Here is a 403,207-nt window from a genome sequence, read left to right as displayed (position 1 = left end):
ACGTTGTGCCACTCCCAGTCGGGGAAGCAGCGCTCGAGCCACTCGGCGAGCCGCCTGAGGCTCTCATGGCCCCGGAAAACCAGGGGTTCGCCGCTTTCCGTGGTCCAGTTGCCGGCGCAGCCGTCCTCGACGAACAGGCTGTGCCGCTGCAACCGTTCGGCCCCCTTCATGCGCATGTAGTGCTCGACCGTGGCACGGTTGCGCCGACGCAATTCCAGGTTGTCGGTAAACCCTTTCAACCGTTGGTACTCTCGCATGGTGCGAATCTCCGCCAGTTCGAATCGACTGGCATCCATACCGGAAAGAAGACATCGGGATGACAGGCCGGAGAAATTGCCGTGAAGCTTTTTCCGGGCAAAAGTTGCCCGCTTCGGAGCGTCTCCAAAGTTTCAACTAATGCCGAATTGCCATGACCGAATGTTTCGCCTGAAACCCAGTTGTAACCAGATTTGACAGGGGACAAACTTATAAACGCTTTTTTGCAATAGCCATAACCCCTTAAAAATTACAGGTGTGGGGCATCGATTCCGTTCTATTCTTTGGCCGGTTTGCCAAGCGCCCGGAAAGTTGCACTAGCGTGCCGGACAACAGGAGGACGGGCGCAATGGCGAAGGGGGCAGCGGGGAAACGCTGCCGGTGGGAAGGCTGCGCTCAGGCGACCGGCGCAAACGCTATCCGGCCATTCGGTGAATGGCCGGACGCTTGCGCGGCGGCCTCGCTAGGCGACGAGGCGTCGATTCAGTTGAGCAGGCCGATGGCGTAAGCCTTCATGGTGGCCTCCGCCTTGTTGCTGGAGTTGAGCTTGCGCATCGCATTGACGATATGGAACTTCACCGTGCGCTGGTCGATCGACAGGATCAGGCCGATCTCGCCGTAGGTCTTGCCCACCGCGGTCCACTTGAGCATCTCGGTTTCCCTGGCGGTCAGGCGCACATTGCTTTCCGGGACGATGCGCGGCGCCAGCAGGTCGCCGAAGGTAGCCTGCAGCATGCTGGTGATCCAGAGCAGGAAGGATTCCTTCTCCAGGATTTCCGTGGCGGCGATGCTCTCGCTGGAACGCACCAGGGACAGCATGCTGATCAGCCCGTACTTGCCGCGGACCGGGATCGACCAGCCGTGACGGATGCCGTGATGCAGCGCTTCCTCCCAGAAGAAACGGTTCTCCTGGAAGTCTTCGCCATTCCAGATCAGCGGGGTGTATTCCAGAAGACCATGGCGCACGATCGGGTCGATGGATGTGTAGTCTTCGGAGATATATCTGCTTTTCCATTCCCCTGGGTAATTGGACAGGAAATGATATTTAGGCGCGGTCAGCGGGAAAGGCGCCCGCGCACCGAATGAAAAGAATTCGAATCCATAATTACCGCATATCTCGAGAACCAGGGAGAAGAACTCTTCCTCGGTTGTTATTCTTGACAAAATCTCGAGATATCCCTCTCTCTCATCATGCATGCCAGCTTCACCAGTCAACAATCGATCCCGGCAGGATTCGGTTCTTCAGCGTTTTTATTCTTTTTTGTTTCCGTCTTATCCACTCATGACAATTCCCTTTATCAAGCCGGACCTGGAAGTACATATCGCCACCGGCCCTGTGCGGGTGTTCCGGACGAGGTCTAGCCCATTCGCCGCCCGCCGGGCGACGACGAAACGAGGCTGAAGAGAACTTCTCGATGAGCACGGACACGAGGCGCCGCGCAGGAACTGCGCTGGGCTGGAGGGGACGGCGCCCCGGATCTTTGCGGAAACCGTAGAACGGCTCTCCGATGGGCCTCACGGCGGTCTTTCTCATTGTTCTTCTCGCACGCTCCATCGTCGTCGGGAGAGCCTCCCGACAACAAACCTTGGCCCATGGCGGGCCTCGTCGACGAGGCTCCCCGGGGACCAGAAATGGCAACTACATACTTCCCCCCCTATCTCTCCGCAGATACCTGCCCGGAAGGGCAGGTTGTCCCTGCCGGGCTGTGACAATTTAATTCGACCAGGCATTTCATTGTCCGTGCCGATTTTCACGAAGCGCATTCTGAGGCAATTAAAAAGAGCGCTCCATTCGACCATGGACAAGCTATCCACGCCTGACCGAGATCGCCTTCCGAATATAGCGAAGCGATAACCGCAGCCTGCCGAGAAGTGCTTCAGACAATAAACAGGACGCTGGCCTTTCGTATCGATGAAAGTTCCGCATGGCGTCCGCCCCTAAGGAAGAGGAGATAAATATGATTTATTACTTGATCGGAGTGGCGCTATTCATCTTCATGCTGGAACAGTTGGTTCCCGGCTGGAAATTGCCCAAGGTGAGCACCTGGGTGGCCCGGGTGATCTTCCTCAACATCGTCCAGGTGTCGATCGCCCTGCTCGCCGGCATCACCTGGAACAAATGGATGATGGGGCACAGCCTGCTGCACACCTCGGATGCCCTGCCACCACTGCTGGCCGGCTTCGCCGCCTACTTCGTCAACACCTTCGTCACCTACTGGTGGCATCGCGCGCGCCACGCCAACGACACGCTCTGGCGGCTGTTCCACCAGTTGCACCACGCGCCGCAACGCATCGAGGTATTCACCTCCTTCTACAAGCATCCGACCGAGATGGTCTTCAACTCGCTGCTGGGCAGCTTCGTCGCCTACGTGGTGATGGGCATCAGCATCGAGGCCGGCGCCTACTACATCATGTTCGCCGCGCTCGGCGAGATGTTCTACCACTCGAACCTGCGCACCCCGCACGTCCTCGGCTACCTGTTCCAGCGCCCGGAGATGCACCGCATCCACCACCAGCGCGACCGCCACGAGTGCAACTACAGCGACTTCCCGATCTGGGACATGTTGTTCGGCACCTACGAGAACCCCCGCCGCATCGACGAGCCGCAGGGCTTCGCCGGCGACAAGGAGCAGCAGTTCGTCGACATGCTGCTGTTCCGCGACGTGCACAGCCTCCCCGGAAAAACCCAGCCCGCTCCCGTCCTGGTCAAGCCCGACGTCAGGTGAACGCCATGATTCCAGACATCGATTCCCGTCTCAGCCGGAACATATTGAAATCCATCTCGTATGGCCTCCCCCTCGCCGAAGTGGTCCCCGACCATACCTATGCGCAACTGGAAACGCGCCTCGGCGAACTGAAACGCAGGTATCTGGAGCTGCGCATCTCCCACGGCGCGCGCGAGCTGCCGTTCAGCAACTACCTGTTCTACCTGATCCTCCAGTCGCGCCACCAGGAATTCGACTTCAAGCTGCGCCAGGGCAACTCGGTGGTCACCAACATCCACCGATTCAAGAGCAAGGGACGCATCCCGTCCCTGACCACCCTGCTCCTGGCCGATGCGGTCAACGCCAAGAGCGAGCTGGAGCTCAAGCATCCGGACATCCCGCAGCTCGACCGCCACGCTCGCGACATCGAGCGCTGGCTGGCCGCCGGCAACGTCATGCCGCCCAGCGAGCGGGCCCTGCGCGGCCTGGTTGAGGCGCTGGAGCGCGCCGCTGGCGAAGGCCGTCCGTTGCACCTGGTGAGCGCGGTATGCCCGGACTACTCGCACTCCAGCGATGCCGAGGGCAAGCCGCGCTACACCTTCGAGCGAGTCGGCGACCAGCCCGGCCTGGCCGGCGCCAAGCTGGTCAGCGCCGGCCAGGCGGTGGCGGAGCTGGCCAGGGCGCGCCAGGTGGAAATCCGCCACGCGATCCTCGGCGGCGAGTTCGAGTACCTATCGTTCAACCGCAACCCCGCCACCGGCGAGACCCGCGAGGGTTTCCTCGGCAAGGTCGAGCGCCAGCTCGAGCGGATCGCCGGGGCCCTGCCCTGCCCGGCCGCGACCTGCTCGTTCTTCGAGATGTGCGGCGGCGAGGACGGCTGGCACCGGGCCCACGGCGAGATCGTCCAGCGCCTGGAACAGGGCGACTACGGCCAGACCGGGCTGGACTACCCGGCCCTGGAATCGATCTTCCTGTCGCGCCTGCCGCTCTACGAGAAATGGTTCGCCAGCCAGTCGCGCGAGCAGATCTGGGCCAGCTTCGTCTCCCAGGCCGCCGAGTACGCATTGATGGGAAAACTCTTCGGCGAGCGCTTCGACAACTTCGTCGTGCTGGCCGTCGATCACTACCGGATGGAGCCGTTCTACTCGTTCTTCGCGACCGTCCCGACGCTCTACATCCGAACCGACTACCTGTAACGAGGGAGCGCCTGCGCCATGCAAGATGAACTGTTCAAGACCCGATACTCCAAGTACGGATACGGCATCGACGTGCGCCGTACCTACAAGGACCTGCCCTGCCAGCCGTTCTGGACCTGGGTCACCGGCAAGTCGCTGAACGACCGCCCGCCGCGACGGCCGAAAGACACCCTGCTCAAGCCCTGGCAGCTCTACCTGCACATCAGTTGGGGCTACGCGGTGTTCTTCCTCGCGGTGATCTACGGCCAGCAACTGCTCGCCTCGCAGCAGCCACTGTGGCTGAAGTGCCTGTTGGGCGCGCTGATCATGTGCCTGGTGGTCAACCGCCAGCGTGGCTTCCTCCATACCTTCCACTACACCACCCATGGCGCCAGCCTGGAGAACAAGGCGCTGGCCCGCTTCACCTGCAAGTGGATCCTGTCGATCCCGATCCTGCACACCCCGCGCGACGAGTACGTGAAGCTGCACGTGAACGAACACCACAGCGTGCGCACCTTCAATACCGAGCACGACGTCGACCTGGTCTTCATGAAACAGCACGGCTTCTACAAGGGCATGTCCGAGAGCGCCTTCTGGACCCGCCTGGTGCTCGCGCCCTTCCATCCGGCGCGGATCCTCGAGCACCTGAAGTTCCGTTTCGACGTCAGCTTCGTCTCCGCCCCGCGCCACGAGCGCGTCAGCCGGGCGCTCTACTGGGCTGCGCTGCTCGGCCTGGTGTACGCCAGCGGCTACCTGGAGGCGTTCGCGCTGTTCTACCTGTTCCCGATCTTCATCCTCACCCAGTACTCGTCGTGGATCCAGCACGTCTCCGAGCACCTCTGGTTCGCCCGCAACGAGCACGGCCTGCCGCGCTTCCTGCACTACGGCTCGCTGAGCTGGGGACGCTTCCTCGGCCGCCCCTACCCGGCCGACAAGCAGGGCCTGGCCTTCGCCCTGGCGTTCGTTCGCTGGAGCCTGGGCGTGCTGCTGATCGACATCCCGCTGCGGGTGTTCTCCTTCATGCAGGACCTGCCCAGCCACGACTTCCACCATCGCAAGCCGGGAGTGAACTTCTGGCGCATCGCGCCGGAGCGCGCGGCCAACGAGGCGCGCCCCTCGAAGTTCGGCCCGATGACCGAGACCTGGGGCATGTGGGAGAACTTCCTGATCCTGCGCGACCACCTCTGCCGCGGCCAGTCGGACCCGTTCGGAATCGTCGACTGGTACCGCGAGAACCATGCCCGGCTCGCTCCGGAGACCGATGCCGCCAACCAGCCCCACACCAACCAACCCGCATCCCAGGCTACCGCCTGATCACACAGGAAACCCCATGAATACTCAGATTGCCCAGATCACCCAGAGCCTGGCAGCCAACGGCTGCGCCTATATCACCCCCAGCGACGCGCTCTACGACGAGCAGGACTGGGAACTGATGAACCAGGTCCTGGCCAACTCGACCCTGCCGTGGGAGAAGATCCTGATCGGCGACGCCGACGAGGAGAACGACCTCTACGTGGCCCGTTTCATGACCGACCGCGACCGTCCCACGGTGGTCAACCATGCGCTGTCGGAGCTGATCATCCCGCGCGTCTGCAACGACAACGTGATGAGCCTGTTCCGCAAGCTGATGGGCGACGACGCCTTCTACGTCCGGCGCATGCAGGTGAACCGGATGAAGGCCGGCTCATTCATCGGCCGGCACCTGGATACCGACAGCAACCCGGACTACCAGTACTCCATCGTCCTGCAGCTCGGCACCTACTTCTCCGGCGGCCAGTTCGTGGTCTACGACCGCGACGGCAACCTGCGCAACGACATCAAGCCGGAGCCGCGCTCGGTGATCATCAGCGACTGCAGCTATCCCCACGAGGTCCAGCAGGTGACCGCCGGCGAGCGCGTCTCGCTGGTGTTCTTCGTCAGTCGCCATGCGGACCGGAACCGGCGGGTCTATTGACCCGTCGGCGTGGAGACTCGAAGCGATGTCGAAGAACGCACGTTACGCCTGGCGCCTGTCCCTCGGCGGCCTGCTGCTGGGGCTACTGGCCTGCGCGGTCTACCTGCTGGCCGTCCCGCTGGGCTTCAAGTACGGCGAGATCCAGGTCGGCCATGGCCTGGAACACGAGGGGCGGATCGCCTGGGACGCCGCCGGCGTCCCGCATATCCGCGCGCAGAGCCTGGAGGACGGCTATTTCCTGCTCGGCTACAGCCACGCCAGGGATCGCCTGTGGCAGATGGAGTTCGCCCGCCGCTATGCCGGCGGGACGCTCTCCGAAGTGTTCGGCGTCAAGACCCTGCCGATGGACAGGTTCGCCCGCACCCTGGGCTTCCGACGCACCGCCGAGGGCATCTACGCCAACCTGGACGCGCCCACGCGCGTCCTGCTGCAACGCTACAGCGACGGGATCAACGCCTATCTGGAGCTGGCCCCGGCGGCGCTGCCGCTGGAATTCAGCCTGGTGCGCCACGAACGGCCGGGGCCCTGGGGGCCGGTGGACAGCCTGTCCCTGCACCTGCTCTATTCCTGGACCCTGAGCGCCAACCTGGGCATGCAGTTGCAGCGCCTGGCGCTGGCCGAGCACCTGGACCTGGCGCGGATCAACGAGGTGTTCGCCCCCTATCCGGGCGAGCGGCCGCCGGCCACCCGCGACTACGCCAGCCTGTACCGCTCCCTGCACGGCACGCCGGACGCCGGCAAGCTGCTGGGGCAACTGCCCGGTTCCAACGTCGAGGGCATCGGTTCGAACAACTGGGTGGTCTCCGCCAGCCGCAGCGCCACCGGCAAGCCGCTGCTGGCCAACGATCCGCACCTGCGCCTGACCAACCCGGCGGCCTTCTACCTGGCCAGCCTGAAGATCCCCGGCCTGAGCCTCACCGGCGCCAACTTCGCCGGCGCCCCGCTGTTCGTCATCGGCCATAACCAGCGCATCGCCTGGGGCTACACCAATACCGGCTCGCACATCCAGGACGCCTACCTGGAGCGCGTCGATCCCCAGGACCCGCGGCGCTACCTGACCCCGGACGGCTACCGGCCCTTCGAGACGCGCCTGGAACGCATCGCCGTGCGCGACGGCGAGACGGTCTCGCTGGAGGTCCGCAGCACCCGCCACGGCCCGGTGATCAGCGACATCTACGAACCGGCGCGGCTGCCGCAGGCGCAGCGCGACCGGCTGGTGATCGCCCTCGCCTGGACCGGCCTCGACCGTCACGACAAGACCTTCCCGAGCCTGCTGGCGATCAACCGGGCCGAAGGCTGGGAACAGTTCCTCGACGCCGCCGCCGACTTCGGCGTACCGCCGCAGAACATGGTCTATGCCGACATCGAGGGCAACATCGGCTACGTCTCCGCCGGTCGCGTACCGCTCCGCGGCGCCGACGACGACCTCCATGGCCTGGCCCCCTCGCCCGGCTGGGAGAGCCGCTACGACTGGGTCGGCTACGTTCCGGAAAGCGCCAAGCCACGCAGCCTCAACCCCCGCGAAGGGTTCATCGCCACGGCGAACCAGCGCATCGTGCCGCCCGACAATGCCTTCGACTTCGGCCACGACTGGGTCCTGCCCTACCGCTACGAACGCATCCGCGAGTGGCTCGGCGGCCCCGGCCAGCGCACCCTGGAAGACAGCCTGGAGTTGCAGAACGACGAGTTCTCCAGCGTGATGGCGAGCCTGTTGCCGAAGATGCTGGAGCAGGTCAGCGACCCCGAACTGCGCGCCAGCGAGGCCTTCGCCCTGCTCCAGGGCTGGAACCACCAGGCCGCCGCCGACCTGGCCGCGCCACTGATCGCCGGCTACTGGGTACGCGCCTTCACCCGCGAGCTGCTGCAACCGAGGATCGGCACGCAGTTGCTGGCCAGCGGCTGGAACCAGCGCAACTACGACGGATTCCTCCGGCTGATCCTCGACGGCCAGGCCGACCTGCGCTTCTGGTGCGGCCAGGAACAAGGCTGCGACCTCAAGCTGAACCAGTCGCTGCGCCGCGCCCTCGACGAACTGCGAGCCGCCCACGGAAGCGCGCCGAGCGGCTGGAAGTGGGGCGAGGCGCACGCCGCCCTCGCCGAGCACGTGCCCTTCCACAAGACCCCGTTGCGCGCGCTGTTCGACCTGAAGAACAACAAGGGCGGCGACAACTTCAGCGTCAACGTCGGGCGCTTCGACTACAGCGACCCGGCCAACCCGTTCCACACACGGATCGCCGCGACCCTGCGGATGGTCATCGACCTGGCGGACTTCGACAACTCGCGCTACGCGCTGTCCACCCGCAATTCCGGCCTGCCGTTCGACGGCGCCACCGACCTCAACGAACTCTGGGCCCGCGGCGCGTACATCCGTATCGCCGACGACGCCCCCGACGCGACGGACCGCCAGTTGGTCCTGCGCCCTTCAGCCCCTTCCTCCGGCGAGCCACGACCATGACCAGCGATCCGCAGAAAAACGCCTTCGACCTCGACTACTCCAGCCGCGAACGGCAGTTCCCCGAGGGCTTCAAGCGCAAGATAGTCGCCGACCTGCAAGAAGGAATGCCGCAGTTCGACGTGCTGCAATACTTCGGCAACCAGCCGGATATCTTCGAGACCTACGACCACCTGGTATTGGCGACCGACCCGGAGGGCGAACGGATCATTGGCATCCTGGGCGCGAAGGACTTCGTCCGCGGCTCGACGCGCTTCCTCTACCTGTGGACGGCGATGGTGGTCGACCGCTACCACCGCACCAGCCTGTTCAAGCGGATCAACCAGTTCTTCCTGCGCCAGGTCAGCGAGCGCAACGGCGGGCTGCCGCCACTGATCGTGGCGAAGACCTACAACCCGGTGGTCTACAACATGTTCCGCGCCCTCAGCGCGCGGATCCCGGGAGCGACGCTGTACCCGGACCTGGAAGCGCCGCGCCAGAGCCCGGACATGGTCGACCTGGCCCTCGACGTGGTCGGCACGCTGTCCGCCAACCTGCGCCTGGATGCGGAAACCGGCCTGATACCCGGCGGGCAACGCAGCGTCGCCCCGGATTTCTTCCCGCGCATGGCGATGTCCAGCCACGCCAGGACCAACGACCACTTCGTCGCCCACGTCGGCAGCAGCGACCAGATCCTCTGCATGGTCCGCCTCGCGCCCGGTGCCGAACCCTACGTGCAGCAGAGGATCATCCGGTGAGCGGACTCGCGCAGCGCTCCGACGACCCGTGGCTGGCGGCGCTGCCGGCCGCGGTGCTCTACGGCGCCTGGGCGGCCTATGCCAACCAGGACGGCGGCCTGGCCGGGATGGGCGTCGCCGCCCTGCTCCAGGGCGCCGCGAGTCTCCTGGCGACGCGCTTCGGCCTGTACCTGTTGCAATGTCTCGGCCGCCGCCACGGCCTTGCGCAACGCCAGGCGCCCCTGCTGGTGGTGCTCCTGCTGACCGCGCCGATGGCCGCGCTGCACTGGCTCTCGGGCACGCCGCATCCATTGGCGAGCGTGGCGCCATCGTTCGTCATCGGCTGGCTCTACTTCGCCCTCTGGGCGCGCCGCCGCCCGGGTCGCCGGCAAGCCAGCGGCGCCTAGCCGGCGCCCCCGCTCGAGCCGTTCCCCGTCGGCGGGATCGGCCCGTATACTCGGAGCCTTCCTATCCGCCCAAGGACGCGCCATCGCCATGCTGGAGATTCTCGGAAAGGCCTCTTCGATCAACGTGCGCAAGGTGCTCTGGACCTGCGCCGAACTGGACCTGCCCTACCGCCGCGAAGACTGGGGCAGCGGCTTCCGCGACACCCACGCGGCGGAATTCCTCGCCCTCAACCCGAACGCCATGGTGCCGGTGCTGCGCGACGGCGAACTGGTGCTCTGGGAATCCAACAGCATCATCCGCTACCTGGCCAACCGCTATGCCGGCGAACGCCTCTATCCGCAGCAGGCGGCGCCGCGCGCGCGGGTCGACCAGTGGCTGGACTGGCAGGCCTCCGACCTCAACCGCTCGTGGAGCTATGCCTTCATGAGCCTGGTCCGGCAGTCGCCGGCGCACCGCGACGCGGCCCAGGTGGAGGCTTCGTTGCGCGGCTGGACGGGCTTCATGGAAATCCTCGAGGGACAACTGCTACGCACCGGCGCCTATGTCGCCGGCGAGACCTTCAGCCTGGCCGACATCGCCATCGGCCTGTCGGTCAACCGCTGGTACGAGACGCCGTTCGAGCATCCGTCGCTGCCAGCGGTGCGCGCCTATTACGAGCGCCTCGGCGCCCGTCCCGGCTTCCTCGCCCACGGCCGCAACGGCGTACCCTGAGCGAGGCGCGCGATCACTGGCCGAGCGCCTTGTTCAGGCGCTGCGCCAGGGCGGTGGTGTTGGCGCCGGCGGTATCCAGCAGCAGGTAGTCGTAGTCGGACTTGGCCACCGGGGCGATGCGGTATTGCAGGACGCCCTCGACCACCTGCTGGCCGGCCGGCACGCTGAGGGTGCCGACGCAGGACAGCACGCCGCTGTCGGGATCCTTCTCGAGGATCGCCACGTCGCGCAGCGCGCTGTCCTTGAACTCCGGCGAGCGCTCGGTGATCGCGCCCTGGAGGAAGATCCGCATCAGTTGGTCTTTCACGTCCGGCGAGGCACAGGCCTCGGCCTCCTTCTTCGCGCAGGCGCTCAACAGCAGCGCGGCGCCTAATACAGCGAGCACGGGTAGCTTCATCATCCCCTCGGGGGTTGGTTGGTGATGCGCAGTTGGACTGCGCCGCCGGCGAATGATTCCCAGGCCCCGCGCGGCGCCTACCGCAGCCAGCACTGGCCAGCCGGCGCGTCTGCCAGTAGTCTGTCCGCCGCGCTGGCGACGCCGGCCCCACGCCAACTGGAGCAAGACATGTACCGAGACACCGTGACCCTCACCGTCAGCGCCGAGCAACGCGGCCGCGAAAGCGAGGCCGTGGACAACCCGAACGTCGCCATCGGCCTGGAAAGCGTCGAGCCGGGCGTGCTCAAGCTGCACTTCGAAGGCCAACTGGACGCCCCGGAGAACGCTACCCACATCTGCTTCAGCCTGACCATCGGCCTCACCTACTACGGCCCGATCCTCGACGGCGCGGCCAGCGAGAACGGCGGCTGGATGACCTTCGAAAGCGACATGCTCGACCCGGCGCAACTGGCCTGATCGACTCTCCTTCGCAGCCATCCACCATGCGGAAGGCTGCGAAGTGGCACTTTGACACCCATCCCCCGGCGGTCTATAGACAGTTGCAGAACAGACACGGAAGTGGTGGTTCAGCATGTCAACGTCTTCGACAGTTCGCCCCACGACGAGCCTTTCCGGGATATCCCAGGCCCGCTTCCAGGGGACCCGGACACACGCCTCCCCAGCCTTTCGCGGGACGACTTCTCCGCCTGCGCTCTCCCATCCCCCATGACAGCACCCGGCCGGCGACACGGGCACCGACAGCGCCAGAGCGTACCGACCGGCCTGCGTAACGGGTAGCGACCGGTCGAGTTCTGGCGCGCCGGAAAAGAATCTCCACGCGGGAATCGTCATGAAAATACTCGCCCTTCTCGCAGCCTGCCTGCTGGCAGGCTGCGCCGCCAACGCCCCGCTGCGCGATGACAGCGAATCGACCTGCGCCGACATGCGGCCTTGCAGCGACAGCTACTACGAACGCCATCCGAACTACGAGATCGGCTTCGTCGAATACAGCGAGCGCGGCAACGACTTCGCGCCTGCCAGAACGCAACGCCTGATCGACCAGCTAAAGCGCTACTCCGCCCGGGAGGACATCGCCATGGTGGTGTTCATTCACGGTTGGAAGCACAACGCGGGACGGGACGACGGCAACGTCGCCAGCTTCAACAAGGCACTCGCCAATCTCGCCTCCTCCGGGGTGCTGGGCAAACGCAGGCTGGTCGGCCTCTATGTTGGCTGGCGGGGCAAGTCGATGCATGGCCTGTATAGCGAGAACCTGACCTACTGGGACAGGAAGGCCGTCGCCGAGGAAGTCGGCCGGGGTGGCGTCGCCGAGTTGCTCGCCCAGTTGGAACGGATCGATCGCAAGGACAGGAACTATCTGGTGATCGTCGGCCACAGCTTCGGCGGCGCAATCACCCTCGGCGCACTTCACGACCCGTTGCTCGAACGCCTGCTGGCTCTCCAGGACGGTCAGCGGATACGCGCCTTCGGCGACGCGGTAATCATGCTGAATCCGGCGATAGAGGCCAATCAGGGCCTGCTGCTCAAGGAGAACAGCCTCAAGGTCGGCGCCCTGGGAACCCAGCCGCCGCCGCTGCTGTACGTCATCAGTTCGCACGGCGACAGCGCCACCCACTTCGCCTTCCCGCTCGGCCAATGGGTCGGCGTCAACCTCACCTGGAGCCAGGTGGACCTGGACAGGACCTACAACGGAACCCGCTATCGCCTCCGGGAAGAAGACCTGGATACCACCGCCCTCGGCAACTACAGCCTGTATCGGACCGCCCTGCTGATCGACCGCGAGTGCCCGCTGCCGGATGGCAGCGACAACTGCGCGCCAAGACCGCCCGAACCACGGGTGATCGACGACACCGATATCGGCAAATGGCGCTTCAGGAGCTTCTGCAGCGCGGACGGCGCCAACGCCGATCCGGCGCTGCCGCGCATGCCCTGCTACAGCAACGAGCCGGTCAACTTCATCTACACCTCGCAGTCCTTCATCGCCGACCACAACGATATCTTCAACGACCAGGTGATCGCCTTCATGGCCACCGCCGTCAGCAAGGCCATCTACGAACGTACGGCTGGCGCCTCCTACTACCGGGAGTGCCACGACCCGGTGCGGAAGAACTTCTCGTTCGGCAAGTGCTTCGACTTCCACTACCTCAAAGCCACGGCCATGCACCGGCGGCTGCAACGGCAACTCTCGGAACCCGGCACCCGCAGCGAACAGGACGTCCTCTATGAAAACCCTCTCTAGCCTGCTCCTGATCGGCTTCGCCGTCCTTCTGCTCGCCCCGCGGATGGCGCCCGCCGCCAGCGCCGCCGAAGACAAGGCCACCTATTGCGGCTCCGGCTTCACCCAGTATCTGGTTCCGGACGACGTCGCGGGCTGCTCGCTCAGCGAGGCCTGCCGCCTGCACGATATCTGCTACGGCCGCTGCGACAAGGACGGCGACCTCTACGGCAGCGCCTACTGCGCGCAAAGCGAAAAGTCCGAAGCCCGCAACATGAGCAAGCAGCAGTGCGACGCCAGGCTGCAGGCCGACATCGCCGCACAGAACGGCAACAGCCGCCTGTGCCGCGCGGTGGGAGGCGTCTACCGGGTATTCGTGAAGCACCTGGGGCAAGGTCCGTTCAATGGCCGGGAGGCACTGGACATCTACCTGAAGGTCATGCAATCGGCGCCCAGCGCAGCCGACGCCGACGCCCGCCTCGAAGCCATCCATCAGCTACAGAAGCAGGGCCTGACCGACGCCAAGGAAATCCGTTACGACGCCGAGCGTATCGTCATCCCACTCAACAGGCCCGTGGAATCGCCGTTGACCAACGGCTCGGACACTCTCGTCCTGCCGCGCAACCTCGACCGGGAACGGCTGCGCCAGCTGGACCAGCGGCTCATCCGCCAATGAGCCTCAGAATAGTGCCATCTGCCGGTCGACCAAAGTGGCGAAATCATCGCCGACGAACGGCAGGATGGCGTCGGCCACCGGCTGCAACTGCTTGCCCACGTAGTGCTCGTAGTCGATGGCCGAACGCCGCGCCTCGAGCGGCTCGGGACCGGCGACGCTGATCACGTAGCTGATCCAGCCGCCGCTCTGGTACTGCCGCGGGCGCCCGCGCTCGAGGTTGTAGTCGTCGGCGATGCGCGCCGCGCGCACATGCGGCGGCACGTTGCGCTGGTAATCGTCGAGGCGCCGGCGCAGGCGCTTGCGGTAGACCAGCAGGTCGTCCAGCTCGCCGGCCAGGGTCCGTCGTACGTAATCGCGCACGTAGTCCTGGTAGGGCTGGCGATTGAAGATGCGCAGGTAGAGTTCCTGCTGGAAGCGCTGGGCCAGCGGCGACCAGTCGGTGCGCACGGTCTCCAGGCCCTTGAAGACCATCTCCTCGCCACCGTCGGCGCGGCGCACCAGGCCGGCGTAGCGTTTCTTGCTGCCCTCCTCGGCGCCGCGCACGGTGGGCATGAGAAAACGCCGGTAATGGGTCTCGAATTGCAGCTCGAGGGCGCTGTCGAGGCCGAATTCTTCTTTCAGGTGCTCGCGCCACCAGTCGTTGACCCGCGCCACCAGCGCCCGGCCGATGGCCGCGGCCTCCTCCTCGGCGCGGGGGCTGCCGAGCCAGACGAAGGTGGAGTCGGTATCGCCATAGATCACCGTATAGCCCTCGGCCTCGATCAGCTCGCGGGTACGGCGCATGATCCGATGCCCGCGCAGGGTGATGGACGAGGCCAGGCGCGGGTCGAAGAAGCGGCAGCCGCTGGAACCCAGCACCCCGTAGAAGGCGTTCATGATGATCTTCAACGCCTGCGAGAGCGGCTGGTTGCGTTCGCGCTTGGCCGCCTCGCGGCCCTCCCAGACCCGTGCGACGATGGCCGGCAGGCAATGCCGGGTACGCGAGAAGCGGGCGCCGCGAAAGCCTTCCACCGAGTGCTCGTCGTCCGGCTGGCGCAGGCCTTCCACCAGGCCGACCGGGTCGATCAGGAAGGTACGGATGATCGACGGATACAGGCTCTTGTAGTCGAGCACCAGCACCGATTCGTAGAGGCCCGGCCGCGAGTCCATGACGAAGCCGCCGGGACTGGCTTCCGGACGCTTCTCGCCGAGGTTCGGGGCGACGAAGCCGGCGCGGTGCATCAACGGCATGTACAGGTGGGTGAAGGCCGCCACCGAGCCGCCGCTGCGGTCCGCCGGCAGGCCGGTGACGGTGGCCCGTTCGAGGAGGAAGTCGAGCAGTTCGGTACGGGCGAAGATCCGCGTCACCAATTCGCAGTCCTTCAGGTTGTAGTGCGCGAGGGCCGGCTTGTCCTCGGCGAACATGCGATCGATCTCGTCCATCCGCTGGTACGGATTGTCGATCGCCTTGCCTTCGCCGAGCAGGGTCCGGGCGACGTTCTCCAGGCTGAACGAGGGGAAGCTCCAGGTCGCCGAGCGCAGCGCCTCGATGCCATCGATGATCAGGCGGCCGGCCGCCGCGGCGAAAAAGTGGTTGTTGCGGCTGCCGTGCTCGCGCCAGCCCATTTCGTCGCCGCCACGCCCCAGGCGCAGCGGCACCTTCAGGCGCTGGGCATGCTCATGCAGGACGCGCAGGTCGAACTGCACCAGGTTCCAGCCGATGATGGCGTCGGGGTCGTGCTCGGCCAGCCACTGGTTGAGACGTTCCAGCAGCCCGGCACGGCTGTCGCAATAGTCGAGGCGGAAATCCACGGCCGCGGCATCGCCGTTGGCCGGGCCGAGCATGTATACCTGGCGCTGGCCGCAGCCTTCCAGGGCGATGGAGTAGAGATCGCCGCGGGCGTTGGTCTCGATGTCCAGCGACACCAGGCGCAGGCGCGGGCGATAGTCCGGAGCCGGCTTCAGGCGCCGGGCGAGCAGGCTGCCGTCAGCCTCGACACTCGCCTCCAGGCTGACCGGCGCGGTGATGAAGCGCTCCATCAGGTAGCGCTCCGGCGGCCGGATATCGGCCTCGAACACCTCGACGCCGGCCTGGCGCAAGCGTTTCTCCAGATTCATCAGTTGGCGATGCTGCTGGCAGTACAGGCCGAGCACCGGCCGCTGCTGGAAGTCGCGCAGCGCCAGCGGCCGCAGCTCGGCGCCAGTCTCCCCGGCGAGCAGGGACTCGACGCGCCCGCGCTGCTCGGCGAGGACGAACGCCACCGACGGCTGCGGCGGCAGCCGCACCTGCCGCGGGCCCTGCTCGGTCGCCAGCCAGAACGCGACTTCCGTGCCGGCCGGCGTATCGCGCCAGTGCCGGGTCAGGACGAACCCTTGCAGTAACTCCACCATCGACCCCGAATCTCTCGCATCCGCCGATTCTACCCGGCCTGCCTTGGGAACGCCGGCATCTTCGGTCAGCCGGCAGCAGCCAGGCGCTTGTAGAAATAGGTGGTGGGACAGGGCGTGCCGTCCGGCATCAGGGCGTAGTCCGGGATTTCCCCGACCCGTGTCCAGCCGGTCTTCAGGTACAGCCGTTCGGCGGCGCTGCCGCTGACCGTATCCAGCACCAGCAGGGACTTGCCGCAGGCCCGGGCGAGCCGGTCCAGCTCGCCCATCAGCGCCTCGCCGATGCCGCGCCGACGCGCACGCCGGTGCACCAGCATCTTCGCCACGTCGGCGCGGTGCGGCTGGTTCGGCGGTTGGTCGAGGAGCAGTTGCACGGTACCGACGATCCGCCCCTCCGCTTCCGCCACCAGCAGCAGGCGTTCATCGCCCGCCACGCTCTCGCCGACGCCGCGCCAGAAAGCCAGCGCCCGCTCCCGCGGCAACGGCCACATGAAGCTGACCGAAGCCCCGCCTTCCACGCAGTCCAGCAGTACCTCGGCCAGTTCGTCCAGGCGCGCCAGGATCTCCTCGCCAGCCAGGCGGCGAATCGTCGGTTCGGTCATCGCGGGCAAGCTCCAATGCAAGGTCGAATTTCCAATATATTGGACAGTGACTATCATGGACGAGAAAAATCCGCCAGGGCCACTCATGGATATCGACGAACTGATTGCCCGACGCCTAGCCGCCCTGCGCAAGGAGCGCGAGCTGACCCTCGCCCAACTGGCCGAACGCTGCGCGGTGAGCAAGGCGATGATCTCGCGCATCGAGCGCAACCAAAGCAGCCCCACCGCCAGCGTCCTCGGCCGTCTCGCCGGCGGCCTGGGGGTCGCCCTCTCCGAGCTGCTCGGCGACGCGCAGGCGCCGGCCGAACCGCTCTGCCGGCGCGCGCAGCAGGAAGTGTGGGAAGACCCGGCCAGCGGCTACCGCCGCCGCCAGGTCGGCGCTCTCGATCCGCGCAGCGGCTGCGAGATGGTGGAAGTGGAGATCCCGGCGAACGCCCGCCTCGACTATCCCCGCTGGGGCGGCCGGCCCTACCGGCAGCGCCTGTGGCTGGTCGAGGGTGCGCTGCGGGTGGATTACGGCGAGCAGTCGTTCCACCTGCAACGCGGCGACCGCCTGGACTTCGGCGTCGACCGCGCGGTGACCTTCGCCACCGCCGGGCAAGCCTGCCGCTACCTGCTGGTGATCCTCCACGACTAGTCGTGCGGCTTTTTCCGCCGGCGCTCCGGCGACCAGTCGAGGGCGCCGACCCGGTGCAGGTAGAACAGTCCGACCAGCAGCAGGGAGACGAACAGCGTCGCCTCGACGAAACCCGCCCAGCCATTCTCCCGCAGCGACACCGCCCAGAGGTAGAGGAACGGCATCTCGATGCCGAAGATCACGAACAGCATGGCGACCAACGCGTACTTGACCGAGAAGCGCAAGCGCGACGAGCCGGTGGAATCCACCCCCGACTCGAACGGCAGGTTCTTCGCCCGGCCATGCGATCGGCCGCCCAGCACCCGGCCCAACCCCAGCATGAGCAGGCAAAGGGCGAGCGCGCCGAAGAGGTAGGCGAGCAAGGCCCAGGTCGCGGGAGCGAAGGATGCGTACATGATGGTCGCCCCTCAGCCCTGACGGGTCGCCAGCTTGAGAATGACGATGCCGGCCACGATCAGCCCCACCGCCAGCAGCCGCAACGGGCTCGGGCTTTCGCCGAAGAGCAGGATGCCCAGGGCGAAGGCGCCGACCGCACCGATGCCGACCCAGATGGTGTAGGCCGTGCCGAGGGGCAGGGTTTTCATGGAAACGGCCAGCAGGCCGAAGCTGAGGATCATGAACAGCAGGGTGACCAGGCTTGGCCACAGGCGGGTGAAGCCGGCCGACTCCTTCATGGCCGTGGCCCAGACGATTTCGAAGACACCGGCGAGCAAGAGATAGATCCACGCCATTTTCAGCCTCTCTGCAGGGTCGTCCCCGCGCAATGAAAGAGGGAAAACGGGTCGTCCCGCTTCCGACTGAAAGTGCGTGCCGCCCGGGCGGGCGTCAGTCACCGACGGCAGCGATCCTAGCGCGTTGCCGATGGCGGGTGAACGCCTGCGCCGACGGAGTTGTTTCGCCGCGTTTCCGCGCCGTGCCCGCCGGGACGCTCGGCAGGATTGATCTAGACTTTCGCAGGATCGTGCAAGGCGTCCGTTTCGTCCTTCGCGCACACTTCGCCCGATGCATCCCTGCCTGATAAGAGATAACGCCCTGCCCGGGCCTTTCCGTGGAGAATCAGCATGCCCACCTCGCTCGTCCTGAACGGCAAGAACGTCACCCTCGACGTCGATCCCAACATGCCCCTGCTCTGGGCCATCCGGGAAAGCGCCGGCCTGCACGGCACCAAGTTCGGCTGCGGCATGGCCCAGTGCGGTGCCTGCACCGTGCAGCTGGACGGCACCGCGGTACGTTCCTGCGTGCTGCCGGTCTCCGCGGTCGCCGGCAAGCGCGTCACCACCATCGAGGGTATCCAGAGCAAGCCCGGCAAGGCCGTGCAGGACGCCTGGGTCAAGCTCCAGGTACCGCAGTGCGGCTACTGCCAGTCCGGCCAGATCATGTCCGCCACCGCGCTGCTGGAGCAGAACGCCAGCCCCAGCGACGCCGACATCGATGCCGCGATGAACGGCAACATCTGCCGCTGCGCCGCCTATGTGCGGATCCGCGCCGCCATCCACGAAGCCGCCGACACCCTGAAGGCCTGACGCCATGAACAGCAAGATCGATCTGAGCAACGCCCTGCCCGGCTCGCGCCGCGGCTTCCTCAAAGGCGCCGCGGTGGTCGGCCTGACCATCGGCTTCCAGTGGAGCGGAGCCCGGCGTGCCCTCGCCGCGGCCCTGCCGGACGCCGGCTTCGCGCCCAACGCCTTCCTGCGGATCGCCCCGGACGACAGTGTCACGGTGATCGCCAAGCACGTGGAGATGGGCCAGGGCGCCTATACCGGTATCGCCACCATCGTCGCCGAGGAACTCGACGCGGACTGGAGCAAGGTCCGCGTGGAAAGCGCGCCCGCCGACGCCAAGCGCTACGCCAACCTGGCCTTCGGCACCATGCAGGGCACCGGCGGCAGTTCGGCGATGGCCAACTCCTGGATGCAATTGCGCGAGGCCGGGGCCAAGGCGCGCGCGATGCTGGTCGAGGCCGCCGCCCGCCAGTGGCGAGTGCCGGCCACCGAACTGCGCACCCGCGACGGCTTCGTCGAACATCCGGCCAGCCAGCGCAAGGCCAGCTACGGTTCGCTGGCCGCTGCGGCGGCGGAACTGCCGGTGCCGGAAAAAGTGCAATTGAAGGATCCCAAGGACTTCCGCCTGATCGGTCACCAGGCGCCGCGCGTCGACGTTCCCGGCAAGACCGACGGCAGTGCGCAATTCACCCTCGACGTCAGCCTGCCCGGCATGCTGGTCGCCCTGCTCCAGCGCCCGCCGCTGTTCGGCGCCACGGTGAAATCGTTCGACGCCACGGCGACCAGGGCGATTCCGGGGGTGGTCGAGGTGGTCCAGGTGCCGCACGGCGTGGCGGTGGTCGCCAAGGGCTTCTGGGCGGCGAAGCAAGGCCGCGACGCGCTCAAGGTCGAGTGGGACGAGAGCAAGGCCGAGAAGCGTGGTTCCGAGGCGCTGATGGCGGAGTACCGCAAGCTCGCCGAGCAACCCGGCAAGCCCGCGCGCAGGGACGGCGACGCCGCCAAGGCGGTGGCCGGGGCGACCCGCAGGATCGCCGCCAGCTACGAGTTCCCGTTCCTCGCCCATGCGCCGATGGAGCCGCTGGACGCGGTGGTCAGGCTGACCGCCGACAGCTGCGAGATCTGGGCCGGCGACCAGTTCCAGACCGTCGACCAGGGCAACGCGGCGCGCACCGCCGGGCTGAAGCCGGAGCAGGTGAAGATCAATACGCTCTACGCCGGCGGCAGCTTCGGCCGGCGCGCCAACGCCTGGTCGGACTATATCGTCGAGGCGGTATCGATCGCCAAGGCGCTGGGCGCCAATGGCGTGCCGGTGAAGCTGCAATGGACCCGCGAGGACGACATCCACGGCGGTTTCTACCGGCCGATGTACTACCACCGGCTCGAAGCCGGGCTCGACGCCGACGGCAAGCTGGTCGGCTGGCAACATCGCATCGTCGGCCAGTCGATCCTGGAAGGCACGCCGTTCGCCGCGGTGATGGTCAAGGACGGCGTCGACGCCACCTCGGTGGAAGGCGCCGCCAACCTGCCCTATGCGGTGCCCAATGTCTCGGTCGAGCTGAGCACCACCCAGGTCGGCGTGCCGGTCCTGTGGTGGCGGGTGGTCGGCAGCTCGCACACGGTCTACGCGGTGGAGGCGTTCATCGACGAGGCGGCGCAGGCCGCCGGCAAGGACCCCTACCTGTTCCGCCGCGACCTGCTGGCAGAGCAGCCGCGCCTGCGCGGCGTGCTCGAACTGGCTGCGGAAAAGGCCGGCTGGGACCCGTCCAGGCCGCTGCCCGCCGGGCGCGGGCGCGGGATCGCGGTGACCGAGGCATTCAAGACCTTCGTCGCCCAGGTGGTCGAGGTCTCGGTGGACAAGGACGGCAAGCTGAAGGTCGAGCGGGTGGTCTGTGCGGTGGACTGTGGCATCCCGATCAACCCGGACGTGATCGCCGCGCAGATGGAGGGCGGCATCGGCTTCGGCCTCGGCGCGATCCTGCACAGCGCGATCACCCTGAAGGACGGCAAGGTCGAGCAGAACAACTTCGACGGCTACCAGGTGCTGCGGATCGCCGAGATGCCCAAGGTCGAAGTGCACATCGTGCCCTCCGGCGAAGCGCCCACCGGGGTCGGCGAACCCGGTGTGGCGCCCATCGGCCCGGCGCTGGCCAATGCGATCTTCGCCGCCACCGGGCAACGCCTGTACAACCTGCCCTTCCCCACCTCCTTCGCCAAGGCCTGAGCGAGACGCCCGCCGGCAGCTCCACGGCTGCCGGCGCGGCGCGGGCGGCCCTCCGAGGATCGCCGCCGACCATACGGGTCCCCCCGGTGTCGCGCCGATTTGCCTCCGCCCGGCGTCGGGCGCAGACTTCAGCGTCCATTCGCCCGCGTAGCCAAGCATGACCGAGCCTCTCCCTTCTTCGTCCCTGGGCCCCGCCCTGCGTCGCTGGCGCCTGCTGCACCGGGTCAAGCAAACGCATGCCGCCGAATTGCTCGGCGTGGCGCAATCGACCATCTCGCGCTGGGAGTCCGGTACCCAGGCGCTGCTGGTGGAGGAACGGGCACGCCTGGAGCGTCTGCTCGGCGCCCGCCTGGAAGCCGCCGCCGACCAGGCACTGGCCCGCCTGGTCGAGGCCAACCCGCAACCCGTGCACCTGATCTGCGACCTCACCCATCGCCTGTTGGCCTGTTCGCCGGCACGCGCCGCGCAATTCGGCGTGCCTCTCGGCGAACTGCTCGACCGTTCGCTGTGGCCCTATTGCAGCGAGGAAATCCTCCGCCAGGAAGCCACCCTCGAGGAACTCGGCTGGCGCGAACTGCTGGCACCGCCGGCGCTGGAGTTCGCCAGCGGAGCGAACGCCTCGGCCATCGTGCCGATCCGGCGCAGCCGTTGCCGCTGGACCCGCATGACCCTCTCGGACGGACGCGCGGTGCGCCTGGTGGAAACCCTCTGAACGTCGCCGCGGATATTTTATCCATGGACCTTCAGCACCGCCGCGCCTAGGCTTGCAGGCTCGTTTCACCGGTAGCGGAGCCCGCGCCATGTCCCTCGAACTGCTGAGCAACCGCCTCGAATTCCTCCGCGAAGCCGAACGCCTGAAAGACGTCCTGCGCTCCGCGCACACCTCCTCCGGCCGCCCGGAAAGCACCGCCGAACATAGCTGGCGGCTGTGCCTGATGGCACTGGCCTTCGAGGACCAACTGGCCGGCCTGGACCTCGGCAAGGTCCTGCGCATGTGCGTGGTCCACGACCTCGGCGAAGCGATCCACGGCGACATCCCCGCCGTCGAGCAGGCCGCGCACCCGGACAAAGGCGAACAGGAACGCGCCGACCTGTTGCAGCTGACCCGTCACCTCGACGCGCCGCTGCGCGACCGCCTGCTCGCCCTGTGGGACGAATACGAGCGCGGCGAGTCCGCCGAAGCCCTGGCAGTGAAGGCCCTGGACAAGCTGGAAACCCTGCTCCAGCACACCCAGGGCGACAATCCGGCGGACTTCGACTATGCCTTCAACCTCGACTACGGCCGTCGCTATACCGACCGCGCACCGCTGTTCAAGACCCTGCGCGAGCTACTCGACGCCAGGACCCGACAGCGCCTCGCAGTTCGGCGCGACGCCTAGCGTGCGCCCGCCCGGGCAGCGTTACCAGCGCCACCGCCTACGTAGCTCGCCATGGCTACAGGGAAGCGGCTGGCACGTTTCCACCGACCGGGCCTGTCCTGCACGCCTCAGTAAAGGCGCGCCTTGATCAGCGGCCGCAGCAGGTAGTTGAGCACGCTGCGCTTGCCGCTGAGGATGTCCACCTCGGCGACCATCCCCGGAATGATCGGCAACACCTCCTCGCCGCGCTTCAACTGGCTGCCATCGGTCTTGATCAGCACCTGGTAGTAGGACTCCTTGCCATGCGGGGTGTCCTCCTCGATGGTGTCGGCACTGATCTGCTCCAGGGTGCCCTTGAGGTCGCCGTAGATGGTGTAGTCGTAGGCGGTGATCTTCACCTTGGCCGGCATGCCGGGAACCAGGAAGGCCACGTCGCGCGGCTTGATCTTCGCCTCCACCAGCAGACGCTCCTCTACCGGGATCACTTCCATGATCGGCTCGCCGGGCTGGATCACCCCGCCGCGGGTGTTGATCAGCACGGTGTTCACCCGCCCGCGCACTGGCGACAGGATCTCGGTGCGGCGCAACTGGTCCTGGCGCTGCTGGACGATCGGTTCCAGGGCGCTGAGATCGGCCTTGCGCTGGGCGCGCTCGGTATAGGCATCCTGGAAATAGGTGCTTTTCAGCTCGGTCAGCTTGCCGCTGAGGGTGGCGATGTCCTGGCTCAGCTTGAGCGCCTCCATCTGGCTCACCGCACGCTTGGCCACCAGCGGGCGAACCAGGTCGAGCTGGCTCTGCGCCAGGTGAATCTGCCGCTGGATCGCCTGGGTGCCCTCCACCAGTTTGTCGCGGCGCGACTTGAACAGCTCGCGTTCGGAACGCGCCAGCGGCCCCTCGGGATCGACGTCCGGCGGGAACTCGATGCTCTTCTTGCCTAGCACCTCGGCGTCGAGCCGGGCAATGGCCGCGCGCAGCACGCTGGCCTGGTTCGCCGACTCCTGGAAGTTGGTGAGGAAGCGCGTCTCGTCGAGGCGCACCAGCGGCTGGCCGACTTCCACCAGGTCGCCCTCCTTCACCAGCAGGCGGTCGAGGATGCCGCCCTCCAGGCTCTGGATCTTCTGGATGCGGCTGAACGGCACGACCCGACCGTCGCCGCGGGTCACCTCGTCCAGTTGCGCCCAGGCCGCCCAGCCGATGAACAGCAGCACGCAACCGAGCAGGGTCCAGAGCAGCGGCCGGTAGACCGGGTGGGTAGCCGCCAGCAACGGGTCGGCCAGTTGCCGGCGCAGGGCGGCGGCGTCGCGGTCAGAGTCCATGGTTGCCTCCTTCGGCGGCCTGCGGTGCCTGTACCTGGTTGCCCTGCACCACCTGCTCCAGCGGGCCGTCCATGATCACCCTGCCCTGGCGCAGGACCACCGCACGCTCGACCAGGGCGAGCATGCTTTTCTTGTGGGTGGTGATGACCAGGGTGCGCTTGCCCAACCATTGCTGCAGGTAGTCGATGACCTGTTTCTCGCTGCCCTGGTCGAAGGCCGCGGTCGGCTCGTCGAGCAGCAGGATCGGAGGGTCCTGTAGCAGCACCCGGGCCAGCCCGACGGCCTGGCGCTGGCCGCCGGACAGGCTGGCGTTGCCCTGGATCGGCATGTCCAGCCCCAGCGGGTGGCCGCGGACGAAGGCGCCCAGGCCGACCCCGTCGAGGGTCTCCAGCAGTTCCTCGTCGCCCAGCGCGGCGTTCTCCAGGTTGAGGTTGTCGCGCAGGCTGCCATGGAACAGCGCCACGTCCTGCGGCAGGTAGCCGATACCGCGCTGGCGGTCGGCCGGGTCGATCTGGGTCAGGCTGACGTCGTCCAGCAGCAGGCGTCCCGCCTGCGCGTCGAGCAGGCCGCTGAGCAGGCGCAGCAGGGTCGACTTGCCGGCGCCGTTGCCGCCGAGCAGCGCCACCCGCTCGCCGGCGCGGATGTTCAGGGCCTGCACGTCGACCACCGGCGGGCTGTCGCCGTGGGCCAGGCGCACGCCCTCCAGGCGGTAATGCCCCTGCAGGCGCTCCTTGTGCACGAAGCGCTTGCCCTGGGGTCGCTCCTGCTCGGCGCTCATCAGTTGGTCGAGGCCTTCCATCGCCACCTTGGTGTGCTGCCAGCGACCGAGGATGCCGGCCGCCTGCGACAGCGGTGCGATGGCCCGCGAGGCGAGGATCGAGCAGGCCACCAGGCCGCCGACGGTCATCGCGCCCTCGCTGATCCGATAGACGCCGAAGACCACCACGCCGACGTAGCAGAGCTGCTGGACGATGCTCGCCGAGTAGCTCAGGGTCGAGGCCAGGGTATGGGTCTTCATCGCCGTGCCGGCCAGTTCGCCGGTCAGGGTTTCCCATTGGTGCAGGCAGCGGCCTTCGGCGCGGGTCGCCTTGACCGTCTCCAGGTGTTCGAAGGCTTCCAGCAGCACGCCGTTCTTCATCGCCCCTTCGCGCAGGTTCTGCCGCGACAGGTGGCCGAGCAGGCGCTGGGTCAGCAGCCCCGGCAGGATCATCAGCACGCAGGCCACCAGCGGCACCCAGACCACATGGCCGCCGATCACGGCGATGATCAGCAGGAAGATCGCCACGAACGGCAGGTCGCTGATCAGCGCCGCGCTGGACGAGGTAAAGAACTCGCGCACCGACTCGAACTCCCGCACCTGGGTACTGAAGGCGCCCATCGACGCCGGCTTGGCGGCGACCCGGGTGCTCAGCACGCGGGAGAACAGCAGGGTCGAGAGTTGCAGGTCGAGGCGCTTGCCGAGCACGTTGAGCAGGTGGCCGCGCATGATCCGCAGGACACCGTCGAGGACGATCGCCAGGGCCACGCCGCTGGCGAGGATCCACAGGGTGTCGAAGGCCGCGTTGGGCACCACGCGGTCGTAGACCTGCATGGCGAACAGTGCCGAGGCGACCGCCAGGACGTTGGCCACCAACGCTGCGGCGGCGACCTCGGCGTAGGAACGCCAGAGCCGCTTGAGCGGGCCGAAGAACCAGTGTTCGGGCAAGGCGCTGGCGTAGTCGCCGACCCGCCCGTCCGGGCGGTAGCGGCACTTGGCGAAGATCGCCGTGCCGCTGTACAGCGCTTCCAGCTCGGCCAGCGGCATCCTCTGGCTTCCGCCGTCGCTCTGCGGTACCAGCACCTCGGCATGCTCGCCGTCGTTGCCCACCAGCACCAGGGCGCGGCCGTCGTCGAGCAGCAGCAGGGCCGGCAGCAGGTAGCGATCGATCCGGCGCAACGGCTGGCGGGTGACCTGGGCAGTGATGTCGGCGCGGCGCAACGCGCGGGCCACCAGGTGCAACGGCAGGCGACCGTGCTCCAGCGGCATGCCGTCCACCAGTTCAGCGTCGCCGAGCGGTCGGCCAAGCTGCCGGCAGAGCAGCAACAAGCCCTGGCGCAACGGGTCGACGATGGGGTCGTGGTTGAGGATCACGACGTTATCCGGGGTTTTCTCAGCTTCCATGATTCAGCCGGTTCTCCAATAGCGGACCCAACAGGCCGACTTGCGCGGCCGCCCGATACTCGATGCGCTTGCGTTCGATCCGCAGGTTGATCAGTTGCCGCTCTGCCTCGAACCGCTCGCGCTGCACGTTGAGCAGGTCGATCACGTCGCGCCGGCCAACCTCGAACTGTTCGCGATACAACTCGCCGACCTGCTCCGACTCGGTCACCTGCTGGGTCAGCGACTGTTCTCGCCAGCGCAGCGTGTCGCCGTTGTCGAAGAGGTTCTGCAGTTGCCGGCGGATGTCGCGCTGCATCGCGTCGGCGCTCCATTTCGCCGACTCCAGGCGCTGCTGCGCGGCGGTCGGCCGGCGGAAGTTGGAAAGCCCCTGGAAGGTGTCCATGCGGAAGCGCAGGGATACCACCGAGTCGCTTTCCGGATGCCCGCCGATCTCCCGGCGCAGCGCGCTGGCCTCCAGGTTCAGTTGCGGCAGCAGCGACGCCTTGGCCTCGCGGACCTCGGCCTCGGCGACATTGGCGTCCTCCAGGGCCTTGCGCTGCAAAGGCGATTCGCGGATCACCCGCGCCATATCGCTGGCCGCCAGGTAGCGTTGCAGCGACATCGGCTCGGGCTCCACCAGGTCGGCGGGCTCCTGGCCGACCAGGATCGCGTACTGGTTGCGCGCGTCCTGCAGGTTGCCCTTCTCCAGCGACAACTGCTCCTGGGCCCGCGACAGTTCCAGATTGGCGCGATCCAGCTCGCTGCGGTCGGCGTAGCCGTCGCCGCCGCGCGCCTGGGTCATCTCGCGGATGCCGTCGAGGCGCTGGATGTGTTCGCGCACCGCCTCCACCCGGCGCTCCGAGGCAAGCACGTCGAGGTAGGTCTCGACGATATCCAGCGCCGCATCGTCGCGCGCCACCAGCACCGCCTCGGACAGCTTGCGCTGGGTCGCGCTGGCGCTGTCGACCTTGCTCGTCACCCGACCCCAGTCGTACAGCATCTGCGACGCGGTGAGATCGTAGACGATCTCGCCGAAGTCGAACTCCTGCGGCCCCCCGGACATTGTCACGGAGGGGTAGTACCCCCCTTTGGCCATCTCCACCTCGGTGCCTGCACGGTCCGCTTCGGCCATCGCGGATCGTACTTCCGGGTGGATCGCCAGCCCTGCCCTGACCGCCTGGTCGAGGGGCATGGCCGACGCGAACATCGGCAGACCCAGGGAAAGGAGCCAGATGGCTCCCTTCCCATGCCGCCGTCCCTTGCGCGCGTACTGCCTGCGCCCGCGCATCAGACCACGACCTGTACCGTGTTGTCCTCGATCAGCAGGGTGGTACTGCCGAAGGTGTAGACGTCGTAGGTAATGCCGTTGATCAGTTGCGTGGTACCGGTATTCACCGCGCCCACCACGTTCAGGGTGTCGTTGTTCTCGCCGGTGATCTGCAACGTGTTGTTGGCATCGGTGATGGCATCCACCTCCGCCGCGGTCAGGGTCAGCACGCTACCCGAATCGCCCTTGCCGAGGTCGATGCGCTCGAGGTTGCTGAGCGTGCCGACGCCGACGGCGTTGTAGTCGAGGTCGATGCCGTTGGCCAGGACCAGGGTGTCGAACCCGGCGCCGCCATCGATGCTGACGAAATCGGTCGCGGTGATCTGGATGGTGTCGTTGCCGTTGCCGGCCACCACGTGATCGCCGGTGCCCACGTTGAAGATCAGGTCGCTGCCGTCGCCACCGTTGATGTGCTCCGAACTGCCGTTGGCGCCGGACAGCACGTCGTCGCCGGAAGTACCGTTGACATCGATCTGGCCGATATTGAGCGACAGTCCGTTGGGGGTCAGGGTGATCCCGTAGGCGGCGCTGTCGTTGCCATTGGAGTCGGTGGACACCAGGTTGAACGAGATCTGCGAGCCGAGGTTGAGGATGTCGGTGATGTTCAGCCCCAACTGGGTGAGGATGGTCGGGCTCAGCAGGTTCAGCGAGAAGTTTCCGGACGAATCCGCCTGGATCGGCAGCAATTCGACGTTCAACGCCGGGGTGATGACCCGGATCACCACGCTGGAGTCAGGCTCGGTGGTTCCGCTGAAACCGAAACGCGGGTTCAGCGGGTTGAGGCTGACGTCGAGGCCGAAGTTGCCGATGGTCACCGGTTGCTCGATGCTGGTGCCGACGCCGATGCTCGCCGTGTTGCTCGGGTTGCCGGCCGGGTCGCGTCCGACCACCGACACCTGGGCATTGAGCAACTGGTCCCAACTGAAGTCGATGTCCAGGTCGGTGAGCAGGTTCAGCGACGCCAGCCCGCTGTTGTCGGCGGTCACCGTGGCGGTGGCGGTCACCCCGCCGACGTCGACGGTCACCGTCAACTCGGTCCCTGGCTCCGCCGAGATGGTCAGGATGTTGCCGACCAGGGACAGCACCGGGGTCGCCGGCGGAATGGTGTCGATGGTGAACGGCACCGGGGTCGACGCGGTGCCGCCGTTGATGTCGGCGGTGACGGTCGAGGCGCCCTCCGGGAACGGGCCCATGCCGCCGGGAGGCGTCAGGGTCAGGGTCAGGTTGCCGGCGGCGATGTCGCCGGCGGTGAGGGTATGGCTGACCTCGGCCTCGTAGCCGTTCTGCCCGGCGAACTTGACCGTGACCACCTGGCCGACCTGCATGGTCGGACGGACCGTCACATCGACCTGGATGCCGTCGCCGATCTCCGCGGCGTTGATCCAGGTATCGGCGGCTTCCGGCACGCTGATGGTCGGCGGCGCCAGGTCCGGCGCGTTGATGGTGGCCGGCCCGCTGACGTTGCCGGCGGCGTCCACGGCAACCCCGGCGATCAGTTCGCCGGTGATCAGCGGCGGCGCGAACGGCAGGCTGAAGTTGCCGGCGCCGTCGACGGTGACCGTGATCGGGTTGGCGGTGTCGCCGTTGACCACGATACGCACCTGACTGTTCGGCTCGGCGGTGCCGGTCAGCAGCGCGCCGTCGGCGCTGATGCTCAGCAGCGGAGCGGACGGCGCCACCGAGTCCACCGTGGTGCTGGCCGGACCGCTGGCGTTGCCCGCGGCGTCTTCGGCGACGGCGTTGATCACCGTACCGTTGGCCAGCGGCGTGCCGGGGGTGAAGGTCCAGTTGCCACTGCCGTCGGCGGTGGTCTCGCCGATCGGGTTGCCGTTGCCGTCGGTGAGGATCACTTTGGCGCCGACCTCGGCGGTGCCGGTGATCACGCTGCCGTTGCTGGCATTGATCACCGGCGTGGCCGGCGCCACCGTATCCACCGTGGTGCTGGCCGGACCGCTGGTATTGCCGGCCGGGTCCTGGGCCACGGCGTTGACCACCGTGCCGTTGGCCAGCGGCGTGCCCGGTGTGAAGGTCCAGTTGCCGCTACCGTCGGCGAGGGTCTGGCCGATCGGGTTGCCATTGCCATCGGTGAGGATCACCCGGACGCCGGGTTCGGCGGTGCCGCTGAGTTCGACACCATTGCTCGGGTCGATCACCGGGGTGGCCGGGGCCACCGCGTCCACCGTGGTGCTGACCGGACCGCTGGTGTTGCCGGCGGCGTCCTGGGCCACCGCATTGATCACCGTGCCGTTGGTCAGCGGTGTGCCCGGAGTGAAGCTCCAGTTGCCGCTGCCATCGGCGGTGGCCTGCCCTATCGGGTTGCCGCCGCCGTCGGTGAGGATCACCGTGGCCCCGGCTTCGGCGGTACCGCTGATCACCGTACCGTTGCTCGGATCGAGCACCGGGGTGGCCGGGGCTACCGAGTCCACCGTGGTGCTGGCCGGGCCGCTGGCGTTGCCGGCGGCGTCCTGGGCCAGCGCATTGATCACCGAGCCGTTGGCCAGCGGCGTGCCGGGCGTGAAGCTCCAGTTGCCGCTGCCGTCGGCGGTGACCTGGCCGATCGGGTTGCCGTTGCCGTCGGTGAGGATCACCGTGGCCCCGGCTTCCGCCGTACCGCTGATGACGACTCCATTGCTCGGATCGATCACCGGCGCCGGCGGGGCGATGGCATCGACGGTGACGCTGGCCGGACCGCTGGTATTGCCGGCCGGGTCCTGGGCCACGGCGTTGATCACCGTGCCGTTGGCCAGCGGGGTGCTCGGGGTGAACGTCCAGTTGCCGCTGCCGTCGGCGGTGGCCTGGCCGATCGGGTTGCCGCCGCCATCGGTGAGGATCACCGCCGCACCGGCTTCCGCGGTACCGGCGATCACGCTGCCGTTGCTCGGGTCGATCACCGGCGCGGCCGGCGCCACCGAGTCCACCGTGGTGCTGGCCGGGCCGCTGGTGTTGCCGGCAGCGTCCTGGGCCACCGCATTGACCACCGTGCCATTGGCCAGCGGCGTGCCGGGCGTGAAGCTCCAGTTGCCGCTGCCATCGGCGGTGACCTGGCCGATCGGGTTGCCGTTGCCGTCGGTGAGGATCACCGTGGCACCAGCCTCGGCGGTACCGGCGATCACGCTACCGTTGCTCGGATCGATCACCGGGGCTGCTGGCGCCAGCGAGTCGACGGTGGCGCTGGTGGGACTGCTGTTGTTGCCGGCGGCGTCCTGGGCTAGCGCATTGATCACCGTGCCATTGGCCAACGGCGTAGCGGGCGTGAAGGCCCAGTTGCCGCTGCCGTCGGCGGTGACCTGGCCGATCGGGTTGCCGTTGCCGTCGGTGAGGATCACCGTGGCCCCGGCTTCCGCCGTACCGCTGATGACGACTCCGTTGCTCGGATCGATCACCGGCGCCGGCGGGGCGATGGCATCGACGGTGACGCTGGCCGGACCGCTGGTGTTGCCGGCCGGGTCCTGGGCCACGGCGTTGATCACGGTGCCGTTGGCCAGCGGGGTGCCCGGGGTGAACGTCCAGTTGCCGCTGCCGTCGGCGGTAGCCTGGCCAATCGGGTTGCCTCCGCCATCGGTGAGGATCACCGTCGCGCCAGCCTCCGCGGTACCGCTTATCTCGGTGCCGTTGCTCGGATCGATCACCGGCGCCGCCGGGGCCACGCCATCCACCGTGATCACCGCCGGCGCACTGTCGACATTGCTTGGGCTGCGCGCCACCACGTTGACCACCGTGCCATCCGGCAGCGGGATGCCTGGAGTGAAGGACCAGTTGCCGCTGCCGTCGGCGGTGACCTGGCCAATCGGGTTGCCGTTGCCATCGGTGATGATGATGGTGTTGCCGGCGTCCGCGGTGCCGCTGATCACCGAACCGTTGCTCGGATCCACCTGCGGGATCGACGGCAGCGAGGAATCCACCGTCGTGGTAGCGGGAGCGCTGGTATTGCCGGCGGCGTCGCTCGCGGTCACGTTGACCACGGTGCCGTTGGGTAGTTGCGAGCCGGGCGTGAAGCTCCAGTTGCCGCTGCCATCGGCGGTGGTCTGGCCGATCGGGTTGCCGTTGCCGTCGGTCAAGGTCACGGTGCTGCCCGGCTCGGCGGTACCGTTGAGCAGGTTGCCGTTGCTCGGATTGACCACAGGCGTGTTCGGCGCCACCGCGTCCACGGTAGTGCTGCCCTGCGGGCCGGTGTTGCCCGCAGGGTCCTGGGCCACGGCGTTGACCACCGTGCCGTTGGCCAGCGGCGTGGCGGGCGTGAAGGTCCAGTTGCCGCTGCCGTCGGCGGTGGTTTCGCCGATCGGGTTGCCGTTGCCGTCGGTGAGGATCACCTTGGCCCCGGCCTCCGCGGTGCCGCTGATGGTCGTGCCGTTGCTCGGATCGATCACCGGCGCCGGCGGCGCCACCGCGTCCACCGTGGTGGCGGCCTGCGGGCCGGTATTGCCGGTCGGGTCGGTGGCCGTGGCGACGATCACCGTGCCGTTGGCCAGCGGCGTGCCCGGCGTGAAGCTCCAGTTGCCGCTGCCGTCGGCGGTGACCTGCCCTATCGGGTTGCCGCCGGCATCGGTGAGGGTCACGGTGGCACCGGCCTCGGCGGTGCCGCTGATGACGACGCCGTTGCTCGGGTTGATCACCGGCGCCGGCGGCGCGCTGGAATCGACGGTCACCGTCGCCGGCGGGCTGCTGTTACCGGCGGCGTCCTCGGCCACCACGTTGACCACAGTACCGTTGGCGATCGGCGTGGACGGGGTGTAGGTCCAGTTGCCGCTGCCGTCGGCGGTGACCTCGGCGATCGGATTGCCGTTGCCGTCGGTGAGGATCACCGTGCTGCCCGGTTCCGCAGTGCCGCTGAGGCTGCTGCCATTGCTCAGGTTGACGGTCGGCGTGGCCGGCGCGATGGCGTCCACGGTAGTGCTGCCCTGGCCGCCGGTATTGCCGGCCGGGTCGGTAGCGGTGGCGTTGACCACGGTTCCATCCGCCAGCGGCGTGGACGGGGTGAAGCTCCAGTTGCCGCTGCCGTCGGCGGTGACCTGCCCGATCGGATTGCCGCTGCCATCGGTCAGGGTCACGGTGGCGCCCGGTTCGGCGGTGCCGCTGATCTCCGCGCCGTTGCTCGGATTGACCACCGGCGCGGCCGGCGCCACCGAGTCCACGGTGGTGCTGGCCGGAGCGCTGGTATTGCCGGTCGGGTCGCTGGCCGTGGCGTTGACCACGGTGCCGTTAGCCAGCGGCGTGCCCGGCGTGAAGCTCCAGTTGCCACTGCCGTCGGCGGTGACCTGGCCTATCGGGTTGCCGTTGCCGTCGGTCAGGCTCACGGTGGCGCCCGGCTCGGCGGTGCCGCTGAGCGTGGTGCCGTTGCTCGGGTTGAGCACCGGCGCCGCCGGGGCTTGCGAGTCCACGGTGACGCTGGCGCCCGGGCTGCTATTGCCGGCGGCGTCCTGGGCCACCACGTTGACCACGGTGCCGTTGGCGATCGGCGTGGACGGGGTGTAGGTCCAGTTGCCGCTGCCGTCGGCGGTGACCTCGGCGATCGGATTGCCGTTGCCGTCGGTGAGGATCACCGTGCTACCCGGTTCCGCAGTGCCGCTGAGGCTGCTGCCGTTGCTCAGGTTGACGGTCGGCGTGGTCGGCGCCACGCCATCGACGGTGGTGCTGCCCTGGCCGCTGGTGTTGCCCGCCGGATCGGTGGCCGTGGCGTTGACCACGGTTCCATCCGCCAGCGGCGTGGACGGGGTGAAGCTCCAGTTGCCGCTGCCGTCGGCGGTGACCTGCCCGATCGGGTTGCCGTTGCCATCGGTCAGGGTCACGCTGCTGCCCGGCTCGGCGGTGCCGCTGAGCGTGGTGCCGTTGCTGGGGTTGATCACTGGCGTGGCCGGGGCTACCGAGTCCACGGTGACACTGCTGCCCGCACTGGTGTTGCCGGAGGCGTCGGTGGCCGTGGCGTTGACCACGGTGCCGTTGGGCAACGGCGTGGTCGGAGTGAAGCTCCAGTTGCCGCTGCCATCGGCGGTGACCTGCCCGATGGGATTGCCGTTGCCATCGGTCAGGGTCACGGTGGCGCCCGGCTCGGCGGTGCCGCTGAGCGTGGTGCCGTTGCTCGGGTTGACCACTGGCGTGGCCGGTGCCACGGCGTCCACGGTGACGCTGGCCGGCGAACTGGCGTTGCCGGACGGGTCGGTAGCCGTGGCGTTGACCACCGTGCCGTTGGGCAACGGCGTGCTCGGGGTGAAGGTCCAGTTGCCGCTGCCGTCGGCGGTGACCTGGCCAATCGGGTTGCCGTTGCCGTCGGTCAGGGTCACGGTAGCGCCCGGCTCGGCGGTGCCGCTGAGGGTCGTACCGTTGCTCGGATCGACGGTGGGCGTGGCCGGCGCGACGGCATCCACGGTAACACTGGCCGGCGGACTGCTGTTGCCGGCGGCATCCCTGGCCACCACGTTGACCACGGTACCGTCCGGCAGCGGGGTGGACGGCGTGAAAGACCAGTTGCCGTTGGCATCGGCGGTGGTCTGGCCGATCGGATTGCCATTGCCGTCGGTCAGGGTCACGCTGCTGCCCGGTTCGGCAGTCCCGCTGAGTTCGCTGCCGTTGCTCGGCTCGACCACCGGCGCGTTCGGCGCCACGCCGTCGACGGTGATGGAGGTCGCCGGGCTGCTGTTGCCGGCGGCGTCCCTGGCCACCACATTGACCACGGTGCCATCCGGCAGTTGGCTACCGGGGGTGAAGCTCCAGTTGCCGTTGGCATCGGCGCTGGTCTGGCCGATCGGATTGCCGTTGCCGTCGGTGATCACGATGGTCACGCCCGCTTCCGCCGTACCGCTGAGGACGCTGCCGTTGCTGGCATTGACCTGGGGCGCGTCGGGGAAGTCGGGAGCTTCGGCGGTGACCGGGGTGCTGCTGTTGCCGGCCGGGTCGGTAACGATCACCGTCACCGTCTCGCCATTGGTCAGCGGCGGGTTCAGCGGGACCTCGAAGCTGCCGCCGGGGCCGACCACCACGGTGGTGTCCGGCTGGCCGTCGCCATCGGTGTCGACACCGACGGTGGCGCCCGGCTCTGCGTTGCCGGTGACGCTGCTGCCGTCCGGCGCCACCTGCACGTCGGTGGCCGGCGCCGGGGCTGTGGTGTCCGGCGCCTCGACGGTCACCGGGGTGCTGTTGTTGCCGGCCGGGTCGGTAACGATCACCGTCACCGTCTCGCCATTGGTCAGCGGCGGGTTCAGCGGAACCTCGAAGCTGCCGCCGGGGCCGACCACCACGGTGGTGTCCGGCTGGCCGTCGCCGTCGGTATCGACGCCCACCGTCGAGCCGGGTTCGGCCTTGCCGGTGACGCTGCTGCCGTCCGGCGCCACCTGCACGTCGGTAGCCGGCGCCGGGGCGGTAGTGTCCGGAGCGGTGACCTGGGCCGGCGGGCTGGCGTTGCCAGCCGGGTCAGTGACCACCACGGTGACCGTCTGGCCATTGGTCAGCGGCGGGTTCAGCGGAGCGGTGAAATTGCCGTTGGCATCGGCGATCACGGTGAGGTCCGGCTTGCCGTCGCCATTGGTATCGATGCCGACGCTCGCGCCGGCCTCGGCCTGGCCGCTGATGCTGCTGCCGTCAGGCGCTATCTTCAGGCCGCTGGCCGCCTTCGGCGGAGTGGTGTCCGGGGGCACCGAAGAACCGCCGCCGCCACCGCCACCGCTGCTGTTGGAAATCGCCACCCCGGCGCCGATGGCCGCCGCACCGACCAGCAGCGCAGTCCCTGCGCTCATGCCACCGAGCACACCGGCGCCGGTCAGCGACTCGAAACCGGCCAGGCTTTCCTGCGGGATGTAGCCGGCCATCAGCGGCCCGTCGGCGGCGACCGGCGGCAGGTCTACCGCCACCAGCTTGTCCTTGTCGGCCAGGAACAGCTGGCTGGAAGGCTGGCCTTCCGCATAGAAGTTGGCGATGCGTACGCTTTCCCCGGTCTTCAGCTGGACGATCAGGTCCGAACCGCTCTTCGAGTATCCCGCCACCGACTCCGGTGCGACATCGAGCGCGACATTACTGCTCTGGGAGAGTTTGAGTATCCCGTTTTCCGGAACCTCGACGGCAGCCGCAGAAGAAATACTCTGATCGATAGGGGTAACTTTCGCCTGGATCGACATTTCCGACATTCCTCTTGTCAAGCAGCGACCGAACGGCCGCACCATGTAATCCAGAAATAGCAGCTTTTAAATAAAAGGCGAGTCTGACTTTATATATAACGACTAAGAAAACCCCCATGAAAAATTCAATTTAGATAACCCCTGGAAAACATGCAGCCATTTAGCCATCACACGCCTATCTAATTGATAAACAATATATAATCAAAAAGTTATAATACTTTATAAACAACCCCCATCACCTGGCACGGCAAATCGACTAAATAACCCAGCGGGCAAATATCAGAACTCTACGATGCGTATTTCATAAAAAACCGGGAGAAATGAAATAGCACTTCCCGGCACCTCGTAGTTCGTCGGCGCGAGGCGACGGCAAGACGACCCCGACAGTTCCAACGGAAAGCATCGCCGGGCATCCCGCGAAGCGGCCTTCATCGTCCTGCAATCAAAGCGTCATCGTCACGATGCCAAGTTATCCAACCGATCCTCTCCCGCGAGCGACCATGCATCACGGTATCTCCCCGCCCCAGGACGCCGACCTGTTCGGCCTGATCTACGGTTTCCGTTTCCGCCCCGGCGAAGCGGGGCGGGAAATCGACTCGGCTACCGCCCTCGCCTGCCTGCGGCAGGCTCGCGAGGAGGCGCCGGACGAGTTCCTCTGGCTGCACCTGAACCTCGCCCATGCCGCCTGCGAGCGCTGGATGAAGAAGCATCTGGAACTGCCGGAGTATTTCTTCGAAAGCCTGCGCGAAGGCTCGCGCTCGACGCGCATCGAACACGTCGACTCGGCGCTGCTGGCAGTGGTCAACGACGTGGTCTTCAACTTCGGCCTGGTCTCCTCGGACGTGGCCACCCTGTGGGTCTGCGCCCGCGGCCGGCTGCTGGTCAGTGCACGAGCACAACCGCTGCGCTCGGTGGACAAGCTGCGCTCTTCGGTGAAGCACGGCGAACCTTTCCGTTCGCCCCTGCAGTTGCTGATCCACCTGTTGCGCGACCAGGGCGACGTGCTGACCCAGATCGTCCGCGAAACCAGCGTCGCAGTGGACCGCATCGAGGACCAGCTACTGGCCCTGCGCCTCTCCGCCAACCGCGCCGACCTCGGCGCCATGCGGCGCGTGCTGGTACGCCTGCAACGCCTGCTGGCGCTGGAGCCCGGTTCGCTGCTGCGCCTGCTCAACCGACCCCCGGAATGGCTACAGGATGCCGACCTGCGGGAGCTGCGCGAAGCCACCGAGGAGTTCTCCCTGGTGATCAGCGACCTGACCGCCCTGGGCGAACGGATCAAGCTGCTGCAGGAAGAGATCGCGGCCAAGCTCAACGAACAGAACAACCGCATCCTCTTCACCCTGACCATGGTCACGGTGCTGGCCCTGCCGATCAACATCGTCGCCGGCTTCTTCGGCATGAACGTCGGCGGGATTCCCTTCGCCGACGATCCTGAAGGCTTCTGGATCATGCTCGTGCTGGTCGCCAGCTTCACCTTCCTCGCCGGCCGCTGGGCCTTCCGCAAGCGCGGCGACTATTGAGCGTGGACAACGCCGGTGGACAGTGGTTAGGTTGACCGACCACCGTCAGCCGGACCTTCCATGAGCCTTTCCCCCGCCGATCTCAAGCAACTCCAGGCCGCCAAGAACCTGCTGGAGAACCCTGGACTCACCGCGCAACTCACCAGCCTGCTGGGCACGCCGATCGAATACGGCCTGAAGAAGCTGCCGCGGAAGGTCAACGAGAAGCTCGGTTCGGTGATCGAGGGAGCGCTGCTGAAAGTCGCCCGCTCGGCCACCGCCACTCTCCAGGAAAACGCCAGCGGTCAACCGGCGAACCGCCTGCATACCCTCGGCGCCGCCGTTTCCGGTGGCGTCGGCGGCTTCTTCGGGCCGCTGGCGATGCTGGTCGAGGTGCCGGTCACCACCGGCATCATCTTCCGTTCCATCGCCGACATCGCGCGCAGCGAGGGCGAGTCGATCAGGGACATGGACACCCTGATGGCCTGTATCGAAGTCTTCGCCCTCGGCGGCAAATCCGCCTCGGACGACGCGTCGGAGTCCGGCTACTACGCGGTGCGTACGGCGCTGGCCCAGCAGGTCAAGGCGGCCGCCGACTTCCTCGGCAAGGACGCCGGCAGCAAGAAGGCCGCGCCGATGCTCCTGGCCCTGGTGCGCAAGGTCGCCGAGCGCCTGGGCGTGCAGTATTCGGAAAAGCTTGCGGCGCAGATCGTGCCCATCGTCGGTGCCCTCGGCGGCGCGGCGATCAACACGGTGTTCATGAACCATTTCCAGGCCATGGCGCGCGGTCACTTCATCGTCCGCCGCCTGGAACGCCACTACGGCAAGGATGTGGTTCGCGACGCCTACGCCCTGCTGCCCCGGCGCGGCTGAGCATGCCGGCCCACGCGGTCAGCCTGGCGCCGGGCGCGGCGGCAGCGACGCGCCAGCTGTTCAGCGCCGTTTCGCTCGCGGCGGAGCCCGGCTGGAGCCGGGCCCCGCGCCGACTCAGAGCGCCAGGCCGGGGTTGTACAACGGACGGAAAGCGCAATGGGTGGTGCCGGCGCTCTGGTTGTAGAAATAGTAGCGGCGACAGTCGTTGTCGTAGTTGCTGGTGCCGACGTTGATCCGGTACGGACCGAAGCTGGCGCCCTGCAGGGAAACGAAGGCGCCGTTGTAGAGCAGCGAGAAATGCAGGTGCGGTCCGGTGGAGCTGCCACCCTCGCAGAGCGCGGTGTTGATGTTGCCGGCATAGACGCCGAGCTTGGTGTCGGCGCTGACCTGCTGGCCGTTGCTCACCTGGATCTGGTCCATATGGTAGTAGTTGGTGGCCCAGCCGCTGGGGTGGGTCACCCGTACCTGGCAGCGCGACAGCACCCGTACCGTACCGGCGTGGGCGGCGACCACGCTGTAGGTCGCACTGCCCCAGCGCGGCCAGTCGTAGGACGCATCGAAGGACGAGTACGGATAGCCCGAGCCGGTGTTCGAATGCGCTCCGTTGGGCTGCCAGGAATAGCCCTGGCGCCAGGGCAATTGCATCAGGTTGGATGGCGGCGCCAGCGCGGCCTTCGCCTGGAGTTGCCGGGCCACGCGGTTGCGCGGCTGCAGGAGTTCCGCGGCCGGGGTGCCGAACAGGCGCTGGAAGGTCTGCGCGTAGGCGCCGAGCGGATTGCCGCCTTGCACGGCGGAGGCCTTCGCCCCCTCTCGCAACAGACCGAGCAGCGCGGCCGATGCCGCGTTCAGGCCGTCCTCGCCGACGGCCTTGCGCGCAGCCGCCTGGCGCAACTGGTATTCCTCGAAACCGTAGTAGCGCCGCGACAACTGCTGCAACACGTCGCGGACCTGGGCATCGAAGCCGCGTTTCGCCGACAGCCGTCCCAGCGGCGCCGCCAAGGCGCGCTCGTCCGGCGCCCCCAACGGCCCGGATTGCATGACCATCAGGGTCAGCAACACTTTCGGGTTGATGCTGTAGTAGCCGCTCCAGTGCTCCAGGTATTCGCTCTTGTCGCGCAGCGCCGGCGCATTCACCGCCAGGTAGGCCTCGAGGTCGAACGCCTCGGCGTCGCGACCGTAGAGGAACAGGTCGTCATTCAGCGGTAGGGCCACGCTGGGCAGTTGCAACTGGCCGAGTAGCTCCGCCGAATAGCGGAAGGCCGGCAGGCCATCGTCATGGGCATTGGCCGTACCGCCCACGGCGAGCGCCAGCAAGACGAAGAGGAACGGCGAGCGCGGACTCGCCATCGCGCGGGATCTTTTGTGCTGCATGGGTAGCTCCTGGTCATCGAAGGGAAACCTTGAAAGCCAGCAGCCCGGCGACATCGCCTCCGACGGGATAGCCTGGTCCGCTCCGCCGGTATTTCGCCCAGGCCGGGTTGCACGCCGCAGGACCGTGCAACGCCGTCACCCGGGAAGACAACTATCAGCTTTTGCAGTAGATCCGGTGCCCCGCTCCGTCCGGCTGTAAAGCGTGCGGCAGCGCACTCCAACCGAGCCGAATCGATCACAGAACGCCAGGCGTCGGAAATACTTCGATACAGTCTGCGCGCTCAGCGTTCCTCGTCGGAGGAACCGTCGAGCGGATCACGACGCGCCAGCTCGGCCTCGTCGAGGCCGTGGCCGGCTCCGATCTCGTTGCCATGCACGACCCTCAGGCGCTTGTCCGCGGGCGATTCGCCGCCGCGCTCGGCCGGCGAGCGGGCGCCGCTTTCGTCGATCAGGGTTTCCGGCGCCAGATCGTCCATGCCGACGTTATCCTGGTAACCATCGTCCTCGTCCGGCTGCCCGCCAGCGTGGCCCGCCTCGCGTACCCGCCGCGAGGAAAATTCGGCCTCCACCTCGGCCTCGGGCCGCTCGTCGCCGATCCGCGCCTTACGCGCCTGGCGGCGCTCGTCGAAATCGAGCTCGCGCATCGAACCCATGCGGTCCTGGATATCATCGATTTCCTGGGGTGTTGTTTTCCGTCGTGTAGCCATGACGACCTCCGTTACGAATGGCGGGCACGCGCCGGGAATGGCACGCTGCCCTTGTTCGGTCGACCGGCGAGGCGCGGGAAGATTCAGGAAATCCAACCGACGGCGGCCGCCTCGCAATCGCGGCGGCGGGCAAAAAAAAGCCGGATCGGCCCGGGGCGGGCTGGACGATCCGGCGTAATCGAAGCGCGGGACGTCGCGCACCTTGCCGCCGGCACGGGCGGGAGGTGGCGCACAGCGTTTCGCAGGGAATGACCACGGCATCGGCCGGTGGTCCAGGGGGAGTCAGGTCGGCACGGCTTCCTCGAGATAGTCGATGGCCTGGCGCACGGTCTCGATCCGTTCCGCATCGTCATCGGCGATCTCGACGCCGAACTCCGCTTCCAGGGCCATGACCAGTTCGACTACCTCGAGCGACTCGGCACCGAAGTCGTTACGGAAGTCGCTGTCCAGCCGGATGTCGCATTCCTCCACGCCGAACCGGGCGGCTACCAGTTTCCTCACTCTGGTCTCGATGTCGTCCATGCATTGCGGTCCCACTGCCCGGCCCTGGAAAAAAGTGCGGCTACTAAAGCCTCCGTCCCCGCCAGCGACAACTGCCAGATCTGGCAGTGGCGCTGCGCTGGAGCGCGGCCGCCGCAGCGCGCCGGACAATCCGGTGGACGGAGCGCGACGCGAGGATTCGAAGTCCGTCACAGGGCGCTTCCCGGCGTATGCGCAATCACCCGCGCCTTCCCTCGCGGCAGGCTTTCGGGCAGTTCCGCCAGGGCCCGGCGTGCCTGCTCCGGGTCGAGGTAGTCGCCCCGCTCCACCGCGAACAGCTCCTGGCCATCGCGCAGTTCGCGGCGCAAACGCAACGACAGGCCCGGATGCCGCTCGATCAGCGCGCGCATGAAGGCTTCGCTGCTGCCCTCGACCAATCGCACGGCGTAGCGCTGGGGTGACGGCGGCTGCGGCGCGTGCGTGCCCTGGCGAACCTCCAGCACCTCGCCGCCGCGACCGTCGCCCAGGGACGCCGGGTCCGCCAGGCGCGGCTTCTCCATCAGCACCGGGGCTGGAGCCGGATAGCTGCGCGGCGAGCCAATAGGTGCCGGTGCGACCTGGGCGGCGGGACGCAGGTCGATGGCGCCGGCATCCTCGAACAGCGGGTGCGCCGGTTCGCCGGCGGCACCGCGCAGCAACTGGATGGAACGGTAACGGCCATGGCTGATGCGCTCCAGGCCGGCGGCATCGCGGACGATGCTCGGTCGCAGGAAGACCATCAGGTTGCGCTTCACCCGGGTCTCGCGGGACGAGCGGAACAGCCGGCCGACGCCGGGGATGTCGCCCAGCAGCGGTACCCGCGAATCGCTGCGCTGCAAGTCGTCCTGGATCAATCCACCGAGGACGATGACCTGGCCGTCGTCAGCCAGTACGGTGCTCTTGATCGAGCGCTTGTTGGTCACCAGGTCCACCGCCTTCGCCGCCAGGGTGGCGGTTGGCGCGATGGAGGATATTTCCTGCTCGATCTCCAGGCGCAGCATGCGGTCCTCGCCGATGTGCGGCGTGACCTTGAGGGTCACCCCGATATCCTTGCGCTCGACAGTGGTGAACGGATTGCTCGAACCGCTGGCGCTGGTGGTGTAGCTGCCGGTCTGGAACGGCACGTTCTGGCCGACCAGGATTTCCGCCTTCTGGTTGTCCAGGGTCAGCAGGCTCGGCGTCGACAGCAGGTTGCTGCGGCTATTGCGGCTCAGCGCGGTGACCAGTGCGCCGAAATCGCGACTGCCGAGGCCGACTATCGCACCGTCGGGCAGCTCTGCCGGCGGCTTGCCGGCCTGCAACGCGCCCAGCAGGGTGCCGATGGACAACCCGCTGTCGGCGAAGCCAGCGCCGCCGGCGACATGCCCGCTACGCAGCGCCCATTGCACCCCGAGGGCGTCGCCGATCTCGCCGGACAGCTCGACGATCGCCGCCTCCACCAGCAGTTGCGCGCGCGGCACGTCGAGCTGGCGGACGATGTCCTCGAGCAGGCCGACATCCTCCGGGTCGGCGAGGATCACCAGGGCATTCAGCGATTCGTCGGCGCGCACCAGCAGGCCGCGCTTGCCGCTTCCCCGGCCATCCTGGCCCCGCTCGCCGTGCAGCGATTCGCCGATCTCCCCGAGGGTGGCGGCAAGGGTCTTGGCGTCGCCATGGCGCAGGCGGATCACCCGGCTGTTCGCCGACCGCGACGAGGGGACGTCGAGCGACTGCGCCAGCCGCAGCAAGCGCGCTCGCGCCTGCGGCGGACCGAGCAGGACCAGGCGGTTGCTGCGGCTGTCGGCGAGGACCTGGACGGTGGCGGCGCTCTTCCCGGCGGCCGGGGTGACGCTGCGATCGAGCACCTCGGCGATTTCCGCGACCCAGGCATGGCGCATGTCGTAGATGCTGTAGTCATGTTCGCCGGCCCGGTCGAGGCTGCGCACGATCGCCTCGATGCGCTCGATGTTGGAGCGGCGGTCGCTGACGATCAGCGCGTTGGCCGACGGTACGGCGGCCAGATGGCCATGGGCCGGGACCAGCGGCCGGATCATCGGGATCAGTTCCGCCACCGAGGTCTGCTGCGCCTGGACCACCCGCGTCTCCAGGCTGCCCGGCCCATCGCGGACGGTCTTCTGCGCGGCGTCCTGGCGTGCCTCCATGTTCGGCACGATACGCGCCTGGTCGCCCTGCGGCAGCACTGCGTAGCCATGGGTGGCGAGCACCGAAAGGAACAGCTGGTAGACCTCCGCCAGGCTGAGCCGCGCCTGGGATACCACCGTGACCCGCCCCTTCACCCGCGGATCGACGACGAAGGTCTGGCCGCTGATGCTCGATACCTGCTCGATGAAGTCGCCGATCTCGGCATCCTTCATGTTGATCGTCCACTGCTCTTCCTCTTGCGCGGCGGCAGTCTCGGCAGGTGCCGGATGGACCGGCGGCGCCAGGCCGAGGACGGCCAGCGACAGGACCAGGAACAGCGGAGACAGGCGCTGGGCGGAACGGGTACTACAACGTGGCATGGGTGGTTTCTGCCCCTTCGGCTTTGGGGAAATACAGACGTTCTTCATAACCCTGGTCGCGCAGCACCACATGGTCGCGATGAACCGCCAGCAGCACGGTGCCGGGGCGCACTTCGGCGCCCGGCAGGAAGCGCTGCGAGCGCCCGGCCACCGCGATCAGCGCCGCCGAGCGGTCCTCGCGACGCGCCAGGAAGCAGGCCAGCAGGCGCAATTGCAGACGCTCGCCCGCCGTCGCGCCGCGCGGCGACGGAGCGCCACCGAACAAGCCGGCTAACGCCGCGCGCGGGGCCGCTGAAGGGTTGGCTGGCGGCGCCGGGGCCGCTGCGGCGGGCAATTCCGCCAGCTCGCGGCGCAGCGAGCGCGTCTGGCTGGCCAGGCTGGCGCTGAGCAACGCCAGCAGCAGCACGCAAAGCACAGCGGGCGCATGCCCGGCCAGGCTGCGCAGGGAAACGAAAGACGATGGAAGGTGACGCGACATGCAGCAGGCGGATTCCGGCAAACGGGCGCGCTGCATCGACGCGGCTCGCCCAGGGGCGGCGAGCATAAGGGATGGGGCTGCGGCCTACGGCCGCGAAAGGGCAAAACTGTTAAGGCTGCCCGCTTTGATCCTTCGTGGCGGGAACTGGCCCACAAAACGCCAGGCGCGGGAAAGGCCTCAGCGCTTGCCCATCGAACGACGGGTACCGCGCGGCGCCATGCCGGGACGCTGGCCCTTGTCGTGGATCTTCCGCTGCGGATAGAGCTGGGCCTGGTTCTTCTTCGCCAGGGCGGCCTTCAGCAACGCGCTGGCGTCGCTCGGCGCGGCCTGGGCCGGAGCGTCGTCGGAGGAAAGGGCCTGGGGAAGAGCGTCGGGAGCGGAAGCCATGGCGTATCCGGATCGGGGGAAATCGTGGGGACGCGATTATACATGGCTGTCCGGCTGTCCGGCAGCACCTGCCGGCGTATCGCCACGGGTCAACGCAGTTGCCACCAGCCCGGCAGCAACCGGCGCACCTTGGCCTGGGCGAAACGGTCGTCGATCAGGTGCACCACGCCGCGATCGCTGCGGCTGCGGATCACCCTCCCGGCGGCCTGGACCACCTTCTGCAGTCCCGGATACAGGTAGGTGTAGTCGTAGCCGTCACCGAACAGGCGCTGCATGCGCAGGCGGATCTGCTCGTTCACCGGATTCACCTGGGGCAACCCGAGGGTGGCGATGAAGGCGCCGATCAGGCGCTCGCCAGGCAGGTCGATGCCTTCGCCGAAGGCACCGCCGAGCACGGCGAAGCCGATGCCCTCGCCGCCCGCGACGAAGCGCTCGAGGAAGACCCGGCGCTCCGCCTCGTCCATCCGTGGCGTCTGGCTCCAGCACGGCACCCACGGGTATGCCTGGCGGAAGACGTCCAGCGCCTGCTGCAAGTAATCGAAGCTGCTGAAGAAGGCCAGGTAGTTGCCCGGCCGCTGGCGAAACTGCTCGCCGAGAATCGCTGCGATGGGCGCCAGGGATGCCTGGCGCTGCGCATAGCGCGTGGAAACCCGACGCTGTATGTGCACCTCCAGTTGCTCGGCGCTGAATGGCGAGTCCACTTCCAGCCAGGGCGTGCCCGCCGGCAGGCCGAGCAGGTCGGCGTAATAGTCGCGCGGCCCGAGGGTAGCGGAGAACAGCACGGTGGAGCGGCTGGCGGCGAAGCGCTCGCCGAGAAACGCCGCCGGCACCACGTTGCGCAGGCACAGCCGGGCCAGGCTGCGGCCGTTGCGGCCTGGGCGCTTCTCGATGTCGAACAGCGAATGCTCGCCGAACAGCTCGGCGAGACGGCCGAACTGCAGGATCGCGAAGTAGAACTCCTGCAACGCCGGCTCCAGCGCCTGCGGTTGCTCGGCGAGCAGGTCGTTGATCGCCGCCACCGCGTTCTGCAAGGCCAGGAGCAGCTTCTGCGGAGGCTCGTCGTAGGCCTGGTAGTCGTCCGCCTGGGTCTTGGCCAGTTCGTTCCAGGCACGCTGGATGCGCTCCAGCGGTTTCCTCAGGGCCTCCGGGGCGGTTTTGCGCACACCGAGGAAATCGCCCTGGTCGAGTTCGGCGGAATACATCCGCCGGCCGCGCTCCACCAGGTTGTGCGCCTCGTCCACCAGTACCGCCACCCGCCACTGGTTGACCTGGGCCAGGCCATGGAGCATGGCGCCGAGATCGAAGTAGTAGTTGTAGTCGCCCACCGCCAGGTCGCACCAGCGCGCCAGTTCCTGGCCCAGGTAGTAGGGACAGACCCGGTGCGCCAGCGCCACCTCGCGCAACCGCGCCTGGTCCAGCCAGCGCGCCTCCACGGCGGCGGCGCGGGCCGCCGGCAGGCGTTCGTAGAAGCCCTGGGCCAGGGGACAGGACTCGCCGTGGCAGGCCTTGTCCGGGTGCTCGCAGGCCTTGTCCCGCGCCACCAGTTCCAGCACCCGCACCGGCAGTCCGCCGGTCTCCCCTTCCAGGCTACGCAGGGCATGCAGCGCGAGGGCCCGGCCCGGGGTCTTGGCGGCCAGGAAGAACAGCCGGTCCAGGCGCTGCCCGGGCATCGCCTTGAGTTGCGGGAACAGCGTGCCGATGGTCTTGCCGATCCCGGTCGGCGCCTGGGCCATCAGGCAACAACCGGCGGAGGCGGCCTTGTACACCGCCTCCGCCAGTTGCCGCTGGCCGTGGCGGAATTCGGCGTGGGGAAAGCGTAACGCGGCCAGTTCGCGGTCGCGCCGCTGGCGGTGCGCCAGTTCCTGCTCGGCCCAGGCGAGAAACGCCTGGCACTGGCTCTCGAAGAACAGCCGCAGCTCGTCGGCCCGCACCCGCTCGACGAAGCGGGTCTCCTTCTGGCTGCCGACCTCCAGGTAGACCAGCGCCAGTTCGACTTCCTCCAGCTTCCGTTCGGCGCAGAGCAGCCAGCCGTAGACCCTGGCCTGGGCCCAGTGCAGGTGCCGGTGGTTGGCCGGTTGCAGGGCGAGGTCGCCGCGGTGGGTCTTGATTTCCTCCAGGCAGTTCGCCTGCGGATCGTACCCATCCGCCCGGCCGCGCACCTGCAAGTGACGGTAGCGTCCGTCCAGCGCCACTTCGCGCTGGTAGTGAGCGGGGCGCCGGGAGGTCACCAGGGTATGTCCGGCGATGCCTTCCAGGGCGCTGGGCGACGGGGTGAAGCGCAGGTCGAGGTCGCCGCGCTTGGCGCTGAACTCGCAAAGCGCGCGCACCGCCACCTGGTACAGCGCCTCGCCGCCCTGCTCAGTCATCGAAATGCCAGCGCACGTAGCAGACCGCCACCGGCATCTCCCGCTCGCGGCAGAATTGCAGCCAGCGCAACTGGTTGTCCTGCAGGCGGTCGCCCGGTCCCTTGACCTCGACCATCCGGTAGCGCCGCTGCGCCGGCCAGAACTGGATCAGGTCCGGCAGGCCGGCGCGGTTGCCCGGGATATCCTCCAGCAGGCGTTCGAACCAGGCGCGCAGGTGGGCCGCCGGTAGGCAATCGAGCGCCTGTTCGAGCAGTTCCTCGCCAAGCAGTTCCCAGTAGACGAAGGGCGACTGCAGGCCGAACTTGTCGCGGTAGCGACAGCGGATCGCGTCGCGGTAGCTGCCGTCCTCCAGCCGTCCCAGGCAGGCCTCGAACAGGGCGGCGCGGCGCTGGCGGAAGTCGGCGCTGTGCAGGTCCGCCGGCGCGCTGTGGAAGGGATGGAAGAACGCCCCGGGAATGGCGGCGAAGATCGCCTCCCAGCAGAGCAGTCCGAACAGCGAATTGATCAGGCCGTTCTCGACGTAGTGCACCGCGCAATCGGGCTCTTCCAGGTGCTCGCGGACCGCCCACTCGACGCTACAGGGTTCGCTCGGGTACGCCAGGCACAGGTCCAGGCGGTCGATTTCCGGAGCCGCCGCCCGCGCCTGTCGCGGCAGGCCGAGCTTGCCTTGCAGGCGCGGCAGCAATCGGGCCAGGCCCTGGCGTTCGGCGTCGCTTTCCGGCGCACAGCTGGCCTCCCGCGCCAATGCATGGGCTTCGGCGAAGCGCTCGCCGCGTTCCAGGCTGCGAATCGCCCGCAGGCGCGCGCCGGGGTGGCTGGATTGGCGATAGAGCCGCTGGGCCAGGTCGAAATCCCGCTGCTTTTCGCAGTGCTGGGCGAACTGGAACAGCAGCTTGACCCGCCGCCCTTCCAGCCAGGGATTGGCGTAGGGTTCGCCCGGCAGGCCGGCGAGCAGTTCCTCCAGCGGCTCGCCGAGGTCGAAGCGCTGTCGGCAGTCGAACAGGTGGAGATAGGCGTCGACGTCGGCGCGCAGGCGAAAGCCGCGGGAGTCGGCGGAAAACTCGACGCTTTCGTAACGATAGATACCCAGGTCGGCAAGGACAAACTCCGACCAGTCCTGCCACAGGTTGCCGAAATACATCAACCGCAACCGGTCGCAGAGCGCCATGCAGCGCAACTCGTAGACCGGTTCGGCGAAGTCGGCCTGCCACTCGGCGAGCCGCCGCGCCTCGGGGAACAACGGCTGGAGCCGTTCCAGCAGCGCATCCTTGCGCAGGTTCGCGCGCCCGAGATGGTCCCTGAACAGCTGCGACAATTCGTCCTTCCTCAGCAAGCCGAACAGTTGCGCCAGTTCCAGGGTCGGCTGCGCGTCCACCCAGCCCAATGCCAACAGCGGTTGCACGGCGGCGCGCGTGTCGCCGATCTCGGCATAGGCCAGCTTGCCTTCGCGGAACAGCGTGCCCTTGCGCATCACCATGCGCACCAGCAGGGCCTGGCTGGCCTCGGGCAGCTCGGCGAACGCGGCGATGAAGGCACGTTCCTGATCGTCGAGCAGATCGGCATAGCGTTCGCCGATCCAGGCGAGCACCGCGCGGAAGTTGTGCAGGTAGTAGAAGGGTTCGGGAAGCGCTGGGGAATTCACGGGAAGCGGAGCCTGGTACTGTTCATGCATACAGATACCAGCGCCCCCACGGCTTGGCAATGCGCATCCGATCAAGCGTCGCCGGCCTGACGACGACTATCCAGGCACAAGGCGTTCGTTATATAAAAATATTAACAACGAAACCTGCCCCGTATCGGTCCCGATGAAGAAGATCCGCCAACGCAACCTGCAACTGATCCTCGACGCCGCCTGCGAAGTCTTCGCCGACTGCGGCTTCAGCGCCGCCCGGCTCAGCGACGTCGCCGAGCGCGCCGGCGTGGCGAAGGCCAACGTGCTCTATTACTACCGCTCCAAGGCGCAACTCTACGAGGCGGTGCTGGACAGCATCGTCGAGCCCCTGCTGGAAGCCTCCCGGCCATTCGCCGGCGACCAGCCGCCCGCCGAGGCGCTACGCGCCTACGTCGACAACAAGATGCGCATCGGCGCCGAGCGGCCGCACGCGGCCAGGGTCTTCTCCTGCGAGATCATGCGCGGCGCGCCGCGCATGCCGGCGCCGCTGCTGGAACGCCTCGACGCCCAGGCGGAACGCAACGCCGAGCGCATCCGCCAGTGGATCGACGAAGGCCTGCTGGCGCCGCTGGATCCGTACCACCTGCTGCTCAACCTGTGGGCGATGACCGAGTCCTATGCCCTTGGCGGCTGGCAACTGGCGCGCCTCACCGGCCAGGCCGGGCTGGACGCGAGCGACTACCGGCAGGCGGCGGAAAACATCGTCCGCCTGGTCTGCGCCGGCTGCCTGGCACTCCCCGGCGAGGCCGCGCCGCGTCGGCGTTTCCGCGCGCTGGCCGGCTGAGCGACTTGCGCCGGATCAATTTCCGCGTAGCGCTATATTCCAAAAGCCATAGCGAACCCCTAAGCTTGCGCCAGCCCCGTCCGCCAACTTCGTTCGCCCCCACAGGAGCACTCCATGACCACCCGCCTGCCCCAGCTATTGCTCGCCCTCCTCGCCAGCGCCGTATCCCTGGCCGCCAGCGCCGACGAGGTGCAGGTCGCCGTCGCGGCCAACTTCACCGCGCCGATCCAGGCCATCGCCAAGGAATTCGAGAAAGACACCGGGCACAGGCTGGTTGCCGCCTACGGCGCCACCGGCCAGTTCTATACGCAGATCAAGAACGGCGCGCCGTTCCAGGTTTTCCTCTCCGCCGACGACAGCACTCCGGCGAAACTGGAGCAGGAAGGCGAGATCGTGCCCGGCTCGCGCTTCACCTATGCCATCGGCACCCTGGCACTCTGGTCGCCCAAGGCCGGCTACGTCGACGCCAAGGGTGAGGTGCTGAAGAGTGGCAGCTTCAGGCACCTGTCCATCGCCAACCCGAAGACCGCGCCCTACGGCCTCGCCGCCACCCAGGCGATGGACAAGCTCGGCCTCGCCGCCACGCTCGGGCCGAAGCTGGTGGAAGGCCAGAACATCAGCCAGGCCTACCAGTTCGTTTCCAGCGGCAACGCCGAACTGGGCTTCGTCGCCCTGTCGCAGATCTACAAGGATGGTAAAGTCGCAACCGGCTCGGCCTGGATCGTTCCCGCCGAGCTGCACGACCCGATCCGCCAGGACGCGGTCATCCTCAACAAGGGCAAGGACAACGCCGCCGCCAAGGCCCTGGTCGACTACCTGAAGGGCGCCAAGGCCGCCGCGCTGATCAAGTCCTACGGCTACGAACTCTAAGGCGGGACCTGCATGGCGTTGCCACTCGACAGTACGGACCTGGCGGCCATCTGGCTGACCACCGAGCTGGCTTCGCTCACCACCCTCCTCCTGCTGCTGATCGGCACGCCCATCGCCTGGTGGCTGGCGCGCACCCGCTCCTGGCTGAAGGGGCCGATCGGCGCGGTGGTGGCCCTGCCGCTGGTGCTGCCGCCGACGGTGATCGGCTTCTACCTGCTGGTCAGCATGGGTCCCAACGGTTTCATCGGCCAGCTCACCCAGAGCCTCGGTCTCGGCACCCTGCCCTTCACCTTCGCCGGTCTGGTGGTCGGCTCGGTGTTCTACTCGCTGCCCTTCGTCGTGCAACCGTTGCAGAACGCCTTCGAGGCGATCGGCGAGAAACCGCTGGAGGCTGCCGCGACCCTGCGCGCGAGCCCCGTCGACCGTTTCTTCAGCGTGGTCCTGCCGCTGGCCCGGCCGGGTTTCGTCACCGCCGCGATCCTCGGCTTCGCCCATACCGTCGGCGAGTTCGGCGTGGTGCTGATGATCGGCGGCAACATCCCGGAGAAAACCCGCGTGGTCTCGGTGCAGATATTCGATCACGTCGAAGCCATGGAATACGCCCAGGCCCACTGGCTGGCCGGCGGCATGGTGGCGTTCTCCTTCGTCGTCCTCCTCGCCCTCTATTCGGGCCGGCGCCGCCGGCCGGGCTGGGCCTGAGATGGACGGCCTGCGCCTGCGCTTCCGCCGCGCCTACCCCGGCTTCGAACTGGACATCGACCTGGCTCTTCCCGGTCGTGGCGTGACCGCTCTGTTCGGCCATTCAGGCTCCGGCAAGAGCACTTGCCTGCGCTGTATCGCCGGCCTGGAAAAGGCCGCCGAGGGCGAGGTGACGATCAACGGCGAGACCTGGCAGGACAGCCGCCGCAACCTCTTCGTCGCGCCCCACCGGCGTGCCCTCGGCTACGTGTTCCAGGATGCCAACCTGTTCCGCCACCTGACGGTGCGGCGCAACCTGGCCTTCGGTCTCAAGCGCATCGCCGCCGCCGAACGCCGCGTCGAGCTGGAACAGGCCTGCGCCCTGCTGGGCATCGAGCACCTGCTGGAACGCATGCCGGAACGCCTCTCCGGCGGCGAGCAGCAACGCGTCGGCATCGCCCGGGCCCTCCTCACCAGCCCGCGCCTGCTGCTGATGGACGAGCCTCTGGCATCCCTCGACCTGAAGCGCAAGGGCGAGATCCTGCCCTATCTCGAGCGCCTGCACGAGGAACTGGACATCCCGGTGCTCTATGTCAGCCACTCGCCAGACGAAGTGGCGCGCCTGGCCGATCACCTGGTGCTGCTGGAGAACGGCAAGGTCCGCGCCAGCGGGCCGATCGGCGAAACCCTGGCGCGAGTCGACCTGCCGCTGGCGCTGGACGACGACGCCGGGGTGGTGATCGAGGGCACGGTCAGCGACCACGACCCGGCCTACGGCCTGCTGACCCTGGTCCTGCCCGGCAGCGCGCTGCAAATGCGCGTCGCCCACGCCCCGCTGGCCCCCGGCAAGCGCCTGCGCTTCAAGGTACAGGCGCGCGACGTCAGCCTGAACCTGCGCGACGACGCCCAGAGCAGCATCCTCAACCGCCTGCCGGTACGGGTCCTGGAATTGGTCGATACCGACACCGCGGCCCACGTCCTGGTGCGCCTGGATGCCGGCGGCAATCCGCTGCTGGCGCGGATCACCCGTTACTCGCGGGACCAGTTGCAACTACGACCCGGCCAGCTGTTGTGGGCGCAGATCAAGTCGGTGGCGGTGCTCGCCTGACCCCGGCCTCGCCTGCGGCGCCTAGACCCTGGGCCAACGGTAGCGGATCAGCCGGCCCATCCGCCGCAGGAAGGCGAAGCCGTTGTAGATCGGCAGCATCAGCCGCGACGACTGCGGCAGCTTGGCGACGTCCTGCGGGTCATAGTCGGTGACCTCCTCGATGAAACGCAGGGCCGGATGCCACCGCTCGAGTTCGCGCGGGTCGTCGATGCTCCAATGCACCTGCGCCCCGGTCTCGCGCAGCGGCGGATACAGGCGCAGCAGCATGATGCCGAGGCGGCCGTAGCCGTCGAACAGCAGCTCGCCGCTACCCAGGTGGTCGACCAGGCGTTCCACCAGGCGTCGCACCTGGGACTCCCGCAGATAAGGCATCAGCCCCTCGGCCAGGACCAGGGCGGGCCGCTCGCGCGGCACCCCTTGCAGCCAGCCGTCGTCGTCCACCGAGTGGCGCAGCGCCCGATAGGCGCCGGCGCGCGGCGGGTAGAGCCGATCGCGCAGGTCCATGACTTCCGGATAGTCGAGGTCGAACCAGGGCAGCTCGGCCGGCGGGTCGACCCGGTAGATACGGCTGTCCAGGCCGCAACCGAGGTTGAGCACCTGCCCCTCGGGATGGTGGTCGAGGAACTCGCGGCAGGCCTGGTCGAAGTAATGCGAGCGCATGGCCAGGGCCCGTTCGTTGCCCTTGCCGAGGGCGACCCTGGAGAAGTCGAAGTCGATCTGCCGCACCGCCGCCTCGGCGAAACGGTCATGGAGGATGGAATCGTCCAGGCGGCTATCCAGCGCCTTGGCGTAGAGGGTGATCAGGAGCGTCTGCTTTTCTCCGGTGAGGGTAATGCGGTGGCCGGGCATGAAAACCTCCTGCGGGCACGCGTGCCTCTTCAGTCCTTGCCGAAAACATCGCTATGCTTCGGCAATGATTGCCCTGGAGTCACGAATGAAAGCCAACTCCGATGAACTGCAAAGCTTCGTCAGTGTAGTCGACAGCGGTTCCATCAGCGCCGCCGCGGAACAGATGGGACTGACCGCCTCGGCCGTCAGCCGGACCCTCTCGCGCCTCGAGCACAAGCTCGGCACCACCCTGCTCAACCGCACCACCCGGCGCATGGAGCTGACCGAGGAAGGCCGCTACTTCCTCGACCAGGCACGGCAGATCCTGCAGCAGATGGAGGCGCTCGAGGAACGCCTGGCCCTGCGCCGGCAGAGCCCCGCCGGGCGCCTGCGGATCAACGCCGCCTCGCCCTTCATGCTGCACGCGGTGGTGCCGCACATCGGCGAGTTCCGCCGGCTGTACCCGGACATCCAGCTCGAACTCAACACCAACGACCTGATCATCGACCTGTTGGAGCAACGCACCGACGTGGCGATCCGCATCGGTGCGCTCAGCGACTCCACCCTGCACGCGCGGCCGCTGGGCGCCAGCCGCCTGCACATCCTCGCCAGCCCGGAGTACCTGGCCCGCCACGGCACGCCGGCGAGCATCGAGGGGCTGCGAGGGCACACCCTGCTCGGCTTCACCCAGCCCGAGCATCTCAACCGCTGGCCGGTGGTGCACGCCGACGGCGATCGCCTGGAGATCCAGCCGGATATCTCTGCCTCCAGCGGCGAGACGCTCCGCCAACTGGCCCTGAGCCACCAGGGCATTGCCTGCCTGGCCAGCTTCATGACCGACCGCGATATCCAGGACGGGCGCCTGGTGCCGCTGTTCGCCGAACAGATGAGCGAATACCGGCAACCGATCCACGCCGTCTACTATCGCAACTCGCAACTGGCGCTGCGCATCCAGTGCTTCCTCGACTTCATCCAGCAGCGCCTGGGCGCCTGAGACCGACCGTGAACGAACCCCTCGATTTCTCGCCCTACCTCGAGCGCTGGGCGTTGCAACCCGACGGCGAGCCCTTCGCCACCCACAGCAGCCGCCTGCTGCCGGTGCGCCATCGCGGCGCAGCGGCGATGCTGAAGATATCCAGTGCCGAAGAAGAGCGTTTCGGCCACGTACTGCTCAACTGGTGGGACGGCCAGGGCGCGGCCAGGGTGCTGGCCTACGACCACCAGGCGCTGCTGATGGAGCGTGCCACCGGCGGGCGCTCGCTGCTGGAAATGGTCAGGCGCGGCGACGACGACGAGGCTACGCGTATCCTCTGCCAGGCCATCGAACGCATCCATGCCCCGCGCCCGGGTCCGTTGCCGGAGCTGACCCCGCTGGAGCGCTGGTTCGACTCGCTGTATGCCGCCGAGCGCCGCTACGGCGGGCTCTACGTCGACTGCGCGAATGCCGCCCGCTACCTGCTGGAGACCGCTCGCGAACAGCGCCCGCTGCATGGCGACATCCACCACGGCAATGTGCTCGACTTCGGCGAGCGCGGCTGGCAAGTCATCGACCCCAAGCGGCTCTACGGCGAGCGCGGCTACGACTACGCCAACCTGTTCACCAATCCCGACGCGAAGACCGCCCAGGCGCCCGGCCGTTTCGAGCGCCAGCTGGAGATCGTAATCGCCGCCAGCGGCCTGCAGCGCCGCCGCCTGCTGCAATGGATCCTGGCCTGGACCGGACTCTCGGCGGCCTGGTTCGACGAGGACGGCAGCCGCGAGGAGACCGAAGCCGAGCTGGCCATCGCCCGCCTGGCCCTGGCAAACCTCGCTCGAACGCCTGCGCAATGAACTGTGCGGCGGCTCCCGCGCTCCAACGCGAGGCACTGTTCCGCCGCCGCGATCCGGTGTCAAATACACACCCCGCCAAGATGGCGGTGCCCACCACCCAGTAAGGAAACCCAAGATGGCCGGAGCCAGCCTCCTCACCCTCCTCGACGATATTGCCGCGGTGCTCGACGACGTCTCGCTGATGACCAAGGTCGCCGCGAAGAAGACCGCCGGCGTTCTCGGCGACGACCTGGCGCTGAACGCCCAGCAGGTCACCGGGGTCAACGCCGACCGCGAACTGCCGGTGGTCTGGGCGGTGGCCAAGGGCTCGCTGCGGAACAAGGCGATCCTCGTTCCCGCCGCCCTGCTGATCAGCGCCTTCGCGCCCTGGGCGGTGATCCCGCTGCTGATGCTCGGCGGCGCCTACCTGTGCTTCGAGGGCTTCGAGAAGATCGCCCACAAGTACCTGCCCCATGACGACGAGCACGCCGACGAGGCAGCGCTGGCGGCCAATGTCGACGTGGCCGCCCTGGAAAAGCAGAAGATCGGCGGCGCGATCCGTACCGACTTCATCCTCTCCGCGGAAATCATCGCCATCACCCTGGGTACCGTCGCCGAGTCCAGCTTCACCACCCAGGTACTGGTGCTGGTCGGCATCGCCCTGGTGATGACCATCGGCGTCTACGGCCTGGTCGCCGGCATCGTCAAGCTGGACGACGCCGGCCTCTACCTGTCCAGGCGCGACAGCGGCTTTGCCCAAGGGCTCGGCGGCGCCATCCTGCGCACCGCGCCATACCTGATGAAAGGCCTGTCGGTGGTCGGCATGGCGGCGATGTTCATGGTCGGCGGCGGCATCCTCACCCACGGTATCCCGGTGGTCCACCACGCCATCGAACAGGCCGCGCAGAGCGTCGCCGGCATCGCCACGCTGGGCCCGCTGCTGGCGGCGATCACCCCGACCCTGCTGAACTTCCTGTTCGGCATCGTCGCCGGCGCGGTGGTCCTGGCGGGGGTGCTGCTGGTCAAGCGCCTGCTGCCGAAGAAGAAAAAGACTGGCTGAGCCTGCCATCGCCGGCAGCGCCATCGCGGAGGGCGGATAGCCGCCCTGGCGCACATCCCACGAAGCGGTTGTGCGCCCTGCCCCGGAAGTCCTCCTCCGTTTCAATTCAATAATTTTGCACTGTAATAGCAACATTATTCGTTGGAGACGAATAAAGCTCCCCTCCTAGAATGGCCACCAGTGCCATGAGCCGTCTGTTCCGAGCCTTCCAGACGAAGATCCGACCTCCGCACTCCATCGACCCGGCAACGGGATACCCAGAAAAATACCGATAACCCAACGAGGACCCGAGGGTCGCGCCTGCTCGCCAGCCGGCCGGACCCCGGGGCCCGGCGTGCCAGCGACCATGAACGATACGGATAGCAGAAAAGATCCGGACGGCTACAACTACGACGTCGTCCGCCAGTTCACCCTGATGACCCTGGTCTGGGGCATCCTCGGCATGGGCCTCGGGGTGTTCATCGCCGCCCAACTGGTCTGGCCGGCGCTCAACCTCGACCTGCCCTGGACCAGCTTCGGCCGCATCCGCCCGATCCACACCAGCCTGGTGATCTTCGCCTTCGGCGGCAGCGCGTTGTTCGCCACCTCCTTCTACGTGGTGCAGCGCACCAGCGGCGTGCGGCTGATCTCCGATGCCCTGGCGCGCTTCGTGTTCTGGGGCTGGCAGGCGGCGATCGTGGGGATGATCGTCAGCTACCCGCTGGGCTATACCACCTCCAAGGAATACGCCGAGATGGAATGGCCGCTGGCGCTGTGGATGGCGATCGTCTGGGTGGTCTATGCCTACCTGTTCTTCGGCACCATCGCCCGTCGCAAGGTGAAGCACATCTACGTCGGCAACTGGTTCTACGGCGCCTTCATCATCGTCACCGCGATGGTCCATATGGTGAACCACGCATTGCTGCCGGTGAGCCTGGGCAAGTCCTACTCGGCCTATTCCGGCGCCACCGACGCGATGATCCAGTGGTGGTACGGGCACAGCGTGGTCGGCTTCATCCTCTCGGTCGGCTTCCTCGGCATGATGTACTACTTCGTGCCCAAGCAGGCCGGGCGACCGATCTACTCCTATCGCCTGTCCATCGTGCATTTCTGGGCGATCATCTCGATCTACATCTGGGCCGGCCCGCACCACCTGCACTACACCGCGCTACCGGACTGGGCGCAGTCGCTCGGCATGGTGATGTCGCTGATCCTCCTGGCGCCGAGCTGGGGCGGCATGATCAACGGCATGATGACCCTCTCCGGGGCCTGGCATAAGTTGCGCGACGACCCGATCCTGCGCTTCCTGGTGGTGTCCCTGGCGTTCTACGGCATGTCCACCTTCGAAGGCCCGATGATGGCGATCAAGACGGTCAACTCGCTGTCCCACTACACCGACTGGACCATCGGCCATGTCCACGCCGGCGCCCTCGGCTGGGTGGCGATGATCTCCATCGGCACGCTCTACCACATGATCCCGAAACTCTGGGGCCGCGAGCGGATGCACAGCGTCGGCCTGATCAACGCGCACTTCTGGCTGGCCACCATCGGCACCGTGCTGTACATCGCCTCGATGTGGGTCAACGGCATCACCCAGGGCCTGATGTGGCGGGCGGTCAACGAGGACGGCACGCTCACCTACTCGTTCGTCGAGGCGCTGGTGGCCAGCCATCCGGGCTACGTGGTGCGCCTGCTCGGCGGCGCCACCTTCGCCAGCGGCATGCTGCTGATGGCCTACAACACCTGGCGGACCCTGCGCAGCGCGCAGGACCAGCGGCAGCCGGTCCTGGCGGCCGGCCAGGGGGCCTGAACATGCTGTTGTCCCTGCTGTGCCTCTCCACCCTGGCGCTCGGCCTCGCCCTCAGCCTCGCCGGCAGTACCCGCGAGGAACGCGAACAGGCCGCCCTGCTGCCGTTCGCCGACGATCCCGAGGCCGCCCGCCGGGTCGCCCGGGATACCGGCAAGATCTGCCGGCAGGTGGTCCGCCCCCTCGAGGAATCCCGCGAGGCCGCCGGCCCGCCGTTCCTCGCCTGAACCGACTCCATCATCCAGGGATGGATGCCTCCAGCACGAAAGTGCCTTACGGGGCCGGCAACGGCCCCTTTCTTTCGCTTCGAAGAGTTCCATGAACGACTCCCCCAGCACCGCCGTACGCACCTGGCTGAAAGGCTTCCGCCCCCTGACCCTGAACGCCCGACCACGCGACTGCCTGCGCGCCGGACTCGGCGCCTGCATCGGCGCGCTCGCCGCGGTATTCGCCTGCCAGGCGTTGTTCGGCAGCGAGCTGGCGCTGCGCCTGGCAGCGCCGCTCGGCGCATCCGCCGTACTACTGTTCGCCCTCGCCTCCAGCCCCCTGGCGCAACCCTGGTCGATGCTCGGCGGCAACCTGGTCGCCGCCCTGGCCGGCGGCCTCAGCGCCTATTGGTTCGGACACGATCTGGCCCCGGCCCTGGTCGGCATGGCCCTCGGCATGCTGCTGATGTTCGCCCTGCGCTGCCTGCATCCGCCGAGCTGCGCGCTGGCCCTGAGCGTGGCCCTCAACCCGTCCCTGAGCGAACTCGGCATCGACGTGGTCTGGCCGATCCTGCTCTCCACCCTGGTGCTGATCGGCTGCGCGCTGCTCTACAACAACCTGATGCGCTCTCCCTACCCGCGCCCCTACCAGTCGCCGCGGGCCAATCTCCATGGCACCCGCGACCTGGCGCCGAGCGCGCGTACGGACTTCTCCGCCCGGGACCTGGACCAGGCGCTGCAGGACTTCGGCGAATACGTCGACATCACCCGCGACGACCTCGAGCGACTGATCCACCATACCGAGCGCTACGCCTTGCGCCGGCGCATGGGCGAGCTGACCGCGGCACGGATCATGTCCCGCGACGTGCAGACCGCCAGCACCGAGACCTTCATCGACGACGCCTGGAAGCAGTTGCAGGAACACCGTCTGAAGGCCCTGCCGGTGCTCGACGAGCATCGGCGGCTGGCCGGCATCGTCACCCAGAGCGACCTGCTCAAGCACTTCCGCCCCGACGGCAGCCCGTTCAAGCGCCTGCGCTTCCTGCGCGGGACCAAGCTGAAGACGATCATGACCACCCCGGTGGTCTGCGTACAGGCCGACACCCACGCCGTCGAACTGGTCTCGCTGCTATCCGACGAAGGCCTGCACTGCCTGCCGGTGCTCAACGAGGCCGGCTACCTGGTCGGCATCGTCAGCCAGACCGACCTGATCGCCGCGCTCTACCGCAACTGGCTGCAGCACCTGGGCCAGGCCGATCAGATCACGTAGTCCCAGCGCTGCGACCAGTCGCTGTCCTCGCGGACCACTTCGCGCAGCAACTGGAACGCATGGCGCAGGGTCGGCGACAGGCGCTCGCGGGAGTACACCAGGTAGGTCGGGTAGGCGAACTCCGGCGCCTGCTCGACCCGTTGCAGGGTGCCGCCATCCAGGTAGCTGCTCACCACCCGGGTACGGAAATAACCGCTGCCGCCGTTCTGCATGATGTACTGCAGGGCCAGCGGACCGAGGTTGCAGGCTAGCGCGGCCTTGGCCCGGTCCGGCAGCGCGGCATCGTGCTGGCTGCGGAAATCCGGGCCCCAGTCGACATACAGATAAGGCTCCGCGGATAGCACGGAACGCACCATCACCAGCTTTTCCTCCAGCAACTGCTCGACCTGCAGCCCCGGCCAGTATTCCGGCTGGTAGACCAGCGCGGCGTCCAGCGCGCCCTGCTCCAGTTGCTTGAGCAGGTCGGCACCCTGGCCGATCTCGACCCGCACGGCGTGGCCGGGAATCGCCTCGCGCAGGCGCCGCATCCAGTTAAGCAGCAGCGGATTGCACAGGCTGACCTCGCCGCCGAGGTTGAGCAGGTTGCGGAAGCCGTCCGGCAGCGGCAGGTCGCGTCGCGCCGCATCCCAGGTCTGCACCAGTTGGCTGGCGTAGCCGAGGAAGTGCTCGCCGTCGGCGGTCAGGCGCGCGCCCGCGCGGTTGCGCACGAACAGCCGGCAGCCGAGTTGCCCTTCGAGGTTCTGGATGCGCGCGGTGACGGCGGTCTGGGTCAGGTGCAGGCGTTCCGCGGCAGCGACGAAGCTACCGCTGCGGGCGATCTCCAGGAAGGTACGGGCGAGGTCGATATCCATGCGAAGCGGTCCGCTGCCACAGGTGGGCCGCCATTCTAGGCTGTGCAGGCGCGGGCGGCGAGCGCAAGGCGGCCTGGCCGCCCTCCTGGAGTTCTGCGACAAAACACCGCGCCTAGCCGCTTCGGCACGCTAAAACCCTTCGAAAAAGCGACAACCTGTTGCACAAACGCGCCATGCCGTGACTTTTTCGCTTTCGAAAGCATCAGTTAGCGTGACCGAACACGGTGGAGCCGGGAAGCGCCACCCATGTTCCACACAGACATGAACGAGAGAGACCGACTCCCATGAACGCTACGCTCCGTTTCAACGAGGCTTTGCTGATCACCGGGCGCGCCTTCCAGCCATACCAGTGCGTTGCCTGGTCCGAGCTAGGCAGTGACGGCGGCCTGAGCCTGTCCGTAGTCGATCGCACTGGCACCCGCCTGCTGGGCCGTGCACGCATTCCGAGCTCCGCCTACTCCGATCCGGAGCAGCTTGCCGGCCTGCTGCAACAGGCACGCGAAGAACTCAGCCACAACGGCTACAACCTGCAGGACTGGAGTATGCCCAGCCAAGGCTGAGCCGTTCCATACGACGAAAGGCGCCCACGGGCGCCTTTTTTCGTTTCCTCTATTCGAGGCGGTCGTGCTGCCGGAACGCCACGCGCACCGCGTTGCGCCCTGCATCCTTGGCCTCGTAGAGCGCGCGGTCGGCCTCGCGATAGAGCGCGTCCAGGCCCATGCCGGAGGTCGAATAGGCCACCCCCAGGCTGATGGTCAGGCAGGGGCCGGCGCTGGAGCCCAGGTGCTCGATGCCCAGCGCCTCCACCGCCTGCCGCAGGCGCTCGGCGATGGCCAGGGTGTTGCCCTCCTCGCTGTCGTAGAGCAACACGGCGAACTCCTCCCCGCCCAGGCGCGCGGCGATATCCAGCGGCCGCCGCGCGCCCTGCCGGAGCACGACGCCAAGCTGGCGCAGGGCGGCATCGCCGGCCGGATGCCCGTAGTGGTCGTTGTAGGCCTTGAAGTCGTCGACATCCACCAGGATCAGCGCCACTCCCTTTTCTTCGCGGGCGCCCTGCTCCAGGGCCCGCTGGGCGAGCAGCTCGTAGTAGCGTCGGTTGACCAGGCCGGTGAGGCTGTCCTGTTCGGCCATCATGCCCAGCAGCCGCCGGCCGAGGAACTGCTCGCGCTGGGCGTAGTCCTGCAGGTACAGGGCGAACGAACAGATCAGCACCACCAGGCCGTTGTAGAGCGTATTCAGCAGGTTGGTACGCAGGTTCTCTTCGCCGCCGAAAAGCAGGAATACCGCCAGGTTCAGGGCCAGGCACAGCAACGCCAGGCGCACGCAGGCCCAGAACGCCAGGCCGAGCGGGAAGAACACCGCGAGGATACCCAGGGTCGCGCCCAGTTGGGTGAAGCGCGGCACCCCATGCCACTCGAACAGCACGTCGCAGGCCAGCACCGCCAGGTTGATCAGCAGCAGGCAGTAGGGCGCGATGGCATCGCCGACCTTGCGCAGGCTGGGCAGGAAGGCCGCCGGCCAGACCACCAGCAGCAGGCCGATCATTCCCAGGCGCACGCCCAGCAGTTGCTCGAACAGGCTGGGGTGCAGGCGGATGTCCACCATCATCCAGTCGGCCACGATGAACAGCGCCCAGATCAGGAACGCCACCCCGATGGCAGCGCGCCGCTGCATCAGCGAGTTCCAGCTGAGAAACTCGCGAAACTCGTTTTCCAGCTCCTTTTCGAACCGCAACCAACGAAAGCCGTTGCGCAACTGGCGCGCATACGGATTATCCGGCAGACCAGCCTGTACCAGGCTGTCGCGTGCAAGCATGCTGACTCCCCTACCTCGGACCGAACGCTGAAACAGGCCTGGACGACAATACCCTGGCGCCTCTGCAGCGATGAGTCAAAAAGCCATCACCCGTTACCAGACAATAGGGCATGCGGCGTGCCGAGGCGATACCAACCATCGGCGCAGCGGGACGCCCCGGCGAGCGAATGGCAAGATCCGTGGGCCGACTGGCATTGCGGCCAGGCCCGAAGGACGCCAGACTGCCGCCATCGCCATGAGGTTGTGCCATGCCCGAACCGCGCCTGATTGCCTGCCTGATCTATCCCGACGTGATGAGCCTGGACGTGACCGGACCGCTGCAGGTATTCGCCTCGGCCAACGTCGAACGCCAGCGCCAGGGCCTGCCGCCTTTCTACCGGATACAGGTGCTCGGCGAGCGTAGCGAAGCGGTGCCCAGTTCCGCGGGCATCCGCATCTGCGCCGACCTCGCCTGGCGCGACTGTCCGCCGGAAAGCCTGGACACCCTGTTGGTGCCCGGCGGCCTCGGTGTCGAGGCGCAGACCCGCAACGCCGACCTGCTCGCCTGGCTGAAAGCCGCCGAACCGTGCATACGGCGGCTCGGCTCGGTGTGTTCGGGAGCGCTGATCCTGGCCGCCGCCGGGGTTCTCGACGGGCGCCCGGCGACCACCCACTGGGCCGACGTGGCGACGCTGCGCCAGGGGTTTCCCGGCGTCCATGTGCAAGGCGACCGCCTGCACACCTACGACCCGCGGTGCCGCGACGGCGACGCCCACATCTTCACCTCGGCCGGCGTCACGGCGGGAATCGACCTGGCCCTGGCGCTGGTCGAGGCCGACCTCGGCCGCAGCCTGGCGCTCAGCGTCGCGCGACGCCTGGTGATGTTCCTCAAGCGTCCTGGCGGCCAGGCCCAGTTCAGCGCCTGGCTGACCCCGGAACCGAGCCGCACCCCGCGCCTGGCCGCGCTGCTGGAGTGGATTCCCGCCAACCTCGCCGGCGACCTGTCCCTGGAAGCCCTCGCCGACCAGGCCTGCATGAGCCCGCGTACGCTGTCCCGGGTATTTCTCCAGGAACTGGGCGTGGCGCCCGGTCGCTACGTCGAGCGGGTTCGCCTGGAGGCCGCGCGCGCCCTGCTGCAGGACGCCCAGGCGTCGATCGCCACGGTGTCCCGGCTGTGCGGCTTCGGCCATCCGGAAAACCTCCGGCGGACGTTCCACAAGCATCTTTCGGTCAGCCCCCAGGAATACGCCGAACGCTTCGGCATGCTGGCCTGACGCTCCCACCGAGGACCTTCCCATGCTGGAACTGCGCCCCAACTGCGAGTGCTGCGACCGCGACCTGCCCGGCGACAGCGGCGACGCGCTGATCTGCACCTTCGAGTGCACCTTCTGCCGCGACTGCGCGACGGTCCGCCTGGGCGGCCAGTGCCCGAACTGCGGCGGCGAACTGCTGGCCCGGCCAAGGCGTCCGCGGGATGCGCTAGCCCGTCACCCCGCCTCCAGCCGACGCGTCGTCAGGCCCGGCGGTTGTCCGGAGTGACGCCATGCTGCTACGCAACCCGACCCTGCTCCTGCTGTTCTGCGGCCAGGCCCTGTACTGGTCCTGCTCGCTGATCGGCATAACCCTGACCGCCCTGGTCGGCGTCCAGCTGGCGCCGTTGAACAGCCTGGCTACCCTGCCCCTGGCCCTGCTGGTGCTGGGCAACCTGCTGGCGGTGCAGCCGTTGTCGCACTTCATGCAGCGCCACGGCCGACGTCCCGGGCTGATGCTCGGCGCCGGCGGCGGCGTGCTCGGCGGCCTGGTCTGCGCCGCCGGTGTCTGGACTGGCGATTTCCTCTGGTTCTGTCTCGGCGCGCTGGGCATCGGGGTCTACCAGGCCTCGGCCATGTACTACCGGTTCGCCGCGCTGGAGGCGGTGGATGCCGGGCGGAAAGGCCGCGCCAGCGCCTACGTGCTCGCCGGCGGAGTACTCGCCGCGCTGCTGGCGCCGAGCCTGGCGCTGTGGTCGCGCAACGCGCTGGCCCAGCCCTTCGTCGGCGCCTATCTGCTGATCGCCGTGCTGGCCCTCGCCGGCCTGCTGCTGATGGCCCTGCTCCGCGAAGGCCAGGCGCCACGCCCGGCACGACTCGCCTGGCGCGACATAGGCGGCCTGTTGCGGCGGCCGGTGGTCCGCGCGGCCATCGCCTGCACCGCGACCGGACACGGGTTGATGATCCTGATCATGAACGCCACGCCGCTGGCCATGAGCTTCTGCGGCCTGCCGCTGGAACAGTCGAGTCGGGTCATCCAGTGGCACGTGCTGGGAATGTTCCTTCCGGCGTTCTTCGCCGGACCGCTGGTCGACCGCATCGGCAACCGTCGCGTCGCCCTGCTCGGCGCGTTCCTGCTCGCCGCAAGTGCCGGCATCGCCCTGGACGGGCAGTCGGTCACGCATTTCCTGCTCAGTTCGCTGGCCCTGGGCAGCGGCTGGAACCTGATGCTCATCGCCGGCACCACCCTGCTCAGCGAGGGCCACGCCGAAAGCGAGCGCGGCGCCGCGCAAGGATTGATGGAGCAAGGCAACAGCCTGGTGGCGGCGCTGATGTCGTTCGGCTCCGGCGCCCTGATCACCAGCCTTGGCTGGAACGCGGTGAACCTGCTGGTCTGGCCGGCGCTGCTGGTGGCGCTGGCACTGCTCTGGCCGGTACGACGAACGCGGACGCTGTCGCGCTGAAACGCCGGCAACGAAAAAGGCGACCTTGCGGTCGCCTCTTCTGCTTTACGGAAACGCCTCAGTAGTAGGCGTTCTCCTTGTTGCTGTGGTCGGTCACGTCACGCACGCCCTTCAGTTCGGGAATACGCTCGATCAGGGTCTTCTCGACGCCATCCTTGAGGGTCATGTCGACCATCCCGCAGCCCTGGCAACCGCCGCCGAAACGCAACACGGCGATGTTGTCCTCGACCACGTCGACCAGGCTCACCTGTCCGCCGTGGCTGGCCAGCCCGGGATTGATCTCGGTCTGCAGGTAGTAGTTGATGCGTTCGGTGATCGGGCTGTCCTCGTTGACCATCGGCACCTTGGCGTTCGGCGCCTTGATGGTCAGCTGGCCGCCCATGCGGTCGGTGGCGTAGTCCACCACCGCATCTTCGAGGAAGGGCTCGCTGACCGCATCGATCCAGGCAGTGAAGTCCTTCAGGGCGATGGCGGTGTCCTCGACCTTTTCCTCGCCCGGCTTGCAGTAGGCGATGCAGGTTTCCGCGTACTGGGTACCCGGCTGGGTGATGAAGATACGAATGCCGATACCCGGGGTGCTCTGCTTCTCCAGCAACTCGGCCAGATACGCTTGGGCAGCTTCGGTAATGGTGATGGCGCTCATGGCAACTCCTCGCAAATATGCCGACAGTTTACGCCAATCGGTACTTGCGGATAAAGCCCTAGTAAATTAGTAGGAATAATTCGCGATAACCGACCCGCCCCTTGTGGAGCGGGTCGCGAGACTCAGAGGTTCTCGTAGCGGTTCATGTCCAGTGCGCCCGCCTCGACCGGCTCGGTTTCGCGGATGTACGCCTCGAGATCGTGGAAGTAGCTCCAGAACTGCGGATTGCTGCGGCGCACGCCCCAGCGTACGACCACCTTGTCGAAGTCCTCGCCGCTCTTCGCCGCCTCCAGGGCGCCGACGAAGGACTCGGCATCCGTCGCCGGCAGATCGAACATGAAGTTCGGGTAGCTGGACAGCACGCCCGGGTAGATCGTCAGGGTGTCCAGGCCCGGCTGGTAGCGCAGCGACTCGCCGAGCATGAAGGCGACATTGCTGTGCGCGCGGTTGCGCAGCACGGTATAGACCTCGCGCTTGCCGCTGGACGTACGTATCCGCAGCATGGTCGCCTCGGGGAAGCGCTCGATGACCTTGAGGCCGGCCGCCGGCCGGCTCACCAGGCGACTGAAGGCCTGCTCGGCGTCCTGCAGTTCGCGGTCGATGCCCGGTCGATAGCAGTTGCCGTCCAGGCAGCGGTTGATCGGGTCGGGACGCGCATTGAGGTCGCCGTAGCGACGCAGCAGTTCTTCGGCGAAGGCCTTCTTCGGCTGTTTCTCCGGCAATCCCAGCGCGCTCGGCGTGTCGTCGTCGAAGGCCTGGTAGTCCATCCACATCTTCAGCTTGCCGCTGTTCTGGTACCAGTCGTCGAGCAACGGCTGGCGCGCGTCGACCGGCATCAGGCGGAGGAAGTTCTGCTCGGCGCCGTTGCGGATCAGGTCGAAGTACAGCCGCGTCTGCGCCTGGTGCGAGACGTTGCCGAAGACATCGAAGTTCACCACCAGCCCGTAGTAGGTTCGCTCGAACAGCGGGTAGTCCATCAGCCACAGGGTCTGCGGTACCTCGCCAAGCAGGCCCTTGCGCACCGAGGCGCTGTCGAACTGGCGGAAGATGCTCAGCAGGGCGTTGTCGTTGCCGTGCCAGAGCGTGTTCCAGGTCGGCGGCGGCGCGTCGGCGTAGACGTCCTGGCGCAGGTCTTCGTACTCGTTGCGCTTGTCCCGGTAGGCGCTCCACAGGCCGAGCAGGTTCTTCAGCTCGTCGATCTGCCCCGGCAAGGCCAGCAGCGGCTCGCTCTGCGCGCGGAAGTTGGCGTCGGTGACGAACAGGTCCTGCTCGGGGTCCTGGAATACCACCCAGAAGTTGTCGCGGATCACGTCGGTAGCGATCTGTCCACGGCACACCGGCCCGCGGATGAAGGTACGGGTGAAGTATTCGGCGTTGTCCAGCATGAACTGGTAGCGCGCCCGTGGCGGGATCGCGGCAAAGGTGGCGAACGGGTTGGCGCGGCTCTGCACGCCGTAGCCGGGAACCTTGTCGGTGTTCCACTGGGTGCCGAAGAACAGCTCCTGGACGCGTTCCAGCTTCTTCGCCGTCAGCGGATAGGTGATGTGCGTCTTGTGTACGATCACGCCCTGGATCGGCCAGAGGCGGTAATAGAAGCTGTTGCCCGGATCGTCGTTGGGACGCCGGGTCGGGATCGGGTCGATCGGCTGGCCGCTGGGCGTGCGCGAACGCACCAGCTGGAAGAAGTGGCCGGGCGCGCCCTGCTCCGGGAAATACAGGTGCGCCAGGAACAGGTGCTCGTAGAGCCAGCGCGAGACCAGGCTCTGCTTGGCCCCAGGCTGGTTGAGGAAACGCTCCCAGCTGGCCACCTGGCGCGCCTCGGCGGCGGTCGGCCGCAACGGCTGCTGGTCGACCGGGGCGCCCGCGGCCAGCCACTTCTGCAAGGTGGCGTATTCGTCGTCGCTCAGCCCGGCCACCGCGAAAGGCATGCCGGAACCTGGGTTCTTGCGGATGAACGCATCGATGCTGGCCGGCGTCGGGCACTGGTTGGCGCGGTTGATCGAAATGTCCAGGCCTTCGGGGATCTTCGCATTCGGCTGCAACGGCTGGCTGTGGCCAAGCTCGAGCATCCGCGCCATCAGTGCGGCCTGGCCGTCCTGCGATTCGAGCACCGACCAGAAGTCCTTGCGCCGCCAGGCGTCGGCACCGTGCGCATCGAGGTACAGGCGGGTGGTTTCCTGCGCCTTGGTCCGAGTGCCGTCGTAGACCGGCAGTTGGTTGGCGCCGCGCTGCGCGCCCTCGGCGCTGCTCAGGTTGAGCTGGCAGGGCGAATCGTAGCAGGCGTGGCAGGCGACGCACTTGGCGGTAAAGATCGGCTGGACGTCACGGCTATAGGAAATTTCAGCAGCGGAAACAGACTGGATAAAAGACGACAAAACGAAGGCCAACCCAACCAACGGTCTTGGCAACATGAACCACTCCTCACTCGGCGACGGGCGATTCTAGCAAACCCGCCTCTCTGCGCCGCACTTTCACAACGGCGGGCGAACGCGCCCCGGATATGAGCCGCCATTTCGCCAGCATTCCACCGGCTTCGGCCGCCACGTATGCTAGCCGGGCTCCCAGGCCCGCCCTGGCGATCAAGGACGATGACTTCGAGGAAACAGGGATATGTTTCGACTCGCCGCGCCCCATCCGCGCCGGTTCGCGTGCGCCCCACGTCCCCTCTTCGCCGCTTTCCGCCTGCTGTCGTCAGGCGGCGCTTCCGTTCGCGCCCGGCGCGGCCTGGTCCATCCTTTCGCCGCCCTGGCGGCCCAACGGAGAACCCGCCCCATGAAACTGCTCGCCGGCAGCTTCGCCGCTCTCTTCCTGAGCCTTTCGGCCCAGGCGGCGGACTGTACTTTCACCCAGCTGGAAATCGTGCCCCAGTTCGGCTCGCCGAACATGTTCGGCGGCGAGGACGAGCACGTCCGCGTGATGTTCAGCAACGAGGATCCCAACGACGACAACCCCGATGCCTTTCCCGAACCGCCGGTCTACCTGGCCGACCGCGACAGCGGCAACGATTGCCGCATAGAGGACGGCGGCATCTGGTCGCGCGGCGGCGTGTTCCTGAGCCAGGACGGCCGGCGCGTGCTGATGCATGAATTCAGCGGCTCCAGCGCCGAGCTGGTGTCCTACGACAGCGCCACCTGCAAGGTGGTGCACCGCGAGGACATCTCCGGCCAGCGCTGGGCGGTGGACAAGGACGGGCTGCGCCTGGGTCAGAAATGCTCGGGCGAATCCGTCGACAGCTGCGCGAAGATCGTGAAGCGTTCGCTCGCGCCGTTCTGCCAGACCGCAAAGAAATGATCCGGGCCGGAGCGCCCCTTATCGACACGCATAGGTGATACATGGACAGTCTCGATCAATGCATCGTCAACGCCTGCAAGAACAGCTGGGACAAGAGCTACCTGGCCGGCACCCCGAACAAGGACAACTGTTCCGGCTTCGTCCAGTCGGTGGCCGCCGAGCTGGGCGTACCGATGCCCCGCGGCAACGCCAACGCCATGGTCGACGGCCTGGAGCAGAGCTGGACCAAGCTCGCCTCCGGCGCCGAGGCCGCGCAGAAGGCGGCCCAGGGCTTCCTGGTGATCGCCGGCCTGAAGGGCCGCACCTACGGGCACGTCGCGGTGGTCATCAGCGGTCCGCTGTATCGGCAGAAGTACCCGATGTGCTGGTGCGGCAGCATCGCCGGCGCGGTCGGCCAGAGCCAGGGCCTGAAGTCGGTCGGCCAGGTGTGGAATCGCACCGACCGCGACCGCCTCAACTACTACGTCTACTCCCTGGCCAGTTGCAGCCTGCCCAGGGCCAGTTGATTCAGGCCGTGCTGCGAATGAGCCAGACTCATTCGCAGCACGATTCCCCACGAGCATCCCGACTCCACTCGCCCGTCCCTTCGCCGCCCGCCTGCGCACTCCGACCTCCGCATTCCGCCCGTATGCTGCGACAAAACGGCGCCAGGGATTTTTCCGGCCCGCGAATGAACATCCTTCAACTTGAATGAAATTCATGGTCCGACCACCCCCGGCCGGAAAGCCCCTGCCTTTGTTATGCTTTTCACCTTTCCGCCCACTGACGCCAGGTCCATCCATGTCCAGCCCGCTCACCGATCGCAGCGCCCGCCTGCAAGCCCTCCAGCACGCCCTCAGGGAACGTATCCTGATCCTCGATGGCGGCATGGGCACCATGATCCAGAGCTACAAGCTGGAAGAGGCCGACTACCGCGGCGAGCGCTTCGCCGACTGGCCGAGCGACGTGAAAGGCAACAACGACCTCTTGCTGCTGAGCCGCCCGGACGTGATCCAGGCCATCGAGAAGGCCTACCTCGACGCCGGCGCCGACATCCTCGAGACCAACACCTTCAACGCCACCCAGGTGTCCCAGGCCGACTACGGCATGCAGTCGCTGGCCTACGAACTCAACGTCGAAGGGGCGCGCCTGGCCCGCCAGGTGGCGGACGCGAAGACCGCCGAGACCCCGGACAAGCCGCGCTTCGTCGCCGGCGTGCTCGGCCCGACCAGCCGCACCTGCTCGATTTCCCCGGACGTGAACAACCCCGGCTACCGCAACGTCACCTTCGACGAACTGGTGGAGAACTACGTCGAGGCGACCCGCGGCCTGATCGAAGGCGGCGCCGACCTGATCCTGATCGAGACCATCTTCGACACCCTCAACGCCAAGGCGGCGATCTTCGCCGTCCAGGGCGTGTTCGAGGAACTCGGCGTGGAGCTGCCGATCATGATCTCCGGAACCATCACCGACGCCTCCGGCCGCACCCTGTCGGGCCAGACCACCGAGGCCTTCTGGAACTCGGTGCGGCATGCCCGGCCGATCTCGGTAGGCCTGAACTGCGCCCTCGGCGCCAAGGAATTGCGGCCGTACATCGAGGAACTGTCGACCAAGGCCGACACTCATGTCTCGGCCCACCCCAACGCCGGCCTGCCGAACGCCTTCGGCGAATACGACGAATCGCCGGCGGAAATGGCCGTGGTGGTCGAGGAATTCGCCGCCGCCGGCTTCCTCAATATCGTCGGCGGCTGCTGCGGCACCACCCCGGCGCACATCGAGGCGATCGCCAAGGCAGTGGCCAAGTACCCGCCGCGGGCCATCCCGGAGATTCCCCGGGCCTGTCGCCTGTCCGGCCTGGAGCCGTTCACCATCGACCGCAGCTCGCTGTTCGTCAACGTCGGCGAGCGCACCAACATCACCGGTTCGGCCAAGTTCGCCCGGCTGATCCGCGAGGAAAACTACGCGGAAGCTCTCGAGGTCGCCCAGCAGCAGGTGGAAGCCGGCGCCCAGGTGATCGACATCAACATGGACGAAGGCATGCTGGACTCGAAGGCGGCCATGGTCACCTTCCTCAACCTGATCGCCTCCGAGCCCGACATCTCGCGCGTGCCGATCATGATCGACTCCTCCAAGTGGGAAGTGATCGAGGCCGGCCTGAAGTGCATCCAGGGCAAGGGCATCGTCAACTCGATCTCGATGAAGGAAGGCGTCGAGGCCTTCAAGCACCATGCCCGCCTGTGCAAGCGCTACGGCGCCGCGGTGGTGGTGATGGCCTTCGACGAGGACGGCCAGGCCGACACCCAGGCGCGCAAGGAAGAAATCTGCAAGCGCTCCTACGACATCCTGGTCGACGAAGTCGGCTTCCCACCGGAAGACATCATCTTCGATGCGAACATCTTCGCCATCGCCACCGGCATCGAGGAACACAACAACTACGCGGTCGATTTCATCAACGCCTGCGCCTACATCCGCGACCACCTGCCCTACGCCCTGAGCTCGGGCGGGGTGTCCAACGTGTCCTTCTCGTTCCGCGGCAACAACCCGGTACGCGAGGCGATCCACTCGGTGTTCCTCTACTACGCGATCCGCAACGGCCTGACCATGGGCATCGTCAACGCCGGCCAGCTGGAAATCTACGACGAGATTCCGAAAGCGCTGCGCGACCGGGTCGAGGACGTGGTGCTCAACCGCACGCCCGAGGCCACCGAGGCCCTGCTGGCGATCGCCGACGACTACAAGGGCGGCGGCGCGGTCAAGGAGGCCGAGGACGAGGAATGGCGCAGCTACAGTGTCGAGAAGCGCCTCGAGCATGCGCTGGTCAAGGGCATCACCACCTGGATCGTCGAGGACACCGAGGAATGCCGCCAGCAGTGTGCGCGTCCCATCGAGGTCATCGAAGGTCCGCTGATGTCCGGGATGAACGTGGTCGGCGACCTGTTCGGCGCCGGCAAGATGTTCCTCCCGCAGGTGGTCAAGTCCGCGCGAGTGATGAAACAGGCGGTGGCCCACCTGATTCCCTTCATCGAGGCGGAGAAAGGCGACAAGCCGGAAGCCAAGGGCAAGATCCTGATGGCCACGGTGAAGGGCGACGTGCACGACATCGGCAAGAACATCGTCGGCGTGGTGCTCGGCTGCAACGGCTATGACGTGGTCGACCTCGGCGTGATGGTGCCGGCGGAGAAGATCCTGCAGACCGCCATCGCCGAGAAATGCGACATCATCGGCCTGTCTGGCCTGATCACGCCGTCGCTGGACGAGATGGTCCATGTCGCCAAGGAAATGCAGCGGCAGAATTTCCAGTTGCCGCTGATGATCGGCGGCGCCACTACCTCGAAGGCGCATACCGCGGTGAAGATCGATCCGCAGTACAGCAACGACGCGGTGGTCTACGTCACCGACGCCTCGCGCGCGGTAGGCGTGGCTACCAGCCTGCTGTCCAAGGAGCTGAAGGCCGACTACGTGGCCCGCACCCGCGCCGACTACGCGGTGGTCCGCGAACGCACGGCCAACCGCAGCGCCCGCACCGAGCGGCTGAGCTACGAACAGGCGATCGCCAACAAGCCGGCGTTCGACTGGGCCGGCTACCAGGCGCCGACGCCTTCCTTCACCGGCGTCAGGGTGCTCGACGAGATCGACCTCGCGGTGCTCGCCGAGTACATCGACTGGACGCCGTTCTTCATTTCCTGGGACCTGGCCGGCAAGTACCCGCGCATCCTCACCGACGAGGTGGTCGGCGAGGCCGCCACCTCGTTGTTCAACGACGCCCAGGCGATGCTGAAGAAGCTGATCGACGAGAAGCTGATCAAGGCCCGTGCGGTGTTCGGCTTCTGGCCGGCCAACCAGGTCGAGCACGACGACTTGGAGGTCTACGGCGCCGATGGCGAGACCCTCGCCACCCTGCACCACCTGCGGCAGCAGACGATCAAGCCGGACGGCAAGCCGAACCTGTCGCTGGCCGATTTCGTCGCGCCGAAGGAAAGCGGCGTGCGCGACTACATCGGCGGCTTCATCACCACCGCCGGGATCGGCGCCGAGGGAGTGGCCAAGGCGTACGAAGCCAAGGGCGACGACTACAACAGCATCATGGTCAAGGCGCTCGCCGACCGCCTCGCCGAAGCCTGCGCCGAGTGGCTGCACGAGCGGGTGCGCAAGGAGTACTGGGGCTACGCCCGCGACGAACACCTCGACAACGAGGCCTTGATCAAGGAGCAATACGTCGGCATCCGCCCGGCACCGGGCTACCCGGCCTGCCCCGACCATACCGAGAAAGGCACTCTGTTCGAACTGCTCGATCCGCAGGGCCTGTCCGGCGTCAGCCTGACCGAGCACTACGCGATGTTCCCGGCCGCGGCGGTCAGCGGTTGGTATTTCGCCCACCCGCAGGCGCAGTACTTCGCGGTCGGCAAGATCGACAAGGACCAGGTGGAACGCTACAGCCAGCGCAAGGGCCAGGAAGCCAGCGTCAGCGAGCGCTGGCTGGCGCCGAACCTTGGCTACGATGACTGACCAGGAAGGCGACGATGAAATTCCTCACTCCCGAGCAGATGGAAAAGCCGCGCAAGCGCCGCCTGCGCAAGAAACTGCGCCTGGGCGAGTTCCAGGAGTTCGGCTTCAGCTTCGAACTGACCTACGACCGCAACGCCCTCTCCCACGACGATGCGCTGGACCATCTGATCGACTTCGTCGAGGCCCAGGGCTGGGTGTTCGGCGGTGGCGGCTCGCCGGAACAGGCGGAGATCAGCGGCTACCTGTGCCTGGCGCGGGTCGGCAGCCTGGACGAGGCGGACCGGGAAAGCGCCCGCCTGTGGCTGGAAGCCCAACCCTGGTGCAAGACCTTCGAGGTCGGCCCGTTGAGCGACTGCTGGCACAACTTCTTCGAGTGAAACCGGCGCCGGCATGACCTGGCCTGGCGCCGGCAGGCGCGAAGCTGCGACCTACACCCGGATCAGGCGCGGTTCATGCCCCGTGTGGGCGAGGAAAGCCAGCAGGTCTGCGTAGCGGATGCACTCGGTGGCGGTATTCACCAACGGGTGGAAACCGAGCAACTGGTCCTGGCGGATGGCATCGTCGAGCAACACCTCGACCCTGTGCTGCGGATCGTTGACCAGCGCGAAAGGCGTCACGCAGCCCAGTTCAACGCCGAGGTATTCGCGCAGGCGCTCGACCGAGGCGAACGACAGGCGGCTTTCGCCGATCTGTTCGGCGATGCCCGGCAGGTCGGCCTCCTTGCGCTCGTCGAGCAGCACCAGGTAGTGGCGAGTACCCTTGCGGTTGCGCAGGAACAGGTTCTTGATGCCCTGGTCGGGCAATTCGATGCCCTGCGCGTAATATTCCTCGATGGAGGCGATCGCGGGATGCTCGACCCGCTGGCTGTCGATGGCCAGCTCGCGGAGCAACGCCAGAAGCGCCTGCTCGTCCATTTTCGCACTCATGGGACGCGCGCCCTCAGGTGAACTGCGAACCGGAACGGCGCACGAACTTGATCGACCACTTGAAGTTCGGCTTGCGCGTCACGCTGATCGGGCGCCGGGTCACGGTATCGATGGTGATGTTCCAGAACCCGGTGCTGGGCACCTTGATCTTCGCCGGGAAGCGGTCGAAGGCGCCGCCATGGTAGCTATGCCGCCCGCCATTCTTGAAACTGCGGAAATTGGCGTCGTTCATCAGGCGGATATTGCATTGCTGCGAGCACTCGATGACCACGATGTCGTCTTCGTTGAGGTGTTCGCGCTGGTGGACGAATTTCATGGAACGGTTCCGTTGCTGCGGTGGAGCGGAGCGCAACGATAGCACGTCGGCGCCGGCCATACCGCCTCATGACGGGCAATGGTAGGATGCGCGCCCCATGCGTAGCCAAGACCTCCACCAGCGCCTCGCCGATCTCGGCGCCAAGCCCCTGCATTGCGGGAGGATCGTCCGCGCCTGGCTGCAGGGCCGCGCCCTCGATGCCTGCACCGCCCGCCAGCGGGCCGAGGACTTCCTGCCGCTGGGCGTACGCCATGGTCTGCCCCAGGTAGCAGCGGAACTGGAAGGCATCGCCCGCCTGCACAGCGAGCATCCGGCGAGCGACGGCTCGTCGCGCCTGCTGGTGGAACTGGCCGACCGGCAGATGGTGGAAAGCGTGCTGCTGCCGCGCGGTGGGCTGTGCGTCTCGACCCAGGTCGGCTGCGCGGTCGGCTGCGTGTTCTGCATGACCGGCCGCAGCGGCCTGCTGCGCCAGGTCGGCAGCCTGGAGATGGTCGCCCAGGTGGTCCTGGCGCGCCGTCGGCGAGCGGTGAAGAAAGTGGTGTTCATGGGCATGGGCGAGCCGGCGCACAACCTCGACAACGTCCTCGAAGCCATCGACCTGCTCGGCACCGATGGCGGCATCGGCCACAAGAACCTGGTGTTCTCCACCGTCGGCGATCCCCGCGTGTTCGAGCGCCTGCCCCGGCAACGGGTGAAGCCCGCCCTCGCCCTGTCCCTGCACAGCACCCGCGCCGAACTGCGCCGGCAACTGTTGCCCAAGGCGCCGCCGCTGAGCCCGGAAGAACTGGTGGAAGCCGGCGAGGCCTACGCCCGCCGGGTCGACTATCCGATCCAGTACCAATGGACCCTGCTCGAAGGGATCAACGACAGCCTGGAGGAAATGGACGGCATCCTGCGCCTGCTCAAGGGCCGCTTCGCGGTGATGAACCTGATCCCCTACAACAGCATGGACGGCGACGCCTACCGGCGCCCGAGCGGGGAGCGGATCGTCGAGCTGGTGCGCTACCTGCACAGCCGCGGCGTGCTGACCAAGGTGCGCAACTCGGCCGGCCAGGACATCGACGGCGGCTGCGGGCAACTGCGCGCCAGGGCCACGCAGGGCACGGTGGAACGGCGCATCCCCGCCCGCCAGGCCTGAAGCCACCCTCCTCCCGCCAAGGGTCTAGACTCTCAGGGCAGGTATGGAAAAGGGAGGACCACCGATGGGTATCGAGACGGAAGAACCGAACCAGAAGCCGCCGACCTTCTGGCAGATGCTGCATAGCGTGATGGCTGCCGCCTTCGGCGTACAGAGCGGGCGAAACCGCGCCCGCGACTTCAGCCACGGCAAGCCCGTGCACTTCATCATGCTGGGCCTGCTCTTCACCCTGGTGTTCGTGCTGTTGCTGGCCGGGATAGTGAAACTGGTGCTGAGCCTCAGCGGCCTGTGACCTCTGCGCCGCCGAGGCGGGCTTTCACTGGTGGCTGACCCAGAACACCGCGGTAGCCACCACCAGCAGGATCAGGACGAAGGCCGCGCGGGCGTCGACCACGCTGTCGCGGTTTTCCTGGGTTTTGCTCGGCTCGCTCATGACTCCCCCTGTTTCTTGTGGGTATCGGGACGAAGACATCGAAAGGCACTCTCCAGTTAAGACCAGCGCCGCCCATCGCTCAAGAAAGGCGCCGTTGCGAAGCGGTTATGCTTGCCTGGCGACTTAGTCTTTTTGGTTCTTACCATATACTCAAACATCACTTTTACGCATAAATATGAACTGGTATCGTGCGCCCACTCCGCGTGGAGCGCGTAGCCGTGCGCGCTGGTTAACGCAGTAAGCCGCATAGCCTGACAGCAGGAATATTCATGTACGTATACGACGAGTACGACCAACGGATCGTCGAGGACCGCGTCAAGCAGTTCCGCGACCAGACCCGCCGTTACCTGGCGGGTGAATTGACCGGTGAGGAGTTCCGCCCGCTGCGCCTGCAGAACGGTCTCTACATCCAGCGCTATGCCCCGATGCTGCGCATCGCCGTTCCCTATGGCCTGCTCTCCTCGCGCCAACTGCGCAAGCTGGCGCAGATCGCCCGCGACTACGACAAGGGCTACGCCCACATCAGCACCCGGCAGAACGTGCAGTTCAACTGGCCGGAGCTGGAAGACGTGCCGGAAATCCTCGCCGAACTGGCCACCGTGCAGATGCACGCGATCCAGACCAGCGGCAACTGCATCCGCAACACCACCACCGACCAGTTCGCCGGCGTCGCCCGCGACGAACTGGTGGACCCGCGCCCCTGGTGCGAGATCATCCGCCAATGGTCGACCTTCCACCCCGAGTTCGCCCACCTGCCGCGCAAGTTCAAGATCGCGGTGAACGGCGCGGTGAGCGACCGTGCCGCCATCGAGGTGCACGACATCGGCCTGGAGGCGGTGAAGAACGAGGCCGGCCAGCTCGGCTTCCGCGTCTCGGTCGGCGGCGGCCTGGGCCGGACCCCGATCGTCGGCAGCTTCATCAATGAATTCCTGCCCTGGCAGCACCTGCTCGGCTACCTGGATGCCATCCTGCGCGTCTACAACCGCTATGGCCGGCGCGACAACAAGTACAAGGCGCGGATCAAGATCCTGGTCAAGGCGCTGACCCCGGAAGTCTTCGCCGAGCGCGTCGAGGCCGAATGGGCCAACCTCAAGGACGGACCGAGCACCCTCACCGAGGCGGAAGTCCAGCGCGTCGCCGCGCATTTCGTCGATCCGGCCTACAAGGCCCTCGACGACCTCGATGAATCCCTCGCCCGGCTCGACGCGGAGCACCCCGGCTTCGCCCGCTGGCGCGCACGCAACACCTTCGCCCACAAGAAGCCCGGCTACGTCGCCGTGACGCTCTCGCTGAAGCCCACCGGCACCGCGCCGGGAGACGTCACCGACAAGCAACTGGACGCCATCGCCGATCTCGCCGACCGCTACAGCTTCGGCGAGGTACGCAACAGCCATAACCAGAACATCATCCTCGCCGACGTCGAGCAGGGCGAACTCTTCGCCCTCTGGGGCGAACTCCGCGAACTGGGCTTCGCCACCCCCAACGTCGGCCTGCTGACCGACATCATCTGCTGCCCCGGCGGCGACTTCTGCTCCCTGGCCAACGCCAAGTCGATCCCGATCGCCGAAGCCATCCAGCGCCGCTTCGACAATCTCGACTACCTGTTCGACATCGGCGACATCGACCTGAATATCTCCGGTTGCATGAACGCCTGCGGCCATCACCATGTCGGCCACATCGGCATCCTCGGGGTCGACAAGAAAGGCGCGGAGTTCTACCAGGTCTCCCTCGGCGGCAGCTCGGCGCGCGACGCCAGCCTCGGGCAGATCCTCGGCCCGTCCTTCGCCCAGGAGCAGATGGCCGACGTGATCGACAAGATCATCCAGGTCTACGTGGAACGCCGGACCGAGGAAGAACCCTTCATCGACACCTTCCGCCGTATCGGTATCGACCCGTTCAAGGAGCGCGTATATGCAGCGAATCATTAAGGACCGCCAGGTGGTCGACGACCGCTGGCACTTGCTGCCCAAGGACGCGACCCTGGAAAGCGTGCCCAACAGCGACGACGTGATCATCCCGCTGGCCCTGTGGCTCGAGCACGGCCCGGCCCTGCGCGGCCGCGACGGCGGCCTGGGGGTCTGGCTGGACGCGGACGAGGAGCCGGAAAGCATCGCCGGTGACCTCGACAGGTTCCAGGTGATCGCGGTGAACTTCCCCGCCTTTACCGATGGCCGCGGCTTCAGCAGCGCGCGCCTGCTGCGCGAGCGCTACGGCTACAAGGGCGAGATCCGCGCGATCGGCGACGTGCTGCGCGACCAGCTGTTCTTCATGCGCCGCTGCGGCTTCGACGCCTACGCCATCCGTGCCGACCGCAGCCCGGAAGACGCCCTGGCCAGCCTGGACGACTTCAGCGAGGTCTACCAGACCTCGGTGGAGCAGCCGCTGCCGCTGTTCCGCCGCCGCGGCTGAACCCGGCCCTGACGAAAAAGCCCCGCAGCCGCGGGGCTTTTTCGTTCCCGAGGTCACGGACGCCTCAGGCCGCGCGCACGCTGTCCCAGGCCACCTGCGCCAGCAGTTCGCGACAGTCGGCCAACGCCACCCGGGTTCGCCCGGCCAGCCACTGGCGGGCAAGGTCGTGGGCCGGGCCGATCACCACCGAAGCAAAGCAGTCGTCCGGCATCTCGCGGAACAGGCCCTCGGCCCGATATCCCGCCAGCGCCGCATGGATCCGCGCGAAGTGGGCCTGGTTGTCGGCCCGCAGGCGCTCGCCCAACTCCCCCGCCTCTACCCGCCCGCGGCTGTGCAGGATGAAGCGTGCCCAGTCAGGATTCGCCACGACCCAGTCGATGTAGCTGGTGACCAGCAACCTGACCGTTTCCTCGGCGCTGCGCGCCCTGGCGAAGCCGGCTTCGAGCAACGCCGCGTACTGGCCGATCCCGGCCAGGTACAGTTCGCCATGGATGCGTTCCTTGTTGCCGAAATGGTGGTAGAGGCTACCGATGCTCGCTCCGGAACGGTCGCGGATCATCTCGATGGTGGTGGCGTCTACGCCATGCTCGCTGAAGCAGGCCAGGGCGGCCTGGAGAATCTCGTCTTTGCGGGAAGAACGGCCCATGTCGGTCCTTGTCGTTAATCGTCGAAACGCTGATTAGAATATTTTTCTAGAATAAATTTCTAACCTTCGTATACTGCCCCGGTGCGCACACATCTTCAATCCTGAAACGCCCGGAGTTTTCCATGAGTCAGATGATGCAGATGTACCAGCAGGTCGGCCCGGCCCAGTTCAGCGCCATGATCGGCCAGTTCGCACCCTATTTCGCCAGCATCGCCCCGCAGTTCGTCGAACTGCGTCCCGGCTATGCCGAAGTCACCTTCCCCAAGCGCCGCGAGGTGCTGAACCATATCGGCACGGTGCATGCCATCGCCCTGTGCAATGCCGCCGAACTGGCCGCCGGGACCATGACCGACGCCTCGATTCCCGCCGGCCATCGCTGGATTCCGCGCGGCATGACCGTCGAGTACCTGGCCAAGGCCACTGGCGACGTGCGCGCGGTGGCCGACGGCAGCCAGATCGACTGGCAAGCCACCGGCAACCTGGTGGTGCCGGTGGTCGCCTATGTCGACGACAAGCCGGTATTCCGCGCCGAGATCACCATGTACGTCAGCCAGGCCTGACCGCCAAGGCGCCCCGGCCGTGCTTTCGGCCGGCTGGAGGCGCCCTGGCGGCCAGCTCTATTCTCGAAGCCATGAGCAGACCACGGAGACCGGCATGAACCCTCCGCAACCACGCCTCATCGATAACGGCAACGGCCATCCGCTGGCCAGCCATTGGTACCGGCCTGCCGGGGAGCCGCGCGGCTATCTCCTGATCGTCCCGGCGATGGGAGTGGAACAGCGCTTCTACGCGCCCTTCGCCGCCTGGCTGGCAGAGCGCGGCTACCTGGCCATCACCTTCGACTACCTGGGCATGGGGCAATCGCGCAACGGCTCGCTGCGCGGTCTCGAGGTCGATGTGCTGGGCTGGGCCCGTCATGACTGCAGCGCCATGCTCGCCGCCGCGCTCGCCGAGAGCGGGAGCAAGCCCCTGTACTGGATCGGCCATAGCCTGGGCGGCCAGATCCTGCCCTTCGTCGAAGGGCGCGAGCGTATCGATAGGGTCTTCAGCATCGCCAGCGGCAGTGGCTACTGGAAGGAAAACAGCCCGCGGTTGCGCAACAAGGTCTGGTTGTTCTGGTACCTCGTCGCGCCCCTGCTGACGCCGCTGCTCGGCTATTTTCCCGGGCGCCGCCTGGGCATGGTCGGCGACCTGCCGCGCGGGGTGATCGAACAATGGCGACGCTGGTGCCTGCATCCGCAGTACGCCCTCGCGGATGGCGAGGCCATCCGCCGCGCCTTCTCCGCCGTACGCACGCCCATCGTGTCGCTGTCGTTCACCGACGATGAAATGATGTCCCGACGCAGCATCGAGTCGCTGCTGGGCTTCTACCGCGAAGCGCCGAAAACCGCCTGGCGCATCGCTCCCGAGGAAATCGGCGCCCGCCACATCGGCCATTTCGGCTTCTTCCGGCCGCAGTTCGCCGAATCGCTATGGGCGGGCTACCTGTTGCCGGAGCTGGGCTCCGGCAACGCCCTCAGCCGAGGTTGACCAGCACCCGGCCGACCAGCTTGCCGGCGAGGATCTGGTTGATCGCCCCCGGCAGCTCTTCGAGGGCGATCTCGCGCGCCACCTCTTCGAGGTTGTCGAGCTTCCATTGCAGCGACAGCTTGTCCCACATGGATGCCTTGACCACCAGCGGCAGCTCCACCGAGTCCACCCCGAGCAGGTTGACCCCGCGCAGGATGAACGGCAGCACCGAGGCCTTGAAGCCGGCGCCGGCGGTCAGGCCGCAGCAGGCGACGCTGCCGCCGTACTGCAACGACTTGACCACGTTGAAGAGGATGTCGCCGCCGACGGTGTCCACCGCGCCGGCCCACTGTTCCTTGAGCAACGGCTTGTCGACGCCATCGGCCACGGTGGCGCGATCGAGGATCTGCTTGGCCCCCAGGCGGTTGAGGAACTCGGCCTGCTCCAGCTTGCCGGTGGCGGCCGCCACGGTGTAGCCGAGCTTGGCCAGCAGTTCCACGGCGATACTGCCGACCCCGCCGCTGGCGCCGGTGACCAGCACCGAGCCATGGTCGGGGCGCAGGCCGCTGCGCTCCAGCTTTTCGACGCAGAGCGCCGCGGTCAGGCCGGCGGTGCCGAGGATCATCGCCTCGCGCAGGCTCAGGCCTTGCGGGCGCTTGATCACCCAGGCCGCGGGCACGCGGATGTACTGGCCGAAACCACCGGCGGTGTTCATGCCCAGGTCGTAGCCGGTGACGATCACCTCGTCGCCGGCCGCGAACTCGGCCACCGAGGACTCGGCGACCACACCGGCGGCATCGATGCCGGGGGTATGCGGGTACTTGCGGGTCACCCCGCGGTTGCCGCTGGCGGACAGCGCATCCTTGTAGTTCAGCGAGGAATACTGCACGCGGATCAGTACGTCGCCCGCCGGCAGGTCGCCGGTATCGCGCTCGACCACCTGCGTTTCGTAAACGCCGTGGGGCGCTTCCGTCACCCACAACGCCTTGAATACAGCCATTTCGACCTCCTCTCGTGAAAACCCTGAAGACAGCGTGTTCGTCCCTGTCGGCGCCGGCCTATTGCCAGAACTTCTGCTGGTTGAGCCGCCCCCACCAGGTCACCAGCACGCGGTCGATAACCACGCTGGCGGCCAGGCCGACGCGTTCCTGCAGGCTCTTGCGCTCGACGAATTGCACCTGGTAGACATCGCGCTCCCTGGCCTGCTCGGCCAGGTACTCGTCGCTGGTCTTGAGTTCGTCCACCAGCAGCTTGCCCAGTGCGGCCTGGCCCAGCCAGACCTCGCCGGTGGCGATCTCGTCCATGTTCAGTTGCGGCCGGTAGTGGGCCACGAAGTTCTTGAACAGTTCGTGGGTCACCTCCAGGTCCTCCTGGAACTTTTCCCGGCCCTTCTCGGTGTTCTCGCCGAATACCGTCAGCGTACGCTTGTATTCGCCGGCGGTAAGCACCTCGAAGTCAATATCGTGCTTCTTCAACAGCCGGTGGACGTTGGGCAACTGCGCCACCACGCCGATCGAGCCGAGGATGGCGAAGGGCGCGGAAAGGATCCGATCGCCGATGCAGGCCATCATGTAGCCGCCGCTGGCCGCCACCTTGTCGACGCACACGGTCAGCGGCACGCCGGCCTGGCGGATGCGCGCCAGTTGCGAGGCCGCCAGGCCGTAGCCATGGACCATGCCACCGCCGCTTTCCAGGCGCAGCACCACCTCGTCGTCCTTGCCCGCCATGCTCAGCACCGCAGTCACTTCGTGGCGCAGTTGCTCGGTAGCCGAGGCCTTGATGTCGCCGTCGAAATCGAGCACGTAGACCCGCGACTTCTGTTCAGGATGTTTCTTCGCCTGCTTCGCCGCCTTGCTCTCCTCCTTGCGCAAGGCCTTGAGGCTGGCCTTGTCGAGGACGCTGTGGCGGACCCGCTCGCGCAGGTCCTTGTAGAAATCGTTGAGCTTCTGCACGTCGAGGTGCCCGCCTGCGCCGCGCCGGCCGCGGCCGCGCAGGGCGACGATCACCACCAGCACCACGATGATCGCCGCCAGCACGGTCACGGTCCTGGCCAGAAAGCCCGCATATTCGGCAATGAACTCCACACAACCCCCTCTCTACTGTTGACGCACCCGTCTACGGGCGACACGATTGCGCAAGCATACCCAGGCCACCGACGGGCGGCCAGCGATGCCACTGCCTGGAAAGCCTTTGCAGGGCGCGCCCGGAGCAGCCGATAAAGGCAGCGAATGACATTCAAACAAGCGTATGTTTTTTCGTTGACAGCCCTGGGTGATCCTCATACCCTCGCGGAACTTTCACCCGCCGAGGTCCGCCCGTGGGCAGCATCTACCTGATTCGACATGGCCAGGCGTCGTTCGGTGCCGACGACTACGACGTGCTGTCGCCGACCGGCATCCGCCAGGCGGAAATCCTCGGCGACCACCTGCTGAACCTCGGCGTCCGTTTCGACCGCGTCCTCAGCGGCGGCTTGCGCCGCCAGCAGCACACCGCCCGCGCCGCCCTCGAACGCCTGGAGTCCTCCGGGCTGGCCACGCCGGAGCTGGAAGTCGATCCGGCGTTCAACGAATTCGAAGCCGACGCGGTGATCCGCACGCACCTGCCGGACCTGCTCGATGAGCAGCCGGAAGCCTTGCACATCCTTCGCCATGCGGCCGAGCATCGGGCCGAGTTCCAGCGCCTGTTCTCCACCATCATCGCGCGCTGGGTTTCCGGCAACCATGAGAAAGATGGGCTGGAAAGCTGGCAGGAATTCCTCGATAAGGTCCATGACGGTCTTCGTCGTCTGCTGGCGCAGGCCAGCGGCAAGGACAGGGTCGCCGTGTTCACCTCCGGCGGTACCATTACCGCCCTGCTCCAACTGATCGTCGGCGTTCCGCCGCTCAAGGCCTTCGAGCTGAACTGGCAGATCGTCAATACCTCGCTGACTCGCCTGAAATTCCGCGGCGAGGAAGTGTCCCTGGCTTCCTTCAACAGTCACGTGCACCTGGAACTGTTGAAGGCGCCGGAACTCATCACCTATCGATGAGCCGGCCTACCGCGACCGTTCCGGTCGCCGAAAAAACCCTAGAAGAAAGGAATAGAACCCATGACCACCGTTGCTGACATCGTCTCCACCATGAAAAGCAAGTTCAACGCCAGCGCGGCCGCCGGCCTGGATCTGGTGTTCCAGTTCAACATCGAAGACGGCGACAACCACTACCTGGTCGTCAAGGACGGTACCTGCGAAGTGGTACAGGGCGACGCCGAGAACCCCAACGTCACCCTGATCATGGACAGCGAAACCCTGAAGGGCATCACCAGCGGCGAGACCGACGGCATGCAGGCCTTCATGGCCGGCAAGCTGCGCGCCGAAGGCGACATGATGCTGGCGATGAAGCTGGGCGAACTGTTCCCGGTCTGACCGTTTCCGGCGCCATGCCAGAAGGAAAACCGGAGTCCCTCGCGGCTCCGGTTTTTTTTCGTCCGGCATTCCTCCAGGCCGACGATCAGGGACCGTGATGGAGCGGCAACACGCTTGCCCATAACGCCCGGCGGCGGCTTGTGAGGGCCGGGACAGGGCATTAGATTAGCCAATTATCGCCGGTCACCATCATTGCGCAGCCTGATGCGCGCACCGGCTCCCGCGGCTCCGCCGTGGCACCACGAGAAGGGAACCCCATGTCGCTGACCGACCAATCCACTCGCATCCGCGCCGGCGAAGAACTCGACGCCGCCGTCATCGACCCGTACCTGAAAGCCCATATCCCCGGCCTCGAAGGCACCCCGAAGATCAGCCAGTTCCCCGGTGGCGCGTCCAACCTGACCTACCTGATCGAGTATCCGCGCCAGGAGTTCGTCCTGCGTCGCCCGCCATTCGGCCACAAGGCCAAGTCGGCCCACGACATGGGCCGCGAATACCGCATCCTGAACCAGTTGAACGCAGGCTTCCCCTACTGCCCGAAAGCCTACCTCTACTGCACCGACGAGTCGGTGATCGGCGCCGAGTTCTACGTCATGGAACGGGTCAAGGGCATCATCCTGCGCGCCGAACTGCCGCCAGAGCTGAATCTCGACGAACAACAGACCCGCAGCCTGTGCAAGAGCTTCATCGACAAGTTCGTCGAACTGCACAACGTCGACTACGCCGCCTGCGGACTGGCCGACCTGGGCCGCCCGGACGGCTACGTGCAGCGCCAGATCGCCGGCTGGACCGACCGCTACGAGAAGGCCCTGACCCCCGACGCGCCGCTCTGGGAACCGGTCAAGGCCTGGCTCAAGGACAAGCAGCCGGCCGATCACCACAAGCCGGGCATCGTGCACAACGACTACCGCTTCGACAACGTGATCCTCGACCCGGAAAACCCGATGCAGATCATCGGCGTGCTGGACTGGGAACTGGCCACCCTCGGCGATCCGCTGATGGACCTCGGCAATACCCTCGCCTACTGGGTGGAAGCCGGCGACCCGGCTCCGGTGCAGCTGACCCGCCGCCAGCCCAGCCACCTGCCGGGCATGCTGACCCGCCGGGAGTTCGCCGACTACTACGCCGAGCGGGCCGGGATCCCACCGATCGACAACCTGGACTTCTACTACACCTATGGCCTGTTCCGTCTTGCCGGTATCGTCCAGCAGATCTACTACCGCTACTACCACGGGCAGACCCAGGACAAGCGTTTCGCCCAGTTCGTGCAGATGAACAAGCTGCTGGAGCAGATGAGCCTGCAGGCCATCGAGCGCTCCCGCCTGTAACCGACCACTACAAGGGGATAGCCCATGTCCAAGACCCACCTGTTCGACCTCGACGGCAAGATCGCCTTCGTTTCCGGCGCCAGCCGCGGCATCGGCGAGGCGATAGCCAAGCTGCTGGCCCAGCAAGGCGCCCACGTGATCGTCTCGAGCCGCAAGATCGATGGCTGCCAGGCGGTCGCCGACGCGATCACCGCGGAGGGCGGCAAGGCCACCGCGATCGCCTGCCACATCGGCGAGATGGAGCAGATCCAGAACGTCTTCGCACAGATCCGCGAGCAGTTCGGCCGCCTCGACATCCTGGTCAACAACGCCGCCACCAACCCGCAGTTCTGCAACGTACTGGAAACCGACCTCGGCGCCTTCCAGAAGACCGTCGACGTCAACATCCGCGGCTACTACTTCATGTCCATCGAGGGCGGCAAGCTGATGAAGGAACACGGCGGCGGCAGCATCATCAACGTGGCCTCGATCAACGGCGTATCGCCCGGCGAGTTCCAGGGCATCTACTCGGTGACCAAGGCCGCCGTGATCAGCATGACCAAGGTCTTCGCCAAGGAATGCGCGCAGTTCGGCATCCGCTGCAACGCCCTCCTGCCAGGGTTGACCGACACCAAGTTCGCTTCGGCGCTGGTGAAGAACGACGCGATCCGCAACCTCGCCCTGCAGCGCATCCCGCTCAAGCGCGTGGCCGAGCCGAGCGAAATGGCAGGCGCCGTACTCTACCTGGCTAGCGAAGCGTCCAGCTACACCACCGGCGTGGCGCTGAACGTCGACGGCGGCTTCCTTTCCTGACGGAACGGCGAACGCGCGAAGAGGGAGCCAGGGCTCCCTCTTTTCATTTCAGGATTGCCAATGCCTCGCACCAGCGCGGGACAGGCGCCCCACGGCTATTCACCTGCGTTCTCGGGTAGCCGGACGAGTACCCCCATAGGCGTTACCCGCCGCTTCCACTTCAGTTGCCGACCCGCCAGCCACCGTTCACCGACACCACCGTTCCGGTGACGAACCCCGCCTCGGGCGAGGCCAGCCAGGCCACCGCCGCGGCGATGTCCTCGACCCGGCCGGTCCTGCCCAGCGGGGTCTCGCCGACGATGGCGGCGACCCGTTGCGGATCGAGGCCGCCGGGAAAGAACCGGGTGTCGGCGATGTAACCCGGCGCCACGCTGTTCACCGTGATCCCGCGCGAACCGAGTTCCCGCGCCAGGGCCACGCCGAAGCCATGCAGGCCGGCCTTGGCTGCCGCATAGCCCAGCGCACCAGGACTGCCGCTACCGGTCTGCGCAGCGATCGATCCGATATGGATGATCCGCCCGCCCTCTTCCGTGAAATGCGGCAACACCGCCAGCGACATGAGGAACGCGCTTTTCAGGTTGCCGTCCAGCAGCGCATCCCATTCCCGCTCGGCCTCAGCCAGCGGAGTGGTGGCGGCGATCTTTCGGGTGAACCCGGCGTTGTTCACCAGCACGTCGAGCCCCTGGAAGGTGTCGCCAACCCAGGCGGCCACCGCCTCGACAGCTTCGCGGCGAGAAAGATCGGCGGCCATCCAGGGCACACCGCCCAACTCGGCGGCAGCGCGTTGCAGGCGCTGGGAATCACGGGCCACCAGGGCGATCCGATAACCCTGTTGCCGAAGGCGCCGGGCGATGGCCAGGCCGATGCCCGACGAGCCGCCGGTGACCAGGGCGGTACGGGGGATTGGAGAATGAGTGTGCATGACGGGCTTCCTCTGTAATGGATGGAACGCCTCGTCTGGCCAGAGCGAGCGTACGGATGGATTTTCGACGGATCCGCCGCGATATATCCAATACTGTCTTTCTTAACTCACCATATCCGGGAGATATCGCAATGGCCGACTTACGCCAGTTCCGCCAGTTCGTCGCGGTTGCCGAGGAGCTGAGCTTCCGCCGCGCCGCTGAGCGCCTGCACATGGCCCAGCCACCGCTGACCACTGCGATCCGGCGGCTGGAAGAAGAAGTCGGCGCCAGCCTGCTGGAGCGTGACAACCGTATCCACCGCCTGACGCCGGCAGGCCGCGCGTTCCTCGACGAAGCCCGGCGCACCCTGGCCCAGGCCGAACGCACCCTGGCGGCCGCGCGCAGCGCCGCCAGCGGACGCAGAACGTTGCGCCTGGCGTTCGTCGACAGCACCATCAATATTCTGCTACCGCGCATACTCCAGGCGTTCCGCCACCAGCATGGCGCGCTGGACTTCCAGCTCCAGGAAGACACCACCGCGGGGCAACTGGAGGCGTTGCGCGAAGACCGCATCGATGCCGGCCTGATCGTCCTGCCGGTCGACCGCCAGCCCGGCCTGTACACACATCTACTGGTGGACGGCGACATGCGCGTGGCATTGCCCGAAGGGCATCGGCTGGCACGCCATGCGCGCCTGCGCCTGGAACAACTGGCCGGAGAACCCTGGCTGCTGTTTCCACGGCACTATGGGCCGGGCATGCACGACCTGATCGTCGCCGCCTGCGCGGCAGCCGGCTTCGTCCCGGAGGTGGTGCAGGAGGCGCGGCAGATGCAGACCATCGCCGGGCTGGTGGCCGGCGGCATCGGCGTCGCGCTAGTGCCTTCGCTGCTACAACCGTTGCGCCCGCCGGGGGTCACCTTTCGTCCCCTGCAAGGGCGGCGGGCGCGAATTCCCTATCGGCTGGCGCTGGCCTACCGCACGCCGTCGGAACTCATCGAACGCTTTCGCGAAACCGCCCAGGCGATCGCCGCCGCCCCGGCTTTTCGCATGGCCTAGCGCCAGTCCCTGAGCGCCTCCTCGGCCGCCAGGTTCATCGGCTCGGCAAGCAGCCCGGCGACGCCGTAGTTCACCGCGAACACCGCCTTGTCCGCCATCGGCAGGAAAGTCACCCGCCCCGCCAGCGGCTCGAACAGGAACAGGTCGTGCTCGCCGGCCCGCAGCCAGCGCCAGAGATCGACCCCCAGCGGACTCTGCGACAAGCCCAGGCGGCGGCCCCGGGACTGCTGCTCGAGAGCCAGGAAGCGGCCGCTGAGCGCGTCGAGGCGATAGCCCGGCGCCAGACCGATCAACGCGGCCAGCCCCTTCCAGCGGAAAATCCGCGCGTCCAGTTGCCAGAGTTCGCCGTCCAGCACCACGCTGCGCTCGTTGGCGCCCTCCTGGATCAGCACCCGGTAGCGCTGCGGCCCTTCGGCCTGGAAGCTCAGGGTGGCCATCGGCTGCTCGGGCTTGAGCAGCGAATAGCTGCGCAGGTCCCAGGCGAGCACCAGCAGCAGCGCCGCCACGGCGACGAAGGCCAAGCCGCAGGTGCCGCGCAGCCAGCCGAGGAACCAGGTGCGTTCGAAGAGGATGCGCACCGCGACCAGGGCGGCCAGCAAGGCCAGTAACGCGAATGCCCAGGCCAGACCGTCGTACTGCATGCAAGCGATTCCTTCTGCGTGAAATTGCGGGCATTATGCGCACCCCTCCTCCCGACGGCCAGCGAGGCCGTTTCCCGATTGGAAGCAGGTCCGGTTTTTCATGCCCTTCGAACTCGCGATAGACCCCAGCACCCTGATCATCCTGGCCGTGGTGGCCTTTCTCGCCGGCTTCATCGACGCCATCGCCGGCGGCGGCGGCCTGTTGACCATCCCTGCGCTGCTCACCGCCGGGGTCCCGCCGCACCTGGCGCTGGGTACCAACAAGCTGAGCTCGACCTTCGGTGCGGCGACCGCCAGCTACACCTTCTACCGGCGCAAGCTGTTCCATCCCGGGAAATGGCGCAACGGTCTGCTCGCCACCGCGATCGGCGCCGCCATAGGCGCCTGGGCGGCTCACCTGCTGCCCGCCGAGTGGCTGAACCGGATGCTCCCGGTGGTGGTATTCACCTGCGGCCTCTACATGCTCTTCGGCGGCACGCCGAAGGCGCCGCTGGACGCCGATGCGCCGCTCGGACGCAAGCGCCAGTGGCCGCAGGGCCTCGCCCTGGGCTTCTACGACGGCGTGGCGGGACCGGGCACCGGAGCGTTCTGGACCGTCAGCTCGCTGCTCATGTACCCGCTGGACCTGGTCCGCGCCAGCGGTGTGGCGCGGAGCATGAACTTCGTCAGCAACATAGTGGCGCTGGCGGTGTTCATCGCCTCCGGCCAGGTGATCTGGTTGCTCGGCCTGTGCATGGGTGCGTCGCTGATGGTCGGCGCCTATTTCGGCGCGCGCACCGCCATCGGCGGCGGGGCGAAGTTCATTCGCCCGGTGTTCATCCTGGTGGTCCTGGCGCTGACCGCGCGGCTAGCCTGGCAGCACTGGTTCAGCGGCGCCTGAGCGGCGCGCCAGGTACAGGTCGATCAGGTGCCGGGCGATCGAGCGCTGCGCCGGTAGCGGCGGCAAGGCATCGAGGGAGAACCACTGGGCGTCCTCGATCTCGTCTTCCTGCGGGACGATCTCGCCGGACACGTACTCGGCGTGGAAACCGAGCATCAGCGAATGCGGGAACGGCCAGTTCTGGCTGCCGATGTATTCGAGATTGGCGACCTCCACCCCGACCTCTTCGCGCACCTCGCGGACCACGCACTGCTCCACCGACTCGCCGGCCTCGACGAAGCCGGCCAGGGTACTGTAGACCCCCGGCACGAAGCGCGGCGAACGCGCCAGCAACACCTCGTCGCCCCGGGTCACCAGGACGATCATGCTCGGCGACAGGCGCGGGTACTGGTGCAGCCCGCACTGCGGACACTGCATCACCCGCTCGTGGTCCTGCGCCTGCATGCGTGTGCCGCAATTGCCGCAGAACCGGTTGTGACGTGCCCAGATGCCGATCTGGCTGGCATAGCCGAGCATGCAGAACTGATCGAAATCGCCGTGCAGCATGAACTGCCGCAACGGCGCCCAGGCCATGCCCGGCAGCTCGATCGGCTCGTCCAGTTCCAGCACGTAGACCGGCTCGCCCTGCCAATGGCCGACCCCATGTTCGGCGAGCAGCGGGAGTTCCTGGCGCTTCAGCCATTCGCGGGGGAACAGCAGGCCGTTGTCGTCCTGGAGGAAGCGCTGCTGACAGTGCGCGAGCACCCAGCCGCCGACCTGGGCGGTAGCCGGCCGACCTGCCTGCCAGCGGAACTCGCCGGCCATCAGGCGGCCACCGGCAGTCCGAGCGCCTTGACGCTGGCGCTGGCCAGGTCGAGGACGTCCGGCTGGCCCTGCGGACGCAGCACGGCACCGCCCTCGAGATAGTATTCGAGACTGGTCAGGGCGTCGGCGAGGGTTTCCAGCATCTGCTCCGAAGGCATCTGCGCGGTCTCGATCATGCGCTGCTGGATGTAGTCGGCGCAGCCGCCGACCAGCAGCGCGGCGCGCTCCTGACCGAGGAACCAGAGACCGCCCCGGACCGCCTGCAGGCTGGCCGGGACGTTGGCCAGGTTGAGCTTGTCGCCATTGGATTCCAGGTACGCGGTGATCGCACGCTTGGCCAGGGCCAGGCCGGCCTTGGCCTCCTCGATCACCACGATGCGCGCCTCGGCCAACTGGTGCACGGCGAACGCATCGGCTTCCTGCCCGGGCTCCGCCGGAGTCGGCCGGATGATGCGGCGCTCGCCGCGCTCGAGGTTGCCGACCATGCTTTCCACGTAGAGCACCGCATCGGCCAGGCGCAGCAACGCCGGCGGCGAATCGGCGACGCCGCTGGCAGCCCAGGCGGCCACGGTGGGTAGCTGGGTCTGCAGGGCGGTGCCGGCCGAGTTCAGGCCGACCATGCCGAGGGTCTTGCTCAGCTTGCCCAGTTGCGCATGCAGGTTGGTCAGGCTATCCGGCTGGGCCACGCCGCGCTCGATCAGGTCGAGCATGTCCTTGACCCCGGCGAGTTCCTCGCGGATCGCCGTGGACAGCGAACGCATCACCGACTGGCCGGGGCCGGACAGGCGCTGCGATTCCTCTTCCAGCAGGTGGTCGGTGAACGGCAGCGGCGCCAGCCCATGCAGTTCGCGGACCTCGCGCGAACGCGGGCCCTGGCCGTCGGACAGCGCCACCAGGTAAAGCAGTTCCTTGAGCAGATGGCGCGGCGCCTCGTAGGCCGGGCCGATCAGCAATTGCTTGAGCTCGCGGTCGATGCGCGAGAACAGTTGCTTGCGCGACTTGCGCGGCAACAGTTGGCCATCGACGATCGACTCGATCGCCGCGGCGCCGATCCAGCACAGCCGCGAACGGGCCACCCCGCCGTGCAGGCTGTCGAGGCGCGCCAGCGCGCGGCCCATCAGCTTGAGGCTGGGATAGAGGTTCTGTTCGCGGATCAGGCCGAGCAGGCCGATCTGGTACATGTGGCGCATCCGCCGGCTTTCCTCGCCCAGTTCGGCTTCGGAAGGCAGGTGGTCGATGGCAGTGCTCGGCGGCCGCGGGATATCCAGGCGGGCGCTGAAGAAGAAGCTTTCCGGCAGCGCCGGCTGCCCTGCGGCACAGCGCACTTCGTTGATCGCCGGCAAGAGCAGCTCGGGGATCTCCTGGCGATTGGCCTCGACGTTCTCCAGGTAGCGGCGCAGCACGTACAGGGCGTTGCCCAGGGCTGCCAGCTGGCCGTCGCGCTCCTCGCTGACGCCGGTGGGAATGTCGGTCGCCAGCTGCAGGGCTTCCTGGGCCAGCAGCTCGGCGCCGGCCAGCTCGATCAGGTTGAGGGTGCCGCGGATCTGTTGCAGGCATTCGACGGCGTGCTGCAGCAGGCTGCCGTTCTGCCGCTCGGCAATGAACTGCTCAAGACCCTGTTCGGCCTGTTCCATGGTGGCGAACAACTCGTCGCGCACCAGACTGAGGGACGTGGCTCCTGTGACCATCGGTCTAGTGCGCCTCCCGCGCAAGAATATACAACGGCATCAATCAGCGAATTCCGGCTTCTGCTTGGCCATATGCGCGGCCATCGCCACCCGCAGGTCGGCGGACTGGAGCATGGCGGCGTTCCAGGTAGCGACGTACTCGAGGCCGTCGTCGACCCGGTGGTCGCGCATATAGCGGATCATTTCCTTGGTACCACGGATGGCGATCGGCGACTTCGCGGCGATCTGCCGCGCCAGTTCGAAGACCCCATCCATCAATGCGGCCTGGTCCGCGTAGGTACGATTGACCAGGCCGATGCTCCGTGCCTCTTCGCCGTCGACCATGCGCCCGGTGTAGGCCAGCTCGCGCATCATGCCATCGCCGATGATCCGCGGCAGGCGCTGCAGGGTGCCGACGTCGGCGGCCATGCCGATGTCGATCTCCTTGATCGAGAACTGCGCGTCGGCGGTCGAGTAGCGCATGTCGCAGGCCGAGACCAGGTCGATGGCGCCGCCCAGGCAGTAGCCCTGGATCGCCGCGAGCACCGGCTTGCGGCAGTTGTCGACCGCGTTGAACGAGGCCTGCAGCTCGAGAATCTTGCGACGCAGGGCGTCGGCGTTGCGGCCGACGTCCTTGCCCAGTTGGCTGCCGACCTGGGCCAGCAGCATCAGGTCGATCCCCGAGGAAAAATGCTTGCCCGCCCCGGACAGCACGACCACCCGCACTTCGTCGGTATCGTCGACCCAGCGGAAGATCTCGATGATCTCGCGCCAGAAGTCCTGGTTCATGGCATTGATCTTGTCCGGACGGTTGATCTGGACGTGGGCGATCTTGTCTGCCAGCTCCACACGGAATGCGTTGTACTCGGTCACGGCGATAGTCCTCGGCAGAGCAACTGCGCTGTCAGAACGCAGAGATTTTTGTTGTGCGGAAAATCCCGCAACTATAACAAGGGCGAGCCAAATGTCGATGCTGCACTATGTGATGCACGGCACGCCCATTGATACCGCAATCTCTTCGATGATTGCGCTAAACGCTTGATCCAACGAAAGTCCTGCTGGCATTTTCAGTCTTTTCCTTGCCGTGGAGTCCATCGTGAGCAGTCCCCTGAGCCAGGCTTTCGCACAGAACTTCCTCGGGCATTCGCCGCGCTGGTACAAGCTGACGGTGCTCGCCTTCCTCTTGCTCAACCCCCTGCTGCTATGGCTGGCCGGGCCGGTGACAAGCGCCTGGGTGCTGGTCGGCGAGTTCATCTTCACCCTGGCCATGGCGCTGAAATGCTATCCGCTACAGCCGGGTGGCCTGTTGGTGCTGGAGGCGCTGCTGCTTGGCCTGGCTACCCCCGAGGCGCTCTATGCGGAATTGCAGCACAACTTCCCGGTGCTCCTGCTGCTGATGTTCATGGTCGCCGGCATCTACTTCATGAAGGACCTGCTGCTCCTGCTGTTTTCCCGCCTGCTGCTCGGCGTGCGCTCGAAGACCCTGCTATCGCTCCTGTTCTGCCTGCTGGCCGCCCTCCTCTCGGCCTTCCTCGACGCCCTCACCGTGACCGCCGTGGTGATCAGCGTGGCGGTGGCATTCTTCGCCGTGTATCACCGGGTCGCTTCGGGGCAGCGCGCCAGCGAGGACTACGATCCCGCCACCGACCGCCAGGTCCCCGAGCTGCACCGGGCCCATCTCGAGGAATTCCGCGCCTTCCTCCGCAGCCTGCTCATGCACGCGGCGGTCGGCACCGCGCTGGGCGGCGTCTGCACCCTGGTGGGAGAGCCGCAGAACCTGCTGATCGGCCACGAGGCCGGCTGGCATTTCGTCGAGTTCTTCCGCCAGGTCGCGCCGGTATCCATGCCGGTACTGGCGGCCGGCCTGCTGACCTGCGTGCTGCTGGAGAAGAGCCGCCGCTTCGGCTATGGCGCCCAGTTGCCGGCGGCGGTGCGCCAGGTGCTCGCCGAGTACGCCGCCAGCGAAAGCCGCAAACGCGGAGCGCAGCAGAAGGCCGCGCTGCTGGTGCAGGCCCTGGCGGCGCTGGTACTGATCGTCGGGCTGGCCCTGCATGTCGCCGAGGTCGGCCTGATCGGCCTGTTGGTGATCGTGCTGATCACTGCCTTCACCGGCGTCACCGACGAACACCAGATCGGCCGCGCCTTCCAGGAGGCCCTGCCGTTCACTGCGCTGCTGGTGGTGTTCTTCGCGGTGGTCGCGGTGATCCACCAGCAGCACCTGTTCACCCCGATCATCCAGGCGGTGCTGGCGCTGCCGGCGGAACGCCAGCCGGGCATGCTGTTCATCGCCAACGGCCTGCTCTCGGCGATCAGCGACAACGTATTCGTCGCCACCATCTACATCACCGAGGTGAAACAGGCGCTGGATGCCGGCCACATGAGCCGCGAGCATTTCGATACCCTGGCGGTGGCGATCAATACCGGCACCAACCTGCCCAGCGTAGCGACGCCCAACGGCCAGGCGGCGTTCCTCTTCCTGCTGACCTCCTCCATCGCCCCGCTGGTGCGCCTGTCGTACGGCCGCATGGTCTGGATGGCGCTACCCTACACCCTGGTGATGGGCGGCCTGGGCTGGTGGGCGGTCAGTCATTGGCTTTGAGCGTCGGCACTCCGTTGACCTGGTTGCGCCATTGCCGCCAGGTGTACATCGGGATACCGGCCATCAGCACCAGGAAGCCCCAGAAGATCGCCTGCTGGCCGGTGCCATACAGCGCCCATAGCGAGTAGGCGAAGCCCAGCGAGCCGATCACCAGCAATTGCCGGCGTGAACGCGGCGAGAACTCGTCCGGTCGCACCGCCAGCAGTTGCAACAGCGCGGCGGTGCAGAACGCGTAGGGGACCACCCCGGTCATGGTGCCGAGCAGGATGATCACGTTGAACACATCGACCAGGTCGCCATGCCCGTCGACCATCACCAGCGCCGTCACCAGCAGCCCCGAGGCCAGCAGGCCGTGGGCCGGCGCGCCGTTCTTGTTGAGCTGGCCGAGCGACTCAGGGAACAGCCCGTCGCGCGCCGGAGCCACCGGGATCTGGCCCTGCAACAGGACCCAGCCATTGAGCGCGCCCAGGCAGGCGATCACCGCCCCGGCAGCCACCAGGTAGTAGCCCCAGTCGCCCATCAGGATCCGTGCCGCGTCGGCGAACGGCGAGGTGGAGCGGGCCAGCACCTCCGGCGGCATCAGGCCCTGCACCGCAGTGATAGAGAGGATGTAGAGGGCCGCCGCGGCCAGCGTGCCGAACAGGGTCGCGCGGGGAATGGTGCGGCGCGGGTCCTCGACGTCGTCGGCCGGCACGGTGGCCGACTCCAGGCCGATGAACGACCACAGGGTCAGCGCCGCGGTGGTGGCGATCGCCTGGGCATAGCCCATGTTCGGCAGCTCGCTGCGCGCCGGGATCGCCAGGTGCTCGGGATTGAAGTGGAACCAGCCGAGGATACCGACCAGCAACAACGGCAGCAGCTTGAGGATGGTCAGCAGGTTCTGCACCACGCTGAAGGTGCCGATGCCTCGCAGGTTGATCAGGGTGCACAGCCAGATCGCGGCGATGGCCACGCTGACCATCAGCAGCGGATCCGCCAGCGCCGGGATGAATACCCGCAGGTAGCCGACCAGGGTCACGGCGATCGCCGCGTTGCCGATCCAGGCGGCTTTCCAGTAGGTCCAGGCGCACAGGTAGCCGGCGAAGCTGCCGAAACCGTCGCGGGTATAGGCGTAGGGGCCGCCGGCGCCGGGGTTGACCCGCGCCAGGCGGGCGAAGGTCAGCGCCAGCAGCACCGCGCCGGTGCTCGACACCAGCCAGCCGAACAGGCTGAGCCCGCCGAACGCCGCCAGGCTGGAGGGAAGCAGGAAGACTCCCGAACCGACCATGTTGCCGATCACCAGCGCGCTGCAGGTCCAGAACCCCATGCCGCGCTTGCCGGCCTTCTCTCCCCCCGCCATCGACACCCCTTAGCCTGTCGGCTTCATTCCTTTATGCATTCAACGGTATAGCAGCGCCCGGACGGTCCGTCCTGATGCTGCAGGCCATGCACATCGGAGTCGAAACCAGGGAAGGCGCGCTCGAAGGTCCGCGCGAACTCGAGATAGTCGAGGATCGAGCGGGTCGCCTCGGTGAAGCGCTCACCCGGCATGATCAGCGGGATACCCGGCGGATAGGGTACCAGCATGACGGCCGCGATGCGCCCTTCCAACCGAGCGATCGGTACCGCCTCGACCTCGCCGCGCACCAGCTTGTCGTAGGCCTCGGACGGCCGCATCGCGACCTCCGGCAGCACCGTGTACATGCGCTTCATGGCCTTCGCCGTGGCGTTGTCGCGGTAGCTGGCGTGCATGGCGTCGCTGAGGTCGCGCAGGCCCACGCCGTTGTAGCGCTTGCCGCCGGCCTGGGCCACGGAGGGCAAGACGTCGAGCAGCGGCAGGTTGGCGTCGTAACAGCGCTTGAATTCGAGCAGTTCGGTGACCAGGGTGCTCCACTTGCCCTTGGTGATGCCCATCGAGAACAGCACCAGGAAGGAGTAGAGACCGGTTTTCTCCACCACCAGCCCGCGCTCCCAGAGGAAGCGGCTGACGATGGCAGCCGGAATCCCCTGCTCGCTGAGCTTGCCGCCGGCGCTCAAGCCCGGGGTGGTCAGGGTGACCTTGATCGGATCGAGCAGCACGTAGTCTTCGGCGATATCGCCGAAGCCGTGCCAGTCGGCGCTCGGCTCCAGCACCCAATCATGGGTGCCGACCTGATCGGTGCCCTCCACCTGCTCCGGCTGCCAGACGCCGAACCACCAGTCGTTCCGGTCCAGGTTCTGCCGTACGTTGGCCAGGGCCCGGCGGAAGCTGAGGGCCTCGTCGAAGGTCTCCTGGATCAGCGAACGCCCGGCGGGCCCTTCCATCATCGCCGAAGCCACGTCCAGCGAAGCGATGATGCCGTACTGCGGCGAGGTCGAGATGTGCATCATGAAGGCTTCGTTGAAGCGCGCCACGTCCAGCTTCCGGGTCCCGCCATCCTGCACGTGGATCATCGAGGCCTGGCTGAAGGCGGCGAGCATCTTGTGCGTGGAGTGGGTGGCGAACACCAGGGGTCCCTCCTCGCTGCGCGAGGTGCCCATGCCATAGCGTCCGTCGTAGAACTCGTGGAACGCGGCATAGGCGTACCAAGCCTCGTCGAAGTGCAACACCTCGACGCTGTCGCCGAGGGTCTGCTTGATCAGCTCGGCGTTGTAGCACAGGCCGTCGTAGGTGGAGTTAGTCACCACCGCCAGCTTCACCTTCGGCTCGCGGCCGCGCGCCAGCGGGCTGGCGGCGATCTTCGCGGCGATCGACTCCTTGCTGAATTCGCTCAGCGGGATCGGCCCGATGATCCCCAGTTCGTTGCGTTCCGGAGTCAGGTAGAGCGGTATCGCCCCGGTCATGATGATCGAGTGGAGGATCGACTTGTGGCAGTTGCGGTCCACCAGCACCAGGTCTTCGCGACCGACCATGGAGTGCCAGACGATCTTGTTCGCGGTGGAAGTGCCATTGATCACGAAGAAGGTATGGTCGGCGCCGAAATTGCGCGCGGCACGGTCCTCGGCCTCGGCCAGGGGGCCGGTATGGTCGAGCAGCGATCCCAGCTCGGGGACCGAGACCGACAGGTCGGAACGCAGCGTGTTCTCCCCGAAGAACTGGTGGAACGCCTGTCCCACCGGACTCTTGCGATAGGCGACACCGCCGCCGTGGCCCGGCGTATGCCAGGAATAGTTGGACTGCGCGGTGTGCTCGACCAGCGCACGGAAGAATGGCGGCAGCAGCCCGGCCAGGTAGTTGCGCGCCGCCCGGGCGACCTGGCGGGCGAGGAACGGCACGGTGTCTTCGAACAGGTAGAGGATGCCGCGCAACTGGTGCAGGTCGGCCATGGACTCGGCCGGCGCGTTCTCGATGGTCACCTGCTCGCCGAGGGCGAAGATCGGCAATTGCGGCGCCCGCACGCGGGCCACGCGGATCAGTTCGACCACATCCTGCAGCAGCCGCTGGTTTTCCCCGGCACCTTCGGCGGCGACCAGAATGCAGGCCAGGCCGTGGTGGGTGGAAGCGACGATGCGCCCCTCGGCGGAGCTGGCGGTGGAGAGAATGCTGAAGCCGTCCTGCTCCAGTTCGTGGGCGATGCCCCGCACGCGTTCGCCGGCAACGGTGTCGGCCTTGATGTCGCGATGGACGATGAGGACGGGAAATTTGAGGTCTTTATACATTGTTGATCCCGAGCAGCAGGCGGGCGAACCCCGCCGGTCGGCTCAGGGTAGAGACTTGCCGGCACGCGCGTAACCCCCGGCGGCTTGCCCTTGTAAGAAAAGGTCGCGGCAACACAAGTCGGCGCGCCGCGCTTGCCTCCTCTCCCGCCAGCGAGGAGCATGGACCTCTCTGCCCTGCTACGGAGCGACAACGATGCGCAGCGCTTATCGGATCGTCAGCGATCACTATGCGGCCTCTAGCCGCGGGGACCTCGCCGGAATGCTGGCGGACATGGACGAACGCACCGAATGGACGGAAATGGCCGGTTTCCCGCTGGCCGGCACCTATGTCGGCGCGGCCGCCATCGGCGCCGGTGTGTTCCAGGCCTTGCAGCGGGACTGGGAGGGCTTCAGGGTCGAGATCGAGCGCCTGATCGACGGCGGCGACAGCGTGGTCGCCGTCGGTCGATATGCAGCGACCCACCGTCGCAGCGGCAAGTCGTTCGAAGCGCGTGTGGCACACGTATGGACGGTAGAGAACGGCAGGATCCGCCGTTTCGAGCAGTTCTGCGACACCTTGCTGGTGGACCGGGCGACACGCTGAACGCGGCGCCCGTGGTGCATGGGCAGGCTATTCGCCGACCGGCGCCTCCAGTTGCGCCCAGAGTGACGGACCACCTGCCGACTTCTCGATCACCGCCAGCCGCGCCGCATGCGCAGCCAGCTCTTCGGCGTTGGCGCGCAGCACCGGGGTGGCTACCCGCGCCGGATCGAGCCGACGGATCGGGCTGACCATCGGCCGGCCGCTGCCGTCGCCTTCCGCGCCGCTGCCGGCCAGCGACAGGCTGGTCTGGCCGCCGGTCATCGCCAGGTAGACGTCGGCGAGGATCTCGGCGTCGAGCAACGCGCCGTGCAGGTCGCGACCGGAGTTGTCCACGCCGTAGCGCTTGCACAACGCATCGAGGTTGTTGCGCTGGCCCGGATGGCGCTCGCGGGCCATCAGCAGGGTATCCAGCACCGAGCAGTACTCGGTCACGTCCGAGCGGTCCTGCTGGCCCAGCAGGGCGAACTCGTTGTTGATGAAGCCGATATCGAACGCCGCGTTGTGGATGATCAGCTGGGCGCCGCGGATGAATTCGAAGAAATCGTTGGCGACCTCGCGGAAGCGCGGCTTGTCCTTCAGGTATTCGTTGGTGATGCCGTGGACGGCGATCGCCCCTTCGTCGACCTCGCGATCGGGTTGCAGGTAGACGTGGAAGTGGCGACCGGTCAGGCGGCGCCCCTCCAGCTCGACACAGCCGATCTCGATGATCCGGTGACCATCGGTCACCGGCATGCCGGTGGTTTCGGTATCCAGTACGACGCTACGCATCTATAGAGCCTTTCTCTGTTTCGCTGCAGCCGCGGCTGCTGAACGCTTGTTTCGGTGTGGCCGCTCAGCGCGGCAATTCGGCGACGCCACGGTTGGCCAACTGGTCGGCCCGCTCGTTGCCGGGATCGCCGGTATGCCCGCGGACCCACTGCCACTCCACCTGGTGCCGGGCGACCTGCTCATCCAGGGCCTGCCAGAGGTCGGCATTCTTGACCGGCTGCTTGCTGGCGGTCTTCCAGCCGCGCTTCTTCCAGTTCGGCAACCATTCGGTGATGCCGCGCATCACGTATTCCGAGTCGGTGATCAGACGGATCGGACAGGAACGCTTGAGTGCCGCCAGCGCCTGGATCGCCGCCATCAGCTCCATGCGGTTGTTGGTGGTGTCCGGCTCGCCGCCCCAAAGCTCTCGCTCGGCGCCCTTGTAGAGGAGCAACGCCCCCCAGCCGCCGCGCCCAGGGTTGCCCTTGCAGGCGCCGTCGGTATAGATCACTACCTGTTCTTTATCTGTCATGCCTAAATTTCGGAATCTCGCCGGCTGACTTTCGCCACCGGCATGGGCACCAGCTGACCGCGCGGTTCGCGCTTGCTCTGGCGCAACGGGCGCAACCCCACGACCAGCTTGCGTGCCACCAATAGATAGAAACCGGCGCCCGAAGACTGCCAGGCGTCGCCCCAGCGCTCCAGGCGAGCCAGGCGCGATTGCCAGGCTGCCGACGCAAGCGGCGGACGATAGCACCCGAAGCGCCGTTTCTCCAGCGCGAAGCCCAGCAGGTTGAGCCAGTCGCAGGCCCGCGACGGAGGAATGCAGCGGGCCTGGCGCAAGGCATCCCCGGCGAAATAATGACGGATGCCCCACAGGCTCCATGGGTTGATGCCGATCAGCAGCAGGTGGCCGCCCGGACGAACGGTACGCGCGGCTTCGCGCAGGAGACGGTGAGGCGACAGGCAGAAATCCAGGCCGTGTTGCAGCAGGACCACGTCCGCGGCATGTTCGCTGAGCGGCCAGGCGCCCTCTTCGCAGGCGATGTCCACGCCCGGCAGCGGCGGCCCCAGGCGCACGCCGCGCTGAATCTGCCCGGTGCTCGGCGGCAGTTCGGCATGCGGTCCGTAGTGCACCAGGTAGCCACCGAAGTAACGGGTCAGCTCGTCGCACAACAGGCGTCGCTCCTCGGCCAGCATCAGGCTGCCCAGCGGGCCCTGGAACCAGTCGCGCGCCCGGTTGATCGATGCCAGCCACTCGGCATCGGTCTGGGCGAAGGCTTGCGGTTCGTTCATGCGTACCTCCAGCGTCTTCCCCTTCGCGGCGACGGACGCCGGCACGACGGGAAAATAAGCAATACTATGCGCCAATGACTTCTGCTTAGCGACATCGACCCATGATACAGATCGACGCCCTGTCCGCCTTCAACGACAACTACATCTGGCTGTTGCAAGATGCGACAAGCCGTCGCTGCGCGGTGGTCGACCCCGGCGACGCCAAGCCGGTGGAAGCCTGGCTGGCCGCCCATCCCGACTGGCGGTTGAGCGATATCCTGGTGACCCACCACCATCACGACCACGTCGGCGGCGTCGCGGCCCTGAAGGAACTGACCGGCGCGCGGGTTCTCGGCCCGGCCAACGAGAAGATCCCGGCCCGCGACCTGGCGCTGGAAGACGGCGAACGGGTCGAGGTGCTCGGCCTGGTCTTCGAGATCTTCCACGTGCCCGGCCATACCCTCGGCCATATCGCCTACTACCACCCGGCGGAGACGCCGCTGCTGTTCTGCGGCGACACCCTGTTCGCCGCCGGCTGCGGCCGTCTCTTCGAAGGCACCCCGGCGCAGATGCACCATTCCCTGGCGCGACTGGCCGCGTTGCCGGCCAACACCCGGGTCTACTGCACCCACGAGTACACGCTGAGCAACCTGCGCTTCGCGCTGGCGGTGGAGCCCGACAACGCGGCGCTGCGGGAACGCTTCGAGGAAGCGACCCGGCTGCGCGAACGGGACCGCATCACCCTGCCGTCGGAAATCTCGCTGGAATTGTCGACCAATCCATTTCTTCGCGTTTCGGAAAATTCTGTTAAGAAAAAAGCCGACCAGCGGAGCGGCCAGCAAAACCGCACCCCGGAGGAGGTTTTCGCCGTCCTGAGGGCCTGGAAGGACCAGTTCTGAAGGTTGGCGAAATCTTGACCACTCTTGAGGTCATTTCTAGAATCGGCTGAATTTTTGCCCGGAACAGCACTCAGCCGATGCCGCCACAGACACGTAAAACCCCCGATCTAGACGCCCTGGCTCGCGCCGTTCGGGTGTCCATCCTGCTCATCGCCGGTGCGCTCGCCGGCTGCCAGGGCAGCGGCCAGATCAAGGGGGAGGCCCAGGCCAAAGCAGCACGTCCCGGCGCCCGAGCCGTCGACGTCCAGTTCAACCCCTCCTGGCTGCATACCCAGCCCGGCCAGAACGCCGCCTACAACGACATCTGGGACCGCATGCGCGACGGTTTCCAGCTCCAGGATGCGATCAGCACCAACCCGCGCATCGAACGTCAGCGCCTCTGGTTCCTCAGCAACCAGTCATTCCTCGAACAATCGAGCGCGCGCGGCAGCCTCTACATGCACTACGTGGTCGAGCGCCTGGAAGAACGCAACATGCCGCTCGAACTGGCGCTGCTGCCGGTCATCGAAAGCGCCTACAACCCCTTCGCCCTGTCGCGCAGCAACGCCGCCGGCCTCTGGCAGTTCATTCCCGCCACCGGCCAGCATTTCAACCTGCGTCAGACCAATTTCTACGACGGTCGCCGCGACATCACCGCCTCGACCAATGCCGCCCTGACCTATCTCGAGCGCCTGCACGACATGTTCAACGGCGACTGGATGCTCGCCCTGGCGGCCTACAACGCCGGCGAAGGCACTGTCAGCCGCGCCATCGAACGCAACGAGAAACTGGGCCTGCCGACCGACTACTGGAACCTACCGCTGCCGCAGGAAACCCAGGACTACGTACCCAAGCTGCTCGCCCTCTCACAGATCGTCATGGCGCCGGATTCCTACGGCATCAGCCTGAACCCGATCAACAACGAGCCCTACTTCCAGGCCGTCCGGGTCAAGCGCGGGATCGACCTGTCCAGCGTCGCCGCGCTGGCGAACCTGGACGAGGACGAGCTGTACCAGCTGAACCCGGCCTACAAGCGCCGCGTGACCATGGACGGCCCCCAGCAACTGTTGGTGCCGATGGAGAAAGCGGCGTTCCTGACCGCCTCGCTGGACACCCTCAAGCCGAAGGAAGTCACCGCCTGGCAGCAATACCGGGTGCGTAGCGGCGACAGCCTGCACAGCATCGCCAACCGCTATCGGATCACCGTAGCGGAGCTCAAGAGCGCCAACCGCCTGTCCAGCAACCACCTGCGCAAGGGCCAGCAACTGAGCATCCCCGGGCAGATCGCCGGCGGCGCCGTCAAGCCGGTCTACCAGCAACTCGCCCGACAGGCTTCCACCCCGGCCAGGACCCGCTCCTATAAGGTCAAGAACGGCGACAGCCTATGGCAGATCGCCCGCAACAACGGCGTCGACGTCAACGACCTGAAGCGCTGGAACGGCCTGGACAAGCACGCCCTGAAGGTCGGCCAGACCCTCAAGCTGCAAGGCGGCACCCAGGCCCTGGCGGCCCGCAAGGGAAACGCCGCCGGCAAGCGCGACAGCGCCACCTACTACAAGGTCAAGCAAGGCGACTCGATGTACCTGATCGCCAAGCGCTTCAATGTCGAAATGAAGCACCTGCAGCGCTGGAACCCGCGCAGCAAGCAGGCGCTCAAGCCCGGCCAGACCCTGACCCTGTACCTGGACACCGCGAGCCGCTGACAGCCCATTGCAGGCCGTCCCGAAACGCCACGCCCGCTCCTGCCGGCGTGGCGTTTTCGCAAGCGCGGCCAGAACCCCGGACCCTGGGCCGGACAGGCCCGCGCTCCCTCTTTTTTCCTGTGCGGGCAAGGTGTTACTGTTGCCTGACGATTCGTTGTCAAAAATAGCCAAGGACCCGGACACACGCCTGATGCGTCGCCTCTCCTTCCTGATCCTCGGCCTGGCCGTGAGCCTGCCCAGCTTCGCCGCGATTACCCAGAGCCATGGTTATGCCCAATTCGGCACGCTCAAGTATCCGGCCAATTTCCAGCACTTCGACTGGACCAATCCCGACGCCCCCAAAGGCGGCACCTTGCGCCTGATGGCCTCGGGCAGCTTCGACACGCTCAACCCCTACACCCTGAAAGGCACCAGCCCGATCGGCACCGGCGATTTCCTCCAGTACGGCGTCAACGAGCTGAACGAACCGTTGATGGTGGGCACCGGCCTGTACGACCCGTCCGGCGACGAACCAGCCTCCAGCTATGGCCTGATCGCGAAGAGCGTGGAATACGCGGAAAACCGCAGCTGGGTGGTATTCAACCTGCGGCCGGAAGCACGCTTCCACGACGGCAGGCCGATCACCGCCAGCGACGTGGCCTTTTCCTATCGCACCCTGGTCAAGCAGGGGCACCCGATGTACCGCACCTACCTGCAGGAGGTGAAGCGGGTCGATATCCTCACCCCCCACCGGGTGCGCTTCGTCCTGCGGCGCTCCGGCAACCCGCTGCTGATCCTGCGCCTGGGCGAGCTTCCGGTGCTGCCGCAGCATTACTGGAAGGATCGCGACTTCCGCGCCACCACCTTCACCGCGCCGCTGGGCAGCGGTCCCTATCGCATCGTCGAGGTCGATCCCGGGCGCCGCCTGGTGTTCGAACGCGTGAAGGGCTGGTGGGGCGAAAAACTGCCGGTGAACCGCGGCAAATACAATTTCGACCGGGTCGTGGTGGACTTCTACCGGGACAACGGCGTCGCCTTCGAAGCCTTCAAGGCCGGCGAGTTCGACTTCTACATCGAGCACCAGGCGAAGAACTGGCTGAACAACTATCGCTTCCCCGCGGTTCTGCGCGGCGATGTGATCCGCACGGAAATCCCGCACCAGATCCCCAGCCAGACCCAGGCGTTGTTCATGAACACCCGTCGCGCCGTGTTCAAGGAGCGCGCGCTACGCCAGGCGCTGGGCGAGATGTTCGACTTCGAATGGACCAATCGCGCCCTCTTCAGCAATTCCTACCTGCGCTCGCGCAGCTACTACCCGAACAGCGAATTCGCCGCCAGCGGCGTCCCGGAGGGCCAGGAATGGCTGTACCTGTCGCCGTACCGCAAGCAATTGCCGGCGCAGTTGTTCAAACAGCCGTTCAGCCTGCCGACCACCGAGGGGCGCGGCATTCCCCGTGAAACCCTCAGGCATGCACTCGGTCTACTGGCCGATGCCGGCTGGAAGCTGTCCGGCGACCGACTGCTGAATAAAAAGGGCGAACCGCTGCGCTTCGAAATCCTGCTGGTCAATCCGAGCCTGGAGCGTATTCTCCAGCCCTATCGCGAAAACCTCGCCAGCATCGGCATCGACGCGCGCCTGCGCACCGTCGACCGCGCCCAATACAAGCAGCGCCTGGACCAGTTCGACTACGACATGATCCTCATGACCCTGCCGCAGACCCTCAGTCCCGGCCTGGAACAGTGGCAGTACTTCCACTCCAGCCAGGTGAAGGTCAAGGGCAGCAAGAATTACGCGGGCATCGCCAACCCGGTGGTCGACGCCATGCTCAACCGCCTGCTCGGCGCCCACAGCCGCGACGAACAGGTCGCCGCCGCGCGCGCCCTGGACCGGACCTTGCTCTGGCAGTACTACAGCATTCCCAACTGGTACCTCAATTCGCACCGTCTGGCGTACCGCAACCGCTTCGCCTTCGTCGCCACCCCGCCCTACACCCTGGGCCTGCGCGCGTGGTGGCAGAAAAACCTGGAGACGTCCCGATGATCCGTCCCCGCTTCACCCCTCTGCTGGCAGCCCTGCTGCTCGGCTGCTGCGGCCCGCTCCTCGCCGCCCCGAAACATGCACTGACGCTCTACGATGAGCCTCCGAAGTATCCCGCCGATTTCAAGCATTTCGACTACGTGAATCCGGATGCGCCGAAAGGCGGCATCCTCCGCCAAGCCGACTTCGGCGGCTTCGACAGCCTCAACCCGTTCATCGGCAAGGGCGTCTCGGCCCCTTCGCTGGGCCTGATCTACGACACCCTGGCCTTCCAGTCGCAGGACGAGCCGTTCACCGAATACGGCCTGCTCGCGGAGAAGATCGAGAAGGCACCGGACAACAGCTACGTGCGCTTCTACCTGCGTCCCCAGGCCCGTTTCAGCGATGGCACGCCGGTCACCGCCGAAGACGTGGTGTTCACCTTCGAGACGCTGGTGAGCAAGGGCGACCCGATGTACCGCAACTACTATGCGGACGTCGACAAGGTGGTCGCCGAGGACAAGCTTCGCGTGCGCTTCGACTTCAAGCACGCCGGCAACCGCGAACTGCCGCTGATCCTCGGGCAGATCGCGATCCTGCCGAAACACTGGTGGGCCGACCGCGACTTTTCCAAGACCGGCATGGAAATCCCGGTAGGCAGCGGTCCCTACCGCATCGCCAAGGTCGATCCGGGACGCTCCATCAGCTACGAGCGAGTCAAGGACTGGTGGGCCAAGGACCTTCCGGTCTCCCGCGGACTCTATAACTTCGACACCATCACCATCGACTCCTATCGCGACATGTCGGTCGCCCTGGAAGCCTTCAAGGCCGGCCAGTACGACGTCAACCTCGAATATTCGGCGAAGGACTGGGCCACCGGCTACGAGTCGCCGGCATTGCGCGACGGGCGCTTCATCAAGGCCAGCATCCACAACCACAACCCGGTGGGGATGCAGGGCTTCGCCTTCAATATCCGCCGCCCGGTGTTCCAGGACCGCCGGGTACGCCAGGCGATCAGCCTGCTGTTCGACTTCGAATGGTCCAACAAGCAGCTGTTCTTCAGCTCCTACAAGCGCACCAACAGCTATTTCGAGAACTCGGAGATGGCCGCCCACCAGTTGCCCAGCGAAGCCGAGCTGAAGATCCTCGAACCGCTGCGCGGCAAGATTCCCGACGAGACCTTCGACCAGGTCTTCCAGAATCCGGTCAATGACGGCAGCGGGGTGATCCGCGAGCAGCGGCGCAAGGCCTACCAGTTGCTCACCGAGGCCGGCTACAGGATCGAGAACAACCGCATGGTAGGTCCCGACGGCCAGCCACTGAGCTTCGAGTTCATGCTGTTCCAGGCCAACATGGAACGGGTCATCCTGCCGTTCAAGCGCAACCTGGCCGAACTTGGCATCGACATGCAGATCCGTCGCGTCGACGTCTCGCAGTTCGTCAACCGCCTGCGCTCGCGGGATTTCGACATGACCTCGGCGACCTGGCCGCAATCCAACTCGCCAGGCAACGAACAGCGAGAGTTCTGGCATTCCAGCAGCGCCGACAAGGCCGGCAGCCGCAACTTCATCGGCCTCAAGGACCCGGCCATCGACAGCCTGGTGGAAAGCCTGATCCAGTCCGACTCGCGGCAAAGCCTGATCGACCATACCCGCGCCCTCGACCGCGTACTGTCGTGGGGCTACTACGTGGTTCCCAACTACTACGTCGATACCTGGCGGGTCGCCTACTGGAACCGTTTCGGCCGGCCGAAGGTGACGCCACTCTACGACTGGGGCCTGATGACCTGGTGGCAGACCAGCGACAAGGCGCTGCCGAGCAAGGCGCAAGCCGAAGCCACGCAAGACGCCGAGCCGGAACGGGAGTAACGCCGCATGCTCTCCTATATCCTGCGGCGCCTGCTGCTGATCGTCCCTACCCTGTTCGGCATCCTGCTGATCAACTTCATCATCATCCAGGCCGCTCCCGGCGGTCCGGTGGAGCAGATGATCGCCAAGCTGGAAGGCTTCGACGCCGCTTCCGGCGGCGCCACCGGGCGCATCTCCGGCGGCGGCGGCGAAGTCGCCGTGGCCGGCTCGCAATACCGCGGCGCGCAAGGCCTGGACCCGGAGCTGGTGAAAGAGATCGAGCGCATGTACGGCTTCGACAAGTCGGCCCCCGAGCGCTTCATGATCATGCTGAAGAACTACCTGCACCTGGACTTCGGGCAGAGCTTCTTCCGCGACGCCAAGGTCACCGACCTGATCATCGAGAAATTGCCGGTGTCGATCTCGCTCGGGCTCTGGAGCACGCTGATCATGTACCTGGTGTCGATCCCGCTGGGGATCGCCAAGGCGGTCCGCCATGGTAGCGTCTTCGACATCTGGACCAGCTCGGCGATCATCGTCGGCTACGCCATTCCCGCCTTCCTCTTCGCCATCCTGCTGGTGGTGCTGTTCGCCGGCGGCAGCTACTGGGACTGGTTCCCCCTGCGCGGCCTGACCTCGAACAACTTCGACCAGCTCAGCCTCGGCGGCAAGGTGCTCGACTATTTCTGGCACCTGGCCTTGCCGGTAACCGCCCTGGTGATCGGCAACTTCGCCACCATCACGCTGCTGACCAAGAACAGCTTCCTCGACGAGATCGGCAAGCAATACGTGGTCACCGCCCGCGCCAAGGGCCTGACCGAACGCCGCGTGCTCTACGGGCACGTATTCCGCAACGCCATGCTGCTGGTGATTGCCGGCCTGCCGGCTGCGCTGCTGGGGATCTTCTTCACCGGTTCGCTGTTGATCGAGGTGATCTTCTCCCTCGACGGCCTCGGCCTGCTCAGCTTCGAAGCGGCGATGAACCGCGACTACCCGGTGGTCTTCGGCACGCTGTTCATCTTCACCCTGTTCGGGCTGGTCATGAAGCTGATCAGCGATATCGTCTACACCCTGGTCGATCCGCGCATCGACTTCGAGAACCGGGAGTAATCCGATGCGCCTGTCTCCCATCAACCAGCGCCGCTGGGCCCGCTTCAAGAGCAACAAGCGTGGCTGGTGGTCGCTCTGGCTGTTCCTCATCCTGTTCGTCGGCAGCCTCGGCGCCGAACTGATCGCCAACGACAAACCGCTGGTCGTGCATTACGACGGCGGCTGGTATTTCCCGGTCTTCAAACGCTACCCGGAAACCACCTTCGGCGGCGAATTCCCCCTGGAAGCCAACTACAAGAGCCCCTACATCAGCCAACTGATCGCCGAGAAGGACGGCTGGGTGCTTTGGCCGCCGATCCCCTACAGCTACGACACCATCAACTACGAGCTGAAGGTTCCCGCCCCCGCCCCGCCGTCGGCGGAAAACTGGCTGGGCACCGACGACCAGGCCCGCGACGTGCTCGCCCGGGTGATCTACGGCTTCCGCGTGTCGATCCTCTTCGCCCTGACCCTGACCGTGCTCAGTTCTCTGATCGGCGTCACCGTCGGCGCCCTGCAAGGCTACTACGGCGGCTGGGTCGACCTGCTCGGCCAGCGTTTCCTGGAAGTCTGGTCGGGGCTGCCGGTGCTCTACCTGCTGATCATCCTGGCCAGCTTCGTCCAGCCGAACTTCTGGTGGCTGCTGGGCATCATGCTGCTGTTTTCCTGGATGAGCCTGGTGGACGTGGTCCGCGCCGAGTTCCTCCGCGGGCGCAACCTGGAATACGTCCGCGCCGCCCGGGCCCTCGGCATGCGCAACAGCGCCATCATGTTCCGTCACATCCTGCCGAACGCGATGATCTCGACCCTGACCTTCATGCCGTTCATCCTCACCGGCGCCATCGGCACCCTCACCTCCTTGGACTTCCTCGGCTTCGGCCTGCCGCCTGGCGCGCCGTCGCTGGGCGAGTTGGTCGCCCAGGGCAAGTCCAACCTCCAGGCACCCTGGCTGGGCATTTCCGCCTTCGTGGTGCTGGCGGTCATGCTGAGCCTGCTGGTGTTCATCGGCGAAGCCGCCCGCGACGCTTTCGACCCGAGGAAATGAGATGAGCGAGAACATTCTGGAAATCCGCGACCTCGCCGTCGAATTCCTCTCCGGCGAGCAACGCCAGCGGGTGGTCGAAGGCGTCAGCTTCGACATCCGCCAGGGCGAGACCCTGGCCCTGGTCGGCGAAAGCGGCTCGGGCAAGTCGGTGACCGCCCACTCGATCCTGCGCCTGCTGCCCTACTCCGTCGCCAGCCACCCAGCAGGCAGCATCCACTACCAGGGCGAGGATCTGCTCAAGCTCCCGGAACGGCGCCTGCGCGGGATCCGCGGCAACCGCATCGCCATGGTCTTCCAGGAACCCATGACCTCGCTCAATCCGCTGCATACCATCGAGAAGCAGCTCGCCGAGGTCCTCGCCCTGCACAAGGGCCTGGGTGGCGCCAAGGCCAGCGCGAGAATTCTCGAACTGCTCGAGCTGGTCGGCATCCCCGAGCCGGCCAAGCGCCTGAAAGCCTATCCACACGAACTCTCCGGCGGCCAGCGGCAGCGCGTGATGATCGCCATGGCCCTGGCCTGCGAGCCGCAACTGCTGATCGCCGACGAACCGACCACCGCGCTCGACGTCACCGTCCAGTTGAAGATCCTCGATCTGCTCAAGGACCTGCAGGCACGCCTGGGCATGTCCCTGCTGCTGATCACCCACGACCTCAACCTGGTCCGGCGCATCGCCCACCGCGTCTGCGTCATGCAACAAGGGCGGATCGTCGAGCAGGCTTCCTGCCAGGAACTCTTCGCAGCCCCGCGACACCCCTATACCCGCGAGCTGCTCAACGCCGAGCCCAGCGGTGCGCCGGCAAGCAACCCGCCGGGTGAAACCCTGTTGGCGGTGGACGACCTGCGGGTCTGGTTCCCGATCCGCAAAGGCGTGTTCCGCCGCACCGTGGACCACGTCAAGGCGGTCGACGGGGTCAATTTCGAACTACCCCGCGGGCAGACGCTGGGCATCGTTGGCGAAAGCGGCTCGGGCAAGTCGACCCTTGGCCTGGCGATCCTGCGGCTGCTGGAAAGCCAGGGCGGCATCCGCTTCGAAGGCACCCGGCTGGACGGTCTCGCGCAACATGACGTGCGCCCGCTGCGCCGCGAGATGCAGGTGGTGTTCCAGGACCCGTATGGCAGCCTCAGCCCACGCATGTGTGTCGGCGAGATCGTCGGCGAAGGCCTGCGCATCCATAGGATCGGCAGCGAGGCCGAACAGGAGCAGGCGATCATCGACGCGCTGGTGGAGGTCGGGCTCGATCCGCAGACCCGCTACCGTTACCCCCACGAATTCTCCGGCGGCCAGCGCCAGCGCATCGCCATCGCCCGGGCACTGGTGCTGAAACCGGCACTGATCCTGCTCGACGAACCGACCTCGGCGCTCGACCGCACCGTGCAGCGCCAGGTCGTGGAATTGCTGCGGCAACTGCAGGGCAAGTACAACCTCACCTACCTGTTCATCAGCCACGACCTGGCGGTGGTCAAGGCGCTCAGCCACCAGCTGATGGTGGTTCGACATGGCAAGGTGGTGGAACAGGGCAGCGCCGAAGCGGTTTTCGCCTCGCCGCAACATCCCTATACGCAGCAATTGCTGGAGGCTGCCTTCATGGCCCCGGCAAGCGCGGAAAACTGAGTAGCAGACAAGGAACGGACAATGGGATTTCTCACAGGAAAACGCGCCCTGATCGTCGGAGTCGCCAGCAAGCTCTCCATCGCTTCCGGCATCGCCGCCGCCATGCACCGGGAAGGCGCCGAACTGGCCTTCACCTACCAGAACGACAAGCTCAGGGGCCGGGTGGAGGAGTTCGCCAGTGGCTGGGGCTCGCGGCCGGAGCTGTGCTTCCCCTGTGACGTGGCCGACGACAGCCAGATCGAAGCGGTGTTCGCCGCCCTGGGCAAGCACTGGGACGGCCTGGACATCATCGTCCACTCCGTCGGATTCGCTCCAGGCGATCAGCTCGACGGCGACTTCACCGCGGTGACCACCCGCGAGGGCTTCCGCATCGCCCACGACATCAGCGCCTACAGCTTCATCGCCCTGGCCAAGGCCGGACGGGAAATGATGAAGGGCCGCAACGGCAGCCTGCTGACCCTCTCCTACCTGGGCGCCGAACGGACCATGCCGAACTACAACGTAATGGGCATGGCCAAGGCCAGCCTGGAGGCCGGGGTCCGCTACCTGGCCGGCAGCCTGGGCGCGGAAGGCACCCGGGTCAATGCGGTTTCCGCCGGGCCGATCCGAACGCTCGCCGCCTCCGGGATCAAGAGTTTCCGCAAGATGCTGGCCGCCAACGAGCGGCAGACGCCGCTGCGGCGCAACGTCACCATCGAGGAAGTCGGCAATGCCGGCGCCTTCCTCTGTTCAGACCTGGCCAGCGGTATCAGTGGCGAGATCCTCTACGTCGATGGCGGCTTCAACACTACCGCCATGGGCCCGCTGGACGACGACTGATCACCCCGCCCATGAAAAATGGCCGCTTCGAGCGGCCATTTTTCATGGGAGGAATAAAGAAAAGGCCGCGTAAGCGGCCTTTTCTCTGCATCTCGGTCTCAGTATTTCTCGACTTCCGCCTTGTCCTGCAACTGACGGCGGAAGGCGGCGAAGTCTGCCTGTCCGCTGCGCGAAGCCAGGAAGCGGCGGTACATGGCCTTCTCGTCGTCGGAGATAGCCTCCTCCGGCTCGCTGACGCCATTCAGGCGGATCACCACGTAATCGCCATTGGCCAGGGTCACGCCAGAGAGCGAAGGCTTGTCCTTGGCCTCCGGACGCTGCATGCGGAACACCGCCTGGAGCAGTTTCGGATCGACGCCTTCCTGGCCGCGGGAGGCCGCCTCGACCACTTTCCACGACTCACCCGCTGCGGAAGAGGTACGGCCTTCACGCAGCTCTGCGATCAGGGCCTCGCCACGCTTCTGCGCCTCCTCGGCGGCCTTTTCGGCGGCCAGGCGCTCGCGGATGTTCGCCGCGACCTGCTCCAGCGGTTGCTCCTTCGGCTTGTTGTGTTCCTTGACCCGCAGCACCACCACGGTGTCCGGATCCAGCTCGATGGCGCCACTGTTGGCGGCTTCTTCCAGCACCTCGGCGCTGAACGCGGTCTGCACGATCTGGCGGTTGGCAGCGATGCCGTCGCCCCCCGAACGTCCGAACGGCTGGCTGGTCTGGACCTTCAGGCCCATTTCCTGCGCGGGCTGGCTCAGGTCGGCGGCTTCGTAGGCGGAGCTTTCCAAGTCCTTGGTAGCCTCGACGAAGCGCTGCTCGACCATCTGTTTCTTCAGTTCGTCCTCGAGCTTCGGCTTGAGGCTTTCCAGGCTCGGTACTTCCGGCGCCTGCACGCCCAGCAGCTTGATCAGGTGGTAGCCGTACGGAGTCTTCACCGGGGCGGATACCTCACCTTGCTTCAGCGCATACAGCGCCTCCTCGAACGCGGGGTCGTACACGCCGCGGCCGGCGTAGCCCAGGTCGCCGCCGGTGGCGGCCGAGCCGATATCCTGGGAGAACTCCTTGGCCAGCGCGGCGAAATCCTCGCCCTTGGCCAGGCGAGCCTTGATCTCGTCGATCTTCGCCTTGGCCTGCTCGTCGCCGACCTTGTCGTTCACCTCGATCAGGATGTGGGCGGCATCGCGCTGCTCGGAGAGGTTGGCGATTTCCTTCTGGTACAACGCCTCGAGGTCTTCCTGCTTCACCTTGACCTGGTCGAAGAAGGAGGACTTCTTCAATTCCACGTATTCGACGACCACCTGCTCGGGAGTCATGAACTCGCTCTTGTGGCCTTCGTAGAAGGCCTTCACCTCGTCCTCGCTCACGCTGCTCTTGGACGCGTCGGCCTTGATCGCCAGGGTGGCGAAGTCGCGGGTCTGCTTCTCGAGGCGAGCGAAGGACTGCAATTCGTTGTCGGTGACGAAACCGGTGCCCGCCAGGCCGGCGCGAAGCTGGCCGATGAGCATTTCCTGGCCGAGCATCTGGCGGAACTGCATGCGGCTGTAGTTCATCTGGCGGATGACCTGGTCGAAGCGATCCGCGTTGAACTTGCCGTCGACCTGGAACTCGGGAGTTTGCAGGATCAACTGGTCCAGCGCCTGGTCGGAGAAGGCGAACTTGTCGTCCTTGGCGGCCTGGAGCAGCAGGGTACGCTCGATCAGCCCCTTCAGGGCCGCTTCCTTGAGCAGCTTGTCATCCAGCATGGATGGATCGAAATCCTTGCCCAGGCGTTGCAGCAGCTGGCGACGCTGCATGTCCACGGCCTGTTGGACTTCATTGAGACTGATATCGTCGCCGTTGACCTTGGCGGCCACGTTGGAGTGGTCGGTGGCCCGGATGATCGCGTCGAAGCCGGTCAGCGACAGGAGAACGATGATCACGCCAATGATGGTCTTGGCGATCCAGCCCTGGGAATTATCCCTGATGTTCTGCAGCATGCAGCCCCCAAAAACTGCCACGACCAGCCGTCTTGGGCGGCGCGGCGTGGGTAAGAGATGCGGATATAAGAAAGGCGCATCCGAGGATGCGCCTTCTCGTAACTGGCGGAGCGGACGGGACTCGAACCCGCGACCCCCGGCGTGACAGGCCGGTATTCTAACCGACTGAACTACCGCTCCGCAGCCAGGCCAGCCTTGGCCGACCTGGGTAGAACGAGTCCCAAAAGACGCTTAGTTGACAGCATCCTTCAGGGCTTTACCGGCTTTGAAACCCGGGATCTTGGCAGCGGCGATCTTGATCGGCTTGCCAGTTTGCGGGTTGCGACCGGTGCGAGCAGCGCGCTCTTTGACAGCGAAGGTGCCGAAACCAACCAGCACGACGGAGTCACCAGCCTTCAGGGCGCCAGTGACGGACTCGATCACTGCGTCCAGTGCGCGACCGGCAACAGCTTTCGGGATATCAGCAGATGCGGCAATTGCATCGATCAGTTCCGACTTGTTCACTCTAAGTCCCCTTATTTCTGTTGAGTATGTTTCTATGTGTTAGGTGTAAGGAAATTCTGCGCTGGTAGGCCAACTGACTCAGCAAGTGCCGCTTTATAACAAGGGCCCAAAAACAGTGTCAAGAATACCTACCGACTAATGCGTGCTAATTCGCTCCTTGGAATCAGGCTCGCGTTTTTCATCCTTTGCAACCATCTCCGGAGCCGCATCGGGCAAGGGCTCCGGGGCGTATTGCAGCGCAATTTGCAGGACTTCGTCAATCCATTTAACCGGTTTAATAACCAGATCACTCTTAATATTGTCCGGAATTTCCTTCAGGTCGCGAACATTTTCCTCGGGAATGATCACCGTCTTGATCCCGCCGCGGTGCGCCGCCAAAAGTTTTTCTTTCAGCCCGCCGATCGCCAGCACCTGCCCACGCAGGGTGATCTCCCCGGTCATTGCCACGTCGGCGCGCACCGGGATCTGCGTGATCGCCGAAACCAGCGCCGTGCACATGCCGATACCTGCGCTCGGGCCATCCTTCGGCGTAGCGCCTTCCGGAACGTGGATATGGATGTCGCGCTTCTCGTGGAAGTCCGCCGCGATTCCTAGGCTCTGGGCGCGGCTGCGCACCACGGTCAACGCCGCGGTGATCGATTCCGCCATCACGTCGCCCAGCGATCCGGTCTTGGTCAACTGGCCCTTGCCGGGTACCACGGCCGCCTCGATGGTAAGCAGCTCGCCGCCGACCTGGGTCCAGGCCAGCCCGGTCACCTGGCCGATCTGGTCCTGCTGTTCGGCGAGGCCATAACGGAACTTGCGCACGCCGAGGTAGTTCTCCAGCGTCTCGCTGGACACCACCGCCTGGATACGCTTGAGCTTGGCATGCTCCTTCACCGCCTTGCGGCAGACCTTGGCGATCTGCCGCTCGAGGCTGCGCACCCCGGCTTCGCGGGTGTAGTAGCGAATGATGTCGCGCAGGGCGCCTTCCTCGAAGGTCAGCTCGCCCTTCTTCAGGCCGTTGGCCTGGACCTGCTTCGGAATCAGGTACTTGGCGGCGATATTGACCTTCTCGTCCTCGGTGTAGCCCGGCAGGCGGATGACTTCCATCCGATCCAGCAGGGGCGCCGGGATGTTCATCGAGTTCGCGGTGCAGAGGAACATCACGTCGGACAGGTCGTAGTCGACTTCCAGGTAGTGATCGTTGAAGTTGTGGTTCTGCTCCGGGTCGAGCACCTCGAGCAGCGCCGAGGCGGGATCCCCGCGCATGTCGCTGCCCATCTTGTCGATTTCGTCGAGGAGGAACAGCGGGTTGCGCACGCCGACCTTGGTCATCTTCTGGATCAGGCGGCCCGGCATGGAGCCGATATAGGTACGACGGTGACCGCGGATCTCGGCCTCGTCACGCACGCCGCCGAGCGCCATGCGCACGAACTTGCGATTGGTGGCGCGGGCGATGGATTCGGCCAGGGAGGTCTTGCCCACGCCGGGCGGTCCCACCAGGCAAAGGACCGGGCCCTTGAGCTTCTTCACCCGCTTTTGCACGGCGAGATACTCGAGAATGCGCTCCTTGACCTCTTCCAGGCCATAATGGTCGGCATCGAGGATGTCTTCCGCCTTGGCGAGATCATGGCGCACCTTGCTCTCGGCCTTCCACGGCACGTTCAGCAGCCAGTCTATGTAGGAACGCACCACGGTGGCTTCCGCCGACATCGGCGACATCTGCTTGAGCTTGTTCAGCTCGGCAGTGGCCTTGGTGTGCGCCTCCTTGGTCAGGCCGGCAGCGTCGATGCGCTTCTTCAGCTCCTCGACTTCGTTGTGCCCTTCGTCGATATCGCCGAGTTCCTTCTGAATGGCCTTCATCTGCTCATTCAGGTAGTACTCGCGCTGGCTGCGCTCCATCTGCTTCTTGACCCGGCCGCGGATACGCTTTTCCACCTGCAGCAGGTCGATCTCGGCATCCAGCAGCGCCAGGACATGCTCGACCCGCGACGACAGGTCGGTGATCTCCAGGATGTCCTGCTTCTGCTCGATCTTCAGCGCCATGTGCGCGGCCATGGTATCGACCAGCCTGCTCGGCTCGTCGATGCTGTTCAGCGAGGAAAGCACCTCGGCGGGGACTTTCTTGCCCAACTGGACGTATTGCTCGAACTGGCTCAGCAGGCTGCGAGTGAAGACCTCGGCCTCGCGCTCGCCGACATTGGCGTCGTCGATGGCCTGGACCGCGGCACGAATGTGCCCTTCTTCCTCGATGAAGCGCTCGACCTGGCCGCGCTGCTCGCCTTCGACCAGCACCTTGACGGTGCCATCCGGCAGCTTGAGCAACTGCAGCACGGTAGCGACCGTACCCATGCGGTACAGGCCATCTTCGCCCGGATCATCGTCCGCGGGGTTTTTCTGCGCCAGCAGGAGGATTTGCTTGTCGCCGGTCATCGCTGCCTCCAGGGCCTCGATGGACTTTTCCCGACCGACGAACAACGGGATGACCATGTGCGGGTACACCACCACGTCACGTAGCGGCAGCAAGGGCAATTCGACGAGTGTTTTCATAATGTCGGCTCTACAGCGGCACTTGGCCACGAAACAGATAGGAAGACCTTTCAGCCTAAGATGGGGTTAGGCCCGGGAAAAAACAAGCGTGCCAGTCGGAAAAGAAAAGGGGCCCGAAGGCCCCTGCTCTTTCATGCCTCAGGCGCAGCCTTGGCTGGCTTTTCGCTGTTCTCGTAGATCATCAGGGGTTGCGACGAGCCATCGATGACACTCTCATCGATGACCACCTTGCTGACATCCTGCTGGGAGGGAATCTCGTACATGGTATCGAGAAGGATACCTTCGAGAATTGAACGCAAGCCACGTGCACCGGTCTTGCGTTCGAGCGCCTTGCGGGCAACCGCCTTGAGTGCGTCCGGACGGAATTCGAGATCGACGCCTTCCATTTCGAACAGCTTGGCGTACTGCTTGGTGAGAGCGTTCTTCGGCTCGGTCAGGATCTGCATGAGCGCAGCCTCGTCGAGCTCATCAAGAGTCGCGATCACCGGCAAACGCCCTACAAACTCGGGAATAAGACCGAACTTGACGAGATCTTCCGGTTCGACTTCCTTGAACGCCTCGCCGACCTTCTTGCCCATCTCCTGACTGCGCACTTCGGCATTGAAACCGATGCCGCCGCGCGCGGAACGGTTCTGGATGACCCGCTCCAGACCGGCGAAAGCGCCGCCGCAGATGAACAGGATGTTGCGCGTATCGACCTGCAGGAACTCCTGCTGCGGATGCTTGCGACCGCCCTGCGGCGGTACCGAGGCAACGGTACCCTCGATGAGCTTCAGCAGGGCCTGCTGCACACCCTCGCCGGAGACGTCGCGAGTGATGGAGGGGTTGTCCGATTTCCGGGAAATCTTGTCGATCTCGTCGATGTAGACGATGCCCATCTGGGCCTTCTCCACATCGTAATCGCACTTCTGCAAGAGTTTCTGGATGATGTTCTCGACATCCTCGCCCACGTAGCCCGCTTCCGTCAGCGTGGTCGCATCGGCGATGGTGAACGGCACGTTCAGTAGACGTGCGAGGGTCTCGGCCAGCAGGGTCTTGCCCGAGCCGGTTGGGCCGATCATCAGAATGTTGCTCTTGCCGAGCTCGATATCGTCCTTCTTGTCACGCTGGTTGAGGCGCTTGTAGTGGTTGTATACCGCTACCGCCAGAACCTTCTTGGCCCGCTCCTGCCCGATCACGTACTGATCGAGGATGGTGCGGATCTCTTTCGGCGCCGGAAGTTTGTGCCCACTACTTTCCGCCTGCGCTTCCTGCACCTCCTCGCGGATGATGTCATTGCACAGGTCGACACACTCGTCGCAGATAAAGACCGAGGGGCCGGCAATCAACTTGCGCACTTCGTGCTGGCTCTTGCCGCAGAAGGAGCAATACAGCAGCTTGCCGTTGTCCTCGCCGTTGCGGGTATCAGTCATTCGATCGATCCAATGGGTAGCTTCAAACACAAGATGAAGGCAATTGTGGGCATTTTCAAGCCCACGAGGCGGCCGAATGTCTCGACCGCCAGTATTGCGGAGCCTTAGACGGCCAGGTCGCGCTGGGTCATGACCTTGTCGATCAGGCCATACTTGACGGCTTCGTCACCGCTCATGAAGCGGTCACGATCGGTATCGCGGGCAATGACGTCCAGGGGCTGGCCGGTGTGGTGCGCCAGGATCTGGTTCAGACGCTCCTTGATGAAGAGGATTTCCTTGGCATGGATCTCGATATCCGAGGCCTGGCCCTGGAAACCGCCCAGCGGCTGGTGGATCATCATCCGCGAATGCGGCAGGCAGTAGCGCTTGCCGGCGGCACCGCCCGCAAGCAGCAGGGCACCCATGCTGCACGCCTGGCCGATACAGGTGGTCGAGACGTTGGGCTTGATGAACTGCATGGTGTCGTAGATGGACATCCCGGCAGTCACCGAACCACCCGGCGAGTTGATGTAGAGATGAATGTCCTTCTCGGGATTTTCAGCCTCCAGGAACAGCAACTGGGCAACCACCAGGTTGGCCATGTAGTCCTCGACCTGGCCGACCAGGAAGATGATCCGCTCCTTCAGCAGGCGCGAATAGATGTCGTAGGCGCGCTCGCCGCGGGCGGACTGCTCCACCACCATGGGCACCAGGCCACCGGCGGCCTGGATATCGGGAACGTGCGGAATAAAAGAGTTGCGAGACATGTCTTGCGATCACTCCCTAACAGATAGTGAAGCCTCAAAGACGCACAAGCCAGCACTAAGGCTGGCTTGTGGGATTCGAACGAGAGGAACGAATCAGGCCGCTTGCGGAGCTTCGGCCGGCTTGACCGCTTCTTCGTAGGATACCTGCTTATCGGTCACAGTGGCCTTTTGCAGGACAGTATCTACGACTTGTTCTTCCAGTACAACAGAACGGACTTCGTTCAGCTGGGGCTCGTTCTTGAAGTACCAGGCGACGACCTGCTCGGGCTCCTGGTAGGCCGAGGCCATTTCCTCGATCATTTCGCGAACGCGACCTTCGTCGGCCTTCAGCTCGTGCTGCTTGACCACTTCGGCGACGATCAGGCCCAGCACCACACGGCGCTTGGCCTGCTCTTCGAACAGCTCGGCCGGCAGTTGGTCAGGCTTGATGTTGCCGCCGAACTGCTGGACGGCCTGCACGCGCAGACGGTTCACTTCGTTGCCGATCAGGGCCTTGGGCACTTCGATCGGGTTGGCCTGCAGCAGACCTTCCATGACCTGGTTCTTGACCTTGGACTTGATCGCCTGGCGCAGCTCGCGCTCCATGTTCTTCTGCACTTCGGCGCGGAAGCCATCGAGACCGGTTTCCTTCACGCCGAACAGAGCGAAGAACTCTTCGTTCAGTTCCGGCAGCTTGGGCTCGGCTACGCTATTGACGGTAACGGTGAACTCGGCAGCCTTGTTGGCCAGGTCCAGGTTCTGGTAGTCCTCGGGGAAGGTCAGGTTGAGCACACGCTCTTCACCGGCCTTCGCCCCCACCAGCCCTTCTTCGAAGCCGGCGATCATGCGACCGGAGCCCAGTACCAGCAGGGTGCCCTTGGCGGAACCGCCGGCGAAGGCTTCGCCGTCGATCTTGCCGACGAAGTCGATGTTCAACTGGTCATCGTTCTGGGCGGCACGCTCGACCACTTCGAAACGGGTGTTCTGCTTGCGCAGGACATCGAGCATGTTGTCGACATCAGCATCGGAAACTTCGGCCTGCAGGCGCTCGACCTTGATGTCTTCCAGGCCGGAAACGGTAAATTCCGGGAAGACTTCGAAGGTTGCGATGTATTCCAGGTCCTTGCCTTTCTCGAAGGACTTGGGCTCTACCGACGGCGAACCGGCCGGATTCAGCTTCTGCTCGACCACGGCTTCGTAGAAGGTTTCCTGGATCAGATCGCCCATGGCTTCCTGGCGCGCGGAAGCTTCGTAGCGCTGACGAATGACACTCATCGGCACCTTGCCGGGGCGGAAACCTGGAATCTTGGCACGACGGGCGGTCTGCTGCAGACGCTTGTTGACTTCGGTCTCGATACGCTCGGCAGGCACACCAACGGTCATGCGGCGCTCAAGAGCGGAAGTGCTTTCAACAGAAACTTGCATGGATATTCCTCGTTGCACAGACGTAAGCCGGTCCTTCCGGCTCCCAGAATCAAGGGCATGCATTCTAGTAGAGGGAAAAGCAGAAGTCACCCCGCCAGGGTGCAGGCGGATCCCCGGGGTGTTTCCGGCCGCTTCCGCCGATCGCAGCCCGATCTCGAACGAGTCGCTGGAGCTTCGCCGGAAGCGGGCGCATATAATGCCAGCCGATTCCGCTCCGACCGATGAAACCCTATGGACTGCCCTACCCTCAGCAAGGTATTGCTCGTCGAAGACGACCAGAAGCTCGCCCGCCTGATCGCCAGTTTCCTTTCCCAGCATGGTTTCGAAGTGCGCCAGGTGCATCGCGGTGATGCCGCGTTCGCCGCCTTCCTCGACTTCAAACCGCAAGTGGTGGTTCTCGACCTCATGCTCCCCGGACAGAATGGTCTGCAGGTGTGCCGGGAGATCCGCCGGGTCGCGAACCTGCCGATCCTCATACTCACCGCCCAGGAGGACGATCTCGATCACATCCTCGGCCTGGAGTCCGGCGCCGACGACTACGTGATCAAGCCGATCGAGCCACCGGTGCTGCTCGCCCGCCTGCGCGCCCTGATGCGCCGGCACGCGCCCCTTCCCGCCTCCCCGGAAAGCCTGACATTCGGCAAGCTGAACATCGACCGACGGCGGCGCGAAGCGGAACTCGAAGGCCTCGGCATCGAACTGACCACGATGGAGTTCGAGCTGCTCTGGCTGCTGGCCAGCCAGGCAGGGGAAATACTCTCCCGCGACGAGATCCTCAACCAGATCCGCGGCATCGGCTTCGACGGCCTGAACCGCAGCGTCGACGTCTGCATCAGCAAGCTGCGCAATAAACTGAAGGACAATCCGCGCGAGCCGGTCCGGATCAAGACCGTCTGGGGCAAGGGCTACCTGTTCAACCCGCTGGGCTGGGAGCTCTGAATGCTGCGCCTGTTCCTGCGCCTCTACCTGCTACTGGCCCTGGGGTTCGCCGCCGCGATCTTCGTGGTCGACCATGTCATCGACGCGTTCTACGACAGCATCGTCGAGAACTATCACCGCGACGCCGTTCGCGGCCAGGCCTATTCGCTGGTGGAAAAGCTGGCCCCGCTGGACCAGGCCGGACGCCAGCGACAGCTCGAAGACTGGCGTCCCCACTACGGGCTCGAGCTGAGCCTGACGGATGCCAGGCAGGCGAAGCTGACGCAGGAAGAGCAGGCCCTCCTCGACAAGAACCTGCTGGTGGTACGCGAGGACTTCACGGAATTCATCAGCCGCATCGACGCGGGCCCGCAGCTGCTCGACATCAAGCTGCCGCCGGAACCCTCGCTGACCCCACTATTCACCGTGCTGGCCTACATCCTGCTCGGCGTGCTGGTCGGCATCGCCCTGCTGGTATGGGTCCGCCCGCACTGGCGCGACCTCGAGACCCTGCGCCTGGCCGCGCAACGCTTCGGCGACGGCGACCTGTCATCGCGCACGCGCATTTTCCGACGCTCCGACATCCGCACCCTGGCCCAGCACTTCAACCAGATGGCCGACCGCATCGAAAGCCTGATCAGCAACCAGCGTGAACTGACCAACGCGGTATCCCACGAATTGCGCACGCCGATCTCCCGCCTGTCCTTCGAACTCGAGCAATTGAACAAGCAGGTCGACGCCGAAGTACGCCACGACCTGATAGAGGACATGCGCGCCGATCTCGGCGAACTGGAGGAAATGGTCTCCGAACTGCTGACCTACGCCCGCCTGGAGCACGGCAACGTCGGGAGCCACCGGGAAATCGTCGACGCCGCGAGCTGGCTGGATAGCGTCGTCGCCGACGTCGCCCTGGAAGCCGAAGCCGCCGGAGTCACCTGCGAGATCAGCGCCTGCCAGGTCGAACAGATCCGCATCGAGCCTCGCTTCATGGCGCGCGCAGTGATCAACCTGCTGCGCAACGCCATTCGCCACGCACACTCGCGCGTCGAAATCGCCCTCCTCGATCAAGGCGACAGCTGTCAGATACGGGTCAACGACGACGGCCCCGGGATACCGGCGGACGCCCGGCAGAAGATCTTCGAACCCTTTTCGCGCCTGGACGACAGCCGCGATCGCAGCACCGGCGGCTTCGGCCTGGGCCTGGCGATCGTCCGCCGGGTCGCGCAATGGCACGGCGGCTATGCGGAAGCGCTGGAAACGCCGCAAGGAGGCGCCTCCTTCCGCCTGACCTGGGAGCGACCCCGTTGACAGCGGAGGCTTAACAATCTTTCACAGATTGCTGACAAAGCCGTAAGGACTGCCAGCCAGGCCAGCCCTAGCATGGGACACCTCGCCTTTCCGCCAGGTGTTCCATGTTTCGTGCAATGCATCTTTCCCTTCTCGGCTGCCTGCTCGGCACCAGCGGCTGCCACGGACTGCCGCCCGCCCCGCCAGCGCCGAGCGCCGCTGTGGGCAACTACGGCGAGGTCATCGACTATCTGCAACGCCACATCCGCCGGGAAATGGAAAGGCAGGACGTGCCCGGCCTGGCCCTGGCATTGGTCGACGACCAGCAACTGGTCTGGGCCCGCGGTTTCGGCTATGCCGACCGACAGCACAGGATCAACGCCAGCGAGCACACCGCATTCCACGCCGGCGACCTGTCCAAGCTACTGATCGCCAGCGCGACCCTGCAACTGGCCGAACGCGGCCAACTCTCTCTCGACGCCCCGCTCCAGGACACCTTGCGCGAGTTCTACGTACGCTCACGCTTCCATGCCGACCAGAGCGAGGCGGATCGCGCGATCACTTTCCGCCGGCTGCTCAGCCACCAGTCCGGCCTTCCTGGCGAACACCTGCCGCCCCTGTTCGGCGAACGCCCGAGCTCACTCGGCCAACTGCCGGCGAAAGTATCCGGCGTCTGGCTGAGCAATCCGCCGGGAACCCAGGTCGCCTATTCCAACCTTGGCTACGAGCTGGTCGGCGCGGCTATCGAGCGCAACACCGGAAAGCACTTCGAGCAGCACATGCGGGAGCACCTGCTGGACCCTTTGCAGATGACTCGCTCCAGCTTCGCCAGGAACGCCCTGCCCCAGGCGCAACGCGCCCACGGCTACAGCGGCGGCGGCGGCGGTCGCCCCGGCTCCGCCGCCGCCAGCGACCTCCCGGTCAACGACCTGTGGAGCAGCCCGGTCGACCTCAGCCGCTTCGTCCGCATGCTGTTCGCCAACGGGCGCCACAAGGAGCGCCAGCTTCTCCGGAAACACTCCGTCGAGGAGATGTTCCGCCAGCAGAACGCCGGCAATGCCCTGGACTTCGACTGCCAGGTGGGCCTGGCCTGGTTCCTCAGCCCGTGCGGCTCCGCGCCGCTGGAAGGAGGCATCCGTCACTATGAGTACGCCAGCGCCACCCGAGGATTCAGCGCCCATCTGATTCTGCTGCCGGAACAGCGCCTCGCCGCCATTGTCATGAGCAACGCCGATGACAGCGGGTCGCTTACTGCCTCCCTGGCCCGGCAAGCGGCGTCGCTCATGCTGCAGGTCAAACAGGGCGCTCGTCGCCCCGCCGTACAGCCCACCCCCGCGCGCGCCCCCGCACTGAAGGTGCCGAGCCCGGAGGACCGGCGACAGCTATACGGTCGCTACGCAACCCGCCAAGGCCAGATTCGCCTGTACGAGCGCAGGGGTCGCCTGTACGCGGATTTCGGCGAACAACGCGTGGAACTGTTGCGCGACACCTCGGGCTGGCTGCAGATGAGAAAAAGACTGCTGGGGTTCTGGCCTGTCGGCGTGGACAGCGCCGGACAGTTGCAACTGGACGTGGTCAGCTACGGCCAACGCCGAATCCTGGTGTCCCGCCGCCACGACCAGACCGCCTACCTCGGCGAGCGCATCGAGCCGACATCCCTGCCCCAGGCCTGGACCGAAGCCGTCGGCACCTACCGCGTCGCCAGCACGGGCCGGCACAGCTACCTGAACGGCCTGAGCATCAGGATCGAAGACGGCTTCCTGCTGGTGCGCGGGCAAGCCGGAGGAACCCGCTCCGGCGAGTTCATCCTGCAACCCATCGACAGCGCACACGCCGTCCTGGCCGGCAGCGGCCAGGGCCTGGGAGACACCTTCAGTCGCGACTTCGACGGTCTGAACGCGCTCGGCTACCGCTTCGCCCAGCAAGACACCAAGGCACGTCCCTGGCTGCAACGGAAGGAGTCCCCATGAGAAGCCCCTCCCTGTGCCTCGCCGGCACGCTCGCCAGCCTCTGCTCCGCCGCTGTCGCCGAAGAGTGGCATGACAGCATCGGCCCGAGCGCCCTGGTGGAATACCGTTTCTGAAACACACCGAGAGAGAATACGAACATGTTCACCGCCTTCGCCTTCCGCGGCCGCCAACCTTATACCGTTCGCCGGAACACAGCCCAGGGCGCGACCTTGCGCCCGAAACTGGCGAACCGGCCGGATGCGCCGACTTCCGCCGGGAAGTCCTGAACTGCGGAGCGTCTACGGCCTCATTGGCAACGGATCACGCCGCTGGCGATTTCGTCGTCGATGGAGCGCAGCGCATCGGCATCCTGGTGCATCTGCTCGATCACCTCGAGCAGGCGCTGCGCCAGCTTCGGATCGTTCGCCCGCTCGACGGCGCGCATGACCTCGACCGCAGCCGATTCATGATTGTTCGCCATCTGCTTGAGAGCCTTGCGCAAGCGCTGCTCGGTCCATTTCATCGACATGTCGCTTCACCCAGACTGCATATACGGACCCGCCAGGAACGACAGGCTCGCTTAAGAGCGCCGGACCCGGAACAAGTTCAACCTGCCGTCGCGCCCATGAGGGCGGATTGGGTACCGGAAAGGCAAGCGGAGAAGAGATCGTGAAGCGCAAACGAAAACGCCAGGCACAAGGCCTGGCGCTTCGAAATATGGGGTGGACGATGGGAATCGAACCCACGACACCAGGAGCCACAATCCTGTGCTCTACCAACTGAGCTACGCCCACCATATCGTGAATCGTGCCGGACGTTCCGGCTTCAACCGCAGCGGCCGGACAAGCCGAGCCTGAAGGTGGTGCGGACGGAGAGACTCGAACTCTCACGCCTTGCGGCGCTGGAACCTAAATCCAGTGTGTCTACCAATTCCACCACGTCCGCGGGACACTGCTTGGAAATGAAAACGCCAGGCCCCGGGCCTGGCGCTTCGGAATATGGGGTGGACGATGGGAATCGAACCCACGACACCAGGAGCCACAATCCTGTGCTCTACCAACTGAGCTACGCCCACCATATTACGACTTGCGGTAAAACATCGCCTGCTTCTTGCCGATTCGCCGAATGGCGCACCCGGCAGGACTCGAACCTGCGACCATCCGCTTAGAAGGCGGATGCTCTATCCAGCTGAGCTACGGGCGCTTTATTCATCTGCATTCAATGCTGAGCGCAAACTTTAAGCTCTGGCAATCACAAAGTCAGCAACCGACTTGCTTTACCTCTTACCCTGCGTCCGGCTGTGCTCGGCAAGCGGGGCGCATGTTATACAGGGGGCGAAAGGCCGTCAACGGGTTTTTTAAAAAAATTCAGCTATATAAAGGAGTTACGGCAAATCCGCGGGTCGCCTCCTTTGCCCCGGGCGGCGTCCATGCGAAAATGCGCGTCCTTTTTCCACCCGATTCGATGGTTACCCTTCCGACATGACCGCACAACTGATCGACGGCAAAGCGATCGCCGCCAACCTTCGCCAGCAGATAGCCCAACGCGTGACCGAGCGCCGCCAGCAAGGCCTGCGCGTTCCCGGCCTGGCGGTGATCCTGGTCGGCACCGATCCGGCCTCTCAGGTCTATGTGGCGCACAAGCGCAAGGACTGCGAGGAAGTCGGCTTTCTCTCCCAGGCCTACGATCTTCCCGCCGAAACCAGCCAGGACGACCTGCTGGCCCTGATCGACCGCCTGAACGACGACCCCGCCATCGACGGTATCCTGGTCCAGCTACCCCTGCCCGCCCACCTGGACGCCTCCCTGCTGCTGGAGCGCATCCACCCGGACAAGGACGTGGACGGTTTCCATCCCTACAACATCGGCCGCCTGGCCCAGCGCATGCCCCTGCTGCGCCCCTGCACCCCGAAAGGCATCATGACCCTGCTCGCCAGCACCGGCGCCGACCTGTACGGCATGGATGCGGTCGTGGTCGGCGCCTCGAACATCGTCGGCCGGCCCATGGCTCTGGAGTTGCTGCTGGGTGGCTGCACCGTCACCGTGACCCACCGCTTCACCCGCGACCTGGCCGACCATGTGTCGCGCGCCGACCTGGTGGTGGTCGCTGCCGGCAAGCCGGGACTGGTCAAGGGCGAGTGGATCAAGGAAGGCGCCATCGTCATCGACGTCGGCATCAACCGCCAGGCCGACGGCCGCCTGGTCGGCGACGTGGAATACGAAGTGGCAGCGCAACGCGCCAGCTGGATCACCCCGGTGCCGGGCGGCGTCGGGCCGATGACCCGCGCCTGCCTGCTGGAAAATACCCTGCACGCCGCCGAACACCTGCACGACTGAGGTCGCCGGTAATGAAAAGCCCCGCGTTCGCGGGGCTTTTCATTTATCGCTGCGGGTTCAGTCGGCCAGGCGCCAGGTAGTGCCGCCCTTGCCATCCTCCAGCACGACGCCCATGGCGGTGAGCCGATCGCGAATCCGGTCGGACTCCGCCCAGTTCTTCGCCGCCCGCGCCTCCAGGCGCGCCTGGATCAGCGCCTCGACCTCGGCCGCATCGACCTTGCCCTCGGCGCCCGCCTGCAGGAAGGCTTCCGGCTCCAGTTGCAGCACCCCCAGCAGGCCAGCCAACTGCTTCAGGCGCGCGGCCAGCGCGGCCGCCGCCGACAGGTCGCTTTCGCGCAGACGATTGACCTCCCGCGCCAGCTCGAACAGCACCGAGCAGGCACCCGCGGTATTGAAGTCGTCGTCCATCGCCGCGGCGAAGCGCTCGACATACTCCGCCGCTTCCGCCGGCGCCGCCTCGGGCAGCCCCTTGAGCGCGTTGTAGAAACGGTCCAGGGCCGCCTTGGCCTCGCGCAGGTTCTCCTCCGAGTAGTTGATCGGACTGCGGTAATGGCTGGCGATCAGCAGGTAACGCACCACTTCGGGGTGATATTTCTCCAGCACTTCGCGGATGGTGAAGAAATTGCCCAGCGACTTGGACATCTTCTCGCCGTTGATGGTAATCATCCCGCAGTGCAGCCAGGACTTGGCGTAGGGCTTGCCAGTCGCGGCCTCGCTCTGGGCGATCTCGTTCTCGTGGTGAGGGAACTCCAGGTCGTTGCCACCGCCATGGATGTCGAAGGAATCGCCCAGGCAGCAGGTGGACATCACCGAGCATTCGATGTGCCAGCCCGGGCGCCCCTCGCCCCAGGGCGACGACCAGCTCGGCTCGCCCGGCTTGGCGCCCTTCCAGAGCACGAAATCGAGCGGATCCTCCTTCGCTTCGCCCGGTTCGATCCGCGCACCGATGCGCAGGTCCTCGACCCGCCGCCGCGACAACTTGCCGTAGCCAGCGAACTTGCCGACCCGGTAGTACACGTCCCCGTTGCCCGGCGCGTAGGCATAGCCCTTGTCGATCAGGGTCTGGATCATCGCGTGCATGCCGGCGATGTGATCGGTGGCGCGTGGCTCCTGGTCCGGCTTGAGGATGTTCAGCCGGGCCTCGTCCTCGTGCATCGCCGCGATCATGCGCTCGGTCAGCACATCGAACGGCTCGCCGTTCTCGTTGGCGCGATTGATGATCTTGTCATCGATATCGGTGATGTTGCGCACGTACGTCAGGTCGTAGCCACGGTGGCGCAACCAGCGGGTGATCACGTCGAACGCCACCATGCTGCGGCCGTGGCCCAGATGGCAGTAGTCGTACACGGTCATGCCGCACACGTACATGCGTACCTGGTTGCCGACCAGCGGCGTGAAGACTTCTTTGGTCTTGCTCAGCGTGTTGTAGATCTGCAGCACGGTCTTTCCTCAGCCCTGTCCCCAGGAGTCACGCAGGGTGACGGTACGGTTGAACACCGGCTTGCCCGGCCTGGAGTCCTTCAGGTCGGCGACGAAATAGCCTTCGCGCTCGAACTGGAAGCGATCCTCCGGGTTCGCCTGGCCCAGCGACGGCTCGGCGCGACAGCCGGCCAGTACCTGCAGGGAGTCGGCGTTGATGTTGTCGAGGAAGCTGCCGCCCTCTTCCGCCTTCTCCGGATTGGCCGAGCGGAACAGCCGATCGTACAGGCGCACTTCGCACTCGACGCTGCCCTCGGCCGGCACCCAGTGGATCACGCCCTTGACCTTGCGGCCTTCCGGGTTCTTGCCCAGGGTGTCCGGATCGTAGCTGCAGCGCAGTTCGACGATATTGCCGTCGGCATCCTTGATCGCTTCGTCGGCACGGATCACGTAGCTGCCGCGCAGACGCACCTCGCCACCGGGGATCAGGCGCTTGTAGCCGGCCGGCGGGACTTCCTCGAAGTCACCGGCATCGATGAACAGCTCGCGACCGAACGGCAGTACGCGCACTCCCATGTCTTCCTTCGGATGACGCGGCAACTCGAGGTTCTCCACCTGCCCTTCGGGGTAGTTGGTGATCACCACCTTGAGCGGTTTCAGCACGCACATGGCACGCGGCGCGGTGGCGTCCAGGTGGTCGCGGATGCTGAACTCGAGCATGCCGATGTCGACCACGCCGCTGGCACGGTTCACCCCGATCATCTCGCAGAAGTTGCGGATCGACTCCGGGGTGTAGCCGCGGCGGCGATAGCCGGACAGGGTCGACATGCGCGGATCGTCCCAGCCGCTGACATGGCCTTCGTCGACCAATTGCTTGAGCTTGCGCTTGCTGGTCACGGTGTAGTTCAGGTTGAGCCGGGAGAATTCGTACTGGCGCGGTTGCGCAGGTACCGGCAGGTTGGCCAGGAACCACTCGTAGAGCGGACGATGGTCTTCGAATTCCAGGGTGCAGATCGAATGGGTGATGCCCTCGATGGCGTCCGACTGACCGTGGGTGAAGTCGTAGCTCGGGTAGATGCACCACTTGTCGCCGGTCTGGTGGTGATGCGCATGGCGGATGCGGTACAGGATCGGATCGCGCAGGTTCATGTTCGGCGAACCCATGTCGATCTTCGCCCGCAGCGAACGGGCGCCGTCGGGGAACTCACCGGCCTTCATGCGGGCGAACAGGTCGAGGTTCTCCTCCACCGAACGGTCACGGTAAGGGCTGTTGCGGCCCGGCTCGGTGAGGGTGCCGCGGTATTCGCGCATTTCCTCGGGACCGAGGTCGCAGACGAACGCCTTGCCGGCCTTGATCAGCTCGATGGCCCAGGCATGCAACTGGTCGAAATAGTTGGAGGCATAGCAGACCTCGCCGGACCACTGGAAGCCCAGCCACTTGATGTCGGCCTCGATGGCATCGATGTACTCCTGGTCTTCCTTGGCCGGGTTGGTGTCATCGAAGCGCAGATGGCAATCGCCAGCGAATTCCTGGGCCAGGCCGAAGTTCAGGCAGATCGACTTGGCGTGGCCGATGTGCAGGTAACCGTTGGGCTCCGGGGGGAAACGGGTGACGATCTTCGCGTGCTTGCCGGCATCCAGGTCGGCTTGAACGATCTGGCGCAGGAAGTTCGGGGCGGCGGTGGTCTCTGGCTTGCTCATGGGATCCTTGGTCATGCTCTCGCCCGACCAGGGTAGGCCGGGCAAATCAAAGCGCTTATCATAGCCGAAGCTGTCAACCCCCTGACAGGCCTTCGATTTTCACGACAAAGCGGATTACCCACATGATCAAGCTGCATACCAACCATGGCGTCATCACCCTGAAGCTCGATGAAGAGAAAGCCCCGGAAACCGCGGCGAACTTCAAGGAGTACGTGAAAAGCGGCCACTACGACAACACCGTCTTCCACCGCGTGATCAACAACTTCATGATCCAGGGCGGCGGTTTCGAGCCGGGCATGAAGCAGAAGCCCACTCGCGCACCGATCAAGAACGAAGCCAACAACGGCCTGACCAACAAGGTCGGCAGCATCGCCATGGCTCGTACCATGGACCCGCATTCGGCCAGCGCGCAGTTCTTCATCAACGTCGCCGACAACGATTTCCTCAACCATACCGCCCCCACCACCCAGGGCTGGGGCTATGCCGTCTTCGGCGAAGTGGTCGAGGGCATGGACGTGGTCAACAAGATCAAGGGCGTGGCCACCACCATGCGCAGCGGCCACCAGGACGTGCCGGCCGAGGACGTGATCATCGAGAAGGCCGAAATCGTCGAAGAATGAAGCGATGAGCGTCCTGTTCATCTCGGACCTGCATCTCGAAGCGGAACGCCCGGACATCACCCGGGCGTTTCTGTCTTTCCTCGATGAGCGCGCCCGCCGGGCCGAGGCCCTGTACATCCTCGGCGACTTCTTCGAAGCCTGGATCGGCGACGACGGCATGGACGCCTTCCAGCGCTCCATCGCCCAGTCCCTGCGCCAGGTGGCCGACGGCGGTACGCGCATCTACCTGATGCACGGCAATCGCGACTTCCTCATTGGCAAGGCGTTCTGCCGCGAGGCCGGATGCACGCTGCTGCCCGACCCGAGCGTGATCGACCTGTACGGCGAGCCGGTATTGCTGATGCACGGGGACAGCCTGTGCACCCGAGACGAGGCCTACATGCGCCTGCGCCGCTGGCTGCGCAACCCGCTCACGCTCTGGGTACTGCGCCACCTGCCGCTGGCCACCCGGCACAAGCTGGCACGCAAGCTGCGCAAGGAAAGCCGCGCGCAGACCCGCATGAAAGCCGTCGACATCATCGATGTCACGCCCGAAGAAGTGCCCCGGGTCATGCGCGGGCATGGCGTGCGTACCCTGATCCACGGCCACACTCATCGGCCGGCCGAACACCCGCTGGACATCGACGGCCAGCCCGCCCGGCGCATCGTGCTCGGCGACTGGGACCGCCAGGGCTGGGCCCTGGAGATCGACGCCAACGGCCATCGCCAGGCGCCCTTCCCGCTCTGACCCACCCCAGGCCCGCCATGCGGGCCTTTCAGCGAAGCATTATGCGATTCGCATTTTTTCCGCCGTCCATCTTGACGTCGCGGGCCACCTTTCAGCAGGATCGCGCTCCCCCACCCCGCATCAAGGAATGATCGTGATCATCTCGAAGGGAAACCTGATCAAGTTCGTCGCCGCCCCCCTCGGCATGCTCGCCCTCGGCTTCGGCCTGTTCAACGGCGTGTTCTTCTATAACGAAGCCGGCTTCATGACCCACGTAAGGACCATCTTCGGCGACGAGAAGATCGTCGATGACGTCGGCTACGCGACCAAGTGGTTCGGTCGCGCCACCACCTGGAAGAAGGCCATCAGCGTGCAGTCCGTGCTGGTCATGGACGATAACGACACCAATCCGGACAACGACGGCCTCGGCGCCACCATCGAGGCTTTCCCGATCGTGTTCCTCGGCAACGTCGACGCCAAGGTCGAATCTTCCGCGCGCTTTCGCCTGCCCGGCGGCGAGCCGTTCCTGAAGATGGCCCAGGAATACCGCAACCCGGACAATTTCATCCGCACCGCACTGGTGCCGGCGATCAAGGAAACCCTCCAGGCCACCGCTTCGCTGATGAGCGCCGACGACTACTACGCCGGAGCCCGCAGCGAATTCGCCGCCGAGTTCGAGAACCAGCTCAACGACGGCCTGTACCTGATCAAGCGCAAGGAAGTCCGCGGGCCGCGCGGCGCCATTCCGCACCAGACCGCGATCCTCCAGGCCGGCACCGAGCAGGGAGCGTTCGGCGACAACAACGCCAGCCAGTTCGTCACCGAGAAGGTCACCGATGCCAAGGGCATCCCGGTACGCAAGCAACAGCAGTTCCGCAAGTTCGGCGTCGAGGTGGTGGAAGCGCGGATCACCAACGTCGATCCCAACCCGCAGTACAAGCAGCGCATGGTCAAGGTCCAGCAGGCGCTCGCCGAGCTGGCGGTGGCGCGGCAGAACCGCCTGAAGGAAGAAGAGGAAAAGCTGCTGGTCACCGCCCGCGGCGAGAAGGAAGTCGAGGCCAAGCGCCAGGAAACCCTGCGCGACCAGATCGAACGCACCACCCAGGCGGAAACCGACAAGCAATTGGCGGTGATCAACGCCGAGCGCGAGAAGCAGCGCGCCGAGATCGAGAAGCAGACCGCCGAACTGCTGCGCGACAAGGCCACGGTGACCGCCCAGGCCACCAAGATCACCGCCGACGCCGAGGCTTACGCCCGCGAAGCGGTGATCAAGGCGGACGGCGCGTTGCAGCCGAAGCTCGACGCGCTGATCGCGATCAACAAGGTCTGGGCCGAAGCCGCCGCCCAGGCCCCCGTCCCCAGCGTAATGATGGGTGCCGGCGCCAACGGCGCGGCGAGCCGCCAGGACGAGATCGGCCAGCTGATGGGCGTTCTGGCGACCAAGGCCGCCCGCGACCTGGCCCTCGACCTCAAGGTCAAGGACTGATCCAGGCAGCAAAAAAAGCGCCCCGCGGGGCGCTTTCTTGTTTCCGGCTCAGGCCACCAGGTCCACCGGGAGGCCGCTATGGAAGCGGAATTCGTTGTCCGGACTGCTGATCAGCTCGGCCTCCTTGGCCCGCACCACCTCGATCGTGCGCTCCACGTCGGCCTCGTCGCCGTACTGGTAGGCCAGCTTCAGGTAGTCCTGGAAATGCCGCGACTCGGACTTCAGCAAACCGCCGTAGAATTTCGCCAGCTCCGCGTCCAGGTGCGGCACCAGGGCGGCGAAGCGCTCGCAGGAACGCGCCTCGATGAAGGCGCCGACCACCAGCGTATCGGTCAGCCGCTGCGGCTCCTGCTTGCGCACCAGGTCGCGCAGCGCCGAGGCGTAGCGGGAGGCGCTGACATTGACCACCGGGATACCGCGTTTCTTCAGGATCGCCAGCACCTGCTCGAAGTGGCGCAGCTCCTCGCGCGCCAGGCGGCTCATCTTGTTCACCAGGTCCAGGCGGCCGGAGTACTTGCCGATCAGTTGCATCGCCGTCGCCGCGGCCTTCATCTCGCAGGCCTTGTGGTCCAGCAGCATGACGTCCTGGCGCTCCAGGGCCGCCTCGACCCAGGCGGCGGGAGTGGAACAGGCAAGGAATTGGTCGATCTCGGGCAACATGGTGCAGGTCACTCATTCTGGAAAGGGCCTGCCATGACGCTGGTCGGGGCAGGAAAGGCGGAGCATTATACGGAAGCTGCGGCGGTCGGGCAGGCCGACCCGTTTGATATGCATCAAGAGCAGCGGCTGGATTGCGTCTAGAGTTGTTTCAGCGATAACCACAAGCACTCAGGGAGACGATCATGCAAGCCATTCGCAGCATCCTCGTGGTGATTGAACCGGACCAGCTGGAAGGTCTCGCCCTGAAACGGGCACAACTGATCGCCGGCGTGACCCAGTCGCACCTGCACCTGCTGGTCTGCGAGAAGCGCCGCGACCACAGCGCCGCTCTCAACGACCTGGCCCAGGAGCTGCGCGAGGAAGGCTACAGCGTCTCGACCAACCAGGCCTGGAAGGACTCCCTGCACCAGACCATCATCGCCGAGCAACAGGCCGAAGGCTGCGGGCTGATCATCAAGCAGCACTTTCCCGACAACCCGCTGAAAAAGGCCATCCTCACCCCGGACGACTGGAAGCTGCTGCGCTTCGCGCCCTGTCCGGTACTGATGACCAAGACCGCCCGGCCCTGGACGGGCGGAAAGATCCTCGCCGCGGTCGACGTCGGCAACAACGACGGCGAGCACCGCTCCCTGCACGCCGGGATCATCAGCCATGCCTACGACATCGCCGGCCTGGCCAAGGCCACGCTGCACGTGATCAGCGCCCACCCCTCGCCGATGCTCTCCTCCGCCGACCCGACCTTCCAGCTCAGCGAAACCATCGAGGCCCGCTATCGCGAGGCCTGCCGCACCTTCCAGGCCGAGTACGGTTTCAGCGACGAACAATTGCACATCGAGGAAGGTCCGGCCGACGTGCTGATCCCGCGCACCGCGCAGAAGCTCGACGCGGTGGTCACCGTGATCGGCACCGTGGCGCGCACCGGGTTGTCCGGCGCGCTGATCGGCAATACCGCGGAAGTGGTGCTGGATACCCTGGAAAGCGACGTGCTGGTGTTGAAGCCGGACGACATCATCGCCCACCTGGAGGAGCTGGCCAGCAAGGAGTGACCGCTGGTCGGACGAAAACGCCGCCCAAGGGCGGCTTTTTCGCTGGAGACACCGCCTATCTGTCGATCGCCTGCAGGAACGAGGGCGCGATGTAGCGCTGGTAATGCGCTTCCGACAGCAGGAAGAATTCCCGGTCGATGGCATCGCGCAGGTCCGGCAGGCTCCAGTCGCGGAATTCCGGCAGCAGTGCCACGCCGTAGGCTTCGATCTGGTTGATCAGCCGGGAACCGCGGGCGATCAACTGGTAGGCCCAGCAATAGGGAGACTGCTCGGGGACGAAACGGATCTGCCGCTGCTCCAGTTGCAGGCGCAGGCGCGCGGCGTCGAAGACTTCCAGCTTGGCGGCCATCACCTGGGCCAGCAACTGCTCAAGGCGACTCCAGACAGCCCGCTTTTCCTCGGCGTCGTAGAGGTTCCAGTTGACCACCTCATGGTGGAAACGCTTGCAGCCACGGCATACCAGGTCGCCGTATACCGTGGAGCAAAGCCCTACGCAGGGGGTTTTGATTCTTTGCGAAGACATGGCCGGGACAACGAAAACAAAGCGGCATCTTAGCCCTTTGTCTAATCAAGTTCACCCCGTGGTTCCTAGGGTTTCCGACTTAACTTTGCGTCGAGTTTCCAGTAACATTGGCCCGCCTTTTTAGGCGCCAATGTCCGTTAGAAGCTGTTTTCAAAGCGTCACGAGCACAGTTTCCGGCAGGTACGCTGGCGACGGCGCCTCCCTCAAGCGTCTCGCCAGCCCCACCCCAGCCCGCCGGCGTAAAACTTTGAAAACAGCTTCTGTCTGGAACCTGCCGATGCCCTCGTAGGTTGGTGGATTACCGTCCACCTGGGCCTGACGAGCGGATCTGCGTCGGTTCCTGGATACGTGTCCCCCGGGACCACTGATGAGGGAAATACTGTGCTTGAAGCCTACCGCAAACACGTAGAAGAGCGTGCCGCCCAGGGTGTCGTGCCCCAACCGCTGAACGCCGAACAGACCGCAGGCCTGGTCGAGCTGCTGAAGAACCCGCCGGCCGGCGAAGAAGAATTCCTCCTTGACCTGATCACCAACCGCGTACCGCCGGGCGTCGACGAAGCCGCCTACGTCAAGGCCGGTTTCCTTTCCGCCATCGTCAAGGGCGAAGCCACCTCCCCCCTTATCGACAAGCAACGTGCCGCCGAGCTGCTGGGCACCATGCAGGGCGGCTACAACATCGCCACCCTGGTCGAGCTGCTGGACGACGCCGAACTGGCCAACACCGCCGCCGAACAGCTGAAGCACACCCTGCTGATGTTCGACGCCTTCCACGACGTCGCCGAGCGCGCCAAGAAGGGCAATGCCGCGGCCAAGTCCGTGCTGCAATCCTGGGCCGATGGCGAGTGGTTCAAGGCCAAGCCGGAAGTCCCGGAAAAGCTGACTCTCACCGTATTCAAGGTCCCCGGCGAAACCAACACCGACGACCTCTCCCCGGCCCCCGACGCCTGGTCGCGCCCGGACATCCCGCTGCACGCCCTGGCCATGCTGAAGATGGCCCGCGACGGCATCGAGCCGGTCCAGCCGGGTTCGGTCGGTCCGCTGAAGCAGATCGAAGCGGTCAAGGCCAAGGGCTTCCCGGTCGCCTACGTCGGCGACGTGGTCGGCACCGGTTCCTCGCGCAAATCCGCCACCAACTCGGTGCTGTGGTTCTTCGGCGACGACATTCCGTTCGTGCCGAACAAGCGTGCCGGCGGCTTCTGCTTCGGCACCAAGATCGCACCGATCTTCTACAACACCATGGAAGATGCCGGCGCCCTGCCGATCGAGTTCGACTGCACCAACCTGGCCATGGGCGACGTCATCGACGTATACCCCTATGAAGGCAAGGTCGTTCGCCACGACAGCGGCGAAGTGGTCACCACCTTCGAGCTGAAGACCCCGGTCCTGCTCGACGAAGTCCGCGCCGGCGGCCGTATCCCGCTGATCGTCGGCCGTGGCCTGACCGAGAAGGCCCGCGCCGAGCTGGGCCTGGGCGCCTCCGACCTGTTCCGCAAGCCGGAAGCACCGGCCGATAGCGGCAAGGGCTTCACCCTGGCGCAGAAAATGGTCGGCCGCGCCTGCGGTCTGCCGGAAGGCCAGGGCGTGCGCCCGGGCACCTACTGCGAACCGAAGATGACCACCGTCGGTTCCCAGGACACCACCGGCCCGATGACCCGCGACGAACTGAAGGACCTCGCCTGCCTCGGCTTCTCCGCCGACCTGGTGATGCAGTCCTTCTGCCACACCGCGGCCTATCCGAAGCCGATCGACGTCAAGACCCACCACACCCTGCCCGACTTCATCATGACCCGTGGCGGCGTGTCGCTGCGTCCGGGCGACGGCATCATCCACAGCTGGCTGAACCGCATGCTGCTGCCCGATACCGTTGGTACCGGCGGCGACTCGCACACCCGCTTCCCGATCGGCATCTCGTTCCCGGCCGGCTCCGGCCTGGTGGCCTTCGCCGCCGCCACCGGCGTGATGCCGCTGGACATGCCGGAGTCGGTGCTGGTGCGCTTCAAGGGCAAGCTGCAACCGGGCATCACCCTGCGTGACCTGGTCCATGCGATCCCTTACTACGCGATCCAGCAGGGCCTGCTGACCGTCGAGAAGAAAGGCAAGAAGAACATCTTCTCCGGCCGCATCCTCGAGATCGAAGGCCTCAACGACCTGACCGTGGAGCAGGCCTTCGAGCTGTCCGACGCCTCGGCCGAGCGTTCCGCCGCCGGCTGCACCATCAAGCTGCCGGAACAGGCGATCGCCGAGTACCTGAAGTCCAACATCACCCTGCTGCGCTGGATGATCGGCGAAGGCTACGGCGACCCGCGCACCCTGGAGCGTCGCGCCCAGGCGATGGAAGCCTGGCTGGCCAAGCCGGAGCTGTTGGAAGCCGACAAGGACGCCGAGTACGCCGCGGTGATCGAGATCGACCTGGCCGACGTCAAGGAGCCGGTGCTCTGCGCGCCGAACGATCCGGACGACGCGCGTCTGCTGTCGAGCGTACAGGGCCGCAAGATCGATGAAGTGTTCATCGGCTCCTGCATGACCAACATCGGTCACTTCCGCGCCGCCGGCAAGCTGCTGGACAAGGTCAAGGGCGGTATCCCGACCCGTCTGTGGCTGGCTCCGCCGACCAAGATGGACGCCCACCAGCTGACCGAGGAAGGCTACTACGGCATCTACGGCAAGGCTGGCGCGCGCATGGAAATGCCGGGCTGCTCGCTGTGCATGGGCAACCAGGCTCGCGTCCAGACCGGTTCCACCGTGGTCTCCACTTCGACCCGTAACTTCCCGAACCGTCTGGGCGATGCCACCGATGTGTTCCTGGCATCGGCCGAGCTGGCGGCGGTCTCCTCGATCCTCGGCAAACTGCCGACCGTGGAGGAGTACATGGCCTACGCGAAGGACATCGACAGCATGGCTGCCGACGTCTACCGCTACCTGAGCTTCGACCAGATCGCCGAGTTCCGCGAAGCGGCTGCGAACGCCAAGATCCCGGTCGTCCAGGCCTGATCCAGCGACGCGTCGAACAAGCCCCGCCCCGTGCGGGGCTTTTTCTTGCCCGGCGAAAACCCCCGCGCCGCCTGGCATAGCGCTTGCTGTGGCAGCTATGGAAAAGCGCGCCGACGACGGCGCCTGCGCACTGGAAAACGGGACGGCCCGCGCCGCCCTCCCGCACTTGAGGTGGTGATGACAGACAGAGCGATACGCAGCCAGGCCTGGGCCGGCGGTTCCGACGCACCGGAAAAGAGCGCCCTGGACATCGGTTTCATGGCGCTGACCGATTCGGCCTCGCTGATCGTGGCCGCCACCCAGGGCTTCGCCCAGCCCTACGGCCTCACGCTCAATCTCAGGCGCCAACCGTCCTGGGCCGCCTTGCGCGACAAGCTGCTCAGCGGCGAGCTGGATGCCGCGCAGTGCCTGTACGGGCTGGTCTACGGCGTCCAGCTCGGCCTCGGCGGCAGCGCGGCAAGCGAGATGGCGGTGCTCATGGGACTGTGCCAGAACGGCCAGGCGATCAATCTTTCCGAACCGCTGAAGCAGGCTGGCGTGACCAGTGCGGAGGCACTGCTCCGGCATCGGCGCCAGAATGGTGCACGCCTGACCCTGGCGCAGACCTTTCCCACCGGTACCCACGCGCTCTGGCTGAACTACTGGCTGGCGAGCATCGGTCTGCATCCGCTGCACGACGTGCACAGCGTGGTGGTTCCACCGGCGCAGATGGTCGGCCATCTCCAGGCCGGGCGCATCGACGGGTTCTGCGCCGGCGGTCCCTGGGGCGCCCTGGCCGTGGACCAGGGCCAGGGCTTCACCATCGCCACCAGCCAGGCGATCTGGCCGGACCACCCGGAAAAGGTCCTCGGCACTACCCGCGCCTTCGTCGACGCCTACCCGAACACCGCCCGCGCGCTGGTCATGGCGGTCCTCGACGCCAGCCGCTTCATCGAACAGAACGCCGAGAACCGCCTGGGCACCGCGCAACTGATCAGCGGCCGCGACTATGTCGACGCTCCGCTCGGCGCGATCCAGCCGCGCTTCTTCGGCCGCTACCAGGACGGCCTCGGCAACGCCTGGCAGGACCCGCATCCGCTGCGTTTCTATGCCGACGGCGAAGTCAACCGGCCCTGGCTCTCGGATGGCATGTGGTTCATGACCCAATTCCGCCGCTGGGGCCTGCTGCGCGAAGACCCGGACTACCTGGGCATCGCCCGCAGGGTCCAGCAGACCGCGCTGTACCGCGATGCCGCGACGGCCCTTGGCCTGCGCCTGGACGGCGCCGACATGCGCCGCTCGACGCTGATCGACGGGCGCACCTGGGACGGCAGCGACCCCGCCGGCTACGCCCGCAGCTTCCCGATCCACGCCCTGGCCGAAACCGGCCAGGGCATCGACCTCTGACCCTGGTGCGCCCGCCATGCTGCGTATCCTGCTGATCGACGACACGCCGAAGAAAGTCGGACGCCTCAGGGCCGCCCTGCTCGAGAGCGGTTTCGAAGTGGTGGACGAGTCGGGGCTGACCATCGACCTGCCGGCTCGCGTCGAAGCGCTGCGTCCCGACGTGATCCTGATCGACACGGAGTCTCCCGGCCGCGACGTGATGGAGCAGGTCTGCCTGGTCAGCCGCGACCAGCCGCGCCCGATCGTGATGTTCACCGACGAGCACGATCCGGGAGTGATGCGCCGCGCCATCCAGTCCGGGGTCAGCGCCTACATCGTCGAAGGCATCCAGGCCAGCCGCCTGCAACCGATCCTCGACGTGGCCATGGCGCGCTTCGAGAGCGACCAGGCGCTGCGCGCTCAACTGCAGGCGCGCGAGGCGCAGCTGGCCGAGCGCAAGCGCATCGAGCTGGCCAAGGGCCTGCTGATGAAGATGAAGCATTGTGGCGAGGAGGAAGCCTACACGCTGATGCGACGCCAGGCCATGAGCCGCCAGCAGAAGCTGATCCAGGTCGCCGAGCAGATCATCGCCATGCACGACATGCTCGGCGGCTGAATCCGGCTGGGCAGCTGGCGATCATATCGCCAGCTGCCCTGCTGGCCCCCGGCGCAGAGCGGCGCGGCTATGCTCGTGCGCCCGGAACGGCCCTATCCGTTCTGGGAGCTACCCCCTCGCCACCCTCGACTAGCATGACCAGGGAGGCCCGCAGTGGACGCCCAGGGCTAGGAGCCGCAGGCGTCCGCCCGAACCGCACCGCCGACTCAGCGGTCAGGAGATGCTCAGCATGATCGATCTCAGCACCTGGAACCTTACCATTCCCACCGAACCCACCCCGCAGGTGATCACCACCCAGCAACTCAACAACGGCTACCAGAGCCGGTACTTCCAGCAAGGCAACGATGGCGGCCTGGTCTTCTGGGTGCCCATCGACGGCTCGCACACCGAGGACAGCACCTATCCCCGCACCGAACTGCGCGAAACCCAGGCCGACGGCAGCCTCGACAACTGGTACTACTGGCAGGCCGACAACGAATTGCGGGTGACCATGAGCGTCGAGAAGGTCCCCTCGAAGAACAAGGTGATCATCGGCCAGATCCACAGCAAGTCGCCACAGACCGACGACGGCGAACCTCTGGTGAAGCTGCAGTACTACTACAAGCCCGAGGAAGGCCTCGGCCGGGTCGAGGCGCTGGTACGCAACCACCCGGACGATTCCTATAGCCGCAACGTGTCGATCCTCGAGCAGGTACGCCTGAGCGAGCGTTTCAACTACAGCCTGCGCGTCACCTCCAGCGGCGAGTTGGCGGTGCGCGCACGCAGCCAGGACGGCGAAGAGGACGCTTACTACCAGACCCTCGGCAGCGCCTGGAACGACCAGTTGCTCTATTTCAAGGCCGGCGCCTACGTGAACGACAACGCCGGCGACAGCGGCGAAGGCAGCCGCGTGACCATCTACCACCTGAACACCGCCCATCGCTGAACCGCCGACGGCGCACGGACGCGCCGCCCCAGCCCTGTGCAAGCCCCCGACGCCTGCCACCGCGGCGTGCACGCCGACGCCATGGTTGTCCCTGCAACCGCTCTACGCCGCGCTTTCGACAACTTGGCAAAGAGCTTGCTACGTCCTGCCTGACGGTAGCCAACGGCGGTTACCCATCCCCGACAAAGACGTCGCGCGGCCTCTCCTTCCCGGCAGAGGCCCGTGGCGTCTTCGTCGTTTCGCCCCAGCGTCGGGGCGGGTGGGTGGTCCGCTGTCGGACGCTCACCTTGTAGCGATGCAACTTCCGCCGGGCGGCCGTTCCGCCCCGATTCCGCTGGATACGAGGTGTTCGATGAACAACAGCTTCTGGAAGGCCGGCCATGCGCCGACCCTGTTCGCGGCGTTTCTCTATTTCGACCTGAGCTTCATGGTCTGGTACGTGCTCGGCCCGCTGGGGGTGCAGATTGCCGGCGACCTGCAACTGAGCACCCAACAGCGCGCGATGATGGTCGCCACGCCGATCCTCGCCGGCGCCGTACTGCGCTTCCTGCTCGGCCTGCTGGCCGATCGCTGGTCGCCGAAGAGCGCCGGCATCCTCGCCCAGGTCATCGTCATCGCCGCCCTGGCGGCCGCCTGGCTGCTGGGCGTGAACAGCTATGCGCAGGCACTGCTGCTGGGGTTGTTCCTCGGCTTCGCCGGGGCATCCTTCGCCGTGGCCCTGCCGCTCGCATCGCAATGGTACCCGCCGCAACACCAGGGCAAGGCCATGGGCATCGCCGGCGCGGGCAACTCCGGCACCGTGCTCGCCGCCCTCTTCGCCCCCGGCCTGGCCGCCGCGTTCGGCTGGAACAACGTGTTCGGCTTCGCCCTGCTGCCGCTCGTCCTGACCCTCCTGGTGTTCGCCATGGTCGCGCGCAACGCCCCGCAGCGGCCGGCGCCCAAGGCCATGGGCGATTACCTGAAAGCCCTCGGCGACCGCGACAGCTGGTGGTTCATGTTCTTCTACAGCGTCACCTTCGGCGGCTTCCTCGGCCTGGCCAGCACCCTGCCCGGCTATTTCCACGACCAGTACGGCCTGAACCCAGTGACCGCCGGCTACTACACCGCCGCCTGCGTCTTCGCCGGCAGCCTGATGCGCCCGCTCGGTGGCGCCCTCGCCGATCGCATCGGCGGCATCCGCAGCCTGCTGATGGTGTACACCCTGGCCGCCATCTGCATCGCCGCGGTCGGTTTCCACTTGCCCAGCGCGATGGCCGCCCTCGGCCTGTTCGTGGTCGCCATGCTCAGTCTCGGTGCCGGCAATGGCGCGGTGTTCCAGTTGGTACCGCAGCGCTTCCACAAGGAAATCGGCGTGATGACCGGGCTGATCGGCATGGCCGGCGGCATCGGCGGCTTCTGCCTGACTGCCGGCCTCGGCGCGATCAAGCAAAGCACCGGCGACTACCAGCTCGGCCTGTGGCTGTTCGCCAGTCTCGGCGTGCTGGCCTGGTTCGGCCTCCACGGGGTGAAGCGGCGCTGGCGCACCACCTGGGGCTCGGCCGCGGTTACCGCCGCGCGGGTCTGAGCGTGGGGCTGCGACTGAGCATCGGCGAGGCCAGCGCCTGCGGGCCTCGCACGGAAAACCAGGACGCGCTGCGGGTGGTCACCCCGGCGCCGGCCCTGGCCGCCAGCAAGGGACACCTGCTGGCCATCGCCGACGGTGTCAGCCAGTGCGCCGATGGCGGCCTGGCGGCGCGCAGCAGCCTGCAAGCGCTGGCCCTGGATTACTATGCGACTCCGGAAACCTGGGCCATCGTGCAGTCCCTGGACCGCCTGCTGCTGGCGCAGAACCGCTGGCTACAGGCCAACGGCGGCGGCCAGCCGCTGCTCACCACCCTCACCGCCCTGGTGCTGCGCGGCACCCGCTACACCCTTGCCCACGTCGGCGATTGCCGGGCCTACCTGTGGCGCGACGGCGAGTTGCTCCGGCAGACCAGCGACCACGTCTGGGAACAGCCGCACATGCAACACGTGCTGACCCGCGCCCTGGGACTGGACCAGCATCTGGTGGTCGACTATCTGGAAGGCGATCTGGAGCCCGGCAGCCAGTGGCTACTGGTCAGCGACGGCGTCTGGGCGACGCTGGGCGACAGCGGCATCCGCAGCATCCTGCGCAACGCCGAAGAGCCGCAGCGCAGCGCCGAGGCTCTGGTTCGCGCCGCCCACCTGGCAGGCAGCCAGGACAACGCCAGCGCCCTGCTGGTGCGCGTGGAAGCCGTGCCCGCAGGCAGCCTCGGCGACGCCCTCGCGCAACTGGGCCACTGGCCACTGCCGCCACCGCTGAAGCCCGACCAGCTCTTCGAAGGCTGGCGGGTCCGGCAGTTGCTCGGCGAATCCCGCCAGTCCCTGCTCTACCGGGTCGAGGATGGCCAGGGCCAACCCTGGCTGCTGAAGACCCTTCCCGCCGCACGTGCCGACGATCCGCTGGCAACCCAGGCCCTGCTGCTCGAGGAATGGTTCCTGCGCCGCGTCCAGGGCCGGCATTTCCCCGAGCTGCACGGATTGGCGCAACGCCAGCATCTGTATTACCTGATGCGCGAGCACCCCGGAGAGACTCTCGCCGAGCGCTTGCGCAACCATGGCCCGCTGTCGCTGCCGGAGTGGCTGGGGCTGGCCAACCAGCTGCTGCGCGGGCTTGGCCAGTTGCATAGACGCAACCTGCTGCACCGCGACCTCAAGCCGGAAAATCTCCACCTCGGCCGCGACGGCGAGCTGCGCCTGCTGGATTTCGGCCTGGCCTGGTGTCCGGGATTGTCGCGCGAAGACCCCCATCTGCTACCGGGTACGCCCAGCTACCTGGCGCCGGAGTGCTTCTCCGGCACCTCGCCCTCGGTGCGCCAGGATCTCTACGCCACCGGCGTCTGCCTCTACCAGGCGCTGACCGGGCGCTATCCCTATGGCGAGATCGAAGCCTTCCAGCACCCGCGCTTCGGTCGCCCCGTCCCGCCCAGCCGCTATCGCCCCGACCTGCCGGCCTGGATCGACGACCTGCTGCTGCGCGCCGTCGCCTGCGACCCCGCACAGCGCTTCGAGACCGCCGAGGAATGGCTGCTCTCGCTGCAACAGGGAGAAGCGTTGCCGGCCGCGGCACCCCGCCCATTGCTGGAGCGCGAACCGCTGCAGACCTGGCGCGCCATCGCCCTGCTGTCCCTGGCCGCCAACCTGGCGCTACTCCTGGTCTGGCTGAAGGGCTGAGTGGCACCAGCCCGGTGCGATACGCCCCGGCACGGAGCAGAAAGACCGCGGTGAGGCCCCGCGTTATCCCTGCAAGGCCATGGAGATAGGCAATAGCGCAAGTTGGCACGGCGCCTGCTTGGGTTCTCCCGACAATCGACAACAAAGCGCCTGCCTCAACGACGAGGCGGCGTTTCCCGACCGAACGGGACCTGGACAAAGGCGTCCTGCTGGCAACAGCGGGACGCCTTTTTTGTTTGCGCCAACCTTATGCAGGAGCTACTCCGCATGAAGAAGATCAAGCTGGTGATGGTCGGCAACGGCATGGCCGGGGTCCGTACCCTGGAAGAACTGCTCAAGCTCAACTCGGACTTCTACGACATCACGGTGTTCGGCGCCGAGCCCCATCCCAACTACAACCGCATCCTGCTGTCCCCGGTACTGGCCGGCGAGCAGACCTTCGAGGAAATCGTCCTCAACGACCTCAACTGGTATGCGGAAAACGGCATCAAGCTCCTCCTCGACCGCAAGGTGGTGCAGATCGACCGGGTCCGCCGCAGGGTGGTCGCCGCGGACGGCAGCGAGGCCGAGTACGACCGCCTGCTGCTGGCCACCGGCTCGGTCCCCTTCATCCTGCCGATACCCGGCAATCGCCTGCAGGGCGTGATCGGCTACCGCGACATCGCCGACACCCAGGCCATGATCGACTGCGCCCGGACCCACAGCCACGCGGTGGTGATCGGCGGCGGCCTGCTCGGCCTGGAGGCGGCCAACGGCCTCAAGCAACGCGGCATGGACGTGACCGTCGTGCACCTCTCCGACTGGCTGCTGGAACGCCAACTGGACCGCACCGCCGGCAAACTCCTGCAAGGCGCGCTGGAAGCCCGCGGCATCCGCTTCCGCCTGAACACCCAGACCCAGGAACTGATGGACAACGGCAGCGGCCGGGTCTGTGCCGTGCAGTTCAACGACGGCGACGTGATTCCCGCCGACCTGGTGGTAATGGCCGCCGGCATCCGCCCCAATACCGAGCTGGCCGAAAGCGCGGGCATCCCCTGCAACCGCGGCATCCTGGTCAACGACACCCTGCAGACCTACGACCCACGCATCTATGCGGTCGGCGAATGCGCCAACCACCGTGGCATCGCCTACGGCCTGGTTGCGCCGCTGTTCGAGCAGGCCAAGGTCTGCGCCAACCACCTGGCTCATCTCGGCTACGCCCGCTACCAGGGCTCGGTGACCTCGACCAAGCTCAAGGTGACCGGTATCGACCTGTTCTCCGCCGGCGACTTCATCGGCGGCGAAGGCAGCGAGACCATCACCCTTTCCGACCCCATCGGCGGCGTCTACAAGAAGCTGGTGATCAAGGACGATGTACTGGTCGGCGCCTGTCTCTACGGCGACACCGCCGACGGCGGCTGGTACTTCCGGCAGATCCGCGAGAACCACAACGTCGCGCAGATCCGCGACCACCTGATGTTCGGCGAGAACGCCCTCGGCGATGTCGGCCACCAGGGCCAGAACAGCGCCGCGAGCATGCCCGACACGGCCGAAGTATGCGGCTGCAACGGCGTCTGCAAGGGCACCATCGTCAAGGCCATACAAGAACACGGCCTGTTCAGCGTCGACGAAGTCAAGAAACACACCAAGGCCGCCAGCTCCTGCGGCTCCTGCGCGGGATTGGTGGAACAGATCCTGATCAGCACCGTCGGCGGCGCCGCCGACGTCAAGCCGAAGAGCGAGAAGGCCATCTGCGGCTGCAGCGACCTCAACCACGGGCAGATCCGCAAGGCCATTCGCGAACACCGGCTGACCAGTCTCGACGCCGCCATGCGCTTCATGGACTGGAAGACCCCGAACGGCTGTGCCACCTGCCGCCCGGCCCTGAACTACTACCTGATCTCGACCTGGCCGGGAGAAGCCAAGGACGATCCGCAGTCGCGCCTGATCAACGAACGCGCCCACGCCAACATCCAGAAGGACGGCACCTACTCGGTGGTACCGCGGATGTGGGGCGGCGTGACCAACGCCGCCGAGTTGCGGCGCATCGCCGACGTCGCCGACAAGTACCAGGTGCCGATGGTCAAGGTCACCGGTGGCCAGCGCATCGACCTGCTGGGGGTGAAGAAGGACGACCTGCCGGCCATCTGGAAAGACCTCGACATGCCCTCCGGACATGCCTACGGCAAATCCATCCGCACCGTGAAGACCTGCGTCGGCAGCGAATTCTGCCGCTTCGGCACGCAGAACTCGACGCAGCTGGGCATCGATCTGGAACACGACCTGTTCAACATGTGGTCGCCGCACAAGGTCAAGCTGGCGGTCTCCGGCTGCCCGCGCAATTGCGCCGAGGCCGGGATCAAGGACGTCGGCATCATCGGTGTGGACTCCGGCTGGGAGATGTACATCGGCGGCAACGGCGGGATCAAGACCGAGGTCGCGGAGTTCTTCGTCAAGCTCAAGACCGCCGAAGAGGTGCGCGAATACAACGGCGCCTTCCTCCAGCTCTACCGCGAGGAAGCCTTCTACCTGGAGCGCACGGTGCATTACCTGCAGCGGGTCGGCATGGAGCACATCCGCAAGGCGGTGGTCGAGGACGCGGAAAACCGCAAGGCGCTCAACGACCGCCTGCAATTCGCCCTGTCCTTCGAGCAGGACCCATGGAAGCAGCGCATCGAACAGCCGCAATTGAAGAAGGAGTTCGAACGGATTCCGCTCAAGCAACTGGAAAACGTCTGAATCCCTTGTCCGGGCCGTCCCACGGCGGCCCTCCCCCTACCGGAGTGAACCGATGAACTGGCTGGATATCTGCGCCCTCGATGAAATCAACCCGCTGGGCTCGCGCGTGGTCGCCGGCCCGAAAGGCGACATCGCCATCTTCCGCGCCGCCGACGACCAGGTCTTCGCCCTCGATGACCGCTGCCCGCACAAGGGCGGCCCGCTGTCCCAGGGCCTGATCTACGGCAAGCGAGTGGCCTGTCCGTTGCACAACTGGCAGATCGAACTGGAGAGCGGCGAAGCCGTGGCCCCGGACCAGGGCTGCGCCCATCGCCACCCGGTGCGGGTGGAGAACGGGCGGGTGCTGCTCGGCCTGGACAGCGTGGCGCTGTGCGCCTGATCTCTCGCCGATAACAGGAGCCGAGCATGTCGACAGATTCCCCGCTGCGCACCACCGCTTCGACCTGCTGCTACTGCGGCGTGGGTTGTGGCGTCCTGATCGAACACGACGGCGAACGCATCCTCGGCGTGCAAGGCGATCCTCGGCACCCGGCCAACTTCGGCAGACTCTGCAGCAAAGGCGCCAGCCTGCACCTGACCGGCGACCTCCAGGCCCGCGCGCTGTACCCCCAACTGCGCCTCGGCAAGCAACTGGCGCGGGCTCGCAGCGACTGGGAGAGTGCCCTGGAACATGCCGCCGGGCGTTTCGCCGAGACCATTCGCGAACACGGGCCGGACAGCGTGGCCTTCTATATCTCCGGCCAGTTGCTGACCGAGGACTACTACGCCTTCAACAAGCTGGCGCGGGCCCTGGTCGGCACCAACAACATCGACAGCAATTCGCGCCTGTGCATGTCCTCGGCGGTGGTCGGCTACAAGCGCAGCCTGGGCGCCGACGCACCGCCGTGCAGCTACGAAGACCTCGACTGCGCCGATTGCGTGCTGATCGCCGGCAGCAACATGGCCTTCGCCCACCCGGTCCTGTTCCGTCGCCTGGAAGCCGCCAAGGCCGCTCGGCCGGAGATGCGCATCGTGGTGATCGACCCGCGGCGCACCGACACCTGCGAGCTGGCCGACCTGCACCTGGCGCTGCTGCCCGGCACCGACGTCGCACTGTTCCACGGCATCCTGCATATCCTGCTCTGGGAGGGCTGGATCGACCGTTCGTTCATCGCCGAGCATACCGAAGGTTTCGCCGACCTGAAGGAACTGGTGCGCGACTACACCCCGGCCGCCGTCGCCGACATCTGCGGCATCGACCGCGCCGACCTGCAGCGCTGCGCCGAATGGATCGGCCGTTCGCCGCGCTTCCTTTCGCTCTGGTGCATGGGGCTCAACCAGTCCAGCGCCGGCAGCGCCAAGAACAGCGCACTGATCAACCTGCACCTGGCCACCGGCAAGATCGGCCGCGCCGGATGCGGGCCGTTTTCCCTCACCGGCCAGCCGAACGCCATGGGCGGTCGCGAGACCGGCAGCCTGGCCAACCTGCTGCCCGGCCACCGCGAAGCCGCCGATCCCGGCCATCGCGCCGAGGTGGCGCACTACTGGGGCGTGGAACAGTTGCCCACGTCCCCCGGTCTCAGCGCCATCGAGCTGTTCGATGCGGTCCACGACGGCCGGATCAAGGCGCTCTGGATCGCCTGTACCAACCCCGCGCAATCGCTGCCGGACCAGCGCAAGATCCACGAGGCCCTTGCCCGCTGTCCCTTCGTGGTGGTCCAGGAAGCCTTCGCCGGCACGGAAACCTGCCAATACGCCGACCTTTTGCTTCCAGCCGCATCCTGGGGAGAAAAGGAAGGCTCCGTGACCAATTCGGAACGGCGGGTCAGTCATGTCCGTCGGGCCGTTCCGCCCCCCGGGGAAGCACGCCAGGACTGGAACATCGTCTGCGACTTCGCGCGCCGCCTGGAAGGGCACCTGCGACCCGCTAAACCCGGCCTGTTCGCCTTTGCCGACAGCCGCAGCCTGTTCGACGAATACAAGCTGCTTACCGCCGGCCGCGACCTCGATCTTTCCGGCCTCAGCTACGCACTGCTCGACCGCCTGGGGCCGCAGCAATGGCCATTTCCCAGTGGCGCGGAGCACGGCACCGCACGGCTCTATGCAGACGGCCGCTTCCCTACCGCCTCGGGACGCGCGCAACTGGTCGCCGAACCCTACCGCGCCGCCCAGGAAAAACGTGACGCGCGCTACCCGCTGACCCTCAATACCGGACGCTTGCGCGACCAGTGGCACGGCATGAGCCGGACCGGCACCTGCGCACGCCTGTTCGGCCATGAAGAGGAGGCCCTGGTGCACCTGCATCCCGAGGAACTGCGCCGCCGCCAACTGCGGGACGGGCAGCTCGTGCGCCTGAAGAGCCGGCGTGGCGCCCTGATCCTGCCAGTGAGTGCAGACGACTCGGTGCGCCCCGGCCAGGCCTTCCTGCCGATGCACTGGGGCGATCGCTTCCTCAAGGGCCTGGGCTGCAATGTCCTGACCCTGCCGGCGTTCGACCCCCTGTCGAAACAACCCGAACTCAAGCACGCCGGGGTTCAGGTCGAGTCCGTCGAACTGCCCTGGCGCCTGTTCGCGCTGGTGGAAACCGATATCCAGGCGCGTTTCGAGGCCCTCCGTGCGCTGTGCGAAGTCTTCGACCAGGCCAGCTTCAGTCTCGCCGGACGCGAGCGCCCCGCCCTGCTGGTCAGCGCCGCACACCATGAGGCACCTGGCGCAGACCTGCTGGAGCGGATAGATCGCCAACTCGAATTGCTCGACGGGCCGATCCTCGCCTACGACGACCCACGGCGCGCCATCGGCAAGCGCGTGCGCCTCGAAGACGGGCGCATCGTCGCCGTCCGGCTCGCCGGCGAAACCCTCGCCCGAGACTGGTTGAAAGAGCTCTGGCTTACCGGCCGGGCCGATAGCGAGCTACGCCGCTGGCTGCTCGCCCCACTCGGCGCGGCACCGGGACGACCCAGCCAGGGTGCGGGCGGCAAGACCCTGTGCAGTTGCCAGAACGTCAGCCAGCAAACGGTGCTCGGCGGCATCGCCCGCGGATTGGACCTGGACGGATTGAAGCGCGAGTTCGGCTGCGGCACCGGCTGCGGCTCCTGCGTACCGGAAATCAAGAGACTGCTGGCGGCCCCCCGGCCCATGGCGGCGAATGCCTGAGGAGAACGACGATGAGCGGTAAGGTCTGGCTGGTGGGTGCGGGTCCCGGCGATCCGGAACTGTTGACCCTGAAGGCAGTTCGCGCCCTGCAGGACGCGGATGTGGTGATGGTCGACGATCTGGTCAACCCGAGCATACTGGAGCACTGTCCGTCCGCCCGGCTGGTCCGGGTCGGCAAACGCGGCGGCTGCCGCTCCACACCGCAGGACTTCATCCAGCGCCTGATGCTGCGGCATGCCCGCCAGGGACGCAGCGTGGTGCGCCTGAAAGGCGGCGATCCATGCATCTTCGGCCGCGCCGGCGAAGAAGCCGAATGGCTGGCCCGGCACGGGATAGACAGCGAGATAGTGAACGGCATCACCGCCGGGCTGGCTGGCGCCACTGCCTGCGGCATACCGCTGACCTACCGCGGCATCAGCCGTGGCGTGACCCTGGTGACCGCGCATACCCAGGACGACAGCCCGCTGGCCTGGGAAGCCCTGGCACGCAGCGGTACCACGCTGGTGGTCTACATGGGCGTCGCCCGTCTCGCAGAGATCCAGGCCGGGCTGCTGGCTGGAGGCATGGCCGAGGATACGCCGCTGGCGATGATCGAGAACGCCACCCTGGGCAACCAGCGCGAATGCCGCAGCAACCTCGGCGAGCTACTGCGGGACGCCGGACGTTTCGCCTTGAAAAGCCCGGCGATCCTGGTGATCGGCGAAGTAACCCGCGACATCGTGTCGCAACCGATTTCCCTGAGCGCCTGACGAGCGGTCTTTTTCCAGGCAAAGAAAAACCCGGCCTGGGCCGGGTTTTTCCTTAGAGGCTCAGCCGATTACTTGGCTTCAGCTTCTACTTCGGCTTCAACGCGACGGTTGATAGCGCGGCCTTCAGCGGTGGCGTTGTCGGCAACCGGGCGGGACTCGCCGTAACCAACAGCGTTCACGCGACCACCTTCTACACCGTACTCGTTGACCAGTACGTCACGAACGGCGTTGGCACGACGCTCGGACAGCTTCTGGTTGTAAGCGTCGGTGCCGACGGAGTCGGTGTGACCTTCAACGGTGGTGGAAGTGGACGGGTACTGCTTCATGAAGTCAGCCAGGTTCTTGATGTCAGCGTAGCTGTTCTCTTTGACCTTGGACTTGTCGAAGTCGAACTTCACGTCCAGCTGTACGCGTACGACTTCGGCGACAGCCGGGCAGCCGTTGGCGTCAACGGTGACGTTGGCCGGGGTATCCGGGCACTTGTCGACGTTGTCGCAAACGCCGTCGTTGTCGGAGTCGGAGCAAACGTCGGCAACCGGTTCCGGAGCCGGAGCGGCTTTCGAACCACCGAAGTTGAAGCCGACGCCCAGGCCAGCCATCCACTCGCCCTGGTGACCGTTGTCACGCTTCTCCAGACCGTACTGGCCGTCGAGGCTGGCCTTGGCGAAGAAGTTCTCGGTGAAGTAGTACTTCAGACCAGCGCCGATGTTGGCCATGGTCATCTGCTGACGGCCTTGGCTGTCGCTGTTGATGTTGGTGATGTTCTGGTGAGCCAGACCAGCCGACACGTACGGACGCAGACCTACGCCCGGGGTACCGAAGTGGTAGATGGCGTCCAGGGAGGTCAGGTTGCCGTGGACCTTCTTGTTGCCGGTTTCGTAGGTGCCACGAACGTCATGGTACTCACCGTAGGACAGCGCCAGCTCGACGTCGTCGGTCAGGAAGTAACCGATCGAGCCGCCGTACAGGTCCGCGTTCTTCATGTTGCGAACGCTGTCGGTGAAGTAGCGCTTGCCGAAGGCTTCGATCTCTACCGAGTTCTGGCCCTGGGCAAAGGCGTTCATTGCCGAAGCGGCAACCAGCGAGCCGATGACAACGCCTAAGGTGTTCTTCAGTTTCATCCGTTAAATCCCCATCTTGATGGTCAGTTAGTTGTCCAACAATCAGCCGCACAACTTGGGTGGCAAGTTTATCAGAACTTCCCGCATAGAGAGACAATATTTACCCAACTATGTTTCGGTCGCATCTGAAAACTTTTCGCGCAGGCGGTCCAGTGCCCGCTTGTAGCGCATTTTCGTCGCACTCAGACCCATGTGCATGATATCCGCTATCTCCTGAAACTCCAGTTCCGCGACGAAGCGAAGAACCAGAATCTCCCGATCTATCGGATTGACATGGACGAGCCAACGATCCAATCCGCCCCGTTCCTCAACCTTCGGCGACTTCTCCTCGGAAGCCTCCTCCAGCGGGTCGAGGCTGAGCGCATCCATCAATCGGCGCTTGCGGCGCTCCTTGCGGTACTGCGTGATGCACTCGTTGTACGTGATGCTATATAGCCATGTTTTGAACTTCGACTTGCCCTCAAAGTTCTTCAACCCGTACAAAACTTTCAGCATCACCTCCTGGCACACGTCGTCCGCGTCGCGGTCGTTGCCCAGGTAGCGGGCACAGACGTTGAACAGCGTGCGCTGGTAACGCCGCATCAATTCTTCATAGGCGCGCGTCACGTGGAACAGCTCCGAGTGCGCACGCTCGACCAGCTCTTCATCGGAAAGCTGGCGTGGGTCATACCGCTGTGACAGGGGGTGAGGCTTATTCAAGTGAGATCAGGCCAGTCATATCGTAAGCCGGGCCGCCCTGCAGAGCAGCCACGTCCATTATCTCTCCCGGATCAGCGGCTGGTAACTCGCTGATCGAGCAGTAGACGGTTGGCCAGCGACACAAGCTCTCCCTCTTCCGTCAGCAGGATGGTCTTGACCGTACCTATCTCTTCAATAGTGCCTTCAACGTCACCCACTTTCACCTGTTGTCCGACCTGATACAGCTCGCGGACGTAGATTCCTGCAATGATCTGCCCGGCGACCTCGCGGCTGCCCAGGCCCAGGGCCAGCGCAGCGGCCAGGCCGACGGTGATCAGGACGATGGCGATGATGTAGTTGAGCAGGTCGGTCTTGACCTCGAGCTGCCCCACCGCCACCGAGATGCTGATGATGATGACCAGCCACTGGGCGATCCGCCCCAGGCCGTTCGCGTATTCGAGGCCGACGCCGTCCGCCGCGCCGCGCACGACGCTGTTCACCAGTTGCGCCAGGAGCACGCCGACGATCAGCACCAGGGCCGCGCCGAACACCTTGGGCAGGTACAGGGCGAGGACGTCCAGCGTGGCGGATACCCGCTGCAGGCCGAGCGACTCGGCGGCGGATACGAGGAAGACGAGCAGTACGAACCAGTAGACGATCTTGCCGACCAGCGTCGAGACCGGAACCTGGATGCCGACCCGGGCCAGCAGCTTGGTCAGGCCGGTGCCACCCATCAGCCGGTCCAGGCCCAGCTTGGCCAGCAGCTTGGAAAGCAGCGCATCGAGCAGCTTGGCGATGACGAAGCCGAGCAGAACGACCACCAGGGCGCCGAGCAGGTTGGGAATGAAGCCTGCCAGCTTGCCCCACAGGGTGTTCATCGCGGTCAGCAAGCTCTGGGTCCAGATATCGAATTGCATGTTCACTCAGCCTTGTCAGCAGAAGATGCGTTTTTCGCGGAAATACGGGAAACCGGCGCCAGATGCGGCGAACCGTTGTTGATGCCGATCATCAGCGCCTGCAGCCAGTGCCCCATGAGGCTGAACAGGTCACCGGCGCCAACCTGGCGATTGGCGGTCTTCAGCACCCGTCCCAGACGCGCGTCGTCGTCCGGCTGGGGAGCCGAAGCCTTGAGCAGGTCCCGCAGGGACTCTTCGAACGGATCGTGCATGCACACCTCATGTCTGTACGAGGGAGTGACGCCCTCTCCTCACCCCAGGTCACGTCAGAGCCAGCGCAGCCGACGAAATACCCACCACTGGAAGGTGGCGACCCCGCCGATCAGCAGGCAGGCCAGCCAGAACCCATGCGGTGCATCCGCCCCCGGAATGCCGCCGACATTGATTCCCAGCAGGCCGGTGACGAAGCTCATCGGCAGGAAAAAGCCGGTGATTATACCAAGGAGATACATGGTGCGGTTCATCCGTTCGGTGATTCGCCGCGACTCGGCTTCCTGCAGGACGCTGATGCGCTCCCGTATCAACTCGAGTTCTTCGAGATTCCGCGTCAGCCGGTTGTTCAGCTCGTTCCAGTAATCGGCGTCGTCCTCGACGAACCAGGACAGCTTGTAGCGCGCCAGTTGCGAGTAGATGTCCCGCTGCGGCGCCAGGTAGCGCCGCAACCCCGCCGACCGGCGGCGCAGGGTACGCAACTGGTGCTGGTCGGGACTGGCGCGCTCGTCCGCCTCAACCAGCTCCTCGACAGCATCGAGCTGGTCGGCTATCCCGCTGATCAGCGTGTCGACGCGATCGGTCAGGTAGTGCGCGAGGTAGTACACGACCTCGGATGCCGTCTTCGGCCCTTTCCCCGCCTCCAGGTCCTCGAGCAGATCGGCCACCGCCTTCAGCGGCCGCAGGCGCAGCGAGATCACCCGGCGCGCGTCGGCGAATACCCGCAGCGAAACCATGTCTTCCGGCTCCGCGCCCGGATTCAGGTTCACTCCACGGAGGAACACCAGCAGGCTTTCGGCCCCGAGATCGAGCAAACGGGGGCGGGTCGCCTCCTCCAGCAGCAGATCGCAGGCGAACTCGCTGAGTCCCGCGGAATCCCGCAGCCAGGCCTGCGCTTCCGGTACGCCGCGGTCCCAGTGCAGCCAAAGACTTTCCTCCGGCAGCAGGTCGAGCACCGCTATCTGGTTGCGTCCGACACGGCGTCCGCCGCCGCGCCCGTTGAGGACGTAGCCATAGATCAGGCCGCGCTCGTCACCCGACTCGTACGCTTGCATTGCGCTTCCCTTGGTAAAACGACCATTTCGACAGTAAAAACACAAGTCCGGTACCAGTCAATTCATGGACTTGCGGCACAACCTTAAAGCCAGTCCTGAGACCCGTATGCGCACCCCGGGTTCATTCCAGCAAAAAGCCCCGGGACGCTGCCTGCGTCACCGGGGCCGGAACGGCTGTTAAAAAGCCCTATTCGGGCATCTTCAAGGCCTGCGGAGAAACGATGATGCCGTTGTTGTCGGCATACACGAACTCGCCGGGGCGGAAGGTGACGCCGCCGAAGGTCACGGCGACGTTCAGATCGCCGATGCCGCGCTTGTCGGTCTTCAGCGGATGACTGGCCAGGGCCTGGACGCCGAGGTCGGTCTGGGCGATCACGTCGACGTCACGGATGCAGCCATACACGACGATCCCTTCCCAGCCGTTCTTCGCCGCTTTCTCGGCCAGCATGTCGCCCAGCAGGGCGCGGCGCAGCGAACCACCGCCATCGACGACCAGGACCTTGCCCTTGCCGTCCTTGTCGACCTGCTCCTTGACCAACGAGTTGTCTTCGAAGCACTTGATGGTGACGATCTCGCCGCCGAAGGAGTCGCGGCCGCCGAAGTTGCTGAACATGGGTTCGACGACCTGGACCAGCTCAGGATAGGCATCGCACAGATCGGGAGTGACGTAATGCATGGGAAGCTCCTGTGGGTGAAGGGATCGGCTCGGGCAGCTCCGGAGGAACATCGGCCGCCCGCCCCGGCGGCGCCGGCGTGACCGGAGCCGCCATTTGCGTCACATGTTAGCCGCTGATTCCGGCTTCCGATACGTCTAGCGCCTCGCTCCACGCGGATTCGTCGCCCGCCGGCGATCGCTGGCGCAGCCAGCGCTCCACCAAGGGCCAGACCTCTAGCTGGGCCGCCTTGCCGATCAGCATCTCGATATGCCCGTAGTCCTCGGCGTAGCCAGCCTCGCGTCCGAGCAACAGGTATTCGCGCTCGGACGAGGCGAACTGCTCGAACAACTTGCGACAGGCCCAGGACGGGTCCTGCCGGTCCCCAGCCCCGGCGACCGCCAATAGCGGTACGTCGACTGCGGCGAGCCCCTTCCACCAGTCGTTGCCCGGCTCGCCGAAGCGGCCGAACAGCCCATGCCAACGCAGGACCTCCAGCGCCAGGCCGACCGGCTCGTCTTCCGGCCCCTGCCGCCAACGGCTTCCGGACAGCGCATCGACGCGGCGCAGCAGCAGGCGCGCGAGGATGCCTGCCATGGGCAACCTGAACAGCCAGTGCGCGGTGCTGACCTGGCTACCGAACAACGCCACGGAAGCGATCCGCGCCTGGTCCAGGTAGCCCCCGCCCAGTCCCGCCGCCAGCACCACCCCACCGAGGGAGTGGCCAATCCAGTGCGCCGGCTGCCCGCACTGCTCGTGGATGAAGGAGGCCAGCGCCGGCAGGTCGTAGCGCGCGTAGTCGGCGACCCGGTTGTCCCGGTAACCATCGTTGCGAATCGACAGGCCATGGCCGCGCATTTCCGGCAGCCAGACATCGAACCCCGCCCGCGCCAGGTAAGGACCTAGTCCGAGCGCACGCGGCGAGTACCAGAAGCGGCGGTTGGAAAAACTCCCGTGCAGGAGGATCACAGGCGGTCCGCGCCGCTCGCCGGCGGCCTGCTGTCCAAGCCGGGTTACGACCAGCTCGACGCTGGCATCGGGGCTGTTGCCGGGCTTCAGGCGATAGATGTCTTCGGTAAGGTCGGCGCGCAACTCGGCGCTGACCAGGGCGACAGGAAAGAGGCGACTACTGCTTTGCATGCTTGTCTTGTACAGGAGGCACGAAAAAGGGCGGTGTTACCCGCCCTTTCCGGATACAGCGAGGACCGATCAGGCCTGGTCTTGCCCCTCGGCAAGGAAGAACCAGGTATCCAGCACCGAGTCGGGGTTCAGCGAGACGCTCTCGATGCCCTGCTCCATCAGCCAGCGGGCCAGGTCCGGGTGGTCCGACGGACCCTGGCCGCAGATGCCGATGTACTTGCCGGCCTTGTTGCAGGCAGCGATGGCGTTGGCCAGCAGCTTCTTCACCGCCGGATTGCGCTCGTCGAACAGGTGGGCAACGATGCCGGAATCGCGATCCAGGCCCAGGGTCAGCTGGGTCAGGTCGTTGGAACCGATGGAGAAGCCATCGAAGAACTCGAGGAACTCGTCGGCCAGCAGGGCGTTCGACGGCAGTTCGCACATCATGATGACCTTAAGGCCGTTCTCGCCGCGCTTCAGGCCGTTCCCGGCCAGCAGCTCGACCACCTGGCTCGCCTCGCCCAGGGTGCGCACGAAGGGCACCATGATCTCGACGTTGGTCAGGCCCATTTCGTTGCGGACCTTCTTCAGCGCACGGCACTCCAGCTCGAAGCAGTCGCGGAACGACTCGCTGATGTAGCGCGAGGCGCCACGGAAGCCGAGCATCGGGTTCTCTTCTTCCGGCTCGTAGAGCTTGCCGCCGATCAGGTTGGCGTACTCATTGGACTTGAAGTCGGACAGGCGCACGATGACCTTCTTCGGCCAGAACGCCGCGGCCAGGGTGCTGATGCCCTCCACCAGCTTCTCGACGTAGAAGCCGACCGGATCGGGATAGCCGGCGATGCGCTTCTCCACGCTTTCCTTGATGTCCGCCGGCAGGCCGGCGAAGTTCAGCAACGCCTTGGGATGCACGCCGATCATGCGGTTGATGATGAATTCGAGGCGGGCCAGGCCCACGCCTTCGTTCGGCAACTGGGCGAAATCGAAAGCGCGATCGGGATTGCCGACGTTCATCATGATCTTGAACGGAAGGTCGGGCATGGCGTCGACCGAGTTCTTGCGCACATCGAAACCGAGTTCGCCTTCGAAGATGAAGCCGGTATCGCCTTCGGCACAGGAAACGGTCACCCCCTGGCCATCCTGCAGGATCTGGGTGGCGTTGCCGCAACCGACCACCGCCGGGATGCCCAGTTCGCGAGCGATGATCGCCGCGTGGCAGGTGCGCCCGCCGCGGTTGGTGACGATGGCGCTGGCGCGCTTCATCACTGGCTCCCAGTCCGGGTCGGTCATGTCGGAGACCAGGACGTCACCCGGTTGGACCTTGTCCATTTCCGACACGTCGTTGATCACCTTGACCGGACCGGCACCGATGCGCTGGCCGATGGCACGCCCTTCCACCAGGACGGTCCCCTTCTCTTTCAGCAGGTAGCGCTCCATGACCGTGGCGCTGGCGCGGCTCTTCACGGTTTCCGGGCGTGCCTGGACGATGTACAGCTTGCCGTCGTCACCGTCCTTGGCCCATTCGATGTCCATCGGGCGGCCATAGTGCTTCTCGATGATCATGGCCTGCTTGGCCAGCTCGGTGACCTCGGCGTCGCTCAGGGCGAAGCGGGCGCGATCGGCACGATCGACGTCCACCACCTTGACCGAGCGACCGGCCTTGGCTTCGTCGCCGTAGATCATCTTGATCGCCTTGCTACCCAGGTTGCGGCGCAGGATGGCCGGACGCCCGGCTTCCAGGGTCGGCTTGTGGACGTAGAACTCGTCGGGGTTCACCGCGCCCTGAACCACGGTCTCGCCCAGGCCGTAGGCACCGGTGATGAAGACCACGTCGCGGAAGCCGGATTCGGTGTCCAGGGTGAACATCACCCCAGCGGTGCCGGTTTCCGAGCGGACCATGCGCTGCACGCCGGCGGACAAGGCGACCAGCTTGTGATCGAAGCCCTGGTGCACGCGGTAGGCGATGGCGCGGTCGTTGAACAGGGAGGCAAAGACCTCTTTTGCTGCGCGGATCACATTGTCCACGCCGCGGATATTGAGGAAGGTTTCCTGCTGGCCGGCGAACGAGGCGTCCGGAAGGTCTTCGGCGGTAGCAGAGGAACGCACTGCCACGGCGAGGTTGTCGTTGCCGTTGGCCAGGGCGGCGAAGGCCTGGCGGATCTCGCTGTCGAGACGGGCCGGGAACTCGGCTTCCATCACCCACTGGCGGATCTGCGCGCCGGTCTTGGCCAGGGCGTTGACGTCGTCGACGTCCAGGGCGTCCAGGGCCGCGTGGATACGGTCGTTGAGGCCACTCTGCTCGAGGAAGTCACGGTAGGCCTGGGCGGTGGTGGCAAATCCGCCGGGTACGGAAACGCCGGCACCGGCCAGGTTGCTGATCATCTCGCCGAGGGATGCGTTCTTGCCCCCCACATGCTCTACATCATGGACGCCGAGCTTATCGAGGGAAACTACGTACTCTACCAAGGTGATCTCTCCACTATTGAATTGGAAAAGCTCAAGCGGGGCCAGGAGCAGCTCCGCTGGATTCTGGCCTGGCCCTTAGAAATAAGTGACAATGCTGCGACAGAAAGGCCTCTGACAACGCGCGGCCTATCATAGCCAAGAATCGTTCCTACCTTAAGGCTTTCGGTGCAAATGAAACGAACCGCATTCTTCATCTCGGACGGCACCGGTATCACCGCCGAAACCCTGGGCCAAAGCCTTCTGGCACAGTTCGAGAACATCAGCTTCGTCAAACTGACGAGACCGTACATCGATACCGAAGAAAAAGCGCGCGCCATGGTACAGCAAATCAATAATGCTGCCGAGTCGGACGGGGCCCGTCCGATCATCTTCGATACCATCGTGAACCGCGACATCCGGGCGGTCCTGGCGCAATCCAACGGTTTCATGATCGATATCTTCGCCACCTTTCTTTCGCCTCTGGAACAGGAGCTTTCGGCCGACTCGTCCTATTCGGTCGGCAAGTCCCACTCCATCGGCCACAACTCCAACTACATGGATCGCATCGAGGCGGTGAACTTCGCCCTCGACAACGACGACGGCGCCCGCACCCACTACTACGACAAGGCCGACCTGATCCTGGTCGGCGTCTCGCGCTGCGGCAAGACGCCCACCTGCCTGTACATGGCCCTGCAGTATGGCATCCGCGCCGCCAACTACCCGTTGACGGAAGAGGACATGGAGCGCCTGCAACTGCCGAACGCCCTCAAGCAGTACAAGCACAAGCTGTTCGGCCTGACCATCGACCCCGACCGCCTCACCGCGATCCGCAACGAACGCAAGCCCAACAGTCGCTACGCCAGCTTCGCCCAGTGCGAATTCGAGGTACGCGAGGTCGAAAGCCTGTTCCGCCGCGAAAACATCGCCTACATCAACTCCACGCATTTCTCGGTGGAGGAGATTTCCGCAAAGATCCTCGTCGAAAAAGGCGTGGAACGGCGCTTCAAATAACCGCTCCGGGGCCAGCGGCTCGGCACCGCCAAGGTCCCTTGCCCGCTTCCGGTAACGCTTCGAGCCCCTGGATGGAATTTCGTTTCATCCCAGGGGCAAAACCCCGACCAAGTGGTATAAGCGGCTGTCGCTGCCGAAAAACCGCGTGATAGAATGCGGCCCGCATGCGCCTGGCGGGGCGCCCGGCATGCCCGGCCTGCCGAGCGCAGGTCGATGACGCAGGGTTTTCCGTCACGGACTGGACAGCGATCGCAAGATCGACCCGCCGAACGCGACACCAACCAGGACTTATGAAACTCAAGCCCTTAGCTCCCCTGCTCTGCCTATTCATCGCCGTACCAGGCCTGAGCGTAGCCGCCGAAAAGACGGTCTACGGCCTGAACGAATACGCGCGCATCAACGACCCGGACATCCAGCTGGCCGCCAAGCTCGACACCGGCGCCAAGACCGCCTCCCTCAGCGCCCGCGACATCAAGCGTTTCAAGCGCGACGGCGAAACCTGGGTGCGCTTCTACCTGGCCACCGACAACGCCGACGACACCCCGATCGAGAAGCCCCTGGCGCGGATCAGCAAGATCAAGCGCCGCCACGGCGACTTCAACCCCGACGAGGGCAAGGCCTATACCGCCCGTCCGGTGATCGAGCTGCAGGTCTGCATGGGCAAGGCGATTCGCACCATCGAAGTGAACCTGACCGACCGAAGTGCATTCCAATACCCGCTTTTGATCGGCTCGGAGGCCTTGAAGAAATTCGACGCACTGGTCGATCCGAGTTTGAAATACTCGGCCGGGAAACCCGGCTGCAAACCTGATGCAAAACCTGCTGAGTAAACGACATGCGCTCTCTCAACCTGCATCTGAAAGTCCTGATCGCCATCCTGCTGACCCTGGGTGTGGCGATCACCGCCTATCAGATTTTCGTCCAGGGTATTCCCGTTACCGAAGCCGAAACCGATGACCTCTGGAACATCGATGCCAAGGTCGACTTCGTCGCCACGCCGAAAACCCCGGTCAAGGTGCAGATGTTCGTTCCGCCGTTGAGCCAGGACTACGTCAGCCTCAACGAAAGCTTCGTCTCCAACAATTACGGCGTCAGCATCAATCGCGCCGACGGCAATCGCAAGGTGACCTGGTCCGCCCGCCGCGCCAACGGCAAGCAGACCCTGTACTACCGCCTGGTGCTGACCAAGCGCTACACCGGCGAGAAGACCAAGGAGAAAGGTCCGATCTTCCGCGACAGCCTGCCTCTGGAAGGCCCGGAGAAGATCGCCGCAGAAGCCCTGCTGGCCCCCATTCGCCAGCACTCGGCCGACGTCGAGACCTTCGTCAGCGAAGCCATCAAGCGCGCCAACAACGGCAACGACGACAACGTCAAGCTGCTGATGGCCGGCGACACCAGCCTGGAAAAGAAAGCGCATATCGTCGAAACCCTGCTGTCCATCGCCCACGTGCCGATGGAGCGGGTCCATACCATCCGCCTGGTCGCCGACCTGCAACAGAGCCCGGAACTGTGGCTGCGCAGCTTCAACGGCGAGAACTGGCTGTATTTCAACGTGGTCACCGGCGAACAGGGCCTGCCCTCCGATCGCCTGATCTGGTGGCTTGGCGATGAGCCGCTGATGACCATCGACGGCGGCAAGAAGGCCCAGGTCAGCTTCAGCCTGAACAGCAGCGAGATGAACGCCATCCGCCTGGCCAAGCTGTCCGACGAGAACACCGAGGCGGCCTTCCTCGAGTACTCCCTGTACGGCCTGCCGCTGTCCACCCAGCAGACCTTCCAGATCATGATCATGATCCCGATCGGCGTGCTGGTGATCCTGATCCTGCGCAACCTGATCGGCCTGCAGACCCTTGGCACCTTCACCCCGGTTCTGATCGCCCTGGCCTTCCGCGAGACCGGCCTGCAATGGGGTATCGCCCTGTTCACCGTGATCACCGCCCTGGGCCTGTCGCTGCGCTCCTATCTCGAGCACCTGAAGCTGCAGATGCTGCCGCGCCTCTCGGTGGTGCTGACCTTCGTGGTGGTGATGATCGCGGTGATCAGCCTGTTCAGCCACAAGCTCGGCTTCGAGAGCGGCCTGTCGATCGCCCTGTTCCCGATGGTGATCCTGACCATGACCATCGAACGCCTGTCGATCACCTGGGAAGAGCGCGGCGGCGGCCATGCGATGAAGGTGGCCATCGGCACCCTGTTCGCGGCATCGCTGGCGCACATCCTCATGCGCATCCCGGAACTGGTGTACTTCATCTTCACCTTCCCGGCCGTGCTGCTGATCCTGGTCGCCTTCATGCTCGCCATGGGCCGCTACCGCGGCTACCGCCTGACCGAGCTGTTCCGCTTCAAGGCCCTGCTCAAGGACTGAACCATGTCGATCTGGAAGACCTGGAAAGACCTGACCGCGAAAGGCGTGATGGGCATCAACCGACGCAATGCCGATTACGTCCTGAAGTACAACAAGCGGCACCTGTATCCGGTGGTGGACGACAAGATCATCACCAAGGAACGCGCGCTCGAGGCCGGCATCCACGTGCCGGAGATGTACGGCATCATCGAGACCGAGAAAGGCATCGACAAGCTCAACGAGATCATCGGCGAGCACAACGATTTCGTCATCAAGCCGGCGCAGGGCGCCGGCGGCGACGGCATCATGGTGATCGCCGACCGCTTCGAGGGCCGCTACAAGACCGTGTCGGGGAAGATCGTCAGCCACGAGGAGATCGAGCACCACATCTCGAGCATCCTCTCCGGCCTCTACTCCCTCGGCGGTCATCGCGACCGCGTACTGATCGAGTACCGGGTGACCCCCGACCAGATCTTCAAGAGCATCAGCTACGAAGGTGTGCCGGACATCCGCATCATCGTGCTGATGGGCTACCCGGTGATGGCCATGCTGCGCCTGCCGACCCGGCAGTCGGGCGGCAAGGCCAACCTGCACCAGGGCGCCATCGGCGTGGGCGTCGACCTGGCCACCGGCGTCACCCTGCGCGGCACCTGGCTGAACAACAAGATCGCCAAGCACCCGGACACCACCAACGCGGTGGACGGTGTGCAACTGCCGAACTGGGACGGCTTCATGAAGCTGGCGGCCGGTTGCTACGAGTTGTCGGGCCTCGGCTACATCGGCGTGGACATGGTTCTCGACCAGGAGAAAGGCCCGCTGATCCTAGAACTCAACGCCCGCCCGGGCCTGAACATCCAGATCGCCAACGACAGCGGCCTGGTGCACCGCTGCCACGCCGTCGAGGCGCGACTGGAAGAACTCAAGGCGAAAGGCATCGAAGAGTCCGCGGAAGAGCGCGTACGCTTCTCCCAGCAGCTGTTCGGCCACGTCCAGCAGCACCAGGGCTGACGTGCTTCCGGTATGAAGAAGCCCGGCTCCGGCCGGGCTTTTTCATGTCTCGGATTTCAACGCACCACGGCCAGCTCGAAGCCGCCCTGCCGGGCGTGCTCATGCACCTGCATACCCGCCTCGTTCACCGCCAGGCCCTGTAGCGGACGCTTGAACGGCTTGTTGTCGAGGGTTTGCAGCGAGCGGTCCTCGTCGGTGGTCAGCAGCAGCACGTAGCGCTCGCCGCGATTGGCTCGCACCGGCACCGTACCCTCGATGAAAGCGTAGCGATACCAGGTTTCCGGGTTCAGCTTGTACACCGCGTCGCTGACCAGCCGGGTCGGACGCTTCTGCTCGTCGAGGAACAGCAGCGACGGGTAGACCACCTGGCGGTTGGCGAAACTGCGGATGCGCAGGCCGTAGACACCCTGGGAGCGCGGCAGCCGGATCGCCGCGTAGAAGCTCCTGCCCATGGGAAAGTCGAAGCTCGGCGAGAAGCGGTTCAACTCCTCGTAGCGCGGTTCGTCGGCATCCAGTTCGGTGAAGTCGCTCTCGGCGATCTGCTCGCAGCAGCGCCGTTGCAGGTCCTGGTAGAGATCGTCGATGGTCATCTCGGTGCCCTTGAGCAAAGCCTTCAGCGCATCGCTCTGCTGGCCGGCGCCATCCAGCCCGGGCAACGCCGTCGGACGTTGCTTGAACTCGATCTGCCGGCCCTCGGTGAAGGCGATCTGCGACGAAGGCGCGGCCTCCCGCTTGAAGCGCGCCGCGCGCTCCTCGGGCGGGATCTGCGAGTTGTGCATGCGGCCCTTCTCGTCCACCCAGGTGTAGTAGGGACTGCCGTTCTCGCTGCGAACGAAACCCTTGCCCTCGAAGGCCTCGGCATCGATGTATTCGGCGGAGTGCTCGCCGTTGGGCAGGACGTAGTCGGCGCGCTGGCCGGCGACCTGGGCGCCGGCATAGAAGCTGTTCTGCACGTTGCCGTTGGCATCGATCCAGGTGTAGTAGCGACGCTTGCTCTCCCCTCCGCTGCTGTTCCCCGGCCACTGCGTGGCGTTGTCCGCCTTGTTCAGCACCCGCGCCTGGTCGCTCTGGCCGATGCGCTGCCGCGCCTGGCGCTGCTGGCGGTCGAACTGGCCGTCGACGAAGGTGTTGTGCACCCCGCCATTGTCGTCCACCCAGGTCAGGTAGCGCCCGCCGGAGGCCCAGCCCGGCGAAGATGCCGGCAGCGCCAGGGAGAAGACGCAAAGTACGATGGATGCGCGCATCATGCTCCAGCCCTCAGAAGGTCGTACGGTAGGTCATGGCGAAAATATAGGCCTTCACCGTGGTGTCCACGTCCAGTCCCGCGTAGGGGTTGTACACCAGGTTGTCGAGCCCGGTGCAGTTCAGGTTGCAGCTGGTATCGGCCTTGACGCTCTGCTTGGTGACGAAGTAGTTGAAACCGACATCGATCACCGTGTCCTTGTCCCACTGGTAGCCCAGCCCCAGGCCGTAGAGATTGGCATCGCCGATCGGCACCAGGATGTCCGCCTGGCCCTTGGGGATCGCCGAAGGCCGGTATTCGTAGCCGGCGCGCAGCTGCAAACGGTCGTTGACGTCGTACTGCACGCCCATGGCCCAGCTCCAGGTATCGCGGTAGCCGCGGTCGAGGGTGATGCTGTGGCTGGTGGCGTCCTTCGAGTCGAGGTACTTGGCGATGCGCAGCAGGTCGAGCTCGCGGTCGAACTCGATCTTGAACTCGTTCCAGTCGCTGTAGCCGTTCCATTTCAGGTCGAAGTTGAATTGCCACTTCTTGAACGGGCGCAGCTTCACGCCGGTGGAGAAGGCATCCGGATAGACCATGTTCATCGTGGCATTGCCATGCTCTTCATCGACGTTCCCGTAGGGGAACATCTGGCCGAGGATCGCACCACCGAGCGACTTGTGCACCCCGGTCCAGAAACCCTGCCAGCCCTGGCCGTAGTCGACCCGGTACTTGCCCTTGAGCCTCATCCGCGACTCGCTCTGGTAGGTCGCGCCCCAGGCGAACCAGTCGGTGGGCTCCCAGAGCACGCCGAGGTTGAAGCTGGGCGACAGCGACTGCTGCATGTCCAGGTCGATATTGGCCAGGTTCTGGAACGGGCCGATGTTGCCGCCGCAGACGTTGAAGAACACCTCGAGGATCTCCTGCATTCCCGGTAGGCAACCGATCTCCTTGGTCTGCTGCAACAGCCCGAGCAACTGGTTCGGCGCCCGGAAATCCTCGTTCAACGCTACTGCCTGGTGGGAAAAACCCACCGACAGGCCGACCGACAGCTCGTCGTTGACCTGGTAGGCCAGGGTCGGCGAGAAGTAGGTGAGCCGCTGCAACGACACCTCGCGTCCCTGGTAGCGCGCCGGATCGCTATCGGAATCGCGGCTGTAGCCCAGCGCTTGCGGGGTGTAGACGTTGGTGGCGAAGGTGAACTTGGAACCCGGCGGGTTGATCGAGATCCCGGCCAGCGGCGCCACCAGCAACGGCACGTCGGTCATGCCGCCGAGGCCGGGCAGGTACATGGTCGGGGTCAGGGTCCGGCTGTGGCTGTTGGCGACCGGGTCGTCGCGCAGGCCGAAGGTGCCTTCGCCGTAGTTCGGCGGCGCCTTGAAGCCGGCGCGGATGTCCATCACCCCGGTGAGCAGCTTCACGGTCGCCTGGCGGCCCTTTATCTTGGTCAGCGCCGCCGGGTTGTAGTGCACCGAATCGATGCCGGTCTCGTCGGCGGTCACGGCGTTGCCGAGGGCCATGGCTTTCGGGTTGCCGATGGTCAGGTCGTTGGCCATCTGCGCGCCGGCCGGCGGAAACCAGGCCAGGCACACCCCTGCCAGCGCCAGCCAGAGCGGCGCAATGCGCATCTTCATAACAGGCCTCGCTCGCGGGTTACTGGGCCTTCAGCCCTTTGATATCGAGGGGTACGGATAACCCCAGCAGTACATCCGGCGAGTCTTCCGTGAGGCCGAAACCGGCGTTGACGTTGACGATGTAGTCCGGTGACGTCCGCAAGCCGAGCGAGAAGTTCATGATGCTACTGGTCTGTTCGGACGACTCGAACGTACCGGCAGTGGTGTGGTAGCGGTTCTTCAGCGTGTAGGCCATCTGGTACGAGGTCGCCAGCGAGACGTCGTAGGACAGCGCGTAGGCCATGCCCATGTTGAAGTTGATCGTGTTGCCGGGCGAGACCTTCTCCAGCTGGGAGTTGTCGGCCAGGGTCTGGTGCACGTCGTCCACCGGCAGGTTCCAGGTGTAGCCGAGCGAGCCGTAGAGGACCACCGGGTCGATCACATAGGACATGTTCGCGCCGAAGCCCAGGCTGTAGTAGCCGTTGCCGGTGGAGATGTCCTTGTCCAGGTTGGTCTTGTAGGGACTGTCGCCGGTCGGCAGGCCGATGGTGGTATACAGCGTGGTGACCGGCCGCCCGCGCACCGCCGCCCAGGGCTGCCAGCGCAAGGTCGCGGAAACGTCGCCGAGGCTGTAGGCGTGGGTATCCATCTCGGTGTCGTACTTGGCTACCAGCGGCAGGCGGAAACTGAAGGTGAGGTTGTCCCAGATCCCGTAGTCGAAGGTGAAGGAGTTGGTGAAGGTGTGCTGGGACTGGCTCTGCCGGCCGGCGAGGCCGTAGATCTGCGTGCCGCCGCTGGTCTTGGTCAGCGGCACCAGGGTCAGCCGCTGGTCGCGCACCAGCGCGTAGTCGAAACCGTAGGTCAGGGTCCGCTCGCCCTTCTTCAGCAAGGTGTAGCTCTTCTCGGCGGCCTGGAAGACTTCCTCCAGCGCCTTGGCGCTGTCGGCATCGTCATTCTTCTTGGCCAGCGCGTCACGGGCCTGGTCGACCGAGGCTTCCTCGGCAACGGACAAACCGCTGATAGACAGCATCAGCGCCGCCGCGCATGTGTACCCCCTGATTCTCATGGCGCTATCCCCAGAGATTGTTCTTGTTTTTGGGTATCTGCTACTTGGTGCGCAGGTGTATGACGTCGCCACCAGTGCCCAGCTCACGGACCTGGTTTTCAGTGATCTTGTTGATCTGCGGAAACTCGCGGAACGCCAGCAGGCTGACGGTGCGGTCGTCCACCAGGCGCATGTCGCGATCGTTCAGCGCCAGCGCGTTGCGGGGCTCCTGCCCACTCGGGAAGATCACGAACAGGACGTTCTGGTCCCAGATTTCCTCGAAGCGCGTCCGGGTGAAGCTGATGTTGCCCAAGGCCGGATCGGCGACGAAGACGTGATCGTTGTAGACATCGCGCACCACCACGAAATGCTTGAAGCCGGCATAGTGGATGGGGACCAGCGCCGGATGCTCGAGAGCGTCCAGGTCGCTGAACTCGGCGCGAAAACCACCGCTCTTGTAGCCCAGCGCAGCGGCGTAGCGCTTCATGTCGAGCAGCGAGAAACCGCGGCGCTGCACGATCTTATCGGCCTCGCCATAGCGCAGCAGCCCTTCCATGACCTGGCGTTCCTCGAGGTTGCGCCCGAGGTAGTAGTCCAGCAGCGTGGTAAGCGCCGCCGAGCCGCAGCTGTAGTCATAGGCCTGGCGGATGACGTTGCGGAACTGCAACTGGCTCATCGGCTCCAGCTGCACCGATTCGCGGTAGGGTCCATTGGGGGTCAGAGGCTGGCTGAGGTTGACCGTGCCCTGCGGTTGCGGCTTGGTATCGACCGTCTGGGTGAACCCGAACAGCCCGATCAGACTTCCCAGCAAAATCTCGAACATCGCCCCGTCGTACCTCTTTCGGAGAAAGACCCCGCCGATGCCTCGGCGAGGTCTTCGCGTCTCGACTCGGTTCCTGGATCAGTGACCCCAGACCTTGATGGTGGAACCGGCCATGTTCAGCCCGGAGACGGTCAGCGAGCCGATGCTGGCGGCGCTGGTGTCGCCCACCTTGATGGCGCCAACGGTCACGTCGCCGGTGATGGCCGGCAGGCCGATGGCCAGTTGCTGGGTCGACTTGCCGCCGATATCGGTGGTGACGACGTCGATGGTCAGCGGCTTGGTATCGTCGATGGTCAGCGCCGGCAGGCTGATGTTCTCCAGCCGCAGGGAGCCGCCGTTGGTGTCGGTATCGGTGTAGGTCACGGCCCCGACGGAGCCCTGGAAAGTACCGGAAATGCTGATGCCTGCCTGGCCGGTCACGTCGGACAGCGCGCCATCGTCCATGGCTTTCAGGTCGGCATGCGCCAGCAAGGGAGCAGCCAGAACAGCAGTTGCAAGGAACAGGTGCTTTTTCATTGTTATTTCTCCAGTGTTCAGGTGTGGTTTGCCCCAGGGCACTGCCGTTTGCATCCTGTCCCCGGCAGATCGACCGGCATCTCGCCGGTCTCCAGGTCCGGTACTGCTTCCCTAGGTGTCCCGGACATGGATTCGGTAGAGCCTCATGCTCTCTCGTCCTGGATTCCAAGCTACTGGGCCACCCCTTCCGCCGCCAGCCCATCCAAGGGATGGAGCGATGGCGGCTGCCGCTCACGCCTCGCTCAGCAGTCCCAGGCTTTTACCCTTTAGTACGGCTTGCGTTCTGCTCTTCACACCCAGCTTGGCGAACAGGTTGTGCAGGTGCCACTTGATGGTGGCTTCCGACAGGTGCACCGCCTGCGCGATATCGCGGTTCGACAAGCCCGCCGCCACCAGCCGCAGGATTTCCCGTTCGCGATGGCTAACATCCTGATTTTCATCGAAACTTTCCGGGTCCACGGAGAGCTTCCGGCACTGCTCGCGGAGCAGGTCGGCCAGCCCCTGCCAGGCCGCGGCACGCTTGGGCTCCGCTTCCCTCCAGCTTTCCCACATCGGCAACAGCCACAACGCGTCGTCCTGGAACAGCCGGCGGTAGCCGAGATTCCAGGCTTCCTCGAGCGTGGCGAGGAACAGGCCGATGGCTTTTTCGCTGTTACCTTTCTGCCAATACGCCACAGAAAGTAACAAGGACAAACGCAGCCGCCGATCCCTCTGGTAAGCGGAAGAGTAGCCGGCCAGACAGCTTTCCAGCTTGCTCTGCGCGCGTTCCGCGTGACGCTCGGACAATGCCAGCCGAGCCTCCGCCAGGACCAGGGCGGTCTGTGCGTCGGCATGCCGCTCGCCGGAGAGCCCGGCAAGATGCCGCTCCAGTTGCAGGCAGACCCGTTCAGCCTCGTTCGGACGGCGCAGCCACAGCAGGAACTGCACCTTGCAGCTCATGGCGTGAGCATAGACACGCTCGTAGCCGGGCGAGAGCAGACCGCTCAGCCATTCGTCGAGTTGCGCCAGCCCCTGCTCGGCGGCGCCGGAGAAGAAGCGCGCCTTGGCCATGACCAACTGGCCGCGACTGAGCAGTTCCACCGGCGTCGCGACATCCCGCCAGACCGTCGCCAGCGGTAGTTCGGCGAGCACGCCGGCATGCCGGTCCTGCTCGTAGAGCAGGTCGGCATAGGCCAGCGACAAGGGTCCGCCGACCCGGCTGCGCCGGCCGAATACCTGCTCGACCCGGTTGCGCGCCGACTCGGCGATCGCCCTGCCCCGCTCCAGGTCGCCACTCTCCTTGCAGATCAGGGATTCGATCAGGCTGGTCACCACCTGCAGGTACTCGCTGTCGGCGACTTTCAGGTCCTCCCGCGCGGAACCGATGGCGCCGGCGGCCTCGGCGTAGTCGCCGAGCAGCGCATGCGCCGAAGCCTGCACGCAGAGCAGGCTGGCGCGGAACACCGGCTGGTTGCTCGGGACCATGGACAGCCAGTGACGGGCGACCTTCAGGCAGGCTTCGAGCTTGTCCTGGTAGAGCAACACCAGGGCCTTGAGCACCTGGGCGGCGGCGAGCAACTCGCCGAGCCCGAAGTGCATGACCTTGCCGCGCCCCTGCAAGAGACGGTGGCTGACCTCCTCGATCAACGCCTCGGCCTCGGCGAAGCGTTGCTCGAACGCCAGTTGCCAGGCGTAGAAGATCTGGAACACCGGATGCTCGCGGATCACCTCGGCGGGAATGCCGTTGAGCATGCCGAGGATGCCGTACACCCGGTTACCGGCGATCAGGCGCGCACCCTGGCGCTCCAGCAACTCGGCGGCGAACAGGTAGTCGCGGGCGCGAAGGGCGTACTTGATCGCCCGGTCGGCCAGGTCGCGCCCCTCGCACCAGCGCGCCGCCGCATGCAGCAACGGGGTCGGATCGGCATGCCGGGACAGCCGCCCCTGGAGGAACTCGGCGAACAGATGGTGGTAGCGGAACCATTCGCGCTGGTCGTCCAGGGCGATGACGAACAACTGCTCGTTCTGCAGGCGCATGAGCATGTCCAGGCCGTCGCGACGCCCGGTCAGCGCATTGCACAGTTCCGCATTGAACTCATCGAGCACCGAGGTCTGGTCGAGGAACAGCTGCAGGTCGGCGGGCAGGCTGGCCAGCACGTCTTCCGCCAGGTAGTCGGCGATGTTCCGTTCGGTCCCGGAGAGCCCGCGGAGGAAACCTTCCCGGTCGGTATTGCGACTGAGGGCCAGGGCCGCCAGGTGCAACGCCGTGATCCAGCCTTCGGTGCGCTTGAACAGCAGCTTCAGCTCGCGCTCGCCCAGCTCCAGCCCCTTGAGGTCGAGGAGAAACGCATCGCTCTCCTCGCGCGATAGCCGCAGGTCTTCCGCGCTCAGGCAGAAGGTCCAGGGCTTGAGGGTCGGCTCGTCGACCAGGAAGCGCGGGCGGAAGCGGGTCGAGGCCACCACCCGCACGTGATCGGGCAGGTTCTCGATCAGGTAGCGAACCCCATGCGGCAAGGCGGCGTGGCGGATGCGGTGGAAATCGTCGAGGAACAGGTACAAGGGGCCTTCCAGGCGACGCAGGTCGGCGAGGAAGGCATCCAGGATACCCTCCAGCGGCACCGCGACGTCGGTGCCGAGCAGATTGGCGGTATTGCCGCCGAATGCCGGGACCACTCGCTGGATGCTCGCCAGCAGGTACTGGATCAGACGCTGCGGTTCGCTGTCGGTCTCGTCGCAGGACAGCCATGCCACCGCCGCGCCCTGCTCCAGCAGGCGCAGGCGCAACTGGCAGAGGATGGTGCTCTTGCCGAAGCCGGCCGGCGCGCTGAGCACCATCGCGCGTCGCCCGCGGGCCTCGTACAGGCGGTCGATCAGCGCCTGGCGGGGCAGCAGCGGCAGCCCTCCGGCGCCTGGCGGGAACAGCTTGGTCTGCAACAGCGGAATGGTGCTGGCGGGAACACCGTCGCGATGGCCCATGGTCAGAGCAGGCTCAGCTCGCGGGCTCGCCGGATCGCCTGGGTGCGATTGCGCACCTTGAGCTTTTCGTAGATGTTGTGCAGATGCCATTTGACGGTCCCCAGGGCCAGCGACAGGCGCTGGCCGATTTCTTCGTTGGATAGGCCCTGTGCGGCCAGGCAGACCACTTCGCGCTCGCGCTCCGTCAGGCCTTCCTCGAGCGCATCCTGGGGCTTGCGCACGCCCTGCCCGGGCCAGATGCCGAGCAGGCCGCGAATGAAGGTCTGTAGCGCCGGCTGGCGCTCGGTGGATTCGAGTTGCTGGAGCAACTGGCGAATGCCGTCGCCTTCCTCGATGAAGAGGCTGCGCACCCCTTCCCGTTCGGCATTGATCAGGCATTCGCCGAGCAGGCTGTTGGCCCGTTCCTGGTAGCCCAGGCGCTGATAGCTGAGCGCCGCCAGGATATCCAGGCGCAGGCGCTGCAGGCCGTGCCAGCCGGGCTGCAAGGTGCCGCGCAACTGAGTGATCTCGTGCAGCGCCTCGCTGAAATGTCCTCGCCCCTGCAACAGGCGCACGCGGCTCACACCCAGCGACCAGTTGACCGGGTTGAAGGCCATGTTGCGGTAGTGTGCCGCCATCTTGTTCCAGTCCACGCTCTTCAACCGCTGCTCGGCGCGCTTCAGGCGGTCGGGGCCGCTGTCCTGGAGGATCAGGTTGATCTCTTCGGCCATGGCCTGGGCGAAGAAGCGCCACGACTGATTGCGCGAGGCCAGGGCCTGCATCGCCGCCAGGCTGGCCAGCGCCTCCTTCGGCCGTCCCAGCAGGCGCTGGGTGCGCGCCAGGCAGATCTGTCCCTGGGCATAGAAATCGATCGGATTGATCACATCCACATGCCCGAGCGCCCAGCCCAGGCGCTCTTCCAGCCCGTCCAGCTCGATCCTGTAGTAGGCGGTCAGGGCCTCGGTGATGGTCGGCAGCGCCAGCGCGCTCCTGGACTTCTCGAACAGCGGCCGGGCGCGCTGGCGGAGCCGCTCGATGAGCAGTTGCGCCTGTTTCACCTGGCCCTGCTCGAGTGCGAGGATCACCTCGACGTTGGCCAGTTGCATGTCCAGGTAGCGCCCTTCGAGGAAATGATTGCGCTGCTGCGCCAGCCCCAGCAGGCGCCGCGCCTGGTCGCCCTGGCCACGGACCACCTGGGCCAGCGCGGCAGTGATCAACACCGCCACTTCGAGGAAGGCAGCGTTCTGCCCGAGCTGGACTTCGACCCGGCGAGCCAGGGCGATGCACAGTTCCAGATCGTCCTTCTGCAACGCCACCACCGCCTTCACCGCCAGCGCGGAGAGGTACTGGTCGCCCATCGGCCCGTCGCCGCGGCTCTCCCCCCAGCGCGCCAGCAGTTCGTCGATGATCCGGTTGGCCTCGCCCAGGCTGAGGTCGCTGGCCCGCGACCAGACATCGGTAAGGACCAGGATCGGATAGCGCTCGGCGATTTCGTCCGGCACATGCTTGCGCCAACGGTAGATCAGGCTGAGCTGGCCGCGGTTGATCAGCTCCAGTCCGCATCCGTCGACCAGCGCGGCGATCATCTCCGGGTCTTCCGCCGCACAGGCATGCTCGATGGCGAACGTCGGCATGTGGTGGTTGGTGAACCACAGGCTGGCGTTGAAATGCAGTTGCTTGAAACGGTCCGGATCGGAGTCGCGCAGGCGGTTGCGGAGGAAATCGGCGAACAGCAGGTGGAAGCGATACCACTGGCGTTCGCGATCCAGCGGCAGGAGGAACAATTGCATGGACTCCAGGCGCTCCAGCAGCGCCTGGCCGTCCTGGCGCCCGGTCAGGGCGTTGGCCAGGTCGCCGCTCAATTGGCTGGCAACGCCAAGGGCCAGCAGCGCTTCCTGCAGGTCGCCAGGCAAGCGTTCGAAGACCGCCGCCAGCAGATAGGCGCTGACCGCCTGCTTGTCGCCGTCGAGCAGGGCCATTTCCTGCACCTGCGGTTGCTGGCGCAGCCACAGGCTGACGAGATGCACGCCCACCACCCAGCCTTCGGTCTGGCTATAGAGCGCCTTCAGGCAGGGCTCGTCCAGATAGAGACCGCTGCGCTCGAGGTATTCGCGGGTTTCCTCGAAGCCGAGGCGCAGCTCCTCGAGGCCGATTTCCAGCAACAGCCCCTTGGCCCGCCAGGTAGCCAGGCTCAGCGCCGGCTGCGAACGCGTGCCCAGGGCCAGGACCAGCCTGGGCGGCGCGTACTGCACCAGGCGGTTGAGGCCGGTGAAGATGTCCGGGTTGCTAACCAGGTGCAGGTCGTCGAGCACCAGCAGCAACGGCCGCGCATAGCGATCGAGATCGCCGAGCAGGCTTTCGATCACCGCCACCACCGGGACCCGCATGGTGTTCTGCAGGTAGGTCTGGGCGTCGTCGCCAAGCTGCGGCACGGCTTCGCCCAGCGCCTCGATCAGCTGCCGGCAGAAACGGGCGGGGTCGTCGTCTTCTTCGGCAAGCGAGAGCCAGGCCACCGCCTGGTCTGCTACAGTGCGCTCCCTGGCCAGGGCGGCGAGCGCGCAGGTCTTGCCGAAGCCGGCAGGTGCGGAAAACATCAGAACGCGTGAATGGGGATTGCGATCCAGCAGGTTGCGGATCGCGGGGCGAAGAGAATATTCGGCTGGCACCTGAGGCGGCACTATTCTGGAGCGCGAAAGGCTGCCGGCTGCTGGATCCTGTACTGCATCCACGGCCTGTATCCCTGTGTCATTATCATTGTGGTACGGAGCCAAATCTCCGTGGGATATTTCCATAATTAGCAGATCACCCTTCTTACGTAAACTGAAGAAATGGCTCTAGGATCGACGATTCCGGCGAACTAGAATTCCTGACTGTCCCACTACCCCCACTTTCCATGCCCAGTTGTCATGTTCACCCCCTGCCCTACCATAGCGACCCAAGCTGTCTCTTTGCCATCATCCATGAGGCGCCCGGTGCGGTGATGCTCGATTCGGGTCGCCCCATCGCTACCCGTGGACGCTATGACCTTATGAGCGCCTGGCCATTGGCAGAACTGGCGCCGCTGCCCGACGAATCGGCCAACCGCTTCTTCGCCCGCCTACGCGAAGCGGCCGGAAGCCTGGGCCCCGCGCAGCTGCCAGCGCCGTACGAACTGCCCTTCGCCGGCGGTCTGCTGGGCTATTTATCCTACGACCTGGGTCGGCGCATCGAGCGCATCGGCGAACACGCCCGCGATGACCTGGGCCTGCCGCTGGCCTCCGTCGGCCTGTATGCCTGGGCGCTGATCAGCGACCACCAGGCCGGCACCAGCCAACTGGTATTCCACCCGCGATTGGACGAGCGCGAACGCCAGCGCCTGATCGCCCTGTTCAGCGAGGAAGCGCAAGGCACGGCCGGCAACTTCAAGCTTCTGGGAAAATTCCGACGGAGCATCAGCGCATCCGACTATCGGCAGGCGATCCGCCGCATCCAGGACTACATCCAGGCAGGCGACTGCTACCAGGTGAACTATAGCCAGCGCTTCCAGGCCGCTTGCAGCGGCTCGCCGTGGCCGGCCTATCGCACCCTGCGCGAGGCCTGCCCGACGCCGTTCTCCGGCTACCTGCGACTGGCCGACGGCGCGATCCTCAGCCTGTCGCCGGAGCGCTTCCTCAAGCTCGGCAAGGGCAAGGTGGAAACCCGGCCGATCAAGGGCACCCGCCCGCGCGGCAAGACGCCCGAGGAGGACATGGCGCTGGCGGCGTCGCTGCTGGCCAGCCCCAAGGACCGCGCGGAAAACCTGATGATCGTCGACCTGCTGCGCAACGACATCGGACGCAGTTGCCAACCTGGCAGCGTACGAGTACCGGAGCTGTTTGCCCTGGAAAGCTATCCCAACGTGCATCACCTGGTGAGCAGCGTCACCGGCGAACTGGCGCCGGGCAAGGACGCCCTCGACCTGCTGGAAGGCAGCTTCCCCGGCGGCTCGATCACCGGCGCGCCGAAGATTCGCGCCATGCAGATCATCGACGAGCTGGAACCGAGCCGACGCGGCATCTACTGCGGCAGCCTGTTCTACCTCGACGTGCGCGGCGAGATGGACAGCTCGATCGCCATCCGCACCCTGCTGGTCAGGGACGGCCAGGTCAGTTGCTGGGGCGGCGGCGGCATCGTCGCCGACTCGCACTGGGAGGACGAGTACCAGGAAACCCTGGACAAGGTCCGGGTGCTGCTGGAAACCCTGGAAGGAATGGCCGGGACAGCGTCCCCGGAATAGAAAAGAGCCCGCGTTCCGCGGGCTCTTTCATCGGCGGCGCGGCTACAGGCTCAGCGAACGGCTGGAAGCCTTGAGGAACTCGCGCTTGAGGTCTTCGTAGGTATGCACCGCGGGGAACTGGGGAAACTCGCGGATCACGTTTTCCGGGGCATGGAACAGGATGCCGGCGTGGGCCTCGGAAAGCATGGTGGTGTCGTTGTAGGAATCGCCGGCGGCGATCACCCGATAGTAGAGGCTCTTGAAGGCGATCACCGACTGCCGCTTGGGATCCTTCTGGCGCAATTGATAGCCGACCACGCGGTCGCTGTCGTCGATCTCCAGCTTGTGGCACAACAGGGTCGGGAAGCCCAGCTGGCGCATCAGCGGCTGGGAGAACTCGTAGAAGGTGTCGGAGAGAATCACCACCTGGAAGCGCTCGCGCAGCCAGTCGACGAATTCCACCGCCCCCTCCAGCGGCTTCAGGGTGGCGATCACCTCCTGGATGTCGCCCAGCTTCAGGCCATGTTCGTCGAGGATGCGCAGGCGCTGCTTCATCAGCACGTCGTAGTCCGGAATGTCCCGGGTGGTCGCCTTCAAGGCGTCGATACCGGTTTTTTCCGCGAACGCGATCCAGATTTCCGGAACCAGCACGCCTTCCAGGTCAAGACAGGCAATTTCCACAGGACTCTCCTCGAAATTCTCTGAACGATGGGGTGACGACGGACGCGGCACTCTAGCCCCTCGCCGAGGGCAAGGCAACGCCGGCTTATTCCTGGAATCAAGGTCGACAGGGGTAAATGGTTATTTAGGGCCATATGCCGCCCTTTGCTACCATTCCCGCCACAGAGCGCAACAGCGCCGCCCAGCACCAGGACCCCAGCCCGATGAGCCAGCCTTTCGACCTTCCCGCCCTCGCCTCCAGCCTTGCCGACAAATCCCCCCAGGACATCCTGAAAGCCGCCTTCGAGCACTTCGGCGAGGAGCTGTGGATCTCCTTCAGCGGCGCCGAGGACGTCGTCCTGGTAGACATGGCCTGGAAGCTCAACCGCAACGTGAAGGTGTTCAGCCTCGACACCGGTCGCCTGCACCCGGAAACCTATCGTTTCATCGACCAGGTCCGCGAACACTACGGCATCGCCATCGACGTGCTTTCCCCCGACCCGCGCCTGCTCGAACCCCTGGTGAAGGAAAAGGGCCTGTTCAGCTTCTATCGAGACGGCCACGGCGAGTGCTGCGGCATCCGCAAGATCGAACCGCTCAAGCGCAAGCTCGCCGGCGTGCGCGCCTGGGCCACCGGCCAACGCCGCGACCAGAGCCCCGGCACGCGCAGCCAGGTGGCGGTGCTGGAAATCGACGGTGCCTTTTCCACGCCGGAAAAGCCGCTGTACAAATTCAACCCGCTGTCGTCCATGACCAGCGAGGAGGTCTGGGGCTATATCCGCATGCTCGAACTGCCCTACAACAGCCTGCACGAACGCGGCTATATCAGCATCGGCTGCGAACCCTGCACCCGTCCGGTGCTGCCCAACCAGCACGAGCGCGAGGGCCGCTGGTGGTGGGAGGAAGCCACCCACAAGGAGTGCGGGCTGCACGCCGGCAACCTGATCAGCAAGGCCTGAAACCGTCGATAGAGCGTATGCAATCGGGGTAAATTGCAGGTCGAACCCCGAGCGGAGACCCAGCATGCGCATCACCATGGTCAAGAAAGTCCTCGCCAACGGCGAGGACTGCCGCAAGTGCAAGGAAGTCCGGCAACGCCTGGAACAAGGCGGCTACCTGCCGCGCATCCATCGCACCCTGGTGGCCGACGAACGCGACCCGAACAGCGCAGGCTGGATGGTCGCCGCCCAATATGGCGTAGAGACCGCGCCGTTCTTCGTGGTTCGCCACGACGACGGGCGCGAACAGGTCTACACCGTGTTCATGAGCTTCCTCCATGAAGTCCTCGAACCGCGAGCCGAGCAGTCCGCGGACGCTGATCGCGAAGCGCTGGCCAGGCTGGCCGGTCGCGACAATCTCGACATGCTCTGAGGGCCAGCCATGAAAAAGCCCGGCACCAGGCCGGGCTTTTTCATGGGCCGAGGCGATCAGTAGACCGGCAGTTCGATGCCGTCGAACAACTCGTCCAGCTCGGCCTTGTTGTGGCATTGCACGGCCTTGGCCAGCAGCTCGCGGGTCAGGTGCGGAGCGAATTTCTCGATGAAGTCGCACATGAAGCCGCGCAGGAAGGTGCCGCGGCGGAAGCCGATCTTGGTCACGCTGGACTCGAACAGGTGGCTGGCGTCGAGGATCACCAGGTCGTTGTCGAGCTTCGGATCGACCGCCATGTGCGCCACGATGCCGACCCCCAGGCCCAACCGCACGTAGGTCTTGATCACGTCGGCATCGGCCGCGGTGAATACCACCTTGGGCACCAGGCCGCGCTGGCTGAAGGCTTCGTCGAGCTTGGAGCGGCCGGTGAAGCCGAACACGTAGGTGACGATCGGCTGCTCGGCCAGGGCTTCCAGGGTCAGTTTCGGCAGCTTGGTCAGCGGATGCCCGTGGGGCACGATGACGCAGCGATTCCAGCGGTAGCAGGGCATCATGATCAGGTCGCCGAACAACTCCAGCGCCTCGGTGGCGATGGCGAAGTCGACGGTGCCGTCGGCGGCCATTTCGGCGATCTGCATCGGCGTGCCCTGGTGCATGTGCAGGGAGACGTCCGGGTACTGCTTGATGAAGCCGCTGATCACGTTGGGCAGCGCATAGCGCGCCTGGGTGTGGGTAGTGGCGATGGACAGCGTGCCCTTCTTCTCGTTGGAGAATTCCTGGGCGATCTGCTTGATGCTCTCGACCTTGCGCAGGATCTCGCCGGCGGTATGGATGATCCGCTCCCCCGCCGGCGTCACCCGGGTCAGGTGCTTGCCGCTGCGAGCGAACACCTCGACGCCCAGTTCGTCCTCCAGCAGGCGGATCTGCTTGCTGATGCCCGGCTGCGAAGTATAGAGGCTCTGCGCCGTGGCGGAGACGTTGAGGTCGTGGTGCGCAACCTCCCAGATATAGCGCAATTGCTGAAGCTTCATGGAGATTCCTCGAAAAGGTTGTCGCGACCGGCGATCAAGAACCGAAGGTATATAACCATATTAATGGTTTGAGGAATAAAATTAGACGTTTTTTTTGATTTTGCACGCTTTTTCACCAGCCGACCGCTGGCCTACAGGTCGCGACTACGGTGCTGCAACATCGGCACCAGATACACCGGTACCTCCGCCAGTTGCACCAGACGCGCGGCAGTCCGGCCCAGCGGCGTGTCGAGCTGGGTGCCGTGGCTATGGCTGCCGGCGACGATCAGGTCCACGGCCAGCTTTTCCGCCTCATCGAGGATCATCTGCGGCGGGTCGCCCTGCACCACCCGCACGCTCTTGACCAGCGCCGCATCCTGGGGCAACTCGCCGAGTTCATCGCGAAACCCTTCCAGGACCCGCTTCTCGATGCTTTCCATGACGTTGTCCAGCCCTTGCGCCCGCAGGTCCTGGAGACGCTCAGTGTCAAGGTAGGTCTGCAGGACCGACTCGGCGAACAGCCCGAGGGGCTCCACCACATGGACGACATAGAGCTCGGCGTTGTAGGCGCGGGTCAGCGACAGGGCGTGTTGCAGGACATAGGGAGCATAGAGCCCCAGATCGGTGGCGTAGAGAATCGAACGAATCATGCGGCCTCCTCGACAGCCTGCGCGGCGGGCCTCATTAGCAGATTAGCAGCAAGCATCCATTCTCCTAGCGTTCCCTGCTGTTTCGGGCTTTTTCCGGCCCGTTGGGGTAAATCCCTTTTCTCCCTGCGAGCGCGGCGCCGGCTGGTCGCCGCGCTCGGCCCTTCAGCGCGGTTGTGCTTCGAGGAAGCGCAACGCCTGGTACAGCGCCTCGACCCTGGGCATCCGGTAGCCCGCAGCAGCAGCGCGGGCCAGGGGCGCGGCATAGATCGCCGCCAGCTCCAGTGGCCGCCCATGGGCGAAGTCGTGGTACATGCTCGGCCGATAGTCGGGCATCCGCTCGGTCGCCGCCAGCAGTTGGTCCGCATAGCCCTCAGGCAGGATGAAGCCGCAGGCGCCGGCAGCACCGATGACTTCCTCCATGATCGCGTCGATCAGCGACCGACTGTCCGCGTTGGCCATCAGCGGCGCGGTGCTGCTCTTCAGCAATACCGACAGCCCGTTGTAGGGGATGTTCCAGACCAGCTTCTGCCAGCGCGCCTGCTCCAGGTCGGGCATCGCCGTGGACTCCAGCCCGGACTCGCGGAACAGCGCGGCACCCTCCTCGACGATCTCGCGCCGGCGTCGCTCGTCGGCCGGTCCGGAATGATAGCCGAGATTCACTCCGCCGTAGGCCTGGTGCTCGATCACGCCCGGTTCGCCGCGATGCACACAGATGAAGCAGAGGCCGCCCAGCAGATGCAGGCTTTCCGGCAGCAGCGGCCGCAGCCGCTCCTCCACGCCCAGACCGTTCTGCAGCAGCAGAACCTTGGCTCCCGGCGCCGCCGCTGCGCGGATCAGGGGTGCCAGTTCGTGATTGCCGGTGGTCTTGGCGCCCACCAGCAACCAGTCGCAGGGCGGCATGTCCTGCGCCGAATGGTAGGCCTGGACCGGCGCCAGGCGCCGGAAGCCATGCACCGCACTATTCAGGCTGAGTCCGGCGCGATTGACCGCCTCGAACTCGCTGCGCAGGAGAAAATGCACGTCGTGACCGGCATGCGCCAGCATCAATCCATAGAAGCCGCCGATGGCTCCCGTACCGATGACGCCGATCCGTTGCTGCTTTGAATCCATCAGGGCAACTCCTCAGGTAAAGCGGTCGACCCCGCCAGCACCGCACCCCGCAAGGCTTCCTGGTGCAGCGGAACGTTCAGTGCGCCATGGAAGCGGCCGTCGCGGACCATGAACAGGGCCGGCAGGTGAAAGACGCCGTAGCGTTCCACCAGGCCGCCATTGCGGCCGGCGTCCACCCAGCACAGGCGCTCGATGGGCAGGTCCATCGCGGGGAGATGGCGCCGGGCCCAGCGGCACGACGCGCAGCCTTCGCTGGTGAATACCAACAGCGAAACCCCTTCCAGGGCAAGCAACTGTCGGTCGGCGTCCAGATCGGTGAGTTCCAGGGACGGCACGCTGCTGACCTCGATAGAAAGGAAGAAATGGGGCCCGACCATCATCCGTAGGCTTCGGCTCCTGCGATAGCGCTGGCGCCCTCCTCGGCCAGCGGATACGCGCAAGGCGCGCCCCTCCGCAGCACCTGCACAATATCGTCCGCGGCGGCCTCACCTGCAACTCCGCTGGCAGCCTTGGCCCGGAGCAACGAAGAAAACGTGCGCAGAGCGGGGAAAACACCGGCGAACCGCGTCCCGCCCATTGTCTAGGCCCGGCCCGACACGTTAAGGTTCGTCTCCCCGTTTGCGAACTTCATGCCTGCGCCCTTTCGCAGGGGGCCTCCCGGCGGCCGGCGCCCGTGACCTGATTGAGTACCACGATGGCTGATTTACAGATCGACGACCTTAACGTTGCCTCCAACGAGACCCTGATCACGCCGGAGCAGCTCAAGCGTGAAATTCCCCTGACCGACAAGGCCCTGCAGACCGTGGCCCATGGTCGCCAGGTGGTGCGCGACATCCTGGATGGCAAGGACCACCGTCTGTTCGTGGTGATCGGCCCCTGCTCCATCCACGACATCAAGGCCGCCCACGAATACGCCGACCGCCTCAAGGCGCTCGCGGCCGAAGTGGCGGATACGCTGTTCCTGGTGATGCGCGTGTACTTCGAGAAGCCGCGTACCACGGTGGGCTGGAAAGGCCTGATCAACGATCCGTACCTGGACGACTCGTTCAAGATCCAGGATGGCCTGCACATCGGTCGCCAACTGCTCCGCGACCTCGCCGAGAAAGGCTTGCCCACCGCCACCGAAGCGCTCGACCCGATTTCCCCGCAGTACCTGCAGGACCTGATCAGCTGGTCGGCGATCGGCGCCCGTACCACCGAATCGCAGACCCACCGCGAGATGGCCTCCGGCCTGTCTTCCGCGGTCGGCTTCAAGAACGGCACCGATGGCAGCCTGACCGTGGCGATCAATGCCCTGCAGTCAGTCTCCAGCCCGCATCGCTTCCTCGGCATCAACCAGCAGGGCGGCGTATCCATCGTCACCACCAAGGGCAACCGCTATGGTCACGTGGTGTTGCGCGGCGGCAACGGCAAGCCGAACTACGATTCGGTCAGCGTCGCGCTCTGCGAGCAGGACCTGAACAAGGCGAAAATCCCGCTGAACATCATGGTCGACTGCAGCCACGCCAACTCCAACAAGGACCCGGCCCTGCAACCGCTGGTGATGGACAACGTCAGCAACCAGATCGTCGAAGGCAACAACTCGATCGTCGGCCTGATGGTGGAAAGCCACCTGGGCTGGGGCAGCCAGCCGATTCCGAAGGATCTCGACCAACTTCAGTACGGCGTCTCCATCACCGATGCATGCATCGACTGGGCGACCACCGAGAAGAGCATCCGCAGCATGCACGCCAAGCTCAAGGACGTGCTGCCGAAACGCCAGCGCGGCTGAGCGAGGCGGAAACGAAAACGCCGGGCTGATGCCCGGCGTTTTTCATTGCGCACCTGCTCAGGCGGCCGGATCGGCCTGACGCTGGCGACGCTCGATGTAACGCTCCACGTAGGAGCAGGACGGGATCACGCTGTAGCCCATGCGGTCGGCGTACTGCAGGGCGTGTTCGGTCAGCGCGGCGGCGATACCGCGACCCCGCAGCGAATCCGGTACGAAGGTCCGGTAGATGTCCAGCGTCTGCTTGCCCAGGTCCATATACGCCAGATAGGCACGATGGCCATCCACCGTCGTCTCGAACTGATGGCCGCCCACGTCATGATGGATGGACAGGGACTCGCTCACTTTGGATCTCCTCAACGGGTTCGTAACCCGACCCGCGCCTGATTGATAGGGTTCCTCGCGAGGATGCCCCCGCGTACCGGCCTTCAGCAGGCCGCCGGATAACTTCGTCCGTTCTCGTCCCGGCGGCTGAGCGCGCCTGGCGGACATCCTCGAAACGGGTGACCTGCACCGCATGCAAGGCCGGACTAACGATAGGGCCCATATTGCTGTCTTCCCCGGCCAGACTCAACCGTTTCTTCTGCCAGGAACGCGCAGGCGTCACTGGAGCCCTGCTCGGGAGGCCCGCGCAAGCACAATCGCGCATGACCCGCGGGTCAGCCAAAGCGCTTTACGCCGACGACGCCCATCAGTAAGGTCTGCGCCACTCCACCAAAAGGAATCCTGCCATGAGCGAGTTGATCAGCTACCAGTTCGAAGACGGCATCGCCACCCTGACCCTCAACAACGGCAAGGTGAACGCCATCTCCCCGGCGGTGATCGACGCCTTCAACCAGGCTCTCGACCAGGCCCTGCAGGACAAGGCCGTGGTCATCGTCACCGGCCAGCCGGGCATCCTCTCCGGTGGCTACGACCTGAAGGTCATGACCTCCGGCCCGGAGAATGCCGTCAACCTGGTCGCCGCCGGCTCGACCCTGGCTCGCCGCCTGCTCTCCCATCCCTATCCGGTGATCGTCGCCTGCCCCGGGCACGCGGTAGCCAAGGGCGCCTTCCTGCTGCTCTCGGCCGACTACCGGATCGGCGTCGACGGGCCGTTCCAGATCGGCCTGAACGAAGTCGCCATCGGCATGACCATGCACCATGTCGGCATCGAACTGGCCCGCGATCGCCTGCGCAAGTCGGCGTTCACCCGCTCGGTCATCAATGCCGAGATGTTCAGTCCGGCCGCTGCGGTGGATGCCGGCTTCCTCGACACCCTGGTCAGCGCCGACCAGTTGCAGGAAAGCGCGCGTGCAGCGGCCCAGCAGTTGAAGAAACTCAACATGACCGCGCATCGCAATACCAAGCTCAAGGTGCGCAAGGCACTGCTGGAAACCCTCGACCAGGCGATCGAGCTGGACAAGAAGCACCTGGGCTAAGGCCCGCGCCAGCGAAAGCCCGGTTGGTACCGGGCTTTTTTGCGCCCAATAATTACTTATTACGCAAAGGTAACTCTCCCTAACTGCTATTTTTAAAAAATTATTACGGATTATCCTGGTGACATTCCCAAGGAAAACCGGAGGTCATCATGAAACGCAACGTCTTCGCCGCCATTCTCCTCGGCATGGCTACCACCCTCGCAGTGCAAGCCAGCTTCGCCGACGAATCCAGCCTGATGGAAAACCGCATGGTCCAACTGAACCAGCACGCCATCGAGCAGGCCCAGCAGCAACAGGCCACGGCGCCAACCGCGAGCGACACCGATGCGCAGGGTTGAACGCCGCCTGCCAGGAACGTTTTTCTTTTCCCCGCAACCCTGAAAAGCCCGGCTCACGCCGGGCTTCTCGTTCAGGCCAGCTTTTCCTCGGCCGCCACGCCCTTGCGATAGACCTCGTAGAGAATCACCGGGATCTCCAGGTCGCCCAGGTGGCGAACCACCAGCGGCTTGACCTCGGACCAGTCCAGCCCGCCCACTCCCGTCGCCACGCAGGGCAGAGCCAGGCTGCTCACCCCTTCGCTGCGCACATAGCGGGCCAGCTCGCGCAGGGCATGGCCGACATCCTCCAGGCTCGCCTTGCCCGGCTTGGCGCTGCGACCGCTGTGCAGCATGCCCTGGGTGATCAGGTTGACGATGCACTGGGTCTTGCCCTGCTCGTCGACCCCGGCCCAGACCCAGATGCCGCCCGGCTCGGGCGCCCTGGCATGGGCGGCATGCCGGTAGTCGCGAACCATCGACGGCCAGCGTTCGCGCAAGGCGAGGGCCAGGCCGCTGTCGAAATGGTCCTGGGGCGCGATGCCGTGGGCGATCACCTGGGCCCCGGAAAGCAGAATGTCACCTTCAACTTCACGAATCATGAGCGTTTCCTTCTTGGCTTCGGGACAGGCGCTTCGTGCGCCGCCCTGCATCTTTCACCGTACGCCTTGCCCGCCGGCGCCAGTTGATGCGTATCAAAGACGGCCGGTCCCATCCGCTACGGGCCGACTAGACTGCATGCGAGGGAACCTTGGAGGCGCCTCTCCATTGGATTCCAGCCTCGTGCCGTCTCATCCATGACAAGGAAACAACCGCCATGCCGAAATGGATTGCACTTTGCCTGATCCCGCTGTTGGCAAGCTGCGCCACCTGCCGCCAGGACAGCGACAGGGAAAAACTGCTGTACGAGAACGACATGCTGCAGGCGAAACTGATCATCGTCGCCAACGACCGCGATCGCCTGCCGCTGGCCCAGGCCCTGCTGGAGCGCGCGGCGCGCGACGACCGCAGCGGCGAGGCGGACTTCTACCAGGCCGTGCTGATCGCTCGCCGCGACGGCCAGGCCAGCGATTGCGAGCGCATCACCCGCCTCCTCGAACGTTCCGCCGAGCGACGCTACCCGCTGGCCAACGCAATGCTCTACAAGATCTACGCCGAGCCCTTCCTGTTGCCGCGCGCCGACATTCCCAAGGCCGAGACCTATCGCCAGGCCTACGCCGAGCTGCCGGTCGCGCGCAGCGGCTACCCCTCCTTCGAGCGAGCCCGGCAGGTGGTCGATCGCCTGCTCGCGCCGACTTCGTCCTGATCCATCGGGCCCGAACCCGGGCCCCGCAACCCGTACCGGTCGTTCGGCCAAAGCATCATTTCTGTCGATAGTTAATAGCGCGACAATTCGTTATCCAATCGAATTCTTCTCCGCGATCCTATGCCCATCCGAGGTATCGATCACGGAAGCCGCCATGAAACGTCGCAGCCCACGCCATTACGCCCGCAACACCGCCCTGGCCACCCTGGGTCTGTACGCCATCCTCATGCTGGTCGTGTTGAGCCTCGTCGCCGGTGCCGAAAGCGCCAGGAACGCCACACCGGACAACGACACCGCCACGACCTTCTCCAACCAGATCGGCCAGGCCCTGCCAGGCCTGCTCTCGGGGTTGAACAGTCGACGCGCCGGTTGAACGCCGGCTTCTTTCCCGGGAAACAGCATGAGAAGGCAAACACGGAAATTCTGGATCGTCGCCGCCCTGGCGATATTGACCAATGGCTACTCGCTACTCGGCCTCGCCCAAGGCTCGGCAGGCGCACTGGCGCGCACCATCGAATGCAACCAGGCGATGGTCCGCGCGCTGGCGGCCAACCTGGCGCTGAAGCTGCAGAGCGGCACCCCGCCGGCACGCCCGCAGCGCTGGATCCCGGAGCGCTTCATCCTCGACTGCCCGGCCTGAAACGAAAACGCCGCCAACCCCGGGAGGCTGGCGGCGCTCGCATGGCGCGGGGCCGGCTCAGGCGCCGGTCGGCTGGCGCGCGACGAAACGCATCATCCATTCGGCGACGACGGTGCCCTGGTGGTCCCCCGCCAGGCTATCGACCCCCTTGCGATAGAGTTCCTCGCCCAGGTGCTGCTGGCGCAGTTCGAGCAGTTCGCGGGAGTAGTCGTGGACGAACTCGGGATGCCCCTGGAAGCACAGCACCTGGTCGCCGATGGCGTAGGCGGCATAGGGACAGAAGTCGCTGGAAGCGATCACCCGCGCGTTTTCCGGCAGCCGGGTGACCTGGTCCTGGTGGCTGATCAACAGGGTCAGGTCCGGCAGCGCCGGGCTCATCCAGTCGGCCCGTTCGTTCAACTGGTACTGGTGGATGCCCATGCCCCAGCCCTGGCTGGCGCGCTCGGCCTTGCCACCGAGCAGCAGGGCCAGCAACTGGTGGCCGAAACACACGCCGAGGAGCTTGTCGCCGCGCTCGTAGCGGTCCAGGAGGAAGGTCTTCAGGGTCTGGATCCACGGGTCGGGACCGAAGGAGTCGGCCTTGCTGCCGGTCACCAGGTAGGCGTCGAAGCGCTCGTCGTCCGCCGGATAGCGCCCCTCCACCACGTTGTAGATGACGAATTCGGCGGCGATCGGTTGCTTGGCGAACAGTTGCTGGAACATCCGGCCGTAGCCTTCGTAGCGCTCGATCAGCTCGGGACGAAGGATATCGGTTTCCAGGATACAGATGCGGAGCGACATAAAGACTCTCTGAAGAAGTGGGGTTCTTGTCGTTTTCGTTTGATTTAATTAACACAGGAGCGCGGGCAAGGGAACCGTCGCCCTGGCCTCGAAAGGAATATCCGGACGATTCGCCAAAAAACAAGCAGCCGGCAGAAAGATTCCCGAGACGCCCAGCCGTAAAGAAATCTGCACAGGAGACGGAAGGACTCCCCATGCCCGGAACCGCCACGTAAACTGGCGGTTTTCCCGCGAGGCACACGCCATGTTGCTCAAGGCAGTACGTAACGGACTGGGTCAGGCGATTATCCTCGCCGACTTCGTCAGCCGCCCCCGCAAGCTGCAGCGCAGCGCCGAGGCTCAGGCCGAGGTCGAGCGGGCGCTGCGGAACCTGTCGCTCTACCAGTTCCGCGCCTGTCCGTTCTGCGTGAAGACACGCCGCGCCATGCACCGGCTGAACCTGCCGATGCAACTCAAGGACGCCATGAACGATCCGCAGGCCCGCCAGGCTTTGCTGGAAGGCGGCGGGAAGGTCAAGGTGCCGTGCCTGCGCATCGAGGAAAACGGCCAGGTGCGCTGGATGTACGAATCCAGCGAGATCATCGCCTATCTGGAAGGTCGTTTCGCCAACGCCTGAGCGGCCGATCAACGGCCCCCGGCCGCGTCCAGGGGCAGCCGGTGGATCAGGAAACGCGCCGGCACCTCGCCCTCGCGCCCCGGCAACAGGCGGTGGCGAATGCGGGATTCGCTGACATAGGCGCAACCCTGTCCGGTGACGGTCAGGTTGACCGGCGACTCCAGGCCGTCGCGTATCACTTCGATGCCGCGCCGCCCTGGAGCGAGCGGCTCGGCGATCCGCAGCACCTTGCCGGCGCCGCTGCGGATGGCGTTCTCCAGCACGATCAGCGAGCCGTCCGGAGCCAGCGCCATGCCGTCCGGATTCTCCAGCGTTCGGGGCAGCTCCATCTCGCGCAGCCGCGGACGCGAGGCGACCCCTTCGACGACATGGATCGCCCCGCTACCGAAGTTGCCGACCAGCAGGGTGTCGTCGTCCACCCGGACGATGCCCGCCGCGCCCAGGCCGCCGGGGCCGGCCAGGCGGCTGTCGCGCAGCAACACCTGGAACGCCGGTTCCCCGGGCCGCAACCGCATCAGGCTGCCATCCCGGGTTTCGCTCAGGTAGACCGTTCCGTCCGGCGCCACCGCGAGATCGTTGCCCATCCCGTCGCCGGGCAGGGTCAGATATCGGCGCACGGCACCGGTCGCGAGATCCAGGGCGAACACCCCATGCGGCCGGCGCCGGCCAGCGGGTAGGAAGTCCGGCGAATTGCCCCAGAGCAGGCCACGCGGCTCGTCCAGCCGCAGCGCGGTGGCAGCGAAGATCGCCAGGCTGCCGGCGAAGAAGGTTTCCCACTCGCCCCCGGGAGGCTTGCGCAGGATGCGCCCGCTGGTGACCAGGCCGACGTACAGCGTTCCATCGGCGGCATGGGCGATGCCGTTGGGATACCGGGCCCCCGCTGGCAGGACGATGCTCGTCGCGGCGCAGGACGGCTCGCGCTCGCCCGGCGCACGGGCGAAAACCGGCAAGACGGTCGCCGATACCATGGATACCAGCAGCAACACGGAAGCCTGTCGTCTCATCATGCTTTCTCCGTCGATGTGCGCCCTACCAGCGCGGGGTCCGGGCGCGCACCGTGAGCGGCGCCTCCAGCGTGGCGCACTCCTCTTCGGCGAGGTCCAGCGTCAGCGCCGCGAGGGCATCCTCGAGGTGATGCGGCCTGGACAGGCCGACGATCGGCGCGGCGACACCGTTCCGGCCAAGCAGCCAGGCCAGGGCGAGTTGCGCCGGTGGAAGCCCGCGGGCAGCGGCGAGTTTCTCCAACGCGCCAAGGGTCGACTCGACTTCCTCCCTGCCGCCGTACCAGCGCGGGGCCTGTTCGTCCGTCCGGGTCCGCAGCGTGCCGGCGCTTCGCGCTCCGGCCAGCAGCCCACGCGCCAGCGGCGACCAGGGCGTCAACGCGATCCCCTCTTCCCGGCACAGCGGCACGAGGTCCTCCTCGTCCTCGCGAACGATCAGGTTGTACTGGCTCTGCATCGAGATGAATTGCGCCAGGCCGTGGTGGCGCTGGAAGGCGAGCATCTTCATGAAGCGCCAGGCCGGCATCGACGAGGCGCCGAGGTAACGGACCTTGCCGACGCGCACCAGGCTGTCGAGGGTTTCGCAGGTTTCCTCGATCGGGGTGTCCGGATCGAAGCGATGGATCACGAAGAGATCCAGGTAGTCCGTACCCAACCGCCGCAGCGAGGCATCCACGCTGGCAAGCAGGTGCTTGCGCGACAAGCCGCAGGCGTTGGGCCTGTCGCTCATGGGAAAGAACGCCTTGGTGGCGATTACCAGGTCCTCGCGCTGCGCGAAGTCCCTGAGCGCACGCCCGAGGATCCGCTCGCTCTCGCCGGTGGAATAGATATCGGCACTGTCGAAGAAGTCGATCCCGGCTTCCAGCGCCTCGCGAATGAACGGACGCGCCCGTTCCTCGTCCAGCACCCACGGACGCCACGCCGGATCGCCATAGGTCATGCACCCCAGGCAGAGTCGGGAGACTTTCAGGCCGCTGTTGCCAAGACGGACATGCTGCATCGTACGACCTCGTCGGAAGGCTCTGAAAAGAGCGGTTTCCCCGGCCCACCCTGTTCATGAGCCAGGTTTCCCGACGATGCTATATTGCTGCCGAATAGCTAACTATCCTGGAAAAATCTCTTTCATTGATCGAGTTATTTTAATAATCCAATGAAGAAGCCCGATCTCGCCGGTCTCGCCGCCTTCGTCGCCATCGCTCGCGAACGCAGTTTCCGCCGCGCCGCCGCCACCCTCGGCGTAACCCCGCCGACGCTCAGCCACACCCTGCGCGAACTGGAAACCCAGCTCGGCATCCGCCTGCTCAACCGCACCACTCGCAACGTCTCGCCGACCGAAGCCGGCGAGCACCTGCTGGCACACCTGGACCCGGCGTTCGAAGACATCGCCGCCGCGCTGGACAGCCTTAACCGCTTTCGCGAAACGCCTCACGGCCTGGTACGAATCAACGCACCGCGAAACGCCATCGGTCTCGTCCTCGCGCCACGTTTCGGCGAACTGGCCCGCGACTATCCCGGCATCACCCTGGAAGTGGTGGCGGACGAGGGTTTCGCCAATATCGTCGAAGCCGGTTTCGACGCCGGCATCCGCCTCGGCGAAGACCTCCAGCACGGCATGCGCGCCGTGCGGGTCGGCCCGGACCTGCGCTTGGCCATCGTCGCGACCCCGGCCTACTTCCGACGGCAAGGCAGGCCGGGTAGCCCGGAGGAATTGCTCGGCCACCGTTGCATCGGCTGGCGCAAGGTGTCTTCCGGAGAGCTGTACAAATGGCAATTCAGCAAGGGCACGAAAGCGCTTTCGGTGGCCGTGAGCGGACCGCTGGTCCTCGACGACCCGCGCCTGATGCTACAGGCGGCGCTGGCCGATGTCGGGATTGCCTTCGCCATCGAGGAGGAAGTCGCCGAGCACCTCGCCGCCGGCCGCCTGGAACGGGTCCTGGCGGATTGGTGCGCCCCCTTTCCCGGTTTCCATCTCTATTATCCGAACCGCCGCAACCACCCGGCGGCGTTGAGCGCCGTGATCGACCTGCTGCGCTACCCCGGCGAGGAACACCCAGGTCCCGCGTAGGCACATCGGCGGAAGCGCCCGTGGCGGCCTGGAGGCAAGCATGGAGGCTGGCCTGTATCGACGCACGGCGTAGGGCGGATAACCGCATCGCGGTTATCCGCCGAATCTCGGTATATCGGCGGATAGCGCCTGTGGCGCTATTCGCCCTACCAATGGCGGCTGGAGGCAAGGGCCTGTACCGACGCGCGGCGTAGGGCGGATAACCGCATCGCGGTTATCCGCCGAACCTCGGCATATCGGCGGATAGCGCCCATGGCGCTATTCGCCCTACCCGTGGCGGCCTGGCTGGCAAGAACCAGGGGATACCGGGGTGGCGTCATCCGCCGCGGTACGCAACCACGAGAAAGCCGGCCCGAAGGCCGGCTCTCCATGCGACGCCAGGACTCAGAACAGCTCGCCCTTCGCCGCCTTCTCCAGCAACAGCGCCGGCGGCTCGAAGCGCTCGCCGTACTGTTCGACCAGGTATTGGGCGCGGGCGATGAAGTCCTTCAGGCCGTACTGGTTGATGAACTGCAAGGCGCCCCCGCTCCAGGCGGCGAAACCGATACCGAAGATCGAGCCGATGTTCGCGTCGGCGGTGGAGTGCAATACCCCCTCCTCCACGCAACGCACGGTCTCGATAGCCTGGATGAACAGCAGGCGGTCGCGTACGTCCTCGGCGGATATTTGCGCATCGGGCTTCTCGAAGCGGCTCTTGAGTTCCGCCCAGAGATGTTTCCTGCCGTTCGCCGGGTAGTCGTAGAAGCCGGCGCCGGCCGCCTTGCCCGGGCGCTTGTACTCATTGACCATCAGGTCGATCACGGCGAACGCAGGATGCGTCGGCAGAGCCTTGCCCTCGGCCTCGAGGTCGCGGGCGGTCTGGTTACGGATGTGGGTCATCAGGCTCAGGGAGACTTCGTCGGAAATCGCCAGCGGCCCCACCGGCATACCGGCCTGGCGCGCCTGGTTGTCGATCATCGCGGCGCTCACGCCTTCGCCGAGCATGGCGATGCCTTCGTTGGTGAAGGTGCCGAATACCCGCGAGGTGAAGAAGCCGCGGCTGTCGTTGACCACGATCGGCGTTTTCTTGATCTGCAGCACGTAGTCGAAACCGCGTGCCAGGGTTTCGTCACTGGTCTTTTCGCCGCGGATGATCTCCACCAGCGGCATCTTGTCCACCGGGCTGAAGAAGTGCAGGCCGATGAACTTCTCCGGCCGCGCCACCGCCTGGGCCAGACCGGTGATCGGCAGGGTCGAGGTATTGGACGCCACCACCGCATCGGCCAGGGCATGCTTCTCGGCCTCGGCGGTGACCTTGCCTTTCAGCGCGCGGTCCTCGAAGACCGCCTCGATGATCAGGTCGCAGCCTTCGAAGTCGGCTTCGCTGACGCTCGGCACGATCCGCGCGAGGAAGGCGTCGCGCTTCTCGGCGGACAGGTGCCCGCGCGCAACTTTCTTGTCCAGCAGCCTGGCCGAATAAGCCTTGCCCTTCTCCGCCGCTTCCAGCGAGACGTCCTTGAGCACCACCTCGATGCCGGCCGCCGCCGATACGTAGGCGATGCCCGCGCCCATCATCCCGGCGCCGAGCACGCCGACCTTTTTCGTCGCCCGCACCGGATACCCCTGCGGCCGCGACTTGCCGGCGTTGATCTCGTTGAGCTGGAACCAGAAGGTGCCGATCATGTTCTTCGCCACCTGGCCGGTGGTCAGCTCGGTGAAATAGCGCGCCTCGATCAGTTGCGCGGTGTCGAAATCGACCTGGGCGCCCTCCACTGCCGCGCACATGATCTTCTCGGGCGCCGGGAAGCAACCCTTGGTCTTGTCGCGCAGCACCGACGGTGCGATGGCCAGCATCTGCGCCACGTTGGGACTGGCAGGCGTACCGCCGGGAATCTTGTAGCCGGCGCTGTCCCAGGGCTGCTTCGCCGCCGGGTTGGCGAGGATCCAGGCGCGGGCCTTCTCCAGCATTTCCTCGGGGCTGTCGACCAGTTCGTGGATCAGCCCGGCCTTGAGCGCTTCCGCCGGACGCACCTTCTTGCCTTCGGCGAGGTACGGCAGGGCTTTCTCCAGGCCAAGCAGGCGCACCATGCGCACGATCCCGCCGCCGCCCGGCAACAGGCCGAGAGTCACCTCCGGCAGGCCGAGCTGCACGCCGGGATTGTCCAGGGCGATGCGGTGGTGGCAGGCCAGGCAGATCTCCCAGCCGCCGCCCAGCGCAGCGCCGTTGATCGCGGCGACCACCGGCTTGCCGAGGGTCTCCAGGCGCCGCAGTTGGCCCTTGAGTTCGAGGATGCCCTGGTAGAAGGCCGGGGCGTCGGCCTTGGTGACCTTGATCAGCTCGTTGAGATCGCCGCCGGCGAAGAAGGTCTTCTTCGCCGAGGTCAGCACCACGCCGGCGATCCCCTCTTTCTCCGCCTCCAGCCATGCGATGGTCTTCGCCATCGCCTCGCGGTAGACACCGTTCATGGTGTTGGCGCTCTGCCCGGGCATGTCCATGGTCAGGACGACGACGTTGTCCTGGCCTTTTTCGTAACGGATAGCGTCAGTCATTCCGGTTCTCCCTTCACACGCGCTCGATGATGGTGGCGATGCCCATGCCGCCGCCTACGCAGAGGGTGGCCAGGCCGTAGCGCAGGTTGCGCCGCTCCAGTTCGTCGAGCAGCGTGCCGAGGATGATGCAGCCGGTGGCGCCGAGCGGGTGGCCCATGGCGATGGCGCCGCCGTTGACGTTGACCTTGCTTTCCGCCACGCCCATGTCCTTCATGAACTTCATCACCACCGAAGCGAACGCCTCGTTGACTTCGAACAGGTCGATGTCTTCCACCTTCAGGCCGGCCTTGGCCAGGGCCTTGCGGGTCGCCGGCGCGGGGCCGGTAAGCATGATGGTGGGGTCGGTGGAGGTCACCGCGGTAGCGACGATCCGCGCCCGCGCCTTCAGGCCCAGTTCGCGGCCCTTGGCCTCGGAGCCGATGAGCATGGCGCTGGCGCCGTCGACGATCCCCGAGCTGTTGCCCGGCGTATGCACGTGCTCGATGCGCTCGACCTGGCTGTACTTGCGCAGCGCGGTGGCGTCGAAGCCCATCTGCCCCATCATCTCGAAACTCGGTTTGAGCGCGGCGAGCCCTTCCAGGGTGGAGTCGGCGCGAATGAACTCATCGTGGTCGAGCAGGACGATGCCATTCTGGTCGGCGACCGGCACCAGCGACTTGCCGAACAGCCCTTCGGCGCGGGCCTTGGCGGCCTTCTGCTGGGAGCGCAGGGCGAAGGCATCGACATCGGCGCGACTGAAGCCTTCCAGGGTGGCGATCAGGTCGGCGCCGATCCCTTGCGGGACGAAGCTGGTGTGCAGGTTGGTTTCCGGATCCAGTGCCCAGGCGCCGCCGTCGGAGCCCATCGGCACGCGTGACATGGACTCGACGCCACCGACCAGGACCAGGTCCTCGAAGCCGGAGCGTACCTTCATCGCCCCCAGGTTCACCGCCTCCAGGCCGGAGGCGCAGAAACGGTTGATCTGCACGCCGGCAACCTGTTCGTCCCAGTCGGCCACCAGCGCCGCGGTCTTGGCGATATCGGCGCCCTGGTCGCCCACCGGCGTCACGCAGCCGAGCACGATATCGTCGACCTGGGCGGTATCCAGGTCGTTGCGCCGCTGGACCGCGCGCAACAGCCCGGCCATCAGGTTCACCGGCTTGACGCTGTGCAGCGCGCCATCCTTCTTGCCCTTGCCGCGGGGAGTACGCACGGCGTCGTAAATGAATGCGTCGGTCATGGCGGTCTCTCTTATCCTGTTCTCGTCCGGCCGAGCGGGCCTCCGCCTACCTTAAACAGGCTCGCCGGCGGGACAATGACCGAACCGCTCAGGCTGATTGACCGCCCAGCTCAGCCTGCAACGCCGGGAAGATAGCACCGTGCCATCTTTCGACCGGAAACCCGGACACCGGACGAACGGTCGAGACGCACGCCAGAGCCGTCACCACGCTGTCATATAGAGGGAATATGTCTAGACCGCAGCAGCTTGTATCCAAGTGGTCTAAGCCCGCGCAGGCCGGGGCTTAGACTGATTCATGCAAGCGTTCGAAAGGGAGGTCGACGCCGGGGATGCCGGGCCGACCGAAGAGTACGCCACTGCGTGGCAAGCCGTTCCGCCGGGCCGTAGCGCGGAGCAGGCAGCCACCCGACAACAAGAAAGGCAGACAGGCCATGTTGAACGAGCAGCCAAAAAGATGGCGGCAAGCGAGCCTCATCGTCTTCGCCACCACAGTCATCCTGATCCTTCCCAACCTTAACAGTCTGATCCGCTAGGGCACCTGCTGCCTGCACGCTGCGCACCGCCTCGCGGTCAGCGCAGCGCAGGCAGCCACCAGGTCAGCAGCAGCGGAATGAAGGCGAACGACAGCAGGGTCGAACACAGCACCAGGCTGGCGACCTGATCCGGCGAACGATTGCCGCGCAAGGCGTAGAGATAGTTGAACACCGCCACCGGCATCGACGACTGCACCACCAGCACCCCCTGCGCCAGCGGCGGCAATTGCAACGCCAGCGCCACCGACCAGCCCACCAGCGCCCCCAGCAGAAGACGCAAGCCGCCATAGAAAAAGCCATTGCCCAGTTGCCGCGGGCGGATGCTGGCCAGGGACACGCCGAGGGTGATCAGCATCAGCGGAATGGTCAGCCCGGCCATCAGGTCGACGGTATTCGCCATCCAGCGTGGCAGTTGCAGGTCGAGCCCCATCAACAACAAGGCCAGCAGCACGCTGAGCAGGATCGGATTGCCCAGCAGCGAGCGCCAGGAGCGCTCGCCGCTCATCCAGAACACGCCGAGGCTGAAGTTGCCGATCGACATGATCAGGTAGAACGCCACCGCCAGGGTCATCCCCGCCTCGCCGAACGCATACAGGCACACCGGCAGGCCCATGTTGCCGACATTCGGGAAGCTGTAGGCCGGCACCAGCACCTGCCACTCCTGGCGCCCGAGGCGCGCCGCCGCCCAGCCCAGCGCAGCCATGCAGACGCAGATCAGCGCGCTGGCCAGGGCCATCCGGCCGAAACTGTGCAGGTCCACCCGGGTATGCGCCAGGGTGGCGAGGATCAGGCATGGCGAACCGATGTTGAACACGATGCGCGAAACGAACTCGGTCGGATAGGCGTGTCCGAGACGGACCCAGACGTAACCGACACCGGCGCCGAACAGCACGGGCGCCATCACGGCGAACAACTCGGCGAGCACGGGAACCCCTTGGTTAGCCAGCTATGCAATGGCCCGCATGCTACCGCGAGGCCCCCGTTCCGTGCCAATCTCTCGCTCCATGCCATAACCGGCGGATGCACGAGGAACCCGCATGCCTGTCACTCTCCCGCGCCTGGCGTTGCTAGGTGCCCTGCTCTTCCCTGTGGCTGCCGCCTGGGCCGCCGAGCTCCGCCTGGAACTGCCGGGGGGCACGCAGACCTGGAGCAGCGAAGAACTGCTCAGGCATCCGCAGGCCCGCGACCTGGACATCCCGGCCGACGTCGCCTACCGCCGGAACATGCGCTACCGCGCCGTGCCACTGGCGGCCTTGTTGAAAGGCGTGCATCCCGAAGACCATTTGCAGGCCGTGGCCAGCGATGGCTTCGCCGCCGAGTTGCCGGCCGCCCCGCTGCTCGCCGAACAGGGCTCGCAAGCCTGGCTGGCGATAGAGGATCCGCAGCGCCCCTGGCCGCCGTTGGGCGCCGGCAAGCCGTCCGCCGGGCCGTTCTATCTGGTCTGGAGCAAACCCGAGGAAAAACGCATCGGTCCGGAGCAATGGCCCTTCCAGGTCGTCCGCATCCGCTACCAGTCCCCTCTGGCCGAACGCTTCCCGGCTCTGCTGCCGGCCGCCGACGCCAGCGCGGAAGTGCGCGCCGGCTTCGCCGTGTTCCAGAAGAACTGCCTGGCCTGCCACCGTCTCAACGGTGCCGGCGACGCCCAGTTCGGCCCGGACCTGAACCTGCCGTACAACCCCACCGAGTACTTCCAGCCGCAATTCCTCGCCCGCTACATCCGCGACCCGCAGGCGCTGCGGCAATGGCCACAGGCGAAAATGCCGGCGTTCCCGGAACGGGTGATCGACGACCAGGAGTTGCGCCAGCTGATCGGCTACCTGCGCCACATGGCCGGCCGCAAAGCGGGCGCGGCCGGCTGAAGCGGCGTCAGATGTTGTACGCCGAGGGCGGCGACGGCAGGCGCTCCAGCAAGTCGTGCAGGCCGGCGCTCCACTGGCGGCGGATGGCGCTGAAATAGGCGTCGTCCTCGGTGACCCGGTAGCCCTCCGGCAGGATCAGGCTGTCGCGGTGGTAGACCAGCAGGTCCAGCGGCATGCCCACCGAGAGGTTGCTGCGGATGGTCGAGTCGAACGACACCAGCGCGCAGCGCAGGGCCTGCTCCAGCGGCGTGTCGAAAGTCAGGTTGCGGTCGAGGATCGGCTTGCCGTACTTGCTTTCGCCCAGTTGCAGGAAAGGCGTGTCCGGCGTGGCCTGGATGAAGTTGCCCTGGGGGTAGATGCTGTACAGCGCCGGCGGTCCGCCGGCGATCTGCCCGCCGACCAGGAAGGAACAGCTCAGGTCGGTATTGCCGGCCAGATTGCCGCCGTCGCGGGCCATCACCTCGCGGGTGGTCTCGGCGATCAGCGCCGTGGCGTCGTAGACCGAGGGCACGTTGAGCAGGCTGGCGCCGTCCCGGCGGATGCGCTGCTGCAGCAGGTTGATCACCGATTGCGAGGTCGCCAGGTTGCCGGCCGTCTGCACCACCAGCAGGCGCTCGCCGGGCGTGCCGAAGGTGAACAGCTTGCGGAAGGTGGCGATATGGTCGATCCCGGCGTTGGTCCGCGAATCGGAGGCGAACACCAAGCCGTCGGCCAGGTGCATCGCGACACAGTAGGTCATCTCGAATCTTCCTTATTCCGTCCGTCCCCGCCCCTCAAGCGTAAAGGCAATCGCCGATAACGCCAGGCGCGCAATGGATCGTCACTGTTGCTGCACCTGCAGCAGCGGCGCGCTGACCAGCACCCGCGCATGCATCTGCTCGCAACCGCCGCCACGGCGCAAGCCGCGCACCGGGCAGGCATCCAGGTAGTCGAGGCCGACGGCCAGCTTGAGATGGCGCTCCGGACGGCCGAGCCGGTTGGTCACGTCGAAGCTGTACCAGCCGTCGCCGAGCCAGGCCTCGGCCCAGGCATGGCTGGCCAGGTGCGTGTCGTCCTCGGTGTAGAGGTAGCCGGAGACATAGCGCCCCGGCACACCCTGGCTGCGAATGCAGGCGAGGAAGGCATGGGCATGGTCCTGGCAGACCCCGGCGCGTGCGCCGAAGGCCTCGATGGCGGTGCTGTCGACGCGGGTCGCCCCCGGCTGGTAGAGGATATGCTCGTGCAGCGCATGCATCAGGTCGAGCAGGCCGCCGCGATCCTTGCGGCCGCCCATGGCGCATTCGGCGAAGGCGCGCATCTCGGCATCGGCGCCGGTCAGGCGGGTGCTGCGCAGGAACGGCAACGGCGACTGGCGATCGTGCTCCACCTCGCGCTCCTCGTCGATCTCGACCAGGCCGTGGGCGGCGATCAGGACCGACTCATGCGGTTCGTCCAGGGTCAGGACGTGCAGGATGTTGCCGTACGGATCGCGCAGCGGCCGCGCCGGGCGCGGCAGGTCCAGGCGCCAATCGACCACGTGCTGGCGCTCGCTGTCCTGCGGGGTCAGGCGCAGGTACTGGATGCTGGCGCGCACCCGGTCTTCGTAGCGATAGGTGGTGTCGTGGGTGATCGAGAGTCTCATGCGGCCTCCAGGTAGGAGCTGTGAATGGCGTTGGCCAACTGGCGAACCAGCAGGATGTAGTCGGTGATCCAGGTATGCAGGCCCTGCTCCAGCACCTCGTCGATGCCGGTGTAGCGCACCCGCGCCTCCAGCTCGGCGGCCAGGCGCTGCGCCGGCCGGCCGTTGACACCGGGCAGGCCGGAAAGGATCTCGCTCAGTTCCTCGATGCAGGACAGCAGCGAACGCGGCACGTCCTCGCGCAACAGCAGCAATTCGGCGATGTTGCGCGCGTTGGGCGAGGCGCGGTACAGCTCGGTGTAGCCCTCGAAGGCGGATAGCGCCCGCAGCAGCGCGCTCCACTGGTAGTAGCCGCGCGCGGTGCCCTCGTCCGCCCCGGCGAGCGCCGCTTCGCCCTGGGTCTGGTAGCGCGCATCGAGCAGGCGCAAGGTATTGTCGGCGCGTTCGATGAAGGTTCCGAGACGGATGAAGCGGAACGCATCGTTGCGCATGCTGGTGGCGAAGGTCGCGCCGCGGAACAGGTGCGAGCGGTCCTTCACCCATTCGCAGAAACGACTGATGCCATAGCGCAGGATGCCCTCGGCGGCGATGCCGCGCATTTCCAGCCAGGTGGCGTTGATGTTCTCCCACATGTCCAGGGTGATCCGCCCGCGTACCGCATGGGCACTGGCGCGCGCTGCAGCCAGGCAGCTGTAGATGCTCGCCGGGTTGTCCGGGTCGAGGGCGAAGAAACTCAGCAGGCGCTCGGCGGCCAGTTCGCCGTGGCGCTCCAGGTAGGCGTCGAGGGTGCCGGTGATCAGCAGCGGCATGGCCAGTTCGTCCAGGCCGCCGCCGTTGCGGTCCTGCGGCAACAGCGACAGCGAGTAGCTGACGTCGAGCATGCGGGCGAGGTTCTCCGCGCGTTCCAGGTAGCGCGACATCCAGTACAGGTCGGAAGCGGTCCGGCTGAGCATGCTTATTCCTCCACCACCCAGGTGTCCTTGGTGCCGCCGCCCTGGGACGAGTTGACCACCAGCGAGCCTTCGCGCAACGCCACCCGGGTCAGCCCGCCAGGCACCAGGCGAACCCGATCCGGCGCCGACAGGACGAACGGCCGCAGGTCGATATGGCGTGGCGCGACGCCGCTCTCGACGAAGGTCGGACAGGTCGACAGGGACAGCGTCGGTTGCGCGATATAGGCCTCCGGGCGAGCCTTCAGGCGCTCGCGGAACAGCTCGATTTCCTCCCGGCTGGCCGCCGGTCCGACCAGCATGCCGTAGCCGCCGGAACCCTGGGTCTCCTTCACCACCAGCTCCGGCAGGTGCGCCAGGACGTGCGCCAGTTCCTTCGGCTTGCGACATTGCCAGGTCGGCACGTTGTGCAGTAGCGGGTCTTCGCCGAGGTAGAAGCGGATCATGTCCGGCACGTAGGGGTAGATCGACTTGTCGTCGGCCACCCCGGTACCGATCGCGTTGGCCAGCACCAGGTTGCCGGCCCGGTAGGCGGCCAGCAGGCCGGGCACGCCGAGCAGCGAATCCGGGTTGAACGCCAGCGGGTCGAGGAAGGCGTCGTCGATCCTTCGGTAGATCACGTCCACCGGTTGCGGTCCGGCCGTCGTGCGCATGTAGACCCGCTCGTCGCGGACGAACAGATCGGCGCCTTCGACCAGTTCCACGCCCATCTCGCGGGCGAGGAAGGCGTGTTCGAAGTAGGCGCTGTTGAAACGTCCCGGCGTCAATACCACCACGCTCGGCGATTCGACGTCACTGGCCCGCTTTAGGGTGTCGAGCAGCAGGTCCGGGTAGTGGTCGATCGGCGCCACGCGCTGGCGGACGAACAGCTCGGGGAACAGGCGCATCATCATCTTGCGGTTTTCCAGCATGTAGGAAACACCGCTGGGCGTGCGCAGGTTGTCCTCCAGCACGTAATAGTTGCCGCTGCCGTCGCGGACCAGGTCGACCCCGGCAATGTGCGCGTAGACGTTGCCCGGCAGGTCCAGTCCCTGCATCGCCAGTTGGTACTGGTCGTTGGCCAGGACCTGCTCGGCAGGAATCACCCCGGCCTTGAGGATGCGCTGTTCGTGGTAGAGGTCGGCGAGGAACAGGTTCAGCGCCTGGACGCGCTGGATGCAGCCGGCCTCGATGTGCGCCCACTCCGCCGCGGGAATGCTGCGCGGGATGGTGTCGAAGGGGATCAGGCGCTCGGTGCCCTGCTCGTCGCCGTACAGGGTGAAGGTGATGCCGGCGCGGTGGAACAGCAGGTCGGCTTCACGCCGGCGTTGCAGCAGTTGCTCTTCAGGGGTGTCGGCCAGCCAGCGAGCGAATTCCCGATAATGCGAGCGGCATTCGCCGCCAGCATCGTGCATCTCGTCGTAAAACATGCGTGCCATGCCGGACTCCTTGTCGTCACGAACGATGGGGAACTCGCAAAGCCCGTGCCAGCGCGCGGATCACGGCTCGTCGGCGATTCGCAGGGTCGGCGCGGCGGGTTCGCCCCAGTCTGGTGCATCCTGCCCACAGGGAGAGGAAGGGCGCCCCGTTCGACGGCATGCGCGCCCCGCGGCCACGGACCGGCATCGACCTGCCGATCGCGAAGCGACCTGTGGGACCGATAAGTCTAGAACAGACCCGGAAGGGAGACGGCTTCTCCCCTCCCTTCCATGCAGACAGCCGCCTCGCTCGAACGAGCGATAAAGCGGACCGGCGGTAGTGCCAGGGGGGCGCCCGCGGCCGGGAAGGTCAATCGATCAGCGACAGCCAATGACGGTAGAAACCCTCGGCCACCCGATTCAGCCCGGCAATCCTGGCAGGCAACCCGGCCAGCATGTCCTCGGCGGATTGCTGGCTGGGCTGGGAGGGATCGAGCAGGTGCGGCCAGCCGGCGATCCAGCGCCGCACCAGTTCCTCGGTCATTTCCGGATGGCCTTGCAGGCCGAGTACGTGACCACCCCAGGAAAACCCCTGGTTCTCGCACCAGGGGCTGGACAGCAGGCGCTCGGCGCCCTGCGGCAGGTCGAAGGCATCGCCGTGCCACTGGAAGATCGAGAAGCGCTCCGGCAGCCCGGCCAGCCATGGACTGTCGCGGCTTTCCCGCTGCATGGGCTGCCAGCCCATTTCGGTGTAGGGCTGTTGCCGCACCGTCGCGCCCAGGGCGCGGGCCAGCAACTGGCCGCCGAGGCAATGGCCGATCAGCGGGATGCGCCGCTCGATGAAGCGACGCAGCAGCGCCAGTTCGTCGCGCAACCAGGGCAGGTCGTCGTTGACGCTCATCGGCCCACCCATGATCGCCACCGCTCGCGGGCGTTCGGCGTCGAGACCGGCGAGTTCGCCGAGATCGGCGCGGATCACGCGGAAGTCCAGGCCGCGCTCCGCCAGCACGGCACCCAGATGGCCTGGCGGACAGAACTCGGCATGGGTCAGGATCAGAATATCGCTCATGGCTTACCTCCTTCCCCAGTCTGAAGGAAAGCCTTCGAGGAAGGAAAGCCCGACGCAGGAGCCCCGGCCCGGGATCGCGGCCGGGGTCCCGCCGCCGTCACGGACGCAGCGAAGTGACCTCCTGGGTCACGCCCCACCCGTCCAGCACGCCGCCCAGCGGCACCACGACTTCCTCCAGGTCGTGTTCGAAGGCACCGATGGCGGCATGGGTGGCGTACATCACCTTGCTGACCTGCAGGTTCCAGGAGCCATCGTCGCGAGCGACGACCTGGGCCCTGAGCGACTCGCCGCGAAACTGGCCCGCGGCCTGGCGGGCCTCCCGCTCACTGGGAAAGATGGCGAAGAAGTCGATGGGATGGATGCGCGCGAAGTCGAAGCCGCCTTCTTTCATGCGACGCAGGACATTCACGCTGACATCATCCGAGAAGGGCTTTTCCATGAGACGCACCTCCTGTCGAGACATTCAGAAAGTTCACCGATTCCCCATTCAGCTGAAGCCATCGTCGGCGATCATGAGAGTTTTTTGATCAAGCCAGAGAAGATCGGACGACCATGGCTTCTTTCAGGGTAGCGTCAACCTGCCAGCGCTGCCGAGCTTTCCGCCGCCTGCCCCGGCGGGCGGCGACCGGCGGCAGACAAAGCGCTGTACAAAAGGCCCGGCCGTTGAGCAAGATTCCGCCTGCGCCGGCGTCCGTTGGTCCTGCCCGATGGCATTGGCGAAAGCGACTCGTGCAATAATATCAGGTTGATATCAACCACTTCTCTCCCGCTATCCCGTTCGGACGCTTTCATGCTTATCAGCAGCTACAACCAGGTTCTTGTCGCCTTTTCCCTGATTGTGGCCATCCTGGCGTCCTACACCGCTCTCGACATGGCCGGCCGGGTGACCCTGGCGAAAGGCCGCGAGGCGCTCTCCTGGCTGATCGGCGGCGCTTTCGCCATGGGCTTCGGCATCTGGTCGATGCATTTCGTCGGAATGCTCGCCTTCAGCCTGCCGATCCCGCTCGGCTACGACCTGGGCCTGACCCTGCTGTCGCTGCTGCTGGCCGTCGGCAGTTCGGCCTTCGCCCTCTGGCTGGTGTGCCAGGCGGAACTCCCCTGGCAACGCCTGGCGCTGGGCGCCCTGCTGATGGGCAGCGGCATCGCCGCCATGCACTACACCGGGATGGCCGCCCTGCTGATGATGCCGGGGATCGTCTACGACCCGCTGTGGCTCGGCCTCTCCATCCTGATCGCGGTGATCGCCTCCGGCGCCGCGCTGTGGATCGCCTTCCGCCTGCGCCATGGCAGCCGGCGCATCGTCCTGGTCCGCGCCGGCGCCGCCCTGGTGATGGGCTGCGCCATCGTCGGCATGCACTACACCGGGATGGCCGCCGCGCAGTTCCCCCTGGGCAGCTTCTGCGGCGCCGCCGGCCGAGGCATCGACAACGGCTGGCTGGCGGTGCTGGTCATCGTGATCACCCTGGCGGTGATCGCCATCGCCCTGATCGTCTCGGTGCTGGACTCGCGCCTCGAGGCACGTACCTCGGTGCTCGCCACCTCCCTCGCACGAGCCAACCGCGAGCTGATCCAGTTGGCCCTGCACGACAACCTGACCAAGCTGCCCAACCGCATGCTCCTCGACGACCGCCTGGAGCAGGCGATCCAGCAGGCGATCCGCGACGATCGCCGGTTCGCCGTGCTGTTCATGGACCTGGACGGCTTCAAGGCGGTCAACGATGCCTACGGCCATCACCTCGGCGACCTGTTGCTGATCGAAGTCGCCGAGCGTATCCGCGCCAACGTCCGCGCCCAGGACACCATCGCCCGCCTCGGCGGCGACGAGTTCGTCCTGCTGATCGAGGCCCGAGAGCCCGCCGACGCCGCGACCCTGGCCGAGAAGCTGGTGAAGCGGATCAGCCAGCCGTACCAGATATCCCGCCACGAGGTGCGGATCTCGGCGAGCATCGGCATCGCGCTCTACCCCGGCGACGGGCAGACCCGCCACGAGCTGATGATCAATGCCGACGCGGCGATGTATCACGCCAAGGACCAGGGACGGAACGGCTACTGCTTCTTCGAGAGTTCGATGAACGCCAACGCCCAGGAACAGTTGCAACTACTGCATGACCTGCGCCAGGCCCTGGAGCGCCGGCAACTGGTCTTGCACTACCAGCCCAAGGTACTGGCGCCGAACGGACCGATGATCGGCGTGGAAGCGCTGCTGCGCTGGGAGCATCCGCAACACGGGCTGATCACCCCCGGCCAGTTCCTGCCGCTGGCGGAAAAGACCGGCCTGATCGTGCAGATCGGCGAGTGGGTGCTCGACGAAGCCTGTCGGCAGATGCGCCTCTGGCTGGACGGCGGACATGCGGACTGGAACATCGCGGTGAACCTTTCGGCCCTGCAGTTCGCCCATGCTGGCCTGGTCGACTCGGTACGCAACGCACTCCTGCGCCACAGCCTGGAGCCCAGCCACCTGATCCTCGAGGTGACCGAATCGACCGCCATGCGCGATGCCGATGCCAGCCTGGTGATCCTCGAGCAGTTGTCGGCGATGGGCGTCGGCATCTCCATCGACGACTTCGGCACCGGCTACTCCAGCCTGCTGTATCTCAAACGCCTGCCGGCGAGCGAACTGAAGATCGACCGTGGCTTCATCAACGAGCTGGCCCACGACAGCGACGACGCCGCGATCGTCTCGGCGATCGTCGCCCTCGGCCGCACGCTGAACCTGAAGATCGTCGCCGAGGGCGTGGAAACCGAGGCCCAGCAGGAGTTCCTGACCCGCCTCGGCTGCAATTCGCTGCAAGGCTTCCTGCTCGGCAGGCCGATGCCGGCCGAGCAGTTGCTCGCCAGCGTCGCCTGAGCGCCGCCAGCGGCGCGCCACGGGACCTGTCAGAACCGGCAGATTCGCCCATCGCCGTCTCGTTGACTTCCGCCCGCGCTGCGAACACCTTATGTCGCGCCCGCCGGGCGGCATGCCGCGACATGTCACGCCGCCACGACGAGCGTCTATCCAATAACGAGAAAACATGCATGAACAGGCTGTGTGTACTGGGGCTTCTCATCGGGCTGAGCGGGAGCCCGGCACTGGCGGCTGGCCAGGGCGAATCCGGCAATCCGCCGGCCACCGACAAGGAGCGTTTCATCGCCAGCCTGATGGCTCGCATGAGCAACGCGGAAAAGATCGGCCAGCTACGCCTGGTCAGCGTCGGCGCCGACCATCCCAAGGAAGCGCTGATGGCGGATATCCGCGCCGGCAAGGTCGGCGCCATATTCAATACCGTGACCCGCCCGGACATTCGCGCCATGCAGGACCAGGTCCGCCATAGCCGCCTGAAGATCCCGCTGTTCCATGCCTACGACGTGGCCCACGGGCACCGCACCATCTTTCCCATCAGCCTCGGCCTGGCCGCCAGCTGGGACCCCGAGGTGGTCGCCCGCAGCGCGCGGATCTCCGCCCTGGAAGCCAGCGCCGACGGGCTCGACATGAGCTTCTCGCCGATGGTCGACATCACCCGCGACGCGCGCTGGGGGCGGGTCTCGGAAGGCTTCGGCGAAGACACCTACCTGACCTCGCTGCTGTCCGGCGTGATGGTCCGTGCCTACCAGGGCTCCAACCTGGCCGCCCCGGACAGCATCATGGCGGCGGTCAAGCACTTCGCCCTGTACGGCGCGGCCGAAGGCGGCCGCGACTACAACACCGTGGACATGAGCCTGCCGCGCATGTTCCAGGACTACCTGCCGCCCTACAAGGCCGCGGTGGACGCCGGCGCCGGCGCGGTGATGGTCTCGCTGAACACCATCAACGGCGTGCCCGCCACCGCCAACCGCTGGCTGCTGACCGACCTGTTGCGCCAGCAGTGGGGCTTCAAGGGGCTGACCATCAGTGACCACGGCGCGGTGAAGGAACTGATCAAGCACGGCCTCGCCGGCAACGAGCGGGACGCCACGCGCCTGGCGATCCAGGCCGGTGTCGACATGAACATGAACGACGATCTCTACTCGACCTGGCTACCGAAGCTGCTGGCGGCCGGCGAGATCGACCAGGCCGACATCGATCGCGCCTGCCGCGACGTGCTGGCGGCGAAGTACGACCTCGGCCTGTTCGCCGATCCCTACCGGCGCCTGGGCAAGCCGGACGACCCGCCGTTCGACACCAACGCCGAGAGCCGCCTGCACCGCCAGGCCGCCCGCGAGGTGGCTCGCGAAGGACTGGTCCTGCTGAAGAACCGCGACGGTCTGCTGCCGCTGAAGAAACAGGGGCGGATCGCCGTGATCGGCCCCCTGGCCAAGAGCCAGCGCGACGTCATCGGCAGTTGGTCGGCAGCCGGCGTGCCACGCCAGGCGGTAACCGTCTACCAGGGCCTGGCCAATGCCGTCGGCGAGCGTGCCACCCTGCTCTACGCCAAGGGTGCCAACGTCAGTGGCGACCAGGCGATCCTCGACTACCTGAACAGCTACAACCCGGAAGTCGAGGTCGATCCGCGCTCCGCCGAGGCGATGCTCGAGGAGGCCTTGCGCACCGCGCGCGACGCCGACCTGGTGGTCGCCGTGGTCGGCGAATCGCAGGGCATGGCCCACGAGGCCTCCAGTCGCACCGACCTGCGCATCCCGGCCAGCCAGCGGCGGCTGCTGAAGGCACTGAAGGCCACCGGCAAGCCGCTGGTGCTGGTGCTGATGAACGGCCGACCGCTGTCGCTGGGCTGGGAGCAGGAAAACGCCGACGCGATCCTGGAAACCTGGTTCAGTGGCACCGAAGGCGGCAACGCCATCGCCGACGTGCTGTTCGGCGAGCACAACCCCAGCGGCAAGCTGACCATATCCTTCCCGCGCTCGGTGGGCCAGGTTCCGGTCTACTACAACCACCTGAACACCGGCCGGCCGATGGACCACGACAACCCCGGCAAATACACCTCGCGCTATTTCGACGAAGCCAACGGCCCGCTCTACCCGTTCGGCTACGGCCTCAGCTACACCGAGTTCAGTCTCTCGCCCCTGCGCCTGTCCAGCGAACGGCTGGCCCGCGGCGCTACCCTGGAAGCGCGGGTCACGCTCAGTAACAGCGGCAAGCGCGCCGGCGCCACGGTGGTCCAGCTTTATCTGCAGGACCCGGTCGCCAGCCTCAGCCGTCCGGTGAAGGAACTGCGCGGGTTCCGCAAGGTGATGCTGGAGCCCGGCGAATCGCGGGAGATCGTCTTCCGCCTCGGCGAGGCAGACCTAAAGTTCTACGACAGCCAGCTCAGGCACACGGCCGAGCCGGGCGAGTTCAAGGTCTTCGTCGGCCTGGATTCGGCGCAAACCGAAAGCCGCAGCTTCACCCTGCTCTGAAGGCGCCGACCGCACCGCCAGCGTCGCCGCCGCGGGCGAACGGCAGCGTCTCAGCCCTCGGCCCGGAGCCAACGCCCGGGCCGGGGGCGGCGCCTGGTTCCCTCAACCGGCGTCCCCTTCCTCCTCGCCGCTCCGCGCCACGCTCTCCGTCAATGCGGCCTGCAACGCCGCCAACTGGCTGTCGAGCGAAGCGTCGATGATCCCGATCTCGGTTTCCAGGATGCAACCGCCCTGGTCCAACCGGGCATCGCCGACCACTTCCAGGTAGCCCACCTCGGGGAAATCCTTGAGCACCCGGGCGACCTGCTCGCGCACCGCGGCCAGTTGTTCCGGCTGGACGTGCAGGATCACCTGCTTCTGGTTGCTCACCAATGCCAGTGCCTCGCGCGTGGCCGCCAGGGTCAGCTCGACAGCGTCGTAGTGGCGCAACACCTTGCGCACCGCCTGCAGCACCACCTCGCCAAGCTGGCGATCGACCTGCCGGTAGTAGCGATTGCAGCGCAGTAGCGTTTCCTGGATCAGCCCGGCCTGGCGCAGACGCGCCTCCTCCAGTCCGGCCTCCCAGCCCAGGCGCTTCTGCTCCTGGTAAACCTCGTGGGCCTCGCGCTCGATTTCGGCGGCACGCTCGCGGGCCGCTTCCACCAGGCGGTTGGCGCTGAGGTAGTCCTGGTAGTCGCGGGCGCGCAACAGGGCCTGCCCGGGGGCCAGCCGTACGCGACTGGCGTCTAGTTCAACAAATGGAAGCATTCATCGCTCGCTTGTCGGGCGACCTTCAGGCACAGGGTCCGCGCCAGGGATCGCCGTTGTTCGTCGAAGGTCCAGTCCGCCGGGGCCGGCATGGCCTCCAGGCGCAGGCGCAGGCGCCGCGAGAAACCGCAGTCGGCATCGCTACAGGCGGCCAGCCAGAAAGCCAGGCCGCAGCGCCGGAAATAGCCTTCTTCCGGGTTTTCCGGCAAGGCCCGCTGCCAGCCGGGCGGCCAGCGACCGATGAGCAGGTCGAGCTGCTCCAGGCAGAAACGCTGGCCCTGTTCGCCGATCTGCGCGCGGATGCGCCGTACCCGCGCACCGTCCAGCACCTGCCGCAAGGCCTGGCCGTGCAGCAGCGCGCCGAGCCAGCCCAGGGTCCGTTCCAGCGCCGCCTGCGGGTAAAGGGCCAGCCCGCCCAGTTGCGCGGGCATGCGGAACGCGCAGTCCAATTCCAGTTGCTCCAGCAGCCAGGCGTTGAGAACGCTCTGTCGCCGCCAGTCCGGCAGCGCCGGCAGCAACCGCAGCAATACCGCGGGTAGGTGCGACTCGTGGATGTAGCGGGCCGGGCAGAAGCGCAACTGGTAGGCCGTCAATGGCATCGCGCCGCTCAGCCCCGTTGCCGGTGCCAGAAGAACTGCGCCAGGTTGCTCGCCAGCAGCAACGCCAGCAGCAGGCCGAACAGGCCGAGCAGGCGTCCGCGCGAGTGCTCCGCCACCTGGATCGAGAAGACACTCTCGAAGCGTGGCGCCAGCGGGACCTGGCGGACCCCGGCCGACGGCACCAGCACCACGCTGATGCGGTCGTAGCTGAGTCCTTCGATGCCGTTGTTCACCAGTTGCTTGATCTGCGGCACGTAGGCATCCAGTTGCACGTCGGCGGCGTGCTTGATGAACACCGAGGCCGATGCCGGCGAGGACTTCCTGCCCAGTCCGTCGCGCTCCTCTGGCAGCACCACATGGACCCGCGCCACCAGCACGCCATCGATCTCGGAAAGGGTATGGGAAATCTCCTGGGCCTTGGCGTAGTTGAGCCGCGCGCGCTCTTCGATGGGCGAGGAAATCAGCCCGTCCTTGGGAAACACATCCTTCAGTGTGGAGAAGTTCTCCCGCGGATAGCCCTTGCGCTTGAGCACCTCCACCGCCTCGGCGATATCCGATTCCTCCACCAGCAGGCGCACGGTGCCATCCTTGTCCGCCTGCTTGTCCGCGGAAACACCCTCCGAACGCAACAGCGCCAGCATCTCGTTACCTTCCTTCTGGCTGATCCCGGTATAGAGTTCGACCTTGCACCCGCCCAACGCCAGGACCAGCGCCAGGAGCGCCATGCGCGACAGACCTTTCACCGTTCGCCTCATTGGGTCTTCATCAGGGTTTCGACGTTCTGGCTCATGCGCCCGACGGTCTTGGCGATCAGCTCTTCCTGCATGGTGATGCGCATCAGCGACCACTGCATCTGCATCAGGCTGTTGGGATCGTCGCCGGGCGTCGACAGCTCCACCTGCAACTCCTGCTTGGCCTGGCTGAAACGCTCCCTGATCTGCCCCAGTTCGCTGAGCAGGTCGCCGCCCAGGCTGCCGGCACCGCCCATCGCCCGTTCGAACTCGGCGACGTGGGCCGCGCCGGCCGGGCCGCCGGAGAGTTCTTCGAGACTGGTGATCTGCGCCTGGGCGCCCATCCGAGAGATATCCATCATGACTCCAGGTCGAGTTTGTGGCTGTTGCGCACGAGGTTGTCGAGCATGCCGTTGAGCGGGATCAGCACCTGCAATTCTCGACGCGCCAGTTGCGCCAGGTATTCGCCGCCCGGCGCATGCTCGACTGCACCGAGCAACTGGAGGAGAAAGGTTTGCTGCTGGCGTCCCAGCGGCAGTTCCGCACGGAGCATCGCCTTCAGCTCCAGGCGGTCCGCCTCCAACCCTTGCAGCGGCTGGGCAAAGCGCTGCAGCAGGCGCTCGCCGAGAGCGCCGTTCTCCAACCCGGCCAGGCGGCGTCCGGCCGCCGGCGGCTCGCCGCCGAGGGCCTGCTCGAAAGCCAGCACCTGATCGACAGCCGGCAGGTTCGCCGCCTTTGGACTGGCCGACGGATAGACGGCGAATCCCGGCGGCGTGTCGATGCGGCTCATGTCCGCACCTGGGCGCGCATGCCGGCGGCGAAGTCGGCCAGGGCAGGATCGCTGCTGCCGCCCAGCCCGGCCAGCCTGCGGTCCAGCGCGGCGCCCAGCCCCAGGTGCCACTCGCACAAGGCGAACCAGGGCTCCAGCGCCGGCCAGGGATTGCCATGGGCGAAGGCCAGGGCTTCCTGATAGCGCCCCTGGTTGGCCAGGCTGGAAATCCGGATCAGCCCCGCCGCTTCGTCCTGTCCGAGGCGCTCCAGCCACTCGGCGATGCACAGCGCCTCTTCGTGGCAGTGCTGCCCGCTGCCGGCCAGCGCCAGTTCCGCCAATTCGCGTATCAGTGAAGTGTCCATGTTCAGATCTTCTGCAGGATGCCTTGCATCAGGTCGCGCAGCGCACGGGTCACCGTCGAGTTGATGTTGTAGATGACCGACCACTTGTTGATCTTGTGTTGCAGCTCGGCCAGCAGCGCCGGGTTGTCGGCATTGTCGGTCCCCTGCAAGGCCTTGATCGCTTCGTTGACGTCCTTGTTCGCTGCGTTGGCCTGCTCCTTCAGGGCATTGGCCACGGTATCGAGGGTATTCCCCGGGTTGGGGTTGAATATCTGCGCCATGCTTAGTCCTCTGTGAGCTGCGAAAGAATGCCGAGACCGCCTTCGAGGGCCCGGGCCTGCTGTTGCAGGAACTGGAAGCGCTCCGGGCCGGCGCCTCTGGCCAGTTCCCGGCGACACTCCGCCAGCGCCGCCTGCAGACGCTGCCGGAGCGCTGCGGCATGCGTGCCGTCAGCGACCGACAGTCGCGTTTCCAAGGCTGTCATCATGGAGCACCTCCCCTTTGAGATTGATGATGAAACGCTGCTTGCCGCGGGCCACCAGGATCGACTCCGGCTCGATGGCGAGGATTCGCACACCGCGGGATGTCGAGGCGCCCACCGGGTATTTCTGGCCGTCGCCGAGCACTACATAGGGCACCCGCCCCAGCGACACCGAGCGAATCGTGAACTCCAGTTCGTCGCCGCTGGCGCGCTTGCCGCGACTGAGCAGCACCAGGCTCGGGCGGTTGCCGAATTCCTGCTGGAACTCGCGCTGCAGGCGGTAGAAGGCGCTGAGCTGGACCTCGTCGAGCGTGCCGCTCAACTCGATGCGCTCGCCGCGCTCGCGGAAACTCAGTTGCCGGTCGAGGCCGGCGTCCGCCAGCAGGCGCTCGAGGCGGCGCAGGTGCGAGCCGGCCACCCGGACCTGGTTTTCCACCCCGAGCAGGCCCGGCACCTCGGACTCCAGCAATGCGCCGATCCGCGCCCAGCGTTCGTCCTGTTCCGCCAGTTCGCCGTTGAGCCGGACCCAGCCAGGCTTGTCCGCGTTGCTGCTGAGGATCTGCCGATAGCCGAATTTCTGCAGGATGAAATCCACGCCCTGGCGAATGTCTTCCATGCTCCGTGCTTCCAGTCGGTAGTCCACGCCGCTGCCATCGAGGTAGCGCTGTAGCGCCAGGCGCCGGGCGTTGTCCTCCAGGTAGCCGCCGAGCAGGAGACTGTCGCCCTGGCGCTGCACATCCACCTCGCTCATGCCCTGCTCGCGCAGGTAGGCGCGCACCTTCGCCAGGGGCTCCTCGCCGGCCATGCCGTGCTGGCGGGCCGACCAGGGTTCGACGAGCATGCCCAGCAGACACAGCGCCAGCGCCAGGCTGACGCCGAGCAGCCAGGCCCCGCCGGCACGGGCGGACGACTTGCGGCGCACTGGCGCGGTCTGCACCTCGGCTTCGGGGAAACGCTCGGGAAAACTCCGCTGCGGGTCGCAGAATGCCCAGCGCAGCGGGCCGCAGGTCTGCCCGGCAAGCGCCTGCAGGATCGCTCCGGCGACTTGCGCCTGGCCGTCCTGGCGAGGCTCGCAGCCCTCCGCCCATTCCAGCAGGCGCACGCCCTGGGCATCGACCTCGAGCACCAGGTGGACTGCCGCGATGCCCTCGTCGAGCAACACCAGGTCGGCCTGCAACGGATCGCTGCCAAGCGCCACCCGGCCCTCTCCGAGCGAGACTTCGGCGCCCTGGTTCAGCCCACTGTAGAAGCGGATCTTCCAGGCCATGCTAATTCCCGCGCTCCGCGCCGACGCACCAGGCGCCGTCTTTGGGACAGGCGCCGTCGGTCACCCGCCAGCCCTCCTGCGCACCCATCCGGCAGGGCGTGAGGAACGAACCCTGGCCGGCCTGGCGCAAGCGCTCCTGTTCGGCCCTGGCCGGCGCCAGCGCCTGGCAGCGGGCGCTACCGAGCAGCTTGCGCAACGACAGGCTCTGGTTCGACAACTCGTCGATTTCAAGCAGGCCGCCGCGCAGGTCGCGACGGTTGTTCAGCGCCAGGTAATGGCCGACGCCATCGTCGATCAGCCGCGGCTCGATGAGGAACAGCCGCACCGAGCGGCGCACGGTGTCCGCGGTAGTGCGGAACAGTGCGCCGAGATAGGGAATGTCGCCGAGCCAGGGTACCTTGCGCTGGCTCTGGCTCAGTTCGTCGCGGTAGATGCCGCCGATCAGCAGGCTCTGGCCATGGCCCACGCGGGCGATGGTATCGATCACCGTGCGGTTGATCGTGGGGATCTTGTCCAGGCCGGCGCTATTGGGTTTCTGGCTGCCGTCCTCGATGTGCAGGCTGAGGCTGATCTCCGGCGTATCGCCGAGAGTCACCACTCGCGGCGTCATTTTCAGCATGGTGCCGTAGGTGATCGCCTTCAGCTCGGCCACCCGCTCACCCGTGACCCGCACATAGTAGGTTTCGCTCTGGTCGAGCACCGCCTGGGTATTCTCCTGGGTCAGCAGGGTCGGCCGGGATCCGATCTGCGCCTGCCCCTGGCTCTGCAACAGGGTGACCTTGGCCAGCAGGAAATCCAGCCCGCGACTGTCCACCAGGCTGCCGACCGCCCCGTTACCGGCGCCGCCGCCCTCCTCGCTATCCTGGCCGGTGGTGCGGATCTGGATCGACTTGTTGTTGCCCAGGCGAATCCCGGCGCTCCAGTCGACGCCCAGCTGGGCGAGGTTCTCGGCATTGATGTCGATGATCGACAAGCCGACCTCGATCCGCGCCGAGGGCCGGTCGAGGGCTTCGATCAGGCGGCGATACATGGGCAACCGGTCCTTGTGGTCGCGCACCACCACCGCATTCAGCGACGGTTCCGCCTGGACCACCGCATGGCTCGATTGCGGTCCCGGGCGCAGCTTGCCCGGCTCGTCGCCCACCGCAACCACGTTGGCATCGCTGAGCACCCGCGAGAGGATGCTGGCGATGCCCGGCGCCTCGATCTCGTCGTCGCGGTACTCGATCTTGCGGTCCTCGGCGACCGCATAGCGCAGCGGGAAGATCTCCACGCTGAGGTCGCCGGTCTTTTCGCTGCGCAGGGTGTATTGCTGCTCCAGCACCTGGGCGGTCTGCTCGACCAGTTCGAGATAGCGCCCCGGACCGGACACGTGCACCAGCCGCCCGGAAGGGTCGGCACGCCAGCCGAAGCGCGGTTCCCAGATGCCTGCGGCGGTCAGCGCGCGCTTCAGCTCGGCCTCGCCGACCTGCTCCAGCCTCACCAGCCGCGATTGCATCTCGGTGGTCTTGAATACGTACAGCACGGTGCCGTCGTAGTACCAGCCGAGGTTGTAGAGGGAGGCCATCAACTGCAGGAAGGCCTGCGGGCTTTCCAGGTCGAAGCGACCGCTGACCTGGTCGTTGACCTTGTCGCTGACGATCACCGAGGCATCGTAGTTGGCGCCGAAGTTGGCCAGCACGTCGCGCAGGCTTTCGCCCTGCGCCACATAGTCGTAAGGCAGGCTGGGCCAGTCCAGCGGCTGCGCGCGCAAGACCGCGCCAGGCAGCAGCGCCAGCAGTCCGCCGATCAGCAGGCGGCGCATCAGGGACGCCACACCGGAGCCTGCGGCGGCAACCCGCGGGGCAGCGGCTCCAGCTCCGGCGCCAGCGCCTCGAGCAGCCCCACCTGGGCGGCCAGGGCCCGTTCGAGTCGCTCGGGATCGAGGCCGTCGAGGCCCAGCCGCGCCTGCAACAGCAGGCGCCCGTCCGCGTCCAGGACGATGGCCTGGGGATAGCGCCGGCTCCAACTGGCGACCCGCGACAACAGCGCCCGCAGCAACCCCAGCTGGTCGCGCTGCGGGTCCAGGGGGGCGTGCTCCAGCGGGCTTTCCAGCAGCAGGTCGTCGCCCTGGCGCAGCAACAGGACGCTCTGTCCGTCGATGCGCAGGTGGTACGAACCCGTCCGATCGGCAACAAAGGGCCCTTGGCCCAGGCGAGTGGCCAATCCGCTCAACAGATGATCCATGATTCCTCGGTAGGGCCGGCTTTCGCCGGCCGCTCAGCTCTGCCAGTAGAAGTGATCCTGTGCCTGGCACAGGTTGCGTTCGTGCAGCCAGGCCTGGACGGCGTCCGCCGCGCCGACGTCGTCCTCCAGCCGGCAGAGAGGTTGCCAGAGGCATTCGAGGACCTCGGGGATCGGCTCGAAGCCGGCCAGCCCGCCGCTGGCGAGCAGCGTCGCCATGCCCCGCTGCCAGTTCGGCCAGGCGCTCTTCGCCAGTGCCGAAGCCGTCTCCAGCTTGCCGGCCAGTTCGGCCACCTGTTCCTGGGTGCGCGCCTGGCACTTGGCGACCCTGGCCAGTTCCTCGCGGGCCTGCTCCGGCTCCAGCTCGGCCACGCGGGACCAGAATTCGGACTTGATTCGCAGTTGCCGGGACTGGGTTTCCAGCTCCACCAGCGACAGGCGCCAGCCGGGGATCGCCTGGTCGAGCAGGCTTTCCCACCAGCCATAGACCGGCAGCAGGACCCAATCGATCATCGACTGCGGCACGGCGAGGTTGACCCGGTCGCCCAGTTCGGCGCACCAGCCGTCGTCGTCCTGCGCCGCGCAGAGGAGAATCTGCCGCACCTCTTCGCGCCCCAGTGCCAGGCCGCGCGCCAGGCGCTGCTGCAACCATTCGCAGCGGAACAGTTGCTCCAGCCGCAGGCGCGGCAGCATCCGCTGCAGCAACGCCAGTTGCCGCGCACTGATGATTCCGGACTCACGATACAAACTGCTCGATGCGTAACCCGGCACCCGACCCCGCGAGCGGGCGTCCGAGCCCACCACGGATACCCGCCTGCCGGCGAACACCGCTTCTCGGGAGTACTGCTTATCGTCTTCCTGCTCCATTCTCTGCCTTGGCTTCCTCACTACATTGCGCGCTCGTCAGAGCCTGCAATTTGGGCCGATTCTACTCATGCAGCCGCTACCGGGCTTTCAAAAAACGTCAGTTATTTTTAGCCCGGCATTCGTCCTTCCCCTGCCGCGAGCGGCTCGGTGTGCAGCCGAAACGGCGGCGATAGCTCTGGGTGAAATAGGACTGACTGGAAAAGCCCGCCTCCATGGCGATGTCGACGATGCTCATGTCGCTGTTGAGCAGCAACTGATGGGCATAGAGGATTCTCCGCTCGCTGATCCAGGCGCGCGGCGAAACCCCGTAGACACTGCCGAACAGCTCCTTGAAGGTGGTCAGCCCCATGCCGAACTCGCGGGAGAAGTCGGACAGCTTCCACTCGTTGAGGTAGTGCTTCTCCATGAATAGCTGCAGACGCTCGACATGCCGGTTGCTCAGTTGCCGCAGGACCGACATCAGCAGCGGTCCCTGCGGACTGAACGCGAAGAGCATCAGCAACTCCTCGATCTTCAGGCAAGCGAGCATCGGCGGATGCTCATGCACAAGCAATTCCTTCAACCCCTTGACGCAACCGGCCAGCAGGGGCGTGGCAGCGAACGCGATGATGCCCGGCACGGGCTCCTCGCAACGCTCGACTTCGCTCAACAGCGCGCCGAAGCGCTGGACGAAGCCTTGTAGAAACTGGGCAGATAATGGAATCCAGAGTATTCGGCTGTCCTTTCCCTTGGTACTTACCACATAGCTTCCACGGCGAACGAAAAGCAACTCGCCAGGCGCCAGGCAAAAAGTGGAATCGATGTCCTGGACGGTCAGTTCGCCCTCGAGCAGAACATATACGCCCTCTTCCTTGTTTACCCTGTATTCGAAAGTTGGAATGTTCCAATGACAAGACGTTATCTGCTTTCGGCCAAGAGATTTGGCTCCTTGCATATTATAAGAACCCCAACACTTCCCGTCGTACCTTGAATGCCCCGCCGAGCGGAGAGGCATGAATACGCTCCGTTTTATTGATTTTCAAAGCCATGAGCACGGAGTCGATTTTATAATAATCAGGATTATCCGACGTGCGCTGATTCGCAGAGCGAGTCGGCTTCCGCCAATTAATCCAGCCTTCTTTAGAAGCGGAACAAAAGTACCAGTTTTATTATTCGAGGCCTTCCCTGAAAACGAACGAGACTTGCACTTCTTTAATCTCCATACGCACTTTCCGAAACAGCAGGCAATGTATCAATCGTTGCCAGATCTTTCTTCCGGGCGAGCGGCCGTACAATTCGGAAAACAGTCGCGCCGAACCAGCCGGACCCGCTCATCGACGCCCGCCGCCACCTGTTGCCAGGCACTCGCCTGGACCGCCGCGACGCCCACCCAGGAAAGCTCGGTACGCAGGTACAATGCCTCGCCCTCCAACCTGTCGACCTCCAGATCGAAGGCATAGCGCAACGGCAACCCGGACACCCGGTAGCGCCGCTCGGCAATCGTTTGCATCCTTCCCTGAACGACGGCATACAGGCGCAGCCTGAGTTGCGCCTGGCGCGCCTGCAGGAAAACGCCGCCCACCGAACCACCCACCGTCACCTTCGGCGACATCGGCGCGGGCTGGCTGACGCAACCGCCGAGCAGCAACGCCAGCGGCAACAGCATCCAGCACCTCACCTGCGCCGGACCGTGCGCGCCTCCAGCGGCGTGCCGTCACCGTCGGCGAGACGCTGCAAGGCCTGCTCACTACGCGGATCGCCAGCCACGTTGCGCGCCAGCCAGCGCGCCAGCCCGGCCACGCTGGAACGGTCCTCGCCGCGAACGGCCGCGCGGGTCACCGAACGCCCCTCGAAATGCCCCACCGCCTCAGCTCCAGCGTCTTGGGACGGCTGCACCGGCGAAATCGATTCGATTTTCATGGGGCCGCTCAAACCCTCATGCCGACCGCAGCGACCGCCTCGCGATCACTGTCGCACGGCAGCAGGCGCTGCCAGAACTCGGCGTGATCGAGCAGGTTGGCCAAGGTCGCCTCGAAGCATTCGAGGGTCAGTTGCGCTGCGAGAATCTGCGCATACAACTGGACCTTGCCGGTCAGCTCGTCGAAGCCGAAATGCAGATCGAAACGGTGCCAATGGCGGTTGAAGCTGGCGAGCTGGCGAAAGATCCCCTCGCCCAGCACATCGATGCCCGCCACATCGGCCTCCAGCAACAGACGCTCGCGCTCGGCGAGCAGCAACAGGGTGACGCCCACCTGTTCGTCGAACAGGAGGCTCGCCATGCCCTCCTCGTCGAGGGACAGGGAAGGCAAACCGATACGGCCTGCGAACTCGGCAAGCAGTCGGTTGACCTTGCTCGTTAAATCCATGGGGGCGCCTCCTAAAGCTCAGCGCATGCTAGCACCGGGCTATGCATCGCTTTTGTCACTGAGAGACTTTTCTTTTAAGAAAAAAGCCACATCGCTGTGGCCTTTTCCTCCCGCGCGGAGACGGCTCAGACCACTCCGGCCGCCGCACGCCAGGCCTGGTTATGGCTCTGGGTGTACTGCTGGATGAGCTGCAGGACATCCTTCATGAAGCCGGCATCGAAGCTCATCTGGTCCTCGACCTTCTGCTTCTGGCTCTGCCCGATGGTGGCGTTGACCTCTCCTTCCCGGGCGCTCGCCTGCGATTCGCCCTGGCGCACCTGGACCGAGGCGTTGGCCATCTGGACGAAGGACTGGATCACCGTGTTGGCCACCTGCAGGGCGCCGTTGCGGCTCTCGAAGGCACGGCCCGCCGCACGCAACGCCACACTGTCCTGCACCTGGTCCGCCGCCCAGACCTTGCCGACGATCTTGCGATCCTCGTCGGAGGTCTTGCCAAGCGCCTGCATCTTCGCGTCGATCAGTTCGTTGCGCCCATCGATGTTCTTCTGCAGGGTCTTCTCCTGACTGATGGCCTTGCCGTTCTTCAACGCGCCGAGGCTGCCGACCACCGCCGAGGCCAATGCGCCGACGCCAGCGATCACCGCCATGGCGATCATCAGCGTGGCGCCGCTGCGCATCTCGTCCACCTGCGCCTTCTGCGCGTGGATGATCGACTGGTTCTCGTTGTCGCGCTGGAGCACGCCCAGCTCGCGCGCTTTCTGCGCGATGCGGAAGAGAATCAGCAGAAGCTCGACGCTGCTGTCCAGCTCGCTGCCGGCCGCTTCCATGCGCACCGGGTCGAGCGCCTGGCGCGGAGCGTTCAGTTCGACCCGGTCGGCCCGCGCGGCCGGCACCTGCGGCAGGTCCGCAGCCGCTTGCGGCGTGCCGACGGAACGCCCGGCGGCGCCGGGAGCGATCGGCTCGGAGGGGATCGCGGCCTGGGTAGCCGCCAGGGAATATTGCGTGTCGATCATGTGATGTCTCCTTAGATCGCTGCCGGTCGGCTGGACAGGTTGTGCAGGGTTTCACCCTTGGCCTGGAGCATGGCGAAGATCCGCTCCATGATTTCCTGGAATGCTTCCAGCATGCGGCTCAGCTCTTCCTTCAGGCGCTCGATCACGCCCTGCAGGGTGGTCAGGTCGGCACGCGATTCCTGCACGTCGGCCTGGCGGTTCGCGGCCTTCGCCTGGAATCCCGAATGAGTGGCCTGGGCCGCGCCGTTGGCGACGTCCAGGGTCAGGTCGGAAACCTGCACGCCGAGTTTCAGCGAGTGCGACAGCGATTGGCCGGCCAAACTGCTGAACTTGCCGCCCAGGTCGGCGACCTTGCTCGCCAGGCTGGCGGTCATCTCGGCCGCCTTGCCGCCGATCTTCGCGCCCAGTCTGGCCAGCCCGCCGACCGCTGAGCCGCCGAAGCTGACCACCGCCGCCAGCAGCGCGACGGCGATCTCGATACCCATCAGTGCCGGGCCGAGCTTTTCCATCACTTCCTTGCTGATCAATCCGTCCGCGGCTGCCTGCTGTACCGACTGGGAGACCACTCCCATGACACCGCCCGCGATCATCAGTGCACCCGCGGCCGCGCCGACGCCGGTTGCCACCATGATTGCGCCGACGATGATCGAAGCTATTGCACTGATCCAACCAAAGATTTTGGCTGCCAGACCGGACTTCTGGGCTTCTTTCGCGGCTTCTTCCGATTCCCTGATCTTCTGCTGGTTGTCCTCCATTTTCTGCAGGTTCTGCTTTCGCGCCTGCTCGATTTCGGTCAGCTTGAGTTTCTTCTGCTGGTTCTCGACTTCGCCGGTGATTTTCGCCAGCTCGATCTCGAACGCCTGCGGCGACATCAGGCCGGCGGACAACAGCGTCGAAGCGCCGGCCAGCACAACCTGCCGCGCCAGTCCGACATCCTCGCCCACTGCTTGCACCAGGCTGGCGATCTCCGCACGATTGGCGACCTCCAGGCGCTGCTGGCTGGCTGCGGACGGCGGCGTCAGCGCCACCCCCGTGCCGCTCGCGGAAGCCGCGGCCGGCGCCGCCAGGCGCTCCACCCGCAGACTCTCGACATCCCTCGCGACCGGCCTGCCGAGCGCCGGGATATCCCCGGCGTCGGCCACCCCGTAGGGCAGTCCGGCGCGTTCAAGCGTTATCGGATTCATATGTTCGATCCTTTCTCGCGGTTACGGCTTCCAACATGGCGCCGGCACGCGCGGCCAGGGCCTCGTGCGCCGGCTGTGCCGCGGCCAGGGCCCGGGCCGAGTAGAAGCCACTCTCGGCTCCGTCGAGATCACCCAGTTGCAGGTGGCACTCGGCGGCATGGAAGGGAAAGCGCGGCTCGTTGATGTCCATCAGCGCGCCGTAGCTGTAGCTCTGCAGGGCCTGCTCATAGAGACCGAGGGACTGGCGGCAGGCGCCCAGGCCGAGAAAGTAGCGGGCGTCGTAGTGGTCGAGCATGCACAGTGCCTGGAAGATCTTCTGCGCGTCGTCCCACTTGCCCGCCTGGTACTGGTTGAAGCCCAGCGCATAGAGCTGCTCCAGGGTGTCCTCGCTGAGTCCGCGAAGCATCGCCAGGGTGCCGCCGTCGCGCAGGAAGGCCTCCAGCGCCTGTTGCTGGTCGGTGTCGGAAGGGGTCGCTTGCTGGTTCATGGATACCTCTAGATCGCGCTGAGAATGTCGCGCAGGACGCTGTCGTATTTCTGGATGAAGCGGTTGAGCGCCTCGACCGCCGAGTTGTAGCGGGAGCTGGTGTCGTTGAGCAGGGTGGTCTTCTCGTTGACCTTGTCGTTCAGCGGACGCGAGCGGTCGCTCACCGTGGTGGCGAAATTGCCGACCGGGTTGTTGTCCTTCTCGAAGGGGTACTCATCGCTGAGGCCCTTGAGTTCCCCGCTCTGCTTCGGCGAGCCGCTGAGAAAATCCTTGATCGACAGCTTGCCGCTGAAGGTATCCAGATTGCTCAGCAGCGCATACTCGGGGCTGTCCTTCCACCTGGGATCGCCGACGGCATAGCCATATAGCGTGGGGTCGACCAGATCGATACCGCCAGCGTCGATCCTGATGCCCTGCTTGGCCGACAGCGCGGCGTTGATCTGCGACTGGATCACGCTGTAGACCTTCAACTCCGCGGTCAGCGCCTTGAGCTCGTCGAGCAGCGCCTTGCGCTTGCCGTCCTGGGTCTGCAGGACATCCTTGTAGACACCGATGACATCCTCGTCGAGACGCCCGTGCAGGCTGAAATAGGCCGACACCAGGAACTCGCGCAGATCCCACTGCGCACCGGGCTGCCGACGTGCCTGCAGGACTTCGCGGAGTACCTCGAGGCCCTGCCCCGGAGGCGCGGACGGATTGGCCGCGAGCAACCAGGCAAGCGCCTTGAGCACTTGCGCCTCGCTCAGCGGCTGGCCGGCGTGGGCCAGCACGATCCGCTCGCTGCGCAACAGGGCCAGCAGTTCCTCCTGCTCGGCACTGGCAGGCGCCGCCGACGCGGCCAGGAGCTCGTCCAGGAACAGCTCGCGAGCGGCATTAAGGTTTCTGACTTCCATCGTGATTCCTCAGATCAACAAGCCACGCATCGGCGTCGGACGCCGCGGCCGGGTACCCTGCTCGCCCTGCGTCGGCTGGGAACTGCGCATGCGCCGCAGTTCGGCCAGCAGCTCCTCTTCGGCGGCTCGCGCCAGCTCTCGCTCCGGCGCCTGGAACAGCAGCTCGCCGGCGTCCGCGGCAAGCCCCAGGCCTTGCCACATTTCCGCCAGCAGGCGGCCGCGTTCCTCGCTGTCGCGAATCGCCAGTTCGGCGGCCTGGACGGTCGCCCGCAGGGTGTCTTCGGTGTATTCGTTCATGTCGTCCATGGTAGGGATCGACGTTGCCGGAGCCTGTCAGGCACGGTCGGGTTTTTGTCGTTTTCGCAGGCTTCGCTGCGTCACCACCCGCCCGGCCTCCAGCTCGAACCAGCCGTCGGCGGGCTCGGCGGCGCCGGTCCAGCGGCGATAGAAGCGCGCCATGCGCTCGCCAGGCAGTGGGCTGCCGGCCAGCGCCAGGACCTTGCCGTAGAGACGCTGGCGCGGCCCCAGCGTATCGAGCGTGGCCTCCGCCAGCAGGTACAGCGCGGCGAATGGATTGGCCAATCCGCTGCGCGCCTGCCGCCGACGCAACATCACGATCCAGACCCGCTCGCCGTCGCAGCGCCAGGCCAGTTCGCAGCCATGGGCCAGGACCTGCCAGCCGAGCGCGATCGAGGTGTCGCGCAGGCAATGCGGACGCACCGCCAGGCCGCGGGCGAGAAACCAGGGAATCAGCGGATCGGCGCTCACAACACGATCCTGCCAAGCGGCTGGATGTTGATCTGCTGGGTCAGCTCCTGGTAGGACAGCACCGGCAGCCCGGCATAGTCGCTCTCCACCAGCTTGCGCACGTAGCGGCGGATATCCATGGAAACGATCAGCACCGGCCGGTTCTGCATCTGCGCGAGATCGCCGACGGTCTGCCGCACGCGCTCGAGGAAGGCCTGGGTTATCGCCGGGTCGAGGGCCAGGTAGCTGCCGGCGCTGGTCTGGCGGATGCCACCGCGGATCTGCTCCTCCACCGCCTGGTCCAGCAGATAGGCGGGAAGGATATTGTTGCCGCTGGAGTACTTGTAGCAGATGTAGCGCTTGAGGCTGCTGCGGATGTACTCGGTGAGCTGCACCACGTCCTTCTCCTTCTGCCCCCACTCCACCATCGCCTCGAGGATCGCCCGCATGTTGCGGATCGAGATGTCCTCGCCGACCAGGCGCTGGAGAATCTCGGTCATCCGCTGCAGGGGAACGATCCGCTGCGCCTCCTTCACCAGCTCGCCGTAACCCTGCTCCATCTGCTCCAGCAGGTAGCGCGTCTCCTGGATGCCGATGAAATCCTCGGCGTACTCCCGCAGCACATGGGACAGGTGCCAGGTGAGCACCTGCTCCAGGCCCAGGCAGGCACAGCCGGAACGCTCCAGGCGATCCTGATGCGCCTGCTCCACCCAGCTCGCCTCTTCTCCCGGCACCTGCAGCTCTGCCGGCTCGTGGGGGACCGCGAGCAGTTCCAGCTGCGCGGCGCGTTCGCGCACCAGCAACCAGCCCGGCCGCAGGCATCCGCGCGCGACCGGGACCTCCTGTAGCTGCACCAGGTATTCGCCATCGCCCATCGCTTCATTGAAGCGCAAGTGGATACCCGGGAACGGCACGCCGAAATCCAGGTACAGCGCGCGTCGTACCCGCACCAGCTCCTCGTTCAGCGACATCGCCTCGAGACGTTCCTGGAGGCTGGCATCGACGTCGATCAGCAACGGCACGGTGAGGGCGAATTCTTCCTGCTCGGCGAGACGCCCGGCCTTCGGCTTGCCGCCGCCAGCCTTGCCACGCGCCTTGGCCGATGGCGCTCCGGCGCCCTGCGCGAGCAGCGCCGGCAGGTCGCGGGAACCGGCGCTGGCCTGGGCCCGCTGGCGCCAGAGCATGAAGTAGCCGCCGCCGCCGACCAGCAGCGCGAGAGCCAGGAAGGTCAGGGTCGGGAAACCGGGAATCAGGCCGAACAGCACCAGCAACAGGCCGCCGATCAGCAGCGCCTTGGGCTGCGCCACCACCTGTTCGCCGATGTCGCTGCCGAGGTCCGCCGATTCGTCGGAAGACACCCGGGTGACGATGATCCCGGCGGTGATGGCGATCAGCAACGCCGGCACCTGCGAGACCATGCCATCGCCGACGGTCAGCACCGCGTACAGTTGCAGCGCGTCGGCGGTGCTCAGGCCCTTCTGCGTGACGCCGATGGCGATGCCGCCGAGGATGTTGACGACGATGATGATCAGCCCGGCGATGGCGTCGCCCTTGACGAATTTCATCGCGCCGTCCATGGAGCCGAACATCTGGCTTTCCTTTTCGATCACCGCGCGCCGCGCCCGCGCCTCGTTGACATCGATCACGCCGGCACGCATGTCGCCGTCGATGCTCATCTGCTTGCCCGGCATGGCATCCAGGGAAAAGCGCGCGCTGACCTCGGCGACCCGCTCGGCACCCTTGGTGATCACCAGGAACTGCACGATGGTGATGATCAGGAAGATGATGATGCCCACCACCAGGTTGCCGCCGACCACGAAGCTGCCGAAGGTGTTGACGATCTGCCCCGCGTCGGCCTGCAGCAGGATCATCCGCGTGGTGCTCACCGACAGCGCCAGGCGGAACAGCGTGGTGATCAGCAGCACCGCCGGGAACACCGAGAACTGCAACGGCGAGCCGATGTACACCGACATCATCAGCAGGACCACGGAGATGGTGATGTTGACGGCGATGAGGATGTCCAGCAGCAGCGGTGGCAACGGCAGCACCATCATGAACACCACCGCCAGCAGCAACACCACCAGCAGGATGTCCTTGCGCTCGCCGACCCGGCCGAGAAGCCCGCTCAGGTCGTTCATTCCCGCGCCTCCAGCTCCAGCGCCCGGGCGTGCGCGGCACGCGCCGCGTCGAGACGTCCGGCGAGCTGTTCGGCACGGCTCAGGCAACGCCACAGACCGGGCTCCTCCTCGCCATCCTCCTGCAACTGCCGGCACAGGCGCACGGCGGGCTCGCCGAGGCCTTGCTGGAGCAACGCCAGGAGCAAGGCGCGGCGCCCGTCGCGGCGCTCCGGCGCAACGCTCAGCAAGGCCTCCAGCAACACCTGGGCGCGTCGCGGCTGGCCGCATTGCAGGTGCAGCCAGCCCAGCATCAGCAACAGGCGCTGTTGCGTCGGTTTCAACGTCATCGATTCATACCTTGTGCAACAGGTTCAGGGCCATTTGCAGCAGTCGCTCGTCTTCGTCGCGCTCGCCGAGCAGGCAGGCCGCAGCCTGCAGGGCTGGCTGGCGGGGCAGCGTGAGGGCCAGGCGGAGATCGCGCAGCGCCTGGCGGAAGTCGCCGGGGCGCAGCAGGCCGTGGAACTCCAGCTGGGGCCGGGCGTAGTCGAACAGGCGCTGTTGCGCCTGCTGCGCGGGATACAGGCTGGCGACGTGGGTCTCCACCGGCCGGCCGTCGGGCGCCAGCAGATGGCGCTCCGGCAGGGGCGGCGCGAACGGCTCGGCATGCGCCAGGTCGAGTCGTTCGATGCCGATGTGCCAGGCACCGACCCGGCTCATGCGGCGAGCACTTCGCTGCGCGCCGAGTGCAGCGCCTGCAAGGCCTGGTGCAGCGTCGGGATGCCGACCTGCCGGGCTTCCAGGGTGATGCACAGCAGCAGGCGCGATTCGCCGCTCCAGGCGCAACGCAGCGGCAGGCTCCCGGCCGCGCGCGCATGGCACAGGCGCAACGCCCGCAGGGTGCCGCGATAGGCCTGGTGCCAGGCCAGGTCACAGGCCAGCCAGAGCGACAACTGTTCGCCATGGCGTTCCAGCTGCAAGGTGCCGCTGTCCTCGAAATCCAGTTGCACCACGCGCGCCAGCGGCGCCGGTACGCTCACCCGCAGGTCCTGGCAGAACTGCGCGACGGCCAGCTCAACCCAGTCCATGCTGCTGCTCCTCTTCGCGCTCGATCGCCAGGTCGAGTGCCATCTGGCAGGCATTCAAAAGATTCTGGCGCTGCTCGTCGTCGCCGAACACTTCGACCGGCAACAGGCGGTAGAGACGCTTCAGTTCGCGGAAGAAATGGATCTGCCGGGCGACGTCGGCCAGCGGCAACGGCTCGAGCAACGCCTGCACCTCGGCGACGCCGACCCAGCGCTTCTCGAGCAAGGCGATGACTGCGCCGGTCAATTCAGAAGGCCCGTATGCCATGGCCCCGCTCCCCCGTCACCAGCACCTGCCAGAGCGCCCCCACCTGCTCCGCCAGGCCGCCGAGCACGCGCAGCTTGTGCATGTCGCTCATGACCCGCTCCAGCTTCACCGGATCGAGCCGGCTCGACTGACTGTCCAGGTCGGCGCTCAGGGCTTTCTGCAGGAAGGCCACGACCCGCTCCAGCGGCGTCGCGGCGAAGCGCGCCTGGATGTCCTGCCAGGCCGCCGACAGGCCCCGGTAGTCGAGTACCGCGTCACGGTAGGTATCGCGCAGCGCCTGGATATCGCCGACACCGGCGGCGGAAGCCTCGGCGGCCAGCGGCTCGATGCGCAGGCCGAGTTCGATCTCCAGGCCCTGCTCGTCGGCCATCCGCAGCAACGCCTGGTCGACCAGCGCCAGCATCGCCCGCGCCTCCGGCCGCCCGGCCAGGACGTCGCGCGCCCGCGACAGCGCCAGGAAGCGCTGGCTGATCTCGCTGGAGAAGCCCTCCAGGTAAGCGCTGAGCTGCGCCAGGCTGCTCAGTTGACCGCTGCCCAGGTGGGCGATCAGCGCCTCGAGCTTCTGCTGGCTTTCCAGGTCCGGAATGCGCTTCCAGTACTCCTGCAGCATGGCCTGGACTTCGCTCAGGCGCGCATGGGCGTCGCTCAGGCGGCGCTTGGCCAGGGATTTCTCGGCGCGCTCGGAAAAGGCGAAGGTCAGCTCTTCCGCGGCATCGGCCAGCGACTGCGAAACGGAGACGTAGTGGACGCGCTCGCCCTGGAAGCTGCCGCCGGCCTGCTGCGCGGGGGCGTTGGCCGCTTCCCGCGGCGCGAGGGGCGCGGCGGAGGAACTCTGGAGGATGTCCATCGTGGCTGTGGCTCCTGGTCTGCAAAGGCGGCGCAGTATAGGAACCGGCCCGGTGCCGCCGATGCCAATATCGGCCGGTTTTTTTTAGCCGCGGCGGCAACCGATTTCTAAAAACTCCCGGCTGGCACTGAAATTCGTCGCGCGAGGCTTTCTCTATAGTGCGCGCCGACTCCAGCCGAACCGATCCGCCATGCCCGCGCCTCTCTCTCCTCTCATCGTCCGGATGCGCCACGCCATCGAAGGCTGCCGGCCGATCCAGATCCGCGGGCGGGTCACCCAGGTCACCGGAACCCTGCTCAAGGCCGTGGTGCCCGGCGTGCGCATCGGCGAACTCTGCCAGTTGCGCAATCCCGACCAGAGCCTGGCGCTACTCGCCGAGGTCATCGGCTTCCAGCAGCACCAGGCGCTGCTCACCCCGCTCGGCGAGATGCTCGGGGTTTCCTCCAACACCGAAGTCAGCCCTACCGGCGGCATGCATCGCGTGGCGGTTGGCGAGCACCTGCTCGGGCAGGTGCTCGACGGCCTCGGCCGCCCCTTCGACGGCAGCCCGCCGGCCGAGCCGGCGGCCTGGTATCCGGTCTACCGGGATGCCCCGCAACCGATGAGCCGGCGCCTGATAGAGCGGCCGCTATCGCTGGGTGTGCGCGCCATCGACGGCCTGCTGACCTGCGGCGAAGGCCAGCGCATGGGCATCTTCGCTGCCGCCGGCGGCGGCAAGAGCACCCTGCTGGCCAGCCTGGTGCGCAATGCCGAGGTGGATGTGACGGTACTCGCCCTGGTCGGCGAACGCGGTCGCGAAGTCCGCGAGTTCATCGAAAGCGACCTCGGCGAACAGGGGCTGCGCCGCTCGGTGCTGGTGGTCGCCACTTCCGACCGACCGGCGATGGAGCGCGCCAAGGCCGGTTTCGTCGCCACCAGCATCGCCGAGTATTTCCGCGACCAGGGACGCCGCGTCCTGCTGCTGATGGACTCGCTGACCCGCTTCGCCAGGGCCCAGCGCGAAATCGGCCTGGCGGCCGGTGAACCGCCCACCCGCCGCGGCTATCCGCCATCGGTGTTCGCCGCGCTGCCACGCTTGATGGAGCGTGCCGGGCAATCCGAGCGGGGCTCGATCACCGCGCTCTACACCGTGCTGGTGGAAGGCGACGACATGAGCGAGCCGGTGGCCGACGAGACCCGCTCGATTCTCGACGGGCACATCGTGCTGTCGCGCAAGCTGGCCGCCGCCAACCACTATCCGGCCATCGACGTGCTGCACTCGGTGAGCCGGGTCATGAACCAGATCGTCGACGACGATCAGCGCCATGCGGCCGGACGCTTGCGCGAATGGCTGGCGAAGTACGAGGAAGTCGAGTTGCTGCTGAAGATCGGCGAATACCAGAAAGGCCAGGACAGTGAAGCCGACCGGGCCATCGAGAAGATCGGGGCGATCCGCCAGTGGCTGCGCCAGGGTACCCACGAAACCAGCGATTACGCACAGGCCTGCGCGCAGTTGCGGAGCCTCTGCGCATGAGCCTGGCGCTGCTGTTGCGCGTCCGACGCCTGCGCCTGGACCGGGCCGAGCGCGCCCAGGGCCGCCAATTGCTACGGGTTCGCGCCGCGGCGCAGGAACACACCGAGCGCCAGGCGGCGCAACGGGACTACCGCGACTGGCGACTGGCCGAAGAGCAACGGCTGTTTCTCGCCTGCCAGGCGGCCCTGCTCGACCGCCGGCGCCTGGAAGCCTGGCAGCAGCAGGTAGGGCTGCTGCGGGAAAAGGAAGCCGGCCTGGAACAGGACTGCGCCGAGGCCGCGCAGCGCCTCGAAGGGGAGCGCGAGCGCCTGCGGCAGTGCCGGCGAGAGCTGCTGGAACGCCAGCGGCAACTGGAGAAGTTCGCCGAACTGGAGCGCCACGTCGACGCCGAGCGCCAGGGGCTGCGCGAACGCAGCGAGGAAGGCGAACTGGAAGAATTCACCCGCCACGAGACCTGGCCATGCTCAAGCTGAACGCCGTGGATACGGCTCCGCTCGTGTCGTCCGACACCCCTGCCCCCCTTCCGCCGCTGCGCGCGCAGCAGATCGCCTTCGAACAGGCCCTGCCCGCGCACCGACCGCCGGCGCCCAGGCCACCGTTCGACAAGGGCGACGAAACGACGGAGGCCGCCGCGACAGCCGACGCGCCGACCTCGACGCCTCTCGCCGACCAGCCCGCGGCGCCTGCCGCCGACCGGCCGCCGACCATTCGGCAGCCCCCCATGCCAGTTGCCGCGGACGCAACGCCAACGCCAACGCCAACGCCAACGCCAACGCCAACGCCAACGCCAACGCCAACAGTGTCGCCGTCCGGATCGGTAGCACGGCAAGCGCCGGCAGTCACCGCGCGCGTCGCGGCGTCCACGCAAGGCCGGGAGCCGGCCAGCGCTTCGGCGCCTCCGGTCGACGAACCGCCGCTGGCGCCGGTGTCCTCCCACCCGCAAAACGCAGGTCGGACGCATGAGCGGCCACAGCCCGGCCCCGGCTTCCCGGCGAAAACCGTAGCCGAGGTCGCGTCCACGGCGCAGGCCAGTGTCCAGGCTTCGCCGCCCGCGCCGACAGCGGGCGGCGAAGGCCGCGGAGAGGAGCGTCGGCAACCCGGAGAAACCGATCCATCCGCACAGCCCCCCGACGACCAAGCGCCTATGCCACTGCCCGCCATGCAAACCCCCGGCGACCGCCTGCTGGCACGTCTGCTGGCATCGAGCGGGAGCCGGCCACTGCCGCTGGCCGATCTCGCGCGCCTGCTCGATGCCGTGCAGGCGCGTATCCAGGTCGCCAGCGCAGCCGAAAGCCATGCGGCGCGCCTGCAGGTGCGACTGCCCCAGCTCGGCGCCGTGGAGGTGCAGGTCCTGCATGGCCATGGCCAGTTGCAGGTCGAGATCAGTGCCAGCCCCGGCAGCCTGGCGTTTCTCCAGCAAGCCCGTGGCGAGTTGCTCGAACGCCTGCAACGGCTGCATCCGGAACAACCGGTGCAACTCACCTTCAACCAGCAGCAGGACAGCGGCCAGCGCTCGCGGCAACGTCGCTACCTGCATGAAGAGTGGCAAGCCGAATGAACGGTACGGACCTCGACCTGCCGCTCGCCAGCCGCGCCGAACTGGATCTCCAGCGACGTCTCGCGCGTTGCCGTCGCCACTATGTCGGCAACGCTTTGCAAGCGCGCCTGGACATCGCCCAGGCCGCCCCCGACGTCGATCTCGAACTGAGCCTGGCGTGGGACGGCCTGCCCCTGCGCTTTCTCTGCCAGGCTCCGGCGCTGGCCCACTGGCTCGCGCCGAACCTGCAGGAGGCAGCCTTCGCCAGCCTGCCGGCGGCCCTGCAACTGGCCTTGCTGGAGCGCGAAGGCAACGTCTTTCCCGGCCTGGTCTGGTACGGCCTGAGCCCGGCGCAACCACGCGCTGCGATGGGCCTGCGTCTGAGCCTGGAACGCGACGACCAGCGCCTGGCGCTCTGGCTCGACGGCGATCCCGCGACGCTGCTGGCACGCCTGCCGCCGCGCCCCTCGACGCAACGCCTGGCCATACCGCTGCGCCTGTCGCTGCAATGGCCCGGCCTGCCGCTGGACGCCAGCGAGCTGCGCACCCTGGAGCCCGGCGACCTGTTGCTGCTGCCTGCCGGTCATCACCCCGACGCAGCGCTGCTGGGGGTTCTCGAAGGACGCCCCTGGGCGCGCTGCCAACTCCACTCCACGCAACTGGAACTGCTCGACATGCACGACACCCCCTCCCTCGCCGACGGCGAGGACCTGCACGAACTCGACCAACTGCCGATCCCGGTCAGCTTCGAGGTCGGCCGCCGCACCCTGGACCTGCATACCCTCTCCACCCTGCAGCCAGGCTCGCTGCTCGATCTCGACAGTGCCCTGGACGGCGAAGTGCGCATCCTCGCCAACCAGCGCTGCCTCGGTATCGGCGAACTGGTCAGGCTCCAGGATCGGCTCGGGGTGCGCGTAACCCGCCTGTTCGGACACGACGAAGCATGATCCAGTTGCCCGACGAGCTCGGCCTGATCCTCGGCCTGGCCCTGCTCGCGCTGGTCCCGTTCATCGCGGTGATGGCGACCTCCTTCATCAAGATGACCGTGGTCTTCTCGCTGCTGCGCAACGCCCTGGGCGTCCAGCAGATTCCGCCGAACATGGCGATGTACGGGCTGGCGATCATCCTCAGCCTGTACGTGATGGCACCGGTCGGCTTCGCCACCCGCGACTACCTGCGCAACCACGACGTCAGCCTGAGCGACTCGGCATCGGTGGAACGCTTTCTCGACGAGGGCATGGCGCCCTACCGGAACTTCCTCAAGCGGCAGATCCAGGAGCGCGAACACACCTTCTTCATGGAAAGCACCCGCCAGGTCTGGCCCAGCGAATACGCCGAGCGGCTCGACCCGGACAGCCTGCTGATCCTGCTGCCGGCCTTCACCGTCAGCGAACTGACCCGTGCCTTCGAGATCGGCTTCCTGATCTACCTGCCCTTCATCGCCATCGACCTGATCATCTCCAACATCCTCCTGGCGATGGGCATGATGATGGTGTCGCCGATGACCATTTCCCTGCCGTTCAAGCTGCTCCTGTTCGTCCTCCTCGACGGCTGGGCGCGGCTGACCCACGGCTTGGTCATCAGCTACGGAGGCTGACCATGAGCAGCGCCGACATCCTCCACTTCACCAACCAGACCCTGTGGCTGGTGCTGGTCCTGTCGCTGCCGCCGGTACTGGTCGCGGCCCTGATCGGCACCCTGGTATCGCTGGTCCAGGCGCTCACCCAGATCCAGGAGCAGACCCTCGGCTTCGTCGCCAAGCTGGTGGCCGTGGTGGTGGTACTGTTCGCCACCAGCGGCTGGCTGGGCGGCGAGCTGTACCGTTTCGCCGAAATGACCCTGCTGAAGGTGCCGCTGGTGCGATGAGCGTCCAGGACCTGCAGCAACTGCTGCTGACCTACAGCCTGCTGCTGCCGCGGATCATCAGTTGCTTCGTGGTCCTACCGGTGCTGGCCAAGCAAACCCTGGGCGGCGGCCTGGTGCGCAACGGCGTGGCCTGCTCGCTGGCGCTGTTCGCCTACCCGATCGTCGCCGGCAGCCTGCCGCCGGCCCTCGACGCGCTGGACATCGCCCTGCTGATCGGCAAGGAAGTGCTGCTCGGCCTGCTCATCGGCTTCGTCGCCACCATTCCCTTCTGGGCCATGGAAGCGACCGGCTTCATCATCGACAACCAGCGTGGCGCGGCACTCGCCTCGACCCTCAACCCCAGCCTGGGCAGCCAGACCAGCCCCACCGGGCTGTTGCTGACGCAGACGCTGATCACCCTGTTCTTCTCCGGCGGCGCCTTCCTCGCGCTGGTCGGCTCGCTGTTCAGGAGCTATGCCAGTTGGCCGGTGAGCAGTTTCTTCCCGCAGCTCGGCAGCCAATGGGTGGCATTCTTCTACGCGCAGTTCTCGCAGATGCTGATGCTCTGCGCGCTGTTCGCCGCGCCGCTGCTGATCGCCATGTTCCTCGCCGAGTTCGGCCTGGCGCTGGTCAGCCGCTTCGCCCCGTCGCTGAACGTGTTCATCCTCGCCATGCCGATCAAGAGCCTGGTGGCCAGCCTGCTGCTGGTGCTCTACCTGGGCATCCTCATGGAGCACGCCTACGATGCCCTGCTGCTCGCCGTCGACCCGCTGCGCCTGCTGCGTCCCGTGCTGGAGACGCCATGAGCGCCGAGAAGACCGAGCAGCCCACGGCGAAGAAGCTGCGCGACGCCCGCCGGCAAGGCCAGGTGGTGAAGAGCAAGGAAATTGTCTCCAGCGCGTTGATCCTGTCGCTGGTGGCGCTGCTGATGGGCTTTTCCGACTACTACCTGGAGCATCTCGGCAAGCTGCTCCTGCTGCCCGCCGAGTACATCGACCTGCCGTTTCGCCAGGCGCTGGAGACCATCCTGGAGAACCTTCTCCAGGAGCTCCTCTACCTGCTGGCGCCGGTCCTGCTGGTCGCGGCGCTGGTGGTGGTGCTCAGCCATGTCGGCCAGTACGGTTTCCTGCTCAGCCTCGACAGCGTCAAGCCGGACCTGAAGAAGATCAACCCGGTGGAGGGCGCGAAGAAGATCTTCTCGATCCGGAGCCTGGTGGAGTTCCTCAAGTCGACCCTGAAGGTCGCCCTGCTCTCCCTGCTGGTCTGGTTGACCTTGCAGGGCAACCTGGCCAGCCTCCTGCGGATTCCCGCCTGCGGGCTGGACTGCGTGGCACCGGTGAGCGGGCTGATGCTCAGGCAGCTGATGCTGGTCTGCGCGGTCGGCTTCCTGACGATTGCCGTCGCCGACTACGCCTTCGAACGCCACCAGCACTACAAGCAGTTGCGCATGAGCAAGGACGAGGTGAAGCGCGAGTACAAGGAGATGGAGGGCAGTCCGGAGATCAAGAGCAAGCGCCGGCAATTCCATCAGGAACTGCAATCGAGCAACCTGCGCGCGGATGTCCGGCGCTCCTCGGTGATCGTCGCCAACCCGACCCACGTCGCCATCGGCATACGCTATCGACGCGGCGAAACGCCCCTGCCGCTGGTCACCCTGAAGCACACCGACGCCCTGGCCCTGCGGGTCCGGCGCATCGCCGAGGAAGAAGGAATCCCGGTGCTGCAACGAATTCCGCTGGCACGGGCGCTGCTGCGCGACGGCAATGTCGACCAGTACATACCGGCGGACCTGATCCAGGCCACCGCCGAAGTCCTGCGCTGGCTGGAAAGCCAGCAGACGGATACGCCCTGATCGCTATCGGGCAGGGCGGCCGCCTCGGCACCGGCGACGAAAGACGCTGCGACCTGGCGCCGAAAAAAAGGGGCCCGAAGGCCCCTTTCACATGCTTGCTACGGGTCAGTCCTTGTCCGGGATCCCGTGTACCACGCCCGCGGTATTCTCCAGCAGGCTCTTGGTCGCGGTCTGGATGAACGACTCCAGCTTCTTCTGCAGCTCGGCCTGGTCCGGCACTTCCTTGGTGATCACCGCCTTGGCATCGCCGCCCAGCTGGTAATCGTAGACGCGCACGTCACCGTCCTTCGGCCGCACCAGGATGCGGTTGCCGGAGACGATGGCGACGTTCTGCTCGCTGCCCGACGGCTTGATCACGCCGAAGCCCTTGTCGCCTTCCGGCAGGTTCAGCAGGTCGCGGCCCCAGCACTGGTGGACGGTCTCGCCGCCGAGCAGGCCCATGATGGTCGGCACGATGTCGACCTGGGTACCGACGGTCGGCAGGTGGGTACCGAACTTCTCCTGGATGCCGGGGGCGATCAGCAGCAGCGGCACGTTGAAGCGGTGCAGGTCCATCTCGGTGAGCTGCTCGGGGCTGCCGAAGCCATGGTCGCCGACCACCACGAAAAGGGTGTCCTTGTAGTACGGCGACTTCTTCGCCTTCTCGAAGAACTGGCCCAGCGCCCAGTCGGAATAGCGCATGGCGGTCAGGTGCTCGTCGAGCGAACCGTAGCCGGTCACGCGCTCCACCGGCAGGTCCTTCGGCAACGCATAGGGCACGTGGTTGGAGAGGCTCTGCAACAGCGCATAGAACGGCTTGCCGGTGCTCGCCAGCTTGTCCAGTTCCTCGTTGCCACGGGCGAACATGTCCTGGTCGGAGACGCCCCAGGTCGGATCGGAGAACACCGGGTCGACATAGTCGTTGCGGCCGATGAAGGTGGTCATGCCCTGGTTGCTGAAGAAGCCGGACTGGTTGTCCCAGGCGAAATCGCCGTTGTAGACGTAGACGTCCTCGTACTGGCGGGCGCTGAGCAACTGCGGCAGGCCGGAGAACTTGTGGCCGCCCTCCGGGGTTTGCATCAGGTATTCGAAGCCCGGCAGGTTGGGGAAGCAGGCCATGGTGGCGAACATGCCCTGGTGGGTATGGGTGCCGTTGGAGAAGAACTGGGTGAACAGCAGGCCTTCCTTCGACAACTTGTCGAAATACGGCGTGATGTTGCCCGGCGCGCCCAGGGCGCCGACATAGTGGCCGGCGAAGCTTTCCAGCAGGACCACCACCACGTTGCGGATCGGCAGGGTATTCGCCGCCGGCGGGGTGAACTCGCGGCGCACCGCGGCCTCATCGGCGTCCACCAGCTTGTCGTTGGGGGTCAGCAACATCTGCCGGGTGGTCTCCAGGGCGACCTTGTCGTCCAGGGTGGCCTTCCAGATGTTCGCGCGGTCTTCGGAGAAGCGCTCCTTGGCCGCCTTGACCAGGGTCAGGGTGCCGTTCAGGCCCAACTGGTTGGCGAACATGGACTCGGTGGTGAAGGCATCGCCCCAGCGCAGCGGCGGGCCCTGGCGCAGGGTGCCGCGGGCGGCGAGGACGCAGACCAGCACGCAGAGGAACAGCACCACGCCGCGCACGTACCAGGGCGCGGCAGCGCTCGGCCGGGCGATCACGCTGTCTTCGCGCGGCTTGCGCTGGCTCGGGCGGGTCGCCAGGTCGATGGCCTTGAACACCCGGTACAGCACCCAGGTGGCGAAGGCCCAGGCCAGCAGGTAGCGGACCACCGGGAAGCCGTACCAGAGCATGCTCATGACGGTCTTCGGGTCTTCCGACATGTACTGGAAGACCAGGCTGTTCAGGCGCTGGTGGAACTCGCGGTAGAAGTCCAGTTCGAGTACGCCGAGGAACAGGGTGATGCTGGCGAACAGCGTCAACCATGTACGGAACAGGCCGCGAGCGGCCATCGCGCGTACCGCGAACAACGACAGTACCAGCGGCGCCACGGCATAGACGACGACCCGCAGGTCGAAACGCACGCCGTTGCCGAACGCCTCGAGGAAGGTGCTCGCCGGGGTCGCGCCGATCAGTTCGCGGTTGTAGATCAGCAAGGCCAGGCGCAGCAGGCTGAACATGACCAGCAGCACCAGCGCGCTGAGCGCGGTGAACGCCAGGTGGCTGCGGATGGTGGGCTGGAACAGCCGTGGGGGCGATTGGGTGATTCGGACTTCCGTTTGGTCCATGTTTACAATTCGCTCTTCTGTCGTTCGATTTCGAGAATGCGGTCCCGCCCCTGCTCGGCCAGCAGGTAGCGGCCGGGCCCGATGGGCAGTAGGGACTGTGCGGAACGCAGGCGCCGTACGATCACCTGCAGCGGCCCGTCGGGCGGCAGCAGCAAGGCTCGCGCGTTATGCGTCGAGTCCTCGGTGATCCACAGGCCTTCGCTGTCGCACAGCAAAAAGCTCGGTGCATTCAGTCCGTTCAGCACCACCTCGTCCTCGGCCCCCTCATGCAGACGCATGACGTGGCCACGTTTCTTTTCCGTGTAGAAGACGCTTCCGTCCGGGCAGGCGGCCACCCCTTCGGAGCGCTGCAATCCCTCGCGCAGTACCGTCAGTCCGCCGGTCTCCGGGTCGTAGCGGAGAATCCGCCCGTCCAGGTCGCGATCCTCGGCGGCGTACAGGTAGCGGCCGTCGCTGGCGACGCCCTCCACCTGGATGCCGTCGAACAGCGGCCGGGCCTGCTGGGCATGCCACCAGAACACCGGCGAGGCGCCCTGCTCCTGGCTGATCGCGATGCCGTCGCGGAAGCTGGCCATGCCGTCGGGCTTGGACAGCCCGTCGAGCACCGTATCGCGGCTGCCATCGGCGGCGATGCGGAACACCAGGCCCTTGCCGTCCTGCAACTCCTGGCTCACGTAGAGCAGGCCGTCCGGGTCGCGGGCCAGGGCGCTGACGTGGGGAATGTCCTCGAGCACTACCCGGTAGGTCCAGCCGGATACGGTGGCTGCCGGGGCGAAACGCTGCCAGCCGAGGAAGGCCAGGGCGATGAAGAGGACGCTACCGAGCAGGCAGGAGACTACTACGCCGCTCTGGCGCAATCGTTTGGTCAGCATTCGATGCACTCAAGGACAAAACTGCCATTTATAGCCATGGCAACGGAAAAAAGCGCGCAGATTTTCCCGGATCGATTGTGAAAAAAATGTTAGCTGGCAGTAACAGGGGATGTCGGAGCGACGCATGAAAAAGGGCCTTGCGGCCCTTCTTGGTGAAGCGTCAGTCGTTGTCCTGCTTGCCGATGGCCTGCAGCACGTACTGCGGCAGAGCAAACGCGCCCAGGTGGATATCGGCGTTGTAGTAGCGGGTGGCGATGCCGCTGTCGCGGAAGCGCTGGCGCAGCGTTTCCAGCGGAAGGCGACGCAGGCCTTCGCGGGTCGAACCCCAGGCGAAGGTCATGGCGCCGCCGATATAGGTCGGCACCGCCGCCTGGTAGAAATGCCAGTCGGCGAACAGCCCGTCGGTACGTGCGGCGGTGGTGCGCACTTCCTCCAGTTGCATGAACGGCGTGCCGTTCTGGGTGACCAGGATGCCACCCTCGTTCAGGCAGCGCCGGCAGGCCTGGTAGAAGTTCTCGGAGAACAGCACCTCGCCAGGGCCGATCGGGTCGGTGGAGTCGGAGATGATCACGTCGAAGCGTTCTTCCGTGGTAGCCACGAAGCGCATGCCGTCGTCGATCACCAGGTTCAGCCGCGGGTCGTCGAAGGCGCCCTGGGAGTGGTTGGGCAGGAACTCCTTGCACATGTCGACCACGGTGCCGTCGATCTCGACCATGGTGATCCGCTCGACGCTCTTGTGCTTGGCCACCTCGCGCAGCATGCCACCGTCGCCGCCGCCGATGATCAGCACGCGCCGGGCCGCGCCGTGGGCGAGGATCGGCACGTGGGTGAGCATCTCGTGGTAGATGAACTCGTCGGCCTCGGTGGTCTGGATCACTCCATCGAGCGCCATCACCCGGCCCATCCGGGCGTTTTCGAAAATCACCAGGTGCTGGTGCTCGGTGCGCACCTCATGCAGCATGTTGTCGATGCTGAAGCGCTGGCCGTAGCCCTGGTACAGAGTTTCCTGATAATCGCTCATGGGCCGGGATCTCCCTGGTAAGGCTGCAATCTGGCAGCGGGACTTGCCCGCGCCGCGAAGAAAGGCGCGCATTCTACGCTGGCGGCAATGACAGGTCGAACCCCGCCGGCGGATGGCGCCGGCTGCGCCGGCCAGGTATCGTCTGCCCATGAGCCAGCCTACCTCTCCCCTCGTCCTGCACCTGCCCTACCAGTCACCCTGGGAATGGCGCCAGTTCCACCAGCATTTCGCCCTGCGCCTGCTCGCCGGTGTCGAAAGCCTGGGTGACGACCACTATGCCCGCAGCTTCCGGGCCAACGGTCGCCCGGCCTGGTTCGAGGTGCGACCGCTGGCGGAACGCCAGGTCCTGGCGCTGAGCCTCAGCCCGTCCGCCCATGCCCTGGCCGCCGAACTCGAGGCACGGGTCCGCCGGATGTTCGACCTGGACAGCGACCCGGCCGCCATCGCCCGGCATTTCGCCGGGGATCCCCTGCTCGGCCCGCTGGTGGCCGCCAATCCGGGACTGCGCCTGCCGGTGGCCTTCGATCCCTTCGAACAGGCGGTGCGCGCCATCGTCGGCCAGCAGGTCACGGTGAAGGCCGCGGTGACCATCACCGGGCGCCTGATCCAGCGCCTCGGCGAGCCGCTGGAAGATCTCGGCTACGACGGCATCAGCCACCTGTTCCCGACGCCCGCCGCGCTGGCGCAAGCCAACCTCGACGGCATCGGCATGCCCGGCAAGCGGGTACAGACGCTGCAACGCTTCGCCGCGGCGATCGCCTCGGGAGAGCTGAGCCTGGACCTGGCAGACGGCCCCGAGGCCCTGGTGGAGCGCCTCTGCGCGTTGCCCGGCATCGGCCCCTGGACCGCCGAATACATAGCCCTGCGTGCCATGGGCGAAGCCGACGCCTTCCCCGCCGCCGACCTCGGCCTGCTGAAATCCACGGTCTGGGGACCGCAAGGCATCGATGCGCGCAGCCTGAAGGCCCGCGCCGAGGCCTGGCGGCCTTGGCGCGCCTACGCCGCGATCCACCTGTGGAACCACTACGCCGCAGGCGGCTAACGCCGCGGCGGGAGGCTACAGCCTGACGTTGCCGCGCGGGCCGGCGATGGCCCAGATGATCAGGCCGAGCACCGGCAGGACGATGATCACCAGGACCCAGATGATCTTCATCCCGGTTTCCGCAGCGCTTTTCAGGATGTTGACGATGGCCCAGATATCCAGGGCCAGGATGACCAGGCTGATCAGCCCGCTGAGGGTGGAACCCATGGCGCGATGCTCCCGAGCAAGAGTGTTCCCTCAGGATAGCCGGCGCGTTCACTCCACGAGGATGTCGGCGAAGCTGGCCACCGTCGGATGGCCGTCCAGGCTGCCGCCTTCGCGGGCCAGGCCGAGCGTGCGCATGCCCGCGTCGCGCGCGGCATCCAGTTCCTGCACCACGTCGGAAAGGAAAAGGATTTCCGCGGCCGGCAGGCCGATGGCCCCGGCGATCCGCGCATAGGAGGCGCTTTCCCGCTTCGGCCCGCTGGTAGTGTCGAAGTAGCCGGAAAACAGCGAGCCCAGGTCGCCGGCCTCGGAACAGCCGAAGATCAGCTTCTGCGCCTGGATCGAGCCGGAGGAATAGACGTACAGGTCCAGCCCACGGGCCTTCCACTCGCGCAGCGCCTGCACCGCGTCCGGGTAGACGTGGCCCTTCAACTGACCGTCGCGGTAGCCCTGGGCCCAGACCATGCCTTGCAGGGCCTTCAGCGGCGTCGCCTTGCGGTCCTCGGCGATCCATTGCAGGAGGATCGCGATCACCCGCTCGACATCGGCGTCCGCCTCACCGCTCTCGGCACGCACCGCCGCCAACTGTGCGGCTACCTCGGTCTCTCCGGCGTGTTCGCGGACGAAGTCCGGCAGGTGCCGGGCGGCATAGGGAAACAGCACGTCGAAAACGAAGCTGACCGCGCTGGTGGTGCCTTCGATGTCGGTGAGGATGGCTTTGATGGTCATGCGGACTCCGGATGAAACCGCCCCCGGCAGGACCGGGGGCGCGGATGGTGACGGATGGGACGGTGCCTCGCTCAGTCTTCCAGCAGGGGGAAGCGGCTGGCGATGTCGTCGCCGGTGAACTGGGCGACCCAGCCCTCCGGGTTGTTGAACAGGCGCACGGCGACGAAATGCGGGTGCTCGCCCATGTCGAACCAGTGGCGAGTGCCGGCCGGCACCGAGATAAGGTCGTTGCGCTCGCAGAGCACGGCGTAGACATGCTCCTCGATATGCAGGACGAACAGGCCGCGCCCGGCGACGAAGAAGCGCACCTCGTCTTCGCCATGGCGGTGCTCGTCGAGGAACTTGGCGCGCAATTCGGCCTTCTGCGGGTGGTCGCTGTTCAAGCTGACCACGTCCACGGTGATGTAGCCGCGCTCGCGCTTGAGCCGCTCGATCTCGTGGGCGTAGGCGGCGATCACCTCGTCCTGGCTGGCGCCGGCGGCGATCGGCGCGGCGGCTTCCCAGCGTTCGAAACGGACGCCGACCTCGGCCAGGGTCGAAGCGATGTCCTCGGCATGGGTCAGCAGCTTCAGCGGCTGCTCCGGCTGGTTCTCGTGATAGACGGTAAGGCTGCTCATCGGCTCAGACTCAGTACTTTCAGTTCACACTCGAACAGAAACTCGAAAGCTTCCACCTGACGCAGGGCATCGCTCATGCGCGCGCCCCAAGTGTACAGCCCGTGGCCGCGGATCAAATACCCCGGGCAGTGCGGATGCGCCTCCAGCCAGGGCTGCACACGGCTGGCCAGGCGGGCGATGTCCTGGTCGTTGTCGAAGATCGGCACCTCGACCTGGCCTTCGTGGGTGGTGACCCCGGCGAAGGCCTTCTGCAGTTCGTAGTCCTGCAGCACCAGGCGGTCGCCGCGGACCAGGCGGGAAAGCACGGTGGCATTCACCGAGTGGGTATGCAGCACCGCGCCGATCGCCGGGTTCCAGGCATACAGCTGGGTGTGCAGGAGGGTCTCCGCCGAGGGTTTCTTGCCCGGTTCCAGGCTGTTGCCGGCCAGGTCGGTGGCCAGCACGTCGTCGAAGCCCAACTGGCCCTTGTGCTTGCCCGAGACGGTGAGCAGCGCGCGCTGTTCGTCCAGGCGCGCGGAGTAGTTGCTGCTGGTTGCCGGCGACCAGCCGCGGCCGTAGAGGAACCGGCCGGCGTCGATGATCTGCTGGGTCAGCTGTTCACGGTTGTCGTTCATGCCCGCACCTCTTGCAAACGGGTACTGATGATAGCGGCTGCCAGCAAGGCTGCCAGGCTGGCGATGGCGAAGGTCCAGGCAGGGCCCAGGCTGTTCCAGCTATAGCCGGAATACAGCGCGCCCAGGGCTCCGCCGGTACCGGCCAGCGCAGCATACAGGGCCTGGCCCTGGCCCTGCTGGCGCGGGCCGAAGCTACGTTGCACGAAATGGATGGCAGCCGCATGAAAACTGCCGAAGGTGGCGGCATGCAGCGTCTGGGCAAAGACCAGCAGCGCCAGGCTGTCGGCCAGGTTGCCGAGAAGCAGCCAGCGCAGCGACGCCAGCAGGAAGCTCGCGGCCAGCACCTGGCGCAGGCTGAAACGTTGCAGCAGGCGTGGCATGGCGAGGAACAACATGACCTCGGCAACCACCCCCAGCGCCCAGAGCAGACCGATCAGCGCCCGGCTGTAGCCCAGCGATTCCAGGTGCAGGGTCAGGAAGGTGTAGTACGGCCCATGGGACAGCTGCATCAGGCACACGCACAGGTAGAACGCCAGCACGCCCGGCTGGCGCAACTGGGCGAGGAAGCCGCCCTCGCCTTCGCGCGGTTCGCGATGGGCCGGCTGGGCATTGGGCACCCACCAGCTGCACAGCACGATGCCGAGCATGATACCCAGCAGCGTCGCCGGGTAGACATCCAGGCTCAGGCGCTCGAACAGCGCGCCGAGACCGACCACGGTGCAGATGAAACCGATCGAGCCCCACAGGCGAATCCGGCTGTAGCTGGCGCTGCGCTCGCGCAGGTGGGCCAGGGTGATGACCTCGAACTGCGGCAGCACGGCGTGCCAGAAGAACGCGTGCAACGCCATCACCAAGGCCAGCCAGGCGTAGCTGTGGCTGACGAAGATCAGCGAGAAGCCCAGCGCCGTGCATACCGCGCCGAAGCGCACGATAGCCAGGCGCTGGCCGCTGCGGTCGCCCAGCCAGCCCCACAGGTTGGGCGCGACGCAACGCATCAGCATGGGAATCGCCACCAGCTCGCCGATCCGCGGGCTGGGGAAGCCCAGGTGATGGAAATACAGGGCGAGGAACGGCGCCGTGGCGCCGAGCAGGCTGAAATAGAAGAAATAGAAGCTGGACAGGCGCCAGTAGGGAACCGCGCTGGTCACGATCCGCCGTTCACCCGTCCCGCATCGCTGCCTGCCACAGCCCTCACAGCTGCGGCAGGACCGGCGTGTCGACGCGCACGTCGGCGTTCTGCCCACGCTGGCGCAGCAACTGGTCGAGCAGGACGATGGCCATCATCGCCTCGGCGATCGGCGTGGCGCGGATGCCGACGCACGGGTCGTGACGGCCCTTGGTGATCATGTCCACCGGCTCGCCGGCGGTATCGATCGAGCGCCCGGGAGTGGTGATGCTGGAGGTCGGCTTCAGCGCCAGGTGGGCGACGATCGGCTGGCCGGAGGAGATCCCGCCGAGGATGCCGCCGGCATTGTTCGACAGGAAGCCTTGCGGGGTCAGTTCGTCGCGGTGCTCGGTGCCGCGCTGGGCGATGCTGGCGAAGCCGGCGCCGATCTCCACGCCCTTCACCGCGTTGATGCTCATCAGCGCATGCGCCAGTTCGGCGTCCAGGCGGTCGAAGATCGGCTCGCCCAGGCCCGGCGGCACGCCTTCGGCAACCACGGTGATCTTCGCCCCGACCGAATCCTGGTCGCGGCGCAATTGGTCCATGTAGGCCTCCAGCTCCGGCACCTTGTCCGGGTCGGGGCTGAAGAAGGCATTCTGCTCGACGCTGTCCCAGCTCCTGAACGGAATCTCGATCGGCCCGAGCTGGCTCATGTAGCCGCGCACCTGGATGCCCAGGCCCGCCAGGTATTTCTTGGCGATAGCCCCGGCGGCCACGCGCATGGCGGTCTCGCGCGCCGAGGAACGGCCGCCGCCGCGGTAGTCGCGCACGCCGTACTTGTGGTGGTAGGTGTAGTCGGCATGGGCCGGGCGGAACAGGTCCTTGATCGCCGAGTAGTCCTTGGACTTCTGGTCGGTGTTGCGGATCAGCAGGCCGATCGGCGTGCCGGTGGTCTTGCCCTCGAACACCCCGGAAAGAATCTCCACCTCGTCGGCTTCCTGGCGCTGGGTGGTGTGCCGGCTGGTGCCGGGCTTGCGCCGGTCGAGGTCGCGTTGCAGGTCCCGGGCGGACAGTTCCAGCCCCGGGGGGCACCCATCGACGATGGCGACCAGCGCCGGGCCGTGGCTTTCGCCTGCGGTGGTGACGGTGAAGAGCTTGCCGTAGGTGTTGCCGGACATGCGAGGCTCCGCGTGAGGACGAGAGGGAAAGACATCGGAGTATACCCGTCAAGGACGGGCCTGCGAACCTTCCCCGGAGGACGCGATCAAAGCGCTATCATCGGCCCATGAAGACCTCCATGCCGCGCGCCCTCCTCGCCCTGTTCTGCCTGCTCGCCAGCCTGGCCCACGCCGCTCCCAACAGCATCCTGCACCGCCCCTACGACCTGGACACCGGGCACGGCGTGCTGCGCGGCTCCTTGCTGCTGCCGCGCAGCGCCGTGCCGCCGCCGGTGGTCCTGCTGGTCGCCGGCTCCGGTCCCACCGACCGCGACGGCAACAACCCCTTCGGCGGCAACAACCGCTACCTGTTGCGTCTCGCCGAGGCCCTGGCCGAACGCGGAATCGCCAGCGTGCGCTACGACAAGCGTGGAGTCGCCCGCAGCCTGGCGGCGGCGCCGCGCGAGGAAGACCTCAGCGTCGGCGTCTATGTCGACGACGTGGTCGCCTGGAGCGAGCGGCTGGCCCGCGACCCGCGCTTCTCCCGGCTGATCCTGGTCGGCCATAGCGAAGGCGCGCTGATCGCCAGCCTGGCGGCGCCTCGCACGCCGGCCGAGGAATTGATCGCCATCGCCGGCAGCGGCCAACCCATCGACCGGGTGTTGCGCGAGCAACTGCGCGGTCGCCTGCCGCCGGCGCAACTGCGCCAGGCCGACTCGGTGCTGGCTTCGCTGAAGGCCGGGGAGACCCGCGGCGATATCCCGCCGGCGCTCGCCAACCTGCTCCGCCCCAGCGTGCAGCCGTACCTGATCTCGCTGTTCCGCGAAGACCCGGCCCGCGCGTTCGGCCGCCTGCGCATCCCGACCCTGATCGTCCAGGGCCGCAATGACATCCAGGTCGGCGTCGCCGACGCCGAGGCGCTCCAGCGAGCCAAGCCCGACTCGCAACTGGTGCTCATCGACGGCATGAACCACATCCTGCGGATCGCCCCGAGCACCGGTCTCCAGCAGCTTTCCGCCTACAACGACCCGAACCTGCCGCTGGCCCGGCAACTGGTCGAGGCGGTCAGCCGCTTCATCCTGCGCGGCGCAGAGGCGGAAAAAGGCCGCTGAGCCGCTACAGAAATCGCTTCCCGCGCCGACAAGTTCTGAAAGCCGGCCCGTGAAGGCGGCCGGCCAGAGGATGTCCGATGATCGATAGCGATACCCAACCGGCCGCAGAAGAAGCCGAGAAGAAACCGCCGCACCCCTGGGCCGAACTGGCCCCGGAGCATTTCCGCCTGCTCCGCCTGGCGCCACTGCCCACCGACCGCGCGACCGGCGCCCGCCCCCTGCGCTTCGTCCAGCTCGGCAGGGTCGAACGGCACAGCGCGGACCAGAGCCTGCTGCGCCTGAGCATCCAGGTGCCAGGCCTGATGCTGCGCAAGGAGCAGAACCTGCTGGAGGTCTGGGCCGATCATCGCAACAAGGAAGTGCGTTTCGGTTCGGACGCCGGGCTCAGCCTGGAACCCTTGAACCGCGGGCTGGGCCGTTTCCTGCTGGCCCAGGCGATCGCCTGGGCGCAACGACGCTGGGCCCACTACAAGGTGGAAGGCGGCGCACTGGCGCTGAAGGATGGCCTGACCGAAGACGCACGCCTGCGCCGCGACCATTTCATCCGCGCCCAGGGCTTCGACGTCAGCTATGAGGACCAGCGGTTGCTCAAGGCCCGCTACAGCGCCGGCCGGGTCAGTGAGCTGCACAGCGATTGGCACAAGGACAAGGTGCAGATCGTGCCGCTGCTGGACGCCGCGGCGATGCTGGAACAGGCCGAGCAGACCCTGCAGGCCCAGGATGCGGAGATCCGCCAACTGGAACAGCGCATCAACCACTACCGCCGCGACGACACCAGCTTGCGCTTCACCATCGCCTGCCTGACCGCCTTCGCGGTGTTCCAGGCCGGCCTGCTGATCTGGATCGCCACTCACTGAACCGGCGGCACCAGCCGCCTCCGATCACTTTTCCAAGCGCGAACGGAACAGTTCCCGGTGCTCGCGGCACTGCGCGGCGGACAGCATGAACACCCCGTGGCCGCCGTGCTCGAACTCCAGCCAGGTGAAGTCCACTTCCGGATACAGCGCCTGCACATGGACCTCGCTGTTGCCCACCTCGACGATCAGCAGGCCTTTCTCGCTGAGGTGGTCGGCCGCCTCGGCGAGCATCCGTCGCACCAGGTCCAGGCCGTCGTCGCCGCAGGCCAGGCCGAGTTCAGGCTCATGATGGAACTCCGCCGGCATGTCGGCGAAATCCTCGGCATCCACGTAGGGCGGATTGGACACGATCAGGTCGAAGCGCTGGCCGGGAAGCCCGGCGAAACCGTCGCCCTGGACGGTGTAGACCCGCTCGCCGAGGTCGTGGCGCTCGATATTGACGTTGGCCACCTCCAGCGCATCGAAGGACAGGTCGGCGAGCACCACCTCCGCCTGCTCGAACGCATAGGCGCAGGCGATGCCGATGCAGCCGGAACCGGTGCAGAGGTCGAGGATTCGCGCCGGCTCGGCCGGCAGCCAGGGCGCGAAGCGCTGTTCGATAAGTTCGGCGATAGGCGAGCGCGGCACCAGCACGCGTTCGTCGACGCTGAATGGAATCCCGCAGAACCAGGCTTCGCCCAGCAGGTAGGCCGCCGGAATCCGTTCCTCGATGCGCCGCCGGAGGATCTCCGCCAACTCGGCGCGTTCATCGTCTTCCAGGCGGCAATCCAGGTAGCTGTCAGAAATTTCCCAGGGAAGGTGCAGGGAGCCCAGAACCAGGTGGCGCGCCTCGTCCCAGGCATTGTCGGTGCCGTGACCGAAGAACAGGCCGGCGGCGTGGAAACGGCTGACAGCCCAGCGGATGTAGTCGCGCAGGGTGAGCAGACGGGACTCGGACATGACGGAATTGCTCCTCGCAACGCACAAAAGGGCGACATTCTAGCCGATCGCGCCGGAGCTGGCCTCCAGCGCGGGAAGTCCATACCACTTTAGTGCGCATGCGGCAAAGGTTCACAGGCTCGCCGATAGGGGCCAGAATGAAAGGCATGTGCCTTCTCAGGAGTAGTGACATGCCTCATCCGCTCACCCTTTTGCAGATCAGCGGACGCGGCTACCCGCCAGCCCCCCTTCGGCAGAGCACCTTGCTGATCATCGATGCCCAGGAAGAGTACCGCAGCGGCGCCCTGCGCCTGCCAGGCCTCGACGCCGCCGCCGCGGAGATCGGCGTGCTGGTGCAGGCGGCCCGCGCCAGCGGTACGCCCATCGTGCATGTACGCCACCTGGGTATCCAGGGCGGCCTGTTCGATCCGCAAGGGCCGCGCGGCCAGTTCCTCCCGGAACTGCAACCGGAAGCCGGGGAAAAAGTCGTGGAGAAACGCCTGCCCAATGCCTTCTCCGGCACCGAGCTGCACGACCTGCTGCAGAACCACGGCCGTCTCGACCTGATCGTCTGCGGCTTCATGACCCATTCCAGCGTCAGCACCACCGTGCGCGCGGCCAAGGACTACGGCTACCGCTGCACCCTCGCCGATAGCGCCTGCGCCACCCGCGACATACCCACCCTGAACGGCGGGGTCCTGAGCGCCGCGGATCTGCAACGCGCCGAGATCGCCGCCCTCGGCGACAACTTCGCGGCGATCGTCGCCCAGGCCCGGGAACTGCTCTGACCGCCCATCCAGCCGCCCTCCCGTCCCGCCCTGCGGAGGACTAGTCTGCCTGCAGGGCCATGGCTTGCGGCGAGAAGACGAGTGGCGCACGGTTTGCCCACGGCTCCCGGGAATCCGGGAACCCGGCAGGAAGGTTCCGGTCCTAGCCCCGATGACACACGAGGAAGTCGGGATGAAGTTGTCCGATAGTTTCGATGCGCGCCGGCTGCGCCCGCGCCGGCCGAGAGTCTGGCGCTGGCGCCTGGCGGCGGCGTTCGCGGCCCTGGTGGCGAGCCTGGGCGTGCTGCTGTCGCTGGCCGGCACCTCGGCCTTGATCGGCCGCCAGCCGGCTGTCGGCATGCTGCATATCGAACCCGCCGCTGGCGGCGTCTTGCTGGCCCTTGGCCTGCTGTCGCTCTGCCTCGGCGTGTTCTTCTGGCGTTTCAGCCGCCGCCGCAGCCGCCGCAACAGCGACCTGAGCCTGTCGCCGAACCTGATGAAAAAGCGCGACTGAGCGGGCTGCCGGCGTCCGGCCGATCCGGTAAACTGCGCCGCTTCGCGGAGGCTCCCATGCAAGACGACGACTTTTCCCTGTTCAAGAGCGAGATGCGCGGCGTCAAGCGCATCTCGGTCGATCGAGCCGATACCGGCAAACCTCGCAACGACCGCCAGCAACTCAAGCAGCGCCAGCTCAATGCCAGCGTGCGCAACGACGAAATCCGCGTCGACGGCCTGTCCGACCAGTTCGTCATCGACGTCGGCCCCGAGGACGAGCTGTCCTGGGCCCGCGACGGCGTCCAGGAAAGCCAGTTGCGCAAGCTCAAGCAGGGCCTGGTGCCCTTCGACGGTAGCCTCGACCTGCACGGCATGAGCGTGGAGAAGGCCCGGCAGACGCTATGGGACTTCCTTGCCGAGGCCACCCGCCTGGAAATCCGCTGCGTGCGCGTGACCCATGGCAAGGCCGCGCGCAAGGACGGACGCAGCCCGCTGGTGAAAAGCCACGTCAATACCTGGTTGCGCCAACACCCGCAGGTGCTCGGTTTCACCTCCTGCCTGCCACGCCACGGCGGCACCGGCTCGGTCTACGTGATGCTGCGCAGGACCATGCTCGAAGGCCGCGACGAGTAGCCGGCAAGCGCCGAGTCTTGCCAGCGGCCCGGCGACGTCCTACCCTCCGCGCTGGTAATCGTCTGACTGGAACGCTCATGTCCCTGGAACAACACTACTCCTCGATCCTCACCCAGCTCGGCGAGGACGTTAACCGCGAAGGTCTGCTGGACACGCCCAAGCGTGCCGCCAAGGCCATGAAGTACCTGTGCCGCGGCTACCAACAGAGCCTGGAAGAAGTCGTCAACGGTGCCCTGTTCAGCTCCGACAACAGCGAAATGGTATTGGTCAAGGACATCGAGCTGTACTCGCTCTGCGAGCACCACCTGCTGCCCTTCATCGGCAAGGCCCACGTGGCCTATATCCCGAACGGCAAGGTGCTCGGCCTGTCGAAGGTCGCGCGGATCGTCGACATGTACGCCCGCCGCCTGCAGATCCAGGAGAACATGAGCCGGCAGATCGCCGAGGCGGTCCAGCAGGTCACCGGCGCCCTCGGCGTCGCGGTGGTGATCCAGGCCCAGCACATGTGCATGATGATGCGCGGCGTGGAGAAGCAGAACTCGTCCATGGTCACTTCGGTGATGCTCGGCGAATTCCGCGACAACGCCGCCACCCGCAGCGAATTCCTCAGCCTGATCCGCTGAGGCCAGGTCCGCTGGCGAAAGAACCGGCCCCACTGGGCCGGTTTTGCGTTTCCTTCCCCGGCGATCAGCCGAAGAAGCGCTTCATCGAGCGCGACAACCAACCACCCTCGCTCTTGTCCTTGACCAGTTCGGACATGCTGTGGCGTACCGCATCCACATATCCGGCGTCGTCGTTGCGGATGTGGTTGAACAGCCAGCGCGAGAGCAAGCCCTTGAGTTCATCGCCGACATCCTCGCCGGCCTGGAAGCGCACCCGGTATTCGGAGACCCGGCGGATGAACAGCTCGTGGATCTTCTTGTGCGCCCGGGAAAACTGGTAGCCGGCATCCTCCATCAGAGTTTCCTCGAAGGCGAAGTGCGACAGCGTGTAGTCCACCAGCTCCTCGATCACCTCGGCGATCGCCGCGTGTTCCTTGCCTTGCTGGGCGTCGTGCAGGTGATTGATCATCTCGACGATGCGTTTGTGTTGATTGTCGATGACCTGAATACCGGTATTCAGGTCATCCTGCCAGACCAGATGCGCCATGATGACTTCCCCCAAGCGAACAGCGAACGGCCTTTCCGAACGGCCTGGGGCCAGGGTATTTTTGTGACGCAGTACGGGTATTGACGCCGGTCAAGCGGGACAAGATGTTAATGAATTTCGCATGAATTCATTCGCCCCCCTCGCGGCGGCATGCCCGCTCGATCCGCTCGGTTTCGCGCGGCTGAACATCCGCCATCGTCGCCGGAAAGCGGCGTCACCAGTGGTCCCGACAGGACAGGAAGGAAATGAACCTGATCGCGCACGTGGAAATACCGGTGTCCGACCTGGGGAGGGCGATGCGTTTCTACGCCTCGGTGTTCGGAGTGGCGTTCGGCGAGGTAGCCACCCTGCACGGAAGCAGAATGGCGCATTTCCCCTTCGAGGAAGGCCGTGACGGTGCCAGCGGCGCACTCGCCGAGGGCGACGTCTACGTGCCTACGCTACATGGGGCGATCATCTACCTGAATGTCGCGGACCTGGATGCCGTCATTGCCCGGGCCCTCGGCGAAGGCAGCGAAATCCTCTTCCCGAAGACGCCGCTTGGCGACGGCGTGTTCATCGCCGAGATCAGGGACAGCGAAGGCAATCGTATCGCCCTGCAGAGCGCTTGCGGAGAGCGGCCGTAGAGGTCCTGCAAACCGAGCGCCGCCGGCTCAACGGGCAAGAACGCCGGCCAGCCAGGAACGCCGCGCGCCCAGCGCTTCCTGCAATTCGCGGACGCCGATGCAGCGCCGTTCGGGGTCGAGGCTCAGGGCGGTACGCAGCGCCGGCCAGCAGCGCCGAGGCAGGTGTCCGGGCGCGCGCAGCTGGCGCTCCAGCCCCTGCTCCCGGGCCTGGTTCGAGGGCAGGCGGCGGAACGGATGGCGACCGTCGGCCAGTTCGTAGAGGACGCAGGCCAGCGCATACAGGTCGGCCGCCGGCGACAATGGCGCGCCCTCGAGAAGTTCGGGAGCGGCGTAGCCCGGAGTCCAGGCGTCGATGCGGCCCCGGCTGAGCTGCGGCAGGCCATCCAGGATGCCTGCCTGCGCCTGGCCGAGGCCGAAGTCGAAGAGCCGCACGCCCTCTTCGCCGAGCATCACGTTGCTCGGCTTCAGGTCGCCATGCAGTACTCCTTGTTCGTGGACGTAGGCCAGAACATCCAGCAACGGCCGGGCGATCGCGCTCAGCTCGGACCAGGGCAGGCCTTCGGGACGCTCGCAGAGCAGGCGGTCGAGCGGCAGGCCAGGCATGAGTTCCATGACGATGTAGGCGCGCTGGCATGCGGTGTCGACGTCGAAGGTGAACAGACGCACGACGTTCGGATGGCGCAAGCGCCGGGTCAGGGCGAACTCGCTATAGAGCAAGGCGCTGGCGTCGGGTGACTCGGCGACCGACTCGTTGAGCAGCTTCAGCGCTACCAGCGGCGCCGGGTCGCCGAACTGCTCATGGAGCAGGTCCCGGGCACGGTAGACCGTCCCCATGCCGCCGGCGCCGAGCATCCGCTCCAGACGGTAGCGCCCGGAAAGAACGTCCGGCAGCGGACCGGGCAACACCGCCGGCAGGTCCGGCGCCGAGGCGGTCGGGGCGGCGAAGGCGAAATAGGTCAGGTTCGCGCCGCCCTCCTCCTCCGGCAGCAGCTCCAGCGACGACAGCGGTTCGTTCATTGGCGGATCACCACGGCCGTCAGGTTGTCCCGTGCGGCGCCGCTCAGGGCACCGTCGAACAGCCGCTCCACCGCCACCTGCGGCGATGCCAGGCTCAACGCGCGACCCAGCGCATCGGCGCTCAGCTCTTCGTAGAGCCCGTCGCTGCAGAGCAGGAAGACATCCCCGGGATGCACCTCCAGTTCCAACACGTCCAGCACCAGTTGTTCGCTGGCGCCGACGGCACGGGTCAGCGCGCGCGCCGAGGGATAGGCGCGGGCCTGCTCGATATCCATCCGCCGTTCGTCGACCAGTCGCTGCAACAGCGAGTGGTCGCGGGACAGCTGGTACAGCCGCTGGCCGCGCCACAGGTAGCAGCGGCTGTCGCCGACCCACACGCAGGCCGCCCGCGAACCCTCCACGACCAGCGCCACCACCGTACTGCCGATGATCCTGTCGCCGCGTTCGGCGCTGAGGGTGAGTTCCTCGCCCAGGCGCCGGTTGAGCCAGTGCAGGCACTGGCGCATCGCGTTCAGGCGCTCGTCGAATCCCGCCCGGGCCGGCAGTTCCGCCAGGCTGGTGACGATCATCCGGCTGGCCAGGTCGCCGGCCTGGTGCCCGCCCATGCCATCGGCGACCGCCCAGAGTCCGCGATCCGGGCAGTCCAGGAAGGCATCCTCGTTGCGCGCGCGGACCTTGCCGCGATCCGTGCGTGCCGCGCTGCGCCAGGGCTCGGTGCGTTGCATCAGAGCTGCACCGGCATGCGGAAGCTGCGCAGGACCGCGAGATCGAACGGATTCGGCGTGCGCTGGGCGAGCAGCAGGTAGTTGGCGCGCAGGCCGCCCAGGTCGGCCTTGAGCACCATCACGTCACGCCCGCTGAGGTACTCGGTCTGCATCAGGTCGAACAGCCTGAACAGCGACCAGGGCCCGGTATTGCGTTCGATTCCCACCGGTCGTCCGGCCATCTTCTCCAGCACCAGGCTGGTGCGGCCGCCGTCGGCGTCGCTGGGCCACTTGAACGACATCGGCACGATCGGGCCGTGGCGGTACTCCATGGACTGACCGTCGAAACGGAACTCGGCGCGGCTGACGCCAGGATCGAGGGTATAGGGCTCCAGGCGGAAGCGCACCTGTGGCTCGGCCGGGTTCTCGGCGAAGAAGCTCTGGCGGATCACCTGGGCCGTGCCCATCTGGTCGAGATAGACCTTGGACATCGGCAGGCTGTAACCGTCCACGCTGCGCAGGCGGTAACTGCCCGGGTCGCCGCTGACGAAGGGCCGCATGTAGGTTTCGAAGAAGCGTTCGGCGACGCCCTGCGCCTTGAAGAACTCGCGGAAATCGCTGACCGCGACATCGCTGGCGCTGTGCGCGTTGAACGGGTAGCGCTTGTTGATCGCCTTGCTGTAGAAACCGTACAGCTCGCTCTGGTAGCGCTGGTTGAGGTACAGGTAGGCATCGCCGAGGACCAGCCGCCAGGCGTCTTCGGCCAGCACGCTGAACCATCCGCCGAGCGGTCGCGGCAGTCGCGCGGAGGCGTTGCGCAGGTTGCTCAGGGCATCGCGCTGGCCGCCCATGCGGCTCTTCGCCATGTCGAAAGCCGCCTGCTCCGGCTGGCTGGCGCGCGCCAGTCCGGCGAGTTGCAACTGCAACTCGTTGAGCGCCTGCAACAGCGGGGTGAGGTCGGCCGCCGGGCCGTTGTTATCGTCGAGCAGGCGATGCAGGGGCTCGAAGCGGCGTTGCAGGGACTTCTTCGCGGTATCCGGCAGGTTCTTCGCCAACGCGTCCCTGGCCTTGCCGGCCGCCGCGGCGGCCGCCTTGCCCAGCTTGCCGCCCTTTTCCGCGGCCTTGTCGCTGGCCTCTGCCAGCGCCTCGGCGCTCTCCGCCAGGACCGGGAAACGGGTGTTCTCACGGACCTCCAGCAACAACTGGAGGATCGGCGAGTTGGCGGCGAGCAGCCCGGAAACCTGGTCGGCGCCCTCGCCGGCATCGTTGAACGGCAGCAGGCCCAGGCGTCCGACCGCCTCGCTCCAGAAGTTCGCGTAGTCGCGGAAATACAACTGCTCGAGTTCGACCATCAGGCGCCGCAGGTCCATGTCGCTGATCCCGCTGCCCTCGCCCAGGACCCAGTTGTCGCGAAGGATGTCGTTGACCAGGCTGGCGCCCTGGACCACGAAGTACTGCTGGTAGCCCTGCTGGGTGTAGAAGCCCGGGATCACGTAGTCGGTGCCGACGAACAGACCGGCCTGCGGCCCCAGGTGCTGGCCGAAGCGATACTCGGGCAGGCTTCGCGCCTGTTCGCGCAGCACCCGGTAGACCACGTTGGCCAGGGACTCGCTGCGCAGCACCTGGCGTGCCTGGGCCACCAGGGTCTCGTTCAGCGGATAGCTGAACGGTTGCTCGAGCAGACGGGCGAAATGCGTGTTCAGGCCATTCTGCACGGTGCCGTTGCCGGCATAGCGCTGCGACCAGTCGGTAGCCACCCAGTCCTTGAGCCATCCGTTCTCGCGGCGCTCGCGCAGATTCAGCATCAGGTAGGCCCGCAGGCTGTTGAGCAGGCGTTCGCGATTCTGCATGTTGCCGCGGATCTGCGCTTCGAGCATCCGCGCCACGCGCGGCAGCAGTTGCGTCTCCAGCTCGCGGCGATAGGCCGCGGCCAGCGGCGGGTTGACCTCGTTGCCCTGGTACAGCCCGGCGCGCTCGTGCAGCGAGACTTCCCCTTTGGGCGGAAACACGGTGGTCGCCGCATAGCTGCTATCCAGCGTCTTCAGCGCCGCCATGGCGTCATCGCGCTCGCCAAGCGCCTGGCGCTGCTGGGTCCATTGCTGCGCCAGCTCGCGTAGCCGCTCCAGGCGCTCGTGGTTGGCCGAGAAACCGCCAGCCCAGAGCAGGCCGAATAGCAGAAGGAGCGCCAGCGAACCGACGTACAGGGCGCGCTGGCCCCAGTGGATGCGCGTGCGTTCGCGGCGATCGAGACCTGCCAGGTTGGCCTCGGGGAAGATCACCTGGCTCAGCAGGTGATGGATGAAGCGCGAGCGCCCGTTGCGCAGGGTCGGCAACAGGCCGCTGGCGATCCCCAGGTTGGCGCCGATGCCGGCGGTGTCCTCGTCCAGCTGCTGGGCCAGGTGCGGCGCGCTGGTCAGGTAGAAGCCGCGCAGGCGGCTGGCGCGCTGGTAGCGGTTGCCGGTGAAGGCGAGTTCGACGAACAGGCACAACCGCTCGCCGATCTGGCCAAGCTGGTGCGGGAAGTCCAGGATGCGACCGCGACGCAGGGTATCGCGCTCCTGGTGGATGCGCATGATCACCTGGCTGTTCAGGCGTCGCAGAAGGTCCTCGAACGCCTGGCGCAGGACCGTCACATCGGTGCCGTTCTGCTCCTTGCCGAAGCTGGTGCCCAGAACCTGGTCGCTCTCCTCGCGGCTCAACTGGTCGAAGAACTCGTCGAAGCCGAGCAACTGGTCGGCCTTGCTCAGCACCAGGTAGACCGGCAGATCGAGGTGCAGGGTCTGCTGGATTTCCTGCAGGCGCGCACGCACCTGGCGAGCCAGCGTATCCAGCGCCATCTCGTCGTCGCTGAGCAACGTTTCCACCGGAATCGACACCATCACGCCATTCAGCGGCCGTGCGCGGCGGCGCTTGCGCAACAGGCCGAGCAGGGTCGCCCAGGCGCCCCCGTCGACCTCGCCGTCGGCTTGGGTCAGGTAGCGCCCGGCGGTGTCGATCAGGACGCCGTGGTCGGCGAAGTACCAGTCGCAGTAGCGCGTGCCGGCGGTGTCGCGGGTCAGCTTGCGGTCGATCCGGTTGATCGGGAATTCCAGTCCGGAAAAGTCCAGCAGGCTGGTCTTGCCGCTTCCCTGCGGGCCGATCAGCAGGTACCAGGGCAGCTCGTTGCGCCAGCGCTCGCTGCGGCCGCGGTACAGGCTGGAGGTCTTCAGGGTGCGCAAGGCGTCCTTGAAGCGGCTGCGCAATTCCTTCTGTTCGTCTTCGATCAGACCGTCGCGGCGCAGGCGCTCCTGGCCCTCGTCGCTGTCCTCGACGGCCTTGCGCCGCACTCCGGCGCGCCAGCTGACGAAGACCATCGCCAGCCCCCAGACCAGGAACATCAGGCTGATGCTCAGCAACCGCGAGGTCGGGCTTTCCCAGAACTTGTAGTCGGCGACCGCCAGCAGCGGCCCGACGAACCACACCAGCAATGCCGCCAGGAGTACCAGCAACAGCGTCCAGACCCACGTCTTGCGCAGGAAGGCGCCGACTTTCTTGAAGAAGTTTTTCATTTCGCGTCCCTGTGTTTACGAACCGGGCTGTCCTGCCGCCGCATCGAGCGACTGGTAAGGCTGCAGCACCGTGTCGCGTTGTTCGCCGAGAACCCAGGCGAATCCCGAATACATCACCACCAGGCAGACCAGGGTGAACAGCGCCACCATCCACCAGGGCACGATCCGCACCAGGCCGCGACGCTGGTCGCTGAGCCCCTGCCAGTGCGGCGACAGTTCGCGCGGCACGTCGCCGCGCAACTGGCGGATCTGCCGGTAGAGCGCATCGGAAATACCGTCCAGGTCAAGCACGCCGCGAGCCATCACCCGGTACTTGCCCTCGAAGCCGAGGGCAAGGCAGAGGTACATCAGCTCCAGCATCGGCAGGTGCTTGACCGGGTTCTTCGACAGCCGGTCGAGCAACTGGAAGAACTTCTCGCCGCCGAAGGTCTCGTTATGGAAGCTGCTCAGCAGGCTGATCTTCGACCATTCGCTTTCGTTGCCCCACGGGGTGGTCACCACCGCCTCGTCGACCACCGTGCACAGCACGTAGCGCGCCGCCATGACCTGGCTGTTTTCCACGCCATCCTGCACGGCGCGGAATTCGAAGAGCTTCATGGCGGAGGTCAACCGCTCCTTGAGCGCCGCGAGGTTCTCCAGCACGGTGCTGTGCTTGAGCCGGACCACTTCCGAAAGCAGTTCGGAAGCCGCCGCCACCAGCGGGTTCAGGCTGACGTTGAAGGCCTCGCCCGGACGCAGGCGCGCCGCGTAGATCATCCGTTCCTCGAGCTGCTCGAAGCGCGGCGGTTCGGCGAAATCGGTCAGCGGCCCCTGGGCCGGTACCTGTCCCTGGTGATCGAGGAGGACGGTCTTCTCGTCCTCGTGGTATTCCCTTTCCTTGATCATGTTCAGTTCCTGATGGCCCAGAATTTCAGTTCAAGCTCGGAGAACTCGCCGGATACGTGGAACGCGAAACCGCCGGAGCGCTCCAGCTGGGCCATGTCCTCGGCGTTGGGTTCGAGAATGAAATAGGTCTTGTTGGAGTGGAACGGGATCTGCCGCGGCGCCACCGGCAGCGGCTTGACCCGGATCCCCGGCAGGTGCAGGTTGACCAGTTGGCGAATGTGCTCGACCGCACCCACCTTGAGATGCGCGGGCAGCCGCTGGCGCAGTTCCTCCGACTCGCAATTGGCACTGGCGGCGAGCACGAACGAGGCGCTGCCGAGCAGCTTGTGGTCGTGCAGGGGCGAGACCAGGATGCCGTACTGGCGGGCCTGGAGAGGCAGTTCGATGGCATGCTGCTCGAGCACCATCGACAGGACCTGGCGGATCGCCTCCATCAGCCTGCGGAAGCTGGCGCCCTGGTCGCTGTGCTGGTAACGGCTGTCCAGGCGCGGACGCTTGCTCTCGCTGCCGAAGGTGGCGAGGTCGCCGAGCATGGTCAGCAGCACCCGGTACAACTGCTCCGGATGCACCTGCTCCAATCCCAGGTAGTGGCGCAGCAGCAACTCGGTGCGATTGATCAGTTGCAGCATCATGAAATCGCCGACCTCCGCGCCGCCGACCTTGCCATTGGACCGGATACGCTCGGCGATGGTGTCGCCGCGATGGCCGAGCATGCTGATCACCTCCTTCAGGCAGGACAGCAGGTAGGCGGATGCGTGGGCGTGGAGGTAGCTCGGCACGAAGTCGGGGTCGAGGCTGATCACCCCGTCCGGCGTGGTATCCAGCACCACCGCCACCTTCAGTTTGACGTAGGCCTGGTCGCTCTGCTGCTCGCCGAGCAGCAGGCGAAAATCCGGCCGCGCGCAGCTGACCTGCACCATGGAATCCTCGCCGGCGTTGGAGTCCGCCACCTCCAGGTCGTAGGCGGTATAGCGCGCCAGGACCTCGGCCTGCTCCGGCCGGCGCGCCTCGATGTGGTTGCCGGTGACCAGCGGCAGGGCCAGGTAGATCGGCACGTTCGAGGTATTGGGCGGCACGTCGAGGGCGAGCGGCTCGGTGTTGCCGCCGAGTTCGAACAGGCTGCCGTCGGGCAATACGCCGGAGGCCTGGCTGATCACCAGCTTGCCCATGTTGAGGAACTGGCGGTCCAGCTCCAGGGCGAGGAAGCCCCAGTTGTAGCTGCCCAGCAACTGGGTCCGGGCCTTCATCTGGTTGTCGTAGTAGCGGTCGTTGTGTTGCAGGTGCTGCGGGCGCAGCAGCATGCCTTCCTGCCAGACGATCTTGTGCACGTTCATCGCGCGTCACCCGCCTTGCCGAGCAATTCGCCGGCATTCAGGATGCCCTTCTGGCCCAGCTTCAGCTCTACCCGGGTCAGCTCTTTCGCCGTGACCGGCACCACGTAGCGCCAGCTTGCCTCGCCGAGATCGCGGTAGGCGGCGAGCACGCCCACGTAGCGGCTCCCCTCCTCCACGCTGAGCTTGAGTTCGACCCGCTCGCCGGGACGCAGCTCCAGCTCCTCGCTGGTCACCAGGTCGGGGTCCAGGGTCTCCTTGGGACGTTCGTAGAGGCTGAAGAAGTCGGCGTTCTCGAACGCCACCGGGTGTTTCAGCTCGAACAGCCGCACTACCACCGGCGACGGCCGGCCATTGAGGTCGGGATTGACCCGCTCGCCGGCGCTCAGGGCGAGGTCGAGCTTGGTCAGTCTGGAATACGGCGACAGCGTGGAACAGCCGGCCAGCAGCGCCAGGACGGCGAGCATGGCCAGCGCCCTGGCTGGCGGGATCGGGCGACGAGACATGGCGATCATCCTTGGTGCTCGGTGTAGAGGGTGGAAATCAGGCGAACCTGCTCTTCGTAGGCCTGGGCGAAATCACGCGCCAACAGACGCTCGCTCCAATCGTCGTCCTGGCATAGCGACTGGTGGTAGCGACCATAGGCACGCCAGCGGCTGCCCGAGGTGGCCAGCAACGGCCGGCGACCGTCGCGCTCGAAACGCAGGGCCAGCTGCTGCGGCGAGAAATGCTCGAGGGTCGCGCGCACCGCCGCCCGGCTGGCGCCGAGCAGCGCCACCTGGTGCGCCTGGAGGTCGCGGAAACTGCGTGCGACGGCCTGTTCGCCACTCAACTGGCCAGGCTTGCTATCCCGTAGCAGATGACCCAGCGCCTCGCCGGCATCGGCGCTGAAGCGCAAGGGATTCTTGCCGGTATCGCGCAATGTGCTCAGCGACAGGCGCAGTTCGTTCTTCAGTTCGCTGCGGGTCCGCAGGCTCTGCTGCAAGCCGCCGATGCACTGCCGCAGCAAACCGGCGGCGTCGATCGCCAGCGCTTCGCGCGCAGCGCCGTCGAGGCCTTCGAGGTCCACTCCGAGCGCCTGGCCGAAACGCTGCCAGAAGGCTTCGTCGCGTTCCGGAGGCGGACTTTCCACGGGTTCCTGCGGAGCCGCCGGGGCGGGCACCAGCTCCGGTACGACCAGGCTTTCCATGTCGATCCGCGCGTAGTCCGCACGCGCCCCGGCCTCATGACTGGGCTGGGCGATCGCGCTCAGGTCGTCGAGTTCGTAGGCATCTGCACCGTCCTGGTCGAGCGCCTGCAACGGATCGAGGGCCAGGAAGGCATCGTCCGGAATGATGCTGCCCGCCGGCTGCGGCCGCCCGACGTCCATGGCGAGCTCGTCGGGCTCGCGCAGCAACCGCGCGCGGATCTCGAAGTCGCCGAGCAGGAAGACGCTGTCCTGCTCGATGCGCTGCGGCTCGCCATGCGGCAGGCGGCTGCCGTTGCCGGCGCGGATGCCGTTGCTGCTGGTGTCGGTCAGGTAGAACGCGCCGTTGCGATAGCTGACCCGCGCATGCTGCTTGGACAGGTGCCGCTTGCGATCGGGAATCGCCCAATCGCACTCACCGCCGCGGCCGATGAGGCCGCCGTTCCTGCCGAAGGTCTTGCTGCATAGCTCCGTCGGTACGAATTGCTTGGCGCTGAGCATTTCCAATACCAGTTCCATGAGATCGCTCCTTGCGGTCACTTGCCGCGATTGACCGCCTGCGGATCGCCAAGCGGGCGATAGTCGCCGTCGTTGAATTTGTAGTTGCCGCTGCAACCGGCGAGGCCGCAGAGGACGGCCAGGGCCAGAAGCACGGCGGGCCAGTGACGAACAGGCATCAGGGAGTCTCCATGGAAGGGCCGCGGACGCCGCGCTCCAGGCGCGCGCCCGGCTGGGCTGGTTGGAAGGAAATCTCGATCATGGGCTTCAGGTCCGGGGATCGCCGAAATGAATGTTCAGGCGTCCCATGCGATAGATCAGGGTTCGTCGCGGCAGACCCAGTTCGCGCGCGGCGAGGGTCTGGTTGCCAGCGTTCCTGCGCAGGCAGGCGAGCAGCAGGTCCCGTTCGATCTGCTCCAGATGCTCGCGCAGCTTGAGCGGCGCCTCCGCTTCCGGGGGCGCGCGCAGGGAAAAGTGTTCGGCCAGCAGCATCTCGCCTTCGCAGAGCAGTACCGCGCATTCCACCAGTCCCTTCAGCTCCCGAACGTTGCCGGGAAAGCCATAGCCGTCGAGCAGTTCCAGCGCTTCCGCGGACCAGCCCAGCGGCGCGCGGCGCAGGAACACGCAGGCGCGTTCGGCGAAATGCCGGGCCAGTTCGAGGGCGTCGCCCTCGCGCTGGCGCAACGGCGGCAACTCGATGGGAAACTGCGCCAGCCGGTAGTAGAGGTCTTCGCGGAACTTGCCATCGCGGACCAGCAGGGCGAGGTCACGGTGGGTAGCGGCGATGATGCGTACATCGACCTTGTGCGTGTCGTTGCCGCCGAGCGGGCGAATCTCGCCTTCCTGCAACACGCGCAACAGCTTGGCCTGGAGCGACAGGGGCATGTCGCCGATTTCGTCGAGCAGCAGGGTTCCGCCATCCGCGGCATCGAACAACCCGGGACGATCGCGCTCGGCACCGGTAAAGGCGCCCTTGCGGTAGCCGAACAGCTCGCTTTCCAGCAGGTTTTCCGGAAACGCCGCGCAGTTCTGCACCACGAACGCCTGTGCTCGCCGCGGGCCGTACTCGTGGATCGCCCGTGCGACCACCTCCTTGCCGGTACCGGTCTCGCCCTGCAGCAACACGGTATAGGGGTTGTGCAGGACCTTGCTGATCAGGCGGCAGGTCTCACGCATCGCCGCGCTCCTGCCGATCAGCCCGTAGCCGCTGACCACCGGCGCGCTGGACGGTCCCTGCGGCTCGCCGGAGGGTTGCGAGAGGCGTTGCAGCAGATGCAACTGGGCCAGCACGAACGAGCCCAACTGGCCCAGTGGATGGGCGAATCCCTGCAGGTCCAGTGGGCGCCGGGTGGCGCAGACCACCATGCCCTCGACCGTTTTCTCCGGGCTCACCAGCGGAACGCAGAGCAGGGACAGCCAGGGCTGCTCCCCTGCCGGCAGGAAGCCGGTCTCGTGCAGCCGCGACGGCAGGTCGACGAGACTGACCACGCGGTTCTGGCACAGGGCGAACTGCAGCAACTGCTCGCCGGTGTAGTCCGCCGGCAGGCTCGACGGCTCCAGCGCCTGCAACAGGCCGTCCCGGTATTCGGCGTTGAGGGTGAGCGCGGTATGGGTCTGGTCGAGCAGATACAGCTGGCTCAGCTCGCAGCCGCTGAGTTCGCCGACTGCGCGTGCGAAACCGCCCAGCAGGGCCGCGATGTCGGTTTCCCGCGACAGCGCGCCGAACTGAGCGAGCAGGGCTTCGGCGAAGGCCAGGGGTTGCGGTACGCGGCTGAACATCGCACCCACCTCAGGCGAACTCGCAGAGCACGCGGCCGTGCTCGCCCAGCGTCGCATGGACCCGCTCGAGACGCTCGTCGCGCGCCATCGCTTCCAGCAAACGGTCGGCCACCAGCGGCAGCAGGTGCGTGTCCAGCAGGTGGTCGATCAACCGTGCGCCGCTGTCGCTCTGGGTGCAACGCTCGGCCAGGTGGCCCACCAGCGCCTGGCTGTAGTCGAAAGCCAGTTGACGGCGCGCCAGGCGCTCACCGAGGCGTTGCAGCTTGATCTCGATCAGCTCGCGCAGTACCGGGCCGCCCACCGGGTAGTAAGGCACCACGCGCATGCGCGCCAGCAGCGCCGGCTTGAAATGCCGGCTGAGCGCCGGCCGGATGGTTTCCTCCAGGAGTTCGGCGGAAGGCCGCGCGCCGTCCTGGCAAAGCGCGGCGATGTGCTCGCTGGCGAGGTTGGAGGTCATCAGGATCAAGGTATTGCGGAAATCGATCTCGCGCCCTTCGCCATCGTTGGCCACGCCCTTGTCGAAGATCTGGTAGAACAGGTTGAGCACGTCCGGATCGGCCTTCTCCACCTCGTCCAGCAATATCACCGAATAGGGCTTCTGGCGTACCGCCTCGGTGAGCATGCCCCCCTCGCCATAGCCGACATAACCGGGCGGCGCGCCGATCAGGCGCGAGACGGTGTGCTTCTCCTGGAACTCGGACATGTTGATGGTGGTGATGAAACGCTCGCCGCCATACAGCAGGTCGGCCAGCGCCAGCGCGGTCTCGGTCTTGCCCACCCCGCTCGGGCCCACCAGCAGGAACACGCCGACCGGCGCATCGGGCTTGTTCAGCCCGGCCGCGGTGGCGCGCATCGCGCGGTCCAGGGCGCTGACCGCCTGTTCCTGGCCACGGATCCGCGCCCGCAGGTCGTCAGCGAACCCCATCACCTTGGCGTTGTGTTCCCGCGCCAGTTGTTCCACCGGTACGCCGGTCCAGGCGCCGATCACCTCGGCAACCAGGCGCGGGCAGACCTCGAAGCTGACCAGCCGCCCCTGGGCCTGGGCATCGGCGAGTGCCTGGCGGGTTTCGTGAAGGGCCTTTTCCAGGGCTTCGACACCGCCATGCTCGTCGGCCGGGAAAGTCTCCGCGTTCGCCTCGCCGCCCTGCTCTTCCCGGTTCGCCTCGCGGGCCCTGGCCAATTGTTGGCGCAGGGCGAGCAGGCGCTCGGCGAGTTCGCGCTGGCGGCTCCACTGGTCCTCCTGTACGTGCCGCTCGCTTTCCGCCTGGGCCAGGCGCTCCTCCAGCGCCTGCAGGGCATCGTGGTCGATCGGCAGGCCTGCCTCGGCATCGCGGCGCAGGGCCTGGCGCTGGCGCTCGCCTTCGGCCAGCTCGCCGCGCAGGCGCTCGAGACTCTCCGGCGCCGCCGCCAGGCTGATGCGTACCCGCGCACAGGCGGTGTCGAGGACGTCTACGGCCTTGTCCGGCAACTGGCGACCCGCCAGGTAGCGGGCGGACAGTTCGGCGGCGGCCACCACCGCGTCGTCGCGCAGGTAGATACCGTGGCTTTCCTCGTAAACCCGGGCCAGGCCACGCAGGATCGTCACCGCCTCGGCAACGCTCGGCTCATGCAACTGCACGGGCTGGAAGCGCCGGGCCAGCGCCGGGTCCTTCTCGAAATACTTCTTGTATTCGGCCCAGGTCGTCGCCGCGATGGTGCGCAACTCGCCACGTGCCAGGGCCGGCTTGAGCAGGTTGGCGGCATCCGAGCCGCCGGCCTGACCGCCCGCGCCGATCAGCGTATGGGCCTCGTCGATGAACAGGATGGTCGGCCTGAGCGCTGCCTTCACTTCGTCGATGACGCCTTTCAGGCGCCGCTCGAACTCGCCCTTCACGCTGGCACCGGCCTGCAACAGGCCCATGTCGAGGGACAACAGCTCGACGTCCCTCAGCGCCGGCGGCACTTCCCCTGCGGCGATCCGCGAGGCCAGGCCTTCGACGATGGCGGTCTTGCCGACGCCGGCCTCGCCGACCACGATGGGGTTGTTTTTCCGCCGACGGGCCAGGATGTCGACCATCTGGCGAATAGCCCCGTCGCGACAGAGCACCGGATCGAGCTTGCCGTCGCGCGCCTGCTGGGTAAGGTTGTGGGTGAAACGCTGCAACAGGGACTCGCCGCCGCCCGGCTTGCCGCTGAGCGCGCCCTCCAGCGGCTGCGAGAGCGCGAAATCCTTCAACCGCTCGATGTCGAGCCGCGCCAGCAGCGGCTGGTAGCGGCTGCCGGCATAGCGCAACGGGTTGCGTAGCAGGGCCAGGATCAATGCTGCCTGGTCGATCTGGCTACGGCCCAGTTCGAGGTTGGCCAGCAACAGCGCATCCTGCAGCCACTGCACCAGCTCGGGCGCGAACACCGGATTGCGCGAGGCACTATGCTCGCCCCGCGCTTGCAACGCGGCGTTGAGTTCGCCGGCGTCCACCGCGGCATCCTGCAGGGCGCGCGCCAGCAGTCCCTGGGGACGCTCCAGCAGGCCCAGCAACAGGTCCTCCACCAGTACCTTGCTGCCGCCACGGGCTACGCAGCGCTCGGCCGAGCCTTCGAGGTCGCGCCGGGTGTCGGCATCCAGCGCCTGAATCAGTTGTTGCAGGTCTACGTTGATCATGCTCATCCATCCTTAATGAATCTTGCTGCCCAGCGTCACCACGCCATCCGCGCGCTCCCGGCCCAGCCAGCTGGTCCAGCCAAGGCGGCAGGCGTTCTGCGCGCCGATGCGGAACTCACGGATTTCCTCGTGGCGCAAGACCAGCCGGATGTCGTAGTCGAGCGGGTCGCGCAGGGTGAAGCGAACCAGCGCGCAAAGCGGCTGGTAGCCGGGACCGATCGGCAGGAACTCGTGGAAGCGCTGCCAGTCGAGCTGGCGGATATGAATGCGGAACTTGCCGCTGCGGTCGCGGACCCGTTCGCCCAGCACCGCGTCTTCGCCAAGCTGGCTGTTGAACAGGCCGAGCCGGTTGCGCTGCTCTTCGAGGATCGCGACGCGCCGTTCGATACACTGCTCGGCGACCAGTTCGGCATGCTTGAAGTAGTAGCGCAGCACCGACTCGATCAAGGCCGCCGAGTGCGCCCGCAGGCTGAGCAGGCCCAGGTAGGGTAGCAGGCGTTTCCAGTTCAGTTCCCTGGCCTTGCGGATCTCTTCCCCGCCCAATCCGACGAGGGCGAACAACTGAGCGGAGAACGCATCGCTCGCGCCGCTCTGGAAGCTCACCCGGTAGCGGTACTTGCGCCAGATCGGCAACAGCAGCCGATGCAGGCGGTGATGGAAGAGATCGAGGAAGTTCCGCGTAGGATTGCCCTCCTCGCTGTCGCCCAGGGCCTGCTCGCTGTAGAACGCCGGCAACGGCGAACTGGCACCGAACAAGCCGATCAGGTTGAAACGCAGCCGCGCCCGCAGCATGCCGCGCTCTTCGAAGAACTCCACCCGATCGACATCGCTGCCCGGGAAACCGAGGCTAGGATTGGCCTGGAATTCCAACTGATCGTAGAGCGCCTCGTCTCCCAGGCCGGGATGTTCCTGGCGCAGGCGATCCATGACCAGCAGGACCGCCTGGAACAGCGAGTACTCGCGAATGCCCCGGGCCAGCGCGCTTACAGCAGGGGCTGCAAACCCATGCGCGGTTTCCATTGGTACACGTCTCCCTGTGTGCTCCTCACCCGCAACTCGTGGTAGGAGTTGATGCTGGCGTAAAGCGCGAAAAATTCGTTCAGAACCGAAGCGAACACGAACAGGTCGCCCTCGCCGATGTAGCCTTCCGGATCGATCGTCAGCTCGGTACGCAAGCCGCGCAGCGGCAGGCCCCGATGCAGGCGGTCGACATGCTCGTGGCGGACCGACTTGAGCCCGCCCAGCAGGCGCTTGCTGACCTTCGCCGCATGCTGGTCGTAGTAGCGCGGCAGGTCGTAGGTTTCGAGGATCACCTTGAGCGCGTCGACGTTGGCCAGCGACAGGTAGTTGAGCGACATGTTGCTGATCAGTTTCCAGAGGAAATCGCGGTTCAGCGGCGGCGCGTAGCTCGGCGTCGCCGGGGTGATATTGCGGAAACCGAGGAACTCCGGCGTGCCTTCGCAGGCGACGCAGATATCGCCCAGGCGCAGCCGTTGGGGCAGGTTCTGGTTGGTGCAGGTCAGTTCCACCGACAGCGTCTCGATCTGCTCGGGATGGCGGATGCCGAAGCTCAGGTAGGTGTCCAGGCCATCGTGCAGCAACGAGGTCCGTTGCCGGACGCTGTAGTGGGGCCGTGCTTCCGGGACGTCGAAGCTGGGATCGTGCTCGAAGGACTCGAACGGTACGTAGGCCTGGTAGCCGAGCCCGCCCGGCCGCCAGCCGGTGACGCCCTCTACCGAGAACACCCCGCAGTCCTCCAGGCTGTATTCGGCCGGCATCAGCAGGTATTCGTCCTGCTTGCCGTCTAGGCGGATCGGCAGCGCATCGTGGCGGAACAGGTTGGCCACCGGCGTACAGTACAGCTTGACGTTCTCCAGCGTCGGGTGCAGGCGCTGGATGCCGCTCTTGCGGATATCGAAGCGCAACTCGAGGCCGCGGACCTGCTTGAGGGTTTCCTCGGGCAGCGCGCCGAGCAGGTCAAGGCCATCCACGTCGACGAACAGGAACTTGTCCTGGAACGCGAAGTATTCCTGCAGGTAGCGATAGCCACGGAAGGTATTCAGCGGATAGGGAATCAACGCCTCGTCTTCGACGAACCCCACCGGCTGCACCCGCTCGCCCGTCAGGCGGAACGACATCGGCTTGCCGGCCACGCCATCCAGCGGCCGCCCATGGGCGTCCAGCGGAATCAGCTGGATGCTCTCCAGGTTGCGCAGCAGGCACAGGTAGAGCATCTGGCTGATGTAGCGCTCGCCGGCCAGGTGCAGGCGCAGCCGACTCAGGCCCAGCTCGCCGAGATGCCCGTCGCAGTTCATCGCCAGGCGCAGGCCGAGCAGCGCACCCTCGCCGGTCACCGAATAGTTGAGCGCCTCCAGCACCAGCGGCAGGACCTCGGTGGCGTAGCAGGTACGGAAGCGACAGGCGACCTCGCCCACCGGCCGGCTCTCGACCGGCGTATCGCGCTCCACGCGCAGCGCCCCGCCCGGGCGGGTCAGGGGGTCGAACTGGAGAATGCTGAAAGCCGGCAGCGGGCGCATATAGTTCGGCCACAGCAGGTGCATCATCGAGTGACTGAGTTCCGGCAACTCGTCGTCCAGCTTCTGCCGCAACCGCCCGGTCAGGAAGGCAAAGCCCTCGAGCAGGCGCTCGACATCCGGATCGCGTCCGACCTGCCCGAGAAACGGGGCCAGGGCCGGGCTACGCTCGGCGAAACGGCGCCCCAGCTGGCGCAGTGCGGTGAGTTCGCTCTGGTAGTAATGATTGAAGGACACGGCTTACCTGCTGGATATCGTTTCACTGATGGCAGTCGTCTGACCGCTGCCGCCAAAACCGCAATGACATTTCTGGCCTGAAGATCGGAAACCCACGGTGTCCGTTGTCTTTCCGTAATCGACCCGATTCGCGCCCATCTCAGAAGACCTCATGGACGAACCAGGCATCGAAGCGGTACAGCACCAGGCCGAGGCGTCACCCTGGCGGGCCGCCGCGAGGCCGTCGAAGAACACGTCGGCGGAACCGACGACGATTGGATTGCTGCCGTGCCCGGGGAGCGGACAAGCGGTTGGATCGGAAACGCGGGCTGCGGGTTTGCCGGACATCGAAACCTCCTTAGCTGACCTTCACCTGGCCGCTGCCATCCAGGCATGCGGAAAAACTCACCTGGCGCTTGAAACCTTCCACCTCCAGCAACCCTTCGATGCTGAAGGCCAGGCGGAGCTGGTCGTTGTCGCGTGGCAGGGAAACGACACGCACGTCGCTCAAGCGCGGTTCGTAAGCCTCGATGAAACCTTCGATGGCCGAGCGGGCCTGGCTCAGGGAGTCGTGCAGGCTCAGGCGCATGTCGTTGAGATCGGGCAACCCGTAGTCGGACAGCGTCTGCACGCTGCCCGCCCGGGTGCTGAGCATCTTGCCCAGATGGGCAGCCACCGACGCCATGGCGGAAACCTCGCGGCTCCAGCCGACGCGCTTATCCGCGTCGCCGTTCAGGCGCTCGAACAGGCTGCCGTATCCAGTCATGGAAAGCTCCGCTTACTCTTTGTCCAGCTTGCCGACCAGCGACAGGGTGAAGTCCGCCCCCATGTACTTGAAGTGCGGGCGCACGTTCAGGCTGACGCGGTACCAGCCCGGCTCGCCCTCGACGTCACTGACGATGATCTGTGCAGCGCGCAGCGGGCGACGGCCGCGCACTTCGGCGCTGGGGTTTTCCTGGTCGGCGACGTACTGGCGGATCCACTTGTTCAGCTCCAGCTCGAGGTCGGTACGCTCCTTCCACGACCCCAGCTGTTCGCGTTGCAGGACCTTCAGGTAATGGGCCAGGCGGTTGACGATCATCATGTACGGCAACTGGGTGCCGAGCTTGTAGTTCAGCTCCGCGGCCTTGCCTTCGGCGCTGATGCCGAAGAACTTCGGCTTCTGCACCGAGCTGGCGGAGAAGAACGCGGCGTTGTCGCTGCCCTTGCGCATGGTCAGGGAAATGAAGCCTTCCTCGGCCAGTTCGTACTCGCGGCGATCGGACACCAGCACCTCGGTGGGGATCTTGGTCTCGATCTCGCCCATGCTCTCGAAGTGGTGCAACGGCAGGTCCTCTACCGCACCGCCGCTCTGCGGCCCGATGATGTTCGGGCACCAGCGATACTTGGCGAAGCTGTCGGTCAGCTTGGTGCCGAAGGCATAGGCGGTGTTGCCCCACAGGTAATGCTCGTGGCTGTTGGCCACGGTCTCCTTGTAGGCGAACGACTTGACCGGATTCTCTTCCGGATCGTAGGGCGTGCGCAGCAGGAAGCGCGGTACGGTCAGCGCCACGTAGCGGGAATCCTCGGACTGGCGGAAGCTCTGCCACTTGGCGAACTGCGGGCCTTCGAAATGATCCTTCAGGTCCTTCAGGTCCGGCAGGCCGGTGAAGCTTTCCAGGCCGAAGAACTTCGGACCGGCGGCCGCCACGAATGGCGCATGGGCCATGCAGGCCACGCTGGAGACGTATTGCATCAGCTTGACGTCGGGCGAACTGGGCGACATGTAGTAGTTGGCGATGATGGCGCCGACCGGCTGGCCACCGAACTGGCCGTATTCGGCGGTGTAGATGTGCTTGTACAGGCCGGACTGCATCACCTCGGGCGAGTCCTCGAAATCGTCCAGCAGGTCCTGCTTGGAAACGCTGAGAATCTCGATCTTGATGTTCTCGCGGAAGTTGGTGCGGTCGACCAGCAGTTGCAGGCCGCGCCAGGCCGACTCCAGCGCCTGGAAATCGGGATGATGGAGAATCTCGTCCATCTGCGTGCTGAGCTTGGCGTCGATCTCGGCGATCATCCGGTCGACCATCGCCTTCTTCACCGGCTCGCCGTCGTTCTGCGGCTTGAGCAATTCCTCGATGAAGGCGGAGACGCCGCGCTTGGCGATGTCGTAGGCCTCGTCGTCCGGGCTCAGGCGGGTCTCGGCGATGATGCTGTCGAGAATGTTGTATTCGCCGTTCTGGTTCCGGCCTTGCTGTGCGGCACTGGTGCTCATGTATCTGCTTCCTTGGCTAGGGGGTGGCTCAGGCGTCCTGGGAGGGGGCGGCGCTCAGCCCCAGCTCGCCCAGCACACGGCTACGGGACTCGTCGTCGGCGAGTACGCTTTCGATGGCCTTGCGGAACGCCGGGGCGTTGCCCAGCGGGCCCTTGAGGGCCACCAACGCATCGCGCAACTCCATCAGCTTCTTCAGCTCGGGCACCTGCTCGACGATGCTGGCCGGGTTGAAGTCCTTCATCGAGTTGATCTGCAGCCCCACCGCCAGCTCGTCGCTGCCGCCCTCCTCCTGGAGACGATTGGGTACGCTCAGCGTCAGCCCCAGCTCCTGCTTGGCCAGGACCTCGTCGAAGGTCATCTTGTCGATGCCGATCGGCTTGCGGTCCTCCACCTTGCGCTCATCCATGCGCTGGGTGTAATCGCCGATCGCCAGTAGCTTCAACGGCAGTTCGATTTCTTCCTGGGCACCGCCAGTGGCGGGCTTGAAGGTGACGTTGATGCGTTCCTTTGGGGCTACCGAGCCTTCTTTGGCCATGGCTTTTTCTCCTTGAGAATTGAGGGCGCGAAGCCCTATTCGAGCACCACCTCGAGATCGAGGTGGCACAGCCTGCGATAAATGTCTTCCTTGCGTTCTCGCACGGCGTGGTTCTGCGGCAACAGCTCGCAGCAGCTATGCAGCAGGTGCAGTACATCCAGCGTCAGATCGGGCTCCCAGGCGTGCAATCCCGATTCGTGCAACTGATGGTCGAGGCTCTCCAGCTGGGTCTTGGCCAGCTCGTACTTCTTCGCCAGGAAGCACAGTCGCGCGAGGCTCAGTTGCCAGAAGAACCGGGCGCGCCCGCCGTGGGCGCGCTTCATGCCCTGCTTCAACACCTGTACCGCCGCCTTCAGGCCGTCCTTGCGCAACACCGGCTGGACCTCGTCCAGGGCGACGTCCCATTCGGCCTGCAGGGCCACGGTCTCGACCTTGCGCGGCGCACTGTCGTTCTGGAGATGGGGCATGACATGGGCGCTGATCCAGCCGCGGGTGGCCGCATCGGCGAATGCGCTGCCATCGTGGAAACGCAGCTCCACCAGCCCCGGCAGACGCTGCAGGAGCAAGGCGAAATGCATTTCGACTTCCCGCATCGCCTGCTCGGCGTTGAGCCCTTGCAGGCACTCCCAGACCAGGCGCTGGCCGTCGAACCAGAACGGCGCCCGTGCCAGGCTCGCCTCCAGCTCCACCAGGAGATCGGCGTACAGGCCCTGGGCGAAACGCTCCTGGTAGCTTTTCAGCTTGTCCGCCGGCACTCCCCTTAGCGCGGTGACCTGTTCGGCATTGCGCTCGGGCATGGACTCGATGGGCAGCCAGAGCATCGTTCGGTTGAGGCGCAGCGCGCGCAGATCGGTGGCTTTCTGCTTCAGCCACCAGGCGCACAGAGGGCGTGCGGCCTCCTGCTGGGCGCGCATGGCCTTGTGGGCGTCGCGCTCGTTGTCGATGGGCGCACCCGGCGCCAGCAACTGGCTGGCCGCCTGCTTGACCTGGGCCACCACGGCGCCGACCACGCCAGGTTCGGGCTGGTTGTCGGCGGCGCGCTGGAGCATGCCCGAAAGGCGTCGGCTGATCGGCAGCAACAAGGGCGCGTCGTCGCCCAGTTGCGCGGTCAGCGCGGTATCGAGTTTTTCCAGGTGCTCGGCGAGACGCCGGAACAGGGGGAGTTGCTCCTTGATCGGTACGTTTTCGTTCAGCGCCTGCTCCAGCCGGGGCACCAGCCAGCCAATGGCCGCGGCGCGAGTGCGCGCCTTGAGCGGATGGATCTCGACCCAATGCCGGCTGCACAGACGTTCCAGCAATCCCAGTCCGGCCAGCAAACCGGGAAAGGATTCCCGTTGGTAGAGGGCCCAGGTCAACCAGGCTGCAACACGCAGGTCCTTGGATTGGGCACGAAGCAGCGCTTCGCTGTTTTCCAGGATTTTCAACCAGTCGGTCTGGCCGTTCTCATGGAGCGAGAGCGCCTTGCCCAGCTCATTTTCCAGCGCCTCGTATTCGCTGGAAAAACGCACATCCTCACCCGCAAAGACATCCTTTGAAATCGGCTGTTCCGCGAGTTCCAGATAATGCGAGGAGAGCTTGCTCGAATAGGTCATCCTAACCCTTCAATGCACACCATGTGCGCCAATGAATATCTTAACAATTCAACTAGTTGGCATAAAAACCGAACGAAAATCCCAATAGTCTGAAGAGCTCTTTGCCTTTTCCATGAAAACAACATAAAAACTGGCAAGCAACAGGACATTCCCTCTTTGGGAATTTTCCTATTCATTGATACGAATCAATGAAAGATTTTCAGCCAAACGTCAGGCGTCTGCGTCCATGCCCTTTACGGCTTGGCTATAGCCATCATAACGACATTGATGGCCATTTGGAAAACCCTACCAAAACAGGTAGTTAACAATTTATAAAAAATAAGGCAGGCAGTATGGATTCCTCCGGAGAGCCTCGAAACATAGGCCTTCCAAGCGGACCAACAGCTGATTTAGAGCGTAATAGCGATTGTGCAAGAAGTTGCACAATGAAAACCAAGAAACATCCCCAATAACAGTCCACAGCCCTTGAAAATACTGGCCTGAACACTACTGCGCAAAAAGTTGCACAGCACTGCGCAACTTCTTGCTCAATTCACTTGTTATTTTTCTTTTCAGAATGAGACATGGATAACAATCAGCCATTGGATGAGATTGATTAAAAGAGCCATGAAAGACTGGCACGGGAATTGTTAGGGAAATTAATCGAGATGGGCGGTCCCATGGCCACCGGCGAGGAAGTTGCGCCGTGACCGACTGCAGGCGGGACGCACCGCTGCGTTTACCCTGGGCACGCCCGTACCGCACCGGCTGGGCGGAAATCGATAGCGACCCGAGCAGTCAGGAAAGCAGGATTCGATGACCGCCGCAGCGCCTATCGCCAAGCCCTCGATGACCAACTTATGCGGTAGGCCGCGTACGGCGACTACAGAGAATTGCGCACCGCTTACCCGCTCGACAGTGCTGTGCGCCTACTGGCGAGAAAGCTGCCCGACAGTAGTCGGGTCGGCTAGCGCGGCCAGTCGGTCGATGCCCTCCTGGGCATCGACCTCAACGGCCAGTAACTGACCCGCCACCAGCGCAGCGCCGGGTACCAACAGCAGCGCCAGGAAAGCGAGCTACGAATAATCAGGAAAAACGCGCATCCAGCCCGATGCATAAAAATTTCGCTCTACCCGAAACTCCCGCTCATGACAGAAATCACTGCCTCGCCAACCGCTGATCGAAGCTCCCCTCAATCCAGCATCCCCACATACCCCGGCACCTCCCCCACTCGCTTGATCCACGCGCGGATCGCCGGGTAGGCCGTCAGGTCGAAGCCGCCTTCATGGGCGACATGGGTGTAGGCGTAGAGGGTGATATCGGCGATGGAGAACTGTTCGCCGACCAGGAATGGCGTGCGCGACAGCTGTTTCTCCATGACGTCGAGGGCCTTGTAGCCGCCGATCTTCTTCTCTTCGAACTCGGCGCGGCGGGCTTCCGGGAGGCCGAGGTAGAGCTTGATGAAGCGCGCCACGGCCACATAGGGCTCATGGCTGTATTGCTCGAAGAATTGCCATTGCAGCACCTGGGTGCGCAGGCGCGGTTCGCTGGGCAACAGGGCGCTGCCGTCGGCGAGGAAGTTGAGGATGGCGTTGGACTCCCACAGGCAACTGCCGTCCTCCAGCTCCAGCACCGGTATCTTGCCGTTGGGGTTCTTCGCCAGGAACTCCGGGGTCTGGGTCTCGCCCTTGAGAATGTCCACCGGTACCCACTGGTAGTCGATGCCGAGCAGCGACATGGCCAGCTTGATCTTGTAGCAGTTGCCCGAACGGTAATCACCGTAGACCTTGTACATCGTGTCGCTCCTCGGATCGGATGGCCGGCGCCCCGGAAGGAGCGCCGATGAGGGTTCAGGCCGCTTCGGCGGCCTGGGCGTCGCGGACGACCTTGGCCAGGCGCCGCAGGCCTTCGTGCAGGCGCTCCGGGGCGACGTGGCTGAAGTTCAGCCGCAGACGCCCGAGGTTCTGCTCCGGCTCGGCGAAGAAAGGTTCGCCGGGCATGAATGCGACATCGGCGGCCAGCGCCGGCTGGAGCAGGGTGCGGGTATCCAGCGGCTGCCTGAGGGTCAGCCAGAAGAACAGCCCGCCCTCCGGGATATTCCATTCGGCCAGCTCACCGAAGTGCTCCAGCAGCGCCTCCTGCATGGCGTCGCGGCGGACCCGGTAGAACTCGCGCAGTTCGGCCAGGTGCTGGCGGTAGGCCTCGCTGCCGAACCATTGCAGCGCCTGCCACTGCCCTACCCGGTTGGTATGCAGGTCGGCCGACTGTTTCAGCCGCAGCAGGTGGGGGAACAGGTCCGGGGTGGCGATCAGGAAACCGACGCGCAGGCCCGGCAGCAGGGTCTTCGACACCGTGCCGGTATAGATCCAGCTGGACTTGCGCAGGCGGCTGACCAGCGGGGTTGCGCGGCCCTCGTCGAACACCAGTTCGCGATAGGGTTCGTCTTCGATCAGGGTCACGCCGAATTCGTCTAGCAGCGCCGCCACCGCGTCGCGGCGTTCCTCGCTGTAGCGCACGCCGGACGGATTCTGGAAAGTCGGGATCAGGTAGGCGAAGGCCGGCTTGTGTCGCTCCAGGCGCTGCCGCAGGGCAACCAGGTCGGGGCCCTCGGCACCCAGCGGCACGGTCACGCAATCGGCGCCGAACAATTGGAAGGCCTGTAGCGCGGCGAGGTAGGTCGGCGCCTCGAGCAGCACCTCGGTGCCCGGATCGATGAACAGCTTGCTGGCCAGGTCGAGGGTCTGCTGCGAACCGCTGACGATCAGCACCTGGCTCGCCTCGCAGGGGACGCCGAGGGCACGCGCTTCGGCGGCGATGGCTTCGCGCAGGGCAGGCTCGCCTTCGCTCATGCCGTACTGGCCCATGGAGGCCGGCATCTGCTCCCACTGCACCTTCGGCAGCATCGGCTCGGCCGGCAGCCCGCCGGCGAACGACATCACCTCCGGACGCTGCGCCGCGGCAAGGATTTCGCGGATCAAGGAGCTTTTCAGGCGGGAGATGCGTTCAGAGAAGGCCATGGGATCACCGGTAGCGTAGGCGGGGAAAAATGAGTCAAACTGCTTGACCGAAACTACGATGCCGCACCCGGAAGCGTCAATATGCCTGACCTGAAAAACCACGCCGTCCAGCAGCAGGCCATGATGGAAGCCTTCTTCTTCGCGTACCAGGCCTTCACCACCAAGCCTGACGAGATGCTCGCCCGCCGCGGCCTGGGACGTGTGCACCACCGCGTGCTGTTCTTCATCGCCCGCTATCCGGGCCTCAGCGTGAAGGAACTGCTGGCCCTGCTCGGCGTGACCAAGCAGGCGCTGAACATCCCGCTGCGCCAGTTGCTGGAAATGAACTTGATCGGCAGCGCCACCGCCGACGACGACAAGCGCAAACGCCTCCTCGGCCTCACCGCCGAGGGCGTGCGGTTGGAAAAGGCGCTGCGTCGCGAGCAGTCGCGGCTGCTCCAACGCTGCTTCGAGGAAGCCGGCGGCGAAGCGGTCTCCGGCTGGCTGGCGGTCAATCGCACCCTGGCTCGGGCGCATGCAGGCAGCCGCGGCGAAGCGGCGACGGAGGCCGCCGACTGACGCCCCATGGGCCTGGCGCATGGACGCTCGACAAGCCGACCGGCTGCCCGCTAGCTCCGCTCCAACTCCCGCGCCGCGCGCCAGCAGGCCAGCGCCATGGCCAGGGTGGCGGCCAGCAGCGGCAGTACCGCCAGCACCAGCAACAGCAGCGAAGCCAGCATCGCGCCGCCGGCGATGTCCAGCCAGGCCATGATCCGCAGCGACGGATAGAGGTTTTCCTGCTTGAGCAGACGCAGGCCCAGCCAGAGGGTGGTAGCGCCGATCAGCGCAAGCAGCGCGAAGTACACCAGCGCCTGCCAGTTCCAGCCCTGCAGCGCATCGTCGGTAACCGCCAGCAGGCTCCAGCCCTCGCCCAGCAGGGTCAGGAGAATCGACAACCATACCGGCCAGGCCAGCGAGGGGCCGCGAAAGCGCGACTCGACCAGGTGCTTGAGCCGCAGCAGCAGGTAGGCGCCGAGCAGGCTGAGGAGCAGGCCCAGCCAGTCAGCGTAGACCCCGAACGCGGCGCCATCGCCGAATGCCTCCAGCAGGCTGAGCACCATCAGCACCACGCCGCCGGCTATCGAGGCCAGGCAGAGCCAGGCGAGGATGCGCAGTTGCGCGGGCGTCCAGCGCCGGCGGAAAGCATCCGGTATGCCCTGCTCGACCAATTCGACACGCGGCGTGGCGTAGGGGTTTGCATCCATGGCGAAGCTCCTCGGCAAATGCCGGGAAGTTACCAGCTCCGCCAGCTTCCGGCAGCTGCGACTGTATGGCCAACTATGTCCGCGGCTGTACCGGGACAGCCCCTGGCCGGCTGTTTAGGCTGCGCAAAACAGAAAAAGATGATCGGCACTCCGCGCCTCGCGCAACCTGCCCCGTGGCTCCGCCCACCGCCGTGCCCGGTCGTCCCGCACACTCCATGGAAGTATCCGGCATGACCGAAACCACCCAGCCCCAGCCTCGTCTGCGTCCGTTCGCCGACTCCTCTCCCGCCGCCGTGGTGGCCGGCTTCGTCGCCATGCTCACCGGCTACACCAGCTCGCTGGTACTGATGTTCCAGGCCGGGCAGAACGCCGATCTCAGCAGCGCGCAGATTTCCTCGTGGATCTGGGCCCTGTCGATCGGCATGGGCCTGGCGACCATCGGCCTGACCCTGCGCTACCGGGTGCCGATCGTGATCGCCTGGTCCACCCCCGGCGCGGCGCTGCTGATCAGCAGCCTGCCCGGAGTGCCGTACAGCGAGGCGATCGGCGCCTTCATCGTCTGCGCCCTCCTGATCACCCTGTGCGGCGTCACCGGCAGCTTCGAACGCCTGATGCGCCAGGTTCCCTCCTCGCTGGCCTCGGCGCTGCTGGCCGGGGTGCTGTTCCGCATCGGCATCGAGATCTGCAACGCCGCCGAGCAACAGACCCTGCTGGTGCTGGCGATGTTCTTCAGCTATCTGCTGTGCAAACGCTTCTCGCCGCGCTATGCGGTGTTCGCTGCGCTACTGGTGGGGGTGCTGCTGGCCGGGATACTGGGCCAACTGGACTTCAGCAGGTTCCGCCTGGAACTGGCGGTACCGGAGTGGACCACGCCGAGCTTCTCCCTGGCCGCCACCATCAGCATCGGCATCCCGCTGTTCATCGTCGCCATGGCTTCGCAGAACATGCCCGGCATCGCCGTGCTGCGCGCCGACGGCTACCAGGTGCCGGCCTCGCCGCTGATCTCGAGTACCGGCATCGCCTCGATCCTGCTGGCACCGTTCGGCTCCCACGGGATCAACCTGGCGGCGATCAGCGCGGCGATCTGCACCGGTCCCTCGGCCCACGAGGACCCGCACAAGCGCTATACCGCGGCGCTCTGGTGCGGCTTCTTCAACTGCGTCGCAGGAACCTTCGGCGCCACCCTGGCAGCGTTGTTCGCGGCGTTCCCCAAGGCACTGGTACTGTCCATCGCCGCCATCGCCCTGCTCGGCTCGATCATGAACGGCCTGGCCAACTCGATGGCCGACGAGCGCCAGCGCGAGGCCGCGCTGGTGACCTTCATGGTCACCGCCTCCGGCTTCACCCTGCTGTCCATCGGCTCGGCGTTCTGGGGCCTGGTGGCCGGCCTGCTGACTCAGTTCGTGCTCAACTGGCGGCGCGGCTGACCGACCTCAGTCCGGCGCCGTCACGGGCGCCGGCGCGGCCTGGTGGCCACGGCTGACCCACCAGCCGAAGGCCGCCGCGGTGAAGAACATCAACACCCCGTAGATCGCCGGCGGAATCGCCATGGTGCTGTTGTTCAGCAGGCTCGGACTCAGCGCCAGGGCGATCGCCAGGGTGCCGTTGTGGATGCCGATCTCCATGCCGATGGCCACCGCCTGGGCCTTCGGCAGGCGCAGCAGGCGCGGTACCCAGTAGCCCACCGCCAGGCTCAGCAGGTTGAAGGCCAGCGCGGCCAGCCCGACCACCGGCGCGTAGGTGACGAAGGTCTGCCAGTCCTTGGCCAGCGCCAGCAGGATGATCACCAGCAACAGCAGCGCGGAAAGGATCTTCACCGGCTTCTGCAGCCGATCCGCCACGGCCGGCAGGCGGTTGCGCACCAGCATGCCGATGGCCACCGGGCCGAGGACGATGACGAACACCTGCATGACCTTGCCGAACTGCAGGGGAATCGCCTGCCCGTCGCCCATGAAGTATTGCAGCGACAGATTGACGATCAGCGGCATGGTGAGGATGGCGATCACCGAATTCACCGCGGTCAGGGTGATGTTCAGTGCCACGTCGCCATGCGCCAGGTGGCTGTAGAGGTTGGCGGTGGTGCCGCCGGGCGAGGCCGCCAGCAACATCATGCCGACCGCCAGGGCCGCCTCCAGGGCGAAGCCCTGGACGATCAGGAAACAGGCCAGGGGCAGCAGGACGATCTGGCACACCAGGCCGACCAGCACCGGCTTCGGGTAGCGCACCACGCGGAGGAAGTCGGCCGGGGTCAGGGACAGTCCGAGACCGAGCATGATGATGCCCAGGGCGATGGGGAGGAACAGGGTCAGGATGGGATCGGCGGTCATTATTGTTATTGCTCCGATGCGATGGAGACGGGCTCAGGCCCCGGATTCTCGACCCAGGTTAGTCCCCCGGCAGTGGCCTGGCGCGCCAAACCGCGTGCCGACCTGTAACAGAATGCGAATGCCCCGCGCCGGGGCATCCCGGTTGTATCGCCGCCCGCTCAGATCGCCGTCGCCCCGCCGTCCACCGGCAAGGCGATACCGGTGGTGAAGCCTGCGTTGTCGCTGCACAGATAGAGCACCGCGGCGGCGATTTCCTCGACCCGCCCGACCCGACCCAGCGGATGCATCGCGGCGGCGAACTCGGCCTTGCGCGGATCGGCCTCGTAGGCGCGGCGGAACATGTCGGTGTCGATCACCGCCGGACACACGGCGTTGACGCGGATGCCCTTCTTCGCGTACTCGATCGCCGCCGATTTGGTCAGGCCGATCACCGCGTGCTTGGAAGCAGCGTAGATGCTCATCTTCGGCGCCGCGCCGAGCCCGGCGACCGAGGCGGTGTTGACGATCGCGCCACCGCCCTGGGCCAGCATCAGCGGGATCTGGTGCTTCATGCACAACCAGACGCCCTTCACGTTGACAGCCATGATGGCGTCGAACTCGGCTTCGTTGCCGTCGGCCAGCTTGCCCTGCTCGATCTCGATACCGGCGTTGTTGAAGGCGTAGTCGAGACGGCCGTAGGCCGCCGCGCAACCCTCTACCAGCGCCTTGACCTCGGCGTCGCGGGTGACGTCGCAGCGAATGAAGACGGCTTCGCCTCCCGCCTGGCGGATCGCTTCGACCGTGCCCTCGCCGCCGGCGCTGTCCAGGTCGGCGACCACCACCTTGACCCCGGCGGCGGCGAAGGCCAGCGCGGTAGCGCGGCCGATGCCCGCCGCACCGCCAGTGACCAGTGCGACCTGGCCGGAAAGAAGTTTGCTCATCTGCTGCTCCTCGGAGAATCGCCTTCCGCCAACCGCGACGGAACCGGGCCGCGCCAGTCTAGCCAGGGCCGGCGCAAGGCATAGCACTATCAGGGGACTGGAGGATGGGCCATCCAGCCCGCTGATAAGACTGATGGCGGCGAATCATCGGCATAGATGACCGGTCATTTCCGCACTCGCCTTCGCTTGCCGCCGGCGCCGGCGCCAGCTATCCCTAGGGGCCTGTTTCCCGACATTCGAGTGCCCTGCCATGACCTCCCAGATCAATCGGCAATACCAGTTGGCCCAGCGTCCCAGCGGGCTGCCCGGCCGCGACACCTTCAGTTTCGTCGAAACCCCGCTCGGCGAACCGGCCGAGGGCCAGATCCTGGTGAAGAACGAGTACCTGTCGCTGGACCCGGCGATGCGCGGCTGGATGAACGACGCCCGCTCCTACATCCCGCCGGTGGGGATCGGCGAGGTGATGCGTGCGCTCGGCGTCGGCAAGGTGCTGGTTTCGAAGCACCCCGGCTTCCAGGCCGGCGACTACGTCAACGGCGCCCTCGGCGTGCAGGACTATTTCATCGGCGAGCCCAAGGGTTTCTACAAGGTCGACCCGTCCCGCGCGCCGCTGCCACGCTATCTCTCGGCGCTGGGCATGACCGGCATGACCGCCTACTTCGCGTTGCTCGACGTCGGCCAGCCGAAGAACGGCGAGACCGTGGTGATCTCCGGCGCCGCCGGTGCGGTGGGCAGCGTTGCCGGGCAGATCGCCAGGCTCAAGGGCTGCCGGGTGGTGGGCATCGCCGGCGGCGCCGAGAAATGTCGCTTCCTGGTCGAAGAACTGGGCTTCGACGGCGCCATCGACTACAAGAACGAAGACCTCGCCGCCGGACTCAAGCGCGAATGCCCGAAGGGTATCGATGTGTTCTTCGACAACGTCGGCGGCGAAATCCTCGACACAGTGCTCACCCGCATCGCCTTCAAGGCACGCATCGTCCTCTGCGGGGCGATCAGCCAGTACAACAACAAGGAAGCGGTGCGCGGCCCGGCCAACTACCTGTCGCTGCTGGTCAATCGGGCGCGCATGGAAGGCATGGTGGTGATGGACTATGCCCAGCGCTTCCCAGAAGGCCTGAAGGAGATGGCCACCTGGCTGGCGGAAGGCAAGCTGCAATCGCGCGAGGACATCGTCGAAGGCCTGGAGACCTTCCCCGAAACGCTGCTCAAGCTGTTCAGCGGGGAAAACTTCGGCAAGTTGGTGTTGAAGGTCTGAGGTCCGCCGCCGGCGCGAAGAAGCGGCGGATAGCGCCTCGCCTCGAAGAGCGTGTGCACTGAAGAAATAATGATTCCCGGCAATCCTGCCGCCTGTCCTCCGGGCTAAGCTGCGGCATCCGCGCCTGCAAGGAATCAGCCGCATGCCACTCGCCCGCTGGGTACCCGGACTCGATAGCCTGCTCCACTACCGCCGCGCCTGGTTCCGTCCGGATGTCCAGGCCGGGCTGTCGGTAGCGGCGATCCAGATCCCCACCGCCATCGCCTACGCCCAGATCGCCGGCTTCCCGCCCCAGGTAGGCCTCTATGCGTGCATCCTGCCGATGCTGATCTACGCCCTGATCGGCAGCTCGCGGCAGTTGATGGTAGGCCCCGACGCGGCGACCGCGGCGATGGTCGCCGCCGCCATCACCCCGCTGGCGGCGGGCGATCCGCAGCGCCTGGTGGACCTGTCGATGATCGTCGCGATCATGGTCGGGCTGTTCTCCATCGTCGCCGGCCTGGCCCGCGCCGGGTTCATCGCCAGCTTCCTCTCGCGACCGATCCTGGTCGGCTACCTCAACGGCATCGGCCTGAGCCTGCTGGTCGGGCAACTGGGCAAGCTGTTCGGCTACGAGGCGGCGACCAGCGGCTTCGTCGCCGGCATCCTCGCGCTGCTGGAGAACCTGCTGCACATCCATTGGCCGACGCTGATCCTCGGCAGCCTCTCGCTCTTGCTGATGGTGCTGCTGCCGCGGCGCTTCCCGCAGTTGCCCGGGGCGCTCTGCGGCGTCCTCCTGGCCAGCCTCGCCGCGGCGCTGCTGGGCCTGGATCGCTACGGCGTGGAACTGCTTGGCGAGGTACCGGCCGGGCTGCCGCAACTGAGCTGGCCGCAGACCAGCCTGGAGGAACTGAAAAGCCTGCTGCGCGACGCCACCGGCATCACGGTGGTCAGCTTCTGCAGCGCCATGCTCACCGCGCGCAGCTTCGCCGCCCGTCACGGCTACAGCATCAACCCCAACCACGAATTCGTCGCCCTCGGCCTGGCCAACATCGGCGCCGGGGTCTCCCAGGGCTTCGCCATCAGCGGCGCCGACTCACGCACCGCGGTGAACGACATGGTCGGCGGCAAGACCCAACTGGTCGGCGTGGTCGCCGCGCTGGTGATCGCCGCCACCCTGTTGCTGCTGAACAAGCCCCTGGGCTGGGTGCCGATGCCGGCGCTCGGCGCGGTCCTGTTGCTGGCCGGCTGGGGCCTGATCGACGTACAGGCGCTGAAGGGCTTCTGGAAGCTCAGCCGCTTCGAGTTCAGCCTCTGCCTGCTGACCACCGTCGGCGTGCTCAGCGTCGGCGTGCTGCCGGGAATCTTCGTCGCCGTCAGCATCGCCGTACTGCGCCTGCTCTACTACACCTATCGCCCGAGCGACGCGGTGCTCGGCTGGATGCACGGCATCGACGGCCAGGTCGAGCTGGCCAAGTACCCGCAGGCCACCACTCTTCCCGGCCTGGTGATCTACCGCTTCGACGCCCCCCTGCTGTTCTTCAACGCCGACTACTTCAAGCAGCGGGTGCTTGCCGTGGTGGACGGCAGCGAGCGGCCGAATGCGGTGCTGCTCAACGCCGAAGCCATGACCAACCTCGACATCAGCGGCCTGGCCACCCTCCACGAGGTGCAACAGATCCTCAAGGCCCAGGGCGTGCACCTGTCGCTGGCGCGGGTGACCGGGCAGACGCTGGACCTGCTGCAACGCTCGAGCATGCTCGGCGAGATCAAGCCGCCGCTGGTGTTCAGCTCGGTGCGCTCCGGGGTCAGTGCCTATCGCTACTGGCTGCGCCAGCAGGAAAGACTCGCCGCCCAGGCCGCGGCTACAAGCGGAAATGCCTGACCATGCCCTGTAGTTCGCGCCCCAACTCCGCCAGTTGTTCGCTGGACGAAGCCGTCGACTGCATGGCCTGGGCCGACTGATCGGCCACCTCGCGGATCGCCGTGACGCTGCGGTTGATCTCCTCGGCGACCGCGCTCTGCTGCTCGGAGGCCGCGGCGATCTGCTGGTTCATCTGCTGGATCAGCGCCACCGCCGTAGCGATGTTGCCCAGCGCCGCCTCGGTCTGCAACGCGTCGTCGACGCTCTGGTCCACCAACTGGTGGCTGCGCTGCATACGCTGCACCGCCTGCTGCGTGCCATTCTGCAAGGCACCGATCAGGGTCTCGATCTCGGCCGTGGACTGTTGGGTGCGCCGCGCCAGCGCCCGCACCTCGTCGGCGACCACGGCGAAGCCTCGACCCTGGTCGCCGGCCCGCGCCGCCTCGATGGCGGCGTTCAGCGCCAGCAGGTTGGTCTGCTCGGCCACACTCTTGATCACGTCCAGCACGCTGCCGATGCGCTGGCTGTCGGCGCTCAGCGCCTCGACGCTGGCGGTGGCCGCGCGCACCGCCTCGGCCAGTCGCTCGATCCGCTCCAGGGTCTGGCGTACCACCTCCTGGCCGACGCTGACCTTGCCGTCGGCGCTTTCCGCCGCCCCCGCGGCTTCCTCGGCGTTGTGCGCCACTTCATGGACGGTGGCGGCCATCTGGTTCATCGCCGTGGCCACCTGTTCGGTTTCCGCCCGCTGGCTGTCGATTCCCAGGCGGGTGCGCGTGGTAACGCCGGACAGCGCCTCGGAAGCGCCGGCAATCCGCCCGACGCCGTCCTGCAACTGGCTGACGATACCGCGCAGGCTGCCGGTCATGGCGCGCATCGCGGCCATCAGTTGGCCAACCTCGTCGCGCCGCTCGCTGTCGACCCGTACCGCAAGGTCGCCTTCGGCGATCCGCTGCGCCACACCCATCGCCTGGCGCAGCGGACGGACGATCAGCAGGCTGATGCCGAAGGCCGCGCCCAGGCCCACCAGCAGCGCCAGCACGGCGGCGCCGACGATCAGCAGGGAGTTTGTCCGCAGGCTGTGGAGCATGGCCTGCTGCTGCGCCTCCCAGCTACGGTCAACACGCGCCATCACCTGCCCGGCGCGCTCGCCCATGGCGGCGTACATCTGCCGCTCCTGGAGCTGACTGGCGCGGTACTCGGCGAGCTTGTCGGCGAAACCGCGGATATTGGTCAGCACGTCCTTGACCACCGACACGTAGGCATCGTCGGTGATCGCCTGCTCCAGCCGGGCTGCCAGCTCCAGCGCCTCGCGCAGCGATTTCGGCGGCCCCTCCTGCGCATCCGCGGCGCGCGCTTCGAGACGCGAGCGGGCCTCGTCCAGCCCCTGAAGGACCAGGCGATTGACCTGGGCGACCTGGGCCGCCTGCTGCAACAGCGGCTCGCCGTCGTGCCCCTGGCTCTCCTTCAGCGCATAGGCGCCATCCTCGGCCAGGCTGGACTGGAGGATATCGAGGCTGTTGGCGGCGCCGTTCAGCGACCAACTGGCGCTTTCCCAAGCCAATTGGCGTCCCTGGATGGACTGCTCGAAGCGGCCGAACGCTTCTAGGTATGCCGCCAGCACCTGCTCCACCTCGGCCATGCCAAGCGCCTGATCGGCGTCGCCGTCGGCCTTGAGCCGGCCCACCCGTTCAAGGGTCGCGGCCAGGCGCTGGCGCAAGCGCTCGGCGTCGCTCTTTTCCCCGTGCAGGGCAAATTCCTTCTCGGCCTGGCGAACCTCCAGCACGTCGCGATTGATCGCGCTCATCTCCTGCAGGCGCGCGAAGCGCTGCCCCAGCGCATGCAGCGAGAGCACCGCGAGCGCGGCCACCAGCGCGGTCAATAGCAGGACCAGGGTAAAACCGATGGCCAGTTTCTTCGCCGTGCCGAGATCGGCCAGACGCCTGCGCAGCAACCCCAGCATGACTCCCCTCCCCCGTGACGCGCCGTCTGCGTGCGCATTTCCCGCTGTGTCGCGCGTTTTTCGCCGAACCTGAGCGGCCGGGCAAGGTAGTGGCACGATAATGGCCAGGAGAGATATGCGCAGGTCGTTTCCAGGATATCCGGGCTGACGTCGGTCGAGCGCGGAGCCATACTGGGCGCCCCATGGAAAAGGAGCTTGCCATGCGTCCCGTATTGCCGCTGTTGCTGTCGCTGAGTCTGTGCGCCCCCGCCCTGGCCGACTGGAGCGGCCCGATCGAGCAGCCGCTCTGGTCGTTGCCGGCGGCGCCGGGCCTGTCGCGCTGGCTGATCGTGCACAACCTGTCGAGCGCGGCGGCCGACGGCCTGTACCACGTCGAGGTCCTGGAGCGCCGCCAGGGCCAGCAGCCCTGGCAGTTCCAGCGCCTGGCCGCGCACCTGGCGCTGACCGAACAGGCGCTGCGCGCGAGTATCGTGGCGCCGCTGAAGCGCGGCGGGGTGTATCCGGAAAGCTACCAGTTCGCCTATCGCCAGTGGCAGGAACGCCAGGCCGCGGGCCAGGCGCCGGTGTGCCGGCGCACGGTCGACGAGTGCCTGCGGGCGCCGGACTGAGCCCGGCTACCTGGGCCGGATCATGCTGAACGTGTCGCGGGTATGGCTGTAGTGGCTGCCGCCCAGGCGACCGACCAGGTCGAGCCGGGCGCTATCCACATGGCGCTCGTCGGCCAGCACGGCATCGTCGACATGGGCCAGCAGCACGCGGGCGAAGATCAGGTGGCAATTGGGGTTCTCCGCCGGATACGGCTTGATCTCCGCCACCTCGCACTCGAAGGCCACCGCCGCCGCGGCGATCCGCGGCGGCGCCACGCGTACGCTGGACACGGTAGGGATGCCGACCGTCTCGATCTCGCTCACACCATGGGGCAGCCAGGCGGAGGTGGCGTTCATGGTCTCGGCCTGGGCGGCGCCGACCAGGTGGATCACCAACTGCCCGGTGGCCTGGACGTTGCGCAGGGTGTCCTTGAGGCTGCCGTCGTCGCGCAGGCTGACGTTAACCATCAGGGTCGGCGGCTCGTCGCTGATCACCTGGAAGAAGCTGAACGGGGCCAGGTTGCTGGCGCCCTCGGCGGACAGGGTCAAGACCCAGGCAATCGGTCGCGGGGTGACGGTGGAAGCCAACCAGCGATAGGCCTCGGCGGGAGCGATGGTGGTGAAGTCCAGTTGCATGGCGGTCTCGCGGAAATCGACGGAGGGGACGCCGATTATGCCGCAGCCCCGCAGCTCTCGCGACCGTCTGCGCCGCAGCCCTGCGCCACCTGGAGGCAGCGGCTAGACTTGCCCTACCCTCACCCAGGAGCCCTGCCATGAACTATCGAGGAAGCTGCCACTGCGGAACCATCGCCTACGAAGTCGAAGGCGACCTCGACCAGGTGATCCAGTGCAACTGTTCACTGTGCAGCCGGCGCGGCTGGCTGCTGTGGTTCGTCCCGCGCGACCGTCTGGCGCTGAAGACGCCGGCCAGCGCGATGCACACCTACACCTTCAACACCCACCGCCTGCAGCATCACTTCTGCCCCACCTGCGGCTGCGCGCCGTTCAGCGAAGGCATAGGTCCGGACGGCCAGGCGATGGCCGCGGTCAACGCGCGCTGCCTGGAGGACATCGACGCCAACGCGCTCCCGGTACAGCACTACGATGGCCGCAACGCCTGACGCTGGCGCAGGTAGCCGATCACCTCGGCCTGGTTGCCGCGGAACTCGACGCGGTCTTCCTTGCTCTGCCGCTGGAAGGCGTACATCGGGTCGTAGTACTCCTTGAGCAGCCCCTCGATCCAGCCGCGATGGGTATCCACCGAGCCGTCGCGGCCCTGCTCTTCCAGCGCCTGCACGAGGATCGCCGCCAGCCGCTGGTAGCGCTCGCCGCCGAGGCGCTTGACGATGCCGGCGAGGCTCTTCTGCAGGTAGGCGGAGAAGGCGGCGAAGCCCTCCTCCACGCCCACCACGCGCTCGAACTCGCTGCGCAGATCGATCACGTAGTCCCTGAGGATACGCTCGACACGCTGCTCGAAGGCATCCTCCAGCCAGACCAGCGGGTAACTCTGCATACCCTGGTACAGCTCCAGCGGCAAGGAGCAGCTGCCGACGATCCGCCCCTCGTCCTCGAGGACGAACTGGCCGACGCCACGATGACGCTTCTTCAGGATGTCGATGGCCAGGCGGTTCTCGAAGTCGATCTGCGCCGGCTGCGGCGTGGCTCGCCGGCCAAAGCTGGAGCCGCGATGGTTGGCGTGGCCTTCGAGATCGAGGCTGTTGTCCAGCGCCGCGATCACCTCGGTCTTGCCGCAACCGGTGAGGCCGCCGACCAGCACGAAATCGCACTCGTCGACCGCCGCGCGGGTGGTTTCGAAAAGGAAGTTGCGCAACGCCTTGTAGCCGCCGATCACCCGTGGGTAGTCGATGCCGGCGTCCTGCTTCAGCCACTGCTGGACGATCTGCGAGCGCAGGCCGCCGCGGAAGCAATACAGGTAGCCGTTCGGGTTGGCTTCGGCGAAGGCTTTCCAGGCCGCCAGCCGTTCGGCCTTGAGCGCCCCGCAGACCAGTTCGTGGCCAAGGGCGATGGCGGCCTGCTGGCCGTGCTGCTTGTAGCTGGTGCCGACCTTCTGCCGCTCGATGTCGTTCATCAGCGGCCGGTTGACAGTGTTGGGAAAGGCGCCCTTGTGGTACTCCACCGGGGCGCGCACATCCATCAGGGGGATATCGTCGAGAAACAGTTCGCGGTAGTGCTGGGTGTTGTCGCGCATTACAGCACCTGTACCGCGAGACTCTGTCGCTCGACCAGCTCGCCGATCGGCGCCAGTTGCAGGCCGAGTTCCGCCGCCACGGCGAGGAACTCCGCCTCGCCTTCCGGAGCCACCGCCACCAGCAGGCCGCCGCTGGTCTGCGGATCGCAAAGCAACAGCTTCTGCACTTCCGGCAGTGGCGCGATGCGCTCGCCATAGCTGTCGAAGTTGCGCAGGGTGCCGCCAGGCACGCAGCCCTGCTCCAGGTAATATTCGGCACTGGCCAGGCGCGGTACCGCGGCGTACTCCACGCGTGCGGTGAGCTTGCTGCCGTCGGCCATTTCCACCAGGTGGCCGAGCAGGCCGAAACCGGTGACGTCGGTCATCGCCTTGACCCCCGCCAACCGGCCGAAGCGCGCGCCGGGCCTGTTCAGGGTGCACATCCAGTCACGCGCCACGCCGACGTCCTCGGCGCGCAGCCTGGCCTTCTTCTCGGCGGTGGTGAGGATGCCGATGCCCAGCGGCTTGGTCAGGTACAGCCTGCAGCCGGCCTCGGCGGTGTCGTTGCGTTTCATGAAGCGCTTCTCCACCACGCCGGTCACGGCCAGGCCGAAGATCGGCTCGGGGGCGTCGATGGAGTGTCCGCCGGCCAGCGGGATGCCGGCTTCCTCGCAGACCTTGCGGCCGCCGGCGATCACCTCGCGGGCGACTTCCGCGGCCAGCACGTTGACCGGCCAGCCGAGGATGGCGATGGCCATCAGCGGGTCGCCGCCCATGGCGTAGATATCGCTGATGGCGTTGGTCGCGGCGATACGGCCGAAGTCGAAGGGGTCGTCGACGATCGGCATGAAGAAATCGGTGGTGGAGACCACCCCGCGCTCCTCGTCGAGGGCGTAGACAGCCGCGTCGTCGCGCGAGGCGTTGCCGACCCAGAGCTTCGGATCGAGGTTCTGCGCGCCGCTGCCGGCGAGGATCACCTCCAGTACCTTGGGCGAAATCTTGCAGCCGCAGCCGGCGCCGTGGCTGTACTGGGTCAGGCGGATCGCCTCGCTCATCGGTGTACTCCCGTGGATGTCGGAAAAGTGCCCATTCTAGCAAAGCCGGCGCCGCCGCCAGAGGACCGATCGCCGCGCCCGGCTCAGCGCCCGGCGCGCGACTCGCGGATATAGAAGCGCGCCTTCTCGGCCTTGCTGGTGCAGCCCTCGTAGGCCTCGAACTGCTGCTGGGTCTTGGCCCCGGTGAGCAGGGTCAGGGCCTTCGAGTAGCTGACGGTGCCGGCGAAGCCTTCGGCCTTGGCCAGGTCGAGTTCCTTCCAGGCCGCGTCCAACTGGTCGGCGCAGTTCTCCCGGTAGGCGGTCTTGCCGGCGCAGCCGGCCAGGGTCAGGGCAAGGACGGGCAGAACGATCCAGGTTTTCATCGAACGATCTCCGGACAGGGAAAGGGCCGCGCATCGCCGCGACGCACTTGGCGGCGGCCGGGCGACACGCGTATCGTTTTCGCTTCGTCACGCAGTATTGGCAAGGGGTTGCAGATGAGCAAACAGGTCGCCCTGGTATTGGGCTCCGGCGGTGCGCGCGGCTACGCGCACATCGGCGTGATCGAGGAACTCGAGGCACGCGGCTATGAGATCACCTGCATCGCCGGTTGTTCCATGGGCTCGGTGATCGGCGGCATCTACGCCGCCGGCAAGCTGCGCGAGTACCGCGAGTGGGTGGAAAGCCTGGATTACCTCGACGTGCTGCGCCTGCTCGACGTCAGCTTCCGCCTCGGCGCGATCCGCGGCGAGCGGGTGTTCGGCAAGATCCACGAGATCCTCGGCGAGGTAAACATCGAGGACCTGTCGATTCCCTACACGGCGGTTGCCACCGACCTCACCAACCAGCAGGAAATCTGGTTCCAGGAAGGCTGCCTGCACCAGGCCATGCGCGCCTCGGCGGCAATCCCCAGCCTGTTCACACCGGTCATGCAGGGCAGCCGCATGCTGGTCGACGGCGGCCTGCTCAACCCGTTGCCGATCGTGCCGGTGGTGTCGGCCCACAGCGACCTGATCATCGCGGTCAATCTCAACGCCACCAACCAGAAGCAGTACCACCTGCCGGTGATCGAGCGTCCGGCCGCGCTCAAGGGGCGCTTCGACAGCATGATCGAGAGCCTCGGTCACAAACTCTCGTTCTTCCGCCGCCACGGCGACGACAATACCCCGCCGGAGCTGAGCGCCGACGCCCTGCTCCATCCGGTTCCGGCGGAATCCGAGGAGCCCGCCGAGCCGCAACTGCAACAGCCGGCCGCGGCGCCGCAAGGCAAGGACTCGCCGAAGTCGGCCAGCGGCACCACGGTGGTGGAAAGCAGCGGTCCGGCATCGCTGCTGGAACTGGTCAACCAGAGCTTCGAGGTGATGCAGACCTCGCTGGCGCAGTACAAGATCGCCGGCTACCCGCCGGACATCCTGATCAACGTGCCGAAGCGGGTCTGCCGCTTCTTCGAGTTCTACAAGGCGCCGGAATTGATCGCCCTCGGCCGGCAGATCGCCAGCGACACCCTGGACCGCTACGAGGAAGACAACGCCTGAGCCTCAGCGGCTGAACTCGAGGACCTCGTAGCCGCCGCGCCGTTCCGGGAACAGCAGGAGGAAGCCACCGGCGTGCGGGCGCAGCAGCGCGACCACGTCGGACTCAGCCGGCGCGCCGTGGGCCAGGCCACTGAAGGCCACCTGGGGCTCGTCGTTGACCGTGGCGCCGCCGAGGAACACGTAGCGCTGCGTGCCTTCGCGGAACAGGTAGCCGCTGACCCGCTGCGAACCGCTGGTCTTCTCCAGGAACAGGCCGCGGTCGGTACGCCGGATGCGGCACTGGAAGTTCGGATAGCGATAGATGCCGTACTGGTCGGCCTGGGTCGAGCGGCACTTCCAGTCGCCCAGCAGGCCTTTCTCGTCGACGGCGACGACGGGCTGCGCCAGGCTGAGTTCCAGTTGCTCCAGTTCCGGCAGGAATTCCTCGAAGGCACTGTCGTAGTAGCGCTTGTTGATGGCCTCGGCGTCCTGCTCGACGGCCAGCACGCTGCGCTGCTGCTGTTCGCTGGTGTAGCCACGCCAGTCCGGTTCGGCGGCGCCGGCATGCGCGCAGGCGGCGAGAACGGTGAGGCAGGCGAAGACACGGGAAACGGGGATCGGACGGGACATGGCGACCTTCCTGGCGAGTGGACCGGCGCATCCGGCGCCGGCAAGCGGTAGCCGCAGAACATAGCGCAGCGGCGCCGGGAATTCGAGCGCCGCCACGACGGGCGGCGGTTTCAGAAGATCGACCAGCCGATCCGCTCGCTGAGTTTCTCCAGCGCGGCGATACCCGCCAGCGAATTGCCCGCGGCGTTCAGTTCCGGCGACCAGACACAGACCGTGAAGCGCCCCGGCACTACCGCGATGATGCCGCCGCCGACACCGCTCTTGCCCGGCAGGCCGACCCGATAGGCAAAGTTGCCGGCCTCGTCGTAGAGCCCGCTGGTGGCCATGATCGCGTTGACCTGCTTGGTCTGCCGCTCGTTGAGTACCTGCTCGCCGCTGTGCTTGCAGAAGCCCTTGTCGGCGAGGAAGCAGAACGCCCGCGCCAGGTCGACGCAGCTCATGCGCAGCGCGCAATGATGGAAATAGCTGAGCAGCACCGCCTCGACGTCGTTGTGGAAGTTACCGAACGATTTCATCAGGTAGGCCGCCGCCGCGTTGCGCGAGCGGTGCTGGTACTCCGAGCGCGCCACCACCGAGTCCGACACCACTTCCGGGTTGCCGCACAGGCGCCGGACGAAATCGCGCATCGATTGCGCCGGCGCGGCGAAACGCGACTGGTTGATGTCGCAGATCACCAGGGCGCCGGCATTGATGAACGGGTTGCGCGGCTTGCCGCGCTCGAACTCCAGCTGCACCAGGGAGTTGAAAGGCTGGCCGGAGGGCTCGTGGCCAAGGCGTTGCCAGATGTCCTCGCCGGAATGCTGGATCGCCTGGACCAGGCTGAACACCTTGGAAATGCTCTGGATGGAAAACGGCCGCAGGGCGTCGCCGGCATGGAACAGCTCGCCGTCGCGGCTGTACACGGCGATCCCCAGCTGGTTCGGCTCGACGCCGGCGAGCGCGGGGATGTAGTCGGCGACCTTGCCGCGCCCGATCAGCGGGCGGACTTCATCGAGAATCTCGTTCAACAGTTGCTGCATGATGACCTTCGTGGTGACACCGGGGCACCGACCCGGGCGCATCCGGGCCAGCGCGAATGCGCGGCATCATAGGCGATGAACGCACGGGAGGCATGCCCCTCGCGCAGAATTGCGCTGCGCGTCAGCTGTCGCGCAGGCGATAACCGACACCCGCCTCGGTCACCAGGAAGCGCGGGCTGGCCGGATCGTCGCCGAGCTTCTGGCGCAGGTGGCCGACCACGACCCGCAGGTAATGGGTGTCTTCGACATGGGTCGGACCCCAGATATCCTTGAGCAGTTGCTGCTGGGTCACTACCCGTCCGAGATGGCGTGCCAGCGCGGCGAGCACCGCATACTCCTTGCGCGTCAGCGCCACTTCCGCACCCTCCAGGGTGACTCGGCGATAGGCGAAGTCCACCTGCAACGGGCCGACCGCCACCGACGCCTCCGGGCTTTCGCCCTGCGCCGCCTGGCGCAGCAGGACGCGCACGCGGGCGAGGAACTCCTGGATGCCGAACGGCTTGGTCACGTAGTCGTTGGCGCCGCCATCCAGGGCCAGTACCTTCTCGCCCTCGCTGGCGCGCACCGACAGCACCAGCACCGGCACCTGCGACCATTCGCGCAGGTCGCGAAGGATGTCCTGGCCGTCGCGGTCCGGCAGGCCGAGGTCGAGCACCACCAGGTCCGGCCGGTTCAGCGCGGCCTGGGCCAGCCCCTCTTCGCCGGTGCCGGCCTCGAGCACCCGGTAGCCCTGGGCATTGAGGCTGATACGGAGGAACTTGCGGATCTGCGGTTCGTCGTCGATCAGCAGGATGCTGTTCTGCAATTGGGTCATGGCACTCGGCACGGCAGGTGAACACGGCGACAGGCCAGCGGCGGCGTCGCGGAAACGGCAGGAATAGCGCGAGCGCGGGCGCCAGGCAAGTGCGCCGGGCTCATTCGTCGCCCTCCAGTTGCCCGAGGTCCGGCTGCGGATGCAGCGGCAGGTGCAGGACCAGCGTGGTGCCGCGACCGTCGAGGCCTTCGCCGACGCTGATGCGCCCGCCGTGGGCGCCGATCATGCCCTGGCAGATCGCCAGGCCCAGGCCGGTGCCCTGGCCACCGCGGTCGCCACGGGCAGCGGTGTAGAACATGTCGAAGATCTTCTCCCGCTCGGCCTCGGGAATCCCCGGCCCCTCGTCGCTCACCGCGAAACGCAGCTCGGCGGCATCCTGGCTGACCTCGATGCGCAACCGGCCGTGGTTCGGCGAGAAGCGCGCGGCATTTTCCAGCACGTTGATCAGCGCCTGCTCGATCAGCGCCGCATGCACGTAGAGCAACGGCAGGTCGTTGGCCACGATCGCCTGCACCCGGTACGGCGCCAGCACCGCGCGCAGGCGGTTCAGCGCGCTGCCGACGATGTCGCCCGGCGCCACCCAGTCGCGCGCCAGCTTCAGGCCACCGTGGCCGAGACGGGTCATGTCGAGCAGGTTCTGGATATAGCGGTCCAGTCGCTCGGCCTCGTCGCGGGTGCTTTCCAGCAGTTCGCGACGATCCGCCGGCGGGATCGCCTCGCCCAGCGCCAGCAGGCTGTCGATGGAGCCGCGCATGGCCGTCAGCGGCGTGCGCAGGTCGTGGGAGACCGAGGCGAGCAAGGCGCTGCGCAGTTGCTCGGTTTCGCCGTGCAGGCGCGCGGCCTCCAGGTCCTCGGCCAGGCGAGCCCGCGCCAGGGCCTGGGCCAGGGGCTGGCCGAGGGCGGCGAGCAGGCGCCGGCGCTGCGGGCTCAGCGGCTGGCCGTCAAGCGGCGCGACACCGAGCAGTGCCAGCGGTCCCTCTTCCGCCGACAGCGGCCACCACCACCAGCGTCCTCCGGGCAGCGTGCCAGTACCGAGGCCGGCCGGCTGGTCGTGGGCCCAGGCCCAGTCCGCGGCGACCCGTTCCTGGTCGGCGAGTTGCCGCTGCACGCCGGCCTCGGTCTTCCACTCGCCATTGACCTGACCGAGCAGGCAGACCTCGACGTCCTTCCAGTCGTCGAACTGCTGGGCGGCGGCGGCCAGCACCGCCTGGCGGTCGGTGGCGGCGGTGAGCTTGCGCGACAGCTCCAGCAGCAGGCTGGTTTCCTCCTGGGTATCGCGCAGCGCCTCCAGCTGGCGCCGCTGGCGTGCCGCCAGGTTGCCGGTGAGGCCGGCCATGAACAGGAAGAACGCCAGGCTCAGCAGGTCTTCGTGGCGATGGATGGCGAAGGAAAAATGCGGCGGGATGAACAGGAAGTCATAGGCCAGGAACGACGCCACCGCGCACAGCAGTGCCGGCATCAGGCTGCTGCGCACTGCCACCAGCAGCACCGCCATCAGGAACACCAGGGAGATGTTCGGCAGCTCCAGCAGGTGCGCCACGATCCAGGCCAGGCCGCTGGCCAGGGCGGTCGCCAGCAGCGCCAGCAGATAGTCGTTCCACACCACCGGATAGCGTGGCCGCGGTTCCGCCGGGCGCAGGTCGGCCTCGCTGTCCAGGGCACTGATCTCCAGGCCCTGGCCGTCGCGCAGCAGACGCCCGGCGAGACCACCGCCGAAGGCCCGGCGGTACCAGCGGCGCCGCGACTGGCCAACCAGGACCAGGCTGGCGCGGCGCTCGCGGGCATGTTGCAGGAGGGTCCGCGCCACCTCGCCGGCGCGCAGCACGACGATCTCGCCGCCGAGCCGCTCGGCCAGTTGCTGCGCACCCTGCAGGCGCATCCGCGCCTGCTCGCCGCGCAAGCCGCCGGTATCGACGTGTACCACGCTCCAGGGCAGGTGCCGACGTTCGGCGACCCGGCAGGCGTGGCGCACCAGGCGTTCGGCCTGTTCGTCACCGTCGATGCCCACCAGCAGCCGCCCGCGCAACGCCGGCGCTTCCTCGCCGCGCTGGCGGTAGCGGTGGTTGAGGTCGGCGTCGACCCGCGCGGCGGCGGTCTGCATCGCCAGTTCACGCAGCGCGGTGAGGTTGGTCTGCGAGAAGAACGCATCGATCGCCGCCCGCGCCTGTTCCGGCACGTAGACCTTGCCCTCGCGCAGGCGCTCCAGCAGCTCGCGCGGCGGCAGGTCGATGAGGACGATCTCGTAGGCCTCCTGCAACACCCAGTCCGGCACCGTCTCGCGGACCTGCACGCCGGTGATGTCGCGGACCTGGTCGTTGAGGCTCTCCAGGTGCTGGACGTTGACCGTTGTGTAGACGTCGATTCCCGCCGCCAGCAACTCCTGGATGTCCTGCCAGCGCTTGGCGTGGCGGCTGCCGGGAACGTTGCTGTGGGCCAGTTCGTCGACCAGGGCCAGCGCCGGCGGGTCGGCGAGGAGACCGTCGAGGTCCATTTCCTGCAGTTTCATCCCTCGATACTCGAGGCTGCGCAGCGGCTGCTGCGGCACGCCTGCGAGGAGGGACTCGGTTTCCGCCCGCGAGTGGGTCTCGACCACCCCGGCGCGCAGTTTCACGCCCTGGCGCAACTGGGCCTGGGCGGCCTGCAGCATGGCGAAGGTCTTGCCCACCCCCGGCGCCGCGCCGAGAAAGACTTTCAGGCGGCCGCGCCCGTCAGCGGGCAGGTCGGCCAGCAGCGCGTCGGCGCGTGCGGTGTCGGTCATGGATCGGTCGTACTCCGTTGCTCTGCGCCGCGCAGGGCGGACGATCGCCGGCGATCATCCGCCGATGCGGCGATATTGCAAGCCCTTGCGTGGGTCTCTGGGGAAACCTAGCGCTTCAACCCCGCCAGCGCCATGTTCAGCGCCAGCACGTTGACCACCGCCGGCCCCACCAGCGGCCGCTCGGTGTGGCTTTCCACCAGGTCTTCCACCAGCCGCAGCGGCAGCCCGCGCGCCGTGGCCACCCGCAGCGCCTGGTAACGCGCGGCCTGCGGCGGCAGCTGCGGATCGAGTCCGCTACCGGAGGTAGTGACCAGCGCCAGCGGCACCGGCCCCTGGTCGGCGATACGCTCCTGGGCAGCGTCCCTGGCGATGCGCTCGGCCAGTGCCGGGTTGCTCGGCGCCAGGTTGCTCGCGGCACTGGAAACGGTGGCGTAGTCGCCCGCCGAAGGCCGCGAATGGAACCACTCCTCGCCGTCGAACTTCTGCGCGATCAGCCGCGAGCCGAGCACCTTGCCCTCGGCGTCGCGCAGCAGGCTGCCATTGGCCTGCTCGGGGAACGCCAGTTGGGCGATACCGGTGACCAGCAGCGGATAGGCCACGCCGGTGACCAGGCTCAGCACCAGCAGTGACGCCAGTGCCGGACGGAGTTGCTTGAACATGTGCAGATCCTCTCTTCAGTCCCAGGCCCTCGCCCGACGGCGAGGGCCGTTGTTCATGCCAGGCCGACGGCGGTCAGCAGCAGGTCGATCGCCTTGATCCCGAGGAACGGCGCCACCAGGCCGCCGACGCCATAGATCAGCAGGTTGCGCTGCAGCAGTTGCGAAGCGTCCGCCGCCTGAACCCGCACGCCGCGCAAGGCCAATGGGATCAACGCGACGATGATCAGCGCGTTGAACACGATGGCCGACAGGATCGCGCTCTGCGGGCTTTGCAGGCGCATCACGTTGAGCACGTCGAGCTGCGGGTAGATGCCGACGAACAGCGCCGGCAGGATGGCGAAGTACTTGGCCACGTCGTTGGCGATGGAGAAGGTGGTCAGCGCGCCGCGGGTGACCAGCAACTCCTTGCCCACCTGGACCACGTCGAGCAGCTTGGTCGGGTCGCTGTCCAGGTCGACCAGGTTGGCCGCCTCGCGGGCGGCCTGGGTGCCGTCGTTCATGGCCATGCCGACGTCGGCCTGGGCCAGCGCCGGGGCGTCGTTGGCACCGTCGCCGCACATCGCCACCAGGCGACCTTCGCCCTGCTCCTGGCGAATCCGCGCCAGTTTCTTCTCCGGGGTAGCCTCGGCGATCACGTCGTCGACCCCAGCCTCGGCGGCGATGGCAGCGGCGGTCAGCGGGTTGTCGCCGGTCACCATCACAGTGCGGATGCCCAGCCGGCGCAGTTCGGCGAAGCGCTCGCGAATGCCCGGCTTGACCACGTCCTTCAGGTGAATGGCGCCGAGCAGCCGGCCGTTGGCTACCACCAGCAGCGGGGTGCCGCCGCTCTGGGCGATCTTGTCCACCTCCCGCGAAAGCACCTCGGGCATCTTCTCCCGCGGCAGGTCGATGAAGCGCAGCGCCGCATCCACCGCCCCCTTGCGGTACACCTGGCCGTTCCAGTCGACCCCGGACAAGCGGGTTTCCGCGCTGAAGGCGATCGGCGTCAGCTCCTCGCGGCGCGGCTCCTCGATCGGATGCAGGATGCGCAGGTATTCGACGATCGACTTGCCTTCCGGGGTGTCGTCGGCCAGCGAGGCCAGCAACGCGCCCTCGGCCAGTTCCTTGCCGCTCACCCCCGGCGCGGCGTACAGCGCGCTGCAGCGGCGGTTGCCGAAGGTGATGGTGCCGGTCTTGTCGAGCAGCAGCACGTGGACGTCGCCGGCCGCCTCCACCGCGCGACCGGACTTGGCGATCACGTTCAGGCGCACCAGGCGGTCCATGCCGGCGATGCCGATGGCCGAGAGCAGGCCGCCGATGGTGGTCGGGATCAGCGTCACCAGCAGCGCCACCAGGAACACCAGCGGCAGGTTGCCGCCGGCGAACAGGGCGAACGGCTTGAGGGTCACCACCACCAGCAGGAAGATCAGGGTCAGGCCGATCAGCAGGATGTCCAGCGCCACTTCGTTGGGGGTCTTCTGCCGCTTGGCGCCTTCCACCAGGGCGATCATCCGGTCCAGGGTCGACTCGCCCGGGTTGGCGCCGATCCGTACCAGCAGCCAGTCGGACACCACCTGGGTGTTGCCGGTCACCGCCGAGCGATCGCCGCCGGACTCGCGGATCACCGGCGCCGATTCGCCGGTGATGGCGGCCTCGTTGACCGCCGCCACGCCTTCGATGACTTCGCCGTCGCCGGGAATCATCTCGCCGGCCTGGACCCGTACCACATCGCCCTTGCGCAGGCTGCTGGCAACGACGCTCTCGAAACTGCCGTCGGCGCGCCGCTTATTGGCGGAGAGGCCCTGGCTGCCGGCCTTGAGACTGTCCGCGCGGGCCTTGCCACGTCCCTCGGCGAGCGCTTCGGCGAAATTGGCGAAGAGCACGGTGAACCACAGCCAGAGGGCGATCTGCAGCGCCACCGAGGTCGGCACCGCCTGGTCGGGGACGAAGCACAGCAAGGTGGTGAGCACGGCGGTCAGTTCGACCACCAGCATCACCGGCGAGCGCAGCAACTGGCGCGGGTCGAGCTTGACGAAGGCTTGCAGCAGCGCCGGCCGCCACAAGGCGGCGAGGCTGGTGGACGCGTTGTGGCGACGTTCGAGCGATTTGTGCAAGGCGTTCTTGGACGCCTGGGTCTGAGCGTTCATGTGCGATTCCTTCAGAAGCCGAGGCTCAGTTGTTCAGCGATCGGGCCGAGGGCCAGGGTCGGCAGGAAAGTCAGGCCGCCGACCAGCAGGATGGTCACGGTGAGCAGGCTGACGAACAGCGGACCATGGGTCGGGAAACTGTTCGGCCCCACCGGGCTGGCCTTCTTCGCCGCCAGGCTGCCGGCGATGGCGAGGATCGGCAGGATGTAGCCGAAGCGGCCGATGAGCATGGCCAGGCCGATCATCAGGTTGTGGAACGGCGTGTTGGCACCGAAACCGGCAAACGCCGAGCCGTTGTTGGCGCTCCCCGAGGTGTAGGCGTAGAGCAGTTGGCTGAAGCCGTGCGGGCCGGGATTGGTCACCGCCGAGGCCGGCCCCGGCAGGCTGGCGGCGATGGCGCCGAGCACCAGCACGCCGACAGGCATCACCAGCAGGGTGAAGACCAGCAGGCGGACCTCCTTCGCCTCGAGTTTCTTGCCCAGGTACTCCGGCGTCCGCCCGACCATCAGGCCGGCGAGGAACACCGCGATCAGGACGAACAGCAGCATGCCGTAGAGGCCGGCGCCGACGCCGCCGAAGATCACCTCGCCGAGCATCATGTTCAGCAGCGGCAGCATGCCACCCAGGGGGCTCAGGCTGTCGTGCATGGCGTTCACCGAGCCGTTCGAGGCGGCGGTGGTGGTGATCGCCCAGAGCATGCTGGCGGCGGTGCCGAAGCGACTCTCCTTGCCCTCCATCGGCGCGCCCTGCTCGATCGGCAACTGCGCCAGCGCCGGGTTCGGCTGGTATTCGGCCCACAGCGACAGGCCCAGGCCGAGGCAGAACAGCAGCAGCATGCAGCCGAGGATCGCGCGGCTCTGGCGCAGGTCCTTCACGTAATGGCCGAAGGTGAATACCAGCGCCGCCGGGATCAGGATGATCGAGGCCACTTCGAACAGGTTGCTCCAGGCGCTCGGGTTCTCGAACGGATGGGTCGAGTTGACGCCGAAGAAGCCGCCGCCATTGGTGCCCAGCTGCTTGATGGCGATCTGGCTGGCCGCCGGGCCGAGCGGGATGGTCTGCTCGGCGCCTTGCAAGGTGGTGGCATGGACATAGTCGAAGAAGGTCTGCGGCACACCCTGCCAGACCAGCAGCAACGCCAGCAGCAGGCACAGCGGCAGCAGCACGTAGAGGGTGCCGCGGGTCAGGTCGACCCAGAAGTTGCCCAGCTGTCGTGTGGAGCGGCGGCTGATGCCGCGCGCCAGGGCCACCAGCACGCAGAGGCCGACCGCCGCGCTGACGAAGTTCTGCACCGTGAGGCCGACCATCTGGCTGAAGTAGCTCAGCGAGGCCTCGCCGCTGTAGGCCTGCCAGTTGGTGTTGGTGACGAAACTGACCGCGGTGTTGAACGCCAGTGTCCATTCCAGGCCCGGCAGGTGCTGCGGGTTCAGCGGCAGGCTGCCCTGCAGCATGAGGATCGAGAACAGCAGGACCAGGCCGGCCAGGTTGAATGCCAGCAGCGCCAGGGTGTAGGTCTTCCAGTCCTGCTCGCTCGCCGGATCGACGCCGAACAGGCGATAGCAGACGCGCTCCAGTGGCGCCAGCGGCGCGCTGAGGAGATTGCGTTGGCCTTCCATCACCTTGAAGCAGTAGCGCCCGAGGAACGGTGCAGGCACCAGGACCAGGGCGAAAAAGGCCAGGATCAAGAGAATCTCGTGGCTGTTCATGTGCCCTCCCCTAGGCACGGTCGGCGCGTAGCAGCGCCACCAGCAAATAGACGAACAGTCCCGTGGCCAGGGCCAGGGACAACCAATCCAGAACGGTCATGTGTGCGATCTCTCCTTCGAGCGGCCTCTGCCGCTTGAGGGAAAGTCTCCGCAAAGGGGGCGTAAAGAAGCGATTCAGGGCCGCGTCGGACGGCATAAAGAAAGCGTAAAGAGTGGCGCGGACAGCGCCTGGGACAGCAACCGGCCGGGGACTGCGCCACGGCCGGTGACAAGGCGAAGGATCGACGCTAGCCCTGGGCGGCGCGGATCATGTTGCGGGCGATCAGCAGTTGCTGGATCTGCGTGGTGCCCTCGTAGATGCGGAACAGCCGCACGTCGCGATAGAAGCGCTCGATCCCGTAGTCGCCGATATAGCCGGCGCCGCCGAAGATCTGCACCGCGCGGTCGGCGACGCGGCCGCACATTTCCGAGGCGAACAGCTTGGCGCAGGACGCCTCGGTACCGACATCGCGGCCTTCGTCGCGCTGCCGCGCGGCGTCGATGACCATGCAGCGCGCCGCGTAGGCTTCGGCCTTGCTGTCGGCAAGCATCGCCTGGATCAACTGGAACTCGGCGATCGGCTGGCCGAACTGCTTGCGTTCCAGGGCATAGCGCAACGCATCCTCGAGCATCCGCTCGGCGACCCCCACACAGACTGCGGCGATGTGCAGGCGGCCCTTGTCGAGCACCTTCATCGCGGTCTTGAAGCCGACGCCCTCGACCCCGCCGATCAACTGACTGGCAGGCACCCGGCAGTCGTCGAAGATCACGTCACAGGTATGCGCGCCCTTCTGTCCCATCTTGCGATCCGGCTTGCCCAGGGACAGCCCGGGCGTACCGCGCTCGACGACGAAAGCGGAGATTCCGCCGGCGCCACGGATCGCCGGGTCGGTGCGCGCCATCACGGTGTAGATGCCGGCCTGCGGGGCGTTGGTGATGAAGCGCTTGGTACCGTTGAGCACGTAGTGCTCGCCGTCACGCACCGCCGTGGTCTTCAGCGAGGCGGCGTCGGAACCGGAGTCCGGTTCGGTGAGGCAGAACGAACTGAGCAGTTCGCCCGACGCCAGGCGCGGCAGGTAGCGCCGCTTCTGTTCTTCGGTGCCGTCGATGACGATGCCCTGGGAGCCGATGCCGTTGTTGGTGCCCAGCAGCGAACGGAACGCTGGCGAGGTCCGCCCCAGCTCGAAGGCGATGCTCACCTCTTCCTCCATGGTCACCCCGAGGCCGCCGTAGGCCTCCGGGATCGACAGGCCGAACAGGCCCATCTCGCGCATGCGGGCGATGATCGCCTCGGGAATGCGGTCGGTTTCCGCCACTTCCTGCTCATGAGGCACCAGGCTTTCGCGGACGAACTGGCGGATGCTGTCCAGCAGCAGGTTCAGGGTTTCCGGATCACGAATCATGCTCACTCCAATAGGCCCCTAGGCCGGTTGCCATGATTCCGTCACCGGCCTCGGTCAGCGGGTGGCGGCCTCGATGTTGTGGACCATGTGCAGCAGGCGCGGGCCGATGTCGTCCTCCAGTTTCTCGCGCTTGAGATGGAAACTCGGCCCGCCGCAATTGAACGCCAGTAGCCCATGGCTCTCATGGTGCAAGGCCACGCCCACCGCGTTGACGTCGCGTTGCCACTCGCCGAGCGACAGGCAGAAGCCGTAGTCGGCATAGTCGCGGAAGGCCCGCTCCAGCCCCTTGCGCACTTCCGGCCAGTCTTCCGGGTGGCGCTTGCGGATGTGCCCGAGGATGAACTCCCGCTCGTCCTCCGGCATCGCCGCCAGGCAGGCCCGACCGATCGCGCTGCGGTGCAGCGAGAGGTGGCTGCCGACCTGGCGACGCATGGTCAGGTTGGCCTCGCCATGCACCACGTCGAGGTAGACCATGCTCAGCCGGTCGCGGGCCGCCATGGCCACCGCGGCCTTGGCGTAGCCGGCCATCTCTTCCATCAAAGGGCGGGCGAGCGCGCGAATCGACAGGTTCGAGAGCATCGCGTAGCCGAACGACATCACGCCCACTTCCAACTGGTACTTGCCGCTATGCGGCAGGTGACGCAGATAGCCCAGCCGGGTCAGGGTGTGGGTCAGACGCGACACCGTCGGCTTCGGCAGGCCGGTCTTCTTCGCCAGTTCCTGGTTGCCCAGCAGGCTTTCCCGTGGTGTGAAACAGCGCAGCAATTCCAACCCGCGGGCCAGCGCGGTGACGAACTGGCGGTCCTTGAGTTCCTCGTCTTTCTCCTGCATCGGGTCGATCAGCACAGCTTCGAAGGCGGACACTTCCGCTTCCGTACTGGCACCTTCCGCCGGACTCCGGCGCTCGTCGTTGCCGCGCATAGTAGGGACCTCTTTTTCAAAAAATCAATAAAACAAAATCATATTTCGCATAGCGAAACTAATAGAAGAACCCATGCACTTTCAACAACGAAAATAAAATCCTTTTAAAACAGTAAATTGTATAAGTAGATCGTCCAAAATCCGACGCGAGTATTTACAACGCCCCGGCTGGCGCTGATTATTTTCGATAAATCATGAAACTATATTTCGCATAGCGAAATATCAATTCATCGGAGCTTCCATGTCCGCCAATCCTTCGCCCGTGGTCCTGCTCGAATTTCCCGCAGCCGATATCGCCCTGCTTCGCCTCAATCGTCCGCAAGCCAGGAACGCGCTGAACGACGAAGTGCGCCAGCGCCTCGCCAGCCACTTCCAGACGCTCGGCGCGGATCCGGCGATCCGCGTCATCGTGCTCACCGGCGACTCGCGCTGCTTTGCAGCTGGCGCCGATCTCCGCGATCTCTCGACGAGCACGGCGATCGGCCTGTACGGCCGCCACAGCGAGCGCTACTGGGAAGCCATCGCGCGCTGCCCGAAGCCGGTGATCGCCGCGGTCAACGGCTTCGCCCTGGGCGGCGGCTGCGAACTGGCGATGCATTGCGACCTGATCGTCGCCGGCGAGTCGGCACAGTTCGCCCAGCCGGAGATCAAGGTCGGGGTGATGCCGGGTGCCGGCGGCACCCAGCGCCTGGTACGGGCGGTGGGCAAGTTCCAGGCGCTGCGCATGCTGTTCACCGGCTGCCTGGTGAAGGCTCCGCAAGCGCTGGCCATGGGCCTGGTCAGCGAAGTGGTGGCGGACGAGTCGACGCTGGCGCGCGCCCTGGAACTGGCCACGGAGATCGCCCGCCTGCCCCCTCTGGCGCTGGCGCAGATCAAGGAGGTGGTCCTGGCCGGTGCCGACCTGCCGCTGGACAGTGCCCTGGCCCTGGAACGCAAGGCGTTCCAGTTGCTGTTCGACTCGCAGGACCAGAAGGAAGGCATGCACGCCTTCCTGGAGAAACGCCCGCCGAACTACCAGGGGAAATAGACGATGCCCGATATTCGTTGTATCGCCGTGGTCGGTACCGGTGCGATGGGCACCGGGATCGCCCAGATCGCCGCCCAGGCCGGCCTGACTGTGTGGCTGTTCGACAGCCGCGCCGAGGCCGCCGCCGAGGCACGCCAGCGCCTGCGGCAGACCTTCGAGAGCCTGTGCGGCAAAGGCAAGCTGAGCGCCGCCGACGCCGAGGCCGCGCAAAACCGGCTGCGGGTGGCGGAACGCCTGGAACAACTGGGCGACTGCGAACTGGTGGTGGAGGCCATCGTCGAGCGCCTGGAGGCCAAGCAGGAATTGCTGCGCCGGCTGGAAGCCATAGTCGCGCCGGAGACCATCCTCGCCAGCAATACCTCGTCGTTGTCGATCACCGCCATCGCCGCCGCCTGCGAGCGGCCGCAGCGGGTCGCCGGCTTTCACTTCTTCAACCCGGTGCCGCTGATGCGCGTGGTCGAGGTGGTCGACGGCCTGGCCAGCGCTCCGGAAGTCGGCGACGCCCTGCTCGCCCTCGCCGCGCGCCTGGGCCACCGCGGCGTACGGACCAAGGACAGCCCCGGCTTCATCGTCAACCATGCCGGCCGCGCCTATGGCACCGAGGCCCTGCGCATCCTCGGCGAAGGCGTCGCCGAATGCGCCGAGATCGACCGTGTGCTGCGCGAGTGTGCCGGCTTCCGCATGGGGCCGTTCGAACTGCTCGATCTTACCGGCCTCGACGTGTCGCACCCGGTAATGGAATCGATCTACCAGCAGTACTACCAGGAACCGCGCTACCGCCCGCACCCGCTGACCCGCCAGTTGCTCGCCGCCGGCCGTCTCGGGCGCAAGAGCGGCCAGGGCTTCTATCGCTACGTCGACGGCCAGCCGCAGGACAAGCCCGGTCCGCAACCGGTGCCGCAGGCCGCCATCCGGCCCCCGGTGTGGCTGGGCTGCGAAAACGAGGACGACCGCCGCACGCTCGCCGAACTGCTGCATCGCCTCGGCGTCGAGCCGGAAACCGGCGAACGCCCTTCCGCCGCAGCGCTCTGCCTGCTGGCCGCCTGGGGCGAGGACCTGGGCAGCGCCGTGCAGCGCTTCGCCTGTCCCGCCGAGCGCAGCGTCGGCATCGACCTGCTCTGCGACCTCGAGCGCCGGCGCTGCCTGATGCTCTCGCCACTGACTACCCCGGCCATGCGCGACGCCGCCCACGCGCTACTGGCTGGCGACGGCGTCGGGGTCACGGTGCTGCGCGACAGTCCCGGCTTCGTCGTCCAGCGGGTACTGGCGATGATCGTCAACCTCGCCTGCGACATCGCCCAGCAGGGCATTGCCAGCGTCGAGGATATCGACCAGGCGGTGCACCTCGGCCTCGGCTATCCCCACGGCCCGCTGGAATGGGGCGACCGCCTCGGCCCGCGGCGCCTGCTGAGCATTCTCCAGCGCTTGCAGACGCTTACCGGTGACCCGCGCTACCGGCCCAGTCCCTGGCTGCGCCGACGAGCGCAACTGGGCATGTCCCTGCGCGCCGGCGAAACCGCCGCCGTAGGCTGACGCATCGGCGACCTGGCGGCGCAGCGTCATGCGTCTCGCCGCCAGGCCAACGCTTTTTCCCCGAGCGACGCTTTCCGGGCTTGCAGCTGCCGATGTATCCTGCGCGCAAATTCATCCGATGATTGGATGTTTCTTCCGTGACCATTCCCCTCAAGCGCTCCCTGGTGGACATCGCCCTGGAGCAGATCCGCCAGCGCATCGACGCCGGCCATTGGCCGCTCGGCCAGCGCCTGCCGCCGGAGCCGGAACTCGCCGAGCTGCTCGGCATGAGCCGCAACACCGTGCGCGAAGCGGTGCGGGTGCTGACCTTCTCCGGCGTGCTGGAAGTCCGCCAGGGCGACGGCACCTACGTGCGCGCCTGCGCCGATCCGCTGGAAACCATGCTGGTGCTGGCGCGCAGCGCGGTGCAGCACTCCCTGGAGGCACGCGGGATGATCGAGATCGAGGCGGCGCGCCTGGCAGCCGTTCGCCGCGACGACAGCGACCTGAGCGCATTGCGCGAACATCTCGACGCTTCGCGCCAGCGCTACGGCAGCGCCGACCTGCAGGACTACATAGAGCACGACGTCCGCTTCCACCAACGGATGGTCGATGCCGCCCACAATCCGGTGCTCAGCGAACTCTACCGCTATTTCTCGCAGGTCATCCGGACCTCGCTGGAACGCACCATGGCCGACCCACAAAGGGCCCAGCCCTGCTTCGAGCTGCACCAGCAACTGCTCGACGCCATAGAACGCGGAGACCCGGACGCTGCCGCCGCGGCCAACCGCGCACTGCTGATCTGAACCCGGGACAGACCCATGACTCACGCCTTGAATGCCCGGCCGGGAGCGCACCCCGGCCATCCTCCGGAAGAACTGCTGATCGATGCCGAAGTCGACGACGAACCAGTTCCGCCGGCGCCGCCACTACGCCCCTGGCTGCTCCTGCTGGGCCTGGTGCTGGTGGCGCTGAACCTGCGCCCGGCGCTGTCCAGCCTCGCCCCCCTGCTCAACCAGGTGCGCGACGATACCGGCCTCTCAGCCGCTGCCGCCGGCCTGCTGACCACCGCGCCGGTACTCTGCCTGGGGTTGTTCGCGCCGCTCGCGCCGCGCCTGGCCCGGCGTATCGGCGCCGAGCGCAGCGTGCTGCTGATCCTCTTCTGCCTGGCCGGCGGCATCGTCCTGCGCAGCCTGTTCCCGGTGTTCGGCCTGTTCGCCGGCAGCGTCCTGGCCGGCGCCAGCATCGGCATCATCGGCGTGCTCCTGCCGGGCATCGTCAAACGCGACTTCCCGCGCCAGGCCGGGGTGATGACCGGGGTCTACACCATGGCCCTGTGCCTGGGCGCAGCGCTCGCCGCCGGCGCTACCGCGCCGCTGGAGAAGCTCTTCGGCAACTGGGAACTGGCGCTGGCGTTCTGGTCGCTGCCGGCGATCCTCGCCGCCGCCTTCTGGCTGCCGCAGACCCGCCAGGGCCAGCACGCCCATCGCCAGGCCTTCCGTGTCATCGGCCTGTGGCGCGACCCGCTGGCCTGGCAGGTCACGCTGTACATGGGCCTGCAATCGTCCCTGGCCTACATCGTCTTCGGTTGGCTGCCGTCGATCCTGATCGACCGCGGCATGACTGCGGTAGAAGCCGGCCTGGTGCTGTCCGGCTCGGTGATGCTGCAACTGATCACCGCCCTGCTCGCGCCCTGGCTCGCCGCTCGCGCCAGGGACCAGCGCCTGGCGGTGGTGCTGGTGATGGCGACCACCCTCGCCGGCCTGCTCGGCTTCCTCTATGCGCCGCTGCAGACCATCTGGGGCTGGGCGGTCCTGCTCGGCCTCGGCCAGGGCGGTACCTTCAGCATCGCCCTGGCGCTGATCGTCCTGCGCTCGCGCGACGCCCACGTCGCCTCGCATCTGTCGGGCATGGCCCAGGGCGTCGGCTACACCCTGGCGGCCATGGGGCCGTTCATGGTCGGCGTGGTCCACGACCTGACCGGCGGCTGGAACGCGGTCGGCTATATCTTCATCGGCGTCGCCATCGCCGCCACCCTGTTCGGCCTCGGCGCCGGGCGCAGCCAGTACGTGGGGGCCCGCAGCGAACACCTGTAGCCCCGCAGACGCAAAAAGCCCCGCATCGCGGGGCTTTTTCTCCTTCGTCACTCAGGCATCCGGGCCGCGCCCTTCGGCGGGCGGCGTCCGCGGCGTGCTGGCGATCCAGTCGCTGAGCAGGTTGTAGGCCACTGCCAGCAGGATCGGGCCGAGGAACAGGCCCATGAAGCCGAACGCCAGCAGGCCGCCGAATACCCCGAGCAGCACCACCACCAGCGGCAGGTTGCCGCCACGGCTGATCAGGTAGGGTTTGAGGATGTTGTCCACCCCGCTGATGATGAAGAAGCCCCACAGGCCGAGGAACACCCCGTGGCCATAGTCGCCCTTGAAGAACAGCCAGGCGGTGGCCGGCCCCCAGACCAGCGGCGGGACCATCAGTAGGCTGCAGGCGAAGGTCAGCAGGCCGAGCAGCATGGCTCCCGGTACGCCGGCGATCATGAAGCCGATCCAGGCCAGCAGGGCTTGCGCCGCGGCGGTACCGATCACCCCGTTGACCACCCGCTGTACGGTGCCGGCGACAAGGTCGCGATAGTGCTCCGCGCGGTTGCCGATCAGGCGTTCCAGGGCACGGTGGACGATGGACTCCAGGCGCGGCCCGTCGCGGTAGAAGAAGAAGATCAGGATCAGGCTGAGGACCAGTTCAAGGATCCCTCCGCCGATCTTCGCGCTGCGCGCCAGCAGCCAGTTGCCGACCTCGCCGACATAGGGCTTGAGCACGTAGAAGAACGCCACGCCCTGTTGGTCGATGGAGTCCCACCAGCCGATCAGGCGGTCGCCGATCAGCGGTACGCCGGCCATCCACGAAGGCGGCGGCGGCAGGCCCTCGACCTGGAGATTCTTCAGCAGCTCCATCAGCGAGCGAACGTTGTCCGCCAGGCCGAAGCCGAGCCAGATCAGCGGCAATGCCACCAGGACGATCCAGCCCAGGGTCAGCAGGCCCGCCGCCAGCGACTCGCGGCCACCGAGCAGGCGCGTGAGCATGCGCATCAGCGGCCAACTGGCGAAAGCCAGCACCGCGGCCCAGAACAGCGCCGACCAGAATGGCGCCAGCACCCAGAGACTGGCACCGAGCAGACCGAACAGCAGCACGCGAAGCAACAGCCGATCGTTATCGAACATCAAGGCAGGCCTTCCTCAAAGGGGGATACACCGATAGACAGCGCTCGGCGTGCGCCGTTTCCAGCCGGAGCGTGGGGCGCGGGGGAAAGGCAGTCTACTCTGGCGGGCGGCCTTGCCGAAGGCATTTTCGCCATCGCCCGGGCCCGCAGGCCCGGGCGAACGCGTTCAACGCAGCCAGTTGAGGTGCAGGCCCTCGACCTCCGACTGGCCCAGCTCCATGCGGCTGTTCAGCACGCCCTGCCCGCGCAGGGCGTCGCGCCACTCCTGGGCGTGCTTGCCGGACAGCTCGACCCGCACCCCGGTATCCAGGCGCAGGGTCCGCACCAGCAGCTCCAACCAGGAGCCGGCCGGCTCCGCCGGCACATGGCTGAGGGTCAGTTCGCCGTTGGCCTTGAGCAGGCGCAGCAGGGTCGCCGGGCTCGGCAGCAGTTCCGCCAGCGGCGCATCGGCCTTGAGTTCCTCGGCCTGCAGGTAGGCGCGGCGATTGCCACGGGTGATCGAGTAGACCGCCACCAGGCTGTTCTCCTGCGGCGCCGCCAGGCGCACCAGCAGGTAGGCCTGCTGCTCGTCCGGGCCGTACAGCTTGGCATTGCCGAACACGGCGTTGGCCAGCAGGCTGCTGGAGCCGCAGTCGCGCCGCTCGCACCAGAACAACGGCGTGGCGTCGGCCTTGAGCAGCGCGGTGCGCGCCGCGGCGAACGCCTCCTGGCTGCTGTGCTCGGGCGGCAAGCGGTAGGTCAGTGCGGTCAGCTCGCCTTCGGCGCGCACCTCGCCCTCCATTCGCAGGCGACCGCTGATGCGACTGATCGCCCCTAGCGGGTAGATCCGCTCCTCGCTCGGCGCCTGGCGGAAGTCGACGATCTCGGCGCGCGGGAAGCGCGGCAGGACGTCCAGGTCATGGCTGCCGGGAAGGTCGGCGGCCAGCGCCGAAAAGCTGAAAACGCCCAGGGATAGCAACAGGAACCCTCGCATACCGGCCCTCAACGGGTCAGCATCGACTGGGCGGTACGGATGGCGTCGTCGCCCTCCTTCTCCCGCCGCGGCACCAGCAGTCCGCGCTGCACCGCGGGACGCGCCTCGATGGCGGCGATCCAGCGCTGCAGGTTGTCCAGCCCGTCGACGGCGACACCGGACCAGTCGTGGATGCGCACCCAGGGATAGGTGGCGATGTCGGCAATGCTGTAGTCGCCGGCGAGGTACTCGGCCTCGCCCAGGCGACCGTCGAGAACTTCGTAGAGGCGCCGGGTCTCATGCTGGTAGCGGTCGATGGCGCCCTGCAACTTCTCCGGGAAATAACGGAAGAACACGTTGGCCTGCCCCTGCATCGGGCCGACCCCACCCATCTGGAACATCAGCCACTGGATCACCCGCGAGCGACCCTTGACGTCGGCGGGCATCAGTTGCCCGGTCTTCTCGGCGAGGTAGATGAGGATCGCGCCCGACTCGAAGACGGCGAAGTCGTCGTTGTCGCGGTCGACGATGGCCGGGATGCGGCCGTTGGGATTGATCCTGAGGAATTCCGGAGCCTTCTGCTCCTTCTTGTCGAACGACAGCGCGTGCACCCTGTAGGGCAGGCCCATTTCCTCAAGGGCGATGGAAACCTTGTGGCCGTTCGGCGTGGCGGCGGTGTAGAGATCGATCATGGGGTGACTCTCCGTAACTATCCGTCCAGCCTTACGGCTGGACCCGGAATAGTCAAGGAAACAACGGCAAGCCGGTGTTTCAGCGCGCGAAGAAGGCCGCGAAGACCCTGGCCACCGCCTGCGCCCCGGCCTCGTCGTCCAGATGCAGGTGATGCCCGCCCGGCAGGTGGTGCCGCTCGAACGGCAGGGTCTCCAGCAGCGCCCGCATGCGCGGCTCCACCGCCAGCATGCCCTGTTCGGCCAGTACCAGGCTGACCGGGCATTCCACGCTGCGCACGAAGTTCAGCGCGTGGGCCTGGGTCAGGCGCAGCGGCGACGGTAGGGTCAGGCGCGCGTCGGTGCGCCAGGTATAGCCACCGGGCACCGGTTCCAGGCCGCGCTGGGCGAGCAGTTCGGCGGCCTCCCGGGAGATCTCGCCGACCCCGCGCATCCGCGCTTCCACGGCTTTTTCCAGCTCGGCATAGACCGGCTTGCGCTTGTGGCGTAGCGCCAGTTGCGCCTTCAGCGCTTCGCCGAGCTTCTGCGGCGCCTTGTCGGCTTCGCCAGTGTAGGGAATCAGGCCATCGATCAACGCCAGCCGCTCGATGCGCTCGGGCAAGGCCCCGGCGAGCAGCACCGAGACGATGGCGCCCATCGAGTGCCCCAACAGGGAAAAGCGCTCCCAGCCCAGTTGCTCGGCCACCATCAGCACGTCCAGCGCGTAGTCCCAGAGCAGGTAGCTGGCGCCCTCGGCACGATGCGCGGAATGCCCGTGGCCGGCGAAGTCGAGGGCGACGATACGCAGCCCGGCGAGCTTCGGCGCCAGGCGCGAGAAGCTCATGGCGTTGTCCAGCCAGCCATGCAGGGCGATCACCGGCTTGCCGTCCGGCGGACCGAACAGATGCGCGGCCAGTTCGATGTGCGGCAGGCTGATGCGTACTTCCTCGACCTGCAGGCTCATGCCGAACGCTCCTCGGTCGCCCGCGACCAGCGATCGAACACGCCTTTCAGCAGTTCGGCGGTTTCCCGCGGGCGCTCCAGCGGGAACATGTGGCCGCCGGGCAGCGACATGAACTCGCCGCGCGGCATCGCCCGGATCAGCCGGGTGTGGTGCGGCAACACCACCTTGCTGTGCCGCCCGCGCACCATCGCCAGCGGCACCTGCAACTGTCGTGGACGCCCCGGGCTGCTGTGCGGCACGCTACGGTAGATGCTGATCTCGGTGGCCGGATCGAAGCGCAGGCGCAGGCCGGAACCGCCGCCGCTGTCGGCCAGCCCGTGGCGTACGTAGGCCTCCAGGCAATCGGGGTCGAAGCGGCGGAACAGCGCCTTGCCGGAGAAGTACGCCCGCGCCTCTTCCAGGTCGGGGAACGCCTCGCGACGCCCCAGGGTGCGCCCGGCCGGAGTGATCCGGTCGATGAAGCCGAAGCGCTTGGCGGCACGGATCACCAGGCGGTCGGCGAGGGTCAGCACCGGCGAATCGAGCATCACCACGCCGCGGTAGAGTTCCGGCCGGCGCAGCGCCGCGTGGTAGTGCAGCACGCCGCCGAGGGAATGGCCGACGCCCCAGACCGGCTGTTCCAGGCTGGCGAGGTGGTGCAGCAGTTCGTCCACCAGGTTGTCCCAGTTGTCGTTCACCGGAAAACGCGGGTCGTGCCCGTGCATTTCCAGGTGATCCACCCGATACTCCGGCGCCAACGCCTCGAACAGCTTGGCGTAGGTAGCCGACGGGAAGCCGTTGGCGTGGGCGAAGAAAACCGATTGCGACATGCGCGACGTCTCGACAGGGCTGATGCCAGGGATTCTCCGGCAGCCTCGCCGAGGCGGCAATGGCTTTGCCGGCTGCCTTGCACGGCGAAGCGGCCAAAACCTCAGGCAGAGCGGACGAGATGCTCGAGGATCGCCGCCGCCACCAGCAGGAACACCACCCCGCAGGCCGCGTCCAGCCAGGGCACCGCGCGCAACAGGCGTGCCTGCAGGGCCGGGCGGGTAAGGGTCAGGCTGAGCAGGCCGAACCAGCAGGCGCCCATGCCGAACAGCAGCGCCGCCACCGCCAGTTTGCCGCCGAGCGACATCTGCGCGGGAATCAGGCTGCCGAGCAAGGCGATGAAGAACACCAGCGCCTTGGGATTGAACAGATTGGTCGCCACTCCGCGCAGCCAGGGCCCCAGGGGCGACGGCGGCAGTGCCCCGTCGAGCCGGCCCGGCTGGCCGTCACCGCGCCGCAGCCAGGCGCGCAGCGCGCCGACGCCGAGCCAGGCCAGGTACAGCGCGCCGAGCGCCTGCAGGATGGCGAACAGCACAGGCGTACGGCTGAGCAGCAGCGACACGCCGGTCAGCACCAGGGTGGTATGCAGGAGAATCCCGCAGGCCAGCCCCAGCGCGCTGGCCAGGCCGGCCCGCCGCCCCTGGTGCAGGGACGTGCGCACCACCAGGGCGACATCGGGACCGGGGCTGACCAGGGCTATGGCGAACACCGCCGCCAGGGTCAGCAAGACAGACAATTCCTGCATGGCTACTCCACGAAAAAGGGATCGGAAAGGAAAACGCGAATCAGCGCTGGCGCAGGCGCGCCGGCGGTAACCCATAGGTGCGCCGGAACAGACGGCTGAAGTGCGCCTGGTCGTAGAAACCGAACTGCTGGGCCACCTGGCTCAATGGCTGCTCGCCGCGCAGAACCAGCGGCAAGGCGCGCTCCAGGCGCAGTTGGGTCAGCCACTGGTGGGGCGGCAGGCCGCAGTGACGGCGGAAGCGCCGCAGCACCTGCCAGGGGCTCAGGCCGCAGAAGGCGGCCAGTTCCTCTAGGTTCGGCGGGTACTCCAGGCGCGACTCCAGCCAGTCGCGCAGCCGCGTCCAGTCGCGCTGGCCGAAGCCTTCCCGGTCGCCCTCCTCCAGGCGCAGGCTGCTGCCCAGGCTGAGCAGGCAGGCCAGCGCCTGCCACAGGTGCTCTTCCAGGGCCAGACGGTTCTCCAGCGCCGCCGCTCCGCCGAGCATGCCCAGGTGCAACTGACGCAGGCGCTGCTGCAGACGCTCGTCGCGGACCAGGCTACTGGTCAGACGCGGCGCCCCCCGACGGCCGTCGCTGAAGTCACGGCTGGCGCGCTCCAGCCAGTCGGCATCGAGCGCCAGGACGCGGATACGGTAGCCCTCCTCGCCGGCGCTGCTGCCGTCGTGGATGCTTTCCGGCGCCATCAGCAACGCGTCGCCGGCCCCGGCCAGGCGCCGTTCGCCGCCGGCGGCATAGCGATGCCGGCCCTGCAACAGCAAGCCGATGTGGTACTCCAGGTGGAAGTGCCGGGGAAAGGAAAAGCGGTTGTGCTCGGCGTCTATCAGGCGTACGCCGGGAATCCCGCTGCTGAGATGGGTGATCTGTTCCATCCCGCTACTCTACCGCCCGCGGGACGGAACGATCTTGGACAAAATTGCGGACCGCGCTCAGCCCGCCCTGCCCGCCAATGGCACCACCGCCATGGTCAGGCGGGCGATGCAGCTCGGCTTGCCGTCGTCGCCACTGAGGCGGATGTCCCAGACATGGGTGGTGCGCCCCAGGTGGATCGCCCTGGCCACCGCGGTGACCCGGCCGCTGCGCAGGCCACGCAGGTGGTTGGCGTTCACTTCCAGGCCGACGCAGTAGTACTGGCTGGTATCGACGCACAGGTAGCTGGCCATCGAGCCCAGGCTTTCCGCGAGGACCACCGAGGCGCCGCCATGCAGCAGGCCGAACGGCTGGTGGGTACGCGAGTCGACCGGCATGCTGGCGGTCAGCGACTCGTCGTCGAAGGCTTCGAAGCGGATGCCAAGCAGGTCGCCGATGCTGTTCTTCTGCGAGGCGTTCAGTTGCTCCAGGTCGGGCGTTTGTCGCCAGAGGCTCATGGGAATTCCTTGCGCAAGGGGGAAGCCAAGGGCTTCCCGTCGGTGGGAGTCATTCGTGCCAGAGCACGGCCTCGCGGCGTTCCACCCATTCGTGGAAGCGCGAGCCATAGGCACCTTCCACCATATTGCGCTTGATCTTCAAGGTCGGCGTGAGGAAACCGTTGTCCACCGCCCAGGTTTCCTGCACCAGGACCAGGCCGACCAGGCGCTCGTGCTTGTCAAGCGCACCGTTGACCTGTTCCAGGTGCGCCCGCAGGCTGCTTTCCAGCGCCCCGCGGGTCCCGTTGAGGGCCTCCCGGCGACCGACCTCGGAGAGCACGCAGAGCCCCAACGGCGCGCTGAGGCCCTCGCCGACCACGCAGACCTGCTCGATGCGATCGTGTACCGCCAGGCGGTTCTCGATCGGCGCCGGCGCCACGTACTTGCCCTTGCTGGTCTTGAAGATTTCCTTCATCCGCCCGGTCAGGCGCAGGTTGCCTTCGGCGTCCTGCTCGCCCTTGTCGCCGGTGCGCAGGAAACCGTCGGCGGTGAGTACCTCTGCGGTCTTCTCCGGCTCCTTGTAGTAGCCGACCATGGTCGCGCCGCTACGCACCTGCACCTCGCCCTCGTCGCTGATGCGTACCTCGACGCCGGGGCTGTTCTGGCCGATCCAGCCGGTCTTCTGCCTGCCGGGCCGGCAGACGTGGGAGTAACCGCTGTTCTCGGTCATCCCGTAGACCTCGAGCACATCCAGGCCCAGGCGGCGATACCAGAGCAGCAGCGCCTCGGGTACCGGCGCCGCGCCGCAGAGCGCGTAGCGCACCGCGTCCAGGCCTAGCCCGGCGAGCACCTTGCGACCGACGATGCGGCCGAGGATCGGCAGCTTCAGCAGGCGGTCGAGCTTCTGCGCCGGCATCTTCGAATACACCCCCATCTGGAACTTGGTCCAGATGCGCGGCACGCCGAACAGCAGGGTCGGCCGCGCACGCTTCATGTCCTCGACGAAGGTGTCCAGGCTTTCGGCGAAGAACACCGTGGTTCCCCCGTAGAGCGACCCCATCTCGACGAACATCCGCTCCGCCACATGGCACAGCGGCAGGTAGGAGAGCATCCGGTCGTCTTCGCGAGTGCCGAACAGTTCCACGCCGCGGCTGGCGGCGAAGGCGAAACTGCTGAAGTTGTGCATCACCCCCTTGGGCACGCCGGTGGTTCCGGAGGTGTAGATCAGGGTGGCGAGTTGCTCGGCGGCGGTCGGCGTGTCGCCTTCGAGCGGCGCGCAGGCCTGCAGGTCGCTCCACTGGCGGTCGAAACGCCCTTCCGGGTGCAACGGCATGGCCACGGTCGGTATGCCCTCGGGGACTCCGGGCGCCATCGCCGGCCAGTCGTCGAGCTTGCCGACGAAGACCACCGCCGACTCGGAATGCTCCAGCACCTGGCGCGCCGACTCGGCGGTGAGATTGGGATAGAGAGGGACGGAAACGTGCCCGGCCATCCAGATCGCCAGGTCAGTGACGATCCAGTGCGCACAGTTCTTCGAGATGATCGCGATACGGCTGCCGGTGGGGAGATCCAGGCTGCGCAACCAGGCGGCTGCACGCCGCGCCTGGTCGCCCACCTCGCCCCAGCTCAGCTCCTCGACCCGGCCGCCGCCGATGGGCTGCACCAGGTAACGCCGTTGCGGGTGACGCTTTTCGCGCTCGAAGAAGACTTCGAGCGGCAGACGATTTGCAGTGACCACGTACCGCCTCCGTTGTTGTTGTTCTGGGAGATCGACCAAGCACTTGCTTGGTCGAATATTCCATCACAGCCAACCGCAGGCAAGCCGGGAAATGTTTCGGTTTGTAGTCGTTGCGCCAGGCGCTTCCTAGCCGTGCCGTGGGTGATGCAGCGAGACCAGGGTCATCAGCCCGGCGGCGGCGAAGTCGCCTTCCAGCTCGGCCAGCGAGGCAGTGCTCATCGGCAACGGATCGCGCCGGTTGCCATGCACCAGCAGACCGCCCAGCGCCCCGACCAGGGGCTGGTGGCTGACCAGCAGGAGATTGCGCTCGCTGCGCTCGTCGAGGAAACCGAGCACCTCGCGCGGATCGTCGTCGGGGGTCAACCAGGGGGCGGTGCCGACCGGCTCGACCAGCCCCAGTGCCTCGCGCACCAGCTCGGCGGTCTGCTGGGCGCGCACGTAGGGGCTGGCGAGAATCCCGTCCAGCGGCAACCCGGCCAGCCGCGCGGCGCTCTGCAGCACCTCCTTGCGTCCATGGGCGGTCAGGCGCCGCTCGGAGTCCCGGCTGGCGTGCGGTTCGGCCTCGCCGTGGCGCAACAGCCAGAGCTTCACAACTTCGGCTCTTCGTCGCGCGCCGGGTGCGCGGCGGGCGGCACGCTGTGGGCGGCCTCGCCCTCGGCGGCGCGGGCGGTCGGCCAGTCGGCGAACGGCCAGGGTTTCTCGTCGCTGTGGAAGGTACCGAAACGGCCGATCTGCGCCAGGTACTGGCTGAGGCTATCGCCGAAAGCCATCAGGCTGCCGTTCGGCGCGCCGTAGATCAGTCGGTAGACCAGCTGGATCACCACCACCGCCCCGAGGAGCAGTTCGGCGACCTGCCAGACCAGGACGAACAGCAGCATCCAGAGGATGCGGATGGCGATCGATTCGCGTGCTTGCGGGTCTGCGGACATGGCGGTCTCCTCGTCAGAAGCCGGTGGTGGGAATGAAATCGACGTCGGTCTTCGGCTCGCCGCGCATCAGCAGTTGGATGACCTGCGCCAGGGTGCGGCCTTCGAAGAGGATCGCATGGAGACCGGCGACCAGCGGCATGTACACCTGCATCTCGTCGGACTTTTCCTTGAGTACCTTGAGAGTGTTCACACCCTCCGCGGTCTCGCCCAGGCGCGATACCGCCTCCTCCAGGCTGAGCCCCTCGCCGAGGGCGTGGCCGACCTGGTAGTTGCGGCTCTTCGGCGAGGAACAGGTGACGATCAGGTCGCCGACGCCGGCGAGGCCGAGAAAGGTCATCGGGTTGGCACCGAGCTTGACGGCGAACCGGGTCATTTCCGCCAGCGCGCGGGTAATCAGCATGCTGCGGGTGTTCTCGCCCATGTCCATCGCCGCGGCCAGGCCGGCCATGATCGCGTAGACGTTCTTCAGCGCACCGCCGAGTTCCACGCCGAAGCGGTCGCGGCTGGCGTAGACGCGGAAGGTGCGGCCGTGCAGGGCCGCCTGGACGCGGGCGCACAGCTCGTCGTCCTCGCTGGCGACCACCGTGGCGGTCAGCTCGTGCTCTGCGATCTCGCGCGCCAGGTTCGGGCCGGAAATCACCCCGATGCGGGCTTGCGGGGCGATTTCCTCGAGGATCTCACTCATCAGCTTGAAGGTGTGCGCCTCGATGCCCTTGGTCAGGCTCACCAGCAGCTTGTCCGTCAATGCCGCCTGGTGTGGTTGCAGCACCTTGCGCAGGGCGCTGGAGGGCAAGGCGACGAAGATCAGTTGGCAATCGGCCAGGGTGCGCTCCAGGTCGGTGACCGGCTCGACCCCGGGATGCACCTTGACCCCTTTCAGGTAGCGCGGGTTCTCGCGTCGGCTGCGGATCGCCTCGGCCTGCTCCGGGTCGCGCATCCACTGGCGGACCGCCTGGCCGTTCTCGGCCAGCAGGTTGGCGATGGCGGTGCCGAAACTGCCGCCGCCGAGCACGGCAATCGGTTGCTGCTCTGTCATGATTCATCCATTTCTGGCCGCCACGCGGCAATCACGCCATTATACGGTCGGCCAGCCGGCCGACCAGTCTTGACGCCGGCGCTGGCAAAAGCCCGCGCCTCGTTTACCATGCCCGGGCCAGACAATACCTATCGAGAACAAGGTCGTTCCGTGCCCATCGCTTCACGTGCTCCCGCCTCCCTGACCCTGCTGGCCCTGCTGTTCGGCGGCAAGCTCGCGGCCGCCGACCTGTTCAACGATCCCAGCGGCGTTCCCGAAGTATTGACCGCGACACGCCTGAAACAATCCCCGGCGGAAGTTCCCGGCAGCATCAGCGTGCTCGACCGCGAGCTGATCGTCGCCAGCGGCGCCCGCGACATTCCCGAACTGATGCGCCTGGTCCCGGGCATGATGGTCGGCTACCTGTCCGGCAACCAGCCCACGGTCAACTACCACGGCACCAGCATGTCGGGGGCGCGGCGCCTGCAGGTGCTGATCGACGGCCGCTCGGTGTACCGCCCGGGCCTTGCCAGCGTCGACTGGAGCGACCTGCCGCTGGCCCTCGAGGATGTCGAGCGGATCGAAGTGTTCCGTGGGCCGAATACCGTCAGCTACGGCGCCAACGCATTGATGGGGGTGATCAACATCATCACCCGCGCCCCCGGCGAGTCGCCCGGCACGCGCCTGAAGTACACGGCGGGCCAGCGCGGCATCCGCGACTGGTACGCCAGCCAGAGCATCGCCCTGGAAGACAGCGACTTCCGCCTGTCGCTGTCCGGCCAGGAAGACGACGGCTTCGACCGCGACCACGACGGTCACGCCCTGCGCGACGGCCGCCGGCTCAGCCGCTTCAACCTCAACGCCAGCCACAGCCTGGCGCCGAACCAGAGCCTGGAGTGGCAACTGGCGGCCAAGGAAGGCTCGAACCAGCACCCCTACGCCTATCGCTCGCCGTTTCCCCAGGTTCCCGACGACATCGACAACTCCGATACGCTCGCCCACGACTATGCCGGTTCGCTGCGCTGGAATGTCGACCTCGACCCGCGCCACAGCTTCTATATACAAGGCTACGCACAGCACTGGGAGCGCCGGCAGGAATGGAACGCCTGCGAGGCGGCCATTGCCTTCAGCCCGCAACTGGCGCAGCTCTGGGAACTGAACCCGGACTACCTGCGCAGGTTCGCCGACGATCCGACCCGGCTGCCGCCCGGCAGCGCCCAGGAGTTGCAACTGGCGACCCAGGTCCTCGACCAGCTACGCAACGGCGGACTGCGCCCGGTCTGCGGACGGGTCGACCGCAACATCCGGGAAAGCCGCTACGACCTGGAGATGCAGGACACCCTCAGCCTGGGCGACAACCTGCGCCTGCTGAACGGCCTGAGCTACCGCTACGACCAGGCAAACTCCGAGACCTTCTACGGCGGCAGGGTCAGCAGCCAGATCTGGCGGCTGTTCAGCCAATTGGAGTGGCATGCCGGCGAACACTGGCTGCTGCAGGGCGGGGGGATGCTCGAAGACGTCGAGGGCTCCGGCAGTTCGTTCAGCCCGCGGCTGGCGGTGAACTACCTGTTCAACCCCCAGCACAGCCTGCGCGCGGTCTATTCGGAGGCAGTGCGGTCACCGGGCATGTACGAAAACGACGTCGACTGGCGCTACCGGGTCCGCCACCTGACACCGGCGCCCTATGGGCAGAGCGAAGCCTACTACTTCGCCAGCGCCCACGGCCCCGGCGACCTGGGCAAGGAACACACCCGTTCGCGCGAGATCGGCTACAACGGTTTTTTCCGCGAGACCGGGCTGGCCGTGGATGTACGCCTGTTCCACGAGGAAATCACCGGACTGATCAGCGATCCGCTCAGCGTCGTCGACTTCAGTCCGGACAACGGCGATCGCATCCGCTTCTCCGGCGCGGAAGGCCAGCTCGACTGGCGCTTGGGCCTACGCGACCGCCTGCGCGCCACCTACGCCTATCTCGACTACGACGCCACCAGTCGCTACGACCGGCGCCTGACCGCCCGCCACGGCGGCTCGGCCGGCTGGATGCACGACTGGGGCCAAGGCTGGTCCAGCGCCCTCTTCTATTATGGCGACGACTCGCTCAATGGACATCGTTTCGAACGCGTCGACCTGCGCCTGGCCAAGCGCATTCCCCTGGGCAAGGCCGCCCTGGAACTGGCCGGCGTGCTCCAGCAGCGTCTCGACGACGAACCGCTGACGTTTCCCGACAACCGCTACGACAGCCGCCACCTGCTCTACTTCAGCGCCGAGGTGACGTTCTAGATGCGTCGCTTGCGCCCCGCCCGCCGGGCTTTCCAGGCGCTGCTCGCGCTCGTCTTCTGCTGTCTCCCGCATGTCGGCGAGGCCGCGCAACTGGTCCTGGTCAGCGCCAACCAGGGGGCCGCGGTGAACGCCTTTCGCGATGCCCTGGCGCAGCGACGGCCGCAGGACCAGGTGGAACTGCGCACGCCCGCGGCCCTGGCGGAGGGGATGGTCTTCGCCGACGACACCCGCCTGCTCCTGCTCGGCCCCGAGGCCCTGGCCTGGCGCCTGCGCCAGCACCGGGCGCCGCCGACCCTGGCGCTGCTGCTCAACCGGGTCGATGGCCAGCGCCTGCTGCCAGGCGCCAACGGACATGGCGGACACGGCGTCGGAGGTCTCTGCGTACTCTGGAGCGACCCGCCGGCGTCCCGCCAGCTCCGCCTGGCGCGCCTGATCCTGCCGGGCATCCAGCGCATCGGCGTGCTCTACGGCAAGGACAGCGAATTCCTCCTCGACGAGCTTCGCCGCGAGGCCCGCAGCCAGGGGCTCCAGCTGTTCGTCGCCAGCAGCAGCGGCAACGACGACCCGCGCCCGCTGCAGTTCCTGCTCGGCAATAGTGACCTGCTGCTCGGCATCGACGACAAACAGCTGTACAACTCGCAGAGCATCAAGAGCCTGCTGCTCGGAAGCTACGCCAAGAACCGCGCGCTGCTCGGCCCCACCGCAGCCTTCGTCAAGGCCGGCAGCCTGGCGAGCAGCTACAGCGACCAGGAGGATTGGCTGGACACCCTCGACGAATTGCTCGGCCAGGCGCCCAGGCACTGGCCCCTCAGCCTCTATCCAGGGCATTTCAAGGTGCTCGGCAATCGGCAGGTAGCCCGTTCCCTGGGTATCGACCTGGCCAGCGACGCCGACCTCGGCCGGCGCCTCGCCGAAGGAGAAGAACCATGAGCCAGCGCCACGGCTGGGACATCCGTACCCGCATGCTGGCGATCAGCCTGGGCCCGGCGCTGCTGCTGACCCTGTTGCTCACCGCCTACTTCACCTACTCGCGCCTGCAGGACCTGCGCCAGGAACTGACCCATACCGGCCAGTTGATCGCCGACCAGTTGGCGCCGGCCGCCGAATACGGCGTGATCGCCGGCAACACGCCCGTGCTGCAGAAGCTGCTGCAGGCCACCCTCGACACCCCGCATGTGCGCTTCATCGAGGTACGCGACCGCAACGACAATATCCTGGTGTACGTCGAACAGTTGCCCGGCGCGTTGCAGAACGCCGCGCCGATCGACATCTTCCACTCCACCATCCAGCGCCAGCGTATCGCCCTGGCCAGCGACCCGCTGCTGGATGGCGCCAGCGAAGGCGACGGCCAGTCCGGCGAGGACTACCTCGGCCGGGTGGTGGTCGGCATGTCCAACGACGCCTTCAGCCAGCGGCAACAGGAAATCCTCCTGAAGGCCGCCCTGCTGGCCGCCTTCGCCCTGATCCTCACCTTCCTCGTCGCGCGCCGCCTGGCGCAGCGCCTGTCGGCGCCGATCAGTACCATGGGCCAGGCGGTCGAGGCGATCCAGAGCGGCGACTACAAGACCAGCCTGCCGATCCTCGACGACGGCGAGATCGGCGACCTGGCCCGTCACATCAACAATCTCGCCAGCGGGCTGGACCGCGCGAGCCGGGAACAGGAACAGGCGATCAGCCAATTGATCAGCGCCCGCGAGGAAGCGGAGCAGGCGAACCGGGCGAAGTCCGACTTCCTGGCGATGATGAGCCACGAGCTTCGCACCCCGATGAATGGCGTGCTGGGCATGCTGCAACTGCTGGAAACCACCGAGCAGACCCGCGAACAGGCCGAGTACACGGCGCTGGCCACCGAGTCCACCGAACACCTGCTGAAGGTCATCAACGACATTCTCGATTTCTCAAGGATCGAACGCGGCGCGCTTGAACTGGAGTGCATCCCCTTCAACCTGCTGGAACTGGTGCAAGGCTCCGCCCTGGTGTTCCAGCACAGCGCCCAGCAACGCGGACTGGCGCTGGAATTGCAGATCCAGGCCGGCCTGGAGAATATCGAGGTCTGCGGCGATCCGACGCGGATCCGACAGATCCTGGTGAATCTGCTGGGTAATGCGCTGAAGTTCACCGAGGAAGGCGCCATCCATCTCAGCCTGGAGTGGCAGGCTCTCGATCACGACGTACTGTGGCTGACCTGCGCGGTGCACGACAGCGGCATCGGCATCTCGCCGGAACGCCTGGAACATATGTTCGACGCCTTCCAGCAGGCGGATTCGTCGATTTCCCGACGCTACGGCGGCACCGGGCTCGGCCTGGCGATCGCCAGGACCCTGGCGGAACGGATGGGCGGCACCCTGCAGGCAGAGAGCAAGGAAGGCTCGGGATCGACCTTCACCCTGGAGATTCCGCTGCCCTTCCAGCAGTCGCCGGCGCACCGGCAGCAGGCCGCCGGCGACGCTGCCCCGGTCGCCGCCGGTCAGGAAATCCTCCTGGTCGAGGACAATCCGGTGAACCAGACAGTCATAGAAGCCATGTTGCGCAGCCTCGGCTATCGCGTCACCCTGGTCGCCGACGGTATCCAGGCGGTACGCAGCGCCGAGCGCCAGCGCTACGACGCGATCCTGATGGACTGCCGCCTGCCGGTGCTCGACGGCTACTCGGCGACACGGGAAATCAGGGCCCAGGAGAACGGCCGGCAGGTACCGATCATCGCCCTGACCGCCAACGCCCTGCAGGGCGATCGGGAGAACTGCCTGCAGGCGGGAATGAACGATTACCTGGCCAAGCCATTCAAACGGGCGGAATTGCAACGCATACTGCAACGCTGGATCGGCTCGCAGCCGGAACTCCCCGTGACATCGAACGAAACCGGACGAGGGGAGCCGGAATGATCTACGACAAGGGCGGCAAGCGGACGCGGGAATAAAGTGAACATCTGTTCGCCGGACACTGTGACTTTCACCGCAACGCAACAGTCTATGACTAGGCTGCCGCTGCGACGCCGATACAATAACCCGGCGCGACGGCCGCTGGACGAACCGCCACAACCCTGCAGTTCAGGGATTTTTGAGGAGCTCGCATGACCAAACAACACGCCTTCACCCGAGAAGACCTGCTGCGCTGCAGTCGCGGCGAGCTGTTCGGCCCGGGTAACGCGCAACTTCCCGCCCCCAACATGCTGATGATCGATCGCATCGTTCACATCAGCGATGTCGGCGGCAAGTATGGCAAGGGCGAGCTGGTCGCCGAGCTGGATATCAACCCGGACCTGTGGTTCTTCGCCTGTCACTTCGAAGGCGATCCGGTCATGCCCGGTTGCCTGGGCCTGGATGCCATGTGGCAGCTGGTCGGTTTCTACCTCGGCTGGCAGGGCAACCCCGGCCGCGGCCGCGCCCTGGGTTCGGGCGAAGTGAAGTTCTTCGGTCAGGTTCTGCCGACAGCGAAGAAGGTCACGTATAACATTCATATCAAGCGCACGATCAATCGTTCGCTGGTCCTGGCCATCGCCGACGGCACCGTCAGCGTCGATGGCCGCGAAATCTACAGTGCCGAAGGCCTCCGCGTCGGCCTGTTCACCTCCACTGACAGCTTCTAAGGGTTATCCGCATGCGTCGCGTCGTTATCACCGGTCTGGGCATCGTTTCCTGCCTCGGCAATGACAAAGACACCGTTTCCGCCAACCTCCGTGCGGGTCGGCCCGGCATTCGCTTCAATCCGTCCTACGCCGAGATGGGCCTGCGCAGCCACGTTTCCGGTTCGGTCGACCTGAACCTCGAAGAGCTGATCGATCGCAAGGTCTTCCGCTTCATGGGCGATGCCGCCGCCTACGCCTACCTGGCGATGGAGCAGGCGATCAAGGACTCCGGCCTGACTCCGGAACAGATTTCCAACCCCCGCACCGGCCTGATCGCCGGCTCCGGCGGCGCTTCCACCCTGAACCAGATGGAAGCCATCGACACCCTGCGCGAGAAAGGCGTCAAGCGCATCGGCCCATACCGCGTGACCCGCACCATGGGCAGCACCGTATCGGCCTGCCTGGCCACACCGTTCCAGATCAAGGGCGTCAACTACTCGATCTCCTCCGCCTGCGCCACCAGCGCCCATTGCATCGGCCAAGCCATGGAACAGATCCAGTTGGGCAAGCAGGACGTGGTCTTCGCCGGCGGCGGCGAAGAGGAACACTGGAGCCAGAGCTGCCTGTTCGACGCCATGGGCGCCCTCTCCACCCAGTACAACGACACGCCGGAAAAGGCATCCCGCGCCTACGACGCCAAGCGTGACGGCTTCGTCATCGCCGGCGGCGGCGGCATGGTGGTGGTCGAGGAGCTGGAGCATGCGCTCAAGCGCGGCGCCAAGATCTACGCCGAGATCGTCGGCTACGGCGCCACCTCCGACGGCTACGACATGGTCGCCCCGAGCGGCGAAGGCGCGATCCGCTGCATGCAGCAGGCGCTGGCCACCGTCGACGCGCCGATCGACTACCTGAACACCCACGGCACCTCCACCCCGGTCGGCGACGTCGCCGAGATCCGAGGCGTGCGCGAAGTGTTCGGTGACAAGGCGCCGGCCATCAGCTCGACGAAGAGCCTGTCCGGCCACTCGCTGGGCGCCGCCGGCGTGCACGAGGCGATCTATTGCCTGCTGATGATGGAGGGCGGCTTCATCGCCGGCTCCGCCAACATCGACGAACTCGACCCGGAAGTGGCCGACCTGCCGATTCTCCGCGAGACCCGCGAGAACGCCAAGCTCGATACCGTCATGAGCAACAGCTTCGGCTTCGGCGGCACCAACGCCACCCTGGTCCTCAAGCGCTGGCAGGGTTGATTCCCTCCATCGCCGCATGAAGCGCCCTCCGGGGCGCTTTTTTGTACCCAGCGTTTCTTTACCCGGACTGCATGAACGGGCTAAACCTCCCGCCCTGCCTGCCGATAGTACTAGTCAGCCCCGTCCCTCTTCCTGCCCCCTGGAATCCGCCATCATGTCTTTGCGCAGTATGCCCATCGCGACCCGTGCCGCCCTGAGTTTCGCCCTGATCACCGCTCTGCTGGTCATCACCGGCATCTTTTCCCTGAACCGGATGGGTTCGCTCAACGAAGCCTCTTCGGACATCAGCGACAACTGGCTGCCTAGCGTCCGCGAAAGCGCCGAGTTGAACGTTCTGCTCGCCGAACTGCGGCAGGTGCAACTGGCCCATGTGCTGGCGGCGGACGATAGCAGCAAGCGCTTCCTGGAAAGCCGCATGACGGAAATCGGCAAGGAACTGACCGATCGCGAGGGCGCCTACCAACGGCTGATCAGTGGTGCCGACGAGCGCTCGATCTACGAGCGCTACCTGGCTACCCGGCAGACGCTCCTGCAAAGCCAGCAGACCCTGGTGCAGATGTCGCGCAGCAAGCCGCTGGAAGAGACCCGCCAGTACACCGAAAGCACCTTGCTCGACCAGTACCGCGCCACCCAGCAGCAACTGCAGGCGCTGATCGACTTCAACGTCAAGGGCGCCAGCCAGGCCAGCCACACGGCCGATGAGGTCTATGACAGCGCCTTCGCCGCAGTGATCGGCGTACTGCTGGTCGCCGGCCTCGCTACCGTGATACTGGCCTGGCTGTTCACCCGCAGCATCACCCAACCGATCGGCGAGGCGCTGCGAGTGGCCGAGGTGATCGCTTCCGGCGACCTCACCAGCCGCATCGACACCTCTGGCCGCGACGAACCGGCCAAGCTGCTGGTCGCCCTCCAGGGCATGCAGGCACAACTGCGCCAGACCATCCAGCAGATCGGCAGCTCGGCGACCCAACTGGCCTCCGCCGCGGAGGAACTCAGCGCCGTCACCGAGCAGGGCAACCGCTCGCTGACCCAGCAGAACGACGAAATCCAGATGGCCGCCACCGCGGTCAACGAGATGACCGCCGCCGTCGAGGAAGTGGCGCGCAACGCCAGCTCCACCTCGGACGCCTCGTCCGCCTCCGAGCAATCGGCGCAGAACGGACGCCAGCGGGTACTGGAGACGGTCCAGGCGATCCGCCTGATGAGCGAAGAAGTGGACAATACCTCGGCGCTGGTCGGCGGCCTGGCGGAAAAGGCCCAGGACATTTCCAAGGTCCTCGACGTGATCCGCGGTATCGCCGAACAGACCAATCTCCTGGCGCTCAACGCGGCCATCGAGGCGGCTCGCGCCGGCGAGCAGGGCCGCGGTTTCGCCGTGGTCGCCGACGAGGTTCGCGCCCTCGCCCATCGCACCCAGGAATCCACCCGCGAGATCGAGCAGATGATCGCCAACATCCAGGAAGGCACCGGCGCCGCGGTCGGCGCCATGGACAGCAGCAGCGTACGCGCCCGCAACATGCTGGAGATCGCCGAAGCCGCCGGCCTGGCGCTGAACGAGATCGCGGAGCGGGTCGGCCAGATCAACGAGCGTACCCTGGTGATCGCCAGCGCCTCCGAGCAGCAGGCCCAGGTGGCCCGCGAGGTCGACCGCAACCTGGTGAACATCCGCGACATCTCGCTGCAGACGTCCGCCGGCTCCAACCAGACCGCCGCCGCCAGCCAGGAACTGTCGCAACTGGCCATCGACCTGAACAACATGGTCACCCGCTTCGTCGTCTGACCATGCCGTGCGCCGTCTCACGGCGGCGCACTTCCTCCGGTTGCCCAGCGTGAAGCCCGGGTTTTACCATGAAACCCGATCCTCTCCCCCTCCGGAGCCGCCCAGATGGTCAAGCGCACCAGCCACAAGCAAGCCAGTTGTCCAGTCGCCCGCCCGCTGGACGTGATCGGCGACGGCTGGTCGATGCTCATCGTGCGCGATGCCTTCGAAGGACTGACGCGCTTCGGCGAATTCCAGAAGAGCCTCGGCCTGGCCAAGAACATCCTGGCGGCGCGCCTGCGCAACCTGGTGGAGCACGGCGTGATGGTGGCGGTCCCGGCCGAAAGCGGCAGTCACCAGGAATACCGCCTGACTGACAAGGGACGCGCGCTCTTCCCCCTGCTGGTGGCGATTCGGCAGTGGGGCGAGGACTATTTCTTCGCCCCGGACGAATCCCATGTCCGCCTGGTCGAGCGCGACAGCGGCCAGCCGGTGCCGCGCCTGCAGGTACGCGCCGGCGACGGCAGTCCGCTCGCCGCGGAAGATACCCGGGTCAGCAGGGACTGATCGAAGGACGAACAGGCTACCGTCGGCATCCGTTCGTACGCCGCCCTACCGCACGCAGGCAACCCTTGCCCGGTAGAGCGAATGGCGCCCCCGCGTTATCCACGCCACACAAGAAAACCAGCGCTTTGCATGGCTCGCGCTCAGCGCACGTCGAAGGATTTCTCCGCCAGCAGGCGATCGCCCTGGAACACCATCAACCGCCATTCGCCCTTCACCACTTCGTGCGGCTCGGTGAATTCGTAGGCCATGACATCGGTCGGCGCGCCCGGCACCAGCTTCTGCACCACTTCGAACTTGTCATGCCGCTGACCATCCGGAGTGACCACGCCCGGGGTGAGGTAGAGCAGCGTCAAAGGCGTATCGCCTTCCTGCTTGCCGCTGAGTTGATAACGCATGCCGAACTTGGTGCCGAGCTTGGCCGGGACTTCGGTGGTCTGCTGGATGTTCTGCTCGCTACGGGTCAATACCCGTTCGCCGGGCTGGAAATCCTGGTAGCGGCTTTCGAACACGCCATATTCGATGGGGCCGTCGATACGCACCTCGGCCTGCGCCGCCACGGCGACGCCGGCGCCGAGCAGGAAGACGGAACGACTGATGCAAGAACGGATGAAGGACATGACTCACTCCTGGATGGGACTGGCGCGAGCCTATGACGCCGGCATGACAGACTGATGACGAATCCGGGTTATTCGCCTCGCGGATCGGCGGGCTGGCGCGGCAGCACCGCCAGAAAGTTGTCCCGCGCCACCTGGCGAGCGACCTGCTCGGGCAAGGCGTCGAGGAACGGATCGAAGCTCGCCATCAACTCGGGCAGGCTGTCGAACTGGCCGACCACATCGGAACCGAGCATGAAGCGTTGCGGAAACCGCTCGACCAGTGCCAGCCACTGCGGATCGGGCTTGCCCTGCTCGTCCAGCAGGTACGGGCGCAACACCGACCAGGACAGGTCGATGTAGAGGTTCGGGTAGCGCTGTAGCAGACGCCGAAGGGTCGGCAGGAGGAAGTCCAGTTTCTTCTGGTGGCGATGGATCTCCATGCTGGTCCCGGCATGGGCCCAGATGAACCGCACATGCGGGTGATTGCGCAGGGGCTCCTCGATTTCCGCCAGGTACAGCGGGTTGCGTTCGCGCTTGGAAGTGACGTTGGCGTGCAGCAACACCGGCAGGTCGAATTCGGCGGCCAGGTGATAGACCCGCGCCAGCGCCTCGTTGTTGGCCCTCGGCACGTCGCCGTAGGTCAGCGCGGTGAGGTCGTCGTGACGGGTAAAGATCTCGCCGATGCCCTGCCAGAGTCCCGGGTCCAGCTCCAGCATGCGACGGATGTGCGCGTCGGCGTTCTTGTCGGTCGGGTTGAAACCGGTCAGGAACGGATGCACGCGCCGCCGCTGCTCGGCTGGCAGGGATTTCACCGCCGCCGCCACGATCACGTCGGTGGCGCTGTACCAATAGGCTCCGGCATCGTCACCAGCGTAGTAGCGCGGCCGCTTCGGCTCGTCCTCGTGCCATTTCTTGGCGACCGCGACGCCGCTGAGCATCACATGGTCGACCCGGCCTTTGTCCATCGCCTCCAGCAGCCGCGGCATGCCTTCGCTTTCCTGGAAGAAATCCACATAGTGCACGTGAGCGTCGCTGTAGCGATAATCCCTGGCATGGGTCAAGGATGTCACCAGGGACAGGGCGAACAATGTCGAAAACAGGGCACGCGTACGGGGGCCAGCCATGGCATTCCTCCTGATAGGCCTGAGTGAACATAGACCGCTGCCGCTCGGCCAGGGTTCGCCGCTCCGCTGGCTGGCCCTGCTGTTCGGCCTGCTGGCCTGGCATGCCGGGGCTGGCGAACGGGTGATCTATCCGCGCCATTCCGAAGGGCGCAACCCCGAACCCTACGTCGTCGAGCTGCTGCAACTGGCGCTGGCCAGGAGCGGCGGCGACTACCGCCTGGAGCCCAGCGCGCAGCCCATGCCGCAGTCCCGTGCGCAACTGCGCCTGGAGCAGGACGATCCGGGCCTGCAGGTGATGTGGGCGCAGTCCCGCGACGACCTGGAAGAGACCCTGCTGCCGATCCGCATTCCGATCTATCGCGGCCTGATCGGCTGGCGCATTCCCCTGGTCAGCGCCGCCAACAAGGATATCCTGGCCTCGGTGCGGACCCTCGACGATCTCCGCCGCCTGCGCTTCGGCCAGCGCCAGGACTGGGCCGACACACCGATCCTGCGCGCCAACGGCCTGGAGGTGAAGACCAGCCAGAACTACGAGAGCCTGTTCCGCATGCTCGATGCCGGCCGCTTCGAGGTCTTCCCCCGCGAGGTCGTAGTGATCGACGGAGAACTGGAGGACGCCTCCCGCGCCGGGCTGCACCTGGCGATCGACCAGCACCTGGCCCTGCACTACCCCGCGGCCTTCTATTTCTTCGTTTCGCGTCAACGCCCGGAACTGGCCGAGGCCATTCGCCAGGGCCTGGAGAAGGCGATTGCCGACGGTAGCTTCGAACGGCTGTTCGAGCGACATTTCAAGACGCGGCTGGAAAAGCTTGCCCTTCGGCAGCGGAGAATAATCGAGCTGAAAAACCCCTATCTTCCAAGAAAAACTCCTTTTCAGCGCGAGGCACTCTGGTACCGGCCGTGAGCTAGAATGAGGCCTTCACGCCACCACCGATGCCCAGCATGTCCCGTACCACCCCGTACCGCCTCGACGACCAGATCGGCTTCATCCTGCGCCAGGCCAACCAGCGCTATGCAGCGTTGTTCGCCAATGGCATCGGCAACGGCCTGACACCCACCCAGTGGGCCGCCCTGGTCCGCCTCGGCGAGACCGGACCCTGCCCGCAGAACCAGCTCGGCCGGCTCACCGCCATGGACGCCGCGACCATCAAGGGCGTCGTCGAGCGCCTGGACAAACGGGGACTGATCCAGCGCAGCGCCGATCCGGACGACGGCCGGCGCCTGCTGGTCAGCCTCAGTCCTGCCGGACGCGCCGAACTCGAGGCCGGCCTGGCGGCCGCCCGCGAGATCAACCGGCAGGCCTTGGCTCCCCTCTCCCCGCAAGAACAGGAAACCCTGCGCGGGTTGCTCGCTCGCCTGACCTGAGGCCATTGCGGTCTATCCTTTTTTTCCGCGTTACGTCGTCCGGAGCTGCGCCTTTCGTCGTAGCGGCCTGCCATTGACAGTTCACCGCAGGCGTTCATAACATGTTTGTATACAAACAAATTCCCGCATAGCCGCATGCTACCAGGCACGGCTGACGGGATATCCGCCTGATGAACAGCCATGCCGCCGGCATGGGGAGAAACCGCCATGAGCGATGCCCTTGCCCTGACCGTCAACGGTCAGTCCCTGCGCCTCGATGTCGCCCCCGATACCCCCCTGCTCTATGTCCTGCGCAACGACCTGCAACTGAACGGTCCCAAGTTCGGCTGCGGCCTCGGCGAGTGCGGCGCCTGCACCGTGCTGATGGATGGCGTCGCCACCCGCTCCTGCATCACCCCGGTGGAGGCCGCCGTAGGCCGCCGGGTGGTTACCCTCGAAGGACTCGGCGATGCCGCCCATCCCCATCCGCTGCAACAGGCCTTCATCGACGAACAGGCCGCCCAATGCGGCTACTGCATCAACGGCATGGTGATGACCGCCAAGGCGTTGCTGGATCGCAACCCGAACCCCAGCGACGGCGAGATCCGCCAGGAATTGGCCTACAACCTGTGTCGCTGCGGCACCCATGTGGAGATTCTCAAGGCCGTGCGGCGTGCCGCCGAGAGCCTGAAGGAGCATCAGGAGGAGCACCCGGCATGAGCCTGGCCAATCCCTCGCGACGCGGCTTCCTCAAGGCCGGCGGCCTGCTGCTGGTCACCGTCAACCTGCCCGCCCCGCTGCTCGCCCTTGCCGAGCAGGGCGCCACCGACCTGCCGCTGGACCAGGTCGACTCGTTCATCGCCATTGCCGCGGACGGCAAGGTCACCGCCTTCTGCGGCCACGTCGACCTTGGTACCGGCATCCGCACGGCACTGGCGCAGATCGTCGCCGAAGAGTTGGACGTCGCGTTCGAGCAGGTCGAGATGATCCTCGGCGACACCCGTCGTACACCGGACCAGGGGCCGACCATCGCCAGCGCCAGCATCCAGGTCAGCGCCGTGCCGCTGCGCCAGGCCGCCGCCGAAGCCCGGCGCTTCCTCCTGCGCCAGGCCGGAAGCCATTTCCCGGTGCATCCGGACAGCCTGCGCAGCGAAAACGGCCAGGTCTTCGCCGCCGCCAATCCGCAGCGACGGATCGGCTACGGCGAGTTGCTGCGAGGCCAGCGCTTCAACCTGAACATCGACGGCAAGGCGCCGCTCAAGCCGCGCAGCGAGTACCGTCTGGTCGGCAAGCCGGTGCGTCGGGTGGACATCCCGGCGAAGCTGACCGGTCAACTGACCTATGTCCACGACATGCGCTTGCCCGGCATGCTGCATGGGCGAGTGGTACGCCCGCCCTATACCGGCGCGGATGTCAGCGCCCCGCTCGGCAGCGGCCTGCTGGCGGTGGACGAAAGCTCGGTCGCCGGGCTGCCGGGGCTGGTCAAGGTGGTCGTGATCGGCGACTTCGTCGGCGTGGTCTGCGAACGCGAGGAGCAGGCGATCCGCGCCGCGCGCCAGCTCAAGGTGCGCTGGAAGGACTGGCAGGGCCTGCCGCCGCTGGAACCCGACCGGCTCGAGGACACGCTTCGCCGGCATCCGAAGAAGCCACGCACGCTGCACGACTCACCCGGTCTCGAGCAGCACCTCGCGGGCATCGCCCGGCCGCTGTCGGCCACCTATGTCTGGCCCTACCAGTTGCACGCCTCCATCGGCCCTTCCTGCGCCCTCGCCGAGGTCGATGCGCAGCGCGCTCGCGTCTGGTCCGGCACGCAGAACCCGCACGACCTGCGCAACGACCTGGCCAGGCTGCTGCAGCGCGAGACCGGGGACATCGAGGTGATTCGCATGGAAGCCGCCGGCTGCTACGGACGCAACGGCGCCGACGACGTCAGCGCCGACGCCGTGCTCCTGGCGCAGGCAGTGGGCCGGCCGGTGCGGGTACAACTGATGCGCGAACAGGAACATGGCTGGGAACCGAAAGGCACCGCGCAACTGATCGAGGTCCGCGGCGGTCTCGACGAGCAAGGCCGGGTGGCGGCCTACGACTTCGCCACCTGCTACCCCTCCAACGGCGCGCCGACCCTGGCCCTGCTCCTCACCGGGCGGATCCCGGCCACCCCGCAGGTGGCCGACATGGGCGACCGCACCGCGATCCCGCAATACCGCTACCCGCGGATGCGGGTGGTGGCCAACGACGCCGCCCCCATCGTCCGCGCGTCCTGGATGCGCGGCGTCTCGGCGCTGCCGAACGTGTTCGCCCATGAGTCCTACATCGACGAACTGGCGCACCTGGCCGGCATCGACCCCATCGCCTTCCGCCGCCGCTACCTGGACGACCAGCGCGCCCTGGCGCTGATCGACGCCCTGGTCGCCCGCGCCGGCTGGCAGCCACGCACCTCCCCCAACCCAGAGGCGCGCCGGGACGGCTTGCTGAAGGGACGCGGCTTCGCCTATGCGCGCTACTTCCACAGCAAGTTTCCCGGTTTCGGCGCCGCCTGGGCCGCCTGGATCGTCGACGTCGAGGTGAACCCGGAGAACGGCGCGGTGCGCGTCGCCAAGGTCTGGGTCGCCCATGACTGCGGGCAGATGGTCAATCCCGATGGGGTCAGGCACCAGGTCCACGGCAACGTCATCCAGTCCACCAGCCGGGTACTCAAGGAGTTCGCCACCTTCGACCGCCGTGGCGTCACCAGCCTGGAATGGGGCGGCTACCCGATCCTCGGCTTCCCCGAACTGCCGGAGATCGACGTACTGCTGCTCGACCGCCCCGAGCAGCCACCGATGGGCGCTGGCGAGTCAGCCTCGGTGCCCAGCGCCGCGGCCATCGCCAATGCGATCTTCGACGCTACCGGGGCGCGCCTGCGACAGGTGCCGTTCACTCCGGAACGCGTACTCGCGGCGCTGCGCAGCGCGCAGGCCTGATCCTTTTCCCCGGGGCGCCGCGGCGCCCCGCGCAGTGGATGACTGACAGATGAAGAAGGCAACACGCATCGGCCTCTGGGCCTCCGGCAGCCTCGTCGCGCTCGCCGCCATCGCCCTCGGCTACGCCTGGCAACCGGCCATCGGGCCACTGGAAGGCACACCCGGTCCCTTCAGCGCCGAGCAGATCGCCCGCGGCGAACGCCTCGCCGCCCTCGGCGACTGCGCGGTCTGCCACACTCGCGAAGGCGGCCCGCGCAACGCCGGCGGACGGGCCTTGCCGACGCCGTTCGGGACGATCTACAGCAGCAACCTCACGCCGGATCGCGCGAGCGGCATCGGTGGCTGGTCCTACCCCGCCTTCGAGCGGGCCATGCGGCATGGCGTGGCCCGCGACGGCAGCTACCTGTATCCGGCGTTCCCTTACACCGCCTTCACCAGGACTCGCGACGAAGACCTGAAGGCCCTGTACGCCTACCTGATGAGCCAGCCGGCGGTGCACAGCGAAACGCCTGCCAACCAGCTGCCGTTCCCCTTCGACCAACGCCAGCTGATGGCCGGCTGGAACCTGCTGTTCCTGGAGCCCGGCGCCTACCGCGACGAGCCGACGCGCAACCAGCAATGGAACCGCGGTGCCTATCTCGCCGAAGGCCTCGGCCATTGCAGCGCCTGCCACTCGCCGCGCAATGCGCTCGGCGCGGAAAAGTCCGGCAGCGCGCACTTCGCCGGCGGCGAGGCGGAGGGCTGGACCGCGCCAGCCTTGAACGCCAGTTCGCCGGCGCCCATCGCCTGGAGCGAGGAGGCCCTCTACGCCTACCTCCGCCACGGCTATTCGGCCTACCACGGGGTCGCCAGCGGGCCGATGGCGCCAGTGGTCGGCGAAGGCCTGGCCAAGCAGCCGGACGAGGACCTGCGGGCCCTGGCCCATTACCTTGCGTCCTACGCCGCTGCCCCGGCCGGGGAAACCGATCAGCAACAGGCGCAACGCCTCGACCGGCAGGGCTACGGCCGCGTGCAACCGCCCAGCGGCAGCGGCGCGCGCCTGTTCGCCGGGGCCTGCCTGGCCTGCCACCATGACGGCGACGGACCGCGCTTCTTCGGCGTGCGTCCATCCCTGGCGCTGAACAGCAATGTGCATGCGGACAGCCCGGACAACCTGCTGCGGATCATCCTCGACGGCATCCACAGCCCGGCCACCGGCGACCTCGGCTATATGCCCGGCTTCCGCCACAGCCTCGACGACCGGCAAGTCGCCGCCCTGGCCAACTACCTGCGCGAGCGTTTCGCCGGCAAGCCCGCCTGGCCGGACCTCGCGGCCAAGGCGGCAAGCCTGCGCCGACAGGCGGCGCCCTGAAGCATGCGGCTCAGTTGGGCAAGCGCAGGGAGCGGGCGAAGCAACCGGGGGTCTGGCCGAAATGACGCTGGAACAGGCTGATGAACGCCGAGGTGGAGTCGTAGCCAAGGTCGCTGGCCACCCGCGTCACGCTGGCGCCCTCCTCCAGCGCGGCGACCGCGTTGAGCAGACGCAGGCGCTGGCGCCACTCGCGAAACGACAACTGGGTCTGCTCGCGGAACAACCGCGCCAGGGTCCGTCGGGACGCCCCCACCAGTCCCGCCCAATCCGAGATGCCGCGCGGATCGGCGGGATCCGCCTGTAGCGCGTCGGTGATCCGGCGCAAGCGCGGGTCGCCAGGCAACGGCAGGTTCAGCGGCGCCTCGCGAAGGCGCCCGACCTCATCGGCGACCACCTGCATGAGACGCTCGGCCTCGCCACCCGGCGGATATTCACGGGGAAACTCCGCCGCCCGCAGCAACAGTTCGCGCAGCAGGCCGGACACCTCCAGTACCCGGCAACCGCCGGGCAGCGAACGATCCAGGTAGAGACTGCGGAACAGCACAGGGTTGCAAGCCTCCGCGGCGTGCCGGACGCCCGGCGGAATCCACAGCGCCCGCTGCGCCGGCACCAGATAGCTGTGCCGCTCGGTGCTGGCGCGCAAGGTGCCGCTGGCGGCGTACATCAGTTGGCCCCAGGGGTGCTCGTGCATCTCCACCCGGTGCCCGGCGGGCATCTCGAAGGCGCGCAGGTACACCGCGCAGGGCAGGCTGCGGAATCGCGGCAGGTCGCGTTCTTGTCCCGTTTGCGGCATCGGTTGTCCCCATCCGTCGAGTGAGCGGTACGCGGCCGATGGTAGCGTGTGGCTCCCCATAGACAAACCGGAGCCACGCCATGAGCACTCATCGCCCGCAACATCGCCTGTCCGTTCCCGATATCCAGCGCCGCAAGGGTGCCGGCAGCCTGGTGGCGCTGACCGCCTACAGCACGCCCATGGCCCGCCTCCTCGATCCGCATGCCGACCTGCTGCTGGTCGGCGATTCGCTGGGCATGGTGCTCTATGGCATGCCCAGCACCCTGGGAGTGAGCCTGGAGATGATGGTCGCCCACACCCTGGCGGTGATGCGCGGCAGTCGGCGCGCCTGCGTGGTGGCCGACTTGCCGTTCGCCAGCTACCAGGAATCGCCCCGACAGGCGTTCCGCAACGCCGCACGCCTGCTGGCCGACAGCGGCGCCCAGGCGGTGAAGCTGGAAGGCGGTGAGGAAATGGAAGAAACCGTGGACTTCCTGGTACGCCGTGGCATACCGGTGCTCGCCCATATCGGCCTGATGCCGCAGCAGGTCAACGCCATGGGCGGCTTCAAGGCCCAGGGGCGTGACCCGGAAAGCGCAGAACGGGTACGCCGCGACGGCCTCGCCATGCAGCGCGGCGGCGCCTTCGCGGTGGTCATCGAAGGCGTAGGCGAGCCGCTGGCCCGTCGCCTTAGCGAAGAACTGGCGATCCCCTGCATCGGTATCGGCGCCTCGCCGGCCTGCGACGGCCAGGTACTGGTCAGCGAGGACCTGCTCGGGCTAAGCGGCGAACAGGTACCGCGCTTCGTCGAACGCTACGCGCGCCTCGACCGGGAAATCGACGAGGCGGCCCGGCGCTTCGCCGAGGACGTGCGCGAACGGCGCTTCCCCGAGGCCAGGCATTGCTTCGCCATGCGCGAGTGAGCCGGCGGTCTCAGGCGAAGACTTCCGCCAGCAGGTCGTCCATCGCCTGGAAGGCACGCCGGGAGGTCCTGGCGTCATAGTGCATCTTGCCCGGCAGCTTGGCGTTCGGATCGGTGAAGGAATGCACCGCGCCGCCGTAGCTGGTGAGCTGCCAGTCGACGCCGGCATCGGTCATCTCCCTGGCGAAGGCCGGCAACTGCTCGCGCGGCACCAGCGGATCGGAGGCGCCGTCGAGGACCAGTACCGCGCCCTTGATGTTCCTGGCATGCGCCGGGTCCGGCGTATCCAGGGTGCCATGGAAGGACACGAAGGCCTTCAGCTCGGCGCCGTCGCGAGCCAGCTCCAGCGCGCAGCAACCGCCGAAGCAGAAACCGAAGGCAGCCTGGCGGGTCGTATCGACAGCCGCGAGCGCCTGTCCGCGCAAGGCCGCCAGCGCTGCCTGCATGCGCTTGCGCAGCAGGGCCCGGTCGTTCTTCAGCGGCATCATCGCCGCGCCCGCCTCGTCGCCGTTCTGCGGACGCACGTCCCTGCCGTAGAGGTCCGCCACCAGCACCACGTGCCCACGGCCGGCGACCTGCCGGGCGATGTCCAGCGCGGCGGCGCTCACGCCCATCCAGTTCGGCGCCATCAGCAGGCCCGGGCGCGGCCCCGCGTGGCTGGCGTCGTACACCAGTTGACCTTCGTACGGCTGCCCATCGATGTCGTAGGCGACCGGCTCTACACGAATCTCACTCATGGGTACTGCTCCTGCGAGAGTTGGAAAAGACAAAGCCCGCCGAAGCGGGCTTTGTCGGGGCTACTGCTTAAGCGGACAGCTCCACCAGCAGCTTGTTCAGTCGGCGTACGTAGGCGCCCGGATCCTTGAGGCTGCCCCCCGCGGCCAGGGCGGCCTGGTCGAAGAGAATATGCGACAGCTCGCCGAAGCGGTCCTCGTCCGGCTCCGCATCCAGCTTCTCGATCAGCGGATGCTGCGGGTTGATCTCGAAGATCGGCTTCGAGTCCGGCACTTTCTGCCCGCTGGCCTCGAGGATCTGGCGCATCTGCAGGCCAAGGTCCTGTTCGCCGATGGCGAGGATCGCCGGCGAATCGGTCAGGCGGTGGGAAACGCGGACTTCGCTGACCTGCTCGTCGAGCACCTTCTTCAGGCGCTCGATCAGGCCTTCCTTGCTCTTGGCGACTTCTTCCTGGGCCTTCTTGTCCTCTTCCGAGTCCAGGCTGCCCAGGTCCAGGTCGCCGCGGGCGACATCGACGAACTGCTTGCCGTCGAACTCCGGCAGGTAGCTCATCAGCCACTCGTCGATGCGATCGGTGAGCAGCAGCACCTCGATGCCCTTCTTGCGGAAGACTTCCAGGTGCGGGCTGTTCTTCACCTGCGAGTAGCTCTCGCCGGTGAGGTAGTAGATCTTGTCCTGGCCTTCCTTCATCCGACCGATGTAGTCGGCCAGCGCTACGCTCTGCTCGCCCGAATCGTCGCCGGTGGAGGCGAAGCGCAGCAGGCCGGCGATCTTCTCCTTGTTGCCGAAGTCTTCCGCCGGGCCTTCCTTGAGGACCTGGCCGAAGTTCTTCCAGAAGGTCTTGTACTGCTCCGGCTCGTTCTTCGCCAGCTTCTCCAGCATGTCCAGCACGCGCTTGGTCAACGCCGACTTCATCGAGTCGATCACCGGATCCTTCTGCAGGATTTCCCGGGAGACGTTCAGCGACAGGTCGTTGGAGTCGACCACACCCTTGATGAAGCGCAGGTACAGCGGCAGGAACTCGTCGGCCTGGTCCATGATGAACACGCGCTGTACGTACAGCTTCAGGCCCCGCGGCGCTTCGCGATGGTACAGGTCGAACGGCGCGCGGCCCGGCACGTAGAGCAGCGAGGTGTATTCCAGCTTGCCTTCGACCTTGTTGTGGCTCCAGCTCAGCGGGTTCTCGAAGTCATGGGCGACGTGCTTGTAGAACTCCTGGTATTCCTCGTCCTTCACCTCGGCGCGCGGACGGGTCCACAGCGCGCTGGCGCGGTTGACCGTTTCCCATTCCGGCTCGGCCGGCTTGTCGGCCTCTTCGCCGTGGAATTCCTTGGGCAGCTCGATCGGCAAAGCGATGTGATCGGAGTATTTCTTGATCACGTTGCGCAGGCGCCAGCCATCGGCGAACTCCTCCTCGCCCTTTTTCAGGTGGAGGACGATGCGGGTACCGCGCTCGGGCTTGTCGATGGTAGCGACGTCGAACTCGCCCTCGCCCTTCGACGACCAGTGCACCCCTTCGCTGGCCGGCTGGCCGGCGCGACGGGAGTAGACATCGACCTTGTCGGCGACGATGAAGGCGCTGTAGAAACCGACGCCGAACTGGCCGATCAGGTGCGAATCCTTCTTCTGGTCGCCAGACAAGTTCTTCAGGAAGTCGGCGGTCCCGGACTTGGCGATGGTGCCCAGGTGAGTCACCACATCCTCGCGGCTCATGCCGATGCCGTTGTCTTCCAGGGTGACGGTGTTGGCTTCCTTGTCGAAGCTGACGCGGATCTTCAGCTCGGCGCCGCCCTCGAGCAGCTCGGGATTGGCCAGGGCTTCGAAACGCAGCTTGTCGGCGGCGTCCGAGGCGTTGGAAATCAGTTCGCGGAGGAAGATTTCCTTGTTCGAATAGAGAGAATGAATCATCAGGTGAAGCAGTTGCTTCACTTCAGTCTGAAAGCCCAGTGTCTCTTTTTGGGTTTCCACGCTCATCGCTCCAAGCTCCATCAATGACATAAGCCGCGTACCACGGCGGATGTCCCCTAGGTGGGGCCTTCTTCCGGCTTTTCAAGCGCTTATGCGAAAAAACCGCGCACCATCGTGCGACGACTAGCGTTCGAGCAGTTCGAGACGGGCGATCTCCGCCGGGCGCAACAGGTAGCTCGCCTCCCCCGCACCGGGCATTTCCCGGCGGATCACCAGGCGCCCCTCGCTGTCGAGGCCGGTGAAACGGCCCTCGGCGATACGCCCGCGTACCGTAGTGGCCTTGACCAGGCGCTGGCTGTAGCGCTGCGGTTCGACCTGGACCAGCTCCAGGTCGAGGGTGGCGTTACCCGGCGCCGGCAGCGCCTGCGGCTCGGGCGGCGCCGCCGCCGCGGCCACGGTCGCAGGCTCCGCCGGCAAGGCGGGGAACGCGTCGCCGCGCACCGTCCACTCCCGCCGGGCGTTCTTCTCCAGCGTCAGCTCCAGCACCTGAGCCTGGCCGGCCACCAGGGCCTCGATACGCAGCGGCCGCGCATGGCTGGCCGCGCGCCAGGACGGCGCCCGCACGAGGCTGACGTCGCGGCTGGCGAAACGTCGCTGCAGATAATCGCGCAAGACCAGGGCCAGGGTATCGTCGGAGTCGTAGCCCAGGTCGACCTTGCCGTGCCGATAGCGCAGCCGGTCGGTATACAGCTCGACGTGGCCGCTGAGGGTGGTCCGGTAGTCGCTCGGCAGGCTCAGGTGGAACTCGCCCTCCAGGCGGTTCGGCGCCTTGGGCCGCAGGTCCAGGTGCAAGGTATAGCCACGCAGGAGACGACGCGCCTCGGGCAGGTCCTGATCCGGTTGCAGCCAGCTCAGCTCGACTTCTGGCAACGCGCCGCCGTCCTCGGGCAGCACATCCAGGCGCAGCGCCCCGAGCGGCTGTGCCGGAAGGCGGATCTGCAGCTCGCGCTGGGCGTAGAAATCGTGCCCCTGGCGCAGGCTCAGCACGCCGCCGATCAACTCGCCGCTCTGCGGCGCGAAAGGCTTGCCGTTGAACTCCCCGCTGAGCGCGATGGCCAGTTCCGCCGGCGGCCTGGCCTCCGGTTTCAGCCAGCGCAGGCTGAGGATCGCCTCCAGTCGCGCAGCGTCGTGACTGGCCAGCAGCGCCAGGCCGACCACCAGCGGGATGCAACCCAGCGCGGCCAGCCCGACGCCCTTGCGCGCCGTACGCCAGTGCACGCCGATATAGGCCAGCGCCACCGGCGGGAAAAGGCTGCCGTAACCCCACAGCAGACCGGTACCGAAGGCCAGGACGATGACCCAGATATAGCCGGCGACCATCAGCAGCAGGCCGCCCAGAATCAGCAAGGCATCCATCGCGATATCCTCAGCCCACTTTCCGCAGCGTACGGCTCACGGCTCGTCCACCTTGAAATGCGCCCGCGCAGTGGCGATGGGCTCGCCCTGGGTGGTCTGCCAGGCGTTGATCGCGACGTTCGCCACCCGTCGCCCCTGGCGCCAGACCTGGCATTGCGCGTAGGTATCGCGGAAGTGCCCGGCACGCAGGTAGTCGATGGAGAAATCGATGATCTTCGGCAGGTGCGGAATGCTCATGAAGGTCAGCAGGTGCAACATCGCCGCATGCTCCATGAAGCCGGCGATCACGCCGCCATGGATGGCCGGCAGGGTCGGGTTGCCAATGTTGTCCTTGTTCGCCGGCAGGCGGAAGACCATGTCGTCGCCCAGGCGCAGACATTCGATGCCGAGCAGCTTGGCGTACGGGATCAGCTCCACCAGCGGGCTGTAGTCGTTGTTCCGACGCGCGTCGCGGACCAGTTGCTCGAGGCTGGTCGGGCTCATGCCGCACCTCCCTGCGCGGCCGGCCTGGCCGCCCCGGCGCGGGCCGAACCGCCCATGCGCATGAAAGCGCCGACGACATGGGCGATGGGCTGGCCCGGATCGTCCTGGTAGGCGAAGCCGCGGGTGAAGATCACGTTCGGCGTGACCCGGTAGCACTCGGCGAAGCCATAGACATCCTTGTGCGGTTCGGCGGGATGCATGTAGTCGATGCGCAGGTCGAGCGTCGGGCAGATCTCGAAGTCCGGCAGCACGCAGACCGTGGAAATACCACAGGTGGTGTCCATCAGGGTGGTGATCGCGCCGCCGTGGACGACCCCGCTTTCCGGGTTGCCGATGATCGCCTGGCTGTAGGGCAGGCGCAGGGTCAGTCCTTTCTCGTCGGCGGCCTCGACCGTCAACCCCAGCACCTGGCAATGACGCAAGGCCGAGAGAAAGCGCCGGGCGCGCTCGAGGAGAGGATTTTCCGACATGACGGCGACCTTGCTGGGAGTTTTCTGGAGGGCGAATCATACCCTGCCGCCCAAGCCCCGGCAGCCGGGGTTTTGGACATAACGATCGAAATAGTCGAAGTGTGTGGAACTTCACGCCAGCGCAAATGTTCAAAGGGCTACAACGAGGAAAGCCGCACATGGAGGCTAAACGATGAAAAAGACCGTAACTCTTGCCCTGCTGCTCGCTGCCAGCCTTGGCCTGGCCGCTTGCGACAAGAAAGAGGAAGACAAGGCAGCGGCCCCGGCAGCTCCGGCTACCGAGACCCAGCCGAGCGCTCCGGCTACTCCCCCTGCCGAGCCCAGCGCCCCGGCGCCGTCGAGCGACACTCCGGCAACCCCGCAGACTCCGGCACCGACTCCGGAGCAACCGCAACAGAACCAGCAATAAGTTCTCGTTGACGTACCCTGAAAGAGCCCGCGCAAGCGGGCTTTTTCATGCCAGGGATTCAGCCCCTGGGCACCTCGCCCTCGCCTTCCCGCGGGCTTTCGGCGATTGCGGTCTCGGTGTAGACCATCACCTCCAGCACGTCCGAATGGAATTCGCGGCGATACAGGACCAGCACCACGCCGGCCGTCACCAGCATGAAGAACCAGGAATTGATGAACCAGGCGAGCATGGCCAGGCCGAAATAGTACGAGCGCAAGCCGAAGTTGAACTGGTTGGCCGCCAGCGAGATGACCCGGGCGGCACGCTCGGCAAAGGATTTGCGCTCCAGCTCGCCGACGTTGCGCTCGCCGATCATCGGTGCCGAGCCGACCAGGATCGCCGCGAAGTTGTATTGGCGCATGCACCAGCTGAAGGTGAAGAAGGCATAGACGAAGACCACTGCCAGGCACAGCAGCTTCAGTTCCGATAGTCCCCGGCTGGCCTCCTCCACGAACGGCAGGTCGGCCAGTACCGAGACGGCGCGATCGGTGGAGCCCAGCAGGGTGAGGATGCCGGCGAGGATGATCAGCGTGCTGGAGGCGAAGAACGACGCGTTACGCTCCAGGTTACCGATCACGCTGGCGTCGGCGATACGGTTGTCGCGCAGCAGCAACCGGCGCATCCAGTCCTCCCGGTAGAGGTGCAGGACGCTGGCCAGGCAGGCGGTGTCGCGACCCTTCCAGGTGGCGTAGCGGGTGTAGCCCACCCAGCAGAACAGGAACCAGAGCGCCGCCAGCAGGTGTTGCAGCAGGTGCCCGTTGAAAATGCCGAGTTCGGCGGTCATGAAAACTCCCTCTTGAGCCGGCCGGGAATCGCCCCGCCGTTGTTTCGCGCCGTTGGGACGCCGCTCGCCGCGGCCAGGACACGACTTTCGTCGGCTCATGAAAAAGGCCGCCCGGAGGCGGCCTTCCTGGGGTTCGCCTGACGTCTCAGGCGACCGCTTCGCGCGGCTTGCCCAGCAGCCGATCGCAAACGACTGCCAGGACCAGCGCAATGGATACCGGCAGCAGCCAGCCAAGGCTCTGATCGGCGAGCGGAAGCTTGGCGAAGACGTCCGGCACCCACCCGTTCAGCTTGGCCGCCCCCAGCCCGTCGACGATGCCGAAGAGCAGCGCGACGATCATCACCGGCACGAACACCCGCGGGGCCGACACCCAGAGCCGGTCGAACAGGCTCAGGGCGATCAGCACGATGGCGAGCGGATAGAGTCCCACCAGAACCGGTACCGAAAGGCTGATCAACTGGGTCAGTCCCTGGTTGGCGACCAGCAGGCTGAACAGCGAGAACACGATCACCACCGTCTTGTACGAAACCGGCAGCAGGTCGCTGAAGAACTCGCCGCACGCCGTGATCAGCCCTACCGCCGTGGTCAGGCAGGCCAGGGTGATGACCACCGCCAGCAACAGGCTGCCGGAAACGCCAAAGGTCTGCTGCACATAGGCGGTGAGGATCTGTACGCCATTCTGGGCGTCGCCGGCGATGCCCTGGCTGGTGGCGCCAAGATAGAACAGCGCCAGGTAGACCAGGGACAGGCCGGTGGCGGCGATGACCCCGGCGATCATGGAATAGCGCGTGACCAGCCGGCTGTCGCTGATGCCGCGGTCGCGAATGGCGGTGGCGATGACGATACCGAAGACCAGCGCACCGAGGGTATCCATGGTCAGGTAGCCCTGCAGGAAGCCCTGCACCAGGGGCGCGCTCTGGTACTCGCCGGAACTGCTGCCGATCTCTCCCGCCGGCGCGAAGATCGCCGCGCCGCCAAGGACCAGCAGGGCCGACAGCAGCACCGGCGTGATGACCTTTCCGACCCGGTCGACAAGGCGACCCGGGTTCAGCACCAGGAACAGAACCACGGAGAAGTAAGCGACGGTATAGATGAGCAACGGCACGCCGCCGTCCCCGGTGAAGGGCGCGACGCCCATCTCGAAGGACACCACGGCTGTACGCGGGGTGGCGAACAGCGGGCCGATGGCAAGATAGACGGCGATGGCGAACGCCACTCCCGCGCGCCGCCCGATCGGCTGGGTCAGGCGGCCAATACCGCCTCCGACCCGGGCCAGGGCGACCACCGTCAGCAACGGCAGGCCGACACCGGTAAGGAGGAAGCCGAAAGCCGCGCTCCATACGTGTTCGCCCGCCGCCATGCCGGCACTGGGAGGAAAGATGATGTTACCCGCGCCGAGAAAAAGCGCGAACGTCATGAAGCCAAGGGCGAGCAGGTCGAACCCTTTCAAATGAGTCATAGGAGGATGTACCACTGGCAGAAGTCTCGGTTGTTCGGGGTTTCCCTTTGGGGGTGTTAGGAAACAACGTCCTTCCGGATGAGGAGGACCGGTCAAGCCGCCCGACCCCTTTTGAGGGCCATGTGGCGTTATAGCTGCAGGCGCACTGGCCTGCGGGATGATGCGTGGCGCGCCCGGGGTTTTGTCGGACACGAACCGTTGGCAATGATAGCGCATCGCGGCAACATTCGTTTGACGGATGCGATAGAACGACGAAGGCCACCGCTGTGAGGCGGTGGCCTTCGTCCTGGAACTCAGAAAACCCGGGAAATCAGGCCTTCTTCACTTCCCAACCGGTCAGCTCGGCCAGGGCCTTGCCGATGTCGGCCAGGGAACGCACGGTCTTCACACCGGCGTCCTGCAGGGCGGCGAACTTCTCGTCCGCGGTGCCCTTGCCGCCGGAGATGATGGCGCCGGCGTGGCCCATGCGTTTGCCCGGAGGGGCAGTCACACCAGCGATGTAGGACACCACCGGCTTGGTCACGTTGGCCTTGATGAAGGCCGCGGCTTCTTCTTCGGCGGAACCGCCGATCTCGCCGATCATGACGATGGCTTCGGTCTGCGGATCTTCCTGGAACAGCTTCAGGATGTCGATGAAGTTGGAGCCCGGGATCGGGTCGCCGCCGATGCCCACGCAGGTGGACTGGCCGAAGCCGGCGTCGGTGGTCTGCTTCACGGCTTCGTAGGTCAGGGTGCCGGAACGCGACACGATGCCTACCTTGCCCGGCAGGTGGATGTGACCCGGCATGATGCCGATCTTGCACTCGCCGGGAGTGATCACGCCCGGGCAGTTCGGGCCGATCAGGCGTACGCCCAGCTCGTCGCACTTGACCTTGGCGTCCAGCATGTCGAGGGTCGGGATGCCTTCGGTGATGCAGACGATCAGCTTGATGCCGCCGAATGCCGCTTCCAGGATCGAGTCCTTGCAGAACGGAGCCGGAACGTAGATGACCGAGGCTTCGGCGCCGGTGGCTTCCACGGCTTCCTTGACGGTGTTGAACACCGGCAGGCCGAGGTGGGTGGTGCCGCCCTTGCCGGGGGTCACGCCGCCGACCATCTTGGTGCCATAGGCGATGGCCTGTTCGGAGTGGAAGGTGCCCTGGCTACCGGTGAAGCCTTGGCAGATGACTTTGGTGTCTTTGTTGATCAGGACGCTCATTACTTACCCTCCGCGGCCTTGACGACTTGCTGGGCAGCGTCGGTCAGGCTGGTTGCCGCGATGATGTTCAGGCCGCTTTCGGCCAGGACCTTGGCACCCAGTTCAGCGTTGTTGCCTTCCAGGCGGACGACAACCGGAACCTTCACGCCGACTTCTTTGACGGCGCCGATGATGCCTTCGGCGATCATGTCGCAACGCACGATGCCGCCGAAGATGTTCACCAGGACAGCCTTCACGTTGCTGTCGGACAGGATGATCTTGAACGCTTCGGTCACGCGCTCCTTGGTCGCACCGCCGCCAACGTCGAGGAAGTTGGCCGGCTTGCCGCCGTGCAGGTTGACGATGTCCATGGTACCCATGGCCAGGCCGGCGCCGTTGACCATGCAGCCGATGTTGCCTTCCAGCGCGACGTAGTTCAGCTCCCACTTCTGCGCATGGGCTTCACGGGCGTCGTCCTGGGACGGGTCGTGCATGGCGCGCAGCTTCGGCTGACGGTACAGGGCGTTGCTGTCGATGTTGATCTTGGCATCCAGGCAGTGCAGGTTGCCGTCTTTCTTGATCACCAGCGGGTTCACTTCCAGCAGGGCCAGGTCGTAGTCCTGGAACAGCTTCGCCAGGCCGACGAAGATATGGGTGAACTGCTTGATCTGGTCGCCCTTCAGGCCCAGCTGGAAGGCCAGCTCGCGGCCCTGGTACGGCTGCGCGCCGACCAGCGGGTCGATGGTAGCCTTGAGGATCTTCTCGGGAGTGTCGTGGGCGACCTTCTCGATGTCCACGCCACCTTCGGTGGAAGCCATGAACACGATGCGGCGGCTGGAACGATCGACGACGGCGCCGAGGTACAGCTCCTTGTCGATGTCGGTGCAGGACTCCACCAGGATCTTGCTGACCGGCTGGCCGTTGGCGTCGGTCTGGTAGGTCACCAGGTTCTTGCCCAGCCACTGCTGGGCGAACGCCTTGGCGTCCTCTTTGCTCTTCACCAGCTTCACACCGCCCGCTTTACCGCGGCCGCCGGCGTGCACCTGAGCTTTGACGACCCACTCGCTGCCGCCGATCTTGTCGCAGGCTTCTGCGGCCTCTTCGGGGGTGTCTACGGCAAAGCCCTTGGATACAGGCAGGCCGTATTCAGCGAACAGCTGCTTACCCTGATATTCGTGGAGATTCATGCTTGTCTACCGTTATTCGTCTAGGTATTGCGCATTTCGGCGGAGCGCTCGTGGCACCCCACCACCTGTGACCGTCGCTTCGCGAACCACCCGGCTCGCGAAAAAACAGTCCGGCGGCATACGCCCGCGGCCACCTCGCAACGGTCGCCGGCGCTCACCCGCCGTGGTTCTTCTGAAAGTCTGCCGCCTGCGTCATCCCGACGCAGGCGGCAAACCGTGGATTCTACAGAACCCGGACCCGACAAGGCCAGGAACCTGTCCTGGCCTGACGGACGACGCGTCCCGCGTCGCTGTGACGCCCCTGGCGTGAACCGGGGCGTCGGATCACTCAGCGCTTCTTGCGGTTGGCGATGTGGATGGCATGGCCATTCACCGCCAGGGCAGCTTCGTGCAGGGCTTCGGACAGCGTCGGGTGAGAGAAGACCATCATGCCCAGGTCTTCGGCGCTGGTGCCGAATTCCATGCCGATCGCGCCTTGCTGTACCAGCTCGGCGGCGCTCGGGCCGATCACGTGGACGCCCAGGACGCGGTCGGTCTTCGCATCGGCGATGACCTTGACCAGGCCGGTGGTGTCGTTGGCCGCCATCGCGCGACCGCTGGCGGCGAACGGGAAGGTGCCGACGTTGACTTCGACGCCCTCGGCCTTGAGGGTCTGCTCGGTCTTGCCGACCCAGGCGATTTCCGGGTGGGTGTAGATGACCGACGGAATCAGGTCGTAGTTCATCTGCGCCTTGTGGCCGGCGATGCGCTCGGCGACCATCACGCCCTCTTCCGAGGCTTTGTGCGCGAGCATCGCGCCGCGAACCACGTCACCGATGGCGAAGACGCCCGGAACGCTGGTCTTGCAGTGGTCGTCGACGTAGATGAAGCCACGCTCGTCCAGGGTCACGCCGCTGTCGGCGGCCAGCAGGTCGGTGGTCACCGGGCGACGGCCGACCGCGACGATCAGCTTGTCGAAGGTTTCCTTCTGCTCGCCGTTGGCGTCGGTGAAGGTCACGGTGACCTGCTTCTTCTTCACTTCCGAAGCGGTCACGCGGGCACCCAGGCGAATGTTCAGGCCTTGCTTGGTCAGGACCTTCAGGGCTTCCTTGGCGATCTGCTCGTCGGCAGCCGGGAGGAACTTGTCCAGGGCTTCCAGCACGGTCACCTCGGCACCCAGGCGGGCCCATACCGAACCCAGCTCCAGACCGATGACGCCGGCGCCGATCACACCCAGCTTCTTCGGCACGGCCTGGAATTCCAGGGCGCCGGTGGAGTCGACGATGATGTCGTCGGTCAGCGGGGCCGGCGGGATCTCCACCGGGCGGGAGCCGGAAGCGATGATCACGTTCTCGGCTTCCAGGACCTGGGTCTTGCCGTCCAGACCGGTCACTTCCACCTGCTTGTTGGCCAGCAGCTTGCCGTGGCCTTCGAAGGAGGTCACGCCGTTGGCCTTGAACAGGGTAGCGATGCCGCCGGTCAGGTTCTTGACGATGTTGGCCTTGCGCGCAACCATCGCCGGAACGTCGATGGTGACGCCCTTGGCTTCGATACCATGGACTTTGAAGGCCTCTTTGGCCTCATGGTACTTGTAGGAGCTGTCCAGCAGCGCCTTGGACGGGATGCAGCCAACGTTCAGGCAGGTACCGCCGAGCGCCACCTTGCCTTCCTTGCCGATGTACTTCTCGATGCAGGCGGTCTTCAGGCCCAGCTGGGCAGCGCGGATGGCGGCAACGTAACCGCCGGGGCCGGCACCAATCACTACCACGTCGAATTTCTGGCTCATATCTCAATCCTTATTCGGGTGAAACCGGACGGCCCCACGAGGGGGCCGCCGTGAAGAGAAACGCTAAATCAGACGTCCAGCAGCAGGCGAGCCGGATCTTCCAGCAGGTCCTTGATCGCCACCAGGAAGCTCACCGCTTCCTTGCCGTCGATCAGACGGTGGTCGTAGGACAGCGCCAGGTACATCATCGGCAGGATCACCACCTGGCCGTTCACGGCCATCGGGCGCTCCTGGATCTTGTGCATGCCGAGGATGGCGGTCTGCGGCGGGTTGACGATCGGGGTCGACAGCAGGGAACCGAACACGCCACCGTTGGAGATGGTGAAGGTGCCGCCGGTCATGTCTTCGATGGTCAGCTTGCCTTCCTTCGCCTTCTTGCCGAAGTTGGCGATGCCGCCCTCGATCTCGGCCAGGCTCATGAACTCGGCGTTACGCAGTACCGGAACCACCAGGCCGCGGTCGCTGGAAACGGCAACACCGATGTCCTGGTAGCCGTGGTAGACGATGTCGTTGCCGTCGATGGAAGCGTTGACCCCCGGGAAGCGCTTCAGCGCCTCGGTGGCGGCCTTGACGAAGAAGGACATGAAGCCCAGGCGCACGCCGTTGTGCTTCTTCTCGAACAGGTCCTTGTACTTCGAACGCAGGTCCATGATCGGCTTCATGTTGACCTCGTTGAAGGTGGTCAGCATGGCCATGGCGGACTGCGCCTCGACCAGGCGCTCGGCGACCTTGGCCCGCAGGCGGGTCATCGGCACGCGCTTCTCGACACGGTCGCCGGCGGCGAAGATCGGCGCCTCGGCAGCCGGGGCGGCAGGCTTGGCCGGGGCGGCCGGGGCGTTCTTCTTCGCTTCGACCGCAGCGACCACGTCTTCCTTGGTCACGCGACCGCCCTTGCCGGTGCCGGCGATGCTGTTCGGATCGATGCCGGCTTCCTCGGCCAGCTTGCGCGCGGCCGGGGACAGGATGGCGTCGTCGCCGCCAGCGGCGGCCGGAGCGGCGGCCTGTGCAGCCGGAGCGGCGGCGGGCGCAGCGGCAGCCGGAGCGGCCGGAGCGGCGGCGCCGCCTTCGTTCAGCTTGCCGAGCAGCTCGTTGCTCAGAACGGTGTCGCCTTCGTTCTTGATGATCTCGGCCAGCACGCCGTCAGCCTCGGCGAGAACCTCGATGACCACCTTGTCGGTCTCGATGTCGACGATCAGTTCGTCGCGCTTGACTGCTTCGCCCGGCTTCTTGTGCCAGGTGGCGACGGTGCCGTCGGCGACCGATTCCGGGAAGGTTGGGGCTTTGATTTCGATAGCCATTGTGTGCGTTTCCTTAAATTCGGTTTCTTCAGCGCGTAGGCGTTAAACAGTAAAGGCGTCTTGCAGCAGTTTTTCCTGCTGCTCGGCGTGCATCGAGGCGTAGCCGCAAGCCGGAGCAGCGGAGCCTTCGCGGCCGGCGTACTCGAGGTTGAGGCCCTTCTTGTGCGCGGCGATGACACGACGCATGTGATGCTGGCTGCAGAACCAGGCGCCCTGGTTCATCGGCTCTTCCTGGCACCAGACGATGTGCTTGAGGTTCTTGTACGGAGCCAGAACTTCCGCCAGGTCGTCTTCCGGGAACGGATACAGCTGCTCGATACGGACGATCGCGGTATCTTCGCGGCCTTCCGCGCGACGCTTCTCCAGCAGGTCGTAGTACACCTTGCCGCTGCACAGCACGACGCGGTCGACCTTCTTCGGATCCAGGCTGTCGATTTCCGGGATCACGGTCTGGAAGGAACCGTTGGCCAGATCTTCCAGGGTCGAGATGGCGAGCTTGTGACGCAGCAGGGACTTCGGCGTCATCACCACCAGCGGCTTGCGCAGCGGGCGGATCACCTGACGGCGGAGCATGTGGTAGACCTGAGCCGGGGTGGTCGGCACGCAGACCTGGATGTTCTGCTCGGCACAGAGCTGCAGGTAGCGCTCCAGGCGCGCGGAGGAGTGCTCCGGACCCTGCCCCTCATAGCCGTGCGGCAGCAGCATGGTCAGGCCGCAGAGTCGGCCCCATTTGCTTTCGCCACTGGTGATGAACTGGTCGATGACCACCTGGGCGCCGTTGGCGAAGTCGCCGAACTGGGCTTCCCAGATCACCAGCGAGTTCGGCGTGGTGGTGGCGAAACCGTATTCGAACGCCAGCACGGCCTCTTCCGAAAGGAAGGAATCGTAGATATCCAGGCGCGGCTGGCCGTCGAACAGATTGGCCAGCGGTACGTAGACCGAGTCGTCCTTCTGGTTGTGCAGCACCGCGTGACGGTGCGAGAAGGTGCCACGGCCGACGTCCTGGCCGGTCATCCGTACCGGATGGCCTTCGAACAGCAGGGTCGCGTAGGCCAGGGTCTCGGCGAAGCCCCAGTTGATCGGCAGGCCACCGGCCGCCATCTTCTGGCGATCTTCGTAGATCTTCGAAACCTGGCGCTGAACCACGAAGCCTTCCGGCACTTCCAGCATCTTGCTGGACAGTTCCTGCAGGGTCTTCAGGTCGAAGCGGGTGTCGTGACGCGCGGTCCAGGCATGACCCAGGTACGGACGCCAGTCGACGAACAGTTCCTTGTTGGGTTCCTTGACCAGGCTCTTCACCACGTGCAGGCCGTTGTCCAGGGCGTCGCGGTAGTCGTCGATCTTCGACTGAACCTGCTCGGCACTGAGCACGCCGGCATTCACCAGGGCATCGGCGTACAGCTCGCGGGTAGTACGCTGCTTGGCGATCTGCTGGTACATCAGCGGCTGGGTGCCGCTCGGCTCGTCCGCCTCGTTGTGGCCGCGGCGACGGTAGCAGACCAGGTCGATGACCACGTCACGCTTGAACTGCATGCGGTAGTCGACGGCCAGCTGGGTGACGAACAGCACGGCTTCGGGATCGTCGCCGTTGACGTGGAAGATCGGCGCCTGAATCATCTTCGCCACGTCGGTGGCGTACTCGGTGGAACGCGCATCGTCCTGGCGGCTGGTGGTGAAACCGACCTGGTTGTTGATCACCAGGTGGATGGTGCCACCGGTCTTGTAGGCGCGGGTCTGCGACATCTGGAAGGTTTCCATGACCACGCCCTGCCCCGCGAAGGCGGCATCGCCGTGGATGGAAATCGGTACCACCTTGTCGCCGGAGCTGTCCTTGCGGCGGTCCTGGCGAGCACGAACGGAACCCTCGACCACCGGGGAAACGATTTCCAGGTGCGACGGGTTGAACGCCAGCGCCAGGTGGACTTCGCCACCGCTGGTCATCACGTTCGAGGAGAAGCCCTGGTGGTACTTCACGTCACCGGAGCCCAGCTCGACGATCTTCTTGCCTTCGAACTCGTCGAACAGGTCGCGCGGGTTCTTGCCCAGGGTGTTGACCAGGACGTTCAGGCGACCGCGGTGAGCCATGCCGATGACGATTTCCTTGGCGCCGTAGGAACCGCAGCGCTGGATGATCTCGTCGACCATCGGGATCAGGCTTTCGCCGCCTTCCAGGCCGAAACGCTTGGTGCCCGGGTACTTGGTGCCCAGGTACTTCTCCAGGCCTTCGGCCGCGGTCAGGCGCTCGAGCAGGTGCGCACGCGCCTCGGCGGAGAAGCCGGGACGGCCACGCACGCTTTCCAGACGCTGGAGGAACCACTTGCGCTGCTCGGAATCGACGATGTGCATGAACTCGGCGCCGAAGGTACCGCAGTAGGTGCTCTTCAGGCTGTCGACGATTTCACGCAGGGTCGCCTCTTCCTTGCCGATGTAAAGCTCACCGGTGCGGAAAGTGGTGTCCAGGTCGGCACCCGTCAGACCGTAGTGGTCGATCGACAGGTCGGCAGGCGCGGGACGCTGCCACAGGCCGAGCGGGTCGAGGGTGGAAGCCTGGTGGCCGCGGAGACGGTAAGCGTGAATGAGACGAAGGACTTCGACCTGCTTCTTCTCGTGCTCGCTGCTCACGCTACCGGCGGAAACCGGCTGGGCACGGCGCTGGTTCTTGGCCAGCAGGACGAAATGATCGCGCACTGTGGAGTGCGAGACGTCGGGGGCGGGATTGCCATCGGCGGGAAGCTTCTGGAAATACGTGCGCCACTCTTCTGGCACAGCGTTAGGGTCGTGCAGGTAGAGCTCGTAGAGCTCTTCGACGTAGGCAGCGTTACCACCGGATAGATGGGCACTGTTCCACATCCGCTGCATTACGCTTTCGTGCATGCTAGGTCACCCTCGGTAAGGGGACAACCACCTGGCGAAACCTTGAAGGCTCCGAAGTCCTCAGGCAGCGACATCGGTATGGCCACTACAGATCCCGCAGATAGTCCGGGTACCAGCCCGGATGCCCCTGCTGGTCATATTTTTCAAATCTGGGCCATGGCTTTGTGAGCTTGGCCCGCTTAGTTGCTGCGACGCCGGAAGAACTCCGGCGCCACAGGTGTTGCTAGGTACAACTCATATAACAACTGCGAGAGGATCAGGTTCCGCTCTGCAGCAGCATATTACGCACGTGGCCGATCGCCTTGGTCGGGTTCAGACCCTTCGGGCAAACGTTCACGCAGTTCATGATTCCGCGGCAGCGGAACACACTGAACGGGTCGTCCAGCGAAGCCAGGCGCTCTTCGGTCTTGGTGTCACGACTGTCGGCCAGGAAACGATAGGCTTGCAGCAGTGCGGCCGGACCGAGGAACTTGTCGGGGTTCCACCAGAAGGACGGGCAGGAGGTCGAGCAGCAGGCGCACAGGATGCACTCGTACAGACCGTCCAGCTTCTCGCGCTCTTCCGGGGTCTGCAGACGCTCGATGGCCGGGGCCGGCGTATCGTTCTGCAGGAACGGCTTCACCTTCTCGTATTGCTTGTAGAAGATGCTCATGTCCACGACCAGGTCACGAATGACCGGCAGGCCCGGCAGCGGACGGATCACCAGCTTGCCGCCCTTCAGGCCGGCGGCCGACAGCGGGGTGATGCAGGCCAGGCCGTTCTTGCCGTTGATGTTCATGCCATCGGAGCCGCAGACGCCTTCACGGCAGGAACGACGGTAGGAGAAGCCCTCGTCCTGTTCCTTGATCAGCGCCAGCACGTCGAGGACCATCACGTCCTTGCCGTTGGTGTCGACCTGGAAATCCTGCATGTACGGCGCAGCATCTTTGTCGGGGTTGTAACGATAAACACTCACTTGCAACATGGCGGGCACCCTTAGTAAGTCCGAACCTTGGGTTCGAATGCCGGAACGGTCTTCGGCGCGAAGTTGACGGAACGCTTGGATACGCGCTTCTCACCCGGGAAGTACAGGGTGTGGCACAGCCAGTTCTCGTCGTCGCGCTCCTCGAAGTCTTCACGGGCGTGGGCGCCACGGGACTCCTTGCGGTGCTCGGCCGCGATCGCGGTGGCCTCGGCCACCTCGAGGAGGTTTTGCAGTTCCAGCGCTTCGATGCGCGCGGTGTTGAATGCCTGGCTCTTGTCGTTGATCTTGACGTTGGCGATACGCTCGCGCAGGTCGGCCAGCTGGGCGATGCCCTTCTGCATGTACTCGCCGGTGCGGAACACACCGAAGTAGTTCTGCATGCAGCTTTGCAGCTCGCGCTTGAGCGGAGCGACTTCTTCGCCGCTGGTGCGCTCGTTCACGCCGTTCAGGCGCTTGAAGGAGGCTTCCAGGTCGCTCTCGGAAGCGCCGCGGGCGTCGATGCCCTCTTTCAGCGCTTTTTCCAGGTGCAGACCGGCGGCACGGCCGAATACCACCAGGTCGAGCAGCGAGTTGCCGCCCAGGCGGTTGGCGCCGTGTACCGATACGCAGGCCACTTCGCCCACGGCGAACAGGCCTTCGACGATCTGGTCGTTGCCGTTGGCGTCCTGGGTGATGGCCTGGCCATGGATGTTGGTGGCAACGCCACCCATCATGTAGTGGCAGGTCGGGATCACCGGGATCGGCGCAACGACCGGGTCGACGTGGGCGAAGGTCTTGGACAGTTCGCAGATGCCGGGCAGGCGGCTGTGCAGGACTTCCTCGCCGAGGTGGTCGAGCTTCAGCAGCACGTGGTCCTTGTTCGGGCCCACGCCGTTGCCGGCCAGGACTTCCTTGACCATGGAACGGGCGACCACGTCGCGGCCGGCCAGGTCCTTCGCGTTCGGCGCATAACGCTCCATGAAGCGCTCGCCGTGGGCGTTGATCAGGTAACCGCCTTCGCCGCGGCAACCTTCGGTGACCAGTACACCGGCGCCGGCGATGCCGGTCGGGTGGAACTGCCACATCTCGATGTCCTGCACCGGCACGCCGGCACGCAGGGCCATGCCCACGCCGTCACCGGTGTTGATCAGCGCGTTGGTGGTGGAGGCGTAGATACGGCCGGCACCGCCAGTGGCCAGGACCACGGCCTTGGAACGGATGTAGACGGTCTCGCCGGTCTCGATGCAGATGGCGATGATGCCGACCACCGCGCCGTCCTGGTTCTTCACCAGGTCGACCGCGTACCACTCGTTGAGGAACGAAGTGCCATTCTTCAGGTTGGCCTGGTACAGGGTGTGCAGCAGCGCGTGGCCGGTACGGTCGGCGGCGGCGCAGGTACGGGCGGCCTGGCCACCCTTGCCGAAGTCCTTGGACTGGCCGCCGAACGGACGCTGGTAGATGCGGCCGGTTTCGGTACGGGAGAACGGCAGGCCCATGTGCTCGAGCTCGAACACGGCCTCGGGGCCGACGGAACACATGTATTCGATCGCGTCCTGGTCACCGATGTAATCGGAGCCCTTGACGGTGTCGTACATGTGCCAACGCCAATCGTCGTTCGGGTCGGCCGAAGCGATCGCGCAGGTGATGCCACCCTGTGCGGATACGGTGTGGGAACGGGTCGGGAAGACCTTGGTCACCACGGCGGTCTTGTGGCCGCCCTGGGCCAGTTGCAGCGCGGCACGCATGCCGGCGCCACCGCCACCGACGATGATGGCGTCAAAGGAAAGTGTACGAATGCTAGCCATGGATCACATACCCCAAAGAATCTGCACACCCCAGACGAAGAATGCGAACATCGCCATGCCGCAAACCGCCTGGAAGAGGAAACGCACGACTGTCGCCGCCTTGCCGAGAGCCATCGAAGTCAGGTAGTCGGTGGAGATGGTCCACATACCGACCCACGCATGGACGCTCAGGGCAACCAGGGTCAACAGGCTGAAGATGCGCATCCAACCCTGCGAGAACAGGCCGTGCCAGTCCGCGTAGGAAATGTTGGGGTGAGCAATGAGGTAGCCCAGCAGGAAAATGACATAAGCCGCGAGAACGACCGCGGAAACGCGCTGGGCCATCCAGTCGTAGAGGCCGGAGCGCGAGAAGTTTGTGACGTTAGTTACCATACCCATACCCCCGCCAGAACGATCAGCACCACCGCGATGGCGATGACGATTTTGGAGCCACGCTTACCGCCTTCCAGCGTCTCGCCGACGCCAGCGTCCATGACCAGGTGGCGAACACCGGCCACCAGGTGGTACAGCAGCGCAGACAGCAGGCCCCAGATCACCAGCTTGGCCAGGGGACTGGTCAGGCACGCCTTCACCTGCTCGAAGCCTTCTTCCGAACTCAGCGACTTGTCGAGCGCGAACAGCAGCACGGCAATACCGAGGAACAGGATGACGCCAGAGATACGGTGGAGAATGGACGTGTAAGCGGTGACAGGGAGTTTGATGGTCCTTAGGTCTAGGTTTACAGGTCGTTTGCTATTCACGGCTTTTTTCACACTGAGAGCCCTAACGAACAGGGCTAGTTGTCGGGAAGTGCACTTGTCAGGTACCCATCACCAGGGAGTGGCGACCGTCTATGAAAGCGGGCCAGGAATACCCCTTGCGGTCGGACGCCGAGTATAGACAGTTAGGCTACTAATGACAACGAAAACACCCATCGCCAAATGGTTGATTGCGGGCCTTTTATAAAAGGCGTAAATAGCCCCCTTTTTCTGCGAAAACCCCGCCACGGAAGGCTCTACGGCATGGATTCGCGCAAATTGACTTTCGAATTTATCCCTCTATAGTGGTGCGGGCCCTGCGTGGGGGGTACTGATGATTTCAAGCATAAATAGGAGGCCATCATGGCTGACAAAAAAGCGCAGTTGATCATCGAGGGCTCAGCCCCCGTCGAACTGCCCGTCCTATCCGGTACCATGGGTCCCGATGTAGTGGATGTACGGGGCCTCACCGCCACGGGCCACTTCACCTTCGATCCTGGCTTCATGTCGACCGCCTCCTGCGAGTCGAAGATCACCTATATCGACGGCGACAAAGGCGTCCTCCTCCATCGCGGCTACCCCATCGAGCAACTGGCAGAGAAATCCGACTACCTGGAAACCTGCTACCTGCTGCTGAACGGCGAGCTGCCCACCGCCGCGCAGAAGGAACAGTTCGTCGGCACCATCAAGAACCACACCATGGTTCACGAGCAGTTGAAGACCTTCTTCAACGGCTTCCGCCGCGACGCCCATCCGATGGCCGTGATGTGCGGCGTGATCGGCGCCCTCTCGGCCTTCTACCACGACTCCCTGGACATCAATAACCCGAAGCATCGCGAAGTCTCCGCGCATCGCCTGATCGCCAAGATGCCGACCATCGCCGCCATGGTGTACAAGTACTCCAAGGGCGAGCCGATGATGTATCCGCGTAACGACCTGAACTACGCGGAAAACTTCCTCCACATGATGTTCAACACCCCCTGCGAGACCAAGCCGATCAGCCCCGTGCTGGCCAAGGCCATGGACCGCATCTTCATTCTCCACGCCGACCACGAGCAGAACGCCTCCACCTCCACGGTGCGTCTGGCCGGCTCCTCCGGCGCCAATCCGTTCGCCTGCATCGCCTCCGGCATCGCCGCCCTGTGGGGACCGGCCCATGGCGGCGCGAACGAAGCGGTGCTGCGCATGCTCGACGAGATCGGCGACGTGTCCAACATCGACAAGTTCGTCGAGAAGGCCAAGGACAAGAACGATCCGTTCAAGCTGATGGGCTTCGGCCATCGTGTCTACAAGAACTTCGACCCGCGCGCCAAGGTCATGAAGCAGACCTGCGACGAGGTCCTCCAGGAGCTGGGCATCAACGACCCGCAACTGGAACTGGCGATGAAGCTGGAAGAAATCGCCCGCCACGACCCCTACTTCGTGGAACGCAACCTGTACCCGAACGTCGACTTCTACTCGGGGATCATCCTCAAGGCGATCGGCATTCCGACCAGCATGTTCACCGTGATCTTCGCCCTGGCACGTACCGTCGGCTGGATCTCGCACTGGCAGGAAATGCTCTCCGGCCCCTACAAGATCGGCCGCCCGCGCCAGCTCTATACCGGCCACACCCAGCGCGACTTCACCGCCCTCAAGGATCGCGGCTGAAACCCGTCACGCCCGGCGAGAAAGGCTGCTTCGGCAGCCTTTTTTGTGCCCGCCCCTTTCCGCCGGACACAAAAAAACCGCCCCGGAGGCGGTCTTTTTGCAAGGAAGGCGCGCTCAGCGCTTCTCGGCAGCGCTACGCAGGCCCTTGAGGGTGTTCAGCGGCGCGTCGACCACGAAGCTGTTGGCCAACCAGGAAGGAATGCTGCCACCCGGCTCGGTTTCCACCTGGTAGGTCACTTCCGTCACGCCCTGCCCCTTCGGCTGCAACTTCCACTCGCCGACCAGCTTGGGCACGCGGATCTGGCCCTTTTCCTCGGGGATATAGGTCGGATCGGCCTTAAGGTGACGGATCACGGTGCCATCCGCAGTCTTCTCGGTGGTGACATGGATGACCACGTCGCGACCGGTAACTGGCCAGGGCATGTCGATCTTCGAGTAGGTCCAGGCGTCGGCGCCTTCCTGCTTCAGGAGTTTCATCTCGGCGCAGGCATGGATCCACTTGCAGGAACCCTTGACGTCCTCCTGCAGCGCCTCGATGGTCGCCACGTCGGCCTTGATGTCGGTAACGCCGCGATAAGCCTTGTACTTGGAGCCCTGGACACTGCTGAGGTAGACCTTCACGCCATCCTCGTCCTTGGCCAGCTTCCAGTCTTCGGCCAGCGCATTGCCGGCCACCCCGAACACTGCGGCAGCCAGCACGGTCATACGCAAAATGCCACGCATCGTTCCTGTTCCTCTCTTTATGGTTATTTTCGGTTCGCCGGCCGGGCGGTCGACGCCCTGCAAGCCGCGATCCTGAGCCTTCGGCGCAGGATGCGCAGCAGTATGGCGTGAGACAGCCAGACTTCCAACCCGTTCACGCGGCAGTGATGACTTCCCACTCCGCGATCAGGGCCAGCGCCTGCTCACGGCTGTCGCCGCAGATTTCCGGATCGGCGCCGAACTGGCCGCATACGGCCGGTCGCTCCGGTCGGCCGAACAGCCCGCAGAGATGGTTTTCGTCCAGGTGCAGGCAGCGTACGCCCGCGGGCTTGCCGGCCGGCATTCCCGGCAGCGGAGAGGAAATCGACGGTGCTATGCAGCAGGCGCCGCAGCCGGCTCTACATTGCATGGGAAGGATCTCGCCCGAAAGTTGGCAGAGGAGCGGCCAGGACAGCCGTCCGAAACGGGCGCAAAGAATACGGACCGGCCAGGCCGCCGCCAAGCCCGGCGGATCAGCGGCGCGTTTCCGCCTCGAGACGCGCGCTGCGAAGCTGCCACTGCTCGCGGTTGCCGGCAGCGAACAGCCAGGCCCTGGCCGACTCCGTCGCTGCCCGCCATTGCACGCGGCCCGGCTCGCGCAGGTCGAGGGATTGCGCCGCCGTCGAGTGGCCGAGGAAGGCGTTGCCAGCGGAACTCCAGTAGCCGGCGACCCCGGCCGGCAAGACCCAGGAGCGACCTTCCGCCTCGTCATCGACGATACCGGACAAGCGCTCCCCCGCTCCACGCCGCCAGGACAGGGCGACCCGGTTCAGCTCGCTGTCCGCCAGCGCGACGCGCACCTCCACGCCGCCCTGGCGCGGCTCGAACGACAGCTCGTAGGCGCTGAGCCGGCCATCGGCGCAGCGCAGGTGCCCCTTCAGGGACAAGCGTCGACCGACCAGTTCGAAGCTCTCCAGGCTCTGCTCCTGGCAGCGCAACTGCAGGCGACCGGCGCTTTCCCGCCCGGCCCCGAGAAAACCGCCCTCGCTCTCCCACAACGGCGGCCGAGCGCTACCCGCCACTGACAGGGCGAGGCTCTTGCCGCCCCAGCTCAAGCGGTATTCGCCCAGGTCGAAATCGCGCGGGATGGCAAACGCCGGCGGCACCCGCAGCTCGCTCCACAGAGCCGGCTCCCGCGACGCCTGGCTCGCCCACCAGGCGGCCGCCAGCACGACGGCCAGCCCGCTCAAGGCGAGCCCCCAGACCAGCGAGCGTTTGTGCAACCGCATACCTTTCATCCTTTTCCGAGCACCAGCCCCTACCGGTCGATGCCTGCCCACTTGGATTTATCGCCGCAGCCAATTAGGCTGCGGCGCCGTCCCAATCCCCCGGAGCCCACCCATCATGCCCGTCTGGCTGCAAACCGCCTTGTTGCTAGCCTGTTCCAACCTGTTCATGACCTTCGCCTGGTATGGTCATCTGAAGACTCTCAACAGCAAGCCCTGGATCATCGCCGCCCTGATCAGTTGGGGTATCGCGCTGTTCGAATACCTGCTGCAGGTACCGGCCAACCGCATCGGCTACACCGAACTCTCGGTCGGCCAACTGAAGATCATGCAGGAAGTCATCACCTTGGCGATCTTCGTCCCGTTCAGCGTCTACTTCATGCAGCAGCCGCTGAAACTGGACTACCTCTGGGCCGGCCTGTGCCTGCTCGGCGCGGTGTACTTCATCTTCCGCGCCTGAGCCGCGTCACGAACGCAGCCGGGCGATCAGGCTGGAGGTATCCCAACGACCGCCGCCCATCGCCTGCACTTCGGCGTAGAACTGGTCGACCAGCGCCGTGACCGGCAACTGCGCGCCGTTGCGCCGCGCCTCGGCGAGCAGGATCGACAGGTCCTTGCGCATCCAGTCCACGGCGAAGCCGAAGTCGAACTCTCCGGCCAGCATGCTCTGGTGGCGGTTTTCCAGTTGCCAGGACTGGGCCGCGCCCTTGCCGATCACCTGCATCGCCGCCTCGCCATCGAGACCGGCGCACCGGGCGAAGTGCAGCGCCTCGGCCAGGCCCTGGAGCAGCCCCGCGACGCAGATCTGGTTGACCATCTTGGTCAATTGCCCGCTACCCACGTCGCCCATTCGCCGGACCATCCGCGCATAGCTGCGCAACAGCGGTTCGGCGCGTCGATAGAAGGCCTCCTCGCCACCGACCATCACCGTCAGGGCGCCGTTGACCGCGCCTGCCTGGCCGCCGGAGACCGGCGCGTCGAGAAAGCCCAGCTCACGCTCGGCAGCCAGCAGCGACAGCTCGCGGGCGACTTCCGCCGAAGCGGTGGTGTGGTCGACGAACAGGCTGCCCGGCGCCATTCCGGCGAAGGCGCCCTGCTCGCCCAGCGCCACGGCACGCAGGTCGTCGTCGTTACCGACGCAACAGAACACCAGCTCGGCGCCAGCACAGGCCTCGCGCGGCGTATCGGCGCGCCGTCCGGCGTACTCCTCGACCCAGCGCAGCGCCTTGGCCGACGAGCGATTGTAGACACAGACGTCGTAGCCCTCTCGTTGCAGGTGCCCGGCCATCGGGTAGCCCATCGTGCCCAGGCCGAGAAATGCGACCGCAGTCATTCCGTCATCTCCTCGAAATCCGATCCCGCAGCCTAGCACAGCGGTTTGCCGAGGTCCGGAAGCCCCGCCATACTCAGCGCGGACCCTGGTATGGATAGCTCCGATGCCTCACTGGCTGGTAATCGATCTGGAGGCCACCACCGCGGAAGGCGGCTGGCCCCTGGAGGAAATGGAAATCATCGAGATCGGCGCCACCCTGGTCGCCGCCGCGGACGCCCGCGAACTGGACCACTTCCAGCGTTTCGTACGGCCGGTCAGGCGGCCGCTGCTGACCCACTTCTGCCGCGACCTCACGCATATCAGCCAGGCCAACGTCGATGGCGCAGCCCATCTCAATACGGTCTGGGAAGCCTTCGAGCGCTGGCTCGCCCAGCATCGTCCGCGACTGGCCGGCTGGGCCAGTTGGGGCGACTACGACCGCCGCCAGTTGGAGCAGGAATGGCGCCAGCACGGGCTGACCAGCCAGCTCAGCGAAGTGCCGCACGTCAATCTCAAGCAACGCTTCGGCGAAGTCCGCCAGTTGCCCCGCCCAGTCGGCCTGAACGCGGCCCTGCAACTGGCCGGGATGAGTTTCCAGGGCCAGCAGCACCGCGCCCTGGAGGATGCCCGCAATACCGCACGGCTGCTGCCGCTGGTATTGCCGGTGGAGCATTGAACGAGGCCCGCGCCGCCTAGTGACGCCTTTCCGAGGCTTGGGCATACTGGCGGGCCTTTTCAAACCCGCCTGTTCACCCCTTCAGGAGAAGCCCATGTTCAAGGTCAACGAATACTTCGACGGCACCGTCAAATCCATCGCCTTCGACATGACCGCCGGCCCGGCCACCATCGGCGTGATGGCGGCAGGCGAATACGAGTTCGGCACCAGCCAGCTGGAGATCATGCATGTGGTCGCCGGCGCGCTGACGGTCAAGCTGCCGGGCAGTGACGAGTGGCAGGAATACGCCAGCGGCAGCCAGTTCACCGTCCCGGCGAACAGCAAGTTCCAGCTCAAGGTCGCCCAGGACACCGCCTACCTCTGCGAATACCGCTGAGCCCGGGCAGACAGGAAAACCGGCCGCAGGCCGGTTTTTTCTTGCCCGCCGTCCAGCGGCGGCGGAGGGATCAAGGTACGCTCATCCGCCGCTGGAGCGGCTTGCCCAGCCCATTCAGCCCTGCGGGAAGCGGTAGTGGCCGATGACCTGGTAGCGGAACAGCAGGTCCTCTTCCCGCACGCCGGCACCGATGTTGTGCAACACCAGCGGCCTGCCCTCCAGCCTGCGATCGGAAAGCACGCCGATATGCAGCAGGCCGTTGTCCAGGCGCCAGGCGACTATGTCTCCGGCCCGGTAGGCGGAAGCGTCGCGGCTAGGCGCCAGGGCCAGGCCCTGGCGGCTGAACCAGGTCATCAGGTTCGGTACGCGGCGGTGATCGATGTTGCGGTCGGTACCTTTCATTCCCCATTGCTGCGGGTAGGCCGCGAAGTGGCGACGCATGTCCTCGTGCACCGCCTTCTGTAGATCCAGCCCCTGTCCGCGCAGCGCACGGACCACCACGTCGGTGCAGACCCCGGTCTGCAGCGGCACGTCGCCGCCCGGATAGTCCAGTTGCCGGTAGGCCGGGTCGTAGCCCAGGGTCACACCCACCTGGGCACGCGCCGCATCCACCAGTCGCTGCGGTTCGACCGCAGCGGCCGCCACCAGCGGCAGTCCGAGCATGGCGAGCAGCAACAGGCGGCGCAGCGCGCCGGATACGTCCTTGTCCATCCTTTTCCTCCTAAGCGCCCGCGGGCGCGTCCTGGTCCTTCGCGTATCCCAGCGGATACAGCAGTTCTTCCTTGTAGCCGGCCCAGACCCGGATGGCGTCCGGGAAGCTGTCGTCCAGCACCGGGTCGCCGCTGTCGACCAGCAACGGCCGGCCCCCGAGGGTCCCCAGCTTGCGCTTGGTGGCGACCACCCGCATGCGCTCCAGGCCGATGGCGCGCAACACCCGGGGACTGATCTGCTGGTTGCCGCGACCGATCACGTGGCCCTGGCCGCCGATGGCGGTGACCAGCAGGTACGCCGGATGACCGTCCACCAGTTCGAACAGCCGCGCCTCGTCGACGTCGCGGGCAATCACCGCGCCATTCTCCAGCACGTCGACGCCCAGCAGGGTGGTTTCCAGGCCGAGATTGCGCGCCAGGCCATGCAAGGTCGAGCCCGGTCCGAGCACATAGCGCACGCCGTCTTCCCAGTTTTCCGCCAGCCAGTCGGCGAGGTCCACCAGCACCAGCTCCTCGGACTCCATCCCTGCCTGCTTCACGTGCTGCATGAAGTGGCCCTCCTCCGGCACTGTCATCTCGCCGTACCAACGCGCGGCGACGCGGCCGGCGCGCAGCGCCTCTTCGTCGAGGTCGCGCACCTCGCCGCTGGCCAGGCGCACCAGGCCGCCCTCGACCAGGCGCCTGGCCAATTCGCCGGCCGCGCGCGGACTGATGGCATAGACCCCGGAGTGGATCTTCACCCCGGCCGGAATGCCGAGCACCGGCTGTTGCTCGCGCACCACCCCGGCAACATCCCGTGCTGTGCCATCACCACCGGCGAACAGGATCAGGGCGACACCGGCCTCCTGCAGGCGCTCGATCGCCAACCGGGTATCCGCCGCGCTGCTGACCGCTCCTTGCCACTCGCCGAGCAGGCGATGGCGGAAGCCCATGCGCTCGAGCAACTCGCCACCCATGGCCCCGGGAAAGGTCAGGAACTCGATCTTCTCGACCAGCGGCAACAGGCACTCCAGGGCTATCCGGGTGCGCTCCAGCGCACGTGGTTCGGCGCCTCTGGCCAGGGCCTCGGCGGCCACCCCGTCGCTACCCTTCAAGGCGACCGGGCCACCCAGCCCGGCCAGGGGATTGACCACCAACCCCAGGCGAAACATGTCCATACTCATCCTCGGGCGAACTCCAGGACGCCCACACCGGTCGGACCACTATAACCAGAAAAACCCAGCGGTAGCCGGCAAGCTGGCACGCCGACTGCAAGATTGCTATGGTCCATGGCTTTCGCGTTGGAGCGGCACGACATCCGCCGTTTGTCACGGCGGTTTCATCTGCGCTCCCTAGACTGCCGATAAACCTGATGAGGAGACGGGCAATGAATTCGCAACACACCGATACCGCCAAGCGCCGCGTGATCCCCTTCAATACGCAGCAGCACACCGGTGGCGCCATCATCGACGCCCAGGGCCGGGAGATCCCGATCACCGAGGTGATGATCCAGCGCGCCTGCCGCGAACTGGACAGGTCCCTGGAGCAGGAACAGAAGCAGGCCTGAGCGCCCGCCAGCACGACTTCGAAGCCCGGCATCCGCCGGGCTTTTTTTCGCTTCCGCGAAGCCGCGCCCTAGCTCGGCGCCGGCAGGTCCTCGCCGACCAGGTCGAGGAAGGTCTCGACGATCCGCCGCGAACGCTGTTCGCGCAGGCACACCAGGGTCTCGGTCAGGCGTCGCTGGCAATCGACGATGGGTAGCGCATGGACCCGCGTGTCGGCGCCGAACTCCGCGGCCGACACCACCCCCACGCCGATCCCCGCCACCACCGCCTCGCGCGAGGCCTCGCGGCCCTCGACCTGGATCGCCGGACGGATCCGCAGGCCGGCGCGGCTCATCTCCTCCTCCAGGGTCTGGCGGGTCACCGAGCCCTGCTCGCGCAGCACCAGCGGCATGTCGTCGAGATCAGCGAGCCGGATCGACTCGCGCCCGGCCCACGGATGGCTGAGCGAAACGAAGGCGACGATCGGGTCGTTGCGCAGGGTCAGCGAAAGCAACCGCTCGTCGCTGACGTCCCGGCCCAACAGGGCCAGGTCGGCCTGGTAGCTGAACAGTCGCTGCAGAGACTCGTCGGTATTGCCGGTCTCCACCCGCACCGCGATGCCCGGATAGCGCTCGCAGAAACGCGCGATCTGCGGCAATACGTGCACCGGCGCATCCACCGCCAGGGTCAGGGTGCCGGTCTGCAGGGCGCTGGAGGCGGACAACAGCTCCTCCGCCTCGGCCTCGATCGCGAACAGCCGCTGGGTCACCGCGAGCAGGCGCTCGCCCAGTTCGCTCAGGCGCACCGAGCGCTTGTTACGGTGGAACAGCAGCACGCCGTAACGCTCCTCCAGCTTGCGCACCTGGTCGGAAACCGCCGGCTGGGTGAGAAACAGGCGCTCGGCGGCGCGCGTGAAGCTGCCGTACACGGCGACCGCATGGAAAGCCTTCAACTGTGCATGGGATACCGACATGGACCTTCACCATTCCAGGCAGGACAAGGGGTTCCGCGCCATGGGCGGCGCACACGGGAATGACCGTTCGGTCAACTTCCTCGACCCACGCCGCGCCAGGCTTACGGACAAACAAGTAAAACTTATATTTAAAATTTGATAAATCGATTTCATTTATTTATCCGGAATTGTTTCCATCGCTTCACCACAGCGCGCCAGCGCCTCGGCAGCCAGCCCCTGCCAGGGCAGCCGCAACCCTTACCCAGGAGGTGAAGCCGACTCCAGATACCTCTGACCAGGCACCGCGACATGGCGGTGCGGAAGTGCTCATCAGAACAACAACAAGGCGTGTTCCCCTCACACCTGCCGGCACCGATAACAAGATCGAGGTCAGATCCATGAATCAACGTCCCGGGACGGCGCTGCCGTCCTCTCCCGTGTCCAGCTTCCAGCGCTGGCGCCTGCAGATATTCGCGATCACCTGGCTGGCCTACGCCGCCTTCTATTTCACCCGCAAGGCCTTTTCCGTCGCCAAGCTCGGCATCGCCGAAGATCCGGACTTCCAGTTGGACAAGATGGCGATGGCCGATCTCGACGCTATCTATCTCGCCGCCTATGCCGTCGGCCAGTTCACCTGGGGCGTGCTGGCCGACCGCTTCGGCCCGCGCATCGTGGTGTTCGGCGGCCTGCTGATCTCCGCACTGGCCGCGCTGGTCATGGGCACCTTCGCCACCCTGCCGATCTTCGCCACCTGCATGGTGGTCCAGGGACTGGCGCAGTCCACCGGCTGGTCGGGGCTGTGCAAGAACATCGGCAGTTTCTTCGCCACCCACGAACGCGGTCGGGTGCTCGGCCTGTGGAGCACCTGCTACGCCTTCGGCGGCCTGGTCGCCTCGCCGTTCGCCGGCTGGTGGGCGTACAGCGTGTTCGGTACCTGGCACGCGGCGTTCTACTCCAGCGCCGCGGTGGTCGGCGGCGTGGCCCTGCTGTTCCTGCTGTTGCAGCGCAACCGCCCGGAAGACGTCGGCCATCCTCCCGTCGAACCGCAGGCCGCGAGCGAAGCCGTGCGCTATGCCGGCTTCAGGCCGGAAGGCGGCAACGGCGGCAGCCTGCAGGTGCTCGCCAAGGTGGTGCGCAACCGCACGGTGCTCTGCCTCGGCCTGGCCTACTTCCTGCTCAAGCCGGCGCGCTACGCGATCCTCCTGTGGGGACCGGTGATCGTCTACGAACGCATGCCGGCGCTCGGCAAGGTCGGCGCGGCGATCGTTCCCACCGCCTTCGAGGTAGCCGGCCTGCTCGGCCCGATCCTGATCGGCTTCGCCTCGGACAAGCTGTTCGGCGCACGGCGCATGCCGGCCTGCGTGATCAGCCTGCTGGCGCTGACCGTCTGCCTGGCGCTGTTCGTCCCGGCGATGACCACCGGCAGCATTCCGATAGTGGTCGGCCTGCTGTTCATGATGGGACTGACCCTGTACGGCCCGGACTCGATGATCTGCGGCTCCGCCGCCATCGACTTCGGCACCAGCGAGGCCGCCGGCACCGCCTCCGGCTTCGTCAATGGCTGCGGTTCGGTGGGCGCGATCCTCGGCGGTCTGTTGCCCGGCTATTTCGACACCTACACGGTGTTCATCGGCTTCACCATCGCAGCCCTGATCGCCACCGCGGTGCTCCTCCCGCACTGGAACAGCCGGCCCGGCGGCGCACGGGAAAGCCTGCGGAATATCCCCAGCCTGGCGGACTTCCGTCCCATCCGCTCCTGACCGTCCGCGGCGGGAACCTCCGCCGCGTCCTTCTCCACGAACCGGGAACCCCCTCATGCATATCGAACGTTTCGAAGTCGTCAAGCGTCGGGCCGAGATGGCCCTGCACGGCAACACGGTCTACATCGGCGGCCAGGTCGCAGACGACCCCAGCGGTGACATCCAGGACCAGACCCGCCAGATCCTGGAGAACATCGACCGGCTGCTCCAGAGCGTTGGCAGCGACCGCGGCCAGGTGCTCTCGGTACGCATACTGCTAGCCCACCGGGAGGACTACGCCGGTCTCAACCAGGTCTGGGACCAGTGGTTTCCCGAAGGCCGGGCGCCGACCCGCGCCTGTAGCCTGGCCGAGTTGATCGACCCGCGCTGGCGGGTGGAAATGATCGTCGTCGCCGCCCGCCCGCAGTGAGAGCACAGCCATGACCTTCCGACCCTTCTGGCTGGACCAGGCCCTACGCTCCGAACATGCGGCACCCTGCCCGCCGCTGGCCGGGGATACCCGCGCCGACGTGTGCATCGTCGGCGGCGGCTACACCGGCCTGTGGACCGCCATCATGCTCAAGGAGCACGATCCCGGGCTCGACGTGGTGCTGGTCGAGGCCGATCTCTGCGGCGCCGGCGCCAGCGGCCGCAACGGCGGCTGCGCGCTGTCCTGGTCGGCCAAGTTCTTCACCCTGGAACGGCTGTTCGGACTAACCGAGGCGATCCGCCTGGTCAAGGCCTCCGAGGACAGCATCCGGGCCATCGGCGCCTTCTGCCAGCGCTACGACGTCGAGGCCGACTACCGGCTGGACGGCACCCTCTATACCGCCACCAACCCGGCCCAGGTCGGCAGCACCGACAGCGTGATCGCCGCTCTGGAGCGCCACGGCATCAACTCCTTCGCCAAGCGCCCGCTGGCCGACGTGCAGCGCCTGGCCGGCTCGCGCAGGCACCTGGAGGGCTGGTTCTCGCCGGCTGCCGCGACGGTGCAACCAGGCAAGCTGGTTCGCGGCCTGCGCCGGGTCGCCCTGCAACTGGGGGTACGCCTGTACGAAGGCACGCCGATGCGAGGACTGGAGCACGGCCGCCCGGCGGAAGTGGTCACCCCCCACGGGCGGGTCGTCGCCGGCCGCGTGGTGCTGGCGCTGAACGCCTGGATGGCGAGGGCCTTCCCGCAGTTCGAACGCAGCGTGGCGATCGTCTCCAGCGACATGCTCATCACCGAGCCACGACCGGACCTGTTGCAGGAGATCGGCCTGACCAGCGGGGTCAGCGTGCTCGACTCACGGATCTTCGTGCATTACTACCACAACACCCCGGACGGCCGGCTGATGCTCGGCAAGGGCGGCAACACCTTCGCCTACGGCGGACGCATGCTGCCGGTGTTCGACCGCCCCTCGCCGTATCTCGGACAACTGCGCGGCAGTTTGCGGGAGTTCTTCCCCGAGTTAGCCGAGGTCGCCATCGAGGCCAGCTGGAACGGTCCGTCGGATCGCTCGGTGACCGGCCTGCCGTTCTTCGGCCGGCTCGACGGCCGCGACAATGTGTTCTACGGCTTCGGCTACTCCGGCAGCGGCGTCGGTCCATGCCACATAGGCGGGCAGATCCTTTCTTCGCTGGCGCTCGGCCTGGACAATCCCTGGACCCGTTCGCCGCTGACCCAGGGGCCGCTCGGCCGCTTCCCGCCGGAGCCGATCCGCTATGTCGGTTCGCTGATGGTGCGCAACGCGATCCGTCGCAAGGAGCACGCCGAAGACGCCGGCCGGCGCCCGCGTCATCTCGACGTACGCCTGGCCAGGTTCGCCGCCGCCGCGGGCAAGGCCGACAAGGGTTGAGCCGCTTTCCGGGCGTCTCTTCAGCCCATTCGGGGGCGCCCTTCTTTTTCCTTCGGTTTCGATTTCGCTCAAGCAAAGGTCGTAAAAAGCGCATTTAATTCACCCGTCAGCCTGTGCGAGGCTGTTCCAACCCCTGGCCCAGTTTTCCTTCATGCACCTACCGACGACGCGCACCCTGCCCTACCAGCCTTCCGCCAACCCGGCCGGAACGCCCGCGCGTCTACCCCGCAAGCACAGCCGCTGGCTGGAACTGGAGCCGCTCGCCCTCCCTCTCGAACTGGCCTTCTGGGCGCTCTGGCATTGCCGCCACGCGCGTCCGCCGGACGCTCGTCACGCCTGATATCCCTCCGGCCCCGCGCAACGGCGGGGCCGGCCTGCCGCTTGCATGCCGTTCCGCGACGCTGCCGTCGCCGGAGCGCCGCTGCGAGCGTCGCGACGCTACCGGACAAGACCGACAAGAGAGCCCCATGAACTTCGCCTGCGAACAAGAAGCCCAGGATTTCCTGGCCGCCAACCCCGACATCGAACTCTTCGAACTGTTCATTCTCGACGCCAACGGCGTGCCGCGCGGCAAGCTGCTGCACCGCGACGAGCTGCTGGCCGTCTACCGCAGCGGCCGGCCGCTGCCGAGCACCATCCTCGGGCTGACGATGAACGGCGAGGACGTCGAGGACTCCGGGCTGGTCTGGGACGTCGGCGACATCGACTGCCGCGCCTACCCCCTGTCCGGCAGCCTGGTGCGCCTGCCCTGGCGACAGATCCCGACGGCGGCGGTGCAGGTCAGCATGCACCCGAGCGAGGGCCTGCCCGCCAGCGTCGCCGATCCGCGCCACCTCCTGGTGCGCACCATCGACGCGCTGAAGAGCGAGGGCTATCACCCGGTGATGGCCGCCGAGCTGGAGTTCTACCTGCTCGACCGTGAGCGCGACGCCAACGGCCGCCCGCAACCGGCCCGCGACGCCGATGGCGGCCGCCCACGGGCGACCCAGGTCTACGGCCTGCGCGAACTGGAGCAGATCGAGCCGTTCCTCGCCGACCTCTATGCCGCCTGCAAGGCGCAGGGCCTGCCGGCACGCACGGCGATCTCGGAATATGCCCCGGGCCAGGTGGAAATCACCCTCGACCACGGCGACGCCCTCGCCGCCATGGACCAGGCGATCCGCTACAAGCGCCTGGTCAAGGGCATCGCGCACAAGCACGGGATGCTCGCCTGCTTCATGGCCAAGCCGTTCGACGACCTGGCCGGCACTGGCATGCACCTGCACGTCAGCCTGGCCGACGAACAAGGCCACAACCTGTTCGCCAGCGACGACCCCGCCGGCACGCCGTTGCTGCGCCAGGCGGTCGGCGGCATGCTCGCCAGCCTGCTCGACTCGCTCCTGCTGTTCTGTCCCAACGCCAACTCCTACCGGCGCTTCCAGGCCAACAGCTACGCGCCGCTGGCGCAGACCTGGGGCGTCGACAACCGCACCGTGAGCCTGCGCGTGCCGGGCGGCCCGGCCTCCAGTCGGCATATCGAGCACCGCATCTGCGGCGCCGACGCCAACCCCTACCTGGCCGCCGCGGCGCTCCTCGCCGGGGTCCACCGCGGCATCCGCGAAGGCATCGATCCGGGTGCGCCGGTGGAGGGCAACGGCTACGCCCAGGCCGGCAAGCGCCTGCCCACCGACTGGCTGACCGCCCTCGATACCCTGCAAGGCTCCGAGTGGGCGCGGGAAGCCTTCGGCGAGCCGTTCCTCGGCGTCTACCTGGCGGTGAAGCGCGCGGAATACCGGCAATTCATGGGCGAGGTCGGCGAGCAGGACTGGCGCTGGTACCTGACCCAGGCCTGAGATCCCGGACCCGCCCGCATACGGCGGCGCGCCGGCAGGACGCGCCGCACTGGAACAAGGAATACCCGATGAACGCAGCAATCCATCCCCGTCCGGCCGCGGAACGCGCGCCGTCCTACTACGCCGCCACGCTCAACGAGGAAACCGACTATCCGACCCTGCTGGGCGCGGTGACGGTCGACATCGCCATCATCGGCGGCGGCTTCACCGGCGTCGCCACGGCGGTCGAACTGGCCGAGCGTGGCTACAAGGTAGCCCTGGTCGAGACCCATCGCATCGGCTGGGGCGCCAGCGGGCGCAACGGCGGCCAGGTCACCGGCAGCCTGTCCGGCGACGCGGCGATGCACAAGCAGATGCGCCAATGGCTGGGCGCCGAGGTCGAGGACTTCATCTGGCACCTGCGCTGGCGCGGCCACGAGATCATCCGCCAGCGGGTGGAGAAGTACGGCATCGCCTGCGACCTTCGCCATGGCCACCTGCACGCGGCGATGAAGGCCAGCCACATGGGCGAGCTGCAGGCCTCCTACGAGGAGGCGGTGCGCCGCGGCATGGGCGACCAGGTGGTCCTGCTGGACAAGGCCGGCGTCCAGGCCCACCTGGAGACCGAGCTGTACTGCGGCGCGCTGAAGAACACCCGCAACATGCACCTGCACCCGCTCAACCTGTGCATCGGCGAGGCCAGGGCGGCGGCCGGCCTCGGCGCGCTGATCTTCGAACATTCCGAGGTGCTGGATATCGTCCACGGCCCGCAGCCGGCGGTGATTACCCGCGAGGGAAGGATCGAGGCGCAGCAGATCCTGCTTGCCGGCGATGTCTACCACAAGCTCGAACGCAGGCAGCTCAAGGGGATGATCTTCCCGGCCATGGGCGGAATCGTTACCACCCGGCCGCTGGGCGAGCTGGCACGGGAGATCAACCCGCAGGGGCTGGCGGTCTACGATTGCCGCTTCGTCCTCGATTACTACCGCCCCACCGCCGACGGCCGCCTGCTGTTCGGTGGCGGCGCCAACTACTCGGGCCGCGACTCGCGGGACATCGCCGCCGAGCTGCGGCCATGCATCGAGCGCACCTTCCCGCGCCTGAAGGGCGTGGAGATCGAGTTCCAGTGGAGTTGCGCCATGGGCATCGTGATGAACCGGATCCCCCAGCTCGGCAAGCTCTCCGACAACGTCTGGTACTGCCAGGGCTACTCGGGGCATGGCGTGGCCACCAGCCACATCATGGGCGAGATCATGGCCAAGGCGATGAGCGGGAGCCTGGAGCAGTTCGACACCTTCGCCCGTTGCAAGCACCTCAGGGTGCCGCTGGGCGACCTCTTCGGCAATCCGATGCTGGCCGCCGGGATGTGGTACTACCAGCTCATGGAGAAGCTGCGCTGAAGCGCGAGGGATGGCGGGGTCCGCGGAAGGCCTAGTCGGCCTTCTTGCGGATCCAGTAGAGATAGGTGCCCGCCTCTTCCTGCTGCTCGACCAGCTCGTGGCCGAGAAACACGCAGAACTTGGGGATGTCGCGGCGGGTCGAGGGATCGGTGGCGATCACCTTGAGCAGGCCGCCGGGCGCCAGGTCGCGGACCTTGTTGTGCAGCATCATCACCGGCTCGGGACAGTTCAGGCCGGTGGCGTCGAGAATGGCGTCGACAGAATGGGTCATCGGGAAACTCCGCAACAGAATCCGCGCATTGTCGCGCATGCGGCGCGGCCGGTCACCTGTCCCCGGCCGGAATGCCGCCGCCCCTCAGCGTTCGAGGCGGCGTAGATGGCAGGTCACTTCCTCGCGGTCGTGATACAGCTGCTTGCAGCCGATCGCTACCTTCAGGCCGCGCGCGTCGAAGCTCTCGCGCAGGCGCTGGAGGATCTTGCGCACCTCGGCGTAGCGCTGCTTCATCGGCAGCTTGAGGTTGACCACCGCCTCGCGGCAAAGCCCTTCGCCGATCCAGGTCTCGATCAACGCACCGGTGCGTGCCGGCTTCTCGACGATGTCGCAGACCATCCAGTCGACCCGCTGGCGCGGGCGGTACTGGTAGCCGTCGACCTTCTGGTGGTCGACCAGCCCGGAATACATCAGGTTCTCCGCCATCGGCCCGTTGTCCACGGCGGTCACCCGCATCTCCCGGTTAACCAGTTGCCAGGTCCAGCCGCCCGGCGCCGCACCGAGGTCCACGGCGAGCATGTCCGGCGCCAGGCGCTTGTCCCATTCGCTGCGCGGGATGAACTGGTGCCAGGCTTCCTCCAGCTTCAGCGTCGAACGGCTCGGCGCCTCGCGGGGAAACTTCAGGCGCGGGATGCCCATCGGCCAGAGCGCGCTGTTGCGCGGCTCGGCGAGGCCGACGAAGACTTCCCGGCCGGAGCGGAAGGTCAGCAGCAGGCGCGGCAGCGCCGGGTCCTCCTGCAACCGCCCGGCCTTCACCAGCGCCGCGCGCAGCGGTTTCTCGAACTTGCGGCAGAAGGTCGACACCTCCTTGCCGGCATTGGTGTCCAGCACCTCCAGCCAGAGGCTGCCGCAAACCGGATAACTCGCCAGTTCCGCCAGCAGTACCTCGATGCGCTGGCTTTCCGGCAATTCGATGAAGCCGGGCCCGCGCGCCCACTGGCGCGGGAAGATCAAGTCGGCGAAACGCAGGCGGCGCATCAGGCGCTCGGCGCCGTCGGCGTCCTGGCAGACGAACTCGACGTGGGCGCTGGCCGGCTTGCTCTTGGCGTAGCCGGGAATCTCGAGAGTGGCTGCATGCTCGGCGATTTCGGCGCAGACTTCACCTTCGAAGCCTGGCCGGCAGTGCATCAACAGGGTATTCATGGGGTTGTCTCCTTGGCCGCGCACTATAGTGCCGGGCATGCCTCAAGGGAACTGCAGCGACCGTTCGTCGGTCCAGTGTATATGGCAGGAGCCCTCGAGCCGGTCTAGCTTGAAGGTTTCGAACAACGCTATCCCAAAGTCTGACTCTCGCCAGCGGCCGGTACCGATGGGATCGGGCCACCGCGCATTACCGAGGTAACGGCACCCTGGCGTCCGCGGACGCCGCGGGTCCCGGGCGAAGCCAGGCACTATCGGCTCGACGACGGGCCTGGCGTCAGGACGAGGCCAGGCCCGCCGCCCCCGGGCCCGCCGTGAGGAAATCAGAAATGCCTGCTTTGGACAGCCTGAAAACCCTTCGCAGTCTCGCTGTGGACGGCAAGACCTACCACTACTACAGCCTCCCGGAAGCCGCCCGGACCCTGGGCGATCTCGGCAAGCTGCCGATGTCGCTGAAGGTCCTGCTGGAAAACCTCCTGCGCTGGGAGGACGGCAGCACCGTCACCGGCGACGACCTCAAGGCCCTCGCCGGCTGGCTCAGGGAGCGCCGTTCCGACCGCGAGATCCAGTACCGCCCGGCGCGGGTCCTGATGCAGGACTTCACCGGGGTGCCCGCGGTGGTCGACCTGGCCGCCATGCGCGCGGCCATGGCCAAGGCCGGCGGCGACCCGCAGAAGATCAACCCGCTGTCGCCGGTGGACCTGGTCATCGACCACTCGGTGATGGTCGACAAGTTCGCCAGCGAATCGGCCTTCGAACAGAACGTCGAGATCGAGATGCAGCGCAACGGCGAACGCTACGCCTTCCTGCGCTGGGGCCAGAACGCCTTCGACAACTTCAGCGTGGTACCGCCGGGCACCGGCATCTGCCACCAGGTCAACCTGGAGTACCTGGGCCGCACGGTCTGGACCAAGGACGAGGATGGCAGGACCTACGCCTTCCCCGACACCCTGGTCGGCACCGACTCCCACACCACCATGATCAACGGCCTCGGCGTGCTCGGCTGGGGCGTCGGCGGCATCGAGGCGGAAGCCGCCATGCTCGGCCAGCCGGTATCGATGCTGATCCCCGAGGTCATCGGCTTCAAGCTCACCGGCAAGCTGCGCGAGGGCATCACCGCCACCGACCTGGTGCTGACCGTCACGCAGATGCTGCGCAAGAAGGGCGTGGTGGGGAAATTCGTCGAGTTCTACGGCGACGGCCTGGCCGACCTGCCCCTGGCGGACCGCGCCACCATCGCCAACATGGCCCCGGAATACGGCGCCACCTGCGGCTTCTTCCCGGTGGACGAGATCACCCTCGGCTACCTGCGCCTGTCCGGACGTCCGGAAAGCACGGTCAAGCTGGTCGAGGCCTACAGCAAGGAACAGGGCCTGTGGCGCGAGAAGGGCCACGAGCCGGTGTTCACCGACACCCTGCACCTGGACATGGGCGAAGTCGAGGCCAGCCTGGCCGGACCGAAGCGCCCGCAGGACCGCGTGGCCCTGCAGAACGTCGCCAGCGCCTTCAACGAGTTCCTCGGCCTGCAACTGCATCCCTCCAGCACCGAAGAAGGCCGCCTGCTCAGCGAGGGCGGCGGCGGCACCGCGGTCGGCGCCAACGCCGCCTTCGGCGAGATCGACTACCAGCACGACGGCCAGACCCACCGCCTGAAGAACGGCGCGGTGGTGATCGCCGCCATCACCTCCTGCACCAACACCTCCAACCCCAGCGTGATGATGGCCGCCGGCCTGCTGGCGAAGAAGGCGGTGGAAAAAGGCCTGCAACGCAAGCCCTGGGTGAAGAGTTCGCTGGCGCCGGGCTCCAAGGTGGTCACCGACTACTTCAAGGCCGCCGGCCTGACCCGCTACCTCGACGAACTCGGCTTCGACCTGGTCGGCTACGGCTGCACCACCTGCATCGGCAACTCCGGCCCGCTGCTGGAGCCGATCGAGAAAGCCATCCAGCAGGCCGACCTGACCGTCGCCTCGGTACTCTCCGGCAACCGCAACTTCGAAGGCCGCGTGCACCCGTTGGTGAAGACCAACTGGCTGGCCTCGCCGCCGCTGGTGGTGGCCTACGCCCTGGCCGGCAGCGTGCGGATCAACCTCAGCGAGGAACCGCTGGGCACCGGCAAGGACGGCCAGCCGGTCTACCTGAAGGACATCTGGCCGAGCCAGAAGGAAATCGCCGAGGCGATCCAGAAGGTCGACACCGAGATGTTCCACAAGGAGTACGCCGAGGTCTTCGCCGGCGACGAGAAATGGCAGGCGATCCAGGTGCCGCAGTCGGACACCTACGAGTGGCAGGCCGACTCCACCTACATCCAGCATCCACCCTTCTTCGAACACATCGCCGAGGCGCCGCCGGCCATCGCCGACGTCGAGCAGGCGCGGGTGCTGGCGGTGCTGGGCGACTCGGTGACCACCGACCACATCTCCCCTGCCGGCAACATCAAGGCCGACAGCCCGGCCGGCCGCTACCTGCGCGAGCACGGCGTGGAACCGAAGGACTTCAACTCCTACGGCTCCCGTCGCGGCAACCATGAGGTGATGATGCGCGGCACCTTCGCCAACATCCGCATCAAGAACGAGATGCTCGGCGGCGAGGAAGGCGGCAATACCCTGTACGTGCCCAGCGGCGAGAAACTGGCGATCTACGACGCGGCCATGCGTTACCAGGAGGACGGCACCCCGCTGGTGATCGTCGCCGGCAAGGAATACGGCACCGGCTCGTCGCGCGACTGGGCGGCCAAGGGCACCAACCTGCTGGGCGTGAAGGCGGTGATCGCGGAGAGCTTCGAGCGCATCCACCGCTCCAACCTGGTCGGCATGGGCGTGCTGCCGTTGCAGTTCGAGAACGGCCAGGACCGCAAGAGCCTGAAGCTGACCGGCAAGGAGGTGCTGAACATCCGCGGCCTCGGCGGCGAACTCAAGCCGCACATGCCGCTCAGCGTGGAAGTGACCCGCGAGGACAGCAGCCAGGACAGCTTCAAGGTCCTCTGCCGCATCGACACCCTCAACGAGGTCGAGTATTTCAAGGCCGGCGGCATCCTCCACTACGTGCTGCGCAGCATGCTCTGAGGCAGCGGCGGTACGCGCGGAGGGGTGGCTTCGGCCACCCCTTTTTCATTCCGGCGCCCGGGGCCGCGGGCGCTTCGCAGGGCGAACGACGCCCCGGCGTCATCCGCCGATACCCCGCAGGACCGGCGGATGGCCGCCTCGCACCAGTCCGCCCGCGCTACCCCCAACCCATGTGCGCCGCCGGGAACGACACGAAACCGTAACGCATTGACCTCCATCAGCGAATCCGCCATCTATCCGACCACGTGGTCGGTTCTCATGCTTTGGGTCAATAGCTATCTGTTTTTCCTCGTGAAAGCATTCACAAATCCCTCATGTGAAAGGCGTTTTCGCCGATGCAGAGGTAAATGCTTCACTTGTTTTGGAAGGCCCATGCGCAACAATCAGCCCATCACCCAGCACGAGCGCGTCTATCCGGCGGAACAACGCCTGATCACCACCACCAATCTCAAAGGCATCATCACCTACTGCAACGAAGCCTTCATCGACATCAGCGGCTTCAGCCGCGAGGAGCTGATGTCCGCGCCGCACAACCTGATCCGTCACCCCGACGTCCCGCCGGCGGTGTTCGCCCACATGTGGACCACCCTCAAAGCCGGCCGCCCGTGGATGGGGATCGTCAAGAACCGCTGCAAGAACGGCGACCACTACTGGGTCAGCGCCTATGTCACGCCGATCTACGACCAGGGCGCGGTGGTCGGCTACGAGTCGGTGCGGGTCAAGCCGACCGCCGAACAGATCCAGCGCGCCGAGGCCCTCTACCGTCGCCTCGGCGCCGGCAAGCCGGCGATCCCCCGGCGCGACCGCTGGCTGCCGGTACTGCTCGACTGGCTGCCGTTCATCCTGATCAGCCAGATCGGCTTCCTCATCGGTATCTGGCTGAACTCCTGGTGGGGCTTCATCCTCGCCGGCCTGCTCGCCGTTCCGCTCGGCCTGGCCGGACTGCGCTGGCAGAAGCGCGGGCTGAAGCGCCTGATGCGGCTCGCCGAACAGACCACCTCCGACCCGCTGATCGCGCAGATGTACACCGACAGCCGCGGCGAGCAGGCGCGCCTGGAAATGGCCATCCTCAGCCAGGACGCGCGCCTGAAGACCTGCCTGACACGCCTGCAGGACACCGCCGAATACCTCACCGAACAGGCGCGCCAGGCCGACACCCTGGCCCACCACAGCTCCGCCGGTCTGGAACAGCAGCGCGCAGAGACCGAACAGGTGGCCACCGCGGTCAACGAGATGGCCGCCACCACCCAGGAAGTGGCGAACAATGTCCAGTTGACCGCCGACGCGACACAGAAGGCCAACGAACTGACCTCGCGCGGCCGCGACATCGCCGCGGAGACGCGCAACGCCATCCAGCGCCTGTCGGAGTCGGTGGGCGAGACCGGGGCCGCGGTGAGTCGCCTGGCCCAGGACAGCAACGAGATCGGCGGCGTGGTCGATGTGATCAAGGGCATCGCCGACCAGACCAACCTGCTCGCCCTCAACGCCGCCATCGAGGCGGCGCGGGCCGGCGACCAGGGACGCGGCTTCGCCGTGGTGGCCGACGAAGTGCGCTCGCTGGCGCAACGCACCGCGGCCTCCACCGAGCAGATCCACCACCTGATCGCCAAGTTGCAGAACACCGCCAACGATGCGGTACATACCATGGAGAGCGGCCTGCAGCAGGCCGAAGCCGGGGTCCAGCGGGTGCTGGAAGCCGACAGCGCACTGGTCGGCATCAGCGAGGCGGTCAGCAACATCACCGAGATGACCACCCAGATCGCCGCTGCCGCGGAGGAACAGAGCGCGGTGGCCGAGGAAATCAACCGCAACATCAGCACCATCGCCGCCCTGGCCGAGCAGACCTCCGACGAGGCGCTGCGCACGGCGAAACTGAGCGAGGAACTGACCACCACCGCGCAGAGCCAGTATTCCCTGGTCGAGCGCTTCAACCGCTGAGATCAGGCCGCGGGGAGGAAGCTCCCCGCGCCTGCCGTCACTTGAAGTCCCATTGCATCTGCGCCGGGATGCTCACCGCGCTTGACGACTGCACGCAGACGTCGAGGTAGTCGGTGAAGCGCGGCGGCGCGGAGATCCCCTCCTCCAGCAGACGGCTGTTGTCGAACAGGTAGTTGAGGTCGGCAAAGCCGCTGTACAAGCGCAACGCGCGCAGGACCAGACGCGGATTGGCCGGGCCGATGCGCGACTCGAAGCTCTTCGCCAGTTCCTTGAGGTCGTCCACCTCCACCTTGCGGTAGCGCTCGCCTACTGGCGCCGCCCCGTTGGCGCGGGCGAAGGCCTCGTCGATCTCGCCGAAGGTGCAGGCCGCGCGATGGCCGGCGGAGATATGATAGAGGCTGTGCCCCAGGCACGGCTTCAGCGCCAGGCCGATCAGCGCCTCGGCGCAGTAGTCGACCGGAATCACGTCGATCTGCTCGTCCAGGCCGCAGGTGAAGCTTTCCAGGGCGAAGCCCATGCGGAAGACCCAGAAGATGCTGCCGGAGGCCTGGCAGCCAAGGGTACGGTGGCCCACCACGATGGATGGCCGCGCCACCACCAGGGGCAGGCCCGGCAGTTCCTCGCGCATGCGCCGCTCGATTTCCGCCTTGGACGCGGTGTAGTCCACCAGTTGCTGCTCCGCCGCCGGGAATTCCCAGGACTCGCTGATCGGCGACTCTCGCTGCGGTCCGCAGCACATCGCGGTACCGACGTGGAGGAAACGCTTCAGTCGCTTCGAACGGCTCAGCACGTCGGCGAAGGCGAAAGTGCCGTCGACGTTGACCGGCCAGATGGTCGGGTTCTTCGAGAACGACGCCACGGCGGCGCAATTGATCACCCGCTCCACCTGCATCAGGCGCGGCGTCTCGCGGGCCAGCCAGGAGGTGTCGAGGAAATCGCCGCAGAGGATCTGCTCCGCCCGCAGTGCCAGGCAGTCGGCTTCGTCGACGCCATGCATCAGCAGGTTGCCGCGCAGGCGTTCGAGCCCCTGCTGGCGGGATTCGGCGCGGACCAGGAAGGACAGGTTGGCGCCGTGCCCGGCGGCGATCAGCTGGGCGGCGACCGAACCGCCGAGAAAGCCGGTGGCCCCCGTCAGCAGGATGCGTTCGCGGGTATCGATAGCGGTGATCTGCTCACCGTCGGCATGCATGTTCATGTCTTCCCCCCTCAGAGAAGTCAGTCGCCCACGCCTCGATGCGAGGGTGGTTGCGCCGCAGCTTATGAGGGGATGCCTTAAGGAACCGTTAATGGCCCTGGAGCCCGCGAAGGAAGCCGGCCACCTCCCGCGCCGTTGCCGCCAGGTGCTGCTCGTGGGTCAGGCCGGAGGCCTTCAGCGGCTTGAGGTCGTGGTCCGCCGCGGCCAGCCAGTGCAGGCGGATCGTCGGCGCCAGCGCATAGCCCGCCACCGCCTCGCGGTTGCCCAGGGCGTCGCGCTCGCCCTGGACGATCAGGGTCGGCGTGCGCAGCCCGGCGAGGTGCGCGACCCGCGGCTTCTCCGGCTTGCCGGCGGCGTAGAACGGGTAGCCGAGGCAGACCAGGGCATCCGCGCCCAGCTCGTCGGCCAGCAGGCTGGCCATGCGCCCGCCCATCGACTTGCCGCCCAGGGCCAAGGGCCCGTCCAGGGTCTCGCGGACCTGCGCATGGACTCGCCGCCAGCAGTCGAGCAACTGCGCCTGCGGATTCGGCGGACGCTTGCGGCCGTCCTCGCGGCGCTGGGCCATGTAGGGAAACTCGAAGCGCGCGACGGCGATGCCCTGGGCGACGAGCAGTTCGGCGATGCGCTCCATGAACGGGCTGTCCATCGGCGCCCCGGCGCCATGGGCAAGAATCAGGGTGGCCGACAGCGAGCCGGCCGGGCGGTTCCATTTCAGCGACAACTTGCCACACCTCGTATGCAGTGGGGGTCGGGAAGCCAATTGATCCCGATCAATATTTCATAACGCCCCATTATCCATGCTTCCTCTCGCTAATTACGCCAATTAGACCAGCCCCAATGGGGGGACGCCCGGCATCCCAACTGCCGGAAAAAGCCATAGCGTATAACCGTGGATGGAAGCCCATAGCATGAGCACCACTAACCCAGAGTCCGCCTATAACTACAAGGTGGTCCGCCAATTCGCCATCATGACCGTGGTCTGGGGCATCGTCGGCATGACCGTCGGTGTCCTGATCGCCGCCCAGCTGGTATGGCCCGACCTGAACTTCGGCTTGCCGTGGACGAGCTTCGGCCGCCTGCGCCCGCTGCACACCAACGCGGTGATCTTCGCCTTCGGCGGTTGCGCACTGTTCGCCACCAGCTACTACGCGGTGCAGCGCACCTGCCAGGTGCGACTGTTCTCCGACACCCTCGCCTCCTTCACCTTCTGGGGCTGGCAACTGGTGATCCTGCTGGCCGCCATCAGCCTGCCGCTGGGCTACACCTCGTCCAAGGAGTACGCCGAGCTGGAATGGCCGATCGACATCCTGATCACGGTGGTCTGGGTCGCCTACGCGGTGGTGTTCTTCGGCACCCTGGTCAAGCGCAAGGTCAAGCACATCTATGTGGGCAACTGGTTCTTCGGCGGGTTCATCCTCACCGTCGCCATGCTCCACGTGGTGAACAACCTCGAGCTGCCGGTGACCTTCACCAAGTCCTACTCGCTGTACGCCGGCGCCACCGACGCCATGGTCCAGTGGTGGTACGGGCACAACGCCGTGGGCTTCTTCCTCACCGCCGGCTTCCTCGGCATGATGTACTACTTCGTGCCCAAGCAGGCCGAGCGTCCGGTCTACTCCTACCGCCTGTCCATCGTCCACTTCTGGGCGCTGATCGCGGTGTACATCTGGGCCGGCCCGCACCACCTGCACTACACCGCGCTGCCGGACTGGGCGCAGTCGCTGGGCATGGTGATGTCGCTGATCCTCCTGGCGCCGAGCTGGGGCGGCATGATCAACGGCATGATGACCCTCTCGGGCGCCTGGCATAAGCTGCGCAGCGACCCGATCCTGCGCTTCCTGGTGGTGTCCCTGGCGTTCTACGGCATGTCCACCTTCGAAGGCCCGATGATGGCGATCAAGACCGTCAACGCCCTCTCCCACTACACCGACTGGACCATCGGCCACGTACACGCCGGCGCCCTCGGCTGGGTCGCGATGGTTTCCATCGGCTCGCTCTACCACCTGATCCCGAAGGTCTTCGGCCGCGAGAAGATGTACAGCCTGGGCCTGATCAACGCGCACTTCTGGCTGGCCACCATCGGTACCGTGCTTTACATCGCCTCGATGTGGGTCAACGGCATCACCCAGGGCCTGATGTGGCGCGCGGTCAACGAGGACGGCACCCTGACCTACTCCTTCGTCGAAGCGCTGGCCGCCGGCCACCCCGGCTTCATCGTGCGCATGCTCGGCGGTTTCATCTTCCTGCTCGGCATGTTCCTGATGGCCTACAACACCTGGCGCACCGTCAGTGCCGCCAAGCCGGCCGAATACGAAGCCGCCGCACAGATCGCCTGAGGAGCCGAGCATGAAACACGAAATACTCGAGAAGAACGTCGGCCTGCTGGCGCTATGCATGGCCGTGGCCGTGAGCATCGGCGGCCTGACCCAGATCGTGCCGCTGTTCTTCCAGGACGTGACCAACACCCCGGTCGAAGGCATGAAGCCCTATACCGCGCTGCAACTGGAAGGCCGCGACATCTATATCCGCGAAGGCTGCGTCGGCTGCCACTCGCAGATGATCCGTCCGTTCCGCGCCGAAACCGAACGCTACGGCCACTACTCGGTGGCCGGCGAGAGCGTCTGGGACCACCCCTTCCTGTGGGGTTCCAAGCGTACCGGTCCGGACCTGGCCCGCGTCGGTAGCCGCTACTCCGACGACTGGCACCGCGCACACCTGTTCAACCCGCGCAACGTGGTGCCCGAGTCGAAGATGCCGGCCTACCCGTGGCTGGTGGAGAACAAGCTCGACGGCAAGGACATCGAGAAGAAGCTCGAAGTGATGCGCACCCTCGGCGTGCCCTATACCGACGAAGACATCAAGGGCGCCAAGGACTCGCTGAAAGGCAAGACCGAAATGGATGCCGTGGTCGCCTACCTGCAGGTGCTCGGCACCTCGATCAAGAACAAACGGTGACGGCAATGGATATCGGGACGCTGCGAGGACTCGGCACGCTGCTGATCATGGTCGCCTTCATCGGTCTGGTGATCTGGGCCTACAGCGGCAAACGCAAGAAGAGCTTTGACGAAGCGACGATGCTGCCCTTCGCAGACGATCCCGAAGCCAAAAAGCACGTCGAGCAAGCTTCTAGGAGTAACAAAGAATGACCACCTTCTGGAGTCTGTACATCACAGCTCTTACCGTCGGTACCTTGATCGCCCTGCTCTGGCTGGTCTTCGCCACCCGCAAGGGCGAGGCCAAGGGTACTACCGAAAAGACCATGGGCCACTCCTACGACGGCATCGAGGAGTACGACAACCCGCTGCCGAAGTGGTGGTTCATGCTGTACATCGGCACTATCGTCTTCTCCGTCGGCTACCTGGTCCTGTACCCGGGCCTGGGTAACTGGAAAGGCGTGCTGCCGGGCTACGAGGGCGGCTGGACCCAGGACAAGCAGTGGGAACGCGAGATGAACATCGCCCAGGAGAAGTACGGGCCGATCTTCGCCAAGTACGCCGCCATGCCCATCGAGGAAGTGGCCAAGGACGAGCACGCCATGAAGATGGGCAGCCGCATGTTCGCCACCTACTGCTCGATCTGCCACGGTTCCGACGCCAAGGGCGCCCTCGGCTTCCCCAACCTGGCCGACAACGAGTGGCGCTGGGGCGGTGACCCGCAGAGCATCGAGACCACCATCCTCGGCGGTCGCCACGCGATCATGGCGGCCTGGGGCGACATCCTCGGCGAAGACGGGGTGAAGAACGTCGCCGCCTACGTCCGCACCGAACTCGCCGGGCTGAAGCTGCCGGAAGGCACCAAGGCCGACGTCGAGGCCGGCAAGCAGATCTTCTCGGTCAACTGCGTCGCCTGCCACGGCCCGGAAGGCAAGGGTACCGCCCTGGTCGGCGCGCCGAACCTGACCAACCCCGGCGCGTTCATCTACGGCTCCAGCTACGCCCAGCTCCAACAAACCATCCGCCATGGCCGCCAGGGCCAGATGCCGGCCCAAGAGCCCTACCTGGGCAAGGAAAAGGTGCACATCCTGGCCGCCTACATCTACAACCTGTCGCACAACCAGGGCAGCAACTGACCCCTCCCCCCACCCGCGCCCTCCCGGGCGCGGGTCCTTCCCCCGGTCTCAGACCTTAGTCCCAGGCGGCGCGACGAAGTGTCGCACCAGCGGACGCCTTTCCTACCCTTCCTTTTCAATCGCGTCTAAGCTGCTCTGCATTCGTCCCTCTCCGGCAGAGCGACGGGACACCTAACTTCACCGGCCGAACCCACTCGCCCGGATAGCGCCAAAAAGCCATACGGCCGCCTTGGAAAGCGCTCTGAAGCAGGCATCAAACTGGCGTCGCCCCTGGCCTGGCGCGTTGCAATGCCCACCCGCTTTCTCCATACTTGCCGCCGATTTTTTGTCCCTAAAAAAGTCCATTAACCGTGGAACCCCTAGCATGAGCACAGCAATCAGTCAGACTGCTTATAACTATAAGGTGGTCCGCCAGTTCGCCGTTATGACGGTGGTCTGGGGGGTCATTGGAATGGGTCTCGGTGTCCTGATCGCCGCCCAACTGGTATGGCCCGAATTGAACTTCGACCTGCCGTGGACGAGCTTCGGCCGCCTTCGCCCCCTGCACACCAACGCGGTGATCTTCGCCTTCGGTGGGTGCGCCCTCTTCGCCACCTCGTACTACGTGGTGCAACGTACCTCGCAAGCCCGACTGATTTCAGACACGCTGGCGGCCTTCACCTTCTGGGGTTGGCAGGCCGTGATCGTGGGCGCCGTGCTGACCCTGCCGCAGGGTTTCACCACCTCCAAGGAATACGCCGAACTGGAATGGCCGCTGGCCATCCTCCTGGCGATCGTCTGGATCACCTACGCGATCGTGTTCTTCGGCACCATCGTCAAGCGCAAGGTCAAGCACATCTATGTGGGCAACTGGTTCTACGGTGCCTTCATCCTGGTGACGGCGATGCTGCATATCGTCAACCACATGTCGCTGCCGGTGAGCTGGTTCAAGTCCTACTCCGCCTACTCCGGCGCCACCGATGCGATGGTCCAGTGGTGGTACGGGCACAACGCCGTGGGCTTCTTCCTGACCACCGGCTTCCTCGGCATGATGTACTACTTCGTGCCCAAGCAGGCCGAGCGTCCGGTCTATTCCTATCGCCTGTCCATCGTCCACTTCTGGGCGCTGATCTCCCTGTACATCTGGGCCGGCCCGCACCACCTGCACTACACCGCGCTGCCGGACTGGGCGCAGTCGCTGGGCATGGTGATGTCGCTGATCCTCCTGGCACCGAGCTGGGGCGGCATGATCAACGGCATGATGACCCTCTCCGGCGCCTGGCATAAGCTGCGCACCGACCCGATCCTGCGCTTCCTGGTGGTATCCCTGGCCTTCTACGGCATGTCCACCTTCGAAGGCCCGATGATGGCGATCAAGACCGTCAACGCCCTCTCCCACTACACCGACTGGACCATCGGCCACGTGCACGCCGGCGCCCTCGGCTGGGTGGCGATGATCTCCATCGGCTCGCTCTACCACCTGATCCCGAAAGTCTTCGGCCGTCCGCAGATGCACAGCATCGGTCTGATCAACGCGCACTTCTGGCTGGCCACCATCGGTACCGTGCTGTACATCGCCTCGATGTGGGTCAACGGCATCACCCAGGGCCTGATGTGGCGCGCGGTCAACGAGGACGGCACCCTGACCTACTCCTTCGTTGAAGCACTGGTCGCAAGCCACCCGGGCTTCATCGTGCGCATGATCGGCGGTGGTTTCTTCCTCACCGGCATGCTGCTGATGGCCTACAACACCTGGCGCACCGTGCGTGCTGCCAAGCCGGCCGAATACGAAGCCGCCGCGCAGATCGCCTGAGGAGCCCGACGTAAATGAAGAACCACGAAATACTCGAGAAGAACGTCGGCCTGCTGGCCATCTTCATGGTGATCGCCGTCAGCATCGGCGGCCTGACCCAGATCGTTCCGCTGTTCTTCCAGGACGTGACCAATACCCCGGTCGAAGGCATGAAGCCGCGTACCGCCCTGGAACTGGAAGGTCGCGACATCTACATCCGCGAAGGCTGCGTCGGCTGCCACTCGCAGATGGTCCGTCCGTTCCGTGCCGAGACCGAACGCTACGGCCATTACTCGGTCGCCGGTGAAAGCGTCTGGGACCACCCGTTCCTGTGGGGTTCCAAGCGTACCGGCCCGGACCTGGCCCGCGTCGGCGGCCGTTACTCCGACGACTGGCACCGCGCGCACCTGTACAACCCGCGCAACGTGGTGCCCGAGTCGAAGATGCCTGCCTACCCGTGGCTGGTAGAGAACAAGCTTGATGGCAAGGACACCGCCACCAAGATGGAAGTCCTGCGCAAGCTGGGCGTGCCTTACACCGACGAGGACATCGCCGGTGCACGTGAAGCCGTGAAGGGCAAGACCGAGATGGACGCCCTGGTGGCGTTCCTTCAAGGCCTGGGAACCTCTATCAAGAGCAAACGGTGAGTGTGATGGATATCGGGACTCTGCGTGGACTGGGCACCGTGGTGATCATGGTCGCCTTCATCGGTCTGGTGATCTGGGCCTACAGCGGCAAACGCAAGAAGAGCTTCGACGAAGCGACGATGCTGCCCTTCGCAGACGATCCCGAAGCCAAAAAGCACGTCGAGCAAGCTTCTAGGAGTAACAAAGAATGACGACCTTCTGGAGTCTGTACATTACAGCTCTCACCCTCGGCACCCTGCTGGCGCTGACCTGGCTGATCTTCGCCACCCGCAAGGGCCAGCGCAGCAGCACCACCGACGAGACCGTGGGCCACTCCTACGACGGCATCGAGGAGTACGACAACCCGCTGCCGAAGTGGTGGTTCATGCTGTTCGTCGGCACCCTGGTGTTCGCCGTGGGGTACCTGGCCCTGTACCCGGGCCTGGGCACCTGGAAAGGCCTGATGCCGGGCTACCAGTCCGCCGACGAATTCGCCGACAAGGAAAAAGGCTGGACCGGCGTCCACCAGTGGGAAAAGGAAATGGCCAAGGCCGACGAGAAATACGGCCCGATCTTCGCCAAGTTCGCCGCGATGCCCATCGAGGAAGTCGCCAAGGATCCGCAGGCGGTGAAAATGGGCGGTCGCCTGTTCGCCTCCAACTGCTCGATCTGCCACGGCTCCGACGCCAAGGGCGCCTACGGCTTCCCCAACCTGACCGACGCCGACTGGCGCTGGGGCGGCGAGCCGGAAACCATCAAGACCACCATCATGGCTGGCCGCCACGCCGCCATGCCGGCCTGGGGTGAAGTGATCGGCGAGGAAGGCGTGAAGAACGTCGCCGCTTTCGTCCTCACCCAGATGGATGGCCGTAAGCTGCCGGAAGGCGCCAAGGCAGACATCGAGGCCGGCAAGCAGGTCTTCGCTACCACCTGCGTCGCCTGCCACGGTCCGGAAGGCAAGGGCACCCCGGCGATGGGCGCTCCCGATCTGACCCACCCCGGCGCGTTCATCTACGGCTCCAGCTTCGCGCAACTGCAGCAGACCATCCGCTACGGTCGCCAGGGTGTGATGCCGGCGCAACAGGAACACCTGGGCAACGACAAGGTGCACCTGCTGGCCGCCTACGTATACAGCCTGTCGCACGGCGAGAAGAGCGCCGAATAAGCGCTCCCTCCCCCACGACCCAGACGGCGCCGGCAACCCCGGCGCCGTTTTATTTTGTGCAAAAGAAAAGCGCGAATGGGACAATACGCGACCAAAAGTCGCACAGTTACCGCAAAAAGCCTGATAGATCAGGCGTATAATCAGTAGGCGTGCAACTATTTTCTGACCCTGTCGGCATGTACCGGCCGGGCGCCCCCCACTGCCGTGGTACGCACTGATGAGCAAACAGATTCCCGTTCAAGACGTCACCCCGCCTGCCAAGGGCGACACCAATAACAACGATCTCTACGCCAAGCGCGAGAAGATCTACACCCGGGCCTTCACCGGTATCTTCCGCCGACTGCGCATGGTGGGCGGTGCGGCGCTCTTCCTCCTCTACTTCGGTACCGTCTGGCTCAACTGGAGCGGCCGCCAGGCCGTCTGGTGGGACCTACCCGAGCGCAAGTTCTACATCTTCGGCGCCACCTTCTGGCCGCAGGACTTCATGCTGCTTTCCTGGCTGCTGATCGTCTGCGCCTTCGGCCTGTTCTTCATCACCGTGTTCGCCGGTCGCGTCTGGTGTGGCTATACCTGCCCGCAGAGCGTGTGGACCTGGATCTACATGTGGTGCGAGAAGGTCACCGAAGGCGACCGCAACCAGCGCATCAAGCTGGACAAGGCTCCGATGAGCGGCAACAAGCTGCTGCGCAAGACCGCCAAGCACAGCCTGTGGCTGCTGATCGGCCTGGTCACCGGCCTGACCTTCGTCGGCTACTTCTCGCCGATCCGCGAGCTGATTCCCGAGCTGCTCACCGGCCAGGCCGACGGCTGGGCCTACTTCTGGGTCGGCTTCTTCACCCTGGCCACCTACGGCAACGCCGGCTGGCTGCGCGAGCAGGTGTGCATCTACATGTGCCCCTACGCGCGCTTCCAGAGCGTGATGTTCGACAAGGACACCCTGATCGTCTCCTACGATCCGCGTCGCGGCGAGAAGCGCGGCCCGCGCAAGAAGTCCCTCGACTACAAGGCCCAGGGCCTGGGCGACTGCATCGACTGCACGATGTGCGTGCAGGTCTGCCCGACCGGCATCGACATCCGCGACGGCCTGCAGATCGAGTGCATCGGCTGCGCCGCGTGCATCGACGCCTGCGACAGCATCATGGAGAAGATGAACTACCCGAAAGGGCTGATCAGCTACACCACCGAGCACAACCTCAACGGCCAGAAGACCCACCTGGCCCGGCCGCGCCTGATCGGCTACGCCATCGCACTGGTGCTGATGATTTCCGCCCTGATCACCGCGGTGGTCCTGCGCCCGCTGGTCGGCTTCGACGTCAGCAAGGACCGCGTGCTCTACCGCGAGAACGAACTCGGCCGCATCGAGAACGTGTACAGCCTGAAGATCATGAACAAGGATCAGCAGGACCACACCTACATCCTCGGCGCCAAGGGCCTCGAAGGCCTGACCCTGGAAGGCCGGCGCGAGCTGAAGGTGGCGGCGGGCGACATCCTCAACCTGCCGATGGAACTGTCCATCGAGCCGGAGAAGCTGCCTTCGACCACCAACGAGATCGTCTTCACCATCGAGTCGGCCGACGACCCGAGCATCCATAAAGAAGCGAAGAGTCGCTTCATTGGCCCACGCACCCGTTGAGTAACTTGAGCATGCAGTCCGAGACCCACCCTCAACCCTGGTACAAACACTTCTGGGCCTGGTTCATCGTGGCCCTCCTGGCGACCTCGGTGGTGCTCGGGCTGAGCCTGGTCACCATCGCGGTGCGCAACCAGGACACCCTGGTCACCGACAACTACTACGAGGCCGGCAAGGGCATCAACCGCTCCCTGGAACGCGAGAACCTGGCCGTACGCCTGCAAGTCCACGCCAAGGTCAAGGTCGACGACCTGACCGGCGAAGTCGAAGTGCGCCTGACCGGCAACAGCCGTCCGGATCAGCTCACCCTCAACCTGATCTCGCCGACCCAGCCGGAGAAGGACCGCCGCGTGGAGCTGCTGCGCAGCAACTCCGACCGCGAGCGCTACGTCGGGCAACTGACCGACGCCGTCGAGGGCCGTCGCTTCGTCGAACTGCTCGGCCAGGAAGGCAGCGGCCAGTGGCGCCTGTTCGAGGAAGAGGTGGTATCGCCGACCGTGGTCATGGAGCTGGGTGACGAACCGCTCCAGGGAGCAGAAGCGAAGCGCCCATGAGCGCCCCCCTGCCCTGCTACCACTGCGGCTTGCCGGTCCCCGCCGGCAGCCGCTTCGAGGCCCGCGTGCTCGGCGAGACGCGGGCCATGTGCTGTCCGGGCTGCCAGGCGGTGGCCGAGGCCATCGTCGCCGGCGGCCTGGAAAGCTACTACCGGCACCGCAGCGAAAACGCCGCCAATCCCGAAGCCTTGCCCAAGGCGCTCAGCGAAGAGTTGCAGCTCTACGACCGCCCGGACGTACAGCGCGGCTTCGTCCGCCATGAGGGCGAGCTGGCGGAAACCAGCCTGATGATCGAAGGCATCAGTTGCGCCGCCTGCGGCTGGCTGATCGAGAAGCACCTGCGCCAGTTGCCTGGCGTGGCCGAGGCGCGGCTCAACCTGTCCAACCATCGCCTGCACGTGCGCTGGCAGGACAGCCAGTTGCCGCTCAGCCAGTTGCTTGGCGAACTGCGCCAGATCGGCTATGCCGGCCATCCCTACCAACCCGACCGCGCCACCGAGCGCCTGGCCATGGAGAACCGTCACGCCCTGCGCCAGCTCGGTGTCGCCGGGCTGCTGTGGATCCAGGTGATGATGGCGGTAATGGCGACCTGGCCGGAATTCAACCTCGACCTTTCCGCCGGCATGGACCGCATCCTGCGCTGGGTCAGCCTGATCCTCACCACGCCGATCGTCTTCTACTGCTGCGGCCAGTTCTTCCGTGGCGCCCTGCGCGACCTGCGCACCCGCCACCTGACCATGGACGTCTCGGTGTCGCTGGCGATCGGCGGCGCCTACGTCGCCGGCATCTGGTCGACGATCACCGGCCAGGGCGAGCTGTATTTCGACGCGGTCGGCATGTTCGCCCTGTTCCTCCTCGCCGGCCGCTACCTCGAACGCCGCGCGCGGGAGCGCACCGCCGCCTCCACCGCGCAACTGGTCAACCTGCTGCCGGCGTCCTGCCTGCGCCTGGACGCCGCCAACCAGGGCGAGCGCATCCTGCTCAGCGAACTGCGCGTCGGCGACCGCGTACTGGTACCGCCAGGCGCCGTGCTGCCGGCCGACGGAGTGATCCTCGACGGCCAGTCCAGCGTCGACGAGTCGCTGCTCACCGGCGAGTACCTGCCCCATCCACGCCAGGCCGGCGACGCCGTCACCGGCGGTACCCTGAACGTCGAGGGGCCGCTGACCGTCGAGGTCGGCGCCCTTGGCGACGACAGCCGCCTGTCGGCCATCGTCCGCCTGCTGGAACGCGCCCAGGCGGACAAGCCGCGCCTGGCGGAACTGGCCGACAAGGTGGCGCAGTGGTTCCTGCTCATCGTCCTGCTGGTCGCCGCAGCGGTCGGCGCGCTGTGGTGGCAGGTCGACCACCAGCGCGCCTTCTGGGTGGTGCTGTCGCTGCTGGTCGCCACCTGCCCCTGCGCCCTGTCGCTGGCCACGCCCACCGCGCTCACCGCGGCCACCGGCAGCCTGCACAAGCTCGGCCTGCTGATCACGCGCGGGCACGTGCTGGAAGGGCTGAACCACATCGACACGGTAATCTTCGACAAGACCGGCACCCTCACCGAAGGCCGCCTGACGCTCAAGCAGGTGCTACCCCTGCGCGATCTCGACGCGGATCGCTGCCTGGCCCTCGCCGCCGCCCTCGAGAACCGTTCCGAACACCCCATCGCCCGCGCCTTCGGCCGTGCGCCGGAGGCCGCCGACAGCGTCGCAAGCCATCCGGGACTGGGCCTCGAAGGCCTGGTGGAAGGCCGCCGCCTGCGCATCGGCCAGGCCGCCTTCGTCAGCAACCTGGGCGGCAGCGCCACGCCCGCGATGCCCGGCGACTCCGGACAGTGGCTGCTGCTCGGCGACGAGCAGGGACCGCTGGCCTGGTTCGGTCTCGACGACCGCCTGCGCAGCGACGCCCCCGCCCTGCTCGCCGCCTGCAAGGCGCGCGGCTGGCGCACCCTCCTGCTATCCGGTGACGCCTCGCCGATGGTCGCCAGCGTCGCTGCCGAACTGGGCATCGACGAAGCCCGCGGCGGCCTGACCCCGGACGACAAGCTGGCCATGCTCGAACGCCTGCACGGCGAGGGCCGCCGGGTGCTGATGCTCGGCGACGGAGTCAACGACGTACCGGTGCTCGCCGGTGCCGACATCAGCGTCGCCATGGGCAGCGCCACCGACCTGGCCAAGACCAGCGCCGACGCGGTGCTCCTGTCTAACCGCCTGGACAGCCTGGTGCAGGCTTTCCGGCTGGCGCGCCGCACCCGCCATATCATCATCGAGAACCTGGCCTGGGCCAGCCTGTACAATGGCCTGGTCCTGCCCTTCGCCGCGCTCGGCTGGATCACCCCGGGCTGGGCGGCGATCGGCATGTCGGTCAGTTCGCTGCTGGTGGTGGTCAACGCCCTGCGGCTGACCCGAATCCCTTCGCCGAGGTCCGTATGGCCGCGCTCTACATCCTGATCCCCGTCGCGATCGTCATCGTCGCCATCGCCATCTACGTGTTCTTCTGGGCGGTGGACAGCGGCCAGTACGACGATCTCGACGGCCCCGCCCACAGCATTCTCTTCGACGACGAAGACCCGAAGCACCAGGCCGGCGTCGACGAAGCGGAGAAGCCGTCGAAACCCGAGGACCGACCGCGTGGCTGAACTGGCGCCGCTGCTGGTTTCCGCGCTGATCCTCGGCCTGCTCGGGGGAGGCCACTGCCTGGGCATGTGCGGCGGCCTGATGGGCGCCCTGACCCTGGCTATTCCCGCCGAACAGCGCGGCCGTCGTCTGCGCCTGCTGCTGGCCTACAACCTCGGCCGCATCCTCAGCTACGCCTGCGCCGGCCTGCTGCTCGGCCTGGCCGGCTGGGCAGTGGCGCGCACCCCGTTGGCCGGCGCGCTGCGGGTGGTCGCCGGGCTGCTGCTGATCGCCATGGGACTCTACCTGGCCGGCTGGTGGAGCGGCCTGACCCGCGTCGAGGCGCTCGGTCGCGGCCTCTGGCGCCACCTGGAACCCTTCGCCCGGCGCCTGCTGCCGGTCTCCAGCCTGCCACGGGCCCTGCTGCTCGGAGCGATCTGGGGCTGGCTGCCCTGCGGGCTGGTCTACAGCACCCTGCTCTGGGCCACCAGCCAGGGATCGGCACTGGACAGCGCGCTGCTGATGCTGGCGTTCGGCCTCGGCACCTGGCCGGTTCTGCTGGCCACCGGCGTGGCCGCCGAACGGGTGACCGCCCTGCTGCGCCGTCGCGGCGTACGCATCGTGGGCGGCCTGATGGTCATCCTCTTCGGCCTCTGGACCCTCCCAGGACCGCACCAGGCCTGGCTGATGGGGCATTGACGGACGCCCGTCCCAACATCGGGCGACACATCCTGTATACATTCACCCGCTTGATACAAATCAACAGGCCTTCCCGGCGCAATCCCTAGACTTCCCGACTAAAGCTCGCCAACTGGGGATCTCTGGCATGCTCGACACCATTCGCTGGGACGCTGACCTGATTCGGCGCTACGACCTTTCCGGCCCGCGTTACACCTCCTATCCGACCGCCGTGCAGTTCCACGAAGGCATCGGCCCGTTCGACCAGTTGCACGCCCTGCGCGACAGCCGGAAGGCCGGACACCCCCTGTCGCTCTACGTGCACATCCCGTTCTGCGCCAACATCTGCTACTACTGCGCCTGCAACAAGGTGATCACCAAGGATCGCGGGCGCAGCGCGCCGTACCTTGCGCGCCTGGTCCGCGAGATCGAGATCGTCAGCCGCCACCTCTCCCGCGAGCAGGTGGTCGAGCAACTGCACTTCGGTGGCGGAACCCCGACCTTCCTCAGTCCCGGCCAGTTGCGCGAACTCATGTCGCAATTGCGCACCCACCTCAACCTGCTGGACGACGATTCGGGCGACTACGGCATCGAGATCGACCCGCGCGAGGCCGACTGGTCGACCATGGGCCTGCTCCGCGAACTCGGTTTCAACCGCGTCAGCCTCGGCGTACAGGACTTCGACATGGAGGTGCAGAAGGCGGTCAACCGCATGCAAACCCCGGAGGAGACCCGTACCATCGTCGAGGCCGCGCGCACCCTGCAGTACCGCTCGATCAACCTCGACCTGATCTACGGACTGCCGAAACAGACGCCGGACAGCTTCGCCCGCACGGTCGACGAAGTGATCGCGCTACAGCCGGATCGCCTCTCGGTGTTCAACTACGCCCACCTGCCCGAGCGTTTCATGCCGCAGCGGCGGATCAACGCCGACGACCTGCCGAGCCCGGGCCAGAAGCTGGAAATGCTCCAGCGCACCACCGAGCAACTCGCCGCGGCGGGCTACCGCTATATCGGCATGGATCACTTCGCCCTGCCCGACGACGAGCTGGCCAGCGCCCAGGAAGACGGCACCCTGCAACGCAATTTCCAGGGCTACACCACGCACGGGCACTGTGACCTGGTAGGTCTCGGGGTCTCGGCGATCAGCCAGATCGGCGACCTCTACAGCCAGAACAGCAGCGACATCAACGACTACCAGACCAGCCTCGACAACGGCCAGTTGGCGATCCGTCGCGGCCTGCACTGCAACAGCGACGACCGGGTGCGGCGCGCGGTGATCCAGCAACTGATCTGCCACTTCGAACTGGCCTTCGAGGATATCGAGACAGAGTTCGGCATCGACTTCCGCAGTTACTTCGCCGAGCTGTGGCCCGATCTCGAACGCTTCGCCGCCGACGGCCTGATCCGCCTGGACGCCAAGGGCATCGACATCACGTCTTCCGGACGTCTGCTGGTGCGTTCGATCTGCATGCTGTTCGACCGCTACCTGCCCAGCCTCAACCGGCAGCGCTTCTCCCGGGTGATCTGAAAGCGCACCGCCCTGCCCGCACGACAGGGCGGTGAATCCCCGCCCCTTCTACCGGCTGCCCATGACCTTCATGATCAGCGCCGGGTCGCTGATGCCCATCTCCTTGATGGCCGATGCCATCGCTGCCGTCGCCGTCTGCAGGGCGGAGTTGAGTTGTTGCAGCTCCTTCTGCAACTCAGGCACGCGAGCCTCCTTCGCCCCCGGATCGGACGACCTCATGGCCTCCTGCAGCTCCCTGAGCTTCTCTTCGATCTTCTTCTTCAACTCGCGGATCATCTTCACCATCGGCCGCAACTCCTGCGGGATATCCTCGTCCTCCTCCTCCACCGGCACCCCCATGGTAGCGGCCAGCTCGCGCCCTGCCTGGGAAAGCTGTACATGCTGATCGGCGGCGTCGGTGCCGGCGGCCGGGTCTTCCGCCTGCTCGGCGGTGCCGGTCCGCGCGGCCTTGGCGTCCGCGGCGGCGCGCGATGAGGGCGGCACCTGGGTGGTGATCCAGCCACTGAGGGTCAACATTCCAGTCACTCCGGGAAAAATGGAATTCTTCCATTGGATCGGCCCACGCGTCGCGAACTTGAGCCCCCTTTTCGTCGCCCCTTGACAGGGTGCGACAGGTAGTCGCAGTTGTTTGACGCAAGTCACTGATTGGAAACGCCATCGGCCTGTCAGAAATGGTCGTTGCCAGACCTATGGCTGGCACCCGCATCGCGGCTGCGTTACCCTTACTCCTGTTGTGCCTTTAACCTAGCAAGGACCCCTCAATGGCCGAAACCATCAAGGTGCGCGCACTGCCCCAAGCACACTGCAAGGATTGCAGTCTGGCCCCGCTGTGCCTCCCCCTGTCGCTGACCGTGGAAGACATGGATTCGCTGGACGAGATCGTCAAGCGCGGTCGTCCCCTGAAGAAAGGCGAATTCCTGTTCCGCCAGGGTGATCCTTTCGGCTCGGTCTTTGCCGTGCGCTCCGGCGCCCTGAAAACCTTCAGCATCACCGATGCCGGCGAAGAGCAGATCACCGGCTTCCACCTGCCCAGCGAGCTGGTCGGCCTGTCCGGGATGGATACCGAGACCTATCCGGTATCCGCCCAGGCCCTGGAAACCACCTCGGTCTGCGAGATTCCCTTCGAGCGCCTGGACGAACTGTCCGAGCAGCTGCCGCAGCTGCGCCGTCAACTGATGCGTCTGATGAGCCGGGAAATCCGCGATGACCAGCAGATGATGCTGCTGCTGTCGAAGAAGACTGCCGACGAGCGCATCGCCACCTTCCTGGTCAACCTGTCGGCGCGCTTCCGTGCCCGTGGCTTCTCCGCCCAGCAGTTCCGCCTGGCCATGTCGCGCAACGAGATCGGCAACTATCTCGGCCTGGCCGTGGAAACCGTGTCGCGGGTCTTCACCCGCTTCCAGCAGAACGGCCTGATCAGCGCGGAAGGCAAGGAAGTGCACATCCTCGACTCCATCGAGCTGTGCGCCCTCGCCGGCGGCCAGCTGGAAGGCTGAAGCGCCTGCGAACCGCCAACGGGCCCGCCTCAGCGCGGGCCCGTTGTATGATGGGCCCCGAAAAACGCCCAGCCCAGGATCTTCCATGATTTTCGACGAGTTCACCCTCAAGTCGCAGATCCGCGCCGTGCCGGACTTTCCCAAGCCCGGCGTGGTGTTCCGCGACATCACCCCGCTGTTCCAGTCGCCACGCGCGCTGCGCATGACCGTGGACAGCTTCGTCCAGCGCTACATCGAGGCCGATTTCAGCCACATCGGCGCCATGGATGCCCGCGGCTTCCTCATCGGCTCGGCGGTGGCCTATGCGCTGAACAAGCCGCTGGTCCTGTTCCGCAAGCAGGGCAAGCTACCCGCCGACGTACTCGCCGAGGGCTACCAGACCGAATACGGCGAGGCCTTCCTCGAAGTACATGCCGACAGCCTCTGCGAAGGCGACAGCGTACTGATCTTCGACGACCTCATCGCCACCGGCGGGACCCTGCTGGCGGCCGCGAGCCTGGTACGACGCCTCGGGGCCAGGGTCTTCGAGGCCGCGGCGATCATCGACCTGCCGGAACTCGGCGGCTCCACTCGCCTGCAGGACGCCGGCATCTCCACCTTCAGTCTCACCGCGTTCGCTCTCGACGAGCGTTGATACGCCGGGGGGCGCCCTGGCGCCCCGCGCTCGCTCCTTGCGCCCCATCTTCCGTCTGGTCGAGCCGACCTGGCCATTAATGACTTCGAAATGGCCAGGAATGACCTCCCGCTGTTGGACAATCCTGCAATAATTACATCAGCTAATGACACATTCAGAGGTGTTATAGCGAACTCGCCATAGGGAACCCGAGGAAACCTGTGCGTTTCCCCTCCCCAGAACAACAAAAGGAGTTAGCCATGACTGCCACTGGCACCGCCTCCCCGGTTCGCGCCAATTTCCCCGTGCGGCGGATGGATTTCAGCTTCAGCGAAACCCCGAAGTACTGGTGGGACGGCCAACCCTTCATGACCCAGTTCATGAACAACCTGTCCTCGCTCTTCCCCTACGGCGAAAAATTCTTCGTCGATAGCGTACGCGCGGTGCGCGACCGCCTGGAGGATCCGCAACTGAAGAAGGACGTCAGTGCCTTTATCGGCCAGGAGGCGATGCACTCGAAGGAGCATGCCGCCTACAACGAATATGCCGAGGAGCACGGGGTCGACCTGGAGTGCCTCGAACTGCGGATCAAGGTCCTGCTGGAAAACGTCAGCAAGGTCACCACCAGGAAACACCAGTTGGCGATCACCTGCGCCCTCGAGCATTTCACCGCGACCATGGCCGCGCAGCTGCTCAAGCGCGAAGACCTGACCATCCAGATGCAGTCGCCGAAGATGTACAAGCTGTGGATGTGGCATGCCATCGAGGAGAACGAACACAAGAACGTCGCCTACGATGTGTACCAGAAAGTCTACGGCGGCTACTTCACCCGGGTTCTGGTGATGATGCTGACCACCCTGATGTTCTTCGGCGTCATCGGCTGGTTCCAGCTCGACCTGCTACGCAAGGACGGCCAATTGTTCAACTGGCGCTCCTGGAAGCATGGCCTGGGCACCCTGTTCGGCCTGCGCAAGGGCTTCTTCACCCGCCTGCTGCTGCCCTACCTGGACTACTACCGGCCGGGCTTCCACCCCAGCGACCACGACACCGCGAAACTGGAGAAATACTGGAAGGACAAACTGGCCTTCGCCGATTGAAGCCCGCCTCCGCCAGTGCCGCTCCGCCCCCGACGCCAGGCCCCGCCTGGCGTTTCTTATTCGAGAGAAGAACAGGATATTGCACACGGAAAAGCCTCCGTTTCGACTACCGTTCCTGAATCCGCCATTTTACGGAGGAAATAATTAGTCAATTCCTATCGATTGGCTTTTTACGATGCCCTGAGGTAATATTATGTTCATTATGTTGAACACTAAGGCATTACCTCTCCCCACTTCCCGTCTGGTCTCCCGCGAGCGTCACTGGACCGGCGACCTCTAGCTCCCTCCCTCGACACCTGCTGTCGGTGGCGACCGCCCCTGCGCTTCGCGGTCTTTCCCGCCCCTCGCCACCGCTCTTCGTCATCTTTGGCCGCGGCCTCCATTCCGCGGTGCCCATGGGAGGGCAACATGCGTTCCTGGATCTATCTGTTACTGGCTATCGGCGCCGAAGTGATCGGCACCACCTCGATGAAACTGGCCGCCACCCACGCCCCTGTCGCAGGCATGCTGCTGATGTACGGGATGATCGGCCTGTCCTATTTCTTCCTCGCCCTGGCGGTCAAGCGTGTCCCCGTCGGAGTCGCCTACGCCCTTTGGGAAGGCATTGGCATCGTCCTGATCACGGCGGTCAGCGTCGCCTGGCTGGGCGAAAGCATCGGCCTGTACAAGGCCGTCGGCCTCGGCGTGATGATCGCCGGCATCCTGCTGCTCAAGTCCGGCACCCGCAACGCCAGCGGCACGCCGGCGCAGCCCCGTGGGGAGGCCGTCACATGCTGACCCTGAACTGGATTCCCTTCGCCTGGCTCGGCCTGGCGATCGCCCTCGAGGTCGTCGCCAACCTGCTGTTGAAATACTCCGACGGTTTCCGCAGGCGCGGCCTCGGGATCGCCTCGATCCTCTGCGTGATGGCCGCCTTCACCGCGCTGGCGCAGGCGGTGAAGGACATCGAGCTGTCACTCGCCTATGCGATCTGGGGCGGCTTCGGCATCCTCGCCACCGTCGCCATGGGCTGGGCGCTGTTCGGCCAGCGCCTGGCCTGGCGCGGCTGGCTCGGCCTGTTGCTGCTGCTGGCCGGCATGAGCCTGCTCAAGCTGGCCTGACGCCTCGGCGTCCAACGAAACCCCCATCATCTGCAGGACCGCGGCGCCGGTGAACAACAGCAGTATCTGTTCCTCACCCAGGGCGCAGATTTCCCGACGCCGCTCCGGCTGGCCGATATAGTCCAGCGACAACTGAAACAGCTGGCGGCCGATCAGGCTGGAGAGGCGACGGATGGTCGCCTCGCTCACCGCCGGCAACAACCTGAATTCGATGATGTCCTCCGACATGTCCTCGGCGAACTCATCCATGATCTGACGCAGGGCACCACGCAGCACCGGCGAAGCCCCATGCAGTTCGCGCACGCCGACGATGAACGCGGCGGGATTGCTCTCCACGAAGTCGAAGAACAGCCGCACCGTCTCCCGGCAGACCCGCCGCCCCCTTTCCAGGTCCAGCCCGAACGGCGTCGTCTGCGCTCGGGCGCCGGGCGCCGCACGAGTCGCGGCCTCGCGGCGAAGCTGGCGCAGCGGCTGGCGCAGCTGGGTAGAGATGTCGCGGATCATGGTCAGGCCAAGATCGTCGATATCGCGGAAATGCCGATAGAAGGTGTTCGGATTCAGGCCCGCCTCGCGCGCCAGCTCGCGCAAGCCGATGGCCCCCAGGCTGCGGCTGCTGCTGCCCAGGCGCAAGGCCGCCTCCAGCAAGGCGCGTTTGCCGGGAGCGTCGGCAACCCTGTCCTTCGTTTCGTTCATATCGCTCATGTTCCACCTGGTTGTTTCCATGCGCCACAAGTTCGGCCGTTGCGCCGCGCCGACCCTACCTAAGGTTGGCTTGACCCTGAAGTATACAGATGTCTACATTCGCAGGTAGACGAGTGTATACGCCAGCAAACAATCATAACAGGAGCTTGGCCATGAGTACCCAACCCACCCCTGCCGCCGCCCGGCACTGCAAGGTCGCCATCATCGGCACCGGTTTCTCCGGGCTGGGGATGGCGATCCGTCTCCGCCAGGAAGGCGAGGACGACTTCCTGATCTTCGAAAAGGACGCCGGCGTCGGCGGCACCTGGAGAGTCAACAACTACCCTGGTTGCGCCTGCGACGTGCAATCCCACGTCTATTCCTTCTCCTTCGAAGCGAACCCGGAGTGGACGCGGATGTTCGCCCGCCAGCCGGAAATCCGCGCCTATCTGGAGAAGTGCTGGGAAAAATACCGCTTGCAGGAAAAGACCCTGCTGAACACCGAGATCGGCAAACTGGCCTGGGACGAGCGGCAAAGCCTCTGGCACCTGCATGACGCCCAGGGCAACCATTACACCGCGAACGCCGTGGTTTCCGGCATGGGCGGCCTGTCCACCCCGGCCTATCCACGCCTCGATGGCCTGGAGAACTTCCAGGGCAAGGTCTTCCATTCCCAGCAGTGGGACCATGACTACGACCTCAAGGGCAAGCGCGTGGCGGTGATCGGCACCGGCGCCTCGGCGATCCAGTTCGTCCCGGAGATCCAGCCGCTGGTGGCCGCGCTCGATCTCTACCAGCGCACTCCGCCATGGATCCTGCCCAAACCCGACCGGGCAATCAGCGAAACCGAGCGCCGGCGCTTCCGGCGCTTCCCGCTGGTGCAGAAGCTCTGGCGCGGCGGCCTCTACAGCCTGCTCGAAGGGCGGGTGCTGGGCTTCACCTTCGCCCCGCAGGTAATGAAGCTGGTGCAGCGCCTGGCGATCCGCCACATCCACAAGCAGATCAAGGATCCGGAACTGCGCCGCAAGGTCACGCCGGACTACACCATCGGCTGCAAGCGCATCCTCATGTCGCACAACTACTACCCTGCCCTGGCTGCCGCCAACTCCACGGTGATCACCGAAGGCATCCGCGCCGTCACCGCCAATGGAATCGTCGACGGCAACGGCCGGGAACGCGAGGTCGACGCGATCATCTTCGGTACCGGCTTCACCGCCAACGACCCTATCCCCCGCGGAGTGGTCTTCGGTCGCGACGGCCGCGACCTGCTGGACAGCTGGACCAAGGGCCCGGAAGCCTACAAGGGCACTACCACCGCCGGCTTCCCCAACCTGTTCTTCCTGATGGGACCGAACACCGGCCTCGGCCACAACTCGATGGTCTACATGATCGAGTCGCAGATCGCCTACGTCCTCGATGCGCTGAAGCTGATGAAGCGCCGCGAACTGCTCAGTCTCGAGGTCAAGGCCCCGATGCAGGAACGCTACAACGAATACCTCCAGCGCAAGCTGGACCGCAGCGTCTGGAGCGTGGGCGGTTGCAAGAGCTGGTACCTGCATCCGGTCAGCGGCCGCAACTGCACCCTGTGGCCGGGATTCACCTGGCGCTTCCGTGCCCTGACCCGGCAGTTCGACGCCTCCGCCTACCACCTCACCACGACACCGCTCGCCGCCCTGAGCAACGAAGCCCGCCAACAGGCCGAAGGGGTACCCGCATGAAGTCGTTCGAAAACAAAGTCGCCGCCATCACCGGCGCAGGCTCGGGCATCGGTCGCGCCCTGGCCGTGGAGCTGGGCAGGCAGGGTTGTCACCTGGCCCTGGCCGACGTCAATGCCGCAGCTCTCGAGGAGACCCGCCAATTGCTCGCCAGCAGCGGGGTACGCGTCTCCACCGCGGTCGTCGACGTGGCCGACCGCGAGCAGGTGCAGGCCTGGGCCGACAAGGCGGCCAGCGAACATGGCCGGGTGAACCTGATCTTCAACAACGCGGGCGTCGCCCACGCCGGTACCGTGGAAGGCAGCGACTACTCGGAATACGAGTGGATCATGAACATCAACTTCTGGGGCGTGGTGAACGGCACCAAGGCGTTCCTTCCGCACCTGAAGGCCTCCGGCAATGGCCACGTGGTCAATGTCTCCAGCGTCTTCGGGCTGTTCGCCCAGCCCGGCATGAGCGCCTACAACGCCACCAAGTACGCGGTGCGCGGCTTCACCGAGTCGTTGCGCCAGGAACTGGACATGGAGGGCTCCGGCGTCTCCGCCAGTTGCGTGCATCCCGGCGGGATCAAGACCAACATCGCCAAGACCGCGCGAATGAACGAGAGCATGGCCAAGGTCACCGGCCAGGCTCCGGACAAGGCTCGCCAGCAATTCAACGACCAGTTGCTGCGGACCACCCCGGAGAAGGCCGCCCAGGTCATCCTGCGCGGCGTGCAGCGCGACAGCCGGCGCATCCTGATCGGCACCGACGCCCACGCGATCGACGTGATGCTGCGCCTGGCACCAGTGCTCTACCAGCGCCTGGTCACCGCCAGCATGCGCCTGGCAGCGCGCTTCGCGCCGCGCCCGAAGAGCCCCCAGGGCGCCCGCGAAGCCAGCGAGTGAACAGGCCCGCCGGGTAGCCGCTAGGCTGCCCGGCACGTCATACTCGACGGCCAGTCTCCAGGGCACGGCCGTCATGAACCCTCCCCTTCCTCACTTCCGCTACCATCCCGAACCGCTCGCCAGCGGCAGCATCGAGGCTTCCGCCACCACCTGCCAGTGCTGTGGCAAGGCTCGTGGCTACGTCTACACCGGTTCGCCCTATTCCCGCCACGAGTTGCCGCCCGGCAGCCTTTGCCCCTGGTGCATAGCCGACGGCAGCGCGGCCGCGCGCTACGAAGCGAGCTTTTCCGACGACTATCCGCTGCTCGACGCCGGCGTCGCCGCGGATATCGTCACCGAAGTCTGCGAGCGCACGCCCGGCTACACCTCCTGGCAGCAGGAGCGCTGGCTGGTTTGCTGCGAGGATGCCTGCGCCTTTCGCGGCGACGCGGGGCGTGAGGAAATCGGGCAACTGGGAGCCGAGGGCCTGGCGCAGCGTTTCGCCGATTTCGCCTGGCCGGCTATCACCTGGCAACGCCTCGTCGACGCCTATACGCCCGGCGGCAATCCGGCCATCTACCGCTTCGACTGCCTGCACTGTGGCCAGGCGCATTACGACCTGGACTTCACCTGATAGAACGCGGCCCTACAACCCCATCTGCTTGCCGATGATCTCGTTCATGATTTCCCGCGAACCGCCGCCGATGGAGAGAATCCGGTTGTCGCGATACAGCCGCTCCACCAGGCTTTCGCGCATGTAGCCCATGCCGCCGAGCACCTGCACGGCATCATAGGTCAGGCGATCGGCGACATCGGTGGCGAAGTTCTTGGCCATCGATATCTCCTTGATCACGCTCTTGCCGGCGGCCATCTTCGCTGCCTGGCGATAGGTGAACTCCCGGGAAACCTCCAGTTGCGTGGCCATTTCCGCGAGACGATGGCGCAGCACCTGGAACTTGCCGATCGGTTTGCCGAACGCTTCTCGCTCGCGCGCCCAGCGCAGCGACTCCTCCAGAGCCAGTTGCGCGGTCATGTTGGCCATCACCGCCAGGGCCAGGCGCTCGCTCTGGAAATTGGCCATGATGCAGGCGAAGCCAGCGTTCTCCACGCCGATGAGGTTTTCCGCAGGCACCCGGCAGTCGTCGAAAAACAGTTCGGCGGTATCCGACGCCCACCAGCCCATCTTCTTCAGCTTGCGTCCGACACTGAACCCGGCAGTGCCCTTCTCCACCAGCAGCAGGCTGATGCCGGCGAAACCCTCGCCGCCGGTACGCACCGCGACCGTGTAGTAGTCCGCGCGCACGCCGCTGGTGATGAAGGTCTTGCTGCCGCTGACGCGATAGTGATCGCCATCGCGCACCGCACGGGTCTTCAGGTTGGCCACGTCGGAGCCGCCAGAGGGCTCGGTGACCGCCAAGGCCATGATCTTCTCGCCGCGCAGCACCGCCGGCACCACCCGCTCGCGCACCTCGGGACGGGCCCACTTGACCACCGGGGGCAAGCCGATATCCAGCGATCCCAACCCGGCGACCAGGCCACCGGAACCGCAGCGCATGAGTTCTTCGCTGGCCGCCACCTTGGCGAACAGATCGCCTTCGCAACTGCCGCCGTAGGCTTCCGGGTAGCCGATGCCGAGGATCCCGGCCGCGCCGGCCTTGAGATAGAGTTCGCGGGGAAATTCCTCGGCCTCCTCCCATTCATCGATGTACGGCAACACCTCGCGCTCGACGAAACGGCGCACCGAATCCCGGATCAGTTGATGGGACTCGTCGAAGTACTGCTGGAAGTCAGTCATGGCCGGGCTCCTGATGGGAGCCTCAGAACTTACCTAGCGCTTGCTTGGTTTTCAATACGGGAAACTGGCCATCGGCGAGGGCGTATAGGCCGCCCGTCCTACGGATACGGGAGGCACAGAGCTCAGGAGATCGGCCGCCGTCCGGCCAGGGCGTGGGCCAAGGTGCCGCCATCGACCAGCTCCAGCTCGCCGCCCAGCGGCACACCATGGGCGATACGCGACAAGGTCAGGCCGCGGCCGGCCAGTAGCTGGGCGATATAGTGGGCGGTGGCCTCGCCTTCGACGGTGGGGTTGGTGGCGAGGATCACCTCGCTGAAGGCTCCGTCCCTGATCCGCGCTTCCAGTTCGGGAATGCCGATCGCCTCCGGCCCCAGGCCGTCGAGCGGCGACAGGTGTCCCTTGAGCACGAAATAGCGGCCGCGGTAGCCGGTCTGCTCCACCGCGAATACGTCCAGCGGGCCTTCCACCACGCAGAGCAGCGAGTCGTCGCGTCGCGGGTCGGCGCACTGCGGGCACAGCTCCTCCTCGCTGAGGGTACGGCACTGCCGGCAATGACCGACCCCTTCCATCGCGGCGGTCAACGCCTGGGCCAGCCTCAGGCCGCCGCTGCGATCGCGCTCCAGCAGCATCAGCGCCATGCGCTGGGCCGACTTCTGCCCGACACCGGGAAGAATGCGCAGGGACTCGATCAGTTGGCGGATCAGCGGGCTGAAACTCATGCAGGACTCGTCGGATAGAGGGAGGGGAATGGCTGCCGGGCGCCGTCCGAAGAAGGCGGACCCGGCACGAACGCGGGATCAGAAGGGCATCTTGAAGCCGGGCGGCAGTTGCATGCCCGAGGTGAAGCCGGACATCTTTTCCTGGTTGTTCTGCTCGATCTTGCGCACCGCATCGTTGACCGCGGCCGCGATCAGGTCTTCGAGGATTTCCTTGTCTTCCTGCATCAGGCTGTCGTCCAGGCTGACGCGCTTGACGTCGTGGCGCCCGGTCATCACCACGCTGACCAGACCGGCGCCGGATTGCCCGGTCACTTCGGCGTTGGCCAGTTCTTCCTGCATCTTCTGCATCTTTTCCTGCATCTGCTGCGCCTGCTTCATCAGGCCGGCCATGCCACCTTTCATCATGTTCTTCACCTCGAATGTCGTCTTGTTGCGTGCGCCAAGCGCCGGTCAGGCCTTGGCTTCCAAAGGTTCGATGGTACCGTCACGGACCACCGCGGCGAACTGCTCGCGCAACTGCCGGACCAACGGGTCGGCATCGATCGATGCCTCGGCCGCCCGCTGGCGCTCGGCACGCCGGCGTGCCGCTGCCTGGGCCGGGGTCTCCTGCTCAGGCTTCTGCAGGGTCACCTCCAGTTTGAGGGTGCGCCCCAGGTGCTGGTTCAGCGCATCGTTCAGCCGCCGCTGCTGGGTGGCGTTGAACAGCGCGCTCTGGCCCGGATCGAGATGCAGATGCCAGTGGTCGTCGTCGGCAGCTACCAGCGTACAGTTGGCACCGATGCTGGCGGTCAGGCCGCCGAGGCCGAGCCGCGGGAACAGCTCCAGCCACTCCGCGGCCAGGCCGGTGGCCGGCTTCGCCGCCGGCAGCGGCTCCTCCACCACGACCACGTCAGGCTCGGGCGCGGCATCCAGGTAGGCCAGGGTATCCATATCGACTTCGTAATAGTCGTCCGCGGGCGGTGGCTCGTCGTCCTGCTCGTCCTGCTCGTCAGGTGCTACCGGCAACGCAGCCGGCAGGGCTTCCAGAACGGTTTCCACCACCGCCTCGACCGCCACTGCCGGAGGGACCGAGGGAGCCTCCACGGCTAGCGGCTCGGGCTCGGGCTCGGGCTCGGGCTCGGGCTCGGGCTCGGGCTCGGGCTCGGGCTCGGGCTCGGCAGCGAGGCTCGGCGCCGGCTCTTCCCAGGGCAAGTCGACGACCTCTGCCGCGGCGGCGGGCTCTTCGACAACCGCTTCCGTGACGCGCGCCTCGACCGCCGCCGGCGGCGCGGATGGCGCTGCCGGCGGGGCAGCCGGGGCTTCGACGGGCGCAGCCACGACAGGCGCGGGAGCAACGGTAGCGACCGGCGCAGGCGAGGCCGCGCCGGCCACGGGGGAGTTGGCGGGATCAGTCGTGGCCTTGCTGATCCCCAGGTCCTTTAGCGGCGTCCTCGGCGCGCCGTCGGCGTCCGCCGGGCGGAACGCGAGCATCCGCAGCAACACCATCTCGAAGCCGCTACGCGGATCGGGCGCCAGCGGCAGGTCGCGGCGGCCGATCAGGCCCATCTGGTAATAGAACTGTACGTCTTCCGCCGGCAACGCCTGGGCCAGGGCCAGCACCCGCTCGCGGTCGCCCTGGCCATTGTCGATCGCTTCCGGCAGGGCCTGGGCGATCGCGACGCGGTGCAGCACGTTGAGTATTTCGGCAAGCACGCCGCCCCAGTCCGGCCCCTGCTCGGCCAGGTGGCGCACCGCTTCGAGCAGGGCGCGCGCATCGCCCTCCAGCAAGGCCTGGAGCACGCCATAGACCTGGCCGTGATCGAGGGTACCGAGCATCGCCCGCACGTCTGCGGCCAGCACCTTGCCCTCGCCGAAGGCGATGGCCTGGTCGGTCAGGCTCATGGCGTCACGCATCGAGCCGTCGGCGGCGCGCCCGAGCAACCACAGGGCGTCATCCTCGAAGGGCACGTTCTCGGCTCCGAGCACGTGGGTCAGGTGCTCGACCACCCGCTCCGGCGGCATGTTCTTCAGGGAGAACTGCAGACAGCGCGAGAGGATGGTCACCGGCAACTTCTGCGGGTCGGTGGTGGCCAGCAGGAACTTGACGTGCGGTGGCGGCTCCTCGAGGGTCTTGAGCAGCGCATTGAAACTGTGCGACGAAAGCATGTGCACTTCGTCGATCAGGTAGACCTTGTAGCGTCCGCGGGTCGGCGAGTACTGCACGTTGTCGAGCAGCTCGCGGGTATCCTCGACCTTGGTCCGGCTCGCGGCGTCCACTTCGATCAGGTCGACGAAGCGGCCTTCGTCGATTTCGCGACAGACCGAGCATTCGCCGCACGGCGTGGAGCTGACCCCGGTCTCGCAGTTCAGGCACTTGGCCAGGATCCGCGCGATGGTGGTCTTGCCGACCCCGCGGGTACCGGTGAACAGGTAGGCATGGTGCAGCCGCTGATTGTCCAGGGCGTTGATCAGAGCCTTGAGCACATGGGTCTGGCCGACCATTTCACGGAAGGAACGGGGACGCCATTTACGCGCAAGAACTTGATAACTCATCGAAAACCGTCGCAGAAGGGAAGCACAAGTCGGCCAATGCTAGCGCAATTTACCCCTTCTGCGCTCGCCGACTTGGCAAACTGCGTGCTAAGAATTCCCCTGGCCCTTCAGCAGCCCTCGTCGGTGGCAATGACTCTACCTTCCCTGACATCGTTCATGCCTCATTTCGGCGCACCGGCGCTGCTCCTGCTGCAGTTGCTCGCGGCCCTGCCAGCGACGGCCGCGGAGACCGACGCGACGCCATTGCGCTTCTCGGTGATGGAAAGCTGGAGCATGCCGTTGGTCCGCCTGCAACGGGGCCAGCCGATCGACGGCATCGTCTACGACATCACCCGCTCCCTTGCCCGGCAGGTCGGCCGCAAGGCGCTCTACCACCCCTACCCGCGCGGGCGCATCGAGCAGGCGATGAACGCTGGCGAAATCGATGTCCGCTGCTACATCAGCCCCGCCTGGCTCAGCCACGACTTCCCCGGCTATCGCTGGAGCGTCGCGCTGCTGGTGCAACGCGACATCCTGGTCGCCCGCGAAGGCTTCGCGCCGATTCCCGAGGCGCTGCCGGCCCAGCGTATCGGTACCGTCCTTGGCTACAGCTATCCCCGCTTGCAAGCGCTGTTCGACATCGGCCGACTGCGCCGCGACGATGCGCGCACCCAGGATCTGGTGCTGGAAAAGCTGCGCGCCGGCCGCTACCGCTACGCGGTCAGCCATCAACTGTCGCTGCACTGGAGCAACCGCCAGGCGCCGGGGCAGCCGCCACTCCAGGAAGCCGCGCAGCTCGAGGAAACGGCGGTGAGCTGCCTGGTGCGGGATTCCGCGGAGGTTCCGGTGGAAGCGATACTAAAGACGTTCGAGGAAATGAAGCGCAGCGGAGAGATCGAGGAGATACTGCAGCGCTACCGATAAGAGCGTCGACGGCCTGCGAAAAATGGCGGGCCTGAAATGGAGGCGGCCCCGCCAGCATTCGGCAAGGTATTTCCCGTTGTTTTGGCTGACTATTTCCGAAGTCTTCCGATCGGTAAATGCATCGCTGAAAGCCCTGTGGGGCGTGGTCCTCAGGGAATTCCAACCCGAAATCTTCATAAAGAATCGGTCCTGAAATCCTGGGTGTGGCTGCACTGTCACACTTTGCTGTACCACTTAGGTGTCATACCCATGGCCTTCATCATTAGTGACAATGTTGAAGGCGGCACCGTTACTCAAGTGCTGGAAGAAGCCCTCTGCAGTCAGAATGACAATGTAATCATCTGCACACATACAGCATTACTGCTGATCTGACCTGCTCCCCGATTTCAGTACCACGCCGAACTTAGTAGAGTCCGTTTTCCGAGCAGGAGACGGCAGTGAAAAAGCGTTTTACTGAAGAACAGATTCTAGACTTTCTGAAGCAGGCAGAGGCC

General features: G+C 66.2%; 378 protein-coding genes, 5 tRNA genes and 3 pseudogenes (1 of these 386 running past the window's edge). 173 read left to right on the top strand and 213 right to left on the bottom strand.

Features of this window, described 5'->3' with window-relative positions:
* Nucleotides 1-257, bottom strand: a pseudogene (gene phzA, locus FHW81_RS23715) (phenazine biosynthesis protein PhzA); the annotation flags it as partial.
* Nucleotides 258-738: 481 nt separating this feature from the next.
* Complete coding sequence (gene qscR, locus FHW81_RS23710) at nucleotides 739-1,452, bottom strand: quorum-sensing transcriptional repressor QscR (RefSeq protein ID WP_003118960.1); 714 nt, start codon at nucleotides 1,450-1,452, stop codon at nucleotides 739-741.
* 761 nt (nucleotides 1,453-2,213) lie between these two features.
* Here qscR and FHW81_RS23705 point away from each other — a divergent pair.
* The 8 genes from FHW81_RS23705 (at nucleotide 2,214) to FHW81_RS23670 (ending at nucleotide 10,376) form a co-directional block, all read left to right on the top strand.
* Nucleotides 2,214-2,981 (top strand): sterol desaturase family protein, encoded by a 768-nt coding sequence (locus FHW81_RS23705; protein WP_003102692.1) that lies wholly within the window; start codon nucleotides 2,214-2,216, stop codon nucleotides 2,979-2,981.
* Nucleotides 2,982-2,986: 5 nt separating this feature from the next.
* Nucleotides 2,987-4,156 carry a hypothetical protein gene (locus FHW81_RS23700; protein WP_003088150.1) on the top strand — a complete coding sequence of 390 codons (1,170 nt, stop codon included), beginning with the start codon at nucleotides 2,987-2,989 and terminating at the stop codon, nucleotides 4,154-4,156.
* 18 nt (nucleotides 4,157-4,174) lie between these two features.
* A complete protein-coding gene (locus FHW81_RS23695) occupies nucleotides 4,175-5,449 on the top strand; it encodes a fatty acid desaturase (protein ID WP_003102695.1) in 1,275 nt (424 codons plus the stop codon).
* Between the two features lie 16 nt (nucleotides 5,450-5,465).
* Nucleotides 5,466-6,089 (top strand): 2OG-Fe(II) oxygenase, encoded by a 624-nt coding sequence (locus FHW81_RS23690; protein WP_003102697.1) that lies wholly within the window; start codon nucleotides 5,466-5,468, stop codon nucleotides 6,087-6,089.
* A 25-nt stretch (nucleotides 6,090-6,114) separates the two neighbouring features.
* Nucleotides 6,115-8,544 (top strand): penicillin acylase family protein, encoded by a 2,430-nt coding sequence (locus FHW81_RS23685; protein WP_023090611.1) that lies wholly within the window; start codon nucleotides 6,115-6,117, stop codon nucleotides 8,542-8,544.
* Nucleotides 8,541-9,278, top strand: coding sequence for a hypothetical protein (locus FHW81_RS23680; protein WP_003088145.1), 738 nt, complete (start codon nucleotides 8,541-8,543; stop codon nucleotides 9,276-9,278). The genes FHW81_RS23685 and FHW81_RS23680 overlap by 4 nt, the downstream gene beginning before the upstream one ends.
* Complete coding sequence (locus FHW81_RS23675) at nucleotides 9,275-9,664, top strand: hypothetical protein (RefSeq protein ID WP_003088144.1); 390 nt, start codon at nucleotides 9,275-9,277, stop codon at nucleotides 9,662-9,664. The genes FHW81_RS23680 and FHW81_RS23675 overlap by 4 nt, the downstream gene beginning before the upstream one ends.
* Nucleotides 9,665-9,752: 88 nt before the next feature.
* Complete coding sequence (locus FHW81_RS23670) at nucleotides 9,753-10,376, top strand: glutathione S-transferase family protein (protein ID WP_003088140.1); 624 nt, start codon at nucleotides 9,753-9,755, stop codon at nucleotides 10,374-10,376.
* Nucleotides 10,377-10,389: 13 nt separating this feature from the next.
* On the opposite strand, the gene FHW81_RS23665 is transcribed toward FHW81_RS23670, so the two are convergent.
* Nucleotides 10,390-10,776, bottom strand: coding sequence for a hypothetical protein (locus tag FHW81_RS23665; protein ID WP_003115740.1), 387 nt, complete (start codon nucleotides 10,774-10,776; stop codon nucleotides 10,390-10,392).
* A 165-nt stretch (nucleotides 10,777-10,941) separates the two neighbouring features.
* On the opposite strand from FHW81_RS23665, the gene FHW81_RS23660 reads away from it, so the two are divergent.
* From FHW81_RS23660 to FHW81_RS23650, 3 genes are all read left to right on the top strand, one after another.
* Nucleotides 10,942-11,229 (top strand): hypothetical protein, encoded by a 288-nt coding sequence (locus tag FHW81_RS23660; protein WP_003088136.1) that lies wholly within the window; start codon nucleotides 10,942-10,944, stop codon nucleotides 11,227-11,229.
* Between the two features lie 373 nt (nucleotides 11,230-11,602).
* Nucleotides 11,603-13,012 (top strand): alpha/beta fold hydrolase, encoded by a 1,410-nt coding sequence (locus tag FHW81_RS23655; RefSeq protein ID WP_019726109.1) that lies wholly within the window; start codon nucleotides 11,603-11,605, stop codon nucleotides 13,010-13,012.
* Nucleotides 12,996-13,664, top strand: a complete 669-nt coding sequence (locus FHW81_RS23650) for a hypothetical protein (protein WP_019726108.1) — start codon at nucleotides 12,996-12,998, stop codon at nucleotides 13,662-13,664. Before FHW81_RS23655 ends, FHW81_RS23650 begins: the two co-directional genes overlap by 17 nt.
* A gap of 3 nt (nucleotides 13,665-13,667) precedes the next feature.
* Here the strand turns inward: FHW81_RS23650 and FHW81_RS23645 are convergent, their stop codons facing one another.
* Both FHW81_RS23645 and FHW81_RS23640 read right to left on the bottom strand, forming a co-directional pair.
* Nucleotides 13,668-16,031, bottom strand: coding sequence for a DNA polymerase II (locus tag FHW81_RS23645; protein ID WP_003122806.1), 2,364 nt, complete (start codon nucleotides 16,029-16,031; stop codon nucleotides 13,668-13,670).
* A gap of 68 nt (nucleotides 16,032-16,099) precedes the next feature.
* On the bottom strand, nucleotides 16,100-16,633 hold the full coding sequence (locus FHW81_RS23640; protein WP_003102722.1) for a GNAT family N-acetyltransferase: 534 nt from the start codon (nucleotides 16,631-16,633) through the stop codon (nucleotides 16,100-16,102).
* An 85-nt stretch (nucleotides 16,634-16,718) separates the two neighbouring features.
* On the opposite strand from FHW81_RS23640, the gene FHW81_RS23635 reads away from it, so the two are divergent.
* Nucleotides 16,719-17,270, top strand: a complete 552-nt coding sequence (locus FHW81_RS23635; protein WP_003450159.1) for a helix-turn-helix domain-containing protein — start codon at nucleotides 16,719-16,721, stop codon at nucleotides 17,268-17,270.
* Here the strand turns inward: FHW81_RS23635 and ndhC are convergent.
* Together ndhC and FHW81_RS23625 are read right to left on the bottom strand one after the other, a co-directional pair.
* The gene (gene ndhC, locus FHW81_RS23630; RefSeq protein ID WP_003088123.1) at nucleotides 17,267-17,665 is read right to left on the bottom strand and encodes an NADH-quinone oxidoreductase subunit A; all 399 of its coding nucleotides are present in this window, start codon (nucleotides 17,663-17,665) and stop codon (nucleotides 17,267-17,269) included. The two genes, FHW81_RS23635 and ndhC, sit on opposite strands and share 4 nt — an antisense overlap.
* A 12-nt stretch (nucleotides 17,666-17,677) precedes the next feature.
* The gene (locus FHW81_RS23625; protein ID WP_003102734.1) at nucleotides 17,678-18,001 is read right to left on the bottom strand and encodes a DMT family transporter; all 324 of its coding nucleotides are present in this window, start codon (nucleotides 17,999-18,001) and stop codon (nucleotides 17,678-17,680) included.
* A 330-nt stretch (nucleotides 18,002-18,331) separates the two neighbouring features.
* On the opposite strand from FHW81_RS23625, the gene FHW81_RS23620 reads away from it, so the two are divergent.
* The 4 genes from FHW81_RS23620 to FHW81_RS23605 all read left to right on the top strand — a co-directional run bounded on the left by FHW81_RS23620 (nucleotide 18,332) and on the right by FHW81_RS23605 (nucleotide 22,372).
* A complete protein-coding gene (locus tag FHW81_RS23620; protein ID WP_003102736.1) occupies nucleotides 18,332-18,793 on the top strand; it encodes a (2Fe-2S)-binding protein in 462 nt (153 codons plus the stop codon).
* Between the two features lie 4 nt (nucleotides 18,794-18,797).
* Nucleotides 18,798-20,993, top strand: a complete 2,196-nt coding sequence (locus FHW81_RS23615; protein ID WP_003122807.1) for a xanthine dehydrogenase family protein molybdopterin-binding subunit — start codon at nucleotides 18,798-18,800, stop codon at nucleotides 20,991-20,993.
* A 157-nt stretch (nucleotides 20,994-21,150) separates the two neighbouring features.
* Complete coding sequence (locus FHW81_RS23610; RefSeq protein ID WP_003088112.1) at nucleotides 21,151-21,705, top strand: helix-turn-helix domain-containing protein; 555 nt, start codon at nucleotides 21,151-21,153, stop codon at nucleotides 21,703-21,705.
* 88 nt (nucleotides 21,706-21,793) lie between these two features.
* Nucleotides 21,794-22,372: an HD domain-containing protein gene (locus tag FHW81_RS23605; protein WP_003114949.1), complete on the top strand. Its 579-nt coding sequence runs from the start codon at nucleotides 21,794-21,796 to the stop codon at nucleotides 22,370-22,372.
* Nucleotides 22,373-22,479: 107 nt separating this feature from the next.
* Here FHW81_RS23605 and FHW81_RS23600 read toward each other — a convergent pair whose 3' ends face one another.
* The 4 genes from FHW81_RS23600 to FHW81_RS23585 are packed head-to-tail and all read right to left on the bottom strand — an operon-like array spanning nucleotide 22,480 to nucleotide 35,239.
* Nucleotides 22,480-23,667: an HlyD family efflux transporter periplasmic adaptor subunit gene (locus tag FHW81_RS23600; RefSeq protein WP_003102741.1), complete on the bottom strand. Its 1,188-nt coding sequence runs from the start codon at nucleotides 23,665-23,667 to the stop codon at nucleotides 22,480-22,482.
* A complete protein-coding gene (locus FHW81_RS23595; RefSeq protein WP_009876279.1) occupies nucleotides 23,657-25,828 on the bottom strand; it encodes a type I secretion system permease/ATPase in 2,172 nt (723 codons plus the stop codon). Before FHW81_RS23595 ends, FHW81_RS23600 begins: the two co-directional genes overlap by 11 nt.
* A complete protein-coding gene (locus FHW81_RS23590) occupies nucleotides 25,818-27,095 on the bottom strand; it encodes a TolC family protein (RefSeq protein WP_003102743.1) in 1,278 nt (425 codons plus the stop codon). Before FHW81_RS23590 ends, FHW81_RS23595 begins: the two co-directional genes overlap by 11 nt.
* The gene (locus FHW81_RS23585; protein ID WP_121417833.1) at nucleotides 27,095-35,239 is read right to left on the bottom strand and encodes an Ig-like domain-containing protein; all 8,145 of its coding nucleotides are present in this window, start codon (nucleotides 35,237-35,239) and stop codon (nucleotides 27,095-27,097) included. The genes FHW81_RS23590 and FHW81_RS23585 overlap by 1 nt, the downstream gene beginning before the upstream one ends.
* A gap of 500 nt (nucleotides 35,240-35,739) precedes the next feature.
* On the opposite strand from FHW81_RS23585, the gene FHW81_RS23580 reads away from it, so the two are divergent.
* Together FHW81_RS23580 and FHW81_RS23575 are read left to right on the top strand one after the other, a co-directional pair.
* The gene (locus FHW81_RS23580; protein WP_003088098.1) at nucleotides 35,740-36,762 is read left to right on the top strand and encodes a transporter; all 1,023 of its coding nucleotides are present in this window, start codon (nucleotides 35,740-35,742) and stop codon (nucleotides 36,760-36,762) included.
* Between the two features lie 60 nt (nucleotides 36,763-36,822).
* Complete coding sequence (locus tag FHW81_RS23575) at nucleotides 36,823-37,614, top strand: EcsC family protein (protein ID WP_023116614.1); 792 nt, start codon at nucleotides 36,823-36,825, stop codon at nucleotides 37,612-37,614.
* 114 nt (nucleotides 37,615-37,728) lie between these two features.
* On the opposite strand, the gene lasA is transcribed toward FHW81_RS23575, so the two are convergent.
* From lasA to fan1, 8 genes are all read right to left on the bottom strand, one after another.
* A complete protein-coding gene (gene lasA / locus FHW81_RS23570) occupies nucleotides 37,729-38,985 on the bottom strand; it encodes an elastinolytic metalloprotease LasA (RefSeq protein ID WP_003120216.1) in 1,257 nt (418 codons plus the stop codon).
* A 281-nt stretch (nucleotides 38,986-39,266) separates the two neighbouring features.
* The gene (locus FHW81_RS23565; RefSeq protein WP_003120217.1) at nucleotides 39,267-39,692 is read right to left on the bottom strand and encodes a hypothetical protein; all 426 of its coding nucleotides are present in this window, start codon (nucleotides 39,690-39,692) and stop codon (nucleotides 39,267-39,269) included.
* 282 nt (nucleotides 39,693-39,974) lie between these two features.
* The gene (gene acpP / locus FHW81_RS23560; protein WP_003106681.1) at nucleotides 39,975-40,214 is read right to left on the bottom strand and encodes an acyl carrier protein; all 240 of its coding nucleotides are present in this window, start codon (nucleotides 40,212-40,214) and stop codon (nucleotides 39,975-39,977) included.
* Nucleotides 40,215-40,381: 167 nt separating this feature from the next.
* Entirely contained in the window at nucleotides 40,382-42,712 is a 2,331-nt protein-coding gene (gspD, locus tag FHW81_RS23555) for a type II secretion system secretin GspD (RefSeq protein WP_031629691.1), read from the bottom strand.
* Nucleotides 42,699-43,226, bottom strand: a complete 528-nt coding sequence (locus FHW81_RS23550) for a type VI pilus biosynthesis protein (RefSeq protein ID WP_003113617.1) — start codon at nucleotides 43,224-43,226, stop codon at nucleotides 42,699-42,701. Before FHW81_RS23550 ends, gspD begins: the two co-directional genes overlap by 14 nt.
* A gap of 141 nt (nucleotides 43,227-43,367) precedes the next feature.
* The gene (locus tag FHW81_RS23545; RefSeq protein WP_003088087.1) at nucleotides 43,368-43,577 is read right to left on the bottom strand and encodes a hypothetical protein; all 210 of its coding nucleotides are present in this window, start codon (nucleotides 43,575-43,577) and stop codon (nucleotides 43,368-43,370) included.
* Between the two features lie 89 nt (nucleotides 43,578-43,666).
* Complete coding sequence (locus FHW81_RS23540) at nucleotides 43,667-45,943, bottom strand: ATP-dependent DNA helicase (protein ID WP_030048277.1); 2,277 nt, start codon at nucleotides 45,941-45,943, stop codon at nucleotides 43,667-43,669.
* Nucleotides 45,936-47,615, bottom strand: a complete 1,680-nt coding sequence (fan1, locus tag FHW81_RS23535) for a nuclease Fan1 (RefSeq protein ID WP_058174153.1) — start codon at nucleotides 47,613-47,615, stop codon at nucleotides 45,936-45,938. The genes FHW81_RS23540 and fan1 overlap by 8 nt, the downstream gene beginning before the upstream one ends.
* A gap of 133 nt (nucleotides 47,616-47,748) precedes the next feature.
* Here fan1 and FHW81_RS23530 point away from each other — a divergent pair, with 133 nt between their 5' ends.
* From FHW81_RS23530 to modC, 4 genes are all read left to right on the top strand, one after another.
* Entirely contained in the window at nucleotides 47,749-48,399 is a 651-nt protein-coding gene (locus FHW81_RS23530; RefSeq protein WP_003098214.1) for a TetR/AcrR family transcriptional regulator, read from the top strand.
* A 114-nt stretch (nucleotides 48,400-48,513) separates the two neighbouring features.
* A complete protein-coding gene (gene modA / locus FHW81_RS23525) occupies nucleotides 48,514-49,269 on the top strand; it encodes a molybdate ABC transporter substrate-binding protein (protein WP_003117674.1) in 756 nt (251 codons plus the stop codon).
* Nucleotides 49,270-49,281: 12 nt separating this feature from the next.
* The gene (gene modB / locus FHW81_RS23520) at nucleotides 49,282-49,968 is read left to right on the top strand and encodes a molybdate ABC transporter permease subunit (protein WP_079385682.1); all 687 of its coding nucleotides are present in this window, start codon (nucleotides 49,282-49,284) and stop codon (nucleotides 49,966-49,968) included.
* 1 nt (nucleotide 49,969) lies between these two features.
* Nucleotides 49,970-51,055 (top strand): molybdenum ABC transporter ATP-binding protein, encoded by a 1,086-nt coding sequence (modC, locus tag FHW81_RS23515; protein ID WP_003098212.1) that lies wholly within the window; start codon nucleotides 49,970-49,972, stop codon nucleotides 51,053-51,055.
* Between the two features lie 21 nt (nucleotides 51,056-51,076).
* Here modC and FHW81_RS23510 read toward each other — a convergent pair whose 3' ends face one another.
* Nucleotides 51,077-51,904: a class I SAM-dependent methyltransferase gene (locus FHW81_RS23510; protein WP_003098211.1), complete on the bottom strand. Its 828-nt coding sequence runs from the start codon at nucleotides 51,902-51,904 to the stop codon at nucleotides 51,077-51,079.
* An 85-nt stretch (nucleotides 51,905-51,989) separates the two neighbouring features.
* Between FHW81_RS23510 and FHW81_RS23505 the strand changes: the two genes are divergently transcribed.
* The 6 genes from FHW81_RS23505 (at nucleotide 51,990) to FHW81_RS23480 (ending at nucleotide 58,014) form a co-directional block, all read left to right on the top strand.
* Entirely contained in the window at nucleotides 51,990-52,877 is an 888-nt protein-coding gene (locus FHW81_RS23505; protein ID WP_003098210.1) for a LysR family transcriptional regulator, read from the top strand.
* 8 nt (nucleotides 52,878-52,885) lie between these two features.
* Nucleotides 52,886-53,713, top strand: coding sequence for an aminoglycoside phosphotransferase family protein (locus tag FHW81_RS23500; protein WP_171893974.1), 828 nt, complete (start codon nucleotides 52,886-52,888; stop codon nucleotides 53,711-53,713).
* Nucleotides 53,714-53,828: 115 nt separating this feature from the next.
* Entirely contained in the window at nucleotides 53,829-54,752 is a 924-nt protein-coding gene (locus FHW81_RS23495; protein WP_003098208.1) for a DUF808 domain-containing protein, read from the top strand.
* 346 nt (nucleotides 54,753-55,098) lie between these two features.
* Nucleotides 55,099-56,541, top strand: a complete 1,443-nt coding sequence (gene ccoN / locus FHW81_RS23490; RefSeq protein WP_003144684.1) for a cytochrome-c oxidase, cbb3-type subunit I — start codon at nucleotides 55,099-55,101, stop codon at nucleotides 56,539-56,541.
* 2 nt (nucleotides 56,542-56,543) lie between these two features.
* On the top strand, nucleotides 56,544-56,765 hold the full coding sequence (locus FHW81_RS23485) for a hypothetical protein (RefSeq protein WP_003098206.1): 222 nt from the start codon (nucleotides 56,544-56,546) through the stop codon (nucleotides 56,763-56,765).
* 91 nt (nucleotides 56,766-56,856) lie between these two features.
* Nucleotides 56,857-58,014, top strand: a complete 1,158-nt coding sequence (locus tag FHW81_RS23480) for a CBS domain-containing protein (RefSeq protein ID WP_003113608.1) — start codon at nucleotides 56,857-56,859, stop codon at nucleotides 58,012-58,014.
* Here the strand turns inward: FHW81_RS23480 and FHW81_RS23475 are convergent.
* Nucleotides 58,002-58,865, bottom strand: a complete 864-nt coding sequence (locus FHW81_RS23475; protein WP_003098205.1) for a LysR family transcriptional regulator — start codon at nucleotides 58,863-58,865, stop codon at nucleotides 58,002-58,004. The two genes, FHW81_RS23480 and FHW81_RS23475, sit on opposite strands and share 13 nt — an antisense overlap.
* 284 nt (nucleotides 58,866-59,149) lie before the next feature.
* On the opposite strand from FHW81_RS23475, the gene FHW81_RS23470 reads away from it, so the two are divergent.
* Nucleotides 59,150-59,425: a hypothetical protein gene (locus FHW81_RS23470; RefSeq protein WP_003098204.1), complete on the top strand. Its 276-nt coding sequence runs from the start codon at nucleotides 59,150-59,152 to the stop codon at nucleotides 59,423-59,425.
* 49 nt (nucleotides 59,426-59,474) lie between these two features.
* Here the strand turns inward: FHW81_RS23470 and FHW81_RS23465 are convergent, their stop codons facing one another.
* Nucleotides 59,475-60,680, bottom strand: a complete 1,206-nt coding sequence (locus FHW81_RS23465; protein ID WP_003098203.1) for a GGDEF domain-containing protein — start codon at nucleotides 60,678-60,680, stop codon at nucleotides 59,475-59,477.
* A 248-nt stretch (nucleotides 60,681-60,928) separates the two neighbouring features.
* Here FHW81_RS23465 and FHW81_RS23460 point away from each other — a divergent pair, with 248 nt between their 5' ends.
* Genes FHW81_RS23460 through FHW81_RS23450 form a run of 3 tightly spaced genes read left to right on the top strand, consistent with a single transcriptional unit; the run spans nucleotide 60,929 to nucleotide 63,372 of the window.
* Nucleotides 60,929-61,933, top strand: coding sequence for a GlxA family transcriptional regulator (locus FHW81_RS23460; RefSeq protein ID WP_003113607.1), 1,005 nt, complete (start codon nucleotides 60,929-60,931; stop codon nucleotides 61,931-61,933).
* A 22-nt stretch (nucleotides 61,934-61,955) separates the two neighbouring features.
* On the top strand, nucleotides 61,956-62,198 hold the full coding sequence (locus FHW81_RS23455; protein WP_003113606.1) for a DUF1272 domain-containing protein: 243 nt from the start codon (nucleotides 61,956-61,958) through the stop codon (nucleotides 62,196-62,198).
* A gap of 4 nt (nucleotides 62,199-62,202) precedes the next feature.
* Nucleotides 62,203-63,372 carry an MFS transporter gene (locus FHW81_RS23450; RefSeq protein ID WP_023090618.1) on the top strand — a complete coding sequence of 390 codons (1,170 nt, stop codon included), beginning with the start codon at nucleotides 62,203-62,205 and terminating at the stop codon, nucleotides 63,370-63,372.
* Between the two features lie 58 nt (nucleotides 63,373-63,430).
* Here FHW81_RS23450 and nfuA read toward each other — a convergent pair whose 3' ends face one another.
* Both nfuA and FHW81_RS23440 read right to left on the bottom strand, forming a co-directional pair.
* Nucleotides 63,431-64,015 (bottom strand): Fe-S biogenesis protein NfuA, encoded by a 585-nt coding sequence (nfuA, locus tag FHW81_RS23445; protein WP_003088034.1) that lies wholly within the window; start codon nucleotides 64,013-64,015, stop codon nucleotides 63,431-63,433.
* A 122-nt stretch (nucleotides 64,016-64,137) separates the two neighbouring features.
* Nucleotides 64,138-66,426, bottom strand: coding sequence for a fatty acid cis/trans isomerase (locus tag FHW81_RS23440; protein ID WP_016253552.1), 2,289 nt, complete (start codon nucleotides 66,424-66,426; stop codon nucleotides 64,138-64,140).
* Nucleotides 66,427-66,787: 361 nt separating this feature from the next.
* On the opposite strand from FHW81_RS23440, the gene tsi1 reads away from it, so the two are divergent.
* The 4 genes from tsi1 (at nucleotide 66,788) to FHW81_RS23420 (ending at nucleotide 72,168) form a co-directional block, all read left to right on the top strand.
* On the top strand, nucleotides 66,788-67,306 hold the full coding sequence (tsi1, locus tag FHW81_RS23435) for a type IV secretion system immunity protein Tsi1 (RefSeq protein WP_003113603.1): 519 nt from the start codon (nucleotides 66,788-66,790) through the stop codon (nucleotides 67,304-67,306).
* A 41-nt stretch (nucleotides 67,307-67,347) separates the two neighbouring features.
* Nucleotides 67,348-67,812, top strand: a complete 465-nt coding sequence (gene tse1 / locus FHW81_RS23430) for a type VI secretion system effector peptidoglycanhydrolase Tse1 (protein ID WP_003088027.1) — start codon at nucleotides 67,348-67,350, stop codon at nucleotides 67,810-67,812.
* 274 nt (nucleotides 67,813-68,086) lie between these two features.
* On the top strand, nucleotides 68,087-71,791 hold the full coding sequence (metH, locus tag FHW81_RS23425; protein ID WP_033980803.1) for a methionine synthase: 3,705 nt from the start codon (nucleotides 68,087-68,089) through the stop codon (nucleotides 71,789-71,791).
* Between the two features lie 14 nt (nucleotides 71,792-71,805).
* On the top strand, nucleotides 71,806-72,168 hold the full coding sequence (locus FHW81_RS23420; protein WP_003098191.1) for a YggL family protein: 363 nt from the start codon (nucleotides 71,806-71,808) through the stop codon (nucleotides 72,166-72,168).
* Nucleotides 72,169-72,219: 51 nt separating this feature from the next.
* On the opposite strand, the gene FHW81_RS23415 is transcribed toward FHW81_RS23420, so the two are convergent.
* Both FHW81_RS23415 and FHW81_RS23410 read right to left on the bottom strand, forming a co-directional pair.
* Entirely contained in the window at nucleotides 72,220-72,717 is a 498-nt protein-coding gene (locus FHW81_RS23415; RefSeq protein ID WP_003122823.1) for a prolyl-tRNA synthetase associated domain-containing protein, read from the bottom strand.
* A gap of 13 nt (nucleotides 72,718-72,730) precedes the next feature.
* On the bottom strand, nucleotides 72,731-73,093 hold the full coding sequence (locus FHW81_RS23410) for a DUF1883 domain-containing protein (RefSeq protein ID WP_003122824.1): 363 nt from the start codon (nucleotides 73,091-73,093) through the stop codon (nucleotides 72,731-72,733).
* Between the two features lie 37 nt (nucleotides 73,094-73,130).
* Between FHW81_RS23410 and FHW81_RS23405 the strand changes: the two genes are divergently transcribed.
* The 4 genes from FHW81_RS23405 (at nucleotide 73,131) to FHW81_RS23390 (ending at nucleotide 77,013) form a co-directional block, all read left to right on the top strand.
* A complete protein-coding gene (locus tag FHW81_RS23405; protein ID WP_003122825.1) occupies nucleotides 73,131-74,171 on the top strand; it encodes an RNA methyltransferase in 1,041 nt (346 codons plus the stop codon).
* 64 nt (nucleotides 74,172-74,235) lie between these two features.
* Nucleotides 74,236-74,463 (top strand): DUF2970 domain-containing protein, encoded by a 228-nt coding sequence (locus FHW81_RS23400; RefSeq protein WP_003088007.1) that lies wholly within the window; start codon nucleotides 74,236-74,238, stop codon nucleotides 74,461-74,463.
* Nucleotides 74,464-74,873: 410 nt separating this feature from the next.
* Nucleotides 74,874-76,532, top strand: a complete 1,659-nt coding sequence (locus tag FHW81_RS23395; protein WP_003088004.1) for a nitrite/sulfite reductase — start codon at nucleotides 74,874-74,876, stop codon at nucleotides 76,530-76,532.
* Nucleotides 76,516-77,013: a DUF934 domain-containing protein gene (locus FHW81_RS23390; protein ID WP_003088003.1), complete on the top strand. Its 498-nt coding sequence runs from the start codon at nucleotides 76,516-76,518 to the stop codon at nucleotides 77,011-77,013. The genes FHW81_RS23395 and FHW81_RS23390 overlap by 17 nt, the downstream gene beginning before the upstream one ends.
* Nucleotides 77,014-77,077: 64 nt before the next feature.
* On the opposite strand, the gene FHW81_RS23385 is transcribed toward FHW81_RS23390, so the two are convergent.
* Entirely contained in the window at nucleotides 77,078-77,659 is a 582-nt protein-coding gene (locus tag FHW81_RS23385; protein WP_003098179.1) for a TetR/AcrR family transcriptional regulator, read from the bottom strand.
* Between the two features lie 122 nt (nucleotides 77,660-77,781).
* On the opposite strand from FHW81_RS23385, the gene FHW81_RS23380 reads away from it, so the two are divergent.
* Both FHW81_RS23380 and FHW81_RS23375 read left to right on the top strand, forming a co-directional pair.
* Nucleotides 77,782-78,219 carry a hotdog fold domain-containing protein gene (locus tag FHW81_RS23380; protein ID WP_003098177.1) on the top strand — a complete coding sequence of 146 codons (438 nt, stop codon included), beginning with the start codon at nucleotides 77,782-77,784 and terminating at the stop codon, nucleotides 78,217-78,219.
* 94 nt (nucleotides 78,220-78,313) lie between these two features.
* Nucleotides 78,314-79,189, top strand: coding sequence for an alpha/beta hydrolase family protein (locus FHW81_RS23375; RefSeq protein ID WP_003117684.1), 876 nt, complete (start codon nucleotides 78,314-78,316; stop codon nucleotides 79,187-79,189).
* Here FHW81_RS23375 and FHW81_RS23370 read toward each other — a convergent pair.
* Together FHW81_RS23370 and sohB are read right to left on the bottom strand one after the other, a co-directional pair.
* Entirely contained in the window at nucleotides 79,176-80,168 is a 993-nt protein-coding gene (locus tag FHW81_RS23370; protein ID WP_003087998.1) for a YhdH/YhfP family quinone oxidoreductase, read from the bottom strand. The genes FHW81_RS23375 and FHW81_RS23370 overlap by 14 nt on opposite strands.
* A 58-nt stretch (nucleotides 80,169-80,226) precedes the next feature.
* A complete protein-coding gene (sohB, locus tag FHW81_RS23365) occupies nucleotides 80,227-81,252 on the bottom strand; it encodes a protease SohB (protein WP_003087997.1) in 1,026 nt (341 codons plus the stop codon).
* A gap of 233 nt (nucleotides 81,253-81,485) precedes the next feature.
* Between sohB and FHW81_RS23360 the strand changes: the two genes are divergently transcribed.
* The 4 genes from FHW81_RS23360 to FHW81_RS23345 all read left to right on the top strand — a co-directional run bounded on the left by FHW81_RS23360 (nucleotide 81,486) and on the right by FHW81_RS23345 (nucleotide 84,691).
* The gene (locus FHW81_RS23360) at nucleotides 81,486-82,196 is read left to right on the top strand and encodes a histidine phosphatase family protein (RefSeq protein WP_034054384.1); all 711 of its coding nucleotides are present in this window, start codon (nucleotides 81,486-81,488) and stop codon (nucleotides 82,194-82,196) included.
* Between the two features lie 60 nt (nucleotides 82,197-82,256).
* Nucleotides 82,257-82,571 (top strand): SCP2 sterol-binding domain-containing protein, encoded by a 315-nt coding sequence (locus tag FHW81_RS23355; RefSeq protein WP_003087993.1) that lies wholly within the window; start codon nucleotides 82,257-82,259, stop codon nucleotides 82,569-82,571.
* Between the two features lie 257 nt (nucleotides 82,572-82,828).
* Entirely contained in the window at nucleotides 82,829-83,899 is a 1,071-nt protein-coding gene (locus FHW81_RS23350; protein ID WP_003098170.1) for a phosphotransferase family protein, read from the top strand.
* A gap of 24 nt (nucleotides 83,900-83,923) precedes the next feature.
* Nucleotides 83,924-84,691 carry an SDR family oxidoreductase gene (locus FHW81_RS23345; protein WP_003087987.1) on the top strand — a complete coding sequence of 256 codons (768 nt, stop codon included), beginning with the start codon at nucleotides 83,924-83,926 and terminating at the stop codon, nucleotides 84,689-84,691.
* 160 nt (nucleotides 84,692-84,851) lie between these two features.
* On the opposite strand, the gene FHW81_RS23340 is transcribed toward FHW81_RS23345, so the two are convergent.
* Nucleotides 84,852-85,613 (bottom strand): SDR family NAD(P)-dependent oxidoreductase, encoded by a 762-nt coding sequence (locus FHW81_RS23340; RefSeq protein WP_023081788.1) that lies wholly within the window; start codon nucleotides 85,611-85,613, stop codon nucleotides 84,852-84,854.
* A 131-nt stretch (nucleotides 85,614-85,744) separates the two neighbouring features.
* On the opposite strand from FHW81_RS23340, the gene FHW81_RS23335 reads away from it, so the two are divergent.
* Entirely contained in the window at nucleotides 85,745-86,650 is a 906-nt protein-coding gene (locus tag FHW81_RS23335) for a LysR family transcriptional regulator (RefSeq protein ID WP_003117685.1), read from the top strand.
* On the opposite strand, the gene FHW81_RS23330 is transcribed toward FHW81_RS23335, so the two are convergent.
* The gene (locus FHW81_RS23330; RefSeq protein WP_003087981.1) at nucleotides 86,647-87,291 is read right to left on the bottom strand and encodes a hypothetical protein; all 645 of its coding nucleotides are present in this window, start codon (nucleotides 87,289-87,291) and stop codon (nucleotides 86,647-86,649) included. The two genes, FHW81_RS23335 and FHW81_RS23330, sit on opposite strands and share 4 nt — an antisense overlap.
* A gap of 100 nt (nucleotides 87,292-87,391) precedes the next feature.
* On the opposite strand from FHW81_RS23330, the gene FHW81_RS23325 reads away from it, so the two are divergent.
* A complete protein-coding gene (locus FHW81_RS23325) occupies nucleotides 87,392-88,171 on the top strand; it encodes a TSUP family transporter (protein ID WP_003113596.1) in 780 nt (259 codons plus the stop codon).
* Here the strand turns inward: FHW81_RS23325 and nudC are convergent.
* Genes nudC through FHW81_RS23310 form a run of 3 tightly spaced genes read right to left on the bottom strand, consistent with a single transcriptional unit; the run spans nucleotide 88,139 to nucleotide 91,515 of the window.
* Entirely contained in the window at nucleotides 88,139-88,975 is an 837-nt protein-coding gene (gene nudC, locus FHW81_RS23320; protein WP_003113595.1) for an NAD(+) diphosphatase, read from the bottom strand. The genes FHW81_RS23325 and nudC overlap by 33 nt on opposite strands.
* Entirely contained in the window at nucleotides 88,975-90,663 is a 1,689-nt protein-coding gene (fimL, locus tag FHW81_RS23315; RefSeq protein ID WP_003098159.1) for a type IV pilus/biofilm regulator FimL, read from the bottom strand. Before fimL ends, nudC begins: the two co-directional genes overlap by 1 nt.
* 39 nt (nucleotides 90,664-90,702) lie before the next feature.
* Nucleotides 90,703-91,515, bottom strand: a complete 813-nt coding sequence (locus FHW81_RS23310; protein ID WP_003087972.1) for a crotonase/enoyl-CoA hydratase family protein — start codon at nucleotides 91,513-91,515, stop codon at nucleotides 90,703-90,705.
* A gap of 223 nt (nucleotides 91,516-91,738) precedes the next feature.
* Here FHW81_RS23310 and nhaB point away from each other — a divergent pair, with 223 nt between their 5' ends.
* The gene (nhaB, locus tag FHW81_RS23305) at nucleotides 91,739-93,241 is read left to right on the top strand and encodes a sodium/proton antiporter NhaB (RefSeq protein ID WP_003113594.1); all 1,503 of its coding nucleotides are present in this window, start codon (nucleotides 91,739-91,741) and stop codon (nucleotides 93,239-93,241) included.
* Here nhaB and FHW81_RS23300 read toward each other — a convergent pair.
* Both FHW81_RS23300 and ldcA read right to left on the bottom strand, forming a co-directional pair.
* The gene (locus FHW81_RS23300) at nucleotides 93,225-94,580 is read right to left on the bottom strand and encodes an amino acid permease (RefSeq protein ID WP_003117687.1); all 1,356 of its coding nucleotides are present in this window, start codon (nucleotides 94,578-94,580) and stop codon (nucleotides 93,225-93,227) included. The two genes, nhaB and FHW81_RS23300, sit on opposite strands and share 17 nt — an antisense overlap.
* Nucleotides 94,581-94,603: 23 nt before the next feature.
* A complete protein-coding gene (gene ldcA / locus FHW81_RS23295) occupies nucleotides 94,604-96,859 on the bottom strand; it encodes a lysine-specific pyridoxal 5'-phosphate-dependent carboxylase LdcA (RefSeq protein WP_003087961.1) in 2,256 nt (751 codons plus the stop codon).
* Nucleotides 96,860-97,052: 193 nt separating this feature from the next.
* On the opposite strand from ldcA, the gene FHW81_RS23290 reads away from it, so the two are divergent.
* Nucleotides 97,053-97,442: a nuclear transport factor 2 family protein gene (locus FHW81_RS23290; protein WP_033980799.1), complete on the top strand. Its 390-nt coding sequence runs from the start codon at nucleotides 97,053-97,055 to the stop codon at nucleotides 97,440-97,442.
* A gap of 27 nt (nucleotides 97,443-97,469) precedes the next feature.
* On the opposite strand, the gene dnaQ is transcribed toward FHW81_RS23290, so the two are convergent.
* From dnaQ to FHW81_RS23275, 3 genes are all read right to left on the bottom strand, one after another.
* Nucleotides 97,470-98,210, bottom strand: a complete 741-nt coding sequence (gene dnaQ / locus FHW81_RS23285) for a DNA polymerase III subunit epsilon (RefSeq protein WP_003087958.1) — start codon at nucleotides 98,208-98,210, stop codon at nucleotides 97,470-97,472.
* A 64-nt stretch (nucleotides 98,211-98,274) separates the two neighbouring features.
* A complete protein-coding gene (gene rnhA, locus FHW81_RS23280) occupies nucleotides 98,275-98,721 on the bottom strand; it encodes a ribonuclease HI (protein WP_003087954.1) in 447 nt (148 codons plus the stop codon).
* A gap of 2 nt (nucleotides 98,722-98,723) precedes the next feature.
* Nucleotides 98,724-99,485: a methyltransferase domain-containing protein gene (locus FHW81_RS23275; RefSeq protein WP_003087952.1), complete on the bottom strand. Its 762-nt coding sequence runs from the start codon at nucleotides 99,483-99,485 to the stop codon at nucleotides 98,724-98,726.
* Between the two features lie 101 nt (nucleotides 99,486-99,586).
* Here FHW81_RS23275 and gloB point away from each other — a divergent pair, with 101 nt between their 5' ends.
* The 8 genes from gloB (at nucleotide 99,587) to fabI (ending at nucleotide 110,453) form a co-directional block, all read left to right on the top strand.
* On the top strand, nucleotides 99,587-100,363 hold the full coding sequence (gene gloB, locus FHW81_RS23270; RefSeq protein WP_003098141.1) for a hydroxyacylglutathione hydrolase: 777 nt from the start codon (nucleotides 99,587-99,589) through the stop codon (nucleotides 100,361-100,363).
* A 77-nt stretch (nucleotides 100,364-100,440) separates the two neighbouring features.
* Complete coding sequence (locus tag FHW81_RS23265) at nucleotides 100,441-102,045, top strand: lytic transglycosylase domain-containing protein (RefSeq protein ID WP_003120244.1); 1,605 nt, start codon at nucleotides 100,441-100,443, stop codon at nucleotides 102,043-102,045.
* Nucleotides 102,046-102,235: 190 nt separating this feature from the next.
* Entirely contained in the window at nucleotides 102,236-104,065 is a 1,830-nt protein-coding gene (locus tag FHW81_RS23260) for an extracellular solute-binding protein (protein WP_003113590.1), read from the top strand.
* Nucleotides 104,062-105,909: an extracellular solute-binding protein gene (locus FHW81_RS23255; protein WP_106120671.1), complete on the top strand. Its 1,848-nt coding sequence runs from the start codon at nucleotides 104,062-104,064 to the stop codon at nucleotides 105,907-105,909. The genes FHW81_RS23260 and FHW81_RS23255 overlap by 4 nt, the downstream gene beginning before the upstream one ends.
* Before the next feature lie 6 nt (nucleotides 105,910-105,915).
* Entirely contained in the window at nucleotides 105,916-106,998 is a 1,083-nt protein-coding gene (locus FHW81_RS23250) for a microcin C ABC transporter permease YejB (RefSeq protein ID WP_003098134.1), read from the top strand.
* 4 nt (nucleotides 106,999-107,002) lie between these two features.
* Nucleotides 107,003-108,022: an ABC transporter permease gene (locus FHW81_RS23245; RefSeq protein WP_003087942.1), complete on the top strand. Its 1,020-nt coding sequence runs from the start codon at nucleotides 107,003-107,005 to the stop codon at nucleotides 108,020-108,022.
* Between the two features lies 1 nt (nucleotide 108,023).
* Nucleotides 108,024-109,634, top strand: coding sequence for an ABC transporter ATP-binding protein (locus FHW81_RS23240; RefSeq protein WP_003087940.1), 1,611 nt, complete (start codon nucleotides 108,024-108,026; stop codon nucleotides 109,632-109,634).
* 21 nt (nucleotides 109,635-109,655) lie between these two features.
* A complete protein-coding gene (fabI, locus tag FHW81_RS23235; protein ID WP_003087936.1) occupies nucleotides 109,656-110,453 on the top strand; it encodes an enoyl-ACP reductase FabI in 798 nt (265 codons plus the stop codon).
* A gap of 98 nt (nucleotides 110,454-110,551) precedes the next feature.
* On the opposite strand, the gene FHW81_RS23230 is transcribed toward fabI, so the two are convergent.
* The 7 genes from FHW81_RS23230 to tig form a co-directional block, all read right to left on the bottom strand.
* The gene (locus FHW81_RS23230) at nucleotides 110,552-112,417 is read right to left on the bottom strand and encodes a SurA N-terminal domain-containing protein (RefSeq protein WP_003120291.1); all 1,866 of its coding nucleotides are present in this window, start codon (nucleotides 112,415-112,417) and stop codon (nucleotides 110,552-110,554) included.
* Between the two features lie 103 nt (nucleotides 112,418-112,520).
* Nucleotides 112,521-112,597: transfer RNA gene (locus FHW81_RS23225), tRNA-Asp, on the bottom strand.
* A 51-nt stretch (nucleotides 112,598-112,648) separates the two neighbouring features.
* The gene (hupB, locus tag FHW81_RS23220) at nucleotides 112,649-112,921 is read right to left on the bottom strand and encodes a nucleoid-associated protein HU-beta (protein WP_003087931.1); all 273 of its coding nucleotides are present in this window, start codon (nucleotides 112,919-112,921) and stop codon (nucleotides 112,649-112,651) included.
* Nucleotides 112,922-113,056: 135 nt separating this feature from the next.
* On the bottom strand, nucleotides 113,057-115,453 hold the full coding sequence (gene lon, locus FHW81_RS23215; RefSeq protein ID WP_003087926.1) for an endopeptidase La: 2,397 nt from the start codon (nucleotides 115,451-115,453) through the stop codon (nucleotides 113,057-113,059).
* A 131-nt stretch (nucleotides 115,454-115,584) separates the two neighbouring features.
* Nucleotides 115,585-116,865, bottom strand: a complete 1,281-nt coding sequence (gene clpX, locus FHW81_RS23210; protein WP_003087924.1) for an ATP-dependent Clp protease ATP-binding subunit ClpX — start codon at nucleotides 116,863-116,865, stop codon at nucleotides 115,585-115,587.
* Between the two features lie 104 nt (nucleotides 116,866-116,969).
* Nucleotides 116,970-117,611 (bottom strand): ATP-dependent Clp endopeptidase proteolytic subunit ClpP, encoded by a 642-nt coding sequence (gene clpP / locus FHW81_RS23205; protein WP_003098129.1) that lies wholly within the window; start codon nucleotides 117,609-117,611, stop codon nucleotides 116,970-116,972.
* Nucleotides 117,612-117,704: 93 nt separating this feature from the next.
* Nucleotides 117,705-119,015 carry a trigger factor gene (gene tig / locus FHW81_RS23200; RefSeq protein ID WP_003087920.1) on the bottom strand — a complete coding sequence of 437 codons (1,311 nt, stop codon included), beginning with the start codon at nucleotides 119,013-119,015 and terminating at the stop codon, nucleotides 117,705-117,707.
* A 231-nt stretch (nucleotides 119,016-119,246) separates the two neighbouring features.
* On the opposite strand from tig, the gene parR reads away from it, so the two are divergent.
* The 3 genes from parR to FHW81_RS23185 all read left to right on the top strand — a co-directional run bounded on the left by parR (nucleotide 119,247) and on the right by FHW81_RS23185 (nucleotide 123,190).
* A complete protein-coding gene (parR, locus tag FHW81_RS23195) occupies nucleotides 119,247-119,954 on the top strand; it encodes a response regulator transcription factor ParR (protein ID WP_003098126.1) in 708 nt (235 codons plus the stop codon).
* Nucleotides 119,955-121,241, top strand: a complete 1,287-nt coding sequence (gene parS, locus FHW81_RS23190; RefSeq protein WP_003087912.1) for a sensor histidine kinase ParS — start codon at nucleotides 119,955-119,957, stop codon at nucleotides 121,239-121,241. It begins immediately after the preceding gene.
* Between the two features lie 104 nt (nucleotides 121,242-121,345).
* On the top strand, nucleotides 121,346-123,190 hold the full coding sequence (locus FHW81_RS23185; RefSeq protein WP_034054383.1) for a serine hydrolase domain-containing protein: 1,845 nt from the start codon (nucleotides 121,346-121,348) through the stop codon (nucleotides 123,188-123,190).
* Between the two features lie 286 nt (nucleotides 123,191-123,476).
* On the opposite strand, the gene FHW81_RS23180 is transcribed toward FHW81_RS23185, so the two are convergent.
* The 5 genes from FHW81_RS23180 to FHW81_RS23160 form a co-directional block, all read right to left on the bottom strand.
* On the bottom strand, nucleotides 123,477-123,698 hold the full coding sequence (locus FHW81_RS23180) for a hypothetical protein (RefSeq protein WP_003087901.1): 222 nt from the start codon (nucleotides 123,696-123,698) through the stop codon (nucleotides 123,477-123,479).
* Nucleotides 123,699-123,887: 189 nt separating this feature from the next.
* A tRNA-His gene (locus tag FHW81_RS23175) sits at nucleotides 123,888-123,963 on the bottom strand.
* A 66-nt stretch (nucleotides 123,964-124,029) separates the two neighbouring features.
* Nucleotides 124,030-124,114, bottom strand: a tRNA-Leu gene (locus FHW81_RS23170).
* A gap of 54 nt (nucleotides 124,115-124,168) precedes the next feature.
* A tRNA-His gene (locus tag FHW81_RS23165) sits at nucleotides 124,169-124,244 on the bottom strand.
* A 51-nt stretch (nucleotides 124,245-124,295) separates the two neighbouring features.
* A tRNA-Arg gene (locus FHW81_RS23160) sits at nucleotides 124,296-124,372 on the bottom strand.
* A gap of 278 nt (nucleotides 124,373-124,650) precedes the next feature.
* Between FHW81_RS23160 and folD the strand changes: the two genes are divergently transcribed.
* On the top strand, nucleotides 124,651-125,505 hold the full coding sequence (gene folD / locus FHW81_RS23155; RefSeq protein WP_003087898.1) for a bifunctional methylenetetrahydrofolate dehydrogenase/methenyltetrahydrofolate cyclohydrolase FolD: 855 nt from the start codon (nucleotides 124,651-124,653) through the stop codon (nucleotides 125,503-125,505).
* A gap of 57 nt (nucleotides 125,506-125,562) precedes the next feature.
* Here the strand turns inward: folD and cysS are convergent, their stop codons facing one another.
* Both cysS and FHW81_RS23145 read right to left on the bottom strand, forming a co-directional pair.
* The gene (gene cysS, locus FHW81_RS23150) at nucleotides 125,563-126,945 is read right to left on the bottom strand and encodes a cysteine--tRNA ligase (protein WP_003120296.1); all 1,383 of its coding nucleotides are present in this window, start codon (nucleotides 126,943-126,945) and stop codon (nucleotides 125,563-125,565) included.
* A 9-nt stretch (nucleotides 126,946-126,954) separates the two neighbouring features.
* Nucleotides 126,955-128,625, bottom strand: a complete 1,671-nt coding sequence (locus FHW81_RS23145) for a glutamine--tRNA ligase/YqeY domain fusion protein (protein ID WP_003098032.1) — start codon at nucleotides 128,623-128,625, stop codon at nucleotides 126,955-126,957.
* Between the two features lie 122 nt (nucleotides 128,626-128,747).
* Here FHW81_RS23145 and FHW81_RS23140 point away from each other — a divergent pair, with 122 nt between their 5' ends.
* The 3 genes from FHW81_RS23140 to FHW81_RS23130 all read left to right on the top strand — a co-directional run bounded on the left by FHW81_RS23140 (nucleotide 128,748) and on the right by FHW81_RS23130 (nucleotide 131,437).
* Nucleotides 128,748-129,245 (top strand): peptidylprolyl isomerase, encoded by a 498-nt coding sequence (locus FHW81_RS23140; protein WP_003087890.1) that lies wholly within the window; start codon nucleotides 128,748-128,750, stop codon nucleotides 129,243-129,245.
* Between the two features lie 4 nt (nucleotides 129,246-129,249).
* On the top strand, nucleotides 129,250-129,972 hold the full coding sequence (gene lpxH / locus FHW81_RS23135; protein WP_003113585.1) for a UDP-2,3-diacylglucosamine diphosphatase: 723 nt from the start codon (nucleotides 129,250-129,252) through the stop codon (nucleotides 129,970-129,972).
* A gap of 133 nt (nucleotides 129,973-130,105) precedes the next feature.
* Nucleotides 130,106-131,437 (top strand): SPFH domain-containing protein, encoded by a 1,332-nt coding sequence (locus FHW81_RS23130; protein WP_003120298.1) that lies wholly within the window; start codon nucleotides 130,106-130,108, stop codon nucleotides 131,435-131,437.
* 48 nt (nucleotides 131,438-131,485) lie between these two features.
* Here FHW81_RS23130 and FHW81_RS23125 read toward each other — a convergent pair whose 3' ends face one another.
* On the bottom strand, nucleotides 131,486-132,109 hold the full coding sequence (locus FHW81_RS23125; RefSeq protein ID WP_004342965.1) for a tRNA isopentenyl-2-thiomethyl-A-37 hydroxylase MiaE: 624 nt from the start codon (nucleotides 132,107-132,109) through the stop codon (nucleotides 131,486-131,488).
* Nucleotides 132,110-132,279: 170 nt separating this feature from the next.
* On the opposite strand from FHW81_RS23125, the gene FHW81_RS23120 reads away from it, so the two are divergent.
* Nucleotides 132,280-133,143, top strand: coding sequence for a universal stress protein (locus FHW81_RS23120; RefSeq protein ID WP_003087881.1), 864 nt, complete (start codon nucleotides 132,280-132,282; stop codon nucleotides 133,141-133,143).
* 55 nt (nucleotides 133,144-133,198) lie between these two features.
* Here FHW81_RS23120 and FHW81_RS23115 read toward each other — a convergent pair whose 3' ends face one another.
* Nucleotides 133,199-133,666 carry a DUF1289 domain-containing protein gene (locus tag FHW81_RS23115; protein ID WP_003098041.1) on the bottom strand — a complete coding sequence of 156 codons (468 nt, stop codon included), beginning with the start codon at nucleotides 133,664-133,666 and terminating at the stop codon, nucleotides 133,199-133,201.
* Between the two features lie 381 nt (nucleotides 133,667-134,047).
* Between FHW81_RS23115 and acnB the strand changes: the two genes are divergently transcribed.
* The 10 genes from acnB (at nucleotide 134,048) to cobA (ending at nucleotide 149,396) form a co-directional block, all read left to right on the top strand.
* On the top strand, nucleotides 134,048-136,657 hold the full coding sequence (acnB, locus tag FHW81_RS23110) for a bifunctional aconitate hydratase 2/2-methylisocitrate dehydratase (protein ID WP_003087875.1): 2,610 nt from the start codon (nucleotides 134,048-134,050) through the stop codon (nucleotides 136,655-136,657).
* Between the two features lie 177 nt (nucleotides 136,658-136,834).
* On the top strand, nucleotides 136,835-138,043 hold the full coding sequence (locus FHW81_RS23105) for a CmpA/NrtA family ABC transporter substrate-binding protein (protein WP_003087871.1): 1,209 nt from the start codon (nucleotides 136,835-136,837) through the stop codon (nucleotides 138,041-138,043).
* 16 nt (nucleotides 138,044-138,059) lie between these two features.
* A complete protein-coding gene (locus FHW81_RS23100) occupies nucleotides 138,060-138,638 on the top strand; it encodes an ANTAR domain-containing response regulator (protein ID WP_003087868.1) in 579 nt (192 codons plus the stop codon).
* Nucleotides 138,639-138,867: 229 nt separating this feature from the next.
* Nucleotides 138,868-139,563, top strand: a complete 696-nt coding sequence (locus FHW81_RS23095) for a polysaccharide lyase family 7 protein (protein WP_034054349.1) — start codon at nucleotides 138,868-138,870, stop codon at nucleotides 139,561-139,563.
* Between the two features lie 352 nt (nucleotides 139,564-139,915).
* Complete coding sequence (locus tag FHW81_RS23090) at nucleotides 139,916-141,127, top strand: MFS transporter (RefSeq protein WP_003087861.1); 1,212 nt, start codon at nucleotides 139,916-139,918, stop codon at nucleotides 141,125-141,127.
* Between the two features lie 74 nt (nucleotides 141,128-141,201).
* Complete coding sequence (locus tag FHW81_RS23085; protein ID WP_096082785.1) at nucleotides 141,202-142,797, top strand: bifunctional protein-serine/threonine kinase/phosphatase; 1,596 nt, start codon at nucleotides 141,202-141,204, stop codon at nucleotides 142,795-142,797.
* Nucleotides 142,798-143,064: 267 nt separating this feature from the next.
* The gene (gene nirB / locus FHW81_RS23080; RefSeq protein ID WP_003098052.1) at nucleotides 143,065-145,515 is read left to right on the top strand and encodes a nitrite reductase large subunit NirB; all 2,451 of its coding nucleotides are present in this window, start codon (nucleotides 143,065-143,067) and stop codon (nucleotides 145,513-145,515) included.
* Between the two features lie 52 nt (nucleotides 145,516-145,567).
* Complete coding sequence (nirD, locus tag FHW81_RS23075) at nucleotides 145,568-145,894, top strand: nitrite reductase small subunit NirD (protein WP_003098054.1); 327 nt, start codon at nucleotides 145,568-145,570, stop codon at nucleotides 145,892-145,894.
* Between the two features lie 26 nt (nucleotides 145,895-145,920).
* Entirely contained in the window at nucleotides 145,921-148,647 is a 2,727-nt protein-coding gene (locus FHW81_RS23070) for a nitrate reductase (RefSeq protein ID WP_060774251.1), read from the top strand.
* 11 nt (nucleotides 148,648-148,658) lie between these two features.
* On the top strand, nucleotides 148,659-149,396 hold the full coding sequence (cobA, locus tag FHW81_RS23065) for a uroporphyrinogen-III C-methyltransferase (RefSeq protein WP_003087845.1): 738 nt from the start codon (nucleotides 148,659-148,661) through the stop codon (nucleotides 149,394-149,396).
* Nucleotides 149,397-149,464: 68 nt separating this feature from the next.
* On the opposite strand, the gene oprF is transcribed toward cobA, so the two are convergent.
* The 8 genes from oprF to ppsA all read right to left on the bottom strand — a co-directional run bounded on the left by oprF (nucleotide 149,465) and on the right by ppsA (nucleotide 157,654).
* A complete protein-coding gene (oprF, locus tag FHW81_RS23060; RefSeq protein WP_003087843.1) occupies nucleotides 149,465-150,517 on the bottom strand; it encodes an outer membrane porin OprF in 1,053 nt (350 codons plus the stop codon).
* Nucleotides 150,518-150,625: 108 nt separating this feature from the next.
* Nucleotides 150,626-151,216 carry an RNA polymerase sigma factor SigX gene (sigX, locus tag FHW81_RS23055; RefSeq protein WP_003098059.1) on the bottom strand — a complete coding sequence of 197 codons (591 nt, stop codon included), beginning with the start codon at nucleotides 151,214-151,216 and terminating at the stop codon, nucleotides 150,626-150,628.
* A 71-nt stretch (nucleotides 151,217-151,287) separates the two neighbouring features.
* Complete coding sequence (locus FHW81_RS23050; RefSeq protein ID WP_003087830.1) at nucleotides 151,288-152,112, bottom strand: mechanosensitive ion channel family protein; 825 nt, start codon at nucleotides 152,110-152,112, stop codon at nucleotides 151,288-151,290.
* 2 nt (nucleotides 152,113-152,114) lie between these two features.
* A complete protein-coding gene (locus tag FHW81_RS23045) occupies nucleotides 152,115-152,369 on the bottom strand; it encodes a hypothetical protein (RefSeq protein WP_003122844.1) in 255 nt (84 codons plus the stop codon).
* Between the two features lie 48 nt (nucleotides 152,370-152,417).
* Nucleotides 152,418-153,416, bottom strand: a complete 999-nt coding sequence (locus FHW81_RS23040) for a zinc transporter ZntB (protein ID WP_003098062.1) — start codon at nucleotides 153,414-153,416, stop codon at nucleotides 152,418-152,420.
* Between the two features lie 187 nt (nucleotides 153,417-153,603).
* Complete coding sequence (gene rraA / locus FHW81_RS23035) at nucleotides 153,604-154,092, bottom strand: ribonuclease E activity regulator RraA (protein ID WP_003087823.1); 489 nt, start codon at nucleotides 154,090-154,092, stop codon at nucleotides 153,604-153,606.
* Between the two features lie 106 nt (nucleotides 154,093-154,198).
* Nucleotides 154,199-155,209, bottom strand: coding sequence for an alpha/beta fold hydrolase (locus tag FHW81_RS23030; RefSeq protein ID WP_003120309.1), 1,011 nt, complete (start codon nucleotides 155,207-155,209; stop codon nucleotides 154,199-154,201).
* A 69-nt stretch (nucleotides 155,210-155,278) separates the two neighbouring features.
* On the bottom strand, nucleotides 155,279-157,654 hold the full coding sequence (gene ppsA, locus FHW81_RS23025) for a phosphoenolpyruvate synthase (RefSeq protein WP_003098065.1): 2,376 nt from the start codon (nucleotides 157,652-157,654) through the stop codon (nucleotides 155,279-155,281).
* A gap of 171 nt (nucleotides 157,655-157,825) precedes the next feature.
* On the opposite strand from ppsA, the gene ppsR reads away from it, so the two are divergent.
* From ppsR to FHW81_RS23005, 4 genes are all read left to right on the top strand, one after another.
* The gene (gene ppsR, locus FHW81_RS23020; protein WP_003087813.1) at nucleotides 157,826-158,644 is read left to right on the top strand and encodes a posphoenolpyruvate synthetase regulatory kinase/phosphorylase PpsR; all 819 of its coding nucleotides are present in this window, start codon (nucleotides 157,826-157,828) and stop codon (nucleotides 158,642-158,644) included.
* Nucleotides 158,645-158,934: 290 nt separating this feature from the next.
* Nucleotides 158,935-159,474: an ATP-dependent zinc protease gene (locus FHW81_RS23015; protein ID WP_003087811.1), complete on the top strand. Its 540-nt coding sequence runs from the start codon at nucleotides 158,935-158,937 to the stop codon at nucleotides 159,472-159,474.
* Between the two features lie 5 nt (nucleotides 159,475-159,479).
* Nucleotides 159,480-161,006, top strand: coding sequence for an inactive transglutaminase family protein (locus tag FHW81_RS23010; protein WP_003087809.1), 1,527 nt, complete (start codon nucleotides 159,480-159,482; stop codon nucleotides 161,004-161,006).
* Nucleotides 161,007-161,009: 3 nt separating this feature from the next.
* On the top strand, nucleotides 161,010-161,993 hold the full coding sequence (locus tag FHW81_RS23005; protein ID WP_003087807.1) for an alpha-L-glutamate ligase-like protein: 984 nt from the start codon (nucleotides 161,010-161,012) through the stop codon (nucleotides 161,991-161,993).
* A 56-nt stretch (nucleotides 161,994-162,049) separates the two neighbouring features.
* On the opposite strand, the gene FHW81_RS23000 is transcribed toward FHW81_RS23005, so the two are convergent.
* The 7 genes from FHW81_RS23000 to FHW81_RS22970 all read right to left on the bottom strand — a co-directional run bounded on the left by FHW81_RS23000 (nucleotide 162,050) and on the right by FHW81_RS22970 (nucleotide 172,875).
* Nucleotides 162,050-163,237, bottom strand: coding sequence for a MalM family protein (locus tag FHW81_RS23000; RefSeq protein WP_003450056.1), 1,188 nt, complete (start codon nucleotides 163,235-163,237; stop codon nucleotides 162,050-162,052).
* A gap of 13 nt (nucleotides 163,238-163,250) precedes the next feature.
* Nucleotides 163,251-164,849: an outer membrane protein transport protein gene (locus FHW81_RS22995; protein ID WP_023090624.1), complete on the bottom strand. Its 1,599-nt coding sequence runs from the start codon at nucleotides 164,847-164,849 to the stop codon at nucleotides 163,251-163,253.
* 19 nt (nucleotides 164,850-164,868) lie between these two features.
* Nucleotides 164,869-165,894 carry a transporter gene (locus FHW81_RS22990; RefSeq protein ID WP_003120313.1) on the bottom strand — a complete coding sequence of 342 codons (1,026 nt, stop codon included), beginning with the start codon at nucleotides 165,892-165,894 and terminating at the stop codon, nucleotides 164,869-164,871.
* A 40-nt stretch (nucleotides 165,895-165,934) separates the two neighbouring features.
* Complete coding sequence (locus FHW81_RS22985; protein WP_003098072.1) at nucleotides 165,935-166,696, bottom strand: C39 family peptidase; 762 nt, start codon at nucleotides 166,694-166,696, stop codon at nucleotides 165,935-165,937.
* A 78-nt stretch (nucleotides 166,697-166,774) separates the two neighbouring features.
* A complete protein-coding gene (locus FHW81_RS22980; protein WP_003098074.1) occupies nucleotides 166,775-167,212 on the bottom strand; it encodes a DUF6160 family protein in 438 nt (145 codons plus the stop codon).
* Between the two features lie 231 nt (nucleotides 167,213-167,443).
* Complete coding sequence (locus tag FHW81_RS22975; RefSeq protein WP_003087788.1) at nucleotides 167,444-170,167, bottom strand: LuxR C-terminal-related transcriptional regulator; 2,724 nt, start codon at nucleotides 170,165-170,167, stop codon at nucleotides 167,444-167,446.
* 2 nt (nucleotides 170,168-170,169) lie between these two features.
* Nucleotides 170,170-172,875, bottom strand: coding sequence for a LuxR C-terminal-related transcriptional regulator (locus FHW81_RS22970; protein ID WP_031771983.1), 2,706 nt, complete (start codon nucleotides 172,873-172,875; stop codon nucleotides 170,170-170,172).
* A gap of 164 nt (nucleotides 172,876-173,039) precedes the next feature.
* On the opposite strand from FHW81_RS22970, the gene pabB reads away from it, so the two are divergent.
* The gene (gene pabB, locus FHW81_RS22965; RefSeq protein WP_023090626.1) at nucleotides 173,040-174,401 is read left to right on the top strand and encodes an aminodeoxychorismate synthase component I; all 1,362 of its coding nucleotides are present in this window, start codon (nucleotides 173,040-173,042) and stop codon (nucleotides 174,399-174,401) included.
* A gap of 42 nt (nucleotides 174,402-174,443) precedes the next feature.
* Here the strand turns inward: pabB and thrH are convergent, their stop codons facing one another.
* Complete coding sequence (thrH, locus tag FHW81_RS22960; protein ID WP_003098078.1) at nucleotides 174,444-175,061, bottom strand: bifunctional phosphoserine phosphatase/homoserine phosphotransferase ThrH; 618 nt, start codon at nucleotides 175,059-175,061, stop codon at nucleotides 174,444-174,446.
* 134 nt (nucleotides 175,062-175,195) lie between these two features.
* Between thrH and FHW81_RS22955 the strand changes: the two genes are divergently transcribed.
* Together FHW81_RS22955 and FHW81_RS22950 are read left to right on the top strand one after the other, a co-directional pair.
* A complete protein-coding gene (locus FHW81_RS22955) occupies nucleotides 175,196-175,999 on the top strand; it encodes a phosphoadenylyl-sulfate reductase (protein ID WP_272833736.1) in 804 nt (267 codons plus the stop codon).
* Between the two features lie 64 nt (nucleotides 176,000-176,063).
* Nucleotides 176,064-176,411, top strand: coding sequence for a hypothetical protein (locus FHW81_RS22950; RefSeq protein ID WP_003098081.1), 348 nt, complete (start codon nucleotides 176,064-176,066; stop codon nucleotides 176,409-176,411).
* 56 nt (nucleotides 176,412-176,467) lie between these two features.
* On the opposite strand, the gene cysB is transcribed toward FHW81_RS22950, so the two are convergent.
* From cysB to FHW81_RS22930, 4 genes are all read right to left on the bottom strand, one after another.
* Nucleotides 176,468-177,442: an HTH-type transcriptional regulator CysB gene (cysB, locus tag FHW81_RS22945; RefSeq protein WP_003087775.1), complete on the bottom strand. Its 975-nt coding sequence runs from the start codon at nucleotides 177,440-177,442 to the stop codon at nucleotides 176,468-176,470.
* 131 nt (nucleotides 177,443-177,573) lie between these two features.
* Nucleotides 177,574-178,071 carry a universal stress protein gene (locus tag FHW81_RS22940; RefSeq protein WP_003087770.1) on the bottom strand — a complete coding sequence of 166 codons (498 nt, stop codon included), beginning with the start codon at nucleotides 178,069-178,071 and terminating at the stop codon, nucleotides 177,574-177,576.
* Nucleotides 178,072-178,233: 162 nt separating this feature from the next.
* The gene (locus tag FHW81_RS22935; RefSeq protein WP_019681933.1) at nucleotides 178,234-179,181 is read right to left on the bottom strand and encodes a putative 2-dehydropantoate 2-reductase; all 948 of its coding nucleotides are present in this window, start codon (nucleotides 179,179-179,181) and stop codon (nucleotides 178,234-178,236) included.
* Nucleotides 179,181-179,558, bottom strand: coding sequence for a thioredoxin family protein (locus tag FHW81_RS22930; protein ID WP_003120319.1), 378 nt, complete (start codon nucleotides 179,556-179,558; stop codon nucleotides 179,181-179,183). The genes FHW81_RS22935 and FHW81_RS22930 overlap by 1 nt, the downstream gene beginning before the upstream one ends.
* A gap of 317 nt (nucleotides 179,559-179,875) precedes the next feature.
* Between FHW81_RS22930 and FHW81_RS22925 the strand changes: the two genes are divergently transcribed.
* On the top strand, nucleotides 179,876-180,952 hold the full coding sequence (locus FHW81_RS22925) for a 3-deoxy-7-phosphoheptulonate synthase (protein ID WP_003087765.1): 1,077 nt from the start codon (nucleotides 179,876-179,878) through the stop codon (nucleotides 180,950-180,952).
* A gap of 57 nt (nucleotides 180,953-181,009) precedes the next feature.
* On the opposite strand, the gene FHW81_RS22920 is transcribed toward FHW81_RS22925, so the two are convergent.
* Nucleotides 181,010-181,294, bottom strand: coding sequence for a GNAT family N-acetyltransferase (locus tag FHW81_RS22920; protein WP_003087762.1), 285 nt, complete (start codon nucleotides 181,292-181,294; stop codon nucleotides 181,010-181,012).
* Nucleotides 181,295-181,680: 386 nt separating this feature from the next.
* Here FHW81_RS22920 and FHW81_RS22915 point away from each other — a divergent pair, with 386 nt between their 5' ends.
* Complete coding sequence (locus FHW81_RS22915) at nucleotides 181,681-182,370, top strand: crotonase/enoyl-CoA hydratase family protein (protein WP_003087759.1); 690 nt, start codon at nucleotides 181,681-181,683, stop codon at nucleotides 182,368-182,370.
* A 149-nt stretch (nucleotides 182,371-182,519) separates the two neighbouring features.
* Nucleotides 182,520-182,708, top strand: coding sequence for a hypothetical protein (locus tag FHW81_RS22910; protein ID WP_003087758.1), 189 nt, complete (start codon nucleotides 182,520-182,522; stop codon nucleotides 182,706-182,708).
* A gap of 71 nt (nucleotides 182,709-182,779) precedes the next feature.
* Here the strand turns inward: FHW81_RS22910 and FHW81_RS22905 are convergent, their stop codons facing one another.
* Nucleotides 182,780-183,286, bottom strand: coding sequence for a macro domain-containing protein (locus FHW81_RS22905; RefSeq protein WP_003087757.1), 507 nt, complete (start codon nucleotides 183,284-183,286; stop codon nucleotides 182,780-182,782).
* A gap of 215 nt (nucleotides 183,287-183,501) precedes the next feature.
* On the opposite strand from FHW81_RS22905, the gene FHW81_RS22900 reads away from it, so the two are divergent.
* The 3 genes from FHW81_RS22900 (at nucleotide 183,502) to FHW81_RS22890 (ending at nucleotide 184,630) form a co-directional block, all read left to right on the top strand.
* The gene (locus tag FHW81_RS22900) at nucleotides 183,502-183,990 is read left to right on the top strand and encodes a hypothetical protein (protein ID WP_003087756.1); all 489 of its coding nucleotides are present in this window, start codon (nucleotides 183,502-183,504) and stop codon (nucleotides 183,988-183,990) included.
* Between the two features lie 154 nt (nucleotides 183,991-184,144).
* Nucleotides 184,145-184,363 carry a hypothetical protein gene (locus FHW81_RS22895; protein ID WP_003098091.1) on the top strand — a complete coding sequence of 73 codons (219 nt, stop codon included), beginning with the start codon at nucleotides 184,145-184,147 and terminating at the stop codon, nucleotides 184,361-184,363.
* A gap of 27 nt (nucleotides 184,364-184,390) precedes the next feature.
* Nucleotides 184,391-184,630, top strand: a complete 240-nt coding sequence (locus FHW81_RS22890; protein WP_003087754.1) for a hypothetical protein — start codon at nucleotides 184,391-184,393, stop codon at nucleotides 184,628-184,630.
* A gap of 57 nt (nucleotides 184,631-184,687) precedes the next feature.
* Here FHW81_RS22890 and FHW81_RS22885 read toward each other — a convergent pair whose 3' ends face one another.
* Nucleotides 184,688-185,410, bottom strand: a complete 723-nt coding sequence (locus FHW81_RS22885; protein WP_003098093.1) for an amidotransferase — start codon at nucleotides 185,408-185,410, stop codon at nucleotides 184,688-184,690.
* Between the two features lie 244 nt (nucleotides 185,411-185,654).
* On the opposite strand from FHW81_RS22885, the gene FHW81_RS22880 reads away from it, so the two are divergent.
* Nucleotides 185,655-186,026 carry a glutaredoxin family protein gene (locus FHW81_RS22880; RefSeq protein WP_003087752.1) on the top strand — a complete coding sequence of 124 codons (372 nt, stop codon included), beginning with the start codon at nucleotides 185,655-185,657 and terminating at the stop codon, nucleotides 186,024-186,026.
* 8 nt (nucleotides 186,027-186,034) lie between these two features.
* Here the strand turns inward: FHW81_RS22880 and FHW81_RS22875 are convergent, their stop codons facing one another.
* Both FHW81_RS22875 and FHW81_RS22870 read right to left on the bottom strand, forming a co-directional pair.
* Nucleotides 186,035-187,033 carry a hypothetical protein gene (locus FHW81_RS22875; RefSeq protein ID WP_023090628.1) on the bottom strand — a complete coding sequence of 333 codons (999 nt, stop codon included), beginning with the start codon at nucleotides 187,031-187,033 and terminating at the stop codon, nucleotides 186,035-186,037.
* A gap of 22 nt (nucleotides 187,034-187,055) precedes the next feature.
* Entirely contained in the window at nucleotides 187,056-188,027 is a 972-nt protein-coding gene (locus FHW81_RS22870; protein ID WP_023085095.1) for an aldo/keto reductase, read from the bottom strand.
* 150 nt (nucleotides 188,028-188,177) lie between these two features.
* Here FHW81_RS22870 and FHW81_RS22865 point away from each other — a divergent pair, with 150 nt between their 5' ends.
* Complete coding sequence (locus FHW81_RS22865; RefSeq protein WP_003087749.1) at nucleotides 188,178-189,092, top strand: LysR family transcriptional regulator; 915 nt, start codon at nucleotides 188,178-188,180, stop codon at nucleotides 189,090-189,092.
* 384 nt (nucleotides 189,093-189,476) lie between these two features.
* On the opposite strand, the gene FHW81_RS22860 is transcribed toward FHW81_RS22865, so the two are convergent.
* From FHW81_RS22860 to FHW81_RS22850, 3 genes are all read right to left on the bottom strand, one after another.
* Nucleotides 189,477-191,621, bottom strand: a complete 2,145-nt coding sequence (locus FHW81_RS22860; protein WP_060774252.1) for a 3-hydroxyacyl-CoA dehydrogenase NAD-binding domain-containing protein — start codon at nucleotides 191,619-191,621, stop codon at nucleotides 189,477-189,479.
* Between the two features lie 13 nt (nucleotides 191,622-191,634).
* On the bottom strand, nucleotides 191,635-192,840 hold the full coding sequence (locus FHW81_RS22855) for an acetyl-CoA C-acetyltransferase (RefSeq protein WP_003087747.1): 1,206 nt from the start codon (nucleotides 192,838-192,840) through the stop codon (nucleotides 191,635-191,637).
* 570 nt (nucleotides 192,841-193,410) lie between these two features.
* Complete coding sequence (locus tag FHW81_RS22850; protein WP_003087746.1) at nucleotides 193,411-194,298, bottom strand: AEC family transporter; 888 nt, start codon at nucleotides 194,296-194,298, stop codon at nucleotides 193,411-193,413.
* 112 nt (nucleotides 194,299-194,410) lie between these two features.
* Between FHW81_RS22850 and FHW81_RS22845 the strand changes: the two genes are divergently transcribed.
* A complete protein-coding gene (locus tag FHW81_RS22845) occupies nucleotides 194,411-195,232 on the top strand; it encodes a cytochrome c (RefSeq protein ID WP_003100707.1) in 822 nt (273 codons plus the stop codon).
* 7 nt (nucleotides 195,233-195,239) lie between these two features.
* On the opposite strand, the gene FHW81_RS22840 is transcribed toward FHW81_RS22845, so the two are convergent.
* The 6 genes from FHW81_RS22840 to FHW81_RS22815 all read right to left on the bottom strand — a co-directional run bounded on the left by FHW81_RS22840 (nucleotide 195,240) and on the right by FHW81_RS22815 (nucleotide 200,705).
* Complete coding sequence (locus FHW81_RS22840) at nucleotides 195,240-195,971, bottom strand: peptidase (protein ID WP_003100716.1); 732 nt, start codon at nucleotides 195,969-195,971, stop codon at nucleotides 195,240-195,242.
* 81 nt (nucleotides 195,972-196,052) lie between these two features.
* Nucleotides 196,053-196,853 (bottom strand): transglutaminase family protein, encoded by an 801-nt coding sequence (locus FHW81_RS22835; protein WP_023090630.1) that lies wholly within the window; start codon nucleotides 196,851-196,853, stop codon nucleotides 196,053-196,055.
* A complete protein-coding gene (locus FHW81_RS22830) occupies nucleotides 196,850-197,803 on the bottom strand; it encodes an alpha-E domain-containing protein (RefSeq protein ID WP_003087742.1) in 954 nt (317 codons plus the stop codon). The genes FHW81_RS22835 and FHW81_RS22830 overlap by 4 nt, the downstream gene beginning before the upstream one ends.
* A gap of 2 nt (nucleotides 197,804-197,805) precedes the next feature.
* Nucleotides 197,806-199,218 (bottom strand): circularly permuted type 2 ATP-grasp protein, encoded by a 1,413-nt coding sequence (locus tag FHW81_RS22825; protein ID WP_003087741.1) that lies wholly within the window; start codon nucleotides 199,216-199,218, stop codon nucleotides 197,806-197,808.
* Nucleotides 199,219-199,567: 349 nt separating this feature from the next.
* Nucleotides 199,568-200,266 (bottom strand): GMP synthase, encoded by a 699-nt coding sequence (locus tag FHW81_RS22820; RefSeq protein WP_003100718.1) that lies wholly within the window; start codon nucleotides 200,264-200,266, stop codon nucleotides 199,568-199,570.
* Nucleotides 200,267-200,363: 97 nt separating this feature from the next.
* Nucleotides 200,364-200,705 (bottom strand): ribonuclease E inhibitor RraB, encoded by a 342-nt coding sequence (locus tag FHW81_RS22815; protein ID WP_003087738.1) that lies wholly within the window; start codon nucleotides 200,703-200,705, stop codon nucleotides 200,364-200,366.
* Between the two features lie 351 nt (nucleotides 200,706-201,056).
* Between FHW81_RS22815 and FHW81_RS22810 the strand changes: the two genes are divergently transcribed.
* Complete coding sequence (locus FHW81_RS22810) at nucleotides 201,057-203,114, top strand: putative bifunctional diguanylate cyclase/phosphodiesterase (RefSeq protein WP_003113558.1); 2,058 nt, start codon at nucleotides 201,057-201,059, stop codon at nucleotides 203,112-203,114.
* Nucleotides 203,115-203,284: 170 nt separating this feature from the next.
* On the top strand, nucleotides 203,285-205,579 hold the full coding sequence (bglX, locus tag FHW81_RS22805) for a beta-glucosidase BglX (protein WP_023090631.1): 2,295 nt from the start codon (nucleotides 203,285-203,287) through the stop codon (nucleotides 205,577-205,579).
* Between the two features lie 102 nt (nucleotides 205,580-205,681).
* Here the strand turns inward: bglX and pscL are convergent, their stop codons facing one another.
* The 28 genes from pscL to popN all read right to left on the bottom strand — a co-directional run bounded on the left by pscL (nucleotide 205,682) and on the right by popN (nucleotide 224,590).
* Entirely contained in the window at nucleotides 205,682-206,326 is a 645-nt protein-coding gene (pscL, locus tag FHW81_RS22800; protein WP_003120328.1) for a SctL family type III secretion system stator protein PscL, read from the bottom strand.
* Entirely contained in the window at nucleotides 206,305-206,925 is a 621-nt protein-coding gene (gene pscK / locus FHW81_RS22795) for a SctK family type III secretion system sorting platform protein PscK (protein ID WP_003100720.1), read from the bottom strand. Before pscK ends, pscL begins: the two co-directional genes overlap by 22 nt.
* 8 nt (nucleotides 206,926-206,933) lie before the next feature.
* Nucleotides 206,934-207,680: a SctJ family type III secretion inner membrane ring lipoprotein Psc gene (gene pscJ, locus FHW81_RS22790; protein WP_003120329.1), complete on the bottom strand. Its 747-nt coding sequence runs from the start codon at nucleotides 207,678-207,680 to the stop codon at nucleotides 206,934-206,936.
* Nucleotides 207,677-208,015 carry a SctI family type III secretion system inner rod subunit PscI gene (gene pscI / locus FHW81_RS22785; protein ID WP_003120330.1) on the bottom strand — a complete coding sequence of 113 codons (339 nt, stop codon included), beginning with the start codon at nucleotides 208,013-208,015 and terminating at the stop codon, nucleotides 207,677-207,679. Before pscI ends, pscJ begins: the two co-directional genes overlap by 4 nt.
* Nucleotides 208,015-208,446, bottom strand: coding sequence for a YopR family T3SS polymerization control protein PscH (gene pscH, locus FHW81_RS22780; protein ID WP_003100725.1), 432 nt, complete (start codon nucleotides 208,444-208,446; stop codon nucleotides 208,015-208,017). The genes pscI and pscH overlap by 1 nt, the downstream gene beginning before the upstream one ends.
* On the bottom strand, nucleotides 208,443-208,790 hold the full coding sequence (gene pscG, locus FHW81_RS22775) for a YscG family type III secretion system chaperone PscG (protein ID WP_023090632.1): 348 nt from the start codon (nucleotides 208,788-208,790) through the stop codon (nucleotides 208,443-208,445). The genes pscH and pscG overlap by 4 nt, the downstream gene beginning before the upstream one ends.
* A 2-nt stretch (nucleotides 208,791-208,792) precedes the next feature.
* Nucleotides 208,793-209,050, bottom strand: coding sequence for a type III secretion system needle filament protein PscF (gene pscF, locus FHW81_RS22770; protein ID WP_003117718.1), 258 nt, complete (start codon nucleotides 209,048-209,050; stop codon nucleotides 208,793-208,795).
* 2 nt (nucleotides 209,051-209,052) lie between these two features.
* The gene (gene pscE / locus FHW81_RS22765; protein WP_003100751.1) at nucleotides 209,053-209,256 is read right to left on the bottom strand and encodes a YscE family type III secretion system co-chaperone PscE; all 204 of its coding nucleotides are present in this window, start codon (nucleotides 209,254-209,256) and stop codon (nucleotides 209,053-209,055) included.
* Nucleotides 209,219-210,517 (bottom strand): SctD family type III secretion system inner membrane ring subunit PscD, encoded by a 1,299-nt coding sequence (gene pscD, locus FHW81_RS22760; protein ID WP_023090633.1) that lies wholly within the window; start codon nucleotides 210,515-210,517, stop codon nucleotides 209,219-209,221. Before pscD ends, pscE begins: the two co-directional genes overlap by 38 nt.
* A 1-nt stretch (nucleotide 210,518) precedes the next feature.
* Nucleotides 210,519-212,321, bottom strand: a complete 1,803-nt coding sequence (pscC, locus tag FHW81_RS22755) for a SctC family type III secretion system outer membrane ring subunit PscC (protein WP_003109511.1) — start codon at nucleotides 212,319-212,321, stop codon at nucleotides 210,519-210,521.
* Nucleotides 212,321-212,743, bottom strand: coding sequence for a YscB family type III secretion system chaperone PscB (gene pscB / locus FHW81_RS22750; RefSeq protein ID WP_003100754.1), 423 nt, complete (start codon nucleotides 212,741-212,743; stop codon nucleotides 212,321-212,323). The genes pscC and pscB overlap by 1 nt, the downstream gene beginning before the upstream one ends.
* A gap of 33 nt (nucleotides 212,744-212,776) precedes the next feature.
* Nucleotides 212,777-213,607, bottom strand: coding sequence for a T3SS regulon anti-activator ExsD (gene exsD, locus FHW81_RS22745; protein WP_023090634.1), 831 nt, complete (start codon nucleotides 213,605-213,607; stop codon nucleotides 212,777-212,779).
* 97 nt (nucleotides 213,608-213,704) lie between these two features.
* Nucleotides 213,705-214,541 (bottom strand): T3SS regulon transcriptional activator ExsA, encoded by an 837-nt coding sequence (exsA, locus tag FHW81_RS22740; RefSeq protein WP_031285634.1) that lies wholly within the window; start codon nucleotides 214,539-214,541, stop codon nucleotides 213,705-213,707.
* Between the two features lie 297 nt (nucleotides 214,542-214,838).
* Nucleotides 214,839-215,252, bottom strand: coding sequence for a YscW family type III secretion system pilotin ExsB (exsB, locus tag FHW81_RS22735; RefSeq protein ID WP_023090636.1), 414 nt, complete (start codon nucleotides 215,250-215,252; stop codon nucleotides 214,839-214,841).
* An 8-nt stretch (nucleotides 215,253-215,260) separates the two neighbouring features.
* Nucleotides 215,261-215,506, bottom strand: coding sequence for a T3SS regulon translocated regulator ExsE (gene exsE, locus FHW81_RS22730; RefSeq protein WP_003100766.1), 246 nt, complete (start codon nucleotides 215,504-215,506; stop codon nucleotides 215,261-215,263).
* 8 nt (nucleotides 215,507-215,514) lie between these two features.
* Nucleotides 215,515-215,952: a type III secretion system regulatory chaperone ExsC gene (gene exsC / locus FHW81_RS22725; RefSeq protein ID WP_003100769.1), complete on the bottom strand. Its 438-nt coding sequence runs from the start codon at nucleotides 215,950-215,952 to the stop codon at nucleotides 215,515-215,517.
* 125 nt (nucleotides 215,953-216,077) lie between these two features.
* Complete coding sequence (gene popD, locus FHW81_RS22720) at nucleotides 216,078-216,965, bottom strand: type III secretion system translocon subunit PopD (protein ID WP_023090637.1); 888 nt, start codon at nucleotides 216,963-216,965, stop codon at nucleotides 216,078-216,080.
* Between the two features lie 11 nt (nucleotides 216,966-216,976).
* Complete coding sequence (gene popB / locus FHW81_RS22715; protein ID WP_023090638.1) at nucleotides 216,977-218,149, bottom strand: type III secretion system translocon subunit PopB; 1,173 nt, start codon at nucleotides 218,147-218,149, stop codon at nucleotides 216,977-216,979.
* Complete coding sequence (pcrH, locus tag FHW81_RS22710; protein ID WP_003087708.1) at nucleotides 218,130-218,636, bottom strand: SycD/LcrH family type III secretion system chaperone PcrH; 507 nt, start codon at nucleotides 218,634-218,636, stop codon at nucleotides 218,130-218,132. Before pcrH ends, popB begins: the two co-directional genes overlap by 20 nt.
* A gap of 8 nt (nucleotides 218,637-218,644) precedes the next feature.
* Nucleotides 218,645-219,529: a type III secretion system needle tip protein PcrV gene (gene pcrV, locus FHW81_RS22705; protein WP_003100789.1), complete on the bottom strand. Its 885-nt coding sequence runs from the start codon at nucleotides 219,527-219,529 to the stop codon at nucleotides 218,645-218,647.
* A 9-nt stretch (nucleotides 219,530-219,538) separates the two neighbouring features.
* A complete protein-coding gene (gene pcrG / locus FHW81_RS22700; protein ID WP_003120339.1) occupies nucleotides 219,539-219,835 on the bottom strand; it encodes an LcrG family type III secretion system chaperone PcrG in 297 nt (98 codons plus the stop codon).
* A 27-nt stretch (nucleotides 219,836-219,862) separates the two neighbouring features.
* Entirely contained in the window at nucleotides 219,863-220,297 is a 435-nt protein-coding gene (gene pcrR, locus FHW81_RS22695) for an LcrR family type III secretion system chaperone PcrR (protein ID WP_003100791.1), read from the bottom strand.
* Nucleotides 220,294-222,414, bottom strand: coding sequence for a SctV family type III secretion system export apparatus subunit PcrD (pcrD, locus tag FHW81_RS22690; protein WP_003100792.1), 2,121 nt, complete (start codon nucleotides 222,412-222,414; stop codon nucleotides 220,294-220,296). The genes pcrR and pcrD overlap by 4 nt, the downstream gene beginning before the upstream one ends.
* Entirely contained in the window at nucleotides 222,411-222,740 is a 330-nt protein-coding gene (gene pscY, locus FHW81_RS22685; protein WP_003113547.1) for a type III secretion system chaperone PscY, read from the bottom strand. The genes pcrD and pscY overlap by 4 nt, the downstream gene beginning before the upstream one ends.
* 4 nt (nucleotides 222,741-222,744) lie before the next feature.
* Nucleotides 222,745-223,110, bottom strand: coding sequence for a type III secretion system protein PscX (gene pscX / locus FHW81_RS22680; protein ID WP_003100794.1), 366 nt, complete (start codon nucleotides 223,108-223,110; stop codon nucleotides 222,745-222,747).
* Entirely contained in the window at nucleotides 223,107-223,478 is a 372-nt protein-coding gene (sycN, locus tag FHW81_RS22675) for a type III secretion chaperone SycN (RefSeq protein ID WP_023090639.1), read from the bottom strand. The genes pscX and sycN overlap by 4 nt, the downstream gene beginning before the upstream one ends.
* The gene (pcr1, locus tag FHW81_RS22670) at nucleotides 223,465-223,743 is read right to left on the bottom strand and encodes an Acr1 family type III secretion system gatekeeper subunit Pcr1 (protein ID WP_003087693.1); all 279 of its coding nucleotides are present in this window, start codon (nucleotides 223,741-223,743) and stop codon (nucleotides 223,465-223,467) included. Before pcr1 ends, sycN begins: the two co-directional genes overlap by 14 nt.
* Nucleotides 223,724-224,590 carry a SctW family type III secretion system gatekeeper subunit PopN gene (gene popN / locus FHW81_RS22665; RefSeq protein ID WP_003087692.1) on the bottom strand — a complete coding sequence of 289 codons (867 nt, stop codon included), beginning with the start codon at nucleotides 224,588-224,590 and terminating at the stop codon, nucleotides 223,724-223,726. The genes pcr1 and popN overlap by 20 nt, the downstream gene beginning before the upstream one ends.
* A 190-nt stretch (nucleotides 224,591-224,780) precedes the next feature.
* Between popN and pscN the strand changes: the two genes are divergently transcribed.
* The 8 genes from pscN to pscU are packed head-to-tail and all read left to right on the top strand — an operon-like array spanning nucleotide 224,781 to nucleotide 231,337.
* Nucleotides 224,781-226,103, top strand: coding sequence for a SctN family type III secretion system ATPase PscN (pscN, locus tag FHW81_RS22660; RefSeq protein WP_003113545.1), 1,323 nt, complete (start codon nucleotides 224,781-224,783; stop codon nucleotides 226,101-226,103).
* Nucleotides 226,100-226,576 carry a type III secretion system central stalk protein PscO gene (pscO, locus tag FHW81_RS22655; protein WP_014603064.1) on the top strand — a complete coding sequence of 159 codons (477 nt, stop codon included), beginning with the start codon at nucleotides 226,100-226,102 and terminating at the stop codon, nucleotides 226,574-226,576. Before pscN ends, pscO begins: the two co-directional genes overlap by 4 nt.
* Nucleotides 226,564-227,661, top strand: a complete 1,098-nt coding sequence (gene pscP, locus FHW81_RS22650) for a type III secretion system needle length determinant PscP (RefSeq protein ID WP_079760249.1) — start codon at nucleotides 226,564-226,566, stop codon at nucleotides 227,659-227,661. Before pscO ends, pscP begins: the two co-directional genes overlap by 13 nt.
* The gene (pscQ, locus tag FHW81_RS22645; protein WP_014603065.1) at nucleotides 227,658-228,587 is read left to right on the top strand and encodes a SctQ family type III secretion system cytoplasmic ring protein PscQ; all 930 of its coding nucleotides are present in this window, start codon (nucleotides 227,658-227,660) and stop codon (nucleotides 228,585-228,587) included. The genes pscP and pscQ overlap by 4 nt, the downstream gene beginning before the upstream one ends.
* A complete protein-coding gene (gene pscR, locus FHW81_RS22640; protein WP_003087674.1) occupies nucleotides 228,584-229,237 on the top strand; it encodes a SctR family type III secretion system export apparatus subunit PscR in 654 nt (217 codons plus the stop codon). Before pscQ ends, pscR begins: the two co-directional genes overlap by 4 nt.
* A gap of 2 nt (nucleotides 229,238-229,239) precedes the next feature.
* Complete coding sequence (gene pscS, locus FHW81_RS22635) at nucleotides 229,240-229,506, top strand: SctS family type III secretion system export apparatus subunit PscS (protein WP_003087672.1); 267 nt, start codon at nucleotides 229,240-229,242, stop codon at nucleotides 229,504-229,506.
* Nucleotides 229,503-230,291, top strand: coding sequence for a SctT family type III secretion system export apparatus subunit PscT (gene pscT, locus FHW81_RS22630; protein ID WP_023090640.1), 789 nt, complete (start codon nucleotides 229,503-229,505; stop codon nucleotides 230,289-230,291). Before pscS ends, pscT begins: the two co-directional genes overlap by 4 nt.
* Nucleotides 230,288-231,337: a SctU family type III secretion system export apparatus subunit PscU gene (pscU, locus tag FHW81_RS22625; RefSeq protein WP_003160027.1), complete on the top strand. Its 1,050-nt coding sequence runs from the start codon at nucleotides 230,288-230,290 to the stop codon at nucleotides 231,335-231,337. Before pscT ends, pscU begins: the two co-directional genes overlap by 4 nt.
* Before the next feature lie 105 nt (nucleotides 231,338-231,442).
* On the opposite strand, the gene FHW81_RS22620 is transcribed toward pscU, so the two are convergent.
* From FHW81_RS22620 to speE, 3 genes are all read right to left on the bottom strand, one after another.
* Nucleotides 231,443-233,545, bottom strand: a complete 2,103-nt coding sequence (locus FHW81_RS22620; protein WP_003160026.1) for an LTA synthase family protein — start codon at nucleotides 233,543-233,545, stop codon at nucleotides 231,443-231,445.
* A gap of 2 nt (nucleotides 233,546-233,547) precedes the next feature.
* On the bottom strand, nucleotides 233,548-234,417 hold the full coding sequence (locus FHW81_RS22615) for a YncE family protein (RefSeq protein ID WP_003087664.1): 870 nt from the start codon (nucleotides 234,415-234,417) through the stop codon (nucleotides 233,548-233,550).
* A 160-nt stretch (nucleotides 234,418-234,577) separates the two neighbouring features.
* On the bottom strand, nucleotides 234,578-235,438 hold the full coding sequence (speE, locus tag FHW81_RS22610; RefSeq protein WP_003103196.1) for a polyamine aminopropyltransferase: 861 nt from the start codon (nucleotides 235,436-235,438) through the stop codon (nucleotides 234,578-234,580).
* A gap of 148 nt (nucleotides 235,439-235,586) precedes the next feature.
* Here speE and FHW81_RS22605 point away from each other — a divergent pair, with 148 nt between their 5' ends.
* Nucleotides 235,587-236,480, top strand: a complete 894-nt coding sequence (locus FHW81_RS22605; RefSeq protein WP_003449989.1) for a DNA-3-methyladenine glycosylase family protein — start codon at nucleotides 235,587-235,589, stop codon at nucleotides 236,478-236,480.
* 15 nt (nucleotides 236,481-236,495) lie between these two features.
* Here FHW81_RS22605 and FHW81_RS22600 read toward each other — a convergent pair whose 3' ends face one another.
* The 6 genes from FHW81_RS22600 to aroC form a co-directional block, all read right to left on the bottom strand.
* Nucleotides 236,496-236,687: a PLDc N-terminal domain-containing protein gene (locus FHW81_RS22600; RefSeq protein ID WP_003103184.1), complete on the bottom strand. Its 192-nt coding sequence runs from the start codon at nucleotides 236,685-236,687 to the stop codon at nucleotides 236,496-236,498.
* A gap of 48 nt (nucleotides 236,688-236,735) precedes the next feature.
* Nucleotides 236,736-237,413: an acireductone synthase gene (gene mtnC / locus FHW81_RS22595; RefSeq protein ID WP_003103183.1), complete on the bottom strand. Its 678-nt coding sequence runs from the start codon at nucleotides 237,411-237,413 to the stop codon at nucleotides 236,736-236,738.
* A gap of 71 nt (nucleotides 237,414-237,484) precedes the next feature.
* Nucleotides 237,485-238,030 carry a 1,2-dihydroxy-3-keto-5-methylthiopentene dioxygenase gene (locus FHW81_RS22590; protein WP_003087656.1) on the bottom strand — a complete coding sequence of 182 codons (546 nt, stop codon included), beginning with the start codon at nucleotides 238,028-238,030 and terminating at the stop codon, nucleotides 237,485-237,487.
* A complete protein-coding gene (locus FHW81_RS22585; protein ID WP_003103182.1) occupies nucleotides 238,027-238,644 on the bottom strand; it encodes a methylthioribulose 1-phosphate dehydratase in 618 nt (205 codons plus the stop codon). Before FHW81_RS22585 ends, FHW81_RS22590 begins: the two co-directional genes overlap by 4 nt.
* Nucleotides 238,641-239,792, bottom strand: a complete 1,152-nt coding sequence (locus FHW81_RS22580; protein ID WP_003087654.1) for an MFS transporter — start codon at nucleotides 239,790-239,792, stop codon at nucleotides 238,641-238,643. Before FHW81_RS22580 ends, FHW81_RS22585 begins: the two co-directional genes overlap by 4 nt.
* Before the next feature lie 43 nt (nucleotides 239,793-239,835).
* Nucleotides 239,836-240,927: a chorismate synthase gene (gene aroC / locus FHW81_RS22575; protein ID WP_003087653.1), complete on the bottom strand. Its 1,092-nt coding sequence runs from the start codon at nucleotides 240,925-240,927 to the stop codon at nucleotides 239,836-239,838.
* 107 nt (nucleotides 240,928-241,034) lie between these two features.
* On the opposite strand from aroC, the gene FHW81_RS22570 reads away from it, so the two are divergent.
* A complete protein-coding gene (locus tag FHW81_RS22570; protein WP_004349090.1) occupies nucleotides 241,035-242,018 on the top strand; it encodes an alpha/beta hydrolase in 984 nt (327 codons plus the stop codon).
* Nucleotides 242,019-242,095: 77 nt separating this feature from the next.
* A complete protein-coding gene (locus FHW81_RS22565; protein ID WP_003087649.1) occupies nucleotides 242,096-242,875 on the top strand; it encodes a hypothetical protein in 780 nt (259 codons plus the stop codon).
* A 24-nt stretch (nucleotides 242,876-242,899) separates the two neighbouring features.
* On the opposite strand, the gene prmB is transcribed toward FHW81_RS22565, so the two are convergent.
* A complete protein-coding gene (prmB, locus tag FHW81_RS22560) occupies nucleotides 242,900-243,814 on the bottom strand; it encodes a 50S ribosomal protein L3 N(5)-glutamine methyltransferase (protein ID WP_003087648.1) in 915 nt (304 codons plus the stop codon).
* 170 nt (nucleotides 243,815-243,984) lie between these two features.
* On the opposite strand from prmB, the gene FHW81_RS22555 reads away from it, so the two are divergent.
* The 4 genes from FHW81_RS22555 (at nucleotide 243,985) to folE (ending at nucleotide 246,311) form a co-directional block, all read left to right on the top strand.
* Complete coding sequence (locus FHW81_RS22555) at nucleotides 243,985-244,581, top strand: cysteine hydrolase family protein (RefSeq protein ID WP_003103179.1); 597 nt, start codon at nucleotides 243,985-243,987, stop codon at nucleotides 244,579-244,581.
* Nucleotides 244,582-244,753: 172 nt separating this feature from the next.
* Nucleotides 244,754-245,074, top strand: coding sequence for a hypothetical protein (locus FHW81_RS22550; RefSeq protein ID WP_003087644.1), 321 nt, complete (start codon nucleotides 244,754-244,756; stop codon nucleotides 245,072-245,074).
* A 56-nt stretch (nucleotides 245,075-245,130) separates the two neighbouring features.
* The gene (locus tag FHW81_RS22545) at nucleotides 245,131-245,688 is read left to right on the top strand and encodes a Smr/MutS family protein (protein ID WP_003087642.1); all 558 of its coding nucleotides are present in this window, start codon (nucleotides 245,131-245,133) and stop codon (nucleotides 245,686-245,688) included.
* Between the two features lie 77 nt (nucleotides 245,689-245,765).
* The gene (gene folE / locus FHW81_RS22540; protein WP_003087639.1) at nucleotides 245,766-246,311 is read left to right on the top strand and encodes a GTP cyclohydrolase I FolE; all 546 of its coding nucleotides are present in this window, start codon (nucleotides 245,766-245,768) and stop codon (nucleotides 246,309-246,311) included.
* Between the two features lie 64 nt (nucleotides 246,312-246,375).
* Here the strand turns inward: folE and FHW81_RS22535 are convergent, their stop codons facing one another.
* Entirely contained in the window at nucleotides 246,376-246,837 is a 462-nt protein-coding gene (locus FHW81_RS22535) for a bacteriohemerythrin (RefSeq protein WP_003087637.1), read from the bottom strand.
* Nucleotides 246,838-247,082: 245 nt separating this feature from the next.
* Between FHW81_RS22535 and FHW81_RS22530 the strand changes: the two genes are divergently transcribed.
* Complete coding sequence (locus FHW81_RS22530) at nucleotides 247,083-247,463, top strand: VOC family protein (protein ID WP_003097780.1); 381 nt, start codon at nucleotides 247,083-247,085, stop codon at nucleotides 247,461-247,463.
* A gap of 27 nt (nucleotides 247,464-247,490) precedes the next feature.
* Here the strand turns inward: FHW81_RS22530 and FHW81_RS22525 are convergent, their stop codons facing one another.
* The 19 genes and pseudogenes from FHW81_RS22525 to FHW81_RS22435 form a co-directional block, all read right to left on the bottom strand.
* A complete protein-coding gene (locus tag FHW81_RS22525; RefSeq protein ID WP_003097784.1) occupies nucleotides 247,491-248,480 on the bottom strand; it encodes a serine/threonine-protein kinase in 990 nt (329 codons plus the stop codon).
* Nucleotides 248,477-249,205, bottom strand: coding sequence for a PP2C family protein-serine/threonine phosphatase (locus FHW81_RS22520; RefSeq protein WP_003087627.1), 729 nt, complete (start codon nucleotides 249,203-249,205; stop codon nucleotides 248,477-248,479). The genes FHW81_RS22525 and FHW81_RS22520 overlap by 4 nt, the downstream gene beginning before the upstream one ends.
* Nucleotides 249,205-252,732, bottom strand: a complete 3,528-nt coding sequence (tssM, locus tag FHW81_RS22515) for a type VI secretion system membrane subunit TssM (protein WP_003449977.1) — start codon at nucleotides 252,730-252,732, stop codon at nucleotides 249,205-249,207. The genes FHW81_RS22520 and tssM overlap by 1 nt, the downstream gene beginning before the upstream one ends.
* A gap of 15 nt (nucleotides 252,733-252,747) precedes the next feature.
* A complete protein-coding gene (gene icmH / locus FHW81_RS22510; RefSeq protein WP_003087622.1) occupies nucleotides 252,748-253,617 on the bottom strand; it encodes a type IVB secretion system protein IcmH/DotU in 870 nt (289 codons plus the stop codon).
* Between the two features lie 2 nt (nucleotides 253,618-253,619).
* A complete protein-coding gene (gene tssK, locus FHW81_RS22505) occupies nucleotides 253,620-254,951 on the bottom strand; it encodes a type VI secretion system baseplate subunit TssK (protein ID WP_003097790.1) in 1,332 nt (443 codons plus the stop codon).
* On the bottom strand, nucleotides 254,948-255,454 hold the full coding sequence (tssJ, locus tag FHW81_RS22500; protein WP_003114612.1) for a type VI secretion system lipoprotein TssJ: 507 nt from the start codon (nucleotides 255,452-255,454) through the stop codon (nucleotides 254,948-254,950). Before tssJ ends, tssK begins: the two co-directional genes overlap by 4 nt.
* A 5-nt stretch (nucleotides 255,455-255,459) precedes the next feature.
* The gene (gene tagH, locus FHW81_RS22495) at nucleotides 255,460-256,653 is read right to left on the bottom strand and encodes a type VI secretion system-associated FHA domain protein TagH (protein ID WP_060774253.1); all 1,194 of its coding nucleotides are present in this window, start codon (nucleotides 256,651-256,653) and stop codon (nucleotides 255,460-255,462) included.
* 17 nt (nucleotides 256,654-256,670) lie between these two features.
* Nucleotides 256,671-256,811: a hypothetical protein gene (locus FHW81_RS22490; RefSeq protein WP_003087614.1), complete on the bottom strand. Its 141-nt coding sequence runs from the start codon at nucleotides 256,809-256,811 to the stop codon at nucleotides 256,671-256,673.
* Between the two features lie 88 nt (nucleotides 256,812-256,899).
* Complete coding sequence (locus FHW81_RS22485; protein WP_023090643.1) at nucleotides 256,900-258,411, bottom strand: sigma-54 interaction domain-containing protein; 1,512 nt, start codon at nucleotides 258,409-258,411, stop codon at nucleotides 256,900-256,902.
* A 10-nt stretch (nucleotides 258,412-258,421) separates the two neighbouring features.
* On the bottom strand, nucleotides 258,422-261,055 hold the full coding sequence (tssH, locus tag FHW81_RS22480; RefSeq protein WP_073669358.1) for a type VI secretion system ATPase TssH: 2,634 nt from the start codon (nucleotides 261,053-261,055) through the stop codon (nucleotides 258,422-258,424).
* 6 nt (nucleotides 261,056-261,061) lie between these two features.
* Nucleotides 261,062-262,069 (bottom strand): type VI secretion system baseplate subunit TssG, encoded by a 1,008-nt coding sequence (tssG, locus tag FHW81_RS22475; protein WP_003097804.1) that lies wholly within the window; start codon nucleotides 262,067-262,069, stop codon nucleotides 261,062-261,064.
* Nucleotides 262,033-263,820, bottom strand: a complete 1,788-nt coding sequence (tssF, locus tag FHW81_RS22470; protein WP_009876213.1) for a type VI secretion system baseplate subunit TssF — start codon at nucleotides 263,818-263,820, stop codon at nucleotides 262,033-262,035. Before tssF ends, tssG begins: the two co-directional genes overlap by 37 nt.
* 159 nt (nucleotides 263,821-263,979) lie before the next feature.
* A pseudogene (locus FHW81_RS22465) lies at nucleotides 263,980-264,147 on the bottom strand (PAAR domain-containing protein); the annotation flags it as partial.
* A gap of 10 nt (nucleotides 264,148-264,157) precedes the next feature.
* Complete coding sequence (gene tssE / locus FHW81_RS22460; protein WP_003097809.1) at nucleotides 264,158-264,565, bottom strand: type VI secretion system baseplate subunit TssE; 408 nt, start codon at nucleotides 264,563-264,565, stop codon at nucleotides 264,158-264,160.
* A 12-nt stretch (nucleotides 264,566-264,577) separates the two neighbouring features.
* The gene (gene tssC, locus FHW81_RS22455; RefSeq protein ID WP_003087596.1) at nucleotides 264,578-266,053 is read right to left on the bottom strand and encodes a type VI secretion system contractile sheath large subunit; all 1,476 of its coding nucleotides are present in this window, start codon (nucleotides 266,051-266,053) and stop codon (nucleotides 264,578-264,580) included.
* Between the two features lie 28 nt (nucleotides 266,054-266,081).
* Nucleotides 266,082-266,588, bottom strand: coding sequence for a type VI secretion system contractile sheath small subunit (gene tssB, locus FHW81_RS22450; RefSeq protein ID WP_034054344.1), 507 nt, complete (start codon nucleotides 266,586-266,588; stop codon nucleotides 266,082-266,084).
* Nucleotides 266,589-266,623: 35 nt separating this feature from the next.
* Nucleotides 266,624-268,180: a type VI secretion system protein TssA gene (tssA, locus tag FHW81_RS22445; RefSeq protein ID WP_034052475.1), complete on the bottom strand. Its 1,557-nt coding sequence runs from the start codon at nucleotides 268,178-268,180 to the stop codon at nucleotides 266,624-266,626.
* A gap of 1,171 nt (nucleotides 268,181-269,351) precedes the next feature.
* Nucleotides 269,352-269,954: a glutathione S-transferase family protein gene (locus tag FHW81_RS22440; protein WP_003097816.1), complete on the bottom strand. Its 603-nt coding sequence runs from the start codon at nucleotides 269,952-269,954 to the stop codon at nucleotides 269,352-269,354.
* A 55-nt stretch (nucleotides 269,955-270,009) separates the two neighbouring features.
* Nucleotides 270,010-271,176, bottom strand: coding sequence for a PLP-dependent aminotransferase family protein (locus FHW81_RS22435; protein ID WP_003097818.1), 1,167 nt, complete (start codon nucleotides 271,174-271,176; stop codon nucleotides 270,010-270,012).
* Nucleotides 271,177-271,257: 81 nt separating this feature from the next.
* On the opposite strand from FHW81_RS22435, the gene FHW81_RS22430 reads away from it, so the two are divergent.
* Entirely contained in the window at nucleotides 271,258-271,734 is a 477-nt protein-coding gene (locus tag FHW81_RS22430) for a MarR family winged helix-turn-helix transcriptional regulator (RefSeq protein WP_003097819.1), read from the top strand.
* A 50-nt stretch (nucleotides 271,735-271,784) separates the two neighbouring features.
* Here FHW81_RS22430 and FHW81_RS22425 read toward each other — a convergent pair whose 3' ends face one another.
* The gene (locus FHW81_RS22425) at nucleotides 271,785-272,420 is read right to left on the bottom strand and encodes a hypothetical protein (RefSeq protein ID WP_034054343.1); all 636 of its coding nucleotides are present in this window, start codon (nucleotides 272,418-272,420) and stop codon (nucleotides 271,785-271,787) included.
* 230 nt (nucleotides 272,421-272,650) lie between these two features.
* Between FHW81_RS22425 and FHW81_RS22420 the strand changes: the two genes are divergently transcribed.
* Complete coding sequence (locus FHW81_RS22420) at nucleotides 272,651-273,847, top strand: benzoate/H(+) symporter BenE family transporter (RefSeq protein ID WP_023090646.1); 1,197 nt, start codon at nucleotides 272,651-272,653, stop codon at nucleotides 273,845-273,847.
* A 6-nt stretch (nucleotides 273,848-273,853) separates the two neighbouring features.
* Here the strand turns inward: FHW81_RS22420 and FHW81_RS22415 are convergent, their stop codons facing one another.
* Nucleotides 273,854-274,747: a bile acid:sodium symporter family protein gene (locus tag FHW81_RS22415; protein WP_003097823.1), complete on the bottom strand. Its 894-nt coding sequence runs from the start codon at nucleotides 274,745-274,747 to the stop codon at nucleotides 273,854-273,856.
* Between the two features lie 158 nt (nucleotides 274,748-274,905).
* Nucleotides 274,906-275,667 carry an SDR family oxidoreductase gene (locus FHW81_RS22410; protein WP_003117742.1) on the bottom strand — a complete coding sequence of 254 codons (762 nt, stop codon included), beginning with the start codon at nucleotides 275,665-275,667 and terminating at the stop codon, nucleotides 274,906-274,908.
* 250 nt (nucleotides 275,668-275,917) lie between these two features.
* On the opposite strand from FHW81_RS22410, the gene FHW81_RS22405 reads away from it, so the two are divergent.
* Nucleotides 275,918-276,922, top strand: coding sequence for an NADP-dependent oxidoreductase (locus FHW81_RS22405; RefSeq protein ID WP_003097826.1), 1,005 nt, complete (start codon nucleotides 275,918-275,920; stop codon nucleotides 276,920-276,922).
* Between the two features lie 142 nt (nucleotides 276,923-277,064).
* Nucleotides 277,065-278,786, top strand: coding sequence for a SulP family inorganic anion transporter (locus FHW81_RS22400; protein ID WP_003097828.1), 1,722 nt, complete (start codon nucleotides 277,065-277,067; stop codon nucleotides 278,784-278,786).
* On the opposite strand, the gene FHW81_RS22395 is transcribed toward FHW81_RS22400, so the two are convergent.
* Nucleotides 278,767-280,725 (bottom strand): methyl-accepting chemotaxis protein, encoded by a 1,959-nt coding sequence (locus tag FHW81_RS22395; protein ID WP_003144814.1) that lies wholly within the window; start codon nucleotides 280,723-280,725, stop codon nucleotides 278,767-278,769. The genes FHW81_RS22400 and FHW81_RS22395 overlap by 20 nt on opposite strands.
* Before the next feature lie 200 nt (nucleotides 280,726-280,925).
* On the opposite strand from FHW81_RS22395, the gene FHW81_RS22390 reads away from it, so the two are divergent.
* On the top strand, nucleotides 280,926-281,333 hold the full coding sequence (locus FHW81_RS22390; RefSeq protein WP_003087555.1) for a DUF5086 domain-containing protein: 408 nt from the start codon (nucleotides 280,926-280,928) through the stop codon (nucleotides 281,331-281,333).
* A 6-nt stretch (nucleotides 281,334-281,339) separates the two neighbouring features.
* On the opposite strand, the gene FHW81_RS22385 is transcribed toward FHW81_RS22390, so the two are convergent.
* Nucleotides 281,340-281,948, bottom strand: coding sequence for a flavin reductase family protein (locus tag FHW81_RS22385; RefSeq protein WP_108112363.1), 609 nt, complete (start codon nucleotides 281,946-281,948; stop codon nucleotides 281,340-281,342).
* Nucleotides 281,949-282,085: 137 nt separating this feature from the next.
* On the opposite strand from FHW81_RS22385, the gene FHW81_RS22380 reads away from it, so the two are divergent.
* Nucleotides 282,086-282,433, top strand: a complete 348-nt coding sequence (locus tag FHW81_RS22380) for a GFA family protein (protein ID WP_003114600.1) — start codon at nucleotides 282,086-282,088, stop codon at nucleotides 282,431-282,433.
* On the opposite strand, the gene mnmH is transcribed toward FHW81_RS22380, so the two are convergent.
* From mnmH to FHW81_RS22365, 3 genes are all read right to left on the bottom strand, one after another.
* Nucleotides 282,412-283,521 (bottom strand): tRNA 2-selenouridine(34) synthase MnmH, encoded by a 1,110-nt coding sequence (gene mnmH / locus FHW81_RS22375; RefSeq protein WP_003449961.1) that lies wholly within the window; start codon nucleotides 283,519-283,521, stop codon nucleotides 282,412-282,414. The genes FHW81_RS22380 and mnmH overlap by 22 nt on opposite strands.
* Entirely contained in the window at nucleotides 283,521-284,555 is a 1,035-nt protein-coding gene (gene selD / locus FHW81_RS22370) for a selenide, water dikinase SelD (RefSeq protein ID WP_003087546.1), read from the bottom strand. The genes mnmH and selD overlap by 1 nt, the downstream gene beginning before the upstream one ends.
* 83 nt (nucleotides 284,556-284,638) lie before the next feature.
* Entirely contained in the window at nucleotides 284,639-284,917 is a 279-nt protein-coding gene (locus FHW81_RS22365; RefSeq protein ID WP_003097836.1) for a hypothetical protein, read from the bottom strand.
* A gap of 114 nt (nucleotides 284,918-285,031) precedes the next feature.
* On the opposite strand from FHW81_RS22365, the gene FHW81_RS22360 reads away from it, so the two are divergent.
* Complete coding sequence (locus tag FHW81_RS22360; protein ID WP_003087542.1) at nucleotides 285,032-286,069, top strand: patatin-like phospholipase family protein; 1,038 nt, start codon at nucleotides 285,032-285,034, stop codon at nucleotides 286,067-286,069.
* 3 nt (nucleotides 286,070-286,072) lie between these two features.
* On the opposite strand, the gene FHW81_RS22355 is transcribed toward FHW81_RS22360, so the two are convergent.
* From FHW81_RS22355 to FHW81_RS22310, 10 genes are all read right to left on the bottom strand, one after another.
* Nucleotides 286,073-286,678, bottom strand: a complete 606-nt coding sequence (locus tag FHW81_RS22355; RefSeq protein ID WP_003097837.1) for a DUF4893 domain-containing protein — start codon at nucleotides 286,676-286,678, stop codon at nucleotides 286,073-286,075.
* A gap of 110 nt (nucleotides 286,679-286,788) precedes the next feature.
* Nucleotides 286,789-287,697 (bottom strand): glutaminase B, encoded by a 909-nt coding sequence (gene glsB / locus FHW81_RS22350; protein ID WP_003087537.1) that lies wholly within the window; start codon nucleotides 287,695-287,697, stop codon nucleotides 286,789-286,791.
* A gap of 121 nt (nucleotides 287,698-287,818) precedes the next feature.
* On the bottom strand, nucleotides 287,819-288,511 hold the full coding sequence (locus FHW81_RS22345; RefSeq protein WP_003114598.1) for a response regulator: 693 nt from the start codon (nucleotides 288,509-288,511) through the stop codon (nucleotides 287,819-287,821).
* Between the two features lie 100 nt (nucleotides 288,512-288,611).
* Complete coding sequence (locus FHW81_RS22340; protein WP_003114597.1) at nucleotides 288,612-291,269, bottom strand: sensor histidine kinase; 2,658 nt, start codon at nucleotides 291,267-291,269, stop codon at nucleotides 288,612-288,614.
* A 107-nt stretch (nucleotides 291,270-291,376) separates the two neighbouring features.
* Entirely contained in the window at nucleotides 291,377-291,928 is a 552-nt protein-coding gene (gene kdpC / locus FHW81_RS22335; protein ID WP_003087529.1) for a potassium-transporting ATPase subunit KdpC, read from the bottom strand.
* Nucleotides 291,929-291,981: 53 nt separating this feature from the next.
* On the bottom strand, nucleotides 291,982-294,054 hold the full coding sequence (kdpB, locus tag FHW81_RS22330; RefSeq protein WP_003097844.1) for a potassium-transporting ATPase subunit KdpB: 2,073 nt from the start codon (nucleotides 294,052-294,054) through the stop codon (nucleotides 291,982-291,984).
* Between the two features lie 11 nt (nucleotides 294,055-294,065).
* Nucleotides 294,066-295,760 (bottom strand): potassium-transporting ATPase subunit KdpA, encoded by a 1,695-nt coding sequence (kdpA, locus tag FHW81_RS22325; protein ID WP_003097846.1) that lies wholly within the window; start codon nucleotides 295,758-295,760, stop codon nucleotides 294,066-294,068.
* 10 nt (nucleotides 295,761-295,770) lie between these two features.
* Nucleotides 295,771-295,860 (bottom strand): K(+)-transporting ATPase subunit F, encoded by a 90-nt coding sequence (locus FHW81_RS22320; RefSeq protein WP_003097848.1) that lies wholly within the window; start codon nucleotides 295,858-295,860, stop codon nucleotides 295,771-295,773.
* 187 nt (nucleotides 295,861-296,047) lie between these two features.
* The gene (locus FHW81_RS22315; RefSeq protein ID WP_003097850.1) at nucleotides 296,048-297,202 is read right to left on the bottom strand and encodes an acyl-CoA dehydrogenase family protein; all 1,155 of its coding nucleotides are present in this window, start codon (nucleotides 297,200-297,202) and stop codon (nucleotides 296,048-296,050) included.
* A 54-nt stretch (nucleotides 297,203-297,256) separates the two neighbouring features.
* The gene (locus FHW81_RS22310; protein ID WP_003097851.1) at nucleotides 297,257-298,123 is read right to left on the bottom strand and encodes an IclR family transcriptional regulator; all 867 of its coding nucleotides are present in this window, start codon (nucleotides 298,121-298,123) and stop codon (nucleotides 297,257-297,259) included.
* 241 nt (nucleotides 298,124-298,364) lie between these two features.
* Here FHW81_RS22310 and FHW81_RS22305 point away from each other — a divergent pair, with 241 nt between their 5' ends.
* The 4 genes from FHW81_RS22305 (at nucleotide 298,365) to FHW81_RS22290 (ending at nucleotide 302,758) form a co-directional block, all read left to right on the top strand.
* Nucleotides 298,365-299,150, top strand: a complete 786-nt coding sequence (locus FHW81_RS22305; protein WP_171893943.1) for an enoyl-CoA hydratase — start codon at nucleotides 298,365-298,367, stop codon at nucleotides 299,148-299,150.
* Nucleotides 299,151-299,153: 3 nt separating this feature from the next.
* Nucleotides 299,154-300,683, top strand: a complete 1,530-nt coding sequence (locus tag FHW81_RS22300) for a 3-hydroxyacyl-CoA dehydrogenase (protein WP_034054341.1) — start codon at nucleotides 299,154-299,156, stop codon at nucleotides 300,681-300,683.
* A gap of 137 nt (nucleotides 300,684-300,820) precedes the next feature.
* Nucleotides 300,821-301,468 (top strand): FadR/GntR family transcriptional regulator, encoded by a 648-nt coding sequence (locus FHW81_RS22295; RefSeq protein ID WP_003097856.1) that lies wholly within the window; start codon nucleotides 300,821-300,823, stop codon nucleotides 301,466-301,468.
* Between the two features lie 15 nt (nucleotides 301,469-301,483).
* The gene (locus FHW81_RS22290) at nucleotides 301,484-302,758 is read left to right on the top strand and encodes a CynX/NimT family MFS transporter (RefSeq protein WP_003114593.1); all 1,275 of its coding nucleotides are present in this window, start codon (nucleotides 301,484-301,486) and stop codon (nucleotides 302,756-302,758) included.
* A 51-nt stretch (nucleotides 302,759-302,809) separates the two neighbouring features.
* On the opposite strand, the gene FHW81_RS22285 is transcribed toward FHW81_RS22290, so the two are convergent.
* The 12 genes from FHW81_RS22285 to FHW81_RS22230 form a co-directional block, all read right to left on the bottom strand.
* Nucleotides 302,810-303,877 carry an AI-2E family transporter gene (locus tag FHW81_RS22285; RefSeq protein WP_003097861.1) on the bottom strand — a complete coding sequence of 356 codons (1,068 nt, stop codon included), beginning with the start codon at nucleotides 303,875-303,877 and terminating at the stop codon, nucleotides 302,810-302,812.
* A gap of 165 nt (nucleotides 303,878-304,042) precedes the next feature.
* On the bottom strand, nucleotides 304,043-304,849 hold the full coding sequence (locus tag FHW81_RS22280; RefSeq protein ID WP_023090652.1) for a DUF4892 domain-containing protein: 807 nt from the start codon (nucleotides 304,847-304,849) through the stop codon (nucleotides 304,043-304,045).
* Between the two features lie 8 nt (nucleotides 304,850-304,857).
* Nucleotides 304,858-305,520, bottom strand: coding sequence for a glutathione S-transferase family protein (locus FHW81_RS22275; protein ID WP_003087500.1), 663 nt, complete (start codon nucleotides 305,518-305,520; stop codon nucleotides 304,858-304,860).
* Nucleotides 305,521-305,599: 79 nt separating this feature from the next.
* Nucleotides 305,600-306,460 carry an alpha/beta fold hydrolase gene (locus FHW81_RS22270; RefSeq protein ID WP_003097867.1) on the bottom strand — a complete coding sequence of 287 codons (861 nt, stop codon included), beginning with the start codon at nucleotides 306,458-306,460 and terminating at the stop codon, nucleotides 305,600-305,602.
* Nucleotides 306,457-307,269, bottom strand: a complete 813-nt coding sequence (locus tag FHW81_RS22265; protein WP_003097869.1) for an alpha/beta fold hydrolase — start codon at nucleotides 307,267-307,269, stop codon at nucleotides 306,457-306,459. Before FHW81_RS22265 ends, FHW81_RS22270 begins: the two co-directional genes overlap by 4 nt.
* 101 nt (nucleotides 307,270-307,370) lie before the next feature.
* Nucleotides 307,371-308,012 carry a LysE family translocator gene (locus tag FHW81_RS22260; protein WP_003122890.1) on the bottom strand — a complete coding sequence of 214 codons (642 nt, stop codon included), beginning with the start codon at nucleotides 308,010-308,012 and terminating at the stop codon, nucleotides 307,371-307,373.
* 40 nt (nucleotides 308,013-308,052) lie between these two features.
* Nucleotides 308,053-308,877, bottom strand: a complete 825-nt coding sequence (locus tag FHW81_RS22255) for an AraC family transcriptional regulator (protein WP_003097872.1) — start codon at nucleotides 308,875-308,877, stop codon at nucleotides 308,053-308,055.
* Between the two features lie 57 nt (nucleotides 308,878-308,934).
* The gene (locus FHW81_RS22250) at nucleotides 308,935-309,372 is read right to left on the bottom strand and encodes a hotdog fold thioesterase (protein WP_003087490.1); all 438 of its coding nucleotides are present in this window, start codon (nucleotides 309,370-309,372) and stop codon (nucleotides 308,935-308,937) included.
* Nucleotides 309,373-309,421: 49 nt separating this feature from the next.
* Complete coding sequence (locus FHW81_RS22245) at nucleotides 309,422-311,089, bottom strand: AMP-binding protein (RefSeq protein ID WP_106120589.1); 1,668 nt, start codon at nucleotides 311,087-311,089, stop codon at nucleotides 309,422-309,424.
* Nucleotides 311,090-311,215: 126 nt separating this feature from the next.
* Entirely contained in the window at nucleotides 311,216-311,680 is a 465-nt protein-coding gene (sixA, locus tag FHW81_RS22240) for a phosphohistidine phosphatase SixA (protein ID WP_003117751.1), read from the bottom strand.
* On the bottom strand, nucleotides 311,677-312,018 hold the full coding sequence (locus tag FHW81_RS22235) for a DUF4389 domain-containing protein (protein WP_003114251.1): 342 nt from the start codon (nucleotides 312,016-312,018) through the stop codon (nucleotides 311,677-311,679). The genes sixA and FHW81_RS22235 overlap by 4 nt, the downstream gene beginning before the upstream one ends.
* Nucleotides 312,019-312,031: 13 nt before the next feature.
* Nucleotides 312,032-313,054 carry an NAD(P)H-dependent glycerol-3-phosphate dehydrogenase gene (locus FHW81_RS22230; protein ID WP_033973238.1) on the bottom strand — a complete coding sequence of 341 codons (1,023 nt, stop codon included), beginning with the start codon at nucleotides 313,052-313,054 and terminating at the stop codon, nucleotides 312,032-312,034.
* 150 nt (nucleotides 313,055-313,204) lie between these two features.
* Between FHW81_RS22230 and FHW81_RS22225 the strand changes: the two genes are divergently transcribed.
* The 7 genes from FHW81_RS22225 (at nucleotide 313,205) to FHW81_RS22195 (ending at nucleotide 322,454) form a co-directional block, all read left to right on the top strand.
* A complete protein-coding gene (locus FHW81_RS22225; protein ID WP_003097885.1) occupies nucleotides 313,205-315,313 on the top strand; it encodes a TonB-dependent receptor plug domain-containing protein in 2,109 nt (702 codons plus the stop codon).
* A 171-nt stretch (nucleotides 315,314-315,484) separates the two neighbouring features.
* Nucleotides 315,485-316,243: an ABC transporter substrate-binding protein gene (locus tag FHW81_RS22220; RefSeq protein ID WP_003120435.1), complete on the top strand. Its 759-nt coding sequence runs from the start codon at nucleotides 315,485-315,487 to the stop codon at nucleotides 316,241-316,243.
* On the top strand, nucleotides 316,240-318,195 hold the full coding sequence (locus FHW81_RS22215) for an ATP-binding protein (protein WP_003097889.1): 1,956 nt from the start codon (nucleotides 316,240-316,242) through the stop codon (nucleotides 318,193-318,195). Before FHW81_RS22220 ends, FHW81_RS22215 begins: the two co-directional genes overlap by 4 nt.
* Nucleotides 318,196-318,383: 188 nt before the next feature.
* Complete coding sequence (fabA, locus tag FHW81_RS22210) at nucleotides 318,384-318,899, top strand: 3-hydroxyacyl-[acyl-carrier-protein] dehydratase FabA (protein WP_003087475.1); 516 nt, start codon at nucleotides 318,384-318,386, stop codon at nucleotides 318,897-318,899.
* 11 nt (nucleotides 318,900-318,910) lie between these two features.
* Nucleotides 318,911-320,128, top strand: coding sequence for a beta-ketoacyl-ACP synthase I (gene fabB / locus FHW81_RS22205; RefSeq protein WP_003097892.1), 1,218 nt, complete (start codon nucleotides 318,911-318,913; stop codon nucleotides 320,126-320,128).
* Between the two features lie 154 nt (nucleotides 320,129-320,282).
* Complete coding sequence (locus FHW81_RS22200; protein WP_031643031.1) at nucleotides 320,283-321,908, top strand: methyl-accepting chemotaxis protein; 1,626 nt, start codon at nucleotides 320,283-320,285, stop codon at nucleotides 321,906-321,908.
* 105 nt (nucleotides 321,909-322,013) lie between these two features.
* The gene (locus FHW81_RS22195) at nucleotides 322,014-322,454 is read left to right on the top strand and encodes a winged helix-turn-helix transcriptional regulator (protein ID WP_003087468.1); all 441 of its coding nucleotides are present in this window, start codon (nucleotides 322,014-322,016) and stop codon (nucleotides 322,452-322,454) included.
* Between the two features lie 140 nt (nucleotides 322,455-322,594).
* On the opposite strand, the gene FHW81_RS22190 is transcribed toward FHW81_RS22195, so the two are convergent.
* Both FHW81_RS22190 and FHW81_RS22185 read right to left on the bottom strand, forming a co-directional pair.
* A complete protein-coding gene (locus FHW81_RS22190; RefSeq protein ID WP_003087466.1) occupies nucleotides 322,595-323,071 on the bottom strand; it encodes a DUF3859 domain-containing protein in 477 nt (158 codons plus the stop codon).
* Nucleotides 323,072-323,139: 68 nt separating this feature from the next.
* Nucleotides 323,140-324,174, bottom strand: a complete 1,035-nt coding sequence (locus tag FHW81_RS22185; protein WP_003097898.1) for an amidohydrolase family protein — start codon at nucleotides 324,172-324,174, stop codon at nucleotides 323,140-323,142.
* Between FHW81_RS22185 and FHW81_RS22180 the strand changes: the two genes are divergently transcribed.
* The 5 genes from FHW81_RS22180 to FHW81_RS22160 all read left to right on the top strand — a co-directional run bounded on the left by FHW81_RS22180 (nucleotide 324,173) and on the right by FHW81_RS22160 (nucleotide 329,832).
* On the top strand, nucleotides 324,173-325,078 hold the full coding sequence (locus FHW81_RS22180) for a substrate-binding periplasmic protein (protein ID WP_024928692.1): 906 nt from the start codon (nucleotides 324,173-324,175) through the stop codon (nucleotides 325,076-325,078). The genes FHW81_RS22185 and FHW81_RS22180 overlap by 2 nt on opposite strands.
* Nucleotides 325,079-325,116: 38 nt before the next feature.
* Nucleotides 325,117-325,539, top strand: a complete 423-nt coding sequence (locus tag FHW81_RS22175) for a MarR family winged helix-turn-helix transcriptional regulator (protein ID WP_003087460.1) — start codon at nucleotides 325,117-325,119, stop codon at nucleotides 325,537-325,539.
* Nucleotides 325,540-325,746: 207 nt separating this feature from the next.
* Nucleotides 325,747-326,238 carry a (2Fe-2S)-binding protein gene (locus FHW81_RS22170; RefSeq protein WP_003097907.1) on the top strand — a complete coding sequence of 164 codons (492 nt, stop codon included), beginning with the start codon at nucleotides 325,747-325,749 and terminating at the stop codon, nucleotides 326,236-326,238.
* On the top strand, nucleotides 326,235-328,481 hold the full coding sequence (locus tag FHW81_RS22165; protein WP_016253590.1) for a xanthine dehydrogenase family protein molybdopterin-binding subunit: 2,247 nt from the start codon (nucleotides 326,235-326,237) through the stop codon (nucleotides 328,479-328,481). Before FHW81_RS22170 ends, FHW81_RS22165 begins: the two co-directional genes overlap by 4 nt.
* Nucleotides 328,482-328,530: 49 nt before the next feature.
* Nucleotides 328,531-329,832 (top strand): cytochrome c, encoded by a 1,302-nt coding sequence (locus FHW81_RS22160; protein WP_016253591.1) that lies wholly within the window; start codon nucleotides 328,531-328,533, stop codon nucleotides 329,830-329,832.
* A 10-nt stretch (nucleotides 329,833-329,842) separates the two neighbouring features.
* On the opposite strand, the gene FHW81_RS22155 is transcribed toward FHW81_RS22160, so the two are convergent.
* Entirely contained in the window at nucleotides 329,843-330,625 is a 783-nt protein-coding gene (locus FHW81_RS22155) for an AraC family transcriptional regulator (RefSeq protein WP_003117756.1), read from the bottom strand.
* A gap of 80 nt (nucleotides 330,626-330,705) precedes the next feature.
* On the opposite strand from FHW81_RS22155, the gene panB reads away from it, so the two are divergent.
* The gene (panB, locus tag FHW81_RS22150; protein ID WP_023090657.1) at nucleotides 330,706-331,527 is read left to right on the top strand and encodes a 3-methyl-2-oxobutanoate hydroxymethyltransferase; all 822 of its coding nucleotides are present in this window, start codon (nucleotides 330,706-330,708) and stop codon (nucleotides 331,525-331,527) included.
* A gap of 10 nt (nucleotides 331,528-331,537) precedes the next feature.
* Here the strand turns inward: panB and FHW81_RS22145 are convergent, their stop codons facing one another.
* From FHW81_RS22145 to FHW81_RS22125, 5 genes are all read right to left on the bottom strand, one after another.
* Complete coding sequence (locus FHW81_RS22145; protein WP_003114260.1) at nucleotides 331,538-332,263, bottom strand: dienelactone hydrolase family protein; 726 nt, start codon at nucleotides 332,261-332,263, stop codon at nucleotides 331,538-331,540.
* A 67-nt stretch (nucleotides 332,264-332,330) separates the two neighbouring features.
* Nucleotides 332,331-334,235: a molecular chaperone HtpG gene (htpG, locus tag FHW81_RS22140; RefSeq protein WP_023090658.1), complete on the bottom strand. Its 1,905-nt coding sequence runs from the start codon at nucleotides 334,233-334,235 to the stop codon at nucleotides 332,331-332,333.
* Nucleotides 334,236-334,352: 117 nt separating this feature from the next.
* A complete protein-coding gene (locus tag FHW81_RS22135) occupies nucleotides 334,353-335,585 on the bottom strand; it encodes an MFS transporter (protein ID WP_003117757.1) in 1,233 nt (410 codons plus the stop codon).
* Between the two features lie 36 nt (nucleotides 335,586-335,621).
* Entirely contained in the window at nucleotides 335,622-336,068 is a 447-nt protein-coding gene (locus FHW81_RS22130) for a PaaI family thioesterase (RefSeq protein ID WP_003087441.1), read from the bottom strand.
* Nucleotides 336,065-336,538, bottom strand: coding sequence for a PaaI family thioesterase (locus FHW81_RS22125; protein WP_003106488.1), 474 nt, complete (start codon nucleotides 336,536-336,538; stop codon nucleotides 336,065-336,067). Before FHW81_RS22125 ends, FHW81_RS22130 begins: the two co-directional genes overlap by 4 nt.
* Before the next feature lie 172 nt (nucleotides 336,539-336,710).
* Between FHW81_RS22125 and FHW81_RS22120 the strand changes: the two genes are divergently transcribed.
* Complete coding sequence (locus FHW81_RS22120; protein WP_003087435.1) at nucleotides 336,711-336,947, top strand: hypothetical protein; 237 nt, start codon at nucleotides 336,711-336,713, stop codon at nucleotides 336,945-336,947.
* A 58-nt stretch (nucleotides 336,948-337,005) separates the two neighbouring features.
* On the opposite strand, the gene FHW81_RS22115 is transcribed toward FHW81_RS22120, so the two are convergent.
* The 11 genes from FHW81_RS22115 to sdhC form a co-directional block, all read right to left on the bottom strand.
* Nucleotides 337,006-337,770, bottom strand: coding sequence for a DUF599 domain-containing protein (locus FHW81_RS22115; RefSeq protein WP_003106486.1), 765 nt, complete (start codon nucleotides 337,768-337,770; stop codon nucleotides 337,006-337,008).
* Between the two features lie 145 nt (nucleotides 337,771-337,915).
* Nucleotides 337,916-339,229 carry a branched-chain amino acid transport system II carrier protein gene (brnQ, locus tag FHW81_RS22110; protein ID WP_003114263.1) on the bottom strand — a complete coding sequence of 438 codons (1,314 nt, stop codon included), beginning with the start codon at nucleotides 339,227-339,229 and terminating at the stop codon, nucleotides 337,916-337,918.
* Nucleotides 339,230-339,539: 310 nt separating this feature from the next.
* Nucleotides 339,540-340,427, bottom strand: a complete 888-nt coding sequence (gene sucD, locus FHW81_RS22105) for a succinate--CoA ligase subunit alpha (RefSeq protein WP_003087428.1) — start codon at nucleotides 340,425-340,427, stop codon at nucleotides 339,540-339,542.
* Nucleotides 340,427-341,593 carry an ADP-forming succinate--CoA ligase subunit beta gene (gene sucC, locus FHW81_RS22100; RefSeq protein WP_003087425.1) on the bottom strand — a complete coding sequence of 389 codons (1,167 nt, stop codon included), beginning with the start codon at nucleotides 341,591-341,593 and terminating at the stop codon, nucleotides 340,427-340,429. Before sucC ends, sucD begins: the two co-directional genes overlap by 1 nt.
* Nucleotides 341,594-341,921: 328 nt before the next feature.
* Nucleotides 341,922-343,358, bottom strand: a complete 1,437-nt coding sequence (gene lpdA / locus FHW81_RS22095; RefSeq protein ID WP_003087422.1) for a dihydrolipoyl dehydrogenase — start codon at nucleotides 343,356-343,358, stop codon at nucleotides 341,922-341,924.
* A 68-nt stretch (nucleotides 343,359-343,426) separates the two neighbouring features.
* On the bottom strand, nucleotides 343,427-344,656 hold the full coding sequence (gene odhB, locus FHW81_RS22090) for a 2-oxoglutarate dehydrogenase complex dihydrolipoyllysine-residue succinyltransferase (RefSeq protein ID WP_003114264.1): 1,230 nt from the start codon (nucleotides 344,654-344,656) through the stop codon (nucleotides 343,427-343,429).
* A 42-nt stretch (nucleotides 344,657-344,698) separates the two neighbouring features.
* On the bottom strand, nucleotides 344,699-347,530 hold the full coding sequence (locus FHW81_RS22085; protein ID WP_003087413.1) for a 2-oxoglutarate dehydrogenase E1 component: 2,832 nt from the start codon (nucleotides 347,528-347,530) through the stop codon (nucleotides 344,699-344,701).
* Nucleotides 347,531-347,786: 256 nt separating this feature from the next.
* On the bottom strand, nucleotides 347,787-348,494 hold the full coding sequence (locus FHW81_RS22080) for a succinate dehydrogenase iron-sulfur subunit (protein WP_003087410.1): 708 nt from the start codon (nucleotides 348,492-348,494) through the stop codon (nucleotides 347,787-347,789).
* An 11-nt stretch (nucleotides 348,495-348,505) separates the two neighbouring features.
* Entirely contained in the window at nucleotides 348,506-350,278 is a 1,773-nt protein-coding gene (gene sdhA / locus FHW81_RS22075; RefSeq protein ID WP_003087407.1) for a succinate dehydrogenase flavoprotein subunit, read from the bottom strand.
* A gap of 3 nt (nucleotides 350,279-350,281) precedes the next feature.
* The gene (sdhD, locus tag FHW81_RS22070) at nucleotides 350,282-350,650 is read right to left on the bottom strand and encodes a succinate dehydrogenase, hydrophobic membrane anchor protein (protein WP_003104386.1); all 369 of its coding nucleotides are present in this window, start codon (nucleotides 350,648-350,650) and stop codon (nucleotides 350,282-350,284) included.
* On the bottom strand, nucleotides 350,644-351,030 hold the full coding sequence (gene sdhC / locus FHW81_RS22065) for a succinate dehydrogenase, cytochrome b556 subunit (protein WP_003104388.1): 387 nt from the start codon (nucleotides 351,028-351,030) through the stop codon (nucleotides 350,644-350,646). Before sdhC ends, sdhD begins: the two co-directional genes overlap by 7 nt.
* A gap of 348 nt (nucleotides 351,031-351,378) precedes the next feature.
* On the opposite strand from sdhC, the gene gltA reads away from it, so the two are divergent.
* A complete protein-coding gene (gltA, locus tag FHW81_RS22060; protein ID WP_003087400.1) occupies nucleotides 351,379-352,665 on the top strand; it encodes a citrate synthase in 1,287 nt (428 codons plus the stop codon).
* 114 nt (nucleotides 352,666-352,779) lie between these two features.
* Here gltA and FHW81_RS22055 read toward each other — a convergent pair whose 3' ends face one another.
* From FHW81_RS22055 to FHW81_RS22045, 3 genes are all read right to left on the bottom strand, one after another.
* Nucleotides 352,780-353,388, bottom strand: coding sequence for an START domain-containing protein (locus tag FHW81_RS22055; RefSeq protein ID WP_003104390.1), 609 nt, complete (start codon nucleotides 353,386-353,388; stop codon nucleotides 352,780-352,782).
* Nucleotides 353,389-353,521: 133 nt separating this feature from the next.
* Nucleotides 353,522-353,776, bottom strand: a complete 255-nt coding sequence (locus FHW81_RS22050; protein WP_003087397.1) for a YkgJ family cysteine cluster protein — start codon at nucleotides 353,774-353,776, stop codon at nucleotides 353,522-353,524.
* 103 nt (nucleotides 353,777-353,879) lie between these two features.
* Nucleotides 353,880-354,635, bottom strand: coding sequence for a hypothetical protein (locus tag FHW81_RS22045; RefSeq protein WP_003104393.1), 756 nt, complete (start codon nucleotides 354,633-354,635; stop codon nucleotides 353,880-353,882).
* 115 nt (nucleotides 354,636-354,750) lie between these two features.
* Between FHW81_RS22045 and FHW81_RS22040 the strand changes: the two genes are divergently transcribed.
* Nucleotides 354,751-355,092, top strand: coding sequence for a DMT family protein (locus FHW81_RS22040; protein ID WP_003104394.1), 342 nt, complete (start codon nucleotides 354,751-354,753; stop codon nucleotides 355,090-355,092).
* A gap of 6 nt (nucleotides 355,093-355,098) precedes the next feature.
* On the opposite strand, the gene FHW81_RS22035 is transcribed toward FHW81_RS22040, so the two are convergent.
* Nucleotides 355,099-355,965 carry an NAD(P)-dependent oxidoreductase gene (locus FHW81_RS22035; protein WP_003104396.1) on the bottom strand — a complete coding sequence of 289 codons (867 nt, stop codon included), beginning with the start codon at nucleotides 355,963-355,965 and terminating at the stop codon, nucleotides 355,099-355,101.
* A 103-nt stretch (nucleotides 355,966-356,068) separates the two neighbouring features.
* Here FHW81_RS22035 and FHW81_RS22030 point away from each other — a divergent pair, with 103 nt between their 5' ends.
* Together FHW81_RS22030 and FHW81_RS22025 are read left to right on the top strand one after the other, a co-directional pair.
* Entirely contained in the window at nucleotides 356,069-356,620 is a 552-nt protein-coding gene (locus FHW81_RS22030; RefSeq protein WP_003104398.1) for an exonuclease domain-containing protein, read from the top strand.
* A 94-nt stretch (nucleotides 356,621-356,714) separates the two neighbouring features.
* The gene (locus FHW81_RS22025; protein ID WP_003087375.1) at nucleotides 356,715-356,996 is read left to right on the top strand and encodes a pyrimidine/purine nucleoside phosphorylase; all 282 of its coding nucleotides are present in this window, start codon (nucleotides 356,715-356,717) and stop codon (nucleotides 356,994-356,996) included.
* A gap of 114 nt (nucleotides 356,997-357,110) precedes the next feature.
* Here FHW81_RS22025 and FHW81_RS22020 read toward each other — a convergent pair whose 3' ends face one another.
* Complete coding sequence (locus FHW81_RS22020; RefSeq protein WP_003104401.1) at nucleotides 357,111-357,707, bottom strand: DUF1287 domain-containing protein; 597 nt, start codon at nucleotides 357,705-357,707, stop codon at nucleotides 357,111-357,113.
* Between the two features lie 10 nt (nucleotides 357,708-357,717).
* A complete protein-coding gene (locus FHW81_RS22015) occupies nucleotides 357,718-358,863 on the bottom strand; it encodes an ATP-NAD kinase family protein (RefSeq protein ID WP_003144857.1) in 1,146 nt (381 codons plus the stop codon).
* 209 nt (nucleotides 358,864-359,072) lie between these two features.
* Here FHW81_RS22015 and FHW81_RS22010 point away from each other — a divergent pair, with 209 nt between their 5' ends.
* Nucleotides 359,073-359,252 carry a PA1571 family protein gene (locus tag FHW81_RS22010; RefSeq protein ID WP_003104406.1) on the top strand — a complete coding sequence of 60 codons (180 nt, stop codon included), beginning with the start codon at nucleotides 359,073-359,075 and terminating at the stop codon, nucleotides 359,250-359,252.
* Nucleotides 359,253-359,320: 68 nt separating this feature from the next.
* Here the strand turns inward: FHW81_RS22010 and FHW81_RS22005 are convergent, their stop codons facing one another.
* Nucleotides 359,321-360,202 (bottom strand): LysR substrate-binding domain-containing protein, encoded by an 882-nt coding sequence (locus FHW81_RS22005; protein ID WP_003104408.1) that lies wholly within the window; start codon nucleotides 360,200-360,202, stop codon nucleotides 359,321-359,323.
* A 377-nt stretch (nucleotides 360,203-360,579) separates the two neighbouring features.
* Here FHW81_RS22005 and FHW81_RS22000 point away from each other — a divergent pair, with 377 nt between their 5' ends.
* From FHW81_RS22000 to FHW81_RS21975, 6 genes are all read left to right on the top strand, one after another.
* Nucleotides 360,580-361,941 (top strand): MFS transporter, encoded by a 1,362-nt coding sequence (locus FHW81_RS22000; protein ID WP_003144858.1) that lies wholly within the window; start codon nucleotides 360,580-360,582, stop codon nucleotides 361,939-361,941.
* Nucleotides 361,942-361,996: 55 nt separating this feature from the next.
* The gene (locus FHW81_RS21995) at nucleotides 361,997-362,350 is read left to right on the top strand and encodes a RidA family protein (RefSeq protein WP_003104412.1); all 354 of its coding nucleotides are present in this window, start codon (nucleotides 361,997-361,999) and stop codon (nucleotides 362,348-362,350) included.
* 10 nt (nucleotides 362,351-362,360) lie between these two features.
* Nucleotides 362,361-363,758 carry an FAD-dependent oxidoreductase gene (locus FHW81_RS21990; protein ID WP_033980520.1) on the top strand — a complete coding sequence of 466 codons (1,398 nt, stop codon included), beginning with the start codon at nucleotides 362,361-362,363 and terminating at the stop codon, nucleotides 363,756-363,758.
* 151 nt (nucleotides 363,759-363,909) lie between these two features.
* Nucleotides 363,910-364,098: a hypothetical protein gene (locus tag FHW81_RS21985; protein ID WP_011666714.1), complete on the top strand. Its 189-nt coding sequence runs from the start codon at nucleotides 363,910-363,912 to the stop codon at nucleotides 364,096-364,098.
* A gap of 127 nt (nucleotides 364,099-364,225) precedes the next feature.
* Nucleotides 364,226-365,590, top strand: a complete 1,365-nt coding sequence (locus FHW81_RS21980) for a glutamine synthetase family protein (protein WP_003106001.1) — start codon at nucleotides 364,226-364,228, stop codon at nucleotides 365,588-365,590.
* Between the two features lie 68 nt (nucleotides 365,591-365,658).
* Entirely contained in the window at nucleotides 365,659-366,969 is a 1,311-nt protein-coding gene (locus tag FHW81_RS21975; RefSeq protein WP_023090660.1) for an NAD(P)/FAD-dependent oxidoreductase, read from the top strand.
* Between the two features lie 31 nt (nucleotides 366,970-367,000).
* Here FHW81_RS21975 and tusA read toward each other — a convergent pair whose 3' ends face one another.
* Together tusA and rlmM are read right to left on the bottom strand one after the other, a co-directional pair.
* Nucleotides 367,001-367,240 carry a sulfurtransferase TusA gene (gene tusA / locus FHW81_RS21970; RefSeq protein ID WP_003105999.1) on the bottom strand — a complete coding sequence of 80 codons (240 nt, stop codon included), beginning with the start codon at nucleotides 367,238-367,240 and terminating at the stop codon, nucleotides 367,001-367,003.
* 84 nt (nucleotides 367,241-367,324) lie between these two features.
* Entirely contained in the window at nucleotides 367,325-368,383 is a 1,059-nt protein-coding gene (gene rlmM, locus FHW81_RS21965; protein WP_003087345.1) for a 23S rRNA (cytidine(2498)-2'-O)-methyltransferase RlmM, read from the bottom strand.
* A gap of 326 nt (nucleotides 368,384-368,709) precedes the next feature.
* Between rlmM and acnA the strand changes: the two genes are divergently transcribed.
* Together acnA and FHW81_RS21955 are read left to right on the top strand one after the other, a co-directional pair.
* Nucleotides 368,710-371,442, top strand: a complete 2,733-nt coding sequence (gene acnA, locus FHW81_RS21960) for an aconitate hydratase AcnA (protein ID WP_023090661.1) — start codon at nucleotides 368,710-368,712, stop codon at nucleotides 371,440-371,442.
* 372 nt (nucleotides 371,443-371,814) lie between these two features.
* Nucleotides 371,815-373,380 (top strand): methyl-accepting chemotaxis protein, encoded by a 1,566-nt coding sequence (locus FHW81_RS21955; RefSeq protein ID WP_003140182.1) that lies wholly within the window; start codon nucleotides 371,815-371,817, stop codon nucleotides 373,378-373,380.
* Between the two features lie 37 nt (nucleotides 373,381-373,417).
* Here the strand turns inward: FHW81_RS21955 and cprA are convergent, their stop codons facing one another.
* Entirely contained in the window at nucleotides 373,418-374,575 is a 1,158-nt protein-coding gene (gene cprA, locus FHW81_RS21950; RefSeq protein ID WP_003087328.1) for a cationic peptide resistance protein CprA, read from the bottom strand.
* Nucleotides 374,576-374,663: 88 nt separating this feature from the next.
* Entirely contained in the window at nucleotides 374,664-375,296 is a 633-nt protein-coding gene (locus FHW81_RS21945; protein WP_010794001.1) for an alpha/beta hydrolase family protein, read from the bottom strand.
* 187 nt (nucleotides 375,297-375,483) lie between these two features.
* Between FHW81_RS21945 and ccoN (FHW81_RS21940) the strand changes: the two genes are divergently transcribed.
* From ccoN (FHW81_RS21940) to hemN, 14 genes are all read left to right on the top strand, one after another.
* The gene (ccoN, locus tag FHW81_RS21940; protein WP_003087322.1) at nucleotides 375,484-376,911 is read left to right on the top strand and encodes a cytochrome-c oxidase, cbb3-type subunit I; all 1,428 of its coding nucleotides are present in this window, start codon (nucleotides 375,484-375,486) and stop codon (nucleotides 376,909-376,911) included.
* Nucleotides 376,912-376,921: 10 nt separating this feature from the next.
* Entirely contained in the window at nucleotides 376,922-377,530 is a 609-nt protein-coding gene (ccoO, locus tag FHW81_RS21935) for a cytochrome-c oxidase, cbb3-type subunit II (RefSeq protein WP_003087318.1), read from the top strand.
* 5 nt (nucleotides 377,531-377,535) lie between these two features.
* Nucleotides 377,536-377,721 carry a CcoQ/FixQ family Cbb3-type cytochrome c oxidase assembly chaperone gene (locus FHW81_RS21930; protein ID WP_003087314.1) on the top strand — a complete coding sequence of 62 codons (186 nt, stop codon included), beginning with the start codon at nucleotides 377,536-377,538 and terminating at the stop codon, nucleotides 377,719-377,721.
* Nucleotides 377,718-378,644 carry a cytochrome-c oxidase, cbb3-type subunit III gene (ccoP, locus tag FHW81_RS21925; protein WP_003087308.1) on the top strand — a complete coding sequence of 309 codons (927 nt, stop codon included), beginning with the start codon at nucleotides 377,718-377,720 and terminating at the stop codon, nucleotides 378,642-378,644. The genes FHW81_RS21930 and ccoP (FHW81_RS21925) overlap by 4 nt, the downstream gene beginning before the upstream one ends.
* A 364-nt stretch (nucleotides 378,645-379,008) precedes the next feature.
* Entirely contained in the window at nucleotides 379,009-380,436 is a 1,428-nt protein-coding gene (gene ccoN / locus FHW81_RS21920) for a cytochrome-c oxidase, cbb3-type subunit I (RefSeq protein ID WP_003087306.1), read from the top strand.
* A gap of 14 nt (nucleotides 380,437-380,450) precedes the next feature.
* Entirely contained in the window at nucleotides 380,451-381,062 is a 612-nt protein-coding gene (gene ccoO / locus FHW81_RS21915; protein WP_003087303.1) for a cytochrome-c oxidase, cbb3-type subunit II, read from the top strand.
* A gap of 5 nt (nucleotides 381,063-381,067) precedes the next feature.
* Entirely contained in the window at nucleotides 381,068-381,253 is a 186-nt protein-coding gene (locus FHW81_RS21910) for a CcoQ/FixQ family Cbb3-type cytochrome c oxidase assembly chaperone (RefSeq protein ID WP_003087298.1), read from the top strand.
* Nucleotides 381,250-382,206, top strand: coding sequence for a cytochrome-c oxidase, cbb3-type subunit III (ccoP, locus tag FHW81_RS21905; protein WP_003087292.1), 957 nt, complete (start codon nucleotides 381,250-381,252; stop codon nucleotides 382,204-382,206). The genes FHW81_RS21910 and ccoP (FHW81_RS21905) overlap by 4 nt, the downstream gene beginning before the upstream one ends.
* 217 nt (nucleotides 382,207-382,423) lie before the next feature.
* On the top strand, nucleotides 382,424-383,839 hold the full coding sequence (gene ccoG / locus FHW81_RS21900) for a cytochrome c oxidase accessory protein CcoG (RefSeq protein ID WP_003087288.1): 1,416 nt from the start codon (nucleotides 382,424-382,426) through the stop codon (nucleotides 383,837-383,839).
* A gap of 11 nt (nucleotides 383,840-383,850) precedes the next feature.
* On the top strand, nucleotides 383,851-384,390 hold the full coding sequence (locus FHW81_RS21895) for a FixH family protein (protein WP_003159982.1): 540 nt from the start codon (nucleotides 383,851-383,853) through the stop codon (nucleotides 384,388-384,390).
* The gene (locus tag FHW81_RS21890; RefSeq protein WP_003119076.1) at nucleotides 384,387-386,822 is read left to right on the top strand and encodes a heavy metal translocating P-type ATPase; all 2,436 of its coding nucleotides are present in this window, start codon (nucleotides 384,387-384,389) and stop codon (nucleotides 386,820-386,822) included. The genes FHW81_RS21895 and FHW81_RS21890 overlap by 4 nt, the downstream gene beginning before the upstream one ends.
* The gene (gene ccoS, locus FHW81_RS21885) at nucleotides 386,801-387,010 is read left to right on the top strand and encodes a cbb3-type cytochrome oxidase assembly protein CcoS (protein WP_003087273.1); all 210 of its coding nucleotides are present in this window, start codon (nucleotides 386,801-386,803) and stop codon (nucleotides 387,008-387,010) included. Before FHW81_RS21890 ends, ccoS begins: the two co-directional genes overlap by 22 nt.
* Entirely contained in the window at nucleotides 387,003-387,686 is a 684-nt protein-coding gene (locus FHW81_RS21880; protein WP_023090664.1) for a sulfite exporter TauE/SafE family protein, read from the top strand. The genes ccoS and FHW81_RS21880 overlap by 8 nt, the downstream gene beginning before the upstream one ends.
* Before the next feature lie 127 nt (nucleotides 387,687-387,813).
* On the top strand, nucleotides 387,814-389,196 hold the full coding sequence (gene hemN, locus FHW81_RS21875) for an oxygen-independent coproporphyrinogen III oxidase (RefSeq protein ID WP_003087267.1): 1,383 nt from the start codon (nucleotides 387,814-387,816) through the stop codon (nucleotides 389,194-389,196).
* A 48-nt stretch (nucleotides 389,197-389,244) separates the two neighbouring features.
* Here hemN and FHW81_RS21870 read toward each other — a convergent pair whose 3' ends face one another.
* Nucleotides 389,245-389,712, bottom strand: coding sequence for a hypothetical protein (locus FHW81_RS21870; protein ID WP_003114670.1), 468 nt, complete (start codon nucleotides 389,710-389,712; stop codon nucleotides 389,245-389,247).
* A 245-nt stretch (nucleotides 389,713-389,957) separates the two neighbouring features.
* Here FHW81_RS21870 and anr point away from each other — a divergent pair, with 245 nt between their 5' ends.
* The 5 genes from anr (at nucleotide 389,958) to mdtI (ending at nucleotide 393,502) form a co-directional block, all read left to right on the top strand.
* A complete protein-coding gene (gene anr / locus FHW81_RS21865; RefSeq protein ID WP_003087262.1) occupies nucleotides 389,958-390,692 on the top strand; it encodes a transcriptional regulator Anr in 735 nt (244 codons plus the stop codon).
* An 85-nt stretch (nucleotides 390,693-390,777) separates the two neighbouring features.
* Nucleotides 390,778-391,326, top strand: a complete 549-nt coding sequence (locus FHW81_RS21860; RefSeq protein WP_003087259.1) for an adenine phosphoribosyltransferase — start codon at nucleotides 390,778-390,780, stop codon at nucleotides 391,324-391,326.
* A gap of 239 nt (nucleotides 391,327-391,565) precedes the next feature.
* Nucleotides 391,566-392,402 (top strand): metal-dependent hydrolase, encoded by an 837-nt coding sequence (locus FHW81_RS21855; protein WP_003087258.1) that lies wholly within the window; start codon nucleotides 391,566-391,568, stop codon nucleotides 392,400-392,402.
* A gap of 408 nt (nucleotides 392,403-392,810) precedes the next feature.
* The gene (locus FHW81_RS21850) at nucleotides 392,811-393,179 is read left to right on the top strand and encodes a multidrug/spermidine efflux SMR transporter subunit MdtJ (RefSeq protein ID WP_033980523.1); all 369 of its coding nucleotides are present in this window, start codon (nucleotides 392,811-392,813) and stop codon (nucleotides 393,177-393,179) included.
* A complete protein-coding gene (mdtI, locus tag FHW81_RS21845) occupies nucleotides 393,173-393,502 on the top strand; it encodes a multidrug/spermidine efflux SMR transporter subunit MdtI (protein ID WP_003103934.1) in 330 nt (109 codons plus the stop codon). Before FHW81_RS21850 ends, mdtI begins: the two co-directional genes overlap by 7 nt.
* A gap of 525 nt (nucleotides 393,503-394,027) precedes the next feature.
* On the opposite strand, the pseudogene FHW81_RS21840 reads toward mdtI, so the two are convergent.
* Nucleotides 394,028-394,195: pseudogene (locus FHW81_RS21840) on the bottom strand (TetR family transcriptional regulator); the annotation flags it as partial.
* A 122-nt stretch (nucleotides 394,196-394,317) separates the two neighbouring features.
* Here FHW81_RS21840 and FHW81_RS21835 point away from each other — a divergent pair.
* The 3 genes from FHW81_RS21835 (at nucleotide 394,318) to FHW81_RS21825 (ending at nucleotide 397,398) form a co-directional block, all read left to right on the top strand.
* Nucleotides 394,318-395,901 carry a flavin-containing monooxygenase gene (locus FHW81_RS21835; RefSeq protein ID WP_079385675.1) on the top strand — a complete coding sequence of 528 codons (1,584 nt, stop codon included), beginning with the start codon at nucleotides 394,318-394,320 and terminating at the stop codon, nucleotides 395,899-395,901.
* Nucleotides 395,898-396,785 (top strand): SDR family NAD(P)-dependent oxidoreductase, encoded by an 888-nt coding sequence (locus FHW81_RS21830; RefSeq protein WP_023122609.1) that lies wholly within the window; start codon nucleotides 395,898-395,900, stop codon nucleotides 396,783-396,785. Before FHW81_RS21835 ends, FHW81_RS21830 begins: the two co-directional genes overlap by 4 nt.
* Nucleotides 396,786-396,858: 73 nt before the next feature.
* Entirely contained in the window at nucleotides 396,859-397,398 is a 540-nt protein-coding gene (locus FHW81_RS21825; protein ID WP_003103931.1) for a CbrC family protein, read from the top strand.
* A gap of 12 nt (nucleotides 397,399-397,410) precedes the next feature.
* Here the strand turns inward: FHW81_RS21825 and FHW81_RS21820 are convergent, their stop codons facing one another.
* From FHW81_RS21820 to dnaX, 4 genes are all read right to left on the bottom strand, one after another.
* Nucleotides 397,411-398,559, bottom strand: a complete 1,149-nt coding sequence (locus FHW81_RS21820) for an acyl-CoA dehydrogenase family protein (protein ID WP_003103930.1) — start codon at nucleotides 398,557-398,559, stop codon at nucleotides 397,411-397,413.
* A 122-nt stretch (nucleotides 398,560-398,681) separates the two neighbouring features.
* On the bottom strand, nucleotides 398,682-399,278 hold the full coding sequence (recR, locus tag FHW81_RS21815) for a recombination mediator RecR (RefSeq protein ID WP_003159976.1): 597 nt from the start codon (nucleotides 399,276-399,278) through the stop codon (nucleotides 398,682-398,684).
* A gap of 78 nt (nucleotides 399,279-399,356) precedes the next feature.
* Nucleotides 399,357-399,683 (bottom strand): YbaB/EbfC family nucleoid-associated protein, encoded by a 327-nt coding sequence (locus tag FHW81_RS21810; protein ID WP_003087236.1) that lies wholly within the window; start codon nucleotides 399,681-399,683, stop codon nucleotides 399,357-399,359.
* Between the two features lie 45 nt (nucleotides 399,684-399,728).
* Nucleotides 399,729-401,810: a DNA polymerase III subunit gamma/tau gene (gene dnaX, locus FHW81_RS21805; protein ID WP_023102250.1), complete on the bottom strand. Its 2,082-nt coding sequence runs from the start codon at nucleotides 401,808-401,810 to the stop codon at nucleotides 399,729-399,731.
* A 36-nt stretch (nucleotides 401,811-401,846) separates the two neighbouring features.
* On the opposite strand from dnaX, the gene FHW81_RS21800 reads away from it, so the two are divergent.
* The 3 genes from FHW81_RS21800 to FHW81_RS21790 form a co-directional block, all read left to right on the top strand.
* On the top strand, nucleotides 401,847-402,713 hold the full coding sequence (locus FHW81_RS21800) for a substrate-binding periplasmic protein (protein WP_023657576.1): 867 nt from the start codon (nucleotides 401,847-401,849) through the stop codon (nucleotides 402,711-402,713).
* A gap of 249 nt (nucleotides 402,714-402,962) precedes the next feature.
* Entirely contained in the window at nucleotides 402,963-403,085 is a 123-nt protein-coding gene (locus tag FHW81_RS21795; protein ID WP_023090669.1) for a hypothetical protein, read from the top strand.
* 65 nt (nucleotides 403,086-403,150) lie between these two features.
* The gene (locus FHW81_RS21790) for an IS3 family transposase (RefSeq protein ID WP_374956786.1) occupies nucleotides 403,151-403,207 on the top strand (it continues 1,085 nt past the right edge of the window). Within the gene, nucleotides 403,151-403,207 belong to an annotated coding region that runs on past the window's edge; the region does not span the whole gene.

The organism is Pseudomonas sp. RC10-4-2 (assembly GCF_050433085.1).
GTDB classification, from domain to species: Bacteria; Pseudomonadota; Gammaproteobacteria; order Pseudomonadales; family Pseudomonadaceae; genus Pseudomonas; species Pseudomonas aeruginosa.
Note: the sequence above shows the minus strand (reverse complement) of the source record. Positions and strands in the feature narration are given on the sequence as shown.

Coding starts and splice junctions, on each gene's coding strand:
- FHW81_RS21800 (WP_023657576.1), top strand. CDS start 401,847: ATGCTAGCGCAATTTACCCCTTCTGCGCTCGCCGACTTGGCAAACTGC.
- FHW81_RS22200 (WP_031643031.1), top strand. CDS start 320,283: ATGTCTTTGCGCAGTATGCCCATCGCGACCCGTGCCGCCCTGAGTTTC.
- acpP (WP_003106681.1), bottom strand. CDS start 40,214: ATGGACGACATCGAGACCAGAGTGAGGAAACTGGTAGCCGCCCGGTTC.
- pscX (WP_003100794.1), bottom strand. CDS start 223,110: ATGAGCCGGGTCGGTGCCTGGCACATCGGCATCGAACGACTCGACCTG.
- pscH (WP_003100725.1), bottom strand. CDS start 208,446: ATGAGCCGCATCGACACGCCGCCGGGATTCGCCGTCTATCCGTCGGCC.
- FHW81_RS22880 (WP_003087752.1), top strand. CDS start 185,655: ATGTTGCTCAAGGCAGTACGTAACGGACTGGGTCAGGCGATTATCCTC.
- FHW81_RS23250 (WP_003098134.1), top strand. CDS start 105,916: ATGCTCTCCTATATCCTGCGGCGCCTGCTGCTGATCGTCCCTACCCTG.
- FHW81_RS22035 (WP_003104396.1), bottom strand. CDS start 355,965: ATGACTGCGGTCGCATTTCTCGGCCTGGGCACGATGGGCTACCCGATG.
- FHW81_RS23355 (WP_003087993.1), top strand. CDS start 82,257: ATGACCACCGTTGCTGACATCGTCTCCACCATGAAAAGCAAGTTCAAC.
- FHW81_RS22430 (WP_003097819.1), top strand. CDS start 271,258: ATGCCTGACCTGAAAAACCACGCCGTCCAGCAGCAGGCCATGATGGAA.
- FHW81_RS22545 (WP_003087642.1), top strand. CDS start 245,131: ATGCAAGACGACGACTTTTCCCTGTTCAAGAGCGAGATGCGCGGCGTC.
- pscL (WP_003120328.1), bottom strand. CDS start 206,326: ATGCTTCCATTTGTTGAACTAGACGCCAGTCGCGTACGGCTGGCCCCC.
- FHW81_RS22085 (WP_003087413.1), bottom strand. CDS start 347,530: ATGCACGAAAGCGTAATGCAGCGGATGTGGAACAGTGCCCATCTATCC.
- FHW81_RS22915 (WP_003087759.1), top strand. CDS start 181,681: ATGAGCGAGTTGATCAGCTACCAGTTCGAAGACGGCATCGCCACCCTG.
- FHW81_RS23450 (WP_023090618.1), top strand. CDS start 62,203: ATGCTGCTACGCAACCCGACCCTGCTCCTGCTGTTCTGCGGCCAGGCC.
- FHW81_RS23245 (WP_003087942.1), top strand. CDS start 107,003: ATGCGCCTGTCTCCCATCAACCAGCGCCGCTGGGCCCGCTTCAAGAGC.
- FHW81_RS23465 (WP_003098203.1), bottom strand. CDS start 60,680: ATGCTTGCACGCGACAGCCTGGTACAGGCTGGTCTGCCGGATAATCCG.
- FHW81_RS23585 (WP_121417833.1), bottom strand. CDS start 35,239: ATGTCGATCCAGGCGAAAGTTACCCCTATCGATCAGAGTATTTCTTCT.
- FHW81_RS22275 (WP_003087500.1), bottom strand. CDS start 305,520: ATGATCGATCTCTACACCGCCGCCACGCCGAACGGCCACAAGGTTTCC.
- prmB (WP_003087648.1), bottom strand. CDS start 243,814: ATGTCCGAGTCCCGTCTGCTCACCCTGCGCGACTACATCCGCTGGGCT.
- FHW81_RS23685 (WP_023090611.1), top strand. CDS start 6,115: ATGTCGAAGAACGCACGTTACGCCTGGCGCCTGTCCCTCGGCGGCCTG.
- FHW81_RS21895 (WP_003159982.1), top strand. CDS start 383,851: ATGCAGTCCGAGACCCACCCTCAACCCTGGTACAAACACTTCTGGGCC.
- FHW81_RS22940 (WP_003087770.1), bottom strand. CDS start 178,071: ATGATTCGTTCGATTCTCTACGCCACCGATCTGGGGCTCTATGCTCCC.
- tsi1 (WP_003113603.1), top strand. CDS start 66,788: ATGAAACTGCTCGCCGGCAGCTTCGCCGCTCTCTTCCTGAGCCTTTCG.
- FHW81_RS22135 (WP_003117757.1), bottom strand. CDS start 335,585: ATGGATGCCTTGCTGATTCTGGGCGGCCTGCTGCTGATGGTCGCCGGC.
- tssJ (WP_003114612.1), bottom strand. CDS start 255,454: ATGTCTCGTCGCCCGATCCCGCCAGCCAGGGCGCTGGCCATGCTCGCC.
- pscD (WP_023090633.1), bottom strand. CDS start 210,517: ATGGCCTGGAAGATCCGCTTCTACAGTGGGCTGAACCAGGGCGCCGAA.
- pscT (WP_023090640.1), top strand. CDS start 229,503: ATGAGCGTCCAGGACCTGCAGCAACTGCTGCTGACCTACAGCCTGCTG.
- ccoG (WP_003087288.1), top strand. CDS start 382,424: ATGAGCAAACAGATTCCCGTTCAAGACGTCACCCCGCCTGCCAAGGGC.
- FHW81_RS22950 (WP_003098081.1), top strand. CDS start 176,064: ATGCGCATCACCATGGTCAAGAAAGTCCTCGCCAACGGCGAGGACTGC.
- FHW81_RS21980 (WP_003106001.1), top strand. CDS start 364,226: ATGAACTTCGCCTGCGAACAAGAAGCCCAGGATTTCCTGGCCGCCAAC.
- FHW81_RS23540 (WP_030048277.1), bottom strand. CDS start 45,943: ATGACTGAGCAGGGCGGCGAGGCGCTGTACCAGGTGGCGGTGCGCGCG.
- FHW81_RS22040 (WP_003104394.1), top strand. CDS start 354,751: ATGCCCGTCTGGCTGCAAACCGCCTTGTTGCTAGCCTGTTCCAACCTG.
- tssG (WP_003097804.1), bottom strand. CDS start 262,069: ATGGAAACCGCGCATGGGTTTGCAGCCCCTGCTGTAAGCGCGCTGGCC.
- popD (WP_023090637.1), bottom strand. CDS start 216,965: ATGATCGACACGCAATATTCCCTGGCGGCTACCCAGGCCGCGATCCCC.
- FHW81_RS23275 (WP_003087952.1), bottom strand. CDS start 99,485: ATGAACGAACCGCAAGCCTTCGCCCAGACCGATGCCGAGTGGCTGGCA.
- FHW81_RS22885 (WP_003098093.1), bottom strand. CDS start 185,410: ATGTCGCTCCGCATCTGTATCCTGGAAACCGATATCCTTCGTCCCGAG.
- fabB (WP_003097892.1), top strand. CDS start 318,911: ATGCGTCGCGTCGTTATCACCGGTCTGGGCATCGTTTCCTGCCTCGGC.
- FHW81_RS23470 (WP_003098204.1), top strand. CDS start 59,150: ATGAACGCTACGCTCCGTTTCAACGAGGCTTTGCTGATCACCGGGCGC.
- FHW81_RS21990 (WP_033980520.1), top strand. CDS start 362,361: ATGACCTTCCGACCCTTCTGGCTGGACCAGGCCCTACGCTCCGAACAT.
- dnaQ (WP_003087958.1), bottom strand. CDS start 98,210: ATGCGTAGCGTCGTACTGGATACCGAAACCACCGGCATGCCGGTGACC.
- FHW81_RS22980 (WP_003098074.1), bottom strand. CDS start 167,212: ATGAAAAAGCACCTGTTCCTTGCAACTGCTGTTCTGGCTGCTCCCTTG.
- FHW81_RS23350 (WP_003098170.1), top strand. CDS start 82,829: ATGTCGCTGACCGACCAATCCACTCGCATCCGCGCCGGCGAAGAACTC.
- selD (WP_003087546.1), bottom strand. CDS start 284,555: ATGAGCGAGGCGATCCGCCTGACCCAGTACAGCCACGGCGCCGGCTGC.
- FHW81_RS23460 (WP_003113607.1), top strand. CDS start 60,929: ATGCCCGAACCGCGCCTGATTGCCTGCCTGATCTATCCCGACGTGATG.
- FHW81_RS23625 (WP_003102734.1), bottom strand. CDS start 18,001: ATGGCGTGGATCTATCTCTTGCTCGCCGGTGTCTTCGAAATCGTCTGG.
- FHW81_RS22935 (WP_019681933.1), bottom strand. CDS start 179,181: ATGGATTCAAAGCAGCAACGGATCGGCGTCATCGGTACGGGAGCCATC.
- sdhD (WP_003104386.1), bottom strand. CDS start 350,650: ATGGTAACTAACGTCACAAACTTCTCGCGCTCCGGCCTCTACGACTGG.
- icmH (WP_003087622.1), bottom strand. CDS start 253,617: ATGATCAAGGAAAGGGAATACCACGAGGACGAGAAGACCGTCCTCCTC.
- exsA (WP_031285634.1), bottom strand. CDS start 214,541: ATGCAAGGAGCCAAATCTCTTGGCCGAAAGCAGATAACGTCTTGTCAT.
- FHW81_RS23580 (WP_003088098.1), top strand. CDS start 35,740: ATGCATCACGGTATCTCCCCGCCCCAGGACGCCGACCTGTTCGGCCTG.
- lon (WP_003087926.1), bottom strand. CDS start 115,453: ATGAAAACACTCGTCGAATTGCCCTTGCTGCCGCTACGTGACGTGGTG.
- FHW81_RS22015 (WP_003144857.1), bottom strand. CDS start 358,863: ATGGACATGTTTCGCCTGGGGTTGGTGGTCAATCCCCTGGCCGGGCTG.
- ndhC (WP_003088123.1), bottom strand. CDS start 17,665: ATGTACGCATCCTTCGCTCCCGCGACCTGGGCCTTGCTCGCCTACCTC.
- FHW81_RS22855 (WP_003087747.1), bottom strand. CDS start 192,840: ATGACCGACGCATTCATTTACGACGCCGTGCGTACTCCCCGCGGCAAG.
- rnhA (WP_003087954.1), bottom strand. CDS start 98,721: ATGACAGATAAAGAACAGGTAGTGATCTATACCGACGGCGCCTGCAAG.
- pcrG (WP_003120339.1), bottom strand. CDS start 219,835: ATGGACGACATGAACGAATACACCGAAGACACCCTGCGGGCGACCGTC.
- clpP (WP_003098129.1), bottom strand. CDS start 117,611: ATGTCTCGCAACTCTTTTATTCCGCACGTTCCCGATATCCAGGCCGCC.
- FHW81_RS23590 (WP_003102743.1), bottom strand. CDS start 27,095: ATGCGCGGGCGCAGGCAGTACGCGCGCAAGGGACGGCGGCATGGGAAG.
- FHW81_RS22895 (WP_003098091.1), top strand. CDS start 184,145: ATGAAACGTCGCAGCCCACGCCATTACGCCCGCAACACCGCCCTGGCC.
- FHW81_RS23010 (WP_003087809.1), top strand. CDS start 159,480: ATGCGCTCTCTCAACCTGCATCTGAAAGTCCTGATCGCCATCCTGCTG.
- fimL (WP_003098159.1), bottom strand. CDS start 90,663: ATGGTCACAGGAGCCACGTCCCTCAGTCTGGTGCGCGACGAGTTGTTC.
- FHW81_RS22185 (WP_003097898.1), bottom strand. CDS start 324,174: ATGGCTGGCCCCCGTACGCGTGCCCTGTTTTCGACATTGTTCGCCCTG.
- FHW81_RS23705 (WP_003102692.1), top strand. CDS start 2,214: ATGATTTATTACTTGATCGGAGTGGCGCTATTCATCTTCATGCTGGAA.
- FHW81_RS22115 (WP_003106486.1), bottom strand. CDS start 337,770: ATGACCGCCGAACTCGGCATTTTCAACGGGCACCTGCTGCAACACCTG.
- nfuA (WP_003088034.1), bottom strand. CDS start 64,015: ATGAGCGCCATCACCATTACCGAAGCTGCCCAAGCGTATCTGGCCGAG.
- cysB (WP_003087775.1), bottom strand. CDS start 177,442: ATGAAGCTTCAGCAATTGCGCTATATCTGGGAGGTTGCGCACCACGAC.
- FHW81_RS21850 (WP_033980523.1), top strand. CDS start 392,811: ATGCGTTCCTGGATCTATCTGTTACTGGCTATCGGCGCCGAAGTGATC.
- FHW81_RS22990 (WP_003120313.1), bottom strand. CDS start 165,894: ATGAGAATCAGGGGGTACACATGCGCGGCGGCGCTGATGCTGTCTATC.
- FHW81_RS23375 (WP_003117684.1), top strand. CDS start 78,314: ATGAACCCTCCGCAACCACGCCTCATCGATAACGGCAACGGCCATCCG.
- FHW81_RS23145 (WP_003098032.1), bottom strand. CDS start 128,625: ATGAGCAAGCCAGAGACCACCGCCGCCCCGAACTTCCTGCGCCAGATC.
- popB (WP_023090638.1), bottom strand. CDS start 218,149: ATGAATCCGATAACGCTTGAACGCGCCGGACTGCCCTACGGGGTGGCC.
- FHW81_RS22835 (WP_023090630.1), bottom strand. CDS start 196,853: ATGAGACTCTCGATCACCCACGACACCACCTATCGCTACGAAGACCGG.
- pscR (WP_003087674.1), top strand. CDS start 228,584: ATGATCCAGTTGCCCGACGAGCTCGGCCTGATCCTCGGCCTGGCCCTG.
- ccoS (WP_003087273.1), top strand. CDS start 386,801: ATGGCCGCGCTCTACATCCTGATCCCCGTCGCGATCGTCATCGTCGCC.
- FHW81_RS22165 (WP_016253590.1), top strand. CDS start 326,235: ATGAGCCTGGCCAATCCCTCGCGACGCGGCTTCCTCAAGGCCGGCGGC.
- ccoN (WP_003144684.1), top strand. CDS start 55,099: ATGAACGATACGGATAGCAGAAAAGATCCGGACGGCTACAACTACGAC.
- folE (WP_003087639.1), top strand. CDS start 245,766: ATGTCCCTGGAACAACACTACTCCTCGATCCTCACCCAGCTCGGCGAG.
- speE (WP_003103196.1), bottom strand. CDS start 235,438: ATGAGCGATTATCAGGAAACTCTGTACCAGGGCTACGGCCAGCGCTTC.
- FHW81_RS22865 (WP_003087749.1), top strand. CDS start 188,178: ATGAAGAAGCCCGATCTCGCCGGTCTCGCCGCCTTCGTCGCCATCGCT.
- FHW81_RS22020 (WP_003104401.1), bottom strand. CDS start 357,707: ATGGACAAGGACGTATCCGGCGCGCTGCGCCGCCTGTTGCTGCTCGCC.
- FHW81_RS22385 (WP_108112363.1), bottom strand. CDS start 281,948: ATGCAACTGGACTTCACCACCATCGCTCCCGCCGAGGCCTATCGCTGG.
- FHW81_RS23070 (WP_060774251.1), top strand. CDS start 145,921: ATGTCGACAGATTCCCCGCTGCGCACCACCGCTTCGACCTGCTGCTAC.
- pcrV (WP_003100789.1), bottom strand. CDS start 219,529: ATGGAAGTCAGAAACCTTAATGCCGCTCGCGAGCTGTTCCTGGACGAG.
- FHW81_RS22425 (WP_034054343.1), bottom strand. CDS start 272,420: ATGGATGCAAACCCCTACGCCACGCCGCGTGTCGAATTGGTCGAGCAG.
- pabB (WP_023090626.1), top strand. CDS start 173,040: ATGCCCAGTTGTCATGTTCACCCCCTGCCCTACCATAGCGACCCAAGC.
- tssB (WP_034054344.1), bottom strand. CDS start 266,588: ATGGCCAAAGAAGGCTCGGTAGCCCCAAAGGAACGCATCAACGTCACC.
- FHW81_RS23120 (WP_003087881.1), top strand. CDS start 132,280: ATGCAAGCCATTCGCAGCATCCTCGTGGTGATTGAACCGGACCAGCTG.
- FHW81_RS22615 (WP_003087664.1), bottom strand. CDS start 234,417: ATGCTGACCAAACGATTGCGCCAGAGCGGCGTAGTAGTCTCCTGCCTG.
- FHW81_RS23495 (WP_003098208.1), top strand. CDS start 53,829: ATGGCCGGAGCCAGCCTCCTCACCCTCCTCGACGATATTGCCGCGGTG.
- FHW81_RS23695 (WP_003102695.1), top strand. CDS start 4,175: ATGCAAGATGAACTGTTCAAGACCCGATACTCCAAGTACGGATACGGC.
- sdhA (WP_003087407.1), bottom strand. CDS start 350,278: ATGGCTAGCATTCGTACACTTTCCTTTGACGCCATCATCGTCGGTGGC.
- tssA (WP_034052475.1), bottom strand. CDS start 268,180: ATGACCTATTCGAGCAAGCTCTCCTCGCATTATCTGGAACTCGCGGAA.
- FHW81_RS23345 (WP_003087987.1), top strand. CDS start 83,924: ATGTCCAAGACCCACCTGTTCGACCTCGACGGCAAGATCGCCTTCGTT.
- exsE (WP_003100766.1), bottom strand. CDS start 215,506: ATGAAAATCGAATCGATTTCGCCGGTGCAGCCGTCCCAAGACGCTGGA.
- FHW81_RS22910 (WP_003087758.1), top strand. CDS start 182,520: ATGAAACGCAACGTCTTCGCCGCCATTCTCCTCGGCATGGCTACCACC.
- pscO (WP_014603064.1), top strand. CDS start 226,100: ATGAGCCTGGCGCTGCTGTTGCGCGTCCGACGCCTGCGCCTGGACCGG.
- FHW81_RS23690 (WP_003102697.1), top strand. CDS start 5,466: ATGAATACTCAGATTGCCCAGATCACCCAGAGCCTGGCAGCCAACGGC.
- FHW81_RS21870 (WP_003114670.1), bottom strand. CDS start 389,712: ATGTTGACCCTCAGTGGCTGGATCACCACCCAGGTGCCGCCCTCATCG.
- fabA (WP_003087475.1), top strand. CDS start 318,384: ATGACCAAACAACACGCCTTCACCCGAGAAGACCTGCTGCGCTGCAGT.
- FHW81_RS22175 (WP_003087460.1), top strand. CDS start 325,117: ATGTCCCGTACCACCCCGTACCGCCTCGACGACCAGATCGGCTTCATC.
- clpX (WP_003087924.1), bottom strand. CDS start 116,865: ATGACTGATACCCGCAACGGCGAGGACAACGGCAAGCTGCTGTATTGC.
- tssH (WP_073669358.1), bottom strand. CDS start 261,055: ATGAGCATGATCAACGTAGACCTGCAACAACTGATTCAGGCGCTGGAT.
- ccoO (WP_003087318.1), top strand. CDS start 376,922: ATGAAACACGAAATACTCGAGAAGAACGTCGGCCTGCTGGCGCTATGC.
- FHW81_RS22490 (WP_003087614.1), bottom strand. CDS start 256,811: ATGCCTGTTCGTCACTGGCCCGCCGTGCTTCTGGCCCTGGCCGTCCTC.
- FHW81_RS23255 (WP_106120671.1), top strand. CDS start 104,062: ATGATCCGTCCCCGCTTCACCCCTCTGCTGGCAGCCCTGCTGCTCGGC.
- FHW81_RS22985 (WP_003098072.1), bottom strand. CDS start 166,696: ATGTTCGAGATTTTGCTGGGAAGTCTGATCGGGCTGTTCGGGTTCACC.
- FHW81_RS23665 (WP_003115740.1), bottom strand. CDS start 10,776: ATGATGAAGCTACCCGTGCTCGCTGTATTAGGCGCCGCGCTGCTGTTG.
- FHW81_RS22260 (WP_003122890.1), bottom strand. CDS start 308,012: ATGCAGGAATTGTCTGTCTTGCTGACCCTGGCGGCGGTGTTCGCCATA.
- FHW81_RS22285 (WP_003097861.1), bottom strand. CDS start 303,877: ATGTTCGATAACGATCGGCTGTTGCTTCGCGTGCTGCTGTTCGGTCTG.
- FHW81_RS23550 (WP_003113617.1), bottom strand. CDS start 43,226: ATGCAGCGCGCCCGTTTGCCGGAATCCGCCTGCTGCATGTCGCGTCAC.
- sucD (WP_003087428.1), bottom strand. CDS start 340,427: ATGAGCGTCCTGATCAACAAAGACACCAAAGTCATCTGCCAAGGCTTC.
- FHW81_RS23610 (WP_003088112.1), top strand. CDS start 21,151: ATGACCGAGCCTCTCCCTTCTTCGTCCCTGGGCCCCGCCCTGCGTCGC.
- FHW81_RS23510 (WP_003098211.1), bottom strand. CDS start 51,904: ATGCCCGGCCACCGCATTACCCTCACCGGAGAAAAGCAGACGCTCCTG.
- FHW81_RS23475 (WP_003098205.1), bottom strand. CDS start 58,865: ATGGATATCGACCTCGCCCGTACCTTCCTGGAGATCGCCCGCAGCGGT.
- glsB (WP_003087537.1), bottom strand. CDS start 287,697: ATGCAGCAACTGTTGAACGAGATTCTCGATGAAGTCCGCCCGCTGATC.
- kdpA (WP_003097846.1), bottom strand. CDS start 295,760: ATGAACAGCCACGAGATTCTCTTGATCCTGGCCTTTTTCGCCCTGGTC.
- FHW81_RS22555 (WP_003103179.1), top strand. CDS start 243,985: ATGCCTCATCCGCTCACCCTTTTGCAGATCAGCGGACGCGGCTACCCG.
- FHW81_RS23100 (WP_003087868.1), top strand. CDS start 138,060: ATGCTGCGTATCCTGCTGATCGACGACACGCCGAAGAAAGTCGGACGC.
- FHW81_RS21910 (WP_003087298.1), top strand. CDS start 381,068: ATGGATATCGGGACTCTGCGTGGACTGGGCACCGTGGTGATCATGGTC.
- FHW81_RS23565 (WP_003120217.1), bottom strand. CDS start 39,692: ATGGCTACACGACGGAAAACAACACCCCAGGAAATCGATGATATCCAG.
- FHW81_RS22390 (WP_003087555.1), top strand. CDS start 280,926: ATGCGTCCCGTATTGCCGCTGTTGCTGTCGCTGAGTCTGTGCGCCCCC.
- FHW81_RS22180 (WP_024928692.1), top strand. CDS start 324,173: ATGGCATTCCTCCTGATAGGCCTGAGTGAACATAGACCGCTGCCGCTC.
- FHW81_RS22250 (WP_003087490.1), bottom strand. CDS start 309,372: ATGAGCCTCTGGCGACAAACGCCCGACCTGGAGCAACTGAACGCCTCG.
- FHW81_RS22525 (WP_003097784.1), bottom strand. CDS start 248,480: ATGAACGAACCGCTGTCGTCGCTGGAGCTGCTGCCGGAGGAGGAGGGC.
- FHW81_RS23620 (WP_003102736.1), top strand. CDS start 18,332: ATGCCCACCTCGCTCGTCCTGAACGGCAAGAACGTCACCCTCGACGTC.
- sucC (WP_003087425.1), bottom strand. CDS start 341,593: ATGAATCTCCACGAATATCAGGGTAAGCAGCTGTTCGCTGAATACGGC.
- FHW81_RS22340 (WP_003114597.1), bottom strand. CDS start 291,269: ATGACCGACACCGCACGCGCCGACGCGCTGCTGGCCGACCTGCCCGCT.
- mtnC (WP_003103183.1), bottom strand. CDS start 237,413: ATGACCATCAAAGCCATCCTCACCGACATCGAAGGCACCACCAGCGCG.
- FHW81_RS22255 (WP_003097872.1), bottom strand. CDS start 308,877: ATGGAACAGATCACCCATCTCAGCAGCGGGATTCCCGGCGTACGCCTG.
- FHW81_RS22530 (WP_003097780.1), top strand. CDS start 247,083: ATGAACCTGATCGCGCACGTGGAAATACCGGTGTCCGACCTGGGGAGG.
- FHW81_RS23415 (WP_003122823.1), bottom strand. CDS start 72,717: ATGAGTGCGAAAATGGACGAGCAGGCGCTTCTGGCGTTGCTCCGCGAG.
- FHW81_RS23105 (WP_003087871.1), top strand. CDS start 136,835: ATGACAGACAGAGCGATACGCAGCCAGGCCTGGGCCGGCGGTTCCGAC.
- FHW81_RS22520 (WP_003087627.1), bottom strand. CDS start 249,205: ATGCAACGCACCGAGCCCTGGCGCAGCGCGGCACGCACGGATCGCGGC.
- FHW81_RS23185 (WP_034054383.1), top strand. CDS start 121,346: ATGTTTCGTGCAATGCATCTTTCCCTTCTCGGCTGCCTGCTCGGCACC.
- FHW81_RS22000 (WP_003144858.1), top strand. CDS start 360,580: ATGAATCAACGTCCCGGGACGGCGCTGCCGTCCTCTCCCGTGTCCAGC.
- FHW81_RS22290 (WP_003114593.1), top strand. CDS start 301,484: ATGACTCACGCCTTGAATGCCCGGCCGGGAGCGCACCCCGGCCATCCT.
- dnaX (WP_023102250.1), bottom strand. CDS start 401,810: ATGAGTTATCAAGTTCTTGCGCGTAAATGGCGTCCCCGTTCCTTCCGT.
- FHW81_RS22365 (WP_003097836.1), bottom strand. CDS start 284,917: ATGAAAACCTGGATCGTTCTGCCCGTCCTTGCCCTGACCCTGGCCGGC.
- tssK (WP_003097790.1), bottom strand. CDS start 254,951: ATGAACGTGCACAAGATCGTCTGGCAGGAAGGCATGCTGCTGCGCCCG.
- mnmH (WP_003449961.1), bottom strand. CDS start 283,521: ATGCGCGACAACACCCAGCACTACCGCGAACTGTTTCTCGACGATATC.
- sycN (WP_023090639.1), bottom strand. CDS start 223,478: ATGGACTGGGTTGAGCTGGCCGTCGCGCAGTTCTGCCAGGACCTGCGG.
- FHW81_RS23290 (WP_033980799.1), top strand. CDS start 97,053: ATGCGCAGCGCTTATCGGATCGTCAGCGATCACTATGCGGCCTCTAGC.
- FHW81_RS22820 (WP_003100718.1), bottom strand. CDS start 200,266: ATGAGCGATATTCTGATCCTGACCCATGCCGAGTTCTGTCCGCCAGGC.
- FHW81_RS23380 (WP_003098177.1), top strand. CDS start 77,782: ATGAGTCAGATGATGCAGATGTACCAGCAGGTCGGCCCGGCCCAGTTC.
- rraA (WP_003087823.1), bottom strand. CDS start 154,092: ATGCATTACGTCACTCCCGATCTGTGCGATGCCTATCCTGAGCTGGTC.
- parR (WP_003098126.1), top strand. CDS start 119,247: ATGGACTGCCCTACCCTCAGCAAGGTATTGCTCGTCGAAGACGACCAG.
- FHW81_RS22080 (WP_003087410.1), bottom strand. CDS start 348,494: ATGTTGCAAGTGAGTGTTTATCGTTACAACCCCGACAAAGATGCTGCG.
- FHW81_RS22005 (WP_003104408.1), bottom strand. CDS start 360,202: ATGTCGGTATCCCATGCACAGTTGAAGGCTTTCCATGCGGTCGCCGTG.
- modB (WP_079385682.1), top strand. CDS start 49,282: ATGGCGTTGCCACTCGACAGTACGGACCTGGCGGCCATCTGGCTGACC.
- FHW81_RS22825 (WP_003087741.1), bottom strand. CDS start 199,218: ATGGCACGCATGTTTTACGACGAGATGCACGATGCTGGCGGCGAATGC.
- FHW81_RS23455 (WP_003113606.1), top strand. CDS start 61,956: ATGCTGGAACTGCGCCCCAACTGCGAGTGCTGCGACCGCGACCTGCCC.
- fan1 (WP_058174153.1), bottom strand. CDS start 47,615: ATGCATGAACAGTACCAGGCTCCGCTTCCCGTGAATTCCCCAGCGCTT.
- FHW81_RS21890 (WP_003119076.1), top strand. CDS start 384,387: ATGAGCGCCCCCCTGCCCTGCTACCACTGCGGCTTGCCGGTCCCCGCC.
- FHW81_RS23530 (WP_003098214.1), top strand. CDS start 47,749: ATGAAGAAGATCCGCCAACGCAACCTGCAACTGATCCTCGACGCCGCC.
- FHW81_RS22195 (WP_003087468.1), top strand. CDS start 322,014: ATGGTCAAGCGCACCAGCCACAAGCAAGCCAGTTGTCCAGTCGCCCGC.
- tssE (WP_003097809.1), bottom strand. CDS start 264,565: ATGACTGGATACGGCAGCCTGTTCGAGCGCCTGAACGGCGACGCGGAT.
- FHW81_RS21810 (WP_003087236.1), bottom strand. CDS start 399,683: ATGATGAAAGGTGGCATGGCCGGCCTGATGAAGCAGGCGCAGCAGATG.
- FHW81_RS22830 (WP_003087742.1), bottom strand. CDS start 197,803: ATGCTCAGCCGGACCGCTTCCGACCTGTACTGGATGTCGCGCTACCTG.
- FHW81_RS22535 (WP_003087637.1), bottom strand. CDS start 246,837: ATGGCGCATCTGGTCTGGCAGGATGACCTGAATACCGGTATTCAGGTC.
- panB (WP_023090657.1), top strand. CDS start 330,706: ATGAGCACTCATCGCCCGCAACATCGCCTGTCCGTTCCCGATATCCAG.
- FHW81_RS22230 (WP_033973238.1), bottom strand. CDS start 313,054: ATGACAGAGCAGCAACCGATTGCCGTGCTCGGCGGCGGCAGTTTCGGC.
- FHW81_RS22300 (WP_034054341.1), top strand. CDS start 299,154: ATGCCCGATATTCGTTGTATCGCCGTGGTCGGTACCGGTGCGATGGGC.
- bglX (WP_023090631.1), top strand. CDS start 203,285: ATGAACAGGCTGTGTGTACTGGGGCTTCTCATCGGGCTGAGCGGGAGC.
- kdpC (WP_003087529.1), bottom strand. CDS start 291,928: ATGTTCAAGCAACTCCGTCCGGCACTGGCGTCACTGCTGGTGCTGAGC.
- nirD (WP_003098054.1), top strand. CDS start 145,568: ATGAACTGGCTGGATATCTGCGCCCTCGATGAAATCAACCCGCTGGGC.
- FHW81_RS23700 (WP_003088150.1), top strand. CDS start 2,987: ATGATTCCAGACATCGATTCCCGTCTCAGCCGGAACATATTGAAATCC.
- FHW81_RS23180 (WP_003087901.1), bottom strand. CDS start 123,698: ATGTCGATGAAATGGACCGAGCAGCGCTTGCGCAAGGCTCTCAAGCAG.
- exsD (WP_023090634.1), bottom strand. CDS start 213,607: ATGGAGCAGGAAGACGATAAGCAGTACTCCCGAGAAGCGGTGTTCGCC.
- FHW81_RS23655 (WP_019726109.1), top strand. CDS start 11,603: ATGAAAATACTCGCCCTTCTCGCAGCCTGCCTGCTGGCAGGCTGCGCC.
- FHW81_RS23030 (WP_003120309.1), bottom strand. CDS start 155,209: ATGCAAAGCAGTAGTCGCCTCTTTCCTGTCGCCCTGGTCAGCGCCGAG.
- FHW81_RS23575 (WP_023116614.1), top strand. CDS start 36,823: ATGAGCCTTTCCCCCGCCGATCTCAAGCAACTCCAGGCCGCCAAGAAC.
- FHW81_RS21795 (WP_023090669.1), top strand. CDS start 402,963: ATGGCCTTCATCATTAGTGACAATGTTGAAGGCGGCACCGTTACTCAA.
- FHW81_RS22310 (WP_003097851.1), bottom strand. CDS start 298,123: ATGCGCGGCAACGACGAGCGCCGGAGTCCGGCGGAAGGTGCCAGTACG.
- FHW81_RS23485 (WP_003098206.1), top strand. CDS start 56,544: ATGCTGTTGTCCCTGCTGTGCCTCTCCACCCTGGCGCTCGGCCTCGCC.
- FHW81_RS22435 (WP_003097818.1), bottom strand. CDS start 271,176: ATGGCCTTCTCTGAACGCATCTCCCGCCTGAAAAGCTCCTTGATCCGC.
- FHW81_RS23370 (WP_003087998.1), bottom strand. CDS start 80,168: ATGGCTGTATTCAAGGCGTTGTGGGTGACGGAAGCGCCCCACGGCGTT.
- FHW81_RS23670 (WP_003088140.1), top strand. CDS start 9,753: ATGCTGGAGATTCTCGGAAAGGCCTCTTCGATCAACGTGCGCAAGGTG.
- tig (WP_003087920.1), bottom strand. CDS start 119,015: ATGCAAGTTTCTGTTGAAAGCACTTCCGCTCTTGAGCGCCGCATGACC.
- FHW81_RS22420 (WP_023090646.1), top strand. CDS start 272,651: ATGACCGAAACCACCCAGCCCCAGCCTCGTCTGCGTCCGTTCGCCGAC.
- pscN (WP_003113545.1), top strand. CDS start 224,781: ATGCCCGCGCCTCTCTCTCCTCTCATCGTCCGGATGCGCCACGCCATC.
- FHW81_RS23615 (WP_003122807.1), top strand. CDS start 18,798: ATGAACAGCAAGATCGATCTGAGCAACGCCCTGCCCGGCTCGCGCCGC.
- aroC (WP_003087653.1), bottom strand. CDS start 240,927: ATGTCCGGCAACACCTACGGCAAGCTCTTCACCGTCACCACCGCAGGC.
- FHW81_RS23680 (WP_003088145.1), top strand. CDS start 8,541: ATGACCAGCGATCCGCAGAAAAACGCCTTCGACCTCGACTACTCCAGC.
- fabI (WP_003087936.1), top strand. CDS start 109,656: ATGGGATTTCTCACAGGAAAACGCGCCCTGATCGTCGGAGTCGCCAGC.
- FHW81_RS23095 (WP_034054349.1), top strand. CDS start 138,868: ATGATCGATCTCAGCACCTGGAACCTTACCATTCCCACCGAACCCACC.
- metH (WP_033980803.1), top strand. CDS start 68,087: ATGTCCAGCCCGCTCACCGATCGCAGCGCCCGCCTGCAAGCCCTCCAG.
- FHW81_RS21975 (WP_023090660.1), top strand. CDS start 365,659: ATGAACGCAGCAATCCATCCCCGTCCGGCCGCGGAACGCGCGCCGTCC.
- gloB (WP_003098141.1), top strand. CDS start 99,587: ATGATACAGATCGACGCCCTGTCCGCCTTCAACGACAACTACATCTGG.
- FHW81_RS22875 (WP_023090628.1), bottom strand. CDS start 187,033: ATGATGAGACGACAGGCTTCCGTGTTGCTGCTGGTATCCATGGTATCG.
- FHW81_RS22570 (WP_004349090.1), top strand. CDS start 241,035: ATGAAGACCTCCATGCCGCGCGCCCTCCTCGCCCTGTTCTGCCTGCTC.
- FHW81_RS23410 (WP_003122824.1), bottom strand. CDS start 73,093: ATGGCCGGCGCCGACGTGCTATCGTTGCGCTCCGCTCCACCGCAGCAA.
- odhB (WP_003114264.1), bottom strand. CDS start 344,656: ATGGCTATCGAAATCAAAGCCCCAACCTTCCCGGAATCGGTCGCCGAC.
- ccoN (WP_003087306.1), top strand. CDS start 379,009: ATGAGCACAGCAATCAGTCAGACTGCTTATAACTATAAGGTGGTCCGC.
- pscY (WP_003113547.1), bottom strand. CDS start 222,740: ATGACGTTGAAACCGACGCAACAGCGCCTGTTGCTGATGCTGGGCTGG.
- FHW81_RS22315 (WP_003097850.1), bottom strand. CDS start 297,202: ATGATTCGTGATCCGGAAACCCTGAACCTGCTGCTGGACAGCATCCGC.
- FHW81_RS23000 (WP_003450056.1), bottom strand. CDS start 163,237: ATGCGCGCATCCATCGTACTTTGCGTCTTCTCCCTGGCGCTGCCGGCA.
- FHW81_RS22815 (WP_003087738.1), bottom strand. CDS start 200,705: ATGGAAAAGCCCTTCTCGGATGATGTCAGCGTGAATGTCCTGCGTCGC.
- FHW81_RS22145 (WP_003114260.1), bottom strand. CDS start 332,263: ATGAGTGAGATTCGTGTAGAGCCGGTCGCCTACGACATCGATGGGCAG.
- FHW81_RS23635 (WP_003450159.1), top strand. CDS start 16,719: ATGGATATCGACGAACTGATTGCCCGACGCCTAGCCGCCCTGCGCAAG.
- tssC (WP_003087596.1), bottom strand. CDS start 266,053: ATGAGCACCAGTGCCGCACAGCAAGGCCGGAACCAGAACGGCGAATAC.
- pscP (WP_079760249.1), top strand. CDS start 226,564: ATGCTCAAGCTGAACGCCGTGGATACGGCTCCGCTCGTGTCGTCCGAC.
- FHW81_RS23660 (WP_003088136.1), top strand. CDS start 10,942: ATGTACCGAGACACCGTGACCCTCACCGTCAGCGCCGAGCAACGCGGC.
- hemN (WP_003087267.1), top strand. CDS start 387,814: ATGCTCGACACCATTCGCTGGGACGCTGACCTGATTCGGCGCTACGAC.
- ldcA (WP_003087961.1), bottom strand. CDS start 96,859: ATGTATAAAGACCTCAAATTTCCCGTCCTCATCGTCCATCGCGACATC.
- FHW81_RS23265 (WP_003120244.1), top strand. CDS start 100,441: ATGCCGCCACAGACACGTAAAACCCCCGATCTAGACGCCCTGGCTCGC.
- FHW81_RS22415 (WP_003097823.1), bottom strand. CDS start 274,747: ATGACCGCCGATCCCATCCTGACCCTGTTCCTCCCCATCGCCCTGGGC.
- popN (WP_003087692.1), bottom strand. CDS start 224,590: ATGGACATCCTCCAGAGTTCCTCCGCCGCGCCCCTCGCGCCGCGGGAA.
- FHW81_RS23395 (WP_003088004.1), top strand. CDS start 74,874: ATGTACGTATACGACGAGTACGACCAACGGATCGTCGAGGACCGCGTC.
- FHW81_RS22845 (WP_003100707.1), top strand. CDS start 194,411: ATGCCTGTCACTCTCCCGCGCCTGGCGTTGCTAGGTGCCCTGCTCTTC.
- pscQ (WP_014603065.1), top strand. CDS start 227,658: ATGAACGGTACGGACCTCGACCTGCCGCTCGCCAGCCGCGCCGAACTG.
- pscS (WP_003087672.1), top strand. CDS start 229,240: ATGAGCAGCGCCGACATCCTCCACTTCACCAACCAGACCCTGTGGCTG.
- FHW81_RS22905 (WP_003087757.1), bottom strand. CDS start 183,286: ATGATTCGTGAAGTTGAAGGTGACATTCTGCTTTCCGGGGCCCAGGTG.
- FHW81_RS22400 (WP_003097828.1), top strand. CDS start 277,065: ATGCCACTCGCCCGCTGGGTACCCGGACTCGATAGCCTGCTCCACTAC.
- FHW81_RS23115 (WP_003098041.1), bottom strand. CDS start 133,666: ATGTCTTCGCAAAGAATCAAAACCCCCTGCGTAGGGCTTTGCTCCACG.
- FHW81_RS23325 (WP_003113596.1), top strand. CDS start 87,392: ATGCCCTTCGAACTCGCGATAGACCCCAGCACCCTGATCATCCTGGCC.
- FHW81_RS23335 (WP_003117685.1), top strand. CDS start 85,745: ATGGCCGACTTACGCCAGTTCCGCCAGTTCGTCGCGGTTGCCGAGGAG.
- FHW81_RS23330 (WP_003087981.1), bottom strand. CDS start 87,291: ATGCAGTACGACGGTCTGGCCTGGGCATTCGCGTTACTGGCCTTGCTG.
- FHW81_RS23300 (WP_003117687.1), bottom strand. CDS start 94,580: ATGGCGGGGGGAGAGAAGGCCGGCAAGCGCGGCATGGGGTTCTGGACC.
- FHW81_RS23385 (WP_003098179.1), bottom strand. CDS start 77,659: ATGGGCCGTTCTTCCCGCAAAGACGAGATTCTCCAGGCCGCCCTGGCC.
- pscG (WP_023090632.1), bottom strand. CDS start 208,790: ATGGACACTTCACTGATACGCGAATTGGCGGAACTGGCGCTGGCCGGC.
- pscE (WP_003100751.1), bottom strand. CDS start 209,256: ATGATGACAGCCTTGGAAACGCGACTGTCGGTCGCTGACGGCACGCAT.
- htpG (WP_023090658.1), bottom strand. CDS start 334,235: ATGAGCGTGGAAACCCAAAAAGAGACACTGGGCTTTCAGACTGAAGTG.
- FHW81_RS22190 (WP_003087466.1), bottom strand. CDS start 323,071: ATGTCCTTCATCCGTTCTTGCATCAGTCGTTCCGTCTTCCTGCTCGGC.
- anr (WP_003087262.1), top strand. CDS start 389,958: ATGGCCGAAACCATCAAGGTGCGCGCACTGCCCCAAGCACACTGCAAG.
- pcr1 (WP_003087693.1), bottom strand. CDS start 223,743: ATGGCATACGGGCCTTCTGAATTGACCGGCGCAGTCATCGCCTTGCTC.
- lasA (WP_003120216.1), bottom strand. CDS start 38,985: ATGCAGCACAAAAGATCCCGCGCGATGGCGAGTCCGCGCTCGCCGTTC.
- FHW81_RS22405 (WP_003097826.1), top strand. CDS start 275,918: ATGACCTCCCAGATCAATCGGCAATACCAGTTGGCCCAGCGTCCCAGC.
- FHW81_RS22170 (WP_003097907.1), top strand. CDS start 325,747: ATGAGCGATGCCCTTGCCCTGACCGTCAACGGTCAGTCCCTGCGCCTC.
- FHW81_RS22605 (WP_003449989.1), top strand. CDS start 235,587: ATGAGCCAGCCTACCTCTCCCCTCGTCCTGCACCTGCCCTACCAGTCA.
- FHW81_RS22925 (WP_003087765.1), top strand. CDS start 179,876: ATGGCTGATTTACAGATCGACGACCTTAACGTTGCCTCCAACGAGACC.
- FHW81_RS22585 (WP_003103182.1), bottom strand. CDS start 238,644: ATGAACGACAACCGTGAACAGCTGACCCAGCAGATCATCGACGCCGGC.
- FHW81_RS23240 (WP_003087940.1), top strand. CDS start 108,024: ATGAGCGAGAACATTCTGGAAATCCGCGACCTCGCCGTCGAATTCCTC.
- FHW81_RS21930 (WP_003087314.1), top strand. CDS start 377,536: ATGGATATCGGGACGCTGCGAGGACTCGGCACGCTGCTGATCATGGTC.
- FHW81_RS22050 (WP_003087397.1), bottom strand. CDS start 353,776: ATGCAATGTAGAGCCGGCTGCGGCGCCTGCTGCATAGCACCGTCGATT.
- FHW81_RS22025 (WP_003087375.1), top strand. CDS start 356,715: ATGTTCAAGGTCAACGAATACTTCGACGGCACCGTCAAATCCATCGCC.
- FHW81_RS23015 (WP_003087811.1), top strand. CDS start 158,935: ATGAAACTCAAGCCCTTAGCTCCCCTGCTCTGCCTATTCATCGCCGTA.
- FHW81_RS22860 (WP_060774252.1), bottom strand. CDS start 191,621: ATGACTGACGCTATCCGTTACGAAAAAGGCCAGGACAACGTCGTCGTC.
- FHW81_RS22890 (WP_003087754.1), top strand. CDS start 184,391: ATGAGAAGGCAAACACGGAAATTCTGGATCGTCGCCGCCCTGGCGATA.
- FHW81_RS23545 (WP_003088087.1), bottom strand. CDS start 43,577: ATGGCTTCCGCTCCCGACGCTCTTCCCCAGGCCCTTTCCTCCGACGAC.
- FHW81_RS22565 (WP_003087649.1), top strand. CDS start 242,096: ATGATCGATAGCGATACCCAACCGGCCGCAGAAGAAGCCGAGAAGAAA.
- acnA (WP_023090661.1), top strand. CDS start 368,710: ATGCCTGCTTTGGACAGCCTGAAAACCCTTCGCAGTCTCGCTGTGGAC.
- FHW81_RS22280 (WP_023090652.1), bottom strand. CDS start 304,849: ATGCGAGGGTTCCTGTTGCTATCCCTGGGCGTTTTCAGCTTTTCGGCG.
- kdpB (WP_003097844.1), bottom strand. CDS start 294,054: ATGAACGCTCAGACCCAGGCGTCCAAGAACGCCTTGCACAAATCGCTC.
- FHW81_RS22955 (WP_272833736.1), top strand. CDS start 175,196: ATGCCGCCCTTTGCTACCATTCCCGCCACAGAGCGCAACAGCGCCGCC.
- ppsR (WP_003087813.1), top strand. CDS start 157,826: ATGAAACGAACCGCATTCTTCATCTCGGACGGCACCGGTATCACCGCC.
- oprF (WP_003087843.1), bottom strand. CDS start 150,517: ATGAAACTGAAGAACACCTTAGGCGTTGTCATCGGCTCGCTGGTTGCC.
- rlmM (WP_003087345.1), bottom strand. CDS start 368,383: ATGAATACCCTGTTGATGCACTGCCGGCCAGGCTTCGAAGGTGAAGTC.
- FHW81_RS22600 (WP_003103184.1), bottom strand. CDS start 236,687: ATGGGTTCCACCCTCAGCGGGCTGATCAGCCTGGTCATCCTGGCCCTG.
- FHW81_RS22620 (WP_003160026.1), bottom strand. CDS start 233,545: ATGGACCAAACGGAAGTCCGAATCACCCAATCGCCCCCACGGCTGTTC.
- FHW81_RS21985 (WP_011666714.1), top strand. CDS start 363,910: ATGCACCTACCGACGACGCGCACCCTGCCCTACCAGCCTTCCGCCAAC.
- qscR (WP_003118960.1), bottom strand. CDS start 1,452: ATGCATGATGAGAGAGAGGGATATCTCGAGATTTTGTCAAGAATAACA.
- exsC (WP_003100769.1), bottom strand. CDS start 215,952: ATGGATTTAACGAGCAAGGTCAACCGACTGCTTGCCGAGTTCGCAGGC.
- FHW81_RS23650 (WP_019726108.1), top strand. CDS start 12,996: ATGAAAACCCTCTCTAGCCTGCTCCTGATCGGCTTCGCCGTCCTTCTG.
- nudC (WP_003113595.1), bottom strand. CDS start 88,975: ATGGCCGGCGAGTTCCGCTGGCAGGCAGGTCGGCCGGCTACCGCCCAG.
- FHW81_RS21855 (WP_003087258.1), top strand. CDS start 391,566: ATGACTGCCACTGGCACCGCCTCCCCGGTTCGCGCCAATTTCCCCGTG.
- FHW81_RS23040 (WP_003098062.1), bottom strand. CDS start 153,416: ATGCAAGCGTACGAGTCGGGTGACGAGCGCGGCCTGATCTATGGCTAC.
- FHW81_RS22975 (WP_003087788.1), bottom strand. CDS start 170,167: ATGGGCCATCGCGACGGTGTTCCCGCCAGCACCATTCCGCTGTTGCAG.
- FHW81_RS22270 (WP_003097867.1), bottom strand. CDS start 306,460: ATGAGCCTGCAGGTCGAGGAAGTACGCATCAGCCTGCCGCACATCGAA.
- pscK (WP_003100720.1), bottom strand. CDS start 206,925: ATGCCATTGACGGCCTACCAGTTGCGCTTCTGCCCGGCCCGCTACATC.
- FHW81_RS22550 (WP_003087644.1), top strand. CDS start 244,754: ATGAAGTTGTCCGATAGTTTCGATGCGCGCCGGCTGCGCCCGCGCCGG.
- FHW81_RS23340 (WP_023081788.1), bottom strand. CDS start 85,613: ATGCACACTCATTCTCCAATCCCCCGTACCGCCCTGGTCACCGGCGGC.
- cobA (WP_003087845.1), top strand. CDS start 148,659: ATGAGCGGTAAGGTCTGGCTGGTGGGTGCGGGTCCCGGCGATCCGGAA.
- pscC (WP_003109511.1), bottom strand. CDS start 212,321: ATGCGCCGCCTGCTGATCGGCGGACTGCTGGCGCTGCTGCCTGGCGCG.
- modC (WP_003098212.1), top strand. CDS start 49,970: ATGGACGGCCTGCGCCTGCGCTTCCGCCGCGCCTACCCCGGCTTCGAA.
- FHW81_RS22010 (WP_003104406.1), top strand. CDS start 359,073: ATGAATTCGCAACACACCGATACCGCCAAGCGCCGCGTGATCCCCTTC.
- lpdA (WP_003087422.1), bottom strand. CDS start 343,358: ATGAGCCAGAAATTCGACGTGGTAGTGATTGGTGCCGGCCCCGGCGGT.
- FHW81_RS22355 (WP_003097837.1), bottom strand. CDS start 286,678: ATGTCCCGTCCGATCCCCGTTTCCCGTGTCTTCGCCTGCCTCACCGTT.
- pcrH (WP_003087708.1), bottom strand. CDS start 218,636: ATGAACCAGCAAGCGACCCCTTCCGACACCGACCAGCAACAGGCGCTG.
- FHW81_RS23005 (WP_003087807.1), top strand. CDS start 161,010: ATGTCGATCTGGAAGACCTGGAAAGACCTGACCGCGAAAGGCGTGATG.
- FHW81_RS23050 (WP_003087830.1), bottom strand. CDS start 152,112: ATGCAATTCGATATCTGGACCCAGAGCTTGCTGACCGCGATGAACACC.
- FHW81_RS23605 (WP_003114949.1), top strand. CDS start 21,794: ATGTCCCTCGAACTGCTGAGCAACCGCCTCGAATTCCTCCGCGAAGCC.
- FHW81_RS23440 (WP_016253552.1), bottom strand. CDS start 66,426: ATGTTGCCAAGACCGTTGGTTGGGTTGGCCTTCGTTTTGTCGTCTTTT.
- exsB (WP_023090636.1), bottom strand. CDS start 215,252: ATGCTGTTGCCGCTGGCGTTGCTGCTCGGCGGTTGCGTCAGCCAGCCC.
- ccoN (WP_003087322.1), top strand. CDS start 375,484: ATGAGCACCACTAACCCAGAGTCCGCCTATAACTACAAGGTGGTCCGC.
- FHW81_RS22120 (WP_003087435.1), top strand. CDS start 336,711: ATGAAAAAGACCGTAACTCTTGCCCTGCTGCTCGCTGCCAGCCTTGGC.
- FHW81_RS22930 (WP_003120319.1), bottom strand. CDS start 179,558: ATGGTCGGGCCCCATTTCTTCCTTTCTATCGAGGTCAGCAGCGTGCCG.
- gltA (WP_003087400.1), top strand. CDS start 351,379: ATGGCTGACAAAAAAGCGCAGTTGATCATCGAGGGCTCAGCCCCCGTC.
- ccoO (WP_003087303.1), top strand. CDS start 380,451: ATGAAGAACCACGAAATACTCGAGAAGAACGTCGGCCTGCTGGCCATC.
- FHW81_RS22380 (WP_003114600.1), top strand. CDS start 282,086: ATGAACTATCGAGGAAGCTGCCACTGCGGAACCATCGCCTACGAAGTC.
- ccoP (WP_003087308.1), top strand. CDS start 377,718: ATGACCACCTTCTGGAGTCTGTACATCACAGCTCTTACCGTCGGTACC.
- FHW81_RS22995 (WP_023090624.1), bottom strand. CDS start 164,849: ATGAAGATGCGCATTGCGCCGCTCTGGCTGGCGCTGGCAGGGGTGTGC.
- FHW81_RS23595 (WP_009876279.1), bottom strand. CDS start 25,828: ATGGAAGCTGAGAAAACCCCGGATAACGTCGTGATCCTCAACCACGAC.
- FHW81_RS22345 (WP_003114598.1), bottom strand. CDS start 288,511: ATGACCCAATTGCAGAACAGCATCCTGCTGATCGACGACGAACCGCAG.
- tusA (WP_003105999.1), bottom strand. CDS start 367,240: ATGACCCATTCTGTCGACGCCATTCTCGACGCCACCGGCCTGAACTGT.
- FHW81_RS22360 (WP_003087542.1), top strand. CDS start 285,032: ATGAGCAAACAGGTCGCCCTGGTATTGGGCTCCGGCGGTGCGCGCGGC.
- modA (WP_003117674.1), top strand. CDS start 48,514: ATGACCACCCGCCTGCCCCAGCTATTGCTCGCCCTCCTCGCCAGCGCC.
- folD (WP_003087898.1), top strand. CDS start 124,651: ATGACCGCACAACTGATCGACGGCAAAGCGATCGCCGCCAACCTTCGC.
- FHW81_RS21955 (WP_003140182.1), top strand. CDS start 371,815: ATGCGCAACAATCAGCCCATCACCCAGCACGAGCGCGTCTATCCGGCG.
- nirB (WP_003098052.1), top strand. CDS start 143,065: ATGAAGAAGATCAAGCTGGTGATGGTCGGCAACGGCATGGCCGGGGTC.
- cprA (WP_003087328.1), bottom strand. CDS start 374,575: ATGAACATGCATGCCGACGGTGAGCAGATCACCGCTATCGATACCCGC.
- FHW81_RS22160 (WP_016253591.1), top strand. CDS start 328,531: ATGAAGAAGGCAACACGCATCGGCCTCTGGGCCTCCGGCAGCCTCGTC.
- FHW81_RS22840 (WP_003100716.1), bottom strand. CDS start 195,971: ATGACCTACTGTGTCGCGATGCACCTGGCCGACGGCTTGGTGTTCGCC.
- FHW81_RS22810 (WP_003113558.1), top strand. CDS start 201,057: ATGCTTATCAGCAGCTACAACCAGGTTCTTGTCGCCTTTTCCCTGATT.
- FHW81_RS22130 (WP_003087441.1), bottom strand. CDS start 336,068: ATGAGCCCGACCAGCCTCGAGCAACTGGTCCGCGACGCGCGTCGGAAC.
- FHW81_RS22485 (WP_023090643.1), bottom strand. CDS start 258,411: ATGTTCAGCCGCGTACCGCAACCCCTGGCCTTCGCCGAAGCCCTGCTC.
- tagH (WP_060774253.1), bottom strand. CDS start 256,653: ATGGAACTGGTATTGGAAATGCTCAGCGCCAAGCAATTCGTACCGACG.
- FHW81_RS21830 (WP_023122609.1), top strand. CDS start 395,898: ATGAAGTCGTTCGAAAACAAAGTCGCCGCCATCACCGGCGCAGGCTCG.
- pcrD (WP_003100792.1), bottom strand. CDS start 222,414: ATGAACGACCTGAGCGGGCTTCTCGGCCGGGTCGGCGAGCGCAAGGAC.
- FHW81_RS22215 (WP_003097889.1), top strand. CDS start 316,240: ATGAGCCAGCGCCACGGCTGGGACATCCGTACCCGCATGCTGGCGATC.
- FHW81_RS23640 (WP_003102722.1), bottom strand. CDS start 16,633: ATGACCGAACCGACGATTCGCCGCCTGGCTGGCGAGGAGATCCTGGCG.
- FHW81_RS22125 (WP_003106488.1), bottom strand. CDS start 336,538: ATGTCGGAAAATCCTCTCCTCGAGCGCGCCCGGCGCTTTCTCTCGGCC.
- FHW81_RS22055 (WP_003104390.1), bottom strand. CDS start 353,388: ATGCGTGGCATTTTGCGTATGACCGTGCTGGCTGCCGCAGTGTTCGGG.
- FHW81_RS22305 (WP_171893943.1), top strand. CDS start 298,365: ATGTCCGCCAATCCTTCGCCCGTGGTCCTGCTCGAATTTCCCGCAGCC.
- gspD (WP_031629691.1), bottom strand. CDS start 42,712: ATGCCACGTTGTAGTACCCGTTCCGCCCAGCGCCTGTCTCCGCTGTTC.
- pscF (WP_003117718.1), bottom strand. CDS start 209,050: ATGGCGCAGATATTCAACCCCAACCCGGGGAATACCCTCGATACCGTG.
- FHW81_RS23230 (WP_003120291.1), bottom strand. CDS start 112,417: ATGCTGCAGAACATCAGGGATAATTCCCAGGGCTGGATCGCCAAGACC.
- FHW81_RS22395 (WP_003144814.1), bottom strand. CDS start 280,725: ATGCTGGGGTTGCTGCGCAGGCGTCTGGCCGATCTCGGCACGGCGAAG.
- tssM (WP_003449977.1), bottom strand. CDS start 252,732: ATGAAAAACTTCTTCAAGAAAGTCGGCGCCTTCCTGCGCAAGACGTGG.
- FHW81_RS23400 (WP_003088007.1), top strand. CDS start 74,236: ATGGGTATCGAGACGGAAGAACCGAACCAGAAGCCGCCGACCTTCTGG.
- pscJ (WP_003120329.1), bottom strand. CDS start 207,680: ATGAGGCGAACGGTGAAAGGTCTGTCGCGCATGGCGCTCCTGGCGCTG.
- FHW81_RS23260 (WP_003113590.1), top strand. CDS start 102,236: ATGCGTCGCCTCTCCTTCCTGATCCTCGGCCTGGCCGTGAGCCTGCCC.
- FHW81_RS23390 (WP_003088003.1), top strand. CDS start 76,516: ATGCAGCGAATCATTAAGGACCGCCAGGTGGTCGACGACCGCTGGCAC.
- FHW81_RS22410 (WP_003117742.1), bottom strand. CDS start 275,667: ATGAGCAAACTTCTTTCCGGCCAGGTCGCACTGGTCACTGGCGGTGCG.
- FHW81_RS22045 (WP_003104393.1), bottom strand. CDS start 354,635: ATGCGGTTGCACAAACGCTCGCTGGTCTGGGGGCTCGCCTTGAGCGGG.
- FHW81_RS23090 (WP_003087861.1), top strand. CDS start 139,916: ATGAACAACAGCTTCTGGAAGGCCGGCCATGCGCCGACCCTGTTCGCG.
- FHW81_RS21995 (WP_003104412.1), top strand. CDS start 361,997: ATGCATATCGAACGTTTCGAAGTCGTCAAGCGTCGGGCCGAGATGGCC.
- FHW81_RS22320 (WP_003097848.1), bottom strand. CDS start 295,860: ATGACCGTTCTGGATTGGTTGTCCCTGGCCCTGGCCACGGGACTGTTC.
- FHW81_RS22235 (WP_003114251.1), bottom strand. CDS start 312,018: ATGTCCGCAGACCCGCAAGCACGCGAATCGATCGCCATCCGCATCCTC.
- FHW81_RS22030 (WP_003104398.1), top strand. CDS start 356,069: ATGCCTCACTGGCTGGTAATCGATCTGGAGGCCACCACCGCGGAAGGC.
- FHW81_RS21860 (WP_003087259.1), top strand. CDS start 390,778: ATGATTTTCGACGAGTTCACCCTCAAGTCGCAGATCCGCGCCGTGCCG.
- tse1 (WP_003088027.1), top strand. CDS start 67,348: ATGGACAGTCTCGATCAATGCATCGTCAACGCCTGCAAGAACAGCTGG.
- pscI (WP_003120330.1), bottom strand. CDS start 208,015: ATGGATATCTCTCGGATGGGCGCCCAGGCGCAGATCACCAGTCTCGAA.
- FHW81_RS23480 (WP_003113608.1), top strand. CDS start 56,857: ATGAACGACTCCCCCAGCACCGCCGTACGCACCTGGCTGAAAGGCTTC.
- pscU (WP_003160027.1), top strand. CDS start 230,288: ATGAGCGCCGAGAAGACCGAGCAGCCCACGGCGAAGAAGCTGCGCGAC.
- FHW81_RS23420 (WP_003098191.1), top strand. CDS start 71,806: ATGAAATTCCTCACTCCCGAGCAGATGGAAAAGCCGCGCAAGCGCCGC.
- FHW81_RS22590 (WP_003087656.1), bottom strand. CDS start 238,030: ATGAGCAGCCTTACCGTCTATCACGAGAACCAGCCGGAGCAGCCGCTG.
- ccoP (WP_003087292.1), top strand. CDS start 381,250: ATGACGACCTTCTGGAGTCTGTACATTACAGCTCTCACCCTCGGCACC.
- recR (WP_003159976.1), bottom strand. CDS start 399,278: ATGAGTTTCAGCCCGCTGATCCGCCAACTGATCGAGTCCCTGCGCATT.
- FHW81_RS22900 (WP_003087756.1), top strand. CDS start 183,502: ATGCCGAAATGGATTGCACTTTGCCTGATCCCGCTGTTGGCAAGCTGC.
- FHW81_RS21825 (WP_003103931.1), top strand. CDS start 396,859: ATGAACCCTCCCCTTCCTCACTTCCGCTACCATCCCGAACCGCTCGCC.
- FHW81_RS23405 (WP_003122825.1), top strand. CDS start 73,131: ATGCGTAGCCAAGACCTCCACCAGCGCCTCGCCGATCTCGGCGCCAAG.
- FHW81_RS23600 (WP_003102741.1), bottom strand. CDS start 23,667: ATGGACTCTGACCGCGACGCCGCCGCCCTGCGCCGGCAACTGGCCGAC.
- FHW81_RS22440 (WP_003097816.1), bottom strand. CDS start 269,954: ATGTACAAGGTCTACGGTGATTACCGTTCGGGCAACTGCTACAAGATC.
- lpxH (WP_003113585.1), top strand. CDS start 129,250: ATGAGCGTCCTGTTCATCTCGGACCTGCATCTCGAAGCGGAACGCCCG.
- FHW81_RS22265 (WP_003097869.1), bottom strand. CDS start 307,269: ATGTCGCAATCGGTTTTCTTCGCCCACGCCAACGGCTTCCCGTCGGCT.
- parS (WP_003087912.1), top strand. CDS start 119,955: ATGCTGCGCCTGTTCCTGCGCCTCTACCTGCTACTGGCCCTGGGGTTC.
- mdtI (WP_003103934.1), top strand. CDS start 393,173: ATGCTGACCCTGAACTGGATTCCCTTCGCCTGGCTCGGCCTGGCGATC.
- FHW81_RS23140 (WP_003087890.1), top strand. CDS start 128,748: ATGATCAAGCTGCATACCAACCATGGCGTCATCACCCTGAAGCTCGAT.
- FHW81_RS22155 (WP_003117756.1), bottom strand. CDS start 330,625: ATGCCGCAAACGGGACAAGAACGCGACCTGCCGCGATTCCGCAGCCTG.
- FHW81_RS21820 (WP_003103930.1), bottom strand. CDS start 398,559: ATGACTGACTTCCAGCAGTACTTCGACGAGTCCCATCAACTGATCCGG.
- pscB (WP_003100754.1), bottom strand. CDS start 212,743: ATGGATCATCTGTTGAGCGGATTGGCCACTCGCCTGGGCCAAGGGCCC.
- FHW81_RS22870 (WP_023085095.1), bottom strand. CDS start 188,027: ATGCAGCATGTCCGTCTTGGCAACAGCGGCCTGAAAGTCTCCCGACTC.
- brnQ (WP_003114263.1), bottom strand. CDS start 339,229: ATGACTCATTTGAAAGGGTTCGACCTGCTCGCCCTTGGCTTCATGACG.
- FHW81_RS23505 (WP_003098210.1), top strand. CDS start 51,990: ATGAAAGCCAACTCCGATGAACTGCAAAGCTTCGTCAGTGTAGTCGAC.